This is a genomic window from Acidovorax sp. 1608163 (assembly GCF_003669015.1).
GTDB lineage: Bacteria > Pseudomonadota > Gammaproteobacteria > Burkholderiales > Burkholderiaceae_C > Acidovorax.
This window is the reverse complement of the sequence record NZ_CP033069.1, coordinates 489,267-946,951: the sequence shown is the minus strand read 5'-3', so window position 1 is coordinate 946,951 and position 457,685 is coordinate 489,267. Positions and strand designations below refer to the sequence as shown.

Sequence of the window (457,685 nt, the reverse complement as noted above, 5' to 3'; positions counted from 1 at the left end):
GGTCATCGCTGCGGGGCGCTTTTCATTCAACGTCAAAATACCCTCTAGCGCTTTATCTATAAGCGCTAGCAGCTATCATTTTTGACAACTACTCAGGCCTCTGCAGCAATCTGCCGCAGCGCCTGCTCAAACACCTCCACCGGCTGGCCGCCCTGGATCAGGTGGCGCTCGTTGACGATGATGGCGGGCACCGAGTGGATGCCGTTTTGTAGATAGAACTGCTCGCGCTCGCGCACCTCGTCGGCATAGCAGCCCGATGCCAGCACCTCACGCGCCTGGGCAGCATCCAGTCCCACGTCGCTCGCCACACGCACCAGCACCTCATGGTCTCCAGGGCTCTGGCCGTCGGTGAAGTAGGCCTGGAACAGCGCCTTCTTCAGCGCACTCTGCAAGCCCTGTTCTTCGGCCCAGTGCAGCAGGCGGTGGGCGTCAAAGGTGTTGTAGATGCGGCTGCGCTTGTCCATGCGAAAGGTGAAGCCCAGCTCGGCGCCGCGCGCGGCGATGGCGTCACGGTTCTTCTGGCTTTGCTCGGGCGTGGCGCCGTACTTTTCTTGCAGGTGCTCGCCAATGTCCTGGCCCTCCGGGCCCATCTGCGGGTTCAGCTCAAACGGCTGAAAGTGCAAATCCAGCGCCACCTGGCCCTGCAGCCGCTCGGCCGCTTGCTCCAGCGCCTGAAGGCCAATGATGCACCAGGGGCAGGAGACATCGGACACGAAATCGATCTTGAGGGTGGTGGTCATGGGTGGCCCTTCACATGCAAAGCCGCCATGGTAGGCCGCAACCGGCCAGGGTGCAGGGCACGCTGCGATGACCTCAAAGGCCAAGCAGGAGCAGGCCCCAAAAACCCCACGCCGTCAGCCATTGATGCGGCCCCAAGCCCCCCCGATATGCGAGGCTTCCCCCCGCGCCAGCCCCAGCGCGCCCATTCATTGCCCCCGTAGAGAGAGCCCCATGAACCTGCAACAGCAACAGTCCGTCCTCACCATCGCCATGCTGGCCGCCTTTGCCGATGGAGCCAAGGACGACACCGAGCGCGAGGAGATTCGCCGCATCGCGCAATCGCTGGCCGCCGATGGCAACCTGCCCGACCTGCCCCGCCTGTACCAGGACGTGCTGCTGCGCCGCACCAGCCTGCAAGCGGCCACGGCTGCGCTGCAAGACCCAGCCCACCGCCAATTGGCCTACGAGATGGCCGTGTGCGTGTGCGATGTAGACGGGCAGCAAACACCCGCTGAGCGCGAGTTTCTGGCAGCGCTCAAGCAAGCCTTGCAGTTGGGCGCACAGCAGACCACCGCCTTTGACCAGGAAGAACAGGCCCTGGCCGAGGCGCTGGACAACGCAGGCACGCCTACCCGCTCCGCACTGCCTGTGGCAGCGGCCGCGCAAGGCACCCCGCCCAGCGCAACACCGCACGATGCCGAGCTGGACAAATCCATCCTGAACTACGCCTTGCTCAATGGCGCGCTGGAGCTGCTGCCCCAGTCCTGGGCCTCAATGGCCATCATCCCGCTGCAGATCAAGATGGTGCACGCCATCGGCAAGGCACACGGCGTGGAACTGGACCGGGGCCACATCAAGGAATTCATCGCCGCCGCCGGGGTGGGCATGGCATCGCAGTATGTCGAGCAGTTTGGCCGCAAGCTGCTGGGCGGTCTGCTGGGCAAGGTGGCGGGCAAAACCCTGGGTGGGCTGGGTGGCGCGGCCACAGGCATGGCGTTTTCATTTGCCACCACCTACGCATTGGGCCAGGTGGCCAAGCGCTACTACGCCGGGGGGCGCACCATGGACACCGCCCTGCTGCGCGACACCTTTCAGAGCCTGTTCGGTCCTGCCAAGCAAATGCAAACGCAGTACCTGCCGCAAATCCGGCAAAAGGCCGCCACGCTGGACGCCGGACAAATCATGGCCATGGTGCGCGGGGCCTGAGGCGTTTTCACAGGAACGGGTGGGTGACCCGTGATGTGACGGCCTCCAGCGGGGCTCGCGCTTTACTCCTTTTTTGATAGCTGCTAGCGCTTATCCATTAGGCGCTAGCGCCATTTGTGGTACATCAAAGTGCCACACGGGGCCAGCAAGAGCCCCCGCGCGGCCCGGGCACCGCCCAAACCGCGCTTTTCCACCGATCAAATCCTGGCAGGGCATGCCAGAATGGGCTATGCCCGCCCCATCGGTTCATGCCCCCCACATTCCTCTGATGTCCTTGGACTCCCCTTCCGACAGCGCCGTCACCACCCTCTACCGGGCCGCGCTGGGCCCTGTGAACACAGAGCGCTACGTTCAGGCGTTTGCCCGGCTCGACGCCATGGGCCGCACCCTGACCAGCTGGCACTGGGCCGCCTGCTTCTTCACCCTGGGCTGGATGGTGTACCGCCAGCTCTGGGGCGCCGCACTGGTGTATGTGGCCGCTGCCGAAGGCGTGGCGCTGCTGGTGTTTGGCCTGGGCCGCCCGCTGCTGCAGTGGCCGCAGGCAGTGGAATGGGGCGTGGTGGGCGCCTTTGCCGTGCTGGGCAGCGTGGTGCCGGGCCTGTATGCCCACGCCATCCTGCACGCCGACATCCGCAAACGCGTGACCAAAGCACTGGCCGCATCGGCCAACATCCCCGAAGCCTGCGACTTGCTGGCCAAGCAGGCGGTGTCGCGCAAACGGCTGACCTGGGTCATCGCAGGGCATGCATTGTTGGCGGGTGCAGCACTGCTCGCTTACCTGGTCTTCCCGCAAGGCACCTTCACGGGCGAGTCGCCAGCCCAGGCGGCAGCGCCGCAGGCCGCGGCCCCCAGCGCCAGCTGGAACACACCCTCCCCCACCCTCACCCCCGCCAGCCGCCCTGTGGCAGAAAAGGCCGACATGGCCGCTGTGCAGCCCAAGCCGCAGCCGCCCAGTGCACCCACAGTGGCCGTGGCCGCTGCCGCAGAAGATGCGCCGCCCGCAGCCGCCGTGGCCGCAGCACCACCGCAAGCCATTGCCGTTAAGCCCACTGCAGCACCAGCAGACAAAGCCCCTGCCGATGGGGCCAAGGGAGCCTCTCAAACGACGGACTCTGTCGCTGGTAAAGCGACCGAGAAAACACCAGCCAAGCCAGCGGATAAACCCGTCGAAAAGCTGGCCGAAAAACCAGCGGCAAAAGCCACCGAAAAGCCCACAGAGAAACCTGCTGACAAAGCCAAGGAAGCCCCGGCGCCCAAAGCCAGCGCGCAGCAGGCGGCAGCCTCCAAAGCCGTAGCAGCCAAGGCCTCAGAGTCCACGCGTGCCAAGCCTGTACCAGCAGGCAAAACACCTGCCGCATCCTCCGCGGCCCGCCAGGCTGAGGGCAAGGCCTCTGCCGCCAGCGACACCACCGTGGGCGCCGCGCCTGGTTTTTATATCAACGTGGGTCTGTTTGCCGATGAAAGCAATGCACGCAAAGCCCAGTCCCGCCTGCTCAACGAAGGCCTGCCCGCCTTCCGGCAGACCCTGGACAGCGCCAAAGGCACCCGCACCCGGGTGCGGGTGGGGCCTTTTGCCTCGCGCTCTGAGGCCGAGTCGGCTGCATCCAGCGTCCGCGCGCTGGAACTGGATGCCGTCATTTTTCAAAAATGAACGGCTTGCTGGGCTGCCCTAAGGCGCTTCGGGCGTCAAGCGTCAATAGCCCATGACACCCAAAAGTTTCGGAATGTAAACAAAATCTATTCAGGGTGGTAAATTGGCGCAAGATGGGGCTGGCCAGCCAGCGTCCTCATTCCATTCGACGCATTCGGTAACCCATTGACAGGCAGTTTTGTGGACCTCAGCCGAGACTTTCAACGCCGCAAGGATTTCCTGTCGCTGACGCCGCAGGACGAAAACGCGTTACAGCGCCTGAACGGGTTGCTGGGCGACAAAGCCCCCGGCTTCATCGAGTCGTTTTACGAGCACCTGCTGTCCTTCAGCGAAACACGTGCACTCATTCCGGACGAAGGCACCCTCGCTCGCCTCAAAAAATCCCAGTCCAGCTATTTCAAGTCCCTGATTGCCGGGGTGTACGACCGCGCCTATCTCGACGACCGCTTGCGCGTCGGCCTGGTGCATGCCAAGGTGGGCCTGTCGCCAGGCTGGTACCTGGGGGCCTACAGCCACTACCTGACCGAGCTGCTGCCGCGCATCGCGCAGGGGCTGAGCAGTGCCTCGGCCGACGAGTTGCTGCACACCTTCCAGGCCCTCATCAAGGTGGTGTTTTTGGACGTGGGCCTGGCCATCGACAGCTACATTGCCCACCGCGACGAACTGATTGCCGACCTGCGCGACTACGGCGCCGCCTTTGCCAACCTGCCCTACGGCACCATGGTGGCCACCCCCGATCTGAAAGTGGTGTTTGCCAACCGCGCCTTTGAAAAGCTGTTCAGCTTTGCCCCCAACAGCCTGCGCGGCTGCCCCTTGGCCAACGTGATGGACGTGACCAACATCACCACCCTGATCGACGCCGCCCTGCGCCAGCAAAGCGCCCGCGACACCGTGGAGGTGCGCCCCCACCACAACCCGCTGGCCGTGCCCGTGAGCATCACCGCACACACCTTGCCCATGCAAGACAAGGGGCAAGACCAGCGCCTGCTGCTGGTGTTTGAAGACCTGCGCGAGCAAACCCAGCTCACGCGCGACCTGCTCAACGCCCAGGCCGTGGCCAACATCGGCACCTGGCAAACCCATTTTGATGGCACCTTCGCCCTCACCCCCCAGGCAGCGCGCCTGCTGGGCTGGCCTGTGGCCAAACCATTCACCTACCCCGACTTTCTGACCTGCGTGCACGAAGACGACCGCCAACGGGTGGATGGCGAATGGACAGCCGCGCAACGGGTGGGGCGCTTTCGTTACGAATGCCGGGTGCACTCCAACCCCGGTCTGCGCTGGATTGAAGCGCGTGGCGTGATCGAGAAGGACCACCAAGGCAACCCGATCCGGGGCTACGGCACGGTGCTGGACATCACCGACCGCAAAACCACTGAGCAGGCCATGGAGCGCCTGGCCTTCTATGACTCGCTGACAGGGCTTCCCAACCGCACCAACGGCATGATGCTGGCGCAGCAAATGCTTTACCACGCACAGCACCACGGCCAATCGGCCGCCGTGCTGTTCGTAGACCTGGACCGTTTCAAGGAAATCAACGACACCCACGGCCATATCGTGGGCGACAACGTGCTGGCCGAGCTGGCCACCCGCTTTCGCGCCGCCTGCGCCAAGGACGATGTCTTTGCCCGCGTGGGCGGCGACGAGTTCATGTGCGTGTACGCCCTGGCGCCAGGCGAAGACAAACTGCTGCGTGCCCAGCAATTGCAAGCGGCGCTCACCCGCCCGGTGCTCATCGACAGCCTCAAGTTCGAGGTAGGGGCCAGCATTGGCGTGGCCACCTTCCCCGACCAGGGCGAGGACGTGGAAGACCTGCTCAAGCACGCAGACATTGCCATGTACGAAATCAAGGCACGCGGGGGCGGCAGCCACCTGTACTCCGACTTACTGGGGCTGAAGCTGGAGCGCCGCATCTCCCTGGGCACCAAGCTGGCCCGCGCCTTGGCGCAGTCGCAACTGCAATTGCACTACCAGCCCAAAGTGCACCTGGCCACCGGCGCGCTGTGCGGGGTGGAGGCGCTGTCGCGCTGGTGCGATGAAGATGGCCACTGGATCAGCCCCGGCGAATTCATCCCCGTGGCCGAAGAGCGCGGCCTCATCGGCGAGCTGGGCGACTGGACGCTGACCCAGGCCGCCCGCGACATTGCCTACTGGCAGCAAGCCGGGGCCGCCGTTGTGCCCCGCGTGGCCGTCAACGTGTCGGCCGCGCAGATGATGGACGAGGGCTTTGCGGAACGTGCAGAGCGCCTGGTGCGCGCCCAAGGCGTGGCGCCCGGCATGATCGAGCTGGAGATGACCGAATCCGCCCTGATGAACGAGCCCGAGAAGGCGCGGCTGGTGGCATCCAGCCTGGTCGAGGCGGGCTTTTGCCTGTCCATTGACGACTTTGGCACCGGCTACTCGTCGCTGGAGCGGCTGCAGAGCTTTCCGGTGTTCAAGCTCAAGATCGACATGTCGTTCGTGCGGGACATGGACACCCACGCAGGCAACCGCGCCATCGTCACTGCCGTGATCGGCATGGCCAAAGCCCTGAAGCTGGAGACCGTCGCCGAAGGCGTGGAAACCGCCGCACAGGCCGCGCTGCTGACCCAGCTGCATTGCGACGAGGCCCAGGGCTACCTGTATTCCAAGGCCATCGCGGCCGAGCCCCTGTTGCGGCAATGGCTGCACGGCCAGCCTGTGCAGCCGGCCCTGCCCACCGCGCCCTGACCTCCGCCCACGCGCGATGTCAGCAAGCACACACCTCCTGTTGCGCCCAGCCCCACAACCAGGGCAATGCATCTGGTGGCAAAGGCTTTCATGGCCTATGCTACGCCACAGACTTTCCTGATCAACGCACCGCCTCCAGCCACCATGAGCCACCAAGATAAACCCGTCGTATTCGGCACCGAAGACCTGCTGATGAGCCTGTGCAACTCCGTCACGCGCGTGCTCTCCGTCGCCACGCAAAGCCAGGTTCACTACTCCGGCATGGTGCAACGCATCTCCAAAACCTGCCTCAAACCCGACATCGGCTGCTTCGTGCTGTTCGATGGCGGCTTCTCCGGGCTGGTCATCATCAACTTCTCGGCCTCGGCCGCGATGGAGCTGTACCAAAGCTACCTGCTGAGCATGGGCATGTCCAAGGACGACCTGGTCACCTCCTACACCTCGGACGAAGTCAGCAACGTGATGGGCGAGCTGATGAACCAGGTGGTGGGCGACTTCACCGGCAAGATCCGCCGCGAGCTGCAAACCCACATCACCCAGAACCAGCCCAAGATGCTGGTGCTGAACAAGCAAGTGATGCTGAGCGTGGACGCCAACCTGGACAACCCCGAAGCCCGCCGCGTGACCTTCTACACCGGCAATAACAACATCTTCTATCTGGAACTGGCGATGGACCGCACCGAGTTCATCAAGCTCTACGACTTCGAGGCCCAGGAAGCCCCGGACCCCGACGCCCTGATGGCCCAGTCCCACAACGCGCCCGCACCCGCCCCATCGACAACGGCCAGCGGCGACAGCGACACCGACGACCTGCTCAAGTCGCTGGGGATGTAACCCCCGCGCCGAGGCTAAGAACCTGTTCCCCCCAAAGCACCGCCAGTCGGTGCTTTTTTCCTGCCATCATTTCCATATTTCAATTATCATTGAATTATGGAAACCAACGATATCGTCAAAGCCCTGGCCGCACTGGCCCAAGCCTCGCGCCTGGAGATTTTTCGCGCCCTGGTCGTGGCGGGCACCGAGGGCCTGACGCCCAGCGCACTGAGCGAGGCCCTGGGCGTGGCACCCAACACGCTCTCGTTCCACCTCAAGGAGCTGACCCACGCCGGGCTGGTGGCGCAAGAGCGCGCTGGCCGCAACCTGATCTACCGCGCCCAGTTCGAGCGCATGAACGCGCTGATCGGCTACCTGACCGAGAACTGCTGCCAGGGCCAGGCCTGCCTGCCCAGCGCCGCCACCGCTGGTTGTGCCTGCTGAGCCTTCCCCTTTTTACTGCCGCCAAGAACCTGTTCCAAGGAGCCCCACCATGAAGCGCTTTCACGTTCACCTGCATGTTGACGACCTTGCCGCCAGCATCGCCTTCTACTCGCGCCTGTTTGCCGCCACCCCTGCGCGGGTGGAGGCCGACTACGCCAAATGGATGCTGGAAGACCCGCGCGTGAACTTTGCGATCTCGACCCGGGGCAACCAACCGGGGCTGGACCACCTGGGCTTTCAGGTCGACGACGCGGCCGAACTGGCCGATTTGAAAGCCCGCGCCAGCGCCGCCGACATGGCGCTCTTGGACGAAGGCGCCACCACCTGCTGCTACGCCCGCAGCGAAAAGCACTGGGTGACCGACCCACAAGGCGTGGCGTGGGAGCACTTTCACACGCTCGAAAACATTCCTGTGTTCAATGAGGCGGCAGCGGCGCCGCAAGGCGCCTGCTGCGCCCCCAAAGCAGCTGCGGCACCCCAGGCCTCCACACAGGCCGCGTGCTGCGGCCCGTCCAAATCCTCTTCTTACCATTGCTGCTGACCTGAGGCCCCGAATGACCGAATCCGCCCCCCCCTGAACGTTCTTTTTCTGTGCACCCACAACTCGGCGCGCAGCATCCTGGCCGAAGCGCTGCTCAACACCATGGGCGAAGGGCGCTTCAGGGCGTATTCCGCTGGCAGCAGCCCGCGCGATAACCAGCAGCCCAACCCGCTGGGCCTGCAGGTGCTGCAAAAAGCCGGTATCCCCACCGAGGGGCTGCGCAGCAAAAGCTGGGACGAGTTTGCCGCCCCCGGCGCGCCCCACATGGACCTCATCATCACCGTGTGCGACAACGCAGCGGGCGAGGTGTGCCCCTTCTGGCCCGGCCACCCGGCCACCGCCCACTGGGGCTATGCCGACCCCTCCGAAGGCGATGGCAGCGAGGCCGAAAAATTGGAAGCCTTCCGCAAAACCCTGCACGCCATCCAGCGCCGCCTGTCGCTGTTGATCAGCCTGCCCGCCGACAAGCTGCAGCACACCGTGCTGCAAAGCTCCGCCCGCGAACTGTCAGCCCACTGATCCCCTCTCACACCGATTGCCCAAAGAGCCCCATGACAACCACGGCCCCCGCCAGCCCTCCCGCCCCCCAAACCATGAGCGTGTTCGAGCGCTACCTCACCGTCTGGGTGTTCCTGTGCATCGTGGTGGGCATTGGGCTGGGGCAGCTGTGGCCCGGGGCCTTCCAGGCCATTGGCCGCATGGAAGTCGCCCAGGTCAACCTGCCCGTGGGCGTGCTGATCTGGGTGATGGTGATCCCCATGCTGATGAAGGTGGACTTTGCCGCGCTGGGTGAAGTGCGCCAGCACCTGCGGGGCATTGGCGTCACGCTGGTGGTGAACTGGCTGGTCAAGCCGTTTTCGATGGCGCTCTTGGGCTGGCTGTTCATCCGCCACTGGTTTGCGCCGTACCTGCCTGCCGACCAGATCGACAGCTACATCGCCGGGCTCATTTTGCTGGCCGCCGCGCCCTGCACGGCCATGGTGTTTGTGTGGAGCCGCCTCACCGGGGGCGACCCGCTGTTCACCCTGTCGCAAGTGGCGCTCAACGACAGCATCATGGTGCTGGCCTTTGCGCCGCTGGTGGCGCTGCTGCTGGGGGTGTCGGCCATCACCGTGCCGTGGGCCACGCTGCTCACCTCGGTGGTGCTGTACATCGTGATCCCCGTGCTCATCGCACAAGCCCTGCGCCGCGCCCTGCTGGCGCGTGGCCCGGCGGCGCTCGATGCCGCACTGCAGCGCATCGGCCCCTGGTCCATCGGTGCACTGCTGGCCACGCTGGTGCTGCTGTTTGCCTTCCAGGGCGAGGCGATCCTGACGCAGCCGCTGGTCATCGCCCTGCTGGCCGTGCCCATCCTCATCCAGGTGTTCTTCAACGCGGGCCTGGCCTACTGGCTCAACCGCGCCGTGGGCGAAAAGCACAGCGTGGCCTGCCCGTCGGCCCTCATTGGTGCGTCCAACTTCTTTGAGCTGGCCGTGGCTGCGGCCATCAGCCTGTTCGGCTTTCACTCCGGCGCCGCACTGGCCACGGTGGTGGGGGTGCTGATTGAAGTGCCCGTGATGCTGCTGGTGGTGCACATCGTCAACCGCAGCAAGGGCTGGTACGAGCGCGGGCTGAGCACGGGTTGAAGGCAGACTGAGCGCAGCCTGCGCACCATACGCTACCAAAAAGATAGCTGCCAGCGCTTTATTAATAAGCGCTAGGCAGCTTTTTTACTTCAAACCCACTACACGCGGCGCTGCGCAGCCAGGCGCTGCACCACGGCCACCAGCCGGTCGATCTCGTCAAAAGTGTTGTAGAACGCCAGCGACGGACGCACCGTGGTCTCCACACCAAAGCGGCGCAGGATGGGCTGTGCGCAGTGGTGGCCCGTGCGCACGGCAATGCCCTCTTCGTTCAGCGCCTTGCCCACCTCTTCGGTGGTGTAGCCCGCCAGCACAAACGACATCACGCTGGCCTTGTGGGCCGCCGTGCCAATCAGCCGCACGCCCCGGATGGCACCCAGGTGCTGCATGCCGTATTCGAGCAGCTCGTGTTCGTAGCGGGCAATGTTCTCAATGCCCACGCGGTTCACGTAGTCGATGGCCGCGCCCAGGCCCACGGCGTCGGCAATGTTGCCGGTGCCTGCCTCGAACTTGTTGGGGATGGGCTGGAACACCGTCTTTTCAAACGTGACATCGGCAATCATGTTGCCGCCGCCCTGCCAGGGAGGCATGTCTTCCAGCACCTCGCGCTTGCCCCACACCACGCCGATGCCGGTGGGCCCAAACACCTTGTGGCCCGAGAAGACAAAGAAGTCCGCGCCAAGGTCCTGCACGTCCACCCGCATGTGCGAGATGGACTGCGCCCCATCGACCAGCGCCTTGGCGCCCGCGCGGTGGGCCATGGCCACGATCTCTTTGACCGGCACCACCGTGCCCAGCGCATTCGACACCTGCGTGACGGACACGATTTTGGTGCGGCTGTTCAGCAGCTTCTGGTATTCGTCCAGCAGCACCTGGCCCGAGTCGTCCACCGGAATCACCCGCAGCTTGGCGCCCTTGGCGGCCGCCAGCTGCTGCCAGGGAACGATGTTGGCGTGGTGCTCCAGGTTGCTGACGATGATCTCGTCGCCCTCGCCAATGTGCTGCGCACCCCAGCTCTTGGCCACCAGGTTGATGGCCTCGGTGGTGCCGCGCACAAAGATCACCTCGTTCACATCCGGCGCGTTGATGAAGTGCTTCACCCGTTGACGGGCACCTTCGTAGGCGTCCGTGGCGCGGGCGGCCAGCTCGTGCGCAGCGCGGTGGATGTTCGAGTTTTCGTGCTCGTAAAAATAGCTGATGCGGTCGATGACCGCCTTGGGCTTGTGCGTGGTGGCCGCGTTGTCAAACCACACCAGAGGCCGCCCGTTCACCCGCTCAGACAGCACCGGAAAGTCGCGGCGGATGGCATGCACATCAAACGCGGGGTGCGCACTGGGCGCCAACGCAGGCACGGCCCCCGCCCGCTGCGCTGCAGGGTGGCCTGGCGTGGTGTAGCCGCCGGGCAGCACCACCGCGTTGGCAAAGTAGAACTGCGGCTCGGCCGATGGCACCGTGCTGGGCACACCCGGGCCTGCCGTGGGCGATGTGACCTGGGGCACATGGGCCGCATCAAACGACTGGAACGGCAGGCGCGACAAGGCATCGAGCCCATCACCCCTCTCTGGCGCTGACTGCGCCGCCGCGCCGGATGGGCGCTCGCCCACAAAGTAGTACGGCGCAGAGGCGGAGGACGCAGCGGATGCTGCCGAGGCAGCAGGCACCGAGCCAGCCGAGGGCGCAGCCGCCACCGGCGCCACGCCCAACGCCCCCGAGCCCAAGCGCGGCTCGTAGGCAGGCAAGGTGCTGACCACCGTATCGGGCAGGCCATTGCCCGCCGAGGCATGCGGCACCAGCGCAGGGGCGCGGTGCGCCAGCGACAGCACGGGTGTGGGCGACGCGGGCACCAGGTTGCTGCCCGGAATCTGCCCTTGCGGGAAGGGCGTGCCTGGCACCGAGGGGCCCAGCCCGGCCGGGCTGGCCAGGGGCGAGCCCGCCGGGGCCAGGTTCACCGGTGCCTGCACGCCAGGCGGAAAGCCCGCCGCAGCAGGGCGCGGCACGGCAGAGGCTGCACCAGACAGGTCCGGCTGCTCGCCCGGCAGGGCCGCAAACAGGGCCGAGGCCATGCGGGCGAGCGCAGCCGTGTCCAGCGGAGACTGCGGCACCGCAGAGGATGTGTGAGAGAGGTTCGTCACCGCGCGGCCACCTTATTTGTAGGTGTCTGGGTAGTCGTGGTACTTGTTGATCTCCACATCGTCCAGCACGGCCAGCGCGTCGGGCGTGAGCACCGCCAGCGAGCAGTACAGCGAGATCAGGTACGACGCAATCGCATGGTTGTTGATGCCCATGAAGCGCACCGACAGGCCGGGGCTTTGCTCGCCCGGCAGGCCCGGCTGGTACAGGCCCACCACGCCCTGGCGCTTGTCGCCCACGCGCAGCAGCAAGATCTTGCTCTTGCCATCGGCCACAGGCACCTTGTCCGAGGGGATCAGCGGCACGCCGCGCCAGGTGATGAACTGCGAGCCAAACAGGCTCACCGTGGGCGGTGGCGTGCCACGGCGCGTGGCTTCGCGGCCAAAGGCGGCAATCGCCAGCGGGTGGGCCAGGAAGAAGGCGGGCTCTTTCCACACCTTGGTCAGCAGCTCGTCCAGGTCGTCGGGCGTGGGCGCGCCTGTCAGCGGGAAGATGCGCTGCTCGTCTGTCACCTGCGCCAGCAGGCCGTAGTCGGCGTTGTTGATGAGCTCGCTTTCCTGGTTCTCTTTGATGGTCTCGATGGTCAGGCGCAACTGCTCTTTGACCTGGTCGTGCGGGCTGCTGTACAGGTCGGAGATGCGGGTGTGCACGTCCAGCACGGTGCTCACGGCGTTCAGGAAGTACTCGCGCGGGTTCTCTTCGTAATCGACGAAGGTGCGGGGGAGCTGGTTTTCCTTCTCCTTGGCGGTGCAGGCCACCTTGATGGCCTCGGGGTTCTTGACCTGGTTCAGGCGGTAGATGCCTGCCTCCACCGGCACCCACTGCAGCAGGTGCGTGAGCCAGCGCGGCGAGATGGTGGAAAGCTGGGGTGCCGTCTTGGTTGCATTGGCGAGTTGCCGTGCGCCGCTATCGCTGAGTGCGGTGGTTCCGCCCACTGTTGCCGACATGTGAATACTCCGTGAGGTTGAAAACAAACAAGAAAAAAATCAGAAAACCCGCCCGCCCGATACAGCGCCCCACATCCCCACCTCTCAGTGCAGACCAGGGTGCGCACAGGCCAGCCAGTCACTGCTGCAGTGTCAAAGCTCCAGCGCCCCGCTTCAACAGGCTATAGCCGCCAACTGCAGGCCGCGCACCAGTTGCCTCTGGTGCACGGACTCGCCGCGTGTGACCAGCACCGAGGGCGCCACGCCCAATGCACCGGCCAGTTTTTCGACGGTGTGCAGGGATGCGATGACGCTGCCGCGCTCGATCTCGCCCACATACGAGCGGTTGAGGTCCGACTGCTCGGCCAGCCGCTCTTGCGACCAGCCCTGCGCCTCGCGCGACTGGCGCACCGCAATGCCAAAGCCTTTGACGAGCGTGGTCACAGCGCCACCTCGGCCAGGATGGACGGGAAGCGCCCCGACGCCTGCGCGCTGGCCTGCGTGACATGGCCGCCCGCAGGCACGTCGTGCGTAACCCACACGTTGCCGCCAATCACCGCCCCCTTGCCCAGCGTGACGCGGCCCAAAATGGTGGCGCCCGCGTAGATGACCACGTCGTCCTGCACCAGCGGGTGGCGCGGCAGGCCCTTTTGCAGCACGCCATCGGCATCGGTCGGAAAGCGCTTGGCCCCCAGCGTCACCGCCTGGTACAGGCGCACGCGCTTGCCAATCACCGCCGTCTCGCCAATCACCACGCCGGTGCCGTGGTCGATGAAAAAGCCCGCGCCAATCTGCGCGCCGGGGTGGATGTCAATGCCCGTCTGGCTGTGCGCCAGCTCCGACACGATGCGCGCGAGCAGCGGCAGCCCCAGCAGGTACAGGCGGTGCGCAATGCGGTGGTGGATCATGGCCAGCACGCCGGGGTAGCACAGCAGCACCTCGTCCACACTGCCCGCCGCCGGGTCGCCCTGGTAGGCGGCCAGCACATCGCTGTCGAGCAAGCGGCGGATGTCGGGCAGCGACTGGGCCAGGTCCTGCGCGGCCTTCAGGGCCTGCTGCTCCACGTCCTGGGTGTCGCGCGGCTGGTGGCGTGCGCCGTATTTCAGCTCCAGCACCATCTGCGCATGCAGGGTGTGCAAGGCGGCGTCCAGCGTGTGGGCCACGTAGAAGTCTTCGCTCTCCTGGCGCAAGTCGGGCGGGCCCAGCCGCATGGGAAAGAGCGCGCCCTTGAGCTGCTCTACCACCCGCGCCAACGCATCGCGCGACGGAAACTCGCGCCCGCCGGGCTCCTGCGATCGCTTTTGCGCATCGCGCCAGTCGCGGCGCACGCCGTGCAGCGATTGCACGATCTGTTCAATGTCAAAAATGGCCATTGTCTTGCCCTTGGTGTAATCCGTCAGTCCTGCACCCAGGGCAGGCCGTGAAAGCGCCAGCCGTCGCTGCCGCCCCGGTGCAGTTGCGCGTCGATCTCGCCCTCAAAGCCTTCCAGCACATTGAAGACATGGGCAAACCCGGCAGCGGCTGCGGCCTCTGCCGCCAGCACCGAGCGCTTGCCGCTGCGGCACAGCAGCAGCACGGCGGCGTCCTTGCCGCCGTCTTTGGCCAGCTTGGCTTCCAGCTCGCGCACAAAGCGCGGGTTGCGCACCAGCGCTGTGCCGGTAGCCCAGGCCACGTGCAGGCTGCCGGGCACATGGCCCACAAACTTGCGCTCTTCGCTCGATCGCACGTCCACCAGCACGGCCTGGTTGGCCTGCACCAGGCGCCAGGCCAGTACGGGGGGCACGCCACCGGCGTAGGTCAGGCCCTCGGCCTGGGCAGCAGTGTGGAGGGTTTGCAGTTCTGGGGCGAGGGTCAGAGTGTCCTGTGCGGTGGTCATGGGGTGGCTTTCAATAAAAACAGGCTCTAGCGCTTATCTATCAAGCGCAAGCAGCTATTCATTTCATAGCAATGAGTGGCGAGCCGATTCAGTACGGCACGTCGCCCAGTACGGTGGCGCGGTGCATCACGCGGCGGTGGGGCAGGTAGTCCACCGTGGCGTAGTGCTGGGTCAGGCGGTTGTCCCAAAAGGCCAGGTCGTAGGGCTTCCAGCGCCAGCGCACGGTGAATTCGGGCTTGGCGATGTGCACCCGCAAGAAGGCCAGGATCGCGTCGCTCTCCTTCTTGTCCAGCTCCACGATGCGGCTGGTGAAGCCTTCGTTGACGAACAGGCCGCGCTTGCCGCTGACAGGGTGGGTGCGCACCACGGGGTGCGGAATGTCGGGGTACTTGGCCGCAGCGCTCTCCCACACCTTGCGCTCCTCAGGCGTGCGGGCATAGCGCCAGGCAGGGAACGACTGCACAAAGCTGTGCTCGGCGTGCAGCGGGTCGAGAAACTTGCGCAGCGGCTCTGACAGCGCCTCGTACGCCGCAATGCCGCTGGCCCACAGCGTGTCGCCGCCCGAGGGCGGCAGGTGCCGCGCCGACAGCAGCGCACCCATGGGCGGCTTGTCGATGAAGGTCACGTCGGTGTGCCAGTTGTCGTTGTCGGGCGGGTTGTTGTCATCGGTGTCCAGCACGATGATTTCCACCGCGTCCGGGTGCGTGGGGTACACCGGGTGGATGTGCAACTCGCCAAAGCGCCGCGCCAGGTCGCGCTGCTGCACGGGGGTGACGGGCTGGTTCTCAAAGAACAGCACATGGTGCTGGAGCAGCCCGGCCAGCAGCGCATCGCGCTGGGCGTCGCTCACGGGCTGGGTCAGGTCGATGCCGGTGACAAGGGCGCCAATGGCAGGGCCCAGGGCTTGGATGTGCAAGGTCATGGTGGCAGCTAATGCAAAAGATGGCTAAAGGCGGCTGAAAGTGGCCTCAAGCATCCCGCCAACCGCGCGGCGCACCAAGCTCGTTATTTGCATTTGCTATGTTGATTTCCTTCCATATCAACTTATTCATCTAAACATAGGATTTCCGTGACGCCCCTGCACCGCAGGGACCAACCCCTCGATCACCCCGATCACCGACACGGAGACCTTTTCATGAAATTCTGGAAACCCCTGGCCATCGCCGCCGCAGGCACCCTCGCCCTGGCCAGCGCCTTCAGCGCCCTGGCCGCCGACAAGAAAGTGGTGGTGGGCTACCAGACCGACGCCCTGCCCTCGGCCGTGGCCATTGCCAATGGCGATTTCGCCAAGACCACGGGCTACCAGATCGACTTTCGCAAGTTCAACTCGGGCGCCGACGTGGTGGCCGCCATTGCCTCGGGCGATGTGCAAGTGGGCTATGTGGGCTCCAGCCCTTACGCCGCGGCTGCCTCGCGCGGGCTGGACATCCAGGGCTTTTATCTGGCCTCCATCTCGGGCACCGACGAAGCCCTGGTGGTGCGCAACGGCTCGGGCATCAAGAGCGTGAACGACCTCAAGGGCAAGCGCCTGGCCGCAGCGCCCGTGTCCACCGACCACTACCAGTTGCTGGCCCTCATCAAAAGCCAGGGCCTCACCGAAAAAGACGTGACGGTGCTGGCCATTCCGCAGCCCGAAATCGTGGCTGCCTACCACCGGGGCGACATCGACGGCGGCTTTGTGTGGGACCCGGCCCTGACCGAACTCAAAAAGAATGGCACCGTGCTGGTCACCTCCAAAGACGTGGCTGAAAAAGGCGCCCCCACCTTCAGCGCCTGGGTGGCCACGGGCAAATTTGCCAAAGAGCACCCCGAGTTCCTGAAGAACTATGCCGCCGTCATCGACAAATACAGCCAGTCCTTCGCCACCGACAAGGCCGCCTGGGGCCCCGACAGCGAGAACACCAAGCAACTGGCCAAACTGCTGGGCGGCACCCCTGCCGACCAGGCCGCCGGGCTCAAGAACCTGAACCTGGTGCCCCGCAGCGAGCAAGTCAGCGAAGCCTGGCTGGGCGGCGGCGAGAAATCCGGCGTGGCCAAGATCCTCAAGGAAACCTCGGCCTTCCTGAAGGAGCAAAAGAAGATCTCGCAGGTGCAGACCAGCTACGCCAAGTACGTCACGCCCACAGCGCTGAAGTAAGCACCCTACCGCCCCACCGGAGCCCCACCATGCTGTCTGTGCGCGACGCCAGTGTTTTCTTTGAGGCCCGCGATGGCCGCGCGGTGCAGGCACTGCACCGGGTCTCGCTCGACATCCCGCCGCGCGGCTTTGTGGTGGCCCTGGGCACCTCGGGCTGCGGCAAGTCCACCCTGCTCAACGCCATGGCGGGGTTTTTGCCGCTGTCCGAAGGCAGCATCACGCTGCACGGCCGCCCCATTACCCGCCCCGGTGCAGACCGGGGCGTGGTGTTCCAGAAAGACACGCTGCTGCCCTGGAAATCGGTGGCCGAGAACGTGGCCCTGGGCCTGCAGTTTGCCGGTGCCAGCCGCGCCCAGCGGCGCGAGCGTGCGCAAGAGCTGCTGGAGCTGGTGGGCCTGCAAGACTTTGCCGATGCCGCGCCGTATGAACTGTCTGGCGGCATGCGCCAGCGCGTGGGCCTGGCCCGCGCCCTGGCGCCCAACCCCGACATCCTGCTCATGGACGAGCCCTTTGGTGCGCTGGACAGCATGACACGCGAGCAGATGCAAGAGCTGCTCGTGTCCGTGTGGCAGCGCACGGGCAAGCAGGTGTTCTTCATCACCCACTCCATCGAGGAAGCCATCTTTCTCGGCACCGAAGTCATCGTCATGTCGCCCCGCCCAGGGCGCATCGTGGCCCGGTTTGACCTGGACTATGTGCAGCACTTTGCCCAAGAAGGCAACGCCAAGGCCATCAAGACCCTGCCCGGCTTTGCGCAGCTGCGCGAGCAGATCCGCGACATCGTCCACCGCTCAGAACACACCGACAGCGCCCACAGCGCTGAGCACACCGCTGCGCACGCCGCTGCACTCACGGTACAAGGAGCCCTGGCATGAACGACCTGGTTTTGAACTACCTGCTGCCCACTGCAGAAAAGGGCGATGAATACGGAAGCGCTGAGGCGCCCACCAAGACCCCTGCGCCCATTCCCCCCGCCCCGCGCACCGTCAAGCCCCGGGGCTTTGGCGTGGGCGAGCGCTCCACCGTGCCCATCAGCATCGGCGCCGCGCTGGCCCTGCTGCTGGCCTGGTGGCTGGTGGCGCAAACCGGCTGGGTGCCCAGCCTGTTCATGCCCACGCCGGCCGAGGTGTGGGCCACGGGCGTGACCATCTTCACCGAAGGCTATGCCAACGCAACCCTGTGGGAGCATGTGGCCGCCAGCCTGACGCGCATCGTCAGCGCCGCCGTCATCGCCGTAGGCCTGGGCGTGCCACTGGGCCTGCTGATGGGGCTGAACCGCTGGGCCAAGGGCGTGCTCGATGCGCCCATCGAGTTCTACTGGCCCCTGCCCCCACTGGCCTACCTGCCGCTCATGATCATCTGGCTGGGCATTGGCGAGACCTCCAAAATCGCCCTGCTGGCCCTGGCCATGTTTGCGCCCGTGGTGCTGTCGGCCCAGGCCGGCGTGCGCGCCCTGCCGCTGGAGCGGGTCAACGCCGCCCTGTCGCTGGGCGCCACAAGGGGACAGCTCTTTACCCACATCGTGCTGCCCTCGGCCCTGCCCGAAATCCTCACCGGCATCCGCATCGCCCTGGGCGTGGGCTGGGGCACGCTGGTGGCAGCCGAGCTGATCGCCTCCACCCGGGGCATTGGCTACATGATCATGTCGGCCTCGCACTTCCTGGCCACCGATGCCGTGTTTGTCGGCATCGGCGTGATCGCCGCGCTGGCGTTTTCCTTCTCACTGGCCATGCGCCTGGCCGAGCGGGTGCTGGTGCCGTGGAAGGGCAAGCACTGAACCGCAAACACCATGCAAGGCGAAGTCAAAGCGCACGTCCTCGGGGTGAGCACCGTGCCGAAGGCAATGGACTGAGGACTGCAACGCGGGTGTCCCGTCAAGGCGCGAGACTCAGAAAAACCCAGCTGCCTCCGCAAAATTGGCGTTTTGCACGGCCTGGCTGCGCAACTCAGTCACCAGTGGTCGCAAGTCATCCCGCCGGGTGTGCAGCGCATAGTCCAATCGCCCCAAGGGAACGGCGCTGGACAACTCCTGGAGCACCTTGCGTCGGCACATGGTCTGCGCAAGCCCTTCCGGAAGCAGGCCCACGCCCTGACCATACGCAAGCAACCCAACGATGCCCCCCCAATGGTTGCAGACCAGTCGCCGTGGCTCCGGTGCAGCAGCCTGCCGCAGCCAATCGTCCAGCAGGTGAGTGACCCCGGAGCCATGCGGCAAGGTGACCAATGGATGCCGCAACAACGTATCGGCATCCATGCGACGCACGCCGTTTGCAACATGGGGCGCAGCGCACCACATGAATGCCGCCTGTGCCAGCGGCACCGACGTCAAGGCGCTGCGGCTGGCCGCACCCGCGATCACAGCGGCATCCAACTCGCCCTTTTCCAGCCGATCGGCCAGGGCCTCGCCCACGTCCACATGCACGCTCAGGTCCAGCTGTGGGTGCGCATCGACCAAGGCGGTGACCAGCAGGGGGAGCCAGGTCAACGCCGTGAGCTCACCCACCCCCAGGCGGCAGGGCCCGCGAAGGCCGGTGGTGCTGCCCATTTCCTGTTGCAGGCGGTCTGCCTGCTGCAGCAGAGCACCGGCCAGTGGCACCAGGCGCGTTCCAGCCTCGGTCAACGCTGCGCGGTGCCCGGCGCGGTCAAACAGCACCTGCCCCAGAGAAGTTTCCAGCTCGGTGATGCGCTTGGACAGCGATGACACCGACAGGTGCACCCGCTCGGCCGCAGTGGCAAAGCTGCTGCACGTGGCAGCCCAGTAGAAGGCCTCGAGCTGCTTGAGGGTCATGTCATCGCCTTGTTTTCCATTTCATTCTGATTTGGCGAACAAATGAGTGTCAATAAATTCGCTTTCTTGATTATTGCGGTTTCAGGACACTGCCCTCCAGTCCTCTTTGCCCCCCTTGCCCGCTCTTGCCTGGAGCCGAGCCATGTCCACCTCCTCCCGCACCTCCACACCCCAACCCCCCACCCCCAACGCCTGGGGCTCTTTCAGCGGCACGCGCCGCAGTGGCCGCACTGCCAATCTTCTGTCGCTGGACGACTTTGAAGCCGCCGCCCGCCGCGTGCTGCCGCGCCCCATCTTTGGCTACGTGGCCGGGGCAGCCGAGGACAACCAGGCGCTGGGCGACAACCGCCAGGCTTTTGCCGAGCTGGCCCTCGTCCCCCGCGTGCTGCGCAACGTGGCCGAGCGCGACCAGAGCGTGACGCTGTTCGGCCAGCGCTATGCCAGCCCCTTCGGCGTTGCGCCCATGGGCATTGCCGCCCTGTCGGCCTACCGGGGCGACATCGTGCTGGCCCGTGCGGCGGCGGCGGCAGGCATCCCTGCCGTGCAAAGCGGCAGCTCACTGATCCGGCTCGAAGATGTCATGGCCGCAGCCCCGGGCACCTGGTTCCAGGCCTATCTGCCCGGCACCCCCGAGCGCATCGACGCGCTGCTGCAGCGCGTGAAGAAGGCAGGCGTGCAGACCCTTGTGGTCACGGTGGACATCCCCGTGGCGGGCAACCGCGAGAACAACATCCGCGCGGGCTTCTCCACCCCGCTGCGCCCCAGCCTGCGCCTGGCGTGGGACGGACTGGTGCGCCCGCGCTGGCTGGCGGGCACGCTGCTGCGCACCCTGGCACGCCACGGCATGCCGCATTTTGAAAACTCGTTTGCCGAGCGCGGCGCGCCCATCCTGTCCTCACGCGTGCAGCGCGACTTTGCCGCCCGCGACCACTTTGATTGGAGCCACATCGCCCACATCCGCCGCCAGTGGCAGGGGCCGCTGGTGGTCAAGGGCATCCTCAGCCCGCAAGACGCCGCACTGGCCCGCCAGCACGGGGTGGACGGCATCATCGTCAGCAACCACGGCGGCCGCCAGCTCGACGGCGCCGTGGCCCCGCTGCGCGTGCTGCCCGCCATTGCCGAGCAGGTCGGCAGCGGCATGACGGTGATGCTGGACGGTGGCATTCGCCGGGGCACTGACGTGATCAAGGCCCTGGCGCTGGGTGCGCAGGCAGTGTTCGTGGGTCGCCCCTTCAACTATGCCGCTGTAGTGGACGGCGAGGCGGGCGTCGTCGCCGCCATCGACCTGCTGCGCGCCGAGGTGGACCGCAACCTGGCGATGTTGGGTGCCACCACCTGCGCAGAGCTGGGGCCAGAGCACCTCATGGACCGGCGAGCGCTCTGGGCATTGAACCCGCCAGCCGCCCATCCCCCGCGCTGATTCCGAAGCCAAACCCCAACCAACCAGGAGACAAAACCCATGAACCCTACCTTGCGCGCCTTTCACCCCGTGCCCCAGGCGCTCCACATGCGCCCACGTTGCTTGCCGGCCAGCGCCGCCACCGCAGCAGCAGTGAGGTCGGTAGCCGTAGCACTGTGCGCCAGCGCGCTCATCGCACCCGCAGCGCATGCCCAGCCCCCGCGCAGACAGCCTACCCCATCAAACCCGTGCGGCTCATCGTGCCGTTTGCTGCGGGCGGCACCACCGACATCATTGCCCGCGTGGTGGCCACTGGCATGGCGTCTGCGCTGGGGCAGCCCGTGGTGGTGGACAACAAAGGCGGCGCCGGGGGCGCGTTGGGCACGCAAGAGCTGGCCCGCCAGCCCGCCGACGGCTACGTGCTGGGCATGGCCACCGTGTCCACCACAGCGGCAGGGCCCGCCATCAACCCCAAGGTGGGTTATGACCCGACAAGCGACTTCACTCCCATCATCAACGTGGCCGCCACACCCAACGTGCTTGCCGTGCACCCCAGCCTTGCGGTACGCGACTATCAGGAGTTTGTGCGTGCGCTCAAGGCACAGCCTGGCAAATACAGCTACGCCACCGCAGGCACAGGCTCCATCGGGCACATGCAGATGGAGCTGTTCAAAAGCCTCTCGGGCACCTTCATCACCCACATCCCCTATCGCGGCTCGGGCCCTGCGCTCAACGACACCATGGCAGGTCAGGTGCCCATCGTGTTCGACAACCTGCCCTCAGCTCTGCCCTTCATCCAGTCGGGGCGGCTGGTGCCCATCGTGGTGGCGGCCCCCCAGCGCCTGCCCCAGTTGCCGGGCGTTCCCACCTTCAAAGAGGTGGGCCTGGAGCCCGTGAACCGCATGGCCTACTACGGCATCGTGGGCCCCAAAGGCCTGCCCAAGGCAGTGGTGGAAAAACTGGCCGCCGCTGTGATCCAAGCCACCGACAAGCCCGATGTGAAAAAACGCATTGAAGACACGGGCTCGCAGCTGATCCTGAACACCCCCGACCAGTTTGCCGCTCAAATCCGCGCCGAGCTGGATGTATACAAACGCGTGGTGGAGAAGCAGCGGCTCACACTGGACTGAGCGAAGCGCCCAGGGCCTGAACTGCCCGCACAAGTTGGACAGCGGCCATCCCGCCAAAGGGAGCGAATCACAAGACTCAGCCAGGTGGCCCTGGCTAAGCGGTGCGACAAGGCGAGGCAACAACGCCGGGGGATCTTTGTGAGCCGCTCTCAGGCCGCCTCTTCAGTAGGCATTCCACCGGGTTGAGTCCTCGCAAGCTCAGTGTGAGCGGGCGGGCCTTGTCCAGCGCCCATCGGGCACCACGCTCTGGCGCCCGTGCTTCGTCGCTTTGAACAGCCTCAGAACCTGTTCTCAGGCCAGCTGCGAGAACTGGCTGTCAAACGTCTTGCTCACATCGAGCTTTTGCTTGACCAGGCCCACCTTCAGGTAGAAGTCTGCGGTGCGCTGCTGGTCGGCCACCACCTGCGCGTCAATCGGCAGCCAGCGGGTGGCGCGGCGCTCAAACTGCAGGCGCGCGGCCTCTTCGGGGATGCCGATGACGCGGGCCAGTGCGGCGCCAAACTCGGCCGGGCGTTGGTACGACCAGACCTGGGCACGCTCCACGCGGGCCTTGAAGTCTTGCAGCACGGCGCGCTTGTTTTGCAGGGCCGATTCTGTGGCCGCCAAAAAGCTCAGGCCAGACGACAGGCCGCGCCCGCTGACCAGCACGCGCGCGTGCTTGCTGGTTTCGGCCAGCGCGGTGTAGGGCTCCCAGGTGGCCCAGGCGTCCACTGCGCCTTGCGTCAGCGCCAGCTTGGCATCGGCGGGCGGGATGAACTTGATCTGCACATCGTCGGCCGTGAGCCCCACCGCTTCCAGCGCCTTGAGCGTGACGTAGTGCCCGATGGAGCCCCGGTTGGTAGCAATGCTCTTGCCCTTGAGGCTGCTGGCGTCCTTGAGCGTGGACTGCGGCGTGACCAGGATGGCCGTGCCATAGGGGTCAGAGCGGTTGGCGGCAAAGGCCTTGACGCGGCTGCCTGCGGCCAGGGTGAAGAGCAGCGGCGCGTCGCCAATGGGGCCGAAGTCCACCGCGTCGGCGTTGAGGGCCTCGGCCAGCGGCGCAGCGGCAGGAAACTCCGTCCACTTGATGTCGTAGCTCAGGTCTTTAAGCTCACCCGCCGCTTCGAGCAGGGCGCGCAAGCCACCTTTTTGGTCGCCCGCACGCAGCACGGTTTTGGCCTGTGCATGCACCAGCACGGGCGAGAGGAAAGAGGCGGCTGACACCGAGGCGGTGAGCAGGCGATGGAACTGGCGGCGTTGCATGGTCATGGCAGATCAGATGAGGGGCAGGATGAACTTGCACCCATTGCATCAGCCCGCCCCCCAAACACCAACGAAGCGTTTTGCAGTTGGATATGCGGTTTGCAGTGGCGGTGTCTTGCGGCCGTTCGGCACTGCGCGGCGGCAGGCCATGCCCAGGCTTTCAGTAACTACCGTGGCCCCGCACCAGATCGTGCAGGGCCTCGCCGCGCACATAGCGCCCCAGGTTGTCTGCAAACTTTTGCGCCGTGAGCGCAGGCGCATTGGCGGCAGACCACGAGAGGTGCGGAGTGAGCACCACGCGGGGGTGGTGGTACAGCGGGTGGCCCTCGGGCAGGGGTTCGGGGTCGGTCACGTCCAGCGTGGCACGGGCGATGCGGCCGTCGTCCAGCGCCTGCAGCAAAGCGGTCTGGTCCAACAGCGCGCCACGGGCAATGTTGACCAAGTGCAAGCCAGGGCGGGCGTGCTGCAATGTCTGTGCGTTCAGCACCTGGTGGGTCTGCGCCGTCAGCGGCAAGGCCAACACCAAGTGGTCTGACTGCGCCAGCAAGGCCTCTAGCGAATCCACCCACTGCACCGCATCGGCAGGCGCGCGAGACGGGGGCTGAGGCGCTGTGGCCGATGCCGCAGGCGTGCGCCGCCAGGCCAGCGTGCGCAGGCCCAGCGCTGCAGCGCGCTGGGCGATGGCCTGGCCAATGGCGCCATAGCCCGCCAAGCCCAGCGTCTGCCCTTGCAACAAGGCCAGCGGGCTGTGGGTGGCGCGATCGAACGTGGCCCGCCACTGCTGCGGGCTGTGCACGCGCAGGCTGGTCCAGTTCTTGGCATGGTCCAGCAGGGCGGCCAGCACGTATTCGGCAATGGGCACTGCGGCCACGCCACGCGAGCAGCTCACCTGCGGCACGTCCCACAGCCAGGGCGGGTAGTAGTCCACCCCGGCCGACGTCACGTGCACCCAGCGCAGGCGCCCAGGCCAGCCTGCAGGCCGCGCTGGTGGTGGCTTCAGCCAGCCGTTGCGCGGGCCGGTCAGCAGCACATCGCCCTGCGCGGCCACGGCCCAGGGGGCATCGCTTTCTGCGTCCAGCAGCTGCACGCCCAGGCCCGCAGCCTGCACGGCCTGGGCAGCAGCGCGGCCCGCCTGGTTGATGACCACGGGGCGTGGCAAAAACAAAGGCGAAGGCGAAGGCGAAGAGAGGGAAGAAGGCACAGCGGCCACGTTCACAGCCCCAGCGCCAGGCGCCCCGCCGCCACACGGGCGCTGTCGTCTTGCGGAGTGTGGATGCGGCCGCACAGCACGTCGCGCAGGTGGCGCTCCAGCGGGTTCTTGCGGGCCAGGCCGTGGTTGCTGGTCAAGGCCAGGGCCTGCTCCACCGCCTGCACGGCGTTGCCAGTGGTGATGGATTTGATGAGGCCGCTGTGCACGGCCGACAGGGGCGCGCCCTCGTCCGCATCGCGGGCCAGGCTGGCCACCAGGCGCTGGTTGGTCAGCAGCAGCGCCTCGATGCTGCCCAGGGCCTCTTGCGCACGCGGCAGGGTAGCCAGCGCTGCGCCCAGGCTGGCGGGCTTGCGTTCGTGCAGAAAGCGCACCAGCCAGTCGCGCGCGGCCTGGGCCACGCCGGTGTAGAGCGCGCCCAGCATCACCGCCATCTCCACCTGCAGCCAGGGCTCGCCGCCAGCCCAGTCGGCCGGGGCGCGCAGGTCGATGGCGTGGTCGAGCGGAATGAGCACATCGTCCAACACCACGTCGTGGCTGCCGCTGGCGCGCAGGCCCAGGTGGTCCCAGGTCTCGACCATGCGCGCGCCGGGCAGGCCCGCTTGCACCAAAAAATTACCAACACGGGGAACCACCTCGTCGGTGCGCGCCCACACGCTGTACCAGCGCAGGATGGGCGAGCCGGTGGAATAGATTTTGTGGCCGCTGATGCGCCAGCCCTCGGGCGTGTGCCGCGCCACGGTGGCGGGCAGGCCGCCGCGTGCGGGCGAGCCCAGCTCGGACTCCACGCGCAGGGCGTTGACCAGGGATACGCCTGCCGCCGCCTCGGCCACCAGCTTGCGCGCCAGTGGCTCGGGCCACGAGCGCGCCGGGCGCGAACCGGGTACGCGGCCCATGCTGCGGTGCTGGATGTACTGCATGGTCAGCACCAAAGCCGTGGCCGGGCAGGCGTAGCCAATGGCGCCAATCACGCTGCCCAGCTGCGCCAGCGTGGCGCCCTGCCCGCCCAGCGCCTGGGGGGCGGCCAGCGTCAGCAGACCGGCCTGGTGCAGCGCCTCAAAGTTCTCGAACGGAAAGCTGCCATCGGCGTCGTGCGCCGCAGCGCGGCTGGCAAACTCCACCGCCAGCGTGCGCGCCGTCTGCTCCCAGGTCAGTGGCGCATTCACTGCAGCACCTCGGGCTGCTGGCGCACCACGATGTCGTACAGGCTCTGGAAGGCATGCTCGGCCCCGCCAGGGCGGCCGATTTGCGAATGCGTGAGCGCCGCCACCTCGGGCGAAATCGGGCTGGGTGTACCGGCCGCCTCGGCCAGCAGCTGGGCCTGGCAGGCGTTCTCTAGTGCGATGTACCACCACGCAGCCGACTCCACCGAAGGCCCGGCCGTGAGGATGCCGTGGTTCTTCAAGATCACGGCCTTGTGCTGGCCCAGCGCCTTGCCAATGCGAAAGCCCTCGTCCGTCTCCAGCACCACGCCACTGAAGTCGTCAAACAGGCCATGGTCGCCATAGAACACGCACGCGTCCTGCGTGAGCGGGTCAAGCTTGCGGCCCAGGGCCGACCAGGCCTTGCCGTAGGTGGAATGGGTGTGGGCGGCCGCTACCACATCGGGGCGCACCTCGTGCAGGGCGGCGTGGATAGCGAAGGCCGCACGGTTCAGCGGCCCCTCGCCCACCACGATCTCGCCCGCAGCGTTAACCAGCAGCAGGTCAGACACCTTGATCTGCGAGAAGTGGATGCCCAGCGGGTTGACCCAAAAGTGGTCGAGCCGCTCGGGGTCGCGGGCGGTGATGTGGCCCGCCAGGCCATAGTCAAAACCAAACTGCGCAAACAACCGAAAGGCCACGGCCAGGCGCTCCTTGCGGTAGCGACGCTCTGCCTCCAGCGTGGGGCGTGCCGGGGCGGGATCAAACCAGTCTTTGCGCTGCGGGTGGGGGTTGACGGCCAGGGCCGTGGGCGCAGAGTGGACGGAGGCATCGGCAAAGACATCGGGCACGGGCTTGAGAACGGCGGACATGGCGGCGGCTTTCAGTGGGGAGTTTCAAAAAGGAAGAGAAGGCAGTGCGCACCCACCATAGAAGCCCGCGCCCCCACCGCCAACGAAGAAATCCGCGTGACCACATGCGGTTTTGGCATGTGCAGCAGCGGCGCCCGCAGCCACGGCAGGGCAGCGGCAAGACGGCCTCATTTCTTGCATATCGATGCTACGCAACAGTCTTTGCGCAGTGGCCGCGCTTGGCCGAATCTCGCGGTCTTCTCCATCGACCCATATAACCCGCCTCACCCCTGCCATGTCTGACACCCATCCACTGAACCGCCGCCACCTCCTGCAAGCCAGCCTGGGCGCCGCCGCCTGGGCCGCCACGGCCAGCATGCCCGCCTGGGCCGCACCCCCGGCCCCCACGGCGGCAGACCTCTCCAAAGTCACGCTGCGCATCGGCACCTACAAGGGCCTGTGGCGCCCGCTGATCACCGCCGCAGGCCTGGGGCAAACGCCGTACCGCATCGAATGGCGCGAGCTGAACAACGGCGTGCTGCACATCGAGGCCCTGAACGGTGACGCGCTGGACGTGGGCTCGGGCAGCGAGATCCCGGCCCTGTTTGCCGCACGCCAAAAGGCGCAGGTGCGCTTCATCGCCGTGGTGCGCGAAGACCTCAACAACCAGGTCACGCTGGCGCGCAAGGACGCGCCCATCCAGCGCATTGCCGACCTCAAGGGCAAGCGCGTGGGCTATGTGCGTGCCACCACGTCGCATTATTTTTTGAGCAAGCAACTGGCCGAGGCGGGCCTGAGCTTCAACGACATCCAGGCCATCAACCTCACCCCGGCCGATGGACTCTCGGCCTTTGACCGGGGCGACCTGGACGCCTGGGCCATCTATGGCTACAACGGCCAGCTGGCGCGGCTGCGCTATGGCGCGCGCGTGCTCAAAACCGGGCTGGGCTACCTCTCGGGCAACTTCCCCATCTACGCCAACCCGCGTGCGGTGGACGACCCGCTCAAACACGCCGCCATTGCCGACTACCTGCAACGCCTGCGCCGTGCCTACCTGTGGGCCAACAGCAACTACCTGGCCTACGCCCAGGCCCAGTCTGCCGAAACCCGCGTGGCCGTGGGCGACCTGATTGAGCTGTGGAACAACCGCAGCACCGACTACGACCTGCGCGCCGTGGACGATAGCGTAGTGCAAGGCCACCAGGCCGTGGCCGACACCTTTTTGCAACTGGGCGTGCTGGACGGGCCTGCGCAAGTGGCGCCGCTGTGGGACAAGAGCTTCAAGACAGCGCTGGTCGCGCCCCTGGCCGCGCAGGTGGCAAAGGCTGCATAAAACACAGCCAGCCCAGCCCGGCATGCTGACCGCTTACCATCCGGCCCTCAACCGACGCAAAAGGGGACCAGGATGACAGCGATGAATAAACGCAATTTTGTGGCGGCTGGCGTGGGCCTGGCAGGCCTGTGGGGTGCGGCCAGCGCCAGCCAGGCGGCCCAGAAAGCGGCCCCCAAAGCCGCCCTGCGCGGCCCGACGCTGCTGACCGTGAGCGGCGCCATCACCCAGCCCAACCGGGGCGCGCTGGACACCACCATCGACCAGATGATGGGCAAGCACGGTATCCAATTCAACGAGGCCTACGCGCTGGACGCTGACGCGCTGCAGCGCATGCCCCAGGTCACCATCCGGCCCACGCTGGAGTACGACGCCCAGCGCCACACCTTGCAGGGCCCGCTGCTCACCACCGTGCTGGCCGCTGCGGGCGTGCCCGCCAACAGCCCCGTGCAACTGGTGCTGCGCGCCGTGGACGGCTACACCGTCAACATCAGCCTGGCCGATGCCCATGCCTACCGCATGCTGGTGGCCACCCACATCGACGGCCAACCCATGGCCCTGGGCGGCCTGGGCCCGCAGTGGGCCGTGTACGACGCCGATGTGCTGCCCGCCTTCCAGGGCAAAACACTCAAGGAACGCTTTGCCTTGTGCCCCTGGGGCCTGTACCACATCGACGTGCAAAAGGCCTGATCCACCGGTGTACAAACCCAGCGGGTGGGCGCTAGCGCTGGCCCATTCGCTATCATTTCAATAGCTTCTAGCGCTTTATCTGAAAGCGCCAGAGGCACTTTTTACCCATCACCGGCCCGCCAGCCGCACACCCAGCGCTGCCAGCGACCCCGCCGTGGCCAGGGCTACGACGCCCAGCCAACCCCACTGCGCCAGCGCCAGGCTGCCCAGCGCCGCCCCGGCCGACATGCCGATGAACATGCCGGTGAACAACAGCGCATTGAGCCGGCTGCGCGCCGCAGGGTCGATGCCGTACACGATGGTCTGGTGAGCCACCAGCGTGGCCTGCACGCCAAAGTCAAAGCCGATGGCGCTGACCACAATCAAGCCCAGTTGGGCCTGCGCAGGCAGCAGCGGCGCCAGCGCCATCACCGCAAACGACACGGCGGCCAGCCCGGCGCCGTAGCGCGTCACCACCTCGGGCCCACGCTTGTCGGCCAGGCGCCCGGCCAGCGGGGCGGCCAGTGCCCCCGCAGCCCCGGCCAGACCAAACGCGCCCGCCGCCGCCGTGCCCAGGTTGAACTGGCTGTGCAGCATCACCGCCAGCGTGGACCAGAACGCGCTGAAGCCCACGGCCAGCAGCCCCTGCGCCCAGGCCGCGCGGCGAAGCGCCGCGTGCTGGCGCCACAGCGCCACCATCGAGCCGATCAGCGCGCCATAGCCCAGCTGCGTGGTCGGCGCAAAGCGCGGCAGCCCGCGCCACACCGCCACCGTCAGCAGCGCAATCGCCACGGCCGCCGCCACATACACCGTGCGCCAGCCCCACTGCTGCGCCACAAAGCCGCTGACCACACGCGACAACAAGATGCCCAGCAGCAGCCCCGTCATCACAATGCCCACCATGCGCCCGCGCTGTGCGGCCGGGGCCAGCGTGGCGGCAGCGGGCACCACGTCTTGCGCCACCGTGGCCGCCAGCCCCACGGCCAGGCTGGCCGCCAGCAGCGCGCCCATGCCGGGCGCCAGGCCGCTCAGCAGCAGCGCCAGCATCAGCGCGATGGACTTGATGACGATGATGCGGCGCCGGTCATACCGGTCGCCCAGCGGCGCCAGCAGCAAGATGCCCAGCGCATACCCCAGCTGCGTGAGCGTGGGCACCAGACCCACCACGCGGCTGTCGGCCTGCATGTCGGGCCCCAGCACGCCCAGCATGGGCTGGCTGTAGTACAGCGAGGCCACGCTCAGCCCCGCCGTAGTGGCCAGCAGCAACAGCAGCGGCGCGCTCACCGCCACCACAGCCCGTTCTGCACCCGCCGCCCCGTTCTCATGCGCACTTTGAATGGAAGACATCTCAACCCCTGTTTAGCCAACGAAGGGGCCGATTGTTCTCAAGCGGCGGCGCGCTGGGTAGTGGGTTGCGCTGCAGATTTGTTATACGCTGAATGCATGACCAATGCCTTACCACCCGGCGCCGACCGCATCGAGCTGATGCAGACCTTCATCCGCATCGTAGAGGCCGGCAGCCTGTCTGCCGCCGCCCAGCAGCTGGGCACCAGCCAGCCCACCGTGAGCCGCCGCCTGCAGGCACTGGAGCGCAGCCTGGGCATCAAGCTGCTGCAGCGCTCCACCCATGTGATGAAGTTGACGGAAGACGGCGACCGCTGTTTTGCCCACGCCAAGGCCCTGCTGGAAGACTGGCGTGCCATGGAGGACGACCTGCGCGGCACGGCCGACACCCCGCGCGGCACCCTGCGCGTGCTGGCGCCGCACGCCTTTGGGCAAGACCAGTTCATCGCCCCGCTGATGGCCTACCTGCGCCGCTACCCCGAGGTGGACGTGGAATGGATGCTGCACGACCGCCGCCCCAACTTCATCGCCGAAGGCATCGACTGCGCCATCCAGGTCGGCGCGGTGGACGACCCCACCGTGGTCGCCGTGCGCCTGGCCGAAGTGCCCCGCATCGTGCTGGCCGCCCCTGCCCTCATGGCCGGGCGCCCCACGCCCCAGCACGCGCAAGACCTGCAACCCCTGCCCTGGCTGGCCCTGAGCACCTTCTACCGCCGCGAGGTCACGCTGACCCAAGCGCCCGGCGGCGAAGCCCATACCTTTGGTATCACCCCGCGTTTGGCCACCGACAGCCTCTACGCCCTGCGCAGCGCCGCCCTGGCGGGGCTGGGCGCGTGCATTTCATCGGCATGGATCGTGGACAACGACGTGCGCCAGGGACACCTGCTGCACCTGGTGCCCAACTGGCATGCGGCGCCGCTGCCGGTGTACCTGGTGTACCCGTATGCGCGGTTTTATCCGGCACGGCTGCGGTTGTTTTTGGAGGCAATGCGGGGGGCGATGCCGGGGTTGGTGGGGATGCGGGCGGTGGGGTCATGAGACCATTGCCCCCTCCGCCAAAGCAAGCCACTTGTCACGCAGTTACCAAAGGAGCCGCCTCCTCCATGTCGCACCGCTTTAATGTTTTTGGACGCATCATCGCCATCGAACGCTCAGGTACCGCCTGGACCGCCTACCACATAGGCAACGAAGGCAAGCGCCGCGCCGCAGGCCTCGCGATCCCCTCTGATGTGCCTCCGGCCGAGCTGGCGCAGTATCTGTACGACATCTATCACGAGTCGGCAACACCGACGAACGGAGATGTTTTTGAGATTGCACCTGGGCAGCAGGGCTAGAGAAGTCCTGCACAACTTACGGTGGTCTGCCGCAGCGCAGACCTTCACCAGCGACGCCGCCACAGCTTGGCATTCCCGACATCAAACAGAACCATGCCACGCAGTCAAAACTCCCAACCAGAGCTGGAGCGAAGGCTGGTTGCAATGGTGCGTTCCTCCGAAGGCTTGATGTCTGCATTGGTAGCAGTCCGCTCGCTAGGCCTGGGTTCTTGGTGCATCGGCGCTGGTGCCGTACGGTCGCTGGTATGGGACACCCTCCATGGGTTTGACAAACCGTCCGCCCTTGAAGACGTCGATGTCGTCTACTTCGATGACGCGGCTGACGCCCCCCATCAAGAGGCCCGTCTTGAGAGCCGTCTGCGTTCGCTCCTGCCAGCCTTGAAATGGGAGGTCACCAACCAGGCCACAGTGCACCACTGGTTCGCCGATCACCTCGGACAGATAGTGCCTGCGCTCGGTTCCCTTGAAGAAGGCGTGGCAACGTGGCCAGAATTCGCCACCTGTGTCGGCGTGAACCTGGACACCGAGGATTCGATAGGAGTGGTCGCACCCCATGGGCTTGAAGACTTGTTCGACCTGCGGGTCAGACACAATCCGCTCAGGGCAAGCGTGTCAACCTATCAACAACGCATCGAATCGAAGCGGTTTGGTGCGCGGTGGCCGCTGCTTTCCATTGACGCAGGTTGAAGGCGAGATTCGACCAGGAACAGCCAGTCACCGCAAATGAAAGCGGCCGTTCAACGTGCGTGTAACCAGCGACATGCGAGAGGAGGCAGCGCAGCGGCCTGATGCTGCATGGCGTCCGTGTTGACTAGCTGGTTAGGTTGCATTCTTGGTACGCTTTCTCCAAAGCCGCCATGTGAATTCACCAAAGAGCGCCACAGCGACAATTAGGATCGAAACCACACAGAGCGCCTTTGCAACATAGGAGGGGCTGGGCGAGCATGTCAAGTTGTAGGCTTTGCAAGCGTACTTCTTGTCCCCTACGACGACGTCATCACCTCCCCCCGCTTGGGCTGTCCCGTCTTTTCCGATTGAGTAGACAATGAAACCGTCCCCTGTTGCGACGCGGTCAAGTACGTAGGGGTGACCCCAAGGATCTAGCGGAACCCGTGTTCCACCCAACTCAACAAGAGACTTTGGCAAGGCTTTGTGAGTTTGTCGGTGCAGCAGAACGAGCTCATGAAGGATGCGCAACTCTGCTTGAGCTGTGCGCAATTGGTTGCCAGAGCCCGGCCCATCGGCAACTGTGGGCGAGCCAACCTCCAGAGCTACCAAGATGGCCGCCGATGTGCACAGAGTAGCGATCAGTATGCCGAGGTGCATGCAGAGGATGATGTAATCTAACGCGACGTATTCCACAAAACCTGCGACATGAACTGGACCACGCAGGATCTTTTGTGCATTGAATTTTCCGGGATTAGGCTAACAGCTTGGGTTTGCAAGCAGACGCCTGAAGGTTGCTCCGGCATTTAAATTCCGCGGCATCCGGCAAGCGTTAAGTCATCGAACTATAGCGTCCCACTGGGCTAAACCTGAAACGCTTTCTATACGTTTTGTAGGCCCATCTATCTGAATCATTGACCGCTTTGGGGAAGGGATGCCCACTGTCGGATATGAGCCCAAAGCAATCAGAGTGACCGGCCTGGAGGCCACGGCAAGGCCCGTGATGATGCGAACGGGCTCAGCGGGCAAGCGGGTGAGCCGGATGCAAACCTTGGCTTAGGCCTCTCTGTAGAACAGATTCGGGCCGCTGGTGCGACTCAAAGCGCGCAGGCGGTGGGGACTACAAACTACTTGCAGCACTCCACATGTTCTCCCGCCCAACCGACGCAAGCCATTTGTTGAACTGATCACGGTATCCCTGCCAAGGCTCAGCCAACGTAGCACGGGTGTCTTCACTCAGTGAATAGGCCATGCCCTCAATCAGCCAAGATGGCATGAAGACACGACGCAAGACACCAAACTGTTGCACTTGCAAATGGTGAATGAGCTCATGCCGTACGTAATGCGCATGCCATGCGTTAGGGCCGATGACAGTGCCCATGGTGCCCACGGTGACGGCAGACCTGGCCCCTAGGCCAAACCGGTCGGCACAGGTTTGCGTTGAGCAGAACACCACCAAAGGTTGGCCGTTCATGGGGCCAACATGGTTGTGAACGAATGAGAGCGCCTCGCGATAGAGCGTTGTTGCTTCCGGCAGTTTCTCTGGGGTCTCCACGCAGATGGAATTGTTGGCGCATTGCATCCCGAAGGCAGCCGGTGCGATGACGCGAACTGGCTTGACAATGAACCAAGCCGCAACCGGAACAACCACGAACAGGAGAAAGGCAATTCGAAGTGCGATTTTCATTGGGCGAACTGTAGACGCCAAACGAACAATCAAGGTGCAGACGGAGCGAAGCAAGGGAACCACAAGCACAAGCTTTGGCTGTGCCAATCGACTGAGGGGATGGGCTCACTCTGCTTTTTTTCGCCACATTGGCACTCTGGTCTTCATTGGTGCAGAGACCCGGCTCAACAACAAATGAAGTTTGGCGTGTATCCCATGGAGGTGGCCGTAGCGACTTGGCCAAATCCGTCTTCCCGCTGATACAACGCGCCCACTGGACAACCTGTCCACTGCGTTCGCAGGGATGCCCCCTATGATCAACGGACGCAGCCCGCTTCACGCTGGCAGCTCGCTTTTCGGGCGCTTTGTGCCCCCTGTTCCATCACACCCAACCAGAAACCATGGCCCAGATCAAATCCAAGTGGACCGACTCGATCTACTCCCGCGTCAAGGTACTCAACCACTCCAATGGCCTGCGCCTGGAGCGCTTTACCAGTGAAGAACTGGACCAAATTGCCGACTGCGACGATGTGCTCGAACTGACGCTGGACCGCAGCAAGATGAAAGAGCCCTTGGACTTGGCGCGCATCGCCCACATCGCCAGCCTGCGCAAGCTGGAGCTGCAGGGGCTGAAGTTCACCAACCTCCAGGCGCTGCGGGCACTGCCGCGCCTGGGGACGCTGATCATCGACAACTGCCGGTTCTCGGACTTTGATGCGCTCAACGGCTTCAAGGTGTTGAGCCACCTGTTCCTGTTCAACAACAAGTTGACGGCCATTCCTGCAGGGCTGGACCTGCCGCAGCTCAAGGCCCTGTTCCTGTCGGGCAACAACATTGCTGACCTGCACTTCGTACAGAGCTACCCCGGTCTGGCCTTGCTGCATGTGGACCGCAACCAGATCACCGATCTGTCCCCGTTGGCCGCATGCCCGGCCGTGGTGGACCTGGACGTGCAGGACAATCCCGTCACCAGCCTGGCACCGCTGGCGGGCAGAAAATTCACCAGCTTTTACGCAGACCCACAGCACCACGAAGAGCAGATCGCCCTGCGGCTTAAGCAGGATGAATGGCCCAGGGGGGAGCCCGTCGCAGAAGACCTTAAGGCAACGCGCCACGTGGCCGACCTGATGGCGAAAAATGATTGGCCAGCGCTCTACGCCATCACCGATTTGGCGCTGCTGGGCCGGGCCTTCGCTAGCTTATTGAATCGGCGTGGTGACGCAGCGACCCTGCGCGGTGCACTGGCGCACCCGGCGGAGGGCGCATTCCACGCCATGGTCGCCAACGGCCTGCGCCCGGACAAAGCGATGTCGGACTTGCTGGCGTACGTGCTCTGTGAAAACGGCGAACGCACCATCGCGCCGATGACCGAGTGCTTTTACACGGCGCTGGCACGGCCCACCTACCAGGAGGAGTTCTACGTCGGCAAGATGGAGTCCGAGCACGAGATCATCATGTGCGTCCTGACGGGTATCGCCAGCCCGGCCTGCACCGAGCTGTTCCTCGCCTTCTTCAACGAGCGCGAAGGCTTCTCTGAGAACTATCTGTACCTCTGCAAGCACCTGCTCGACGTGGTGGGTAAGACCAAGTCTGCGCAGTTGGCGGAGCCCATCATGGACCTGCTGCGCTTTGAGCAGAAAATCATCGGCGGCGACCCAGCCTTCATGAAAAAGATCTTCAAGGCCATTGGCCAACTGGGCCGCAAGGCCGACGCCGCCATGCTTGCCAGCCGCTTCAATGCGGCCGCTGAAGAAAGACCGGATGTGCTGCTGGCGTATGAAGCCACGCTGGCGCGTTTGGAAAAAAAGAAAGCCTGAGACGTTCTGGGCGGCGGGATGGCATGGGCCCGGCAAGCTGCGGGGCTTCGCCCCACGCCCTCCAGCCTCGAAAAAGCCAAAGCAGCGATCAAAATCGCTCTCATTTCAATAGCTTCCAGCGCCTATCCATCAAGCGATAGAGCCATTTTTTCTTCAAATTTAAGGCTCTAACCCAATCACGCCGCACCGCGCCACACCTGCGCATCCGTGATCGCCGCCACGTCCACCCGTGTGGGCAGGATGCCGTCGCGGGCGGAGCGATCGGCCACCGTCTGCAGGGCTGCGATGTCTGCCTGCGTCACTGGACGGGCCGCGATGGCGGCGCGGCCGGTGATGGTGCGAGCAGCCTCGATAGGCAGGCGGGTGAGCTGGGTGTAGACCTGGGCATAGGCCTCGCGGTTGGCCAGGGCCCACTCGCCAGCGCGGGCCAGGCGGTCGAGGTATTGCACGATGGCGGCACGTTTGGCGGGGTCGGCCAGGGCAGCGTCGGTGGCGGTGATGAAGCCCAGCGCGGTGTTGATGCCGCGCCCGTCGCGCAGGATGCGGCCGCCTTGTTGCAGGGCGATGGTGTAGTACGGGTCGAAGATGGCCCAGGCGTCGATTTGCTTAGACGCGAACGCAGCGGCAGCATCGGTGGGCAGCACGAACTTGACGGTGACTTCTTCGCGCTTGACGCCCGCTTCTTCCAACGCACCATAGAGCTGGTATTGCGAGATGCTGCCGCGTGCGGACGAGACGATCACCGTCTTGCCGCGCAAATCGGCCACGCTGCGCAGGGCCGAGTCGCCTTGCACCACGATGCCCAGCGAGTCGGGCTGGCCGACGCGGGTGGCCACGATCTTGAGCGGGGTCTTGCCCACGGCGGCGGCCAGCACGGGCAAGTCGCCCGCCATGGCGGTGTCTACCGCGCCGCTGCGGTGCGCCTCAAACAGCGGGGCTGCGCCCTGGAAGTTGGCCCAGCGCCATGCAAAGGGCGCGCCGTCGAGCGTGCGCGATGCCTCGAACAGGGCGCGCAGGCCACCGGCCTGGTCGCCCAGCACCAGGGCGGCCTGTCCACTGGATTGGGCGCTGATTTGAGCCCAGGTGGCAGCGCCCGACAAGGTGCCTGCCATGCCCAGCGATGCGGCACCCATCTGCTGCAGCCAGCGGCGGCGGGTGCCGTGTGCGGGGTGGATCGGGGCGGAGGGAATCAAAAGGCTCATAGCGTTTGCAGGTTCCGTGGGTTGCACGTCGGCAAGGGGGTGCACTGGCATCACGCGGCCTTGCGTTCGGCGGGCTGGGCGGCGCGTGCGGCTTCGCGCTCGGCCACCTTGGCGCGCACCAAGGGCAGCAGGTCGCGGCCGTAGGCGATGGTGTCCAGCAGCGGGTCAAAGCCCCGGATGAGGAAGGTGGTGATGCCCAGGTCGTAGTACTTGAGCAGGGCGTTGGCCACTTGCTCGGGCGTGCCGACCAGCGAGGTGGTGTTGGAGCGTCCGCCGGTTTCGCGGGCAATGGCCGTCCACAGGTGTTCGTCCACGCGATCGCCCTTGGCGGCATCGGCCAGCAGACGGCGAGCGCCCTCACTTTGCTGCGGGCCACCGCGTGCGTAGCCTTGGTCCACGCGCAGGCGGCGGGTTTCTTCGAGGATGCGGTAGGCACGGGCCCAGGCTTCGTCTTCGGTGGCGCCCAGGATGGGGCGGAACGAGATGCTGAACTGCACGGTGCGGCCGTGGCGCGCGGCCTCGGCGCGCACGCGGCGCACCAGGTCGCCCGCCTGCTCCAGCGATTCGCCCCACAGGGCGTACACATCGGCGTGCTTGCCCGCCACCTGCAAGGCGGGGGCGGATGCACCGCCAAAGTAGATGGGCACGTAAGGGGCCTGCACGGGCTTGACCTCTGACCACGCGCCTTTGACACGGTAGTACGCGCCTTCGTGGTCAAAAGGTTTGTCGGCCGTCCACACCTGGCGCAGCAGGCCCAGGTACTCGTCCGTGCGGGCGTAGCGCTCGTCGTGGCCGACAAAGTCGCCATCGCGCTGCTGGTCTTCGTCTGAGCCGCCGGTGATGTAGTGCACGGCTACGCGGCCACCGGTGTAGTGGTCGAGCGTGGCGAGTTGGCGTGCCGCCAACGTGGGCGCCACAAAGCCGGGGCGGTGGGCCAGCAGGAACTTGATTTTGTCGGTGACGGACGCTGCGTAATTGACGGTGAGCAGCGTGTCGGGGCTGGAGGAGCTGGCGGGCACCAGGATGCGGTCAAAGCCCGCGTGCTCGTGCGCCTGCGCAAACACGCGCACGTAGGCTGGATCGACTGCCGGGCCTTTGCGGGTGATGGTTTCAGAGACTTCGTGCGGCTGGATCATGCCGATGAACTGGACGGACATAGCGGGCTCCTGGAACAGGGAAGAGGGGGAAATTTGCAGCCCATGATCTGCGCCCGCCCCGGCCACGCCAACGAAGAAAAACGTGTTTGTAAACTCTGGCTTTGCATACCTGGCCACCGCAAGGCAAGCACAGCACGCAAAACCCGCGAAAGCGGCCAAAGCGGCGAAAGGTGCTGATCGTGTGGTGGCGAGCCCAGGACATTGCAAGCGTGACTGCGCCGCACCGAGGCGCAACCACAGACGGACAGGACGAGCCCCCTCAACCAGCCAGGAGCCCCCGATGCCATCCACCCCCCAAGCCAGCGCCGCCACATTGGCCACCGAACGCGTGCTGCACGCCAGCCCGCGCAAGGTGTTTCAAGCGTTCAAACAACCCGAGCTACTGGCCCGCTGGTGGGGGCCTGCTGGCTTCAGCAATGCCTTTGAGCAGTTCGACTTCACGCCTGGGGGGCGGTGGGTGTTTGTGATGCACGGCCCGGACGGCAAGCACTACCCCAACGAGTGCGTTTTCCGGGCCATCGAGCCCGATGCACTGGTGGTGATTGAGCATGTGGTGGCCCCACACTTCACGCTGACGGTGCAGCTGCGCCCGCAAGGTGAAAACCACACGCACCTGGCGTGGGCCCAAACGTTTGACAGTGCAGAGGTGGCCGCCCAGCTGCGCGACTTTGTGGTGCCTGCCAACGAACAGAACCTGGACCGGCTGCAAGTGGTGCTGCTGAGCCAGTCGCAACGGGCGTAGCCCGCACCGAGGAATAACGCCATGCTCTCCCATGTGTTCGTGGGCATTTCCGACTTTGAACGCGCCCTGGCGTTTTACCGGCGGGTGCTGGCAACACTGGGCGCCCAAGAGCGCTTTTGCGATGCCACGCGGCCCTGGGCGGGGTGGGAGTCCACGCCAGGGCCCCGGCCGCTGTTTGTGATTGCCCGCCCCTTCAACGGCGAAGTCCCTAGCCCCGGCAATGGCCAGATGGTGGCCTTTATGGCCGCCACGCGAGGCCAGGTGGATGCCGCACACGCGCTGGCGCTCGCCCTGGGCGGCCAGTGCGAAGGCCGCCCGGGCCTGCGGCCCGGGTACCACGCGGATTGCTACGGTGCGTACTTTCGGGACCCGGATGGCAACAAGCTGTGCGTGGTGTCGCATGGGGTGGCATAGTGCCAAGATATTTAACCAAAACGGCACCTAGCGCTTTATCCATAAGCGCTAGAAGCTATCAAATTGTGAGTAAACGGTGCACCACTGCACCACACACCCTAATGTGGAAAGCCACCCCGGCGCAGGCGCACGGGCTCGGCGTCCATGCGGCGGATGAGGGCTTCGAGGCCATCAGCGGCGGGCGGTGTGGATGCTGCTGACCGGGCGGTGGCCGCATTGGCGGGCGCAGCGGCACGGCAGACCAGGTCATCCTCCGACCACCCACCCTGCCCTGGCAGCGCACGGGCGCGCAGCCAGCCGTTGCGGTCCGCCAGCATTTGCGCGCCCTGCGCGTCTTGCAGGCCCTGATCCCCATCGGCCGCTTGCCCCAGCACCCAGGCCAGCACAGGCAGGGCATCGGGCTCTTGCACGGTGCATTCGGCGCGGTCGGCAGGGTCGCCAGCCGCCACCGCCTGGGCGGGCACCCACAGGGTGAGCAGGCGCGGGTCGTCTGGCGGCAGCGCGGCCGCTGTGCCGCCCAGCACCACGCGCAGGCGCTGGCCCTGCAGCTGGCGCACGCTGGTGGCACCCGTGTTGCGGCAGTGCACCCGAGCCTGGGGCATGCGCACGGGCGGGGCCCAGGCGCCGGTGTCGCGCAGCAGCTGGCCTGCCGCGTGGGCCTGCAGGTAGTCCAGCACCTGCCACACCTGCTCGTCCGTCAGATGGGCGAAGGCGGGCATGGTCTGCACGCCTGCAGCGCTGTGCATGCCGTGGCGCACGCGCCAGAAGAGCTCGCCCTCCAGCCGCTTCCACAGCAGCGATCCGTTCAGCGTGGGCGGCCACATGGGTAAGCCTGCGGCATCGGGCCCCTCGCCCTTGCCGTCGGCACCGTGGCAGCGCACGCACTGCTGCTGGTAGATGTGCGCCCCCTGCGTGATGGACTGCACCGTGAACCCCGTGGGCGAGCGGTGCCAGCTGGTGGGCACAGCCGGGGCCTGCAACAGGGCCAGCGCGGGCCAAGGGGCGGCCACTGCAACCACCAACAGGGCCGGTGCCAAGGCCCAGCGCGCCCACCGCCAGCGCAGCGCCAACAGGGCCAGCACACCCAAGCCGAGCACACAGGCCAGCAGCGCCGTAGCCTGGCGGGCCAGTTGGGGTTCTTGCGCCAGCACCTCGGCCGCCAGGCGCTGCGCCCACGGCCACGCGGGCTGGCCGTGCACGTCGGGCAGCCAGCCCACGGCGTGCAGTGCTGCTTGCAGGGCTTGCTGGCTGCGCTGGGCCAGGGCCAGCAAGGCGTCCAACAGATCAGCGGGCAAGGTCCAGGCCATCATGCAGCGCCCACGCTGCGGCAAAGGGCTGTGGCAAGGTCAAACGCGGTCGTCACCAACTCGCGTCCAGCCCCAGCAGTGCCAGCGCCTGGTGCCGCAGCTCGGCCAAGCGCGGGTGGCCCCGGTGGCGCGGGTAAGGCAAGTCGTTCACCAGCACCTGCTTGATGGTGGCGGGCCGCTCCGACAGCACCACCACGCGCTGCGCCATGAACAGGGCTTCTTCCACATCGTGCGTGACCAGCAGGGCCGAAAAGCCGGTGCGCTGCCACAGGTCCACCAGCTCGGTCTGCATGGCCAGACGGGTGAGCGAGTCGAGCTTGCCCAGGGGTTCGTCCAGCACCAGCAGGCTGGGGTCGTTGACCAGGGCCCGTGCCAGCGCCACGCGCTGCGCCATGCCGCCCGAGAGCTGGTGCGGAAAGGCCTTGCCAAAGGCCTCCAGCCCCACCAGTTGCAGAGCCTGGTCCACACGATGGCGATGGGTTTTGAGCAAGCCCCGCGCCTGCAGGCCCAAAGCCACGTTGTCCCACACGGTGCGCCAGGGGAACAGCGTGGGGTCCTGGAACACCACGATGCGCGATGGGTCGGGCTGGGTAATGGGTGCGCCGTCTTGCAGCAGCTCGCCCGCCGTCGCGGGCTCCAGCCCCGCCACCAGCCGCAGCAGGGTGGATTTGCCGCAGCCGCTGGGGCCCAGCAGGGCGACAAACTCGCCGGGCTCAATGGCCAGGTCCAGCTCGTCAATCACCTGCAGAGCGCCGCCGGGCAGGTCAAACCAGTGGCTCACGTTGCGCACGTCGATGCGCGCGCCCGTCGAGGTGGCCGCCTCAGCTTCCGCAGCGGGGGCTGCAGGGACGTGGGTTGAAGTCACCATTTCACAATCCCCTTTTGCCAAGACAGCACCCGGTCACGCAGCACAAACAGCAGCGAGATCACGCCCGAAAACAGCAGCGCCATGATGATGAGTGCGCCATACATGTTGGGGTAGCTGGCCCAGCCCTGCGCCCAGGTGAGGTACCAGCCCAGGCCCGATTTAACGCCCAGCATCTCGGCCACCACCAGGGTGGAAAACGCCGCACCCAGCCCCATAAACAGGCCCACAAACACCTGCGGCAGCGAGGCCGGGATGGCCACGCGCAGCACCAGAAACCACGGCGATGCGCCCATGGTGCGCGCCACGTCGTAGTAGTTCTTGTGCACGCTGGCCACGCCCGACCAAGTGAGGATGGCCACCGGGAAGGCCGTGCCCAGCGCAATCAAAAAGATGGCGGTGGACCAGCTGGAGGGGAAAAAGTAAAACGAGATGGGCAGCAGCGCCGTGGTGGGCACCGGGCCCAGCACCCGCAGCACGGGGTGAATCCAGTAATTGGCACGGCGCGACCAGCCCATGAGCACGCCCACCACAAAGCCCACGCTGGCGCCAATCGCAATGCCCAGGGCCAGCAGCTTGAGCGAGTTCCAGGCGCTGTCGAGCAGCCGCGCCCAGTCGGTCACGTACACCTCGGCCAGGCTTTGCGGCGGGGCAAAGAACGGCGGGGGCAGCGTGCCCAGCTTGGCGGTGTAGACCTCCCACACCGCCAGGCCGACGGCAATGGCACCGAGCCAGGGGCCTGCGCTGCGCAAGCGTGCAGCCTGGCGCCCCAGCAGCGCGGGCCAGGCCACTGCCAGCCACAGCACGGCCGCAACGCCCCAGGCCGCCACGGCGAACTCCTGCGTGTAGGCCCAGTCGCTAAAACCTACGGGCAGGTTGGGCCAGAACCAGGTGATGGTGCCCAGCACCGTCCAGGCCAGTGCGGCGAACAGGCCCGTCCACCACAGGCGGACCTCGGGGACCTTCGCAATGGGTGCGGTCTTGGGCGCAGCATGCGCAGAGGCGGGAAGGGACGGGCGTGCCAATGGTGCAGAGGAGCCCGAGGCGGAAGGAACCGCTACTGGCAAGCCCGTGGGGATGAGCGTGGTGCTGTGTGCCATGGTGCAACTCCTGGGGCGCGGTCAGGCCAGCACGTCCACCGTCACATGCTGCGCAAAGCGCGCGGCATCGGTGTTGGGCTTGAGAACGCCCACCAGCTTGAAGTCGCGGGCGTAAAACTCCACCTCTTTTTGCAGCGCCACACCGCTGGGGTGGTTGCGGTGCGTGAGGGTGCCCAGCACGGCGCGCAGGTCTTCCACCGGCACCTTGGAGTAGGGGCTGTAGATGCGGGCTGTTTCGTTGGGGTAGTCGGCTACAAACTCCGAGCCCTGGTTGATGGCACGCACCAATGAGGCCACCAGGGGTTTGTCGGAGCGGATGAGCTTGCCGCCCACGCCCACCACACAGCAAGTTTTGGCCGCGTATTCGCCCGAGAGGTTGGTGGCCAGCTCCACCAGGCCCTTGGTGCGCCGCTCGATCAGGAACAGGTTGGGGTCACCATCGGCAATGGCGTGGGCCTCGCCCTTTTCTACCGCCAGGCCCAGCATGTCGCCGGGGAACTGGCGCCAGCTCACGTCTTTTTCCGGGTCGAGCCCGGCCTTGGTCAGCAGCACCGCAAAGAAGTTCTTGCCGGGGCTGTTGAGGTCGGACACCGCAATCGTCTTGCCCTTGAGCTTGGCGATGCTGGTGATGCCCGCCGGGCCATAGCCCACCAGGCGCGAGCAGCCGCCGTGGCTGCTGCCCACCAGCTTCACGTCCAGGCCCGACTCCAGCGGCTTGATCCAGCGGTGCACCATGCCCACGGCCGCATCGGCCTTGCCGGTGGCAATGGTTTCGAGCAACTGGTCGGTAGAGCCCGCAAAGTTCACCAGCTCGACCTTGAGGCCCTGCTTTTCAAAAAAGCCGCGCTCAATGGCCACGGGAACGGCAGACAGGCACACGGCGTTGGCGTTCCAGGCCAGCGTGAGGGGGCGCAGCTTGCTGCTTTGGGCCAGCACACTGCTGCCCACCACGGCCGCCGCACCGGCCACTCCGGCGCCTGCTGCCGTGCGCAGCACGCGCCGCCGCGACCAACCACCCGATGCTGCTGCCCCTTGATCCTTGCCCATGCGAACCTCCTGTGAATACGGTGAAACTGTTGAAGCCTGTGAAACGCCAAAGCAGGGATGAACCCGTGCCTATCGACCGTGGCGCTATTGCAAGGCCAACCCGCGTTCGGGAGAACGAACAAAATCACGCATCGATATGCAAAAGTTTCAGCAGCACAAAAGCCGCAAATGCGGTGCAATGCGAACATGAGCACAACCCCCACCCTCGCCCGCCTGCGCGAATTTGTGCAGGAGCTGGCGGCGCTGCTGCAGCGCAACCCCACCGAGCCCGATGTGCTGGAACGCGGCGGCGCCCTGCTGGGCCGCCTGGTGGCGCACGACGACTGGCTGCCCGCCGCCTATGCCAAGCCGCACCCCGACCGCTACCAGCAGTACCTGTTGCACGCCGATGCGCTGGGGCGCTTTTCGGTCGTGAGCTTTGTGTGGGGGCCGGGCCAGTCCACCCCCATCCACGACCACACGGTGTGGGGCCTGATTGGCATGCTGCGCGGCGCAGAGGTGGCCCAGCACTACGCCAAAACCCCGGAAGGCCGCTGGGGCCCCGAAGGCGCGCCCACACGGCTGCTGCCGGGCCAGGTGGAGGCGGTGTCACCCCGCATTGGCGATGTGCACCGCGTGAGCAACGCCCTGGCCAACCAGACCTCCATCAGCATCCATGTGTATGGCGCCAACATTGGCGCGGTGGAGCGGTCGGTGTACCTCGAAGACGGCACGCGCAAGCCCTTTGTCTCGGGCTACAGCAATACCGAGTTGCCCAACCTGTGGGACCTGTCAGCCGAGCGCAATGCCGCGCTGCGCGCAGCCACGGCAACGCCCCAGCCGGCCCCTTGAATCGCCCCAATCGTCCCCTCTGATTTCTTTGCCTAACCCCCATGACCCAAGCCCAGCCCATATCGCAAGAAGCGCCCCATGTGCCCCTGAAGACAACCGCCGATGTGCGCAACGCCCTGCTGGCGCAGCAGGAGATTGCCCTGATCGACGTGCGCGAAGAACACCCCTTTGCCCAGGCCCACCCGCTGTTTGCCGCCAACTTCCCGGCAGGCAAGCTGGAGATCGAGGTCTACACCCGCATCCCCCGGCGCAGCACGGCCATCGTGGTGTATGACGATGGTGAGGGACTGGCCGAGCCTGCAGCGCGCACCCTGCAACGCCTGGGCTATACCGATGTAGCCTTGCTGACCGGGGGCCTGCAAGGCTGGCGCGACGCGGGTGGCGAGATCTTCATCGACGTGAACGTACCCAGCAAATCGTTTGGCGAACTGGTGGAGGCCGAGCGCCACACGCCCTCGCTGCCTGCGCAAGAAGTGAAGGCCCTCATCGACCAGAAGGCCGACGTGGTGGTGCTAGACGCGCGCCGGTTTGACGAATACCAGACCATGAACATCCCCACCGGCGTGAGCGTGCCGGGGGCCGAGCTGGTGCTGCGAGCGAAGGCGCTGGCACCCCGGCCTGAGACGCAGATCATCGTCAACTGCGCGGGCCGCACGCGCAGCATCATCGGCACGCAGTCGCTCATCAACGCTGGCTTGCCCAACCCCATTGCGGCGCTGCGCAACGGCACCATTGGCTGGCTGCTGGCGGGCCAGGAGCTGGAACGCGGTGCCAGCCGCCGCTTTGACACCCAGCCTGCGCACGACACGCCCGAACAGCGCGCCACTGCAGCACAAGCAGCCCGCCAGGTGGCCGACCGCGCCGCAGTGAAACGCGCCCGCACCGAGCACCTGCACGCCTTTGCCCTGCAAGCCGAGCGCACCACCTACTTGCTGGATGTGCGCACGCCCGAAGAATTCAACCGGGGCCATGTGCCAGGCTTTCGCAACGCGCCCGGCGGCCAGCTGGTGCAAGAGACCGACCACACCGCCCCCGTGCGCGGCGCCCGCCTGGTGCTGGTGGACGACGATGGCGTGCGCGCCAACATGAGCGCATCGTGGCTGGCGCAGATGGGCTGGGATGTGTGGGTGCTGGACGACCTGCAGACTACGGACTTTCACGACACCCGCCCGGCACCCCAGCCCGTGCCCGAGCTGCTGGAGCCCGCGCAATGGATATCCCCCGCCGACCTGGCAGAGCGCCTGCAGCGCGAGGCCCCCGGCCAGACGGTGGTGCTGGACATGACCACCAGCGCCAACTACACGCTACGCCACATCCCTGGCGCGTGGTTTGTGCTGCGCTCGCAACTGGCGCAGGCGCTGCAAACCATCCCCAAAGCCCCGCACTATGTGCTGACCTGCGGCAGCAGCCTGCTGGCCCGCTATGCTTCGGTGGATGTGGCCCGCATCACGGGCGCCACGGTGCAGGTGCTCGAAGGCGGCACCCTGGCCTGGATTGCCCAGGGCCTGCCGCTGGAACAAGGCGAAACCCGCTTGGCCTCACCGCGCATTGACCGCTACCGCCGTCCCTACGAAGGCACAGACAGTCCACGCGAGGCGATGCAGGCGTATCTGGACTGGGAGTTTGGGCTGGTGGAACAACTGGGGCGCGACGGCACGCACGGTTTTAGGGTGATCTGAGCGATCGCCAGGATGGCCGGATGCCCTGCACCGCCAGGGTGCCGGCAAGACAAAAGGCCCGGAGCTTTCACTCCGGGCCTTTTGTCTTTCAGCGGGGCATGGGGATGGTGCCCCCACGCGAACTATGCAGCCACCGCCTCGGGCAAAGGCTCTGCCACCTTGCCACCTACCGTACCCGGCTTTGCACGCGCAACGGTGTAGCGGTTGGCAGGCACAGGCAAACCCAGGTTGCCCCGGAAGGTGGGGGCCGTGTACTCCTTGCGGTAGATGCCACGCGCTTGCAGCACGGGCACCACCAGTTCGGCAAAGTCCTTGAGTGAGGTGTTGGGCAGGGCTTCAAAGAAGTTGAAGCCGTCTGCGCCGCCCTGCTCAAACCAGCGCTGGATCTCGTCGGCCACCTGCTCGGCCGTGCCCACAAACGTGCGCTTGGGGCGGGCGTGCCACAGGGCCACCTCGCGCAGCGTGAGGCCATGGGCCTTGGCGTGCTGCTTGATCTTGTCGCTGGCGCTTTGCTGGCTGTTGCGGCCCAAGTCGCCCAGGTCTGGGAAGGGAGCATCCAGCGGGTATTTGGAAAAATCGTGGTCGTTGAACGGCCGGGCCAGGGCCGCAATGGCGTTCTCGATGGGCACCAGGGCGGCCAATGCTTCGTATTTGCGCTCCGCCTCTTCGGCAGTGCGGCCCACGATGGGACGGATGCCGGGCAGCAGGAACACCTTGGCTGGGTCGCGCCCCTCGGCAGCCACACGGGCCTTCACATCGCGGTAGTAGGCCTGGGCCTCTTCCAGCGTGTCGGCATGGAAGAAGATGGCATCGGCGCGCTGTGCGGCAAAGCGCTTGCCGTCTTCCGACGCGCCCGCCTGGAAGATCACCGGCTGCCCCTGACGGGAGCGACTGATGTTCAGCGGCCCTTCCACCGAAAAGAACTCGCCCTGGTGGTCCAGCCGGTGCAGCTTGGCGGGGTCGAGAAACTGGCCCTTGGCCTTGTCGCGCACCAGGGCATCGTCCTCCCACGAATCCCACAGGCCCTGCACCACGTCCAGGTGCTCTTGCGCCAGGCGGTAGCGCACGCCATGGTCGTAGTGCTCTTTGCGGCTGTAGTTGCGGGCGCTGCCGTCCAGCCACGAGGTGACCACGTTCCAGCCCGCACGCCCGCCGCTGATGTGGTCGAGCGACGCAAACTGGCGCGCCACCGTGAAGGGCTCGCTGTAGCTGGCCGTCACCGTGGCCACCAGCCCAATGTGCGAGGTGGCTCCGGCCAGGGCCGACAGGATGGTGAGGGGCTCAAAGCGGTTGAGGTAATGCGGGCTGGAGCGCTCGGTGATGTGCACGCTGTCGGCCACAAACAGGAAGTCAAACCGCGCCTTCTCGGCCAGCTGCGCCTGCTCTTTGTAGAAGCCGAAGTTCACGCTGGCATCGACCACCGCATTGGGGTGGCGCCAGTCGCCCCAGCCCGCGCCCACACCGTGCAAGACAAAGCCGAAGACCAGCTGGCGGGGGAGGGATGAGGGTGTTGATACGGGAGACGAATGGGGTTGGGTCATGGAGCGGCCTGCGAGCAGTGGTGAATGACATCCAGCATCGGGAGCCCTTCGCTGGTCGTGCAGACAGCTTAGGAAGGCCGCCCCACAGGGCGAAGGAATCAAAACAGATATGGATATGCGGCGGCCCCAGGCACGGGCACCGCGCCGCATTCACTCTTGCGCTGGCAAGTCCCGCACCGCGCGCTCCACCGCCTCGCGGGTCAGCGTGGGGGCAAAGGTTTCGATGAAGCTGTACGCATAGCCCCGCAGCCAGGTGCCGCGGCGCACGCCCAGGCGGGTGACGTTGACCTCGAACAGGTGGCGCGCATCGAGCATGCGCAGGTGGCGGTCGCGCTCGGGATCGACCGCGATGGAGGCCACGATGCCCACGCCCATGCCCAGCTCCACATAGGTTTTGATCACATCGGCATCCATGGCCGAGAGCACCACATCGGGCTTGAGCCCCTCGCGGGCAAAGGCTTCGTCGATGTGCGAGCGGCCGGTGTAGCCCAGCTCGTAGGTGATGATGGGGAACTCCTGCAACTGCTGCAGCGTGACGGGCTCTTGCAGCTCCAGCAGCGGGTGGCCTGGCGGCACCACGATGCTGTGCGTCCAGCGGTAGCACGGCAGCGTGACGAGGGCGTCGTAGTGCGACAGCGCCTCGGTGGCCACGCCAATGTCGGCCTCGCCGCTGAGCAGCATCTCAGCCACCTGCTTGGGCGAGCCCTGGTGCAGGTGCAGCGACACCTGCGGGAACATGGCCCGAAAATCGCGCACCACATGGGGCAAGGCATAGCGCGCCTGCGAGTGCGTGGCAGCGATGGACAGGCGCCCTTCGTGGCTGGAGCTGTAGTCCTGCCCGGCACGCTTGAGGTTGTCGGCATCCTGCAGCAGGCGCTCCACAATCGGCAGCACCGCCTGGCCAGGGGGCGTGAGGCCCGTCAGCCGCTTGCCTGCGCGCACAAAAATCTCGACGCCCAGCTCTTCCTCCAGCTCACGGATCTGGCGGCTCACGCCAGGTTGGGAGGTGTAGAGCAAGGCGGCCACCTCGGTCAGGTTGAAGCCGCAACGCACGGCCTCGCGAACGGAACGCAATTGTTGGAAGTTCATTTTGGATTGTTCTCTCGCAAGGGGGATTCACAGTCAGCACTCGGCAAGGGCAGGTAGCGGTGGGCGCGGCACACCGCCCCTGCAAGCCACGCAAGCCCTACATGCCGCGCCGCGTCAGGTCGGGCGCATAGCGGTCGGCCTGGATGTCGGGCGAGAGGCCGTGCGTCACCACCTCGTCGGTGATGGGCAGGAACTGCGCGTTCCACGCATCCCAGGCGGCACGCAGGCGCTCGAACACCTCGGGGTGCTTGCTGCGCAGGTTGGCACGTTCAAGCGTGTCGTCCTCCACGTCAAACAGGAACTCGTTGTCGTTGATCTTGAGGTACTTGAAGCGCCCCTCGCGCACGGCGCGCTGGCGCTGCGACTTGTAGCGCCAGAACAGCGTGCGCGGATGCTCCGGCGCTTGGCCCTGCAGCACGGGCAGGATGTTTTCACCGTCAGGGGGGTAGGCCGGGTCGGGCTGCACACCGGCTGCGGCCAGCAGCGTGGGCAGCCAGTCCATGGTGGCGGTGACCTGCTCACTCACCTGGGGCTGCAGGCCCGCAGGCCAGCGCAGCAGCGTCGGCACGCGAATGCCACCTTCGAGCAGCTCGGTCTTCTGGCCGGTGAAGGGCCAGGTCTTGGAAAAGCGCTCGCCCCCGTTGTCGCTGGTGAAGACGACGATGGTGTTGTCGTCAATGCCTTGCTCCTTGAGGGTCTGCACCACCTGGCCCACGGCGCGGTCGAGCGAACGCACCATCTTGGCGTAGGTCTGCAGGTTGCCGCCGTCGTAGTGAAAGATGTCCTTGAGGTTGCGCGACACTTCTTCGTCCTCGGGCCCCACCCACGGCCAATGCGGCGCAGTGAAGTGCAGCGACAAGAAGAACGGCTTGCCCGTATCGCGCGCGCGCAGCCAGTGGGATGCCTCGTCGGCCAGCAGCTGGGTGTAGTAGCCCACACGCTCCACCGGCACCTCGCCCTCGTACAGGTCGCGCGGCACCGCCTCGCCCACAGCGGGCTTGTGCGTGAAGTAGTCGATGGCACCACCGTAGTTGCCAAAGAAGCGGTTGTAGCCACTCTTGAGCGGGCCGAAGTTCGGCAGGTTGCCCAAGTGCCACTTGCCGATCAAGGCGGTGTCGTACCCCGCATCGCGCAGCAGCGAGGGCAGCGTGGGGTGCTCGGGCGGCAGGCCGTGCACGTTGGCCTTGCGCACCAGGGGTTCTTCCAGCCCGCCGCGCAGGCGGTACTGGTAGCGGCCCGTGATGAGCGCAAAACGCGTGGCCGAGCACACGGCCGAGTTGGCATAGGCCTGGGTAAAGCGCACCCCCTCGGCAGCCAGGGCGTCCAGGTGCGGGGTGGTGAAGTCGGTCTGGCCGTACACGCTCAGGTCGGCCCAGCCCAGGTCGTCGGCCAGCACAAAGATGATGTTGGGGCGCTGCGCCGCTGTCGCGGGTGTGGCAGGTGTGCCAGCGGTGGCTGGGGTGGAAACCTTGCTCATGCAGCCCCCTTGGCCTTGCCGGTGGCATCGGTCTCGGCCCATTGCTTGTCCAGCTTCAGGTCCTTGATGGCCTGCTGCACCAGTGCGGGCTGGAACCAGGCCTTCACGTCAAAGCCCTGGCGGATCAAGCCGAGCTTGAGGCCGTCGTCCTGCACGCCTTGGTAGCCCGCAATGAAGCCGTCGTCCAGCAATGGCGAGAAACGGGCGCCCAGGCTGTCGCCCGCCAGCTCTTCGCGGAAGGCCACCTCGGGGTTGCCGCTGTTGTCGGCATACAGCTTGATGAGTGCGTCGCGGTTTTTCTCTTGCGACGCCCACTGCGCGCCGCGCACCAGTTGGCGCACCAGGCGCTGGGCCAGTTGGGGCTGCTGGGCCAGGAAGTCATCCGTGGCCAAAATGCCGGCATTGATGGTGTAGGCGGGGCCACGGCCCTTGGTGCTCAGCGCAATGTTCACGCCCTTGTCTTTGAGCAGGAACAGGTCGGCGCCGCCAAAGGTGGCGTCAATTTGCCCGGCGACGACGGCAGCCTTGGAACTGGGCCAGTCCATGTTGATGAGCTTGACGTCTTTTTCCGTCAACCCAGCGCTGGCCAGCAGGTTGTCGAATGGGCGCTGGTAGGCCGTGCCCTTGAGCACGGTCACCTTCTTGCCCTTGAGGTCGGCCACGGTGTGGATGGACACGCCCGGTGCGGTGGCCAGGTAGCTGTTGCTGCCCCGGCCCGATGCTGTGATGAAGCGCGTGGGCAGGCCGCGTGCTCGGCCAATCACGGCGGCCAGGTCGCCCAGCGAGATCACGTCCAGCTGCTTGGCAGACACCGCCTCGTGCACCGCCGGGCCCGCCCCGCGAAAGAAGTTCCACTCGACTTTGATGCCGTCTTTTTCAAACTCTTCTTCGAGCCACTTGTGGGCCTGCACCACGGCCAGCACGCTGCTGCCAGGCGATGGTTTGCCCGCCGTGCCCAAATCAGGCGAGCCAATGCGAATGACCTTGGCCGGGGTTTGCGCGCGCAGCACTATGGGCGCCGCCAGGGCGGCGGCACCACTGGCCAGCACGGCCCGGCGAGACCAGGCACGCGACAGGGAAGGGGCAGAGAGGGAGGGATTTTTTTGTTGTGTCATACAAGGCCTTTTGGGCAGGGGGAAGAAAGCGAACAGATTCCGGCGCGCCATCAAATGGCAAATTGCCACTGCGCTGGCGGCGGCAGGTGCACATCGCGCTGCAAGGGGGGCTCGGCCAGGTCGGCGGCGGGGTGGGCGGCAAACTCGCGCATCACGCTGTCTTTGACGGTGGTGAAGGCATACGACGTGCGCTCGCGCGGGTGGGGCAAGTCCACGGGCACCACGCGGCGGATACGGCCAGGGCGTGGCTCCATCACCACCACGCGGCCGCCCAGGTACACGGCCTCTTCCACGTCGTGCGTCACCAAAATCATGGTGATACCCTCTTGCTGCCAGATGCGGCGCAGCTCTTGCTGCAGGTGGGCGCGGGTCATGGCGTCGAGCGCGCCAAAGGGCTCGTCCAGCAGCAGGATGTCGGGCCGGTTGACCAGCGCACGCGCAATGGCCACGCGCTGCGACATGCCGCCCGAGAGCTGGTGCGGGTAGGCCTTCTCAAAGCCCTGCAAGCCCACCAGCTCGATGTGGTCGCGCACGGTGGCGCGCTGCTGCCCTTCGGTCAGGCCCGCGTTGAGCAGGCCCAGGGCCACGTTCTTCTCGACCGTGAGCCAGGGGAACAAACGGTGCTCCTGGAACACGATGCCCCGGTTCAAGCTGGTGCCGCTGATGCGCTGGCCGCTGAGCAGCAACTGCCCTTGGTAGTCCCCCTCCAGCCCCATGATGAGGCGCAGCAGCGTGGACTTGCCACAGCCGCTGGAGCCGACGATGCTCACGAACTCGCCCGGGGCAATGGTCAGGTCGATGTTCTGCAGCACGGGCAGCGCTTCGCCCTTGACTTCGTACTGTTTGTTCAGGCCTTGTATGGCCAGGGTTGCGGCATGCGCCATGGTGGGTGCTTCCTCAGAAAAATGGGCAATGGACGGGCGGGCTCAGTACTGCGCCACAGTGCGCTCGCGCCAGGCCAGCAGGCGGCGCTCCAGGGCAGACAATGCGGCGTTCAGCACAAAGCCCACCAGGCCAATCACCACCACGCCGAACAGCACCAGGTCCATCCAGAAGTGCTCACGCCCGTCGATCAGGGTGTTGCCGATGCCTTTGCCTGAGGCCAGCAGGTACTCGGCCCCCAGCGTGGCCAGCCAGGTGTAGATGAGTGAGAGCTGGATGCCGGTGAACAGCGATGGCGCAGCGGCGGGCGCGACCACGCGGGTGAGCGTTTGCCACACGCTGAACTCGTACACCCGGGCCACTTCCAGGTACTCGCGCGGCACGCTGCGCAGGCCCTCAAAGGTGTTGAGCACCACCGGGAAGAACGCGGCCATGGCCACAAAGGCGATCTTGGCGGCGTCGCCCAGGCCGAACCACATGGAGAGCATCGGAATCCACGCGAACAGCGAGATCTGCTTGAGCGTGTGGAAGGTGGGACCCACCAGCCGCTCGGCCCAGCGCGACCAGCCCAGCAAGGCCCCCACGGCCAGGCCAGCGGCCGAGCCGATCACAAAGCCCCAGCCCATGCGCCACAGGCTTGCCGACAAGGCCACCCACAGCTCGCCACTGCGCACTTGGCTCACCCCCCGCTGCCACACAGCCCCGGGCGACACCAGCAGGGGCGAGTCAGACCAGCCCGATTGCACCGCCGCCCACCACAGGGCCACGATGGCCGCAGGCAGCACCCAGCCGCGCAGGCGCTGCGGCACCTTCTGAAAAACGTTGGAGGAAGCCACAGAACCTAACGATGCAGGGGTTGAAGACGTCGGGAGGGAAGAGGTATCAGACATGGGCGCCCTTTGCTTTGTCACAGGCCGGGCTTGCGCCAGCGCAGCAGCCAGGTTTCGGTCGCGGCCAAGGCCCGGTCCAGCACAAAGCCGACGATGCCCACGGCCAGCACGGCAGCCAACACCACGTCCAGCTGGAACAGCTGGCGGCCATACACGATGAGAAAGCCAATGCCTTCGGACGACGCCAACAGCTCCACCACCACCAGCGCCAGCCAGGCATGGGTGAGGCCATAGCGCACGCCGTTCCAGATGGGGGCCGTGGCGGCCGGGAAGACCACCTTGCGCAGCATTTGCCAGCGGGTGAAGCCATAGGCCTGCGCCACCTCCACCAGTTTTTGCGGCACGTTCTGGATGCCTTGGCAGGTGTTGATGGCCACCGGCACCAACGCGGCCTTGGCGATGAGCAAGAACTTGAGCCCCTCGTCAATGCCCACCAGCAAAATCAGCAGCGGTAGCCAGCCAATCACCGGCACCTGGCTGAAGGCCTTGAACAGCGGAAACACGTAGTCGCGGAACGTGGGCGAGAGCCCCATGGCCACGCCCAGTGCCAGCCCGGCGCCCAACCCGATGCCAAAGCCCGTGAACACCCGCACCATGCTGATGCGCAGGTGGTCCCACAGCTCGCCGGTGGCGGCCAGGTCGAGGAAGGTTTTAAAGACGGCGGCCGGTGGCGGCAGCACCTGCTCTGGCACCCAGCCCAGCACGCTGGAGAGCTGCCACAGGGCCAGCACCGCCAGCGGAAACGGCCAGGCCCACAGCCAGGTCAAGCCGAGCCACGCCAGGCCAGGGCGCCCCGCCGCTTTGCCTGTGGCTCTGGCAGCCGGGGCCGGGGCCGATACAGCAGTGGCCGGCGCCTCCAATACAGCGGGGTGAAAAGGCATCTCTGCACATCCTTTCGCGTCAAGCCGGTAACCCCTGACGGCAGGGACCGGTCACATAACAACCAAAAGAAATGTAGAAGACGATCGATATAAAAATAAATGGTAATTTGCAATATGCTTTGACTTAGCTGTTTTGGGCGTGAGCTCGTGCCCCGTGGTTATGAGGAACAGCAGACGCCGGCGCCGCCAGCCCCTCAAAACCCCGGTGCCGCCCCGTGGGCATCTGAGGGTTTGCGGGCCTGGCCGCCTCGCTTTATTGCAGCAACTCACCGCCTGCGGCATACACAGGCCAGTGCCCCTCCAGCTTCAGCTCTTTGAGGGCCGCCTGGAGGTAGCGGCGGTCAAACCAGGACTCGATCTCGGGCTTCTTGCGGATGAGCTTGAGCTTGTAGGCCTCGTCGGCCGCGTCCTTGTAGCGGGCGACCAGGAACGGGTCGAGCAGCGGCGACAGACGCACTTTGAGCGGCTGGCCAATGAAATCCTCGCGCCACACCTTCTCGGGGTACTCGGCCTTGCCCCACAGGGCAAACAGGTCGGCACGGCGTGATTCATCCGAGTATTTGTGCGCATACCTGAGCACCGTGGTGACCACACGCTGCACCGCCTGGGGGTGGCGGGCGGCAAAGTCATCGGTCACCAACAGCACCGTCTGCCGGGTGTATTTGTACGAATCCGCCGAAGCCGACCAGACCACCTTGGCCAGGCCCTTGTCTCGCAAGGCAAAGACGTTCACATAGCCAAAGGCGGCATCAATGTCTTTGGTGGCCAGGGCGGCGTCGGCACTGGGCAAGTCCAGGTTCACCAGCTTCACATCCCGTTCGCTCAAGCCCTTGTCGGCCAGGGCGCGCACGGCGGCCAGGTGCAGATTGGTGCCTTTGAAGACGGCCACCTTGCGGCCCTTGAGGTCTTCCAGCCGCTGGATGGGCGAATCGGGGGGCACCGCCAGATACAGACCCGTGCGCACGCCGCTGCCGAGGATGATCTTGGTCTTCACATCGCTGGCACGGTGCACGACCGAGGGCAGGTCGCCCTGCCAGGCAAAGTCCAGTTGCTTGTTCACCAACGCCTCGTTCACTGCGGGGCCTGCGCCTTTGAAGAAGATCCACTGCACCTTGATGCCGTCTTTCTTGAACTCCTCCTCCACCGCCCCATCGGTGTAGGCCAGCGCGGCCGATGTGCCGCCGTGGCGCACCGGGTCAGAACCCACACCGCCGGTAGCCACGCCAATGCGGATGGTTTGCAGCGCTGGCTGCGCTGGTGCCTGCGCATGCACGCCAAAGGGAAGCCAAGGCAGCGCAGTGGCCAAAGTCAGGGCCAGCAGGGCCTGTAGGCGGCGGACGGTCACAAACATGGAGGCCTTTCTTTGAACAGGTTCTTGGAAGCCGGGGCAATGCACCCATGGCCCCGAGGTTGCACGGAGACCCGATTGGGACGGCGCCCGGCCACTGCGCCAACGAAGCATTCGTGCCATGCATCTGCCGCCATGAGTCGGTCATAAGCAAAGACACGAACCGCCATGCACTGCTGTGTTTGCCAACTATGCATATGCGAACTGCTTCGTTCGCTGGCGCAAAGCCCCTGCCTACAGTGGTTGCACGCTGGTGGGCTCCACCAGGCGGCCCACACACAGCAACCCGGTGCAGAAAGGCAACCCATGTCCAAGCTCAACGACCTGAACCCCACGTACACCCGCTTCACGGTGGAGCCGTACACGCCCACCATTGGCGCCGTGATCCACGACCTGGACCTGACCCAGCCACTGGACGCCACGACGCAACAGGAACTGCGCGCTGCGCTGGCAGAGCACGAGGTGATCTTCTTTCGCAACCAGCAGCTCACCCCTGCGCAGCACATCGCCTTCACGCGCACCTTTGGCGGCGTGGCCGAGGTCAAAGCCTTCTTCCCGCGCCTGGAAAGCCACCCCGAGATCGAGATTGTGGAAAGCACGGCCGAGCGGCCCAAGGCCTCCAACAACTGGCACGCCGACATCACCTGGCGCGAACAGCCGCCGCTGGGCACCAGCCTGTACGCCCAGGTGATTCCGGCCACCGGCGGCGACACCCTGTGGGCGAGCCTCACGGCCGCCTACGCCAGCCTGCCAGCGCCTTTGCAGGCCTACCTGGAAACCCTCACGGCCGTGCACACCTGGGAGATCAGTGGCTGGACCGAATACCTGCTGCGCAAGGACGCCAGCGGCGAAGAGCTGAAAGCCGCCCGCGCCAAATACCCTCCGGTGGAGCACCCTATGGTGCGCGTGCACCCGGTCACGGGCAAGAAGATTTTGTATGTGAACCCCACCTTCACCAGCCACATCAAGGGCCTGCACCGCACGCAAAGCGATGCCCTGCTGGCCCAGCTGTTTGAGCTGCCCAAGGTGCCCGAATTTCAGGCCCGCCTGCGCTGGCAAACAGGCTCGCTGGCGGTGTGGGACAACCGATCCACCCAGCACTACGCGGTGGGCGACTTCTTCCCCCAGCACCGCAAGCTGCACCGCATCACGATCACCGAGTAGCCCCTGCAAATAGCCCCCTGAGTCGCCTGCGGCGCTTTCTCCCTTCGGGGGACGCACCTGGTGGCCCGGCAAAGCCGGTGCCACGGGTGCACTGGCACTTGCCGCGTCGGTTTCGCAGGCTGCGCGCTCGGTTCAAACCATCGGCATCCCTATGACCCAACCCAACACTCCACGCAAACTGCGCCTCGGCGCTTTCATCATGGCCACCGGCCACCACATTGCGGCCTGGCGCCACCCCGGCGCGCAGGCCGATGCGGGCGTCAACATCGACCACTACATCGAGCTGGCGCAGACGGCAGAGCGCGGGCTGTTTGACCAGGTGTTTGTGGCCGACAGCCCGGGCATCCGCAACCATGGCGACCACGAATCGTTCAGCCGCCAGGGGCGCCTGTCGCACTTCGAGCCCGTCACGCTGTGGGCGGCGCTGTCGGCGGTCACCCAGCACATTGGGTTTGTCGCCACAGCGTCCACCACCTACGAAGACCCCTACCTGCTGGCGTGCAAGTTTGCCTCGCTCGACCACATCAGCAAGGGCCGCGCGGCCTGGAACGTGGTGACCACCAGCGCCGACAACGTGCACGGCAACTTTGGCCTGAACGCCCACCCCGACCCCGCGGTGCGCTACGAACGCGCCCACGAGTTTGTGGACGTAGTGAAGGGGCTGTGGGACAGCTTTGACGACGATGCCTTCCTGCGCGACAAAGCCAGCGGCGTGTACCTGGACCCGGACAAGGTGCACACCCTCAACCACATTGGCAAGCACCTGAAGGTGGAAGGCCCGCTGAACCTCGAGCGCCCGCCCCAGGGCTATCCGGTGATCGTGCAGGCAGGCTCGTCCGAGGATGGCAAGGAGCTGGCCGCCGCCAGCGCCGAGGCCATCTTCACCGCCTGGACCAGCCTGGTCGAAGCCCAGGCCTTCTACCGCGACGTGAAGGGCCGCATGGCCAAGTACGGGCGCAGGCCCGAAGAGCTGCTGGTGCTGCCCGGCATCTCCCCCGTCATTGGCCGCACCGAGGCCGAAGCCCAGGCCAAATGGGCCGAGCTGCAGGCGCTGATCCACCCCGCCGTGGGGCTGGCCACGCTGGCCCCCTTCTGGCCTGGCGAAGACCTGTCAAAGTGGGACCTGGACGCGCCGCCGCCCTACATCCCCGAGCCGCCCAAGGGCATCAACAGCCGCGCCCAGGTGGTGCTGCAACTGGCGCGGCGCGAGGGCTACACCGTGCGCCAGCTGTACGAATACCTGGCGGGTGCGCGCGGCCACTGGGTGGTGGTGGGCACCCCGGCGCAGATTGCCGACCGCATGCAGGAATGGTTTGAAAACGGCGCCGCCGATGGCTTTAACGTGATGCCACCCGTGCTGCCCCAGTCGCTCAACGAGTTTGTGGACCTGGTGGTGCCCGAGCTGCAGCGGCGCGGGCTGTTTCGCACCGCCTACGAGGGCAAAACGCTGCGCGAAAACCTGGGCCTGCAACGCCCCGCCAGCCGCTACGCACAGGCCCAGCGCAAGGCGGCGTGAATATCAAAAATAATAGCTGCTAGCGCTTACACAATAAGCGCTAGAGCCTATTTTTATTCAAAATCTGAGAGAACAGGCGCACACCATCAGACCGCCAGAAGTTTCTGCGCGGCCTTGTTGCGCTTGGACACCGCCAGCTGCAGCGGCGTGCGGCCCTGGCGGTCGCAGTGGGTGCGGTCAGCCCCCGCCTGCAGCAGCAGAGGAAGGCAGTGGGTCGCCTTGCACTCCAACGCCTCATGCAAAGCATTGCCCCCGTGGTACAGCACCCGGTTTGGGTTGGCACCGTAGGCCAGCAGCAGCGCTACCTTGGCTTCGGACTGGGCGTTGATAGCAGCCTCCAAGGGAGTGTGCTGCGCATCGGCCGGTGGCTCAGCGGGCAAGCCGAGCGCGAGCACTATCTCCAGCAACTCCACAGGCCGGTCCACGATGCGGCTGCTGAAATCCTTCAGGCAGCTGTTGGCCGCATTCAGCCAGGCGGTATCGCGCGTGGGAAAGGCCTCGGGCGCGCTGCACTGCACCAGGTATCGCATCGTGGCCACATCCGTGCCTTCGTGCTTCGTGGTGCATTCCGCCAGCAACCGGGGCTCCGGGGTTGTGTCGATGCACATCAGCGCATGGTCCCCCGGCCTCCACAGCCGGTCCAACGCTGGGAGGTTCCCTTCGTCCACAGCCCTGCTCAGCAAGCCATGCCGATGGGCTTCGTCCGGCGGCGCCTGCGCCAGCAATTCATCCAGCCGCGCATGGTCGTGGTACGAAATCGCGTTGAGTTGCTGCTGCGGTGCGTCGTACTCCAGCACGTAGTGCGGCCAGATCACCCGGCCGCCATGTGCCATGAGGAGATCGCGCAGCGCCCGGTGCACGCCCCCGGCCAGGGCCGAATCCCCGTGCTGGCTCACGGCGTTGACCTCTGCGCCCCGCTCCAGCAGCCACTGCGCGGCCAGCACGGCCATAGAGACTGGCTTGCTCAAATAGTGCGTTGCATCGGCCAGTTGCATCAAGGGCGTGTGCCCCTCGTCGTCCACAGCGTTCACGTCCACGCCTGCGTCCACCAGCGCCTGCATCAGCGCAATGTCAAACGCGTAGGCCGCGCAATGCAGCGGAAACACGGGCAAGGTGAAGCTGGGCATGCGGGTGACCAGGGCCAGGGGATCGGGCCGCGCCCCGGCTTGCAGCAGGGCGATGATGGCCTCGGTGGGCAAAACGCCGCTGGCCTTGCCCGCCTGCGGCGTGAGCAAATGCACGATGAGCGGCCGGTGGTACAGCACCGTGTTGGGGTCCAGGCCGTGGTGGTGCACCAGGTTCAAGACCTCGCCGTATTGTTCTTTGGAAAGCAACTGGTGCACTTCTTCCAGTGGGTCCAGCTTGCGCACAGCGGCATCAAACTGCTTGCGCGTGACCGGCTTGGGGCCGTTGAGCCACAGGCCTTCTGCCTTGGGGCCGTTGTGCCATTCGCAGCTCAGCAGCTTGGCACCTCGCTCCACCAGCCCGGGTGGCCAGCCTTCAGAGGCCAGCAGGTTCCATGGCCCGAGGACAGACAGCTCGGCACACAGCTGCGCGGCGCCCGCGAACTCGAACGACACGCCGGCGTCTTCGCCCAGGCCGAGCATCGTGCCCAGCACTCGGGCTTGCTCGTTCAACGGCATGTCGGCCGTTGCTTGGGCCTCGGCAGCCCAGGCAGCGGCCTGCGTGCGGGACGCAAAATAAACGGTGTAGTGCAGGCGGGATTCAGACATGGGGCGGGTTCAACAGCAGAAGCAAAACACAGCGGGCTGCAGCGCATCAGCTCTTTTTCTTTTCCAGCTTCTTGAGGGTGGCCTCGTAGGCCTCGGCCACATCGGTGCGGGCTTCGGCGGACACATCAAAGCGGCCAGCCAGCACGGCCGCATCGGCCCTCGCGCCCAGCTGGCCAATGGCCTTGAAGACCTTTTTCATGAACGCCGAGTCTCCGCCCAGGACGTGCTTTTCGAACCGCAGCAGGTCGATGATGGGCTCCACCAGCTGCGGAGACTGCACTTTGCCCACCCCATCGAGCAGCTGCTTGTAGTGGTGCAGGTGGGCTTCGGAGAAGCCCTCGCGCAGGTTGAAGAACGCCAGGAACAGGTCGGCAAACGCGGGGATGGGAGCTTCCACCAGGATGCGGGCGATGGTGGCGTGCTCATGCTTGAGTTTGCCCGCGTAGAACGGTTCGTACTCCGGGTAAAAGGCCAGCTCGGCGTGAAAGCTATGGGTCAGCGGGGCCACCAAGCGCTCGCCGAAGCTGCTGAGCACCGACACCAGCAGCTTGGACTCTTCCCAATAGTGCGGGCGCAGGCCGTGGGTCACCATCGCATCGAACGCGCCGGGGGCCGGGTGTGCCAGCGCGCCGCGCACCATCTCCTCGTCAAAGTGCCCATGCACCAGACTGGAGAACGCGTCGCCCAGCAAAGACAGGTCGGTGATGGCATAGAGTTGCGGCCAATCCTTGGCCTCCATCAGCCGCGCGATACGCGAGGCTTCGATGCTTTCCGGGTCGCGCACATACGGCTCCTCGGGCAACTCCAGCTGTAAGGCCGCACGCTCCGCGCTCAACTCGCTGCTGACATGCAATCGCTGGTAGCGCCGACCTGCCAGGGGCGCCAGTGTGGTCAGCGGGTTGTCATCGACCCACAGGGTCTCCAAGGCCGCGCAGCCAGCCAAAGGAGCCAGGTCGGTGATCCGGTTGCCGTTCACATGCAAGCATTTGAGAGTGGGGTAGCTGGCAACGAACGACAGGTCGGTGATGCGGTTGTGTGACAGGTACAGGCTCTCCAGCCTGGGCAACTGGAGCCCTGCCGGGAAGTGAGTGAACTTGTTGTTCCACACGAACAGCGTCTCAACATTGAGCCCGTTGAGTGCCTCGAAGTCTTTGAAGTCGCAGTATTCAATGGTCAGCGAGTTCAGGTGCGGCAAGGCTTTGAGGGCCTGCAGGTTGGTGAACTGCATGCGATCCAGGCTCAAGCGCCGAAGCCCCTGGATATGCGCCAGGCGTGACAGATCGACCGGCTGCGCTGTACGGTTGCTGCGCAGGTGGATGTCCAGGATGTCGTCGCAGTCGGCGATCTGGTCCAGATCGGCATCGGTGAATTTCTCCAGGTGCAGACCGTCGGCGCGGTTCAGCACGCGGATGGGGCTAAAGATGCGGTCGGTCCACTTGGGCTTGGTGGTCATTGCGTCGGGCGATGAAAAAGGAGGTGGATGGGGCGGTGTGCACGCGTTCAACCGGCGTCAAGCCTGGGTATTGAGGTAGCGGGCGCACAGCTGGCCGATGGCGTCACACAGCACGTCGTTGGCAGGCGGTGCGCCTGGGGCCATGGGCAAATCAATCGCCTCGCGCAGCACCCAGTCGTCGTTTTCCACCTGCGAGAAGCGGATGCGCATGACAGACCAATCGAAGACATGGACACCCATTTCCACCGCGCCGCTGCGGCTGAGATACGACTTGGTGCGCGACAGCTTCAGGCCACGAAAGTAGTCGTCGTATTCCAGGTACAGCACGCCAGGCGGCACGCGCGGGTCTGCGCCCGAGCCAAGGTGGGCAATCACGCCCTTGAGGCAGGTGCGCAGCCAATCGGGGTATTGGCTGACGGTCCAGTCCGTGGGCCCGTCGATCAATCCGGGCGCACGCTCCCAGGTGGCGCGCTGGGCGGAGCCATCCGCAGCGGCCTTGGGCTTGGCGGGCTTTTTGGGGGCTACGGAGGTGGTCAACGCCGCCACGCGGGATTCGTATTCGGTGCCCCGGAACAGGCGCACGTCGGCAGCCACCAACTTGCCCTGGGCCGCCAGGGCTTCGGCCAGCACTGCAGCCACATCCAGGTTGCCTGCGCTGACGGCCAGGCGCAGTGGGGTGCGAGCGCGCGCGTTGGCTGCAGCGGGGTCCAGGCCCCAGTCGAGCAGCTGGCGGGTGGTGGCGACAGGGTCGACCCCTCGCTGCCACGCCACCGAAATGCCAGCGCGGCTCAGGTTCAGACCGTCCACATCGCCAGCACAGTGCATCAGCGCGTTGGTGCCTGCGGGGGTGGTGAAGTGCACATTAGCGCCGCGGTCCTTCAAAAAGCGCAACAACGGCACACTCCCCATGTAGGCGGCCATGAGGATCGGGTTGTACATCTCGCGGTGATCCATCGCTTCGATGTCAGCACCGGCCGCCAGCAGCATATCGACCGCCTGGAACACCATTTCGGCATGCCCCACTTGGGCATCCACGCGAAATGGGATGTTGCAAATCTCGCCACGCATGTCCTCCAGCCCGAGGGCGGTGCACAGCGCGGGGTCCTTGGTCTTGCGGGGGTCACTCCCTGCTGCCAGCACCAAACCCAGCCGCTCCAAAGAGCGCCCCCCAGCGCCTCCCCACAACTGCCCGCAGCACAAGGCCAAAGGCGTGTCATTGCGATTCTTGCGCTTGTTGGGATCGGCGCCATGCTCCAGAAGCAAGCCAAGCAAGGCCATTTGCGCATCCACCCGTTGGGCCACGGCGGCCTCGTCAGGACCATCGTAGTGCGCCCAGCGGGGGCTGCAGGCCCAGTGCGACGCGGGGTACTGGGACACGCTGATGCGGTCGGGGTGGACGCCGGAGCGGACCAAGCGGTCTATGGACGACAGGATGTGTTCGAACCCTGAATCATGTTCAAGGACAACCGTTGAAGAGCTTGCCATGGTGAGATCTCCAGCCGCCTACCAGCGCACGGATTGCGCGTCAAAATCCAGCGTCACCACCTGCGTGTTGCCGTCGCGAAACTGAAGCTCCAGCAGTCCCGCGTCTTCATCCGTAAAGGCCATGCCACCAATCATGGGGGAGTCAATCAAATCCTCGCTGTCGATGGTAGTCACCGCATCCGAACGCAGATCGAGCAAGCACAGTTGAGGGAAATCCATGTCTTCTCCGTACTCGATATAAGCGACCAGGGCCCGCGAGGCATGCAAGGCGATGGCTGCGACCAGCCCGTCGCCCTCTCCTTCGTGCGCTCGATCTTGCACGGCGCCCCAGAGGGCTTTGTGGTCTTGGACCACCGAGGCATAGCGGGACTCAGGAGGCAATGCAGGCGTGACAGATGGGTTTGGTACGGTCATTGAAAGTTCCTCGGTCAAAAATTCACCCGGTTCAACACAGGCATGTTTCGATGTTGCGGTTCATGCAGCGGAGCGTGAGTCCCTGCCCAACACAGCCAACTCCTGGCGCAGCAGCTGCTCCACCTCGCTGGGCTCAAACTGGCCCTGCAGCAGCGGGATGGCAAAACGGTATTCGGCCTCTTGCTTGCGCAGCACGTAGGCCAGCTGCAGTCGCGCCAGCGATTGGCGCAGGGCCTGTGCATCGGCCGCGATGCCGTGGCTATGCAGCAGCTGTGCCAAGGCCACCAGGCTGGTCTGCCCAGACTGGGCGGTGTGGTAGACCACCACACGGTCGAGGCGGCAGGCGGCTTCGTCCTGGCTCAGGCGGCCCCAGCCGGCCAATGCGTCTTGCACCGCCTGCGAGGCCAGGGCCTGGTTCAGGTGGTGGGCCTCGATGGCGCGCTCGCCGGGTTGCAGGGCCTCCAGGCATTCCTGGCACAGGATGGCCACCAGGTTGGCGCGCTGGCCGCTGGCGTCGATGAGGCGCTCGACCAACGCATCGCTGGCAAAGCCCAGGCGCAGGCGGCGCAGTGGCTCGGTGGCCAGCTCGCGGCAGGCCACGCGCTCCAGCCCGCCAATGGTCAGCACCTCGCCAAAATTGCGCAGGGGGCTTTGGTAGTCGAGCACCGCCGTGGCATACAAATCCCAGAACCCTGCCAGCATGAACCAGCAGCGCCCCTCTTCGCTGAGCGAGCGCAGGGTGGACAACTGTGCATAGCCTTGGTCCGACTCGGCACGGAAGAACTGGTCGGCCTCGTCAATCAGCAGCACCAGCCGCTTGCCCACCGCTTGCGCCTGCAGGTGGGCCACGATGTCTTCGAGCGTGGTGTGGGCGGGCAGGCCCAGCTGCAGCGCCAGGCGGGGTGCCAGCCGGTGGTCGCGCAGCGATACGTAGTGGCACACGGTGTGCGGGTGGCCCTGCAGGCGGCGCTGCACCGCCTTGAGCAAGCTGCTTTTGCCTAGCTGGCGCCCGCCCACCACCAGGTAGTTGGCAGGCTCGCGGGTGACCACGCGGGCCAGCAGCTGCGCGCGGCCGAAGAACGAGCCTTCGCGCGTGACGCCACCGCGCGTCTGGTACGGCGAGATGCGGGTGATGCGCAACTGGGTGGACAGCAGGCGCAGCAGCACCTGCAGGGCCTGGCCGCCCAGCAGCCATTCGGTGAGGCTGGCGCTGTCCACCATCACATGCAGGTTGGCGCTGTCTTCGCAGTGGGCGCGCAGCAGGGGGCACGGGGCCTCAAGGCTGTGCTCGCTCAGCACCAGCAGCACGTCGCTGCCGGTCTGCGCAGCGCGCAGGCTTTGCACCAACGCAGCTTCGTCGAGCCCCGGCGTGGGCACCAGCACCAGGCAGCGGTCCAGCGACACGGGCAGGTCGGGGGCAAACTGCCACTCCAGCACCACGCCGGGCAGTGCCCAATCGGCACTGGTCTGCTGGCGGGCCACCACTTTGTCGGCCAGGGTCTGGGCCAGGCCAGTGGCGTAGTCAAGCCCGTTCGCCTGGGCACACAACACAGCGCGGCGCCAGTCTGCCGTGCGGACTTCAGCGGCCTGCAAGGTGGCGTCCAGCCGCCCCATCCAGCGCAGCAGGCGGTCGATTTTCGGCAGGCGGTCCAGGGGCGTGCGGCGCAGGCGCGCGGGGCGCAGCTGGCCAGAGCCAATCAGGGGATGGCGCACCACCCATACCACCGCCCCGGCGCAAAAGATCACAGCACACCCAATGATCAATGACCGCAGCCACCCAAAAGGGTCGGAGGCGGACGCGGCAGATGGCTTGCTCGGCTCCCTATCGTCGGTCACGCCGTCATCGCAATTGATGGGAAGGTAGCCTGGTGGCACGGGCGGATTGCCTCGGCGGCAGCTCCAGGTATAGGAGTCGGGATGGAACTCAATGATCACCTGCGTGCCAGCGATCTTGCCCAGCTCGGGGTGGTTGGCAATGTCACCCTGCAACACGTTGGGGCGTGGCGAAGTGACGCGCAGCTTGGCGTTGGCAATGGGCGGGGCGTATTTTTGGATGTCCGGCGGCCAGTCACCCAGCTCGTTGCGCGCATCGATCATGGCGGCGCGCCATTGCGTCACCTCGCCCCACACCGGGCCGACATTCATGGCCGCAAGGAAAGCGCTGCGCGTGAAGGGGTTGAGCTGGGGGGTGAAGATGGCGCTGGCCACAAACAACGTCACCACGGCAATGACCATGGCGCGCAGCACAGGGCGCGAGAGCAGCGGGCTCATTCGTTCGAGCATGATTCCAGCACCATCAAGCCAGCCTCGCGCACGATAGGGCAGCGCCAATACAGCCGCGCCGCGTCACCCGCGCCGCGTACGTGGATGAGGTTGCCCCAGAACAGCCGGCGCAGGTCGTCGTCTTGCAGGTACGGGCGAGCACGGCCCAGGTCGGGGGCTTGCAGCAGTTGCGCCAGGCGCTGGCGCGAGGCTGGTGCCTGCGCCAGCGGCAAAAAGGTTTGCCACAGGCGTGCACTGCCTAGCAAGTGGCTGCGCAGCTCGCCCGCTGCCACCACATCGCCTTGCAGTGCGGCGGTGCCGTGGTCTACCAGCCATTGCAGCCCTTCTTCAAACAAGGCGGGGTGGGCGCCGCTGAGGTCTTGCAGAGCGGCCAGCACGGGCACGGCCCAGGGCTGCTCGGGCCAGCGGTGGCGCGCCAGCACCACCAGGTCGTCCAGCGTGGGCTCGGGCCAATGGTTGACCTGGGCAATGTTGAGCAGCGACAAGTCGCCGCTGCGGTACTTGAGGTCGGCCAGCGCCTCGCCGCCGCACAGCAGCAGGTGCAGACGGCCGCTGTGCATTTCGCTCAGGCTGCGCAAAATGCCCGCCAGGGTTTCGCGCAGTGCAGGGGTGCCCTGCTCAAAGCGGCTGACCAGGCAAAACAGCCGCTCGCCCGCCAGCAGGCGCTGCTCCAGCGCGGCTTCAAATTCGTAGTCGGAGGTGACTTCGCCCAGCCCGCACTGGCGGCCGATGGCGGCAAAGTATTCGTCGGCCGCCGTGCTCACGCTGTAGGGCGGCTGGATGTGCAGCACCGCGCCCTCGCCGTATTGCGCGCGGGCACGGGCCAGCAGCTCTTGCCGAAACGGCGGCTGGCCCCAGTGCGCGGGCGACAGCAGCAGCGAGATGGGGTACGGCATGGCCTGCGCCAGCTGGGCAAACAGCTTGTCCTGGAACGCCGCAAACGGCTGTGCACCCACCGATTCGGCCTGCAGCGGAAACTCGGGCTCAAAGCCCGCCGCACTGAGCAGGCGGTTGGACTCGGTCTCCGTCAGGCGCAGGTAGCGGGTGCAGGCCACCACGCGGTCACGCGAGCGGGGGTTGGGCACTGACACACCGTTGCGCCAGTTGTTCACGGCTTCACGGCTCAGGCCAATCTCCGTCGCCACCCCCGAGGCGCTGGCACGGATACGCCGCATGTAAAGCGAGAGAAGCACGGAGAAAGAATCGCTGGCCATGGAGGAAAAGGAGGTACGGGCTGGAAAAGGGAACGGCCTGGACAGGACACGCACAAGGCATGCCTGTCTGTGGATGCAGGCCGTTGAAAAAGCGCTTAGCGCTGCAGCAGCGATTGCACCATGGGCCAAGCCTTGTAGCAGCCCAAAGCGCAGACGACAAACACCGGGCTGTAGAGCAGCAGCATGCCCAGCACGGTGTAGAAGGTGCCGACCTCCTCGTCATCGTCATCGTCCTCGCTATCGCCCTCACCGCCTTCGCCCTGGCCTTGCTTCCCCTGGCTCGCCTGCACCGATGCCAGCGCAGCTGGCTCCAGCATGCGGGTCTCGGGGGCGTCTGTCACCACACTGGCGCTACCTTGACCCGTACCTGCGGCCTTGGCCTCTTTGGCGGTCTGGATGTTGTCCCAGATTTCCATACCCAGCGTAGCCACCATGGCCAGCAGTGCCACCGCCAGCACGCCCAGGTAGGCGTAACGCAACCCCGGGCGCTCCAGCGGGTAGAAGTAGCCCGCCAGCACCACAGCCGGGGCCAGAAAGAACACGTGCGAGAGCAGCCGGTTGGCATCAAACCCTGCATCCTTGTCCAGCGCACCAATGGCCATGCGATACACCACGGCGCCCACGATAAACAGCACGCCCCCCCACCATTCAATCTCGGTCAACATCGTTTTTTCTCCCTCGTTTCTGTGTTTTCAATGTGTTGTATGCGGCCCATGCCATCAGACGCTCGTTCAGGAGAACAGCGACTTGCGCTCCGTGCTCATGTAGTACAGCGGCAGCACCACCGCCAGCAGCAGGCCCAGACCCATCCACAACCAAAAGCCCTTGAACAGCAGCACCGTGACCAAGGTGAACAGCGCGGCGTGCACCAGCCCCTTGAAGCCCGCCTTCAGCATGAAGATGCCCATGATTCCGTCCACCGGGTTGACGCCGCTTTCGCGCATGTCCTTGAACATGCCGACCATGGCATCCACCGCTTCGCGGCCTTCCCGCTCGCGTTCGTCCTGCTGGGTGCGCAGGGTGCCAATGGGCACCGGCTTGCGTGGGTTCTTGGTGCCGTCGCTGGCACCCTCCTCGTCTTCTTCTCCCGCTCTCTCTTCTGTATCGTCGTCAGCGCGTTCCACCACAGCCTTCAGGGTGGGGTTGCTGGCATAAAAAGACTGGCGGGTTACCCACATGCCTTGCTCGAAGAACATGCGCTCGGTCTCACCCACCTGGTCGTAAAACACCTCGGCCACGGCAGAGCGCAGGCCGTGAGCAAACAGCTCTTCCAGCATCTGCAGCGGAATCCCGTCGTGCGTGCTCGAATCAAAGTTCAGCACCAGCCCCGGGCCTTGGGCACGCACGCCATGGTTGAACCAGTCACTGTCCCACAGTTTGGCCAGGTCAGCCCCGCCCAGCTTTTCGGCCCAGCGCTCGGCCTGCTCGGTGTTGTCGGATTGCAGGTACTGGAACACCAGCTGGCAGTATTTGAGCCGGATGGGGTCTTCAAAGAACAGGTGCAGGGTGTGAACGTTTTGGGACATGGCGGGGGAATGGGTTCAGGGGCGATGGGGTGCGGTGATTGGCACGGATTGTTACCGGATATGACGCAGGCTGCGCTCTCAGGCTTGTCAGGTGCACTGGCCACCACACTGGACGAAATGTCCAGTGAAGGCCCCACGGGCGCCCGGGGACATTGATCCAGACCCGGCTCAGCTCCCGAGGCCACCCCTACAATAAACATTCCATACGGATGGTTTGTAGTGATGACAGAAGCCCACCGCCGACAAAAACAGCCCGAACTGATCCGCAGCCAGTTACTGATGGTGGTGCGCGACATCCTGGTACAAGATGGCCCCCACGCCGTGACGCTGGACGCCGTATCCCGCCGCGCCAGCGTGACCAAGGGCGGCCTGCAGCACCACTTTCGCAGCAAGCAGGCCTTGCTGCAGGCGCTGTGCGATCAGCTGTTTGAAGAATTCCAGGCGAACCTGGCACTGGCGTTTGAACGTGAACCCGCCGGGCCGGGGCGCCATGCCCGCGCCTACATTCGCACCTGCTTTGACACCCACAACCAACTGAACCAGGTCGAGACCCAGCGGGCCATTGGCCTGCTGGCCTTGACCCTGCCCGAAGCCCGCGAGCGCTGGCACCAGACCATGCAGACCGAGCTGGCCGCAGACGCCGAAACACCTGGCGCGGCAGACCGGCTGCTGGTGTGCCGGATGGCCGCAGATGGCTTCTGGTTTTCGCAAATGCTGGATGTGTATGCCCTGGACGACGCGCACCGCGCCCGCATCCTGGCCTTGTTGCTGCAACTGTGCGGCCAGAAAGAAGACTGATGCCCCTGCCCGCTTACGCCCTGCTGGGCGCCGCCATCTTGGCCGAGGTGATTGGCACCAGCGCCCTCAAAGCCTCCGAGGGCTTCACTCGCCCCCTTCCCTCGGCGTTGACCGCCGTGGCCTACGTAGCGGCGTTCTATGCGCTGTCGCTCACGCTCAAGACGGTGCCACTGGGCATTGCCTACGGGGTGTGGTCAGGCGTGGGGATTGTGTTGGTGTCTGCCGTGGGCTGGGTGGTTTACGACCAGCGCCTGGACACCGCAGCGCTGCTTGGCATAGGCCTCATTCTGGCGGGGGTACTGGTGATTCACCTGTTCTCCCGCAGCACGGGGCACTGAAGCCCTGCGGCACCCTGCCCTCTTGGGCTTTTCACCCACCGCCTTCTGCGCCCCATGGTTTCGTTGTTCATGACCTCCACCCCCAGCACCACAGCCACCACCACGGCCACCAGCCCCGTAACCGATCAACACCTGTCGCGGGCCGATCTGCAACGCCTGGTGGCCGACGCCCCTGCAGCACTGCAGTTTGAGCGTTGCACCTTTGACGGCGAGGATTTGTCACAGATGGACCTGCGCGGCGCCACCTTTATCGGCTGTACCTTCGCAGACGCCGCACTGGAAGCCGCCACCCTCACCAGCACCCGCTGGCTGGACTGCCGCGCTGCGCGGGCCCAACTGCAACGCGCAGACTGCACCGATGCGCGCTGGCACCGCTGCGACCTCAACAACACCGACTGGACACGCGCAAGACTGTCCAGCGCGCTGTTTGCCGAAGTCAAACTCACCGGGGCACACTTTCGCGAGGCGCACACCCTGGGGCTGGAGTTCCACGAATCACTGCTCGTGGGCGCCGATTTGCGGGGCCTGTCGTTTCGCAAGCAAACCCTTGCGCAGCTTGACCTGTCCGAGGCCGATCTGGGGGGCTGCGATTTTCGGGATGCGCTGTTTGAAGGCGGCAGCTTGCGAGACGCCCATTTGAAAAATACGCGCTTTGACGGCGCCGACCTGCGCGGCGTAGACCTGGGCGGCCTGAAACTGGCGCAGGTGGCACCCTTCTTCAAGGGCGCCATCATCTCTGGCGACCAGGCGGCCGCGCTGGTGGGCGAATTGGGAGTGCGGGTGCTCTGAGCTCAGGAGGCCAGCGCCCGCATCTCAGCGATCAAGTCTGATTTACCCTCAAATCCAATGCCCTGCAGCGGCGGCAACGTCACGTAGCCGTTCTCCACCTTCACGCCATCGGGGAAGCCGCCATAGGGCTGGAACAGGTCGGGGTAGCTCTCGTTGCCGCCCAGGCCCAGGCCAGCGGCGATGGCCAGCGACATCTGATGCCCGCCGTGGGGAATGCAGCGGGTGGGGGACCAGCCGTGCTCCTTGAGCATGTCGAGCGTGCGCAAGTATTCGACCAGGCCATAGCTCAGCGCGCAGTCGAACTGCAGCCAGTCGCGGTCGGGCCGCATGCCGCCGTGGCGGATCAGGTTGCGCGCGTCCTGCATCGAGAACAGGTTCTCGCCCGTGGCCATGGGGCCGTGGTAGACCTCACCCAGCTTTGCCTGCAGTTCATAGTCCAGTGGGTCGCCAGCTTCCTCGTACCAGAACAGGGGGTACTGCGACAGGGCCTTGCCGTAGTCAATGGCGGTGGCCAGGTCGAAGCGGCCGTTGGCGTCCACCGCCAGCTGCTGGCCAGGGCCCAGGATCTTGAGCACCGACTCGATACGCTCGCAGTCCTCGGCCAGCGTGGCGCCGCCGATCTTCATCTTCACCACCGAGTAGCCCCGCTCCAGGTAGCTTTCCATTTCCTTCTTGAGGCCATCGAGCCCCTTGCCGGGGTAATAGTAGCCACCGGCCGCGTAGACGAACACGCGCGGGTTGGCCGTGCCGTTGCCGTAGCGATCGGCCAGCAGCTGGAACAGCGGCTTGCCCGCTATTTTTGCCGTGGCGTCCCACACGGCCATGTCGATGGTGCCCACGGCCACCGAGCGCTCGCCATGGCCACCGGGCTTCTCGTTGATCATCATGCGGGCCCAGACCTTGTGCGGGTCCAGGTTCTCGCCGGTGGCATCCAGCAGGCTGGCGGGCTCAGCCTCCAACACGCGCGGGATGAAGCGCTCGCGCATCAATGCGCCCTGGCCGTAGCGGCCGTTGGAATTGAAGCCATAGCCGATCACGGGCCTGCCGTCACGGATCACGTCGGTGACCACAGCGACGAGGCTGAGCGTCATCTTCGAGAAGTCGATGTAGGCGTTGCGGATGTCTGACTTGATGGGGCGGGTGGATTCAAGGATATTGACGATCTTCATGGTGTTTGCGGGGTTGGAACAATGAAAGCGCGTGCGCTCGAAGCGATTGCCAATGGACCCCAAGCAAAACGCTGGGGCCGTACAAGGCGCCAAGACCCACCGATAATTCAAGCGGCTTGCGGTGCGTGCGTTGGACAAGGCTTTGTGCGTCACGAAAGGCATCATTTCCTCAGTGCCGCCTGGCGTCCAATACTCCAATCGCATACATCTATCTGTGCACCCAGCCCCCACCACCTCGTGTAGACACCGCAGAAAGCAGACCCCATGGGACCTGGCAATCGCCCCCTCGACCTGGAATGGTTGGAAGACTTTTTGGCTTTGTGCGAAAGCGGCAATTTTTCGCGTGCGGCAGAGGCCCGCGCCATCGCCCAACCGGCCTTCAGCCGCCATATCCGCGCGCTGGAGGAATGGGTGGGGGTGGATTTGTTTGACCGCAGCGCGCACCCTGCCGTACTCACCGCCGCTGGGCAACGTTTTGAGCCACTGATCGAAGCAGTGCTGGCCCAGTTGGAGGCCGCCCGCACCAAGGCCCGTGCGGCCCACCACATGGCGCAAGCCAGCCTGCGCTTTGCGGCCACCCACGTGCTTTCGCTCACGTTTTTTCCACGCTGGTTGTCTGGGGTGGAAGCCCATCTGCAGGTGGGGCCGATACAGACCCTGTCTGACAGTTCACACGCTTGCGAAGACCTGATGCTGCAGCGCCGCGTGCAATTCGTTTTGTGCCATGGGCATGCCGATGCTCCCAGCCGTCTGGACGAGGCGCAGTACCCCATGCTTCGGCTCTCGGGCGATGTGCTGCGGCCCGTGTCTGCAGCCAACGTGCAGGCCAAGCCCATGCAGGGCGCCAGCGACACGCCAGCGCTGCAAATGCTGGCCTACAGCGATGCCTCGGGCCTGGGCAGGATCATGCGCTCGCACCTGTCTCGGCTGGAAAAGGATGCCCCGCAGACAGCGGCATTCGGCGATGCGCCCACGGTCTTCACCTCGCACCATGCCGTGCTGCTCAAGACCATGGTGTTGGAGGGGCGTGGCGTAGCCTGGCTTCCCCAGAGCCTGGTGGCAGAGGAGTTGCGCAGCGGCCTGCTGGTGCCTGCAGGTCCAGCCCCCTGGAACGTGCCAGTCGACATTCGGCTGTACCGCCAAAAAGGGGAGATGACGCCCCTGGCCGAAGAGCTATGGCAATTGGCCGAGGGGCAGTCCTGAGCGCCCCCTAAGCAGTAGCCCCAGGCCTGCGCCGCATCACACCGCGCCGTGCGCCTCGACGTACAGGGCGTACAGCGAGTGGCTGCTGGCCATGTACAGGCGGTTGTTCTTCGGGCCGCCAAAGCACAGGTTGGCACAGCGCTCGGGCAAGCGGATGTGGGCAATGGCTTTGCCCTGGGGGTTGAAGACCATCACGCCATCCAGTTCCTCGGGCTTCCCCTTGAGCTGGAAGACCTTGCGCCCGCCTTGCTCCGAAGCCTCGGCCTGCAGCGCGCCATTGCTGCCCCAACCGCACCACAGGTTGCCATCGCGGTCCACCTTGAAGCCGTCCAGGGCGCCCTGGTCAGCGGCGTCGATCAGCTTGGTCTTGTTGCCCACCGTGCCGTCAGCATTGACGTCATAGCTCCAGATGCTGCGGTTGGGCGTGCCCTTCCACTCCACAACGTACAGCTTCTTCTCATCGGGCGAGAAGGCCAGGCCGTTGGGATTGACGATGTCGGTGATGACCGCCGTCAGCTTGCCGTCGGTACCAATGCGGTAGACATTGGTCGAGGCTTGCTCTGGCTTGGCGCGGAAGCCTTCCCACTCGCCGTTGATGCCGAACAACGGGTCGGTGAACCAGACGGTGTCGTCGGACTTAACCACGATGTCGTTGGGCGCATTGAGCTTCTTGCCCTCATAGCTGTCGGCCAGCACCGTCAGGCGCCCGCCCTTTTCGGTGCGCACCACACGGCGGGTGACGGAGTGCTCGCAGGTGATGAGGCGCCCCTGCCGGTCACGCACATTGCCATTGGCCCAGTTGGCGGGCTGGCGGAACACCGTGAAGCTGCCGTCGCGCTCGCTGTACTTCATGATGCGGTTGTTGGGAATGTCGCTGACCAGCACATAGCCCCCATCCTCTGGGAAGTACACGGGGCCTTCGGCCCAGCGCATGCCTGTGGCGACCTGCTCCACGGTGCTGCTGTAGATGCGGTACTTGGCGAAGCTGGGGTCCAGGATCTGAACGGCCGGATCGGGATAGCGCTGGTTGGGCCTGAAGTCGAAAGACTGCGCCAAAGCCCCTGAACCCAAAACGGCCAGCCCGGTGCCTGCTGCCGCCTTGAGGAATTGACGGCGCGGTTTCTGGGTGGATGGTTGCATGCTTGTCTCCATTTTTATCGTTGGCATGCCAGGTGCTAGCGAACCCAAAATCTCGGGGCGCCGGCCAGGCCCACGATGCCCCACACCACCCCGTGGTGTGCAGGCTGGATTCCCACACCTGCTGCCGGTAGCAGCCGACAGCGATTCACATCATGCGAAGGACCCGGGGCCGCTTCGCACAGGCCACATCAACGCACCATGCAGGGCATCTTGTGGTTGAACTTCCAGCCCGGGATCAGGTACTGCATGGCAATGGCATCGTCGCGCGCACCCAGGCCATGCTGCATGTACAGCTGGTGGGCCTTTTCCACTTCGACCATGTCCAGCTCCACGCCCAGGCCCGGCTTCTGGGGCACTTGCACGTGGCCGCCCGCGATCTGCAGTGGGTCCTTGGTCAGGCGTTGGCCGTCTTGCCAGATCCAGTGGGTGTCGATGGCCGTGACGCGGCCCGGCGCTGCGGCACCCACATGGGTGAACATGGCCAGCGAAATGTCGAAATGGTTGTTGGAGTGCGAACCCCAGGTCAGGCCCCAGTCGCGGCAGGTCTGCGCCACGCGCACAGAGCCCGCCATGGTCCAGAAATGCGGATCGGCCAGCGGGATGTCCACACTCTGCAGCGACAGCGCGTGCGTGAACTGGCGCCAGTCGGTGGCCACCATGTTGGTGGCCGTGGGCAGGCCGGTGGCTCGGCGAAACTCGGCCATCACTTCACGGCCGCTGAAGCCGTCTTCGGCGCCGCAGGGGTCTTCGGCATAGGCCACCACACCACGCATTTTCTGGCCCAGGCGGATCGCGTCCCTGAGCAGCCAGCCGCCATTGGGGTCCAGCGTCACACGGGCATCAGGGAAGCGCTCGTGCAGCGCTGTCACGGCCTCCACCTCTTCGTCGCCGCGCAGCACGCCGCCCTTGAGCTTGAAGTCGTTGAAGCCATAGCGCTCGCGGGCCGCCTCGGCCAGGCGCACGATGGCCTGGGCGTTCATCGCCTTTTCGTGGCGCAGGCGGAACCAGTCGTTCTCGGCCCCTGGGTCTGTGGCGTAGGGCAAATCGGTCAGTGCGCGGTCGCCCACATAGAACAGGTACCCCAGCATTTCCACCGAGGTGCGCTGCTGCCCCTCGCCCAACAGGGCAGCCACCGGCACCTCCAGGTGCTGACCCAGCAAGTCCAGCAGGGCCGATTCCACCGCCGTCACAGCGTGGATGGTGGTGCGCAAGTCAAAGGTCTGCAAGCCACGGCCACCGGCATCGCGGTCGGCAAAGCTCTGCTGCACGCGCTGCAGCACGCTTTGGTAGGAACCAATGGGCTGCCCCACCACCAGGGCGCGGGCGTCCTCCAGGGTTTGGCGAATCTTCTCGCCACCAGGCACCTCACCCACCCCGGTGTGGCCCGAGCTGTCCGTGAGAACCAGGATGTTGCGCGTGAAAAACGGGGCATGCGCACCGCTGAGGTTCAGCAGCATGCTGTCGCGGCCAGCCACAGGAATCACGCGGAGTTCGGTAACAAGGGGGGTAGATGCGTTGGACATAGGTTCAAAGATGAAAAGAGCTTGGCTGGCGTGGGCGCACACAAAGACGGCGCCGGTGCAAAAACGCAGCCGCGGCCCCAAGAGGCAGCGGCTGCGCAGGCATCAATCGGCCTTGATGTTGCGTGCGGCGATCAGGTTCTTCCAGCGCGCAAACTCTGCGGCCTGGAAGGCGGCGAATTGCTCGGGCGTGTTGCCCACGATTTCAAAGCCCAGCTCCAGCAGCTTGGGCTTGACCTGGGGGTCATTCAGCCCCGCAACAATGGCAGCGTTGAGCTTGGCCTTGATGTCTGCGGGCAGACCACGGGGGGCCGCAATCGCTTGCCAAGAGTACACGTTGGCGTCCTTGATGCCCGCTTCTTCCAGCGTCTGCACGTTGGGCAGCAGAGGGGAGCGCTTGGCGCTGGTGATGGCCAGCGCCTTGAGCTTGCCCGCCTGGATCTGCGGCATGGCGGTGTTGATGTTCATGAAGGACGCATCCACTTGCGCGCCCAACAGATCGGTCATCACGGGGCCGCCGCCACGGTAGGGCACGTGGATGCCGCTGGTGTGGGTCTGCAGCCAGAACAGCTCGGCCGTGAGGTGGTCGCTGCTGCCGTTGCCCGAGGAGGCAAAGGTCATTTTGTTGGGGTTGGCTTTCTGAAAGGCGATCACGTCGGCCAGGGACTTGTGGGCCGAGGATGCGGGCACCACCAGCACGTTGGGGGCCTGCACCGCCACGGTGAGGTAGTCAAAGTCCTTGAGGGCGTCGTAGGGCACCTTGGTCAGCAGGTGCGGCGCAATCACAAAAGGACCCAACGAAGAAACCAGCAGCGTGTGCCCGTCCGCCGGGGCACGTGCCACGGCGCCTGCCCCAATCGTGCCTGTCGCGCCAGCCTTGTTGTCCACAATGAATGTGCCACCCAGCTTGTCTTGCAGCTTGGGAATCAGGGTGCGGGCGATCAGGTCGGTGGAGCCACCGGGTGGGAACGGCACGACCAAGGTGACAGGCTTGTCGGGCCAGGCAAACGCCGACCCCACGGTGAGGGCCGCAGCCAGGGTGCAGAGCAGTTTCTTCATGGTTGTCTCCTACAGGTTTTGGAAAGAGGTGTGAGCCGCGCACCCTTCACATAGACAGCATGGGGCGCTGCTGTGGATGCGGCCCTGCATCCAGGCCTTGAGTGCTTGCCGATTCATGGCGCACCTTTTCTCAAAGCCTAGATTTGGTACCGCTACCAAATCTTCAATGCGCAAATGGTAGCGGTACCAAATTGGGTCGTCAACGAGGGTTTAATGAGGGTTTTCCCTGAAATCTGGGCCATCCATAGCGCGCGACGACACAAGCCGCAAACCTGCGAGCCCGCCTTGCAAATGGCCCCAAAAGGCACTCAGGTGGTATCGCGCTCCACGATGGAAAAGTCCACCTCGACCACCCGGCGATCCACCGAACGCCCTTCGGCGCAGTCGATCAGGTAGCGTGCCGCCAGATGACCAATGTGCGCGCCATTGATGTGCACCGTGCTCAGTGCGGGCAGCAGGTCGGCCACGAAAGGCACATCGCCAAAGCCCATGATGGCCAGTTGGCCGGGCACAGACAACTGGCGGGCGCGGGCTTCTGTCACCACCCCCAGGGCCAGCAGGTCGGAGCTGCAGAACACGGCATCCACCTCAGGGCATTGCTGCAGCAGGCGCCCCAGGGCATCGCGGCCACTGCGCAGTGAACGCTGCGCCCCCACACTGATGGCGGTGACCGGCGGCAGCCCCGCCTGCACCACGGCCTCTGAAAACGCTGCGGCCCGGCGCCCTGCCCGCTCATCGTCGGCCGTCACCAGCGCGAAGCGCTTGCGCCCCCGCTCCATGAAGAAGCGCGCCACGGCCCGGCCAATGTCCAGATGCGAAAAACCCACCAGCATGTCGATGGGAGTGGGGGTGAGGTCCCAGGTCTCGACCACTGGAATGCCCGACGCCACCAACCGCGTGCGCCCCTTGCCCGCACCCATGATGCCGGTGAGAAAAATGCCATCGGGGCGGCGGCCGATGATGGCCTCCAGCAGCAACTCCTCCCGCGCGGCAGAGTACCCCGACTGGCCCAGCATGAGCTGGTAGCCCGCATCGAACAGGGTGCTGTTGAGCGACTCAATGGTTTCCATGAACACCGACATCACTGTGCTGGGCACCACGGCCGCAATCAGGCGGCTGCGGGCCGAGGCCAGCCCACCGGCCATGCGGTTGGGCACGTAACCCGTGCGCTGCACGGCTTCGAGCACGCGCTGGCGCACCTCTTCAGACACCTGGTCTGGCGTGTTGAGCACGCGCGATGCGGTGATGGGCGCCACCCCCGCCAGCTTGGCCACGTCACGCAGGGTGATGGCCCCGCTGCTGCGGCGGGAACGCTTGGGGTTGTCTTTTTCTGTCATTGGTGGTTTAAAATGGTACCGCTACCAAACCCGTGATGCAAGACCACAGGCTGCACGCGAAGCGACCGATCATAGGAGACATGGATGTCCGAAACCCCACTCTCAGAGACACTGAAGCCCCTGACCATCCGGATGCATGAGAGCGACAACGTTGCCATCGTGGCCAACGATGGCGGCCTGCCTGCCGGCACCACGCTGCCTGAAGGCCTGACCTTGCGTGACAAGGTGCCCCAAGGGCACAAGGTAGCGCTGGTGGACCTGCCCGCTGGCGGGGCCGTGCTGCGCTACGGCGTTCCCATTGGCTACGCCATCGATGCCATCGCCGCAGGCAGCTGGGTGCACGAGCGCCTGCTGAAAATGCCCGAGGCACGTGAGCTGGACGCCTTGCCCATGGCGACCACCCGGGGCGTCATGCAGCCCGCACTGGAGGGCTTCACCTTCGAGGGCTACCGCAACGCCGATGGATCGGTGGGAACGCGCAACATTCTGGCCATCACCCAGACCGTGCAGTGCGTGGCGGGCGTGACGGACTTTGCCGTGCAGCGCATCAAATCAGAACTGCTGCCCAAGTACCCGAATGTGGACGATGTGGTGGCACTGGAGCACGGCTACGGCTGCGGTGTGGCCATTGATGCGCCCGACGCTGTGATCCCGATCCGCACCCTGCGCAACATCAGCTCCAACCCCAACTTTGGCGGCGAGGTCATGGTGGTGAGCCTGGGCTGTGAAAAGCTGCAGCCCGAGCGCCTGCTGCCCCCAGGCTCGATTCCCTTGGTGGACGAGCGCAGCAACACCCCTGCCGCACTGGACGTGGTGTGTCTGCAGGACGAGGCCCATGTGGGCTTCATGTCGATGGTGGAATCCATCATGCGCCAGGCCGAAGCCCACCTGCGGCGCCTGAATGCCCGCCGCCGCGAAACCGTGCCTGCCAGCGAGTTGGTGGTGGGTGTGCAGTGCGGTGGCAGCGATGCGTTCTCGGGCGTCACGGCCAACCCGGCCGTGGGCTTTTGCACCGATCTGCTGGTGCGCGCCGGCGCCAGCGTGATGTTCTCTGAAACCACCGAGGTGCGCGACGGCATTGCCCAGCTCACCGCCCGTGCCACCACCCCCGAGGTAGCCCAGGCCATGGTGCGCGAGATGGCATGGTACGACGCCTACCTGCAGCGCGGCAGCGTGGACCGCAGTGCCAACACCACCCCAGGCAACAAAAAGGGCGGCCTGTCCAACATCGTGGAAAAGGCCATGGGCTCCATCGTCAAGTCCGGCTCGGCGCCCATCGCCAACGTGCTGGCCCCGGGCGAAAAGCTGCAAGCCAAGGGCCTGACCTATGCGGCCACACCGGCCAGTGACTTCATTTGCGGCACGCTGCAGCTGGCCGCAGGCATGAACCTGCACGTGTTCACCACCGGGCGCGGAACGCCTTACGGCCTGGCCGAGTGCCCCGTCATCAAAGTGGCCACCCGCAGTGACCTGGCACGGCGCTGGCACGACCTGATGGACGTGAACGCGGGCACCATTGCCGAAGGCTCTGCCACCATTGAGCAGGTGGGCTGGGAGCTGTTCCACCTGATGCTGGACGTGGCCAGTGGCCGCAAGAAGACCTGGGCCGAGCAGTGGAAGCTGCACAACGCACTGGTCTTGTTCAACCCGGCGCCAGTGACCTGAGCGACAGACCCAACCCAGTCAGCCCAGCCGGTGTGCCAGCGTGTTCTGGCCCACCGGCTTTTTTGTGTGTGCAACGGGCTGCAGGGTCATTCCCCGGTGCTCTGCTCTTGCGCCGCCCAGCTGCCACCCAAGGCCTTGAACAGCGTCATGCGGTTGACCAGGTCGGCCAGTTGCAGGCTGATGCGCGCTTGCTGCGCCGTGTACAGCGACCGCTGTGCGTCCAGCACATTCAGATAGCTGTAGGAGCCATATTGGTAGCGCGCCTGCGAAAGTGTCAGGCTGCGCTGCCAAGCCCCCACCAGCGAGTTCTGCGCCGCCAGGCGCTCGGCCAGGGACGCGCGGACCGCCAGCGCATCCGCTACCTCGGTAAAGGCGGTCTGCACGGCCTTTTCATAGGTCGCCACCTGGATGTCGCGGCTGACTTCGGCCACTCGCAGTTCTGCACGCGATGCCCCACCGTCCAGCAACGGGATGGTCAGCGAGGGCACAAAGCTCCAGGCACCGCCCTGGAACAGGTTAGAGAGGCTGCGGCTGGCAGTGCCCACCGAGGAGGTGAGGCTGATGCGAGGGAACAAGGCCGCACGGGCTGCGCCAATGTCGGCATTGCTGGCCTTGAGCACATGCTCGGCCGCCAGCACATCCGGGCGGCGCTGCAACACCGACGAGGGCACGCCCGCAGGCACGCCCAGCACCACAGCGCTGGAGGCCAGGTCCACCGCCCCGGTGGGGAGCAGATGCTCAGGCACCGCCGTGCCCACCAAGAGCTCCAGCGCGTACTTGCCCTGGCGCACCTGGCTTTCATACGCAGCCACATCGCGGCGGGCGCTGTCCACCGTGGTTTGCGCCTGTGCCAGCGTCAGGCTCGAATCCGCGCCCAGTTGCTGGCGCTTGGCCACCAGGTCAAAGGTGGCTTGCTGGCTGCGCAGGGTGTCCTGCGCCAGCGCCAGCAACGAACGGTCTGCCGCCATGGTCAGCCAAGCCGTCGTGACCTCGGCCACCAGCGAGAGCTGCACGCTGCGCTGGGTCTGCTCGGTGCTCAGGAAGTTCTGCAGCGCCGCCTCTTGCAGATTGCGCACGCGGCCAAACACGTCCACCTCATAGGCCGAAGTGCCCACCCCCACGCTGTAGCTGCGCGAGGTGCTGGACACGCCCGAGGCACTGGCCTGGCCCGGTGTGCGCGCAGCGCTCATGGATGCTGTGCCGTTGAGCGTGGGCCATGTCGCGGCATCCTGGATGTTGTAGGTGGCGCGGGCCTTCTCGATCGCCAGCACCGCCAGCCGCACATCGCGGCTGTTTTGCAGCGCCAGCGCCACCGTCTCACGCAGCGGCTGCAGCGCCAGAAGATCCGTCCACTCTACGGCAGGCGACGCCGACGACGGCGCCTTGACGCCCAGCTCCTGCGGCCATTGCGCGGCCACAGGGGCTGGCGGCTGAACATAGTCCGGCGCCAGATTGGCACACCCCGCAAAGAACGGAATGGCGCAACTGAGCAACAAGGACAGGGTATTGCTGCGCATCATCATGTGGCCTCCTTCATTGCAGCAGGGGTTTGGCCCGACGAAGCCTTCTTGCGCGCAAACAGGCTGCGAATCAACACAAAGAACACCGGGACAAAGAAGATGCCCAGCGCCGTGGCGCTGGCCATGCCGCCCAACACGCCCGTGCCAATGGCCCGTCGGCTGCCCGCCCCCGCACCGCTGGCCAGCGCCAGGGGCAGCACGCCAAACATGAAGGCCAGCGAGGTCATCAATATGGGCCGCAGGCGCTGGCGCACGGCCTGCAAAGTGGCATCGACCAAGCCCACGCCCTGCTCCTGCAGGAGTTTGGCAAACTCCACGATCAAGATCGCGTTCTTGGCCGCCAACCCCACGGTGGTGAGCAAGCCCACCTGAAAGTAAACGTCGTTGGTCAACGAGGCCAGCGAGGTGAACACCAGCGCCCCGATCACCCCCAGCGGCACCACCAGCATCACCGAGAACGGCACCGACCAGCTCTCGTACAGCGCTGCCAGGCACAAAAACACAAACAGCACCGACAGCGCATAAAGCGCCGGAGCCTGCGAGCCCGAGAGCCGCTCCTGGTACGACTGCCCCGACCATTCGTAGCCAATGCCTGGGGGCAGTTGCCGAATCACCTCCTCCACCGCAGCCATGGCCGTGCCCGAGCTGACGCCCTTGGCCGCCTCGCCCACCACCTCGTAAGAACCCATGCCGTTGTAGCGCTCCAGTTTGGGGGCGCCATAGGTCCAGGAGGTTTGCGCAAAGGCCGAGAACGGCACCATCACGCCCTGCGCATTGCGCACAAACCACTGCATGATGCTGTCGGTGTTCATGCGAAAGGCGGCATCGCCCTGGGCATAGACCTTTTTGACGCGGCCCTGGTCCACAAAGTCGTTCACGTAGGTGCCGCCCAACGCGGTGGACAAGGTGCTGTTGATGTCGCTGGTGCTCAGCCCCAGCGCGCCCGCCTTGCGGTCATCGATGGTGATGCCCAGCTGGGGGGCATCGTCCAGCCCGCTGATGCGCACCTGGCTCAACTCGGGCCGCTTGCGGGCCAGCTCCAGAAACTGGTCCCGCGCCTTGGCCAGGGCTTCGTGCCCCAGGCCGTTGCGGTCTTGCAGCTGCACCACAAAGCCACCGCTGGAGCCCAGCCCCCGGATGGTGGGCGGCTGCATCACAAACACGCGCGCATCGCGCAGGCTCGACAGCTCCTGGTTGGCGCGGCGGGCGATGTCTGCGGCACTCTGGCCCGCGCCCTTGCGCTCCGACCAGTCCTTGAGGCGGATGAACGCCCGGCCCGAGGCCTGGTCGCCACTGATCCCGGTGATCATGGTGTAGCCCTCGACATCCGCCTGCTGGCCCAGCCAGTTCTCAAACGCCTGCAGCGAGGCCTTCAAGCGCTCATCGGTCGCCCCTGCGGGCAGGCGCACCTCGGCCATCAGCACGCCCTGGTCTTCGTCCGGCAAGAACGAGGTGGGCAACTGGTGGTATAGCGCCACCATCGCCACCACCAGCGCGCCATACACCACCATCATGCGTTTGCTGCGACGCAGCAGCCCGCCCGTCACGGACTCCACCGATGCACTGCCCCGCTCAAACCCGCGATTGAACGCCTGGAAGAACTTGCCAAGCCACCCACAGCGGGCCACGGCGTGGTGCCCGCCCTCTGGGGCGTGCTGGAGCAAGGTCACGCACAGCGCGGGCGTCAGGCTCATGGCCACCGCCACCGACAGCAGCATCGACGACACCACGGTGATGGAGAACTGGCGGTAGATCACGCCGGTCGATCCACCAAAAAACGCCATGGGGATGAACACCGCCGATAGCACCAAGGCAATGCCTACCAAAGCACCCGAGATTTGCTGCATGGACCGCTGCGTGGCCTCCTTGGGCCCTAGCCGCTCGTCGGTCATCATGCGTTCAACGTTCTCCACCACCACGATGGCATCGTCCACCAGCAGCCCGATGGCCAGCACCATGCCAAACATGGTGAGGCTGTTGACCGAATACCCAAACGCCGACAGCACACCAAACGTGCCAAGCAGCACCACCGGCACCGTAATGGCGGGAATCAGGGTGGCCCTCCAGTTCTGGAGGAAGACATACATGATCAAGACCACCAGCGCGATGGCCTCGAACAGCGTCAGCACCACCTCTTCGATCGACACCTTCACGAACGGCGTGGTGTCGTAAGACATCACCGGCTCCAGGTGGTAAGGAAAGCTGGGCTGCAGCTCGACCAGCTTGGCCTTGACGGCATTGGCCACGCCAATGGCATTGGCCCCGGCCGCCAGCTTGACCCCCATGGCCGCAGCAGGCTGGCCCTTGTAGCGCGAGGCGATGGAGTAGCTCTCGCCCCCCAGCTCCACCCGCGCCACGTCGCGCAGGCGCACCACGCTGGCATCACTGCCCGTCTTGAGCACGATCTCCTCAAACTGCGCCACGGTCTGCAGCTTGCTGCGGGCGGTGATGGTCACATTGAGTTGCTGCCCCGCTGTGGCGGGCAGCCCGGCCACCTGGCCTGCAGACACCTGGGCGTTCTGCGCCGTGATGGCGGTGCTGACGTCCGAGGGCATCAGCGCAAAGCTGGCCAGCTTGGCGGGGTCCAGCCAGATGCGCATGGCGTGCCCTGTGCCCAGGGTCTGGATGTCGCCCACGCCGTCCACCCGGCTGATGATGTCCACCAGGTTGGAGGAGATGTAGTCCCCAATGTCAATCGCGCTGGCACTGCCGTCGCCCGATACAAAGGCAATCACCATCAGGAAGTCCGTGCCGGTCTTGGTGACCGTGACCCCCTGGCTTTGCACCGTTTGCGGCAGCTGGGCCATGGCTTGCTGCAGCTTGTTCTGCACCTGCATCTGGGCCACGTCAGAGTTGGTGCCCGACACAAAGCTCAGGGTGATGCTGGCCGTGCCTGCCGAGGAGCTGCTGGAAGACATGGCCAGCAGGCCATCGAGCCCCTTCATTTTCTGCTCGATCACCTGCGTGACCGAGTCTTCAATCGTCTTGGCCGAAGCCCCCGGGTAGGTGGCGTTCACCGTCACACGGGGCGGAGCGATGTCGGGGTATTGCTCCAGCGGCAAGGACGTGATGGACAAGGCTCCCGCCAGCATGACCACAATGGCAAGCACCCACGCGAAGATGGGGCGGTTGATGAAAAAACGTGCCATGGTTCAGCCTCTTAGCGCGCGGCCACGGTTGCTGTTGCATTTGCCGCAGTTTTTGCCGCTGCGCCTGCCGCAGCCACCACCTGCGCTTGCACCACCTCACCCGCCTTGACCTTCTGCGAGCCCTCGACCACCACCTTGTCGCCCGCCGCCAGGCCCTCGCTAACCAGCCAGCGATTGCCCACTTGCCGGTCGGCCACGATGGCGCGCTTTTGCACCTTGTTCTGTTCGTCCACCACCAGCACCGATGCCGACCCCATGCTGGTGCGGCTCACCGCCTGCTGGGGCACCAAGATCGCCTGCTGGGCAACCGCTGCCTGTACCACGGCACGCACGTACATGCCGGGCAGCAACAGGCCATCGGGATTGTCAAAGCTGGCGCGCAGCGTGATGGAGCCGGTGCCCGTGTTCACCGACACCCCGCTGAACTTGAGCTTGCCGGTGCGGGCATAGGCGCTGCCATCCTCCAGCAGCAGCTTCACGGGCACATCGTCCTTGCCCACGCGCTGCAAGCGCCCCTCGGCCAGTTCGCGCTTCCAGCGCAGCAGCTCGGCGCTGGACTGGGTGATGTCCACCTGGATGGGGTCGATCTGGCGTACGGTGGTGAGCGCGGTCGTCTGGTTCTCGGTGACCAGGGCACCCGGCGTCACGGTCGACACATCCACCAGGCCCGAGATGGGGCTGTCGATGGTGGTGCGCGACAGGTTGATGCGCGCCGTCTCCTGCGCAGCACGGGCCACCGCCAGCTCGGCCTGCGACTGTTTGAGCGCCGCCTGCGCATCCTGGTGCTCTTGCTGGCTCACGGCCTCAATGGCGGCCAAGGCCGCCTGCCGCTGGGCGGTGAGCTTGTTCGCATCCACCACGGCCTCTGCCTTGGCCACGCTGGCCTGGGCACTGGCGTAGGCGGCCTGGTAGCTGGCAGCGTCGATCTGGTACAGCGCCTGCCCGGCCTTCACCAGAGCCCCTTCCGCAAAGCGGCGGGTCTTGATGATGCCGCCCACCTGGGGGCGAATCTCCGCCACCAGGTGCGATGCCACGCGCGCAGGCAGTTCGGTGTCCACATCCAGCTTCTCGGGGGCCAGCACCACCACCCCTACTGCGGTGGCCTTGGTCTCGCCGGGCGCGGCACCGGCCCGGTCCACACAGCCGCCCAGCCCCAACACCAGGGCCAGGCACGCGCAACCCACCAGGGATGCGCGCAAGGGCAACAACGAACGGTCTTTGAGAGACCGCAATTCAGACAAAACAGGCATGGCAACGCACTCACTTCACATTGGGATGGCGCCATGCTCGCGCCCAAATGTGGAGGAAATTTGGAGCCCCTGGCAGCCCCTCTGGCAAATGGGCCCGCGCTTTGCGCCACGCACCCGCTGGGGGACAATGCCATCCTCCCCAGGGCCCCGCATGCGACGCACCAGCATCACCGTTCAGCTTTTTCTTGCCATGCTGGCCATCGCCATGCTGGTCACGCTGCTGCTGGGCGCCACCACGCAATACAGCTTTCAGCGGGGCTTCATTGGCTACATCAATGAACAAGCCACCTTGCGCATGGAGGCATCGCTGCCCCGGCTGCAAGAAGCCTATGCAGAGCACCAGGACTGGGAGTTTGTGAGGCACAAGCCCCCGGTGTGGTTTGGCCTGGTCCGGGCAGAAAAGCACAAGGGCCAAATGTGGGACGTTGACGATGCCACCCAGGGGCTGATCGCCTCTGACCTGCTCGGCGCGGGGCTGCGCATGTCCTTGCTGGACAGCCAGCGCCAGCATGTCATCGGCTTTCCCCACATCCTGGCCAACAGCGTGCAACGGGAAATCACCGTGCAGGGCCAGACTGTGGGGTGGCTTGTGATGGCCCCGGTGCAGAGCGTGACCGACGCCGCCTCCCTGCGCTTTCTGGACGATCAACTCAAAGCCAGCCTGGCCACCGGCGGGCTTGCTGTGCTGCTGGCCGCCACGCTGGCCTGGTGGACGGCCCGGCGGCTGATGGCCCCGGTGCGCGCCGTGGCCAAGGCCACCCACAGCCTGGCCGCGGGGGCCTACACCACACGGGTCCACACCGACCGCCAGGACGAAATCGGCCAGCTGGCCCGAGACTTCAACCAACTCGCGCTCACCCTGGAGCGCAACGAACAGCTGCGCCGCAACTACATCGCCGACATCTCGCACGAGCTGCGCACGCCGCTGGCCGTGCTGCAGGGCGAGCTGGAAGCCATGGAAGACGGCATCCACCCTGCGACACCGCAGGCGTTTGCGATGCTGCAGCAAGAAGTGCATTCGCTCTCCAAATTGGTGAACGACCTGCACGAGTTGTCCATGGCCGACCTGGGCGCCCTGCAATACAAGAAAGAGCCGCTGGACCTGGCCGCCCTGGTGGAGCGCGAGTCCCAAGGCTTTGTGGCGCGATGCAAGGACTTGGGGCTGGAGCTGGTTCTGCCGCCCCCCGCACCCTCCCCCCTCATGGTGCAGGCCGACCCAGGCCGCCTGCGCCAGTTGATCCACAACCTGCTGTCCAACGCTGCCCGCTACACCCAGGCGCCTGGCCGCTTGCAGATCAGCCTGCAGCGCGAGGGCGACAACGCCGTGCTGGACATCCAGGACTCTGCCCCTGGGGTGGACGCAGCGCTGCTGCCCAAGCTGTTTGAGCGCTTTTTCCGGGTGGAGTCCTCACGCAGCCGCAGCAGCGGCGGCAGCGGCCTGGGCCTGTCCATCTGCGAGAGCATTGTGCTGGCGCATGCGGGCAGCATCCGCGCCATGCCGTCGCCCTTGGGAGGCCTGTGGATACAAGTCCAGCTGCCACTCGCACCGACACAACCCACACTCTCATGACGCCAGGCCACCTCAGCGGAAAAATCCTGATCGTCGAAGACGAACCGCGCCTGGCGCAGTTGCTGAGCGACTACCTGGCGGCGGCAGGCTACCTGACCTGCATTTGCAGCGATGGCGATGCCGCCCTGCACATGCTGCGCCAGCAGCGCCCCGACCTGGTGCTGCTCGACTGGATGCTGCCCGGCCGCGACGGGCTGGGCATTTGCCAGGAGGTGCGCCAGTTCAGCAATGTGCCCATCATCATGGTGACGGCCAAGATCGAAGAGATGGACCGGCTGATGGGCCTGGAGACCGGTGCAGACGATTACATCTGCAAGCCCTTCAGCCCCCGTGAGGTGGTGGCCCGCGTCAAGGCGCTGCTGCGTCGGGCACCGCCGGGTGCATCGGCACCGGCCCACAGCGACAGCGTGGGCGAGCTGGTCATCGACACCGCCCGCTACCAAGCCACCCTGATGGGGCAGGCGCTGGATTTGACGCCGCTGGAGTTCCGCCTGCTGTGCACCCTGGCGCAGGCCCCAGGCCGCGTGCTGTCGCGCTCGCAGCTCATTGCCCGCCTGCATGAGGACCAGCGCGCCATCAGCGACCGGGCCATCGACAGCCACATCAAAAACCTGCGGCGCAAGCTGGCCCCCGTGACGCCGGGCACCGAACTCATCGGCTCCATCTATGGCGTGGGCTACAAGTTTGAAGGCGCGCAGGTGCGCTGCGTCACCGGCTGACGCAAGCCAGGTGCCCCCTGCTGCCTATGCGGCGGCCAACGGCCCAAACCGCCATTGCACGCTCAGGCGCAGCGCCTCCCCCTTGGCCAGCACCCGCAGGCCTGGCTGGCCGGGCAGGTGAAAGGCATCGATGGGCTGGGTGATGGGCTCAAAGCAAAACGCCGAGCCTTGCGGCGGCCGGTAAATCAGGCAGTAGTGTTGCGCGGCCCCACCGTCTTGTGCAAAGTCCGGCATGTGCGCCTGCAGCCGCACGCCCCACTCGGGCCAATCGATTTGCGCCGTGCCGCCCCAGCCGGTGTAGGCGTTGTCGATCAGATCGCCGTGGGCCGAGATGCCGGCATTCAAGTCCCAACCGGGCGGGAAGTCCGCCGTCTCGCGCACGGGGATGGGGTCGTCCCCGCACAGCCAGACCGAGGCCACCGGGGCGCTGATGCGTGTGCGTGGGGTGCGCAAAAACCAAGGGTGCAAGCCCAGGCCATAGGGCATGGGCTCTGTGCCCAGGTGGCGCACCAGCACCTGCTGGTCCAGCCCACCGGGCACCAAGCGGAAGGTCTGCACCGCCTCGTAGTCATAAGGGTTGCCCTGAAAGCGGTCAGAGCGCAACGACATCTCCAGCGTGTCGTCCGCCACCTGGCGCCCATCCCAGGGCTGCAGCCAGCCATCGCCATGGATGGGATACGGCTCGCCCGCACGGTTGGGCTGCATGGGGTGGAATTGCCCCCCCTGCGCAAAACCACCGCCGCTGATGCGGTTGGACCAGGGGACCATGGCAAACGAGGCCATCTGGTACAGGTCCGCCGCAGCGCCATCCCAGGGGCGCCAGAGGTTCAACCGCCCCTCGGGGCTGGCGGCATGGTCCATTTGCCAGGCAGCGACGCTGCCGCCCAAGGTGGGCACCAGGCCCAGGTGCTGGTCGGCATGGTGCAGCCAGACGACGGGGTGAGAGGCTGGGTTGGACGCAAGGGTCATGGGGTTGTGTCTTTCGATCAAGGGAGGCTCAGAGCGGGTGCAGAACAGGCTGGACTGCGCATGGCCTGCGCCTATCCGCCAAACAAATGCGCAGGCACGCCGGGGCTGCCCACATCCACGGCAAACAGGCCACCAGCCAAAGGCTGCGCGGCCAGTTGCTCTGGCGACAGGCCCGTGCGTGCGGTGGAGATGAACAGCGTCTGCAGGTCTGCGCCGCCAAAGGCGCAGTTGGTGACGTGGCTGGTGGGCAGGTGCACACGCCCCAGCTCTTGCGCCGTCTCCGGGTGGTGGCAGCTCACGCAGGCACCGCCCCAGTGCGCAATCCACACGCGGCCCTGGGCATCGGTGGTCATGCCATCGGGCACGCCATCGCCCTCGGCCAGGCGCAGCCACAGTTGCTTGTTCGACACGCTGCCGCGCACGGGATCGAAGTCGTAGCGGTACACGCAGCCCTGCACCGTGTCGTTGAAGTACAGGTGCCCGCCCTGCGCCGCACCGGCCCAGGTGGGGCCGTTGGTAACGACAAAGCCTTCGTCGTGCCGCGAGCACTGCCCGTCGGGGTCGTAGCGATACAGCGCCCCCGTGGGTTGTTGGCAGTCAAAGTCCATAGTGCCGCCCCAAAACCGCCCCTGGGCATCGCACTTGCCATCGTTGAAGCGGTTGCCCGGTGGCTCGGTCGCAGGCTGGTGCGCATAGCGCGGCGGGGTGCCGGTGGCCGGATCAAACCAGGCAAAGCCCCGGCGCAGGGTGACCAGCAGGCCTGGGGCATCGCGGCGCTCTGCCACGGCAGAGATCTCTTCGTCAAAAGTCCACTGGGCACGCTTGCCGTCGCCCGGGCGCCAGCGGTGCAACTGCCGCCCCAGGATGTCGACCCAATACAGGGCCTGTTCGCGCACCGACCACAGCACGCCCTCGCCCAAGGCCGCCCCTGCGGCGTGCACGCAGCGCACAGCGCCCACAGGGGGCATGGCCCACGCCGCGCCCGGTGTTTTCAAAAGGCCCACGTTTGTCTCCGTTGTGTTTTTTGAACCGTTTTAGGGGCCGCTCAGGGCGATGCCTCTTGACGGCGGGCATCTTATCAACGTCAATTGATACTTGAATACTTATTTTTATTCATTGATTGATATTTAAATTGATATGTCAAATTTTTCAAGCGCTTCTGCCCCTGCCCCATCCACCCCTGCCATGGCACGCTTTCCCAGCCTGAACGGCCGCAGCGTCTTCGTCACCGGCGGCGGCAGTGGCATTGGGGCGGCCATCGTGTCGGCCTTTGCAGAGCAAGGGGCCAAGGTGGCCTTCATCGACGTAGCCCAGGAGGCCAGTGAACGCCTGGTGCAGCAATTGGCCGATGCGGGCTTGCCCCGGCCATGGTGGCGTGCCTGCGATGTCAAGGACATTGCAGCCCTGCAGGCCGCCATCCACGATGCAGCGGCGGCCCTGGGCGATTTCTCGGCCCTGGTGAACAACGTGGCCAGCGACGACCGGCACAGCCTGGAGTCCGTGACCCCCGACTACTACGACGAGCGCATCGCCATCAACGAGCGCCCCGCGTTCTTCGCCATCCAGGCGGCGGTGCCCGGCATGCGGCGGCTGGGGGCGGGCTCGATCATCAACCTGGGCTCCACCGGCTGGCAGGGCAAGGGCACGGGCTACCCGTGCTATGCCATCGCCAAGTCGTCGGTGAACGGGCTCACCCGGGGGCTGGCCAAGACACTGGGGCAGGACCGCATTCGCATCAACACGGTGTCACCGGGCTGGGTGATGACGGAGCGCCAGATCAAGCTCTGGCTGGATGCGGAGGGCGAGAAGGAGCTTGCGCGCAACCAGTGTCTGCCCGACAAGCTGCAGCCGCATGACATCGCCCGCATGGTGTTGTTCCTGGCCTCGGACGATGCGGCCATGTGCACGGCGCAGGAGTTCAAGGTGGATGCTGGGTGGGTTTGATTTTTTATTCAAAAATGGCTCTAGCGCTCATTTAGAAAGCGCTGGCAGCTATCATTTTTAAAGCAATTCTGCATCCTTGCGCAGGGGCGTTTAGGGTTGCGTGGAGCACAACCCGTTCGGGCTGAGCCCGTCGAAGCCTGGGCTTGCGCGCTGATCGGACGGCATGCCTGTGCTGAAGGCGGGTGCCGGGATGTGCCCCCGGCGGGGCACCTTCTTTTCTTGCGTCGCCAAGAAAAGAAGGCAAAAGAAGGCGACCCCACTGTCTGCGTCCCTGCGCTTCGCTTCGGGCAACCTGCGGTGCTCGCGTCCAGCGGGGTCTCGCTCAAACTCGCTTCGTTTCACTGCGCTCAAACAGTCGCGAGCCCTGATCCGCTGACCGCTGCGCTCCTCGGCGCATACAGAGGGGATGGGGCAGCCGAACAACCAACATCCCTTCGGGCCATCGCTGCGCTCGGCCCCATCTCGCGGGCGCATGCGCCACGCGCTGGGTGCAGCGCTGGCTGGGTCGAGCGCAGCGACGACACGTGTGGCTGTTGGGATGTTCGGCTGTTTGGCTATCCACCCCCTGTGGCTGCGCCTGCGGCGGGGCGGTTGCGGGGTGGCATGGGCGTCGTAGCGCCCATGCTTCGTGAACTGACTCGCTGCGGCTGTCTGAGCGGAGCTGCTACGCAGCGCAGTGAGTTCCGCAGCGCACCCCGCAACCGCCACGACGCAGGTTTGCCCCTTCGCAAAGCGAAGGGGTCGCAGACTTGGGGTCGCCTTTTCTTTGCTTACTTTCTTTTGGCGAAGCAAAAGAAAGTGAGTCGCCCGCCGGGGCGACAACCCGGCCCCCACCCTGGGCAAAGGCATGCGGTCCGATCAACGCACACGCCCTGGCTTCGACAAGCTCAGCCCGAACGGACAGGGGTGCGACCGGGCAGAGAAAAGCCCAGACAATCACTACAAATTTAATAGCTGCTCGCGCTTATTCCACAAGCTCTAGCAGCAAATTTCACCCCAAACCATCAATCCCCCAACTCCAACCGCCGACCATACTGCACCAGACTCGTCTGCTTGATCGCCTTCATCATCACCTTGGCCGCTGGCGACAACAACCGATCGGCCCGGGTAATGATGCCAAACGCATCCATGTGACACGGCATCGCCAACGGCAACACCGTCACGATGCCATGCGAGGCGTAGTACTGCGCCACATCCAGCGCCAACACCGCCACCATGTCACTTTGCTGCAGCATGCGCGTGATGAACAGCAAGGCCGAGGTCTCCACCGTATTGGTCGGCGGGGCAAGGCCGTCTTGCTGGAACATCAGGTCAAAGCGGTGGCGCAGCACACTGCCCGCAGGCGGCACGATCCAGCCGGCCGAGACCACATCGCGCAGCGTCAACCCCGTCATGCCCGACAGCGGATGCCCTGGCCGGGCCACCGCGCAGACCATCTCCTCGGTCAAAGGCTCGTAGCGCAGATTGCCCTTGTCGTGCTCGGCAAACAGCCGTCCCATCACGATGTCCAGCTTGCCCTGGTCCAGCCGCTCCAGCAGCACCGGGCTGGTTTCGATGTCCAACGTGATGCGCAAGCTGGGGTGCTCCTGCTTGACCAGGGCAATCGCGGCGGGCAGCAGGCTCAGCGCGGGCGAAGTGATGGCCCCCACCCCCACCTGCCCAAAATGGCCCGACTTGAGCGCCACCAGCTCATCGTGCGCCTGGTTCAGGTTGGCCAATGCCATGCGCGCGTACCGAATCATGGTCTCGCCGTACCAGGTGGGGCGCATGCCGCGCGGCAAGCGCTCGAACAGCGGCACCTCCAGCACGTCCTCCAGGTCCTTGAGCAGCTTGGAGGCCGCAGGCTGGGTCATGCTGAGCACCTGGGCGGCCCGGTGGATGTTGCCCTCCTCGGCCAAGGCCACCAGTAACAGCAGCTGCCGCGTTTTCAAGCGGGCACGGATGAACCAGTGGTTGTAGTTGCTCATGGGGTTTTCCAGAATGCAGAGAGTGATATCTATTTTGCCGAAAAAACGATTGGATTGATATCCAAACACAACCTAGACTTTGCCACTCATCCATAGCAAAGGTCTCCATGCGACTCGGCGATATGCAGCAAACCCCCAGAAACCTCATCAACGGTCGCTGGGAGATTGGCACCACCACGGGGGTCAGCACCAACCCCTCCGACACCCGTGAAGTGGTAGCCGAGTACGCACGCGCCGACCGCAACCAGACCGAGCAAGCCATCCGCGCCGCCGCAGACGCCTTTCCCTACTGGAGCCAAAGCGCCCCACAGCGGCGTGCCGATGTGCTGGACCAGGTGGGCAACGAGCTGCTGGCCCGCAAAGACGAGCTGGGCACGCTGCTGGCCCGCGAGGAAGGCAAAACACTGCCCGAGGCCGTGGCCGAGGTGGCCCGCGCCGGGCAAATATTCAAGTTCTTTGCGGGCGAGGCGCTGCGCATTCAGGGCGAGCTGATGGCCTCGGTGCGCCAGGGCGTGCAGGTGGATGTGACCCGCGAGCCTGTCGGGGTGGTGGGCATCGTTGCGCCCTGGAACTTCCCCATGGCCATCCCGGCCTGGAAGATTGCGCCCGCCCTGGCCTACGGCAACACTGTGGTCTTCAAACCCGCCGAGCTGGTGTCGGCCTGCGGCTGGGCGCTGGCAGAAATCATCCACCGCTGCGGGCTGCCTGCGGGCGTGTTCAACATGGTGATGGGCAGCGGCCGCGAAGTGGGCCAAACGCTGGTGGAGCACCCGCTGGTCAACGCGGTGAGCTTCACCGGATCGGTCGCTACGGGCGAACGCATCCTGCGCTCGGCCACGCTGCGCCGCGCCAAGGTGCAGCTGGAGATGGGGGGCAAGAACCCGCTGGTGGTGCTGGCCGATGCGGACTTTGAGCAGGCCATTGATTGCGCACTGCAAGGCTCGTATTACTCCACCGGGCAGCGCTGCACCGCATCGAGCCGCCTGATTGTGGAAGCCCCCTTGCACGAAGCCTTTGTCGCGCGGCTGCGCCAACGGCTGTCCACCCTCAAGGTCGGCCATGCACTGGAGCGCGGCACCGAAATGGGCCCCGTGGTGGACAGCCACCAGCTGGCACACAACCAAAGCTACCTCGACATCGCCAGGAATGAGGGGGCCGAGCATGTGTGGGGCGGCGAACTGCTGGAGCGCCCCACCCCCGGACACTACATGAGTCCAGCGCTGTTCCTGGCGCAGCCAGAGCACCGCATTGCCCGAGAAGAGGTCTTCGGCCCCGTGGCCTGCGTGCTCAAGGCCGACGACTACGACCACGCGCTGGCGCTGGCCAACGACACCCCGTTTGGCTTGTGCGCAGGCATCTGCACTACCTCGCTCAAGCGCGCCATGCACTTCAAGCGCCATGCCGCTGTGGGCATGACCATGGTGAACCTGCCCACCGCAGGCGTGGACTTCCATGTGCCGTTTGGTGGCCGCAAGGAATCGAGCTACGGCCCCCGCGAACAAGGCCGCTACGCCGCCGAGTTCTACACCACCGTCAAGACCGGTTACATGCTGGCCTGAACCCAACCCCTATTTACGGTGCACACCAGCGCTGCCCCTGTCTGAAAGACGCGGCGCCACGCAACGCACCTGCAGCGTTCCCCCTCACCCAAACCATAGCAACAACAGACAGGAGACAACACACCATGACCATCAATCGCCGCACCTTCGGGTCCGCCATCGCCTGCGCCTCGGCCGCCGGGCTGCTGGCGCCCACCGCCTGGGCCCAAAAGCCCCTGGTGCTCGGGTTCAGCCAGGTCGGGGCAGAAAGCGAATGGCGCACCGCCAACACCGAGTCCATCAAGTCCGCCGCCAAAGAAGCCGGCATTGAGCTCAAGTTCTCGGACGCACAGCAAAAGCAGGAAAACCAGATCAAGGCCATCCGCGCCTTCATTGCCCAGAAGGTGGACGTGATCGCCTTCTCGCCCGTCGTCGAATCGGGCTGGGAGCCCGTGCTGCGCGAGGCCAAGGCCGCCAAGATCCCCGTGGTGCTGACCGACCGCGCCGTGAACACCAAGGACACTTCGCTGTACGTCACCTTTATGGGTTCGGACTTTGTGGAAGAAGGCCGCAAGGCCGGCCGCTGGCTGGTCGAGAAGATGAAGGACCAAAAGGGCGAAGTCAACATCGTCGAGCTGCAGGGCACAGTGGGCTCCGCCCCGGCCATCGACCGCAAGAAGGGCTTTGAGGAAATCATCAAGGCCGACCCCAAGTTCAAGGTCGTGCGCTCGCAAACCGGCGACTTCACCCGCGCCAAGGGCAAGGAGGTGATGGAAGCCTTCCTCAAGGCCGAGGGCAAGAAGATCAATGTGCTGTACGCACACAACGACGACATGGCCATTGGCGCGATCCAGGCCATCGAAGAAGCGGGCATGAAGCCCGCCAAGGACATCACCATCATCTCCATCGATGCCGTCAAGGGCGCCTTTGAAGCCATGATGGCTGGCAAGCTGAACGTATCGGTGGAATGCAGCCCTCTGCTGGGCCCCCAGCTGATGAGCGCCGTCAAAGACATCAAGGCCGGCAAGCCCGTGCCCAAGCGCATCGTGACCGAGGAAGGCATCTTCCCGATGGAAATCGCGGCACAAGAGTTCCCTAAGCGGAAGTATTGATTCCCCCTGAGCCGCCTGCGGCGTCTTCCCCCTGAGGGGGACGCCACCAGCGCGGCGGGGCGGCCCTTGCGCGGTGGCACTCGCCTAGGGCAGCGACAGTTTCATAAGGTCCGGCGTACCCGAGCCTCAGCCCATCAAAACAACACTAGGAGACAGAATCAAATGAAGCGAGCAATTTTCAAGGCCGTCTTGGCCACCGTCGCACTGGCCGCCGTGGGCGCCACATCGCTGGCATCGGCCCAGGACAAGGGCAGCATCGGCATCTCGATGCCCACCAAGTCGTCTGCGCGCTGGATCGCCGATGGCGACAACATGGTCAAGGTGCTCAAGGAGCGCGGCTACAAGACCGATCTGCAATACGCCGAAGACGACATCCCCAACCAGCTGGCCCAGATCGAGAACATGATCACCAAGGGCGCCAAGGTGCTGGTGATTGCGTCGATTGACGGCACCACGCTGTCGCGCGTGCTGCAAAGCGCGGCCGACAAGGGCGTGAAGGTCATCGCGTACGACCGCCTCATCAAGGGATCGAAGAACGTGGACTACTACGCCACGTTCGACAACTTCCAGGTGGGCGTGCTGCAAGCCACATCATTGGTGGACAAGCTCGGCCTCAAGCAAGGCAAGGGCCCGTTCAACATCGAACTGTTTGGCGGCTCGCCCGACGACAACAACGCCTTCTTCTTCTATGACGGCGCCATTAGCGTGCTGCAGCCCTACTTGGACAGCGGCAAGCTGGTGGTGCGCAGCAAGCAGCTGGGCATGAACAAGGTGGGCACGCTGCGCTGGGACGGCGCCGTGGCGCAAGCGCGCATGGACAACCTGCTCTCAGCCTACTACGGCAAGGACAAGGTGCACGCGGTGCTGTCGCCCTATGACGGCATCTCCATCGGCATCCTGTCGTCGCTCAAGGGCGTGGGCTACTGCACCGCCCAGCAGCCTTGCCCCGTGGTCAGCGGGCAAGACGCGGAGGTGCCTTCCATCAAGTCCATTCTCAAGGGCGAGCAGTACTCCACCGTGTTCAAGGACACCCGCGAGCTGGCCAAGGTGGCTGCCAACATGGTGGACGCAGTGCTGACGGGCAAGCAGCCCGAGATCAACGACACCAAGACCTACAACAACGGTGTGAAGGTGGTGCCCTCATACCTGCTCAAGCCGGTGGCGGTGGATGCCTCCAACTGGAATGGCGTGCTGATCGGCAGCGGCTACTACACCGAAGCGCAGGTCAAGTAAGCCTGCACCCCGATGGGTGGGGCCACGCACCACGGGTGCCCGGCCCCATCCCGCCCTATCGATCACCGGCTGCAAGCCTCCGTGCACGAGCCATCCAGATCAGACACCACCATGTTGCTAGAGATGCGGGATATCCGCAAAACCTTCCCTGGCGTCGTTGCCCTGAACAAGGTCAACCTGCGGGTACGCGCCGGAGAAATCCACGCCATCGTGGGCGAGAACGGCGCGGGCAAATCCACGCTGATGAAAGTCCTCTCGGGCGTTTACCCCCACGGCAGCTACAGCGGCGCCATCGTGTTTGAGGGGGAAGAGCGCAAGTTCCAGGGCATTCGCGACAGCGAACACCTGGGCGTGGCCATCATCCACCAGGAGCTGGCCCTGGTGCCCCTCTTGTCCATCACCGAAAACGTCTTTCTGGGCAACGAGCCCGCCAAGCGGGGCGTGATCGACTGGATGGCCGCACACCAGATGACGCAGGCCCTGCTGCACAAGGTCGGACTCAAAGAGTCGCCCGACACCCTCATCACCCACCTGGGCGTGGGCAAGCAGCAGTTGGTCGAGATTGCCAAGGCCTTGTCGCGCAAGGTCAAGCTGCTGATCCTGGACGAGCCCACGGCCAGCCTGAACGAAACCGACAGCCACGCCCTGCTGGAGTTGCTGCTGGAGCTCAAAAGCCAGGGCATCACCTGCATCCTGATTTCGCACAAGCTCAATGAAATCTCCCACGTGGCCGATTCCATCACAGTGCTGCGCGATGGCAGCACCGTCGAGATGCTGGACTGCCACGCGCAGGCGGTGAGCGAGGACCGCGTCATCCAGGCCATGGTGGGCCGCGAGATGGCCGACCGCTACCCGCACCGCCAACCCAACATCGGCGAGGTGGCCTTTGAGGTGCGCAACTGGCGCGCCTACCACCCCCAGCGCAACGAACAGCCCTTCATCAAAGGCATTGACCTGCAGGTGCGGCGCGGCGAGATCGTCGGCATTGCCGGGCTGATGGGCTCGGGCCGCACCGAGTTGGCGATGAGCCTGTTTGGCCGCTCATGGGGCCGCCGCATCAGCGGCGAGGTGCTGCGCAACGGCCAGCCCATCGATGTCAGCACCGTGGAAAAGGCCATACACAACGGCCTGGCCTATGTGACCGAAGACCGCAAGGGCAACGGTTTGGTGCTGAACGAAGACATCCAGTTCAACGTCTCGCTGGCCCATCTGCAAGGGGTGGCCACAGCGGGCGTGATCGACCACGGCAAAGAGCACCAGGTGGCGCAGGACTACCGCCACAAGCTGCGCCTGCGCTGCTCAGGCGTGGACCAAAAGACGCTCAACCTCTCGGGCGGCAACCAGCAAAAGGTGGTGTTGGCCAAATGGCTGTTCACCAACCCCGAGGTGCTGATCCTGGACGAGCCCACGCGCGGCATCGACGTGGGCGCCAAGTACGAGATCTACACCCTCATCGCCCAGATGGCGGCCGAGGGCAAATGCGTGATCGTGATCTCGTCAGAGATGCCCGAGCTGCTGGGCATCTCCGACCGCATCTACGTGATGAACGAAGGCCGCTTGGTGGCCGAGATGCCCACGACTGAGGCGTCGCAAGAAAAAATCATGCGTGCGATTGTCAATGCCCCAGCCGAGGCGCTTCGCACCCATGCCCACGCAGCGGACAGTAACCAGCAACGCAACGTATAAAAAATATGAGCCAGACAACTACCACGGCCTCGGCCACGCCCGCTTCGGGTGGAACCACCCTCTCGACGCGGTCACTGCTGGACCACGCCAAACAGAACCTGCGCGAATACGGCATGTTGATCACGCTGGTCGCGATCATGGGGTTCTTCCAGTACATGACCGACGGCACGCTGATGCAGCCGCTCAACCTCACCAACCTGATTCTGCAAAACAGCTACATCGTCATCATGGCGCTGGGCATGCTGCTGGTGATCGTGGCGGGGCACATCGATTTGTCGGTGGGCTCGGTGTGCGGCTTCATTGGTGCACTGGCAGCGGTGTTGATGGTGCAGTACCAATGGCACTTTGTGCCCGCCACCCTGGTGTGCCTGGTGTGCGGTGGCCTCATTGGTGCGGTGCAAGGCTGGTTTGTGGCCTTCTCGCGCATTCCTTCGTTCATCGTCACGCTGGCAGGCATGCTGGTGTTCAAGGGCCTGGCGCTGGCGTTGCTGGCAGGGCAGTCGGTGGGCCCCTTTCCTGAGTCGTTTCAGATGCTCAGCTCGGGCTTCATTCCCGACTTTGCCAACGGCGAAGGGCTTCGCATCACATCCATGGTGCTGGGCTTGGCAGTGGCTGTGGCCCTCACGGTGTCGGCGGTGCGCGAGCGTGCCAACCGCCTCAAGCACGGCGTGCACACTGAGCCTGCGGCTTTCTTCGCGATCAAGACGGCGGTGTTTGCCTTGCTGCTGATTGCCTTCAGCTACCTGCTCGCCTCGTACAAGGGCCTGCCCAACGTGCTGGTCGTCATGGCGCTGCTGATCGTGTTTTTTGAATTTGTCACCAGCCGCACCACCATTGGCCGGCGCATCTACGCCATGGGCGGCAATGAAAAAGCCGCCAAGCTCTCTGGCATCAAAACCGAGCGCCTGTCGTTTTATGCCTTCATCAACATGGGCGTGCTGGCCGCCCTGGCAGGCCTGGTGTTTGCCGCGCGGCTGAACACCGCCACGCCCAAGGCGGGCCTGGGCTTTGAGCTGGACGTGATTGCCGCTTGCTTCATTGGCGGGGCCTCTGCCTCGGGCGGCGTGGGCAAGGTCATGGGCGCGGTGATTGGCGCCTTTGTGATGGGCGTGATGAACAACGGCATGTCCATCCTGGGCATTGGCATTGACTACCAGCAGGTCATCAAAGGCGTGGTGCTGCTGGCCGCAGTGCTCGTGGACGTTTACAACAAAAACAAAGCATGAAGAATGAAGCACCCCCTGAGTCGCTTCGCGCCTTCCCCCTCTCTCGACTCGCTACGCGACTCGGGAGGGGAACGCCCCCAGTGCGGCGGGGCGGCCCTTGCACGGGGGCGCTCGCTTGGCCGCGCCAGTTTGGCAGGCCATGCGGACGACCACGGATGTCTGTAACCCCATGAACAGCCCATCCCCAACTCCCGTGCTGCAGCTCTCGGGCATCCACAAGCAGTTTGCGGGCATCCCCGTGCTGCGCGATGTGCAGCTCAACCTGTACCCGGGCGAGATCCACGCGCTGATGGGCCAAAACGGTGCGGGCAAGTCCACCTTGATCAAGGTGCTGACGGGCGTGCTGGAAGCCAGCGGCGGGCAGATGCGACTGGGGGACGAAGCCGTGTGGCCGGATTCGCCCCTGGCGGCGCAACGCCTGGGCATCAGCACGGTGTACCAGGAGGTCAACCTCTGCCCCAACCTCTCGGTGGCCGAGAACATCTTTGCGGGCCGCTACCCCCGCTGCGGCTGGGCGCAGGGCTTTCGCATCGATTGGAGCGCAGTACACCAGCGCACCCAGGCACTGGTGCAACGCGTGGGGCTGGACATCGACGTCACGCGCTTGCTGTCGGACTACCCCGTGGCCGTGCAGCAGCTGGTGGCAATTGCGCGGGCCATCAGCATCGAATCGCGCGTGCTGATTCTGGACGAACCCACCTCCAGCCTGGACGACGACGAGGTGCAAAAGCTCTTTCAGGTGCTGCGCAAGCTGCGCGGCGAGGGGCTGGCCATCGTGTTCGTGAGCCACTTTCTGAACCAGGTGTATGCCGTCTCTGACCGCATCACCGTGCTGCGCAACGGCAGCTGGGTGGGCGAATGGCTGGCCAGCGATTTGCCCGCGCCAGCCCTGATTGCCGCCATGCTGGGGCGAGAGCTGGCCGCACAAAGCGCCCATGCCCCCGCGCCCAATGCGGTGGACGCCGCCACGCCCGCGCTGGTGCAAACCGAGGGCCTGGGCAAGGCGGGGCAGCTCAAGCCGCTGGACTTGCAGATCCGGGCGGGTGAAGTGGTGGGGCTGGCGGGGCTGCTGGGCTCGGGCCGCACCGAGCTGGCACGGCTGCTGTTTGGCATGGAAGCCCCGGACCGGGGTGTGCTGCGGGTGGACGGCAAAGCCATCACCTTCGCAAGCCCCATGGACGCCATTGCCAGCGGCCTGGCGCTGTGCCCTGAAGAGCGCAAGACCGACGGCATCGTGGCCGAGCTGTCGGTGCGCGAGAACATTGCGCTGGCGCTGCAGGCCCGCCTGGGGCTGTCGCGCTTTTTGTCGCGCACCGAGCAAGCCGAGATGGCGCAGCGCTACGTGCAACTGCTGGGCATCAAAGCCGCCAGCGTGGACACGCCCATTGGCCTCTTGTCGGGCGGCAACCAGCAAAAGGCCATTTTGGCGCGCTGGCTGGCCACCGAGCCCCGCCTGCTGATCCTGGACGAGCCCACGCGCGGCATCGACGTAGCCGCCAAGCAGGAAATCATGGAGCAGATCCTGCGTCTGGCACAGGCGGGCATGGCGGTGCTGTTCATCTCCTCCGAAATGAGCGAAGTGGTGCGCGTGGCACACCGCATCGTGGTGCTGCGCGAACGCGAAAAGGTGGGTGAGTTGCCTGCGGGCAGCAGCGAAGACGATGTGTATGAATTGATTGCAGCCAACCATGCTTGACATAGAGAACACCCCCCTGAGCCGCTTCGCGGCCTCCCCCCGCTCTCGCATCGCTAAGCGATGCGGGCAGGGGACGCAGCCCTCACTGCGGGGCGGCCCTTGCTCGGCTGCCATCGCCTAGGCCGCGCCAGTGTCTTGCGCAGCGCCATGGATGACCTCTATGTCTGAACGTAGCACCATCTTCCCTGTGACCGCCCTGCTGCGCCACCGGCTGGCCTGGCCGCTCATCACCCTGCTGTTGCTGCTGGGCGTGAACACTGCCTTCAACAGCAGCTTCCTGCACATCGAGTGGCGCGATGGTCACCTGTACGGCAGCCTGATCGACATCCTCAACCGCGCAGCCCCACTGGTGCTGGTGTCGCTGGGCATGACGATGGTGATTGCCACGCGCGGCATCGATATCTCGGTCGGTGCGGTGGTGGCCATTGCCGCTGCGGTGGCGGCGTGGATGGTTGGCGGTGCGGTGTCGGGCACCGAGAGCCGGTTTCCGCTGCCCGTGGCCATTGCCGGGGCCATCGGCATCGCGCTGCTGTGCGGCCTGTGGAATAGCTTGCTGGTGGCCAAGGTGGGCATGCAGCCCATCATTGCCACGCTGATCCTGATGGTGGCGGGCCGGGGCATTGCCCAACTCATCACCGACGGTCAGATCATCACCATCTACTACACGCCGTTTTTCTTTCTCGGGGGCGGCTACCTGCTGGGGCTTCCGTTCTCGCTGTTTGTGGTGGCCGCCGTGTTTGCCGTGCTCTACCTGGCCGTCACCCGCACTGCGCTGGGGCTGTTTGTGCAGGCGGTGGGCATCAACCCCGCGGCGGCCCGGGTGGCTGGGGTGCAGGCCCGCCGCCTGGTGGTGGCGGCCTATGCGTTTTGCGGGGTCTGCGCGGGCATGGCCGGGCTGCTGATCTGCTCCAACGTCAAAAGCGCTGACGGCAACAACGCAGGCCAGCTGCTGGAGCTGGACGCCATCTTGGCGGTGACGCTCGGGGGCACGGCCCTGACGGGTGGGCGCTTCAGCCTGGTGGGCAGTGTGGTGGGCGCGCTCATCATCCAGTCGCTCACGTATGCCATTTACTCCCTGGGCGTGCCGCCAGAGATCAACCTGGTCGTCAAAGCCATCGTGGTGTTCCTGGTGATGCTGCTGCAATCCCCCGAGTTTCGGGCGAGCGTGGGCGCCATGGCGCGCCGCCCTGCAGCGACAGGAGTGTCGGCATGAGCAGCCTGCCCCAACCCCTGATGAACGCAGCCCCATTGACCGAGGCCCCGCATTCAGCCCAAGTGCCTGCAGCTTCGGCAGCGTCCCGCCCGCGCCTGAACCCCAAATACCTGCCCCTGGCCACCACCATCGCGCTGTTCACCGCCATGGCCACAGCGGGCTCTGTGCTGTACCCCGGCTTTTTTTCAGCACAGGTGTTTCTCAATCTGCTGATCGACAACGCCTTCCTGGTGATCGTGGCGGTGGGCATGACGTTTGTCATCCTGTCCGGCGGCATCGACCTCTCGGTGGGCTCGGTGGTGGCGCTGACCACGATGGTGCTGGCATCGCTGGTGGAGCGCCATGGCTGGAGCCCCACCGCCGCCATTCCACTGGTCTTGGCGATGGGCACGGTGTTTGGTGCCTGCATGGGCTTTTTGATCGAGCGGTTTCGGCTGCAGCCCTTCATCGTGACGCTGGCGGGCATGTTCCTCGCACGCGGCCTGTGCTATCTCATCAGCATTGACTCAATCAGCATCACCCACGAGGGCTACTCTGAGATGGCCCAGTGGCGCTGGTCGCTGGGCGAATCCATGTCGATTTCGCTGGGCGCCTTGATCGCCCTGGGGGTGTTGATGGCCGCAGCGTTCATCGCGCACTGCACGCCCTTTGGCCGCAACGTGTATGCCGTGGGCGGCAGCGAGCACTCGGCCGTGCTGATGGGGCTGCCCGTGCGCCGCACGCTGGTGGGCGTGTACACGCTGTCGGGCCTGTGCTCTGCGCTGGCGGGGGTGGTGTTCACCTTCTACATGCTGTCGGGCTACGGCCTTCACGCCACGGGCATGGAGCTCGATGCCATTGCCGCCGTGGTGATTGGCGGCACCTTGCTCACCGGCGGCGTGGGCTATGTGGCGGGCACGCTGTTTGGCGTGCTGATGCTCGGAATCATCCAGACCCTGATTTCCTTCGACGGCACGCTCAGCTCCTGGTGGACGCGCATCGTCGTCGGGGTGCTGCTGTTTGTCTTCTGCCTGCTGCAACGCCTGCTCACGCACCGCACCGCCCAGCGCCACTGATTCAACGCTCTCTTTCTTCCTCTCTGATTCTCTCTGATCCCCACCATGACTACCCCCAAGCGCAAACTCCGCTCCACCGAATGGTTTGGCACCGCCGACAAGAACGGCTTCATGTACCGCAGCTGGATGAAGAACCAGGGCATCCCGGACCATGAGTTCGACGGCCGCCCGATCATCGGCATCTGCAACACCTGGTCTGAACTGACGCCCTGCAACGCGCACTTTCGCAAGATCGCCGAGCACGTCAAGCGTGGCATCTACGAGGCAGGCGGCTTTCCGGTCGAATTCCCCGTGTTCTCCAACGGCGAATCCAACCTGCGCCCCACGGCCATGCTCACGCGCAACCTGGCCAGCATGGACGTGGAAGAAGCCATTCGCGGCAACCCCATCGACGCGGTGGTGCTGCTGGTGGGCTGCGACAAGACCACGCCCGCACTGCTAATGGGTGCGGCCAGCTGCGACGTACCGGCCATCGTGGTCACGGGCGGGCCCATGCTCAACGGCAAGCTCGACGGCAAGGACATCGGCTCGGGCACGGCCGTGTGGCGCCTGCACGAATCGCTGAAGGCGGGCGAGATCAACGAGCACCAGTTCTTCGCGGCCGAGGCCGGCATGTCCCGCTCGGCAGGCACCTGCAACACCATGGGCACCGCCAGCACCATGGCCTGCATGGCCGAGTCGCTGGGCACCTCGCTGCCGCACAACGCAGCCATACCCGCCGTGGATGCGCGCCGCTACGTGCTGGCCCACATGTCGGGCCGCCGCATTGTGGAAATGGCGCACGAAGGGCTCACGCTCTCCAAGATCCTGACCCGCGAAGCGTTCGAGAACGCCATCCGCACCAACGCGGCCATTGGCGGATCGACCAACGCCGTGATCCACTTGAAGGCCATTGCCGGGCGCATCGGCGTGCAGCTGGAACTGGAGGACTGGACACGCATCGGCCGCGGCACGCCCACGTTAGTGGACCTGCAGCCCTCGGGCCGTTTTCTGATGGAAGAGTTCTACTACGCGGGCGGCCTGCCCGCCGTGCTGCGCCGCCTGGGCGAGAACAACCTGCTGCCCCACCCCAACGCCCTCACCGTCAACGGCAAGAGCCTGTGGGACAACGTGCGCGAAGCCCCGCAGTACAACGACGAGGTGATCCGCCCGATCAACAACCCGCTGATCGCCGATGGCGGCATCTGCATCCTGCGCGGCAACCTGGCGCCGCGTGGCGCGGTGCTCAAGCCCTCGGCCGCCTCGCCCGAGCTGCTCAAGCACCGGGGCCGCGCCGTGGTGTTCGAGAACCTGGAGCACTACAAGGAGCGCATCGTCGATGAGAACCTGGACATCGACGCGAGCTGCGTGATGGTGATGAAGAACTGCGGCCCCAAGGGCTACCCCGGCATGGCCGAGGTGGGCAACATGGGCCTGCCCCCGAAGCTGCTGCGCCAGGGCGTCAAAGACATGGTGCGCATCTCCGACGCCCGCATGAGCGGCACCGCCTACGGCACCGTGGTGCTGCACGTGGCGCCCGAGGCGGCTGCGGGCGGCCCGCTGGCTGCCGTGCGCGATGGCGACTTCATCGAGCTGGACTGCGACAACGGCCGACTGCACCTGGACATCAGCGACGAGGAGCTGGCCGCGCGCCTGGCCGCATTGGCTGGCACGGACAACGGCGGGCGCGGCGGCTACCAGCGCCTGTATGTGGACCATGTGCTGCAGGCCGACGATGGTTGCGACTTTGACTTCCTCGTTGGCTGCCGGGGCGCCGGTGTGCCACGGCACTCGCATTGACATGGAACACCCCCCTGAGTCGCTTCGCGCCTTCCCCCCGCTCTCGCATTGCTGCGCAATGCGGGCAGGGGGACGCAGCCAGCGCACGGAGCGAACGCGACATCGTCCATGTCGGGGCGGCCCTTGCGCGGCTGCCCGCGTCTGGGCCACGCCCCTTGCAAAATTCGCTACAAATTTGATAGCTACCAGCGCTTTATGGACAAGCGGTAGAGCCCTATTTCAATCAATTTACCTATACCCGCCATGCCAGTCACGCATTCCCTTCAGAACCCTCGCTATCGCGGCATCTTCCCCGTGGTGCCCACCACCTTCCACGAAGACGGCACGCTCGACCTCGAGAGCCAGAAGCGCTGCCTCGACTTCATGATCGACGCCGGTGTGGACGGCGTCTGCATCCTGGCCAACTTCTCCGAGCAGTTCTCGCTGTCGGATGCCGAGCGCGAGACACTGACCCGCACATCGCTGGAGCATGTGGCGGGCCGCGTGCCCGTCATCGTCACCACCACCCACTACGGCACCCGCGTGTGCGCCGAGCGCAGCCGCGCCGCGCAAGACATGGGTGCCGCCATGGTGATGGTGATGCCGCCCTACCACGGCGCCACCTTCCGCGTGCCTGAGGCGCAGATCTACGAGTTCTATGCCCGCGTGTCCGATGCCATCCGCATTCCGATCATGGTGCAGGACGCGCCCGCCAGCGGCACCGTGCTGTCGGCCCCGTTCCTCGCGCGCATGGCGCAGGAGATCGAGAACCTGGCTTACTTCAAGATCGAAGTGCCCGGCGCCGCGAGCAAGCTGCGCGAGCTGATCCGTCTGGGCGGCGATGCCATCGAAGGCCCGTGGGACGGCGAAGAGGCCATCACCCTGCTGGCAGACCTGGATGCCGGGGCAACGGGCGCGATGACGGGCGGCGCCTTCCCCGATGGCATCCGCCCCATCATCGAAGCGCACCGCCAGGGCGATGCCGACCTGGCCTTTGCGCTGTACCAACGCTGGTTACCGCTCATCAACCACGAGAACCGCCAGGGCGGCATCCTCACGGCCAAGGCGCTGATGAAGGAAGGCGGCGTGATCGCCTGCGAGGCAGGCCGCCACCCCTTCCCGGCCATGCACCCCGAGGTGCGGCGCGGCCTGATCGATATTGCGCGCCGCCTGGACCCGCTGGTGCTGCGCTGGGGCAAGTGAGCCGCCATGGCAGACACCGCCCACCTCTCTGACACCCGCCTGGTCGCCCTGGACTGGGGCACCAGCGCGCTGCGTGCCTTTCGCCTGGATGACCAAGGACAGGTGCTGGAACAGCGCCACCGCCCCTGGGGCATCATGAACCTGCCCCCGGCACCGGCAGGCCACACCGATACGGAACCCGGCGCGGCCTTCGAGCGTGCCTTGCAAGACGCCTGCGGCGACTGGTTGGCCGCCCTGCCCTCTCTGCCGGTGCTGGCCTGCGGCATGGTGGGCAGCGCGCAGGGCTGGCGTGAGGCCAAGTACCTGGACACGCCCACCTCGCTCGACGCCCTGGCACGCGGGCTGACTGTGGTGCACCGTGGCAACGCAATGCCCCTGCACATCGTGCCCGGTCTGCTGCAGCGCGGGGCCTTGCCCAATGTGATGCGCGGGGAAGAAACGCAGGTGCTTGGCGTGCTGGCCGATGCCGCCCTAGCAGGCCCAGGCCCAGTACTGGTGGGCCTTCCAGGCACACACAGCAAATGGGTGGTGGCACGGCAGCACCGCATCGAGCAGTTTCACACCTTCATGACGGGCGAGGTGTTTGCCGCCCTGCGCGAGCACACCATCCTGGGCAAGACGATGCAGGCACCGGCCGCACCCCACGACACCGCGTTTGCGCAAGGCCTGCAGGTGGCTCGCGGCAGCGATGCGGCACTGGGGCTGCTGTCGCACATCTTCAGCACGCGCACGCTGGGGCTGACCGGCGCCCTGCCCGCGACCGCGCAGGCCGACTACCTCTCGGGCCTGCTGATTGGGCACGAGATGGCCAGCCTGGCGCGCCTGTACCCGCCTGCCCCGCACGCGAGTAGCTCGCCCATGCCCCTGGTGCTGTGCGGCGAGGCCGACCTGTGCCGCCGCTATGCCATCGCCCTGCAGGCCTATGGATTCAACGCCCCCACGGTGGCCGCGCAGGCCACGGTGAGCGGCCTGTGGCACATCGCCCGGGCTGCTGGGCTGATAGCCCCAGGCCCGCTGCCCACCCCAACAACCCAAAGCCAAGCCGCATGAATGCCACCCACACGCCATTGATCCAGGCCCTGCAGCAGTGCGGCCTGATCGCCATCCTGCGCGGGGTGCAGCCCCACGAGGTGGTGGCCATTGGCCACGCGCTGTACGACGCTGGCTTTCGCACCATCGAAGTGCCGCTCAACTCCCCCGAGCCCCTGGCCAGCATCCGCGCACTGCGCGATGCGCTACCCGCTGACTGCCTGGTGGGCGCGGGCACCGTGCTCACACCCCAGGCCTGCGCCGACGTGGCCGCTGCGGGCGGGCAAGTCATCGTCATGCCGCACAGCGACCCCGCAGTGATCCGCGCGGCCAAGGCGGCGGGCCTGGCCTGCGCCCCCGGGGTGGCCACGTTGACCGAGGCCTTTGCGGCTCTGGCCGCAGGGGCCGATGTGCTCAAGCTGTTCCCGGCCGAGGCCCTGGCCCCAGCGGTACTCAAGGCCTGGCGCGCCGTGCTGCGCCCGCCCGTGGCCTTGCTGCCCGTGGGCGGCATCACCCCCGACAACCTGGCGCCCTATGCCGCGGCGGGGGCCAGCGGCTTTGGCCTGGGCTCGGCCCTGTACCGCCCCGGCGACAGCGCCGAGCAAGTGGCCCGCAACGCGGCTGCATTCGTCCAGGCCTGGCGCCACGCGTATCCAACTAGCGCGGTTTGAACCCAACCCTCTACGGTCCTTTTTGCATCCATGAAAATCACCCGACTGACCACCTACCTTGTGCCACCCCGCTGGTGCTTTCTCAAGATCGAAACCGATGAAGGCATCGTGGGCTGGGGCGAGCCCATTCTGGAAGGCCGCGCCCAGAGCGTCGCTGCCGCCGTGGCAGAGCTGGGCGAGTACCTGATCGGCAAAGACCCCCGGCGCATTGAAGACCACTGGACGGTGCTGTACCGGGGCGGTTTTTACCGGGGCGGCGGCATCCACATGAGCGCGCTGGCGGGCATTGACCAGGCGTTGTGGGACATCAAGGGCAAAGCCCTGGGCGTGCCGGTGTCCGAGCTGCTGGGGGGCAATGTGCGCGACCGCATCCGGGTCTACAGCTGGATTGGCGGCGACCGCCCCAGCGAGACGGCGGCTGCTGCCAAAGCGGCCGTGGCGCGGGGCTTTACCGCCGTGAAGATGAATGGCACCGAAGAACTGCAGTACGTGGACACGTTTGACAAGGTGGAGCGCTGCCTGCAGAACGTGGCCGCGGTGCGCGAGGCCGTGGGCCCCAACGTGGGCATTGGCGTGGATTTCCATGGACGGGTGCACAAGCCCATGGCCAAGGTGCTGTTCAAAGAACTGGAGCCGTATCGGCTGATGTTCATCGAGGAGCCCGTGCTGAGCGAGCACTACGAGGCCCTCAAGGAGTTGGCCCACCTGTCGTCCACGCCCATTGCGCTGGGCGAGCGGCTGTACTCGCGCTGGGACTTCAAGCGCATCCTGTCGGAAGGCTATGTGGACATCATCCAGCCCGATCCATCGCACTCGGGCGGCATCACCGAAACGCGCAAGATCGCCGCCATGGCCGAGGCCTACGACGTGGCCCTGGCCCTGCACTGCCCGCTGGGGCCCATCGCCTTGGCGGCCAACTTGCAGCTGGACGGGGTTTGCTACAACGCCTTCATCCAGGAGCAAAGCCTGGGCATCCACTACAACGCCAGCAACGACTTGCTGGACTATGTGAGCAACCACGAAGTCTTCTCTTACGAGGACGGCATGGTGGCCATTCCACAAGGCCCTGGGCTGGGCATTGAAGTGAACGAAGCCTATGTGCAGGAGCGCGCCCAGCAAGGCCACCAATGGCGCAATCCGGTGTGGCGCCACCGGGACGGCAGCTTCGCGGAGTGGTGATTCTTAAGCCACCGTTGCAAATTGTGTCTTCATCGTGACGGACTTGATATTAATCAATTAGGCTTTTTGGGGGCACTCGTACAGTCGGCGCTTTACTGCTCCTACGCACTGACATGGCCATCGAACTCTATCGTGACAAGAACCACGCATGCCTCATGTTCACCGACCTCATCGAGGAAGATGGACAGGCAGTGCAGGCCAATCAGTTTTTGATCGTGGACGATGACACCGGGGCCATCATCGACCCCGGTGGCAACCTGGCATTCAACGAGCTGTTCATGGGGATGACCAAGCATTTCCCCCCACACAAGCTGTCGTACCTGATCGCCTCCCACGCCGACCCAGACATCATTGCCTCGCTGGACCGCTGGATGACCAGCACCAAGGCCACGCTGGTCATCTCGCGGGTGTGGGAGCGCTTTGCACCGCACTTCACCAAGGTGGGCAAGACTGAGAACCGCGTGATCGGCGTGCCCGACGGCGGCGGCCATCTGCCCCTGGGTCGGCACGAGCTGGTGCTGCTGCCTGCGCACTTCATGCATTCCGAAGGCAACTTCCACTTCTACGACCCGGTTAGCAAGATCCTGTTCACAGGCGACCTGGCGGTGTCCATGATGTCTGGCGCAGAAGCCGCTCGCCCCATCACCGACCTGAAGGCGCACATCCCGCGCATGGAAGGCTTTCACCGCCGCTACATGGTGTCTAACAAGATCCTGCGACTGTGGGTGACCATGGCACGGCAGTTGGACATCGCCATGCTGGTGCCCCAACACGGCGCCCCCATCATGGGCAAGCAGGCCATCAACGACTTTTTCGACTGGATCGAAAACCTCAAGTGCGGCATTGACCTGTTTGACGACCGTGCCTACCAAATCCCCACGGCCCACATCGACCCTGTGACGCGCCAAATGCGCCCTGCCTTGCGGCAAGTCGCAGGCTGAGCAGATTCGGGCCAACGCGGCTGCAGGCGGCCGTGCGCGCCCTGCGGTCCGTCAGGCCGCCGCAGGCTCGGCCCAGAGGTGGCAGGCCATGTCGCCCACGCGTGCCAGGGCCTGCAAATGCTCCAGCGACCAATCCCCGCCCACCCCGATGCGCAGGCAGTTGCGAAAGCGGCCACTGGCGCTGAACAGCGTGCCAGGCGCTACCAAAATGCGCTCGGGCAAGCAGGCCTCGTGCAAGCGGTTGGCGTCCATTCCGCGTGGCAACTCCACCCACAGCAGCAGGCCCCCTGGCGGATCGCTGACCCGCGTGCCTTGCGGGAAATGTGCGGCGATGGTGCTGCGCACCGCGTCCATGCGGGCCGCCACCGCAGCACGCAGTTGGCGCATGGACGCCGCATGGCCCGCCTGGGTGATCAGATCGGCCAGTGCCAGCTCCAGCACCGCCGACTGCCCGCCCGCCTGCAAGTCCTTGATGCCCCGCAGCTTGCTGGCCCAGCGCCCGGCCTCCACCCACCCCAGGCGCAGCCCCGGTGCCAGCGTTTTCGAGAACGAGTCGCACAGCATGACGTGGCCCGTGGTGTCGTATGACTTCACGGCACGGCGCATCTCATTGACCTCGACCAGATCGTTGTAGATCGCATCCTCGATCACCGCGATACCGTGGCGCGAGGCCATCTGCGCCAACCGCTTGCGCTCGCCCTGCGGCATGCAACTGCCCAAGGGGTTGCTCAGGGTCGGCACCACCAACACGGCCTTGACGGGTTGCGTGTCCAGCGCCAGTTGCAACGCATCCAGTGACAAACCGTGGCGTGGGTGGGTGGGAATCTCCAACGCCTTGAGGTGCAGGCCCTGCAGCACCTCCAGAAACGAGAAATGCGTGGGGGACTCCAGCGCCACCACATCGCCCGGCTGGGTGACGGTGCGCAGGCACAGGGCAATGCTGTCCATGCAGCCGCCAGTGACCACGATGTTCTCCGGGTCCAGGCTGCAACCCAATCCCACGGCATAGCGCGCCAAGGCACGGCGGGCCTCTTCATGGCCGGACGACGACGGGTAGGTGCACAGCAAGTGCCGGTGCCTCTGCGCCGCCCGGGTCACGGCGCGGCGCACGCGGTCAGGGTTGAACAGATCCGGCCCGGGAGTGCCACTGCTGAACGAGAACATGCCCTCGGGCTGCTGGCGCCCCAGAATGCGCTGCCCCAGCCAGTCCACCGACACGTCACGCGGCCGGCGCATGGGGCGCGGGGTGCTGGGCTCGGGCAGACTCACAGGCCGCGCCGCCACAAAAAACCCTGAGCGCGGGCGCGCAGTGACCAGCCTGGCATCTTCCAGCCAGTGGTAGGCCTGCACCACCGTGGTTTGCGCCACGCCGTGCTGGCGCGCCAGTTCACGCACCGAGGGCAGCTTCTCGCCCCGGGCCAAGGTGCCGTTGCGAATCAGCTGCGCCAGCTGCTCGGCAATCTGAAGGTACAGCGGTGGGGAGTCATCGGTAGCCATGGCTGCATTCTGTACTGACAAGCCCACAGGCAGCCAGTACAGAGCTGCATGGGTGCGTACAGTACAGATGCACTGTACTGCCCATCTGTACTGCCCCAGATAGCGCCTGCCTGTGGCTGGCCTTCAGCGCCACCTGCCCGCACAGTGGACGCCATGAACACACAGCCCCGCCCCCTCCCCTCGCCGCCCACCGCCGCCCAAACTGCACCGGGTGCCCTGTCCCTTCAATGGAAGCGCCAACCCCTGCCGCCACGGCAGGCTGTGCAGGTGCTGGACTTCCGCGCGGGCGAAATCGCTTTGCTGGAAGTGGAAGACGGCCGCGTCTGGGTGACCTGCGACGGGTTGCTGGAAGACTATTTTCTGGAAGCAGGCCAGCGCCTGTCCTTCACCGGCCCGGCCCGCCTGCGCGTGAGCGCCGAGGGGCCACGCACAGCACGCCTGCTGTGGGCGCGGCACCAGGCCGAGGCGGGCGCGACCTACCCGCCCGCAGCGACGGTGCCAGCGCCACCACTGAGCGTAGTACCCGCTGCAGCCGCCGCACCGTCGCAGCCGCTGCCGCGCGGGGCGATCAGCGCGGCTTGAGGGGGGTCTTCAGGCGCATCTCGGCCGCCTGTGCGTGGGCCTGCAGGCCCTCGCCGTAGGCCAGCTCGGCGGCGATGGTGCCCAGCACCTGGGCGCCCGCCTCGCTCACCTCGATGAGGCTGCTGCGTTTCTGGAAGTCGTACACGCCCAGCGGGGATGAGAAGCGTGCCGTGCCGCTGGTGGGCAGCACGTGGTTGGGGCCTGCGCAGTAGTCGCCCAGGCTTTCGGAGGTGTAGGCCCCCAGGAAGATCGCGCCCGCGTGGCGCAGCAACGGCTCCCAGCGGTGTGGGTCGGTGCTGCTCACCTCCAGGTGTTCCGGTGCGATGCGGTTGCTGATCGCGCAGGCTTCTTCCATGTCCTTCGTCAGGATCAGTGCGCCCCGGCCGGTGAGGCTCTTGGCGATGATCTCGGCGCGCGGCATGGTGGGCAGCAGGCGGTCGATCTCGCGCTGCACGGCGTCGAGGTAGGCGGCGTCGGGGCACAGCAGGATGCTCTGCGCCAACTCGTCGTGTTCGGCCTGGCTGAAGAGGTCCATGGCCACCCAGTCCGGCGGCGTGGTGCCGTCGGCCAGCACCAGGATTTCGCTCGGGCCTGCAATCATGTCGATGCCCACGGTGCCGAACACGCGCTTCTTGGCGCTGGCCACGTAGGCGTTGCCGGGGCCAGTGATCTTGTCCACCTTGGGCACGGTGGCCGTGCCGTAGGCCAACGCCGCCACGGCTTGCGCGCCGCCGATGGTGAAGGCGCGGGTCACACCGGCCACGTAGGCGGCTGCTAGCACCAGCTCGTTGCGCTCGCCCTTCGTCGAGGTACCCTCGCCCGTTCCGCCGGTTGCCACGCTGCCGCGCACGGGCGTGGGCACAACCATGATGATCTCTTGCACACCCGCCACATGGGCCGGGATGGCGTTCATCAGCAGGCTGGACGGGTACGCCGCTTTGCCACCGGGCACGTAGATGCCCACACGGTCCAGCGGCGTGACCTTCTGGCCCAGCAAGGTGCCGTCTTCGTCGCGGTAGCTCCAGCTCTCGCCCGAAGCCTTCTTTTGCGCCTCGTGGTAGCTGCGCACGCGCTTCGCTGCGGCCTGCAGGGCGTCGCGCTGAGCCTGCGGAATGGCGTCGAACGCGGCCTTGAAGTCGGCCTGGGTCAGCTCCAGCGCCGCCATGTCGGGGGCCGAGAGACCATCGAAGCGGGCGGTGTACTCCAGCACCGCCGCATCGCCGCGCTTTTGCACATCGGCCAGGATGTCGGCCACGCGCTGCTCGATGGCCGCGTCGGTGTCGGCAGACCAATGCAGGCGGGCTGCAAAATCAGCCTCAAAAGTGGCTGCAGCGGTTGAAAGACGAGCGGGAGCAGCTACTAAATTCATAGTGTGGTGCGCGGGGTGCGGTTCAGTTCTTTTCGGCAGGGATGGCAGACGCAAAGGCATCAATGATGCGGCGCAGCGGCTCGCGCTTGAGCTTGAGCGCCGCCTGGTTGACCACCAGCAGCGAGCTGATGTCCATGATGCGCTCCACCTCAACCAAATGGTTGGCCTTGAGGGTGTTGCCGGTGGAGACCAGGTCCACGATGGCATCGGCCAAGCCAGTGAGCGGGGCCAGCTCCATGCTGCCGTAGAGCTTGACCATGTCCACGTGCACACCCTTGGTGGCAAAGAACTCGCGGGCGATGGAGGTGTACTTGGTGGCCACCTTCAGGCGCGAGCCTTGCTTGACGGCGCGCTCGTAGTCAAAGTCTTTGCGCACGGCCACGCTCACGCGGCACTTGGCGATGCGCAGGTCCAGCGGCTGGTACAGGCCTTGGCTGCCGTGTTCGATCAGGGTGTCCTTGCCCGTCACCCCCAGGTCAGCGCCGCCGTATTCCACATAGGTGGGCACGTCGGACGCACGCACCAGCACCACGCGCACATCGGGCTGGTTGGTGGGCAGGATGAGCTTGCGCGATTTCTCGGGGTCTTCCAGCACCTCGATGCCCGCGGCGGCCAGCAGCGGCAGGGTTTCTTCAAAAATGCGGCCCTTGGAAAGCGCCAGGGTGATCATCGTCATGTCTTTACTCACTGTTTCTTGCCTGCTACTGCACTGTGATCTGTGAGCGCACCATGCACGGGACGCCGTGCAAGGGCCGCCCCGCCGCACTGGCGTCGTCCCCCTTCCCACGCGCAGCGTGAGAGAAGGGGGAAGCGGAGAAGCCGCACAGGGGGTTGCCCTTCATGCCACTCTTTCAATGTCGGCACCAATGCCGCGCAGCTTCGCTTCCACGCAGTCATAGCCACGGTCCAGGTGGTAGATGCGGTCCACCATGGTTTCGCCATCGGCCACCAGGCCGGCAATGACCAAGCTGGCCGAGGCGCGGAGGTCGGTGGCCATCACGGTGGCGCCGGACAGGCGGGGCACGCCCTCGATCACGGCCACCTTGCCGTCCACCTGAATTTTGGCGCCCAGGCGCACCAGCTCGTTGACGTGCATGAAGCGGTTTTCAAAAATCGTCTCGGTCACCGTGGCCGTGCCCTGCGCGATGCAGTTGAGCGCCATGAACTGGGCCTGCATGTCGGTAGGGAAACCGGGGTATTCGGTGGTGCGAAAGCCCTGCGCCTTGAGCGTGGCCGCGCCCGCGCTTTGCACGCGGATGCCGCCCTCCACCGCTTGCACAGTGGCGCCCGCTTCGCGCAGCTTTTCAATCACGGCGTCGAGGTGGTCTGCGCGCCCATGGCGCAGCACCACATCACCGCCCGTAGCGGCCACGGCGCACAGAAAGGTGCCTGCCTCAATGCGATCGGCCACCACGCGGTGGATGCAGCCGTGCAGTTTTTCAACGCCCTGGATGCGGATGCGGCTGGTGCCGTGGCCTTCGATTTGGGCGCCCATGGCGATCAGCATCTCGGCCAGGTCGGTGATCTCGGGCTCCTGCGCGGCGTTTTCCAGCACCGTTTCGCCCTCGGCCAGTGCGGCGGCCATCATGAAGTTCTCGGTGCCCGTCACCGTGACCATGTCGGTGGTGATGCGGGCGCCCTTCAGGCGCTTCCAGCCTGCGGGCAATTTGGCGATCATGTAGCCGTGCTCGACCACGATCTCGGCCCCCATGGCGGCCATGCCCTTGATGTGCTGGTCCACCGGGCGCGAGCCGATGGCGCAGCCGCCGGGCAGCGACACCGTGGCCTCGCCAAAGCGGGCCAGCAGCGGGCCGAGCGCCAGCACCGAGGCGCGCATGGTCTTGACCAATTCGTACGGGGCTTCGGGCGTGTTGAGCGCGCTGGCGTCGATGCGCACGGTGCCGTCGTCCGAGCGGTCGGCGGTCACGCCCATGTTGCGGATGAGTTTGAGCATGGTGCTCACGTCCTGCAGCTGGGGCACGTTGAGCAGGGTCACAGGCTCGGCCGTGAGCAGTGCGGCGCACAACTCCGGCAGGGCGGCATTTTTGGCACCAGACACCAGCACCTCGCCTTGCAAGGGGTGGCCGCCGCGAATCAGGAGTTTGTCCATCTCAAAAAACCAGAATAATAATAAAAAGTGCCTCTAGCGCTTATCCAATAAGCGCTAGCAGCTATCAATACAGGAGCAAACCACTCAGGCTTGCTGGGCCGCCCATTCGGCGGGGGTGAACGTTTTCATGGACAAGGCATGCACCTCGTCGGTCTGCATCCGGTTGCCCAGGGTGGCGTACACCGCACGCTGGCGTTGTAGGGTGCGCTGGCCCTCGAACGTGGCCGAAACGATGGTCGCATACCAGTGGCGGCCATCGCCTTCGAGCGTGATGTGTTCGCAAGCGATGCCAGCGGCGATGAGGTCTTTGAGTTGGTCAGCGGTCATAGAGGGGCGCTCGGAGTCAGTGAGAACTGACGCAAATCGGGATGCAACATCCGCCTCGTCATAGGGATCCTCTGCACGAATCGAGCGGTAAGTGTGCACTGTGGAGCGGGATGGGCTGCAAGGCGCAAAACGCAGCAATAGCCGTAGCTATTGCGAGTATTTGCAACGCAGCAGACCGCCCGATTCCGCAGATGCACGCGGCGCGGTGATTCGTGCAGAGGATCCCTAGAGGGAAGCGCTTGCCTGAACCTTGTTTTGCGTCAGTCATGTCAGTTTCTAATTTTGTAGCCGGTGCGCAGCAGGTGCACGGCCAGCGCGCTCACAGCCAGCCAGGCAATGCCCACGATGCCCAGGCTCAGCCAAGGGGACGTGTCGCTCTGGCCAAAGAAGCCATAGCGGAAGCCGTCGATCATGTAGAAGAACGGGTTGAGGTGGCTCACCGCCTGCCAAAAAGGCGGCAGCGACTGGATCGAATAGAACACGCCCGACAGGAAGGTCATGGGCACGATGATGAAGTTCTGGAACGCCGCCATCTGATCGAACTTGTCGGCCCAAAGCCCGGCAATCAGCCCCAGCGTGGCCAGCAGCGCGGCCCCCAGCAAGGCAAACACCAGAATCCACAGGGGTGCCGCAAATTCGGGCCGCGCAAACGCCAGCGTGACGACAAACACCCCCAAGCCCACCGCCAGCCCCCGCACAATGGACGAGCCCACATAGGCCACAAACCAGGCCCAGTGCGACAGCGGCGTGAGCAGCACAAACACCAGGCTGCCCATGATCTTGCTCTGAATGAGGCTGGACGAGCTGTTGGCAAAGGCGTTTTGCAGCACGCTCATCATCACGAGGCCGGGCACCAGGAACGCGGTGTAGCTGATGCGGTCGTAGACCTTGACGTGGTCTTCAAGCACATGGCCGAAGATCAGCAGGTACAGCACGGCGGTGAGCACGGGCGCGGCCACGGTCTGGAAGCTGACCTTCCAGAACCGCAAAACTTCTTTGTAAAACAGCGTTTGCCAACCCGTCATATCGCGACGCCCTCCAGGCGGATGTTCGATGCCGAGGTTCCGGACATCACCTGCAAAAACACGTCTTCCAGATCAGGCCGGCGGATCTCCATGTCCTGCACATCGACGCCCGCAATGCGCAGCGCAGCCAGGTGGTTCTCGATCTCGGCGGCGTCGTGCGCAGGCAATTGCACGATACGGCCGGTGACCCGGGCCACGGCAGCCAGCGCGGGGGGCAGCATGGCGTCGGTCTTGAACTGCAGCACACTGCCCGAAGCGGCCTTGAGCAGCTCGGACGTGCGGTTGAGCGCCACCACCTGCCCCGCCTTGAGCATGGCGATGCGGCCACACAGGGCCTCGGCCTCTTCCAGGTAGTGGGTGGTGAGCAGCACGGTGTGCCCTTCCTTGTTCAGCCGGGCGATGAAATGCCACAGGGTCTGGCGCAGTTCCACATCCACACCAGCCGTGGGCTCATCGAGCACGATGATGGGCGGCTTGTGCACCAGCGCCTGGGCCACCAGCACGCGGCGCTTCATGCCGCCCGAAAGCTGGCGCATGTTGGCATTGGCCTTGTCGGCCAGGCCGAGGTTTTCGAGCAGTTCGTCGATCCAGGCGTCGTTGTTCTTCACGCCGAAGTAACCCGACTGGATGCGCAGCGCCTCGCGCACATTGAAGAACGGGTCAAACACCAACTCCTGCGGCACGATGCCCAGCTTGCGGCGGGCGTCGGCGTAGTTCGCCTGCACATCGCTGCCTTGCACCAGCACGCGCCCGCTGCTGGCACGGGCCAGCCCGGCGAGGATGCTGATGAGGGTGGTTTTGCCGGCCCCGTTGGGGCCGAGGAGTCCGAAGAACTCGCCTTGTTCAATGTCCAGGCTGACCTGGTTCAGTGCCTGGAAAGGGCCTTTGGGCGTAGCAAAGGTCTTGGAGATGGCTTGGAATGAGACTGCGGGCATGAAGCCCCTGATTTTAAGGCTTGGGCAACATCTGCGCTCGCCTGCGCCCATCAAACTGCGTGGTTCAGCAGGCCATCTACCCCATAAAGGCCGGCCATGCCCGCCAACGCACCGGGCAGCCCCTGCACGCCAAACCCCAGGCCCGAAGCCAGCGCCTCGCGCCGAAATTCAAGCAGCACCGCCAGCGCCGAGGTGTCAAACACCTGTAGGGGCGCGGCGTCCACCACCAAAGCGCTGCCGGGCAAAGCGCCCTTCAGGGACTGCAGCAACTGGGCCAGGCAGGCCGTGGCCTGCCGGTGGGTCAGCTCGGCAGGCAGGCGCAGCGCGGCGGGGGCAGTGGTGGTCATAGGCTTGAGTGTGCAAACAGCGCTATCAGCGCCTTCAGCCCTTGGCGGCGTTGGACTTGTTGCGCGCCACCAGGGTTTCGATCAGGCCATCGATGCCCTTGGCATTGATCTCCTGCGCAAACTGGCTGCGGTAAGTCTCGACCAACCACACGCCCAGCACGTTGAGGTTGTAGATCTTCCAGCCAGCGCCCTCACCCGGCGTCTTCTCCAGCCGGTATTCCAGCTGGATCGGGTCGCCCTTGCCCACGATTTCGGTGCGCACCAGCACATCCTTGTCCTCGGCTCCGGCACGCAGGGGCTTCATCTGCACCGTCTGGTCGTTCACCTGGGCCAGGGCACCGGCATAGGTGCGCACCAGCAGGATCTTGAACTCTTCCTGCAAGCGCTTTTGCTGCTCAGGCGTGGCCTGGCGCCAGCCTGGCCCCACAGCCGCAGCGGTCATGCGGCGGAAGTTAACGTTGGGCATCACGGTCTTGTCGACCAGTGCGATCACCTTGTTGATGTCCCCCGCCTGGATGGCCTTGTCACCGCGCACGGTGTTGAGCACATCCACCGACAGGCGCTTGATCAGCGCATCCGGTGTTTCATCGGCTGCCATGGACACCATGGGCAAGCCCAGGGCCAAAACGGTGCCAGCAACCAGGGCCACACGGCCCAACAAACGTCGATTCATCATGTCTTTTCAGCTCCGGCCGCACACCGTGCGGCCCTTCGTAGGATTTTGTGGTCATCCACCTGCACAGAGGCTTCAGCCGTGTACCAAGGTGCAAGCAACTGCAACATCCAGGCCAAGGCCTGCTGGCTGCTCAGCCCACCCATGCGCTACTCAACGGTCGGGTTCTGGGGGCAGCATGCCGTCGTTGGCGCCTTTGTCGGCATCGTCCCGGAACAGAGGTTCGCTCGACTGCCCTTGGCGTACCTGCATGAACACGTCCCGCGTGAAGGAGTATTTGTCGAGCGCAGCGCTGTCAATCACCGCCCCCGCACGCAGCAAATTGGCCCGCGTATCGACGATGCGCAGCGCGTACAGCGAATTGCGCGCCGCCACAGGGTCCACATACCGCACCGGGTTGCCAGCCGCATCGACAGGCAGTGCCACGGTGTCGCGCAACGTGGAGGGCCCCAACAGCGGCAGCACCACGTAAGGCCCGGTGCCCACACCCCAGCGGCCCAGCGTCAGACCAAAGTCCTGGCGCGAGCGGTCGATGCCCATTTCACTGGCCACATCCAGCAAGCCACCCAAGCCAAACAGGGTGTTCACGTTCACGCGCATGAAGCTGTTGGCGGCGCCTTCGGCGCGCAGTTGCAGTACGTTGTTCACAAACGACCACACGTCGGCCAGGTTGCCAAAGAAATTGCTCACGCCAGTGCGCACGGGTGCAGGCGTCACCTCCACATAGGCCGTGGACACCGGCTTGAGGACCGCCTCATCCACATGGTCATTGAAGCGGGTCATGCTGCGGTTGTAGGACTCGAACGGGTCGTCCGGATTGGAGTGCGGCCCCGTGGCGCAGCCTGCCAAGGCGGCAACGGCCAGCAAAGGAATGGCTCGGCGGGCCTGGCGCGCAGCAAAGGCGTGCAACGCTGTGGAGCGGGCCACCCGCGTGGCTGTCAATGTCGTTTTCATTTGGTCGTCCCCGCTGCGGCGGGCTTGCTGCCGTCTTCGGCCTTGTTGTAGAGGAATTGCCCGATCAGGTTTTCGAGCACCACCGCCGACTGCGTGGCGGTGACGGTGTCGCCCGCAGCCAGGTTCTTTTCATCGGCCCCGGCTTCAATGCCGATGTACTGCTCGCCCAGCAGGCCGCTGGTGAGGATTTTCAGCGAGCTGTCTTTGGGGAAAGCATAGCGATCCTCCATCGACAGCGTGACCCGCGCCTGGAAGGTCTTGTCGTCAAACGTGATGGATTCCACGCGCCCCACGAGCACGCCCGCGCTGCGCACGGCTGCCTGGGGCTTGAGCCCGCCAATGTTGTCAAAACGCGCCGTGATGCGGTAGCCCTTTTGAAAGCTCAGGCTCAGCAAATTGGCCGACTGCAGCGCCAAAAACACCAGCGCCACCGCCCCCAGCATCACAAACAATCCTACCCACACATCATTTTTTGAGCGTTGCATCGCTGCTTCCTTCCACCACCGGCCGGGCCGGGGTCAAATACTGAACATCAAGGCCGTGAGGACAAAGTCCAGCGCCAGCACCGACAGAGAGGCAATCACCACCGTGCGGGTGGTGGCCCGTGCCACGCCCTCAGGGGTGGGGCGGGCCACAAAGCCCTGCAAAAGCGCCACAAAGGTCACGGTGAAACCAAACACCAGGCTCTTGAGCACGCCATTGCCCACGTCTTTCCAGACATCGACGCCGCCTTGCATCTGGCTCCAGAACGCGCCGGGATCGATACCGATCATCAGCACGCCCACCACCCATCCACCAATCACCCCCACCGCGCTGAACACAGCGGCCAGCAATGGCATGGTGATGACGCCCGCCCAAAAGCGCGGCGCCAGAATGCGGCGAACCGGGTCCACCGCCATCATCTCCATGGCGCTGAGCTGCTCGCCCGCGCGCATCAAGCCGATCTCGGCCGTGAGCGACGTGCCCGCACGGCCTGCAAACAGCAAGGCGGTGACCACGGGCCCCAGCTCACGCACCAGCGACAAGGCCACCAACAAGCCCAGCGCCTCGGAAGACCCATAGCGCTGCAGCGTGTAATACCCCTGCAGCCCCAGCACAAAGCCCACAAACAGGCCCGACACGGCAATGATGGCCAGCGAGTAGTTGCCCAAGAAATGCACTTGGTCGCGCACCAGAGCGGGCCGCGCAAACACCGCCCCTACCAATTGCAGCAGCCGGGCAAACAGGCGGGCGCCATGCCCCACATCGGCCAACTTGGAGCGCACGGCAAAGCCCACGCTTGCGGGGTGGAACCAGTTCATGAGCGGGTGCCTGTGAGAGGGCCAAAATCCTGCGCAGCGTCAGACCCAGGGTAATGAAACGGCACAGGCCCCACGGGCAAGGCATGCACAAACTGGTGTACCAGCGGATCGGTGCTGGCCATCACCTCGGCGGGCGTGCCCTGCGCGGCCACCACACCGGCGCCCAAGATGATGACGTGATCGGCCAGTCGGAACGTCTCGGCCAGGTCGTGCGAGACCAGCACACTGGTCAGCCCCATGGCATCGTTGAGCTGCCGGATCAGCTGGGCTGTGGTGCCCAGCGAAATCGGATCGAGCCCCGCAAAAGGCTCGTCGTACATGATGAGCTCTGGGTCCAGCGCGATGGCGCGGGCCAGCGCCACGCGCCGGGCCATGCCGCCGGAGATCTGGCTGGGCATCAGGTCGCGCGCGCCGCGCAGGCCCACGGCGTTGAGCTTCATGAGCACCACGTCACGGATCAGTGCCTCAGAAAGATCGGTGTGCTCGCGCAGCGGAAAGGCCACGTTTTCAAACACGCTCAGGTCGGTGAACAGCGCGCCAAACTGAAACAGCATGCCCATGCGGCGGCGCACAGCAAACAGGCCCGCCGTGTCCATGCGGCCCACCTCTTGCCCATCAAACAGCACCTGGCCGTGCTGGGCACGCTGCTGCCCGCCAATCAAACGCAGCACCGTGGTTTTGCCACCGCCCGAGGCCCCCATCAGCGCCGTGACCTTGCCTCGCGGCACTTGCAGCGATACGTCGCGCAGGATCACCCGGTCCCCATAGGAGAAGGTCACGTTGCGCAAATCAACGAGGGCAGAAGCGTCAGGCATTCAAAAAGAAGGGAGAGTCGAGAAGACAGGGGCAAACCCGGATTGTCGCGGACAGCGATTCGCCACAACGGCCGCTATGGTAACGCAAGGCAACATACATACATTCGTGTTTGTTTGTTTCCCAAACACGAATGCTGTGTTCGCCAAAACCGGGCCAGTGCGGGGCGACCTCACAGCATATGGTTCAAGAAAGCGCGGCTGCGCTCATGTCCCGGCCCCGCAAAAAACTCGGCCGCAGGGCGGGTTTCCAGCAATTCGCCCTGGTCCATGAACGCCACGGTGTGCGCCACTTCGCGGGCAAAACCCATCTCGTGCGTCACCACCAGCATGGTCATGCGCTCCTGGGCCAAGGCGCGCATGGTGCGCAGCACCTCGCCGGTCAGTTCAGGGTCCAGGGCCGATGTGGGCTCGTCAAACAGCATGATGTCGGGCTCCATGGCCAGCGCCCGGGCAATGGCCACGCGCTGCTTTTGCCCACCCGACAGGCGCGAGGGATAGTTGTCTTGCTTGGCGCGCAGCCCCACCTTGTCCAGCAATGCCTCAGCACGGGCCACGGCCTGATCGCGCGCCATGCCCTGCACCACCATGGGCGCTTCGATGAGGTTCTCCAGCACCGTGAGGTGCGGAAACAGGTTGAAGTGCTGGAACACCATGCCAGTTTTGCGGCAGATGCGGCGCACCTCGGTCTCGCTCGCGTAGCTGCAACGCCCGGCAGCATCGGTCTGGGCCAAGGTTTGGCCTTCAATGGCGATGTGGCCACGGTCAATGGTTTCGAGGTGGTTCAGGCAGCGCAAAAACGTACTCTTGCCAGACCCCGAAGGCCCGATCAGCGCCACCACTTCGCCCTGCCCCACGGTGAGCGACACATTGCGCAGCACAGGCACCCGGCCAAAGGCCTTGTGGATACCGCGCGCCTCGATCATGGGCTGGCCTGGGTTGTCCATGGCCCCATGCTCACTCGTCGTGCTTGGCATAACGCTTCTCCAGACGCTGGAAGCCCCAGGTCAACACCAGGGTCATGACAAGGTAAAAAGCCGCCGCCGCGATAAAGGGCGTGGTGGTGAAGTCGCGCTGCACAATGCCCCGCGCTGCGCGCAAAAGGTCGTTGAGGGCCAGCACGTAGATCAGCGAAGTGTCTTTGACCAGGGTGATGGTTTCGTTGCTCATGGGCGGCAAAATGCGCCGCACCATTTGTGGCAGCACGATGCGGCGCATCGTTTGCCCATAGGTCATGCCCAGCACCTTGGCGCCTTCATACTGACCCCGGTCGATCGACTGAATGCCCGAACGAAAGATCTCTGCAAAGTAGGCGGCATAGTTCAGCGCAAAGGCCACCACCGCCGCCGGAAAATCCGGCAGCCGCACGCCAATGACAGGCACAAACGGCAGCGCAAAGTAGATGAACAGCATCTGCAGCATGAGCGGCGTGCCCCGCATGAGCCAGATGTAGCCGCTGACGAAGCCCGACAGGGCCTTCCTGCGCGACACCCGCGCCAGCGCCAGCGCCAGCCCAAGCGGCACGGCCAGCGCCAGCGTGATGGCGAACAGCTTCAGGGTGACCGTGGCGCCCTGCGCCAGCGGTCCCAGGAGGGAGAGAACGTAGTCCATGCTGTCGCGACAGTTCAGTATGTTTTGTACGCGGCCGTCAGCACGGGCGCGGCCCAAGCCAGCGGCCACCGCGCAAGGGCCTGAGCTGGCCGCGCCGCCCCGCCGCGCTGGTGGCGTCCCCCTTCCCGGCTCGCGCAGCGAGACGAGAGAAGGGGGAAGCGGCGCAGCCGCTCAGGGGGTTGTACCTTGTTATTTGATGATGTTCTTACCAAACCATTGCTCAGCAATCTTGGCGGCAGCACCATCGGCCTTCATGTCGGCCAGGGCCTTGTCCAGCTTGCCTTGCAAAGCGGCGTCGTCCTTGCGCACGCCCACGCCGTAGTCTTCGGTGCCAAAGTGGGCATCCAGCACCACGTATTCCTGGGGCTTCTTGGCCACGTAATAGCGGCCCACCACCTCATCGACCACCACCGCGTCCAGACGGCCGGTGGACAGGTCCATCAGCGCGGTCACGTTGTCGCCAAAGGTCTTGAACTCCTTGAAGGTCTTGAAAACCGCGTCTTCCTTCTTCACGGCGTCCACCGCACTGCTGCCCTCCTGGGCCCCCACGGCCTTGCCCGCCAGGTCGGCCTTGGTCTTGACGCTGGACTGCGCGGCCACCACGATGATCTGGTGGTTTTCCATGTACGGCGCGGTGAAGGCAATGTTCTGCTTGCGCTCTTCGGTGATGGTCAGGCCGTTCCACAAGGCGTCCACGCGCTTGCCCGACAGCTCGGCCTCTTTGGCGCTCCAGTCGATGGGCTTGAACTCCACCTCGGCGCCCAGGCGCTTGGCGGCTTCGCGGGCCATGTCGATGTCAAAGCCCACCAGTTCGTTCTTGTCGTTGCGAAAGCCCATGGGCGGAAAGTTGTCGTCCAGACCCACCACGATTTTGGTGACGGCGGCAGGCGCTGGCGCAGCAGCAGGTGCGGGGTTGTCGGTTTTGCTGCATCCAGCAATCAGGGCACCCAGCAGGGCCAGGGCGGCGGCGGTTTTTTTCATGGCTATCGGCTCTCAAATCACAAACAGGAAACCCAGCGCGCGCAGGCAACCTGCAGCGCAAAACCCTCTATTGTCCGCTATGGCGCTGCCCGTACCCCATGGGCGCTTGCGACGCCAAGGGCACTTTGAGCCCAACCATGGCCTAGCGCTTATTTGATAAGCGCTAGCAGCTATCAAATAAATAGCAAAAGAAAAAGCGCCCCGCAGGGCGCTTGGGTGGGCCACAGCGCAAGCGCTGCGGGCTCTATCAACGTGGCAGGTCGGAGTAGCCCATCAGGAACTCGTCCACCGCACGGGCGGCCTGGCGGCCTTCGCGGATGGCCCAGACCACCAGCGACTGGCCCCGGCGGATGTCACCGGCCGCAAACACCTTGGGCACGTTGGTGGCATAACCGCCGTCGAACTCGGTGGTGGCGCGGGCATTGCCACGGGCGTCCTTGTCCACGCCAAAGGCGTCGAGCACAGCGGCCACCGGGCTCACAAAGCCCATGGCCAGCAGCACCAGGTCGGCCTGGTAGTGCTTTTCGGTGCCTGGGATCTCGACCAGCTTGCCGTCCTTGAACTCGACCTGCACGGTGGTCAAGCTCTTGACCTTGCCCTTGTCGCCCGTGAACTCCTTGGTGGAGATGGCGAACTCGCGCACGCAGCCTTCGTCGTGGCTGGAGCTGGTGCGCAGCTTGAGCGGCCAGTAGGGCCAGGTCAGCGGGCGGTTTTCCACCTCGGGGGGCTGGGGCATCACCTCGAACTGGGTCACGCTGGCCGCGCCATGGCGGTTGCTGGTGCCCACGCAGTCGCTGCCGGTGTCGCCGCCACCGATCACAATGACATGCTTGCCCGTGGCCAGGATCTGGCCCTTGAGCTTGTCGCCTGCATTGACCTTGTTCTGCTGGGGCAGGAACTCCATGGCGAAGTGAATGCCATCGTGGTCACGGCCGGGCACAGGCAGGTCGCGCGATTGCTCGGCGCCGCCAGTCAGCAGCACGGCGTCGAACTCTTTGTTCAACTGCTCGGGCGTGATGGTTTCCTTGGCCCAGTTGGTGACCTTGGAGTCCTTGCCCAGGCCATCCTTGGCGGCGCCCACGAACACGCTGGTGCGAATGACCACGCCTTCGGCTTCGAGCTGCTTGGCGCGGCGGTCGATGTGCGACTTCTCCATCTTGAAGTCAGGAATACCGTAGCGCAGCAGGCCGCCCACGCGGTCGTTCTTTTCAAACAGCGTGACGCTGTGGCCTGCGCGTGCCAGTTGCTGGGCTGCAGCCAGGCCTGCAGGGCCCGAGCCCACTACGGCGACCTTCTTGCCCGTCTGGTGCTTGGCGGGGCGGGGCTTGACCCAGCCCTCTTCCCAGGCGCGGTCGATGATCGCGTGCTCGATGGACTTGATGCCCACGGCGTCGTCGTTCACGTTGAGCACGCAGGCGGCCTCGCAGGGCGCGGGGCAGATGCGGCCGGTGAACTCGGGGAAGTTGTTGGTGCTGTGCAGCACCTCGATCGCACTCTTCCAGTCCTGGTGGTACACCAAGTCGTTGAAGTCCGGAATGATGTTGTTGACCGGGCAGCCGTTGTTGCAGAACGGCGTGCCGCAGTCCATGCAGCGCGCGCCCTGCACCTTGGCCTGGGCGCTGTCGAGCCCGATGACAAATTCCTTGTAATGCTTCAAGCGCTCGGCAACGGGCTTGTAGCCCTCTTCGATGCGCTCGTATTCCATGAAGCCGGTAGTTTTTCCCATGACGGTGTCCTTGTTTATGAATGCTGTGCGAAGGTGAACGGCGCTGCCTTACTTGGCAGGGGCCGCTTCTTTTTTGGTAGCAGCTACCGCTGGTGTAGCGGACTCCTCCAGCACTTTTTGTTCATAAATTTCAGCCAGGGCACGCTTGTACTCGGTCGGGAAGACCTTGACAAACTTGCCACGCGATGCCGCCCAGTTGTCCAGCAGTTCGCGCGCACGCTTGCTGCCCGTCCAGCGGTTGTGGTCCTCCAGCAGCTTCTTGAGCTGGGCTTCGTCCGTCTGGCCGTTATGCCAGATGGCGCGCGGCACCGTGGCTTCTTGCTCCGAGGCTGGCAGGATGCGCTCCAGCGTGACCATGGACATGTTGCAGCGCGTGTCGAACTGGCCGTCTTCGTCGTAGACATAGGCGACACCGCCGCTCATGCCCGCTGCGAAGTTGCGGCCGGTCTTGCCCAGTACCAGCACGGTGCCGCCAGTCATGTATTCACAGCCGTGGTCACCCGTGCCTTCGACCACCGCCGTGGCACCCGACAGGCGCACCGCAAAGCGCTCACCGGCCACGCCACTGAAGAAGGCCTCACCCGTGGTGGCACCGTACATCACGGTGTTGCCCACGATGGTGTTGCGCACCGCGTCGCCGCGGAAGTCGATGCTGGGGCGCACGATGACGCGGCCGCCCGACAGGCCCTTGCCCGTGTAGTCGTTGGCATCGCCAATCAGGTACAGCGTGATGCCGCGTGTGAGGAACGCACCGAACGATTGACCGCCCGTGCCTTCCAGCTGAATGCGGATGGTGTCGTCCGGCAGGCCCTCGGGGTGGGCGCGGGTGACAGCCCCCGAGAGCATGGCGCCCACGGAGCGGTTCACGTTGCGGGCCACTTCGATGAACTGCACGCGCTCGCCCTTTTCAATGGCGGGCTGGCTGCGCTCGATGAGCTTGCGGTCCAGCGTGTGCTCGATGTTGTGGTCTTGCACATCGACGTGGAAGCGCGGCACGTCGGCAGGCACGCTGGGCTGAGCAAACAGGCGGCTGAAGTCCAGGCCGCGTGCCTTCCAGTGCGAGAGGCCAGCGCGCATGTCGAGCAGGTCGGTGCGGCCGATCAGGTCGTCGAACTTCTTGATGCCCAACTGGGCCATGATCTGGCGCACCTCTTCCGCAATGAAGAAGAAGTAGTTCACCACATGCTCAGGCTTGCCCGAGAACTTCTTGCGCAGCTCGGGGTCTTGCGTGGCCACGCCCACGGGGCAGGTGTTCAGGTGGCACTTGCGCATCATGATGCAGCCCTCGACCACCAGCGGAGCGGTGGCGAAGCCGAACTCGTCCGCGCCCAACAGCGCGCCGATGGCGACGTCGCGGCCGGTCTTCATCTGGCCGTCGGCCTGCACACGGATACGGCCGCGCAGGCGGTTCAGCACCAGGGTCTGCTGGGTTTCGGCCAGGCCGATTTCCCAGGGGCCGCCGCAATGCTTGATGGACGACCAGGGCGAAGCGCCCGTGCCGCCGTCGTGCCCGGCGATCACCACGTGGTCGCTCTTGCACTTGGCCACGCCTGCCGCAATGGTGCCCACGCCCACTTCAGACACCAGCTTGACGCTGATGCCCGCGTGAGGCGCCACGTTCTTCAGGTCGTGGATCAGCTGGGCCAAGTCCTCGATGGAGTAGATGTCGTGGTGTGGAGGGGGCGAGATCAAGCCCACACCCGGCACGCTGTGGCGCAGCTTGCCGATGTAGTTGGAGACCTTGCCGCCGGGCAGCTGGCCGCCTTCGCCAGGCTTGGCGCCCTGGGCCATCTTGATCTGGATTTGGTCGGCAGACGACAGGTATTCGGCCGTGACGCCGAAACGGCCCGACGCCACCTGCTTGATGCGGCTGCGCAGCGAGTCACCGTCCAGCAAAGGCAGATCGACTTCGACGTTTTCCACACCGATCACGCTCTTGAGCGTGTCGCCCTTCTTGATCGGGATGCCCTTGAGTTCGTTGCGATAACGCGCGGCGTCTTCGCCGCCTTCACCGGTGTTGCTCTTGCCGCCAATGCGGTTCATGGCCACGGCCAGCGTGGCATGGGCCTCAGTACTAATGGAGCCCAGCGACATGGCGCCGGTGGCAAAGCGCTTGACGATTTCCTTGGCAGGCTCGACTTCGTCGATCGAAATGGCCTTGGCGGGATCGATCTTGAACTCGAACAGGCCGCGCAGCGTCATGTGGCGCTTGCTCTGGTCGTTGATCAGCTGGGCGTATTCCTTGTACGTGTTCCAGTTGTTGGCGCGCGTGCTGTGCTGCAGCTTGGCAATCGCGTCAGGCGTCCACATGTGGTCTTCACCCCGGGCGCGCCAAGCGTATTCACCACCGGCGTCCAGCATGGTTTCGAGCACGGGATCGTCGCCAAACGCCGCCTTGTGCATGCGAATGGCTTCTTCAGCGATCTCGAACACGCCGATGCCTTCCACGCGGCTGGCGGTGCCGGTGAAGTACTTGCCCACGGTTTCGGTGTTCAGGCCGATGGCCTCGAACAGCTGGGCGCCGCAGTAGCTCATGTAGGTGCTCACGCCCATCTTGGACATGATCTTGGACAGGCCCTTGCCAATCGCCTTGACGTAGTTGTAGATGGCCTTGTCGGCCGACAGGTCGCCGCCCAGCTCTTTGTGCATGTCGGCCAGGGTTTCCATGGCCAGGTAGGGGTGCACGGCTTCGGCGCCGTAACCCGCCAGCACGGCGAAGTGGTGCACTTCGCGGGCGGTGCCCGTCTCAACCACCAGGCCTGCCGTGGTGCGCAGGCCTGCGCCAACCAGGTGCTGGTGAATGGCCGACAGGGCCAGCAGCGCGGGAATGGCCACTTGCGTGGCGCTCACGGCGCGGTCGCTGATGATGAGGATGTTGGCACCGCCCTTGATGGCGTCCACAGCCTGCGCGCACAGCGAGGCCAGCTTGGCCTCCACGCCCTCACGGCCCCAGTCCAGTGGGTAGGTAATGTCGATGGTGGCGCTCTTGAACTTGCCCTGGGTGTACTGTGCGATGTCGCGCAGCTTGGCCATGTCGGCAAAGTCGAGCACAGGCTGGCTCACTTCGAGCCGCATCGGTGGGTTGACTTGGTTGATGTCCAGCAGGTTGGGCTTGGGGCCGATGAAGCTGTTGAGCGACATCACGATGGCCTCGCGGATCGGGTCGATCGGCGGGTTCGTCACCTGCGCGAACAGCTGCTTGAAGTAGTTGTACAGCGGCTTGTTCTTGCCCGAGAGCACGGCCAGCGGGCTGTCGTTGCCCATGGAGCCAATGCCTTCTTCGCCGTTTTTGGCCATGGGCGCCATCAGGAACTTGATGTCTTCCTGGGTGTAGCCAAAGGCTTGCTGGCGGTCCAGCAGGGGCAGGTCAGCAGCCTGGGGCGCAGCCGCCTGGGCACCGGCTTCAATGCTGTCGAGCTTGATGCGCAGGTTCTCGATCCACTGCTTGTAGGGCTTGGTGTTAACGACGTTGGCTTTGAGCTCGTCGTCGTCGATCATGCGGCCTTGTTCCAGATCGATCAGGAACATCTTGCCGGGCTGCAGGCGCCACTTGCGCACGATCTTGTTCTCAGGCACGGGCAGCACGCCCGACTCGGAGCCCATGATGACCAGATCGTCATCGGTGATGCAGTAACGCGAGGGGCGCAGGCCGTTGCGGTCCAGCGTGGCGCCGATTTGGCGGCCGTCGGTGAACACGATGGAGGCTGGACCGTCCCAAGGCTCCAGCATGGCGGCGTGGTATTCATAGAAGGCGCGGCGGCGCTCGTCCATGGTGGTGTGCTGCTCCCAGGGCTCCGGGATCATCATCATCACGGCCTGGCTGATGGGGTAGCCCGCCATGGTCAGCAGTTCCAGGCAGTTGTCGAACGTGGCGGTGTCGGACTGGTCGGCAAAGCTGATGGGGTAGAGCTTTTGCAGGTCAGCCGCCAGCACGGGCGAGGCCATCACGCCTTCGCGCGCCTTCATCCAGTTGTAGTTGCCCTTGACGGTGTTGATTTCGCCGTTGTGCGCCACGTAGCGGTAGGGGTGAGCCAGCGGCCACTCGGGGAAGGTGTTGGTGGAGAAACGCTGGTGCACTAGGCCGATGGCCGAGATGCAGCGCTCGTCCGACAGGTCCTTGTAATACACGCCCACCTGGTCGGCCAGCAGCAGGCCCTTGTAGACCACGGTGCGGCTGGACATGGATGGAACGTAGTATTCCTTGCTGTGCTTGAGCTTGAGCGCCTGGATGTTGGCGCTGGCCGTCTTGCGGATCACGTACAGCTTGCGCTCCAGCGCGTCCTGCACGATCACGTCGTTGCCACGGCCGATGAACACTTGGCGCAGGATGGGTTCCTTTTTGCGCACGGTGGGGGACATGGGCATGTCCACATTGACCGGCACATCGCGCCAGCCCAGCAGCACCTGGCCTTCGGCCTTGATGGCGCGCTCCATCTCCTGCTCGCAAGCCAGACGCGAGGCATGCTCCTTGGGCAGGAAGATCATGCCGACGCCGTATTCGCCAGCCGCTGGCAAGGTCACGCCTTGCTTGGCCATTTCTTCACGGTACAGCGCGTCGGGAATCTGGATCAGGATGCCGGCGCCATCGCCCATCAGCGGATCGGCCCCCACAGCACCACGGTGGTCGATGTTTTCCAGAATCTTCAGGGCCTGCGTCACGATGTCGTGGCGCTTGATGCCCTTGATATGGGCCACAAACCCGAGGCCGCAGGCGTCGTGTTCGTTACCCGATGAATACAAACCGTGTTGTTGCAGATGCTGGATCTCGGCAGCCGTGGTCATGGCGCACTCCTCATATTTTTCGCAGGGATGCCGAGATTAGTGCAATGCAACATGGGATGCAAGCAGATTAAATAGGGTCAGATACTATTTAAATTCCAACAAAATTCATCAACAAATTATTGGGGACATATCAAATTAGGGCGCACCAATCCCTTTGGGCAGCTCGCAATCAGTGGTCAGTCTGCGCTTTGCGAGGCCTTCCAGGCTGAGAGCGGGTCACGCGGCGCACTGTCTTCGCCTGGATTTCTTCCAAGAACGTCGCAGACCCCAGCGCCCACCCGTTCAAAGCAGAGTCCACCAGAGACTTTTGCTGCGATGCGGCCAAGCCAGACTCGAGCAGGGCCAAATAGGCGGCTTCGCGCGCGAAGGGAGTGTTGCCCAGCGCCCAGTAGCAAGCATGGGGTGACAGGAGACGGTCATGACGCAGGCCCAGCCAATGGGATGCGCAGGACCACCGGTAGTCAGAGGCTTGCACCACCAAGCCGCTACGCACCGGATTCAGGTCCAAAAACACCATGCAAGGCAAAAGATAAGCCTCCGCTTCCAGCACCGTAGAGCGGTAGCGCCCTTCCCACAAAGTGCCGGTGCGACCATGGCGGCGGTTGAAGTACTGGGCATAAGTGCGGCCCACCGATTGCATCATCTTGGGCAGCCCGTCTGCAGAATCAGGTGTCGCCAGCAAGTGGAAGTGGTTCTCCATCAGCGCATAGGCATGCACTGCCACGCCATGCTTGAGCGCCTGCTCTGTCAATTGCGCCAGAAAGACTTCAAAGTCGTCGGCATCGGCAAAAATGGGCTGGCGGTTGTTGCCCCGCTGAATCACATGGTGCGGGTAACCGGGCAAAGTCAGTCGGGGCAAACGGGCCATGGGAGGCGTTGGCCAAAGCGGCCATGCGGCAAAAAGGAACGATGATAAATGCGTCCCCTATTTACACCCAATGGCGGTTATGACAGCACCGCCTCTGCCTCCAACCCAAATCTGTGACCCATGGACTGCTGAAGGCCAAACTCATCCAACAAGGCTGCCAAGCGTTCTACCGCGCTGCGCTTTTTTTGCCCGGTGTAGCGGGCAATGATCAGCTCATTTTTCATGCTGTGCTCCCACCCCACCAGCTCCGTCACCGTCACCTGGTAGCCACGCGCCTCCAGGTACAGGCACCGCAACACGTTGGTGACTTGGCTGCCCAGCTCGCGGGTGTGCAGCGGGTGCCGCCAAAGCTCTGCCAATGGAGTGCGCGCCAACTGCAGCGCCTTGTCGCGGCGCAAGCAGGCGGCCATCTCAGCCTGGCAACAGGGCACCAGCACCATGGCACGGGCCCGCTTTTGCAGACCAAACGCAATGGCATCGTCGGTGGCGGTGTCGCAGGCATGCAAAGCCGTCACCACGTCCATCTGCTCTGGCAACTCTGCGACCCCCATGGATTCGGCCACAGAGAGATTCAAAAACGACATGCGATCAAAGCCCAGCTGGGACGCCAATCCACGCGACCGCTCCACCAGCTCGGCACGCGTTTCAATGCCGTAAATATGCCCGCGCCCCAGTTGCTTGAAGAACAAGTCGTACAGGATAAAACCCAGGTAGGACTTGCCAGCCCCGTGGTCGGCCAGTCCAGGACTGCGCCCCTCTTCTGAAAACTCTTTCAGTAAAGGTTCGATGAAATTGAAGAGGTGGTAGACCTGCTTGAGCTTGCGACGGGTGTCTTGGTTCAGGCGACCATCGCGGGTCAGTATGTGCAACTCTTTGAGCAGCTCGACAGACTGCCCCGGGCGCAACTCATCCAGCACAGAAGATGACTCTGACGGCCTTTTACCGCCAACCGCCCCGCTGGATGCGCGACCTGCATCCGGCATGCCTTTGCGTTTTGTTTGTGAGCTTGCCATGCCTTACTTTCTTTCACCAGAGCGATCCATGACGCCGTGCACGGGACAGCGTGCCCCCACATCCAACTCAGCCCAACCCTGGGTGCCAAGACCTTCCAGAACTTCGATATTGCGCTCAAAAATGGCGTCCGCCTCTGGAAACACCGCCACCGCCCGGTCAATGCTCTCTTCGCGCAGCAGGTGCAAGGTGGGGTACGGCGTTCGGTTGGTGCAGTTGGAGACATCGTCCAGCTGCGTGCCAGCAAACTGAAATTGTGGGTGGAAAAAAGCCACTTGCAGCAGGCCATCTAAATCCAACGCCTGGACCAAATCGTCCACCAACGCGGTGAAATCGTTGAAGTCCAGAAAATCAGCCATGCAGCGAGGCGCCATCAGGAGCGTGGTGTCTCGAACCTCCGGGGAGATATCAGACAAAGCCAGCAACTCCCGACGCACATCCGCCAGCAAGGTGTCGGCCTCCGTGGCCGCGCTGACGACATAGTGCACTTGCCCTTTGACATGCACGCCCTTGGCAAAGGGGCAGAGGTTGAGCCCAATCACGGCGCGCTCCAGCCAACGGACGGTGTCTTCAATCACGATCGCCTCCGAGCCATCCTGGGCCAAAGGGGTCGCGCTGGAGCTATCTGGGGTGGTCAAAGTCATCGCACAAAGAGGCCAAAGCCGCAGCAAGAAAGAGGCGGATTGTATGCGTGCCCCTTTCTGTCTCCTTCTGGATCAACCCATCAGACGCTGACCAGACAAACGCTCGTGCTCCCGAATGGCAAACCGGTCAGTCATGCCAGCGATGTAATCGGCCACGACCACAGCCCGGGCCTGCGCATCCCCTTGCTGTGCTTTTTCGGCATAAGCCGGCTTCATCTCAGCAGGGCGGTCCACATAGATCGCAAACAACTCCCGTACGATGCGTTTGGCATTGCCCGTGGTTTCCATCACTTGCGGATGGCGGTACAAAGCCCGAAACAAAAACCGCTTGAGCTCCAAGGATTGCTCACGCATGAATGCACTGAACTGCACCAGCACAGGCATCCTGCGTACAGCCTGAACATCGGCGGGCTGACACTCATCCAATGCCAAGCGCGTTGCCGCAATCACGTCATACACCTGCGCACTGAGCATGCGACGAATCGACTCATGCAAACAGCGCCGCTGCATGGATGGTGAAGCCAGCTGAGGGTGCTCTTTCAGCGCTTCTGCGCGATAGCGATCAAACAAGGCCACTTCTTCCAGCTGGGCCATGGAGAGCAACCCAGAACGCACACCATCATCAATATCGTGGGCGTTGTACGCAATCTCATCCGCCAGATTGCACAACTGGGCCTCCAAGCTGGGTCGCATTTTTTGCAAGAACCTCGCCCCCACCCCCTGCGGCTCGCTCACCTCAAGCAACTGCGCATTTGTAGGCGAACAGTGCTTCAAAATTCCCTCTCGGGTCTCAAAACTCAGGTTCAGACCATCGTAGGCGGGATAGCGCTCTTCCAAGCGGTCCACCACCCGCAAACTTTGCAGATTGTGCTCAAAGCCCCAAAGGGCTTCATGCATTCATTCAAAGCATCCTGCCCCGCATGCCCAAATGGCGTGTGCCCCAAATCGTGCGCCAGTGAAATCGCCTCGACCAGGTCTTCGTTAATGCACAGCGTGCGGGCAATAGACCGCCCTAACTGAGCGACTTCCAAAGAATGGGTTAGCCGGGTGCGAAACAAATCTCCTTCGTGGTTCAAGAAGACCTGCGTCTTGTAAACCAACCGCCGAAACGCCGTGGAATGAACAATCCGATCCCGGTCCCGCTGGTACTCCGTACGCGTTGGCGCAGCAATCTCTGGATATTGGCGCCCCCTGCTAAACGCAGGATCACAGGCGTATGGAGCAAGCAATGGAAGTTCCATTCAAAACTGACTCTAGCGCTTTAACAGAAAGCGCTAGAAGCTATCAAAAGCATAGCAATTAAGCACAACAGGCGTCGATCACTTCACGCACCAAAGCGTCTGGCGCTGGACGGACCACAGCCTTGCCCGGCCCATCGATCAACACAAACCGGATTTCACCAGCTTCAGATTTCTTGTCGATGCGCATCAGTTCTAGGTAGCGACCTGCATTGTCCTTAGGGTCGATAACCGGGCCCTTGATTGGCAACCCCGCGCGCTGAATCAGCGCTTTTAAACGCTCAACGAACGCAGCATCCAACATACCCAAACGGCGAGACAACTCTGCCGCCATAACCATGCCGGCAGCCACACCTTCACCATGAAGCCAAACACCGTAGCCCATGCCTGTCTCAATGGCATGGCCAAAAGTGTGACCGAAATTCAGGATGGCGCGTAGACCTGACTCTCGCTCGTCCACCCCAACGATCTCTGCCTTGATTTCACAGCATCGCTTCACAGCATATGCGAGCAATAGGTGGTCTTTAGCCATTAAGCCATCCATCGACAACTCAAGCCAGTCCATAAAGGCAGCATCATAGATGGGCGCGTATTTAATTACCTCAGCCAGACCTGCGCTTATCTCCCGAGCAGGCAACGTATCCAAAGTACCGATATCGCAAATCACCAACTGGGGCTGATAAAAAGACCCAATCATGTTCTTTCCCAAGGGATGATTGATAGCCGTCTTTCCGCCCACCGATGAATCCACTTGTGCTAGCAGTGTCGTTGGCACCTGCACAAAGGGAATACCTCGCATATAGGTAGAAGCAGCAAAACCTGCCATATCCCCCACCACACCACCACCTAGGGCAAAAATAACCGTCTTACGATCACATCCATTTTCAAGAAGGACATCATATATCTTTTCAATCGATTTAGAGTTTTTGCATAACTCACCATCATTCAAAATAATAACTATCACACGGCCGAAATAATTTTCGATCTTTTTCCTCAGCCTATCAGAATACAACGGAGCAATTACTTCGTTTGTGACAATCAGCGCAAAGGAACCAGACCAAGAAGAAAAATAAGCAGCGTCTGAAAAAACATCCTCACAAATTTCGATTTGATAAGAACGCGCCCCAAGATCGACATGAACAGTTGAATAATTACAAAACATACCAAGCAAAGTAAGTACAAAAACAAAAAGAGCAGACAAGCTGCTCTTTTTGATTATTCAATATTTAGTTAGGAGAATTACATCCCAAGGCTCCATATGGGGGCTTACGGAAAGATCCATTTTCAAAATCTGACTCCAACGCCTCAGTTACATATATTTTTTCAACTGAGCCCTCGGAACCAGCCACATTAGTTGTGACCTTCACCGCATAATCAATCCAGTAAGCCACACTCTGCGGATATTCAACCTGAATAGTAGCCCGACCATTAGACCCAGTGACTTGGCCGTTTACATATGAAATAATCACATCAGCCTTCCGAGGCTCAATAGTACCATTTCCATTCACATCCTCCCCTGAGTCAAGCAATCCATTTCTATTAGAGTCTTCATTGGCACAATAGAATGGAGAGACAATAGTGTCCGCACTATCCACATATCTAACAACGCTTGAAACACTTTTCAACCCAAACGTTTTACGATAGTAACGAAGATCTACGCTCGCCGAAATCTGCGCATTAGCCACCGCATTTCCTGCTGCATCGGCAACAGCCACATCAAACTTCTTGATGTATGTCAGGCTATTGCCCCCTGCAGTAAGCAAATTATTATCACCCAGTGTAATAGAAAGTGGAGAGTTTGCAACCGTCATCGTTGCCAAACGGGAATCGGGACAAGCACCATTAGCAATACTAGCATCAGTCAACCCATAGCAGGCACGGATAACTATGCCATTCGTTGGGCTGGACCGAGTTCCCGCAATGTAATCTGCGGTTGCAACACCATTTTGATCGGTATAAACCGTTGCTGAACCAGTAGAAATTTGCTCACCAGCACCCAGGCTTGGCTCCACAATTTCAAAACGGACTCGAATATTTTTGATAGCGCGATTCGAAGCATCTTGAAATATTGCGCGCAAAGCAGCTTTGTTTGTAGAGCCGCCGGTCAAATTTGGGGCAATTGTATTGGGCGTGATGGCAAGGCTAGCGGCAGAAATTGTACCAACCGCATCTGGAACGCTGCCAGTTGGACCCACAATCTGAATCTCTCGGGTTTTTGTAACACCGGATGCCGCCGTTACGACAGTGTAAGTACCAACGGCAGTTGGAGCGGCAGACAGACTAGCTGTGGCGGTACCAGTCGAGTCGGTAGTTACAGACCCTTTAAACCCCAAGCTACCGGAAAGAGTCACAGGGGCATTACCAATACCGACACCATTGACATCCACCACTTTGACTGTCAACACGACACTGGCACCAGGCGCAGGCGCAGCGGGCACAGTCGACAAAGCAATATCGCTTCCAGTCACCGTAATTGTATCTGTCTTTGCCTTGCCACCCACAGTCATATTGACTGTAATAGATCTATTCGATTTATTACCACCCATCGATATTTTGCCAACAGCCTTACCTGATGTGTCAGTAGTGGTATTCGTCGGAGTGTAAATACCAGAACTAACGTTGACTTTGAAATCAACGCCCGAGACAGGATTATTATTTGCATCCAAAGCGGTAGCGGTTAGCGTAGCCTCGTCCGCACCTGAATTCGAAATAGAACTCTTATCTAAAACATAGTCAAAGCTTGCAACAGTGGCTGCAGTACCACCGGGCGTCGTACCAGCACTGCCACCACCGCCGCCGCAAGACGCCAGAAGTGCGATAGTCGCTATCGCAAATAAATTTCCGAAAAATTTCATAATTCAACACCCTCTTTTCAAAAAGAATCAACGACTAACGGTGCGATCCGTAATAACTTTTGGCGTTATAAAAACTAACATCTCACGCTTGACCGATTCTTTTGTTCTATTTTTAAACAAATTACCAACAACAGGAACATCACCCAATAAAGGAATCTTATTTTCCTGATTGGATTCTTCCATTTCGAAAATACCGCCAATCACCACCGTTCCGCCATTCTCAATCAGGACCTGCGTCTTAATGTGCTTTGTATCAATAGCAACACCCTGAGTTGTGGTCTCGCCCCTGCTATCCTTACTGACATCCAAATCAAGAATAATATTTCCCTCGGGAGTAATCTGAGGGGTAACCTCTAACTTCAAAACTGCCTTCTTGAACGCAATGGTAGTGGCCCCATTGGGAGCAGTTACAGAGTATGGGTACTCTGTACCCTGTTCAATCAAAGCCTTGGTTTGATCAGCAGTGATCAAACGCGGGCTAGACACAATCTTCCCCTGCCCATCCGCCTCCATGGCCGAAAGTTCAAGAGTTAAAAATCTATTCGCTGCCGAATTAAATATAGAAAGAGCGAAAGATCCGAAATTATCGGCACCAGAAAGCGATGCTGGCAAATTAACAAATGTTCCACCAGTATTGACTGTACTTCCATAGCCCGCAGAACTTGTGGCGTTTGCGTAACTCGTTCCAAAAGCGACACGGTTATTTCCACCGATTCCATAGCCACCATCACCGCCCAACTGTGCACGAAGATCACCCCCACCCAGCTTTACACCAAGCGAGCGGCCAAAAGTATCGCGAGCCTCAACGATGCGCGCCTCAATCATCACCTGACGCACTGCGACATCCAATGTTGAAAGCAGCTTACGAACCTCCTCCAGTTTATTTGGAGTATCCGTCACAAAAATCTGATTGGTACGAGGCTCCGATATAGCACTTCCTCGCTCAGAAAGAAATCTATTGGACGTTCCACCACCACTGGCACCAGAAGAACTGGTAGTCAGCTGCGTCACCATATCCACTGATTTAGCATAATTCAACTGAAATGCTTGAGTTCTTAATGGCTCTAGCTTTTGAATTGAAAGTGCCGCCTCATAATCTTTTTTGGTACGATCATCTATTTCATCTTTTGGTGCAATCCACAAAACACTACCGGTCTTGCGCATACCCAAACCCTTGGCATCCATAATGATCTGCAAGGCTTGATCCCAAGGCACATCCTTTAATCGAAGGGTCAGCGCACCGGTAACCGTATCAGAAGTGACAATATTGAAATTAGTAAAATCAGCAATCACCTGCAACAGAGATCGAACTTCAATATTTTGAAAATTCAAAGAAAGCTTTTCACCACTGTAATTAGGGCCTTGGGTTAATTTTGATAAATCGACTTTCTTCTGCCGAACTTCGATGACAAATTGATTGTCGCTCTGATAGGCACTGTGCTCCCAATCACCTATGGGCTCGACAAGCATGCGCACCTTGTCGCCTTGTTGAGTCGTGGTGATTGACTGAACGGGAGTCCCAAAATCAGCCACATCCAAACGCCGACGCAGCCCCTCGGGCAAGCTTGATCGCAAAAACTCAATGGCCAGACCTTTGCCCTGTTGCCGGAGGTCTACACCAATTTGGTTGTTTGGCAATTCAACGACAATTCGACCAGCCCCATCAGCGCCTCGCCGAAAATCGATGTCCTTCAGTGTTAAAACTTCATTGTTATAGCTATCGGCAAACTTTGCGGTTTGCTGCACAGGAGCACTTGAAGAAGCACTGACGGGGTCTAGCATGATAAGCAGCGCACTACCCTGAATTTCAGCCCGATATGACGTAGGCTGCTTCAAATTGAGGACGATGCGCGAACGCCCACCAGCTTCCACGACATTGGCAGACTTCAAATTACCCTGATTGATGTCAACAGCATTTTTTCCAGTTGCATTGGAGGCCCCTGGAAAATCCAAAGCAATACGCGCAGGCGATTGAGTCGCAAAGCCGGTTGGCAAACCTGCAAGAGGCTCTGCCAAATCAACCCGAAGAACCTCAGCCCCACCTTGCAATGAACCGGTCACAGACCGAATAGCTTGCTGTGCCAGCGCAGCTGTTGACAAGCAAGTGATGCAGATTGCAACAGCTGTATGTTGAAAAACTTTCATTATGGAATCACTTTGTTGCTTCATTTTTTGGCACCCTCTTGTAGGTCAAGTGAAGTCATTCGCTCTGTCCAATCTCCGGTTGCATCTTGAACAATCTCTCGAATTTTTATTTCTGATTCAGAAATACTCAGGATACGTCCGTAGTTTTGCCCCAAATAGCTTCCGACCTGAACTTGATGCAACAGTTTATCGACTTTGAGCAAAGCAGTCGGTTTTCCACTCTTACTCAAACTACCAACCATCACCATCGCATCCAATGGAAATGCCTCTAAAGGCTCTTTGCGCCTGATTTGCTCTGGCGCTATGAGCGCTGCATTTGCACCGGTCTGCGAGGAATCACGCTTCAAAGCCTGCGTCAATTTGAGCGAGTTGAATGGGTCCAACTCAGAGGCCACGGTGTAGGCCTGTGGTTCGAATTTCTTCGGCTCCGTAATCGGCGTAATTCTAGGTTTTGCCTGAGCACGTTCGCTGGCCATCCACTGACGCAAATCATCCTCGCCCGAAGAAATGCATCCGGAAGTTAGAGCGGCGACCGTTACAGCCAATAATGCTTTACAAGCACTCATTTAGCGCCTCCTGCTTTTGTCGCAGCTGCTTTACGTTGAGCTTGAATTTCTTCACTATCCAAATAACGGAAAGTGCGAGCAGTACCCTCTAGGGTCAAAGTGCTTGGATCTTTAGGATTAGCTGTCACTGACAAATCATTCAGGGTCACAATCCGCGAGAGATGGGCCACATCCGACGCAAAAGCACCAATGTCATGATATTTACCCGCGACCTTCAACGAAATGGGCAATTCAGCATAGTAGTCTCTTGCCACCAGTTGCCCTGGCCTAAAAAGCTCGAACTGAAGACTCCGCCCCAAGCCTGCCTGATTAATGTCTGACAAAAGCGCAGCCATTTCAGCTTTACTAGGCAACTGCTTCTCCAGTTGAATCACATATTGTTGCACTTGCTCACGTTGTTTTTTCAACGCATCAAGGCTGACGGCCTTTATCAATTTCTTTTGGTAATCTGCTCGCAATGTAATTTCAGTGTTGCGCTCCTTCTCTAACTCAGCTTCGTAGTCTTTGATGACAACAAACCATAGAAGAACAGCGACAGCGACTGCGGTGACAACATACAGCAGCGCCCGCGGCAGAGCAGGCCAAAGAGATGGATCCTTGGTATCCAGTCCGCTAAACTGTCTGGTTAGTTTTCCTTGGAATTCCGCAAAATCAAATTGCGGCGAGGATTTTTTCTTGGCCATTTATGGTTTCCCCGTCACACCGGCCTTGCCAGCCGCCATATCTGAAGATTTTGCCGAATCGACAGGACTCATCAACGTGAATGTCATTTTGAAGGCAGAAACGCGACGCTGATCTTTGGCTGACAGAGGCACATTCGCAGACACGATTTCAACCAGTTCAGGCTTGGAAATCCAAGGGGTGTTACTAGAGAGATTGCGCAGCAGCTCTGAAACTCGCTCATTGGACTGAGCCATGCCTTGCATCGTTACAGTCTTGTTTGTCTGCTTAAAATTGCTGATAAAAACGCCATCGGGTAGCTGCTTAACCAACTCATTGAGTAAATGAACAGGAATATTCCGATCTGACTGAAGATTCTCGACAGCCTTTTGTCGCGCAACCAAGGCTGCAATTTCATCTTCAATCGTGGCAATTTCCTTGATTTGGTTTTCAAGAACAGCAATCTCTTGCTTGAGGAACTTATTCTTGTCCTGCTGCTCAGTAATCAATAACTGTAACCACCAATAGATGGCTCCAGCAATGACCAAACCCATCAAAAACGATGCAAACAGCGCTGCTTGGAACGCTTCGCGGCGGCGCTTTCGCGCGGCTTCACGGTGCGGAAGTAGATTGATCAAGATCACCGCAGGAACCTCCGCATTGCCAACCCACAAGAAGTGAGATATGACGGCGCCTCACGCACCATCTTTTTCAGACGTACCCCGCTACCGATTTCCATGCCGTCAAACGGGTTGACGGAACTGCATGCAAATCCCGACTGCTGGGTCACGGCTTCTGTCAAACCAGGCAGAGGAGCAGATCCTCCTGCAAGCAAAATGTGATCAACGCGGTTATGGGGCGTACTTGTGAAGAAGAACTGCAGCGCACGCACAATTTCCTGTGCCATGCTGTCAACGAAAGGACGCAACACAGCCGATTGGTAATCTTCTGGAAGGTCACCACTTCGTTTTTTGCTTTCCGCCTCTTCGACAGAAAATCCGTATTGACGAACGATCAACTGCGTCAGCTGCGCACCACCGAAGGCTTGATCTCGGTCGTACAGGACCTCTTCATTCAGCATGACTTGCATGCTTGTCGTCAGAGCCCCCACCTCAAACAGCGCGACCATCGCATTGGAGCCCTTGCCTGGAAGTGCTTCAATGAGACGACCCGCAGCCAATCTGGAAGCGTTCGATTCAATGTCAACAACGATGGGCTTAAGGCCTGCGGCTTCCGCGAGACCTTGTCGGTCCTGCACTTTTTCTCGTCTGGAAGCAGCGATCAAAACTTCAACATCCCCCGGCGAGCTCTTGCTAGGGCCGATGACGCAGAAGTCCAAACTCACTTCGTCCAAAGAAAAAGGAATGTATTGATTGGCTTCAGACTCCACCTGCACTTCAAGCTCTTGCTCGGTCATTCCACCGGGCAAAGTGATTCTTTTGGTGATCACGGCAGATGAAGGCAAAGCCAACGCCACGTTCTTTGTGCGTGTCCCGCTTTTTTTCACAAGGCGACGCACTGCCTCAGCAACCTCATCGAACTTTTCGATGTTGCCGTCAGTGATCCATCCCCGCTCCAGCGGTTCAATAGCGCAACGTTCCAGAACAAGGCCTCCCGCCTTGTCCCGCCCTAACTCCACCAGCTTGACGCTGGATGAGCTGATGTCGATACCCAGCAGAGGCGCAGCCTGGCGACTGAACAAAGATCCCATTGAGATCAAGATTGGTCCCCTGTAACTTGTCAAAATGACGCAACAAAACTTAACACTTCACTTCAATGCTATCAGTAAGATAGTTCTCCAGCAAAGAATTTTGCCCGCCTTTGAACTGCAGAGCGTTGCCAAAACCAGACGATTTTTTCAGCGCCCGTAGCATCCGCAATCTCGCCAATCCAGAAGAATGGATACGGCCGAGCCCCCAAAGACAAGTTCCAGACCGTAAATTTGTGTCAGCATTTTTATAATGCTGCGAACAGCCATTCGGAGCGATATGACGCCCCCCTCTCCCGATCAGACCCCTCAGCAAAAAACGTCCAAAAGAAGCGCAGGCAGCCGATGGTTGAGTGTCATTCTGAAAATTCTGCTTTGGTGCGCAGGCCTTGCCGCCGCTGCCGCCTTTGGCTTGGCTTTGACCATCGCCATAGCGCTGGCCGTTGCCTACCCCAACCTTCCCGATGTGTCTGACTTGGCGGACTACCGCCCCAAGCTGCCGCTGCGGGTGTTCTCCTCCGAGGGCGCCTTGCTGGGCGAGTACGGTGAGGAGCGGCGCAATCTCACGCCGATCCAGGAAATTCCGCAGGTGATGAAAGATGCGGTGCTCGCCATTGAAGACACCCGCTTCTTTCAGCATGGCGGCGTCGATTACAAGGGCATGGTGCGCGCGGGTCTGGCCAACATGGGCCGGGTAAAAAGCCAGGGCGCATCCACAATTACCATGCAAGTGGCCCGAAATGTTTACCTGTCCTCAGAAAAGACATTTACTCGCAAAATTTACGAAATATTACTCACATTCAAACTAGAACACATGCTCTCCAAAGATCAGATTCTTGAGATTTACATGAATCAGATTTATTTGGGTAACCGTGCCTATGGTTTTTCTGCTGCGGCTGAAGCCTATTTTGGCAAACCGCTGAAATCCATTTCGATTGCGGAAGCCGCCATGCTCGCGGGCCTGCCCAAAGCGCCATCGGCCTACAACCCCATCAGCAACCCCAAGCGGGCTCGGTCACGGCAGCTCTACATCATTGAGCGAATGGAAGAAAACGGGTTCATCACCGAGCAAGAGGCGGTGGATGCCAAGAAGGAAGAACTCAAGATCCGTTCCGGGCTGAGCAACACCCGCGTGCACGCTGAATACGTGGCCGAGATGGCACGCCAGTTGATCTTCACCCAATACGGTAACGAAGCCTACACGCGCGGCTTGAACGTCTACACCACACTGAACGCGGGCGATCAGGAAGCGGCCTACACGGCCCTGCGCCGCGGCATCATGGACTATGAACGCAGGCAGCAATACCGGGGCCCTGAAAAGTTTGTCTCGCTTCCTGCAGGTACTGGCCAGGAGGTTGAGGAAGCCATCGACGATGCGCTGACCAACCACGTGGACAACGGCGACGTACTGGCGGCCGTGGTGCTGGAGGCGTCCGCCAAAAAAGTGGTAGTGGCCCGAGGCAATGGCGATGCCATTGAAATCACAGGCGATGGACTCAAGCCCGTCCAATCAGGCTTGAGCGACAAAGCGCCCCCTAATATCAAGATTCGCAGGGGCGCAATCATCCGGATTGTGAAGACACCCAAAAACACCTGGGAAATCACCCAACTGCCTGAAGTAGAAGGCGCGTTCGTGGCGGTCGATCCACGCTCCGGAGCCATCAAGGCCTTGGTCGGTGGCTTCGACTTCGACAAGAACAAGTTCAACCACGTTTCGCAGGCCTGGCGCCAGCCTGGCTCCAGCTTCAAGCCGTTCATCTATTCAGCATCTCTGGAAAAAGGCTTCACGCCTGCCACCGTGATCAACGACGCACCGCTGTTCTTCGATGCGGGCGTGACGGGCGGACAGCCCTGGGAACCGAAAAACTACGACGGTAAGTACGACGGACCCATGACCATGCGCACGGGCTTGGCACGCTCCAAAAACATGATCTCGATTCGGATCTTGCAGGCCGTCGGCCCCAAGACGGCGCAGGAGTGGGTTTCACGCTTCGGCTTTGACCCCGAGAAACACCCCGCCTACCTGACCATGGCGCTGGGAGCGGGCTCGGTCACTCCGTTGCAAATGGCGTCGGCCTACTCGGTATTTGCCAATGGCGGCTACCGCATCAACCCCTGGCTCATCACCAAGGTGACCGATCACAAAGGCCGTATCTTGTCCGAGACCACCACACCCGTGCTGGAAGAGCAAAACCGCGCCATCGATGCCCGCAATGCTTTCGTCATGAACAGCCTGCTGCAAGAGGTGACCCGCTCTGGGACGGCTGCCCGGGCGCAAGCCACGCTCAAGCGGCCTGACTTGGCTGGCAAGACCGGGACGACCAATGATTCGGTAGACGCATGGTTTGCGGGCTATCAGCCGACCATGGCGGCAGTGACATGGATTGGCTACGACACCCCACGCAATCTGGGCAGCCGTGAAACAGGCGGTGGGCTGAGCCTGCCGGTGTGGATCAGCTTCATGGAGCGCGCACTCAAGGGAGTCCCTGTTTCAGAGCCCAAGGTGCCCACTGGGTTGGTGAACATGGGCGGTGAATGGTTCTACGAAGAATATGCCCGCAGCGGCGTTCCAAGCGTCGGGCTGGAAGACCGCAACCCCTCTGCAGCGCCCACTGCGGGCCCCACCGCTGCATCCGCCGCGCAGCCTCCTGTGACCGAAGAGCGCAAACGCATTCTCGATTTGTTCCGCAATTGAGAAAAAGGGCCTGGGAACACTCTTCCCGGCCCTGTCAATCCGCTGCTCACAGCAGCCCCACCCAAGGCAAGGCCCCACGTTCAAGTGGGGCCTTTTGCTTGGAGAGCGACTAATCCTGCTGAAACGCCAGGCGCATTCCTGCTTGCGCAGAGGCATCGCGGCTCAGGCATGCGAAGAACTCGCCACCGCCCTTGGTGTCTTGCCAAACACTGCCATCGTGGCGGTAGTGATAACCCCCCGACTTGGCAGCCATCCAGACCTCGTGCAGCGGTTTTTGCAGGTTGATGACGATCTGGCTGCGGTTAGGGAAGGTGAGGGTAATCATCCCGCCCGACCGCTGGTTGTCGATGTCCGCATCTGAGGTTTCGTTGATCGAGTCACAACTGCGCTCGACTGTGCGCAGGAGCTTCTCGGCGATATCCATGAATTCAAGATCGGTCATTACAATTCGCACATGTTGAAAGCAACCCAAATTCTAGTCAGGGTCATTGTCCTTGCAGTCAGTGCGGCAGCCTTTGTGGGCTGCGGACAGCGCGGGCCGCTGTACCTTCCCAGTGCGCCAGAAGCACAGCAGCGCGCCACGCTGCCTGAGACGCTGAATCCAACGACCAAGTCCGACGCGGAAAAGCCCGCCAAATAGGCGCCCCCACTCAGCCCCTCAACAAAAAAGCCCTGCCCCTCACGTCGGGGGCAGGGCTTTGCTGTTAGCGCAGCGGACTCTACGGTGGTGGCACCCTGGGGATGCCCGTTCTCACAGCGATCTCAGAAACGCCAGCAGTGCGTCCCTGTCCGCCGTTCCGAGCTTTTCGAAGCGCTGCCGCGCACGCTCGGCCTCGCCACCATGCCAAAGGATCGCCTCCGTCAAAGTGCGGGCACGGCCGTCGTGCAAATAACCCGCCTTGCCGCCGTTGCCCATCACTTTGTCGGAGTAGCCAATGCCCCACAGCGGCGCGGTGCGCCACATGGCGCCCTGTGCTTGACCTTCTGCGTACCGGTCGGCCAGGTCTGCCCCCATGTCGTGCAACAGCAGGTCGGTGTAGGGGCGAATGGTCTGCCCTCTCAGTTCCGCCATCAGATGGCCCGTGCCCGTTTTCATCTCAGCCGCATGGCATGCGGTGCAGCGCACCGACTGGAAGATTTTGGAGCCCAAAACCACCTGGGCAGAATCTACTCGGTGCTCGTCCAGCGGCGCCACGCCTTTGGGGAAGCCGCTGGGCAAACTGCGCTGGGCGGGTACGGCCACCAGGGCCAGGTAGTTGGAGATGGATTGCAGATCCGCTTCAGAGATACCGCGCTCCGCTGCCCCAGATTTGCAGGTGGCAGCCCCACCCACGCAAGCGCGCTGCGGGTACACCGGAGAGGTGACGGACATGTCCAGCACCAGAGCGGCTGCCGCCTGGTGGCGCAGGCTCGCCTTCGATGCCTTCCAGCCAAAACGGCCCAAGCGGGTCTCGCCCGTCTCGGGGTCCAGCACGTAGTTGGCAACCCCCTTCACGCCATCCTCGTCCGGCGCACTGCGCACCCGCGCCAGCACATCGGCCTCTGCGATCGCCTCCAGCAGCCCACCGCCCAGCATCGGTTGCGCAGCACGCAAGGAATAAACCTCAGGCACCGGCCCATCGAATGCCAGCGTCGGCTTGGACAACTCCACCACCAGCCCATCGGCCAGGCGCACCGTGCGCTTTTGAAAGCCTGACACCCGCACACCGTTGCCCCAATCGCGCTTGCTGCCACCGGCCGCTACCGCGTTCATCTGGACGGCGGCGCCATACACCGGGTGCGTCAACTGCTGCCCATTGGCGCCCAGCGAAGCGGTGCGAATGGCCATCTGATCCAGACGCTGGTTGGCAGCCAGGGGCGCCGGGCTGCGGCCATTGTTGACGTGGCAAGCGACGCAGGCCGATTGATTGAAACGCGTGCCCTGCAACCCCACCGCCGCGGCATAGCGGTCATTGCCTGGCTCGTTGTGGTCACCGGTGGTGAAGTTCGTGTGGATGATGCGCCGCCCCTCCACAAACCGCTGCATGTTCTGCATGCCCGTGTGGTTCTGGGGCTGCTGGAACATCTGGTCGCCATTGTCCGAATAGTTGTACGACACAGACCCGAGCCCTCCGGTGAGGGTGTCTGCAGGCAACGGAACCGAGTTCAGCCGAGGCTGCACGCCATACCAGGGCACCAGCCCCGTGCCCACCACATAGACCCACTCACCCGAGTAGTAACGGATGCCGCCATCGTCCCCCCGTGCGGCCATGGCTTCCCGCGTAGAGAACATGGAAGGCGCCACTTCAATCACATCTCCCACCACCAGCGAACGGGCGGGCACGTTCTTGCCATTGGGGAAGCCATCGGCATCCAACGCACTATGGCCCGGGTAATTTTTGATAAGCAAGGAGCAAATCGGATTGCCCAGCTTGCCGCTGGCCGGGTATGGCATGGGAGGGCAAATGCTGGGGTTGCCCACCACCTCGCCGGGGTTCATCCACCCGTAGCCCGTCACTCCCACCCGATCAAAGCCCCGGAAGAACGCAATGCCGCCCACCAGAAAATCCACCGTGTTGAACTGGTTGACCTGCAAGGTCGGCTTGGTCACGCCCGGCACCCGGCTGTTGTCCAGAATCTCCAGGCCCCAGGTACGGTTCTTGAAATACTGCGGCACAAAGGGCAGATAAGCACCCGGCCCCTTGTCGCGCGGCGCACCGGTGGCCGCGTCCACCGTTTCATTGGGGCCGTAGCCCACCTCGTTCCACTCCTCACCGCGCTCACGGCCATGGCGCCCCATCGCACGGGCACCAAAGCGCGTCACCAGCGTGCCATCGGCCAGCTTGAACTGGAGGGTCTCCAACGGCTCCTGCGCCTTGGGCAGCGGCACCAGGCCCGCGCCGTTGGCCGGGAAAGCCAGCGCCACAGGGGCCACGGGGGCAATGGTGTTGTCGCTCCCCGGCGCCTTGAACTCCACCTCAAACAGCGAATAACCATACTGCGTCGCACGCGCCACCCCGCGAATGCGGACAAATCGGGTTTTAGCCCCCAGGTTCAAAAACTCCTCGGTGCCGCCCGTGCCTTTGCCCACATAGCGCAGCGGCGCCCACGACGCACCGTCGTCCGAGGTCTCGATGGCGTATTCCTTGGCATAGGCGTTCTCCCACACCAGCTTCATCGCGCCCACATAGACCACTTGGCCAAAGTCAAACTGAATCCATGAGTTGTCCTCAAACTTGCTGGCCCAGCGCGTGCTGGCGTTGCCATCCACGGCCATGGCCGCCGCCGTGCCACCGTTCTCGGCCGACGACGCTGTGACCGCCACAGGCCTGAGTGCGACCCCAGGGCGCGTCAGCACATCGGGCGGCAGCGTGGGGTCGGTGGGAGTGGTTGGCACCGGAGTGGGCACTGGCGCCACCTGCTCGCCTGAGAAAACGCTGATTTCATAAATCGAATATCCGTACCCCCCGAGCGCTTGACGCCCTGCATGCGCAGGTAGCGCCCGCTGGCGGCCAGGCCGCTCCAATCCTCCACACCGCCCTGCCCCGACGTCACGGCCTTCACCGTAGTCCAGGTGACCTGGTCGTTAGACACCTGCAGCAGGTAGCTGCTGGCGTAGGCGGCCTCCCACTGGATCTTCACGTGGTCGATGGCCACCGTTTTGCCGAAGTCCAGCACCAAAAACTGGTTGTCTGAAAAGCTGCTACCCCAGCGGGTCGCCGGGTTCTTGTCGATTGCCGCCGCCGCTGACAAGTCGCCCCGCTCCGCCGAGCTGGCCGTGGCTTGCACCGCCACCAGCTCCACCTCGGCCGTTGCCGCTTTGGCCTGCGCTGTCACCGCCTCTGCGGCCTGGTTCGCATCGGCCACGCCCGACTGCGCGCCATCGCCTCCGCCGCACCCAGCGGCCAGCAGGGCCAAAGCCTGCGCAGCCACCGCCCAGCGGTGCCTGCGAAATACGGAATACATCATGGGAAATCCCTCTCTCTCGGTGTTTTTGAATACAGCGCCAGCCCATCAGGCCCCACGGCATGCGCCTTGTTGGTGTTCCCCCATGCGGGGGCTGGGAGCCCCCCCGATTACAGCAACGCAACCCCAGAAAAACTGCTGAATTTTGTAAACAGCCTGCACGCCTGGTTCGCGCCACGCCGCCGACTCTGCCGCGCCCCTTTGGCGGCCCACCCGCCGTCAGAGGCCTCCACGCAACCACCGCCTTCTCAGCCATTAATTGCTATTATTTTTATAGCACCTAGCGCTTATCAATCAAGCGCTAGAGCCACTTTTCATCTAAAACTCTTCCCAGAATGTCCTACTGGGACCAACGCTGCGACCAGGGTTTTGACAGGGCAGGCAGCCCCTGCGTCGGGCTCCACATATGGATAGACGGAATGATTCATTGGCGCGCAGGCCAGGTCGCTGGATCATCGACCGACACTTTTGATCCCTCAGCCCGCCATGAGCCACACCAGCACCACCGCAGACCGCGCATCGCCCACCCCCACGGCCCTTCGCGCCGCCCCCGCCACGCCAGAATCCGGCTTTGTCCCGCACCGTACCGGCGTGGTGCAAGTGCCCGGCGATGCCGCCGAACTGCGGGCACGCATCAAAGTGCTGCTGCCCGAAATCGCGGCCGGCGCATCTCACCGCGAACGAAGCAGGCAACTGCCCTACGCCTGGATACGCACTCTGGCCGAGGCAGGCCTGTTCGCCCTGCGCATCCCCCGCCAGCACGGGGGGCCAGGGGGCACGGTGCGCGACCTGTTCGAGTTGCTACTGGACATTGCCGCCGCCGACTCCAACATCGCGCAAGCCCTGCGCCCCGGCTTTGGCTTCGTCGAAAGCCTGCTGGCGGCAGGCGATGCCGCGCAGCTGCAGCACTGGCTGCCCCGCCTGCTAGACGGCGAAATCTTTGGCAACGCAGGGTGGGAGCGTGGCGGCCCCAACGGGCAAATCACCGCACGCATCACGCAAGACCCGCACACAGGCCAACGGCACATCACCGGCACCAAGTTCTACAGCACCGGCGCGCTGTACGCCGACTGGGTCAGCTCCTTCGCCCTCGACGACAACGGCCAGGAGACCGGCTTCGTCGTACCACGCGCACGCCCTGGCCTGGACCTGGTGGACGACTTTGACGCCATCGGCCAGCACCTCACGGCCAGCGGCACCACGGTGTTCACGCAGGTCGAAGTGCAACCGCAAGAGATTCGCCCCTCCATGCCCCGCGACCGGCGCTCGCCCCTGCCCCCGTACTACCAGCTGGTGCTGGCTGCGGTGGAGGCTGGCATCGCCCGCAATGCGCTCAACGACGCCATCGCCTTCACCCGCGAGCACGCCCGCCCCATCAAGCACAGCACGGCCACCCGCTCGGTGGACGACCCCTATGTGCAAGAGACCGTGGGCCAGATTGCCGCGCAGGCCTATGCCGCCGAAGGCGCCGTGTTGCGCGCCGCCCTGGCCATCGATGCCGCCTGGCACGCGGGGCTGACGCAAGAGGCTCTGACCACCGCATCCATCGAGGTCGCCCAGGCCCAGCACTTTGCCGTGCAGGCGGCCCTGAAGGCCGCAGAGCTGGTGTTTGACGTGGCTGGCGCCACCGCCACGCTGCGCACCCACAACCTGGACCGGCACTGGCGCAACGCGCGCACCGTGGCCAACCACAACCCCCGCCAATGGAAGGCCGCAGCCGTGGGCAACTGGCTGCTGACCGGCACGCAGCCTCCCACATCCGGCCTGTTTTGACATCACCGCTGGCTGCCCCGCCCCGCAACACCCCATGAGCACCTTGGACACCCGCGTGCGCGATGCCCTGGACCAGGCCACCATTGAGCGCGCCGACGCACTGGCCCGCCAGATGGCGCCCAGCGTGGCGCAGCACGACCGTGACGGCCGCTTCGCGCACGACCACCTCGCCCTGCTGCGCGCCGACGGCGCCCTGGCGCTGACCCTGCCCAGGGCCCTGGGCGGCGAGGGCCTTTCGCTGTACCGCACGCTGCTTTGGCAAAACCAGTTGGGGCGCGTGGCGCCCGCCACCGCGCTGTGTCTGGGCTGGCACCTCATGGCGCTGGGCTGCCTCTCGCACACCGCCTCGTGGCCCGCCGAGGCCTTCGCCCGCCTGGCGCACGACGTGGTGCACAAAGGCCACCTGATCAACATCCTGGTGACCGAACGCGACCACGGCAACCTCATGCGCGGTGCAGCCCCCGGCACCGTGGCCCGGCGCAGCGCCCAAGGCTGGGTGCTGCAGGGGCGCAAGGCCTATTGCTCATCGGCCCCGGCCTTGGCGCAGATGGTGGTGTACGCCCGCATTGAGGGCGAAGCGTCCTACGGCGAGTTTCTGGTCCCCCGCGGCGAGGGGGTGCACATCATCGACACCTGGGACACGGCAGGCATGCGCGCCACCGAAAGCCACGACATCGAGCTGCGCAACGTCTGGGTGCCCGACAGCGCACTGGTGCACCGCTACGGCCCGGGGCCTGATCGCCCCAGCAGCTTCTCCATCGGCAGCCGGGCCTGGGGCCTGCAGCTGCCCGCCTTGTACCTGGGCATTGCCGAAGCCGCCCGCGATGAAGCCCTGGCATTTGCCCGCAACTACCGCGCCGCCAGCCTGGGCGGCCAGGCCGTGATCGACGCCCCGGCCGTGCAGGCCAAGCTGGGCGAGATCGCCTTCTTGCTCACCAGCGCCCGCAGCCAGCTCTACGGCGTAGCCGAGCACTGGGAGCGCAACCCGCACCTGCAAGAACACCTGGGCGACGCCGTGGCCGTGGCCAAAGTGGCCGTGGGCCGCTGCGCCACGCAAGTGGTGCAACTGGCGGTGGAGATCGTTGGCGGCCAGGCCCTGTCGCGCCAGCACCCGCTGGAGCGCATGTTGCGCGACGTGCAGTGCCACCGCTTCAACCCACCCCAGGCCGATGCCGTGCTCTCAGGCCTGGCCCGCAGCCTGACCGCAGCCACAGACGGGGCCCACCCGCCTGCCCACGCAGCGCCCTCCACAGCGCCCAGCCCCCGTCCCTTCGCAACCCCTGCGCAAGCCGCATTGGCCACTGCAGCCTAAGGCCCCCACCCATGAGCCCCACACCCACCACCCGCCAACGCAAGCCCATCGTCCTGAACGCGTTCAACATGAACTGCGTGGGGCACATCAACCATGGCCTGTGGACGCACCCGCGTGACCGATCCACCGAGTACAACACCCTGCCCTACTGGACCGACCTGGCCCGCACCCTTGAGCGCGGGCTGTTCGACGGCCTGTTCATCGCCGACATCGTGGGCGTGTACGACGTGTACCAAGCGGGCATCGACCTCACCTTGCGCGAGTCGATCCAACTGCCGGTGAACGACCCGGTGGTGCTGGTCTCTGCCATGGCGGCCGTCACCCAGCACCTGGGCTTTGGCGTCACCGTCAACCCGACCACCGAACACCCCTACCTGCTGGCCCGCCGCTTTGGCACGCTGGACCACCTCACCACGGGCCGCATTGGTTGGAACGTGGTCACCGGCTACCTCGACAGCGCGGCCCGCGCCATTGGCCTGCCCCAGCAAATCGGCCACGACGACCGCTACGACCAGGCCGAGGAGTTCCTCGATGTGTTCTACCAGTTGCTCGAAGGCAGCTGGCGCGACGATGCAGTCAAAGCCGACAAGGGCGCGCGCATTTACACCGACCCCGCCGCCGTGCGCAAGATCGCGCATCACGGGCGCCACTACCAGGTGGAGGGCGTCAACCTGACGGCCCCCTCACTGCAGCGCACGCCCGTGATCTACCAGGCAGGCACGTCCGACCGGGGCAAGGCCTTTGCCGCCCGCCATGCCGAGGCCGTCTTCATCTCGGGCAACAACAAAGCCCTCGTGCGCGAGAGCGTGGTCGCCCTGCGGCAAGCCGCTGCGGACGCAGGCCGTGCGCCAGAGGACCTGAAGATCGTGCTGGGCGTGAGCGTGGTGCCCGGCCACACTGAGGCCGAGGCCCGCGACAAAGACGCCGAGTACCGCCGCTACGCCAACCCCGAGGCTGGCCTGGCCCACTTTGCCGCAGGCACCGGTATCGACTTTGCACGCTACGGGCTGGACGAGCCCATTGCCTACGGCCAGACCAACTCCATCCAATCGGCCGTGGCTCTGGCCAAGCGCCAGGGGTGGACGCGGCGCGGCATGCTGGAGCAATACGCCCTGGGAGGCCGCTACCCCGCCATCGTCGGCACCGGCGACCAAGTGGCCGATGCCTTGCAATCGTGGGTGGACGACACCGGCGTGGACGGCTTCAACCTGACACGCACCGTGGTGCCCGAGAGCTTTGAGGACTTCATCGACATCGTCGTCCCCGAGCTGCAGAACCGGGGCCTGCACAAAAGCAGCTACACGCAGGGCAGCCTGCGCCACAAGCTGTTTGGCAAAGGCGATCGCCTGCCCGACCAACACCCCGCCGCCCGCTGGCGGCATGCCGCCCCTGCGGCGGCCCATCCACCGGCCACGGCACACAGCGCCACACCCACCACCACACCGACCACGGAAGAGAGCCCCGCATGACCTACCCCGCACGCATCCTGAGCACCCTGTTCGCCACCCTGGCCATCGCCCTGGGCGCACAGGCACAGACCTTGAAAGTAGGCGCATCCACCGGCGTGCATGCCGACGCCCTGCACGCCGCAGCGGCCGAGGCCCGCAAGCAAGGGCTGGACGTGAAGGTGATCGAGTTCACCGACTGGACCACACCCAACGAGGCCCTGGCCTCTGGCGATCTGGACATCAACTACTTCCAGCACCAAGCGTTTCTGGACAACGCCATCCGTCAGCGCGGCTACCCATTTGATGTGGCCGGCGTGGGCGTGCTGCCCAACATTGGCCTGTACTCCTACAAGATCAAGAACTTCAGCGAACTCAAGGAAGGCGCCCGCGTGAGCGTGGCCAACGACCCCGTCAACCAGGCCCGGGGCCTGGGCCTGCTGGAGAAAGCCGGGCTCATCCAGCTCAAGGAAGGACTGGGCGCCCGGGCCACGGTGAACGACATCGTGAGCAACCCCAAAAAGCTCAAGTTCATTGAAGTGGAAGGCCCCCAACTCGTGCGCGCCATTGACGACGTGGACCTGGCCCAGGGCATCCCCGCACACTTTGTCTCCGCTGGCAAGCCCGAGGTGGCCAGCAAGGCCTTGCTTTACACCGGGGCCTCGGACAGCTACTACGCCATCCGCTTCGTCACACGCAAAGACAACGTCAACGACCCACGGGTGCGCAAGTTTGTGCAGATCTTCCAGTCAGCACAAGCCGTGCGCGACCAGACCCACACATCGTTTGGCGGCGACACCAAGCTCTACACGCTGGCCTGGCTCAGCAAGTAAGGCACGGCCACCCCTGCAGCAACCCACCCCAAGGAACCCACCCATGCACACCACCACCCGACGCATCGCCCTGGCCATCGCAAGCGCACTCACCGGCACCCTGCTGGCCACCTGGAGCCTGGCCTCCACCGCACAGACGCTCAAGGTCGGCGTCACCCCCGGCGCACTGGCCGACTCGGTGCAAGTCGCCATCCAGGAAGCCAAGAAGCAAGGGCTGGACGTGAAGCTGGTCGAGTTCACCGACTGGACCACCCCCAACGAAGCCCTGGCCTCCGGGGACATCGACGTCAACTACTTTCAGCACCAGGCTTTTCTGGACAACGCCATCAAAGAACGCGGCTACAAATTTGGCGTGGCGGGCGTGGGCGTGCTGTCCAACATCGGCCTGTACTCCTACCGCATCAAACGCTTTGAGGACCTGAAGGAAGGCGCCAAAGTGGGCGTGGCCAGCGACCCCGTGAACCAGGGCCGGGGCTTGCTGCTGCTGGAGAAGGCCGGTCTCATCAAGCTCAAAGACGGCGTGGGCACCCGCGCCACCGTCAACGACGTGGTGGCCAACCCCAAGAAGCTCAAGCTGCTGGAAGTGGAAGGCCCCCAGCTGGTGCGCGCCATCGACGACCTGGACCTGGCCCAGGGCTACCCCAGCCACTTTGTGGCCGCAGGCAAGCGCGACATTGCCAGCTCGGCGCTGCTGTATTCCGGCATCTCGGACAACTACTACGCCATTCGCTTCGTGACACGCCAGGACAAAGTGGCAGACGCCCGGGTGCTGCGCTTCATCCAGCTCTACCAAGAGTCGCCCGCTGTGCGCGAACAGCTGTTCAAGTCCAACGCCAACGACGCCAAGCTCTACACGCTGGCCTGGCAACCCAAAGGCTGACAGCCACCGACGGCAGCACGCCCCACGCGCACCGCCCCACAGCCCTGACCAGGAGCCCCCCATGTCACTGAACCGCATCTTGCTGCCCGGTATTGCGTACTTTCGCGAGCAAAGCCCTCACGCAAAGCCCCCAGCACCACCCACCTCCCCACGCCCCACACGGTGGCCACGGCCTCCCCCGCCAGCGGGGCAGACACCATCGGCTCGCCCCGCCACGATGCCGTCCGTTTTGACAAGGTCGGCAAGGTCTACGCCGCCAGCACGGGGGCCGTCGACGCACTGCAGGGCATTGACCTGTCGGTGCCTGCAGGCAGCATCTTCGGCATCATCGGGCGCAGCGGGGCGGGCAAATCCAGCCTGCTGCGCACCATCAACCGGCTGGAAAACCCCAGCACCGGGCATGTGTACGTGGCAGGGCAAGACATTGCCACGCTGGACGAAGACGGGCTGGTGGCCCTGCGCCGGCGCGTAGGCATGATCTTCCAGCACTTCAACCTGCTGTCGGCCAAAACGGTGTTTGACAACGTGGCCCTGCCCTTGCGGGTGGCCGGTGTGCGGCCCGCGCAGGTGCGCGAGCGGGTGAACGAACTGCTCCACCTGGTGGGACTGGACGGCAAGCAGAACGTGTACCCGGCACGCCTGTCGGGCGGACAAAAGCAGCGCGTGGGCATTGCCCGCGCCCTGGTGCACCACCCCGACATCCTGCTGTGTGACGAGGCCACCTCGGCGCTGGACCCCGAGACCACCCACGCCATCCTGGCGCTGCTGCGCGACATCAACCGCAAGCTCGGCCTGACCATCGTGCTCATCACCCACGAGATGAGCGTGATCCGCGAAATCTGTGACCAGGTGGTGGTGCTGGAGCAAGGGCGCATTGCCGAACAAGGCCCCGTGTGGAAGGTGTTTGGGCAACCCGAGCACGATGCCACCCGCGCCCTGCTGCGCACCGTGGAGCAGGGCCTTCCGCACGATTTGCTGCACAGCATTCAGCCTGCGCCCCCCGCCACGGGCGAGGCGCTGCGCGTGCTGCAGCTCACCTTCACCGGCGAGGGCGGCATCGAGCCCGACCTGGGCCGCATTGCCGACACGCTGGGCCACAAGGCGCAGCTGCTGCATGGCGGCATTGACCGCATCCAGGGCCATGCCCATGGCCGCCTCATCATCGCCACGCGCAGCAACGTCCCGGCGGAAACCCTGGTTCTGGGCCACCTGGCCCACCACGCGAAGGAGCTGGGCTATGTCTGACATCATGCTCGAGCGCCTGTGGCTGGCGCTGCTGGACACCATCACCATGGTCGGCGTCTCCGGCGGCATTGCGCTGCTGGCAGGCACACCGCTGGCGGTGCTGCTGGTGCTGACCACCCCCGGTGGCATCCTGCCCTGGCCCCGCTTCAATCGCATTGCCGGGGCCATCATCAACGCGTTCCGCGCCACCCCGTTCATTGTGTTGCTGGTGGCGCTGATCCCGCTCACACGGCTCATCACGGGCTCCACCATTGGCCTGTGGGCGGCGGTGGTGCCGCTGTCCATCAGCGCCACGCCCTTCTTTGCGCGCATTGCCGAAGTCAGCCTGCGCGAGGTGGACAAGGGCCTCATCGAAGCCGCACAGGCCATGGGCTGCAGGCGCTGGCACATCGTGCGCCATGTGCTGTTGCCCGAGGCCCTGCCCGGCATCATCGGGGGCTTCACCATCACCCTCGTGTCCATGATTGGGGCATCGGCCATGGCAGGCGCCGTGGGCGCCGGTGGGCTGGGCGACCTGGCCATCCGCTACGGCTACCAGCGCTTTGACACCACCGTGATGGTCGCCGTGATCGCGGTGCTCATCGTGCTGGTGAGCCTGGTCCAATTTGCCGGAGACTTCTGGGTGGGGCGCCTGAAGTCCCGCTGACGGGGGCAATGCCCCTCTTTTTTGCCAGAAAATCCGCTGCGGTACTGAGCGCAAGCAACGCAAGCAGCGGCGATTGCGCTATAAACCGGGCATCTTCAACTTTTTTAACCTAGAGCATCTATGAACCGCGCAGAACTCGTTGAAATCCTGGCTTCCAAGAATGACCTGTCCAAAGCAGCCGCCAACGCTGTGTTGGAAACCCTGATCGACACCGTCCAGACTGCCGTCAAGAAGGGCGATGCCGTCCAACTCGTGGGCTTTGGCACCTTCAAGTCCGCCAAGCGCGCTGCACGCACTGGCAAGAACCCCTCCACCGGCGCAGCCCTGAAGATCCCTGCAACCACCGTGCCCAAGTTCGTGGCCGGTGCCAAGTTCAAGGCAGTGGTGGACCCCAAGGCCGCCAAGCGCAAGGCTGAAAAAGCAGGCAAGTAAGCCCGCACTGACCTCGGTCTGAACCGGGGTCTGAAAGAGCCGCCAGGTGCTGTAAAGCGCTGGCGGTTTTTTTATGCCCGGTGCAGTGGCAAGCCCGCCGCAGGCATTTCGGCGCGCAGCACACGGCCGTGGGTCGAATCGGTCACATACACCGTGCGCCGGCCCTCGCCGCCAAAGGCCAGGTTGGTGGTCGAGCTGCCCGGCGCACCGCGCAGCACCTGCACGGGCTCGGCCCGATGGTTCAGCACCCACACATAGCCCAGGCCCGGGTTGGCCACCAGCAGGTGACCCTCGGCATCCACGGCCAGGCCGTCGGGGCCGCTGGGGCCATACGAGGTGAAGAACTGGCTGACCTTGGCCACGCTGCCATCAGGCAGCAGCGGCACGCGCCACACACAGTTGCCGCGCGTCACGGCCAGGTAGAGCACGCGGCCGTCGGGCGACAGGGCCACGCCGTTGGGGCTGGGCACGTTGTGCAGCAGCAAGTCGAGCTGACCATTGGGCCGCAGGCGGTACAGGCGGCCGCTCGGGTCGTGCAGGCCGCTTTGGCCCTGGTCGGTGAAGTAGAGGTTGCCTTCGGCGTCAAAGATCAGGTCATTCACGCCCTTGAAGCGCTCGCTGTTGCGGCGCTGCAGGTACGGGGTGACGGCGCCCGTGGCCACGTCAAGCTGCATCAGGCCGTTTTTGTAGTCGGTGATGAGCAGCGTGCCGGGCTTCAAGAACTTGAGACCGTTGGGCTCGCCGTCGTACTCGGCCACCAGCGCCCAGTCGCCCTGCGGGTTGATGCGAAAGACCCGGCCCCAGGGGATGTCGCTGACGTAGAGATTGCCTGCGTCGTCGAACACCGGGCCTTCCAGAAACGAATCGGTGATGGTGCCGCCCCGGTTGGCGTCAGCCCAGTCGCTGCGCTCGCGGCGGCGAAAGGGCTCGGGCATGGAGGTGAACAGGTCGAGATCGCGGACCTCAGGGGCTTGCAACAAAAACATGGTGGGGTCTTTCCAATTCGTTCAGGCGGCGGGAACGGCATCGAAACCATACAGCCGCGCCGGGTTGTCGACCAGGATGCGGTCCATGGCCGCGTCGCTGCCAGCCCAGGCCTGCAGCAGGTCCACCAAATCGGCATCGTTCACGGTGCCGGGCGTCTCGGTGGTGTGCGGCCAGTCGCTGCCCCACACCAGGCGCTCGGGCGCGGCCTGCACCAGGGCCTGGCCCAGCGGCAGGGTGTCGGCGTAGCTGGGGCCGTGCACGGTCGAGCGCATGTAGGCGCCCGAGAGCTTGACCCAGGTGTTGCCACCATCGAGCAGGCCGCGCACCACGCCGTAGGCCTCTGCGGCCGGTCCTTCGGCGGGATCGATGCGGCCCAGGTGGTCGATGACCAGGGGCACGGGCAGCGCATGCAACTGGGGCGCGAGGGCGATGAGCTGCTCCGGCTGCGCAAAGATCTGGATATGCCAGCCCGCACACGCCGGGTGCTCGGCCACCTTGCGCGCGAGCGTGGCCAGCATGGCGGGCGTGGTGGTGCCCCACGATTGGGGTGAGACGAAATTGACCCGCAGCCCGCGCACACGGCACGCAGCCAGGTGGCTCAGCTCTTCGGCACCCACGCCGTGGCCCACCACGGCCACACCGCGTGCAGCGTCGCCCAACTGGTCCAGCGCATCCAGGGTGCAGGCGTTGTCGGTGCCGTAGGTCGATGGCGTGACCACCACCGCGCGCGTGCTGCCCAGGCGCGCCTGCAGCTGCCGGTACACCGCCACAGGCGCCACCGGTGGCGTGCGCGGCCAGTGGGCTGACGGCGCAAAGCGCGGGTCAAAGATGTGCATGTGGCTGTCGCACGCGCCGGGGAGTAACCGGCGCTGCGGGCGGTTCAGGCCCACAGAGTGCGGCACGGGTGTGGTCAGCGCTGGCAAAGGCATCGGTCAATCCAGCTTGATATTGCCCTTCTTCACGACCTCGCCCCACTTCGCGTCTTCCTTCTTCAGGAAGGCGGCAAAGTCTGCGGGCGTCGAACCGATGGGCTGGGCGCCCAGGTCGGCGAGGCGCTGCTTCACTTCGTCTTCTTTCAGCACCTCTTGCAGGGCCTGCTGCAGTTTGGTGGCCACCTCTGCTGGCACACCCGCAGGCAGGAACACGCCGTTCCACTCATAGGCCTCATAGCCGGGGATGGCCGCCTCGGCCACCGTGGGCACATCGGGCAGGCGCTTGGAACGCTCAGGCGCCGACACGGCCAGCGCACGCAGCTTGCCGCCCGCCACATGCGGGTAAGTGGCGGCCACGGTGCCGAACATGAAGTCCACCTGGCCGGCCATCACGTCGGTGATGGCGGGGCCGCCGCTCTTGTAGGGCACATGCACCATGTCAAGGCCCAGCTTCTGGGCCATCAGCTCCGCCGCCAGGCGCTGCACCGTGCCGCTGCCGCCTGAGGCAAAGTTGATCTTGCCTGGCTGCGCCTTGGCCTTGGCAATCAGCTCGCCCACGTTTTTGTAGGGGGCATCGGCCTTCACGATGAGCACGTTGGGCGCCAGCAGCACCAGCGACAGCGGCTGCAGTGCGTTGGCGGCATACGGCATCTTGGGGAACAGGTGCGGGTTGATGGAGTACGGCGTGGCGTCGTACAGCATGGTGTAGCCATCTGCCGGGGCCTTGGCCACGAAGCTGGCGCCAATGGTGCCGCTGGCACCGGCCTTGTTGTCCACGATCACGCTGCCGCCGAGCTTGGCGCCCAGGCGGGTGGCCACCACACGGGCCACGGCATCGGCCGCGCCACCGGGGGCGTAGGGCACGACGATGGTGATGGGCCGCTCGGGGAAGGCGGCGTGGGCCACGCCAGCGGCCAGGGCGCAGGCAGCGATCAGGGGTTTGAGGAAGCGAAACATACGTGTCTCCAATCAGTTCTAGGTTCTACAACAGGGCGGCTCAATCAGCTTTGAGATCGAGCGCTTTGGCAATCTGGCTATACGTTGCAGCTTCGCGGGCCACACGGGTCGCAAAGGTATTGCCACACACCGATTCGGCATCCATCCCCAGGCCGCGCAGCTTTTCGGCGGCCGATTCGCTCTTGGCAAAGTCGGCGGCCGTGCGCTCCAGCGCCTGGGCGATGGGCTCGGGCACGCCTGCCAGGGCCAGCACGCCGTACCACACGTCGGCAGCGTAGTGGCCACCGCCCGCTTCGGCAAACGTGGGCACCTCAGGCACCAGGGCCGAGCGCTGGGGCGCGCCCACGGCCAGCGCACGCAGCTTGCCGCTCTTGATTTGCGGCAGCACCGAGCCCAGGGTGGCGAAGGAGCTGTCGAGTTGCCCGCCCATCAGGTCCGTCACCACGGGCGCGGCGCCCTTGTAGGGCACGTGGTTGAGCTGCAGGCCCTGGGCGCGGGCAAAGATCTCGGTGGCAAAGTGGCCCGAGCTGCCCACCCCGGCGGTGCCCGCCGTCACGCGGCCGGGCTCGGCGCGGGCCTTGGCTTGGTAATCGGCCAGTGTCTTGACCGGCAGGCTGGGGGCCACCACCAGCACCGTGGGGCTGCTGGCCACCGTGCACAGGGGGCGGAAGGACTTCACCGCATCGAACTTGACGCGGCCCTGGTACAGCGCCGGAATCATGGTGTGGTTGGTGGCACCGAACAGCAGCGTGTAGCCATCGGCCGGGGCGCTGGCCACGGCCTGGGCGGCAATGATGGTGCCCGCGCCCGGCTTGTTGTCGATGATGAACGGCTGGCCCAGCGCCTTGCTGGCGTGGTCGGCAAACGCGCGCGCCACCACGTCGGTGGGGCCACCGGCGGCAAAGCCCACCACCAGCTTCACGGGCTTGGTGGGGTAGCCTGCCGCACCTGCTTGTGCATGGGCGGCGCCATACGCTATCAAAATCATAGCTACCAGCGCTTTAGGGACGAGCGCCAGAGGTGTATTTTTCTTCAACATGGCGAAGACTCCTTCAATCAATGCGGATGCCGCTGGTGCGAATCACCTCGGCCCACTTCGTGGTTTCGGCTTTCAAAAAGCTGCTGAACTCCTGCGCACTGGAGCCCACGCCCTGCACGCCCAGTTCGGCAAAGCGCTTCTTCATCTCGGGGCTGGCCACGATGGCGCGGGTTTCGGCCTCCAGCCGCTCCAGCACGGGGCGCGGCGTGCCTGCGGGGGCGAACAAGCCATTCCACTCGCTGACCTGAAAGCCCGGCACACCCGACTCGGCCACGGTGGGCACGGCCTCCCAGCCCTCAGCGCGGCGGGGCGATGTGATGGCCAGCGCCCGCAGCTTGCCGCTTTTGACGAACGGCCCGCTGGCCGTGGTGGCACTGAACATCACATCCACCTGCCCGCCGATCAGGTCGGTGAGCGCAGGTGCCCCACCCCGGTACGGGATGTGGGTGATCGCCACTTTCTGCCCCTGCTTGAACAGCTCGCCCGCCAGGTGCTGCGCGCCGCCGTTGCCCGCCGATGCGTAGGTGAGGTGGCCCGGCCGCGCCTTGGCGGCCTTGGCCACATCGGCCACCGACTGAAAGGGCGATGCCGTGGGCACCACCATGAGCAGTGGCACCTGCAGCACCAGCGAGATGGGCGCAAAGTCTTTGACCGCATCAAACGGCAGCTTGGGGAACAGGCTGGGGTTGACGGTGAAGGCCGTGGCATCGAGCAGCAGCGTGTATCCATCGGCCGGGGCCTTGGCCACCGCCGCCGCGCCAATGGTGCCGCTACCACCAGGGCGGTTGTCCACCACCACCTGCTGGCCTAGGCGTTGGCCCAGTTGCGTGGCCAGCAGGCGCGCGGTGTTGTCGGCATTGCCACCGGCCGGGTACGGCACCACCAGCTTAAGGGGCTTGTCTGGCCAGGAGCCTTGCACCTGGGCTTGCGCGGGTGCCGCGCCCAGCATGCCCGTGGTGGCTGTTACTACTAAAACAATAGCTGCCAGCGCTTTATCCAAGCGCGCTAGCGGCCTATTTTTCTTGAAACGCTGTGGCATGGTGCTTGTCTCCGGGGGCCGCTGGTGCAGCGCAACGCCGATGCGCGCGCGGCCCAGGGCCTTTTTGTTGTTGTGGATGGAACGGCGCTCAGGCTGCCACAGCGCTGCGGGCCAGCACGGCCAGCAGGTTCTGGGCGGCGCCCACGCCCATGTTCACGTAGGCATCGCTCGTCACGCCGCCGATGTGGGGGCTGAGGATGAAGTGCTTCTCGCCCTGGAAGGGGTGGCCCGCCGTCATGGGCTCCACCGCAAAGCTGTCGAGCCCCGCCGCCATGACCTGGCCCGAGCGCACGGCGGCGAGCAGATCGGCCTCGTCGATCAGGCCACCACGTGCCGTGTTCACCACAATCACGCCACGCTTGCATTGCGCCAGCGTGGCGGCGTTCAGCAGGTTGCGGTTTTCGTCGGTCAGCGGGCAGTGCAACGAGATGGCATCCGATTCGCGCCAGATCGTCTCCAGATCCACCGCCTGCACGTACGCGGGCAGGTTCTTGGCAAACGGATCAAAGCCGATCACGCGCATGCCCAAGGCGTCGGCCATCTTGGCAAAGCGCAGACCGATGGCGCCCAGGCCCACCAGGCCCACCGTGCGGCCGCCCAGCTCCAGGCTCTTGTGCGTGGCCTTGTCCCAGTGGCCAGCGTGCATGCGCGCATCCAATGCCACCACCGATTTGGCGCAGGCCAGCAACAGGGCCAAGGCCTGCTCGGCCACGGCGGCAGCGTTGGCGCCCACGGCGGCCACTACCTCAATGCCACGGGCCTTGGCAGCCACCTTGTCGATGGTGTCGGTGCCGCTGCCGTGCTTGGAGATGACCTTGAGCGCGGGGGCCGCGTCCATCACCGAAGCGCCCACCTTGCCGTAGCGCACGATGATGGCCACGGGGTTGTGCGCACCGCACAGGGCCACCATGTCCTCTTCCGTCGGCGTTTTGCCTGCGTAGACGATCTCGTAGCCTGTGAGCAGGTCGAGGGCTTGTTGCGCCAGGTCGGCGCCGGTCACGATGATGACGGGGTGGGTAGCGTTGCTCACAGCGATTCCCCTTCCTTCAAAACACCCGCAGCGCGCAGGGCGGCGGGCAGCCATTTCGATGCGGTGTCGCCACGGGCGATGGCTTCGATGCGGGCGGCTTCGTCGGCCACCTTCTTGTCTGCCAGGGCCAGCATGGCGGGGGCTTTTTCGCGCTCGATGACGACCACGCCGTCGGCGTCGCCCACCACTAGGTCACCCGGGTTCACCACCGCGCCACCGGCGCTGATGGGGTGGTTGATGCGGCCGGGCACGTACTTGGTGGGCCCTGCAGGGTTGAAGCCCGCGCTGAACACGGGGAAGTCCAGCTCCAGAATTTCCAGCTTGTCGCGGATGGAGGCGTCCACGATCACACCCGCCAGGCCGCGCTTCTTGCAGGCGCTGAGCATCAGCGTGCCCATCAGCGCCGCCGTCTGGTCGCCCTTGCCATCAATCACCAGCACATCACCCGGCTGGGCCAGGGCGATGGCGGCGTGGATCATGAGGTTGTCGCCAGGGCGCACTTCCACGGTGAAAGCGGGGCCAGCCACCTTCATGGACTGGTGCACAGGCGCCACGCGGCCATGCATGGTGCCGCGGCGGCCTGCCACGTCGGCCAGGATGGCGGCTTGGTAGGTAGAGGCTTGGGCCACGACGTCGCCGCTCACGCGGTCGATGGTGCGGATGATTTCAGGGAGTTGGCTCATGGGAGTGGTCCGGTTGAAGTAATGAAAACGAAGAAGCAGCGTTTTGCTTTTTTGACAATGGGGGGATCGCGGGTATCAGTCGGCCTTGATGTTTCCGTCTTTGATGACCTTGGCCCACTTGGCCGAGTCGGCCTTTTGCAGGTCGCCCAGCTGCTGGGGCGTGCCGCCCACCAGCGTCACGCCCAGCTTGTCGGCCAGGGCGATGAGGGCGGGGTCTTTCAGCGTGGCGGCGATTTCGCGGTTCAAGCGCTGCACGATGGCGGCGGGCGTCTTGGCGGGCGCAAACACGGCCTGCCACTGCTCCACCACAAAGTCCTTGAGCCCCGCCTCGCCCATGGTGGGCACGGCAGGCAGGGCCTTGAGGCGCTGGGCCGACGTGACGGCCAGGGCGCGCAACTTGCCCGACTGCACATGCGGCAGTGCAGCGGCTGCGGGGGCAAACATGAACTGCACCTGCTCGGCCAGCGTGTCTTGCAGCGCGGGGGTGTCGCCCTTGTAGGGCACATGGATAAAGCGCGCGCCGGTTTGCTGCTGCAGCAGCTCGCCCTGCATTTGCAAAATGGTGCCGTTGCCGCCCGAGGCAAACGCCAGCTTGCCGGGCTGGGCCTTGGCGGCGGCCAGCAGGTCCGCCACCGTCTTGAACGGCTGATTGGAGCCCACCACCAGGATGTGGGGAATGGTGCCCACGGTGATCACGGGCTCGAACGCCGTGATGTGGTCGTAGGGCAGCTTGGCCATCAGGTGCGGGGCGATGGCCTGCGGGCCGATGGAGGTGCCCAGCAGCGTGAGCCCGTCGGGCGCCGCCTTGGCCACGTAGGCCGCGCCAATGGTGCCCGTGGCGCCGGCCTTGTTGTCCACGATGACGTTGGTGGACAGGGCCGCGCCCAGCTTGAGGGCGATGTTGCGGCCCAGCACATCGGTGCTGCCACCGGCGGGGTACGGTACCACCCAGGTGATGAGCTTGCCCGCAGGCCAATCGTTTTGCGCCCAGGCGGGCAGCCCCGCCCCCACGCCAGCGCCCGCAAGGGCCAGGGTGGTCAACAGGTGGCGGCGCTGCGCGCCGTGCGTGGATAGGGGAGATACCAAAGAGGTCATGGTGCAAGGCCCTCAGACAGGGGTGGGGGATGAAGAAGTCGAGACCGGCGAGAAGCCGTAGAGCGCGGCAGGGTTGGTGACCAGCACGCGGTGCAGCGCATCGGCACCGGCCTGATCGCACCAGCGCGCCAGGGTGTCGATTTGCAATGCGTCGTCCGGCACGGGGTGCAGGCCAGCGCTGGCGGTGGCGTGGGGCCAGTCGCTGCCCCACAGCACCTGCAGCGGAGCGGCACGCAGGTAGCTGGCGGCCAGCGCGTCAAGCGCCGGGTCGTCCACCGCGTGGGTGGCGCTGACGATGTAGCCGCCCGAGAGCTTGACCCAGGCCCTGCCCTCGCCCAGCAGCTGCAGCAGCAGTGCGTGGGCTGGGTGCTTCCCGGCTTGCTCGGGGGCGATGCGGCCCAGGTGGTCAAACACCAGCGGCACGGGCACACGGCGCAGCACATCGCCCAGCGTGGCCAGCACATCGGGCGGCATCAGCAGTTGCAAGTGCCAGCCCAGCGGTGCAATGCGCTGGGCCAGGGGCACGATGGCATCGACCGTGCCGGTGACGCCCAGCGACAGATTGAGCCGCACGCCGCGCACGCCCGCGTCGTGCAGGGCTTGCAGCTGGGCATCGCTCTCGCTGCCATCGATCACGGCCACGCCCCGGGCCTGCGTACCCAACGCGGCCAGGCCCTGCAACATGCAGCGGTTGTCCGAACCGTAGGTGGATGGCGTGACCAGCACCGTGCGCTCGGTGCCCAGGCGCTGCTGCAGCGCGCGGTAGTCCTGCACCGACGCATCGGGCGGCAGCAGCTTTGCCCCCGGCGCTGCGGGAAAGCGCTGGTCGTACACGTGCATGTGGCTGTCGCACGCCCCCGCAGGCAGCGCGGTGTGCGGTGCGGCCGTACCCGCCGAGAACGGTACGGGCGTAGCAAAGCAATCGCGGGTCATGGCGATGGGCTGTCAGCGGGGATGAGCGTGGCGCGGCGCTATCAGTCCAGGCTGGCGCCCGAGTCCTTCACGATCTTGGCCCAGCGAGGAACTTCGGTACGCAGCAAGGCGCTGAACTGCTCTGAGGTGCCGCCCAGCACATCGCCACCTTCGGACTTGAGTTTGTCAATCACATCCGCTTGCTGCAGCGCCTGGTTGATGGCCTTGTTGAGCTGCGCCACGATGGGGGCGGGCGTGCCTGCGGGCGCCAGGATGCCGAACCAGGTCACGGCTTCAAAGCCCTTGTAGCCCTGCTCTGCCAGCGTGGGCACATCGGGCAGTTGCGATGAGCGCTTGGCCGAGGTGATGGCCAGGATCTTGAGCTTGCCATTGCGCACCTGCCCCAGCAGTGTGGGTACGGAAGACATGTACAGATCAATCTGCCCACCCACCAGGTCCGTCATGGCCTGGGCCGCGCCCTTGTAGGGGATGTGGCGCAGCTGGATGCCTGCGGCGTTTTCAGCAAGTTCACCCGCCAGGTGGGCCACGGTGCCGTTGCCCGAGTACCCCAGGGTGAGCGCATCGGGCTTGCCCTTGGACGCGGCCACCACGTCGGCAAAAGTCTTGAAGCGCGAGTTGGCCGGTGCCGCCATCACGATGGGCGAGGAAGACACCAGCGCCACAGGGGCCAGGTCCTTGATCGGGTCGTAGGGCAGCTTGGCGTAGAGCGAGGGGTTGATCGCCAGGTTGCTGGTCTGGCCCATGACCAGCGTGTAGCCGTCGGCCGCGGACTTGGCGGTGGCGTCCACCCCCAGGTTGCCGCCTGCGCCGGGGCGGTTGTCCACGATGACGTTCCACTTGTTCTGGTCCGCCAGTTTTTGCGCCACGGTGCGCGCAATCATGTCGGTGCCGCCGCCGGGCGGGAACGGCACGATGAGGCGGATGGGCTTGTTGGGGTAGGCGGCTTGTGCCAGCACCGAGGCGGTGGGCAGGGCCAGGGCCAGAGCAGCGGCAGCTGCCACAAACAGGCGCGAACGCAAGGAACGCGTGGGCGTGGAAATAGGCATGGCGATTTGTCTCCGTGATGGGTGTACCGGTCCCACGCTTGCTGCGTGGTGTGGCGCGACTTTATAAAAACGTTTCAACCCATACAATTGCGTTTCGCACAACGAAACACATTGCACCATGAGCAACCGCCTGCCACGCGCCCGCCCTCCAGCCGCAGCAGCCCCTTTGCCCCCCCCTGCTGCGGCCCGTTCACCCGCCGTTGCCCCCCCCACAGACAGCGATGCCACCAAGGAAAGCGGCGGGGTGATTGCCGTGACCCGCGCACTGCAGTTGCTCGAAGCCTTTGCGCTGGGCGAATCGCACCTCTCGCTGGCCCTGCTGAGCCGCCGCTGCGGCCTGCACAAGACCACCGTGCTGCGCCTGGCACGCACCCTGGCCCTGTCGGGGTACATGGTGCAGCGCGACGATGGCGAGTGGCGCCTGGGCCCCGCAGCGGGCTGGCTGGGCGCGCGCTACCAGGCGGGCTTTGATGTGCAAAACGTGCTGGAGCCCGCGCTGCGCGCCCTCACCCAGGCCAGCGGTGAGAGCGCCGCTTTCTACGTGCGCGAAGGCAATGTGCGCACCTGCCTGGTACGGGTGGAGGGGCCGCAAGCCCTGCGCCACCACGCGCGCATGGGCGAGGGGTTGCCGCTGGACAAAGGCTCGCCCGGGCGCGTGATCCTGGCGTTTTCAGGCGAGCCGGGCGATGTGTATGAGGAGATCCGCAGGCGCGGCTACCACTGCTCGATTGGCGAGCGCGAGCAAGGCGTGGCCACCGTGTCGGCCCCTGTGTTTGGCATGCACTGGCGCCTGCTGGGCTCGGTGTGCATTTCCGGGCCCGCATCGCGCCTGCCCATGGCCAAGCTGGAGACCCTGGCACAGACCGTGGTCACCGCCGCCAATGCCTTGTCTTATGCACTGGCTGGCAACACCTCGGCCACCAGCGCGGTGCCTGCGCGTGCCAGCCACTGGCATCCTTGAGGCCGCGCGGGGCTAGCGGCAACACGCGCTAGCGCCAGGCCCTCGCCCAGGCGTCGGCCATGTCAAAGGTGTGCAGGCAGGCGGCCTCATCACCCACCGAGCACACGGCGCGCTCCAGCAGCTGGATGTCCGCCTCGTGCTGGCGGGCCACGTGCACGTCTTCAAAAAAGACCACCTTCTGGCAGCGGCGGTCCAGCACCAGCTCGGCAATCTGGGCATCGCCGCCCATGGGGCCGCTGCGAAACGGGTGCACCCAGGGCGTGTCGGCAGGCCAACCCCGGGCCCAGGCCAGTTCGTTGAGCTTGCGCCCCGTGGTACCCGTGGCGTAGCGCACCGGCGTGCGCGACAGCACCTCGAAATGCTGGTCTGCAAACTCCACCATGCGCGCCTTCATGGAGTCGTGCGCAATCAAGGCCAGCGCCTGCTGCGCCAGGGGCCGGATGCCGCCTGCCGCGCCACCACGCAACGCGGGGCCACCGGCGTTGGCCCACTCCACCGCCATCCATTCAATGGCCGCAGCCACGGTGAGCAGCAGCGGCTTGCGGTGGGTGATGCATTGGCGCTTGAGCGCTTGCGCCTCGGGGTACAGCGAGGACGGGTCCAGCGGGTCCATCAGGTAGACCACACCGGCCAGCTCATCCTCAGGCCGAATGCCCCCTGCCACGCGGGAGACCAGCTTCATCAACCCACCCTCGTGCCCATACGGCAGGCGGTGCAATGCGGGCAAGGTCTGCAGCAAGCCCAGCCGCTCCAGCGCATCGGCAGCCCCACCCACGGCGGCAATGCGCAGTTGCAGGGCCCGCACAGCGGGCTCGCTTGCGTGGGCCCAATGCGCCAATGCGCAGGTGTGCGCGCTGCCATGCGCGGTGCGGTGCCGCCGGTGCGCAACCAGCCCGTAGGTGCGCGGCACCGGTGCGGCCTCGCCGAGGGCACCGCTGGCGGCCAGGGGTGGGGTCGCGCTCATGCGCGCTCTCCCTGCGGGGCCACACAGGCGCAGGCGTTCTGCCAACGCAGGCCCGCAATGCGGGGGTCAAGTGCGGCCACGGAGACTGGGGCGATGGAGACTGGGGCCGTGAGGGCAAGGGCTGGGGCGGCGCGGGTCATGTGCGTTGGGGGGTGATGGGCCAAATGCCCGGGTCAAGGAATGCTCTGCCCCGAAGTTACCCGACTTTGCAGCCCGCGTGCTGCTGGCAGCGGGTGGCGGCTGGCGGCGCATGGCCCCTTGGCATGCCCGGGGCACGCGGCCCGTGTGCGCCAGTGCAACCAACCCCGCAGCGCGTTGCGGGCGCCCCCAATCCACTGCGCCGTGGCGATACAGGCCGCAAATGCTATTAAAACAATAGCTACCAGCGCTTTATCTGGTTGCGCTAGCGCATCATTTCATTCAAAACCGTGAGCCTGAAGCGCCCGCCGCCTCAAAACACCCGCCCCTCCTGCAGGTGCGTGGTCACGCCGTTGAGGTGGTAGTCGCCAAGCACCCGGGGCTTTTGCAGCAGCGGGGCTGAAGGCAGGGCATTGCGCCAGCCTCATGAAACCATGGAAACCTTGATCGACGGGGGGCTGTGGAGTTGGGTGCCTGGTGTTTAATCCGCTCACAGGCGGTATGTATCCACGGCATAACCGCTTTTTGATTGAGCCGCATGCCACTTGATGGCACCACCTTATGACCAGTCACACCGATCCAGCCCCCTTTCCCTACAACGGCCCAGAGGAGCTGCGTCAGCCCATCTTGACCGCGTTGCGCCGCGTGGTGGACCCGGAGGTGGCCATGAATGTGGTGGATGTGGGCTTGATCTACGGCGTCACGGTGACCGCAGGCAAGCTCCATGCCCTGGTCACCATGACCTCTGCGGCCTGCCCGGTGACCGAGCTGATCATCGAAGAGATCGAAACCGAACTGGACCGCGACATGCCGCCCGATTTGCAGATTCAGGTGGAACTGGTCTGGGAGCCACCGTGGACCACCGAACGCATGAGCCCGAGCGCCAAGCGCTTCATGGGATGGTGAACCCTCCCCAGCCCACCCACCTCGCCCACAACCCAGCGGCGGCGGCCAAAGCCAGCGCCTGGCCTTTGGTGGTGCTGGCTCTGGGCATCGCGGCCTTGCTGGGGGCATGGCCGGTGGTTTGCTGCGTGCAGGGGTGCCACTCCCACAGGCCATGGCCCCCACTGGCTGGGCAGGCCACGCCGCCGTGGCCCACGGCGCCTTGATGGTGTGCGGGTTCATGGGCACCGTCATCGGCATCGAACGGGCCGTGGCCGTGAAACGACTGTTTGCCTGGCTGGCACCCGCCGCGTCCGGCGCGGGCGGGCTGTGCCTGATGGCGGCGCAAACCTCTGTGGCCGCAGGTTTGCTCAGCATCGCGGCCGCCGTCTTTGTAGGGGTCAACCTGGTGGTAGTGCAGCGCCAGCGTGCAGCCCACACCGCTCTGTTGCTGGCGGGCGCACTCGCATGGCTGGTGGGTTGCCTGCTGTTTTGGCACCAGCCGGGCAACACGGCCTGCCTGCCCTGGTGGTTTGCCTTCCTGGTGATGACGATTGCCGCCGAGCGGCTGGAGATGACGCGGCTCATGCGCCGGCGGCCAGGCGCCCAGCTGGCGCTGGGCGTGCTGCTGATCGCCCTGGTCGCAGGGGCCAGCGTGACCATCTTCTCGGCGAGCACAGGTGGTGTGCTCTACGGCCTTTCGCTGTTGCTGCTGGCGCTGTGGCTCGGCGTTTTTGACATTGCACGGCGCACCGTGGCTGCCCCAGGGCTGCCACGCTATATGGCCGTTTGCCTGCTGGGTGGCTACGCCTGGCTGGCCCTGGCAGGGATCGCCTGGGTGGCCACAGCCCTGGGCTGGCCCTTGCGCGACGCCGCCCTGCACGCGCTGGGGCTGGGCTTCATCGTGAGCATGATCATGGGCCATGCGCCAGTGATCCTGCCTGCCATCGCGCGCATCAAGCTGCCGTTCAGCCGCCTTTTCTATCTGCCCCTGCTGGCACTGCACCTGTCACTGGTGGTGCGGCTGTTCGCTGGCCTGCATGACCTCACATGGCGGGGCAACGGCGCACTGCTCAATGCCGTGGCCATCGGCCTGTTTGCCGCCACGATGGCGGGCGCAGCGCTGCGATGGAAGCTGCGCGCCCTGCCCAAGAGCCCGCCACCAAAGCAGGGCTGATGTGTGGCTGCGATGCCAACGTGGCATCCGCGCTGTAGACGGTAGCCCGCAGGTCAGGCGGGCATGGCGCACGCGTCGTCCGTCTGCGCATGCACGTGCAGTCCGTGCATGAGAGTGGTCTCCACCAGCATCTGGGTGTAGGCATGCTGGGCAGCCCCGAAGCACAGGGAGGCAGTGTCGATGGTTTCAACGATGCGGCCTTGCTGCATCACCCCCACCCGATCACAGAGGTGCGCCACCACCCCCAGGTCGTGCGTGACCAAGAGGTACGTCAGGCCCTCCTGCTTGCGCAGCGATACGAGCAGGTTGAGGATTTCAGCTTGCACCGAGACATCCAATGCCGAGGTCGGCTCGTCCAGCAGCAGCACCCGAGGCTCCAAGATAAGCGCCCGCGCAATCGCCACGCGCTGACGTTGCCCCCCGGACAGCTGGTGCGGATACCGGTGCCTGAAACTGTCGTCCAGCCCCACCTTGCGCAGCATCGCGCCAATGCGCTCATCCTGGGCGTCCATCTGGTGGATTTGCAACGGCTCGGCCAGCGTAGTTTGCACCGTGTGGCGCGGGTGCAGTGAGCCATAGGGGTCTTGAAAGACCATCTGCACCATGCGGGCCCTGGCGCGATCGAATGTACGTCCCAGCGGTTGGCCTCCCAGGCGCAGGGCGCCACTCCAGTGCATGAACTGGCCCGCCAGGCAGCGCAGCAAGGTGGTCTTGCCAGAGCCAGACTCGCCCACTAGGCCAAAGGACTCTCCTTGTGCCACAGAAAACGAGACATCGTGCAGCACGCGTGCGGCGCCAGTGCCTTGCCCAAAAGAGAGGCTCAGTTGTTCAACGTCAATCATGCGGCGACTCCGTCAACCCAGGCCGGGTCGCGTTGCAGGGTGGGAAGGTGCTCACGCCGGTTCTGCATGCTGGGCAGCGCCTCCAACAGTCCGCGGGTGTAGGGATGGCGGGCTTGGCCCAGGTCTGCAGCGGCAATGCTCTCCACCACGCGCCCGGCATACATCACCAGCACACGGTCACAGAAGTGGCGCACCAGGTTCAGGTCGTGGCTGATGAAAATCAGGCCCAGCCCTCTGCTGGCGACCAGCTCATTGAGCACGTCCAGCACCTGCATGCGTACCGAGACATCCAGCGCGGACGTGGGCTCGTCCGCAATCACCACCTCGGGCTGAGGGACCAGCATCATGGCGATCATGATGCGCTGCCCCATCCCCCCCGAGACCTGGTGGGGATAGAGCCCGTACACCCGCTCAGGGTCGCGGATGCGCACGGACTCCAGCATGGCTAGCACCTGCTGGCGCGCTTGTGCTCGGCTGGCGCGGTGGTGGGCCAGGTAGGCCTCTGCAATCTGGTCGCCAACGCGCATGACCGGATTCAGCGAGTACTTCGGGTCTTGCATGATCATGGACATGCGCCGCCCGCGTATCCCGCGCATTTGTGCCGCGCTGGCCTGCAGCAGGTTGACATCATCAAACTGCAATCGGGTGGCGTCTACCTTGGCATTGCGCGGGTGCAACCCCAGCAAGGCCCTGCCCACGGTGGACTTGCCCGAGCCCGATTCGCCCACAATGCCGAGCTTCTCGCGCCCTAGCGCGAAAGAGACTCCGCGCACGGCGTTGGATGTGCTGCCGTCGGGCGAGGTGAACTGCACGCGCAGATCCTGCACTTGCAAAAGAGGGGATTCGCTGGAGGTTGTCATGTGTGCCTCGATTCCTTGGTGCTTATTCGCTGCGCGGGTCCAGTACGTCATACAAACCATCACCCAGCAGATTGAACGCGAGGCTGACCAACAAAATGGCACCGCCGGGTGCAGCCACCAGCCACCACGAATCCAGCATGTACCGACGCCCCTCGGAAATCATGGCGCCCCACTCGGGCAGCGGCGCCTGCGCCCCCAGCCCCAGAAAGCCCAGCCCTGCCGCCGTCAGGATGATGCTGGCCATGTTCATGGTCAGGCGCACCACCACCGACGACAGGCACAGCGGCGCGATGTACCGCAGCAGAATGCGCGAGGCAGACGCGCCTTGCAGGCGTGCTGCGGTGATGAAGTCGGCGTGCCGCAGCGACAGGGTCTCGGCCCGTGCCAAGCGCGCAATCGGGGGCCAGCTGGTCAATGCGATGGCGATGACAGCATGGTCCAGGCCAGGCCCCAAGGCCGCCACAAACGCCAGGGCGAGCACCAAGCCAGGAAACGACAGGAAGATGTCGGTCACGCGCATCATGGCGGTGTCCACCCATCCACCAAAGTAGCCCGAAACAATGCCCACCAGCAAGCCAATGGGCCCCACGATCACCGTCACCAACGCCACCACATACAGCGTGATGCGCGCGCCATGCACCAGGCGAGAGAAGACGTCTCTGCCGTACTCATCGGTGCCAAACCAGTGCGCAGCGCTGGGCGCTTGCAAGGCCGCAGAGAGGTCTTGCGCATAGGGGCCTTGGGTTGCAATCCACGGCGCAAATAGCGCGACTGCCACCAGCCCCAAAATCACGGCCACACCGGCAGCCGTCAGCGGATTGCGCAGCAAACGGCGCGACATGCGTGCCAGCTCGCGCAGCAGGGCCTGGGTGGCGGTGGTGGCTTGGGTGGTGGGTGCAGACTGGGACATGGCTATGGGCACAGCGGCAACATCGGCCGAAGGGTTCAAGGTCTGAGAGGTGTTCATCGGGATATTCCCTGGGCGTAAGCGGTAGCGACGGCGTGGGCTTTAGCGTTGCTGCTGGGTGCGGGGGTCAAACACCCGGTACAGCGCATCGGTGACGAGGTTGATCACCACGAAGATCACCCCCACCACCAGCACCGATCCCATGACGGCACTCATGTCGCCCAGCAACAGGCTGCTGGTGAGGTACTGGCCAAAACCTGGCCACCCAAAAACGGTTTCAATCAGCACTGCCCCTTCCAGCAACCCACCGTAGGCCAGCGCCACGATGGTGAGCAGTTGCACCAGGATGTTGCGAAAGGCGTGGCCCCACACCACCGTGCGCTCCGGCAGGCCCTTGACCCTTGCGGCCAGCACGTACTCTTGCGACAGCTGGGCCAGCATGAAGCTGCGCGTCATGCGGCTGATGTAGGCCATGGAGTGCAAGCCCAGAATGCACGCGGGCAAGGTGATGTGCCGCAAGGCACTGCGAAAGGCTGCAACGTCGCCTGACAAGAGGGTGTCCACCAACAAGAACCCTGTGACGACCGGAACGGCCCCCTCAAAGGCAATCCCCACCCGCCCGATGCCTCCGGCCCAACCCAGCCAGGCATAGAAGACCAGCAACCCCATCATGCCGAACCAGAAGACCGGCGTGGAATAGCCCATGAGGCTGAACAAGCGCATGCAATGGTCACCCCAGCGCCCCTTGCGCGTGGCGGCATACACGCCCAAGGGAACCCCCAGGCCCGTTCCCAGCAAGATGGCCAGCGTGGCCAGCTCTATCGTTGCGGGCAGCACCCGCGCCAGGTCACTCACCACGGGGTGGCCCGTCAATACCGCTTGCCCGAGGTTGCCGTGCAACAGGTCGCGCAGGTAGTAGCCAAATTGCACCCACAAGGGCTTGTCCAGCCCCAGTTGCCGGTACACCTGTTCATAGGTCGATCGGTCGGCGTCAGGCCCCACGATGGAGAGCACCGGGTCCAATGGCATGACCCGGCCAATGACGAAGGTCAGCGCCAAGAGGCCCAGCAAAGTCATCAAGACCGTCAGCGCCCGCGCCCCAACCGAATGGAACTGGCGCGCAAAGCGGCGTGCACGAGACTCGCCGTGTGCAGGCAAGGCTATGGATGTGGACATGTGAATCTGTCTCCGTGCTGTCTTTATTCAGACAGTCTATTGATTGAACAAACGCTCGGCAGGCCCATCTGCGCTCGGGTCAAAGGCCTTTGGCACCGCCATCAGGGCGACTCCAAGGCCCACGATCGCCCGGAAGCGCAGTGCCTGCCATTCAGCCATGGCCCGCCGCACCCAATGGCGCCGATGCCTTGAACACACCATGCAAACGGGTGGTTGCCGAAGGGTGCCCCACATAGCCTTGCACGGTGTTGCGGTACACCACGGTCTCGACCATCTGGGAGATCGGCAAGATGGGCCCCACCTCGTCTTCGTATACCCGCTGAATGGCCTGGTACGCCCGCTGTTGCGCCCCTGGGTCTGGCTCCAGCAAGGCCTGCTCAATCATCCCGTTCAACCGTGGGCTGTAAAACCCGGTCCGCCAGCCCTGGAAGTTGGTCAGGCGGGCGGCATCGCGGTTGTCAGGGTTGTAGGCCAAGGCCCGCAAACTGGAGTGAGGATGGGGCTCGGCCCCACCCCCACCCCGCCCCACCACGATCTCGAACTTGCGCTCGCGCATGGCCCCGTAGACCTGGTTGCCCGTGCCCGGCAGCACCGATGCGCGGATACCCGCCTGCGCCAAGGTGGACTGCACGCTGGTGGCAATGTTGATGAAAGGCGCTTCGGCCACCACCCGGATCGTGGTGTCAAACCCGTCACCCAAACCCGCTTGCGCCAACAACGCTCGCGCCGCCGGAACGTCCAGCACATACCCGGGCTGCGGCAACGTGGCCGACAAACCCAGGGGCACAGGCCGCTGCTGCAGCCGCCCGTAAAAGGGCATCACAGCACGGTCGATACCCTGGTAGTCGATAAGGCTGCGCACCGCCTGCCGCACCCGCGGATCGGCAAACTTGCTGTCTTGCATGCTCATGGCCACGTAGTACATCGTCCCGCGCTGCACTGTGTGCACCACCATGCCGGGCGTGGTCTTGAGCGCCTGGATGTCCGGCACCGACAGCCCCGTGGCCATGTCCAGATCGCCACGCGCCAGCATGAGACGCAGCGACTGCGATTCCGTCATGTGCCGCATGACCACCCGGCGCAATCGGGCAGGCCCGCGCCAGTACCCGTCAAAGCGGCTCATCATCAAAATCTCTTTGGCCCGCCACTGGTCCAACCGGAACGCTCCCGAGCCCGCCGCATGGGTGTTGAGCCAGGCAGCGCCCAGGTCACCGTCTTTTTCGTGCAAGAGCACGGTCTGCCGGTCCAGCACGGCGGCGCTCACCGACGTGGCCAAGGTATAGAGCACCATCTTCGGATCGGTGGCAATCGGCAGATCGATGCGCAAGGTGTGCTCATCCAGGGCGCGGATCTGGCGCTCTGCATTTTTGGCGGTAAAGCCATAGCCCTTCCAAGGCGTGGCCAGTGCCAGGTTCAGGCGCAAGACCCGGTGCAGCGACCAGGCCGCATCCTGCGCAGTGACGGGCGCTCCGGACTGAAACCGCGCCCCCTCGCGCAGGTGAAAGACCAGGCTGCGCCCGTCGGCCCCCACCTCCCAGCGCTGCGCCAGTCCAGGCTCAATGCGCGTGGTGTCCTCGGGATGGAGTTCGATGAGGAAGTCGTAGAGGTTGGCCGCAATCTCCACCACGCCATTTCCCGTGGCACCGGCCGGGTCCAGAGACAGCAGGTTGTTCATGCTGATCCCCATGATCAGCTGGTCTTGCGGCGTGGCAGAGGGCGTTACCTGCACGGCCACTGCGTGGGCGGCAGGCCATAGCGCCGTGGCGGCACCTGCCGTCAACGCCATCGCCATCCATTGCCGACGGTGCAGCAACGCAGGCGAGGAGGGCATGCTCTCAAATTGGCTTGGCATGGCAAATGCGCTTAGGAAAGCTGAAAGTAGTTAAGGGACGCGAGGGACGCACAAGGGCAACGGGGTGGCAGCCTGAATCAACCACTCCAACATCAGTAGCGAGACACGGCGTGCGCCTCGATGTACTCGAAATCAATATCCTCCCCCAAGCCCGGCTGCTGCGACAAATGCACAAAGCCATCGCGGTCCATCGGGTCGGGCAGGCTGCGCAGGTAGGCGGGCTTGTCGTCGTATTCCAAAAATGGGTGCAGCAGCCCGCGCTCGTACCAGCGGCAGTTGCGAATGGCGGCACACACCGCCAGGTTGGCGGCGCCGTTGCCATGCACTTCGCAGTCCATCCCAAACGATTCCGCCAAGTGGGCCACCTTCAAGGTGGGGGTGATCCCGCCCACGCCCGGCACGCCCGCCCGCAGAATATCGCAGGCCCCGGCGCGCACCCAATCCGCACGGCTGTGGTGCTTGCCGCCCAGGCTCTCAGGCCCCACGATGGGAATGTCCAGCTGCGACGACAGCCAGGCATAGGACGCCATGCTCTGCTCGTTCATCATTTCCTCGAACCAGGCAAAGTTCAGCTTCTCCAGCGCGCGGCCGATGCGCAGCGCATCCATGCGGCTGTAGTTGTGGTAGCCGTCGAGCATCAGCGCAATGTGGGGCCCGACGGCCTCACGCACGGCCGCACAGGCCTTGATGTCCATGCCCGGATCGGGCGCAAACGACACCGGAGGCATCCAAGTGTGCAGCTTGATGGCCTTGTAGCCACGCGCCACCAATTTCTCGGCAAAGGCCGCATATTCCTCGGGGGTGGACAAGCCCCCTTTCAACTCGTCACCGCACATGGTGCTGCCATAAGCGGGCACCTTGTCCCGATAGCCGCCCAGCAACCGATAGACCGGCTGCCCCAGCGCACGCCCGGCCAAGTCCCACAGCGCCTGCTCGATGGCAGCCAAAGCCCGGTCGGTAAATTGACCCGCACTGCCACGCTGCCAATGCTCCAAAGACATCCAGAGCTTTTCACGCATGAAGGGGTCGGCCCCCACCAGCACCTTGCGCGCATAGGACTCCACCACATACGGCCGAATCACTTCAGGGGGGGCAAAGGCGTGGCCTTGGTGCCCATCGTCTGTGGTGATGGTCAGCATAGCCATGCGCCCTTGCGTCTCAGGCCCTGGATGGGAATGCCCTGCGCTGTCTACGACACGGAAGGTAGGAAAGGTGAATACGGTGCCTGTGACACGCTCGATTTTCATGAGATTTTCTCGTCAGTCGTCTGATGAGTTGATTGTTAGTTAGACATACGCCCAGCGAATCAGGACAAACCCTAAACCCAGCACACCACCCACATCCGCGCCAAGCCAGAGACCCAGCACCGCAAGATATAGTCGAAACACACCGGCCACCCCCTCATGAGTGCACAAACCTCCACCCCAACCCCGCCAGCGCGCGCCATCAGCCAACCCCAGCGCGTGGTCGACGGCGTGACCGAACGCATTCACAACGGCACACTCCAGCCAGGCGACCGCGTCCCCCCGGAGCCCGAGTTGATGCGCGAATTTGGCGTCAGCCGGTCTGTGGTGCGCGAGGCCGTCTCCCGGCTGCAGGCCAGCGGCCTGGTGACCACACGCCAAGGGGTGGGCACCTTTGTGCTGGAGAGCTCTCAGCAAACACGCCCCCTGCTGGCCGCCACGTCACGCGACGTTCGCATCCAGCAAGTCCTGGCCATGCTGGAGCTGCGCATCAGCCTCGAATCAGAGGCCGCCCACCTGGCGGCCCTGCGCCGCACAGACGCCCACCTCATCGCCATGCGGGCGGCGCTGGACGCCTTTGAACAACACCGGCGCTCAGGCGCCAGCACCACGGAAGACGACTTCAACTTCCATGTGCAAATTGCCAGCGCCACAGGCAATGAATACTTTGAAGAGGTGCTGCGCAACCTGGGCAGCGCCACCATTCCACGCCCCCGCGCAACCCCTGCCGACACACCGCCCCAGGCTCCCTCATTCGGAGCACCCCTCGCCTCGCTGGAGCACAACAAGGAAATCACACAGCGCGAGCACGAAGAGATTTACAACGCCATCCGCCGCCAGGATGCCGCCGCCGCCCGCGCCGCCATGCTCATGCACCTGATCCACAGCCGCGAGCGACTGCGCATTGCCCGCGGAGACGCATAGGGATCCTCTGCACCAATCACCGTGCCGCGTGCATCAGCGTGTGCATCTGCGGGCTCGGGCGGTCTGCGGCGTTGCCAATGCTCGCAACAGCTACGGCTATTGCTGCGCTTTGCGCCTTGCAGCCCATCCCGATCCACAGTGCCCACTTGCCGCTCGATTCGCGCAGAGGATCCCTGGTCCACCTCGGGTTTGTCCGAATCCCTAAATTTTCAACTTTGCGCACACTCCAACACGTCAGACGACTGATGTTAATAAATCAAAGGAGACTCTTGTGCGAAGTTTGAAATCCCTGCGTGCCCCTGCCACCACTTGCGGGCTGGCCCTGGCCGCCTGCCTGGGCTGGGGCCCCACGGCAGCACACGCCCAAAGCAACCACCTCACGCTCTACGGCATCGTGGATGGCTGGGCTGGTGTACAGAAAACCAAGGCCGGTGCAGCCACCGGCTCGGTGGGCATGGTGGAGAGCGGCGGCGCCCAAGCCAGCCGGTGGGGCATCAAGGGCACCGAAGACCTGGGCGGCGGGCTGAAGCTGAACTTCGTCCTGGAGCAAGGCATTGCCATCGACACCGGGGGCATCAGCACCGTGTCTGCCTCCAACGGCGGCTTCAACCGCAACAGTTTTGTGCGCCTGAGCGGGCCGTTTGGCGAACTCAAGCTCGGACGCATGCTGACGGCCTACGACGCCTTGCGCGGGCCCGTCAACCACTTGTACGACTCGTCCGGCTTTGCATCGACAGGCCAAACCTGGTCCGCCAGCACCACCGCAGGCAACGGGCTGCCCGCAGTGAGCGGAAGCGACTACCTCGCACGCACCAACAACACCATCCAGTACGGAACGCCCGAGTACCGCGACTTCAGCGCCGCTGTCAGCGTGGGCATGGGCGAAGGTGGCGTCACCGCCACCGCCGCCCCCCGCACCGTGACAGGCAATGTGATCTATGACGACGACACCACGCGCGTGGGCTATTCCTTTCAGCGCGAGTTCTACACCACGGGCGAGAACCGCTACCACCTGGTTTCCGGCAAGCACCGCTTCAAAGCCTTCACCGTGGTCGCGTCATTGCAAAGGCAAACCGACCACCGCGTGACTGGCGGCCAAACCGCCAACGAATACCAGGTGGGCGTGGATGTGCCCTTTGGGCAAGCCACCGTGGCCCTGGGCTACGCCAGCTCGCTTAACCGCGACGCACAAGACCGCAAGGTGATCGACGCCAGCGGCATCAGCGCCATGGTGACGTACGACCTGTCCAAGCGCACACGCCTGTACACCGCAGTGCGGCAACTGGAAGTCAAACGCGGTGACGGCAGCGTGTCCAGCGACGTGTTGCGCTGGGGGGTTGGCGTCACCCACCGCTTCTAACTCACTCCACCGTCACGCTTTTTGCCAGGTTGCGTGGCTTGTCCACATCGGTACCCCGTGCGCAGGCGGTGTGGTAGGCCAGCAGCTGCAGCGGCACCACGTGCAGCAGTGGGCTCAGGGGGCCGTAGTGCTCGGGCATGCGGATCACGTGCAGGCCTTCGGCACTTTCGATGTGGGTGTCGGCGTCGGCCAGCACGTAGAGCACACCGGCGCGGGCGCGCACTTCCTGCATGTTGCTCTTGAGCTTTTCCAGCAGCGCGTCGTTGGGCGCCACGGTCACCACCGGCATGGCGCTGGTCACCAGGGCCAGTGGGCCGTGCTTGAGTTCACCCGCAGGGTAGGCCTCGGCGTGGATGTAGCTGATTTCCTTGAGCTTGAGCGCGCCTTCCAGGGCGATGGGGTAGTGCAAGCCCCGGCCCAGGAAGAGTGCGTTTTCCATGCGGGCGAAGTCTTCGGCCCAGCTGATGATTTGCGGCTCCAGGGCCAGCACGGCCTGCAGGGCCACGGGCAGGTGGCGCATGGCTTTGAGGTGGGCGGTTTCTTGCTCTGCCGTCAGGCGGCCTTTGCTTTGCGCCAGGGCCAGCGTCAACAAGAAGAGCCCCGCCAGTTGCGTGGTGAAGGCCTTGGTGCTGGCCACGCCAATCTCCACACCCGCGCGGGTGATGTAGGCCAGCTTGCATTCGCGCACCATGGCGCTGGTGGCGACGTTGCAGATGGTGAGCGTGTGCTGCATGCCCAGGCTTTGCGCGTGGCGCAGCGCGGCCAGGGTGTCGGCGGTTTCGCCGCTTTGGCTGATGGTGACGACCAGGGTGCGCGGGTTGGGCACGCTGGTGCGGTAGCGGTATTCGCTGGCCACCTCCACCTGGGTGGGGATGCCCGCGATCTCTTCGAGCCAGTATTTGGCGGCACAGCCGCTGTAGTAGCTGGTGCCGCAGGCCAGGATGAGGACGTTGTCGATCTCCTTGAACACGCGCCACGCGGCGGCACCGGGCTCGCCGTGCAGGCCTGCGCCGTCAAACAGCTCGGGCACGATGCCTTCCACGCCTTCGAGGGTGTCGGCAATGGCACGGGGCTGCTCGAAGATTTCCTTTTGCATGTAGTGGCGATAGGGCCCCAGCTCGGCCGCGCCGCTGTGGGCCAGCACGGTGCGCACGGGGCGCTGTGCGGGCGTCAAGGCATTGCCGTCCTTGCCCACGATCCAGTAGCGGCCCAGTTGCAGGTCCACCAGGTCGCCTTCTTCCAGGTAGACGATCTGGTCCGTCACACCCGCCAGGGCCATGGCGTCGCTGGCCAGAAAATGCTCACGGGAAGCCGACGCACCGGCGCTGGCGTCCTTGCCCACACCCAAGATCAACGGCGAGCCTGCGCGTGCGCCCACCACGCGATGCGGCTCGTCCTTGTGGATGACTGCAATCGCATAGGCGCCGTGCAACTGGGCCACGGTGGCCTGCACGGCCTCAAACAAATCGCCTTGGTAGAGGCTGTCGACCAGGTGGGCAATGACTTCGGTGTCGGTCTGGCTCACAAACACGTAGCCGCGTGCCTGCAGGGCGGCGCGCAGTTCTTCGTGGTTTTCGATGATGCCGTTGTGCACCAGCGCCACCCGGCCTGGCTGGCTTGCGGCATCGCCCGTGCCGTGGCTGAAGTGGGGGTGGGCGTTGTGCATGGCGGGCGCGCCGTGCGTGGCCCAGCGGGTGTGGGCGATGCCGGTGGCGCCATCGACATGGTCGGTGGCCACCTGCTCCAGTAGCTCGGCCACACGGGCGGTGCTGCGGGCGCGCTGCAAGCCGCCCTGGGGCGTGCCGTGGCGCGAGGCATCGAGGCTGGCGGCATGCACCGCCACGCCGCAAGAGTCATAGCCGCGGTATTCGAGCCGCTGCAGGCCCTGCACAAGGATGGGAACGATGTTGCGCGTGGATACCGCGCCGACGATGCCGCACATGGTGGATGCCTCCGTTAAAACCGATGGGGCGATGGTAGGCAGGCACCAAAGAAATATGCACTCAACATATCTTCAATTTTGAAATTTAATTTCTACAATTCACTACGGAGAAATTAAATTTCAAAAACAAATCAATCATGGAATCCATATCACTCGATGCGATCGACCTGCAGCTGCTGGACCTGCTGCAGCACGATGCTGCCCAAAGCAACCAGGCCTTGGCCGAGCGGGTGCATGTGTCGCCCCCCACCTGCCTGCGGCGGGTCAAGCGGCTGCACGATGTGGGGCTGATCGAGCGGCAGGTGGCCCTGCTGCAGCCCGACCGGCTGGCCGCCGTGCAGGGCCACGGGCTGGCCTGCATTGTGGAAGTGAGCCTGGACCGCCAGAGCACCGAGGCGCTGGATGCCTTTGAAGCCCGCGCCGTGGCCGATGCCGAGGTGCAGCAGTGCTGGCGCGTGTCGCCGGGGCCCGACTTTGTGCTGGTGGTGCACACGCGCGACATGCCGGGCTACCTGGCGTTGTCGCAGCGGCTGTTCACCGCCGATGCGAACGTGCGCAACGCCAAGGCGTTCTTCAGCACCAAGCGGGCAAAGTTTGAAACAAAAGTGCCACTAGCGCCTACCCAATAAGCGCCAGCAGCTATCTTTTCAATAGCAAATAACCACCGCCGCAGGCCACTCCACACGCACGGTGCAGCCCTGCCCCACCGCCGCCGTGGCGGTGATGTGGGCGCCGTGGCGCTCGGCAATGGTGCGGCACACGGCCAGGCCTGCGCCCACGCCGTCAAATTCGGTTTCGCGGTGCAGGCGCTGGAAGATGCCGAACAGGCCCGCAGCGCGCTCGGGGTGAAAGCCCACGCCGTTGTCTTGCACCTCCCACGCCACCCAGCCAGCGCCGCGCTCCGCAGGCACAGCGCGCACGGCAACGCAGGCAGCCGGTTGGCGTTGGCTGAACTTGAGGGCGTTGCCTAACAACTGCACCAGCAACTCGTGCAGCAGGGCCGGGTCAGCCTGCAGGGTGGGCAGGCCGGTGGCCACCGCCCACTGCACAGCGTCGGCGCCCGCCAACGCGGACAGGGCGGCCCGCGCCTTGGCCACCGCTGCGGCCAGGTCCACCGGCTGCAGTTGCAGCGGTGCGCGGCCCACGCGCGACAGGGCCTGCAGCCCGTCCAGCATCAGCGCCATGCGGCGGGCCGACTGCTCCATGGTGCCGACGAACTCTTGCGCCTCTTGCAGCGGCGGGCTTTGCAGCACATCGGCAGGCAGGTCGCCCAGCACCTCTCGCACCAGCTTGCCGTACGACGTGATGTGGCGCAGCGGCGCACGCAGGTCGTGCGAGACCACGCGCAAGAACGCCTCTTGCGCAGTCGCCATGTCGGCCACCTGCTGCTGGCTGGCAGCCAGGGCGGCGCGCAACTGGTCAGGGGTGAGGTCGGGGGTCATGTCTTCGTCAAGCATGGCGCTCGGTTCTCAGCTTCTCAAGCCTTCGGCTGCTTCTTCGGGCGTTGCCAGTTGGCAATGCTGACTTGTTTGCCACGCGCTACGCTCAGTGCGCCAGGCTCGGTGCTCTTGGTGATGGTGCTGCCGCCACCCACCGTGCCACCCGCGCCAATCGTCACCGGCGCCACCAGCACGCAGTTGCTGCCCACGTGCACATCGGCCTCGATCACCGTGCGGTGCTTGTTGGCGCCGTCGTAGTTGGCGGTGATGCTGCCTGCGCCGTAGTTCACGCGCTCACCCACCGTGGCGTCGCCCAGGTAGGCCAGGTGGTTGGCCTTGGCACCGTCGGCCAGCGTGCTGTTCTTCACTTCGACAAAGTTGCCGATGTGGACCTCGCGGCCCAGCTGCGCGCCGGGGCGCAGGCGGGCAAAGGGGCCGATCAAGGCGCCCTCGCCCACGGTGGCTCCGGCCTTTTCGCCGTCGATGTGGGTGTAGGGGTGGATCACCGCGCCCGCCGCGATGCGTGCATTGGCAATGCAGCAGTTGGCGCCAATGCTCACGCCCTCGCCCAGCTCCACGCGGCCGGTGAAGACGCAGTTCACGTCAATCTCCACGTCCTGCCCGCAGACCAGCTCGCCGCGCACGCCGGTGCGGGTGTCGTCGCGCAGGTCAAAGCGGGCGGGGTCGGCCAGGCGCACGCCTTGCTCCATCAGCCCTCGGGCCTGGCGCAGCTGGTGGGCGCGCTCCAGTTCGGCCAGTTGCAGCGGGCTGTTCACGCCCGCCACCTGCAATGCGTCGGTGATGCGGTGGGCGACCACGGGCACACCGTCGGCCACGGCCATGGCGACGATGTCGGTGAGGTAGTACTCGCCCTGCGCGTTGTGGTTGGTGAGCCGCGCCAGCCAGGGCGTGAGCAGCCGCGCGGGCACGGCCATGATGCCGCTGTAGACCTCGGTGATGGCGCGCTGGGCTTCCGTGGCGTCTTTGTGCTCGACGATGCCTTGCACGGCGCCTTCGGCGTTGCGCACGATGCGGCCGTAGCCCGTGGGGTCGGGCAGGGTCACCGTCAGCAGGGCCAGCTTGCGGCCTTCGCTGGCGGCCACCAGGGCGCGCAGGGTGTCGGCCTGGGTCAGGGGCACATCGCCCGAGAGGACGACCGCCGTGCCATCGTCACGCAGGTGGGGCACGGCCTGCTGCACCGCGTGGCCGGTGCCCAACTGCGGCTCCTGCCGCACAAATTTGAGGTCAAAACTGCCTGCAGCGCTTGCTGCGCCAGCGGTAGCCGCTTCTACTTCTGTAGCACCGTGCCCCGTGATGACGATGGCGCTGCGGGCCTGCAGGTGCGCGGCCTGGTCCAGCACATGGTGCAGCAGCGGGCGCCCAGCCAGGCGTTGCAGCACTTTGGGGGTGCGGCTTTTCATGCGCGTGCCCTTGCCGGCCGCCATGATGAGAATGTCGAGTTGCGTCATGGAATGGGGGGTGTGGAGTGGCCCGCAGTGCCGCCACTGCGCAGGCCTGCCCGCATTATCGGCGCCAATGGCGGCTGACAGACGCCCACTGGCCGCCAACTAACCGCCAATCAACCGCCCACTAATTGCCCACCAATCGCTACCAAAATAGAAGCTGCTAGCGCTTTATCTGCAAGCGCTAGCAGCCCATTTGATTGAGAAAATGCGCTAACGGACTCAGGCCAGCCTGCGCGGCCACGCCCCTGCCAGGCGGTAGGCCGCAAACCGCGCCAGGCCCAGCACCAGCCGCCCCACCGCACCCGCGGCATCGGCCGCAGCCCCCACCACGGCGCGGCCGCCCTGCCCCAGGGCCAGGCGCAAATCGCGCAGGGGTTGCGCCACAGCGCGGTCCCAGCACACCACCACGGCAGCAGCCCCCTCGGCACGCACAGGGGCAGATGCCACAAGGCCTGCTGCGGGAAGGGCACAGTCCCAGCGAAAGGCCAGCGCGCCAGCAGCATCCACCGCGCCAGGCAGCCCCCAGGCCTCGACCACCGCATGCTGGCCGGGCAACAGGCTCAGGCGGTCTCCGGCGTGCAGCACGTGGTCTGCGGGCAAGGCCTGTGCGGCCCCGGTCAGCGTGACCCAGGCCCGGCCCTGGGCAATTTCCAACACACCAGGCTCACGCGGGCGCAGTGAGAGGGCGCGGCGTGCCTCCAGCTTCCAGCATCCCGCCAACAGGGCGGCGGGGCTGGCGGGACTCACGGAGGATTGCGATGCGGGAACAACATGGCATGGCATGTGGGACTCCTTTCTGCCACGAAGGGCTTTAATGAGGCCCAATGATCCGGCTGCAAACCCTTTGCGTCCAATGAAAACGCGCTACCCTATTGATGCGAAGACCGCATGAATACACCCACCGCCGCGCCATGCCCAACGACCCCAACGCCCCCGCCATCCAACGCACCCGTCCCGTCGCCGTGGGGCACTGGCGCGCCTTTCTGGCCGTGGCCCGGCACCTGAACTTCCGGGCCGCGGCCGATGAGATGGCCTTGACCCAATCGGCCGTGAGCCGCCAGATCCAGGCGCTGGAAGAAGAAGTGGGTGTACCCCTGTTTTTGCGCCACACCCGCGCGGTGGAGCTGACCAGCGCGGGTGCACAACTGCAACGCGCCGTGGTGCCCGCCCTGGAGCGCATGGACGCCGCAGTGCGCCTGGTGCGCCAGACCGCCGGGCGCAAAAGCGTGGCCATCACCACCTGGGCCAGCTTTGCGTCGATGTGGCTGATTCCGCGCATGGAGGAGTTTCAGCACCAGCACCCGGGCATTGACCTGCGCATTGATGCCAGCGACGTGAGCGTGGACCTGGACACCTCGGACGTGGACATTGCCCTGCGCTACGCCCTGCCCGGCCCCGGCATGCAGGGCGCACGCCGCCTGTGTGGCGAGCAACTGGCCGTGGTGGCCAGCCCCTGGCTGCTGAAAACAGCGCCCCCCATCCGCAAACCGGCCGACCTGGCCCAGTTCACCCTGATTGAAGCAGGCGACGCGCACCGCACCCAGCACCTGGAGTGGCTGAGCTGGCGGCGCTGGTTTGATGTGCAGCAGTGCCCCAAGCTGCAGCCCCAGCGCTGGCTGTACTTCAACTACGCGCACCAGATCGTGCAGGCCACGCTCAGCGGCCAGGGGCTGGCGCTGGCCCGCATGCCGCTGATTGCCGACGCGCTGGCCTCGGGCGACCTGATCGAGGTGCTGCCGGGGCACCGGCTGGATTCGCCGCTGGCCTACTGGATGCTGGTGGGCCCGCGCAGCGGGCACCGGCCCGAGGTGCAGGCCTTCAGCGCCTGGCTGGAGACCCAGGCCGCCGCCACCCGCGCCGCCATTGGCGATGTCCCCGACCCCGATACGCAAGACCATCTGGACTGAGAACCTGTTCAAGGAGCCCTGTGGGCGATCTCGCAGGCCACCGTCAAGCAGCGCCAAAGCCCCCAGTGAAAACACCAGCCACAACCCGCCCACGCAGGAGGACACTGGGGGCCTAGTTCACTCAGCCTCTGCAGCTCCACCCAACACCGCACCAGCCCCTTGGCCCCATGCACACCATCGAGCCCCCACCAGACAACTTCCGCTTGCTGATCCGGCACGCATCAGCACTGTGCATGCTGGTGCACAGCCTGTACATCGCGCTGTTTGTCTGGGCTGACGTCGATGCCCTGGCGGCGCTGAATGTGCTGAGCGTGGCCACGCATGCGCTGGCCTTTTGGCTGGCCCGCCCCGATGGGCACCTGCGGGCGGCCACGTTGCTGCTGATTGGCGAAATCACCGTGCACGCCGCGGCTGCCACAGTGTTCATCGGCTGGGGCACGGGGTTTCACTACCTGATGCTCCCGGTCATCCCGGTGGCCATGCTGTCATCGAACGACCACAAAACCACCAAATATGCGATTGCGGTGTGTCTGTCGTTCATCTACCTGGGGCTGGACGGCTGGAGCAGCCAGAACGAACCCGTCTACGCCCTGGGCAACACGCTGGAAAGCCTGCTGCGCTACCAGAACATCGTCACGTTGCTGCTGACGTTCATCATCTTGTCCCGGGGCTACTACAACGTGGTGACCCAGGCGCAAGAGGTGCTGACCCGGCAGGCATCGACCGACCCCCTCACCGGCGCCATCAACCGCCGCAGGCTCATGGAAATTGGCCGCGCCGAGCTGGCCCGCCAGCCCCGGCAGGCACAGCCCATTGCCCTGCTGCTGTGCGACATCGACCATTTCAAGCGCATCAACGACACCCTGGGGCACAAGGCAGGCGACCAGGTGCTGCAGGACTTTTACCGCCGGGCGCTGGGGGTGACCCGCGCCAGCGACAGCATTTGCCGCTGGGGCGGTGAAGAGTTCCTGATCCTGCTGCCCGACACCGACGCACCGGGCGCCGACCACCTGGCAGAGCGGCTGCGCCAGGCCATCAGTGCAGATCTGTTCAAACCCGGCCACACGCCGCCTTTGCAGGTCACCGTCACCATCGGCGTGGCCACCGTGCAGGCGGACGAGGGCCTGCTGGACGCAGTGCACCGTGCCGACGAGGCGCTGTACCGGGGCAAGCAGCAGGGCCGCAACCAGGTGGTCAGCAGCCTCCCACCGGCAGCCCGCCCGGCGGCGGCAGAACCCCCTTTGCGCTGGCAGAAATAGGAACGGGCGCCAAAAAGCCCGCTTCAGAACCCCAGCACCGTTGACGCTGCGGTTGTGCCAAGGCATGACGCCCATAAAAAAGCGCAGAACGCTACACTTTCGATAGCTTCCCGCGCTTATTTGAAGGGCGCTAGCGCCCTTTTTCACATAAATCCGAATCAACCCAGCTGCACACGCGCAAACTTGCGCTTGCCCACCTGCACCACGTAGGTGCCAGCATCCAGCTTCAGGCCCTTGTCGCTGACCACGTTGCCGTCCACACGCACACCGCCGCCATCGATCAGGCGGTTGGCTTCGCTGCCCGAGGGGGCCAAGTTGGCCTGCTTGAGCAGCGCGCCAATGCCCAGTGGCGCGCCCGTCAGAGCCACTTCGGGGATGTCGTCCGGCACGCCGCCCTTGCTGCGGTTGGTGAAATCCTGCTCCGCCGCATCGGCCGCCGCCGCGCTGTGAAAGCGCGTGGTGATCTCCTTGGCTAGCATCACTTTGGCGTCCTTGGGGTTGCGCCCGCCGGCAATCTCGGCCTTGAGCGCAGCGATCTCGGCCAGGCTCTTGAACGACAGCAGCGTGTACCAGTCCCACATCAGCGTGTCCGAAATCGACAGCACCTTGGCAAACATGGTGTTGGGCTCTTCGGTGATACCGATGTAGTTGTTCTTGGACTTGGACATCTTGTCCACGCCGTCCAGCCCCACCAAGAGCGGCATGGTGAGCACGCACTGCGGCTCCTGCCCATACTCCTGCTGAAGATGGCGGCCCATCAGCAAATTGAACTTTTGGTCCGTGCCACCCAGTTCCAGGTCACTCTTCAAGGCGACCGAGTCGTAGCCCTGGAGCAGCGGGTACAAGAACTCGTGCAGGCTGATGGAACTGCCATCGGTAAAACGCTGGTGAAAGTCGTTGCGCTCCATCATGCGCGCCACCGTGTACTTGGCCGACAGCTGGATCATGCCCCGCGCACCCAGGGCATCACACCACTCGCTGTTGTAGCGGATCTCGGTGCGCGCAGGGTCCAGAACCTTGGCGGCCTGCGTGTAGTAAGTCTCTGCGTTGAACTTGATTTGCTCGGGCGTGAGCGGCGGGCGCGTGCTGTTGCGCCCGGAAGGGTCACCGATCAAGGTGGTGAAGTCACCGATCAGGAAGATCACCTGGTGGCCCAGATCTTGCAACTGTCGCATCTTGTTGAGCACCACGGTGTGGCCGATATGAATGTCGGGGGCCGTGGGGTCCAGGCCCAGCTTGATGCGCAAGGGTTGACCAGTGGATTCCGAACGCACCAGCTTCTTGGTCCACTCATCCTGCGGCAGCAATTCTTCCACGCCGCGCAGCGAAATTTCGAGGGCCTGGCGTACACCATCGGACAGCGGGCTTGTTGTAACAGCTGATTGATTCATAAGGGTTTTTTTCGATGTCTGAGGATGACGCGCCGCTATACTCGGGCTCCATTGCAAAGGCGGATTCTAGTAGGCCCGCCGTTTCGGCCCGGGTTTCACCCGCTGAAAATTGCCTTGTTTGCATCTCTGTGCCTCCGACTTCCGCAGGGCCCCTGGCCCAGGTCTTGAGCGAAGACACACTCACCTCTGGGGATAGAACATTGATTCACGGCTTGACCACCGCCAGCTTGGCTTTGCTTGATCGACTGTCCCAGACCGCTCAAAAACACCCCCGACGTATCACTGCCGCCATCGCAGCCCTGCTGCTGACCGGCGGCGGTGGCGCATTCGCCGTGGCCTCGCTGGGGCCCGACGCCTCTGAGCTGCCCACCAAGACGGTGAGCTACCCCGTCGAATCGCTGGCAGAAAACCTGGCCCTGGAATCGCTCGACGCCCCCGGTTTTTCGCTGTACCGCTCTGAACAAACCCGCAGCAGCGACACGGCAGAGTCTCTGCTGCAGCGCATGGGCGTGGCAGACCCGGCAGCGGCCGCTTTTTTGCGTTCTGACAATGCTGTGCGACAAAATTTGCTGGGCCGAGCTGGTCGGCTGATTTCGGCAGAGACCACCGACGACCACCGCCTGGTGCGCCTGACTGCACGCTGGGCCCCCGATGACAGCGGCACCTTCCGCCGCCTGGTGGTAGAGCGCCAGGACGAGCGCTTTTCCTCGCGCATCGAAACCGCACCACTGACCAAAGGCACGCGCCTGGCCGGGGGCGTGATCCGCAGCTCCCTCTTTGCAGCCACCGACGCCGCCAACATCCCCGATGGCGTGGCCGTGCAAGTGGCCGAGATCTTCTCAGGCAACATCGACTTTCACCGTTCGCTGCGCAAGGAAGACCGCTTTGCCGTGGTGTACGAAACGCTGGAGGCCGATGGCGAGCCCCTGCGCAGCGGCCGCGTGCTGAGCACCGAGTTCCGCAACAACGGCAAGACCCACCAGGCCGTCTGGTTCCAGGAGACCGAAGCCTCCAAGGGCGCCTACTACACCCTGGAAGGCGAGAGCATGCGCCGCGCCTACCTGGCCTCGCCGGTCGAGTTCTCCCGGGTGACCAGCGGCTTCAAGATGCGCCTGCACCCCATTTTGCAAACCTGGCGTGCCCACCTGGGCACCGACTACGCAGCCCCCACAGGCACCGCAGTGCGCACGGTGGGCGATGGTGTGGTGGAGTTTGCTGGCGTGCAAAACGGTTTTGGCAACGTCATCTTCGTCAAGCACCGCAACCAGCATGTCACCGTCTATGCCCATTTGAGCCGCATCGACGTGAAGAACGGGCAATCGGTCTCGCAAGGCCAAACCGTGGGGGCCGTGGGCTCCACCGGCTGGGCCACAGGCCCGCACTTGCATTTTGAATTCCGCATCAACGGCCAGCACCAAGATCCGCAAACCATCGCCCAGCAAAGCGAAGCAGCCGCCCCCGTGTCGGCCTCCGCCCGCGCTGCGTTTGACCGCCTGGCATCTGCCATGCGCATCCAGCTGTCATCGGCAGAGCTGCTTCAGCAAGCCAGCGCCCAGTAACGCCAAGCCCACTCGGCCAGCCCCAGCGGGCCGCAGCTTGCCTCACACCGCTTGACGGCCCGATCCATGCGCGAGCTTTATATTGGCCTGATGTCTGGCACCTCACTCGATGGTGCCGATGCAGTGTTGGTGGACTTTGCAGGGCCCCAACTCCAGGTCTTGGGCTACCGCGCTCAGCCCTTTCCAGAGGGGCTCAAGAGCGACCTCCTCGCACTCAACACCCCGGGCGCAGACGAGCTGCACCGCGCTGCACTGGCAGGCAATGCGGTGTCTCGCATCTACGCCGAGCTGGTCAACACCCTGCTCCAGGACGCCCATGTCCAGGCGAGTGAAGTGCGCGCGATAGGCGCCCATGGCCAGACGGTGCGGCATCGCCCCCAGGAATTTGACGGCACGGGCTACACCCTGCAGCTGCAAAATCCCGCCCTGCTGGCAGAGCTCACAGCCATTGCGGTCGTGGCCGACTTTCGCAGCCGGGATGTTGCCGCAGGCGGCCAAGGCGCACCGCTAGTACCTGCATTCCACCAAGGCATCTTTGGAAGCGCCACAGAGACAGTGATGGCGCTAAACATCGGCGGCATTTCCAACATCAGCATCCTGCCCGCCCACGGACCGGTCATCGGCTTTGATTGCGGCCCGGGCAATGCACTCATGGACCACTGGTGCCAGCGGCACACAGGCCACCCCTACGACGCGCAAGGCCAGTGGGCTGCAAGCGGCTCCGTACACCCAGGGCTGTTGGCCGACTTCCTGCAGGAGCCGTTTTTGCAGAAGTTGCCGCCCAAAAGCACCGGGCGCGATCTCTTCAATGTGCACTGGCTGGATGCCAAGTTACAGGCCTATCCCGACATCCCACCTGCGGATGTGCAGGCCACTCTCACCGAATTCACCGCCCGCGCCTGTGCCGACAGTGCCACCTTGCACGGGCAATGCGCCACCCGCTTGGAGGTGTGCGGCGGGGGCGCATTGAACACCCACCTCATGCAAAGGCTGCAGGCCCTGCTAGGCCCCGTCTTGGTACAACCCTCGGACGCCCTGGGCTTGCCTGTCATGCAGGTCGAAGCCAGCGCATTTGCCTGGCTGGCCCGCCAAACCCTGCAAGGGCTGACGGGCAGCCTGCCAAACGTCACGGGCGCCCAAGGCGCCCGTGTACTCGGGGCGATCTACCCCGCATAAGCCCCCCTCAAAAAGGGGCGACATCTGTTGATCAGGTCGAAAAGCTCGAACCGCAACCGCAGGTCGTGGTGGCGTTCGGGTTCTTGATGACGAACTGGGCGCCTTGCAGGTCTTCCTTGTAGTCGATCTCTGCACCCACCAGGTACTGGTAGCTCATGGCATCGATCAGCAGCGACACACCGTTTTTAGTCATGGTGGTGTCGTCTTCGTTGGTGATCTCATCGAAAGTGAAGCCGTATTGGAAGCCAGAGCAGCCGCCACCCTGCACAAACACCCGCAACTTCAAATCGGGGTTGCCCTCTTCAGCAATCAGATCGGCCACCTTGGCGGCGGCACTGTCCGTGAACAGAATCGGGGCAGGCATCTCGGTGGAGACATTTTCGGCAACAGCGCTCATGGGGAACTCCGGGTTCAGTATTTGGCTGGGATGGTACTGCAACACGGCAGCGCCACCGCCTCAGGAATTGTTTGACGCTAGTTTGAGTGGGGGCTTTTCTTCCACCAACACGGCGGCAGGGAAGAGCTGCCCGGCAATCATGGCCCCCTGGTGCATCTCCAGCGCACGGTAGTGCACGTTGCCAGTGATGCGCGCCTTGGGCTGCAGCTCCAGTAGCTCTGCGGCATGCACAGGCCCCACCACCGAGCCATTGACGATGACATGGTCCGCATGCACCGCCCCATCCACCCGCGCTGTCTCCGAAATCACCAAAATGCTGGGCTGCTCTGTGGCGGCGCGGATATCACCAATGACATCGCCATCAATCCGAATGCCCTCCTCAAACAGCACATTGCCCTCGATCCGGGTGCCATGGGCAATCAAACTCTTGATGGGAGGCTGTTTTTTACGCGAGAACATAAAGGGACTCCTGAAGTGCACATCAAGGCACCAAATGAAGGAAGGGATCAGGGCAAGCCACAGAATGCCCCGCACATGGGTAATCTAAAGTCTGCCGAATGCTTGGCAGCGACTGGCATGGCCTAGTGCGCGCCTGCGGGCACCAGGGTCGCAGCCAAATCCCGCCGTCGATGTCAATCCAACTCAGTGGCCTGGACTGCACGCACCGCCTGCCCCTCCAAGACACGGGCAGTCACAGTTTTTACCACGACATTCAAAGGCAGCGGAAGCAAGCCGTCCAGACGCCTGTACTGCCGAAATTGCAGCGGCTGCCCCTCGGGCGGCAAAATCTGCGTCCAAGGCTTGCCCTCCCGGGTGCCGGTCACCACCAACTCCAGTCGTCCCTTGAAGTCAGACGCGTTGCGGGCCGCCGCCTGGATCACCAGCACCTGCCACCGCAATTGCACCCCACCCACCACTTCCGCCTGCAAGCCCCGGATGGCTACCCCATCCGTATTGGAAACGGGCATCAGCTTTTCAAAAAAGCCCAGATCATCCCGCAACATGCGGTTTTCAGTTTCCAGTTGCCTCACCTGGGCTGTCAGACGCTCCAGCGTCGCGCGGTCAGCGGTGAGCAGGCTCTCGGCAGTCTGCGACAAGGTCTGGCGTTGCTGCGACTGCTCCCGCAGTTCTTCCACCTCTGTGCGCAGGCGCAGGATGTCATCACGGGTACCAGACTCCAGGCCAGCGATGGATTTTCCAAACTCGAACGCCCACAACGCCGCTGCACCACTGAGCCCCATCACCAAGGCCAAAACCAGCCAGCGCAGAGGCCAAGGCAGTGCGCTGCGCACCGCCACGCGGGGCGCACTGATCGTCAAACGACGACGAAGCAAACGAAAACGCATGAACGGTCCATCCCTCTTTGCGAAGTGCGCACCATAAACGAAAAAACCGCCCGAAGGCGGTTTCTGAGAGACAGGGTGCAAGCCCCCCCGCCTCGCAAGGTCGCGAAGATTAACGCTTCGAGAACTGCTTTGCACGACGTGCAGAGCGCAGACCGACCTTCTTACGTTCCACTTCACGGGCGTCACGCGTCACGAAGCCAGCTTGGCTCAGTGCGGGCTTGAGCGTCGTGTCGTAGTCGATCAGAGCGCGGGTGATGCCGTGGCGGGTTGCACCGGCTTGACCGGATTCACCACCACCATGGACATTGACCTGGATGTCGAAAGTTTCGACATGGTTGGTCAGCACCAGGGGTTGCTTGGCAATCATGATCGATGTTTCACGGCCGAAGTAGGACTGGATGTCCTTGCCGTTCACAGTGATCTTGCCGGAGCCTTTTTTCAGAAACACGCGGGCGACGCTGGACTTGCGACGGCCGGTGCCATTGTTCCATTCACCAATCATCTCAAGGCTCCTTAGATTTCCAGCGCTTTGGGCTGCTGGGCGGCGTGGGGATGCTCTGCACCGCCATACACCTTGAGTTTCTTGATCATTGCGTAGCCAAGGGGACCCTTGGGCAGCATGCCCTTGACAGCCTTTTCCAGAGCACGGCCAGGGTGCTTGGCTTGCATGTCGCGGAAGTTGGTGGCTGTGATACCGCCGGGATAGCCCGAGTGACGGTAGTACACCTTGTCCAGGGACTTGGTGCCAGTGACCTTGAGTTGTGCTGCGTTGATAACGACGATGAAATCACCGGTATCGACGTGAGGCGTGTAAATGGCCTTGTGTTTGCCGCGCAAACGGAGAGCAACTTCGCTGGCTACTCGTCCGAGGACCTTATTGGTCGCGTCAACCACAAACCACTCGTGCACGACCTCAGCGGGCTTTGCGCTGAATGTAGACATGAGTTTCTCTTTTCAAGAGGGGTTTGAGGGCCCTTTTCCACGGTCGGTGCTTCTCTGAAGGAAGCCTCTTAGGTGGTAAGAAGTGTTCGCCGCGGGGCCACTAAATCGCTGCGAAGCCCGCCATTATACGAAGTTCAACGCAACCAGCACAAGCCTGATCTGTCGGCAGAAAGAACGCCGACCGCGCAGAAAGGCTGTTCAACGAAGAAACGAGGCGCAGCCAGCGCCCAGGATGATCGGCTCAGTTGGACATTTGCCGCGCACGCTGCTCGTCCGCTTCGTAGCGCTTGCGCGTTTCGACGCAGATAGCCAACCCAGCCTGCGAAGGCTTTTGGCATTCCTGGTGAATGCACATGGGCTTGGCAAAAAAGCTCGCATTGGCACACACCTCTTGGGGACTGGGAGCCCGTACAGGGGTGGGCCTGGGCTTGGGTTCTGGCGGAGGCGGGGGTGGCGGGGGTGGGGCTTCCACCACCTGGGGAGCAGGCGCTGGCTCGGGTTGGGCTTTTTTGGCCGCAGCACTGCGCGCCGTTGGCTTTGCCGGTGGGACTGCAGCCGAAGCTGTCGAGGCCGGGGACGCATCGACCGCGGCAGCCGACGCAGTTGCGGCCACGACCTCGCTGGCCACAAGCAACGGCTCCGACGCAGTCGTGTCAGGGGCCGACGCCTCCGGCATCGGTGGTGCGATCGCAGGCTGCGCCAGCTCTGTGATGATGTCGTCTTCCACAGTCGCTTTGCGTCCGTGGGTCCACCAAGCGGCAGCCCCGACCACCAACAAAGACGCCACCAAAACGACGCCCCAGCCCAAGCCACGGCTGCGCCGCGCCCCGGAGGTGCGATGCGCACGCCGAGGCGTCGCGTCCTGCACACCGCCCGACTTGCTGGCACGTCCCCTGTATGAGGAAGCTGCCGCCGCGCGCGCGTCTGCGGCGTGGCTTGCCCCATGCTCATCCTGCACCACGGTGTCCCCGGGGTCCATGAAAACGGTGTCTGCCGCATCTACCGCCACCGTATCGGGCCCAGAGGCTGCATACGAGGCATCCCCATCAGAGGCTTTGCGCAACGGCGCATCATTGGCGGCCGAAGCGTCTTGCGCCCCCAACGCCTTTTCCGTCTGCGCCTGGATATCCGCGATGATTTTGGGCGCAGAGGTCACATCCACCGTCGGGGTGACCAAACCAGGGCCTGGCTGATCGGCAGGCTCTACCCAGATGTCCCCCAAATCGGCCCGGAAGTCGAAATCGGCAACCCCCTCGGGGGGCGACTCCATCTCCATGGCGTGCAAAAAGGCCTCAATGCTCTGCGGCCGATCCTCGGGGCGCAATGCCAATGCCTGGCTGATGGCTGCAACAAAGGGCGCGGAATACTCCACACCCAATTGGCGCTTGACGGTTTTGGCCACGCGAGAGAAAGGCACCATGCGATCACGGATGGAGCGCAAGGTGGCGGGCAGCGGAGTGTCGTTGCACAGGCAGCCATGCACCACTGCCGCCAAAGAGTAGAGGTCACTCCACGGCCCCTGGCGCAGATCCTCATCGGACTCGGAATACTGCTCGATAGGCGCGTAATTGACCTTGAGCACCGCCGTGTGCTGACGCCCCTGGTCGTTGATGGCATGGCGTGCAGCCCCCAAATCGAGCAACACTGGGGGGCCGTAGTCCTGCAAGAAAATATTGTCCGGCGAAATATCGCGGTGCAGCGTCTTGCCCTCATGCAACACCTGCAAGGCACCGAGCACGGACCACAGCACCTTGCGCAGCCAGGCCTCTGGCGGCGGAATGCGCATTTGCGCCCTGGCTTGCTTGAACGTCATGCCGCTGTACAGGGGCATGACCATATAGGCCGTGTTGTTCGCCTCCCAAAAGCGGAACACCTTCACCAGGGAGGGGTGGTCAAACTGCGCCAGAAGACGCGCCTCGCCCACAAAAGAAGCCAGGCCCGCCTGGAAGGTCTGCTGGTCTGACGAAGAGCGCACCCACAGCGACTGTCCCTGCGCACGCCCGGCCAGGGCCGAGGGCATGTATTCCTTGATCGCGACAGCGCGGTGCAGCGAGTGGTCAAACGCCTTGTAGACCATGCCAAAGCCACCCACCCCTAGCAACGCCAGAATCTCGAACTCCGCCAAGCGGGTGCCAGGGGGCAGCGCATCGACGTGGCTTACGCCGCTGGCAGAGGTTTGACTGGAACGTTCGGTCATGGTGAAAAAAGCGTGGCAGTCCAGCGTCTAAAGCAAAATTCAGCGGGCACCAGCCCAGCGCCAGCCCGCTGACACAGGCGATGATGCTGCATCACCGCAGGTACAAAGGCAACAAAAAGCAGACTGTCTGCCAAAAACATCACAGCCTGCCCGAATGCCCTCGATTTTGCCTTGAACGCACGCACCACTGGCCGAGATAGATCAGGGTACGCCCCAAGAGACGGCCCGCAATCGTTACCATAGCGACATGTTCAGTTACCGCCACGCCTTCCACGCGGGCAACCATGCCGATGTGCTCAAGCACACCGTTTTGATTGCCACTTTGCAATACCTTACGGAGAAAGACGCGGCACTGACCGTGCTGGACACCCATGCGGGCGCCGGCCTGTACCGCCTGGACGGTGACTACGCCAGCACCAGCGCCGAAGCCGCCGATGGCATCTTGCGGCTGGTCGCCCCGGAAGTACCGCCCCTGACCCCGGCGCTGGCAGCCTACGTAGACATGGTGCGCGCCTTCAACCAGGGCACCAAGACCAAGGTGTACCCCGGCTCCCCCTTCATCAGCCAACGGCTGCTGCGCGAACACGACAAGCTCAAGGTGTTTGAGTTGCACCCGACCGACATGCGCGCACTGGCGGGCAATGTGGCCCAGCTCAATGCGGGCAGGCAAGTGGCCGTGCTGCATGAAGACGGCTTTGAAGGCATCAAGAAATTCTTACCGCCACCGGCCCGCCGCGCTTTGCTGCTGTGCGATCCCAGCTATGAAATGAAGAGCGACTACGGCAAGGTGCTGGACATGGTGGCCGATTCGCTCAAGCGTTTTGCGACGGGTACGTACGCCGTGTGGTACCCCATCATTCCGCGCCCCGAGGCCCATGACCTGCCCCGCCGACTCAAGACCATGGCCACAAAGGCCGGCAAGAGCTGGCTGCATGCCACGCTGACCGTCAAATCGAGCAAAATAACGGAAGACGCAGCAGGCGAAGTCAAGCGCCCAGGTCTGCCAGCCAGCGGCATGTTTCTGATCAACCCACCCTTCACGCTGAAAGCCGCGCTGAAAGAAGCGCTGCCACAAATGGTGGAGTTGCTGGCCCAGGACAAGCACGCCACGCATACGCTGGAATCCGGGGGCTGACCATCCATGCCCTGGCCCGGCCCTCTGGCGGGCCAGGCCACCGTTCCAAGCTACTCAGGGCGTTTGGGCGGGCAAGTGTCTTCGCCCGAACCCAGCGGAAACACATCCACCGGTTTAAGCCCCAAGCCGCCCATGCCCAGCGCCAGCGCCGCGCCACGGCTTAAATCCAGTACCCGGTTGGCCACATGCGGGCCGCGGTCGTTGATGCGCACCACCACTCCGCGGCCTGTGGCCTGGCTGCGAACGCAGACCAACGTGCCAAACGGCAGCGTGCGGTGGGCGGCCGTCAGGGCATGCATATCAAAGCGCTCCCCGCTGGCCGTGCGCCGCTTGTGAAAACCTGGTCCATACCAGGAAGCCAGCCCGGTCTCGCTGGGCTGCACGTCGGCGTCATCGTCCTCTTCCGCACCGTCTACATCCGCCAGCAAATCAATGGATGAACGCTGTGCTGCGCGCCGCGCGTCCGAGGCGGGAGACGGAGCAGGAACCTCCACCAAAGCGGGGGAACTGGCCTCTGGCGCTGCAGACACGGCAGGCACACCAGCCGCGACGGGCGCCGGTGCCGCCAGGCCCTGCGCCAGCGCATCTGTGGATGCAGCCAGGCCGACCCAAATGGCTGCGCAGCCACCGCACCGCCACGCCAGTGCCAGCGCAGCGTGCAGGGAGTCCATTGCGCGGCAGTGTGCCTGCGCCCAGAGGGCGCCCTGTCGCAGCTGCACGCCTACAGCTCCAGACGGCGGCAGATTTCCAAAGTCGCGGCGCTTTGGTTCATGGTGTAGAAATGCAAGGCAGGCACGCCCGCACTGCGCAGTTGATCGCACAGGTCTGTCACCACGTCCAGGCCAAACGCCTTGATGCTGGCGGTATCGTCGCCAAAACCCTGCAGACGCAAGCGAATCCAGCGGGGGATTTCAGCGCCACAGGCGTCGGAGAAGCGCATCAACTGCGTGGAGCTGGAGATGGGCATGATCCCTGGCACCACGGGGATGTTGGCGCCCAGCTTCTGGGTGTCTTCCAAAAATCGGAAGTAGGCATCGCTGTTGTAGAAATACTGGGTGATCGCGGCATCTGCGCCCGCTTGCACCTTGGCCACATAAGCCTTCAAGTCAGCCTCTGGCGAACGTGCCTGGGGATGCACCTCTGGGTAGGCAGCCACCTCGATGTGGAAGTCGCGGCCCGTTTCTTCGCGGATAAAGGTAACCAGATCGCTGGCGTACTGGAACTCGCCGCCCGCACCGTAGCCGCTGGGCAGATCGCCCCGCAAGGCGACCAGGCGGCGAACCCCCATGCCCTTGAGCACGGCCAGTTGCTCACGCACCGACTGGCGGGTGGCGCCGATGCACGAGAAGTGCGATGCGGCACTCACGCCCTCAGCGAGGATTTCACGCACCGTGGTGAACGTGCCCTCCTGCGTGGAGCCACCGGCGCCATAGGTCACGGAGCAAAACTCAGGGTGCAGCGCATACAGCTGCTGGCGCACAGCGCGCAGCTTTTCAGCCCCTTCGGGCGTTTTCGGGGGGAAAAACTCCAGACTCACCGGAAATCCGGTGGCTTCTGTCTTGGCAGCGTTCATGCCGTCCTCCTTGCATCCACAAAAAATTCCCGGTTGCCATCGCCGCCCTGGATGGGGCTTTCCATCCACGCAAGCACCTGCAAGCCCAGCTCTGCGCAGCAATCACGGATGCGCTTTTCCACGACGGCATACAAAGCCTCGTCGCGCACAATGCCGCCCTTGCCGACTTGGCCAGGCTGCAATTCGAACTGCGGCTTGACCAGCATGAGCAAACGGCCCTGCGGCGCCATCAGGGGCACCAGGGCGGGCAGCACCAAGGTCAGCGAGATGAACGACAGGTCACCCGTTACCAGGTCAAACACGGGCGTGACCTGCACATCCTCTCGCCCCTCTCGGCGCTGGCGCACCACGGGCAAAGTGCCCTCAGCCCGCGCGCGGGCCTTGGCGGCTCGTTCGGCCTTGAAGGTCTCTACGTCTTGCTCTTTGGCGTCGTCACTGTCGTCGTACTCTTCATCGATCAAGCCGCCATTGCGCATCCAGCTGTAGGGGGCCACCGGCTGGGTGTCGTTGTCTTCGTGGTCTTGCACCAGCTCTTCGGACAAGGCCGCCTCGCAGCCTTCCAGCAGCGACTCGGCCGTCATCGCCCGGGCGTTGAGCCCTTCCACGCCCACCACGCGCACATCGCCCCGCAGGCGCTCGTGCAACTGCCCATGGCCCACATCCACGCCCACCACCTGGGTCGCACCGTGCTGCAGCAGGCAATCCGTGAAGCCCCCGGTGCTCTGCCCCACATCCAGGCAGCGCAGCCCTTGGACGGCTAGGCCCGTGGCCTGCAAAGCGCCTTCGAGCTTGAGCCCGCCACGCGAGATGTATTTGGCCTCGGCATCGTCCAGCAGCCGCACCTCGGCCACCGACGGAATGTCATCCCCGTTCTTGGCCACTTTGTTCCAGGGCGACAAGGGCGTCAGGCGCCACTCCACCCCCGAGGCGATCAAGCGCTGCGCTTGCGAGCGCGTGGCCGCATGGCCACCTTCCACCAAAAATACGTCTGCGCGCATGCGTTCTCTCTCGTCGGTCGACGAAAATTCAGATAAAAACAGGGGCTAGCGCTTACCAGATAAGCGCTAGCAGCTCCTAAATCAGGAGCAATCTCCCACCCCAGCCATCAATAGCGGTAGGTGTCAGGCTTGTAAGGGCCTTGCTTGGGCACGCCGATATAGGCCGCTTGCTCGTCCGTCAGCTCCGACAGCATGGCGCCCACCTTCTTCAGGTGCAGGCGTGCCACCTTTTCATCCAGGTGCTTGGGCAGCACATAGACCTTGCCGTTTTCATAGAAGTCGCTGTGCGTGAAGAGTTCAATCTGCGCAATCGTCTGGTTGGCAAAGCTCGACGACATCACAAAGCTGGGGTGGCCTGTGCCGCAGCCCAGGTTCACCAGACGGCCCTTGGCCAGCAAGATGATGCGCTTGCCGTCGGCAAAAATCACATGGTCCACCTGGGGCTTGATCTCTTCCCACTGGCAGTGCTCTTCGAGCTTGGCAACCTGGATTTCGTTGTCGAAGTGGCCGATGTTGCAGACGATGGCCTGGTCCTTCATGGCCTTCATGTGCTCGAACGTGATCACGTCGCGGTTGCCCGTGGTCGTCACGAAGATGTCTGCCTTGTCGGCGGCATACTCCATGGTCACGACTTTGTAGCCTTCCATCGCGGCTTGCAGGGCGTTGATAGGGTCGATCTCGGTCACCCACACTTGGGCGCTCAAGGCACGCAAAGCCTGGGCCGAGCCCTTGCCCACGTCGCCGTAGCCAGCCACGACCGCCACCTTGCCAGCGATCATCACATCGGTGGCGCGCTTGATGCCGTCCACCAGCGATTCGCGGCAGCCGTACAGGTTGTCGAACTTGCTCTTGGTAACCGAGTCGTTCACGTTGATCGCACGGAACATCAGGTTGCCCTTGGCCGACATCTCCTTCAAGCGGTGCACGCCTGTGGTGGTCTCTTCGGTCACGCCAATGATCTGGGCGCTCTTGCGGCTGTACCAGGTGGCGTCCACCGCCAGCTTGGCCTTGATGGCGGCAAACAGGATGCGCTCTTCTTCGCTGCCAGGGTTGGCCAAGACCTTCTGGTCCTTTTCGGCCTGCTTGCCCAGGTGCATCAGCAGCGTGGCGTCGCCGCCGTCGTCCAGAATCAGGTTGGGGCCTTCGCCCTCTGTACCGGCAGCGCCAAAGTCAAAAATGCGGTGGGTGTAGTCCCAGTAGTCGACCAGCGTCTCGCCCTTCACGGCAAACACAGGAGTGCCCGCAGCGGCAATGGCAGCAGCAGCATGGTCTTGCGTGGAGAAAATGTTGCAAGAAGCCCAGCGCACTTCCGCGCCCAGCGCTTGCAGTGTCTCGATCAGCACCGCCGTCTGGATGGTCATGTGCAGCGAGCCCGTGATGCGCGCACCCTTGAGCGATTGCTTGGGCGCGAATTCCTCGCGGATGGCCATCAGGCCGGGCATCTCGGTTTCAGCGATGCGGATTTCCTTGCGGCCCCATTCGGCCAGGCCGATGTCGGCAATGATGCAGTCGGTGTTGACCGGGGCGTTGACGCGTGCGTTCATGGTGTGCTCCAAAGCAGGTTTGAAAAGCCACTTGACGGGGGAAGATGCAACTCACCGCACGAAAAGTGGATGAGCGTCGTTGCTTGATGACTCCGAGCCTCACGCCCCGCAGGTAGCAGGGGGCGCTGCAACGCTCCTCGGATGGGCGGATTATAGAAGCAAGACTTTCAACGGGCACCCGTTCTGGTAGGTAACGATCCGGACACGAATCGAAGAGACCACCAAGGTACGATTCAGCCTGCAGCGCCTGCGCAGACCTTGCACACCAGGTAACAACCTGCGCAGCCGCAGTTTCACGCATAGGTAAAATAATTGTTAACTGCGCTGTTCTTCAGCGCAACAACAGACCTTTGCAAAGTCTGATCTGGCAACGCTGCAACCTGCAGCGCTTGCCCTCCCATTCCAGGAACTTCCGTGTCCCACGCCCCAGAAACCCGGCGCCGCCGCACCTTTGCCATCATTTCCCACCCCGACGCGGGTAAAACGACGCTGACCGAAAAGCTGCTGCTGTTCTCGGGCGCCATCCAGATCGCCGGGGCCGTCAAAGGCCGCAAGGCCAGCCGCCACGCTACCTCCGACTGGATGGAAATCGAAAAGCAGCGCGGCATCTCGGTGGCCTCGTCGGTGATGCAGATGGCCTACCGCGACCATGTGGTCAACCTGCTCGACACCCCCGGCCACAAGGACTTCTCCGAAGACACCTACCGCGTGCTCACGGCGGTGGACTCGGCCCTGATGGTCATTGACGCCGCCAACGGCGTGGAAGCGCAGACCCGCCGTCTGATCGAGGTCTGCCGCCAACGCGACACGCCCATCATCACCTTCGTCAACAAGATGGACCGCGAAGTGCGCGATCCGCTGGACATCATGGACGAGGTCGAGCGCGAGCTGGGCATGCCCTGCTGCCCCATGACTTGGCCTGTGGGCCAGGGCAAGGCCTTCGGCGGCATCATCAACCTGCGCACCAAGACCATGACGGTGTTCGAGTCCGGCAGCGAGCGCCGCCCGCAGGACTTCGAGGCCATCCCTTTGTCCGATGAAACCACGCTGCGCGCACGCTTCGGTGCCGAATTTGATGCCGCGCTGGAGAGCATGGAACTGGCCGTGGGCGCATCGCCCGCGTGGGACCACGATGCCTTCCTCGCGGGCAAGCTGACCCCCGTGTTCTTCGGCTCCGGCGTGAACAACTTCGGGGTGATGGAAGTGCTGGACGCGCTGGTGGACATGGCCCCGCCCCCGGCCCCCGCGTGAGCACACTCGAAGTCAACAAGCAGCCGGTGGTCAAAACCATCCAGCCCGAAGACGAAGGCTTCTCCGGCGTGGTGTTTAAGGTGCAAGCCAACATGGACGCCAACCACCGCGACCGCATCGCCTTTGTGCGCGTGGCCTCGGGCAAGTACACCCCCGGCATGAAGCTCAAGGTACAGCGTACCGCCAAAGAACTGCGCCCCACCAGCGTGGTCACCTTCATGAGCCAGCGCCGCGAAGCGGTGGAAGAAGCCTACGCGGGCGACATCATCGGCTTCACCACGCACGGCGGCGTGCAGCTGGGCGACACCATCACCGATGGCGCCAACCTGCAGTTCACGGGCCTGCCCTTCTTCGCGCCGGAACTGTTCATGACCGTGATCCTCAAGAACCCCCTGCGCACCAAGCAATTGCAGCAAGGTCTGGCCCAACTGGGCGAAGAAGGCGCTATCCAGGTCTTCAAACCCGACGCAGGCGGCGCCATGCTCCTGGGCGCTGTAGGCCAACTGCAGTTTGAAGTGGTGCAACACCGCCTGAAAGCAGAGTACGACGCCGACGTGCGCCTGGAAGGCTGCCAATACACAGGCGCCCGCTGGATCACCGCAAACACCCCCGCCGAATTGCGCGAGTTTGAAAACGCCTACCCCCTGCGCATGGCCCACGACGCAGCCGACACGCTGGCGTATTTGTGCACCTCACCGTACGACGTGCGGCTGGCGCAGGAGCGGTTTCCGAAGATTCACTTTCATCCGCTGCGGGAGCATGCGGGGTTGGCGTTGCAGGCCAATTCATGAGTCCTTTTTTCCCCTACGCTCAATTCAGAGGTCGCAGCGCATGGCTGTGGCCCGCTCTGGCGGCAATCGCGGGCTGGATCAACATACACCATCGATTCAATCAGGTAGTGCACGCCGACGCTGAACAAACCTACCTGCCTGCGGCAAGACTGTTTTTGGAACAGGGTTGGTCATTCTTTCTGTCCCCCGCAAGCTATCGAGTGGTACCGCTCGCCTATCTTTGGCCTGCCCTTTGGGGCGCGGAGCCCTATTGGATTCGCTTGGCGAACGGTGGCTTGTGGCTAGGGTGCGTCTACTTTTTGTGGAACACCAGCCTCCTACTTGGCGGCTTGCGCGCTGGAATACTCGCGATGTTTCTTTGGGCTATTCACCCAGAGTTACCTCGATATTTCGCCACAGAATTGACCGAGCCTATTTTTCTCTTTGGTGTTTTTGGATGGATTTATTTTTCAGCAAAAATAATCATTCAAAAAAAAATCAATGCAACTACGATATGGCTTGCGGCATTGATGCTGACTATTACCCTGCTATCGCGGCCGGTATTGCAAATTATCGCCCCCATTTTGCTAATCACATGCTTAATACAAATGGGAACATCAAACATGCGCCAACCCCAAAAAATAGACAAAACCTCAAACGCATGTCGTGCGATGGCAATCAGCCTAGCGCTTTCACTAATTATCCCTGCCATATGGATTGTTAAAAATGGAATAATCTTTGGCCTTTGGGGACTGGGAACAGGGTCAGGCACAGGTCTTTACCTAGGCACCCACCCCCTATTCCAAGGAACAGAGCCACCGTTCCTTGGATTAAATTACGATGTAAATATCTTAGGAATTACAGCCTTAAATGAGGGTGATCACCTAAGCATTGCAGTGGATAGAATCGCAAAAAATGCGGCTCTATGGCAAATAAAGTCGATGTCTTTTTTTGAAGGTCTCTTATTTTTCGCTCGCAAAGCTTGGTGGTGGCTGATGCACCACCCCTCACAGGTAGATGCGTTTGGCAGTGCCCTGCGGAAGATGCGAATTTTTGAAATATTAACTGTTGGTACTTTTCTGCTGACAGCAATTCACAAAAAAATTCAAGAAAAAAAACACAGTGGCTCATTTTTTGCAAAAAGCCCCCCTTGGACAGCCACAGAAATTTTTTCAGCGGCTTTATTTTGTATATTTTTTCTTATGCTAGCTCAATTGCTACCTATTTTATACAATAGTCGGTATAGCTCAGCACTTCTAGACCCTTGGCTTATTCTTATAACTTCTTATGGATTCTCCAAAATCCTTGCATCGTTAAATTTTGAGAGCACATTCAAAAGCTATCAATGGAGAATAGGTTTCACAACAAATTCCGATGCGAAAATTTTTAAAGTTCTCTTAAAGATTGCACTCCTAATTTTCTCTACCCCCATCATTTTCAACGCAATCAAAAATAGAGAGCAAATAAAAATCGACCCAGACCATTTGGGGAAAAATATTTCACACTTAGAAATAAGCCTCAACAGTCAAACAAAAACATATGGACTGGTTTACAAAGAAAAAAATACGTGGGTCGTCACAGAATCCCCCGCTGCATTTCAGGTCCTAATAAATCAGGAATCCATAAATAAAATTACAGAATCAGCAGTTTTCAACGGCTTATGGAAAACAGAGCTGACCTTAACCCCCCCTCAAGGCGGCGCTTGTCGCAAAGCAGAGATTTCATACCAAACTGACGAAGGGAAAATCCTTCAACCCATTAATCGCAGACCATTACTTTTAGCGCTCTCCGGAAACGGTAAGACAGAGCAGCTTGTAACTCATGCAAACAATGAATTACGGCCGCATCAGCCAGGTAGTTTGCGAACTGTCTTGAACTGCCCTGTGGGCACAGTGCTCCAGTGGAAAAACACGCAGTTTCTAGAAAGTCGTCATCCATGGGATGCAACTTCCCACCTCGTACATTGATAGCAAACCAATGAATTCAATATTAATAGCATCCAGCCTGGCATGCGTAACATTTATTTCAATAGGTCAACTCTTATTCAAAAAGGCTGCTACGGCACTTCCACCGCACCCAAGCCTGATGGACTGGATGCTCAACAGCTGGCTGCTTGCTTCACTGGCACTTTATGCGATGACTACAATTGGGTGGGTTTGGATTCTCCGTAGTGCCCCATTACATTTAGCCTATCCATTCATGGGTTTAGCATTTATTATTGTGCCCACACTGGCTTGGATTTTCTTAGGGGAACCTCTTCATTGGCAAACATTGGCTGGAGGGCTACTTATTTTGGCAGGCGTAGCTTTAGCATCCACAAGCTGAGGATTCTATGAGAATTTCAGTCGCAATCCCGTGCTACAAAGTCACTCAACATGTTTTGGACGTTATTAATAGAATCGGCCCAGAAGTAGAAACCATTTACGCTGTGGACGATTTTTGTCCCGATGGCAGCGGCCAGTATATAAAACAACATAATCTAGACCAACGCGTACGGGTGCTGTTCAATCCAGAGAATCGGGGCGTTGGTGGGGCCATCGTCACCGCTTACAAAGCAGCCATCGCCGACGGCATGGACATCGTGGTAAAGATTGATGGCGACGGACAAATGAACCCCGCTCTTCTGCCCAAATTTGTCCGTCCATTGCTGCGCGGAGAAGCGGATTACACCAAGGGGAATCGGTTTTTCCGTCCTGAATCCGTTCAAAGCATGCCGCCTGTTCGGTTGTTCGGCAATGCGGTGCTGTCTTTCATGACCAAGCTCAGCTGCGGATACTGGAACATCATGGACCCCACCAACGGGTACACGGCGGCTCGTACCTGTGTGCTGGCAGAGCTGCCGCTGGACAAGTTGGAGAAGCGCTATTTCTTCGAAACAGACATGCTGTTTCGGCTCAACACGCTGCGCGCCGTTGTCAAAGACATCCCCATGGACTCTGTCTATGCCGACGAGGAGTCCAACCTCAAGATTGGCAAAGTGCTGCCGGAGTTTTTGAGAAAGCACGCGTCACGCTTGTGGCGCCGGTATGTGTACAACTACCTGGTAAGGGACTTCAATGTCGGCACGCTCTACAGCATCTTTGGAACATTGCTGGTGATCGTTGGCTCGGCATTTGGAGCTATGCACTGGCTCGATAGCGCGCTGTCCAACCACCCAGCAACCAGCGGCACGGTCATGTTGGCGGCGCTACCGATCCTGATTGGCATTCAGTGCCTGATTGCTTTCTTGCACTACGACGTGAGCAATCTCCCGACCGAACCCCTAAGCCTTTCGTTAGAGTCCCCCGCTAAGGGCGATACCCAATGACTCAGATACTGAACCTGCGATTTGCGACACTCGTATTTTTGATAGCCAACGGCATACCTGCGCATGCGCAGCAACCCATGCCAATCCAGCGCACCCCCATGGTTATCGCCCCCACGGTAGAGGGGATGTACCTGTGTGATGAGGCTGTCGCTGATGCAAGCGTGAAAGACATTGATGCAGCGTACGCCTATTGCAGCCAACGCAAGCGCAACGGCTCTGCCGCCATCTCGCGCCTGCTGGACACGCTGGAGCCCGGGGGAGCCAAGGGCAGCGTGCAAGTAGGTTACACAGCCACCTTGCAGTTGTTATCGATCTATCAGAAAACACCTCAAGGCTGGGCCATCGACAAAGCCAAGGTCGACCAATTCCTAAATGTCATTGCAGAAGTGAAACGCCCTGTGGTGGTGTACTTTTCTGCAGATCACTTTGACTCCGTGAGCCCGCTGGCGGACGCACTGCGCAAAGACCCGGTCAACCTCATGCAGTTGCGGGACGGCAAGCCTCTGGAACTTAACTACTTTGGCTATCGGATCATCCCGTACACGCTGTCCGCAGATGCGGCCATTCCAGTCAACCAGTACCGATTTGAAGCACTGGACTACCTAGCCAAGCGCATCAAGGCGTTGCCCAAGGCCGTACAAAGCCGCATTGTGGCCTACACCCTGGCAGGGGAGCTGCATCACATGTTTCCCAACTTTGAAGGAGGCATGGGAAGCTACCAAGACATCCAGGTAACGGATTACAGCAGCAGCTCAGTCGCGGGCTTTCGTCAGTGGCTGCGAAACAAGTACAAGGGCATTGAACAATTCAACGCCCGCAACGGGTTCTCTTACGCCTCATTTGATGTTGTGCCTGCCCCCTCGAAAGACATTCGCAAAGAAAAGCTGACGTCATTCGGCGAACACTACGATGCCCATGCAGACGGCACGCTGCCTATTGCGGGATGGCTATGGGATCCCAACAAAACAATCGAGCAACTGGATTTGTACGTCAATGGGCAACGGGTAGGCCCCGTTGAGCGCGGGATGAACCGGCTGGACGTATACAGAGCCGAAGAATCCATCACCACACCCAACACGGGCTACCGCATTGACTACGACTACAGTGCGCTGCCCCCAGGCCGGTACACGGCCCAGGTGATAGCGCAATCGCGGGGGGCGCAATACAAAGTGGGCGAGGTGGAGTTTGCCGTGGTGGCCCGAGATCAAGGGCCGGTGAAGCCCGTGCGATTCACGGCCATCAAAGATGTTCAGAATTCCAAAAAACTGCCTGGCGTACGGACCTGGCTCGATATGCCACGCGGCTTGCAGGACGTGTACTACAACCCCTTGGCCCGCGACTGGAATCTGTACCGAGAGTCACAGGTATATGGTTTTTTGAATGTTTTTTATGACCGCGCCCTGCGTGCTGGCCTGCCTGCAGAAAAGCTGTACTCACACCAGATCGTTCCCCGCGTCAATTCTTCCTGGAATCCCCAGCTTTTCGCGGCCGATCAAACTCTGAACGGCAGCGCACCCTGGAAGCAAGGTTTGAACATGTACGGTGGTGCCACCGACAGTGCATGGGTGCGGGAGTTTGTTGCGCAGCGCAAAATCACCGACTACGGGGTTCCAGAGTTCAACCCACAGCAGTGGAAACTCAGTGGCACGCATGTGGCTGCGATGCAGTCGCACTACAACGGTGGCGCAAGATTCATCAGCCCGTACTACTTCTCCGTGATCCCCGACCGCTTCAAGGGAGGGGCTGAGCATGGCGTGAACCGGATGGAACTACGGTCTGACAACCCCAAAGACGGCTCCGATCATTTTTACCGCGCCATCATCGAATTCGCCAAGCAATGACAACTGCTGAGGCGACAACGGAGGGCATTGCCGTGCATTCGCCCATTCCTCCCCTTGCTAGCTGGCTCGGCAAGCCATATCCCCCTTTGTGCGGGGTGTTCACCGACATCGACGACACCCTCACCACCGATGGCGCCATCACCCCAGATGCCCTGCAAGCGCTGGCGGATCTCAAAGCTGCTGGATTGAGTGTGGTGGCCATCACCGGCCGCCCAGTGGGTTGGAGTGAGCCGTTTGCGGCACAGTGGCCCGTGGATGCCATCGTGGCGGAGAACGGGGCTGTTGCACTGCGGCGGGCGGCAGAATATTTGAATGAAATCGGCCTCCATCGCTTATCAAATAAGCGCTGGCAGCTATCAAAATCATATCAACAGGCTCCAGCCATTCGGCAGCAAAACTATGCGCGCATGCAGCAGGTGCTGGCGCAGATCGAAAGCGAAGTGCCGGGGGCACGCCGCGCCACGGACTCGGCGGGGCGGGAGACGGACATCGCGATTGACCACAGCGAGTTCACGCACCTGCCCCAGGATGCCATCGACCATGCTGTGCGCCTCATGCGTGCGGCGGGCATGAACGCCACGGTGAGCAGCATCCACATCAATGGCTGGTTTGGCGATCACAACAAGCTCGAAGGTGCACGCTGGATCGTGCGCGAGCTGTGGGAGCGGGAGTTGGATGCGGAGATGGACCGCTGGGTGTATGTGGGTGATTCGACCAATGACCAGCTGATGTTCCAGCACTTTGAGCACAGCGTGGGCGTGGCCAACGTAGCGCGGTTTGTGCCGCAGCTGCAGCACCTGCCGCGCTATGTGACGCAGGGCGAGCGCGGCGCAGGGTTTGCCGAAGTGGCGCGGGCCATCCTGGCAAACCGTTGATCAGCGCCCCTCGCAGCAGATGAGGGACATGCACCTCATGCCCAAAAAGCCGTATCGCCCGCCAATCAAGCGCAAGCAGCTATTGATTCAATAGCAAACTAGCACTATTACTCCGGCCTGGGCCTACTTGCACCGCTCACTGAGCGCAGAGTCCAAGGCCGCGCTGGGTTTCGACAGGCTCAACCCGAACGGATATTTCAAGTTCACAGAGGTCGAGTCCATGATCGTGCTGCGTGGGCATCACGCCTTGAGAAAAATCTCATGGTCTGGCGCAAAGCAGGCGTGCAATGGCAGCAGTGCACCGCCCAGGGCACGGGCGTCTGAGCCGATGCTGCCCAGTTCCAGCCGAGGCGGCTGGTGCAGGCCTTCCCAGTTGTAGTCGGCCAGCGCCTGGCGCACGCCTTCGCACAGGGCTTGCAGCAGCTCGGGGGCGGCGGCGCCATCGAGCACCACGGCATCGAGGTCCAGAAAGGCCGCGCCCGACACCACGCAATGCGCCAGCGCCCGCGCGGCGTGGGCGATCCAGGCACGGCTGTGCTCCAGCCACGGGGCCTGCAGCACGCGCTTGTCGTAGGCGGCCATGGGGTCCAGGCCATGCTCGCGAAAGCGCTGCTCCAACTCCCACAGCGAGGCCTGGCTGATGAGCTGCGCGGGGGCCTGGCCCGGTTGCGCGGGGGCCAGCGGCAGCGAAGCCACGGCGCCTGCGTTGCCATGCAGGCCGCGATGCAGGTGCGAGTTGATGACCAGCCCGCCGCCCACAAAGGTGTCCATGAACAGGTACAGAAAGCTCGGGATGTCGCGCCCGCGCCCCTGCAACAGCTCGGCCACGCAGGCGGCCGAGGTGTCCTTGGCAAAGCTCACGGGCAGCTCGGTCATCTGCTGCACCTGCTCGGCCAGGTCGATGTTGTTCCAGGCCTCGGATTGCGCCTCGGTGAGCCCCAGCATGCGGTGCCAGCCGCCGAGCTGGAACGGCGCAGCCACGCCTACGCCCACCACGCGCGAGCGCAGCGGGCCCAGGCCGTCGAGCAACTGGTTCAGGTGCGTGCGGATGGCGGGCAGCAGCACGTCGATGTCGGGGAAGGCGTAGTCGAGCACCACGCGCTCACGCACATGGCCGGTGAAGTCCACCAGCAGCCAGTCGGCACTGCGCCGGCCGATCTTGATACCGATGGCAAAGGCGCCGTCCGGGTTCAGTCCGATGGGCACCGAGGGCTGACCCACACGGCCACGCACGGGGGCTTCGCGGCGCAGCAGTTGGTCCTCGTCCAGCCGGGCGGTGATCAGGCCGATGGTTTGTGCGGTGAGGCCTGTGACGCGCGCCATCTCGGCCTTGGCCAGGCTGCCGTGCGTGCGCAGGGCCTGTAGCACCACGCGCTCGTTGAATTGGCGCAGCCCCACGTGGTTGGATCCGCGCTGGCGCAGCAGTGCCGGGCCGTTGCTGGCAGGTTCGCCCAGGTCTGCGGGGGGCGGGGATGGGTCAGTTTCCAGCATGGTGGGCGGGAGGTTCATACCAAGTGGCCTTCGAAAATACAAAACCGTTCACGCTGAGCCTGTCGAAGCGCCGCGCAGGGCTTCGACAGGCTCAGCCCGAACGGGTCCCGGTGATTGAACGCGAGCTTGATCAATCCCGCAGAGTTTCGCCGATGACGCCCTTGCGCAGCAGGAAGTTGCCCCAGGGCTGCAGCTCGCCCGTCACCACGATGGCGTAGGCCTTCTTCACACGTTCGTAGAAGGCAAAGCGCTCCACACCCTCGGCCTGCTCGCTGCGCACACCCTCGCGTGCCAGCACATCCATGGTTTCGCGCTGCAGGGCCGATCGGTACGGCACCTCAGTGCCGCCCACCTGCATGTAGGCCACGGGGTGCGACACATCCTGCGCCAGGGGCAGCACACTGGCCACGGCCTGCACAGCGCGCGCCATGCCAATGCCGGGCAGGCGCAGCACGGGCTTGCCCACGCCCAGGCTCATGGCGGTGAAGTTGGCGTCGGCCAGCACGATGGCGTCGTCATGGCCCATCTCGGCCAGCACCTTGAGCAGGTCGGGGGTCAGCAGGGGGTCGATGTTTTTGAGCATGGCAACGTAGTCAGGCGAGGCAGTCGGCGGGCAGGTCGGATGCAGCCATGGCCCCGGTCATCACGGCCACGGTGTCGCTCATGCTGATCTTTTTGGGGTTGACCACGGCCGCGCGCTTGCCCAGGCGGGCGATGTGGATCCGGTCGGCAATCTCGAACACATGGGGCATGTTGTGGCTGATGAGGATGACGGGCAGACCCTTGTCGCGCACACGGCGGATCAGCTCCAGCACCATGTTGCCCTCCTTCACGCCGAGGGCAGCGGTGGGCTCGTCCATGATGACGACGTGGCGAGCAAAGGCAGCCGCCCGCGCCACGGCCACGCACTGGCGCTGGCCGCCCGACAATGTTTCGACCGCCTGCGTCATCGAGCGAATGCCCACCTTCAACTCGGCCATACGGGCCACGCTTTCTTCCAACATCTTCTTCTTGTCGAGCATGCGCAGCACGCTGCCCAGCAAGCCGGGGCGCAGCAGCTCGCGGCCCAAGAAGAGGTTCTCGGCGATCGTCATGGCGGGGGCCACGGCCAGGTCCTGGTACACGGTTTCGATGCCCGCCTTGCGCGCATCGATGGGGCTTTTGAATTGGATGCGCTGGCCGTCGAGCAAGATCTCACCCTCATCGGGCACGGTGGCACCCGATAGCGCCTTGATCAGGCTCGATTTGCCCGCGCCGTTGTCGCCAATCACGGCCAGGATCTCGCCCGCGCGCAGCTCAAAGTCAGCGCCGTCGAGCGCGGTGACCTGCCCGTAGCGCTTGACCAGGCCCTTGGCCTGCATGACCAGCGGGGTGTTCGCTGTATGTGTGGAGGCGGTCATGATCAACGCACTCCTTTGCGCGAGAGTTGGTCGGTGGCCACGGCCAGGATCACGAGGATGCCGGTGACGAGGATTTGGTACACGGACGACACGCCCATCAACGTGAGCCCGTTGCGGAACACGCCCACGATGAGCGCGCCCACCAGCGTGCCCAGGATGACGCCGCGCCCGCCAAACAGGCTGGTGCCGCCCAGCACCACGGCGCTGATGGCGTCCAGGTTTTCCGTCTGCCCAGCATTGGGGTCGCCCGCGCCGGTGCGCGCCACGGACAACAGCGCGGCAACGCCATAGAACACCCCGGCCAGCATGTACACGCCCAGCAGCACCTTGTCGGTGGCAATGCCGGTGAGGCGCGTGGCCTCGGGGTTATTGCCCACCGCATACACGTGGCGGCCGGGCGCCGTGTTGCGCAGGAAGAACCACATGGACACGTACAGCGCCAGCATCAGCACCGCCCCCCACACCACGGCGGTACCGCCCAGCTGGAAGGTGTTGCCCAGGAAGGTCATGCCTTCTGGAATCTCGGTGATGGTCTGCGCGCCCGAATACAGCTGCGTGGCGGCAAAGGCGATGTTGAGCGTGCCCAGCGTGACGATGAACGGGGGCAACTTGACTTTGGTGACCAGCAGGCCGTTGACCATGCCGAACAGCGTGGTCACCGCCATACCGCAGGCAATGGCCACGGGGGCAGAGAGGCCGTAGTCCGACGCCACCTTGGTCATGACCACACCGCCCAGCGCCATCACCATGCCGCACGACAAATCAATGCCTGCCGTGAGGATGACCAGCGTTTGCCCGATGGCGATCACGCCCACCACCATCACCTGCTGCAGGATGAGCGCGAAGTTCTGGCCGGTCAGAAACCGGTCGCTCTGCAGCGCAAAGAAGCCGCAGGCCAGCAGCAGCGCAATGAAAGGCCCGAGCGTGGCCAGCGGCGGGAGCTTGGAGGCAGTGGTGTTCATGGCTTGGAAGGAGGTCGGTCAGTCAGCGCGCCGGGCGCCGGGCATCGGCCCGGAGCAACGCGGTCAGCAGCGAGGAGCCAAAGGCTTACTTCGCGCCCCAGCACAGATCGGTGCCCGTCTTCACATCCTTGCTGTCCACACCGGGCAGGGGCTTGGCAGAGATCAGCGTCACGCCGGTGTCTGTGTAGCCGCTCACCTTCTTGCCAGACTGGGCGTATTCCACGCCCGCAGCCACCCCCAAGGCGGCCATGCGCAGCGGGTATTGCTGGCTGGTCGCTGCGATCACGCCCCGGCCCACATCGGCAATCCCGGCGCAGCCGCCGTCCACCGACACGATGAGGGCGCTTTTGTCTTTGCCTGCCGCCTTGAGGGCGTTGTAGGCACCGGCTGCTGCGGGCTCGTTGATGGTGTAGACGAGGTTGATGTCGGGGTTCTTCTGCAGGCAGTTCTCCATGGCGGTCTGGCCCTTGGCGCGGTCGCCAAAGCTGTCGGCCATGCAAGCCACCTCGGCAGGGCGGGAGAGTTCGTTGCTCTTGGCATCGTTGGCCTGCAGGCCAAAGCCCTTCAAAAAGCCGTTGTGCCGCTGTGCGCCCACGGGGTGGCCGGGGTGCAGGTCCAGCATGGCAATCACAGGCTTCTTGCCCGCCAGCGCGGCCTTGGCGTACTGGCCGATCAGCTCACCGGCCTTGTAGTTGTCGGTGGCGAACAGCGCATCGGTCGCGTCGGCCGGGTCAGTGGGGCTGTCCAACGCAATCACCATCACGCCCTTGGCCTGTGCCTTCTTGATGGCGGGGACGATGGCCTTCGCGTCGCTGGGGGTGATGAGGATGGTCTTGGCACCTGCGGCCATCAGGTTTTCCATGGCCGTGACCTGGCCTGCGTTGTCGCCATCGGTCTTGCCTGCGGCAGACACCACCTTGGCGCCCAGCTTCTTGGCTTCGGCCGTGGCGCCCTCTTTCATCTTCACAAAGAAAGGGTTGGTCTCGGTCTTGGTGATCAGGCCGATCACGGGCTCGGCCGCCTGGGCCAGGCCACAGGCCATAGCGCCCGACAGAGCGATGGCAGAAAGTACAAAAGCGGGGGCACGTTGCATCACGGTTGTCTCCTGTGAATAGGCTGCAAACACCCGGTGGCGCGTCAGCTGCGGCCCCTCGGGTCAACCACCCTTGCCGGGTGGATGGGATCGAACTATAGTGCGCCACAACTTAATAAATCAAGTGGATTTACTTATGGTTTTCCCTAGCCAAACAGTGGCCCACGCCACAGGCCCAACCCCCCAGCCCAGCGCTGCAGCCACCCCATCACAAGGTCTGACATCGTCGCCCCCCAGGCCGTCCCCCTTGCTGGTAGCCACGGCGGGCGAAGCACTGTTTGACCTGATCGAAGAACCCGACGGCCGCCTGCGCCCCTGCGCTGGCGGCGCGGTGTACAACCTGACGCGGGCGCTGGGCTTGCAAGGGGTGGGCACGCTGTACCTGAACCCGCTGTCGGGCGACCTGCTGGGCCGGCAGCTGGCCCAGGGGCTGCAAACGGCGCAGGTCACGCTGGCGGCCCCCACCCCCGTGCGCGAGCCCAGCGCGCTGGCCCTGGCTGCGCTGGATGCGCAAGGCAAGGCCAGCTATAGCTTTTACCGCGACGGCGTGGCCGACCGGGCCGTGACAGCCGAGGCCCTGAACGCCGCTTGCGCCGCACACCCTGGCCTGCAAGTGGTGGCCACGGGGTGCCTGGCCCTGGTGGCCCAGGATGCCGCTGTCTACCAGCCCTGGCTGGCCACCCAGCGTGCTGCGGGGCGCATGGTGGTGGTCGATGCCAACCTGCGCCTGTCGGCCGTGGACGATGCCCCCGCCTACCGCGCCAACGTGATGGCCGCGCTGCAGCAAGCCCACCTCATCAAGGTGAGCGACGACGATCTGGAGGCCCTGGGCACGCCGGGCGCCAACGCGCTGGAGCGCGCCCACCACCTGCTGCAGCACACGCCAGCGCAGTGGCTGGCGCTGACACTGGGGCCCGACGGTGCCTGGTTGTTGCAAAGGGATGGCCTGGCAGAGCACGCCCGCGAGGCCGCGCCGCTGGCGGTGGTGGACACCGTGGGCGCGGGCGATTGCTTTTTGGCGGGGCTGATCACCGCCCTGCTGGCGGGCCCCGAGCGCGGCCAGGAAGCCTTGGCCCTGCGCCCCGGCGGGCTCACCGCGCCCCAGGACGCAGCACGCCTGCGCAGCACGCTGCAGCACGCCCTGGCCAGCGCCAGCCACTGTGTGGAACGGGCGGGCTGCACGCCCCCGAGTTACGACGAAGTGCGCGCACGGTGGGCCGTGCGGGGCTGACAGCCCATCCGCACAACACCGCAGCGCTGCCCGATTGAGAGCGGCTCACAAAACTCCCCTGGCGTCGTTGTCTCACCTTGTCGTACCGCTTGTACTGCCTGCGGCGAAACGCCTAGCCAGGGCCGCTTCGCTTAGTTTTGTTCGCCGCTCTTACCCTGCCGACTTGTCCGCAGGCTTGCGCGCCCGGCTGCGCGTGCGCGCTGGCGCTTTGGCAGGGGCTTGGGCCTGTGCCTCGGCAGGCGATGGGGCCTCAGCGGCAATGGGCAGGGCGGGCTGGGCAGCCCCTGCGCTCTTTGCACTGCGCGCGCGCGGGGCTGCCGCCCTGCTGCCCGCTGCTGCGCTCTTGCCGGTACTGCTGCGCCCCTGGGCCCGAGGGCGGCTGGCCGCGGGCGCGGCCTCATTGGCTTCATCGCCTGGGCCTGTCACCGCAGCCTTCTGCGCTGTGGTCTGCTCCTCCGCCGTGGTCTCAGCGTGGGCCACCACATCGGTGGGCGGCACGGTCGACTCCGCAGCGACAGGCACTGCAGGCGTCGAGAAATAGCGGCTCACCGGACGGTCCATCGGGGGCTCTGCCACAGGCTGATGCGATGCGGCGTGCATGCCTTCATCGCTCTCCGCCAAGGCCTCTGAAACTGCCTCTGCACGGCCCTGCGCCTCGCCACGGCGACCACGCGACCGGCCTGCGGTGCTAGGGGCATCACCGCCTCCCGCTGGCCGCTCTGGCGCGACTGCCACCGCATGAAAGTCATGCCGCGCAGGGACGCTGTGGTCCGCGCGTTCTGCCGCCGCATCTGGCTGCGCGGTCTGTCGCGGGTCCTGCCGCAAGTCCTGCCTCACGGAGGTGCCCCCTCCCGCGCCTTGGCCCAGGCTGCGAAACACATAGGCACCCGATTTTTCATCGCGGCCAAACTCCAGCAGGCCCCGTGCCTGGGCTTCTTCCAGCAGGTTGCCAAAGGTGCGAAAGCCGTAGCGGCCTTCGCTGAAATCGGGCTTGCGGCGCTTGATGGCCTCCTTGAGCACCGACGCCCAGATCTTGCCGGTGTCGCCGCGCTCGGACAGCAGGGCTTCAAACGTTTCGGCCGCCAACTCCACGCCCTGGGTGCGGCGCGCGTCCTGGCTTTCCTTTCGGCTGCGTTCCTCCTCAGGGCTGCGACGGGGCGCAGGTGGCGGGTTGCTGCCGGGGTTCTGGCGACGGGCCTGGGCGCGCTGGTTTTCGCGCACCAGGTCGTCGTAGAAGATGAATTCGTCGCAGTTGGCGATCAGCAGGTCGGACGTGGACTGCTTCACGCCCACGCCGATCACCTGCTTGTTGTTCTCGCGCAGCTTGGACACGAGCGGCGAAAAATCCGAGTCGCCACTGATGATGACGAAGGTGTTGACGTGCGACTTGGTGTAGCAGAGGTCCAGCGCGTCCACCACCAGGCGGATGTCGGCCGAGTTTTTGCCCGACTGGCGCACATGGGGGATCTCGATCAGCTCGAAATTCGCCTCGTGCATGGTGGCCTTGAAGCCCTTGTAGCGCTCCCAGTCGCAATAGGCCTTCTTGACCACGATGGAGCCCTTGAGCAGCAGGCGCTCCAGGATGGGCTTGATGTCGAACTTTTCGTACTGCGCATCGCGCACACCCAGGGCGACGTTTTCAAAGTCGCAGAACAGGGCCATGCTGATGCTGTCGGAGGGGGATGCCATATCGTGTGTATTCCGTTCAATGCTGCAGATCATCACACGGAACGCATTGCACCCTCCGAAGGGCCTGGCCTCAGGTGGGTTTGGCCAAGCCCAATTTCTCTACCAGCGCCTTCTCGCGCGCGAACGTGTCCTGCGCAAACTTCTTGTAGGCCGATGTGCTCATGTACATGGGCACCATGTCGTAGCGGGCCAGCGCCGTCTTGTAGCTGTCCTGCTCCATCGCCTGCTTGAAGGCATCGTGCAGGCGCTTGACCACCGCCTCGGGCGTGCCCTTGGGCGCGCCAATGCCAAAGGGCGAGTTCTGCACCAGGTCGAGCCCCAGCTCCTTGAGCGTGGGTGCGTCAGGAAACTTGGCCAGGCGCTCGGCGCCCCAGGTGTTGAGCACGCGCAGTTTGCCGGCCTCCACCTGCGGCGCAAAGCCGGTGGAGTCGGCCGCCGCCATGATCTGCCCGCCCAGGATGGACTGCATCAGGTCGGCGCTGCCCTTGTAGGGCACGTGCAGCAACTCCAGGCCCAGCTGCTGGGCGATGAGTTCCATCGTCAGGTGCGGGCTGGTCATGGTGCCGGTGGACCCGTAGCTCAGCTTGCCGGGGTTGGCCTTGGCCCAGGCCACAAAGTGCGTCCAGGTCTTGAGCGGGGAATCGGCTGGCACCACCAGGCCGAAGGCGTAGCCGGTGACATTGAGCACGTAGCTGATGTCCTTGACCGGGTCCCAGTTGATCTTGGTGGTGTAGGGCAGGCGGAACACGCCCAGAGGAATCTGCGCCACGGTGTAGCCATCGGCCGCCGCGCCCTGCAGCGCCTGCGCGGGCAGCGTGCCACCGGCGCCGGGCTTGTTCTCCACGATCACGGGCTGGCCCAGGATCTTGCTGGCGTTGTCGGCCAGCGAACGCATGGTGATGTCGGTGGGGCCACCCGCCGGGAAGGCGATCACGAGCTTGATGGGCTTGCTTGGAAAGCTCTGGGCCTGCGCCAAAAATGCCGGGGCGGCGAGGCTGGCGCCCCCCCATTGGAGGATCTGGCGACGTTGCATGGCGGAGCTCCTGAACAAGCAAAACAAAGACTGCGCCATTGGACTGCAGACACGGGCGCAAGGGCATGCGGAAACCCCCTAGGCGCTGTCGCGAATGTGGCACAACCCCCTGAGTCGCTTCGCGCCTTCCCCCTTCTCTCGAATTGCTACGCAATTCGGGATGGGGGACACCGCCAGCGCGGCGGGGCGGCCCTTGCGCGGTGGTCGCCTACCTGCACCGCGCCAGTTTCACGCCCCGTGGGCTTAGCTTGCTTTGCCCATCTTGAGCCTCACGCCTTGTAGGTGGACAGCAGGATGCTGGTTTCGGTATTGGCAATGCCCGGGGTCAGGCGGATGCGCCCCAGCGCGGCATCGAACGCCTCCAGGCTTTCAGAGCGCACCTCGGCCACGATGTCCCAGCGCCCGTTGGTGGTGTGCAAGGTGCCCACGGCAGGCTCACCGCGCAGGGCATGGATGACCTCGGGTGCGGCATTGCCTTCGACGGCGATGCTCATCCACGCCCGGATGCGTTGGGGCTCGGACTCCGGGCGCAGCCGCACCGTGTACCCGGTGATGACGCCACTGTCCTCCAGCTTGCGAAGGCGGTTCTGCACGGTGCCCGGGCAATGCGCAGCTTTTGCGCGAGGACCGCCACCGGGGTGCGGGCATCGGCCCGCAGGATGCTCAGGATCTCGCGGTCGGTGTCATCGATTTTGAACATTTAGCCACCTCGATCAGACAAAACGCCAATTTACAGGACTATTTGAGCAGCTTGTGGGCTGTTCGCTGGCGCATGCCCTCCGGAAAATTCCCCTCAGCACACCACAACGCTGAATTGGAGACACCCCATGACCCGCCTGATCGACCTGCCCACCCTCGCCCAGTTGGTCCACGACATCACCCCCGCCCGCTTCATGACCGAGCTGGCAGAGCACCTGCAAAGCGACTACCTGCGCTGGCCCGACTTTGACAAAACCGCCCGCGTGGCCAGCCACAGCGCGGGCGGTGTGATCGAGCTGATGCCCGTGGCCGACAGTACCTTCTACAGCTTCAAGTACGTCAACGGCCACCCAGGCAACCCCCACAACCCAGCGGGCGGCCTGCCCACGGTGATGGCCTTCGGGGTGCTGTCCGAGGTGGCAACAGGCTACCCGCTGCTGGTGTCCGAGCTGACGCTGACCACCGCGCTGCGCACGGCCGCCACCTCGGCCATGGCGGCACGCGCCCTGGCCCGCCCCGGTGCGCGCCGCATGGCCCTCATCGGCAACGGCGCGCAAAGCGAATTCCAGGCCCTGGCGTTCCATGCGCTGCTGGGTGTGGACGAGCTGAGGGTGTTCGACATTGACCCCGCCGCCACGGCCAAGCTGCAGCGCAACCTGGCCACCGTGCCCGGCCTGCGCGTGGTGCCAGCCGCCTCGGTGGCCGAGGCGGTGCGGGGTGCCGACATCGTCACCACCATTACCGCAGACAAGGCCAACGCCACCATCCTCACGCCCGAGATGATCGAGCCCGGCATGCACCTGAACGCCGTGGGCGGCGACTGCCCTGGCAAGACCGAGCTGCACGCCGATGTGCTGCGCGGCGCCCGCATCTTTGTGGAATACGAGCCGCAAACCCGCATCGAAGGCGACATCCAGCAGCTGCCCGCCGACCACCCGGTGACGGAGCTGTGGCGCGTGCTCAGCGGCCAAGCGGCAGGACGACAATCGGCACAGGAGGTGACGGTGTTTGACTCCGTGGGCTTTGCGCTGGAGGACTACTCGGCCCTGCGTTACGTGCACCAGCTGGCCACCGCCCGCCACCTGGGCACTGAGGTCGAGCTGGTTCCCACCGATGGCGACCCCAAAGACCTGTTTGGCCGCACCCGTGGCGACCGCCAGCGCATGGCCCTGCGCCGCGTGGCGTAACCCTACCCACGCACCTTCGCCATGACCGCAACGACATCCCCTGCCCTGCCCCACGGCCAGCGCCCACTCCCGTCCATGCAAGCCCCAGCCGCCGTGGTGATGGTGCGCCCGCACCACTTCCACCCCAACCCCGAAACCGCCGCCGACAACGCCTACCAGCGCAGCAGCGGTGCACCGCCCACCGAGCTGGCACGCCGCGCCCATGCCGAGGTGACCGAGGCCGCGGCCCGCATCGCCCAGGCGGGCGTGCGCGTGCACCTGTTTGACGACACCAGCGCACCGGGGCAGCCCGGCACGCCCGACTCGGTGTTCCCCAACAACTGGTTCTCCACCCACGCGGGCGGCCATGTGGCGCTGTACCCCATGTACGCGCCCAGCCGCCGCCGCGAGCGGCGCCACGACATCATCGAGCAGCTCAAGGCCCAGTACCGCGTGCAAGAGGTGGTGGACTACTCCGGCCTGGAGCAGGACGGCGTGTTCCTCGAAGGCACAGGCGCCATGGTGCTCGACCACATCGGCCGCGTGGCCTACACCGCCCAGTCGCACCGGGCCAACCCGGTGGCGCTGGAGCGCTTTTGCACCCACTTCCAATACGAGCCCCTGGTGTTTGCCACGGCCGATGCGGCAGGCCAGCCCTGCTACCACACCAACGTGATGCTGTGCATTGGCACCGGCTTTGCGATGGGCGGCTTTCACATGGTCAGCGACCCGGCCCGGCGGCGCGAGGTGCAGGAGCGGCTGTGGGAGAGCGGCCGCACCATGATCGACCTGAGCCCGGAGCAGATCGGAGACTTTGCCGCCAACGCGCTGGAACTGCAGGGCACGGCGGGCCCCGTGCTCGCCCTGTCGGCGCGGGCGGCCGCCAGCCTCACGCCCGCACAGCGCCAAGCCGTGGAGCAGCACGCCACCCTGCTGCCCCTGGCCGTGCCCACCATCGAACTGGCCGGTGGCTCGGTGCGTTGCATGCTGGCAGGCATCCACTTGGCACCACGGCTGGGCATGCAGGCCACACAGCCGCCCGCTGCAGAGTTTCAAGCCATATTGGCGCCTAGCGCTTGATAGACAAGCGCTAGCAGCTATTATTTCAATAGCAAATCACACACCGAAAGACGGTGGCTGCGCCTGCAGTTGCGCATCACACCCCACGCCCGAGGCAATCCACCGCCGCGCCAGGCGCGACAAGCCGCGCACCACCCAGGGGTGGCGCCAGCCGGTCACGCTGGCCGGGTCGGCCACCATGCCGCACCAGTAGCGCTGGTCGGCATCGCTCCAGCGCAGGGCCACGCAGGCGCCATGGCGGCGGCGTGACACCAGCACGCCCAACGGGCAGGGCTCGGCCAGGCAACACAGGCCGCAGCCGTTGCAGGGCGCACCCTCGGCAGGCTTGGGCGGCGCGGCGGGGTGCAGCCACACCACTTGCCCCGATGGGGGCGAAGGGTGAGGACCAGGCGCATGCGGGGTATCCATGTCACTCACCGTGTGGGGCCTGGGCCCACCGCTTTGGGGAGCGGCTCGGCACGCTGCGGCCCGCAGTACCGGAAATACGGGGGATGCGATAAGTGGCGGCGGTGAAGGAATGGGAGCATGGTGCAGGGCCCGTCAGAGCGGAGGAGGCAAGCGTCCGGGGGAAGCCATCCCCCATTCTGCGCAGGCACTTCAGCGTGGGCGTTTGATTGTGCATGCCTTGGAATAAAAAATCCCGCTCGCCCAGGGACTGGGGGAGCGGGATAAAAAGACCGGTCAAAGAGGGGAGGGAGGAGAGAACGACCGGTCCCAGGGGTAACCCCGTGCTGACAACCTGCATCACCGACCACGGGGGCTGTGGGATCAGCGGGCTGGGCACTGGGGCTATCGTAGGCACGGCGCCCCACTGGCCACATCAGACAGCCGCCCACCTGCCTGTAGGACAGCGCCGGACACGGCGCCCAGCGCCCGATGCCCCAGCCCGATGCCCCTTCAGCGTTGCCCCAGGCGCTCCCGCAGCTTGTCCGCAGCGGGGCCTTTGGGTGCCAGCTCCAGATAGGTCGCATAAGCCTTGTTGGCACGCTCGGCATCTCCCGCCTTTTCATGGGCTTCGCCCAGGTTCAGGTAGGCCACGGCGCGCGAGGGGTCCATGCGGATGGCGTTGTCAAACCAGCGCGCCGCCTCTACAAACTTGTCCTGGCGGTAGTAGATGAAGCCCAGGTTATTGGCGGCCAGCGCAAAGTCGGGCCGCAGCTTGAGGGCTTCGGTGAACTGGGCCTCGGCCTGCTCGTACTGCTTTTCGCGGTAGAGCTGCAGGCCCCGGTCGTTGGCGCGCTGTGCAAGCTGGCGGTTGGACAACGCCACCGCCTGCGGGGGCGTGATCTTCTGGTCGTTGCCCTGCAGGTCCTTCACCACCACGGGCGCCACCACCTTGGGCACGGGGCCTGCGGCACCAGAGGCGGCAGACTGAGGCGCTGGCACGGCGGCAGGCTTGCCCGCATCGAGCTTGGTGTTCATGGCAATCGCTTCGCTGCCCAGCTGGGTGCTCTGCGCGCTCAAGAACTCGGTTTCGGTGGGCAGCTCAAACACGAAGTCGCCACCTTCGGAACCCGGCAGGCTGCCAAACGCGGGCGTCTGGCTGGAGGCGGAGGCCACGGCAGGCGCCACATACGCGGCCAGCTCGGTGGCGGTGATGATGCCGTCACCATTGAGGTCGCCCTTGCCGCCCAGGCCCTGCAGCAGCGCCCAGGTGAAAACCGAGTGCCCGTTGGGCCCGCCATCGGCCACCAGTTGGTCGGCGCCACCGGCCGTCAGCATCTGCCGCCCCACGCGCTTGGCGTTGTCACGCAGGAAGTTGCCATTGCCGCCCCCGCGCGTCAGGCCCAGGCCGCTGTAGCAGGCGTCCATCACAAACAACGTGTGCTTGGCGGTCACGCTCTCGGCAATGTTCTGCAGCTCGCTCATGGGAATGGCATCGGTCGCAAACTGCTGTGGGTCGGAATCGACCGGGATGATGTAGCCCAGGTCGCGCCCCGAGGTGAGCTTGCGCGTGGCGCCGTGCCCGGCGAAGAAGACGAACAGGCGGTCGTTCTTCTGCATGCCGCCATGGGCCAGCTTGTCGTGGAAGGCGGCCAGGATGTTGGTGCGCGTGGCTTCCTTGTTCTCCAGCGTGACGATGCGCTCGGCCGCAAAGCCGAACTTCTGGATCAGCGTCTCGCGCACCGAGCGCGCATCGCGCACGGCGTACTGCAGGCGTGGCCAGCGGGCGTATTCGTCAATGCCCACCACAATCGCCCAGGACTGGCTGTAGCCACCCGCCGCAGCAGCGGGGCCCGGAGCTGCCGCTGCTGCGGCTTGCGCGCCCTTGGGCACCGCAAAGGCCTTGCCATCCCAGGTGGCGAACTGGTAGCCATCGGCCACCAGCTTGGAGAGGATGCCGGGCAGCGCCTTCACGGTGCGCTCGTGGATGTCGTGGAACAGGATGATGCCCCTGCCCTCCTTCTCCAGCGTCGACAGCACGCGCTGGGCAATCGATGCAGGCACCGGGTCGGCCCAATCCAGCGAGTCCACATTCCACATGACTGAGCGCAGGTGCGCCGCGCTCAGGATGTCCATGCCCTCGGCGTTGCGCGCGCCGTACGGAAAGCGGAACAGCACGGAGCGGCGCTCGTCCACCGAGGTCAGCAGCTTGTCCGTCACCAGGATTTCATCGCGCAGCGCATCGCCACTGCGCTTGGACAGCTGCGCATGCGTGAGGCTGTGGTTGGCCAGCACATGGCCCGCCGCCTGCAGCTGCTTGCTGACCTGGGCTCGCGCATTCAAATGCGGCTTGCCGTCGGCGCCCACGGTGCCCAGGTTGCTGCCCACCTGGAAGAAAACGCCCGGCACGTCGTACTGCTTGAGAATGGCCGCGATCTCCGGCGTGTAAGTGCCGTGCGGGCCGTCGTCAAAGGTCAGCACGATGGTCTTGGGGGGCAGGTCGCGGCCCGAGAACTCCGCGCCTTCAGTGGTCTTAGCCTTGCCTTTGCCCTTGTCACCGGCCCCTGGCGCAGCGGCGGGCTCGGGGTATGGCAACACCACACCATGGTCGCGCAGGATGGCCTCGCGCGGGTACAGGCGCTGCAACTGCGCCACGTAGTCGTCCCAGCGCTCGCGCTTCAAGGTGATGCCCCGGCTTTCAAAGCGGCCAAAGACCTCACGGATTTCTTTTTCGTAGTTGCGCTCGATCTCGGCCAGCGCATCCAGGTCTTCGCCAATGCGCTTGTGCAGCTTGATAGCGGGCAAAGTGCCGTCGCGCGCCATGGTGGCCTGCCACTGGCGCAGCACCTCGCGAAAGGCCAGCCGGTCGGCGTCAAACAGTTCCGGGTCGCTCTCCACATAGTCGAGCAGCGCGGGCAGCACCTGCAGCCGCACACGCGGTGCGGCCAATGGCCCCTCTTCCAGCAACGCCACCAGCTCTTTGGCTTTGGCAATGTTGGCGTGGAACAGCGCCATGCCCGCCTGGTTGGCGGCGGCTTTCTCTGCCGCCCCCAGCTTGGCCTCATCGGCCAGCAGCACAATGATCTTGCGGTAATTGGCCAGCACCTCGCGCAGCGGTGCCATGGCCTGATCGCGCTGCGCGCTGTCCGTATCCCCTCGCCCCACGGCACTGGCCGTTGCGGGCTGCCCTGCACCACCGCTCAAGGGCTGCGCACCTGCCACATGCTGCTGCACCCCACCAAACCAGATTCCTGCGGCCAAACCCGCCAGCACTACGCCAGCACCCGCCACTGCCAGCCAAGGCTTCACTTGCTTCACCTGCATCCCCACTCCCTGAGATTGTTCTGCCGCCGCAGATCCAGCGGCGGTCAAAACCCGAGTATCTCAGTCTTGCAGAGGGGCCCCGCTGGCGCGCAGGGCGGGGGCTACATCAACAACCTGCAGGTCGGTTAGGGCGCATGGGCACAATGCCGCTGACACGCACCGTGGCCCCGGACCCATCGGTGGCCGTGAGCACCTTGCGCGTCAGCTCCACACGGTCAAGGCTACGAACCACCGCCGTGTCAATGGCGTCGCCACTGGCAAATTCACGGCCAGCAAAGGTGAGGTACGCCACGTACAGTGCCTCGGTATTGCTGCGGTAGCGCAGATCGCCAAACGCCGTGGCCGACGAACCCACCTTGTTGGCACCATCAAAGCGGAAGGCGCACAGCTCGGGCGTGGAACCAATGGGGTTGGAGCGCTCGACGTCCGTCAGATTCAAGGCCCCGTTGCCGTAGACCCCGTTGAGGCCATCCACCGTGGATTCAGTCACGGTGAGCACCCCAGGCTCATTGCTGGGCGTCGGGTCGTCGTCATTGCCACCGCCACACAGCGCGTGCGCCATGTTCAGCGCCGCGCGTAGGACATCGGGCAGCACGGTTGTGCGCGCCCCATCCACAACGTGCAGCACTCTGCCGCACGGCCATCGGCCAGAACGCAACCGGTGGCCCGTGAAGCGCACGGCTCAGCGCGCCAACACCGCCGCCAGCGCCTTGCCGGTGTGCGTGCCCGCAGCCACCACGTCTTCGGGCGTCGCAGCCGCCACAATGCGACCGCCCGCGTTGCCACCTTCAGGCCCCAAGTCCAGGATCCAGTCGGCCTCAGCGATCACATCCAGGTCGTGCTCGATCACGATCACGCTGTGGCCGCCATCGACCAAGCGGTGCAGCACGCGGATGAGCTTGTCCACGTCGGCCATGTGCAGGCCCACGGTGGGCTCGTCGAGCACGTAGAGCGTGTGCGGCGCCTTCTGGCCCCGTCGGCCCACCTCGTCGCGCACCTTGGTCAGCTCTGTCACGAGCTTGATGCGCTGGGCCTCGCCACCACTCAGCGTGGGTGACGGCTGGCCCAGTGTGAGGTAGCCGAGGCCCACGTCCTGCAAGAGCTGCAGTGGGTGCGCAATGCTGGGCATGGTGGCGAAGAAGCCCACGGCCTCGTCCACCTCCATCTGCAGCACATCGCCAATGCTCTTGCCGCGCCAGGTCACGGCCAGCGTCTCGGGATTGAAACGCGCGCCGTGGCAGGTCTCGCACGGCACCTTTACATCGGGCAGAAAGCTCATCTCGATGGTGCGCACACCCGCGCCTTCGCAGCTGGGGCAGCGGCCTTCGCCGGTGTTGAAGCTGAAGCGCCCGGCGGCATAGCCACGGGCCTTGGCCTCCAGTGTTTCGGCAAACAGCTTGCGGATGGTGTCCCAGAAGCCGATGTAGGTGGCGGGGCAGGAACGCGGCGTCTTGCCAATGGGTGTCTGGTCCACTTCGAGCACACGGTCAATGCTCTCGAAGCCCGACAGGCCCGTACAACCCACCAGCGGCGGCGCCTTGCCTGCATCCATGGCATCACGCCCGGCCTTGGTGCTGCGCTGCTGCACCCAGGCCTGCACATTGGCGAGCAGCACGTCGCGCGCCAGCGTGGACTTTCCCGAGCCACTCACGCCCGTCACCGCCACCAGGCGGTGCAGCGGCACGGTGGCGGTCACGTTCTGCAGGTTGTGCAGCTGCGCTCCATGCACGGTGAGCCAGCGCATGGCGGCGCGTTCCTTGGCCTCGGTCAACGCGTCAGCCGCCAGCGATGCGGCCTGGGCCGCACGCTTCTTGACGGCCGCGCTCTGCCGGCCGGTGGGAGCCGCCGCCTCGGACTGTGCAAAGGCGGCCGTGGCCTCGGCGCTCACCTCGCCAGCCACCATGCTGCGGCGCAGCTGCAGCGGGTGCTTCATCGCGTGCAGCAGGTAGCGGCCGGTCTGCGAGTCTTCGGCCCCCGTGATGTCGGCCACGCTGCCCTGCGCCACCAGGCGCCCGCCGCGTTTGCCCGCACTCGGGCCGATGTCGATGATGTGGTCCGCGCGGCGGATGGTGTCCTCGTCGTGCTCCACCACCACCAGCGTGTTGCCCTTGTCGCCCAGCTTGTGCAGGGCATTGAGCAGGATCTGGTTGTCGCGTGCGTGCAGGCCAATGGTGGGCTCGTCGAGCACGTAGCACACGCCCTGCAGGTTGCTGCCCAGCTGCGCGGCCAGACGGATGCGCTGCGCCTCGCCGCCGCTGAGCGTGGGCGCCCCCCGGTCCAGCGTGAGGTAGCCCAGGCCCACTTCTTCCAAAAATTCGAGGCGGCTCTGGATCTCGGGCACCAGGTCGCGGGCGATGTCGGCCTCGCGCTGGGTCATGCCACCTTCGATGCGCAGGGTCTCGATCCAGCGGCGCACGTCGGTTACCGAGAGTGCGGCAATGTCGGTGATGCCCACGCCTGCAAATCTGACCGCACGCGCGGTGGCGTTCAGGCGTGTACCACTGCAGCTCGGGCAGGCGGTGTCGGCCAGGTCTTCCACCTCGGGCTCGGCAAAGGTCTGCTCACGGCCTTTTTCCTTGTCGTCCTGCACCGAATCGTCAAACACCTTGCGCTGGTCCTTGGTGAGCTTGACACCCGTGCCCACGCAGTCGGGGCACCAGCCGTGTTTGCTGTTGTACGAGAACAGGCGCGGGTCCAGCTCGGCATAACTCGTGGCGCACACGGGACAGGCACGCTTGGTGGAAAACGCCTGCAGCCTGCCAATGCCCGCCGTGGGCTGGCCGCTTTCCATCGCAGCGCGCAGACTGGCCATGTCGCTCAGCACATGCACCACACCCTTGCCATGGGTGAGCGCGTCGGCCAGTGCCGTGCGCAGCGCGGCTTCGTTCTCGGGCGACACATCGAGGCTGGCCACAGGCAGCTCGATGGTGTGCTCCTTGAAGCGGTCGATGCGCGGAAAGTTGGTGGTGGGGAGGAAGTTACCGTCCACGCGCAGGTGCGTATGGCCCCGCGGGCGGGCCCAGTCAGCCAGCTCGGTGTACACGCCCTTGCGGTTCATCACCAGCGGCGCAAGCAGGCCAATGTGCTGGCCCCGGAACTGCGTGAGCAGCTGGGCCGCGATGCTCTCGGGCGTCTGCGGCTGCACGGCGGCGCCGTCCTTGGTGCAGTGCTGGGTGCCGAGCTTGACGTACAGCAGGCGCAGGAAGTGCCACACCTCGGTGGTGGTGCCCACGGTGGACTTGCGCCCGCCGCGCGAGAGGCGCTGCTCGATGGCCACGGTGGGCGGAATGCCGTACACCGCATCCACCTCGGGCCGGCCGGCGGGCTGCACGATGGAACGCGCATAGGCGTTGAGCGATTCGAGGTAACGGCGCTGGCCTTCGTTGAACAGGATGTCGAACGCCAGCGTGGACTTTCCCGAGCCGCTCACGCCGGTGACCACGTTGAACTTGCCGCGCGGAATGTCCACGCTCAGGTTCTTGAGGTTGTGCTCCTTGGCGTTGATGATTTCAATGGCGTTTTTCGCCGCTGGCGCTTTATCCATAAGCGCAGCACGCTCCTGTTTTCGTAGCGCAGCAGCTTTTTCGTGCACCGAGTGGCCACCGATGCCCAGGGTCAGTTCGTAGTCGCGCAGGGCCAGGCCGGTGTGCGAACTGGCGTGCTGGCGCACATCTTCGGGCGTGCCCTCGGCCACGATGAGGCCGCCCGCGTAGCCGCCCTCGGGGCCCAGGTCGATGAGCCAGTCGCTGGCGCGAATCACATCGAGGTTGTGCTCGATGACGATGAGCGAGTGCCCTGCGTCGATCAGCTTGCGCAGCGCGCGCATGAGCTTGGCGATGTCGTCAAAGTGCAGGCCGGTGGTGGGCTCGTCGAACAGGAACAGCGTGCCCTTGCGCGCCACCGTCTGGCGCGATTTGGACGCGCTGCGCGCGGCCTCGGCCAGGAAACCCGCGAGTTTGAGGCGCTGCGCCTCGCCGCCGCTGAGCGTGGGCACGGGCTGGCCCAGCGCCACGTATTCGAGCCCCACATCCACGATGGGCTGCAGCGCGCGGATCACATCGCGGTCGCCCGCAAACAGGTCGGCTGCCTCGGCCACCGTGAGGGCGAGCACGTCCGCCACGTTGAGGCTGCGGCGGCTACCGGAGGGCCCTTCGGTACCACGCTCAATGGTGATCTCCAGAATCTCGGGCCGGTAGCGCTTGCCGTCGCAGTCGGGGCAGCGCAGGTACACGTCGCTCAGAAACTGCATCTCCACATGCTCAAAGCCTGAGCCCCCGCAGGTGGGGCAGCGTCCATCGCCGCTATTGAAGCTGAACTTGGCGGCGGTGTAGCTGCGCTGCTTGGACAGCGGCGCCACGGCAAAGAGTTCGCGGATGCTGTCCCATGCCCCCACATAGCTCACGGGGTTGGAGCGCGCGGTCTTGCCGATGGGCGACTGGTCCACGAACACCACGTCCGACAGGTGGTCGGCGCCCAGCATGCGGTCGTGCGCGCCCGGCGCATCCGTGGCCTTGCCGAAGTGGCGCAGCAGCGCGGGGGCGAGCACGTCCTGGATCAGGCTGGACTTGCCCGAGCCGCTGACGCCGGTGACGGTGACCAGGCGCTGCAGCGGAAACTCGACCGACACGTTCTGCAGGTTGTGCTCGCGCGCGCCTTCGAGGATGAGGCGTGGCGTGGATTCCGTCACCATGCGCTTGAAGCCAAAGCCCACATGCTTGCGGCCGCCCAGGTAGGCGCCGGTGAGCGTGTCGGCATGGCGCAGGTCGGCCGTGGTGCCGTCAAAAACGATCTGCCCACCCAGCCGGCCCGGCCCGGGACCCATGTCGATCATGCGGTCGGCCGCCAGCATCACGGCCGGATCGTGCTCCACCACCACCAGCGTGTTGCCCGCATCGCGCAGGCGCAGCATGGCCTCGGTGATGCGGTGCATGTCGCGCGGGTGCAGGCCGATGCTGGGTTCGTCGAGCACGAAGAGCGTGTTGACCAGCGAGGTGCCGAGCGCCGTGGTCAGGTTGATGCGCTGCACCTCGCCGCCGCTGAGCGTGCGGCTTTGCCGGTCCAGCGTGAGGTAGCCGATGCCCACGTCGCACAGGTACTTGAGGCGCGTGGTGATTTCTTCGTGCAGCAGCTTCAGCGCCTGGGCATCGCCACCCTTGGCGTCGTCACCCACTGGCAACTGCATGCGCGCAAAGAACTGGCGCAGGCGGTCGATGGGCAGCAGCATCAGGTCGTGCAGGCACAGGCCGGGCAACGCCTCCAACTGCTCACGCGACCATTGGACGCCCTCGGGCAGGAAGCGCTTGCCGGGCTCCAGCACCGCATCGGCGTCTTCCTTGCGGCCGATGCGCCAGAGCAGACTTTCGGTCTTGAGGCGTGCACCGGCGCAGGTGGGGCATGGCGTGTAGCTGCGGTACTTGGACAAGAGCACGCGGATGTGCATCTTGTAGGCCTTGCTTTCCAGGTACTCGAAGAAGCGCTTGATGCCATACCACTGCTTGCTCCACTGGCCGTCCTTGTAGCCGGGCGCGCCGCCGATGACCCATTTCTTCTGGTCGTCAGTGAGCTTGTACCAGGGCGTGTCGCGCGGAATGCCCGCCGCCTCTGCGTGGCGCATGAGGTCGTCCTGCGCCTCCTTCCATGCAGGCGTCTGGATGGTTTTGATGGCACCGGCGCGCAGCGTGAGCTTGTCGTTGGGGATGACCAGGCCGTAGTCCACGCCGATCACGCGGCCAAAGCCCCGGCAGCTGTCGCACGCGCCCACGGCGGAGTTGAACGAGAAGGCCGAGGGGATGGGGTCGCTGTAGCGCAGGTCGCTGTCGGGGCAGTGCAGGCCGGTGGAGAAACGCCACAAATCCGGTTCCCCTTCATCTACCAGCCGATACACGTTGAGTCGCCCTGTGCCGCGCTTCAGTGCCACCTCGATCGCCTCAATCACACGCACCTTCTCGGCGTTGCCCAGGCGGAAGCGGTCGGCCACCACGTCCAGCACCTTGCGTGGCCCTGTGGGAGTGCCCACTTCGCGCTCAGCCTGCACCTTGGTGAAGCCACTGGCAGACAGCCATTGCTCAACCTGCTCTGCGCTGGTGTTGGCGGGCAACTCTACGGGGAAGGTCAGCACGATGCGCGGGTCGCCCGCTGCGGCGCTGCGCTGCTGTAGCTCCGCATAAATGGTCTCGGGCGTGTCGTGACGCACCGGCTGTGCCGTCTGCTTGTCGAACAACTGGCCGGCACGCGCGAACAACAGCTTCAGGTGGTCGTTCAGCTCCGTCATCGTGCCCACGGTGGAACGGCTGGAGCGCACCGGGTTGGTTTGGTCGATGGCAATGGCCGGGGGTACGCCTTCGACCTTGTCCACGGCGGGCTTGTCCATGCGGTCGAGGAACTGGCGCGCATAAGCACTGAAAGTTTCCACATACCGGCGCTGGCCCTCGGCGTAGAGCGTGTCGAACACCAGACTGGATTTGCCCGAGCCGCTGGGGCCGGTGACCACCGTGAGTTCTCCGGTGCGGATGTCCAGATCCAGGTTCTTGAGGTTGTGCTGGCGTGCGCCACGGATGCGGATGGTTCCCTGGGTCATGGAGTGCTTTGTAGGTGGACGTTGGGGAGTGAGGCGAAACATTCTAGGCAGCCCCTGCTGACAACGCCATGGCAGCAGCACGAGACCCCAAAAACCGGGCCCGCGCAAACCAGTGCGCCCAGCAAGGGCGCTTTCAGTTGGTTACAAGAGTCCGTTAAAGTACCGGCAACAAAGAAACACAAGGAGACAACCATGCGTGCATGGAAACAATGCGGGGCTGCCGTGGCCCTGTGCGCGGCGCTGGGCGCTGCAAATGCCCAACTCTTGATCGGGCAGACCGCCGGGTTCACCGGCCAGGTGGCGGCTGGCGTGAAGGAAACCTCAGACGGTGCCAAGCTTTACCTGGACAGCGTCAACGCCAAAGGCGGTGTCAATGGACAAAAGATCGAGGTGGTGGCGCTGGACGACAAGTTTGACCCCAAACTGGCGGCCGATAACGCCCGCAAGTTGATCGAAGACAACAACGTGCTGGCGCTGTTTCTGAACCGGGGCACACCACACACCGAGGCCATCATTCCGCTGCTCGACAAGCATGGCGTGTCGTTGGTGGCGCCCTCCACCGGCGCCATGGTGCTGCACCAGCCCGTGCGCAAATATGTCTTCAATGTGCGCGCCACGTATCAGCGTGAGGCCGAAAAGGCCATGACCCACTTGGCCTCCATGGGCATCTCTCGCATCGGCGTGGTCTATGCCGATGACAGCTTTGGCGCCGATGGTCTGGCCGGGGCACAAAAGGGCCTGGTCGCCGCCAAGATCACCCCCGTGCTGCAAGAGAAGTTCGACCGGGCCAAGCCAGAGTTCACGCCCATTGCGGCCAAGCTCGCCAAAGCCGACGCGCAAGCGGTTTTGATCATTGCATCGGGTTCTGCCGTGGTGGATGCCAACAACGCCATTCGCGCCGCAGGCTCTGCCGCGCAGATCGTGACGCTGTCCAACAATGCCTCGGCGGGCTTTGTCAAAAGCCTGGGGGCCAATGCACGGGGCGTGATCGTGACCCAGGTTTACCCCAATGAGCGCGCAGTGACCTACCCCATGGTGAAAGAGGCACAAGAGCTGGCGCGTGCCAAGGGCCTGGGCGACATCAGTCCGGCCATGCTGGAAGGCTTTGCAGCAGCCAAGGTGCTGGTGGAAGGCCTGAAACGCGCCGGCCCCAAGCCCACCCGAGAAAAGGTGCAAGTGGCGCTGGAGAGCCTGCGCAAGTTCGACCTGGGCGGGCTGGAAGTCACCTACGGCCCTGACGACCATACGGGGCTGGACTTTGCCGATCTTTCCATCATCGGTACGGACGGCAAGTTCCGACGCTGAACGGAGGGCCCGTCGACGATCCCGCAGGGAATCGTTACCAGACCCTCACCCCAGGCTGGCGGCTTGCTGACAGCCCAAACCCCTGTGGGAGGTTGGTGTCACCCTTTGTAAATACACTGCGGACACCCGCAGACACGACAAAGGAGACATCCTCATGAAGCCATCCCTTCCATGGTTGCGCACTAGCCTGACGCTGGCCCTGCTGGCCTGGGGCACCTGCCAGGCCCAGATCCTGATTGGGCAGACGGTGGGGGTCACCGGATCGGCCGCTGCCACCGTGCAAGAGGCATCCCAAGGTGCCTCGCTGTACCTGGACCATGTCAACGCCAAGGGCGGCGTGGGCGGGCAGAAGATTGAGCTGCTGACGCTCGACGACAAATTCGACACCAAGTTGACGCTGGACAACGCACGGGTGCTGATCGAGCAAAAGGGCGTGCTGGGTCTGTTCATGACCCGGGGCACCCCCCACACGCAGGGCATATTGCCGCTGCTGGAGCAGCATGGCGTACCCCTGGTGGGCCCATCGACCGGGGCCATTGCCCTGCACAAGCCTGTGCACAAGTACGTGTTCAACGTGCGCGCGCCCTACCAGCACGAGGTGGAAAAGGCGATCTCCCACCTGAACACCTTGGGCATCAAGCGCATTGGCGTGGTGCACGTGGACGACACCTTCGGCTCGGACGCCCTAGCGGGCGCCATGTCGGGCTTCAAGGCCAACCAGCTGGAAGCCCTGTTTGTGGAGAAGTTCGACCGCACCAAACCCGACTTCACGGCACTGGCACCGCGCGTGGCACAAAAGCAGCCCCAAGCCGTGGTGTTTGTGGGCACCGGGGCGGCGGTGGTGGATGGCATCAAGGCGCTGCGCGGCGCGGGCGTTACCGGGCAGATCGTGACCTTGTCCAACAACGCCTCGGGCGGCTTCATCAAGGCGCTGGGTGATAGTGCACGGGGGGTTGTGGTCACCCAGGTGCTGCCGTCAGAGCGTTCGCTCAACTACCCGCTGGTGAAGGAAGCGATGGACTTGGCCAAAGCCAAGAACATTGCAGACCTCACCCCGGCCATGCTGGAGGGCTTTGTCAGCGCCAAGGTGCTGGTCGAAGGCATCAAGCGCGCAGGCCCCAAGCCTGACCGGGCCAAGCTGCAGGCAGGCCTGGAGAGCATCAAGAAGCTGGACCTGGGTGGGCTGGAATTGTCTTACAGCGCCACCGACCATTCAGGGCTGGATTTTGCAGACCTGGCCATCATTGGCGCCGACGGCAAATTCAAACGCTGACCCCCAAGAATGGCATCAGCCCAATAAAAAGGCCCGCGTCCATCAAGGACGCGGGCCTTTTTATTGGGTGACGCGAGTGATGCGAGCAGCGCAGACTGCCCTACAGTGTCGCATCAAGGCGCACTGGCGGCCGGAGCGGGGGTGCTGGCGGCTGCGGCGGGTTCGGGGGCGTGCACGGCATCAGCCCCGTGCTTTTCACCGCCCATGTCGGCCTTGTCCCCGGCCTTGATGATCACAAAAATCGACAGCGCCGCGAACAGAGCAAAACCAACGGCAATCTTCCACATACGTATCTCCTGAGATGGGGTTGTTCAACGAAGAGGCCTCAGGCAGAGCAAAGCCACCCAGATCGGTGGCGCGGACACCCGAAGCCTCTTGATTCAACACAGGGCCTGCGTGCGGCAGGCCCTGTACTCAGCACATCAGCGCGTCAGCGCCTGGCTCAGTCGTTGGCGTAGATGTCCACGTCCTTGGTTTCCTTGATGAACAGGCCACCGATCACCACCGTCGCACCGGCGATGATGATGGGATACCACAGGCCGTTGTACATGTTGCCGGTCTGGGCCACGATGGCAAACGCCGTGGTGGGCAGCAAGCCGCCGAACCAGCCATTACCGATGTGGTAAGGCAGTGACATAGACGTGTAGCGGATGCGGGTGGGGAACATTTCCACCAGCATGGCGGCGATGGGGCCATACACCATGGTCACCAGCAGCACCAGGTAGGTCAGGATCACGGTGACCATGACCTTGTCGATACGCGCTGGGTCGGCCTTGGTTGGGTAGCCAGCGGCCTTGAGCGCATCGGCCACGGCCTTCTTGAACTCGCCGTCCTTCTTCTTGGCTTCATCAGCGGGCAAGCCCTTGCTGGTGTACGAGGCGATGACGGTTTCACCGATCTTGATGGAGGCGGGGGTGCCAGCGGCGCCAACGGCGTTCTCATAGCTCACCGAAGCGCCTGCCAACACCTGCTTGGCGATGTCGCACGAGCTGGTGAACTTGGAGGTGCCAGTGGGGTTGAACTGGAACGAGCATTCCTTGGGATCAGCGGTCACGATCACCTGGTTCTTGGCCTGGGCTTCAGCGAGGGCAGGGTTGGCTGCCTTGGTGAGGGCACCGAACACAGGGAAGTACGTCAGCGCGGCCAGCAGGCAGCCTGCCAGGATGATGGGCTTGCGGCCAATCTTGTCCGACAGCGAACCGAACACGATGAAGAATGGCGTGCCAATCAGCAGCGAAACGGCCACAAAGATGTTGGCAGTGGCGCCATCGACCTTCAGCGCTTGCGTCAGGAAGAACAGCGCATAGAACTGGCCCGAGTACCAGACCACGGCCTGGCCAGCGGTCAAACCCACCAGTGCCAGGATCACGATCTTCAGGTTCTTCCACTGGCCGAAAGACTCGGTCAGCGGGGCCTTGGAGGTCTTGCCTTCGGCCTTCATCTTCTGGAAGGCCGGCGATTCGTTCATCGACAAGCGAATCCACACCGAGATAGCCAAAAGCAGGATCGACACGATGAACGGAATGCGCCAGCCCCAGTCGGCAAAGGCTTCTTCACCCAAAACGGTGCGGGTGCCCAGAATCACCATCAGCGACAGGAACAGGCCCAGTGTGGCAGTGGTCTGGATCCAGGCTGTGTAGGCGCCGCGCTTGCCGTGCGGTGCGTGCTCGGCCACATAGGTGGCTGCACCGCCGTACTCCCCCCCAGCGCCAAGCCTTGCAGCAAGCGCAGGATGATCAGGATGACCGGAGCGGCCACACCGATCGACGCATACGTGGGCAAGATGCCCACGATGAACGTGGACAAACCCATGATCAAGATGGTGACCAGGAAGGTGTACTTGCGACCAATCATGTCGCCCAAGCGGCCAAAGAAGATGGCACCAAAGGGGCGAACAATGAAGCCCGCCGCAAACGCCAGCAGGGCAAAGATGAAGGCAGAGCCCGCATCCAGCCCGCTGAAGAACTGCTTGGCAATGATGGCGGCCAGCGAGCCGTATAGGTAAAAGTCGTACCACTCAAAAACGGTACCGAGTGACGACGCGAAGATGACCTTCCTCTCTTCGGGCGACATCGGCCGCGGTGCGGGATGGGTTGTTGCCATGGTGTGTGTCTCCTGTATAGGTTTTTTCGGATGCGAAAAAGGCGATACACCAAACAGCCTCGCCGCTCCGTGAGGCGCAATATCAAGCTGTTATCTGACCGAAAACTGACAAAGTCACACACCTGTTTCCGCCCCAAAAAACAATTCTCCGGAGCAAGAAGCCAGGATCAGTGCCAACCCTTATGGTGTTTTTCTTCATGCGAGAAATCGGCGTTTTTTCGAGTGAAAACGCCGGACTCTGTCCAATGGGCGACGCAAGGCGTTGGGGTAAATCCGGACCCCTCACCTACGGGTGAACCCTGCCAAGGACAAACCCCTAGGCCGACGCACGGCCTGCGTAAGTGGACGGTCAGTCCCCGTTTTCAGAATCGTTGTCGGTATGTAGCGGCATTCGCATGGCGCTGCAAAAGATCCCGAAACCTATGGAGATGAACATGACCGACCCCGTGGCAGAAAGAATTCAGAGCCACCCGAAGTACCTGGAGCTCAAGCGCGAGCGCAACCGTTTTGGCTGGCTGCTTACCGCATTGATGCTTTTCGTTTATTACGGGTACATCGCACTGATCGCCTTCAACAAGCCCTTCCTCGCGCAGCCCATCGGTAACGGTGTTACCACGCTGGGGGTCCCACTGGGCTTTGGCATCATCGTGTTCACCATCGTCATCACCGGCATCTACGTGCGCCGCGCCAATGGGCGCTATGACGCATTGACCCAAGCCATCCTCAAGGACGCCGCACGATGAAAACGCAAAACTTCGCTGCCACTGCGGCAGCCCTCGCCGCGCTGGCCTTCGTCCCTCTGGCCCATGCAGCCGGTGGAGATGTGGGTGAAGCGGCCAAGCAGTCCACCAACTGGACCGCCATCATCATGTTCGGTCTGTTCGTGGCGGGCACGCTCTGGATTACCAAATGGGCCGCAGCCAAAACCCGCTCAGCAGCTGACTTCTATACCGGCGGCGGCGGCATCACCGGCTTCCAAAATGGCCTGGCCATTGCAGGCGACTACATGTCGGCCGCATCGTTCCTGGGCATCTCTGCGGCGGTGATGGCGTCGGGCTACGACGGCCTGATCTACTCGATTGGCTTTCTGGTGGGCTGGCCCGTCATCACCTTCCTGATGGCCGAGCGACTGCGCAACTTGGGCAAGTTCACCTTTGCCGACGTAGCGGGCTATCGCTTTCAGCAAACCCCCATCCGTGCGTTTGCCGCCAGCGGCACGCTGGTGGTGGTGGCGTTTTACCTGATCGCCCAGATGGTGGGCGCAGGCCAGCTGATCAAGCTGCTGTTTGGCCTGGACTACTGGATCGCCGTGGTGCTGGTCGGTGGACTGATGATGGTGTATGTGCTCTTTGGCGGCATGACAGCCACCACCTGGGTGCAGATCATCAAGGCTTGCCTGCTGCTGGCCGGGGTGACCTTCATGGCCTTCATGGTCATGGCACAGTTTGGCTTCAGTCCCGAAGCGCTGTTTACCAAGGGCGTTGCGGTGAAGACCGCGATTGCCACCAACTCTGGCAAGCCTGCCGAAGAAGCTGCCAAGATCGGCCTGGCGATCATGGGCCCCGGTGGCTTTATCAAAGACCCCATCTCCGCGATCAGCTTCGGCATGGCACTGATGTTCGGCACGGCCGGCCTGCCCCACATTCTGATGCGCTTCTTTACGGTGCCTGATGCGAAGGAAGCCCGCAAGAGCGTATTCTGGGCCACCACCTGGATCGGCTACTTCTATGTGCTGATCTTCATCATCGGCTTCGGCGCCATCACACTGGTGCTCACCAACCCTGAGTTTGCCGACACCGTCACGGGCGTCATCAAAGGCGGCGCAGGCACCGCCAACATGGCCGCCGTGCTGGTGGCCAAGTCGGTGGGTGGCGACGTTTTCTACGGCTTCATCTCTGCCGTGGCCTTTGCCACCATCCTGGCGGTGGTGGCAGGGTTGACGCTGTCGGGCGCCTCTGCGGTGTCGCACGACCTGTACGCCACGGTGTTCAAGAAAGGCAAGGCCGATAGCGCCGCCGAACTGCGCGTATCCCGCATCACCACACTGGCGCTGGGCCTTGTGGCCGTGGTGCTGGGCATCGTGTTCGAAAAGCAGAACATCGCGTTCATGGTGTCTTTGGCCTTTGCCATTGCCGCATCGGCCAACTTCCCGGTGCTCTTCATGAGCGTGCTGTGGAAGGACTGCACGACCAAGGGCGCTGTGATCGGTGGCTTCATGGGGCTGGTCTCCTCCGTGGGCCTCACGGTGGTGTCACCCTCTGTGTGGGAAGCGGTGCTGGGCAACCCCAAAGGCAGCGCACTGTTCCCCTACACCTCGCCCGCCTTGTTCTCCATGGCCATTGGTTTCGCGGGCATCTGGATCTTCTCGCTGCTTGACCGCAGCGCGAACGCCCAGCGCGAACGAGCCGCCTTCCCTGCGCAGCAAGTGCGCTCGGAAACCGGGCTGGGCGCCTCCGGCGCATCGGGCCACTGAGCGATTGCTAGGCCTGGCGGTACTTCAGGCGCCGCGAAGCGCCGCCACCAGGCTCCCGCCAAACTCACTCATCAAGGGCGGCAACAGCCCGTCCAAAGCCCCCTGCCAACGCGCAGGGGGCATAGGGCATACGGCAGCACCCACAGTGTGCCCGCCCTCATCTCCCCAAATTCCTTCTGAAGCCAGTCCGCAGGCGAGGACGCGCAGTCTCTCCACACCAAGCCCTCCGTGGGGATGACAGCGCCTGCCAAAGCCCTTGGGACAGGCCTACAAGCACCTCAGGTGTCCAACAGATCGACACCTTCAAAGACGGCTGAAACAGATGTTCCGGCAAGAGATGGCGATTGCCAGAACTCACTGGAGTGGATGCTCATCTCGCACATCCACTCCCTACAGCCCCAAAAACCCCACCCTCCTGGAAACTCGGCAGAACACGGCAAACAGCGCAGCAGATTAGCGGGTATGGGCAAGATAGCCTCCCCAGCGGTCCGGCTTGCCACCCGCCATCACCTCCGTTGCCAGGCCCCAAAGCAAAAAAGCCTCGCATCCCAAAGGATGCGAGGCTTTTTCTCTATCAAGCCAAGACTGGCAGCCTAGGCTGCCAGCATTGAAGCCCAATTAGAAGTTGTGGCGGATACCAACGGCCACGGAGCTGAAGTCAGCACCAGCAACGCCAGATTGGTAAGCAGCGTTGCGGCTGTTGTTCACGTGGGTGTAGTAACCGTACACCTTGGTGCGCTTGCTCAGGTTGTAGTTGTAGCCCAGAGTGTATTGGGTAGCGTCGCTGTCGTTCAGGTTCTTGTACTCACCAGCGCGGCCCACGTTCACGTGGAATTCGGAAGCGCCCAGGTTGTAAGCACCAGCCAGACGGAAGGTGTTGCGCTTGCCGCCGTTCAGGACGTAAGCGTCTTCGTCACGCTGAATGTAGCCGCCAACGGTGAAAGCACCGAAGGTGTACAGAGCGCGGGCTGCGAATTGGTTCACGTCGCCTTGCTTGGAGTAGCCAGCGCCCAGGGCCAGAGCGCCCAGGTTGTAGTTGGCAGCCAGATCAAAAGCGTTCTTGCCAGCCTTGCCGGTAGGCTGCTCGTGCAGAGCCACAGCGGCGTCAATGGTCAGGCCACCGAAAGTGGGAGTGCGGTAAGCAATCTTGTTGGCATCGGGCATCACGTATGCGTAGAACGCGTCGGACGACGAACCGGTGTCATGGTTGTGCATGCTGACGTAGTCAGCAGTGGCGTAGTAGGACTCAGCAGTGAAACGGCCCAGACGCACGGCACCGAAGCCGCCGGACAGATTCACTTCGCTTTGACGGCCGAAGAAAGTAGTGGCGGAAGCGCCAGTGTCAGAGTTGAAGCCGCTTTCCAGTTGGAAGCCAGCCTTCAGGCCGCCACCCAGGTCTTCAGAACCCTTGAAGCCGAAACGCGAGGAGTTGTTGAACAAGCCAGTGGTCTTGACATCGCCCACTTCTTGGCGTTCCACCGTGGTGTTCACACGGCCATACAGCGTAACGCTGCTTTGAGCGAAAGCAGCGGTGGTGGTGCCCAGGAGAGCCAGCACAGCCAGTGCCAAACGATTCGTCTTTTGCATGAGGTTTCCTTGTTTGCTTTTAGTCCATCAGGAGGAGTGGCATCCAGCTTGTGCGGGGTCTCCGCCCGAGCTGCAGCTACAACTTGCGAAATTTTAGGTGTTACACCCTCCCGAACTCGCGGCAAATTGCCACCATCGCCTTGATTTATGCATTTACGCAACACTTTGAAACGCATCCGTCAAAATTCTGCAACGTTTTTCACGGCGAACCACCGTTTTAAAACCCTGGAGATGTCCTGCATAACTCCCTGCGGTCTTTGATAGCGCGGCCCTCAGGAAGAACGCAAGTGCTTTAACTTGATGAAAGCCAGTGCCGCCATCACCGCATCGTTGACGGCGTCGTGCGCATCGCGTTCAGGCAGCTCCAGGTCGCGCATCAAGGTGCTCAGGCGCAGGTCGATGTCCGCGTTGGCGTGCTGCTGGTAGGGGGGCAACTGGTGGAACTTGTAGTCGTAGTACATCGCCGACACCTCGATGCACGGCTGCGGCAGGCCAATGCCCAGCAAGGGGCGCACGGCCCGGTTGAGCATGGCCACGTCAAACTCCAGGTAGTACCCAACGAGCGGGCGGCTGCCGATGAAGGCCAGCAGTTGCTCAATCGCTTCGTACAGCGGCAGGCCGTCGGCGAGGTCTTGCGTGCGCAGACGGTGGATGCGCACGCTGTGTGCAGAGACGGCGCGCTCGGGCCGCACCAGCAGTTCCAGCCGCTCGCTGGTCAGGATACGGTCACCCACAATGCGCACGGCGCCGATGGAGACGATCTCGTCACTGCGGACGTCCAGGCCCGTGGTTTCGCAGTCCAGCGCCACCCACTCATTCGCCGGCGGCGGCTGCAGCAGTGGCTGAAAGCGGGCATCGCGCAGGCGGTGGGCCAGCCAGCGGCGGCGCAGCGCCCCCCAGCCGGGCACCAGTTGCGGGCGCTGCCCATCGGCGCCTGGGCGTGCCCAGCCCGCCAGCGCGCGGCCCATCACAGCGCCCCCAGGTGAAAGCGGGTGCGCAGCAACTGCTGAAAGCGCTTGACCACGCCCAGTGCGTCCTTGAGCAGATCCCGGTCCAGGCTGCTGAGCTGCGGCAGCGTGACCGTGCCACTCACCGGCCTTGCCTGTGCCTGCTCGGCCAGTCCGGTCTTGAGCTTGAGGGCCATGAGCACGTGCAGCGCCTCCACCAGGTCCTCACCCTCGCCCGGCGACAAGGCCCCCAGGCCCACCAGCGCCTGCACCCGCGCCGTGGTCGAGGTGGCGCGCACCTGGTGCGCCAGGGCCAAGCTGCGCACGCCATGCACCAAGGGAAAGAGCCCCTCCTTCTTCAAGTGCAGCGGCGCGGGCGATTCGCCCAACGAGAACAGCTTGCTCAGCCACCCGCCATGCGAGCCAAAGGCGTCGATGGCGGCGGCAAACCGGCCCAGCAAAGCGTCGTTGTCGGTGGCCGACTGGTGCAGGCTGTCACTGACCTGGGCCAGCAGCTTGGCGTCACCCGCCACGGCGTGGGCGTCCATGAAAATGGCCAGGTGCATGAGGTTGTCGCCATCGGGCTGCCACACCCATTGGCGCAGCGTGGCCGCAAAATCGGGCACCGAACGGCGCCAGGCGGGGTTGCTGAGCATGATGCCGCCAGGGCACGGAGGGTAGCCAAACTGGCCCAGTGCTTCCGAGAACCGCGCACAGATCTCGGCCAGATCGGCCGGTGGTGCATAGCCCTCGCGCAAGACCAGGCCGTTGTCCTGGTCGGTCTTGAGCAGCTGCTCACCGCGCCCCTCGCTGCCCATCACAAAAAGGCAGCTGTTGGCCACCAACTCAGGCGGCGCAATGAGCTGCCAGGCCCGCTCAAACAGCCGGGCATTGAGCTGCTGCACCAGCCGCGCAATCAAGCCCACCCGCGAGCCGCTGCGAAACAGCAGCGCAATCACCTTGCTGATCTGCAGCGCCGCGCTGCCCAGGCTCTCCAGGTCGCGGGCCTGCTCGATTTGCAGCGTGACGATGTGCGACTGGTTGGAGAGGTAGCTCAGCAAATCCAGCGCTTCCAGCACGCCCAGCATCTGCCCGCCCTCCTCCACCACCAGGCGGTGGATGCGGTGGTGCAGCATGATGGCCATGGCGTCACCCAGCGGCTCCGTGGAGCGGATCTCGATCAGCGGGTACTTCGCCCAGTCCCCCACCGGCATGGACTGCAGGGGCCGCCCATCCAGAATGGCCTGCTGCAGCAAGGTGCGGCTGAAAATGCCCTTGCGCCCCGCCACCGCATCCAGCACCACCACGCTGGAGGTGCGCTGCTCGCGCATCAGGCGCACCACGCTCAGGATGTCGGTGCCCGCATCCACGCTGTGCACAGGCCGCAAAAAGGCCTCGCCCACGCGCGACAGGCTCAGCGACGGCAGCTCGCGCGGCTGCTGGCGCTCGGCAAGCACACTGAGCTTATGCCCCAGGTCAGAAAACAGCAACGCGCCAAACGTAGCATTGCTGGCAATCAGCTCAATCACCGTCTGCCGCGCCAGCTGGTAGGCCACCACCTCTTGCGCCGCCACAAACCGGCTGCTGACGCGCCCGGCCACCAGGCTGCGCCCGTCAAAGCAATCGTCCGGTCCCAGGGTGGCCACCACGTCGCCATCGTCGAGCTGCTGCACATAGCCTTTGACGATGACGAACAGGTGCAACGGCGTCGCCCCAGGCTCCAGGATCACCGCGTTCTGCGGAAAGTAGGCAATGTCCACACTGCCGCGCACCTGGCGCTGTTCCTCCGGGTCCAGGCAGTCAAAAGGCGACAAGGAAAACGGAAAGGCGTTGGGCATGCGGGGCTGTCTCCAAGGTGTGCAACCAAGTGCGCCCATTGCACCACCGCGCGCTTGCTGGGGGCTTGCAATCGCACGGCCCAGCGGGCCGGGCAGGCACTTTGCCAAAACCCAAGATAAATTGACCGCCAGCGCTTTATCTACAATCGCAAGCAGCTATACATTCGATAGCAAAAGGAAACTCAGGCCTTGCGTTCGGCGGGCGTCGGCAAGCCGGATGGCACCTGCTGCACCGCATCCCACTGCGGGCCATCAAACCAGGCGTCCCCCGCCAGGTAGGCCCGCAGCATGGGCAAGCCATCGAGCCCCCAAAACACCTTGCCATCCACCCCAAACGCGGGCACGCCAAACACCCCGGCGGCTTGCGCCGCCTCGGTATTGGCGCGCAGCAGCGCCTTGGGGGCATCGCTGTGCATGTCCTGCCCAAGGCGCATCTGCTCGCTCAATTGCGCGGCCAGCACCTTCAGCCGCTCGGCGTCCAGCGCGTCGTGCCCGCCCTGCCACACATGGCGCAGCACCGCGCCCGCCACAAAGCGGTTGATGCGGCCGTCGTCACTGCACGCCAGCGCCTGGCGCAGCAAAGGCAGTGGGTTGAACGGGTGGCGCGCAGGCATCTGCAGTGGCGTGCCCTGCGCATGGCCCAGCCAGGTCACGTGGCGGTAGGTCCAGTCGCGCTTGGGGGCAATGCCCGCCGGGCCGGGGTTGCCGTGCTGCTGCAGCAAGGCGCCCAGCAGCACCGGCTGGTAAGCCACGCTATAGCTCAGGCCCTCCAACACATCAGGCAAACGCTCAAACGCCAGCCAGGCATAGGGCGACACAAAGTCCAGATAAAACGTGATGTGCTTCATGGGCTGGGCTCCTGGGTTACACACAGAGGCTGAACCCGATCACGCACGGCGCGGCGCTTCGACAGGCTCAGCGTGAACGGATCTATAGGACTCGCGCCAATTCAAGACGCAACGCCATGCGCGGCCAACGGTGCAGGCAAGGCCACACCGGCCCGCTGCAACAACGTCACCCAGATGGCACGCCGCTGCGCACTGTCGGCGCCCGACCAGGCGCGGATTTCGTCAATCGTGCGAAAGCAGCCTTCGCAGCGCATGCGGTCGTCCGTCAGGCGGCACACCGAAATGCACGGCGATGGCACCACTTCGTCAGAGTTCAAATCAAAATAGCCCGCATCGCTCATCAATAAAGCACGAGAAGCTATGGATTCAGTAGCACTCATGCGCCTGCGCTCCCTGTGGCTGGAGCGCTCACCGGGGCCGCAGGTGCCACCGCCTGCACCACGTCCACCACTGGGGCGCCCGTCAGGCGCTGCAAGTCGCTCGGGTGCAGAGGAAACACGCCATGCGGATGGCCCGCAGCAGCCCACACCACGTCAAAGCGCAGCAGGTCCTGGTCAATCAGCGTCACGGGCGGTGTGGCATGGGCCACGGGCGAGACGCCGCCAATCGAAAACCCCGTGCGCGATTTGACGAAGTCCGCATCGGCGCGGCCCACCTTGCCCACATGGGCTTCGACCTTCTTTTCGTCCACACGCCTGTCGCCCGAGGTGACCACCAGCACGGCCACGTCGTCGCTCTTGCGCCGAAAAATGATGCTCTTGGCAATCTGCCCCATGGCAATGCCCAAAGCGTCGGCGGCTTCCTGTGCCGTGCGGGCCGAGTTGTCGAGCATGCGCGGGGCATGCGGGTGGCCTTTGTCCAGCAAGGCGGCAGCCACGCGCTGCACGCCATCGGGCAAGGGGGTCAGTTCACTTCCACACATAGGTCTATCCTCAAGATCCACCGCGACGCAGTACGCACCGCGCTTTGAACAGGTTCTCTGCGCTCAACCCGCACGCCGGGTCAGCAGGGCATTGGCCGCACGCGAGTTGGGCTTGCGGTCCAGAAAGCCGCTAATGTAAGCGCCAGCGTCAATCAGCTGGTCCAGGTCAATCCCCGTTTCGATGCCCATGCCGTGCAGCATGTAGACCACATCCTCGGTCGCCACATTGCCGGTGGCGCCCTTGGCATAAGGGCAGCCGCCCAGCCCGGCCACGGACGACTGGTAGTTCCACACCCCCAGCTCCAACGCCGCCAGCGTGTTGGACAGCGCCTGGCCGTAGGTATCGTGGAAGTGGCCCGACACATCGTCGATGCCAAAGTGCTGCAGCGTCGCTTCCAGCGCCTTCTGCACCTTGCGCGGCGTGCCCACACCAATGGTGTCGGCCACATCCACCCGCTGCACGCCAATGCCTTTGAGCAGGCCTGCGAGGTAAGCCACGCGCTCGGATGCAATCTCGCCTTCGTACGGGCAGCCCACGGTGCAGCTCATGGCCCCCGCACGCGGATGCCTGCCGCCAGCGCTGCCTGCACCACGGGGGCAAAGCGCTCAATGCTCTCGGCAATGCTGCAGTTGATATTGCGTTGGCTAAAGGCCTCGCTGGCGGAGCCAAAAACGACGATTTCATCGGGCTTATCGAGCACCGCCGCCTCATACCCCTTGAGGTTGGGCGTGAGCACCGAATACGCTACGCCGCTCTGGCGTGCAATGCCCGCCATCACCTCGTGGTTGTCGGCCATCTGCGGCACCCACTTGGGGCTGACGTAGCTGGTGACTTCGATCTCTTTCAGGCCCGCCTGCTGCAGGCGGTGCACCAGCTCGATCTTCACGGCGGCGGGCACCGGGGTCTTTTCGTTCTGCAGGCCGTCACGGGGGCCAACGTCGATGAGGCGGACGCGGGAGGGAATGCTCATGGGGCTACCAAGGGTGGATCAAGGAATGCCGCCATTGTCTCGCCACCGCCGCCACAGGACCACCCCATATCGTGCCAGACCATTCGCCGGACGCGCCATCAGCCAGCCCGGGTGTGATCACCCTCGACCTCCTGCCGCAGCAAGGCCACCATGGCCTGCGCCGCCAGCGACAGCGGCCGCCCGCGCAGCGTGATCAGCCCGATGGGCCGGTGCAGCACGGGCGCCTTGAGCGCCCGCGTAACCACCTCGGGCCGGCGCACCACCTGGGCGGCCAGCTCGGGCAACGCGCTCACACCAAGCCCCGCCGCCACCATGGCCGCAATGGTGGCCAGGTGCTCCACCTCGTAGCGGGGTTCAAAGCGGATGCGGTGCGTCAGCAAGGCCTCTTGCGTGTACTGCCGCACGCTGGTGCCCGTGGGCATGGAGATGTGGGGCAGCTCGGCCACATCCGCCCAGGCAATGGCGCTGCGCCCTCTGGCCAGCGGGTGCGTGCGCCCCATCAGCAGCACAAAGCGGTCGGACACCAGCGGGGTGTAGTCCAGATCCGCATAGGCGGGGTTGGCTGCGGTGAGGGCAAAGTCCACCCGCCCGGCACGCACCATGTCAAACGCTGGGCCTGCCAGGCTGTCGATCAGCTCCATCTGCACGCCCGGGTGCTGCGCGGCAAACCTTGCAAACGCGCGGGGCACGGCCCCGGCTGCCAGCGACGGCAGCGCCGCCAGCGCCACGCGACCCACCTGCAGCTGAGCCACCTCCTGCACGCGGCGCACGGTTTCGTGAATCTGATGGCGCAGAAACCGCGCCTGCTCGGCAAACACCTCGCCCGCCAGCGTGAGCTGCACGGTGCGCGTGGTGCGCTCGAACAGGCGCACGTCCAGCATCTCTTCCAGCCGCGCCACCGTACCCGACACCGCCGACTGCGACAGGTGCATCTGCAAGGCCGTGCGCCGAAAACTCAGCGTCTCGGCCAACGACAGGAACACATCCACCTCGCGGGCGGACCAATTGATCTTCATAGCCGATCAGTCTATCGAAAAAGACGTCTGGACCGCGCAATGTGGGGCCCCTAGACTGAATTCAACGCAAGCACACCGCTTGAGCAGATTGAGAGCAACAAGGAGACACGATGGAGAACAGTTCGCCGCGCAACGCACGCACCGTGGTGGTAGGCGGAGGCACCATGGGGGCCGATGTAGCCGTGGTCCTGGCCCGGGGCGGCGCGCAGGTCACGGTGGTGGACCCCCACGCCGCCCGCCGCGACCACCTGCTGCCCCACATCGCCCAGGAGCTTGCCGCCGCTGGCCAGACCACCCACGCCGGCCCGGTGCAGGCGCGCGCCAGCCTGCAGGACGTGGACTGGAGCGGCGTTGTGCTGGTGGTGGAATGCATCACCGAGCAACTGCCCGCCAAACAAAAGCTGTTTGCCGAGCTGGAAACCGTGGCCCCCCCCAACGCCGTGCTGGCCAGCAACAGCTCGGGCTTTCCCATCAGTGCCATCGCCCAGGGGCTGGCCACGGCGCAGCGCATGCTGGGCCTGCACTTCTTCATGCCCGCCCACCTGGTGCCGCTGGTGGAGGTGGTACTGGGCGAGCGCAGCGACCCGGCACTGGGCACCTGGCTACACGCCTTCATGCGCGGCTGCGGCAGCGTGCCGGTGCTGGTCAAGAAGGACAAGCCCGGCTTTCTGGCCAACCGCATGCAGCACGCGCTCTCGCGCGAGGCCTTTGCACTCATCGACGAAGGAATTGCCTCGCCCGAAGACGTGGACGCCGCCGTGCGCTTTGGCTTTGGCTTCCGCTTTCTGGCGGCAGGCCCTGTGCTGCAGCGCGACCACGCAGGCATTGAGGTGCACACCGCCGCAGCCGCCACCATGTACCCCACGCTGTCGAACACCGACGTACCCGCCCAGGCCCTACGCGACAAGGTGGCTCAGGGTCAGCTCGGCATGAAGACGGGCAAGGGCTTTTTTGACTGGCCCGAAGACCGCAAGCAGGCCGAACGCGCGCGCTACGACACGCTGCTGCGCCAGGGCCTGGCTTTGCTTGCCAGCGAGTTGCCCACCATCGAGCCCCCCACCGACACGTCACAGACGGACACCCCAACGACCACCGGAGCCCGCGCATGAGTGCATCGCCCGCATCACCCACCATTGCCAGCCAGTGGGCCGACCCACTGATCGTGACCGTGGCGCCCAACGGCGCCTACAAGCAGCCCGCCGACCACCTGGCCGTGCCCATCACACCGGCCACGCTGGCCACCACGGCCAAGGCCTGCCTGGACGCGGGAGCCGCCATGCTGCACATGCACATCCGCGACGCGCAAGGCCGCCACAGCCTCGATGTCGAAGGCTACCGCGAGGCGCAGCGCGTGGTGCGCCAGGCCGTGGGCGACGCGATGGTCATCCAGATCACCAGCGAAGCCGCAGGCGTGTACCAGGCCCCCGCGCAGATCGCCATGGTGGACGCCCTGCAACCCGAGGCCGTGTCCATCGGACTGCGCGAAGTAGACAAGCCCGAGATCGGCGAAGCCGGACTGCAGCGCTTCTTCACTGGTCTCGCCCAGCGCCGCACCATGGTGCAGGTCATCCTGTACGACGTGGCCGACCTGCGCCGCTGGCAGGCTTTGCGTGCCAGTGGTGTGGTGCCGGATGCGCCTTGGTTCCTGCTGTTTGTGCTGGGCCGCTACAGCGCGGGCCAGACCTCCAGCCCGCGCGACCTGCTGCCTTTTCTGAACGCCCATGACGGCAACGAGCCCTGGGCTGTGTGCGCCTTCGGTGCGGCAGAAAACGCCTGCGTGGCCGCCGCCGCCGTGTTTGGTGGCCATGCCCGCGTGGGGTTTGAAAACAACCTGCTGTGCAAGGACGGCAGCGTTGCCCCCGACAACACCGCACTGGTGCGCCAGGCGGTGGAAGCCGCGCAGGCGCTGGGGCGCCCACTAGCCACTGCCGCCGACATCCGAAAGCGCTTCGGCGCAGCCTGAGAACCGTTATCCAACACCATCAGCCCACACCAGATGGGTTTCATCCTCCAGGAGACAGACATGCCCCACCCAACGCCTTTACCCTCACTGCGCACGGCCCGGCGCGCCCTTCTGCACGCCGCCTGCGCATTTCCGCTGGCCCTGGGCTTCGCAGGCCAAGTCGCCGCGCAAGCAGCAGCCAACACCTGGCCCAGCAAGACCATCCGCTTCGTCGTGCCCTACCCGCCCGGCGGCCCCACTGACCTGATGGCTCGCATGCTGCAGCCCGAGCTACAAAGTCGGCTCGGTGTGACCGTGATCGTGGACAACAAAGGGGGCGCAGGCGGGAACACCGGCAGCGCAGAGGTCGCCAAGCAGGCCCCCGCCGACGGCCACACACTGCTGCTGGCTGCCAGTGGCCCCATGGCGGTGAATGCATCGCTGTACAGCAGCATGCCTTTCAACCCGTTGACTGACCTGGCCCCGGTGGTGCAACTGTCGGCCTTTCCGCTGGTGCTCGAAGTGCACCCATCGCTGGGGGTGAAAACGCTGGCCGAGTTTCTGGCCATGGCCAAAGCGGGCAAGCCGGTGCTGAGCTACGCCTCTGCGGGCAATGGCACGCCCCAGCACCTGGCGGGCGAGTTGTTCAACAGCACGCTGGGTGTGAAGCTGGCGCACATCCCCTACCGGGGCGCGGGCCCGGCGCTCAACGATCTGATCGGCGGCCAAGTCAATGTGATGTTTGACATCGTTGGCAGCTCGCTGCCCCATATTCAGGCAGGCAAGCTGATACCGCTGGCCGTGACTTCCAGCGAACGCGCCAAGGTGCTACCCACTGTGCCCACATTGGCCGAGGCTGGCGCGCCGGGCTACCAAATCACCGGCTGGCACGGCATTGCCGTGCGGGCAGGCACACCGCAGCCCATCATCGACAAGCTCAATGCCACGGTGAACGCTATCTTCAAGGAACCCGCCTTCCGCGCTAAATGGGAGGCCATTGGCACCCCCGTGGTGGCGGGCAGCGCTGCGGACTTTGGTGCGCTGATCAAGGCCGATGCCCAGCGCCTGGGCAAGCTGGTGCGCGATGCGGGCGTGACGGTGGACTGAGCCACCGCACTGCCCCTACGGCTCAATACCCACGCACCGGGTCCACCACCCCGGCAATCGCCTCGCCCCGCTGCAGCGCCGCCATCTTGCGCGCGATCTGGGCAATGCTCTCTTCGCGCAGGGTGCGCGCCGAAGTGTGGGGGGTGATGGTGATGCGCGGGTGGTTCCAGAACGCGTGGCCCGCAGGCAGCGGCTCGGTGCGAAACACATCGAGCGTAGCGCCCGCCACATGGCCGCTGTCGATGGCGGCGAGCAAATCCTCGTCCACCAGGTGCGCACCACGCGCCACGTTGATCACGTAGGCGCCGGGCTGCAGGCGGGCGAGCGTATCCCTGTTGATCACGTTGGCCGTGTCGGGCGTGAGGGGCAGCAGGTTGACCAGCACCCGGCTGGCAGCCAGGAAATCATTGAATTGGTCTGCCCCGGTGAAGGCCCGCACGCCCTCGATGGCCTTGGGGCTGCGGCTCCAGCCGTTAACCGGAAAGTCGAACTGCGCGAGCGCCTTGGCCACCCGCTCGCCCAGCACGCCCAGGCCCATCACACCGATGGAGAAGTCGCTGCGCAGGCGCGGCTTGCGGTAGCCCCAACGGCCCTCCGCCATGTCGGCCTCATAGCCATCGAACTCACGGAAGTGGCGAATGACCGCGTGGCTCACGTACTCGGCCATCTGCACGGCCATGCCCGCATCATCGAGCCGCACCACCAGCGCGCCGGGCGGCAGGCGCAGCTTGAGCAGCGCATCCACACCCGCGCCGATGTTGAACAAGGCCTTGAGGCCCGGCTGCTCGTCCATGAACTGCTGGGGCGGCGCCCAGACCACGGCATGGTCGGCCTGCGGCGCGCCGGGCTGCCACACGGAAATATCAGCGCCGGGCAGCGCGGCGGCCAGGCCCTGCAGCCAGGGATCGGCCTTGGTGTCGGTACAGCAAAAGGTGATTTTCATGGCGCCCAAGCGTAACGGCATTGCACCCTGGGCGCTGTCACGCGCGGGGTGTCCTCGCAAGGCTTATGCCTTTTCAGCCACCACCAGCTTGAGCAGCTCGGCCCCCTCGGTCACCTGGTCGCCGGGCGCGTACAGCAGCTCCTGCACCACGCCATCGGCCGGAGCGGCGATGGTGTGCTCCATCTTCATGGCCTCCATCACCGCCAGTGGCTGCCCCTTGGCAACCTTGTCGCCCGCCTTCACGGCAAACGACACGACCTTGCCGGGCATGGGGGCCGTGAGGCGTCCGCCTTCTGCCGCTGCCTCGCCCGCGTGGGCCAGCAGGTCGATGGCGGTGATCTGCGTGGCGCCCAGCGGGGTGAACACATGGTCCACCTCGCCCTGCGCGTACACGGCAGCGCGGGTGCGCCGGCCGGCAAACTGCAACTCGATAGCACCCTGGGGCGTGGCATCAAAGACCAGCGGCCCTGCCACCGCCGCATCGCCCTCACCCACCGTCAAGTGCAGACTGCCACCGCGCTCGTAAGTGAGCAGCGCCTTGGCGTGCTCACCGCCAAATTCAAATTCAAACCGGCGCTGCACCACACCATGCGTGTGAAAACCGTCGCGGCGGCTGAACGGGTCCACGCCCTCGCTCCTGCGCTCATTCAGCAAGGCCTGCGCCACGGCCGCCGCAGCGGCCAGGGGCAAGCCCACGGGCTCCTGGTGGAACAACACAGCCTGCTCGCGCGGGATCAGCGCCGTGTCCAGCTTGGCGCGGGCAAACGCCTCAGTGCGTGCCACGCGGCGCAAAAACTGCACGTTGGTTGCCAGGCCCACGATGTGGGTCTGGGCCAGCGCCTCGTCCAGCCGCGCCAGTGCCTGTTCGCGCGTGTCGCCGTGCACGATGAGCTTGGCCACCATGGAGTCGTAGAACGGGCTGATCGCATCGCCCTGTCGCACGCCGGAATCCACGCGCACCGCGCCTCTTTCAAACGTCACGCAATCGGGCAGTGCATACACATTGAGCGCACCGGTCGCGGGCAGGAAGTTGTTGTCGGGGTTCTCGGCACAGATGCGGGCCTCGATGGCGTGGCCTGTGATGCGCAGGTCTTGCTGCTGGAGCGGCAAGGGCTCGCCCGACGCTACACGCAGCTGCCACTCCACCAAGTCGAGGCCGGTGATCGCCTCGGTCACAGGGTGCTCCACCTGCAGGCGGGTGTTCATCTCCATGAAGTAGAACTTCATCTGCTCGGGGGCGTCGTAGCCGCCGGGCTGCTCGACGATGAACTCCACCGTGCCCGCGCCCACGTAGTTCACAGCCTTGGCGGCGGCCACAGCGGCCTCGCCCATGCGGGCGCGCAGCTCCGGCGTCATGCCCGGCGCAGGCGCTTCTTCCAGCACCTTCTGGTGGCGGCGCTGCACGGAGCAATCGCGCTCAAACAGGTACACACAGTTGCCGTGCGTGTCTCCAAACACTTGGATCTCGATGTGGCGCGGGCGCTGCACGTACTTTTCGACCAGCACCGCGTCGTCACCAAAGCTGTTGATGGCCTCGCGCTTGCAGGAGTCGAGCGCCGCCGCAAAGTCCTCGGCCTTGTCCACGGCGCGCATGCCCTTGCCGCCGCCGCCGGCGCTGGCCTTGATGAGCACCGGGTAGCCAATACGGTCCGCCTCGCGTTGCAGCAGCGCCGGGTCCTGGTCAGCACCGTGGTAGCCGGGCACCAGGGGCACCTGTGCCTGCTCCATGAGGCGCTTGGACTCGGCCTTCAGCCCCATGGCATTGATGGCGCTGGCGGGGGGGCCAATGAAAACCAGGCCCGCGTCGGCACAGGCCTTGGCGAAGTCTTCGTTCTCGCTCAGAAAACCGTAGCCAGGGTGGATGGCCTGCGCGCCCGTGGCCTTGGCGGCCTCGATGATGCGCTCCCAGCGCAGGTAGCTGTCCTTGGGCGCGTTACCGCCGATGTGCACGGCCTCGTCGCACACGGCCACATGTTTGGCGTTGGCGTCGGCGTCGGAGTACACGGCGACGGTCTTTACGCCCAGGCGCTGGGCTGTGGCGGCGACACGGCAGGCGATCTCACCGCGATTGGCAATCAGGATTTTTGTAAACATTTACGCCACCTTGGCAGAACCAGAAAAGAAAGAGGAAAGGCGCCGCACCACGGCGCGCAGAAACTTGAACAGCACCACCAGCAGCAGCACCGACACGACCACAATCACCACCAGCGCAATGCTGAAGGCCACCGGGTGCTGCGTGGCCAGCCACACCACGGCCACCACCAGGCCGTCTTCAAAAAACGACAGCCCCCAGTTGGAAAACGGCTCGGGCGAGGTGTTCACGGCGGCGCGGGTGGTCATCTTGGTGGCCAGGGCCGTGGCAGAGAGCGAGCCGCCCAGCAGTCCCGCCACCACGGCCATGGTGGCGTTGTCGGCGCCAAACACGCCATAGGCCAAGGCGGCGCCCGCAGGCACGCGGATGAAGGCATGGATGGCATCCCAGGCGCTGTCCACCCAGGGCACCTTGTCGGCAAAAAACTCAACTATCAACATGAAGCCGCTGACCATCAGCACCAGCGGGTGCTGCAGCATCGCCAGGCCTGGCGGCAGGGGCATCCAGCCCAGCACGCCCATCATGCCGACCAGGAACACCACGGCATACAGCCGGAACCCGCTGGCCCAGCCCAGTGCGGCGGCCAGCGCCAGCAGGCTGGGCATGTCGAGCTTCGCAGTTGCTGTAGCTGCCGCGTCGCCCACGGCGCGCGCGGTACCGCCATCCACATGCAGTCCCAGCGTGTGGAGCCACTGCACGATGTTGAACCAGAGGGTGTCCATGGCCTGCAGTTACCGATCAGCCCAGCCAGTTGGGCTTGCGCTTGTTCAGAAAAGACTGCACGCCTTCCTTGCCTTCGTCGCTGGCGCGGATGTCGGCAATGCCCTGCACCGTGGCAGCGATCAAGCCTGCGTTGATCTCACGCTCGGCCACATCGAGCACCAGTTTCTTGCACACCCGCACGGCGTTGGGACTGGCGCTGGTCAGGGCTTTGAGCAGTTCATCGACCTTGGCATCCAGCTGATCGGCAGCCACCACGGCGTGCACAAAACCGATGCGCAGCGCCTCGGCCGCGTCAAAGCGCTCGGCCGTCAGGAAGTAGCGGTGCGCAGCGCGCGCGCCCATGGCTCGGATCACATAGGGGCTGATGGTGGCGGGGATGAGCCCCAGCTTCACCTCGCTCAGGCAAAAGCCCGCCGCGTCCACCGCCACCGCCATGTCGCACGCGGCCACCAGGCCCATGCCGCCTGCGTACACATCGCCCTGCACGCGGGCAATCGTGGGCTTGGGGCATTCGTAGATCACACGCAGCATCTCGGCCAGCTTGCCTGCGTCAGCGATGTTTTCATCGCGCGTGTAGTCGGCCATGCGGCGCATCCAGTTGAGGTTGGCACCGGCGCAGAAAGCAGGGCCTTCTGCGGCGAGCACCACGGCGCGCACATCGGCACGCCCCCCCACCTCGGTGAAGGCGGCGGTGATCTCGGCAATGACCTCATCGCTGAAGGCGTTGCGGATCTCAGGCTGCGTGAGCGTGATGCGCGCCACTGCGCCTTGGTAGGTAATTTGCAGGTTGTTGCTCATGGCGTGGCTGCGGCCTGTTCGGCCCGCAAAAAGTAGATCAGATCCAGCACCGGGCAGACGTGGCCTAGTGCTGTGAGGGCGGCGGTAATCTGCCCACGATGGTGGGTACTGTGGTTGAAGACATGCGCCAGCGTGGCCACAAAAGGCATCGATACCGCTTCGCCTTTCGTGGTGGTGTAGGCCAAGTCACCCTCCCAGCGCTCAGCAGGCCAGGTGGCCAGCAGCGGTGCCCAGCGGGCAGTGCCCTCGCGCAGGCGCGGTGCGAGTTGCAGCCGGTCGGGCTCGGCCTCGGCATCCAGAGCCAAGCCCGGCGAGCGGCCTTCGTCAAACCGCACAAACCACAGCAGGTGCTCACCCACCAACAGGTGGTTGAGGGTGCCATGGATGCTGCGGAAAAACAGGCCCACATCACGGCGGTAGTCCTCGTCAGACACCACCGCCACCGCGTCAAGCAGGCGGTCTGTAGCCCATTGGTTATAGCGGGCCAGTTGGCTGAAATAGTGTGCAGGGTTCATGGTGCCTTCCGAGCGCCCAGCACCCGGCTCCAGAAAGATTGCAGGGCTGCCTGAGATTCGGTTCGTGCCTGTGGGTTGCCCCCTTGGTGTACCCCCTGGGCGGACGTTCCGTTGGGCACATCCCCCCGCAGGCGCACGGGGTCTTTGCCATCAAAGCCGTGGTAGCTGCCCTCGTACACATGCACCGTCACGTCGCTGCCCGCGCGGGCCTTGAGGGTGGTGGCCCAGTCCACGCAGGGTTGGGCCGGGGTCCAGTCGTCCAGCGCACCGAGCTGCATCAGCAGCGGCACGCCGTCTGCCACGGCCTGGTGTTTGAGCAGGGGCCCGCAGCCTGGGTAAAACACCGCCGCACCGGCCAACGCGGGCTCACCTTCTTGGGGATGGGTGTGCCGCTGCACGAGCAGGTTCAAGGTGGTGGTTCCGCCGTTGGACCAGCCCATCACGCCGATGCGCTGGGCATCCACACCCGGCTGCGCCGCCAGCCACACCAGGGCGGCGCGAGCGTCCTGCACCCGGTCGTTCACGTTCAAGGTCCGGTCGCTGTAGCGGGTCTGGCATACATCGCGCAAACCGCGCGATCCAAAGCTGTCGGGCATCAGCACGGCATAGCCTGCGGCGTGCAAAGTCTCAGCCGTCTCCCGGTAGCGCGAGGACAGCGCCCCGCCCTTGGCGTACAAGCCTCCGCAGCCATGCAGTGCGAGCACCGCAGGTTGGGCAGAGGGCTGAGCCTGTGCGGCAGACTGCGGCGCTGGCAGCCAGTGGGCGCGCAGCACAGTGCCGGACGGCAATGGCAGCTCCACGCGCTGCATGGGGCTGGCCATGGCAGCAAGACAGGCACCAGTCCACGCCATCAGGACAAGGAATTTTCGAGAGTAAAAAAGCTTGAAACGCATGCTGACGCCTTTACTGGGGGGCTACAGGAGCAAACCCATTCGCATCCAGAAACTCGGACACGGCAGGCTGCCACACTTGCGGGAAGCGGGTGAAAAGGGAATGCCCATCTTCGCCATGCGGCGGGAACTGCACAAAGCTCGCCTTGCCCCCTGCCTTGGTGAACGCGGCATGCCACTGGCGCGGCAGTTGGGGGCCAAAGTACATGTCATTCTCGGTATAGACCCACAGCATGGGCACCCTGGCCTGCGCACCATACGCCTGAAAGGTGCGCTCCAGCGCGGGCTGAGAGCAGGGATTCTGCGGTCGGCCCTTGGGGTCGCCACCGCTGCCGCCCGCAAAATTGATGGCGGCCACCACGCCGGGCGGGTTTATCGCGGCCAGCGCCACCGTACCCCCTCCACCAAACGACTGCCCTATCACCAGCACCTTGTCGGGCGCCACGTCAGGCCGCTGGCGCACCGCGCTCAGTGCGGCCAGCATTTGCACGGCAGCGGCGTCGAACCCTGGCGGGTAGTTGCGGTTGTTGCACGCCCCCGTGTCCTCCACGTCCTCGCCACCGCTCACGCCATAGCCCACACGGGTGGGCACGGCCACCACAAAGCCACGGCGCAGCAAGTAGCGCGATGCATCGGTATAGCGCGCGCGGCCCAGGCTAGCCCGGCCTTGCGCATCGGGCGCGCGGCCATGGTTGACGAGTGCAATCGGGGCGGGCTGGGGGTTGGTGTCGTCGGACCAGACCGTGACACGGATGGTGTGGGCCACCGGTTTGCCCCAGGCGTTTTTCACCTGCACGGGCACATCGATCTGCTCTTCCACCACCCGGGCGTGCGTGGCACCAGCCAGCGCCGCCAGTGCCAACCCCACAGCCCATCCATAAGACACGCGCATGTTTCCAGGCCCCTTTACATGCGGAACAGGCCGAACTTGGTGTCTTCGATGGGCGCATTGCGCGTGGCGGCCAGCCCCAGCGCCAGCACACGGCGGGTGTCGGCGGGGTCGATTACGCCGTCGTCCCACAAGCGCGCAGTGGCGTAGTAGGGGTGGCCCTGGTCTTCGTATTGACGGCGGATGGGGGCCTTGAAGGCTTCTTCTTCCTCCATGCTCCACTGGCCGCCTTTGCCTTCGATGCCGTCGCGCTTCACCGTGGCCAGCACACCAGCGGCCTGCTCGCCGCCCATCACGCTGATGCGCGCGTTGGGCCACATCCACAAAAAGCGGGGCGAGTACGCGCGGCCGCACATGCCGTAGTTGCCCGCGCCAAAGCTGCCGCCAATGATGATGGTGAACTTCGGAACACTCGCCGTGGCCACGGCCGTCACCATCTTGGCGCCGTTGCGCGCGATGCCTTCGTTCTCGTACTTGCGGCCCACCATGAAGCCGGTGATGTTCTGCAAGAACACCAGCGGAATCTTGCGTTGGCAGCACAGCTCGATGAAGTGCGCGCCCTTGAGGGCCGACTCGCTGAACAGGATGCCGTTGTTGGCGATGATGCCGACCATCATCCCCTCGATGCGCGCAAAGCCCGTGACCAGCGTGGTGCCGTAGCGTGCCTTGAACTCGTCAAACTCGCTGCCGTCGACGATGCGGGCAATGATCTCGCGCACATCAAAGGGCTTGCGCGTGTCCACCGGGATCACGCCATACAGCTCATCAGCTACAAACTTAGGAGCTACTGGCGCTTGATCTGCGTGCGCTAGAGGCTTATTTTTATTCAAATTGCGCACTGCATTGCGTGCCAGTTGCAGCGCGTGCATATCGTTCTGCGCCAGGTGGTCGGCCACACCCGACAGGCGGGTGTGCACGTCACCGCCGCCCAGGTCTTCGGCCGTCACGACCTCGCCCGTCGCGGCCTTGACCAGCGGCGGGCCACCCAAAAAGATGGTGCCCTGGTTCTTGACGATGATGGACTCGTCGCTCATGGCTGGCACGTAGGCGCCGCCCGCCGTGCACGACCCCATGACCACCGCGATCTGCGAGATGCCCATGGCGCTCATGTTGGCCTGGTTGAAGAAGATGCGGCCGAAGTGGTCGCGGTCGGGGAACACTTCATCCTGGTTGGGCAGGTTGGCGCCGCCCGAGTCCACCAGGTAGATGCAGGGCAGGTGGTTCTGCTGCGCCACCTCTTGCGCACGCAGGTGCTTCTTGACGGTGAGCGGGTAGTAGGTGCCGCCCTTCACCGTGGCGTCGTTGCACACGATCATGCAGTCCACGCCGCTCACGCGGCCAATGCCCGCGATGAGCCCCGAGCTGGGCGCATCGTTGTTGTACATGTTGAGCGCGGCCAGCGGCGCCAGTTCGAGGAACGGCGTTCCCGGGTCCAGCAGCATCTGCACGCGCTCGCGCGGTAGCAGCTTGCCCCGCGCCGTGTGCTTGGCGCGGGCCGCCTCACCGCCGCCCTGGGCGACCTTGTCGAGCTGCGCGCGCAGGTCATCCACCAGTGTGCGCATGGCGGCAGCGTTGGCCAGAAAGTCCGCCGAGCGGGCATTGAGTTGGGTGTCGAGAATGGTCATACGTTGTGGCTCTTTCAAGCGGTTTTCTGTTCTTCCAGGCCCAGCTGGTCCTTCATCTCGTCGCGGATCTTGAACTTCTGGATCTTGCCCGTCACCGTCATCGGAAAGCTGGTGACAAAGCGGATGTAGCGCGGCACCTTGTAGTGCGCAATCTGGCCCTTGCAGAAGGCGCGGATGTCGTCTTCGGTGGGTTTGGTGCCGGGCTTGGCGATGATCCAGGCGCAGAGTTCTTCGCCGTACTTCTGGTCGGGCACGCCCACCACCTGCACGTCCTGCACCTGGGGGTGGCGGTACAAAAACTCTTCGATCTCGCGCGGGTAAATGTTTTCGCCGCCACGGATCACCATGTCCTTGATGCGGCCGACGATGTTCACATAGCCCTCGGCATCCATGGTGGCCAGGTCGCCGGTGTGCATCCAGCCGCCGTCGTCGATGGCCTCGCGGGTCTTGGCCTCATCGCCCCAGTAGCCGTGCATGACGGAATAGCCTTTGGTGCAGAACTCGCCGCGCTGGCCGATGGGCACGATGGCGCCCGTGTCAGGGTCCACGATCTTCACCTCCAGGTGAGGCTGCACCTGGCCCACGGTGGAGACGCGCTTATCCAGCGGCGTGTCGGTGCTGCTTTGGCAACTCACGGGGCTGGTCTCGGTCATGCCGTAGGCAATGGTGATTTCGCGCAGGTTCATCTGCTCCACCACACGCTTCATCACCTCGGTCGGGCAGGGCGATCCCGCCATGATGCCGGTGCGCAGCGTGCTCAGGTTGAACTCGGCAAACCGCGGGTGGTCCAGCTCGGCGATGAACATGGTGGGCACGCCGTGCAGGCCGGTGCAGCGCTCGTCCTGCACCGTCTGCAACACGGTGATCGGGTCGAATCCGTCATTGGGGTACACGATGGCAGAGCCATGCGTGAGGCAGGCCAGGTTGCCCAGGACCATGCCAAAGCAGTGGTACAGCGGCACGGGGATACACAGCCGGTCTTCGGGCGTGAGCTTCATGCATTCGCCAATGAAAAAGCCGTTGTTCAGGATATTGCGGTGCGTAAGCGTGGCCCCCTTGGGGAAGCCCGTGGTGCCGCTGGTGAACTGGATGTTGATGGGGTCGGTGGCCTTCAGCGTCGCTGCGATGTGCGCCAGGCGCGGGTCGGCCGCGTTGCCGCGTGCAATCAGCTCAGTAAAGCGCAGCAGACCGGGCTCGTCGGCACCCTGCCCTGCTTCGTCATCAATCCACACCACCGTCTTCAGCTGCGGCAACTTGGCCGCTTGCAGGTGGCCCGGCTGCTGGCCCTGCCACTCGGGCGCCAGCTCGCGCAGCATGCCCAGGTAGTCACTGGTTTTGAACCGCGCCATGGTCACCAGCAGCTTGCAGCCCACCTTGTTCAGGGCGTATTCGACTTCAGACGTGCGGTAGGCCGGGTTGATGTTGACCAGCACCAGGCCCACCTGCGCGGTGGCCAGCTGCATCAGCACCCATTCGGCATTGTTGTGCGACCAGATGCCCACGCGGTCGCCGGGGGCGAGCCCCATACCCAGCAGCGCGCTGGCCAGGCGGTGGGCTTCAGCCTGCAACTGAGCGTAGGTGTAGCGGCGGCCCTGGTGCACGCTCACCAGCGCCTCGCGATCGGGCTGGCGGGCCACCATGTCGGCAAAAAAGGCGCCGATGGTCTGCTCGATCAGGGGCACATTGGTGGCACCACGGGCGTAGCTGTCTGCCAGCGGTGCGGATTGTGTTGCGGCTGCACTCGTCACGGGTTTGTCTCCTCTGTCATCCGGCCCAAGCCTCAAGAACACGCGGGCGGGCGATTCGCAAGCATAGGCAAGCATAGAAGCCCACGCCCAGGCTCGGTTGCCACAATGGTTGCAAATCGTGCCACGGCTGGCACACTCTGCGGCGTGAAACCGACCCACCATCCCAGCAACCGATTGGCGCCACCCGCCGCAGTCCCCACCGCTGCGCCCATTGCACCTGCGGCAACGCCTATTGCATTCGTGCGCGCCATTGTTCTGGCGTACGAGCGGCGCAGCCTGAGCCCCGCGCGCGCCCTGGCCCAGGCACAAATTGCGCCGCAGCTGCTGCAGGACGACAGTGCCCGCATCACCGCTTGGCAGATGGAGCAGATCTCCGACGCCGCCATGCAGGAGCTGGACGACGAAGCCCTGGGCTGGTTCAGCCGCCGCCTTCCCTGGGGCAGCTACGGCATGCTGGCACGCGCCAGCATCAGCTCGCCCACGCTGCAGGTGGCCCTGGCCCGCTGGTGCCGCCACCATGGTCTGCTGGCGGACGACATTGCGCTGCACCTCACCACCCAGGGCGACACCGCCACCCTGGCCATCACCGAGGCCCGCGACCTGGGTGCGCTGCGCGAGTTCTGTCTGGTGTCGGTACTGCGCAATGCCCATGGCCTGGCCTGCTGGATGGTGGACTCGCGCATCCCCCTCATCGCTGCCGAATTTGCGTTTGACGCACCGCCGCACGCCGATGCGTATGCCGTGCTGTTCCGTGGCCCCGTCACCTTCCACGCGCCGCGCACCGCACTGCACTTTGACGCCCGCTACCTGCACCTGCCCCTGCGCCGCGACGAACAGGCCCTGCGCCAGATGCTGCAGCACGCCCTGCCCCTGACGGTGCTGCACTACCGCCGCGACCGCCTGCTGGTGCAGCGCGTGCGCCAATTGCTGGCCGCCCCCCTGCCGGGCCAGCCCGCCCACGCCTTGCCCCAGCACAGCGCCGAATCCCTGGCCGCGCTGCTGCATGTGTCGCCGCGCACCCTGCACCGTCAGTTGAAGGAGGAAGGCGCCACGCTGCAGGGCCTGAAAGACGAAGTGCGCCGCACCCGCGCGGTGGAACTGCTGCACCGCACGCAGCGGCCGATCAAACAGGTGGCGGAGGCGGCGGGGTTTGAGAACGAGAAGAGTTTTATCCGGGCGTTTCGGGGGTGGACGGGGCAGTCGCCGGCGGAGTTTCGGAAGGTGGTGCGGGTCTAGAGACTGCGCAAGGAATGCTTTACGCTTACTCTCACATGCAGATCAATTCAATATCTTGCCTGCTCAAGGTCAAGCATCTGGAGAACCGGTCATACGTCGCTGTTTTCCAGACAGACGCTGGTACGTTTGAGCTATTTTTGGCTGGCGCTGGCTATCCGGGCGAGTTCACTGGCTTCATGTCGCCGTCTCTACGGAATCAGACCACGGGTCAGAGTTGGGTACTCGACTGGCCGCTAGCGGAAATCGTTGCCGCACACTTGGAACCAGTACTGGACACAGCGGGAACCGACAGGCAACTCGCCCAAGAACTCATCAGCGCGTTACTCGCAGGTAAACGATACGGGCATGAGGGCCGTCCCGAAGGATAAAGCAGCCCCGCTCCACGACCATCATTCGCATGTACGTTGAATAGCAGCCGCTGGCCGCAGACACGACACATGCCAAGCAACCTTAGTCACCCACGCGAAGTCAGCCCCCTCATGCTCCACCTCCACCACTGCATCAGCGCCCGCTCCTTCCGCCCCCTGTGGATGCTTGAAGAGCTGCAACTCCCCTACCAGCTCCACATGCTGCCCTTCCCGCCGCGCGCCAAGGCGCGATGGTTTCTGGACGAGAACCCGCTGGGCACGGTGCCGCTGCTGGTGCAGGGCGCTGCGCCGAATGAGGTGCGCATGACCGAATCGGCCGCCATGTGCCAGTACCTGGCCACCACGCACCCTGACGCGGGGCTGGATGTGGCACCCACGCACCCGGCGTATGGCGCGTACCTGAACTGGCTGCACATGAGCGATGCGACGCTCACGTTTCCGCAGACGCTGGTACTGCGCTATGGACGCTTTGAGCCCGCAGAGCGCAAGCAGCCGCAGGTGGTGGAGGACTACACGCGCTGGTTTCTGGCACGGCTGCGGGCGGTGGAAGCTACCGTGGCGCACAGCGACTACCTGTGTGCGGGCCGCTTCACGGCGGCCGATGTGGCGGTGGGGTATGCGCTGCTGTTGGCTCAGCACCTGGGGCTGGTGGAGCAGTTTGGCCCGGCCACGCAGGCCTATTGGCAGCGGCTGCAGGCGCGGCCTGGCTACCAGCGGGCCATGGCAGCGCAAACGCGTGCGGCAGAAGAACAAGACGTGCCAACCACCCCGGCACCCGACACACGGCCTTGAACGGCTGTGGGTGCGACTGCGGGTTCTTCGTGCCCCCTCGCGCCTTTACCTTCTTGGCGGCTCCCAGCCAGTTCGCGCAACGCAGAGTGGTCTACCGCTCAATCCTGCGCCTGCAGCCGTGCGGGTGGTGCAGGTGGCACCGCCGCCCCCTTCAGCGACTGCACCAGTGCTTGAAACTCTGGCGAATGGCGCAGCACGCTGCCCCCGGCTTCGATGAGCCCCGTGACTTCGTCCGGTGCAATCGAAAACGCCGTGGGCACTTGCAGCAGCCTGCGGCGGGCCACGGCGTCTGGGGCGTCGCGCAGGTTGACGGGGATGACGTGGACCTCGGCATCGTCGGCAAACGCATCAAAGCCGCCGCGTGCGCCCTCGGCCAGGGATTTGCGCCAGCGCTGGGTGATGTCGCGCAGAAACTCCTGCGTCTCACGGGTGGAGCGCGAACCGGCGCCAAACAGCAGCGTGTCCACCACCTGCGCAATGTTGGGCACGGTGTCCTGCGCATCGATGTGGTACGAGGGATCACGCTCGGCATTCACGGTGATCAGCACCAGCTTGCGGATGCTGCGCGGGGGGATGCCGACCTCGCTGAACGTCTCGCGCAGACCGCCACCAGCCATGGCACGGTCAAGCAAGCGCTGCACGCCCAGGTTGTCGGCCAGCCCGCCATCGACCAGGTGGATGTAGGGCCTGCGTTCTGCGTCCTGGTAGCTCACCTCGTGCGCACGGTACAAGCGTGCCCGGTAGTCGTTGGCAGCAGCGCGCTCAGCGGCGACGGTGGTGGTGCGTTGGCGCTCGGGGCATTGATCGGCGTAGTTGCGCAGGGTGACGGGGCTGAGCAACAAGGGCACGGCCGAGGAAGCCGCCACCGCAAACGACAAGGGCACTTTGCGCAGGTCGGAGCAGATCAACGCAAACTGCTCCCAGGTGAACTCAAACCCCGTGCCCAGCGACATGTCGGTGGCGGTGATGAAGAGCTGCGGGTGGCGTGGGCGCTTTTCCACATCGCCAAAGGTGCGCCCTTCGTACAGCTCGTCCAGGCGGCGGGCCAGCAAGTGGGTGCGACCCAGCCAGGGCGAGGTGAGGTCGATCAGGTTGCCGGGCCGCAGGGCCTGGGTGATGAGGCTGTTCTGAAAGTTCTGGCGCAAAAAATCTTGCTCAAAGCGCGGCAGCCCCTCGATGCCGTGCGCAGCAAAGTAGGCGGCCACAATGCTGCCGCCCGACACGCCACTGACCACATCCGTCGCATCCAGCAGCGTGGTGGGCTGACCGTCCCATTCAAAGCGGGTTTGCTGCATCTCCGTCAGCACCCCAAAGCCAAACGCCGCAGCGCGCGCGCCGCCGCCCGACAAGGTCACGGCCACCAAGATGGAGGGGTCGCGCTCGGACTTGCGCAGGGGCACGCTCTGGTCCTCTGCGGGCAAGGGCTCGTTGACCCAGGGCCGCACGGATGAGCAGGCACTCAAAAGCCCCAGCCCCACGATGAGCGCTGAGTGGGCCATCCAACGCCACAGGGGGCTCAGGCGCGGATGGGTGTTTGTGTGAAGAGGCACGTTGGCAAGCCGGTGAAACATGGAACGGCTGCGCTCAGCAGCCCAGCAACGCAGGCAGATCGGCCATGCTGCGAAAGACCTGCACAGCCCCTGCTGCGCGCAGTGCGGCGCCGTCGTCCAGCGGGGCGTAGGCAAACACGGTGGCACCGGCGGCCACACCGGCCGTGACACCGGTCACGGTGTCTTCCACCACGGCACAGCGCTGCGGCGGGGTTTGCAAGGCGGCGGCAGCGGCCAGGTACACATCGGGGGCGGGCTTGGTGGCGGGCATTTCGTGGCCGCTGAAAATACGGCCGTCAAAAAATGGGGTGAGCCCCACCTTGGCCAGTTGCATCTCGACCTTGAGCCGATCGGCCCCCGAGGCACAGGCGATGCGCCCGTTGTGGTGGGCGTGCACCCGCTCGATGGTGGGGTGGATGTGCTCGATGGCCGTGAGGCGCGCCTCCAGCTCGGCGTTGCGCCGCGCGTAGAACGCGGCCATCCAGGCGTCCGTCAGCGGCTGGCCGGTGTGCAACTCGATGCGGGCCGCCTCGCCGCGCACCGTCTTGCCGATGAAGATGTCCATGCATTCCTGCGCACCGATGGCCCAACCAGCCTCGTTGAGCATGGCGCACAGCACGCCGTTGGTGATGGGTTCGCTGTCGACCAGCACGCCATCGCAGTCAAACAATACCGCGTCAAATTGCATCATCCGTTCACACTCGCTTGTACCCGTGGGGGATGCCCGTCGGGAGGGGGTTTTCAGTTTGGGGGGTTGCCTGCAGGCTCTGCCATCCGCTCACACAGGCCCGTGGCTTGCGCGGCCTCTCGGCGTGCCAGCTCGCGAACACCGGGTACTTCAGGGACCTGCAGGGCCGACGCGGGAGGGCCGCACCATCGCATGGCCCAGTATGCACCGGGCTTGGCGCGGCGCAGGATGTCGGCACGGGCCTCTTGCGCCTGGCGGGCGTCACCCAGCCGCTGCATGACGGCCCACCGGTCCAACTGCCACAGCGCATCACGCCGGGGCGACGCCGCATTGCGGGCGGACTGCAGCCAGGCCTGCCAGTGGGAGCGCAAGCTGGCAGGGTCTTGGCGGGCCATGGCAGACCACACCAGTGTCTCCAGCGCCCGATCTTGCAGGTGCACCCAGCTGGCGGTGACCGGCGCAGGCACCTGCGCCAGCACCTGCTGGGTGAGGGGCACCGCACGATCGGTAGCCCCTTGGTCCAGCAGCAGCCAGGCCAGGTCCAACTGCGCATCGGCACGGCCCACACGCGCAGCCAAGGCGCCGCGGCTGCGGTCGCCTTCGGCGGGGGTGGGCCAGGCATCCACATTGCGCTGCAGCAGGCGCTGGGCCTCTTGCTTTGCCTCTTGGGCATCACCTTCACCTGCCTGCTGCATGCGCCAGCGCGACAGGACGGAGCGCGCCGTGGCCGCGCTGTAGAACGAGGGCGAGAGGCCAGAGCGTGTGGCAGCGGGTGGGCCAGCGGGTGGCGCGGCGTCAGCCGCCTCCCACAGGGCCAGCGCGCGTTGCATGCGCTCGATGGATTCGTTCAGCGAGGCCGCGCTGTGGGCCAACGAGGACTCGGCCCGGGCCTGCCACAGGCGCAGCGACGCATCGGCGTCCGCAGGCATCTCGGCCAGCAGGCGCAGCCCCCAGGCGCGGGACTCTTGCGGGTCTTCCGTGGCCTGCAGCAGCCCCAGCAAGGTGCGCGCCCGCAGCGGGTTGCTGGCAGGCAGTGGCTCTGCCAGTGCCCAGGCCTGTTGGTAGCGGTCCAGCGCGGCCTGGGTGTCTTCCAGCTCCAGGGCATCGTCTGCCGCCTCCACGTACAGCGGCAAACGCTGAGACTCGGGCAGGGTGTCGGTTTTTTCGAGGCGGCGCGTCCATTCCTCGGGGGTGACAAAACCGCTGGCAGATGCGCTGTAGGTGGGTGGGGATTTCTCATCGACCACATCGGGCAGGTACTGGGGCGCCGAGCGCGCCGCCATGAACAAGGGCCCAGCCCCCGTGGCCCACAACGCCGCTGCGGGCAAAGCAAGGCAAGCCAGATACAGCGCCAAACCTGCCAGGGTGCCAAGCAACCCGAGGCGCGTGCCCTGCAGCTCGGGTAGCAAAGCCCGCACGGCGCCCAGGCGCTGCGCGAAGGACCAGCGGGCAAACTGGGGCTGCTGGAGGGCGGTGAACACCCGGGTCGCAGCCTCGGCCTCGGTCAAGGCCTGCCCCGCTGCGGGGCGTGGCACCTGGCGGTCCACCCGCATCAGCCGCCAGTGGTAAGGCAGGCCCATGGCCAGCAGCCCCGCCAGGGCCAGCGTGATGGCATCGTGCAGCAACCAGCCCAGGGCCCCCAACGCCACCATGCCTGCGAGCACAAAGACAAAGCGCAAGACAGGCCAGCGCACGAACAGCAGCGACTCCACCACGCGCCCGCCGTCCAGCGGATGCACGGGCAGCAGGTTCAGGTAATTGATGATGAGGCACATCAGGACAAAGTCCGGTACCCACGCAGACGGCGCCAGCCAGCCCTTGGCCAATGCGCCCATCAGCCCCATGGCCAGCAACAGCCCTGGCACCGGCCCGGCCAGGTACACCGCCAGCTTGTTCCAGGTGGACGCGCTGGGTTTGTGGCCCAGGGCCACACCACCGAGCCCCGGGATGAACAGCACCGAGAGGTTGCGGTAGCCCAGCGTGCGCATGGCCAGCCAATGTCCACCTTCGTGCGAACCGATGACCACGAGCAGCACCAGGGCGCTGCGCCAGCTCATCAACACGCCCCCACCAGCACAAACAGGGCGGCCGTGGCGCCCAGTGCCAGCCACTTGCGCCGCGGGCGGGCGGCCACCTCGGCCTGGTGCGACTGGTGTTGCGCAAAGGCCTGCAGGTCTGCATGCAATGCTGCGTCCACACCCGCTGGCGAGGCGGTATCGGACAAAGGAGCCGCGGTTGCTAAGGAAGCGGCAGGCACTGGCGAGCGCGCCATCACCTGGGCGGCGCGGCGCATGCCACGCACCAGCGTGGGCGCCTGCCGCAGCGCGGCCCATCCGCGCATGCGCCACAGCGGCAAAGTGGGTGCGGCGGTTTCGCTGAGCGGGGGCGCAGCCACCGGTGCCGAGATCGGTGCCGTGAAGGGGGTGAGGTAGCCACGGGCCTGCCCCTCGGGCAGCATGCCTTGCAGCAAGCCCAGGCACACCTCGCGCACCGCAGCCACATCGGTCACGGGCTGTCGGCCTGCAGCGCAAGCAGCCTCTACGCGGCGCTGGTGTCCGGCCCAAGCCTGGGGCACGGATGGCAGGTAGTCGTCGTGCACCCGCCAGGTGGCAGGCCACCACAGCAGAAAGTGGCGAAAGCAATGCACCGTCAGGTCATGCGGCCCAGCATCGGCCCACACGGTGGCCCACTGGAACGTGCAGGCGCGCCCGGCCTCGGGCAAGGTGGAGGGGGACACCTGCAACTGCGTGCGCCCGTCGGCCGACACATACACATCGCTGTACACCCAGGGCATGCCCGCAATGCAGGCCGTGGGGCTGCACTGCAGGCTGTAGCTGTAGGTGAACCCCATGGCCATCACATCGCCCGCTGCGGCATCGAGAATGCCCCGGTGCGGCGCAGGCACGGCAGCGCGGTCCAGCACCTGCACGGCCACGGGCTGCAGCCGCAACTGCGCGAGGCTGCGGGCCATGGCCAGCCACATCCACAGGGGCAAGGCCACGGCAAGCAAGGCTGCCGCAGCGGCCACGGTCATCCAATGGTTCATTCCATCCCTCTCACGTTCTCTGGGCGCACCGGTGTTTCCCGGCGTCACCATGCGGGCTGTGCAGCCCCATCCTGATCACCAAGCGCTCAGCGGTGATCTCCGTCCACATAAAACCACCGCCCGCCTTCGCGCACAAAGCGGCTGCGTTCGTGCAAGCGCACGGCGCGGCCGCCCAGGCGGTGGCGGGCGACGAATTCAACTTCAGCGTGGTCGGCGTCTTGCACCCAGTGGCCGCGCACTTCCAGGCCCAGCCACTGCGTGGCCGGGTCAAAGTCGAGCGATTCGGGGCGGTGGCTGGGGTGCCAGGTGGCCTGCAGGTAGTCGGTACGCTCACGCACAAAGGCGGTGTAGCGCGAGCGCATGAGGTGCTCTGCGTCAGGGGCACTCTGGGTGTCCCAGTGGTCCAGGTAACGGCCGCAGCATTCGGCATAGGCCACGGGTTGGGCCTTGGCACCCGTGCCTTGCTGGCGGCCACAGGGGCAGGCCGCTGTGGCAGGGGCCGCTTTCTTGGGGTTCAACGCAAGGCCCCAAACACCTTTTGCAGAATGGCGCTGCCCGCGCCTGCGGGGTTCTGGCGGATCTTGCGCTCTTCCTCACCGATCATGAAGAACAGGCCGTCCAGCGTTTTGCCGGTGACGTAGGTGGCGAGGTTGGACTCTTCGGGCTTGAGCAGGCCAAAGCTGGCGGCCTTGCCCGCGAAGGCGTTGTACTTCTGGGTGAGGCCCACCTTCTCGGTGGCCTGGTTCACCACGGGCAAAAAGCGCTCGGCCAGCGGGGCACGGGTCTTGGTGACGAAGAACTGGGTGACGGAGGTATCGCCGCCCGCCAGGATGTTCTTGGCGTCGGTCACGCTCATGGACTGCACGGCACCCACCAGCAGATCCTTGCCCATGGGCACGGCGGCCTCGGCTGCGCGGTTGATGGAGGTGACCAGTTCATCAATGCGCTTGCCCTGGCCCATGGACTTCATGACCTTGGCCGCGTCTTGCAAGTAGCCCGGCAGGCCGATGCGCACCTGCGGGTTGCCCAAAAACCCGTCGGTGCGCCCGAGCAGGGACACCGCTGCCTGCGCGCCTTGCGCCAGTGCGGCCTTGAGGCCGCTGGAGGCGTCGGCATTGGTCAAGTCGCCCAGCGACAGGGCCCAGGCACGGGAGTAAGTAGCCAACAACAGGGCACCCAGCGCCCCTGCGCTGGCTTGGTGGAAATGGCGGCGCTGCATGGTGGGGGTCTTTCAGTGGAGGTGGACAACACACTGGCGGCGCGGAGGGCGTCAGTGCGGCAAACAGGGCTGATTTTCGCCGAGAGGAGCCAGGCCCTAGACTGGCATCGCCAGACAAGGTGCAACAAGGAGTAGTGCGATGTGGCAAATGAGCGTGCCGTGGTGGGAGTTTGTCGTGCGGGGCATGGTGGTGTATGTGTTCCTGCTGGTGTTTTTGCGGCTGACGGGCAAACGCCAAACCGGGCAGTACGCGCCCTTTGACTTGGTGCTGCTGCTGGTGCTGTCCAACGCGGTGCAGAACTCGATGAACGCAGGCGACAACTCGCTGGTGGGCGGGCTGATCTCGGCCCTGACGCTGATCGGCTGCCATGTGGTGCTGGCGCAGCTGACCTTTCGCTCGCCCTGGCTGGCCCGGTGGGTGGACGGCACGCCCCAGGTGCTGGTGGACAAGGGGCAGGTGAATGAGCGGCTGATGCGCGAGGAACTGATCACCGCCGACGACCTGGGCGCCGCCTTGCGCGCCAGCGGCTGCCTGGCATTGCACGAGGTGGAGCGCGCCACCATCGAGACCAACGGCCAGATCACGGTGGTGCTGAAGCCGCGCAGCACACCCTGAATATTCAAACAAAATGGCTGCTAGCGCTTATTCAACAAGCGCTAGAAGCTATTAAATCAATAGCAAATACTCTGCAAAGGGAGGGCCTTAGGCCAGCGCACGCTGGATGAGGATCTTCTGCACGTCGCTCGTGCCTTCGTAGATCTGGCACACGCGCACGTCGCGGTAAATGCGCTCCACCGGGAAGTCGTTCACCACGCCGTAGCCGCCCAGCGTCTGGATGGCAGCGCTGCACACGCGCTCGGCCATCTCGCTGGCAAACAGCTTGGCCATGGCGGCTTCCTTCAGGCAAGGCTTGCCCGCATCGCGCAGCGCGGCGGCGTACCAGATGAGCTGGCGCGCGGCCTCGATCTGCGTGGCGCACTCGGCCAGGCGAAAGCCCACGGCCTGGTGGTTGAAGATGGCGGTGCCAAAGCTTTCGCGCTCTTTGGAATACGCCAGCGCCACGTCGAACGCGCTGCGCGCCATGCCCACGCTTTGCGCGGCGATGCCAATGCGCCCGCCTTCGAGCGCGCCGAGCGCAATCTTGTAGCCCTCGCCCTCGGCACCGATCAGGTTCTCGGCCGGGATGCGGCAGTTGTCGAAGTTGATCTGCGCCGTGTCGCTGCTGTGCTGGCCCAGCTTGTCTTCGAGCCGCGCCACCACATAGCCGGGGTTGCTGGTGGGCACCAGGAAGGCGCTCATGCCCTTCTTGCCCGCGCCCTTGTCGGTGACGGCGATGACGATGGCCACATGGCCATTCTTGCCGCTGGTGATGAACTGCTTGACGCCGTTGATGACGTATTCATCGCCCTGCTTCACTGCCGTGGTGCGCAGCGCGGACGCGTCGGACCCCACATGCGGCTCGGTCAGGCAAAACGCGCCCAGCATCTCGCCACGCGCCAGCGGCGTGAGCCAGTCGCGCTTTTGCTGCGCGTTACCGTAGCGCATGAGGATGGCGTTGACGGGGCAGTTGGTCACGCTGATGGCGGTGCTGGTGCCGCCATCACCCGCCGCGATCTCTTCGAGCACCAGCGCGAGCGTGAGGTAGTCGAGGTTCGCGCCACCGAACTCTTCGGGCACGCAAATACCGTAGGCGCCGAGGGCGGCCAGGCCCTGGTGGGCTTCTTTGGGGAAGTGGTGCTCCTTGTCCCAACGCGCGGCGTGGGGCCACAGCTCGGTTTGGGCAAAGTCGCGCACGGCGTCGCGGATCATTTCCTGGTCTTGGGTGAGCAGCATGGTGGTTTGTCTCCAGAGTTTTTATATGTGATGAGGTGGTTGCGGCGGCGGCCTACCAGTGGCTGGCACGGCGGCCGTCGTGGTGCAGCAGCCGCCCTTTGTCTGCAGCAGTCACGCTGGCCAGCGTGTTGCGCAGGCCACGCACGCTGTCCTCCACCGACAGCGGCGCGGTGCCGCCGCCCATGTCGGTCTGCACCCAGCCGGGGTCGATGGTGACCAGCGTGGCGCCGGGGTAGTTGTGCTGGGCGGAAGCCACGGCCATGTTCAGCGCCGCCTTGCTGGTGCGGTACAGCCACGATTCGCTGTTCGGCACGCTTCCGATCTGCGACATGGACGATGAGAGGAAGGCAAACACGCCGCCCGCATCCGCGACCAAAGGTGCCACCTGCGGGATGGCCTGCATGGCGCCCAGCACGTTGGTGCGCATGACGGCATCAAAGTCTTGCTGGGTGGGGGGCGTCAGGGCGTTGGGGCGGCGGATCACGCCCGCCACGTACAGCGCCAGGTCGAGCTTTTCGCCGTCCAGCTGCCAGGCCAGGCCGCTGACGCTGGCGGGGTTCGCCACATCCACCGTGAGCACGTCAGCGCCCAGGGCCTGCACGCGCTCGCGCCCGGCGTCGTCGCGCACCGTGGCGATGACGCGGCGGCCCGCTTCGGTGTACTGGCGCACCAGTTCCAGGCCAATGCCGCGGGATGCGCCGATGATGAGGATGGATTTCATAGGTGAATTGGAATGAAATAAGGCTCTAGCGCTTATTCATCAAGCGCAAGCAGCTACAAATATAGGAGCATTTGCAACCATGCCATCGCATGGGGACACCGTTCGACGCACCACTCGCAGTCCACAAAACTGGCACGGCCCAGGCGAGGGACACCTGGCAAGGGCCGCCCCGCAGCGAGGGTGTCGTCCCCCTGCAGGGGCTGAGAGGCGCGGCTCCAAACCTGCCTGCGCAGGTTTGGACGTCCTCGAAGAGCAACCGCCTCTGGCGGCTGCACCGAGGCGCCGAAGGCGACGCAGGGGGTGCACCATGTCACGCATCGCCCAGTTGCTGCTCTTGCGCCAGTTGGGCGCGGTAGCGCTGCAGCATGGCGGCGTGGGTTTCGGGCTCGGTGGCCAGGCCGATCTGGTCGTGGATCATCTGGTTCATGGACGGCAGCACGCTGCGGTCCACCTGCGCATCGGCCTGCCACAAGCGCGAGCGCATGAAGGCCTTGGAGCAGTGCAGGTAAGCCTCGGCCACCTGCACTTCAATGACCAGCTTGGGGCGCTGGCGCTCGCTAGCAAACAGATCGGTGAAGGCGGCCTCATCACGCAGCCGGGCCGTGCCATTCACGCGCAGGGTTTCGTCCACGCCGGGAATCATGAACAGCAGGCCGATGCGCGGGTCGGCCAGCAGGTTGGTCAGCGTATCGAGCCGGTTGTTGCCACCCGAATCGGGCAGCAGCAGGGTGTGGGCATCGGGCGCTTTGACAAAGCCTGGGGCACCGCCGCGCGGCGAAGCATCGAGCAGCGCCCCGCCCTGCCCGGCGTGCTCACTCTGCGCCGTGGCCGCGCCGGCGGAGGCCACCACGCAAAACGGCGAGAGGGCGATGAAGTGCCGGCAATGGGCGTCCAGCAACGGCTGTTGTTTGCGCAGGGCCCGCTCGGCGGGTTGGGCATACAGGCGGCGCAGCTGCTCCAGGGTTTCGATCATGGGGACTCCAGCGTTCAAACCGTGACGGCAAGCGTGGCACGCCCACCAATGGACAAGGGGATCAGGACAGGTAGCCCGCGTACTCAAAGTAGCCCGACCATGCGGGGTCAAACCCCACCTTCAGCTCCAGCGAGGCGGCCTCGTCACGCAGCAGCAAAGGCGCCAGGGTTTGCTTGGCCAGTTGCTCATCGCTCACGTAATACAGGGCCTGGCGGCGGCCAGCGCGCATCAGCGTCATCGCCAAGATGCCCAGTTGCGGCACCTGCAGCAGCGTGGCGGCCTGGTCGTGCAGGTCTTGCACGGCGGTGAGGGTGTCGCTGTCGGGCACGGCCAGGTCCAGCGTCAGGGCGTAGGCCAGGTCGGCACGCATGGCCACGGCGTTGGCGCTGGTGTTGATCATCACCACGCCGGTCTCCTGCGGGCCTTCGCTGCCGTCCGCGTCCTCGTCGTCTTCGACGTCGTTGCCTTCATCGTCCACCGCGCAGTTGAACTGCAGCTCCAGCCCATCCCAGGCAGGCTCGCCCGTGGGAAAGTGGCCAGTGCGCCCCAGGGTCTGCACCCAGTAGGCGTCGAACACGGGCTGCAGCTGGCTCAGGGGCGTCCAAGTCACGTCCTGGTCGTAGTCTTCGCCCACAAAGTCCACCGCGCCCACCTTCACAGAAAAGTCGAATTCACCCAGCACATGGTCCATCATGATGAAGGTCATGTGGCGGGCGTGGTCCTCGAAGTCGTGCGGAATCTCGCGGGCAAAGCGCAGCTCCAGCGCCACCTGGCCGTTGTCTTGCTGCAGGGCCACCAGCACGTCGTTGGTGGACAGCTCAAACCCGTCCATGCCAATCGGAAAGTCAGGGTGCTTGCTGCGCTCGCGGAACGCCGTCACGCGGTAGTGCGCCAGCTTGGGCGCGGCAGCCACCACCTGCGAGAGCAGCGGAAAGTTCTCGATGCTGCCGTGGGCGGTGACGATCAGCTCGATCACCTCATCGTCGGGCCCGCCCTGCATCTCCAGCGCCAGGCCCTGCACATGGGGCGTCAGCAGGTCGTTGGCCTGCTCAACGCGCTCGCGCAGCGGCACGGCCTGGAGGGTGGCTTCGGCGGCTGCGAAATCGCGCCAGAACGCGGCGATGTGGGGAGTGGACGGCATGGGGTTCCTGAGGGGGTGAAAACCCGTAGTATTTCAGAAGCAGCAGCCCACTCCGCGCGGGATGGGCTGCTTTACATCAAGGCCGGCGGCGGGCCGTCACACCAGCTCAATGGCCATGGCGGTGGCCTCGCCACCGCCAATGCACAGCGTGGCCACGCCCCGGCGCAGGCCACGGGCCTGGAGGGCATGGATGAGCGTGACGATGATGCGCGCGCCGCTGGCACCGATGGGGTGGCCCAGCGCACAGGCGCCACCGTTGACGTTCACCTTGTCGTGGGGCAGGTTCAGCTCTTTCATGAGGGCCATGGGCACCACGGCGAAGGCTTCGTTGATTTCCCACAGATCCACATCGCCCACCTGCCAGCCCGCCTTGGCCAGCACCTTGTGCGTGGCGCCCACGGGCGCGGTGGCAAACCACTCGGGCTCTTGCGCATGCGTGGCATGGGCCACGATGCGGGCCACAGGCTGGCTGCCCAGCTGCTGCGCGGTGGACTGGCGCATGAGCACCAGCGCCGCAGCGCCGTCGTTGATGCTGGAGCTGGAGGCGGCGGTGATGGTGCCGTCTTTCTTGAAGGCGGGCTTCAAGGTGGCGATCTTTTCGAGCTTGACCTTGCCTGGGCCTTCGTCCACCGACACCACCACCTCGCCCGCGCGGGTCTTGACGGTGACGGGCACGATCTCGGCGGCGAATGCGCCGGATTCTGTGGCTGCCTTGGCGCGCTGCACGCTGGCGGTGGCAAAGGCGTCTTGCTGCTCGCGGGTGAACTGGTACTTGGCAGCGCAGTCTTCACCAAAGGTGCCCATGGAGCGGCCAGCCTCGTAGGCGTCTTCCAGGCCGTCGAGCATCATGTGGTCAAAGATGCGGTCGTGGCCCAGGCGGTAGCCGCCTCGGCCCTTTTGCAGCAGGTAAGGGGCGTTGGTCATGCTTTCCATACCGCCCGCCACCATCACGTCGTGCGTGCTGGCCAGCAGCATGTCGTGCGCCATCATGGCGGCCTTCATGCCCGAGCCGCACATCTTGCTGAGGGTGACGGCGCCCGCTTCTTTGGGCAGGCCGCCCTTGAAGGCCGCCTGGCGCGCAGGGGCTTGGCCCTGGCCCGCCATCAGGCAGTTGCCAAACAGCACCTCACCCACGGCACCGGGGGCAATGCCCGCACGCTGCACGGCAGCCTGGATGGCCACGCCGCCCAGGTCATGCGCGGCCAGCGCAGCAAAGTCGCCCTGCAGCGCGCCCATGGGCGTGCGCGCGGCGCCGGTGATGACGATGGGGTCTTGGTGGGCGGGGGCTTGAGGTGTCGGCATGGAGGTCTCCTGTTTTAAAAAGTGGAAAGAAGCATGGGGAACTGCGGTCGGTGCGTGCGCACCATTCAGGCGGGGGCGTGCACAAAACGCCGCTCCTGGTCGTAGGGAAAAACGTCGATCACATGGCCGGCCTGGATGCGGGTTTTGTGCGCCTGCCAGAAGGCGGCATCCAGCAGGTCGGCGTGGTGCTGCATAAAGGCATCGCGCACCACGGGCTGGGCCAGCAGAAAGGGGCCGAAAGTTTCGGGAAACACATCACGTGGGCCCACCGTGTACCAGACCTCGCCGCTCATCTCGTCCTCTTCGCTGCGGGGCGGGGGCACGCGGCGGAAGTTGCAGTCGGTGAGGTATTCGATCTCGTCGTAGTCGTAGAACACGACCTTGCCATGGCGGGTGATGCCGAAGTTCTTCCACAGCATGTCGCCCGGGAAGATATTGGCGGCCACCATGTCTTTGATGGCATTGCCGTACTCGACCACGCAGCGCTCGATCTGTTGGCGTGCATGCGGGTCATCAGGGCCTGCGTCCAGTGCCTCTTGCAGGTAGATGTTGAGCGGGATCATGCGCCGCTCGATGTACAGGTGCTTGATGATGACTTCGGTCTGGCCATCGCCATCGCGGTCGCTGATCTCCAGCTGGCTGGGTGCGAATTTCTCGATCTCGGCAATCAGCTCGTCGCTGAAGCGGTCGCGCGGAAACGCCACCTCGCTGTATTCGAGCGTATCGGCCATGCGCCCCACGCGATCGTGCTGCTTCACCAGCAAATACTTGCCCTTGACCTGTTCGCGCGTCGTGTCCTTTTGCGGCGGGTAGTAGTCTTTGATGAGCTTGAAGACGTACGGGAAGCTGGGCAGGTCAAACACCAGCATGACCATGCCCTTGATGCCGGGCGCAATGCGGAACTGGTCGGTGGAGTGCCGCAGGTGCTGCAGAAAATCGCGGTAGAACAGTGTCTTGCCCTGCTTGGCCAGGCCCAGCGCGTTGTAGATTTCGGCCCGAGGCTTGCGCGGCATGAGGCTGCGCAGAAACTGCACGTAGGCGCTGGGCACTTCCATATCGACCATGAAGTACGCCCGCGCAAAGCTGAACAGAATTTGCAGGTCTTCCTCACCAAACAGCGCGGCGTCGATGGTCAGTTGGCCCTGGTCATCGTGCAGGATGGGCAGGGCAAAGGGCACCTCGGTGAAGCCATTGATGATCCGCCCCACCGCGTAGGCGCCCTTGTTGCGAAAGAACAGGCTGGTGAGCACCTGGATCTGGAAGTTGGCCCGCAGCTTGACCTGCGCCAGCCGGGTTTGCATGGCGGCCAGCACGTGGCGCGTGTCGCGCTCCAGATGGGCAAAAGCGCGCTGCAGCCCGAAGTTCTCGACAATGGTGATCAGCGTCTGGTGCAGCGTATCGCGCGAGGGGTAGTAGGCGCGGTAGGTGGGCTTGGCGGTGGGCTCGTCGCTCTCGATGTATTCGGTGCTGACGGCCGGGCGCACAAAAATGAAGTCGTTCTGAAAATGCGTGCGGTGCAGTATCTTGCAGGTGACCGAGTTGAAAAACGTCTCGGCCAGCTCCGGCTGGTGGTGATTGACCAGCAGCCCGATGTAATGGAGCTTGGCCTGATGCCAGACGGCCATGGGCTGCGCCCCCGCACCAAATTCTTTCTCCAGCCGCCGCACGCATTCCTTCACGCGCAGGTCGTAGAACTCGATGCGTTCGCGCTGCGCCCGCTGCTGCCCCAGCCAGTCGGCGGTTTCAAACCGGTGCTTGGCGCGGGCCGATTCGGTGCGAAACAGGCGGTAATGGCGGTTAAAACCATCCATCATCGCCTTGGCGATGGCATAGGCCTGGGGAGAGTCGAGCCGCTGGGGAAACATGGCAGCGCAGGTAGGGGCTGATCGCCGGATTGCCCAGGGCCCGTTCTGGCGCCTTAACCCCGCCGCGTGGCAGCCACGCCAGCGATGGCCGCGCGGTACAGGGCGTCCAGGCCTTGGGTGCTGTCTACCGTCATGTGCAGGTTGTTGATGAGCCCGTCCTTGAGGCCATAGCACCAGCCATGCAAAGTCACCTTCTGGCCACGGCCCCAGGCGTCCAGCATCACGGTGGTCTGCGCAATGTTGACCACCTGCTCGATGGCATTGAGTTCGCACAGCACATCGTGGCGCCATTGCGGCTCCACCGAAGCGATCAGGTCGCGGTGGCGGTCACGCACGTCCGTCACGTGGCGGATCCAGTTGTCTGCCAAGCCCACGCGAATGCCCTCCAACGCCGCCAGCACGCCACCACAGCCGTAGTGGCCCACCACCATCAGATGCTCCACATGCAACTGGTCCACCGCATATTGGATGGTGGACAGGCAGTTGAGATCGGTAGGCACCACCACATTGGCCACGTTGCGGTGGACAAAGACCTCGCCCGGTTCCAGCCCCGTGATCTGGTTGGCCGGCACCCGGCTGTCGGAACACCCCACCCACATGTACTTGGGCTTTTGCTGCGCCAGCAAGCTGGTGAAAAAGCCGGGCCGCTCACGCTCCATCTGAGCCGCCCAGGCGCGGTTGTGTACAAACAGGTCGTCGATGGATGTAGGCATGGTGTCCTTTTAATGTGTCTTGTTTTGGAATGGGTACTTTGAGTTTGTGAGGCAAATGCCAGAAGAACAGCCCCACGAAGGCAGCTCTTCCGCAACTCCACAGCACCAATCACGCACTCATGCGGGCAAAATTTTCAGCGGTGGGATTACCGTATAGAAGCCAAATTGGCTGGTGCATGCTGGTTACCTTGTGCAGCAGCTGCCTCAAAAAGTTTGCGCGCTCGCGGAATATCTTTGTTGACCCCATTTCCTGTCATCAACAAATAGCCTAGCTTGTTCTGCGCCCAGTCATCGCCCAAAGCTGCCGCTTTCTCGTAATCAGGAATTGCGTCTGGCAAGCGATTCAGGCTCTCTTTGGCCCAGCCACGCCTCGCATAAGCTCTCTGTGCATCCGGCTTTAGCACCAAAAATTCACTCACAGAGTCGATCACTACCGCCCAATTCTCTAGGTCATAGGCGGCGCTCGATAACTTCCAAAGCGCGTCGGAACTTGCGCACAGGCTTGCGGCTTTCCTGTAGTGCACGATGGCTTTTGTGTTCTCTTTGGACATGCTGTAGAAATAGTCCCCCTGAGTCATCTCCGCCTTCCACTGCAGGGCACGTCGCCGCGCCGGTGCCAGCGGAGCCTTCATAGCCCGCTCCACAAGGAAGTCAATATCCTCAGGATGTCCACCCCAACGCTGGTCCAAAGCCTTGATCGCCACCCAGCGAGCAGACAAATTGGCGGGATCTCGTCTTTCCGCTTCCTCTATCCAACCAAGGGCGGCGGGTCTACCACCAGTCGCACGTGCAATCTGGATCAGGCCGGCTATCGCTAGGGGCGAGTTGGGTCGAATTTCCAACGCCACCTTGAGATCAGTGAATGCCTTCGCAAACTCTGCACCCATCGCGGCGAACTGCTCAGAAGAAGTCTGGTTTGCAACCGCACTGCCCCGCTTTTTATAAGCAACCCCTATGTGATAGTTTGCGCGGACTATGCGCGCCATCAAATGGCGAGGCCGCTCTGCAATCCATTGCTTCAAAATCGGATCAAACGATGCATCGGCCGAAGACACGGCTCCATCAATCAACAAAAAAAGGGCGAGATCGCTGTACTGACCAGCTTCGTAACGTTTGAGCCGGTCTTCCAGAGCATCCTCCAACCCCTTGAAGTTCTTCGTTTGTATCAATTCACGCAACTGCGCAACAGAACGGTTGTCGACCAGGGATTCAGGCGATGGGTCACAAGACTGAATCGCCTGTGCTCGGGATAGCAAGGGAAATAGGAGCGCTAAAACTATCCAGTAAATTCTCACGTTTTCTCCATGCCAAGGTCCGAGCGGAAACTACATTGTCTCTGCGAACAGTTCCCGTCCAATCAGCATGCGCCGGATTTCGCTGGTACCGGCGCCGATTTCGTACAGCTTGGCATCGCGCCAGAGGCGACCCAACGGGTATTCGTTGATATAGCCGTTGCCGCCAAAAATCTGCACGCCTTCGCCCGCCATCCAGGTGGCCTTTTCGGCGCACCACAGAATGACGCTGGCGCAGTCCTTGCGCACCTGACGAACATGGTCCGTCCCCAGCATGTCCAGGTTCTTGGCCACGGTGTAGGCGAACGAGCGCCCCGCCTGCAGCACGGTGTACATGTCTGCGACCTTGCCTTGGATGAGCTGGAACTCGCCAATGCTTTGACCAAACTGTTTGCGGTCGTGAATATAGGGGATGACGTTGTCCATCACCGCCTGCATGATGCCCAAAGGCCCTCCAGTCAGTACGGCACGTTCGTAGTCCAGGCCGCTCATGAGCACCTTGGCGCCTTGGTTCACCCCGCCCAGCACGTTCTCGGCGGGCACTTCAACGTCCTGGAACACCAATTCACCAGTGTGGCTGCCGCGCATGCCGAGCTTGTCGAGCTTTTGTGCTATGGAAAACCCCTTCATGCCTTTCTCGATCAGGAAGGCCGTGACACCGCGCGCGCCCAATTCGGGCTCCGTCTTGGCATAGACCACCAGGGTGTCGGCGTCCGGGCCATTGGTGATCCACATTTTGTTGCCGTTGAGCAGGTAGTAGCCGCCCTTGTCCTCGGCCTTGAGCTTCATGCTGATCACGTCCGAGCCCGCACCGGGCTCGCTCATGGCCAGGGCGCCCACGTGCTCACCGCTGATGAGTTTGGGCAGGTACTTGGCCTTCTGCGCCCCATTCCCGTTGCGATTGATCTGGTTCACGCACAGGTTGCTGTGTGCGCCATAAGACAGCCCCACCGAGGCGCTGGCGCGCGAGATTTCCTCCATCGCCACCATGTGGGCCAGGTAGCCCATGGCGGCGCCGCCGTACTGTTCAGGCACGGTGATGCCGAGCACGCCCAAGTCGCCCATTTTGCGCCACAGGTCCATCGGAAATTGGTCTGTGTGATCGATCTCCGCAGCGCGGGGCGCAATTTCCGACTGCGCAAAATCCCGCACGGCATCTCGCAAAGCATCGATGTCCTCACCCAGTTGGAAGTTCAAACCAGGAAGGTTGGATGGAAGGCTCATGGGGTTGTCTCCTTATCAGAATGGTTGGTGTCAATCACGCAGTTGCTCGCGCCCCGCTACCGCCATCAAGGTGCAGCCCATGGTGGCAACGAGCTTTTCATGCCCCGCCTGCAGCGCAAAGGCATGGCCTTCAGATACGGTGATCGTACGCCCAGACTTCAGCACACGACCTTCCATGCGAAAGCACTCTCCCGAAGCGGGCGCCAGCAGATTGATCTTGAACTCGATGGTGAGGACCGCAACCTCCTCAGGCATGAGCGTCAAGGCGGCATAGCCGCAAGCGGAATCCAGAGCAGTAGAGACGACGCCAGCGTGCAAAAAACCATGCTGCTGGGTCAGTCCGGCAGCCCAGTCCAGCTCGATATCGACCGAGCCCGGTGCAATAGCAGCCAAGCGAGCGCCCAGCGTTGCCATCGCGCCTTGTTTGCGAAAGCTGTCTTCAACACGGGACCGGAATGATGTACACCGAGGCTCAAACTTAGAAGCGGTCACGAAAGCACCATGAATTGACGTTTACGTAAACGTCAATTATGAATCATTTTTGCTTTTCTGACTTCAACAACAAAGCACGCGCCTCTTTTTCGTGGTCTCGGACTTCTTCCAGATTGGCCTGGAGGTCTGCCAATTGCGCCTCCAACTGCTTGCGATGGACTGCAAGCACATCCAAAAATTTTTTCAACTGCACGCCCGTATCTCTGGGACTGTCATACAGATCGATGATCTCTTTGGCCTCCGTCAGGGAGAGGCCTAGACGCTTGGCCCGCAGTGTCAAACGCAGACGCGTTCGATCACGCGCACTGTAAATACGCGCCCGCCCCCCACCCCTGTGCGGTCAGGCTGCAACAAGCCCATGTCTTCGTAAAAACGGATAGCCCGTGTAGTGAGATCGAACTCTTTGGCGAGCTCGCTGATGGTGTAGGTGTTGGCCATGCTGAAGGAAACCGTGTCGCGGAGCCCAAAAGCACCACTCGGTTCAAATTGACGTTTACGTTTTCGTCAATGCTATAGCAAAGCGGACGATGTAGCTGGAGTAATGCCGTGAGCAGTCGGCTGAGCGGCTTTGATCCCTTCACCGAGCAGAAGTTAGCCTGCCGGAGCAATGTCAGCATATGGCCATCCGAGGTTGGGGATAGTGTTCATTTCGATAGCCCCAAACGCAAAACCCCCCAATCCGTTGGGACTGGGGGTATTGGGGCTATAAGAGCCTGACGATGACCTACTTTCACACGGGAACCCGCACTATCATCGGCGCAAAGTCGTTTCACTGTCCTGTTCGGGATGGGAAGGAGTGGTACCAACTTGCTATGGTCATCAGGCATAACTTGGTGCTGGGCTGTTCGTGGAACAGCCTGGCGAATTCATAGAGTTTGGAATCAGATTTTATGTGTTTTGACTGCGTCAACTTGGCATAACAATCTTTGAGCTTTTCACACAAGCATGACTGCTTGAGCGTTGGCTATCAAAGTTATAGGGTCAAGCCTCACGAGCAATTAGTATCAGTTAGCTTAACGCATTACTGCGCTTCCACACCTGACCTATCAACGTCCTGGTCTTGAACGACTCTTTAGGGGGCTCAAGGCCCCGGCAGATCTCATCTTGAAACGAGTTTCCCGCTTAGATGCTTTCAGCGGTTATCTCTTCCACACTTAGCTACTCGGCAATGCCACTGGCGTGACAACCGATACACCAGAGGTGTGTCCACTCCGGTCCTCTCGTACTAGGAGCAGGCTTCCTCAAATCTGCAGCGCCCACGGAAGATAGGGACCAAACTGTCTCACGACGTTTTAAACCCAGCTCACGTACCTCTTTAAATGGCGAACAGCCATACCCTTGGGACCGGCTACAGCCCCAGGATGAGATGAGCCGACATCGAGGTGCCAAACACCGCCGTCGATATGAACTCTTGGGCGGTATCAGCCTGTTATCCCCAGAGTACCTTTTATCCGTTGAGCGATGGCCCTTCCATACAGAACCACCGGATCACTATGTCCTGCTTTCGCATCTGCTCGACTTGTCAGTCTCGCAGTTAAGCACGCTTATGCCATTGCACTATCGTCACGATGTCCGACCGTAACTAGCGTACCTTCGAACTCCTCCGTTACGCTTTGGGAGGAGACCGCCCCAGTCAAACTGCCTACCATGCACTGTCCCCGATCCAGATAATGGACCTAGGTTAGAACCTCAAACACACCAGGGTGGTATTTCAACGTTGGCTCCATGAGAACTAGCGTCCTCACTTCAAAGCCTCCCACCTATCCTACACAGATCTGTTCAAAGTCCAATACAAAGCTACAGTAAAGGTTCATGGGGTCTTTCCGTCTTTCCGCGGGGAGATTGCATCATCACAAACATTTCAACTTCGCTGAGTCTCAGGAGGAGACAGTGTGGCCATCGTTACGCCATTCGTGCAGGTCGGAACTTACCCGACAAGGAATTTCGCTACCTTAGGACCGTTATAGTTACGGCCGCCGTTTACTGGGACTTCAATCAAGAGCTTGCACCCCATCATTTAATCTTCCAGCACCGGGCAGGCGTCACACCCTATACGTCCACTTTCGTGTTTGCAGAGTGCTGTGTTTTTATTAAACAGTCGCAGCCACCGATTTTTTGCAACCCCTTTGGGCTCCCTCTGTACGAGTTCACCTACTTGGGGCATACCTTCTCCCGAAGTTACGGTATCAATTTGCCGAGTTCCTTCTCCTGAGTTCTCTCAAGCGCCTTAGAATACTCATCTCGCGCACCAGTGTCGGTTTGCGGTACGGTCGTCAATAGCTGAAGCTTAGTGGCTTTTCCTGGAAGCAGGGTATCACTCACTTCGTCTGCAAGCAGACTCGTTATCACCCCTCATCTAAGCCCGGCGGATTTGCCTACCAGGCACGACTACAGGCTTGAACCAACATATCCAACAGTTGGCTGAGCTAACCTTCTCCGTCCCCACATCGCACTATTGATCGGTACAGGAATATTGACCTGTTTCCCATCAGCTACGCATCTCTGCCTCGCCTTAGGGGCCGACTCACTCTACGCCGATGAACGTTGCGTAGAAAACCTTGCGCTTACGGCGAGGGGGCTTTTCACCCCCTTTAACGCTACTCATGTCAGCATTCGCACTTCTGATACCTCCAGCATCCGTTACCAGACACCTTCACAGGCCTACAGAACGCTCTCCTACCACGTGCAATAAATTGCACATCCGCAGCTTCGGTAACTGGCTTAGCCCCGTTACATCTTCCGCGCAGGACGACTCGATCAGTGAGCTATTACGCTTTCTTTAAATGATGGCTGCTTCTAAGCCAACATCCTGACTGTTTTAGCCTTCCCACTTCGTTTCCCACTTAGCCAATTTTAGGGACCTTAGCTGGCGGTCTGGGTTGTTTCCCTCTTGAGTCCGGACGTTAGCACCCGGTGCTCTGTCTCCCAAGCTGTACTCGTCGGTATTCGGAGTTTGCATAGGTTTGGTAAGTCGCCATGACCCCCTAGCCTAAACAGTGCTCTACCCCCGACGGTAATACTTGAGGCACTACCTAAATAGTTTTCGGAGAGAACCAGCTATTTCCAAGTTTGTTTAGCCTTTCACCCCTATCCACAGCTCATCCCCTAGTTTTGCAACACTAGTGGGTTCGGACCTCCAGTACCTGTTACGGCACCTTCATCCTGGCCATGGATAGATCACTTGGTTTCGGGTCTACACCCAGCGACTGATTCGCCCTATTCGGACTCGATTTCTCTACGGCTTCCCTATTCGGTTAACCTTGCCACTGAATGTAAGTCGCTGACCCATTATACAAAAGGTACGCAGTCACCCTTGCGGGCTCCTACTTTTTGTAAGCATGCGGTTTCAGGATCTATTTCACTCCCCTCCCGGGGTTCTTTTCGCCTTTCCCTCACGGTACTGGTTCACTATCGGTCGATTACGAGTATTTAGCCTTGGAGGATGGTCCCCCCATATTCAGACAGGATTTCTCGTGTCCCGCCCTACTTTTCTCTAACTTAGTACCACACGTCTGTTTTCGCATACAGGGCTATCACCTGCTATGGCCGAACTTTCCATTTCGTTTTGCTAACAGTCGTGCTATCACTAGAAGGCTCTTCCGATTTCGCTCGCCACTACTTTCGGAATCTCGGTTGATGTCTTTTCCTCGAGCTACTGAGATGTTTCAGTTCACCCGGTTCGCTTCGCATACCTATGTATTCAGTATGCGATACCTCTTGCGAGGTGGGTTTCCCCATTCAGAAATCTCCGGATCAAAGCTTATTTGCCAGCTCCCCGAAGCTTATCGCAGGCTATCACGTCTTTCGTCGCCTGTAATCGCCAAGGCATCCACCACATGCTCTTAGTCACTTGACCCTATAACTTTGACATCTCTTTCAAGATATCGCCATTATTTTCAAGGACTTGCCAGGTCTTTCACCTGACGCGTTATGCCGTAATGTGAATAATTCCTCGACTCCAGGTATTTCTACCTTTCATCTGAGAACATTCGTCATTACTGAATTTCAATCAGCTTTCGCTTATTGAATATTCGTTTTGACGCAATCAAAAAATTGTCATCAGAGGCACGGTCTGCACTAAACCTTTACGAATGTGCAGTTTCCTCTGACAACTCTGATTCGACTCTATGAATTTTTAAAGAACAGCCGATTGATCAATCGATATTGATCAACAACAAAGTGGCCTTTTGCAAAGCCGCTTTGGTGTTGAAGTCCTATGCTTGTTGGTGGTGGAGGATGACGGGATCGAACCGACGACCCCCTGCTTGCAAAGCAGGTGCTCTCCCAGCTGAGCTAATCCCCAATTTCCTCTCACGTATCCGTCTATTGGAATATGGTGGGTCTAGTTGGGCTCGAACCAACGACCCCTGCGTTATCAACACAGTGCTCTAACCAGCTGAGCTACAGACCCATTCCGCCTTCTTGCGAATGACTTCGCAAGTCAGCAGCTTGTTCCAACAACCGATAAGTGTGGGCGTTCAATATTGAATGCAGTTTTCCAGAAAGGAGGTGATCCAGCCGCACCTTCCGATACGGCTACCTTGTTACGACTTCACCCCAGTCACGAACCCTGCCGTGGTAAGCGCCCTCCTTACGGTTAGGCTACCTACTTCTGGCAGAACCCGCTCCCATGGTGTGACGGGCGGTGTGTACAAGACCCGGGAACGTATTCACCGCGACATTCTGATCCGCGATTACTAGCGATTCCGACTTCACGCAGTCGAGTTGCAGACTGCGATCCGGACTACGACTGGCTTTATGGGATTAGCTCCCCCTCGCGGGTTGGCAACCCTCTGTACCAGCCATTGTATGACGTGTGTAGCCCCACCTATAAGGGCCATGAGGACTTGACGTCATCCCCACCTTCCTCCGGTTTGTCACCGGCAGTCCCATTAGAGTGCCCTTTCGTAGCAACTAATGGCAAGGGTTGCGCTCGTTGCGGGACTTAACCCAACATCTCACGACACGAGCTGACGACAGCCATGCAGCACCTGTGTTATGGCTCTCTTTCGAGCACTCCTCTATCTCTAAAGGATTCCATACATGTCAAAGGTGGGTAAGGTTTTTCGCGTTGCATCGAATTAAACCACATCATCCACCGCTTGTGCGGGTCCCCGTCAATTCCTTTGAGTTTCAACCTTGCGGCCGTACTCCCCAGGCGGTCAACTTCACGCGTTAGCTTCGTTACTGAGTCAGTGAAGACCCAACAACCAGTTGACATCGTTTAGGGCGTGGACTACCAGGGTATCTAATCCTGTTTGCTCCCCACGCTTTCGTGCATGAGCGTCAGTACAGGTCCAGGGGATTGCCTTCGCCATCGGTGTTCCTCCGCATATCTACGCATTTCACTGCTACACGCGGAATTCCATCCCCCTCTACCGTACTCTAGCTATACAGTCACAAATGCAGTTCCCAGGTTGAGCCCGGGGATTTCACATCTGTCTTATATAACCGCCTGCGCACGCTTTACGCCCAGTAATTCCGATTAACGCTTGCACCCTACGTATTACCGCGGCTGCTGGCACGTAGTTAGCCGGTGCTTATTCTTACGGTACCGTCATGGACCCCAGGTATTAACCAGAGTCTTTTCGTTCCGTACAAAAGCAGTTTACAACCCGAAGGCCTTCATCCTGCACGCGGCATGGCTGGATCAGGCTTTCGCCCATTGTCCAAAATTCCCCACTGCTGCCTCCCGTAGGAGTCTGGGCCGTGTCTCAGTCCCAGTGTGGCTGGTCGTCCTCTCAGACCAGCTACAGATCGTCGGCTTGGTAAGCTTTTATCCCACCAACTACCTAATCTGCCATCGGCCGCTCCGTTCGCGCAAGGCCTTGCGGTCCCCTGCTTTCATCCTTAGATCTTATGCGGTATTAGCAAAGCTTTCGCTTCGTTATCCCCCACGATCGGGCACGTTCCGATGTATTACTCACCCGTTCGCCACTCGTCAGCATCCGAAGACCTGTTACCGTTCGACTTGCATGTGTAAGGCATGCCGCCAGCGTTCAATCTGAGCCAGGATCAAACTCTACAGTTCGATCTTGATAAATTTAAAGTCTTTCGACTTAACTCATAAAAACGGAATTGAAGTGAACTTCACTTCTATTCTCATGAGCGTTTGTAGTGCTAAGCACTAGTTCCAAAGAACTTGGCACTCGCCATCAAACGCCCACGCTTATCGGCTGTATATTTTTAATGAACCGGATCACAAAGCAACCGAAGTTTTCTTTATTTTCCCGACTTAGCTGCAATCAGCTGAGCCTTGAATTCTAGCACAAGTTTTAAAGTCCTGTCAAACTTGAGGGTCTTTGCAGTTTGCAGCAATTACCCTTTTCAGAACAACCACCGCATTTAGCGCAGCCTTTGATTGTACAACAGTTTTTAACCCGCCGACAACAAAAACCTAACTTTCTGCAATCCCCTTCGCCACCTTAACAATCTAAACCGTCTCAGTAGCGAAGCCCTCTATCATAGCACCGTTTTAGAGACTCAAACAAGTCAGCAAGAGATTGTTAAGAACCTACTCCGCAAATCCGGCCACCCCTAGCAGCAGACAGAGCGCCGCCTCAGAGGGTGAATCGAGTGAGCCACTCATAATTCAGGCCTTATGGCACTCATCACACTCATCAATGCGCAACTGGCCTTCGGCCACGTTGCATTACTAGACCATGCAGGCTTCTCTCTTGAGCAGACGGAGCGTGTAGGTCTGATTGGCCGCAACGGCGCAGGGAAGTCGTCCTTGCTCAAGATTCTGGGAGGACTGGCAAAGCCAGATGACGGCAGTCTGCAGGTACAGCAAGGCGTACGCATTGCGTATGTGGCACAGGAGCCCATCCTAGACGCCGAAGCTACGATCTTCCAGGCAGCCTCCGCCGGCTTGCAGCGAGTGATTGCCATACGGGAGCAGTACCTGGCAGCCGAGGAAGGTGTGGACCTGGACGCCCTGCAATCAGAAATTGAAGCGTTTGATGCCTGGAACTGGGAGCAGCGCGTGGAAGAAACTCTTCAAAGACTTCACCTTCCACCCGAAGCGGTCGTGGGCACTCTTTCGGGAGGAACCAAGAAGAGAGTGGCGTTAGCCCAGGCACTCGTGTCACGCCCAGATGTATTGCTGTTGGATGAACCGACCAACCACTTGGATCTGGACTCCATTGAGTGGCTGGAAGATTTGCTGCTGGACTTTCCGGGCAGCGTAGTCACCATCACACACGATCGGGCATTCCTTGATCGGATTGCAACCCGGATTGTGGAGTTAGATAGAGGCCAGCTGCGCTCGTATCCTGGCAACTTCGCTCAGTACCAACTCCAGAAGGAAGAGCAGCTAGCGCAAGAGGCCGTCATCGCGGCCAAAGCCGACAAACTGCTGGCACAAGAAGAAGTGTGGATTCGCAAAGGTGTGGAAGCAAGACGCACCCGAAGCCAAAGCCGAATCAGCAGACTGGAAGCGTTGCGCCAGAAGCGTGAAGCACGGCGCGACGTGGTGGGCAGCGTCAAAATGGACGTCGCAACCGGATCAGGCAACGGATATCAAGGCAAGATCGTTGCAGAACTCACTAATGTGGGCAAGGCATTTGGCCCCAAACAGATTGTCCAAGGCTTTACTGGCACTATTTTGCGCGGCGACAAAGTCGGCTTGATCGGTCCCAATGGTGCGGGCAAAACCACCTTGCTGAAACTCATTTTGGGCGAACTCCAACCCGACGAGGGCAGCATCAGGCAAGGAGCCAATCTTCAGATCGCGTACTTTGACCAAATGCGCCATGCCATCAATCTCGATGCGACGCTGGAAGACTTCATCAGCCCTGGCAGCGAGTGGATTGAGATTGGCAATCAACGCAAACACGTCAAAAGCTATCTCAGCGATTTCCTGTTCTCACCAGCCCGCGCTCATTCACCGGTGAGTTCACTCTCAGGGGGAGAGCGCAATAGATTGCTTCTGGCAAGACTGTTTGCACGGCCAGCCAATGTCCTGGTGCTGGACGAGCCTACGAACGATCTGGACATCGACACCCTGGATCTGCTGGAAGAGCTGCTAGAAAGCTATCCGGGCACCGTCTTCTTGGTCAGCCACGATCGAACCTTTCTGGACAACGTCGTCACCAGCACCATTGCATTCGAAGGCAACGCTCACTGGCGGGAGTACGAAGGCAGCGTTCAGGACTGGTTGATCCAATCCAAGCGTGCCCGCGCTCAAGCACCCGCAGACAACAAAAAGGTTTCTGCGGAGATTCCAGCTCCAACAGCAGTCCAGGGCTTATCCAATAAGCGCGAGCAGCTATCAAAAAAGAAGCTGAGCTACAAAGAGCAGAAAGAACTGGAGCAACTACCGGCGACCATCGAGGCGCTAGAGGCAGAACAAAAGATGCTGAACGAGCAGCTTGCCGATGGAAGCCTGTATGCATCTGATGGGATCAAGGCAACAGCAATGATGACAAGGGTCGCAGCCATTGAAGAAGAGCTGCTCTTGGCACTAGAGCGCTGGGAAGCACTGTCTGCCTAGCCCTCAAAGCACTTGGCAACCAAACTACTCCACCGATTGCCAAGTGCTTTTTCTCACGCACTCGGGCGATCATGCCCGATGGACCGCTCTCCGGATCAAATGCGGTGCAGCACCCGATCCGAAGAGCCCCTCAACTTGGTCAACAGCGCGCCCGCAATTTGGCCCAGCGGAAGAACCTCATCCGCAGCGCCATGCGCTATGGCCTCTCTAGGCATGCCAAACACAATACAACTGGCCTCATCCTGCACATAGTTGTAGCTGCCAGCGTCCTTCATCTCTCGCATCGCAGCGGCGCCGTCATTGCCCATTCCGGTCAACATAATGCCAAAGGCGTTGCGCCCAACCACTGCAGCGGCTGATTTAAACAAGACCTCAACGGAAGGCTTGTGCCTATTGACGGCAGGTCCGTCATCAACGACAGCTACGTAGTTGGCGCCACTGCGCGCCACATGAAACTGCTTTCCGCCGGGCGCAATATAAGCATGCCCGGGCAATATCCGTTCACCGTTCACCGCCTCTTTCACAATGATCTGGCAAAGCCCATTGAGCCTGGCGGCAAAACTGGTGGTGAAGCCTGGCGGCATGTGTTGTGTGATCACAATCGCAGGGGAATCCGCAGGCATCTGCACCAAAACCTCTTTGATGGCTTCAGTCCCGCCTGTGGATGCACCAATGCAGATGAGCTTTTCAGTGGACAGACGTCCCAGCAACCCCATGGCAGACACGGGGGCTGCAGCGGCCCCGCCCGCATGCAGAGGCGCAGGCGCCTGAGCAGGCGTCTCGCGGATGGCGCCACGGCGCACTTGCGCAACAGCAGCAACACGAATTTTGTCCACAATTTGCTCGGCCAGATCATTCAAACCATTGGCCAGCCCCACACGCGGCTTCGCAACAAAATCAATGGCGCCCAACTCCAGCGCCTTCATAGTCACTTCAGCGCCCCGCTCTGTCAGCGTGGAGATCATCACAACAGGCATGGGACGCAAACGCATCAACCGCCCCAGGAAATCGATGCCATCCATCCGGGGCATTTCAACATCCAAGGTAATCACGTCAGGATTGAGTTCCCGAATCATTTCTCGTGCGATCAGAGGGTCGTTGGCTGTTCCAATGCACTCCATATCACGCTGGCGGTTGATGATCTCGGCAAGCAGGCTACGAACCAGAGCCGAGTCATCCACAACAACCACCCGAATTTTCTTACTCATCAACTCGACCTTTTATCAAAACAAGTCCACAGAGCCACCCGCATTGCTCTTGGCGACAGTGGCAGCATTGCCCCGAACTTCTTGCGCGACATCTGGATGGGCATGGGCCAATCGCTTGACCATCGCCTTGCCAGTGACCGGGAAGAAAACCACCTTCCTGGGATAAATATCGAGAACATCTTCAGAAACAATCGGAATTCTCTCCGTGTGCAGGTAATTCAGTACGAAATTTGTATTTCGCTCACCGACATTCATTGTCGTGAAATTATGCATAACCTGCGCGCCACCAAATATCTTGGCCTGCATTGTTTCTCGCCGAGCGCCCAACTTCAGCATTTCATTGATCAACACTTCCATTGCATAAGAACCGTATCGACCAGATGAGTCAGCCATATCTCCATCAGGAAGCATAAAGTGATTCATGCCACCGATGTGTGCACGACTGTCCCACAAACAGGCAGCAATACATGACCCCAAGACAGTCATGATCACCATATTCTCATTGGCAACAAAATACTCGCCGGGCAACACCTTGACAGCATTGTGCTGAAAATGATGATCCAGGTAGAAAAAAGATGCTTCACCAGGGCGTTTAGGCCGGGCCTTTAATTCATCTAACGAAGAGTCCCTTGCAGCCCCTCCAGCAGAATAAATATCCGCACTCAATGGTGCTATTCGCGGAGCTCTACGCCGCTCAAGGCCAGCCTGAGATGCCATTCCAGCAGCACCAGAACTGGAGGGTACACCAGAGTGAAAGTTGGTCATGGGAACGGTGGCTTTATTGTTCAACAAGGTCAACGGCGTTCATAAACCGTCTTCCCCCGCAAAGTAAAAAGATCCTTGGATTCGCTGAAATTTTCAGCGTGCCCGACAAAAAGCATCCCACCTGGCTTCAGTACACGGTGAATTTTTTCCAGAACGCGCCTTTGCGTCGGAGCATCAAAATAAATCATGACATTCCGACAAAAAACCACATCAAAGGGCTCTTTGAAAGGCCAATCGTCCCTGATCAAATTCACGCTCATGAAGTCAATCAACCGACGCAACTCCGGCTTGACTCGCACCATCCCTGAATTAGCGCCTTTTCCTTTCAAGAAAAACCGCTGCATCTTGTCTTGGCTAACCCCCTTCATGCTGTCAAGACGATAAACCCCATTTCCAGCAGTTGCCAAAACTTTGGAATCAATATCGCTGGCAACCAATTTAAAAGAGGGGTTTGAACCCAGCGCTTCAAAGGCCGTCATGACAATAGAATAGGGCTCCTCACCAGTAGATGCAGCGTTGCACCAAACCTTCCATTGAGTTCCCGAGGGGCGGCTTTGAAGATGGGAAGCAAATATTTCAAAATGATGCTGCTCCCGAAAAAAAGCTGTGAGATTTGTCGTCAACGCATTGACAAATTCCTGCCATTCAGGGCCATCGTTGGTTTCAAGCCAGCTTAAATAGTCATGGAAACTAGCATGTCCCGTCTCTCTCAAACGGCGGGAAAGCCTGCTATAAACCATTGCATGTTTTCCATCATGCAAACTAATTCCCGCACGCTGGTAAATCAGTGATTGAACTCTGGCGAAATCAGCATTTGTCCACACAAACTCTCTGCCCTGTGCAAGAGGTCCAGTGGATGCTGCACCATTACCCTCTACATCAATTCGAGCAACGGGTGCACGGGTGTTTTTTAATGCGTTAGTGGCTTGGGGCATATTTCATCCGAAGGGAATATTTGCTAGCACATATTTCTTGCCAATCACAAGCAAGCCAACACAAGCCCTTTCATCTGCACCACGTGCAGACAAGTAAATTTCACAAATTACTCGTCAACCGTGACCAACCCCATATCGACACCAGACATCAGCTTTTCAATATCCAGAAGAATTAGCATCCGCTCTCCCACGGATCCCAGTCCCAAGATGCAACTGTTATCAATTGCACTTTCAATATCGGGTGCAGAACGAATACTATCCGCAGTCAACTCCATGACATCACTCACAGAATCCACAACAATTCCGACGACTCTATTGCGCAAATTCAAAATAATAACAACAGTAAAACTATTGTAATCTGCCTGCGCGCAATTGAATTTGAGTCGCATATCAACAATAGGAACGATAGTTCCTCGAAGATTCACGACCCCTTTAATGAATGCGGGGGCATTTGCGATACGAGTTGGTTGCTCGTATCCCCTGATTTCTTGAACCTTCAAGATATCAATGCCGTACTCCTCTTGATCCAACCGAAAAGTCAGATACTCCCTGGCCCCAGCTGGAGCCACATCTGCAGTTTTTCCAACAACACTCATAACAGCTCCTCAAATTGCGATCAAAACCAAATTCACTGACCACAATTTCTATTTAATGCCTCGCCCGGCGAACCAAGCCACCCGTATCCAAAATCAATGCAACGGTTCCATCGCCCAAAATAGTGGCACCAGATACATTTGGAACCTTGCGGTAATTAGATTCGAGGTTTTTCACCACAACTTGGTGTTGTCCAAGCAATTCGTCTACAAGCAGCGCAACACGACTGCCATCGGCCTCCACCACGACCATAATATTGCTTGATTTATTCAAATCAAATCGTGGGACCTGGAATATTTTCTCCAGCGCGATGACAGGCATATATTCATCACGAACTTTAACCAGTTGGGAGCCTTGCGCAACCGTACTCACATCATCAGCATTGACCTGGAAAGACTCAACCACAGAGGAAAGCGGCAAGATATAAACCTCTTCTCCGACCCCAACCGACATCCCATCCATGATGGCCAGTGTCAATGGAAGGCGCACGGAAACCTTCATGCCATAGCCTTCTGCTGAGTCGATTTCAACAGAGCCATTGAGTGCGGCGATATTCCGCTTGACAACATCCATACCGACACCGCGACCAGACACGTCCGTAACCTCTTCGGCTGTAGAGAATCCAGGGGCAAAAATCAGCTGCCACACTTCTGAGTCCGTCATCTGATCAGATACATCAAGCCCACGCTCTTGGGCCTTTTTCAGTATCTTTTCACGAGACAAGCCCCGACCGTCATCGCGGACATCAATCACAATCGATCCGCCCTGGTGGGATGCCGACAAAGTGATCGTCCCATGCTCAGACTTGCCTTTCGCCAATCGATCTGCAGGCAATTCAATCCCATGGTCACAACTATTCCGGACCAAGTGCGTCAAGGGATCTGTGATTTTCTCAACCAGTCCTTTATCCAATTCAGTGGCTTCACCCAAAGTCACTAAATCCACTTTTTTACCCAGTTTGTTCGCCAAATCTCGCAACATCCGAGGGAAACGGCTGAACACAATAGACATAGGGATCATGCGAATCGACATGACCGACTCTTGAAGGTCTCGGGTGTTGCGATCCAGATCTGCCAAGCCAGCTAGCAATTGTTGGTACGCACCAGCATCCAAACCCCGGCTGTTCTGCGCCAGCATGGCTTGTGTAATCACCAACTCACCGACGAGGTTGATCAGTTGATCCACCTTGTTCACGGCCACACGAATGGTTGTTGACTCCATCTGTGCTTGTGATGGCGCCTTTTGCTCGGACGACTTAGGCGCCACGGCCTTGGCGCGGGGTGCTTCATCTGCCACAGGAACCACAGCGTGTGCGACCTCTGCAGCGGCAGCGGGAGCTCCCGGTGCATCATTAAAAAACCCATAGGCCACGTCGGTATCGGACGCTGCTACAGAGACCATCTCTGCGTCAGGCAAAGCGGTGACCGCCGCGGCACCAGCATCAACAAAACGGACTTGATCTTTGGACACATGGAAAGCAAAGAGGTCAAGCAAGTCTTCAGTGGAGGACGTTGTCTCTACCGCAAACACACGCATGTCAGGAACTGCACCCGAAATATCCTGAATGGAGCCCAGCCCCGCAATGTCACGGAACAATTCTTTGATCGCATCAGCTTGCTCCAGACGCTCAAGCGGTCCGATGTGAATCTCCAGTTGCCGAATCTGACCAGGGACATGAGGTGCTAACGCTGGTGCTGCGGCTACAACCGGGGGAGCAGCAACGGGAGCCGGAGCAGAAGCAGGCGGAGCCAAAGGCATTGAATCAGACGGAGGAAGGCCTGCAGCAAGGTCACTGATGCGCTTTACCAAAGCAGTGGTGGAGACAGCTTCACCTTGTCCACCAGCCTGATGCCGGGCCAGCAAACTGCGAGAGGCATCCGCCGACTCCAGCAGAACGTCTACCATTTGTGGAATGGGCTGAAGCTCGTGCCGGCGCAGCTTGTCGAGAAGCGACTCCATCTGATGGGTCAACTCAGCCACATCAGAAAAGCCAAAAGTTGCAGCCCCCCCTTTATGGAGTGAGCGCATCGGAAAATACCGTTGAGTTCTTCATCATTGGCGTTGCTTAAATCCAGATCCAAAAGCATTTGCTCCATTTGGTCTAGATTTTCCCCAGCCTCTTCGAAAAAGATCTGATAGAACTGACTCAGATCAAAATCAGCGCCTGACCCAGATCCTTCTTGGTAGGTTTCTGCCATGGTTGGCTCCTATTTGATTTTCTAAATTAGGCCGCTTTAGCGGATTACCTTTTGAATCACTTCAATGAGTCGATTGGGATCAAAAGGCTTAACCAACCACCCCGTAGCACCCGCAGAGCGTCCTGCCTGCTTCATTTGGTCACTGGACTCGGTTGTCAAAATCAAAATAGGAATGGTTTTGAACTTTGGATGCTCACGGAGTTTTCGCGTAAGGCCGATACCGTCCAACCTTGGCATGTTCTGGTCCGCCAAAACCAAGTGAATGTCATGGCTTTCCGCTTTTTCAAGGGCATCTTGCCCATCCACCGCCTCCACCACGTGGTAACCCGCACCAGTCAAGGTGAAAGACACCATTTTTCGCATGGATGGTGAATCATCTACGGCAAGTATCGATTGCATGTAAGGCTCCAACTGACTTGAATATTTAGGTTAGCCAATAACGTGACGATCAGAATAAATCGACGGAACCAGCATCCATTTCGCTCTGTGTAACAGGGTTTGGCCTGTCGGGCGCCATTTCGGCAAAGGGTGCAGCTTCTTCACCTTCCTCTTGCCCCATGGCCTCTGAAGCAAGGCGAAAAGCACAGCCTTGTAATACCTTGGTGGTGTGCCAAATCAACTGAGATGCCATGTCCTGAAACTGCAATTCAGTCACAGCACTGCGCAAGGCATTCTTCGCAGCCTGCAGTTCAGGGGAGTCTGCAACAAAGGAGTCCGTCAAAACAGCATTGGCCTCGCCAAAGCGTTCGAGCAAGTTGTCTGTTGCATGGCTAAGCAGCCCTTCCAAGCGGTGCAAGTCGTGCATGACCACCAGCAACGAGTCCTGGAGTTCAGCTGCCACCATGACAGGAACTTGAACCCCTGGCCCTCCAGGCGTTGTTAGCGTAGATTGCATCGTTTCTCCATCGCAAAAGCAGCCACAAAGCACGCGCGTGCCATCAAAGACGGCGTTTTATGGACATTTTGCTACTAGCAAGCCCAATTGCCTGAACTTATTGGACGCTGGGCAACCAACCCCCTCAATCGGACAAACACCCTTGTTTGTTCCAAAATGTATCCTATGATAACGCCCCTATGGTCACGATAGCACCAGAGCAACAGCTTCAAATACTCCACCTTGAAGATTCGCTTGCTGATCAAAAACTGGTGCACCGCGTCATTCTTCGGTCTTACCCCTCGGCAGCAATCACACCGGTTGACTCTCTGGATGCCTTTGCGGCACTTGTTTCCCTGAGGTCATTCGACATCATCCTAGCGGACTACAGGCTCAACGGGTTTACGGCGCTTGATGCATGGCAACATGTTGCGCAATTGCATCACCGCCCCCCCTTCGTTCTGGTTTCAGGAGCGGTTGGCGAAGCTGCTGCGGTCGATGCCATGCACCTCGGCATCGCCGACTACCTTCTCAAAGATGACATTGGCCGACTCCCCCATGTCATGGCGCGCGCCATTGAAGTGCACCAAGCCAATAAAGACCGCGAGCTGGCCGTGGCAGAGTTGGCAGAGTCTCAAAAACGGCTGGCGGCTTTAGCGGAGCACTTACAGACATCCATTGAGCAAGAGCGCGCAGCCATCGCACGCGAAATTCACGATGACATCGGCGGAGCACTGACCGCAGTTCGCTTCGACATCGCATGGATAGGTCGGCACGCGACGACCGACGCCATGAAAGAGCATGCAGCGGCAGCCACAGACATGTTGCAGCATGCTGTGGGTGCCAGCCAGCGGATCATGATGAACTTGCGCCCCCCGGTACTGGAGCAAGGGCTAGCCGCGGCGGTCAAGTGGCTGGCATCAGGTTTTGAGAGAAGAACAGACATCCCGGCTCACGTGCGCCTCAACAAGGAAGACATCCATGTCAGTCCAGAAATCCAACTGGTGGCGTACCGCACCGCCCAAGAGGCACTGACCAATATCGGCAAATACGCGCAGCCCAGCAAAGTGAGCATCGACTTATCCGACTATGAGGGCATCCTAACGTTGGAAATTGCAGACAACGGGTGCGGCATGGGCCCCGAAATGCGAACCAAGCCCAAAGCCTTTGGACTCAAAGGGCTTCAAGAAAGGGCTCGCACTGTTGGCGGCTGGCTGGATATCAGCAGTCAGCCCACAAAAGGCACATGCATCACGCTGACAGTCCCGCTAACATCGTCACCAACAAAGTACCAAGAGGGGGAAGTTTGTGGCGATTAATGTTGTTCTGTGCGATGACCATGCCGTACTGCGTCGGGGCATCCGCGACACGTTGATTGAAGCCCATGACATTCAAGTCACAGGAGAGGCTGGCAGCTACTCAGAGCTTCGGGAAGTTTTGCGTAGCGCGCCCTGCGACGTTTTGCTCCTTGATCTCAACATGCCTGGCCGCAGCGGGCTGGAAGTGTTGGCAAGCCTGAAAGAGACAAATTCGGAGATCAAGGTACTGGTGGTGTCCATGTACCCAGAAGACCAATACGCACTGCGCTGCCTCAAAGCAGGCGCCCAAGGGTATGCCAACAAGGCAGGGGATCCCGTGGCACTGATTGCAGCGGTTCGCACCGTCATGCAGGGACGCAAGTATTTGACTGCCGAGGTAGCGCAGATGCTGGCAGAAAGTCTTTCGCAGCCTGTGCAAGAAACACCCCACGCTGCACTGTCTGAGCGCGAACTGCAAACACTCATCAAAATTGCATCAGGCCGTCGCCTGTCGGATATTGCGGAAGAACTGATGCTGAGCCCCAAGACGGTGAGCGTCTATCGATCCAGGGTCCTTGAGAAGCTGCAACTCACCAACAATGCGGAACTGACGGTGTATGCAATACGCAACCAACTGGTCTAGCAGACGCGTGGCAGCGTGCAGCAAGCGCCCTGTATCGGTCAGCCGCGAACGAGAGCTATCTCTGTGCGGCAAAAATATCTACCGCCTGCTGCATGAGTGTCAAGATAGGCTGCTCGAGCATGGGTAAGGTGGCTGTAATACCGAGCATCCCGACCGTGAGTGTCACAGGGAACCCCACGGCATAAATATTCATCTGTGGCGCAACACGGGATATCACCCCCAACGCAAGATTGACGAACAGCAGCAAGGCAATCATCGGCAGCGCAATCCACAAAGCGCTCGAGAACAGCGATGCCCCTAGTTCGTACAGCCGCATCTGATTCAAGGCACTTAAAAAATTGCCGTTCACGGGAAATCGATCGAAGCTCTTGACGACCGCCATCACCACCATCAGGTGCCCATTAACCACGATGAACAACAACATGGACACATTGCCGAAAAAGCGAGCTACTGCACTGATTTGTGCATTGCTTGCCGGGTCAAAAAATGAAGCGAAATTCAACCCCATCTGCAAACCAATGATTTCCCCTGCCAGCTCCACAGAAGAAAACACCAAACGGACAGCAAAACCAATCGATAAGCCAATCACCACCTGCTGCACGACGGCCCCAATCGCATCTCGCCCATTGATATCCACGATTGGCTGATTGACCAAAATACCCTGGGCACAGAGGGCAACAAGAAACGCTAAGCCAATCTTGACCCGCATGGGAATCATGCGCATGGAGAAAATCGGCGCCACAGAAAATACCGCCAGCACCCTCAAAAATGGCCACAGCACTGGCGATAGCCAAGCAACCAGTTGCGCCTCATTGAAGGTGATCACGCGCAATCCAACGTCAACCGACAACGCTTGGAATGGACTCAATGGTTCGACGGATGTAATCCACCAAAGTGCTGATCATCCAGGGGCCACCAATGGCGAACACAATCATGGCTGCGATCAGCTTGGGCACAAAAGCCAGCGTCGCCTCATGGATCTGCGTCACTGCCTGAAAAATGCTGACCACCAAGCCCACAGCCATGACCACGCCCAATACGGGCATCGAGATCATGAGCAACAAGGTCAGGGCATCCCGCCCCATGGTCAAAACCATCTGAGAAGTCACCGCAAGCTCCTCGGGTCAAGTCACAAAGCTGGCAGCCAATGAACCCAGGAGAAGGTTCCATCCATCGGCCAGAACAAATAGCATGAGCTTGAAAGGCAGTGCAACCAGCACAGGGGACAACATCATCATCCCCAAAGACATCAAGATACTGGAAACCACCATATCGATAACCAGAAATGGGATGAAGATCATGAACCCTATCTGGAAAGCAGATTTCAACTCACTGGTCACAAACGCCGGCACCAGCACCCGCAGCGGCGCCGTTTCGGCGGTCACATCAGACCCCAAACGAGCCAAACGGGAAAACAAGGCAAAGTCTGACTGCCGCGTTTGCTTAAGCATGAATTCGCGCATGGGCGCCTCTGCTTTTTGCAACGCTTGTTCAAAGCCAATGGCATTAGCGGTGTAGGGCACATACGCATCCTGGTACACCCGATCCAAAGTCGGCCCCATCACAAACATCGTCAAGAACAAGGAGAGTCCAATGATGACTTGGTTGGGGGGAGCCGACTGGGTTCCAAGCGCCTGCCGAAGGAGCGACAAGACAATCACGATGCGCGTAAAGCCTGTCATCAACAGCAGCACGGCAGGCAAAAAGGAAAGCGCCGTGAAAAACAGCAGTGTCTGGATGGGCACAGAATAGCTATTACCGCCAGAGCCTGCCCCCACCAGGATCGGCAAAGAACTTCCTGCCGTTTGGGCCATGGCGGGCGACTGCGCCAGTGCCAGCACCAGCCCTGTAGCAACCCCGGCCAACGCCAGCAAAGGCCGCATCCCATGCGCCCACGCGAGACCGCGGCGCGCTGGGCTACGCATCTGTTTCTTTCAAAGCTGACGCCTGCGCTATTTCCTGTGCAAAGGAGATGTGTCGCTCTACTGTCGGGAGGGGAACCGAGGAGGCCGGAATGGTATGCAAGCAACTCACATGCTGCGCAGTCACCCCTAAAACCAGTAGTGTTCTGGCGTGTTCAGGCCCCACCTCCACTGTCACCACCCGCTGCTGAGGACCTATGGCCACTGCAGAGAGCACCTTGGACGCAGCCGCGGCACCAGAGACGCCCGAGGCGCCCTTGCGTTGTTGCACCCAACGCACCAACCATGGCAAGCAAGCCATGCCTGCAATGAACAGAACAACAACCGACAAGGTTTGGGTCATACCAAGACTATCCACGGCTCACGCGCCGCAGACGCTCTGAGGGCGTCACCACATCGGTGAGACGGATACCGAACTTATCGTTCACGACCACCACTTCGCCTTGGGCAATCAAGTAGCCATTCACTAGCACATCCATTGGCTCACCCGCCAAAGCATCCAACTCCACCACGGACCCCTGAGCCAATTGCAGGATGTACTTGATCGGAACTTTGGTGCGCCCCAATTCCACGGACAGCTGAACAGGAATGTCCAACACCATGTTGATGTCATTGACCGTTCCATCACTGCCACCCGAGAAAGGCCGCACAGGCTCTCCGGACAGAGGCCCCCCTGCTCCGCATCGGCAGGTTTGTCGTCACGCTTTTGCTCTTCCAGTGCTTCAGCCCAACCAGCAAATGGATCGTCTGCAGCGTCTTTGTTGTTTTCTTCAGTTGACATCTTTTTCTCCAAGCCAGCTCATGTCTGCACTGCGCAAGCACTCTTCAATGCGAATTGCGTATTTAGAATTGTGCGTTCCGTACTGACATTCAAAAATGGGAACCCCACCAATAGAGGCCTTGATGCGCGGCTCTCGGTCCAGTTCAATAAAGTCACCTGGCTTCATCGCCAGCAATTGCTCCACAGTGGCATCGGCTTTGGCAAGTTCGGCCACCAGCGTCACTTCAGCGGCCTGGATCTCACGGGTCAAAACACGGACCCAGCGACGATCTACCTCAATGGAGTCGCCTTGGGTCGATGAATACAAAACATCACGGATAGGCTCCAACGTGGCATAGGGCATGCACACATGGATCGCGCCGGACAGGTCTCCGATTTCCAACTGAAACGCCGTAGACACCACGATTTCGCTCGGGGTCGCAATATTGGCAAACTGGGGCTGCATTTCTGAACGCTGATACTCCAGTTCGAGCGGGTAAATACCGTGCCATGCTTTTTTGTATTCCGCACAGATCACGTCCACCAAGCGATTGATCACCCTTTGTTCCGTGGGCGAAAAATCCCGCCCCTCGATACGGGTCTGGAATTTCCCCACACCGCCGTACAAGGTATCGATGATGCCGAAAACCAGCGAAGGCTCACACACAATCAAACCGCTGCCGCGCAACGGACGAATGGCCACAATATTGAAGTTCGTGGGTACAGCCAGTTCGCGCAAGAACGCGCTGTAGCGCTGCACGGAGACAGTACCTACCGAGATCTCTGGGCTGCGGCGGATAAAGTTGAAGAGCCCAATACGAAAATTGCGTGCAAACCGTTCATTGACGATTTCCATCGTCGGCATGCGGCCACGTACGATGCGCTCTTGGCTCGAAATGTCATAGTTACGGACCGAGCCAGCCTCGGCGACTTCCTCGACCGACTTCTGGCTCTCGCCCGTGACCCCCTCAAGAAGTGCATCAACTTCTTCTTGCGACAGGAACGAATCACTCATAGATGCCCCCCTTGCGCGTCACTGAATGATGAAGCTCGAAAAGAGTACCCGTTTCACTGGGTTCTTGTCGGCCTTGCGCCTCGCAGCGCGCTCTTCGGGATCTTCTTCCTCCCCTTCAGCAACCACCCGCTTCTTAGCAACGGGCACTGAAAACCCCAGTGGTTTGGACACTTCTCGAAGAATGTCATTGGCCAGCTTCTCCTTGCCTTCGCGCTGGAGCAATTCGCCTGATGTTCGCTGCGACACCACCATCAGGATGCCGCTTCGAATCGAAGGCAAGTACTGCTTGACCTGGTCTGCTGTTTTGGCATCAACCACCTCTAGAGTGATGCCAATCTGCGCAAAGCGCTCGCCCCCAGGGTCAGCCAAATTCACCACCATGTTGTCCATGGGTAAAAAAGTTGGTGGCGTCTTGGCGGCCTCTTTAGCTGGCGCGGGCTCTTCTGCGGCCTCGTCATCCTTGGGATGGGCACGACTGGAAAGAAACCAAGCGGCGGCGCCGCCTGCGACCACTAGCAAAGCGACCACCACAATGATGATCACCAGCATCTTCTTGCTTTTGGTCTTCTCCTTGGCCGGAGCGGCGGGTGCATTGGCAGACACGGGGCGGATTCCTTGCTGTGTTCAGCTGCCCAATCATGCCCAACAAGGCAATGACCAGACGCTAGGTTGCATTGTCGGGCGGGTACTCAACCAATAATAGCCAGAATAAAAGCCCAAAACCATGACTGTCCGGCACCTCACGCTATCGACGGCGCCACAGAACAAGCGTCTGCGACTGCCTGTGGGCACACTCAAACAAATACATCCAGTGCGCGGCGCCCATCCACCCCGGCTGGTTTACGCTCTGTAGCGCTATCCGCCGCAACAACCTTCGCTTGGCCCGTGCGTGAATCTGCCCCTTGCTGGGCCTCGCCCCCCCGCGATTGGCCATCCCGCGCCGAAGTCCCCACACTGGCACCCGACAAGATCAAACCTTGATCACGCAGCATGTCACTCAATTGCGCCATGCTGCCGTCCAGCATTTGGCGAGTTTGCTCCTGGTCGCTGCGAAAAGTCACATGGGCCTCGTTACCAGACAGAGAAACTGAAACCTCCACAGGTTGGCCGTCCCTCGTCAATGTCATTTCTGCATTCTGGGTTTTCTGATTCACCCAGTAGGTGACCTGCTCGGCCAACGCATCTTCCGCTCCGGGGGGCACCAATCCATCCGAGCCCCCGGCAACTGCCGTACCACCATCGGAACGGGCTGCATCTGGCTCCAGAGCCTGCGCGCCCCAGCCCCCTTCACCTCCATAGTTCGTCGCGCCTACATCGCTGGAGTCACGCAGCCAGCCTTCAGCCCCGCCACTTCCTTGTAGTTCTGCCAACACGGCTGCGCTGTCCAGCCCAGCCAGCCCCAAAGACTCTCGCCCTCCCAAACCTTCACGCACTGCATGCACAACGCCGGACTCACGCGTGGGCGCCACGGAAGCAAGGGCCCCTGACAGTACCGTCGCAGCATCAGCAGCCCCATTGGCGGATTGACCTGGCTCTGCCCCTCCCGACTTCCCGGCCAGGGAACCCGCCAGTGCACTCAGGGCTTCACTGCGTTGAGCAAAACTTGTGGTGCCGCGCACAAGTGTGGGGCGTCCTTGAGCCAGCAAGCCTGCTGCGGTATCGCCGTCCTTGACATCACCCAGCTTGTCTAACACAGCGGTTTGCGCAACCAAGCCATCACCCATGGGATCCAGAGCCCAAGCAACGCGAGAACTACCCACCAAACCGTCGCCCCCCGCTTGACCAACCGCCCCCGGCAAACCACTGGTACTGGCACTGGGAGCAGCACTTCCCAGTGCAGATGCCAAGAAGCCCTGTACGTTAGAGAGTGCAGCGGGGTCATACATCTGCCCGGCAGCAGCAGACAAAGGGTCGATGATCGCGCCAAGATCCGCTGGCTCTGTCGCATCATCGGCAGGCAGTCCATCCCCCAATGCAGCCATCAGGGCCATAAAGCCCCCTTGCGCCGCCGGATCCTGCACAGCGTCGTTAGCGGTCTTGGTTGCGCCTTTGGCACGGACGGCGGCATGGGCACCCTGCGAGGACTGCTGGTTGGTAATTCGAGACTGTTCCATTTCAACTCTCCTGCCCTACAGGGCCATTGGCAGTACTGTGGTACTTGATTGCGGCTCGCTCGTCCGTTTGCTTTTGTTCGCGGCGTGCTTGCTGCAACGCCACATCACGGCGACGCGCCTCTAACACCTTTCGCAAACTGGCCAAACGCAGCTCAGCCGCCAAAAGCTGCCGAGATGCGGCATCCACCCGCTGAATCTGCTCCTGCACCACCCCTGACTGAAGGCCCGCAGCATGCCCCAAGCGCCCCATGAACTGGTTGTGGTGGTACATCACCTCGGGCTTGAGGGTGGCTCCCTCTTTGGCCCCCCAACGCCCCTGGATCTCCTGTGCATAGCCCTCCAGTTGCGACAACTGGTTCAACGCCGCTTGTTGCGCCGCTTGGACGTTCTGTAGCGTTTGCCGCGCCTCATCGCGCTTGCGCTCCGCAACGCTCACGGCCACCATCAGGGCATTCAGGGCAGGCATGACATCCCCCTGGGCTAACTGTCAAGCACTGCAGCCATGGCTGCAACGCTCTGATCCATGGACGCGGCATCAAACATGTCCTGCTGCAGGCATGCGGCCATTTGGGGTTGCAACCGGATCGCTTCATCCAAGGCTGGATCTGAGCCGCTCATGTACGCCCCCACCTGCACCAGATCACGACTCTTCTGATAGCGCGAGTAAACCGCCCTGAAGCGTCGAGCCAAATCAAAGTGCCCCCTGGATACCACGTTGTGCATCACGCGCGAAGCCGATTGCTCAATGTCGATGGCAGGGAAATGCCCGGACTCCGCCAACGCCCGGGACAAAACAATGTGTCCGTCCAAAATCGCCCGCGCCGCATCGGCAATAGGATCCTGCTGGTCATCCCCCTCCGACAACACCGTGTAGAAAGCCGTGATCGACCCCACACCATGCAGACCATTGCCACTGCGCTCCACCAACTGAGGCAATTTGGCAAAGCATGAAGGGGGATACCCCTTGGTCGCCGGTGGCTCACCAATGGCCAACGCAATTTCACGCTGGGCCATGGCATAGCGGGTCAGCGAGTCCATCAGCAGCAACACGTGCTTGCCCTTGTCACGGAAGTGCTCAGCCACAGCCGTGGCGTAAGCAGCACCTTGCATCCGCAGCAGAGGCGGCGCATCGGCAGGGGCAGCCACCACCACCGATCTGGCACGGCCCTCCTCCCCCAAAATATCTTCGACGAACTCCTTGACCTCGCGGCCCCGCTCGCCAATCAAACCCACCACGATGACATCGGCACGGGTGTAACGGGCCATCATGCCCAACAGCACGCTTTTGCCCACACCAGAGCCTGCAAACAAACCCAGGCGCTGCCCCCGCCCTACGGTAAGCAATGCATTGATGGCGCGCACCCCTGTGTCCAACGACTCACGCACTGGATCACGGTCCATGGCATTGATCTGACGGCGGTCCATCGGCTCAGCCACCACATCTTGCACAGGCCCACCATGGTCCAAAGGCAGCCCTTGCGCATCCACCACGCGGCCCAGAAGTCCATCCCCCATGGGCAGCCGCAGCACCCCGGCTCGTGGAACAGGGCGTGCCGTCTCGCCCAGGCGCGGTGTAGGCACATAGGGCGCAGCAGGCACAACACTCGCCCCACTGGACAAACCATGGATATCTCCAGCAGGCATCAAAAATGCCTTGTCAGACGAGAAACCCACCACCTCAGCCAACACCGGCGCATGTCCAGGCATCTGAACCATGCACTGCGAACCGACAGGTACGCGGATACCGGCAGCCTCCAGCACCAACCCCGTCAAGCGCGTGAGGGTTCCACGCGTCTCCAGCGGGGTGCCTGCGGCCACGCGCTCACGTGCGTCGGTCATAAACCGCTCCCAAGACGAGGCAGGTTCAATCGGCATGCTCATCCCCCTCCAAAGAGGGCTCTTGCCAGGGCGACTGCAGCCCCAAAGTAGCCACAGCGCGATCCCAGCGCTTGGCAAGCGTCGCATCTACGACCGTGCCACCAGACTCAACCTGGCAATCACCTGCGGCAATCGCTGCATCAGGCAGCCATTGCACCCCTGAACCCCCAACCAATGAAGTCAGCGGTGCCTGGACCGCCTCCATGTCTGACGGGTTCATGCGCACCACGGCGGGCCGCCCTTCAGACAGCAGCATACCGACCGCCTCCTGAACAACCGGGAGCAAAACCTGCGGATTGCAAGACAGCTCCTGGCGCACCACTTCTCGGGCGATATCGCAGGCCAGGGCCAAGACATCCTGGGCCATCTTTTGCTGGATACCCGCCAAAGACGCGTCCAAAGACTGCGTCACAGCATGCAGGCTTTGCGCCAGCTCCTGCCCTTGCTGTGCAACATAGTCATCCATGCGGCGCTGCCATTCCAAGGCCGTTTCAGCCTGCGCCTGAGCAAAGCCTTGGGCATAAGCGTCATCACAAGCCTGCTGCACAAGGGCCAACTGCGCCGCTTCATCAATCACCGGGACTTCCGGCAACGCCTCTGGCTCAGGTTCTGGCTCCACCAAATCAGAGCCATCCACCGCGCCAAACTTCCACTGCGTGACGGCACCCACCTCTTCGCTGGGGATGAAGCGGGAGTAGTAACGCTGATTAGACGAAGGCATCATCACCACCACCGCCAATCACAATCTGACCTTCGTCCGACAGACGGCGCACGGTCTTGAGGATTTCCTTTTGCTGCGCTTCCACCTCGGACAGCCGCATCGGGCCACGCGACTCCAGGTCGTCGCGCAAGGCCTCTGCAGCGCGCGAAGACATATTGGAGAGAAACTTCTCGCGCAACTCTGGAACGGCCCCTTTGAGCGCCACGATGAGCGTTTCCGAAGCGACTTCCTTGAGCACGGTCTGGATTGCCTTGTCGTCGAGCTTGAGCACGTCTTCGAACACGAACATCTTGTCCATGATCTTCTGGGCCAGATCCGGGTCGTAACCACGAATGGACTCCAGCACCACCGCATCCATATTGCCGCCCAGCAAGTTGATGATCTCCGCAGCGGCCTTGACCCCGCCCAGCGAGCTCTTGCGAATCTTGTCGCCACCGGCAAGCACCTTGAACAACACCTCGTTGAGGTCCTTCAAGGCCGTAGGCTGAATACCCTCAAGGGTCGCAACGCGCAGCAATACCTCGCTGCGCTGGCGGTCTGTCAGTTGCATCAGCACCGCAGCCGCCTGCTCAGAGTCCAGATGCACCAAAATCGCAGCCACGATCTGGGGGTGCTCATTGCGCAGCAATTCCGCCACCGAAAGAGGGTCCATCCACTTCAGGCTTTCAATGCCCGAGACATCCCCGCCCTGCAAAATCCGGTCGATCAGCAAAGAAGCCTTGTCATCGCCCAGCGCACGCCGCAGCACAGAACGCACATAGTCACCCGTGTCAGACACCAGCAGGCTTTGCGCCGATGCTGCATCCGAAAAACGGTTGATCACGCTGTCCACTTTTTCGCGCGAGACCGACTTCATGCGAGCGATGGTTTCGCCCAGCTTCTGCACCTCTTTGGGTGACAGATGCTTGAAAACCTCTGCGGCCTCTTCCTCGCCCAGAGACATCAGCAAAATCGCCGCGTCGTTGAGACCTTGTTCATCCATGGAAAATCGTCCAGTCAGTCATGGGCTCAGGCACCATCGCCATGCACCCAGGTTTTCAGGATATTCGCAACGGCCACCGGATTGGCCTTGGCCAATACCCGCGCTTCTTCCAGGCGCAGTTGCTCTGGGGTCACCTCCACGACTTCATCCTTCTTGGCCGGAGCAGGCAACGCGGGACGATCGGGCTCCTCAGACTCCAGCGCATTGAGCTGACCACCTGCCACTGGTGTGACATCCACAGGCTTAGCCGTGGAGCCCTTCAAGGCAGGCCTCACCAAACCCAGCAAGACCAACGCGGCAAACAACACCGCCCCCAGCGGCCAAGCAAAGGTCTTGGCCAAGTCCAGCACTTCAGGCTGCTTCCACAGTGGCACAGCTGCCGTTGGGGCTTCATCCATGAGGAACGGCGTATTCATCAGGTTCACCGAATCACCACGGTCTTTGTTAAAGCCGATGGTTTCGCGCACCAAACCCGTCATCTGCTCCAGTTGCTCTGGCGTCAGTGCCTTGACCGACGGTTTACCCTTTTCTTCAGCCCCAGCTTGGTAGTTGACCACCACGGCGGCGCTCAGGCGCTTGATGGCCCAGTTATTGCCCCGGGTCACGCGCACCGTCTTGTCCACCTCATAGTTGGTGGTGGACTCGCGCTTGCTGTTGGACTCTTCTGTCCCTTGCTGGCCACCAGCTGCGGGCGCTGGATTGGCACCATTGACTGGCGCAGTGGACGGGGCAGGAGGTTGATTAGAGACAGCACCCGGCACCCCGGTGGCCGTCTTATTGGCATTGCCTTTGCTCTCAAGCACCTGCTGGCTGCGAACGGCACTGGAGTCGGGTGTTTGGTTGGGACGGAATTGCTCCGAAGTGGACTCAGTCTGGCTGAAGTCCAACTCGGCACTGACCTGTGCCTTCACGTTGTTGCGCCCCACCACGGGCTCCAGGATGTCCATGATCCGGCGCGTGTACTGCTGCTCGATCTGCTGCACGTACAACAGCTGCTGCGCATCCACCCCATTGTTGGCGGCCGCATCGGGCGATTGAGACAGCAGCTTGCCTGTGTCGTCCAACACGCTGACGGCAGAAGGCGCCAGCTCTGGCACGCTGGAAGCCACCAAGTGAACGATACCCGCCAGCTGAGCACGGTCCAGCATGCGGCCAGGGTGCAAACTCACCAAGACTGAAGCCGAAGGCTTTTGCTGCTCGCGGAAAAACCCATTCTGATTGGGCAAGGCCAAATGCACACGGGCACCCTGCACCGAAGAAAGCGCCTGAATGGAGCGGGTCAATTCACCCTCAAGCCCGCGCTGGAAGTTCAGGCGTTCCTGGAATTGGGTCATGCCAAAGCGATTGGCTTCCATCAACTCAAACCCGGCCACCGAACCACGGGGCAGGCCCTGCGTAGCCAGGCGCAAGCGCACATCGTGCACACGCTCCGAAGGAATCAAGATCGCCCCACCGCCATCGGCATGCTTGTAGGGAACGTTCATTTGCGACAGCTGGGCGATGATGGCGCCACCGTCCTTGTCGTTCAGGTTCGCAAAAAGCACCTTGTAATCCGGCTGCCGCCCCAGCACTGTCGCAGCGACGGCTGCTGCCACCAGCAGCGCCACGCCAGCACCCAAGCGCATACGCTGGCCCCGGTCCAGAGTAGACAGCCGCTGCAGCCAGTTGGGGCTTGCGGGGGGGTGACGAGAGGGACTTCAGCAACAGCAGACATCTTGCTTTCCAATATGACAGGCCCGGCGAAAGACCTAGCGTTGGAGCGATTATTCGGCGAAGGCTCTCCGACGTTGGCTGGATAAGCCGCGCCTTTGTCCATCTATTCCGCAGGATCAGTACCTGCGCCCTCGATAGGATTGCAGCATACCCCGATTCCCTACGGACACTGCCATGGACCTTCGCATCTCCAGCTCCACAGCCCCCTTGGCGGGCGCCGGCCTGGCACGCCGCGCAGTCGCCCCCCAGGCAGACAGCAACGACGTCGGCTTTTCCAGTGCGCTGAAAGGCGCACTGCAGTCGGTCAGCGCAGCACAAAACCGCTCAACCGAGCTGCAAAAAGAAGTGCAGATGGAGAACCCTGCGGTCAGCTTGGAAGAGACCATGGTGGCCATTCAAAAAGCACAGGTTGGCTTCCAAGCCACGCTGCACGTTCGCAATCGCATGGTCCAGGCTTACACAGACATCATGAACATGCAGGTGTGAGCCTCCCGCCCACCCATAAAAAAAGCGCTTGCATTGCAAGCGCTTTTTTTATGGGTGATTGATCGCCAAGCCCCGGTACACGGGGCTAGGGAGTCAATGCATCATCTGCGGCTGACCTTCAAACAGGTGCTCAAACTGGGCCAGCCAGGGCTCGGCCAAGCAGCGGATCTGGGCATCGTTGCGCAAGATGCGCTGCATGATGCGCGTCTTCTCACGGCGGTGCTCAGGCAACAACTCGTGCTCTTGCGACTTGAAGCGCAATTGCTCAATCAGCACGGCACAAGCGCCTTCATAGCGCACCACCCCGTCCCAATCCTTGAGCTTGGCGGCCTCCAACATCTTGGCGCTGCTGTCTTCAATGGCTTTGTAGTAATCAATCAACATGCTGGACATGATTTAAGCCTCCATCAGCACTGGCTTCCCAGACATGGCTGGCACAGCAACTTGCGGAGACATGGCGTTCTTTTTGATTTCGTTCCAACCCGTAGCGATGGGCTCGATCAAGCGCATGACTTCTTGCAGCATGGCGTCGTCGTTTTGCGCATTGGCAGAGATCAGCTTTCGCACACAGTAGTCATACAGCGCGCCCAGGTTTTCCGCCAACTGGCCACCATCGACGCGGTCCAACGCCGTGCTCAGACCTTCTTCAATGATGCGGATGGCTTTGGCAATGCTGTTGCACTTGATCTGGACATCGCCGCGCGCCAATGCACCCCTGGCCGTGGCCACGGAACCAAGCACGCCTTCATACAACAGACTGACCAACTGGTGCTGGTCAATGGTGTGCATGCTGGTTTCTACATTGATACGCTGGTAAGCGTTGACTGCACGAGGGTTGTGGGCGGTAAACATGCTGACAATCCTTCCGAGGTGATGATTTAGTTATCGGCCAATGCCACGCAAACTAAAGGCCATCAACCCGAGGATTTATTCCATGTGGTGACTTGCTGGGAAATGTAGGCATTCAAGGCCGTCAGGCTGGACATCTGGGTGTCCAGCGCGTTGTAGCGCGCGGTGATGCGTTTCTCAAATGCGTCCACTTTTTCGTTCACCCGCGTCACTTCGGCCGCATTGCGCTTGAGCGCCAATTGCAAGGCATTGTCTTTGGATTTGAAGAAACCGGCATCAGAGAGCAAGTTCGTGGCCATGGCCTTGACCTTGACCGCGATGCCATCAGCGGAGCCCCCGCCCGTATTGCGGAACATGTTCTTGAGTTCGTCCATGTTCTCGGTCATGGCTTTTTTCAGCTTGGTGCTGTCCACCGCCAAATCGCCGCCGCGCTGCTGGGTGATACCCACATCCGCCAAGCGTTGAAACACCGAAGAGCCCGTCGTCACAGACTGCACAGCTGAACGCAACATGTTCTGCAGGGATATCGTTGTCGAATCCCCTTGTAACAAAGCCCCCTTGCCTGCTGTCGAGTCAAACTTGGTCGCCTCATTGATCAGCTGATTGATGGCGTTATAGGCGGAGACAAATGCATCGATATTGGTCGAAACCGCCGAAGTATCCTGCGCCACAGAAATCTCAATTGGCGCGGCCGTGACTTGCACCGCATTGAACGTCACACCTGATACGGTATTGGTAAAAGCGTTGGTACCGGACGAGACGGCAATGCCATTCACAGTGGCCTTGGCATCGGCCGCCGCCTGCGTCACCGTGCTGCCATTGACCAGGCGCGACAAGCCCGAGGCATCTGTATTGGCTGCGCTGGTGATATCAGTATCACCCCCCTCCATGGCGCTCAGACGGAACCCGGCAGCTTCGCCCGTGGTCTTGCTGCGCAGCAACAGCCGCTCGCCTGAAGCGTCGCTGAGGATACTCGCCGTCACCCCGGCATTGGCGCCATTGATCTTGCTGGCCACATCACTGAGCTTGTCTGAGGCCGAAATATCTATATCGACAGGCACGCCCGAGCCTGGTGTGAACGAAGACGGAGACACACTCCACTTGCCCAACTCAAGCCGCAACGTGCCAGCACCCAACGCACCGCCCACGGGCAAGAGTGCAGAAGAGGCGGTGGCCTGCGCCTTGGCTAGACTTTGGACCTCCACACTGAAAGTGGTGGGCAAGGTGCCGCCCACGGCGGTAGCACTGACGTATTTACTGTCTGAGGATGTCGTGGAAACCGCATTCCAGCCCGTCACGCTGCTGAGCTTACTGGCAGCGTCCGACAAAGTGGATACCAGCGACTTCATCTGCCCGAAAGCAGAAATTTTGGTGCTGACCGTTGCCTTCTGAGTTGTCAAAGTGTCCAGAGGCGCTTTTTCCAAGTCCACCAATTTGGTAATGATGTCTTTGACATTCAGGCCACTGGCGCCGACACCAACGGATGAAATAGTAGCCATGGGAACCTCCTGAACTGCTTCTACAGAAATTATGGCGCCGATCACGCACCAAGAACGCCCGTAAACACGCCAGGAAACCCCTCAATTCGGACGCTCCCGGCTTGCACGTCCAAACGCTTTACCGCCTTCCGGCGTTGAAAGGCCAAATGGCGGCGGCAGAAAACTGCCGCCGCCATGCCAATCAAGGTGTTTCTACACCTCTTGCTGCGACTCGCTTAACGCAGCAGAGACAACACACCTTGAGGCAACTGGTTGGCCTGGGCCACCATGGCGGTACCGGCCTGTTGCAGGATCTGGGCACGCGACAGGTTAGCGGTTTCCGAAGCAAAGTCAGCATCCAAGATACGCGAACGCGAGGATGACAGGTTTTCAGAAGTCACCTGCAGGTTCGAAATCGAGGTTTCGAAGCGAGACTGCAAAGCGCCGAGCTTGGCGCGCTCACCGTTGATGAACGACAGGGCCGAGTCCACCGTCTTGAGCGCATCCGTGGCCTTGGCGAAGGTGGTCACATCCAGATCAGAAACCTTCTTCAAGGTAGAAGCACCGTCAGCAAACGCATCTGTCGCCGCTGCTGTAGAGGCATCCACAGAGAAAGACTTGTCAGAGTCCAGCGTGATATAGCCACTCGATACGGCGTTGTTCGCCGTGGTGTCTGCGGCCAAAGTGGCGGCTGCGCCCGAGTTGGTGCCATCGGCTGCCAGCTTTTGCACCGTGACAGCACCAGAGTTTGCCACTGCGGTGTCAGCAACACGGATGTCATTGCCGGTAGCGTTTGTCAGCACCACGGCCGTTCCAGCCGAGTTCAACGATGCCGTCACGCCGGTCTTGGAGCTTTGATCGTTGATGGCAGAAACCGCGGCAGACAAGCCGTCGGCAGTGCCTGCAGCGCTCAGCGTGAAAGACACAGCTTGGTCTGTGCTGTTGTCAGAGCGCAGGTTCAGCGAGTAGGAGCCTGCAGCACCAAATGTCAAGCTCACTTCAGTGCGCGCCGTAGCGGTCACGCCGGTATCGCCCTTCACTGCATTCACATTGTCAGCAATGGTCTTGGCGGTATCGTTGGCGGCCACGTTGACCACCTTGCTACCCACAGAACCATTGATGGTCACGGCCGAGCTGGTCACGCCATTGGCACCCCAAGCACCCGAGGTGGCCGCAGCGCCAGCCGCAGCGACTTGGTTGTTACCGTACACCGCAGTGCGCAGGTTACCGGTAGCCGCTGTAATGGTCTGGTTGGCGTTGGCGCCCACTTGGAATTGCTGGGTGCCAAAGCTACCGTCCAGCAGCTTTTGTCCGTTGAACTCGGTGGTTTGCGAGATGCGATCGAGCTCAGAGACGAGCTGCGAGACTTCTTGCTGCAGCGCCTTGCGGTCACCAGCGCTATTGGAGGCGTTGGCCGATTGCACGGCCAGTTCACGCACACGCTGCAGGATGTCGCCAGAAGCCTTGAGCGCGCCTTCAGCGGTTTGCGCCAAAGAGATACCGTCGTTGGCGTTACGCACAGCCTGGTTCAGGCCCTTGATCTGCGATGTAAAGCGCTCCGAAATCGCCAAGCCAGCGGCGTCGTCCTTGGCGCTGTTGATGCGCAGGCCCGACGACAGGCGTTGGATGGAAGTGTTCAGCGAACTCTGGCTTGCGCCCAGATTGCGCTGAGCGGTCAAGGATGCAACGTTGGTATTGATGGTGGCTGCCATGGCAAATCTCCTGAAAAGAACTGACTGAATATGGCGTTTCCGCCAACTGGACGCCAGGTCTACCTGGCCACAGTGCTCACCAGCAGCTCCAGGGCTTTCGGGTGAACGGCGGGCCTCACTCTTGTGTCATGCGTCCCGTTGCTTAGGTTTTCGGGTGTTCCTGGGAAAACTTTAGGGGCAAACGCACAGATTGAGCGGTTTTTCTGTGTCTTATCGCCCTAACACAAAAACAGCCGCTGCCCACAATTCATCCATCGTTCCCAAGAAGTCCGCCGGAGGGGCAACGCTTAAACCGGCAGAAATGTTTGTCTTCAGCTCTGCAGGAGTAACGCAATGGCAGCCACTATCAATACCAACGTCGCATCGTTGACCGCACAGCGCAACCTCGGCATGAGCCAAAGTTCGCTGAACACCTCCATCCAACGCCTGTCGTCAGGCTTGCGCATCAACAGCGCCAAGGACGATGCGGCCGGACTGGCGATTTCAGAGCGCTTTACCAGCCAGATCCGTGGGCTGAACCAGGCGGCGCGCAATGCCAACGATGGTATCTCCTTGGCGCAAGTCACGGAAGGGGCCATGAAATCTGCCGGCGACATTCTGCAGCGGGTGCGCGAGTTGGCGGTGCAATCGGCCAATGCCTCCAACAGCTCCGGCGACCGCAAGGCGCTGCAGCAAGAAGTCTCGCAACTGGTGGCCGAACTCGATCGCATCTCGCAAACCACCGAGTTCAACGGACAAAAACTCCTGGACGGCACGTTTGGAACCCAGCAATTCCAAGTGGGCGCCAACGCCAACCAGACCATCACAGCGGCCACGGCCAATCTGCGCACCACGGTGTACGGCAACAACCAGGTCCAGTCTCCAGGTGTCGCCACTGGTTCTGGCGCATGGGGTGCCAACGGTGTCACCAGCGCGGCCGTCACCATCAATGGTTCTATCGGCAGCAAGGTGGTCAACGTCGCCGCCAACCAAACCGCCAAAACGGTGGCTGACAACGTGAACTTTGTCAAAGCCGACACTGGCGTGACCGCGACCGCCCGCACAGAAGTCAAGCTGGCCTTCAGCGCAGCGGGTGCCTACTCACTGAATCTGCGCTCTGACAATGGCGCCGATCAAGCCGTTTCTTTCACACTAAGCGCCGCCAACACGGCGGACGGCCTGTCCTCCGCCATTGCCGCCATCAACGATCAGTCGTCCAAGACCGGAGTGACGGCGGCACTGGACAACACCGGCACCGCCATCATCCTGACGAATGCCACAGGCAATGACGTCCGCGTGGCCGACACCGCCGTGGTGAACTCCGGGGCCGTGACGGTACAAAAGCTTGCGGCCGACGGCACCAACTCAGGCGCCGCATCGACCCTGGCTGCGGACTCGACAGCTGACAGCACCATCACCAGCGGCTACATCACGCTGGATTCGGAGAAGTCGTTTGCCATCGACAACTCCACCGCAGCAGCCACCGACGTGTTTGCCGATTCGGCATCCACCCTGCAAAAGGTGTCGGACCTGGACATCACGACCTTTGGCAAAGCGACCGAGGCGCTAAAGACCGTGGACTCCGCGCTGGCCTTCATCAGCGGTGAGCGGGCCAAACTGGGCGCGTTGCAAGCCCGCTTTGAAACCAGCATTTCGAGCCTGAACATCACCTCTGAAAACCTGTCAGCTTCACGCTCGCGCATTCTGGATGCCGACTTTGCGGCAGAAACCGCCAACCTGTCGCGCGCCCAGATCCTGCAACAGGCCGGTACTGCCATGGTGGCCCAGGCCAACCAGATCCCGCAGGGCGTGCTGTCGCTGCTCAAGTAAAAAAGCGCCATTGCCCTTGGATGGCAGGTTGGTGGACCAGCAGTCCACCCTGCCCTCACACCCCGGTGGCCGTCAAAGGCACCGGGGTTTTTTGTTGCGCCATAGCCTCAACGCGGGATCAAAAAATGACAACACGCGCGCGCCTTCATACGCTGAAAGTCTGCTCGAAGTTTTTCAGGAGGCTGCATTTGCGCGCAATCGGTATGAGCGGCCAGTCTCCTCCCAATCATCCGATTTCATACCAGCGTTGGGAACAAGCCTCTTGCCAGGAGAATCTGGAGCGCTACGGCCCTTGTTGACAGCCTGAGCCAGCGAATCAGGCCACTCGCCGCAAGAAGCCCTGTGGAGCAACCGTCACCATCAGGCGCTGATCCCAGTGCGCATCCACCACAAAGTCGCTGCGCACTTGCACCCACTCATGCACCGCCGTTTTGGGGTTGTTCTCAACATCCCAGGGTCTGTCAGAGAAAAAGCCCGGGGGCATATCCTGCACAAACGTGTCAAACACAACACAGTAGCTACCAACAGACACCAGCGGAGCGTACGCCTGAAGCTCAGCCAACACATGGTCGTGCGTGTGCATAGAGTCCAGACAGACGAGCACGCGCCGATAGTCCTTGGCAAATGCGTGCACTTGCGCCACCACATCAGGTGCCACCGAAGAGCCCTGCAGCATCGTGATACGGCTGGCCATCGGGTGAGCTTCAATGGCAGCGCGGTTGTGGGCGCGGATGTCAATATCGATGCCCAGCACCTTGCGATGGGATTGGCGTGGATCGATGGATTGCCCGGACTCAATGGCATCACACATGTCCAACATGGCAAGCAAAGACGCGCTGAGCACCAGCGAGCCACCGTGGGCTATGCCCGTTTCAATGATGAGGTCGGGGCGAACACGCCACACCAGCTCCTGCATGGCCACCATGTCGTTGGGGTACTGGATGATGGGCCGTCCCAGCCAATCAAAGTTGTAGACATATTTGCGCTGCATGGACTCCCGCAGCCAAGCCTGTGAGAGCGACTGAAACTCTGCATCCCGGGCATAAGCCTGTACACGGTCCAGGCGTTCTTGGGCAAACACCTGTTCAGGAGATGGAACGGATGGGGAGGACATAGGAGACATCCTGTGATGTGGGGAAAAGGGGGAGGTACACCGTTGGGCGTACCGGAAAAAAGGTGAAGAGGCTCTCCGTCACAGCTGCGCAGCGGAAAGACGGGATTGCACTCGGGCTGGGTTGCCCATCACGACCGCACCTGGCGGCACATCACGGGTAACCACAGCACCAGCACCAATCATGGCCCCTGCCCCGATGCGAATGCGTGGCAGCACAGTAGCTCCGGCACCGATGAAGGCGTCGGCGCCCACCTCCACACACCCGCACAGCGTGGCGCCTGGCCCTACGGTGACACCATCACCGAGAGAACACTCGTGGTCCACACTGGCCCGGTGGTTCACGATACAGGCATCGCCCAACGACGCATATGCAGCCACCACGGCCATCGCCAACACCTGCCCTCCCTGCCCGATGCGGGCCTGCGGGCTGACACTGGCTTGGGGATGGACCAGCAATGGCGTGGAGATGCCTTGCCCGTGCAGGGCTTGCAGAATGCGCTGGCGATGCCCCCCCTGCCTTCCGACCGCTGCCACACCGTAACAGTGCTGGGCAGGTTTACGGGTGCGGCACCAGTCCAGAAAGCCCGCCTGCCCCAGCAGCACCGGAACCCCCTCCAGCAAGCTGGGCACAGGGGCCTCGTCCACAAAGGCGGCCACATACCCAAGTGGGCCGATCACGTCCAGCAACACCCGGGCATGGCCCGAGCCCCCCAGACCACCCACCCCCGGAGGGCACCAGCGTGCGAGCAGACGCATCACGCACGGCGAACAGCCTCCAGCAACACATACGACACCCTAGCGATCTGATCGTTGGTCATGTCATGGAAGCTGGGCAGATTCACCGCCCTCTCGTACACACTCTGCGCGTTGGCACCCGTGGCATTGGGGGGCATCCAAGGCAGCGTGGACAGAGGTGCGAAAAAAGGCCGCGCATCTATATTGGCGTGAACGAACTTCTCCAGCATGCCATTGGCCATCACCCCGGACTGCCCGTCCACCACGACCGTGGGCATCCAAGCGCCAATGTGGGTGCCCTCGGGCTCAGGATTCATGCGAATGGAGGACTCGCCTGCAAAGGCATCGCGATAACTCTGCAGTATTTCCCGCTTGCGGGCTACCAGCGCTTCGACCCGCTCCAACTGGGCGCAGCCCAAGGCTGCCTGCAAGTTGGACATCTTGTACTTGAAGCCCAGCATTTCTGGCCAGAACTGGCGGGTCTGACCCTTGACGCGCCCATGGTTAGACAGTGACAGCACCTTGTCATACAGCCGAGCATCGCTGGTCACAAACATTCCGCCCTCACCGGTCGAGATGGTTTTGGAGCCGTGAAAGGAAAACACGCCAAAGGCCCCCATGGCTCCGGCCCGTTGCCCAAGGTAGGTCGAGCCGATGGCCTCCGCTGCGTCTTCCACCACGGCAATACCGTACTCATTGCCGAGGGTCTGCAAAGCATCCATGTCGCACAGGTTGCCGTACAGGTGCACCGCAATAATGGCGCGCGTGCGCGGCGTGATGGCGGCGCGCACGGCATCCACGTCAAGGCACCAGGTGTCTGCACAGATGTCGACCAGCACCGGCGTGGCCCCCAACTGCAGCACGGGCGCCACGGATGCCACCCAATTGGTGTCAGCCAAAATGACCTCATCTCCCGCCCCAATGCCCAACGCCGCAAGCCCCATGTGCAAAGCCCCCGTGCAGCTGGAAGTCGCAATCGCATGGGGAACCCCGATGTGGTTGGCAAAAGCCACCTCGAAGCGCTCCAGGTAGGCGTAGCACTGGGCCCCCCAGCCGCTGCGGGCGGCATCGGTCGCCAGTTCCACCTCACGATCGGTGATAGATGGGCGGGACAGCGGAATTCGTTCTGGCTTGTTCATCCAAAGACCTCCAGCCGGGGCACGGCCACAGCAAACTTCCCCCCCAGCGATGTAAATAGTCCAACTGCGTGGCCACTTCATCGCGCAGGTTCCAGGGGAGGATCAGCACCCGGTCGGGCTGGTGCGCGCGCAAATGGGCTTCATCGACGATGGGGATGCGGCTGCCCGGCAGGCACTGGCCCTGCTTGGCGGGGTTCCTGTCCGCCACGTAGGGCAACAAATCGGGCCGCACGCCGGCAAAGTTGAGCAGGGTGTTGCCTTTGGCGGCGGCGCCATAGGCCCCTACGGAGAGGCCTTCAGTCTGGCATTGCAACAAAAAAGATAGCAGCTCACATTTAATGCGCGAGGCCTGAGGCTGAAAATCGTTGTAAAACTCCTCGCCCAGCAGGCCTGCCGCCGCTTCGGTGGCCAGCAGTTGCGACACGCGGGCCGCGCCGTCGAGCGTGGACTGCGGGTGGGCCGTCGCATCGGCCCGGGCAGCCAACACGCGCAGGCTGCCGCCTTGGGTGGGCAGCTCCTGCACATCGATCACAACAAGGCCGTTGGCGGCAAAGATGCGCTGCACCGCCGTGAGCGAGAGATAGGAGTAATGCTCGTGATAAGCCGTGTCGAACTGGCAACCCTGCACCATGCGCAGCAGGTGCGGAAACTCGAACGTGGCCACGCCCTGGGGCTTGAGCAGACTCGCAAAGCCCGCCACAAAATCGTTGATGTCGGGCACATGGGCCAGCACATTGTTGGCGGCGATCAGGTCGGCCTGCCGCCCAGCGCCAGCCAACTCGTCGGCCAGGGCCACGCCAAAGAATCGCTCGACCACCGTGAGCCCCAACGCCCGCGCCGCCTTGGCCGTGCTGGCCGTGGGCTCGATGCCGTAGCAGGGAATACCCGCTTGCTGCACGTACTGCAGCAGGTAGCCATCGTTCGATGCCACCTCCACCACGCAGCTGTCAGCCCCCAGGCCCAGGCGTTGCTGCATGGCCTGCACATAAGCCTTGGCGTGGGCGAGCCAGGAGGTAGAGAACGAGCTGAAGTAGGCGTAGTCGTGCGTGAACAGCGCTTCGCGCCCGGCGTGGTCTTCAGTCTGCACCAGCCAGCAGTGCGTGCACACCAGCACGCGCAGAGGGAACCAGGTCTCGGGCGCGCACAGGGCGGCCTCGCTCAGGTAGGCGTTGGAAGGGGGCGCGCTGCCCAGGTCCAGAAACGGCAGGTGCAGCGGCTGGCCGCAGTGTCGGCACTTCACAAGTGCACTCCTTCAAATGATTCGGTCAGCAACGCGTGGCCGCAGTCGCGCTCGGACATCTCGCCCACCGGCAACGGCCAGGGCAGTGCCAGGCGCGGGTCCCGCGGGCTCAGCCCGGCCTCTGCGCCGGGCGCGTAGGCGGCAGAGTGCAAATACATCAGTTCAGCGTCCTGGGTCAGCGCCTGAAAGCCGTGCGCAAAGCCGGGCGGGATGAGTAGCGCGCAGGCGTTGTCGGAAGACAGGCGCTCGGCATGCCATTGCAAAAAGGTGGGTGAGCCCGCCCGCAAGTCCACGGCCACGTCCCACACCTCGCCGCGCAGACAGCTCACCAGCTTCATCTCGGCATGGGGCGGGCACTGGTAGTGCAGGCCGCGCACGCTGGCACGCTGGCGGGTGATGCTGTGATTAATTTGAGCGATGGGCTGCGTCCAGCCCACGGCGGCCAGTTCGTCGGCGCAGAACATGCGCTCGAACAGGCCCCGCGCATCCTGCTGAGGCTGGCGCTGTACGCGCACCAAGCCGTGCAGGGGCAAGGGGGTGTAGACGAACCGCGAACTCACGCGGCCTCCCTGGCGTCCAGGCACAGGGCGCAGGCATCGACCGTGTTCAGTCCCCAACGAGGATCCACACCCAGGGCCTGGCGGGCGTGGCCAGTCTCCAGCGCCAGCCAGCCCGCCCCATACAGGTTTTCACTATTATTTTCATAGCAGCTAGCGCTTTTAAGGCAAGCGCTAGCTACTATTTTTATCACATACCTCACTGTGGCCGCCTCGTACGGCAAGGGGCCAAAGTTGTAGGTCCCTGCGCGGGTGGGGTTGGCCCAGATGCGATCGGCCAAGCATAGGTAGGCGGCCAGCGACTCAATCACATGCTGCCAGGGGCGCGTGGCCTCGGGGTGGCAACCGTGCAAGGCCTGCCCGACGCCCCGGGCGCGCACGGCGTCGGGCAGCCGCCAGTCGACCGCCCAGTCGCCCCCGCCAAGTTTGAGGTGCGACTCTTCGGAGATGGGGGTTCCGAGCCCGCCAGCAAGAGGTATGACTTTCATGGCGTCAAGCATAGTGAGGCTGGACAAGAAGAAAAGCTGGGGCGGAGGGTGAAAGGCGATGTATCTGGATACCTTCAACCTTGATTGGCGCACCAGCGGGCAAACATTTGTGCATACGCGTCTTCCACATCGCGGGCAAAACCAGCTTCGTCCATCAACGCAGAGGCCTGCATCTGCCCGCGCAGGTTGCGCCGTATCTGGGCCAAGCCGGGCAGATCGTTGGCCAACTTGACCAGTTTCTCGACGTACTCTTCCTCGCTGCGGGCCACCCACTCGCCCCGCCCCATGGCGCAAAGCATAGATGCCCCCAATGTTCCCATGCTGGGAGCGCCCGCGAGGGAAACAAATGGCAGGCCCATGTAAAGGGACTCAATCAGCGTCGCTCCAGAGTTTTGGGGGAAACAATCGAGCGCAATGTCTGTGCGCCGCAGTACGTTCCAAGGCGGACTTTCAAAACCCATGATGACCCGATCACGGGGAATGCCCAACGCCTCAAACCTAAGCCACCATTGCTCACGCACCTCAGCCTGGCTGAAGTTGCCACTATTGATCTCAAGCTTGGAGCCAGGAACCCTGCGCAGCAATTCCACCCACGCAGCAATCACGCGCTCATTGAGTCGCACCGCGCGGGTGAGAGAGCAGAAGGTGATGTAACCGTTGCGTAGCGCAGGCAATTCGCTCACCTCGCCCACTCCAGGCTTGGGCCGATAGGAAAAAGGCGTGCGCGGTAAACGCCAAGGGGTCTCAGAGAAAAGATGATCGAAGCCTTCGGGCACGCCCACTGCATCGGTCAGGTAGTAATCGATTGCGGTCAGGCCCGTGGTGTAGCCCGAGTCAAGCCAGTGCAGTGACACTGGGGCAGGCTTGCGCGCAAACACCTCTAATCGGTGTCCTTTCGTCTGCCCTGCTATATCCACCAGAATATCAATGCCATCCGCCCGAATACGCGCAGCCAACTCATCGTCGTCCATTTGGCGGGTGTCAATCCAGTGCTCAAACAGCGTACGGTAGTGATCAGTCACTTCGTCTTCCAACTCAAACGGCCCAGAGTAGGCAAACAACTCCACGCGTTGGTGGTCGTGGTTTTCCAGCAAAGGCTCGAGATAAGAGCGGCAGGAGTGGTTGCGAAACACCGGGGCCACATAGCCCACCCTCAAACGGCGTGCAGGGTTGCGGTCATTGGTGTGAGGGCGCCACAAACGGTGGTGCGGCTCGCCAAAATACCGGTTGAAGCGTTGGTAAGCAGCAAAGCGCTCCAATAGATCGATCTCTGGTATGCAATTCACCACGAAGAGATAACTGCTTTGGACAGCTTGGTCTTCTGGATTCAGCTCCAGCGCCCTTTGCAGCGCCTGCAGGGCCTCAGGCAATCGCCCCTGGTCCTTGAGCAACATGCCCAGGCCCACATGCGCATGCACCATGTTCGGGTCCAGCGCCAAGGCCCGGCGCACGCACGCTTGCCCCTCGGTGAATCGATGCATTTCGCCCAGCAGGAGCCCCAGATTGAGCAGCACCTTGGGGTCATCGCCCCCCACCTCCAGAGCCTGCCGGTAGGCCTGCTCAGACGCCTGCAAGCGCGCTTGCCCACGCAAGACGATGGCCAGGTTGAACCAGCCTTGCGGGAATCGCGGCGCATGGCCCACGGCCTGGCGCAGTAGCACCTCGGCCTGCACCAGATCACCCTTGAGAGAACGCGCCAGGCCATAGTTACTGAGCATGTCCACATCCCGGGGATTGAGCTGCAGCGCCTGGCGCATCGGCGCAACGGCCTTGTCCATCTGCCCCAATTGCATCAGCGCCGCACTCAAGGACTTGAAACCCATGGGGCACTGGGGATACTGGCGCGTCATCTTGCGGCCCAAGCGCAACACGTCGTCAAACTTCTCCGCCTCAAACAGGCGGTTGAGTTCGGCAACCTGGTCTGCGGACGCCATGCGCCCTTGGGGTGGCCGGGCGCTGCGCGTGCGCCGCATGACGGCGTCGACCAGTCGTTCAACCAATTCGCCCGCAGCGTCACCCGCCAAGCCCGCACGGCGGGCGTCTTCCAAAATATCTTCCGCCAGGGTGTGTTCACCCGCCTGGATGAGTGCGTCCACCAGGCTCACCCAGTACTGGCGGTTTTTAGGGTTGGCCTGCAAGGCGGCCTGAAAAAACGGCACTGCCGCCAAAAACTGCCCGCACTCCATCGCAATCGCCCCCAGGTTGTGGTTCGCGTCTGCATGGTCGGGCGCAAGGCTCAGCACCGCACGGTAAAGCTCCTCCGCCTGGGCCAGGTTCTGGGCCCAGTGGCAATCCAGCGCCAGGGCCATGGTCTGCACCAGCAGTGCCTGCACCGGGTTGGAAGCCTGCGCGCTGGCCTGGCCGTCAGACTCAGACGCAAACGCGGCAACAGAAGCATCGGTGGGGGGAGTGGCTTGCATCAGTCAGGGAGTCCTGGGTGTTTAAACACAGCCCCGGGGGCCTGCAGCACCCACAGCGGTGCCACCAAGCCTGCCGAAGGCGCAACGGGGTGAGCATAAGCATTGCCCACAGGGTGTAAAGGTGGAAAAAGCAGAGAAACCGGGAACACCCAGGCCGCCGCTGCGGTGCACACAGGCCCCACCGCCATGCAACCCAAAAACCACACCCAGCCAACAAGCCTGAATGAGAGCGGTGGTTTGCCACTTGCTTGCTTGTTTGGTTCGCGCACAATCAGATACAGTGAACTACAGGTGCGCGAACTCGGCGTGCCGCCCCCTCTTTACCCAACCGAAGGCAGGCTCACGCCACCACAACCACCGCACCAGCATGTTTGTCATCATCGGCTACGTCGTCAGCATGGTCTGCATCTTCGGCGTGTACATCTTTCACGGCGGGAATATCAAGGTCATCTTGACGGCCCTTCCCTTCGAGCTGATCACCATTGGCGGCAGCGCTATGGGCGCATTTGTGGTGAACAACCAGCCCAAGGTCCTCAAGGCCACGCTCAAGGCGATTCCGGATGCCCTCAAGGGCAGCAAGTACACCAAGGCCCGCTACATGGAACTGCTGGCCATGCTGTACGACATCCTGCAAAAGGCCCGCAAGGAAGGCCTGATGGCCATTGAAAAGGACGTGGAAGCCCCCCACGAGTCCGAGATTTTCAAGAAATACCCGGTGGTCGGGCATGACCACCATGTGATCGAGTTCACCACCGACTACCTGCGCATGATGGTGTCGGGCAACCTCAACTCGCATGAGATCGAGGCGCTGATGGATGCCGAAATCGACACCCACCATGCAGAGGCACACGCCCCCGTAGCGGCGATTGCCCGCCTGGCAGGTGCGTTGCCTGCGTTCGGTATCGTGGCAGCCGTGTTGGGGGTGGTGAATACCATGGGCTCGGTGGGCCAACCCCCTGCAGTGCTCGGGGGCATGATTGCCTCGGCCCTGGTGGGTACCTTTCTGGGCATTTTGCTGGCCTACGGCTTTGTGGAGCCCCTGGGCGGCTTGATGGAGCAAAAGACCGAAGACGCTGCTAAAGAGTTCCAGTGCATCAAATCTACGCTGCTGGCCAGCATGCAGGGCTACAACCCAGCCACAGCCATTGAATTTGGCCGCAAAGTGCTCTTCTCGACCGACCGCCCCACCTTCTCGGAGCTGGAAGGCCACGTGAAGGGCAAGAAGTAACTGGACCTTGCTGTGGCAGAAAAGAAACTCCAGCCCATCATCATCAAGCGCGTCAAGAAGGGCGGCCATGCAGTCCATGGCGGCGCTTGGAAGATCGCCTACGCCGACTTCGTGACGGCCATGATGGCGTTCTTTTTGCTGATGTGGCTTCTGGGCTCCACCACCGATGGCGACCGCAAAGGCATTTCGGACTACTTCAGCGCCCCCCTGAAGGTGTCGCTGCAGGGCGGCCCAGGCTCGGGGTCCAGCTCCAGCATCCTCACTGGCGGTGGTGGCACCGACCTCACGCAGAGCGCCGGGCACGTCAAGCGGGCCGAAACGACATCCGAGAAGCCCAAGAAGCTCAACGAGGCCGATGTGAAGGCCGAGCAAGCCCGCCTGGACGCCCAGCGCATCAAGGCATTGCAGGCCAAGATTGATGCGCTGATCACAGAAAACCCGCGCCTGAACGAATACAAATCGCAGATCCGGATCGACGTGACCCCGGACGGGTTGCAAATCCAGATCGTGGACGACCAGAATCGCCCCATGTTTGACAGCGGCAGCGCGCTCGTCAAGCCTTACATGCGCGACATTCTTCGAGAAATTGGCGCCGCCCTCAATGGCGTGGAAAACCGCGTGAGCCTGGCCGGGCACACCGATGCAGTGCCCTACGGCAACAGCGAGCGTGGCTACAGCAACTGGGAGCTGTCATCTGACCGCGCCAACGCCTCACGCCGCGAACTGGTGGCCGCTGGCATGCCCGATGCCAAACTGGGCCGCGTGGTCGGGCTGGCCGCCAGCGATTTGCTGGAACCCAACACCCCACGCTCTGCAGCCAATCGTCGCATTACCATCACGGTATTAACCCGTGAGGCAGAAGAAAGACTCATGGGGAAAGGGATTCCCACCGTAACATCGACAGAACTGACGATTGAAAAGCGGGAAAATCCTGACGAAGGCAGGTAGACGTTACGCCTTGTCACAAAACCTGCCACACTTGACAATACCTCTAGCCATTTTCGACCGAAAGGGTCCCAAGTGACCACAGCCCTTCGCTTCCTCATCGTTGACGACTTCTCCACCATGCGCCGCATCGTCCGTAACCTGCTCAAGGAAAGCGGGTTTGCGGACGCTGACGAGGCTGAAGACGGCGTCGCAGCACTCAACAAACTTCGCAACGGCAAGTTCGACTTTGTGGTGTCTGACATCAACATGCCGAACATGAACGGCTTTCAATTGTTGGCCGAAATCAAAAAAGACGACAAACTCAAGCACCTGCCCGTGCTGATGGTGACGGCCGAAGCACGCAAGGAAGACATCGTGGCGGCCGCCCAAGGGGGCGCTGCGGGTTACATAGTCAAGCCGTTCACCAAAGCCACCCTGGAAGAAAAAGTTCTGCTGATTCTCAAAAAGATGGGAATGTGACGCCATGGACACGCCAGAAATCCCCCATGCAGAGCCCGCTGCAGATGTCCATCAGAAAATTGGACAGCTGACACGGCAACTCCACGATTCGCTGAATGAGTTGGGCTTCGCAGAAAAATTGCGGGGCTCCATGGGTGAACTGCCCGACGCGCAAAGCCGCCTCTCCTACATTGCACGCCTCACCGGCGAAGCGGCGGAGAAAGTGCTCAGCCGGGTGGAGCTGGCCAAAGCACAACACGACTTCATCGCCTCGGAAACCCGCCGTGTGGTGGACTCCCTGATCAAAGACCCCGTGGCAGCCGTCGCCAAAGGTGAGATCTTCAACTTCCTGACCGACGTGGAGCGCGTTACCAAGGAAGCCGATGCGCATCTGACCGAAATCATGATGGCCCAGGACTTCCACGACCTGACAGGCCAAGTCATTGCCAGGGTAGTGAATCTGGCCGGAACGATTGAAGACCAGCTGGTACAGCTGCTCATTCAAACAGCCCCCTCCAGCGCCCATGTGCAAGTGGCGCCTCCCGAGCCTGCGCGCCTGCAAGGCCCTGTGGTAGACCCAGAGAACACGCCCGACATCGTGACCGACCAATCCCAAGTGGACGATCTGCTCGCCAGTTTGGGATTCTGATCGAACCAGCGTTTTTGCATCGTTGAAAAAGGGGCCCCAGCGGCCCCTTTTCAGCCTTTAGGTTTTCGGGTCGCTCACGACAATGGCATGACACCAGCCGTCATGCCATCATGGACTCCAGCCAAGACAAAGAACTACCCGCCACGGAGCGCAAATTACAGAATGCGCGCAAGGATGGCCAGGGCGCGCGTTCGCGCGATTTGTCGCACTTGGCGATCCTGGGGGTTGGCGCTGCCAGCGTTCTGGCCTTGGCTCCCACCCTGATGGACCACCTGCAGCACGCCCTGGGTCGGCAGCTGATGTTCGATGCCAAAGTGGTCATGACCCCAGCCTCCATGCTGGAGCGCATGCAGGTCATGGTGGTGGTGGGCCTGGTGGCCAGCGTGGTCTTCGCCCTGCTGACCAGCGCAGCGGCCATCATCAGCGCAGTGGGCGCGGGCGGCTGGATTTTCAGCGCCAAGCCCATCACTCCCCAGTTCAGCCGCCTGAACCCGCTCACCGGTTTCACCAACCTGTTTTCCAAGCAGCAACTGGCCAATGTGGCCAAGATGGTGTTCATGACCTCTGTGCTGTCGTTCGTGGCATGGAAATACATGGGGAACAGCATCGAAAGCATTGCCATGCTGGTGGCCCAGCCCTCCACCAGTGCCATCCGCTTCATGGCCGACTGGCTCACCACCGGTGTGAGCATGCTGTTGCTGGTGGTGTTTCTGGCAGCGCTGGTGGACATCCCACTGCAAGCCTTCTTCTTCAAATCCGGGCTCAAGATGTCCCACGAAGAAGTGAAGCAAGAGCACAAGGAATCCGAAGGCGACCCTCACACCAAGGGACGCATCCGCCAAAAGCAGCGCGAGCTGGCAGACCGCGCCAGCGTGAGCGCCGTGCCCAAGGCCGACTTTGTGGTGATGAACCCCACCCACTACGCCGTGGCCCTGAAGTACGACGAAGCCACCATGGCCGCGCCCCAGGTGATTGCACGCGGCACCGACCTGGTGGCCATGCGCATCCGTGATCTGGCCAAGGGCCACGAAATCCCCGTATTGCAATCGCCCATGCTGGCGCGGGCACTGTATGCCCACGCCGAACTGGACCAGGCCATTCCTGCCACGCTGTACACCGCCGTGGCCCAGGTGCTGGCCTATGTGTACCGACTCAAGGCCGCGCTGCGTGGCGAAGGCCGCATGCCTGGCGAGCTGATTGAGCCCTATGTCCCCCCTGAGCTGGATCCGCTGAACAAGCTCTCTGCCAAAGGCGCTGCTGTATGAACACCTCTGTCAACTCCCTGAGGCTGTGGGCAGGCAAGAACACCTCCGTCTTGCAAGGCATGTCCGCACCACTGCTGGTGGTGGCGATCCTGGCGCTGATGGTGCTGCCCATCCCCGCCTGGCTGCTGGACGCCTTTTTCACCCTCAACATCGCCGTGGCCTTGATGGTGATGATGGTGGCGGCCTACATGATCCGGCCACTGGACTTTGCAGCCTTCCCGTCCGTGTTGCTGCTCACCACGCTGATGCGTCTGTCGCTGAACGTGGCTTCCACCCGCGTGGTGCTGCTCGAAGGCCACACGGGTCCCGGCGCCGCTGGCGCGGTGATTGAGGCCTTCGGGCACTTCCTGATCGGCGGCAACTTTGCCGTCGGTCTGATCGTGTTTGCGATTCTGGTGGTCATCAACTTCATCGTGGTGACCAAGGGCGCCGAGCGTATTGCCGAGGTGTCTGCCCGCTTCACCCTGGACGCCATGCCAGGCAAGCAGATGGCCGTGGATGCCGACCTGAACGCAGGCCTGATCGACGAAAAGGAAGCCAAGCGCCGCCGCGCTGAAGTGGGCGAAGAAGCCAACTTCTTCGGCTCCATGGACGGCGCCTCCAAGTTCGTGCGCGGGGACGCGGTGGCCGGTATCCTGATTTTGCTGATCAACATCGTGGGCGGCTTCACGATCGGCATTCTTCAGCACGGCTTGACGGCCAAGCAGGCTGCCGACAGCTACATCCTGCTGGCCATCGGTGATGCACTGGTGGCGCAGATTCCTGGCCTGTTGATCTCGGTGGCGGCTGCCATGGTGGTCTCGCGCGTGGGCAAAGAGCAGGACATGGGTCGCCAGATCGTGCAGCAGCTGTTCATGTCGCCCCGTGTGCTGGGCGTGACGGCAGGCATTCTGATCATGCTGGGCCTCATCCCCGGCATGCCGCACATCGTATTTTTGGTGATTGGCGGCTCGCTGGGCTACTGGGCTTGGGTGCTGTACCAGCGCCAGCAAATCCCGCCAGAGCCCGAAGCCCCGCCCGCCCCCATCGCAGCCGATGGGGAGGCCACCTGGGACGACCTGCAGCCCATTGACCTGCTGGGCCTGGAACTGGGTTACCGACTGATTTCGCTGGTGGACAAGAGCCGCCAGGGCGACCTGCTCACCCGCATCAAGGGCGTGCGCCGCAAGTTTGCGCAAGAGGTGGGCTTCCTGCCCCCTGCCGTGCACGTGCGAGACAACCTCGAACTCAAGCCCAGCGGCTATCGCATCACCCTGCGCGGCGTGGTGGTGGGCGAGGGCGAAGCCTTCCCCGGCATGTTCCTGGCCATCAACCCCGGCGGCATCACCACACCCCTCATCGGCACCCCCACCACCGACCCCGCTTTCGGTTTGCCTGCGCACTGGATTGACGACCGGCAAAAGGAAGCGGCACAAATGGCGGGTTTTACCGTCGTTGATTCAGAAACCGTGATGGCGACGCATTTGTCACACTTGATGCAAGTCCAGGCAGCCAAGCTCCTCAGTCGCACCGAAACCCAGCAACTGGTGGAACACGTGGCAAAACTGGCCCCCAAGCTCATCGAAGAAGTGGTTCCGAAAATGGTCTCGATCGCAACGTTTCAGAAAGTTCTCCAGCTGCTGCTGGAAGAGTCTGTGCACATCCGCGACATCCGCACCATCATCGAAACCCTGGCAGAGCATGCAGGCTCCGTCGCAGACCCTGTGGAGCTGGCCCGGCGCGTGCGCATTGCACTGTCGCCTGCCATCGTCCAGCAGATCTACGGTCCCACCCGCGAACTCAACGTCATCGCCATCGAGCCTGGGCTGGAACGCCTTCTGGTGCAGGCCTTGGGCAACGCCTCCGGCCCCGCGCTGGACCCTGGCGTCGCCGACATCCTGACCCAAAAAGCGGCTGAAGTGGCACTCAAGCAGGAAGAGATGGGCTTGCCCGCCTGCCTGCTGGTGCCTGACCAGATCCGCAACGCCATCTCCCGCCTGGTGCGCCGCGTCGCCCCCCGCCTGCAGGTGCTTGCGCACAGTGAAATTCCTGAGACCCACACCATCCGGATTGGGCCCATTCTCAAAGGTGCATCAGCATGAACATCAAACGCTTTACCGCCCCCACCTCCCGCGAGGCATTGGCCAAGGCGCGCATGGCCTTTGGCGAGGGCACCCTCATCCTGTCCAACCGCCCCACCGCCAACGGCGTGGAGGTGGTGGCCACGGCAGAAGACACCTTGTCGGCACTCGACAACGCAGCCCAGAACGCAGGCGGCCCGACGGGCTCCATGGGCTCGCAAGGCAAGTCGCTGCAAGGTGGCCGTGATTTTCAGGATTCGCGCAGCGCCCTGCACGAGCCCCTGCTGGCCCCCAAGAGCGCCGCCCGTGCACCGGCACGCCCCATGCAGATTGCGGCCACTGCCAACCGTCACAACCCGGTGGAAGAAGACACCGAGCAACTGGCCATGAGCACGCTGTCCTTCCAGGACTACGTGCGTGAACGCATGCTGCGCCGCCGCCATGAAGTGATGAATGGCCCGGCCGAGCCGCCAACGTTTGCCGAGCGCAGCCGCAACCAAGACCGCGACTTCCCCCGCGAGCGCCCCGCTGCCCCAGCCGTGGTGCGCCACAACCCTCTGCGCTCCATCCCGATGGACCTGCCAGAACCGCCTCCTCGCCGCAAGGCCGAAGCCGCAGCGCCCGCTGCCTCCATGGCCCAGCAGCAAAGCCTGATGAACGAGCTGCACGCCATGAAGGAGATGATTGAAGACCGCTTCAACACCATGGCCTGGCTGGGTCAGGCCAAGCAAAACCCCATCCAGTCGAACCTGATGCTGAAGATGATCCGTGCAGGCTACTCGCCCGCACTGGCCCGCGCCGTGCTGGAGCGCATGCCCGAGGACCTGTCGGCAGGCGACGCTGTGCGCTGGCTCATGGATGTGCTCGAACGCAACCTCAAGACCGACGAGAACGAAGCGCCGCTGTACGAGCAAGGCGGCATCTTTGCCCTGGTCGGCTCTACCGGCGTGGGCAAAACCACCACCACCGCCAAGCTGGCCGCGCTGTGCGCCCGCGTGCATGGCCCTGGCAGTGTGGGCCTGATCACGCTGGACACCTACCGCGTGGGGGCCCACGAACAACTGCGCACCTACGGCCGCATGCTGGGCATCGTGGCGCACCTGGCCCACGACCGTGCCGCACTGCAAGACCTGCTGGGCCTGCTCAGTGGCAAGAAAATGGTGCTGATCGACACCACTGGCGTCGCTCCGCGCGATCCCCGCAAGCGCAGCATGCTGGACGTGCTGGACCTGCCCCGCGTGAACCGGCTGCTGGTGCTCAATGCAGGCTGCCACGGAGACACGCTGGACGATGTGCTCACCTCTTTCAAGACCGCTGGCTCGCAGCAGGCCATCCTGTCCAAGGTGGACGAAGCCGTGAAGCTGGGGCCCTCGATTGACGCGCTGATCCGCCACCAAATGGTGCTGCGCGGCGTCACCAACGGCCAGCGGGTGCCCGAAGACTGGGAACCCGCCGAAGCGCACAAACTCATCAGCACCTCCATGCGCGCGCCCGTGAAGTCGGCGTTTGACCCCAAGGCGTCAGACCTGAACTACTACTTCTCGAACGCACCCGAGGCCCTGACAGAGAAAGGACTTGTGGATGCTTGATACCGGCTTTCACCAGGCGGCAGGCCTGAGCAGCTTCACGCCGCAAGCCCAGTTGCGCGTGCTGGCGGTGGCCAGCCAGGAGCGCGCCTCCAGCGGGCTGGAGATGCTTTGGCAGATTTGCGCCAACCTGCAGCGCCTGGGCTACCCCGTGATGGTGCTGGACGGTACCGCACTGGAAACCGACGACACCCCAGGCCTGAGCCATGTGCTGCAGCAAGCCCCCTGGAACGACGGCCTGGGCACCAGCGCCAGCGCCTCGGTCACCTCGGTGGCCGTGATCCCAGCGGCGCGGGGCCTGCACCAGTTGCAGCGACAGGCCTACACCGAAGGCGCCCCCCCGCTGCAAGGGCTGCTGCCGTACTTCCGCGCCTACGGGCTGCTGGTGCTGCACGCCCCGGCAGGGCTGTTGGGCCCCTTGCTTACGCACACCAGCACCATCCCGCTGGCGGTGATGGAGGGCGGCTCCGCCGGTGTTTTGTCCTGCTATAAAAGCCTCAAGCAGATTGCCACGCACTCCGGCCTGCCCTGCACTGTGGCCTCGGTGCTGCAAGGCGATGGCGCCAGCGAACGTCGCCGCACGCTGGGCGCGTTACGCACCTTGCAAGACTGCGCCGAACGCCACCTGGGCGGGCGCGTGCGCACGACCACCGTCTCGGCCAATAACCCTCATGACGTTCAACGCTTGGCCTTGCAACTGCTGGAAAACGCGGGCACCATCAGTGGACCGCTGACTGCGCTACCATCCAGCCACGTGACGGGTTTGTCGGGCACGCCTGAGCCAACGTCCACCGTCTGGAGCCACTGATCTGATGTACACCGCCAAAGGCCAGCTCGATCGTGATGCGATGATCCGCCAGCATGTTCCGCTGGTGAGGAGGATTGCGCACCACATGATTGCCAAGCTGCCTCCCAACGTGGAACTGGACGACCTGATCCAGGTCGGCATGATGGGCTTGGCGGATGCCCTGTCGCGCTACGAAATGGCCCAGGGCGTTCAGTTTGAGACCTTTGCCACCCAGCGCATCCGTGGCGCCATGCTTGACGAATTGCGCGAGGGCGACTGGATGTCGCGCAGCTCCCGCAAGAGCCAAAAAGACATTGAGCACGCCGTGCACCGGCTGGAACAAAAGCTGGGGCGCAGCCCGCTGGAGTCTGAAATTGCCGATGAGATGGAGTTGAGCCTGGCCGACTACCAAAGCCTGCTGGGCAAGGTGCGCGGCACGCAGCTGGTGTACCTGGAAGACATGACCCACGGCGAGGACGATGACGGTTTTCTGGACCGCCACGTGGCCGACGCTGCGGCCGACCCGGTGGAGTTGCTGCGCGACCAGCGGTTGCGCACATCGCTGGTCAACGCCATCAAAAGCCTGCCCGAACGCGAGCAGCACATCATGGGCATGTACTACGAGCACGACATGAATCTCAAAGAGATTGCCGCCGTGCTGGGCGTGACCGAATCGCGCGTGTGCCAGCTGCACAGCCAGTCCATCGCCCGCCTGCGCGCCAAGATGCGCAGCCACTGACCCAGCCACACTTAAACAAAATAGCTGCTACCGCTTGTAAATAAAGCGCCAGCAGCTATTCTTTTTATAGCAATTCCAAACCCAAGAGATTCAACCCTGCGCCAGATTGCGCACGGGAAGTGGAGGCCGTCCGCTCAACCCACCGAGCGATAGATGCGCGCTACGCCGCCCGCCTTCGCGCCTGCGGCTTGCGGGTTGGCATAGGTGGCGGTCTGGGCTCCATCGGCCTGCGGCACCACCACGGCCACTTGGCGGTCGGTCAACACCGCCACACGGGCCAGGTTGTCTCGCTGGATGGCCAAGTGTTGGCCAACGGCTGCAAGGCGCTGCTGGAATTGGGGGGGAAGTTCAGAAACTTGCTGGTGCTGCGCTTGCTCCAGCACCCAGGTAAAGCGTGCTGCTGCATCGCGCAGCGCGGTACTGGCAATCTCCAGCGAGGGAGCGTCCAGTGCCAGCAAGGCGGCAGACACCTTTTCGATGTGTTGCTCTACCGTGGTGAGGGCTTCTTCTAACGACATGGTGGTGGTGCGCTAGACAAAGCCTGGGATCAGGCGTTTATCCGCGGGCGCGAGAAAAGATTTCTTGCGCATTGGACAGCAATTTGTCCGCAATCGCATCCGCATCCACCGAAAAAGTGCCGTTATTGATGGCAGCACGCACTTCGCTCACGCGCTTGGCGTCAAAATCGCTGGTGGTGCGACCAGGCTGCTCCAGGGCGCGGGCCGAGCTGGACACAGTGACAGGCACACCGGCGGCTTGCGCAGCAGCAGCGCCTTTTGCCACCCCTTCCGCAGCAGGGGCTGGACTTTTGGCTTGCTTGGCAAGCCCCGTCTGCGCCAATGCGCCCGGGAGTTCCGGTTTTTGACCTATCTTCATCGCTCTCTCCACCACCCCGTGTGATGTGGGGCTCAGTAGCAATGTTTTCGACCCGTTTTGGGCGGACTTTAGCTATTTGTGCGGGCAAATCCTCAAAGAGTGATGGTCACTGTTCCATCTTCAGCCACAATGCCGCTCACTACGCGACCATTGTCCATTCTGACGCGCACAGTCTGCCCGACGGTGCCTGCGGACAACGCTTGCCCTGCAGAGACCACAGCATAACCCGGCCCCTGGGCAGAAACACGCACCTGTGCACCTGCGCGGAAAATGCTGGGCGCCTTGACCATGGATTGGCGCAAGGCCTGCCCGGCCATCAACTGGCGCGAGGCAGTCTGGCCCACCCAGGCCTCAGGGTTGGCCACCACCGGGGCGGGGTCGGCCGCCCAGTCCACCTCGGCTTGCGTGGCGTCGTTGGCAGTCAGCACGGCGCCGGGCGCCACGTTGCCGGTCAGCACCCAGGCGGGGCCCCAAGCCTTGATGGTGACGGGCAAGAACACATTCCAGGGCGAACGCCCCTCGACGCACCGCAGCCCCAGCCGGGTGCGCCCCCACAGGCGCGAGCCTGCAGGCAAATACGGCTCCACCCGGGCACAGGGGGCCAGGTTCAAGCGGCTGTCCAGCGCGCCCACGCTCACCTCCATGCGCAGCGTGGCGCCTGCCGCCTGGTTGCGGGCCAAGGCGTCGTCCAGCCAGTGCTGGGTCAGGTTGCCCAGCTCGGCGGCGGGGTCAGCCACCGCCTGGGCCTGGGCGGCGCCCACGGCCAATACCCCCCAAAGTGCCATGAGGGCTAGGCCAACGCTGCGCAGGGATGAAAGGGAAGGCATGGTGCGCTCTCCGGTAAAAGCGCCGACAAACCGCGGCGCGGTGGGACGGACAGCGCCACGCCGTCCGCCTGAAGGGCCCGCGCACGGTTGCCAGGGAGCACCGCCAGCGCAGCAGGGCTCTGGGTACAGCACCCAGGCCTGCGGGCCATTCCAACGCATTCACTATAGGCCGCCAAGCCCCAAGGCAAAGCCCGAAACTGCCCAGCCATTTCCGCGTTCTTCGGGCTTTAGAAAAAAACCGCCATTTCCATAATCGAACCACGCCAAAACCCGCACCGGGCCGTGGCGGCAAGCGATACAGGATGTGAGGCAACCATGCTTGACAAGATGACCAACCAGCTGGGATTTCAAGGCAACGCGCTGATACTGCGCGCCGAGCGCCAGCGCATCATCGCCAGCAACATTGCCAACGCAGACACCCCCGGCTACGTGTCGCGGGATTTCGACTTTGCCAAAACCCTGCGCGAAGCCACTGAATCGGGTGCCAGCAGCGTCGTGAAGAACCTGGCCACTGGTGGCACAGGCCCCGCCGTGAGCACCGCCACGTCAGACCCCCGGCATTTTCAAGCCACCACCACAGGTTCGGGCTCGGCATCCACACTCTCAGGCCCCAGCAAGCTGGGCTATGCCGTGCAGACCCAGCCCGCGCTGGACAACAACTCGGTGGACCTGGACCGCGAGCGCTCGAACTTCGTGGACAACGCCGTGCGCTACGAGGCCACGCTGCGCTTCATCAACGGCAACGCCAAAACCATGCTCAGCGCCATCCAGGGCCAGTAAGCCAGCGCAGAAAGCGAGACGCCCCATGTCCATGTTCTCCATCTTCAATGTGTCCAGCAGCGCCATCAGCGCGCAGTCACAGCGCCTGAACGTCGTGGCCAGCAACCTGGCCAACGTCGATGCGGTGGCGGGCCCCGATGGCAAGGCGTACAAGGCGCGCCAGGTGGTGTTTCAAACCGCCCCCATGGGCTCCGACGCCGCTGCAGGCGTGAAAGTGACCTCCATCAAGGAAAGCGATGCGCCAGGCCGCAAGGTGCATGACCCCTCACACCCCTCGGCCGACGAGCAGGGCTATGTGACGCATTCCAACGTGAACGCGGTGGAGGAAATGGTGAACATGATTTCCGCCTCGCGCTCGTACCAGAACAACGTCGAGGTCATGAACACGGCCAAGTCGCTGCTCCTCAAAACCCTGCAAATGGGCCAGTAAGCCCCAGGAGACTTCAGCATGATCCTCAGTTCGACCAAAGCCACCACATCGACCTCGTCCACCAGTGGTACGTCCAGCTCGACCACCAGCGTGGCAGACCCCAACACCGACCCCAATGCAGCGCAGGACCGGTTCCTCAAGCTGCTGGTGGCGCAGCTCAACAACCAGGACCCGATGAACCCTCTGGACAACGCCCAGATGACATCGCAAATGGCGCAGATCAACACCGTGACAGGCATCCAGCAGCTGAACCAGACCATGGCCAGCATGTCAGCGCAGTTCAACTCGCTGCAGGTCATGCAGGGCACGGCCCTGGTGGGCCGCAGTGTGATGACCGAAGGCAACAGCGTGTCCATCACCGACAAGACCGGCAAGGGCGGGTTCGAGCTGGGCTCTGCAGCCACCGGGGTCAAGGTCGAGATCCTGACCGCTGGCGGCCAAGTGGTGGACACCGTCAACCTGGGCGCACAAAGCGCCGGTCGCCACACCTTTGACTGGGATGCCAGCAAGTACACGGGCTCTACCGAAGGCCTGCAGTTCCGCATCACCGCCGTCAACGGCTCCACCAAACTCGACTCCACCGCGCTCGCGCTGTCCAAGGTGACCGCTGCAGGCGCTGAGGACGGCCAACTGGTGCTGAGCCTGTCCAACGGCAAGACCATCAATTACAGCCAGATCAAGGCCCTGGTGTAACGCCAGCCCCCAACGCATCGCATGCACCGCCCAACCAGGAGAACACCATGAGTTTCCAGCAAGGCCTCTCTGGCCTGAACGCCGCCAGCAAGAACCTGGACGTCATCGGCCACAACATTGCCAACGCCAACACCACCGGCTTCAAGGCCTCGCGTGCAGAGTTTGCCGAGATGGTGGCGTCAGCCATCGGCTCAGCGGGTGGCAACAATGCCGGCATTGGCGTGGAAACCGCCAACGTGGCGCAGCAATTCACCCAGGGCAACCTGACCATCACAGGCAACAGCCTGGATGTGGCCATCAATGGCAATGGCTTCTTCACCGTGACCCAGCCTGACGGAACGCTGGCCTACACGCGCGCCGGCAACTTCAAGCTGGACAAGGAAGGCAACATGGTGACCAACGACAACGACAAGGTCATGGGTTACCCCGTAGACCCTGTCACCGGCCTGCGCACCGGCACCGACCCGATACCGCTGGTGTTCCCCACAGCCCAGCCCATTCCGGCCAAGCAGACAACAAAGATCACGGCCGACTTCAATCTGCCAGCCACTGCCCCCAACGCAGCGGGCAACCCCACGGCGACGCCCCCCGTGCCCGCCACACCACGTGCCACGTACGGCACATCGATCAACGTTTACGACAGCCAAGGCGTGGCCAAGCCCGTCAATCTGTACTTCCAGAAAACCGCCACCGCCAACACCTGGGATGTGTACGACAAGCTGGACGACCCCACGGCGGTGCCCCCAGTGGTCGCCACGGCCATTGGGCAGATCACCTTCGACAACACCGGCAAAATCATCGGCCCCGCCGCAACACCTCCGGCCACAGGGTTCCAGCTGCCACTCAGCGTCAACCCCAGCCCCCCCAACCCCAACAACCTGCCAGCATTCAACGTGGCCGTGAGCCTGGACAACGTTTCGGAGGGGGGTCGAAATTTACCGTGTCCAACCTCAGCCAGGATGGCTACACCATTGGCGAGCTGACGGGCATCAACATCGAAAACAACGGGATGATCATGACCCGTTACTCCAACGGGGTGACCCGCTCGGAGGGGCAGATCGCGCTGTCGAGCTTTCGCAACACCCAGGGCCTGGCCTCGGTGGGCGGTAACAAATGGGTGTCGACCTTTGAATCCGGCCAACCCGTCGTGGGCACCGCCACCGACGGCAATTTTGGTGGCCTGCGCTCAGGCGCCCTGGAAGACTCCACCGTCGACCTGACGGCCGAGCTGGTCAACATGATGACCGCCCAGCGCGCCTACCAGGCCAACGCCCAGACCATCAAGACGCAAGACCAGGTGATGTCCACCCTGGTGAACTTGAGATGACACACCCCCTGAGTCGCTGCGCGCCTTCCCCCTCTCTCTACGCGCTGCGCGCTACGGGAGTGGGACGCAGCCAGCGCGGCGGGGCGGCCCTTGCGCGGCTGCCTCGGCTTGGGCCGCGCCAGCTGCACGCGCTGTGGACGGCGTGCGGAAACACAGGGAACTGAGAGGAACATCACGCCATGGACCGCATCATCTACACCAGCATGACAGGGGCCAAAGCCGCAGAGCACCGGCAAGCGGTGCTGGCCAACAACCTGGCCAATGCGTCCACCAACGGCTTTCGGGCAGAGATGTCCACCTTCCGCTCGGTGCCCGTGCAAGGCAATGGATCGACCACGCGGGTCTTCGCGCTGGAGGCCACCTCGGGCTACCTGAACACGGCAGGCCCCGCCAAGACCACCGGCCGCAACCTCGACGCCATGGCCATGGGCAACGCCTGGTTTGCCGTGCAAGGGCTCGACGGGCTGGAGGCCTACACCCGTGCGGGCTCGTTCGATGTGTCGGCTGCCGGCCAGCTGGTCACGCCCTCGGGCCTACCGGTGCTGTCTGACGGCGGCGCCCCGATTGACGTGCCCCCCCGCGCTGAAGTAACCCTGGGCGCCGATGGCACCATCACGGCCAAGACGGCAGGGCAGCCCCCGCAGGCACTGGGGCGGCTGAAGCTGGCGTCTCCCACGGCGGAAGACCCGCTCAAGCGCGGTGACGACGGCCTGTTTCGCACAGCGTCTGGCGACCCCATGCCCAACGACGCCACGGCCCGCATGCTCAGCGGTGCGGTGGAAGGCTCGAACGTGAACACCGTGGAGAGCATGGTGGGAATGATCGCCGCGTCCCGCCAGTTCGAGCAACAGATGAAGCTGCTGCAAACAGCAGAAACCAACGACAAATCGGCTGCGCAGTTGCTCAGCCTCAATGGCTGAGGCCAAGCCCGTCGCCCCACGCTGAACCGAACGCAAGGAAACCGCCATGTTCACCGCCCTCTACACCGCCAAGTCCGGCATGACTGTGCAGCAGACCAATATCGACCTGCACTCGCACAACCTGTCCAACGTGTCCACCACAGGCTTCAAGCGCAACTTCGCCAACATCGAAGACCTGGCCTACCAGAACTACCGCCAGGTGGGCGCCGCCGCCACCGAGCAAAACCAGCTGCCCACCGGGCTGCACATGGGGTTGGGCGCGCGCACGGTGTCCATCGGGCGCAACTTTGAGCAGGGCAGCCTGCAAGAGTCCAAGAACAACCTGGACGTGGCCATCAACGGCAATGGCTTTTTTGAAGTGACCATGCCCGACGGCACCATCGGCTACACCCGCGACGGCTCGTTCAAGGTGGATGCGCAAGGGCGCATGGTGACCTCGGGCGGCCTGCCTGTGGCCAATGGCATCACCGTGCCCGCCAATGCCACCAGCATCAGCATCAGCAGCGATGGCGCCGTGTCGGCCACCGTGCCGGGCAACACCGCTCCCCAGCCACTGGGCACCCTGGCGATGTCGGGCTTTGTGAACGTTGGCGGGCTGGAGCCCATCGGGCAAAACCTGTTCAAGGAATCGGCGGCGTCGGGCCAGCCCCAGCAGGGCACGCCCGGCACCAACGGCCTGGGCATCATCAAGCAAGGGTTTTTGGAGTCGTCCAACGTCAACGTGGTGGAAGAGCTGGTGAACATGATCCAGACACAACGTGCTTACGAGATGAACTCCAAGGCCATCACCACCACCGACCAGATGCTGGCCAAGCTGAGCCAGCTGTAAGCAAAACGCACCGCGGGGCCCACCCGGGCCCCCAGGAAGGCACGCCATGAACCGCACCACTGCAGCCCCCTTGGTCGCAGGCACACACACCGCCTGCACACACACTGCCCGCCCACGCCATGGGCTTTGGGCGGTCACGGGCGTGCTCGCCAGCCTGCTGGCCACGGGCTGCGCCAGCCTGTCGCCAACACCGCCTGTGGACATCCTGCCCACCACCCCGCCGCAGCTCAGCATTGCGCCGCGTGCGGCGCCTCAGCCAGCCAACGGAAGTTTGTTCAACACCGCCAGCTACCGGCCAGCGTTTGAAGACCGCCGGGCCCGGCTGGTGGGCGATCTGGTCACGATCCAGATCGTGGAAAACGTGACGGCCAAGCAAGAGTCCTCCTCCACACTGGACCGCTCGGCCAACGTCTCCAATGCCGTAACAGCACTGCCCTTTGTGGGGGCAAGCGATGTCGGCAAGCTGGGACTCGGCGCCAAGTCTGGCAACGCGTTCTCCGGCAAGGGCGGTACCGAAAGCGCCAACACGTTCTCTGGCTCCATCACCGCCACTGTGATCGATGTCTTGCCCAACGGGCACCTGGTGGTGGCTGGCGAGAAGCAAATCGGCGTGAACCAGAACGTGGACGTGCTGCGCTTTTCCGGCACCATCGATCCGCGCGTGATGCAGCCAGGCAGCATCATCAACTCCACCCAGGTGGCCAACGTGCGCATCGAGTCACGCGGCCGTGGCTCGCAAGGCGAGGTGCAGGCACAGGGCTGGCTGGGCCGGTTCTTCAACAAGGTCACGCCGTTCTGATCCGCGAATGCCGGTGCCAAAGCGCCGCTGGCTGTCTGCATGCACAGGGGGCCAGCGGCTTTTTCATGTCCCGACTGCACGTGCCGCACGCACCACACGCTTCAATTACTATCAAATTTATAGCTGCCAGCGCTTTACCAATGAGCGCTAGGTGGCATTTTTATTGATATTTCTCGCCAAGTCGCGTCTAGGGCGGCGCCCACGCTTGAAGCGGCAGGCACCACGCAGATCGCAGGCAAAAGGCTGGTGAACCGGCTTCTTTTTGGGTTTTAGTTTTTGCCATGGCAACCCACAATGGAAGCCATGAAAGCCTCGTCCCACTCCCTTTGGCCGCGCAAGCTGCGCGCACTCTGGCTCCTGCTGGCCGCAGTGCTGGCGGCCGCCGCGCCCACCGCGCACGCCGTGCGCATCAAGGAAGTGGCGGCGGTGCAAGGCGTGCGCAGCAACCAGCTCACAGGCTATGGCCTGGTCGTGGGGCTGGACGGCACGGGTGACCAGACCACCCAGATGCCCTACACCACGCAGGCCATGTCCAACTACCTGCAGCAAATGGGCATCACCCTGCCGCCCGGCACGGCCTCGCAGCTGCAGCTCAAGAACGTGGCGGCCGTGATCGTCACCACCCAATTGCCCGCTTTTGCCCAGCCGGGGCAGATGCTGGATGTGAATGTGTCATCGATGGGCAACTCCAAGTCGCTCAAGGGCGGCACGCTCATTGCCACCCCGCTGCGCGGCGCCGACGGCGAGATCTACGCCCTGGCCCAGGGCAACCTGGTGGTGGGCGGCGCTGGCGCTTCGGCAGGAGGCAGCAAGGTGCAAATCAACCACCTGTCGGCCGGTCGCATTCCACAAGGCGCCCAGGTCGAGCGGTCGGTCCCCACCCCGTTGAACGAGGGCGACACCATCAACCTGGGCTTGAATGCATCGGACTTCCAGACCGCACGCAAGGTGGCCCAGGCCATCAACGCCAAGCTGGGCAACGGCCTGGCCACCGCCCTGGACGGGCGCACCGTGCAGGTGCGCGCACCGCAAGACCCAGGCGCGCGGGTGGGCTTCATTGCCGATCTGGAAGAGCTGCCACTCGAAAATTCCACCCCCGCCGCCAAGGTGGTCATCAACGCCCGCACCGGCTCCATCGTGCTGAACCAGGCCGTGACGCTGGGCTCGTGCGCCATTGCGCACGGCAACCTGTCCATCACCATCAGCTCCACCCCGGTCATCAGCCAGCCCAACCCGCTGTCGCAAGGGCAAACCGTGGTCACGCAAAAGAGCGACATCACCATCAACCAGGAGCCGGGCAACATCATCCAGATGCCGCCCTCGGCCCAACTGGCCGATGTGGTGCGCGCGCTGAACCAGTTGGGCGCCACGCCGCAAGACCTGCTGGCCATCTTGCAGGCCATCAAGGCGGCGGGTGCGCTGAATGCGGAGCTGGAGGTGATCTGACATGGCCGTGACCCTGCCCTCGTCCACATCGACCGGCGCGCACCAGGCGCTGGCGGTGGACACGCGCTCGCTCAACAACCTCAAGTACGAAGCCGGACAAAACAGCCCCGAGGCCACCAAAGAGGCGGCCAAGCAGTTTGAGTCGCTGTTCATGCGCGAGCTGATCAAGAGCATGCGCGAGGCCACCATGAAGTCGGGCATGCTCGACAGCGCCGGAGGCGACCTGGGCACCGACATGCTGGACCAGCAACTGTCGGTGCAGATGTCGGGCCAGCCCGGGGGCTTGTCTGAGGCCATCGCCCGGCAACTGTCGCGCCAGATGGGTGCGGCCGAGCCCACGTTCTCCGTGCCCTCCACCTTGAGCCTGCAGCAAGTCACTGGGCGCAGCACTGCGGCCACCAAGGCGGCGACAGGCTCCGCCAGCATTGCGGGCGTGACCACTACCCCCGCCCCCAAAGGGCGCGATGAATTTGTGCAGCACCTGAGCAACACGGCCGAAACCGTGGCCAAGGAAAGCGGCATCCCCGCCAGCTTCATGCTGGGCCAGGCAGGCCACGAAACCGGCTGGGGCAAGAGCGAGATCCGCAACAAGGATGGCTCCACCTCCTACAACCTGTTCGGCATCAAGGCCGGCAAGGGCTGGACAGGCAAGGTGGCCGAGGTGACGACCACCGAGTACGTGGACGGTGTGCCCCGCAAGGTGGTGGCCAAGTTCCGCGCCTACGACTCGTACGAAGCATCGTTCCGGGACTACGCCCAGCTCATCACCAACAGCCCCCGCTACGAAAAGGCCCAAGCCACCGCCAAGACGGGCTCGGCTGTGGCTTATGCCACCGAGCTGCAAAAGGCGGGCTACGCCACCGACCCGGAATACGCCAGAAAGCTCAGCGGTGCGATCCATAGCGCGCTGCGGGCCCAAAAGGCACAAGCGTGATGGAAGCGGGGTAAATCATGGGACTGCTCAACGTAGGCGCCCGCGCCCTGATGGCCAACCAGGTCGCGCTGCAAACCGCAGGCAACAACATTGCCAACGTCAACACGCCCGGGTACTCGCGCCAGACCGTGGTGCTGCAAACCGTGCAGGGCCAGTTCACGGGCGGCGGCTACATCGGCCAAGGTGTGGATGTGCAAACCATTTTGCGCAACCAAAGCGAGCTGCTCACCCGCCAGTCGGCCGCAGCGGGCTCGGTCAGCGCCGCCGACACGGTGCGGGCCGAGCGGCTGAGCCAGTTGCAAGAGATTTTCGGCGGCGGCACGGCCGGGCTGGGCGCCGCCATCACCGACATGATGAATGCGTTCTCGGACGTCGTGGCCTCCCCCACCGACCTGTCTGCGCGCACGCTGGTGCTCACACGCATCGATGAAACAGCGGCCCGCATGCGCACATCGGCCGATCGCATCAACGAGATCCAGTACACCGTCTCCCAGCAGCTGCAAAACAGCGCCAACACCATCAACAACCTGGCCCAGCAAATGGCCTCGGTGAACGAGCAGATTGCCCGCGCCACCGGCAACGGGCAAACGCCCAACGACCTGCTGGACCAGCGCGACCAGATCATCCGCGAGATCAACCAGTACGTTCAAACCACACAGATCCCAGCCGACGACGGCACCGTGGGCCTGTTCGTGGGGGCAGCCAGCCCCTGGTGCTGGGCACCACGGCCACCACGGTCTCGATTGCAGACTCCTCCACCTTCCCCGCCAGCGGGCAGCTCAAGCTGCTCTTCAACCGACCCGGCTCACCCTCCATCGAACTGGACGAAAACACGCTGGGCGGCGGCAGTGTGACCGGCCTGCTCAAGTTCAACAACACCGATCTGGCCGAAGGGCGTAACCTGCTCGGGCGCATGGCCATGGCCATCGGCATGACGCTCAACGAGCAGCAAAACCAGGGCCTGACGCTGGACGGCCAGCTGGGCAAAGACCTGTTTGCCCTGCCCACCAGCATGCCAGGCACCACCAACGGCACGGCCGTGGGCAATGTCACCTTCACCGACGCCACCCAGTTCGCAGCGTCGGACTACGAAATCCGCTTCACCACGCCCCCCGCCGGGCAGGTGGTGCGCCTGTCCGACGGCAAGGCCACGGCCTTCACCAACGCGGCCAACCTGGCCAGCCAGCAGATTGATGGGTTGACCTTCAACCTCACGGCCACCGGCGCTGCGGGTGAACGCATGCTGTTCAAGCCCTTCAGCACGGCTGCGGCCAACATGCAGGCACTGGTGTATTCGCCGCGCGACCTGGCTGCTGCCAACCCGGTGAATGCGGCCATGGGCACATCCAACGCAGGCACGCTGCAGCTGTCCAGCCTCACGGCCAAGAGCGGGTTCACCGCCCCTCCGATCCCCGCCGGTGTGCAGCTGACCTTTGCAGCAGGCCCACCAACGACTTACAGCGTGACGGGCTCGACCACCCCGCCCTCAGGCACCACGGGCCTGGCCTACACGGCGGGCACGCCCATCGTCATTGACGGCTGGGAGATCACCCTCAAAGGCACGCCCAAGACGGGTGACACCGTGAAGGTGGGCAATGCGCTGGACCCCCAGTACGGCGACAACTACACCCGCAATGCAGGCAACGCCACGGCGCTGATGAACCTGCGCGATGTGAAGATGTTTGACGAATCCACCATGAGCGACGGCTACGCCAGCGCCATGGCGCAGGTGGGTACACGCACGCAAAGCGCGCTGTTTGCCTCCGAGCTGTCCACCACCATCGCCAAGAACCTGGAAAACGACCGCACCTCCGTGTCCGGCGTCAACCTGGACGAAGAGGCGGCCAAGCTGTTGCAGTACCAGCAGGCCTACCAAGCGTCGGCCAAAATGCTGCAGATTGCGCAGAGTGTCTTTGACACCCTGATCCAGAACCTGGGTCGATGACACCCTCTGAAGTCCTCCGTAGGAGCCTGACATGAGCAATACCATCTTTCGCGTTGGCACCGCCAACATGTATGACAACTCCATCCGCAACGTGTCGGCGCGGCAGGCTTCGCTGGTCAATCTGCAAGAGAACCTGACCTCGGGCAAACGCGTGGTGCGCGCCAGCGACGACCCTGTCTCGGCCGCCCAGGCCGAGCGGGCGATGACCCGCATGACCCGCATCCAGACAGAGCAGCGCGCCCTCGAAACCCAGCGCAACGCCATTGCCCAGGCCGAGTCATCGGTGGGCGATGCCGTGAGCCTGGTGCAAGAGGTGCGCGAACTGATGGTGAACGCTGGCAACGCATCCCTGAGCAGCAGCGAGCGCGCCACCATTGCCAACCAGTTGCAGAGCCTGCGCGACCAGCTCACGGCCGTGGCCAATCGCACCGACACCAATGGCCTGCCGCTGCTGGGCGCCCTGGGCAGCGCGCAATCGCCCTTCATGGGCCCCTTGAGCGGCACGCCCGACTATCTTTTCGCGGGACAAGCCGGGCAAAACGCCAGCACCGGGGTGTCCATCCCCAACACCCTGGATGGCGATGCCGCCTTCATGTTCGACGCCAACCGCGATGGCAGCTTTCACGCAACGATCACGCAAGGCACCAGCACCGTGATCCTGCCCGGCGCCACGACCGGCTCGGTGCCCACCGGCGCGCAGCCCAGCCGCGCGCTGAACACCTCGGCCATTGACATTGCCCCAGGCACCACCTTCAACAAAGACCCCGCCACCGGGCAGGCCTACACCTACAGCGTGAGTTTTTCTGGCGTCACGCTCAACCCGGCCACCAACACCCTGTCGGCCACCTACAACATCACCAGCACCGACCCGGCCTTTGTGCCCCCCGCTGCGCAGACACTGAACCCGATCAAGATCGGCGAGAAGAACGAGTTCAGCATCAATGGGCTGCCCACCGGCATGTCGATGAAGATCACGGCCACGCCCACCAAGGCCGTGGACGGCACCATCACCGTGGCGCCCGCCAATGGCGACACACTCAATATCTCGCCCAACGCCAGCCTGTTCAGCGTCATAGACAAAGCCATCACCGAGCTCAAGGCGGCCCCTAACTCCAACGTGGCGGCACAGGCCTCGGGCAGGCGCTGGCCAACATCGACATCGGGCTCGAACGCCTGAGCAATATCCGCAGCTACGCGGGCGAGTTGCTCAACCGCGCAGACCGCATCACCGGCGACCAGGACAAGCGCTCCGTTCAACTGGAAGCCGACCGTTCCAGGGCCGAGGATCTGGATATGATCAAAGGCATTTCGGACTTCCAGAACCAGCAGACGGGCTACCAGGCAGCGCTGCAGACCTATGCATCGGTTCAGAAGCTTTCGCTGTTCAACTACATCGGCTAGCGTTCCGACCCGCGCAGCGCGCCGGGTCGGCCAGACGGCCCACATCGCCTGAGAGCACATGGTCCAATCCGTTCTTGGCAGTTTGATTCTGGGCTACCGCCCCTTGTGGAACCGCGCCCGCAAACTTGCCGGTGTGCAGCTGTACTTGCACAACGAATCTTCGACGATGGTCGATGCAGGCCACCTGCTGCGCACCCTGCAAGAGCTGTGGTCGGCCAGCTCGCCACCGCTGCTGCTGTCGCCCCAAACGCACCAGTTGCTCTCCAGCCTGCTCGAAAGTGCGCCGCGCGGCGCCCCCTGGATCGAGGTGCGCAACGACTGGCTGAACGACTCCACCATCTTCAACCAGGTGCGCGCAGCCCACCGGCGGGGCCTCAAGCTGGTGTGGCGCGGCGAAATCGCCACCCTGCCCCCCGCCGAAATAGCCCGCTGCTTTGACAACAGCCTGCTCACCCTGCGGCCTGAAGACACCATTACGGCCCTGCAACGCGCACCGCAGCAGCCCGGCAGCCCCAAGCCACCGCCGCGCAACCTCAGCCCCATCCTGGCGGGGCAGATGTACGAAAACGTGGCCAGCCGCGCGCTGATGGAGCATTGCCTGGACAACAACGCCCTGGCACTGGCTGGCTGGCCCGCCGAAGACGTGCTCTACAGCATGCGCCACACCCCGCAGCAGCCTTCGCACGCAGTGATCCACAAGCTCATGCGCGCCATCGACGCCGAGCAATCGCTCGAAACGTTCGAAGACATCATGAGCGAGGACCCCATCCTGGCCTACCGGTTCATGATCTACACGAACTCGGCTGCGCTTGGGCTGCGCACCGGCATCGACTCGCTGCGGCGCGGGCTGGTGATGATGGGCTATGGCTCCATCCAGCGCTGGCTGTCTGACCAGCTACCGCATTCCAGCACCGAGCCCAACATGCAGCCCATCCGCGAAGCGATGGTGATGCGCGCGCACCTGACCACCCAGCTGCTCAACCCCGGCATGGAAAACGAGCTGCGCCGCGAGATTTACCTGTGCGCGCTGCTGTCGCAAATGGACGAGCTGCTGCGCGAGCCCCTGGGCACCATCCTGCACCGCATTCCGCTGTCAGAGCGCATTTACGACGCCACCGTGCTGCGCACCGGCCCCTACGCACCCAGCCTGCAAATGGCCTGCGCGCTGGAGGGAGACGACGCCAGCGTGATCCGCCGCCTGTGCGAGGAACACGAGATGGACCTGGAAGAGGTCAACCGCGCCCTGCTGCGGGTGCTGAGCGAGCTGGAAGTGGAACGCCCCCCGGCCAGCCGCTGAGGCAGGCTGAGGCGACTTAGAGCGGCTCACAAAACTCAGCGAAGCGGTTATGGCTAGGCGCTGCGTCACAGGCAGTACGAGTAGTACGACAAGACGCTGCAACGATGCCAGAAGAGTTTTGTTAGCCGCTCTTACTCCAGCACCCCAGGCTGCGTGACCAGGTAGCTGTGCAATGCCGCAATGGCCTGGCGCACCTTGGCCGGCTGCGCGTCGCGCTGGGGCGTGACGGCCCAGATATCGAGCGTGCCAAACGACCACTGCGGCAGCAGCCGCACCAGCCGCCCACTGGCCAGTGCGTCTTGCACATCCATGCTGCCCATCAGCGCCAAACCCAGACCGGACTCACACATCTGCTGGATCGACAACTGGTTGTTGCTGGCAATGCGTGGCTGCACCCGCAGGCTGCGCGTTGCGCCATCGGCATGGTGCAAGTCCAGCAGCAGGCCACCGCCTTCGCGCGCAAAGCCCAGCCAACTGTGGGCCAGCAACGCATCGGGCGTGTCTGGCGCGCCATGCTGCGCCACCCAGCCGGGTGACGCACACAGCCACCACTGCAACGCCCCCAAACGGCGCGCCGCCCAGCTCGAATCGGCCAGGCGGCCAAAGCGCACGGCCAGGTCCACACGGGCGTTGATGAGGTCGATGGGCGCATCGTCTACCAGCAGCCGCAGACGCAGCGCTGGGTACTGCGCCAGCAAGTCGCCCAGCGCAGGCGCAATGTGCCGCGCAAAACCTACCGTGGCCGACAGGCGCAATTCGCCACTGGGCGCATCGCGCGAGGCGGCCAGCTCGGCCCGCGCCTGCTCGGCCGCCGCGCACATGGCGGCGCATTGCGCGTGGTAGCGCTGGCCTGCCTCGGTCAACGCCAGTTTGCGGGTAGAGCGGTGCAGCAGCGTGACGCCGCCCTCGCGCTCCAGCTGGCGCACCTGCTGGCTCACGGCCGAAGGGCTCATGCCCAAGGCCCGCGCCGCGCCCGTCATCGAGCCATGCTGCACCACCGTGGCAAACACCGCCATGCGCTTGAGATCGTCCATTGCTTCCCCCTTTGATGTCCATGGCCCAGCGCACCAAGCAAACATGCCAACCCGACCAATTCAGCCCATTGTGAAGCACAGCTTCAAAGACAAAGCCAATTTTTCCCTCTACCGCGGGGGCGTTGTTAGCCATAACCTTGCTCCATCTTCACTTGGAATAGCAACTCAGACTTGCAGGAACACACCATGCACATCGCACTGATTGGCGCCACCGGCTTTGTGGGCACCGCCCTGTTGAACGAACTGCTGCAGCGCGGCCACCGCGTCACGGCCCTGGCACGCACTCCCAGCAAAATCGCCCCGCGCGAAGGCCTGAGCGTGGTGCAAGCCGACGTAACCGACCCCGCCCAGGTGGCCCAGGCCGTGCGCGGCACCGACGCCGTGGCCAGCGCCTACAACCCCGGCTGGACGCACCCCGACCTGCACGACGAATTCCTGCGCGGCAGCCGCGCCATCACCGCAGGCACCAAAGCCGCAGGCGTGCAACGCCTGCTGGTGGTGGGCGGCGCTGGCAGCCTGTATGTGGCGCCTGGCGTGCAACTGGTGGACACCCCCCAGTTCCCTGCCGAGTGGAAAAACGGCGCATTGGCCGCCCGCGAAGCGCTGAACCTGTTGCGCCAGGAATCCACCTTGCAGTGGACCTTCTTGTCCCCCGCCATCTTGCTAGAGCCCGGCGAGCGCACCGGCCAGTACCGGCTGGGCACTGAATCGCCCCTGATGAATGGCGAGCAGCCCGGCAAGATCAGCGTGGCCGATCTCGCCGTCGCCATCGTGGACGAGCTGGAAGCGCCGCGCCACCTGCAGCAGCGCTTTACGGTGGCTTATTGAGCTGGGGGGTTGATTGCGTGAGGGCGTCTGACAGCCAGCTCACAGCACGCGTTGCTCCACCACCATGCGCGTGAGGTGAATGGCCGACTCTGCCTGCATCTTGGCCAACACCCGGCCACGGTGCAGCTCCACAGTCTTGGAGCTGATGTTCAGGTCTCGGGCAATCACTTTGCTGATCTTGCCGTCCACCACACCCTGCATGACCTGGGTTTCACGCACCGTGAGCCCTGCCAATCGGCGTTGAAACTCAGGACAAGGCGCAGCCTGTGGGGCTGCGTCCGCGCGAGGCGCAAACGCACGGGCCAGGGCTGACTCCAGCGCGCTCTCTTCAAACGGCTTTTCCAAAAACGTCACCGCACCTTTTTCCATCGCCTGCACCGCCAGTGGTACGTCGCCATGCCCTGTCATATAGATGATCGGCAAGGCCCCCCGGGCCCCGCAACGCCGCAGGCAATCAGCGCGTCGTGCACCTGCAGCCCGCTCATGCCGGGCATCCGCACATCCAGCAGGAGACAAGAGCGACCCAACTCCTGTGCGCTGAGCGCCTGCAGCGCAGCAATGGCCGCCTGTCCATCCTCAAAATCCACCACGTCATAGCCCGCACCGCTCAGCCACCACTTGGCCGTGGTGCGGAAATCCGTGTTGTCATCCAACAAATACAGCGTGCGTGGCACGTCGGAAACAGCCTGTTCGGTCATGCGACAAAGTCTTTCGAATCGAGAAATTCAGGTAGCTGCTCTGCCTCGTCCATCAACGCCAGGGGCAACGCCACATAAAAAGTGCACCCATGGACCGCATTGGGCGTAAACCACAAGCGGCCCTGGTGCAGCTCAATCAGGCTGCGGCAAATGTTCAGCCCCACGCCCATGCCTGTGGGTTTGGTGGAGAAAAAGGGCATGAAAAGCTGCGCCGCCGCATCCTGACCCACCCCGCAACCAGCGTCCGTGATCGCAATCTCCACCCGGTCATCCACCGCATCCACACGGCACACCACATCCAGGCGGCGCTCTGCCACGGGCGTTTCCACCATGGCATCAATCGCGTTGCGCAGCAGGTTCACCAACACTTGCTGCAGCATCACACCATCACCCGCCACGGGCGGCAAAGTGCCCCCGCCTGGCAGATCCGCTGACACCGAAAACTGCACATGGTGGCGCGCCAAGTCCCAGTCCAGCAGCGTCAGGCTGTTGTGCAACAAGGCCATCACATCCACCCGCTCGCGCCGGGGCTGGTGCGACTGCGTGTAGTCGCGCACCCGTCCAATGATGCGGGCCGCGTACTGCACCTGGTCCGACGCCAACTGCACCCCCTGCGCCAACTGCTGCAGCGCCTGCGGCGTGGGCGGCACAGGCTGCGCCTGCACGGCAGTCAGGCGCGCCTTCAAGCCACGCAGCACATTGCCCACCGCCCCCAAGGGCTGGTTCAACTCATGCGCCAAAGTGCTCGCCATCTCTCCCACCGCCAAGCTGCGCGAGGTAAACAGCAAACGCTCCCGGTCCTCCATGTGCCGCCGCGTGGCGCTACCCAGCTCCACCTCAGCCCCCAGGCGCAGCACCCAAAGCCCTGAAAGCCCGCTGTCACGCCCACCCGAAACTCGCGCGACATCCGCCGCCAGCGCACACAACCGCGCCGCCAGCCACCTGGGCTCCTGGCCCGGCAGCACCCTCAACCCCAGCGCTCCCGCCCAGCCCTGCTCGCACCCTGCGTGGGCAACATGCACCGCATGCGCAGCCCGCGCCGCCGCCACACCGGCAGCCAAGCCCTCCAGGCGCGCGGCCAAAATCCCCAACGGTAGTCCCTCGGGCACCACACCACCCGCCAAGGGCAGCAAATCGGCAAACGACGCACTGCACCACACAAGGCGCCCCGCCCCCACCACATCCAACACAGCCGCGGCATCGCCCAGCGCATCGAGCAGACGCACCACCACAGAAAGACTCCCGCCATCCGCACGGCTCACCTGCCAACGCTCCATATCTTCCCCATCTGAAACCATTGAAACGGTGCCAGCGCAGGCATCACGGCACTGCAGCAACCAACGACGCGAACGCTATCAACGGCGCCCACACCGCCATCAAACTGCAGCCTGCCCAGCCGCCCCCGTACCGTCCAGCGGCACCGGCACCCGCAGCGCCACCAAAGTCCACTGCGATCCCAGCAACCGCCGCAAACGGCGCGGCTCCTGCAGCGCAATGCGCTCAGACGCGCCCGGCCCGCCCGCCGCAGACTCTGTCGCACCATTCACCACCAGCAGCGGCGTGTGCCGATCAGGCCGCGAAGCCCCCAGCCCCCAACGCCCAGCCGCATCCAGCTCCTGCCGCAAACGCCACACCCGCCACTGCGTGTCCGCAGGCATCGTGGCCGACCACCGTGCCATCAACGGCCATGCCTGGCCCGCAGAGCCCGCAGCCACACCTGCGCCCGCACCATCGGGGCGCAGCACATGGCCCCACAGCCGCATGTGCGACACATCGGGCGGCGCCAGCACCAGCACACAACGGCCCGCCTCCAGCTCACGCAACAGCACCTGCTGCGCATTCGCCTGCAGCCACACCCACAGCGCCCGGTAATGCTGGGCCGCCGCCTCCCGGCTCACATCGGCCCCAGCCTGCGCCCCATCCGCTCCCGCCTCGGCATCCGCGCCATCGGCACCATCACCTGGGTCGCCATCACCATCGCCCCAGGCGTCCAGCAAATCCTCGTCCTCCAGCTCCGGCGCCCCGTGGCGCGGCATATCACGCTCCACACGCTCCACACGGTCTTGCGAAGCCCGCCGCCGCACCTTCGGCGCCAAAGCCAAGGCCATCGCCATTGCATGCGGCACCTCCGCCGCATCGCCAGCCCGCGCACGCCGCTCGGCCGCACCATCCTCACGCGCCACCGCATCGCCCACGGCCGCACCCATCGCAGGGGCCAGTTGCCCAGGGCGTACCACAGGCCCCTCAGCACCGCGCGCATCAGCACGCCGCCCATCGGCCACACGGCCCTGCCCCGGCCCTTGCATGGGCACCTGCGCCCCATCGGGACGCTGCCGCGCACCCAGCGCCACCCCATCGGCCCGCCCAGCCCGCTGCGCCAGTTCGGGCGAACGCGCCGCCCCCAGCCGGTCTGCGCCCGCAGCCACAGCCCCATCGCCCAGCCGCGACGCCCGCAGCGCCCACTGCGCCTGGGCCAACGCCATCGCAGCGCCCCCTGCGGTCATCTGCCCTGCCATCGTGCGCCCCACCGCCTGGGCCAACGCAGCCTGCGCCTGTATCACCGCCGACTGCGCCCCACCCGCACGCCCGGCAGCCACCGCCACCGCGCCGCCCCGGGCATCCGCAGGCACACCCTGACCACCCGCACCGCGCGCAGCCGCGCTCTGGGCCCCACCAGCCTGCGCCGATGCCAACCCCTGGCCTTGTTGTGTTTGTGTTTGGGAATGCGCTTGAGATTGCGCAGAAGACGACGACTGTGCAGGCGTGTTCGCCAACCCAGCAGACTGCGCCTGAAAAGCAGGCGCCCCCACGGTGCTCTTCACTGAGACCGAAGCCGACGCATAAGCCCCAGCATCACCCCTGACACCCACGCCAACCGAAACGCCCGCCAGAACACCCGCGGCCACACCAGCAGACAAGCCCCCAGCGCCCTGGCCCTGGGCCGAAACACCCGCACCCACGGCGCCAACGCCAACCCCAACCCCAACGCCCGGCCACGGGCCAGCACCTTGGCCCATGTTCTGGCCCACGCCCTGCCCACGGCCTGCACCTTGGCCGCCGCCCTGGCCCACGCCAAAACCCCAGCCCACACCTTGCCCCGGCACCGACGAGCCACCCACAGCCCCCTGCGCAAACGGCGACTGTCCCGCCCCCGTCTGGCCAGCAGCCCCCCCCCCTGGCCGCCTTGCAGGCTACCGCCCGTGGGCGAACCGCCTTGAGGCACATAGCCCACAGGCACATTGGAGCCAGCCACCGGGCGCTCGTCGCCAGCGCTGGAATAGCCCGCCCCACCGGCGCCCACCGCCCCCGAAAAATCGGGGGACGCAAAGCCACCACCCAGCCCGCTCAAGTCACCAGCACCAGCACCAGCACCGGTGCCACCGCCCATGCCGGGGCCACCCGCACCTGCACCTGCACCGCCACTCCTATCCAAACCGCCTTGCCCATGCCCCCCGGTGCCGCCAGCGTCCGGCGACCCCGCAGCCCCCGTGTCGCCACGGGAGCCATCGGCTAGCGGATTGGAGGAAGGAGAAGTGTCGCCATGCCCCCCAGCATCGGGCTGCTTGCCGACGCCTGCTGGATCATTTCCAGCCGGAGAAGCGCCCAAAGAGGGATCGTTGGGCATGTGGGGCGTTTCGGGGGCTGGCGTTTGTACCTCAGGAACCGGGGAAGGGCCCTCACCCACGTGTGGCTGCGCAGGAAGTGATGGAGACACTAAGGCCGGGAAGGGTACATCGCCGGCCATTTTAAGAAAGCATTATTTCTTGCAACTTATTTCCAGACAGCATACAAAAAAATCCTCATTCAAATTCATTATTTGAAACAATCACTCACCAGAAAAACAAGCAAGCAAAATTTTCAAAAACTAACCACACAGCCGCAAGATCAAAACGAATGAGAGGCCGCACAAAATCAAAAACTGTGGCTCAACCCAATGCCATAACCACTTATACCAACCCAGCGAACGTAGTTGAAATACGCCTGCGTACGCTTAGACAAAGAGTAAACACCACTAACTACAGCATGCGTATATTTTTTATTATTATCAAAACGCACCCCTCCAACAACATATTCATCCTTAGTCTCTCTAGCAACATCCAAACCAGCGGAGAAATTATTCCAATTAGCCTTCACCCCCAACGTGACGCCACTAACCTCAGCCACTGCATTTGGAACCAAGCGGAGCGTCCCATCTTGGTAAAAAGCGCCATTGCGCGACTGATAGTACGCGCTTGCAAATTCAAGATTTTGATACTGATATTTCGCACCCAAAGCAAAATTTGCACCCAACCCACTAGTTTTATTATAAGCAGCACCAACAGTAAGAGGTCCAGCCTCATAAGTAGCACCCAAGTCGACTTTACTTCGATTTAAGCCAGCAAATTGATTTTCATCTTTCGGCACGTAAGCAGCTTCGATGACAACCCCTCCGATTTGTGGAGTCCGATAGCTGACTTGGTTAGATTGTCGCTTGAGATTATTAAAACCAACACTTCCAAAAGATTTATTCGCAATCGAGTGATTGCCACCACCCATTAAATCCCAAGAAGCCATAGCGTTATAGCTGGGAGTTGTGCCGCGACCCAGCGTCAAACGACCCCACGACCCGCCCAGCCAAATATTGGAAGCTCTTGCAAACGCACCCTCAGGATCAGCAGCACCGTTCGATGCATCGAGTTTTTGTTCCAGCTGAAATCCGACTTTCAACCCGCCACCTAGATCCTCCGCACCTTTAAATCCCAAATAACTGTCTTGAAGATTGACCCTTGAGGAACTCTGTAACCCAATTTTTCCAGATTGGATTTGAGTAGCATCCACTTGAAAGTCCTTCCCCACTGCAGCATCCACCGCACCATAAATCGTCACAGTCGATTGCGCCCAAGTAGGAGCGCATGCCGCCAAAGTAGCCAAAGCCAAGCCAGTTAGTTGGATCTTTTTCATGATTGCCTTATGTAGAAAAACGATATTTCTGTAAATTTGCGTAACAGATAATCCCCTGCCACGCAAAACCCGCCCATTACAGCAAATACCCCCATCCCTATCGACCGTGCTCGCGGCCCAATGGCAGATAAGCAACAGGAGGTGTTACCGCACCATAAGGGGGCGTGAAAAGAATGTTGCTTTTAATTGCAATTCACTTCACTCCAACATGGCGAAAGACGGGTGGAAGACGGGCGCAGCGGGCTGGAATGCAAAGCTGATCGCGCGCAAGGCCCGCCTGCTAGCGGCCGACCCCGCCCAGCACCGGCCCACACAGCACGCTGCCGCCAGCCCCTACGCCCGCGCTGGCTGCTGCCTACCGCCTACTGCGCCATTCCCACCCCATCACCGTAACAAGACCATCCCCAGCCCGGGCAACGGCCCAACGATGGCTCGGGGCATCGCAAGCGACTAAGTCGCTGAGTGCCTGCGCGTCGATGAATTGCTACATAATTGATAGCTTCTAGCGCTTATCTGGAGTGGGCTGGGATCACTTTTTATGCAAAAATCCGCTGCCACGGCGCCAGTGAGCTCGATTCGCAAGGGTCTTGTCATATTCAGAATCTCCGCTGAATTGCGCTGGAGCAGAGTTTTATGGGAAAGGGCAAAAGGCAAGACCTTCCCCCAGCATCCCTTGACCCCAGCACCCACAAAGCTGCGAGAAAGGAGACACAAAAGACAAGAGCGAGCCCCAGCGCCTGCGAAAGCTCGAAGTCCTTGCGATCTACTTATTGACGTTCAGTGGCTTGTGCTCTCGCCTTGCGGTGAGCAAATGATTGCGTCACCTTCTTGCTTGTGAACAGTAAGGCGGTGAGGATCGCGAAGGCCAGACCGAATGACATGCCCCACAGGGTGGCAATCCCCTCCCAGTCAACACCGAGTTCGGATCCGTAGAACTCTTGCTGCGTGTTATGCGAGAGGGCAATCCATAAAACACCACACGCAATCAGAAGGGCCAAGCCGACAGCGGTTAGCAAAAGGCGACTCAACGACTTCATGGCTTCGCAATCCACGGTTTGGCTAGGTAGTTGGCATTTACACAGGCGCCATAGTCAGTCACATGGGTTGCGCCCAGTTTGCCTTGAAGAGACGTGTGTTTGCTTTGTGATCGGAAAGGGGCAGTTAATAATTAACTCTATGGCATCTGAAAGGCATCTACGCCATTTCCGTGAGCATAATCCGCAGAACCGTGCGTGGCTGTGCCGTTTGCCCGTCTGACTCAAGAAAATGCAAATTATCCCTGTAGATTAACCCGACGTCTTTTAAAAGCCCATCGTTTGACTCACAACTCAAGCCGATTACATCAGCAACTATTCTTTCAAATTCAGTTTTTTACTTAGCATGAGAATCGACATATCACACTTCTGCCAGTTCTATTCGAGCATCGTTCGTCAGGGCAGCAAGCCCAATGGCAAATGCATCATTCAATGTCTTTGGCTGCATTTTCAGAAAATGACTAGAATCAGGTCGTGATTTTTGCCAGCCTCGGAGTTCGATTACACGATCTCTATAATATCGAGCCGCCTCGACTGAAGTCTCCTAACCCATATATCCCCGCACGATGGGTTCGCGCCGGTCACACCAAAAAAACAAAACTCAAAGCATCAGGACTTAGCCTAGCAAAAGGCTATATTTTCAAAGCCTGCGCCGAAATTCTCGGGGAAACAATTTCTGCGGCGAGGGAAAAAAGACAAAACCAAACCCCCAACCGCTATGCAACCATGCGGAATGTGACAATTCATCTTTGGCCTCATTTCCTAGGTGATCGCATATATAAAAATTCAGAGCATTGCACTTTTTATTTGAAATCACTATTTTCATGGAAATTATTAATCATAATTCATCGCCATTATTTTTACAAAATTGTTATGCGCGATGAACTCTCGTTTGTTTGTTTTCGAAGTCGGCAAAAAATGTTAAACCGGGAATGGCTACACCCTCAAAACAAAAAGGAATAACGAAATCTTGAAGGGCAGGAATTTCGAAAAATATAAAATCAATAATAAAATGAAGATCGCGATGCAACCTCTCTGGTGAGTGCTCTAAAACAATAAATTCCATTAAAATGGCCTTATTCCCAGAGGCATCTAAGCAAACACCGAAATGCGGTGGGACGGCATTCATTTTTGCCGTTCCAACTCTTACATATGGCAATCCATTCATCCGAGCAATGAGGTCATTTGCGTCAGCTTGACTCATGCGGTGCGCGACAGAATTTGCAGTTAGAATTCCGGCAGAAACGATAACGGCATGATCTGCGATTTGAAGGGATTTGCCAAAATTTTCCCACAAGGAGGATATTTTTTTAGGGTCCACTGGTATGTACATATTTATCCTTGTTGTTTACCGTTTTCCGTATGGACGCTGATAGTATTTTTCGACAATAGAATTTCGTTCATTGAGATAGTTCTGTATCAAAGTCCTGCGTGCATTAACATCTCCGACCTCACGCGAGAAACGAATTTCCCCGAGGTATTGCCTTCTCTCCGTATTTACAATCAACCTTGGATTCTCAAAGTACTTTATATACCTTGGATTCCCCAATGCTTGATGATCCAAAAAGTGGCCATATTCATGGCGAAGAGCAGAGATAGAAAACTCATCGGGAAGCAATACTTCGTTCCCTCTTGCTCCACCGCCGGGGTTAGGCGAGAAAGCTATTCCGCTTCCACCATTTTTCACATTGACTCCGCTCCGCTGGAGATCAGCCATGATGGCTTGGTATTCCTCTGGATGTGAGAACTTGGCATGCCCCAGCGAATCAAACAACGGATCTGCTTGCGAGTTAAAGCGAATTGATTTGCCACCGTTTGAAACACCCCCAACCCCCAGTCCTTCCAAAGAAGCCACCACAGGCAACCACTCATGAACCTGCAGAGCGTCCACAATTTTGTCGGCTCTGAGCATACCCCCCACCGCCACAGCCCCCCGAAGCACCGCAGTCGGCCCGATCAAGCCAGCGATCGTCCCCGACGCCTCTTGCAGCCCGTTGTCATACTCAGTCACCCGGCCGGTGACTTTTTCGTATTGGGCAAACATCCGGTCTGATATGTCCGTATCGACCAAACTGACAACGCCTGCTGCTGCATAGCCGGTCATGCGGTAGGCCAATGCTGCAGTTTCTGGTATTGCGTTAGCTAGCCCCTTCGCCGAACCAATGCCCACATCGCCAAAGAACTCGCCGACGTGCTGCATTTGCTCGCCGTAGCTCATAGGCGGTCTGTAAGCGGCGGGGTCTGTAATCGTCGATCGCCCCGCAAAGGGATAACGTCCATGCTCTGAAGCGGGTGCCGGATTGACAAACCCGCGCCCCCCACCGGTTCCCGCGTAGGTCTCTGCGGTTTGCTGCGCAGCCTGAGCCTCCCTCTGCGCCCTTCCCCCACTCTCGGCCGCAATAGCCCGCCCACCCAGCTGCGCCGCGCTCGTATCCGACAAGTCAAACCGCAGCACCTGCCCCGGCTGCACCACGGGCACGCCCTGCGCGTTCAGCCGCACCTGACCACTGGCCAGCAGCTGGCCGTAGGCCGCCCTTTGCTCCTGGGCACTGAGCCCGGCGGCGGCCAATGCTGCCAGTGGACCCTGACCCTTGCCCACGACGGCCTCGTTGATGGCGGGCGACTCGGGGGCCATGCTGCCGTTCAGGCGGATACCGCCGTCGATCTCATCGCTCCAGTTCGATAGCGCATCGTCCGAGACCCGCAGGCCTTGGCTGCTGCGCCCGGGCTGCAGGCCTTGGGCCTGGGTGGGGTCTACGTCGCTGGAGCCGAGGTTCTGCACCCACTCGTTGTTGGGTTTGTCGCCTTGGCGGGTGTTGCCGGTGTTTTCGGTCTTATTCGTTTTGTCTGCCTTGCCGCCAGCGTCTGCTTTGCCTGCAAACGGGTTGTTCTCTTCCATCAGCCCGCCAAGAAAGTCACTGGCAAAGCCTGCGGCTGCGTCGCCACTGCCTGCCACGCGCACGGCGCTGCTGGCGGCGCGGCTCATCAGGCGCAGGGTGCTGGCTTCTTGCACGTTCAGCGTCCCGTCCTTGCTGAGCGCGGTGATCTGGCTCTCCAGGCTCTTGCCCACTTCTCCCGCCACGCTGGAGATGAGGCTGTTGGTCAGGCCGTCCTTGAACTTGCCGCCGCTGGCTTCTTGCAGCAGGCCTTGCAGGCCAGCTTTGCCCAGGTGGCCCAGGGTGCGGGTGGCCAGCTCGGTGCTTTGCAGGGCGCCACTCACGCCTGAGACGTCCATCACCCCAAACGTCACGCCTGCTGTCAGGGCCGAGCGCAGCATGTTGCCCAGATTGATCTTGCCGCCCGTGGCCAGTTGCATGTTGGCGCTGCTGATGGCGCCCAGGGCCATGCTTTGGCCCAGGCTGGTGCTGGCACTGGCGGCGGTGATGCCGAAGGCGCCGGCCGTCATCATCGTCATGACGCCAGCGAACACCAGGGGGAAGGCTTTGTCGATGAAGCTGTTGCTGGGCCGGATGTTGTTCTCCAGGTCCGTGCTCCAGCCGTTGACGGGGTCAAACCACAGGTATTCGTTGTTGATGAGCCTGCGGTTTTGTTCGGGGGTGAGCTGGGTTTTTTCCAGGGTGGCGTCACGCCAGTCGCCAGGGTTGCCGTTGTCGTCCACGGTCTGGCCACCCGTGACCAGCTTGCTTTCGCCCAGGGTGTAGTAGGCTGGGTTAATGAATGGCCCGGCGTCACCGCCGCCGTATTCCTCGGCTTCGTGGAACTGCAGTGGCTCCTTGCCGTGCAAGCTGGCAAACGCCTTTTGCGCGGGGCTGTCGCCTGCGGCGTAGGCTTTGGCGAATTCGGCGGGGTCGGTCATGTGCCAATCGGTGCCCACGCGACCGCTCATGCCAAACTTCAATCGCTCGTCGATTGCTTTGAGATCACTTTCCTGAGAGGCGCTTGGCGGGTAGGTGACGGTATAGAGCGACTTCTCCGTTACATCACCGTCTCGCCAGTTTTCATGGCGCTCGATGAGTTCGCTGCCAGCCACATTGGGCCCAGGGTGTTGCTGGGCTTCGTCCAGGGCTTTGAGGAATTGGCCGCGCACGTTGTTTTGCGCTTCCTGCAGCTGCGTCAATCGCGCACCCAGGTCTGTGCCAAAGCGTGCCTGGATGCCTTGGCCCACGTCCGTGCCAGTGTTCAGTGGCGCCAGCGGCGGGCCAAACTGGGCGATCATTTCCTGGTTGGCGGGCTCTGCCAGCAACAACTCCAGCGCCGCAATTTCCATGGCGCTGGCTTTGGGGGCGGCCACGGCCGTGGCAGCGTCGGGGCTGGCCGCCTGCGTGGGGGCCACTTGCGCTGCAATGCCCGGGGGCAGGGGCAGTTGGCCCAGGGTGGCGGCCTGCTGGGCAGCGTGCTCGGGCGTGATCTGCAGGGGCTTGGTGTGCAACAGCTCTTGCCCCTCGCCCGTTGCGGGGTCTATCAGCAGGGGTTTGGTGTAGGCGATTTCGACGCCTTGCGCACCGTCGATCTGCAGCGGTTTGTTCACGCCGTAATCCACAGGGCCGCTGCCGTCTAAGCTGATCTGCAAGGGCTTGGTGTGCATCAGCTCCAGCCCCTCACCCGTTGCGGGGTCTACCAGCAAGGGCTTGGTGTAGAGGATTTCAAAGCCCGGCGCGGGGCCTAGTGGCAAGGGCTTGGTTTCTACGGTGTCGTAGCCTGCGCTGCCGTCCTGCTGCTGGGGCGGGCTGTCCAGGGTGCCGCCGTTGTCAGGGTTGCCGGGGTCGTAGGCGTCGACCGATGAGGGAATGATGGGCTCGATGGTGGGGGTATCCCACACGGCGGCGGCGCCGGGCGATGTGACTTGCATGGCGGCGCAGTGTGCCGATGCTCTGCGCTGTGCGTAACTGGGATGCTTCCTAGCTGGGAATCACCCTAGCTGGGAAGAACACCTATGGGGCGGTGAATGCCATCGTATGCGGATGCTATTAAATACATAGCTGCTCGCGCTTTATTCTTGCGCCTTATCGGCATATTCAACCCCAAAACCAGCGGCCATTCTTAAAAATTTGCAGCACTTTACCCTGCCCTCACACCGCTTGACGCGGGGTTCACCGTGGCTTTCTCACAATCGGTGTTTGCTGAAAGGAGCACACCATGAACTTTGCCAAAGCGGCTGCGCTTTCGTTGACTTTGCTGGCCTCGGGGGCCTGGGCGCAGCCTGCGGGCGGCCCACCTGGGGGTGATCGGCCGCCGATGAGTGCGGAGCTGAAGGCTGCGTTTGAAGCCTGCCAGGCGCAGGGCAAGCCGGGCGATGCGGCGTTTGAGGCGTGCATGACGGCCAAGGGTTTCAAAAAGCCCGAGGGGGCGCCCAAGCCGCCATCGCAGTGACGCGTTGAAAGGGGCCATCAGCCGTTGTCCCCATTTCGACTTCAACGCTCTGTCAAAGCCCCGCACCTGCGGGGCTTTTTTGTGGATGGGGTATGGGCCCAGGGGTGATGGATGGGCGCTGACCTACGCCTCCTCTCCCGTTTATCACCGATGACCCATCGCAACTATTTCATGGCCGCCACCACGTGCTGGTAGGTCTGCCAAAAGGCGGCCTCCTGCGTGGTGGCGAAGTTGATGCGCATGAGGGTGCTGGGTTTGCGCTCGGCGTGGAACAGGGCACCGGGGGCGAGCAGGTAGCCTTCGTCCAGCATGCGCTGGGCCAAGGCGTCGGTGTCCACGCCGGTGTCCACCCAGCCGAACAGACCCACGGGCTCTGCTGCGAAGGTGCAGCCCGCCTGCAGGGCCAGCTTGACGCTGCGCGAGCGGGCAGCGTCAAGCCGGGTGCGGATGCGCTCTGAATGGCGGCGCAGCTGGCCTTGTTCGATGCACAGGGCCAGGGCTTTTTCTAGCAGCGCGGGGGTGGTGAGGGTGGCCAGCAGCTTGGTGTCGAGCAAGGGCTCGATCAGCCCTGGCGGCGCAGCCAGGAAGCCGATGCGCCAGTTGGGCGCGAGGATTTTGGCGAAGCCGCTGACGTAGATGGTGCGCTGCAGGCCGTCGAGCGCAGTGAGGCGCGTGGCGTGCTCGGGCGCAATGTGGCTGTAGGTGTCGTCTTCGACCACATGGAAGTTGTGCTGGTTGGCCAGCTGCAGCACGCGGTGCGCGCTGCCGGGCGACAGGCAATACCCCGTGGGGTTGTGGAACACGCTCACGCTCACGTACAGCTTGGGCTTGTGCACTTCGCAGTAGCGGGCCATCACCTCCAGATCGGGCCCATCGGCGCGGCGCGGCACGGGCAGGATGTGCATGCCCAAGGCGGCCAGCCGCGCAAACTCCACCGCCCAGCCGGGCTCTTCCACCATGACCGGGTCGCCCGGGCGCAGCAGGGTGCGGCTGACGATGTCAAGCGCGTGCGTGGCCCCCACCGTGGTGATGATGTGCTCGGGCACCGTGTGCACGTTGAGGGTGGAGAGCTTTTTGGCCAGCAGGCGGCGCAGGCCCGCATCACCCAGTGGCTCACCGTATTGCAGTGAGAAGTCTTGCAGGCTGCGCGAGTGGGTGACCTTGCGCACGGCGGCGGGCATGAAGGTGGACTCCAGCCACGCGGGCGGAAACACGCCCATGCCGGGCTGCGGCTTGTCGCTGATCTTGTGGAACATGCCACGGATGAGGGCAGTGGCATTCACCGGCGACACCCCTGGCGCCGCACGCCCGGCGGCCCGGGCGGCAAACCAGTGGGCGGTGCTCCAGTTGGCGGCAGAGCTTTCCAGCGCCAGGTCCACCGCCGCCGCATCCACGCCGTCGGCATCGGCTGCGTCCCGCATGGCATCGGTGGCGCGGCCGTTCTCGCGCACAAAAAAGCCGCGGTTCTTGCGCGCTTCGACCAGCCCTTGCGCCAGCAATTGGTCGTACGCAGACACCACGGTGGAGGGACTGACCCCGTTTTGCTGCGCGCACTGGCGCACCGAGGGCAAGCGCGCGCCGGGGGCAAGCAGCCGGTTGCGGATGCGCTCGGCAAACCGGGCCGAGAGTTGCTCGGTGAGCGACTGAGTGGACGACTTCATCAGCATAGGGTTATCCCGAACGCAGGGGTTTGTGTACTGTTCTACCGGGCAATACAGATTGAAAAGTGCGCTGACTGTCTGTACTGGTTGTGTATTGGTTCGCAAGATTACATTGAATGTCCGTTCCCGACAACAAGACCTTCCCTGCCCCACCCCATGAGCGCCGCCGAACTCACCGCCCTGCTGCTGTTTTGCACCGCCATGAGCTTTTCTCCGGGGCCCAACACCACCTTGTCGACCGCACTGGCCGCCAACCTGGGCTTGGCCCGCGCATTGCGCTTTTGCCTGGCCGTGCCCACGGGCTGGACTCTGCTGATGCTGGCCAGCGGACTGGGCCTGGGCGCCCTGATCACCGGGGTGCCCGCACTGCGCTGGGCCGTGACCTTGCTGGGGTGGCCTACATGCTGTGGCTGGCGGCCAAGCTGGCCCGCGCCGGGCAGATGAGCACCGTGGATGCTTCGCGCCTGCAGGTCACCTTCTGGCAAGGGGTGGGGCTGCAGTTTGTGAACATCAAGGCCTGGATGCTGGCGCTCACCCTGTCGGCAGGCTGGGTGGTCAACGCGGCCGGGCAGCCCGCCACCAACCCGGGCGAGCGGCTGGCCATCATCTGCGCGGTGATGATGGTGTTCGCCTTCACCAGCAACTTTGTGTATGCGCTGGTGGGATCGCTGCTGCGGCAGTGGCTGGCGCAGGGCACACGCCTGCTGTGGTTCAACCGCACGCTGGCCCTGGTGCTGGTGCTCACCGCCACCTGGATGCTCACCCTATGAACGCCGCCCAAGAAAAAGAAGCCCTGCTGTGGGGCATGGTGGGCATCACGCTGTTTGCCGCCACGCTGCCCATGACACGGCTGGCCGTGGGCACCACCGCGCTGCCCCAGCTCTCGCCCTGGTTCGTCACCTTTGGCCGGGCCGCGGTGGCGGGCGTGCTGTCCATCGGCTACCTGCTGTGGCAGCGCGCGCAGGGGCGGCTGAAGTGGCCCGTGCGGGCCGAATGGCCGCTGCTGGCGGTCACGGCGTTTGGGGTCATCGTGGGGTTTCCGCTGTTTCTGGCACTGGCGCTGCGGCATGTGCCCAGCACGCACGGGGCCGTGGTCACGGCGCTGCTGCCGCTGTCTACCGCCGTGTTGGGCGCGCTGTGGTTTCGCCAGCGGCCCTCCAAAGGTTTTTGGGCTTGCGCCGTGGTGGGCAGCGGCCTGGTGCTGGGCTTCATGGTGTGGCGCGCGGGCGGCATCTATCTGGGCGCGGCCAACATCTACCTCTTGATTGCCATGACCACGGGCGCACTGGGCTACATCGGCGGGGCGCGCCTCACACCCCGCCTGGGGGCCGAGCAGGTGATTTGCTGGGTGCTGGTGTGCAGCCTGCCGCTCACGCTGCCGGTGGCGGCCTGGTTTGCGCCCAGCCATGCCACCGAGATCCGCGCCACCAGCTGGATGGGCTTTGTCTATGTCTCGCTGTTTTCGATGTGGATCGGCTTTTTTGCCTGGTACCGCGCCCTGGCGCTGGGTGCCGTGCGGGTGAGCCAGATCCAGCTGATCCAACCGTTTTTGAGCCTGCTGTTTGCCGTGCCCCTGGCCGGTGAGCGGCTGGACGCCACCACACTGGTGTTTGCCCTGACCGTGATCGCCACGGTGTACGTGGGCAAGAAGATGCCCATCGCCTCCCACCCCGCCCCTGCCACCACCGCCAAAACTACTGCCACAAAGCCCGCATGAAGCTCAACCACATCCCCTTTGCCACCACCGACTGGGCCGCCCTGCCCGCGAAGAAAAAAGCGCACAGGCGGGCCAAGCCTTCTGGCGCACGCAGCAGTTTGGCGACGTGCGCGTGCGCATGGTCGAGTACACGCCGGGCTACGTCTCTGACCACTGGTGCACCAAAGGCCACGTGCTGCTGTGCCTGAGCGGCGAGCTGCACACTGAACTGCAAGATGGCCGCCAGTTCACCCTCAAGCCCGGTATGAGTTACCAGGTGGCGGACAATGCGGAACCACACCGGTCCACCGCACCACAGGGGGCTACCCTGTTTGTGGTGGACTAAACCCCGGCGCCGTTTTGTACGGGTTTTTGATTTTTTCTGATGACTTTGCAATGTTGGGTGGACACCTGCGCACACCCCTAGGAGAACGAGAGTGAAACTGAACGACCTTCCACAGACCAGCACCTGGACCCTGGCACGCCGTGCCGAGCGCATGAACCCCTCGGTCATCCGCGAAATCCTGAAGGTCACGGAAAAGCCCGGCATCATCAGCCTGGCCGGTGGCCTGCCCTCGCCCAAGACCTTCCCGGTATCGGCCTTTGCCGAAGCCTCGGCCGCCGTGCTGGCCAACGACGGCCCGGCCGCCCTGCAATACGCCGCCAGCGAAGGCTTTGCCCCGCTGCGCCAGGCGATTGCCGACTTCCTGCCCTGGGATGTGGATGCTGACCAGGTGCTGATCACCACCGGCTCGCAGCAGGCACTGGACCTGATTGCCAAGGTGCTGATCGACGAAAACAGCCGCGTGCTGGTCGAAACCCCCACCTACCTGGGCGCGCTGCAAGCCTTCACCCCCATGGAGCCCGCCGTGGTGTCCGTGGCCAGCGATGATGAAGGCGTGCTCATCGACGACCTGAAAGCCAAGGTGGGCACCGGTGCCGACAAGGCACGCTTTCTGTACGTGCTGCCCAACTTCCAGAACCCCACCGGCCGCACCATGAGCGATGCGCGCCGCGCTGCGCTGGTCAAGGCAGCTGCCGAGCTGAACCTGCCGCTGGTGGAAGACAACCCCTACGGCGACCTGTGGTTTGACAACCCACCACCCGCACCGCTCACGGCCCGCAACCCCGAGGGCTGCATCTACATGGGCTCGTTCTCCAAGGTGCTGGCCCCTGGCCTGCGCCTGGGCTTTGTGGTGGCACCCAAGGCGGTGTACCCCAAGCTGCTGCAAGCCAAGCAGGCGGCCGACCTGCACACGCCCGGCTACAACCAGCGCCTGGTGGCCGAGGTGATGAAGGGCAACTTCCTGGACCGCCATGTGCCCACCATCCGCGCGCTGTACAAGCAGCAGTGCGAGGCCATGCTGGCCGCCTTGACCCAGGAAATGGCGGGCCTGGACGTGCACTGGAACCGCCCCGACGGCGGCATGTTCCTGTGGGTGCGCCTGCCAGAAGGCATGAGCGCCATCGAGCTGTTGCCCAAGGCGGTAGAGCGCAACGTGGCCTTTGTGCCCGGTGCAGCCTTCTATGCCGACAACGCCGACCAGCGCACGCTGCGCCTGTCGTTTGTCACGTCCACGGCAGAGCAAATTGCCACCGGCATCGCCGCACTCGCCGCCGCGATCCGCGAGCACAAGGGCTGATCCAACATGCTGAGACTGTGGGGGCGCCTGTCGTCCATCAATGTGCGCAAAGTGGTGTGGGCTGCGCAAGAGCTGGGCCTGCCCCTGCAGCGCACCGACGCGGGCGGACAGTTTGGCCTGGTGCGCGAGGCCGACTATCTGCAACGCAACCCCAACGGCCTGGTGCCGCTGATGGAAGACGACGACACCGGCTTGGTGCTGTGGGAGTCGAACGCCATCGTGCGCTATCTGTGCGCCCGGCATGCGCCCGGCAAGTTCTACCCCGAGGAGTTGCCCGCCCGCTTTGTGGCCGAGCAGTGGATGGACTGGCAACAGACCACCCTCAACCCCGCCGGGCGCGATGCCTTCATCCAGTGGATACGCACACCCGTGGCGCAGCGCAACAGCGCGCTGATTGCGGCCTCGGTGGCCGCCACCGAGCCTCTGCTGGACATGCTGGAGCAGCACCTGTCCACCCACCCGTTCATGGCGGGCGAGCGTTTCACTATGGCCGACATCCCCGTGGGCTGTGAGCTGCACCGCTGGTGGGGCCTGCCGCAAGAGCGGCCCGCACGCCCGGCGCTGGAGCGCTGGTACCGCACCGTCAGCACCCGTGCTGGCGCGCGGGGGGTGCTAGACCAACCCCTGGCCTGACCGAAGGGAAGGCCACCGGCCATGTACCCGCGCCCATTCAAGCAAATTGACGTGTTCAGCAACCGCCCTGGCGACGGCAATGCCCTGGCCGTGGTGATCGATGCCAGCAACCTGACGGACACCGCCATGCAGCGCTTTGCGGCCTGGACGAACCTGTCGGAGACCACGTTTTTGCTGCCCCCCACCGAGGCCGCGCGCGCCGCAGGGGCGGACTACCGCGTGCGCATCTTCACCCCCGGCTACGAGCTGCCGTTTGCAGGCCACCCCACACTGGGCAGCTGCCACGCCTGGCTGCAGGCGGGCAACACACCGCGTGAGGAAGGGCTGGTGGTGCAAGAGTGCGGCGCCGGGCTGGTGCGCATCCGCCTGCAGGACGACGGCAGCATGGCCTTTGCCGCACCGCCCCTGGTGCGCGGCCCCGCCAGCCCCGCGCTGGTGCCCCTGATTGCGAGTGCGCTGGGCCTCAAGCCCTCGCAGATCCGCGCCAGCCAGATGCTGGACAACGGCCCCGTGTGGCTGGGCCTGCTGCTGGACAGCGCCGCCACCGTGCGCAGCCTGCGCCCGGACCACGCCCGCCTCAAGGACCTGGGCCAAGACGTGGGCGTGATCCACGTCACCCCCGATGCGGGCGACGACCCCGATCGCCCCTGCGCCGTGGTGCGCGCCTTTGCCGCCCCCATGGGCAACAACGAGGACCCCGCCACCGGCAGCCTCAATGCCAGCCTGGCCCAGTGGCTGATTGCCGAGGGCCTGGCCCCCACCCATTACCTCGCGTCCCAGGGCGAAAGCCTGGGCCGCGCCGCACGCATCCGCATCGCGCAAGACAGCCACGCCCAGGTGTGGGTGGGCGGCCACGCGGTGACCTGTATCGAAGGCACGGTGCTGATGTGAGCGGCCCCCGACAACCCATTTTCTGACCCGCTGCGGTGCGCAGGCATGGCCCCAGGCCAGCCCCCGGCGTGCGCACACCGCCCTCTTTTTTTGACGTTTCCAGTTTCACGTTTCACCGCAACCAGGAGAGCCCATGCACCACCGCCCCTTCCAACAAGTCGATGTGTTCACCGTCACCGCCTACCGTGGCAACCCGCTGGCCGTGGTGCTGGACGGCACGGGCCTGTCCACCGAGGCCATGCAGGCGTTCACGAACTGGACCAACCTCTCTGAAGCCACCTTCGTGCTGCCCCCCACGCCCGAAGGCCGCGCTGCTGGCGCCGACTACCGCGTGCGCATCTTCTGCCCTGGGCGTGAGCTGCCGTTTGCCGGCCACCCCACGCTGGGCACCTGCCATGCGTGGCTGAAGGCGGGCGGCCGGCCCCAGGTGGCGGGCAAGGTGGTGCAGGAATGCGGTGTGGGCCTGGTCACGCTGCGCCAGCAAGGCGAGCAACTGGCCTTTGCCGCGCCCCCCTTGATCAAGAGCGGCCCCCTGGCGGAAGAGGACGTGGTGCTGATCGCACGCGGCCTGGGCGTGGCGCGCAGCGACATCCTGCACCACGCCTGGTGCGACAACGGCCCCAACTGGCGCGGCGTGATGCTGCGCAGCAGCGAGCAGGTGCTGGCACTGCAGCCCAACGCCAGCGTGCTGGGCCAGCTGGATGTGGGCGTGGTGGGACCTACAGCAGGAAGCGGCGCCTCCGCGCCGCGTGGCAAGGTCGGCGTGGTAGGCAGCACCGATGCCGATGGCATCGCCTTTGAAGTGCGCGCCTTTTTCCCTGGCAACAACGGCCTGGCCGAAGACCCCGTGACCGGCAGCCTGAACGCTGCGCTGGCGCAGTGGCTGATCGGCGCAGGCCTCGCCCCCGCGCAGTACGTGGCCAGCCAGGGCACCTGCCTGGGCCGCGCCGGGCGCGTGTATGTGGAGCAAGACGGCGACACCATCTGGGTGGGCGGCAGCAGCGTGACCTGCGTGTCGGGCGAGGTGCTGCTATGACAGCGAACCCCTTGGCCCCTTGCGTAGACCATTTGGTCGTGCTGGCTGCCGACCTGGCCAGCGGCGTAGCCTGGTGCGAGCGCACGCTGGGCATCACGCCCACGGCCGGTGGCGAGCACCCGCTGATGGGCACGCACAACCGCATCGTCAACATCAGCAGCCCCGCGCACCCACGCGCCTACCTGGAGGTCATTGCTATCAATCCAGGAGCTACCAGCGCTCGACCAGCGGGCGCTAGACGCTGGTTTGATATGGATGATCCCACGCTGCAGGCGCAGGTGGCGCGCCACGGCCCGCAGCCCATCCACTGGGTGGCCAGCGTGCCCGACGTGGCCGAGCGGTGCGCCGCCCTGGAGGCGCTGGACATGGACCGTGGCCCCATCCTCACCGCCAGCCGCCCCACGCCGAACGGCCTGCTGCAGTGGCAGATCACCGTGCGCGACGACGGCCTGCGCCTGATGGACGGCTGCCTGCCCACCCTCATCCAATGGGGCGCCGTGCACCCTTGCGACAGCCTGCCTGCCAGCGGTGTGCAGCTGCAGCAGCTCACGCTGCAGCACCCGCAGGCGGCCACATTGCAAGCGGCGTGCGCAGCCATCGGGATAGGCACCGGCGTCGCCATCACCCCCGGCGATGCACCGCGCCTCACTGCGCAGCTCGTCACCCCACGCGGGACTGTGGCCATCACATCCTTCACCCCGGAGACCTGACCATGCTGTTTTCGCCGCAAGAACTGCTGCTTTTCGCGCTCGCCGCCCTCGTGCTGGTGCTCACGCCCGGCCCCAACATGGTGTACTGCGTCTCGCGCAGCCTCACCCAGGGGCCGCGTGCCGGGCTCATTTCGCTGACCGGGGTGGTGCTGGGCTTTGTCGTGCACCTGCTGGCGGCGGCGCTGGGCCTCACCACGCTGCTGGCCGCCGTGCCGCTGGCGTTTGACGCCATCCGCTACGCCGGTGCCGCCTACCTGCTGTGGATGGCCTGGCAGGCCGTCAAACCGGGTGGCGCCGCACCGTTTGAAGCGCGCAACCTGCCGCACGACAGCCCGCGCACGCTGTTCCTCATGGGGTTCATGACCAATCTGCTCAACCCCAAGGTCGCGATGTTCTACCTGTCGTTCTTCCCACAATTCCTGCACCCCGAGCGCGGCCAGCTGCTGCTGCAGAGCCTCACGCTCGGCGCGGTGCAGATCAGCACCAGCGCCGCCGTGAACGCCCTGCTGGTGCTGGGCGCCGCCCGCGTGGCCCTGTTCCTCAACCGCAACGCCGCATGGATGCGCGCCCAGCGCTACTTCATGGGCACCGTCCTCGGTCTGCTCGCCCTCAAACTGTTGACTGAAAAGAAAGCCGTCGCATGAACGCCCGCCTCGACATCGCATCCCTGCTGCCCACCCTGGCCGACATCGAAGCCGCCGCCCAGGTCGTGTACCGCGACTTCGCCGCTACGCCCCAGTACCGCTGGGGCCTGCTCAGCCAGCGCCTGGGCACCGACTGCTGGCTCAAGCACGAGAACCACACGCCCGTGGGCGCGTTCAAGATCCGGGGTGGCCTGACCTACTTTGACCAGCTCGCCCAGCGCGGCGCACTGCCCGCCGAGGTCATCAGCGCCACACGCGGCAACCACGGCCAAAGCATGGGCTGGGCCGCGCGCCGCCACGGCGTCGCCTGCACCATCGTCGTGCCGCGCGGCAACTCGGTGGAGAAGAACGCCGCCATGCGCGCGCTGGGCGTCACGCTCATCGAACACGGCGACGACTTTCAGGAAGCCCGCGAGCATGCGATCGGCCTGTCTGCCCAGCGCGGCGCCCACATGGTGCCCAGCTTTCACCCCGACCTGCTGCGGGGCGTGAGCACCTACTGGTGGGAATTTTTGCGCGCCGTGCCGCAGCTCGATGTGGTGTACGTGCCCATCGGCCAGGGCTCGGGCGCGTGCTCGGCCATCGCCGCCAAGCTGGCGCTGCAGCACCCCGTGCGCGTGGTCGGCGTGGTCAGCAGCCACGCCACCACCTATGCCGACTCGCTGGCCGCAGGCCGCGTGGTGGAGGCACCGGTGACCACCCAGCTGGCCGACGGCATGGCCTGCCGCGTGGCCGATGCCGAGGCCCTGGCCGTGCTGGCCCCGCACATCGACCGCATCGTGCAGGTGAGCGACGCCGAAGTGGCCGCCGCCATGCGCGCACTGTTCACTGATACGCACAACGTGGCGGAGGGCGCGGGCGCTGCCGCGCTGGCGGCTGCGCTGCAGGACAAAGATTTGCTGAAGGGCCAGGTGGTTGGACTGGCACTGAGCGGAGGGAATGTGGACGCCCAAATGTTTGCGTCTATCCTATCTGGCAATGGCGGGCCGCACGATCCAGTTGGGCGAGACAACCCGCATCACTGAACCCATTGAAAGGCTCCTCAAGATGACGGCTACTCCAACCTCCCGCACCACTGCTTTCAGCGCTGTGCTGATGCTCGCAGCGTTGATAAGTGCCTGTGGTGGCGGTAGCAACGCTTTGCCAGTGGCCGAACCAGAACCACCAACCCCGGCATTGCAACTGGTAGCGGGGTCTCTGGCCAGAGACTCTGCGGCGTGTGGCACGAAGGATGGCAGCGGCAGCGAAGCCAGGTTCACAGATGTTTACGCAATGACGGTGGGGCCCGACGGAACGATCTACGTCATCGAGCGCAACACCAGCAGCTTGAACCCATCCTGCCCTCGGTTGGATGTGCCGCTGCTGCGCGCAATCACACCAGAAGGAGTAGTTCGTACGCTTGCACGGGGCGATGTACCCGCGGACAACCAGCCTCTGAAGTCCTTTGCTCGTCCTACTGGTATCGCTGCCGATCTCAACGGGAATGTCTTCGTCAGCGACGGTCACACCGGCGCTGTGTTCGCCACCCCCGGGTATCCGGTTTTTCCCGCAGGCCAAGGAGCGGGCGTGTGGAAAGTCGCGAAAGATGGCACCGTGTCTATCTTTGCGGGCGTAGTGGGAGGCTCTGCTGGTCAACACGTCGACGGCACGGGGACCCAAGCCCGCTTTGTCCAAGCGAGCGCCATCTTCGTTGATCGAAGCGGGACACTGCACGTCTCAGACCGTGTCGCACGGCGAATTTCACCTCAAGGCGTGGTCACCACGGTGCCCGATGCGCCGCTTACGATCGCAGCAGATACCTCAGGAAACACCTACACGAGAACCACGAATGGTCTAGTGCAGGTCGAGACTGGTAAAACGCTCGCGAACCCCTTTGGGTACTCTGGCACCTTGGCTATCAGCGCTTCAGGACATGTGTACGGAGCTTCGCAATACAGCCCCCGCGTGGAACGTATAAGCAGCACTGGAGTCGCCACACCCATCGTCGGAAGCGGCTATGCAGGCAACGTGCTGCCGCTGGGACCTTTGCATCCGGTAGGCGCGATAGCTGTGGGCCCAAAAAATCAGTTGTACATCTTCAACGGCTACGGTCTGCAAGTCGTCAACAGTCTCCCGGAGTAGCACTATTGCCTGCTGCGCGTCGCACCTGCGACAAGCGCACGCCCCCACACGTCCGCACAATTGGGACATGGGAACCCTCTACCTCGTGCGCCATGGCCAGGCCTCGTTTGGCGCTGCAGACTATGACCAGCTCAGCCCCCTGGGCCGCCAGCAGGCCGTGCGCCTGGGCGAGCATTGGCGCGCACGTGGGCAGGGGTTTGATGCCGTCATCACCGGCACACTGCGCCGCCACACGCAAACGCTGGAGGGCATTGCCGAGGGCTTGCAGACCCAGCCCGAGGTGCTGCAGCTGCCCGGCCTCAATGAGTACGACAGCCACGCACTCATCAGTTCCATCCACCCGCAACCCCTGGGCCCAGCCGACACACCCGAGCGCTACCGCGCGCACTTTCGCATCCTATGTGACGCGCTGGCGCAGTGGATGGCGGGCGTCATCAGCCCCCAGGGCATGCCCACCTGGGACGAATTTGCAGGCGGCGTACGCGCCGCGCTCGACCATGTGCGCCACCACCACGCGGGCCAGAACGTGTTGCTGGTGAGCAGCGGCGGCCCCATCTCCACGGCGGTGGGCGAGGTGCTGGGCACCGCGCCTGAAGTGACGATCGCACTGAACATGCGCATTCGCAACAGCGCGGTGACAGAGTTCTCGATCTCGCCCAAACGGTTGATGCTGCAGACGTTCAATACCTTGCCGCATTTGAATGAGGTGGAGCATGTGGGGTGGGTGACGCATGCTTAATTTTTTTGAGTCTTTTAGGCCTCTATGGCTTTTCAAATAAGCGCAAGCAGCTATTAAATTGGTAGTGATTGAGCGGGGTGTCTCGGGGCATCTGCCCAGTTCGCCCCCCGCCCGTTCGGGCTGAGCCCGTCGAAGCCGGGGCTTGCTCGCTGATCTTGCGGCGTGCCTGATTTGAGGGCGGGTGCCGGGATGTGCCCCCGGCGGGGCACCTTCTTTTGGCGCAACCCGCTGCGCGGGTTGTCTTGCGCCGCCAAGGTGCGCTGCGCGCACGGGGCTCTCGTGTTGAAACACTCCAGCCCCAAAAGAAGGCAAAAGAAGGCGACCCCACTGTCTGCGTCCCTGCGCTGCGCTTCGGGCAACCCGCGGTGCTCGCGTCCAGCGGGGTCTCGCTCAAACTCGCTTCGTTTCACTGCGCTCAAACAGTCGCGAGCCCTGATCCGCTGGCCGCTGCGCTCCTCGGCGCATACAGAGGGGCTGGGCAGCCAACATCCATTCGGGCCATCGCTGCGCTCGGCACCACTTCGCGGGCGCATGCGCTCCGCGCTAGGCCTATCAGGTCGAGCGCAGCGACGACCCGAACGGCTGTTTGGATGTTCGGCTGTTTGGCTATCCACCCCCTGTGGCTGCGCCTGCGTCGGGGCGGTTGCGGGGTGGCATGGGCGTCGAAGCGCCCATGCTTCGTCATCTGACTCGCTGCGGCTGTTTGAACGGAGCTGCTACGCAGCGCAGTGAGTTCCGCAGCGCACCCCGCAACCGTCCCGACGCAGGTTTGCCCCTTTGCAAAGCGAAGGGGTCGCAGACTTGGGGTCGCCTTCTTTTGCCTTCTTTTCTTGGCGACGCAAGAAAAGAAGGTGCCCCGCCGGGGGCACATCCCGGCACCCGCCCTCAGCAAAGGCATGCGTCCAAACCAACCAACGAGCCCTGGCTTCGACAGGCTCAGCCCGAACGGACAGGAAAGGCTCAGGGCATCACTACAAATTTCATAGCTGCTAGCGCTTACCAATAAAGCGCCAGAGCCCCAAAACACATCAAACCCTACGTCCCCAATTCACCACGCAAGCATCCACCGCTACCAGCACCACCATCGACACCCCCACCAGCGGAAACACCACCCCACCCACCGCCAGCACAACCACCACACCCACCAAAGCGCGACGCTGCACAGGCAACGGAGGCACACCCAGACCGCCCGCAGGCCGGCGCTTGAACCACATCACCGCGCCCGACACGCACAGCAGCACAATGCCCGCGCACACCGCCACCAGCAGCAGCTGGTTGGCCACGCCCCACTCCTGCCCCAGGTGGATGTTGATGCCCCACTCCAGCCAACGCCCCAGCGGGCCGTAGTCGGCGTACGACATGTCGAGCAGCGGCTGGCCGGTGAACTGGTCCAGGTGCACCACGCGCTGGCGGGCCAGGTCGTGCGGGTAGACGGAGGCGGTGAACACGCCCTGCGCGCCCTGGGGCGGGTTGACGGTGTAGCCGGGGGCCAGTTGCAGGCGCTGCACCTGGGCCATCACAGAGTCAATGTCCAGCGCAGCGCGTACAGAGCCAGACGTTGAGGGTGCAGGTTGCGCAGCCGCCCCCTCGCCATGCAGGGCGTGTGGGTTGTCTTCTGCCTCGGCATTGGTTTGGGGATGGGCTTGATGTGATTGGTGGTCTTCATGGCCTGCACCGCCCGGCTGCTGCGTGTACTGCAGCGTCCACGGCAGGTGCGCCGCATCTGCCAGGGGTTGGCCGGACATGGGCAACTGCACCCGCACGCCAGCCGGGTAGCCAAAGTTGTGGCCGTTCGCCCACGCATTGGCTTGGGCGCCCCACAGCACGGACCACGGCATGCCGGTGAAGGCGAGGAACAGCAGCCCCACGCCCACCACCAGCCCAGTCACCGCATGCAGATCGCGCCAGTACACGCGCTGGCGCGGGGTTCCGCGCACGCTGACCACGCCGCCCTTCGCCACTGCGCCCCGCCCACGCGGCCACCACAGGTACAGGCCGGTGAGCACCAGCAGAATCGCCCAGCCCGCCGCCATCTCGATGAAGCCACGCTGCACCGGGCCAAAGTATTTGAGGCTGTGCAGCTTGCGGATCGTCCAGCCCAGCGTGCCCCGATCGCTCAGGGTGCCCAGCACCTGGGCGTTGGCGGGGTTCAGGTACACGGCCACCTTGGCACCGTCGGCCGTGCGCACGCCCACCTCGGCAGATTGGCCCGGTGCGGCAGCGGGCGTGTACTTGAACCATGCCCCCTGCTGCGCTGCCAGGGCGGCGGCCAGAACGACGCTGTGCGGTGCTGGCTCGACCGCAGGCGCTGCGGGCAAAGGTACCGTCAGCAAGTCGGCGTGCACGCGCTGGTCGATGGCGTCGTGGTAGATGTAGAGCGCGCCCGTCACCACCAGCCAAATCAGCAGGGGCAGCACCAGCAGCCCGGCATAGAAGTGCCAGCGCCACACGGCGCGGTACAAGCTGCTGTGGGTCAGCGCATGGCCCGGCCCTGCCTGCCCATCGGCCTCAGAAGTAAGAGCGCGTGCCATGGTCAGAACTTCCAGTTCAGGCTGGCGTAGACGCTGCGGCCATCGCCGGGCGAGTAGCCGGACGAGCCGCTGTCGTACCACGCGTAGACATACTTGCGGCCCGTCACGTTCTTGAGCTGCACACCCACATCCAGCGTGGGTGACAAGCGCCAGGTGGCCCCCAGGTTGAGCAGCGCGTAGCCCCCGGTGCGGCCCAGGGTATTAGTGCGCTCCAGGTAGTAGTTGCCTTGCGCATTGGCCCAGGCGCTGAGCTTGAGCTGCGTGCTGGCCTGGTAGTCCACGCCCAGCGTGGCCAGGTAGTGCGGCACGTTTTCAATCTCTTTGCCGCGTGTGGCGGGGGCGCCGGGGTCGGGCTCCACAATGCGCGCGATTTGCGACGAGTAGCCCACCCAGCCGCTCCACTGCGCGTTCAGGCGTGCGTTGAGCTGCAGGTCCACGCCCTTGCGCAGGGTGCGGCCCACATTGCCCTGGCCGCCGGGGTCGGGCAGGCCGTTGACGCCCAGCACGCGGGCCACTTCACGGCTGGCGCGCTGCTCCCAGTAGGCCACGCGGGTTTCGATGCCTGCAGCAGGTTGCCACTTCACGCCCGCCTCCCAGCCATCGTTGAGCGATGGGTCCAGGTTGCGGCTTTGCGATGCGGTGCGGAAGCTGTCGATGCCGGTGCCGATCTGGAAGGTGCGGCCCCAGTTGGCGTACACGCTGGTGTCGGGCCGCACGGCGTAGGCCACGCTGATCTTGGGCTGGGTGATGGTGCCGTAGTCGTGCACGGGCGATGTGGTGTGGGTGAGCCCGTCGGTAAAACTGCCGTTCACGCGGTCCACGCGCAGCGCGGGAATGATCTTGAGTGCCTGCACCGGCTGCACCACGGCCTGCACGTAGGCGCCCCGGGTGTTCAGGTCAAAGTCCCAGTCGCGGATCTGCGAGGTGCGCGCCTGCTGCACGGTGCGGTAGCGCTGGGCAGCGTTGCCCTGCCACTGGGCGTCGAAGCCGCCTTCAAGCGTGAAGGCATGCGCCCACGCCACCTTGGGCCGCCAGGTCAGCGTGGTGATCAGGCCTTTGTGGGTTTCGTCGCCATCGCGCTCTTGCTGCACACCCGCTTCTGAAAAGCGCACAAAGCGCTGGTTCTCGTAGTGCTGGGTGTAGGCCTTGGCGGTCCAGGCCAGGTCGTTGGGCAGTTGCCCGTCCAGGTGCGCGCTCAGTTGCGTGGTCTCGCGTTCGCTGCGGTCCCACGCGGCGTAGGCGGGCGAGCTGCGCGGTGCGCGGGCGGCCTGCTCGGCCGTGAGGTAGCCGGATTCGAGCGCCTTGTTTTTGTAGTAACGGGCGATGACGCCCGCGCGCCACTGTCCGCCGTCGCTGGTGTAGAACCACTTGCCCGCCAGCGCCTTTTTGTCGGCATCGGCATGGTCGCGGTAGCCGTCGGATTCGCGGGTGGCCACAAAGTAGTTCTGGCTCCAGTTGCCGCTTTCAAAGCCCTTGGCCAGTTGCAACTCGCGCGTGCCGTAGCTGCCCAGCGTCACGCTGGCCTGGCCGTCGTTGCCGCCCTGGCGGGTGATGACGTTGGCATTGCCTGCGATGTTGTTCAGGCCGTAGCGCGGGTCGTTGGTTCCGCGCACGATCTCGATGGCATCGATGTCTAGCGGAAACACCGCGTCCAGAAACGGCATGCCGCCCGCGTTGTCGTTGCTGGGGATGCCATCGATCAGCAGCTTGACGGCGTTGACCCGGCCTTCGCCGTTGAAGCCGCGCATCGAAAAGCGCCCGGCGTCCGTGCCCTGTTTGAACTGGGTGACCTGCACGCCGGGGGCGCGGGCGAGCAGCTCCCAGCTGTAGTCCACATGCTGGTCTTGCAGCACGCTAGCGCCCAGGATATCGACCGAGCTGAACACATTGCGCACATTGAGCGCGCCCGAGGGGGCCGACTGCACGGTGATAGTGCCCAGCGTGAGGGCGGCGTCGTTGGCAGATTCGGGGACAGCGGTTTGGGCCCAGGCAGATGCAGCGAGCGAGGCGATGGCGGCGCCCACGGCGACAGCGATGAGGGAGCGGGCAGGCCGTGCAGGGCACGCAAAACGCACGCCCAAGGAAAGATAAGAAGACATGATTGGCAAAGGGTTCACAACGCGCCCCCGGCACGGCACACCTGCACGCGGCCCACTCCGCCCACGCCTGCGGCCCCACCAGGATCGCTACAGGCGCGCAACAAAGCCGGGCCCCATGGGCGGGCGGTCTCGGGATCAGCGCAAAAAGAATCGGATCAAGAACGGCGCACCGCAGGCGAACCAAGCGCCTGCCGCATGCACCCCAAAGTCAGACCGTTGTGAACCCCGGCGGCCCGCGCGCAGGCAGCGGCGCGCCGTGCCATGAGGCCGTGAACACCAGCGCCTGCCAAGGCACGGGCACAGGCTGCGCCGCCACACGGGGCACCGCCACGGGCGGCAGGCTGGGCGGGGGCGCTTGCAGCTGCAGGCACAGGGTGCAATCAAGCCCGTGCGGGCCCAGCGCTTGCTGGCGGGGCGTTGATGCATCGTCGCCCGCCGCGCTCACCACCACCAGCTTGACGGCGCCGGAGGCACCGCACACCAGCTCCAGCGACTGCGGGTGGATGAGCGGCGCCGCACCCGCCAGCCCGACCACGCCCAAAAACCACGCCAGCACCATGCGGGCGAGGAAGGGGGAGGTGCGCAGGCGGTGCATGCCGCAGATTATGGCGGGTGGCTGGGGGTTGCGGTGGGGCTACAAAGTGCAGGGGTGACGGAGATCAATTCAAAAGAATTTGGGCGCTAGCGCTTTGGAATCAAGCGCCAAAAGCTATCAACTTCATAGCAATCAGGCCAACCCGGGCCGCCGCCGTTTGGATGGAGCCTGTCGAAGCCGAGGCACGCGAAAAGACGGATTCGGCATGGGCACGCTCATGCCAAGGTCCAACCCCGCCAGTGCACCCAGTATCCACAGTGCACTCCTGTTCTGTCGCACCACCGCCGGGTGGGGCCGGGAAGGGCATGTCCGAAAGCAGCGCGCGTGGAACCCGCCGCCGCAGTGCAATGGCGGCTGTACCAACCACGACCGAAGAGGTGAAGCCATGAAACTGTCCGTACAGGGGATTCCGAGCGAGGTGGCACGGCGACTGCAAGCGGGCGGCGACGACGCGAATGGGCAAACGCCATTGCAAACCGTGGCCCAAGGCCAGGCCAACCCGTGCCGCCACTGCCTGCAACTGATCGCGCCCGGCGACGCCATGCGCGTTCTCTCTTACCGCCCCTTTGCCGGCTTGCAGCCTTATGCAGAAACGGGGCCGATCTTTTTGCATGCGCACGATTGCAAGCACTACCAAGCAGACCGGCTGCCCGACTGGTTTGCCTACCTGGACCCGGCCGTGATTCGCGGCTACGGGCACAACCACTGGATACGGTACGAAACGGGGGCCATCGTTGCGGGCAAGGAACTCACCGACAGGTGCCGCCAGATTCTGGCCGACCCCGAGGTCGCGTATGTGCACATCCGCTCCAAGTTCAATTGCTTCCAATGCCGTGTAGACCGGGGATGAAAGTGGCGCAGCTGCGCTTGGCGCTGGCACACGCGTCAGCCCGCTTGGTGCACTCTGGTTGCGCCAGGGCAGCCAGCAAACGCTATCAATTCAATAGCTTCTAGCGCTTATTGGACGGGCCAAACAGCCCAAAACGCCAAAAACCTAGCGCCGCACCGTCTCCAGCGGCAACGCCACCAGTTCGGCCAGCAGGGCCGCCAAGGCCTCGCCCGCAGCCTCTACCACCGCACGGCCTTTGTCGGCCGTAGCCGCATCGGCCTGCCCCACAGCGCCGCTCTCGTGATAGTCCTCGATGGCCCAACCCATCTTGGCGCTTTTGCCGTTGCCCAAAATGGCGTGGCGCTCGGACCGATCCTGCGAGGTGGAGCGGAAGCTCTGCGCGTGTTCCATACGGACGGTGCTGCGCGCCAGGTGCAACATCATTGACGTTTCAATGTCACCCGCATGGATGCCAAAGCGGTGCTCTGCCGCGCTGAACAGGCCCTGCACCTCGGGGGGCTGGGGCAGGCTGAACCAGCTGGCGCTGTACACCAGCAGGCCGTGGCGCTGGCGCAGCTCGCGCGCCACGATGTCCATCACTGCCACATTGCCGCCGTGGCTGTTGAAGAGGAGCAGCTTTTTGACCCCCGCCCGCGCCACGCAGGCCCCCAGCTCCGTCCACAAGGCGATCACCGTGGCGGGCGAGAGGGTGAGCGTGCCTGCGAAATTGGCATGCTCGGTGCTCAGGCCAATGTTTTGCGGGGGCAAAAACAGCGCAGGCACATCGGCCCCCAGGTGCGGCAGGGCAGCGTCGATCACGCCTTGCAGCAGTGTGGCATCGACCGACAACGGCAGGTGCGGGCCGTGCTGCTCGACGGCCGCCACGGGCAGCACCGCCACCACCTGTTCGGCCTGGCCAGTGCTTTGCAGCGTAGCAAAGTCGCGGGTGGAGAGGTCGGCCCAGAAGCGGGAGGGCAAGGGGGAAGTGGCGGCAACAGAAGTCATGACCCGCATGGTAGCGGTGCGGCAGGCAGCCACAGCAGGAGCGAGCGGTTGGCCAGCGCCCGCTAACATCGCCCCATGACCCAAGACCTTTTTCGCCAAGACGCTTACCTGCGCGAATGCAGCGCCCAACTCACCGCCGTGACCGAAGCGGGCATCGTGCTGGACCGCACCGTGTTCTACCCCTTGGGCGGCGGCCAGGCGGGCGACAGTGGGGTGCTGGTGCTGGCCGATGGCGCCGAACTGGCGATTGCCGACACGCGCAAGGGCAAGGACGCCGAGGGCAACCCCACCAGCGACATCGTGCATGTGCCCACACCGGGGCAAGAAGCCCTGCTGGCCACGCTGGCACCCGGCACCGCCGTCACCGCCCGCATCGACTGGGAGCGCCGCCACCGTATGATGCGGCTGCACACCACCTCGCACCTGCTGTGCCACGTGGTGCCGCAGTTGGTCAACGGCTGCTCCATCACGCCCGACTATGCCCGGCTGGATTTCGCCATGACCGACCCGCTGGACAAAGAGCAACTCACCGCCGCCATCGCCGCGCTGGTGGCTGCGGCCCACCCGCTCACGGTGGCGTCGATCAGCGATGAGGAGCTGGACGCCAACCCCAATTTGGTCAAGAGCATGAGCGTGCAACCGCCCCGGGGCACGGGGCGCATCCGCACCATCCGCATTGGCGGCGACGGTGACGCGCCATTGATCGACCTGCAGCCCTGCGGCGGCACGCACGTGGCCAACACCTCGGAGATCGGCACCGTGGTGGTCACAAAGATTGAGAAGAAAAGCGCCACCACCCGCAGGGTGGTGTTGGGCTTTGCCCCATGAGCGCAGCGAATAGCGCTTTTCTTCGGGGTGCACTCATTGGCGCGCAGCGCCAGTGGGGGCACACCAGAAGCCACGCAATATCCGCCACCACCCGCAGGGTGGTGTTGGGCTTTGCCCCATGAGCGCAGCGAATAGCGCTTTTCTTCGGGGTGCACCCATTGGCGCGCAGCGCCAGTGGGGGCGCACCAGAAGCCACGGAATGTCCGCCACCACCCGCAGGGTGGTGTTGGGCTTTGCCCCATGACGCGGCAGCGCACTACAAAAAGATACTTCTGCAGCATGCCGGGCGCTGTTACCTTTGCAACTCTGCCCGCGTTGAAACCAGCCACGGGCCCGCAGCACACCACGGTGCGCAGGGCCCCAGCCCACTTCATTTTCTGACCCTCCATGCCAGCCCCTTTGCGCGCCCTGCTCGGCCACCCCCAACTCATCGCCCTGCGGCAACGCCGCTGGTTCAAGCCCGCCACACGGGCGCTGGCCGCACTGCTGGGGGTGTGGGCCCTGTCGTGGCTGTCGGTCCCCGCCCTGGTCAAAGGGCCGCTGGAGCGCCTGGCCAGCGAGCAACTGGGCCGCACCGTCACGGTGGGGTCGCTCGACTTCAAGCCCTGGTCACTGGAGCTGACGCTGCGCGACATTGCCGTGGCAGGTGCCAAAGGTAGCGAGGCAGGCCCAGCGCAGTTGACCATTGGGCGCGTGTATGTCGATGCCGAGCTGCAGTCGCTGCTGCGCCTGGCGCCGGTGGTGGATGCCTTCACCGTGGAAAACCCCGTGCTGCGCATCACCCACCTGGGCCAGGGCCGCTATGACGTGGACGATGTGATTGCCAAGCTGACGGCGCCCAAGGACGCACCAGAAACGCCCCCATCGACCGAGCCCGCGCGGCTGGCGCTGTACAACCTGCTGCTGCAGGGCGGGCGCGTGGACTTTACCGACAACGCCGTGGGCAAGACGCATTCGGTGCAGGACCTGCTGCTCTCTGTGCCCTTCATCAGCACGCTGGCCGATAAAAAGGAAGTGCGCGTGGAGCCCCGGCTGGCCTTTACGCTGGAGGGCAGCCGCTTTGACTCGTCGGCCCAGAGCACACCGTTCGCCCAAACGGGGCATGCCGACGCCCAGATCCGCTGGGAGGGCCTGAACCTGGCCCCCTACTTGGGCTACCTCCCCGCCAGCCTGCCCATTCGGCTGAAGGCCGCCACGCTGGACGTGGACGTGAAGCTGGCCTTTGAGCAGGCGCCGCGCATGGCAGTGAAGCTCTCGGGCAAGGTGCAGACCCGCGATGTGCACCTGACCGACCGCGAAGGCCAGGACCTGCTGGCCTATGAGCGCCTGACCGTGGACATGACCGATGTGCGCCCACTGGACCAGGTGGTGGACCTGGCCCAGGTGGAGCTGGCCGCCCCCGTGCTGCACGCCCGCCGCGATGCCGCCGGGCTGCTGAACCTGGCGCAACTGGGCAACAGCCCGGCCGCAGGGGCGCCCAGCGCAGCCACCGCGACGGCGACAGCCCCCGCTCCTGCACCCGCGGCCTCCGCCGCAGCCGGTGCCGAGGGCAGCGAGCCCGCCAGCGCAGCCGCATCGGCCCCAACCAGCGCATCCAGCAGCACCAGCCGCACGGCCAAAGCCAGCAGGCCCACCAAGCAAGCCACCCCGCCAGCCGCACAACCGCCAGCCCCCTGGAAGGTGACCGTGGCCCGCGCCGTGGTGCACCAAGGTACCGTGCACTGGGACGACCAAACCACCCGCCCCGCCGCCGCGCTGCAGGCGCAGCAACTGGCGCTGGAGTTGACCGGGCTGGCCTTGCCGCTGGAAAAGCCCGTGGCCTTCAAAGGCGCCATGGTGTTGCCCAATGCCAATGCAGCCAGCGCCACCAACGCCACCGTGCCCCCCGCCCGACAGACGGGCAAAGCCAAGGCAGGTGCGGCCAAAGCGGTGGCAGCGAAGACAGACACACCAGCGGCCCCTGAAGGCAAGCTGGCGTTTGAAGGCGAGGCCACCGAGCAAAAAGCGCAGCTGCAAATCACCACCGAAGCGCTGGCGCTGCAACTGGCAGCGCCCTACGTGGCGCAGTACCTGGAGCCCAGCTTGGCAGGCCAGCTCACCGGCACCCTGGGGCTGCAATGGCAGGCCCCGACCGGCAGCAAAGCTGCCACCGGCCTCACCGTGACTGCGGGCCCGCTGGCGCTGGAACAACTGGCCCTGCGCCAAGGCAGCAAGTCCCTCGTCAGCCTGGCCAAGCTGGAGGTGAAGGGCCTGCAGGTGCCGCTGGACGAGCGCACCGTGACGCTGGAATCGCTGAGCCTGAACACCCCCCAACTGGCCGTGGAGCGCGGCAGCGACGGGCGTTGGATGTTTGAGCGCTGGGCCAAGGCCCAGGCCCAGACACCCACCGCAGCGAGCGAGACCACGGCAGCAAAAACGCCCACCGAAGCCCCCTGGGTGGTGCGCGTGGGTGAGCTGGCCCTGCAAGGCGGCGCTGTGGCCTTTGCCGACAACGCCCAGCCCCGCCCCGTGGCCCTGGAAGTATCGGCCCTGGACGTGAGCGCCAAAAACCTGGCCACCGACAGCGGCAAGCCCGGCGCCTTCACGCTGAGCGCCCGCGCAGCGGCGGGCAAGGGCAACGCCAAGAGCACAGCCGGCAAGATCGACTACCAGGGCACGCTGGCCCTGCAGCCCCTGGCCACCCAGGGCAAGCTGGACGCCACCCGCGTACCCGTGCACGGGCTGGACGGCTACCTGGCCCAGCAGTTGGCCATTGAGCTGCTGCGCGCTGATGTGGGCTTTCGGGGGCAGGTGGCGTTTGCGCAGTCTGACAAAGGCCCTAGCCTGAAACTGGCGGGCGATGCGGCCATTGAAGAACTCAAGGCCAACAGCACGGGCGCATCCACCCCGCTGACCGAAGCCCAGGTGGGCGAAGAACTGCTGGCCTGGAAGAGCCTGAACCTGCGTGGCCTGAGCGTGGCTACGGCCCCCGGAACCGCCCCCAAGGTGCAGGTGAGCGAGACCAGTTTGCAGGACTTTTTTGCGCGCATCACCATCAACGAGGCCGGGCGCATCAACCTGCGCGACATCGTGAAGGGCGAAGCAGAGGCCACCGCAACGGCACCTGCAACCACGGCATCCACCACGGCAGCTTCGGCCCCCGCGCCTGCGGCGTCTGCGGCATCGGCCCCAGAGCCCGTGCAGACGGCAGCGCGCGACCCGCTGGCGCCCGTGGTGCAGTTCGGCCCGGTGAGCCTGGTCAACGGCAAGGTGCTGTTTTCTGACTTCTTCATCAAACCCAACTACTCGGCCGACCTGAGCGAGCTGACCGGCAAGCTGAGCGCCTTCTCATCCGAGGCACCGGGCGGCGAGCCCCAACTGGCCACGCTGGAGCTGCTGGGCCGCGCCGAGGGCTCGGCCTCGCTGGAGGTCACGGGCAAGCTCAACCCCCTGGCCCAGCCGCTGGCGCTGGACATTGCGGGCAAGGTGCGCGACCTGGACCTGCCCCCGCTGTCGCCGTATGCGGTGAAGTACGCAGGCCACGGCATTGAACGCGGCAAGCTCAGCGTGGACGTGGCCTACAAGGTGCTGCCCAACGGGCAGTTGACGGCCAACAACCGCATCGTGCTGAACCAGCTGACCTTTGGCGAGCCCGTGGCGGGCGCGCCCAACAGCCTGCCGGTGCGCCTGGCCGTGGCGCTGCTGGCCGACCGGCGCGGCGTGATCGACCTGGACCTGCCCATCAGCGGCTCGCTGAACGACCCGCAGTTCCGCCTGGGGCCGGTGATTGGCAAGGTCATCCTCAACCTGATCGGCAAGGCCCTGACCTCGCCCTTCAGCCTGCTGGCCAGCGCCTTTGGCGGCGGTGAGGAGATGAGCAGCGTGGCCTTTGCCCCCGGCAGCGCCACCCTCAGCCCCGAGGCACAGCAAAACCTGGGCAAGGTGGCCAAGGCCCTGGCCGACCGCCCCACCCTCAAGCTCACCGTGACAGGCACCGCCAACCTGGCCGAAGAACGCGAGGGCCTGCAACGCGAACGCCTGCAGCAACTGGTGCGCGCAGAAAAGCGCCGCGCCCAGCCCGACAGCACCGAGCCCGTCACCGCCGACGAGTACCCAGCCCTGCTTAAGGCCGCCTATGGCCGCGCCAGCATCCCCAAGCCCCGCAACCTGGTGGGTCTGGCCAAAGACCTCACGGCGCCCGAGATGGAAGCCCTGCTGATGGCCAACCAGCCCGCCACCGAAGCCATGGCGGCCGAACTGGCCGCCCAGCGCGGCCACGCCATCCAGAGCTATCTGGCCGCGCAAAAGCTGCCTGCCGAGCGCCTCTTCCTGGCCGCCCCAAAACCGGCAGCCAGGTGCCCAAGGGCGCACCGCATGCGGAACTGAGCCTGGCGACGCAGTGAGAAGCTCCCCTGAGTCGCCTGCGGCGCCTTCCCCCTCTTTCGCTGCGCGGGAGGGGGACGCCCCCGGCGCGGCGGGGCGGTGCGGCCGGCGTAGGCCCTTGCGCGGGGGCACTGGTACTGGCGCCGCGCCAGTTTCCAAGGAGGCGCATGGCTCAACGCACAATGGCGCCTAAAAGCATCAAAAGCGCATCCAAACCATGACGGTGCCGGAACCAAACCCGCCCCCGCCCGCTCCCACACTGCACCATGCCTTCACGCCTGTTCCATAGCCTCGCAGCCACTCTCTTTTTTATAGCTGCCAGCGCTTTAGGGATAAGCGCTAGCGCCCAATTTGGCCCAAAAACTGCCACCCCGGGCAGCAGCACCGTCACCACGCCCCATGTGCAGGCCGAGCTGATCGCCCACGCGCCGCAGGGCGTCACCCCCGGCCAGCCGCTGTGGCTGGGCCTGCAAATCACCCACCAGCCCGACTGGCACACCTACTGGAAGAACCCCGGCGACTCGGGCCTGCCCACCGAGCTGACCTGGCAGCTGCCCGCGGGGCTGGATGCGGGCGACATCGCCTGGCCCGTGCCCCACAAGATTGCCATCGGCACCCTGGCCAACTACGGCTACGAAGGCACCGTGCTGCTGCCCGTGCCCGTCACGGTGCCCAGCACCTTTGCCCCCGGCCCGCTGGCCAAAGACATCACCGTGCAGCTCAAAGCCTCGTGGCTGGTGTGCCGCAAAGAGTGCATTCCCGAAGAGGGCCAGTTCACCCTGCAGCTCCCCATCCGTAGCACCACCGCGCTGAACGGCGCCGCCTTTGACGCCGCCCTCAAGGCGCAACCCCAGGCACTGCCCAGCGCCACGGCGAGCGACGCCCGCCAGGCCCGTGTGGACGGCGACAGCCTGCAAGTGCGGGTGCAAGGCCTGCCCGCCGCGCTGCACGGCAAAACGCTGGACCTGTACCCCGAGACGCCTGAAGTGCTGCACAACGCTGCCCCCGGCACCCAGCAGTGGGACGGCGCGGTATGGACCGCACGCATCCCCCTGGCCGAGCAGCGCAGCGGCAGCCCCACCCTGCTGCCCGTGGTGCTGGCCGAGCGCGTGCAAGGCGCCACACACCGCCCCGGCTACCGGGCCGAGCTGCAGGTGCTGGGCACCTGGCCTGCGGCAGCCACCAAGGCCGCGGTATCGCCCGCGCTAGAGGCCGCCCTGCAAGCCAATGCGGCGATCGCATCGGGCAATGGCGGCAGTGGCGGCCCCTTGGCGCCTTCGGGGGCCTCCAGCCTCACGCTCACCGCCGCACTGCTGGGCGCCTTGCTGGGCGGGCTCATCCTCAACCTCATGCCCTGCGTGTTTCCGGTGCTGGCGATCAAGGTGGTGGGCTTCACCCGCCACGCACAAGACCGGCGCGCCCACCGCGTGAGCGGCCTGGCCTACACCGCAGGCGTGGTGCTGTCGTTCCTCGCGCTAGGCGCCGTCATGCTAGGCCTGCGGGCTGCAGGCGAGGCCGTGGGCTGGGGCTTTCAGCTGCAGTCGCCCGCCGTGGTGGCCGCACTGGCCGGGCTGTTCACCCTCATCGGGCTGAACCTCGCGGGCGTGTTTGAGTTCGGGAACATGCTGCCCTCCTCTGTCGCCAGCCTGCAGGCACGCCACCCGGTGGCCGACAGCTTCCTCACCGGCGTGCTGGCCGTGGCCGTGGCATCGCCCTGTACGGCGCCGTTCATGGGCGCGTCCATGGGCCTCACAGCCACGCTGCCAGCGGCGCAAGCCCTCGCAGTTTTTACCGCCCTGGGCCTGGGCCTGGCGCTGCCTTATCTGGCCGCCAGCCTGTGGCCCGCCGTAGCCCGCGCCCTGCCCCGCCCCGGCGCGTGGATGGACACCTTCCGCCGCTTCATGGCCTTCCCCATGTTCGCCACCGTGGTGTGGCTGGTGTGGGTGCTGGGGCAACAAAGCGGCATCGACGGCGCAGCCGCCCTGCTGATCTTGCTGGTGGGCCTGGGCCTGCTGGCCTGGTCACTGGCCCTGCAAGGCCGCGCACGGCGCTGGCTGGGCAGCGTGGCCACCGTGGCCATGGCCCTGCTGCTGTGGGCCTTTGGCCCCCACGTCACGCGCATGGCAGACGTTGCGGAAGCACCTGCCAGCAGCACCGCCACCACGGCCACCACCACTCAAAGCTGGCAGCCCTGGACCCCAGGCGCCGCCGAGCAACTGGTGGCCAGCGGCCGCCCCGTGTTCGTGGACTTCACCGCCGCCTGGTGCGTGACCTGCCAGTACAACAAGAAAACCACCCTCGCCAACGCCGAGGTGCTGGCCGACCTGCAAACCAAAAACGTCGCCCTGCTGCGCGCCGACTGGACGCGCCGCGACCCGCGCATCACCACCGCCCTGGCGCAACTGGGGCGCAATGGGGTGCCGGTGTACGTGTTCTACCGGCCGGGCAAGCCGCCGGTGGTACTGACCGAAGTGCTGAGCGTGGACGAGGTGCGCAGCACTATCGCCCAGTTATAGGCCAACGACAGGCGGCTACCCAGTGGTGGCGCCCTCATTTCTGGCTCACTAAGATGCAGCGATGCACTGTGAACAATGCCACCGCCCGCTGGCGCATGCCCATGAAATTTGCAAATCATGCAACGTAGAGCTTTCTTATCCAATCCGGACAAGCTCAGGATATGTGGATCGTGTAAGCCGCTACAAATGTCCTGCATGTGACGGCAGCTTTGAGCGATGGACCAACGCGCTGCGTCCCGCCAATGCACGTTGGTATGTGCCGCAAAGCACCAAAACCGTGTGCCCGTTGTGCGCTGTGGAGCTAGAGTGGAAACGGGTGCAAGAACCCGCGCAGCTTTCAGAAGCGTTGCAGGGCATTGCGCTGGGTTTAGCTGGTGCCCTCTCTGGTACCACTCCGCAAGCGCTCAGTGATTGGCTCAAAATGCATTGGGGCGCCGCGTCCACCACCCTCGTACCACTGACATTGGTGACCCTGTTTTTTATCGCAGCACGCCCGCCCGTGCTGGCCACAGGCCACGGCGCTGGTCATTTTGTGTCGGTGACCAGCGCGGACTCCTCACGCCGAAAATCTCAAGTCTTCGGGATCCTCTTGATGTTGCTGCTGGTGGGAGGCTATTGGACAGCGCCGCAGGCCCACAAACTCACTGTGTGGGCTGCGGGATTCGGCCTTGCCGTCATGGGATGCCTGCTCGCCGTTATCTGGCGCATCCGCACCGAAAAGCGATTGCGCAGGTCAGCGCCCTGACCTGCTGATACCGCAGCACTGCATGTTGAGGTGCTGCGGTGAAAAGCCCGGTCACGCAGCGGAGACCGGGCTTTTTGCTTACAAGCTCTTGAGCGCCACCACGTCCTTGCCCTTGAACGTGAACACCGTCACGGCCGAGGAGCGCAGGTCGTGCTTGGCGTCGTAGGCAAACTCGCCCGTCACTCCCATGTACTTGCCAGCGGCGATGTGCTCGGTCACCTTCTTGACGTCCAGCGACTGCGTGGCTTCCACGGCAGCGGCGATGAGGTGCATGCCGTCGTAGAACGCGGCGGCGTAGGTCAGCGGGTCGCGCTTGTATTCAGCACGGTAGGTGGCGGCAAACTTCTGGCCCTTGTCGCTGCGGTCCAGCATGGAGCCGCCCTGGGTGCAGAAGGTGTTGAGGTCGCCTGTGACCTGCGACAGCATGGCGGTCTCTGACGAGCAGATGCCGTCGCCGCCCAGCAGGGCCGCCGTAATGCCCAGCGCGCGCATTTGCTTGAGCAGCGGGCCGCCTTGGGGCGAGTAGCCGCCGTAGAACACGGCATCGGCCTTGGCGGCGCGGATGTTGGTCAGGATGGCGCTGAAGTCGGTGGCTTTGTCGGTGGTGAACTCGTTGGCGACGATCTTCAGGCCCAGGCGCTTGGCCTGTTCGGTGAATTCGCGCGCCACGCCCTGGCCGTAGGCCGTGCGGTCGTCAATCACGGCCACGGTCTTGATCTTCAGGTCTTGCGCCGCGTAGGTGGCCATCTTGGCACCCAGCTGGTTGTCGCTGGCCCCAATGCGGAACAGCGTGGCATAGCCCTGCTCCGTCACCTTGGGGTTGGACGCCACGGTGAAGACACCCATGCCAGCGTCGGCCAGCACGCGGGACGCGGGCATGGTGACGCCCGAGTTGTAGGGGCCCAGGACGAACTTCACCTTCTGGTCAGACAGCCGCTGGGCGACTTGCACGCCTTGCTTGGGGTCGGCCCCGTCGTCGTTGATGTCCAGCTCGAACTGCACGGCCTTGCCGCCCACCTTGATGCCCTTGGCATTGATTTCCTTGAGGGCGAGCAAAGCGCCGTCACGGTTGTCGATGCCGTTGGCGGCCTGGGGGCCAGTCACGGGGCTCATGAAGCCGATGCGCACCCGCTCTTGGGCAGACACGGAGAAGGCGGCAGTCAGACCGCAGGCGGCCAGCGCCAGCACGAGGGCTTGTTTTTTCATAGCTTGTTTTTTCATTGGAAAGGTACTCCTCAGGATAGGGGCAGCGCGCAGATCGTGTCCGGCCCGCCGCCCGCGCAGGAGTATGCAGCAAAGGGCCCGCCGCTCCGTGGCTGTGCGGCCTGCGCCCCAACCTCGCTGCGGGCAGGGTTGCCGCCCCCTTTGCCACAATGGGCCACAAAGACAGGACCCTCGCATGCCAGCCGATCCCCATCTGCCCATCTTTGAGCACACCCAGACCATCGCCATCGTTGGCCTATCACCCAAGCCTGAACGCGACAGCCACCATGTGGCGCAGTACCTGCAGGCGCAAGGGTTTCGCATCGTGCCCATCAGCCCTGCGGCCGACGAAGTGCTGGGCGAGCGCTGCTGGCCTTCATTGACCGAGGCCGCAAAGCACCACCGCATTGACCTGGTGGATGTATTCCGGGACAGCGCCGCCGTGCCCCCGATTGCCGACGAAGCCATCGCCATTGGCGCCCAAGCGCTGTGGCTGCAAATTGGCGTGCGCCACGATGCCGCGCTGGCCAAAGCCCAGGCGGCCGGGCTGGCGGTGGTGCAAGACCACTGCACGCTGGTGGAGCACCAGCGGCTGCGGGCTGCTGGTCTGTTGCCACCCCATTGACGCTGGGGCCAGCGCCCACAAAGCAGCAGGCTAGCGCCCGCGTGCCCAACGGCGCCTGCGCTGCAGCGCGGGGGTCAGCCACAGCAGTTGAACGGCGGCATAGCCCAGCAGTGCCATCAGGGCCGCCAAGGTGGGCAAGCCCACCAGCAGCGGCGTGCCCAAGGCCTGCATCCAGGTGGCCAGCGCTTGCACAGAGAAGTCACCACCCGGGGCCACGCTGCCCCACGCAGACAGGGGCTGCTCGCCCGGCATGACCAAGGCCCCCAGGTAAAAGGCCAGCGCGTACAGCGGCACGGTGGTGAGGGGGTTGGTGTAGAACGTTGCCACGCCTCCGGCCACGATGTTGCCGCGCAGCCAGGCGCACACCAGCAAGGTGCCCGGAATCTGCAGCGGCCCGGGGATGAGTCCACAGAACATGCCAGCCGCCACGCCCCGCGCCAGGGGCTGGCGCTGAAAGCGGAACATCGCCCGCTGCTCCAGCCAGGGCTGAAAGCGTGCCAGCCAGCTCCCCTCTATCCGGCCCCGCACCTGTGGCTCCAGCCCACGCAGCCAGCGGCGCAGGGTGCACAGCATTTGCATCATGGGCCCCTCAACCCATCAGCACTGCGGCCGCAGTGCCTGCGCCCCACAGCGTCGTCAAAGTGGCCAGCAGCCCCACGTCTCGCAGCTCGCTGCCCGCCCAGCGGGCCGTTACCGTGGCGATCAGCAGGGCAACCAGCATGCACACCATTACCGATTCAAGCATGTCCATGGTGTGCGCCTTTCAGTCCTTGGGGGGCAGAGCAGCAGGCTGGCCGCCGTGCGCGCTTTCACCCGAGCTGCGCAGCGACAGGATGATGGAACCCGCAATCAGCGAAGCGGTGACCAGCAGCGCGTAGCCAATCGGGATCTTGACCAGGTCGATGAGCAGCATCTTGCCGCCGATGAACACCAGCACCAGTGCCAAGCCATAAGCCAGCAGGTGAAAGCGGTTCGCCAGATCGGCCAGCAGAAAGTACAAAGCGCGCAGGCCCAGGATGGCAAAGATGTTGGCCGTGAGCACGATGAACGGGTCGCTGGTGATGGCGAAGATGGCGGGGATGCTATCCACCGCGAAGATGATGTCGGTGGTGCCAATGAGCACCAGCACCACGAACAGCGGGGTGTAGTGCTTGACGCCGTTGACCAGCGTGGAGAGCTTTTCGCCATCGAACTGGTCGGTAATGCGGATGCGCTTTTTCAGGAACTTGAGCACCGGGTTGGTGGCGATGTCAGGCTCTTGCCCCGCAGCAAACCACATCTTGGCGCCGGTGATGACGAGGAACGCACCAAACACATACAGCAGCCAATGGAAGGTGGCCAGCAGCCAGGCGCCTGCCAGGATGAGCAGCGTGCGCAGCACGATGGCACCGATGATGCCGATGATGAGCGCACGCTTTTGGTACTGGGGTGGCACCGCAAAGTAGCTGAACAGCATCAGGAAGACAAAGATGTTGTCGATGGACAGGCTCTTTTCCACCAGATACCCGGTGATGAACTGCATCGATACCGTGTTGGCCACCTCGCGGCCTTGGGTGCCGTTCAGGTACCACCACAGGATGGCGACAAACACAAACGCCAGCGAGAACCACAGCACGCTCCAGCGCAGCGCCTCGCCCATGGTGACCTTGTGCGCCCCCTGGCGCTCCATCACCAGCAAATCAATGCCGATGGCCACCACCACAAAGACGGCAAAACCCGCCCACATCCACCAGGTTCCTATTGTTTCCATGCGTCCTCTCCAAAAAGTTGTTTGCCCGCCCATGCGGGAAGCCCGCACACAGCCCCGCACTGTAGGGACACAACCACTCTTTAAAAACCTGTCATATTGATAGTATTGGTTCGGTTTTTACGAACCAATGCACTCCACTGGACTGCCCCAACCGCACCACGCCCCCGAGGTCACCATGAGCCAAAGCTTTAACTACCGCCACCTGTACTACTTCTGGGTGGTGGCCAAAGAGGGTGGCATTGCCCGCGCTGCAGAGCGGCTGGACATGGCCGTGCAGACCATCAGCGCCCAGGTGCGCGAGCTGGAAAAAGCGCTGGGCGTGAGCCTGCTGCGCAGCGAAGGGCGCAACCTGGTGCTGACCGACGCCGGGGTGGCCGCGCTGCACGAGGCCGACCACATCTTTGCCCTGGGCGAGCAACTGCCCCACCGGGTGCGCGAAGCCGCCACGGGCCCCACGCTGCGGCTGAACCTGGGCATATCGGACGGCATTGCCAAGCTGGCAGTGCACCGGCTGCTAACCCCGGTGCTGGACGAGCCCCATCTGAAACTGCTGTGCCATGAGGGCGAGTTCCAGCCCCTGCTGGCCGAGCTGGCCATGCACAAGCTCGATGCCGTACTGGCCGACCGCCCCGCGCCCCCCAACCCCGCCCTGAAGACCACCAGCCAGCTGCTGAGCACCAGCGCCGTGGCCTGGTACGCCCCTGCCGTGTGGGCCGATGCGGCCAGCCACGCCTTTCCCAAAAGCCTGGGGGTGGTGCCGGTGCTGCTGCCCACCGACCACGCCGCCATGCGCGCACGCATCGACCACTGGTTGGAGCGCGAACGCATCCGCCCTCGCATTGCGGGCGAGTTTGAAGACAGCGCCTTGCTGAGCACCTTTGCCGCCACTGGCATGGGCGTGATGCCTGCGCCCGTGTTCCTGGGCGAGCACCTGAAAGCCACCCACGGCCTGGTGCACGTGGGCACCACGCCAGAGGTGGAGGAGCACTTTCACCTCATCTACAGCGCCCGCAAGGTGATGCACCCGCTGCTGCTGCGCTTGCTGAGCCCAGCGGGCTGAGCGCCCGTTCAAACACAGCCTGGGCCACTCACATCACATCGGCCCCTGCACCCAACACGGACAGTTACGCACACAAAAAGGGCAGCGGCCTGCATCATGGCCCACGGCGCCACAAAGTGGGGCGAGACGGGAAAACCGCCGTAACCCATTGATTTGTATAGCACCGCGTTGCCTGCCTTTTTCTCAGGCAACGCAAGCAAAGCCAATGCTGACAAGGCCTTGCGGAGGGTGCCACCGGGATATCAACAAAGTTATCCACAGAAATTCTGAACTTCCGGCAAAAGCCCTGGCAAATCAATTACTTGCGGTGCAATCTGCACAATCCACAGAAAAAAAGACCTGCAGCCGGGGTAGCGCTGAAACCGCTTCGGCCGCACTTGTACACACCAATCGGTGGGCGCGACATGCGCGGCTGCATGCCAGCGCCTACCACAAGCCCAACGCCCCAAACCTGTCAGATGATTGATTCATAAGGATTTTTTTGTCTTGCCCAATTACAAGGCAATCTGTCCAAAGCCTTATGCCATGCGGGTTTGGCGCAAGTGCCGACAGCATGTCAACAAAGTTATCCACAGAAATTTGGGATGATTGTTGCCCTAAACCCCAGGCGAGCAAGTTCATGCCGTTTGCAAACTTGGCGAGGCCTTTGCCCTGCAGAGGCACTGGTACAGAGATATGCTGTGGCGCGTGGCCCAAAACGGCTCATAACACGCCACTGCCTCCGGCCTTTTCCGCCACCCGCCGCCCGTCTGCGGCCCCTCTTGCACACGCCAACGCCATGTCTTCATCGACTTCTTTGTGGAGCCCCCTGCGCCAGCCTGCCTTTCGGGGCATGTGGCTGTGTGGCGGCGTGTTCTTCATTGGCAACGGGATGCAGGCCATGGCGGCGGCCTGGCTCATGGTGGAGCTGACGGGCTCCTCATTTTTGGCGGCGCTGGTGCAAACCGCCGTGTTTTTGCCCATGTTTTTGCTGGCGCTGCCCGCCGGGGTGCTGGCCGACACGACTGACCGCCGGCGCTTGATCTCTGGCGCGCTGATCGCCCAGACCCTGGCGTTTGCGCTGCTCACGCTGCTGGTGCTGGCGGGCTGGGGTGGGCCCGCCACGGTGCTGCTGCTGGTGTTTGTGGGCGGGTGCTGCACGGCCATGCTGACCCCAGCCTGGAACTCTTCGGTGATCGACCCGGTGCCGCGCGACGAATGGCCCCAGGCCATCACGGCGGTAAGCATTGCCTACAACGCCGCCCGCGCCGTGGGCCCCACCTTGGCCGGGCTGGTGTTTGCGCAATTGGGTGCGGGGTGGGTGTTTGCGGTGTCGGTGCTGTCCACGGTGGTCATGTGGGAGTCGATTCGCCGCTGGCCACCCCGCGCGCACCCTCCGTCGCGCCTGCCGCCAGAGCGGCTGTGGGGCGGCATGCTCAGCGGCCTGCGCTTTGCCTGGCACTCTGAGCTGATCCTCGCCCAGCTGGTGCGGGTGATGGCGTTCAGCGGTGCAGGATCGGCCCTGTGGGCGCTGCTACCGGTGATTGCAGCGCGCCAGCTGGGCACGGGTGCGCAAGGGTTTGGCCTGCTGATGGGCTGCCTTGGCACCGGGGCGGTGGCCGTGGGGCTGGTCATTGGCAAGCTGCGCACGCGCTTCAGCCTGGATGCGATTGTGCTGGTCAGTTGCCTGGTGTTTGCAGCGGCCATGCTGGTGGCGGCACTCACCAAATCGGCCCCGCTGGTGTACCTGGCCATGGTGCTGGGTGGCGCGGCGTGGATGTCGGCCATGTCCACCTTCAACACGGCCACCCAGGCCAGCGCGCCCCCCTGGGTGCGCTCGCGGGCGGTGGCGCTGCACATGGTGTCTACGCTGGGGGCGTTTGCGATTGGCTCGGCGTTTTGGGGCGCGGTGTCGGACGTGGTGGGCCTGACCCCCACGCTGTGCGTGGCGGCGGCGGCCATGGGCATTGGCCTGCTGCTGGCGCGCTCCATGCCCTTGCGCATGGGGGCCCTGCACGAGGTGACCCCCGCCACGCCGTGGGACGAGTTGTTCATCGAAGCCGAGCCGCTGCCCGAGGCCGGCCCCGTGGCGGTAGAAATTGGCTACCGCATTGCCCCGGGCGCCGATTCCGCCTTCCTCGAATCCATCAGCCGCCTCAAGGCCCCACGCCGCCGCGATGGCGCCACCTTCTGGCGCGTGTACAAAGACCTGGGCGAGCCTTCGCGCTACGTGGAGCGGTTCATCGTGGAGTCGTGGGCCGACTACCTGCACCAGCGCGCCCGCGCCACAGTGGCCGACCAGACCCTGGAGACCGAGGTGCGCACCTTCCTCGCGCCCGGCGAGACTGCCAGCATGTCGCACTACATCGCAGAACGCTGAAGCGCACCACGGCGAGGCAAGCAAGGCAGGACTGCGGTCTTGCCCTAGATCAATGTGGGCGCAATCCCCAAGGCGTGCGCGCCACAGGGCCTGGAAGGTCTGGCACTCACCCTGCGACAATCAGCGGATGAGCTACGCCCCCCTCACCAACGACACATTCCTGCGCGCGTGCCGCCGTCAGGCCACCGATTACACCCCCCTGTGGCTGATGCGCCAAGCAGGCCGTTACCTGCCGGAGTACAAGGCCACGCGCGCCCAGGCGGGCAGCTTCATGGGCCTGGCCACCAACGTCCAGTACGCCACCGAAGTGACGCTGCAACCGCTGGAGCGCTTCCCGCTCGACGCAGCCATTTTGTTCAGCGACATCCTCACCGTGCCCGACGCCATGGGTCTGGGACTGACCTTTGCCGAGGGCGAAGGCCCGCGCTTTGCCAAGGTGGTGCGTGACGAAGCCGCTGTGGCTGAGCTGGCCGTGCCCGACATGGACAAGCTGCGCTACGTGTTCGACGCCGTGACCAGCATCCGCAAGGCACTCAATGGCCGTGTGCCCCTCATCGGCTTCTCGGGCAGCCCCTGGACGCTGGCCTGCTACATGGTCGAAGGCAAGGGCAGCGACGACTACCGCCTGGTCAAAAGCCTGATGTATGCGCGCCCCGACCTGATGCACCGCATCCTGGCCATCAATGCCGACAGCGTGGCTGCCTACCTGAACGCCCAGATCGACGCGGGCGCCCAGGCTGTGATGATTTTTGACAGCTGGGGCGGCGTGCTGGCCGATGGCGCCTTCCAGGAGTTCAGCCTGGCCTACACCAAGCGCGTGCTGGCGCAGCTCAAGCGCACCGGTGTGGACGGCACCGACGTGCCCCGCATCGTCTTCACCAAGGGCGGCGGCATCTGGCTGGACGACATGAAAGACATCGACTGCGAAGTGCTGGGCCTGGACTGGACGGCCAACCTGGGCCGCGCCCGTGCCATCGTCGGTGGCCAGGTAGGCGGCCCCGGCAAGGCGCTGCAGGGCAACATCGACCCCAACGTGCTGTTTGCGCCGCCTGCGCAAATCGAGCAGCAGGTGCGCCATGTGCTCGACAGTTTTGGCACCCCGCACACCGACCGCACCACCACCGGCCCCACCCACATCTTCAACCTGGGCCACGGCATCAGCCAGTTCACGCCGCCTGAGCATGTGGCCGCGCTGGTCGAAGCGGTGCACAGCCACTCGCGCGCGCAGCGCCAGCGCGGCTGAACGGGACCCCGCCCTTCCGGAATCCACCGGGCCTGCGCAGGCCCGGTTGTGCACAGCCCTGGTGCACACCTAAAAATCCCAAACGCTAGGCCGGTGGCGATTGATATTTTCAAACGCAATCGACCTTGAACCGCTAAGTGGTTGATTCGTATAGCACCACACCGGTTGCCACTTTGCTAGGCAACCAACCCCAACCCCAGCATTTCAAGGGGTTGCGGCGCGCATCCAGGGGATATCAACAAAGTTATCCACAGAAATTCTGGATTTCTTGCAAACCCTCGCCAAATCAAGCACTTAGCGACCAAAGTGCACCCACTACGCCAAGCACTGGTGACGGCCGCTCACACATTGCACAGGCCCCACCTATTGACGACGCTGGGCATTGCACTTATGCACACGCAGCGGCAGGCAGCAGAGCCACCATCGGGCAGCATGCCCTAGCACAAAAAAAACCCGCAAAAACCCTTCAGATGATTGATTCATAAGGATTTTTTCTGCACTGCCTATTTGCCGGGCATTCTGTTGAAAGCCTTATGCCACGCGGGTTTAGCACGGGTGGCTACAGGCTTTCAACAAAGTTATCCACAAAAAAGCGGGATGAGTGCACGGCACCCGATAGGCGCCCGTCGATGGGCGAGTGTGTGCACACGTGGATATATGCCAAATTAACCCTTAGCGCTTATGCAATAAGCGCAAGCAGCTATTAATACAGTAGCAAAACCACGCATGGCGGCACGGCAGGATCCCACACACGATCGGCTACCCCGCGTGGCTGGCAAAGTAAACCACCCGCCAACCACGGCCCGGCAACCAGCGCAGGCGCACACCCAGCAGGCAAGTGCCTTCAAACTCGACACGCACCTCGTCCATGTCCACGCGCTGCCCGCGCAGTGCCCGGCGCAGGCGGTTTCCATGGGTTTGCAATGGCGATGTGCCCACCACACGCCCCGACCGGCAACTGTGCCTGGCGGCCACGGCCTGCAGCGCCTGCGGTGTGGCGCCCGTGTAGCCCCCTTGCGCCGTCAGGGCCCAGGCCTCGGCGTACTGCTCCTGCTGCAAATGGCCCAAAAAGCGCTCGGCCACCGCAATAGGCTCGGTAGGCTGGTGCGCAGACCGAGCCCAGAGGCCAAAAAGCAGCCCGGCGAGCCCCAGCAAGCCCAGGGCACCCAGCGTCCAATTTTGGGTTTTCTTGTCCAACAAAACACCCCTTTCGCCCGCCATCCCAACACGGTAGCCACTGCCCCAGCACAGTGCACGACGCGGCACCTACGCACAGGAGCACCGCACCCAGCCTCTTTTTTCTGATCCGGCGCAATTTTCTTGAAAAAATCGCCAAGGCATCGCTAAGTGGTTGATTTTATTCACATCGACACCACTGCCTTTTTCATGGGCAAACCACTGAAAGGCCCGATTTCACGGGGCTGGCGCGCGGTGCACAGCGGATATCAACAAAGTTATCCACAGAAATTTGGGATTTCTCACAAACCCCTGAAAAATCAACCATTTAGCCCGCACAGTGCATCTGAAGCAGGAATTTCACCGCACGGCGCTAGCACAAATTGACCGGGGCCAACGCTATTGACGCCAGCCGCGCACTGACTTATGCACACGGCACCCGCTACGGCAGCCACACCCACCCAGCCCAGGCACTAACACAGAAAAAACCCGCAAAAATCGTTCAGATGATTGATTCATAAGGATTTTTTCTGCGCTGCCCATTTCCTGGGCATTCTGTTGAAAGCCTTACACCATGCGGGTTTAGCGCGGGTGGCTACAGGCTTTCAACAAAGTTATCCACAGAAAGACTGGAAGACTTGTGAATCGTCTGTGAACGTAGAACCTGCTCTTACCCGCAGGCACAGGCAGCGACAATCAAGCGTCTCGCTCATCCCATCCCTCCATCGCCTTGTCTGCCCCCGCCCCATTCATCGTCCAAGTGGCTTTGCAAACCCCCTCGCACAGCGGCGTTGGGGATTTGCTGAGCTACGCCAGCCACGCGCCCTTGCCTGCGGGCACGCTGGTGCGCGTGCCCCTGGGCCGCCGCGAGGTGCTGGGCGTGGTGTGGGACGCCGAAGAGGCCACCGGCGAGCTGCCCGATGGCGCCACCCTGCGCGCCCTGACCGGGGTGCTGGAGGGCGTGGCACCGCTGGATGCGCACTGGCGCCGCCTGGTGGCCTTTGCGGCGCGCTACTACCAGCGCGCGCTGGGCGAAGTGGCCCTGGCCGCCCTGCCCCCGCAGTTGCGCGACCTCCAACCCGAGCAGTTGGCCCGGCGCCTGCGCCGCCCGGCCAAAGAGACTGGGAAAGCGGGAAAAGTGGGAACAACAGAAGAGTTGGGCGACCCACAAAACGCTATACAAAACATAGCACTTAGCGCTGAACAGGAAAGCGCCAGGGCCCGAATTTCTGCAGAAAAAGGCCCGTTTCTGCTGTTTGGCAGCACCGGCAGCGGCAAGACCGAGGTGTACCTGCGCTGCGTGCAAGAGATGCTAGAGGCCGACGCCACGGCCCAGGCGCTGGTGATGGTGCCCGAAATCAACCTGACGCCCCAGCTCGAAGAACGCTTTGTGGGCCGCTTTGCCCCGCGATTTGGTGCGGGCGCCGTGGTGTCGCTGCACAGCGGCATGACGAACCCGCAGCGCCTCAAAAGCTGGCTGGCCGCGCACAGTGGCGCGGCGCGCATTGTGCTGGGCACGCGCATGGCCGTGTTTGCCAGCCTGCCAGGGCTCAAGCTCATCGTGGTCGACGAGGAGCACGACCCCAGCTACAAGCAGCAAGAAGGCGCTCGCTACTCGGCGCGGGACCTCGCCATCTGGCGGGGGCGCGAGCAGGGCGCCAAGGTGCTGCTGGGCTCGGCCACGCCGTCGCTAGAGAGCTGGCACGCCAGCCGCCCGCCCACGCCCGAAGACCCCGAGGGCGGGCGCTACGTGCGGCTGCACATGCCCAGCCGCATTGGCGCAGGCGCCCTGGCCCGCGTGCGGCGGGTGGACATGAACCAGCAGCCCCGGCGTGCCGTGTTCAGCGCGCCTCTGCTGCAGGCCATCACCGAGCGCGTGGCGCGTGGCGAGCAGAGCATGGTGCTGCTCAACCGCCGGGGCTATGCCCCCGTGCTGCACTGCGTGGACTGCGGCTGGAAAAGCGACTGCCCGCACTGCAGCGCGCACCAGGTGTTCCACAAGACCGACCGCACCCTGCGCTGCCACCACTGCGGGTTCACGGTGCGCGTGCCAGCGCACTGCCCCAGCTGCGGCAGCCCCGACATCCACCCATGGGCCGGGGCACCGAACAGCTGGAAGAACAACTGGCCGCCCTGCTACGCAACGTGCAACGCGCTGACGGCAACGCCGCCCGCGTAGCCCGCATCGATGCCGACACCACCAAGGCCAAAGGCGCGCTGGAGGCGCAACTGGCCCAGGTGCACGCGGGCGAGGTGGACGTGCTGGTGGGCACGCAGATGATTGCCAAGGGCCACGACTTTCGCCGCATCACGCTGGTGGCCGCCGTGCAGCCCGATGGCGCGCTGTTCAGCAGCGACTTTCGCGCGCCCGAGCGGCTGTTTGCGCTGCTCATGCAGGCCGCAGGCCGCGCCGGGCGCGACGCCGCCTACATGGCCGCCCAAGGCACGCCGTGCGAGATGTGGGTGCAGAGCTTTCACCCCGACCATGCCGTGTTTGAAGCCCTGCGCCGACACGACTACGAGGCCTTTGCCGCGCAGCAATTGAAAGAGCGCCAAGAGGCCGCCATGCCCCCGTTTGCCTACCAGGCCCTGGTGCGGGCCGACGCGCGCACGCAGGAAGTGGCCCAGGGATTTTTGAGCGCCGCCACCGCCGCAGCCCACGCAGCAGGCCTGCCCGGGCTGGAGCTGGTAACCCTGTTCCCGCCAGTGCCGCTGACCATCCAGCGCGTGGCCAATGTAGAGCGCGCACAGATGCTGATGGAAAGCAGCAGCCGCGCCGCACTGCAGCGCTTTTTGGCCGCATGGCAGCCCGTGCTGCAAACCACGCGCAGCCAGCCAGAGCACAAGGGCCTGGTGCGCTGGCTGGTGGATGTGGACCCGCTGACGATTTGACCCCCTCCCTCATCGCCTTCCCCGCCTGCAGACTTTGAGCTATTTCCGGCCCTATGGCTTGCAAATAAAGCGCAATCAGCTATCAAATAAGTAGCAAATTTCCCACTAAGCCATGGAACGGAAAGAGGGGTCCTTCACCCCTGGCGGCACTGTTTGTCCACATACTGCAGGGCATCGGGCAGCGCATCGCGGAACACCAGCCACTCGTGGTCACCGTCGATCACACGCAGCTCCACCTGCTTGGGCTGAATTTGGTACAGGCGCCAGTACAGATTGGCCGACATGGGCGCAATGCCAAGGTAGTCGTGGTCTCCCGTCACGATCCACATGGGCACGCGCGCGGCACCGGCCTTGTAGGTATCGAGCTGGGCTGCGTAGTTGAGCGACTTCCAGGTGTCGGCATCAAACTGCCCGTTGCGCACAAACTGGGGGGTACGCCGCGCTGCCGAGGTCTCGGGTGGCAGGGGGTCGTAGATGGCGGGGCTGATGACCGCCGCAGCGCAAAACTGCGTGGGGTTGCGCAGCGACAGATTCAGCGCTCCGTAGCCTCCCATCGACAGGCCGCCAATGGCCCGGCCGCTGCGCTCTTTTTGCACGCGGTAGCGCGTCTCCACGTAGGGCAGCAGGTCTTTCATGATGGCGGTGCCCGCCTTTTCGGCCGCCCCATCGGCCCACCACGAAGCCGGGCCCGCCGTGGGCATGACCACCACGGATGGACGGATCTGCCCCCGTTTGATCAGCCCGTCCAAGGTCTCCACCGCGCCGCCTTTGGTACGCCACTCGTTCTCGTCGCCCCCGGCGCCGTGCAGCAGATAGACCACCGGGTAATTGACGGAGCCCGCAGCCTGGTACCCATCAGGCAGGTAGACCGTGAACTTCACATCCCGCCCCAAAGCGGCGGAGGGGGCCTGATCGGCCAACACCTGCCCGGCCTGCGCAGGGGCTGCCAACACGCAGACCAAGGCGGCGGCAGACAGTAGCCGCAGCAAAGGTTGGCTCAGAGAAATAGGCTTGGACAAAGGCATGTAAGTCTCCTGATATGTGTGGATCAAAACCAGTCTGCAGGCGCTGGCTGAACGCATTGTGAGCGCGCAAAATGCGGCCTGCGGTTGCCCCGGCGACACGCCTTGCCCCCAGCACTGCGCAGGAGACCGACATGAATGCCGAAGAATTTGCCCAGACCCTGGCCCGGGACGGATTTGAGCCCGCCGTCACCGTGCAGCGCGAAGCCCACGGCATGCTGGCCCAGCACACCCACCCCTTCGAGGCCAAGGCCTTGATCCTGGCGGGCGAGATCCGCATCGCCGCACAAGGCGCAGAGCGCACCTACCGCAGCGGCGACATCTTTCACTTGCCCGCTCACGAGCCCCACACCGAGCACTATGGCCCCGAGGGCGTGACCTATCTGGTGGGGCGCAAGGCGGGTTGAGCTGGCCGAGTCCCAGCACCGCCAGTGGCCCCTGTGACCATCTGAAATGAAGAACGGCGCACTACCTGGGCAGTGCGCCGTTCTTGTTTAAGGCCAGTGGAACCACGGCCCCAAAAGCCGCGGCTTCATTCAGGCCTCGGGATCACAAGGCCCCATCACCCAGCACAATGCCCTCGCGGCGGGGGTCTACGCCGCCTTCGAGCTTGGTCTGGCCGTTGCGGTTGACGCGCATGATGGTGGACACGCCACTGGACTGCGCACCGTTGTTCACCGTATGGCCCTTGGCCTTGAGGCCGTCGATCAGGGCGGTGAGGTCCAGCGCTGTGTTGGCACCGTCCACGTTGGTCGTGGCGCTGTTGGTGGCGCCAATGTTCACCAGCGAGGTGGCCTGCTGGGCATCGAGCCCCCAGTCCAGCGCGCCGACCACGGTCTTGAGCACGTACTGGATGATGGTGCCGCCGCCGGGCGAACCGGTGGCCATGACAAAGTCGCCGGGCGCAGTGCCCTTGAACACCAGCGTGGGGGCCATGGTGCTGCGGGGGCGCTTGCCAGGGGCCACGCGGTTGGCCACGGGCACACCGGCGGTGTCTGCAGGCTGGGCCGAGAAGTCAGTCAACTGGTTGGTCAGCAAGAAGCCGCCCACCATGTGGTACGAGCCCATGCTGGACTCGACGGTGGAGGTCATCGACACCACGTTGCCGTAGGCATCGACGATGGAGAAGTGGGTGGTGCCCTTCTCCACGGTCTTGTCCACGCCCAGTGGCACGTCGCCCAGGTTGCCCGCCGTGGCCGTGCCCATGGACTTGCCATCGGCATTGATCAAGGCAGCGCGCTGCTTGAGGTAGGCCTTGTCGATCATGGACGACACACCGTTGCCTGGCAGCGGGATGAAGTCGGTGTCAGCCACGTACTTGTCGCGGTCGGCATAGGCCAGGCGCTCGGCTTCAGACACCAGGTGCACGCCCATCACGCTGGGCACGCCGCCTTCGTTGGCGGGGTTGGTCGGGCCGTATTTGGACAGCTCGAAGTTCTCCAGAATGCCCAGCGACTGCGCAATGGCGATGCCGCCCGACGAAGGTGGCGACATGGTGCAGACGTAGTAGCTGCTGCGGTACGTGGTGCACACGGGCTCGCGCTTCTTGGCCTGGTAGGCCTTGAGGTCCGCCGTGGTCATCAGGCTGGGGGTGATGGGCGTCTTGGCCGTGTCATCGCCCACCGACTGGGCGGCCTTGGCCACGATGGCATCGGCCATGGCGCCAGAGTACATGGCCTCTGCACCGCCGGACGCGATGGTGCGCAGCGACTGCGCATAAGGCAGGTTGGTGGTCACGGTGCCGCTGGTCTTGGGGGTGCCGTCGGCATTGAAGTAGGCCGCCACGGCGTTGGCGTCCAGGCGCAAGCTGGCGGCGTTGGAGGCAATGGCGTCGCCCATGCGGGTGGGGATCTTGTAGCCATTGGTGGCCAGGTTGACGCCTTCATTGAACAACTGGCCCCAGGCCAGCTTGCCGTGCTCTTTGTGGGCCAAGTCCAGCATGCGCATCACGCCGGGCACACCGATGGAGCGGCCGCTGCGGCGGGCACTGGGCACGGGCGCGGTTGAAGAGGCATCGGCCTGGTTCTGACGCACCAGGTAGTAACCGGTGGCGGCTGCAGGGGCGGTTTCGCGGCCGTCGTAGGCCACCACTTTCTTGGTGGCGGCGTCGTAATACATCATGAACGCGCTGCCTGCGATGGTGCTGGACTGCGGCTCGACCAAGCCCAGCACGGCCTGCACGGCCACGGCCGCATCCACGGCGGTGCCACCGGCCTTGAGCACGTCGCATCCGGCCTTGGTGGCCAGCGGGGTGTTGGCCACCACCATGTAGTTGCTGGATTGCTTGGCCTTGTAGCCCAGGCGGTAGCCCGAGGCCGCCTCGGGCGCTGCGGGGTCGCCCGCCAGGCCCGAGCCCACCACCACGGGCGCGCCCGTACTGGAGACGATGGAGCAGCTCTGGGCGTTGGTGTCTACGATCAGGTCAGAGTCGGAGCCGCTTCCGCACCCATACAGCGACAAGGCCACGGCCACGGGCGTCAGCGCCCAAAGCCACACTTTTTTCTTCATTCCAGACTCCTGTGATGTCAAAACGGATTGCAGTGTCACACTGCGGAAACATTTTGACGCAACAAGCGTGCCGACGTGGGTGCGGGGCCTCTACCGAGGGAAAACCCTCAGAGCCTGTTTGCGGCCCCCCAGCCGCACCATTTTGGTGTCTGGCCGTTCTGGGGACTCAGGCGAGCAAGGCCACAGCCGCAGAAAAGCTCAAAAACGCCAGCGCGGTGGACACCAAAATGATGCGGGCGATGCGCCCGTTGTTGGCGCCAAACCGCTCCGCCAGCAGCGAGACATTGCTGGCGCTGGGCAGGGCCGACAGCAGCACCAGCACCGTGAGCGCAAAGGGCGTGAGCGGCACCCCCAAGGCCATGGCCGCGGTGCCTGCGCCCCACACCAGCAGCGGGTGCACCAGCAGCTTGGCCAGGGCGATGGGCACATAGTCGCGCGCAGGCACCTGTTCATGCGCGTTCATTTGCGAGCGGGCCAGCACCGCACCAATGGTGAACAGCGCCACGGGCGACGCCGCATCGGCCAGCATGGCCACCGTTTTGTCGACCGGGCCGGGCAGCTTGAACTGCAGCGCCGATGCCAGCGCCCCCAGCGCTATAGACCAGGGCATGGGGTTGGTGGCCATGCCCTTGAAGGCACTGCGCAACGCCACGCCCACGCCGTGGGTGCCCGCTCCATCCAGGCGCGACAACGCAATACACAGGGAGCTGGTGATGACCATGTCCACCACGATGGTGACGATGGCTGGCCCCGCACTTTGCGCGCCCAGCAGCGCCACCAGCAGCGGCACGCCCATGAAGCCGGTGTTGGGGAAGGCCGCCACCAGCGCACCAAAAGCGGCATCGTTCCAGCCCAGGTGTGCTTTGCGGGTCAAAGCCACGGTGGCCCCCACCATGACCAATGCACACAGCAGGTACACGCCTGCGACGGCAGGGTCGAGCAACTGGCCAATGGGCGTGCTGGCACCAAAGCGGTACAGCATGCACGGCAGCGCGAAAAACAGCACAAACGCATTGAGCCCTGGGATGGCGGGCTGAGGCAACACCCCCCGCCGGGCGGCCAGATAGCCGCACAGCACCAGGGCAAAGAAGGGGAAAGTGATGGTGAGAACGGACAGCACGCTTGCATTGTCCTTGCAGCGCCTGACCCCGGGGCCTGCAGCCCCCGAGGTGGTCAGCGCAAAGTCAGGTGGGTGGGCTCGTGGGTGGCGAGAGCTGACACCGGGTCACTGTTTGCGCTGAACGATCAGGTTGCGCTTGGCATCCTCGGGGTAGGCAAAGGTGATGGCGCCGTTCTTCACCATGCCCACCACCAGCATGTTGCGGGTGATGGCGTCTTTGTCGCTGGCGCTGAAGGGGTGGTCGTAGGTGGTGACCACGCCGTAGTAGGTCTTCATCTTGCCTTCCAGAGATTCCTTGATGGCTTGGCCCGTCAGGTTACCGTCGCGGATACCGAGGAACGAATACATCAGCAGGTAGGTGGCGTCGTAGGCGTTGGCGGCGGCCATGGGCACGGCGGGCTTGCGCTGGAACTTGCGGCTGTAGCCTGACAGGAACGAGGCCCGGCGCTCGTTGCTGGGCTCGGCCACAAAGGTTTGCACCGTGAGCGCGCCCTCGGCCGCGTCTTTGGCACCGTCCAGAAAGAAGGGGAAGGACAGCGTCCAGGGGCCGACTTGGGACACCTTCCAGCCCAGGGCCTTCTTGCCGTTGGCGATGACGGCGTTCTCTGGCCCGACGGTGTAGCTGTAGATCACGTTGGCGCCCGCATTGCGCGCGGCAGACAGCTCGGCACTCAGGTCCTTCACCCCCAGCGGAAAACGCGCCACATGCACAGGCTTGAGGTTCTTGGCCGCCAGGGCGTCCACCACATCTTTGTAGCCGCCTTCGCCGTAGCCGGTGGTGTCGGCAAAAATCGCAACCTTGTCCCAGCCGCGCTTGACGACCTCGTCCACCATCATGGGCGCCTGCAGCGCATCGCGCCCCTGCACGCGGAAGATGTAGCTCTCTGGGGCGGGGTAGGTGCTGGTGATGGCCGAGCCCGTGGCGCAAGGCACGATCAGGGGGGTTTTGGCTTGCTGGAACAAATCCAGCGACTTCAAGGCCACGCCGGAGTTGCAAAACCCCAGCACAGCGGACACTTTTTCAGACAGCAGCTCTTGCGCGGCCTGGCGCCCCCGGGCGGGGTCCGCCATGTCGTCTTTCACCACCAGTTCCATCGGGCGGCCCATGTAGCCGCCCACGGCGTTGATTTCTTCGACCGCCAGCTTGATGCCGTTGAGCATGGGCACGCCAAAATCGGCCGAGGCACCGGTGAACGGCCCGATCACACCGATGCGCACAGGCACATGCGAGCCCTGGGCCTGGGCCCAGGGGGCACTGCCCAGCGCAAGCACAGCCCCCGCAGCGACCAGTGCGGCACGCAACAGGGAGCCCGGTGCGGCAGGCCGCAAGGTCAGTGGGCTGAAAGGGCGGGGGGAAAAGCGAGAAACGGGGGAAGGGAAACGGAAGGAGAAGCGAAAGGCCTGCACTGTGTTGTTCTCTCTGATTTTTGGAATGCCGGGATGTGCGAAGCAGTATCCCGACAAGCACCAGAGCCCCCAAGCGGGATTTCCCGCAAGGGAGTGCAAACAAGTGTTACAGACCTAGTCCCTGAATGTCAGAACTCCAGGGACTTTTCGACCTCTTGCACCTTGCGGCGCGCCAGGGCCAGGTTGGCCTTGGATTTGTCCAGCACCAGATACATAAAGATGCCTTCTTTGCTGGCCATGGGGCGAATGATGTGGTACTGCTTGCCCAGGGTGATCAGGATGTCGTCGATCACATCGTCCAGCCCCAGCGCGCGCATGGTCTTGGTTTTGGCGCGGACCACTTCGGTGTTGCCAGCGGCTGCCAGCTCCATGTCAACGCCGCCACCAGCGCTGCCCAGCAACATGCCGCTGGAGCTGTCCACAATGGCAGCGCACAGGGCACCATCGACAGCAATGAGTTGGCTCAGGGATTCATTCAGATTGGACATTTGCTTTCCTTTGATCGCACTGGCTTTGTTATGAAACAGGCATGGCTGCCAATGAAACGCCACACCCGACCCTCAAATTCAACACAGGCCAGCGGCCTGCCTGGCCCGCAGCATCAGCGCTGCCCAGCCAGGGTTTGGGAGATTTCTCCGGCAGCCCACAGCGCCCGACCCAGCACGGCCCCTGGCCGGAGCACCAGGCAAAGGATGCAGGGAAAATCGCCGCCAATGGCCTGAAAGACCACTACGTTGCCCTCGGCCTCAAAAGTGAGGCGGTTGCAGTTGGACACATGGATCTCACGCCCCACCGCACGGCCCATGGCCATGAGCGAGCTGGCCATGGCGGCCAGACGGTTGACTTGCAGGTCGGAGCGATTGCGCAGCGAAGCGATCTCAAAGCCGTCGGGGGTGGTGAGCAGCGCCATCTGCAACCCATCGATGGGGGCTGCATAGCTGTCTAACGCTTGCTTGGAAGAGGTCACTAAAGACGCCGGAATCGAGGGGTGGGATGGCTTCATAGAGACTCGTTACGCAATGACAACATCGTCACCAAAACCCCCAGGGCCTGCAACATCTGATTTCGGTCCCTGACGTCCACGGGCAACACCGGCACGACGCCATGCCCCGCCGCCATCAGGCCTGCGGCAAAGGACTCGATCTGCTCTTGCGATGCCGCGCGCGCACTGAGCACCAGAGTGACTGGAGGCAGGGCCGCAGCGGCAGCTTCGTGCAACAAGGCGCTGGTGGACTCCAGGGCGTCCGGGGCATGCAGGTCGGCCATGACGAAGATGCCCACGGACACCGAGATGACCCACTGGCGCATGAAGTCAAACCTGTCTTGCCCGGGGCAGCCGCACAGTTGCACGCGCTCGCCATCGCCCAGGTCGATCTCGCCAAACTCGGCGCCCACCGTGGTGTATTCCTTGGTGTGGGCCACACGGTCGAGGTTGGGCACATCGGTGGAGACCATGTCGCTGCCGCACAGCGCATGGATGGCCGTGGTTTTGCCAATGCCCATGGGGCCCAGCAAGGCAATGCGGTGCATTCCGCCGGGGCCCTGAGCGGGGGTTGAAGGGTGTGTCATGTGCGAATGGCTCCACGCAGCCAGTGCGTCAGGCGCTGCACCAAGCGCCGCTGGCCCGCCACCGGCGTGGGGTGCCCAGGTTGCGTGCCCACGGGCCGCACCGCAGCCACCTGGGTGCGCAGCACACCGCGCTGGCGCAGCTCTACCAGCAAAGCACTCGCTTGTTCAGGTGCCAGGCCGCCATGCTCTTGCAACTGTGCCACCGTCACGGCCTCGCGGGCCAGCATGGCCAGGGCGCGCAGGTAGCTGGGCCCGTTGAAGGGGGCTGCCAGCGCCACCCAGCTGGCCAGGCGGTAACGCGCCGTGGCATCAGCGCCCTGGCCGGTCGCCAGAGTCTGGGCGCCCACGGGCACGAAGGCGGGTTGGGGTTGGCGGGCCTTCCAGTCCATCAGGAAGACGGCGGCACGGTCCAGCATGTCAATCAAATCGGCCACGGTGTAGTCCGGCGGCAAGCGCCCCACCCAGGTGGACGCCCTCATCCAGCGCGCAGGCTGCTCGCCCACCCAGATGACACAAGGGGGCCAGTGCGGCAGATCGACCTCGCCCGCTGAAGCATCGAGCACCAACACCTGCGCCCGCGAAAGCGCGGCTTCGCGCCAGGCAAACACCGACTTGCGCGATGCGACGGAAAACAGTTCGAGAAAACGGGCCCGCAGGGCGGGCGACAGCAAACCGGTTGCAATGTCGCCACTCAAATTCTTTTTCATACCTGGTCTCGTGGAGGGAGGGAGCGAAAGGGCCCGGAACGCGTGACAGAAACCAGTGACCATGGAGGAAACACCCCCCATAAACCCATTCAACAACCGGCTCGCACCGCGCTATTGAATCGCGTTGTCTGCGTCCATGCCACCAACTGGTAAAAAACCCCGTGGCGGCGCCCGGCACAATCCGCGACAGATTCCAGAAGAATAAGGCCGCGGCCCCAAAATCGATCGGGCAAATCCGGATTCGCGGCACCCTTTAACGCTAGTTAACAATTGCCCAGAGCGAGCCGACACACAGCAGCTACCGCCTGTGGCCTGAAATCAACGCGGGGTATCATTCGCCCCCCTTGCACCTGCCGTGCATGTCCGCTCTCCCCCTCTCACTACCCCCATCTAGCGCTCCATGTCTGCCGGTCTCAACCTCGCCCAGCTCCAGGCTGTCCACTACACCGATGGGGCCTGCCTGGTGCTGGCCGGCGCAGGCTCGGGCAAGACGCGGGTGATCACCATGAAGATCGCCCACATGATCGAAAAAGGCATGGACCCCAAGCGCATTGCGGCCATCACCTTCACGAACAAGGCGGCCTCTGAAATGCGCGAGCGGGCGCAGCACCTGATTGGCCGCCGCGCCAAGGATGTGCTGGTGTGCACCTTCCACGCCCTGGGGGTGCGCATGGTGCGCGAAGATGGCCATGTGCTGGGCCTCAAGCCCCAGTTCAGCATCCTGGATGCCGACGATGTGACGGGCATCCTCAAAGACGCCTCGGGCGGCACCACCGACATGGCCACGGCGCGCCAGTGGCAGTGGGTGATCAGCAAGTGGAAGAACATGGGCCTGACCTCCGAGGAGGCTCTGGCGCAGGCGGCGGACGACAACGAGCGCATCATCGCCACGCTGATGGCGCGCTACGAAGAGCGCCTGACGGCCTACCAGAGCGTGGACTTTGACGACCTGATCGGCATGCCGCTGCGCCTGCTGCGCGACTTTCCGGAAGTGCGCGCCAAGTGGCAAGCGGCGCTGGGCCATGTGCTGGTGGACGAGTACCAGGACACCAACGCCACGCAGTACGAGCTGCTCAAGCTGCTGGTGGGCAAGGACGGGCACTTCACGGCCGTGGGCGACGATGACCAGTCCATTTACGGCTGGCGCGGCGCCACGCTGGACAACCTCAAAAAGCTGCCGGTCGATTACCCGCACCTCAAGGTCATCAAGCTGGAGCAGAACTACCGCTCCACCAGCGCCATCCTGCGCGCAGCCAACAACGTGATCGGCCCCAACCCCAAGCTGTACCCCAAGACGCTGTTCAGCGAACTGGGCGAGGGCGAGCCAGTGCGTGTGGTGGACGCCGACAACGAGGAGCACGAAGCCGACCGCGCCGTGGCGCGCATCCTGAGCCTGCGCGCCTCGGTCAACCCCATTCCGGACTGGAAGAGCTTTGCCATCCTGTACCGCGCCAACCACCAGGCCAAGCCGTTTGAAAAAGCACTGCGCAAGGCCAACGTGCCGTACAAGGTGTCGGGCGGCACCAGCTTTTTTGACCGCGCCGAAATCAAGGACCTGTGCGCCTGGTTTCGCCTGTGGATCAACAACGACGACGACCCAGCGTTTTTGCGCGCCATCACCACGCCCAAGCGCGGCATCGGCCACACCACGCTGGCATCGCTGGGCGCCTTTGCCACGCAGCACAAGCAGAGCATGTTTGGCGCACTGTTCAACGGCATGCTGCCTGCAGCGGTGCCCAAGCGCGCCATGGACGGCCTGCATGAGTTTGGCCGCTACATCAATTACCTGGAATACAGCGCGCGCCGCACGCACGGCGCCGAGGATGCCCGCACATTCCTGAACGACTGGCTCAAGGAAATCGGCTACGAGCAGCACCTGTACGACAACGAAGACAGCGAGAAGGTGGCCGCCGCCCGCTGGAGCAACGTGATGGAGTTCTGCGACTGGATGGCGCAGCGCGCGGGCGGCCAGATCGACGACACAGCGGGCGCCGTGGTGGCCAAGGAAACCAAGAGCCTGCTGGAGGTCTCGCAGACCATTGCGCTCCTGTCCACCATCAGCGAGCGCGAGAAGGACCAGGACATGGTCACGCTGTCGACCCTGCACGCCAGCAAGGGGCTGGAGTGGCCCCACGTGGTGCTGGTGGGCGTGACCGAGGGCATGCTGCCCTTCAAGCTCGACGACGATGAAGGCCGCCAGCAAAAGATAAGTGACGACACGCTGCAGCGCCTGCAGGAAGAACGCCGCCTGATGTACGTGGGCATCACCCGTGCCCAGCGCACGCTGGCCGTGAGCTGGACCAAGCGCCGCAAAAAGGGCCGCGAAATGGTGGCCGCGCAGCCCAGCCGCTTCATCGCCGAGATGGGCCTGGACAAAACCACCGTGCGCGAAGACCCCCGCGAAAAGCTCAAAGCCCTGCGCGCCGAGTTTGCCGCCAAGAAGGCGCAGGCAGCCGGCACACCGCCCGCCGCCTGAGCGGTGCCGCCTCCCCAGCAAAGCCACGCCATGCTCCGTTCCGCCCTCCTGCCACTCCACTGCTCTTTGGCATCAGCCGCTTTGATTTTGATAGCTATCAGCGCTTGTCCTACAAGCGCTAGAGGCCAAAACAACCCACAATCCAGCGCAGCCTGCACGGCGGCGGTGGCCATGACCCACCAGCACCTGCAAGGGCGCTGGCACGCGGAACTGCCCGCCATCGCGCCCGGTGCATCGCCCCCGCAGCCCCCCACCCAGGCGGTGCTGCAACTGGGCCCGCACCCGGAGCTGGCACACAGCGTGCGTGGTACCGTGCAGCGCAGCGGCGCCACGGCCCAGGTCAGTGGCGACGTCGATGACGGCGACCTGACGCTGGAAGAATCGATCAACGGCACCAACATCAGCGCCACCTGGACAGGCCGGGTGGTGGAAGGCAGTTGCGGCAAGGAAATACGCGGAACATGGAACAACGCCCAAACACCCAACACCCAGCAGCCCTTCATCCTGCGCAAGCAGGCGGGCTGGCAGTGACCCCCGCCCACTCGGGCCGCCGCAGCGCTTGGCCTGCAGCCTTGGCCCTGTTGCTGGCCCCTGCTGCCGCCATGGCGCAGACCGCGCCCGGCACACCCGCTTCCACGGCTTCCACCGCCTCGGCCAACGACGCCGCCTGGCGCCGCTGCGCCGCCCTGTCGGGCGACAGCACGGCACGCCTGGCTTGCTTTGACGCCTGGGCCGGACAGCAGGCCTGGCAGGCCCCTGCAGCGTCGGCATCGGCCTCTGCAGCAGCCTCGCCGGTGGCCGATGCCAACGCGCCTGCCACGCCGGTAGACACCACCTTGCCCGCCACGCGCATCATCGAAGTGGCCCGCACCGAAGGCTGCCGCGACCCGCAGTACAGCGACCTCTCGCGCTTTTGGGAGCTGGAGTCGGGCAGCGATTGCGGCACCTTCAGCTTCCGGGGCTACCGGCCCATCACCGTGTCGGTGGTGGCATCAGACTCGGTCAACCGCCAGCCCACATCGCCGTCTCCCGGCCATTCGGCCACCGAGAGCACGCCCTACCGCACCACCGAAAACCGCATCCAGCTGTCGGTGCGCACCAAGCTGGCGCAGGGGCTGCTCACGCAGGGGCACCCCACGCTCAAGGACTCGGTGTGGTTTGGCTACTCGCAGCAGTCGTACTGGCAGCTGTTCACGCCCCAAATCTCGCGCCCCTTCCGCGCCACCGACCACGAGCCCGAGGTGATGTACGTCTACCCCACCACCGCCCAGTTGCCTTTTGGCTGGCGCTGGCGCTACAGCGGCGTGGGTCTGGTGCACCAGTCCAACGGCCAAAGTGAGCCCCTGTCGCGCAGCTGGAACCGCGTCTACCTGATGAGCGGCATGGAGCTGGACAACCGCTGGAGCGTGAACGCCAAGCTGTGGAAGCGCCTGTCTGAAAGCGCGGACAGTGACGACAACCCTGGCATCAGCGACTATGTCGGCCGGGGCGAGCTGGCCGTGTTCTGGAACGCCAACAAGGACAACACGCTGGGCGCCACCTTCCGCAGCGCCCTGTCCAGCAGCGGCCGGGGCTCGGTGCGGCTGGAATGGATGCAAACCCTGGGCAGCGGCCTGTGGGGCAGCAAGAGCAACCTGCGCCTGCACACCGCGCTGTTCAGCGGCTATGGCGACAGCATGATCGACTACAACCGCAAGCGCACCGTGTTCAGCCTGGGGTTGAGTCTGGTGGATTTCTAGCGGTCATCCCCCTGAGCGGCTACGCCGCTTCCCCCTTCTCTCTCCTCGCTACGCGAGTCGGGAAGGGGGACGACGCCCTCGCTGCGGGGCGGCCCTTGCTCGGCGTCCCACGCTGGGGCAGAGCCCATTTCGTGCGCCGCGCCCCCTTGCGAACTGCGCAGGGCTCGGTGCAAAGACCACCTGTGAACGCGGCCCTAACGTCCGCTCACAACTCGTTACGACATCTTCCTCAAGTTTCACAGAATGGTGCCGACTGGCCGCCACAATGGCACGCGCACAACAACAGGCGTAGCCCTCTGTGAAAAGCGCTCGATAAGAGCCACTTTCCCATCGTTTTACCAGCCATTGCCTGCCCAGTGCGCCCTCGACAATGCCGACAAAGAGGAACACACCCATGGACATGCAATACCAGCTCAAAGCAGGCAGCTACTACCTGTACGACATGCGTGAAACGCCCAGCGCCGTCACGGGTGAGCGCAGGTTCAAGCTCAAGACGGACACCGTCGCCATTGCCTTTGACGCCCACACGGGCCAGGTGCACCAGCACGGCAGCCCCACCCGCATCCAGTCCTGGGCCAACAACACCCGCCGCCGCCTGCGTGCCGCAGGGGCACAGCAAGAGGCCAACGACATCGTCGTGGTGTCTGGCCCCCTGCCGGTGGACGAACTCAATAAATGCCTGTGGGTCAGCGGCTACGTGCGCCGCATGTTCTCGCGCCTGGCCACCCTGCCCCACGGCAAGCTGCAGCGCCCTGCCGAGCCGTTTCGCAAGGCCGCCTGAGCGGGCTGCCCCTCCTCCCGCCGCCGTAGCGCGGGGTATAAAAAAAGGCCGCATCGCGGCCTTTTTGCTGGGCGATCACAAAGACCACTAGGCGGGCAAACCTCAGTCTTCTGTGTCCAGCAGCTCCACCACCTGGGCGTGCTTGACGATGGTGACCGGCACGGCACTCGCCCGCGCCACCTCTTGCGACACCGAGCCCAGCAGCGCACTGCTCAAGGCCCCATGCCCCTTGGCGCCAATGACCACGAGGTCGGCCCCATTGCGCTCGGCCATGTCCACCAGCGTGTGGGCCACGTCGCCCACACTAATGTCGGTTTCGTAGGCCACGCCCGCCGCATCCAGCAGCGCGCGCGCTGAGGCCAGCAGGTGTTCACCCGCCTCCACACTCGCTGCCGCGATCAGGTCCGGGTCGCGGCTGGTGACCAGCTCGTACAACGTGGCGGGCTCTTGCACATGGGCCAGCACCACACTGGCTTGCAGCCCTTGCTTCAGCAATTGCAGGGTGTGTTGCACCCCGTCAAGCGACAACTCCGAACCGTCCACCGCCACCAGAATCTTGAGCATGCTGTTCTCCTTGTGCGTTGCTGATAAGGCCAGTGTAGTCACGCTACACAAGCCCTTTCAGATACAGAGCAAACTCAGTGCAAATTCCGGTGTCTGGAGGTTTCGGCCGAGGCTCTGGGACAATTGCACCCATGCTTCAGTTCGACCTTCTCAAAACAGACCCCTCCAGCCACGCCCGCCGTGGCACCCTCACGCTCAACCACGGCGTGGTGCAGACCCCCATCTTCATGCCCGTGGGCACCTACGGCACCGTCAAGGGCGTGATGCCGCAAAGCCTGCACGACATGGGCGCGCAGATCATCCTGGGCAATACCTTTCATCTGTGGATGCGCCCCGGGCTTGACGTGATGCAGAGCTTTGGCGGACTGCACGGCTTTGAGAAGTGGGACAAGCCCATCCTCACCGACTCGGGCGGCTTCCAGGTGTGGAGCCTGGGCGCCATGCGCAAGATCACCGAAGAAGGCGTGACCTTTGCCAGCCCTGTCAACGGCGACAAGCTCTTCATGTCGCCCGAGGTGAGCATGCAGATCCAGACCACGCTCAACAGCGACATCGTGATGCAGCTCGACGAGTGCACGCCGTACGAGACCAAAGGCCACCTCACCACCGAGGCCGAGGCGCGCAAATCCATGGAGATGAGCCTGCGCTGGGCCAAGCGCTCGCGCGACGAATTCCAGCGGCTGGAGAACCCCAATGCGCTCTTCGGCATCGTGCAAGGCGGCATGTACAAAAACCTGCGCCAGGAGTCGCTGGAAGCGCTGGTCGAGATGGACTTCCCCGGCTACGCCGTGGGCGGCGTGAGCGTGGGCGAACCCAAGGACGAGATGCTGGACATCATGGCCCACACGCCCCACCGCCTGCCCGCCCACAAGCCGCGCTACCTGATGGGCGTGGGCACGCCCGAGGACTTGGTGCAGGGCGTGGCCGAAGGCGTGGACATGTTCGACTGCGTGATGCCCACGCGCAATGCGCGCAACGGCACCTTGTTCACCCGCTATGGCGACCTGAAGATCCGCAACGCACGCCACAAGTCAGACCACCAGCCGCTCGACACCAGCTGCACCTGCCACGCCTGCGCAGGCAAGGACGGCGTGGCCTGGGACCAGGGCGGGCGCGGCGGCTTTTCGCGCGCCTACCTGCACCACCTGGACCGCTGCGGCGAAATGCTGGGCCCCATGCTCACCACCGTGCACAACCTGCACTACTACCTGAACCTGATGCGCGAAGTGCGCGAGGCGCTGGACGCGGGCACCTTCAGCCAGTTCCGCGCCCAGTTCAAGGCCGACCGGGCACGGGGCGTTTAAAACAAAGCCTGCCGGCTCACCCTCTTTGCCCCTACAGGCAGGCCGGCATGCCTCACTGACGACACACCCATCGATTACATCTAAGCGCCTCATCCACGCCATTCCGGCGCCAAAAACCTTGGACAAAGGTAGACCGCGCCACCTCTTCAGACCACATCATGGTCTTCAGCATTCACCTCCCCACCGTCCTTCTTGTCTACAAAACTGCCTTGGCCGCAGGTGCAGTGGGCATCTACCACGTCAGTCGGCATTCGTGCCGCCCCAGAGGGTTGAAGCCGCTGGCGCTGGCCTACCTACTGCTGGCGCTTGGGGCCGAGTTGGCCGCAAGGGGTGAGTACCTGGCGCTGCCCTCCTGGCTGTGGACGCATGGCAGCTTGCTGCTGGGCACAGTCGCCTACCCGCTGTTCTGGGCCAGCATGCGGGCATTCAGCGGCAGGCGCACTATCCCCATCAAGACACTGGTCTCCATCCCCGCAACGCTGTTCATCATCGGGGTGCTCACGCAATTCCCGCTGAACAATCTGCACCGCGCGGGCGTGTTCCACGCCACGGCCACCGTGGCGCTGCTGCTGGCGTCCTGGGATGTCTGGCGGGACCGGCGTGTCGAGCCCCAGCCTTCCCGTGGTCCGCTCGCAGCTTTCCTTTTGCTCAGCGCTTGCATCTATGCCCTGCGGCTGGGCTTCATCGTGAGTGAAAGTGCGCACGCCAGCGGCTTTGCATGGGCGTTCTACATCCAGATGTTCTGCCACTTCGGCGTTGCCCTCATGGTGGCCGCCTTATCGAGCGAACGGGCCTCGGAACGCCTGGAACAACTGGCCCACACCGACGCACTGACCGGCGTGGGCAATCGGCTGTGGCTGGCATCGCGCCTGCCTTCGCAGCTTCCTGCAGGCAGTGCCGTGATGCTGATCGATCTGGACCACTTCAAACGCACCAACGACATGCACGGCCATGCGGCAGGCGACCAGGTGCTGGCCGCCTGCGCGCAATGCCTGCGCAGCCAGTTGCGCGAGTCGGATGTGCTGGCCCGCTTTGGAGGCGAAGAGTTTGTCGTCTACCTGCCCGATACCCCCGCCGATGCCGCAGGGGTGACGGCCCAGCGGTTGTGCGACGCAGTGGCCAGGCTGAACGTTGCCACCGATGCAGGCCCCCTTGGCGCCACGGTCAGCATCGGTTTGGCCTGCATCCGCAAGGCTGGAGGCAACTGGACACAGTGGCAGCACTTGGCAGACCAGGCCCTGTACGAGGCCAAGCGCCAGGGTCGCAATCGGGTGGTCGCAGCAGACCAGCTGCCGCCCACCGCTAAGCCCGCCGACGCCAGCAAGCCCTGACCCTCCCGGGCCAGCACGGAAGCTCAGCGGCCTACGTCGGCCAAGTCGATCTGGCTGGTTTCGCGGCTGGTCCACAACGCAGCCAGTGTGAACAAGCCATTGGCCGCCAGGTACAAGCCCACGCCGCCCAGGCCATAGGACTTGTTCAAGTCAATCGCAATCAAGGTGGGCAACGACGCCCCCACGATGGACGACAGGTTGTAGGCCATCGACGCGCCCGAGTAGCGCACCTCGGTCGGGAACAGCTCGGGCAGCAAGGCCGCCATGGGGCCAAAGGTGCAGCCCATCAGCGCCATGCCGATCACGATGAACAGCAGCACCGAGCCTGGCGTGCCATGCGTGAGCAACGCAGGCATCAGGGCGCCAAAGGCCATGATGCCTACGGTCACAGCCATCATCCAGCGGCGGCGGCCCCATTTGTCGGCCTGGTGGCCCGCCACCATACAGAAGATGCCAAACACGATGGCCCCTATCAACAAGATACCCGTGAACGTGTTGGCCGGGATGCCCAGCCCTGTGGGGTGGCCTGCGGCCGAAACGCCCGCCGGGCTTTTGGAATACACCTGCACAAACGCCGTCATCAGGTAGAACAGCACGTAGGTGGTGGTCATGATGAGTGCGCCCTGCAGCACCTTGCCGCCATGCTGCGTGAACACGGCGCTGACGGGGGCTGCCAGCTTGCGGCCGCTTTTCTCCACGTCCTGGAAGACCTGGCTTTCGTGCAGCGTGAGGCGCACATACAGCCCCACCGCCACCAACACGATGGACAGCACGAACGGAATGCGCCAGCCCCAGGCGATCATGGCGTTGGGGCCAATGAGGGCGGTGATGATGAAGAACACGCCATTGGCGGCAAACAGCCCGATGGGCGCCCCAAGCTGCGGGAAACTGCCAAACCAGCCCCGCTTGCCGGGGGGCGCGTTCTCGGTGGCCACCAGTGCGGCACCGCCCCATTCGCCCCCAGGCCAATGCCTTGGCCGATGCGAAACACACACAGCAGCAGCGGCGCGGCCAGGCCGATCTGGTCGTAACCCGGCAGCAGGCCAATCGCTACCGTGGACAGGCCCATGGTCAGCAGCGAAGCGACCAGCGTGCGCTTGCGACCAATGCGGTCACCAAAGTGGCCGAACAGCGCCGAGCCAATGGGCCGCGCCAAAAACGCCAATGCCAGGGTGGACAACGACAGCAGCGTGGCCACGGCCGGATCGCCCTTGGGGAAAAACTGCGAGTTGAACACCAGCACCGCCGCAGCCGCATAGATGTAGTAATCGTAGAACTCGATGGCCGTGCCGATCAGCGAGGCCACGGCCACCTTTTGGGGTGAGTTGCGGGGAGGGGTGTGCGGCGCATCGGCTGCGCTGGCGGGGGAAGCAGACATCAAAACCTTTCGCAGCAGAAGGCGGGCAACCGCCCGGACTCCCGCCTAGGGAAAACCCTCGATTTTAAAAACCAGCGCCCACACACCTGGGCACAGGCTCCCTCTCCAGCATCTCGATACAAGATGTCACACCTCGCTTTGAGCGATGGCAAAACACGGTCCGGTCTGGGGAGGGCCATCCGGGACGCACAAGCCCTAGCGCGCGCAGGCTGCGCACAATGGGCGCGACGGGGCATCCTCCCCTGCACACAGACACAAGGAAATCTCACCATGCAGGTCTTGATCACAGGCGGCACCGGGTTCATCGGCCAGGCCCTGGTGCAGCGGCTGATGGCAGCAGGCCACGCCGTCACCGTCTGGAGCCGCAACCCCGCGCTGGCCGCCCGGCAACTGGGCGCTGGCGTGCGGTGTGTGGCCACGCTCAACGCCATTGCCGCCACGGACCGCATCGACGCCATCGTGAACCTGGCCGGGGCCCGCGTGGTCGGCCCACCCTGGACGGCCGCCCGCCGCCAGGTGCTGCTGGACAGCCGCGTGGGCACCACCCAGGCCCTGCTCCAGCGGCTGCAGCAGACAGGGCAGCGCCCGTCGGTGTGGGTGCAGGCCTCGGCCATCGGGTTTTATGGCGTGCGCCCGGCCGAGGAGCCCCTCACCGAGACCAGCGCGCCCGGCCAGGGCTTTATGTCAGAGCTGTGCGTGCGCTGGGAGCAAGCCGCCGCACAGGCCACCGCCCTGGGCATCCGGCAAGTGGTGCTGCGCCTGGGTGTGGTGCTGGGGCCTGGCGGCGCGCTGCCGCCGCTGCTGCGGCCCATCCGGCTGGGGCTGGGCGGGCGCATGGGCTCTGGCCAGCAGGTGATGAGCTGGATCCACCGCGACGATGTTCTCACGCTCATCACCACCGCGCTGCTCGGCACGCCCAACAGCCCGCAGAACAGCCCATCCATGCAGGGCATCTACAACGCCACCGCCCCCGAGCCCGTGCCCCAGGCCACCTTTGCCCGCACTGCAGGCCAACTGCTGCACCGCCCCGTGTGGCTGCCCATGCCCGCAGCGCCCCTGCGCTGGGCCCTGGGCGAGATGGCCCAGCTGTTTGTCGATGGGCAAAACGTCGTGCCCGCCCGGCTGCAGCGCGAGGGATTTGCCTTCGCCTACCCCGGCTTGCGAGAAGCCTTGCGCAGCCTGGTTTAGGCGCCCGTCAGGTCAGGCCACCCCCTCAGTGACCCGCGCACGGGTTCCAGCCAAGGGTTCTCCAGTGGTACGACATCAGACATCAACTCCTATACTCCCGCCCCAGTGCAGGCGGCAGCGCTGGGGCGCCCCCGGCCGCTGACCCGCACGCCATGCCCGCATGGCGACAACAACAACGACTGGAGACTGAACCATGCCATTTTTGAGAGCAGCGGTGTGCGTGCTCGCCGCTTTTTCCGCCTCTTTCGCCCTGCCCGCCGTGGCGCAAGAGAACTGGCCCACCAAGCCCTTGCGGCTGATCATTCCCTTCCCGGCAGGCGGCAGCAGTGACCAGTTGGGCCGGTTGATGGCCAAGGAGCTGGGACAAGAGCTGGGCCAGCCGGTGCAGGTGGAAAACACCGACGCCAAGGGCACCAAGGCCGCCGCCGGGGCTGCGCCCGATGGCTACACGCTGGTGCTGTCAGGCGTGGGCACCAACGCCATCAGCCACGCGCTGAACCCCAACCTCGACTACGACTCGCTCAAGGACTTCGTGCACATCTCGCAGTTGTCCGAAGGTCCCAACGTGCTGGTGGTGGGCGCCGCATCGCCCCTGAAGTCGCTGCAAGACCTCATCGAAACAGGTAAAGCCCACCCCGGCAAACTCACCTATGCCCAGGTGCACGCCTCTTCGGGCCATTTGTCGATGGAGCTGCTCAAGCAAACCGTGAGCACCTGCGTGAGCGGCTCTTCCGGCGCCCGCAACTGCACCACGCTGGGACTGACGGGCGTGCCCTTCACCGGCGCCAAGCCCGCACTGGACGCAGTGATCGACAACAAGGCGGGCATGATGTTCACCAACCTGGACGCCGTGGCGCCGCATGTGCGCAGCGGCAAGCTGCGGGCACTGGCCGTCACCAGCCTGTTCCGCAACCCGCAACTGCCCGATGTGCCCAGCATCTCCGAGGCGGGCTACCCGGGCTTCAAGGCCGTGTCCTGGGTGGGCATCTCGGCCCCCAAGGGCACACCACCCGCCGTGGTCGCCCGGCTCGAAAAGGAGATGGAGGCCGCCTTCAAAGCCTCGGACACCCGCAAGCAACTGGAGGCGCAAGGCCTGGTGGTGGTCGTGTCCCGGTCAGCCGACTACACCGACTTCATCCGCAAGGAGATCGAACGCTGGCGCCGGGTGGTGAAGGTGGCTGGCATCCAGGCACCCGCGTAACGCCAGGGCAGTCAGATCACGGCAAAGCCGAGGCCCTGCAAGGCCCTGGCTTGAGAAACCGCCGTTTGGCTTCACCTAAGCGGCTTACACCCCTCTTGCTGCAGGCCCCATGTGCCGGAGCATGGGGCCTTCAATGCTATTACTTCAATAGCTGCCAGCGCTTTATCAACAAGCGTTAGAGGTCTATTTGATGCCCAAACCCCACTGGCTTCTGATCCCCCTGCGCTGGCTGGCCCACCTGGGCACCTGGCTGCTGGCTGTGCTGGTGGCCTTCGAGGAATGGGGTTGGGAGCCTCTGCAGCGCGTGCTGGCACGCATCGGTCGCTGGCCTGGGTTTCGGTGGATCGAGGGGTTTGTGCGCTCACTGCCGCCCTGGGCCGCGCTGGCGCTGTTTGTGTTGCCATCCCTCACCTTGCTGCCCATCAAGCTGCTGGCCCTGTGGGCCATGGGGCATGGCCATGTAGGCCTGGGCATGCTCATCATTTTGGGGGCCAAGGTGGTGGGCACCGCGGTGCTGGCCCGCCTGTTCACGCTGACGCGCCCAGCCCTCATGCAACTGCACTGGTTTGCCTGGCTGTACCAGCGCTGGGTGGGCTTCAAAGAGCCGCTGCTGGTGCGCGTGCGGGCGTCGTGGCCCTGGCGGGCGGCCCGTGCCATCAAGCGGCGGCTGGGCACGCGGTGGCGCGTCTGGTGGCGAGGGCACACGCCGCCGGGGCCGGGTGCCTGACGCGATCAGAGACTCACGCCACCACGTAGTCCGGGTGCCGGGCGCAAATCTCGTCGAGTTGGCTCAGCGTGCCTGAGAGGTGGGCGCGCAGCTGGTCCTGGGCATCGGCCGGGTTGCCCGCCGCAATGGCATCGACGATAGCGCGGTGGTCTTGCACCACGGCGGCGGTTTTGCCCTCGGTGGGCAGGTGCAGGCGGCGCAGCCGGTCCACATGGCCGGACATGCGGCGCACCAAGTCCCACAGGCCGGCCACCCCGGCCGCCTCGTACATCAGGCGGTGAAAGTCCTGGTCGGCGGCCACGAACTCGCTGTAGTGCTCGGGCCCCATCACCAGGACCATGCGCTCCACTTGGGCGCGCAAGCGCTCCAGCGTGGCCGGGTCGGGCTGCTGGGCCAGGGTGCGCACCACCTCCAGCTCGATGGAGCGGCGCAGGTAGTGTGCCTGCTTGGCAGCGCTGATGTCGATGCGGCTGACCACGGTGGCGTGCTGCGGAAAGATGTCGACCAGCCCTTCTTCGCCCAGCTTGAGCAGCGCGTCGCGGATGGGGGTCTGGCTGATGCCGAACTGCTCGGCCAGCTCGGCGCGGGCCAGCACGGTGCCGGGCACCAGGTCGAGCGCCACGATGGCCTCGCGCAGTTTTTCAAACACCTGGGGCGCGGCATGGCGCGAGCGGTCCAGGCGGACTTTTTCGATCACTTTTTCAATCACGGGCATGGGCGGGATTGTCGCATTGACGCACTAATATATTAGTGCTTTAATGTTTTGCATGACACGCCGCACCTACGATTCCCTGCGCAGCGCCCGCTGGTTTGCCCCGGACGACCTGCGCTCTTTTGGCCACCGCTCCCGCATCATGCAAATGGGCTACGCGCCCGAGGACTGGGTGGGCAAGCCCATCATTGCCATCGTCAACACCTGGTCTGACATCAACCCCTGCCACGGCCACTTCAAGCAGCGGGTCGAAGACGTGAAGCGCGGCGTGCTGCAGGCCGGGGGCTTCCCCATCGAGTTGCCCGCCATTTCGCTGGCCGAGGCCTTCGTCAAGCCCACCACCATGCTCTACCGCAACATGCTGGCCATGGAGACCGAGGAGCTGCTGCGCAGCCACCCCGTGGACGGCGCGGTGCTGATGGGCGGCTGCGACAAGACCGGCCCCGGCCTGCTGATGGGTGCGATGAGCGCAGGCCTGCCCTGCATCTTTGTGCCCGCAGGCCCCATGCTGCGCGGCAACTACAACGGGCAGATTCTCGGCTCGGGCTCGGACGCCTGGAAGCTGTGGGACGAGCGCCGCGCGGGCAACCTGAGCAAGACCGAATGGCTGGGTGTGGAAGCAGGCATTGCCCGCAGCCACGGCACCTGCATGACCATGGGCACCGCCGCCACCATGACGGCGATTGCCGAGGCGATTGGCATGACGCTGCCGGGCGCATCGTCCATCCCCGCACCCGACGCCAACCATGTGCGCATGAGCGCCGAAAGCGGCCGCCGTATTGTCGAGATGGTGTGGCAGGACGACACCCCGGCCAAGCTGCTCAGCCGCGAATCCTTCCTCAACGGCATCAACGTGGCCATGGCCGTGGGCTGCTCGACCAACGCCATCGTGCATCTGGTGGCCATGTCGCGCCGTGCGGGCGCGCACTGCGCCGTGACGCTCGATGACTTTGACGCCGCCAGCCGCCGCGTGCCCGTGCTGGCCAATGTGCGCCCCAGCGGCGACACGTATTTGATGGAAGACTTCTACTACGCAGGCGGCCTGCTGGGCCTGATGTCGCGCATGCGCGAGCACCTGCACCTGGGCGCGGCCACCGTCACCGGCAAGCCGCTGGGCGAGAACATCGAAGGCGCCAAGGTGTTCAACGACGACGTGATCCGCACCACCGAAACCGCCATCTACGCCGAAGGCGCACTGGCCGTGCTGCGCGGCAACCTGGCGCCCAACGGGGCCGTCATCAAGCCCAGCGCCTGCGCCCCGCACCTGCAGCAGCACACCGGCCCGGCGCTGGTGTTTGACGACTACGCCACCATGAAGGCTGCGGTGGAAGACCCCGACCTGGACGTGACGGCCGAGCACATCATGGTGCTGCGCAACGCGGGCCCCCAGGGCGGCCCCGGCATGCCCGAGTGGGGCATGCTGCCCATCCCCACCAAGCTGGTCAAACAAGGGGTGCGCGACATGCTGCGCCTGTCCGACGCGCGCATGAGCGGCACCAGCTACGGTGCCTGCATCCTGCACGCCTCGCCCGAGGCCTACATCGGCGGCCCGCTGGCGCTGGTGCAAACCGGCGACCTCATCACCGTGGACGTGCCCGGGCGCCGCATTCACCTGGAGGTGAGCGACGCCGAGCTGGAACGCCGCCGCGCTGCCTGGGTGCCGCCGCCACCGCGCTTTGAACGCGGCTACGGGTGGATGTTCAGCCGCCACATCCTGCAGGCCGACCAGGGCTGCGACTTTGACTTTCTCGAAACCGGCTTTGGTGCGCCTGTGCCCGAGCCCGACATCTTCTGACTCCCCTTCAGCCCCAACCCTTTTTGCATTGAGCCCCACACCCATGGCCCTGAACTACACCACCCGCGCCTTGCTGGCCAAAGTCAGCACCGCCACGCTGTGCACCGCCCTCTTCAAGCGCGGCCTGCGCAACCAGTTTTTGCAAGACGTGCACCCGCTGCGCACCGGCCGCGCCAACATGGTGGGCGAGGCTTTCACGCTGCGCTACATCCCGGCGCGTGAAGACCTCAACCCCATCAGCGTGTTCCAGAACCCCGACCACCCCCAGCGCAAGGCGGTGGAAGACTGCCCGCCCGGTGCCGTGCTGGTCATCGACAGCCGCAAGGACGCACGCGCCGCATCGGCAGGCTCCATCCTCGCCTCGCGCCTGATGCAACGCGGCGTGGCCGGGCTGGTGACGGACGGCGGCTTTCGCGACACGCCCGACATTGCGGCGCTCGACATGCCTGCCTACCACCACCGCCCCTCGTCCCCCACCAACCTCACGCTGCACCAGGCCATCGACATCAACGTGCCCATTGGCTGCGGTGATGTGGCCGTGTTCCCCGGTGACGTGGTGGTGGGCGACAGCGAGGGCGTCATCGTCATCCCCGCCCACCTGGCCGACGAGATCGCGGCCGAGGCGACCGAGATGACAGCGTTTGAGGACTTCGTGACCGAGAAGGTGATGGAGGGCCGCACCATCATTGGCCTGTACCCGCCCACCAACCCGCAAACGCTGACCGATTTTGCCGCCTGGCGGCAGGCGCACGGGCGCTGAAGGCTCGACACATTCATCCCCATCCAAGGGCCCGCAGAGGCCCTGGCCTTTTCATCCTTTGCAGGAGACATGTATGCAACCCGTTCCATTAACCCTTCACCACCCACTGCGCCGCGCCGCGCTGGCTCTGTGCGCTGCAGCGCTGCTGCCCGCACTGGGCACACTGACGGCCATCCAGGCCCATGCCCAGACGAGCGACTGGCCCAATGCCAAGCCCATCAGCTACGTGGTGCCCTTCACCGCCGGTGGCTCCACCGACATCATTGGCCGCACCATCGCCAACAAGCTGCAAGAGTCACTGAAACAGGCCGTGGTGGTCGAGAACAAGCCCGGCCAGGCAGGCGGCATTGGTGCATCGTTTGTGGCCAAGGCCGCGCCCGATGGCTACACGCTGTTTGGCGGCACCATCAGCACGCACGCCATCAACGCCAGCCTGTACAAGAACCTGTCGTACCACCCGGTAAAGGACTTTGAGCCCGTGGCCCTGGTGGCCACGCTGCCCAACGTGCTCATCATCAACCCCTCGCTGGGCGTGAACAACGTGGCCGAGCTGATTGCGCTGCTCAAGAAAGACCCGACCAAGCGCATGTTCGCGTCCTCGGGCGCGGGCACCTCCACCCACCTGGCGGGCGAAATGTTTGGCGACCTGATTGGCGTGAAGCTCACCCACATCCCCTACAAGGGCACGCCCCCCGCACTCACCGACGTGGCTGCAGGCCAGGTGTCCTTCATGTTCGACCAGATGACCGCCGCCCTGCCCCTGGCCAAGGCCGGCCGCGTGAAGCTGCTGGCCGTCACAACCGGCAAGCGCATCACCCTCGCGCCCGAGCTGCCCACCATGATCGAGTCCGGCGTGCCGGGCTTTGAGATGTCGTCGTGGCAGGCCATCTACGCACCCAAGGGCACTCCCAAGGCCATCGTGCAAAAGCTCAACGCCGAAATCGTCAAAGCCCTCAAGCAACCCGATGTGCAAGCCAAACTGCACGACCAGCTGGGCATGAACATTGTGGGCAGCACGCCCGAAGAGCTGGCCGCGCACATGGACAAAGAGATTCCGCGCTGGGCTGATTTGGTGAAGAAGTCGGGCGCGACGCCAGACTGATCTGGGTGACTACGGTGCAGGGCCCGCGCCACCCTGCACCACGCTTTGCTGCCAGCCCAGCAGCTGCGCCTGCAAAGCCCGGCACTGCGCAGCCGGGGTGGGCACGTCGCTGCTGCGGTGGCTGCAGCCATCTTTGAGCACCACCCGCACATAGCAAGGCCTGCCGGGCTTGGCAGAACCCACCAGCACGGTGTGAATCTCGTCGGCCTGCAGGCGCACCGGCAACTGCCAAGACCCGGCGTAGCGCAGCTCCAGCGTAGTGGCCTGCGCATGCAGTGCGACAAATCGGCCCCAGTGGCTGGCATACGCCCAGAACGCCCCCACACAGCACAGGCCGACATAGCCCCACACCACCCAGCGTCCGCGCAGCGGCGTGGCCAGCTGGCGCCCTCCCACCCAGGCCGCCAGCGCCATGGCGGTGAAGGTGATGCCCAGGCCCACCAACACTGCAGCAAAGTCCCCAGCCACCTGCGCCGGGGTGGCAAACTCGATGTCCATGCATTCCCCCTTTTGGAGTCCATTGTGCAGGGCCTGCAATCGCTATATTTTTAGTAGCTGCTCGCGCTTACCAATCAAGCCCTACAGCCCAATTTGATTCAAAATCGCACACTCACAGGCCACGGGCTTGCCTTTGCAGCCCGGCGCCTTTGTAATCGGCTTCGCGCTTGCCATTGCCCCCTTTTACCCATCAGGCTTTTTTGATGAACTCTCCCGAGGACGATTCGCGCTTTGTCGCCGGTGACGGCCCCGTGAACCGGCGCACTGCGCTGCTGCACGAGCGCAAGGCCCGCGCCACCGAGGAGCCCCCGGCCCACACCGAACTGGCCGAGCGGCTGCACCGCGCCCATGCGCGCACCCAGCTGGGTACGCCGCTGGCCGACTACTTTGCCGCGCCGCCGCAGGCGCATGTGGCGCCCTCGGCGCTGCACATTGCCACCAGCGTGCTGGCGGCGGGCGGTGCGGTGGTGGTGTTGCTGGGGGTGATCCAGTCAGCGGTGCTGCCGCTGGCTGCAGGCGCGGGTGCCACCCTGCTGGGTGCGCTGGGCTGGTGGCGCACACGCCCCGCACGGCCTACCCACAGTGCACTGGCCCCAGCGGCAGCTTTGTTTGACACAGAAACCCTGCAAGCCTTTGACCGCGCCCTGGAGGCCGCAGCCCCCGAGCTGGGCGAGCAGGCCACGCAGCGCCTGCTGGAGACCAAGGAAGCCTTCCAACGCATGGGCCACGAGCGGCCCACGCACGACGAACACTTCACCGTGGAAGACCGCCTGTTTCTGCGCGAGTGCCTGCGCCGCTACCTGCCCGACACGCTGCAGGCCTACCTGCGCGTGCCTGCAGCACAGCGCCGCCAGATGTTGCACGAAGGCCAGCCCTCGGCCCACGATGCACTGCTGCAGCAACTGGCCCTGCTGCACGGTGAAATTCTGGCCCGCGAAAAGAAAATCGGCCGCAGTGCGGCCGAAGTGCTTGCAAGGCAGCAGCGGTTTCTGGAATCCAAGAAATCGCGCTGAAGGCAGCACCCGCCAATGAACAGGCGGGGGCTGCCCAATGGATCAGGACGCGTCGCTGCCTTCGCGGGCGCGGGTGGCGCGGCGCTCCAGCAGCTCTGCCTCTTGCGCATCACGCACGGTCTTGGACAGCGTGAAGGTGGAGCTGACCAGGAACAGCCAGCTCACCAGCATGTAGTACTTCTGCCATTCGTCGATCTTCATGCGCCACAGGCCCCAGCCGGTCAGCAAGATGGCCGCTGCAAAGGCCACCCACACGGTGATGACCCACTGCGAGGTGTCCACCGCCCCGTCGCGGTTGTCGCGCTGGGTCTTGGCCACGGCAAAGGTGCTGAACAGGCAAAAGAACAGGCCGATGGCCAGGAAGGCGCGGTCCAGCTCCTGGCCGGGCAAGTTGATCACGCCGATGGCGGCGCACAGCACCGACAAGGCAAAAGAGACGCGCACTTGCAGACGCCATGCGGTGGTGTCGCGTTGAACCATGTAGCGGGTTGCCATTTCAGTTTTCCTTCGTCAAGTTAAAAATAAGGGACACGGGAGAGACACGGGAAACAAGCAAAGTCAGAGCTTCACGGGCCCGCTGAGCTGCGACGAAGTGGCCTTCTTGGCCTGCTCCATGCGCACCTTGTCGATGTATTGCTCTGCCCGCTGGATTTCGGAAGCGATCATCGCGTTGTTCTGCCCCATCACCACGATGGCCTTGGAGCGGAAGTCGTCCATCGCGTCCATGGCCTTGAAGGTCTGGTCGAACATTTCCTTGAGCTTGTCGATGCCCACCATGGGGTTCTGCGCAAACTGCGTGGTCTTGTCCACATGGGTGTTGAGCTGGCGGCCGGTTTCGGCGATCAGGTTCTCGATGGTGCTGTTCACGCCGGTGAGCATGTCCATCACCTTGATCTGGTTGCCGGTGGCGCGGGCCACGGTCTGCGCCACGGCCAGGGCGCTCATGCCGGTGGTGGCCACGCGCGAGCAGCCGTTCATCATCTCGCGCCCGGTCTTCTTGAGCACATCGAGCGCCAGGTAGCCGTTGGTGCACACGGCCTGCTGGGTCAACATGTCTTGCAGGTTTTGGCGGGCGTAGAACAGCACCTCTTGCTCCAGTGCCTTGGCGCGCTGTGGCTCGGTGGCCCTCAGCGATTCGACTTTGGCCATGAGCCGCTCGTCCAGCACCTGCGCAAAGCGCATGGCGCCGGTGAGCTTTTGCATGGCGTCCCACAGCTTGGTGCGGGTGGCTTCGATCTCGACCACATCGCGCTGCATGTCGTCGCGTGCGGCGTAGAGCTGCTCCATGCTTTTTTGCAGCTGGCCGCCCGCGCTTTCAAAGCGGCGGAAGTAGTTTTGCAGCCGGTTGCCAAAGGGGATAAAGCCCAGCAGCTTTTGCGGCTGGAACAGGTCACCCTCTTTGCCGGGGTTGAGCGTGTCGAGCTGGCGGCGCATGTCCTGGATGGCGCGAAAGGCCGTGCCGTCTTCCACGCCCACAAAGTTGCGCTCCATGAAGCGCCCCTGCATCAGGCTGGCCGCCACCGAGATTTCTTCACGCCCCAGGGCAAAGGCGCTGTCGAGCTTGGCGCGAAAGCCTTCGCTTTGCACGTCTTCGGACATCAAGCTATCGACAAAGCGGCTCACCTGGTCTTCCACGGCGCGCGCCACTTCGGGGGCCAATGGCACGGCCGTGCTGGCCACTTCGTTGCTGACGGGCTGCACCACCTCGGGGGGGTCAGCTGAAAGGTGCCTGCGGCGCTCGCGCTCTGTACAGGCTGTGCGGTCTGCACGGGGGTCGGGTTGGACATGCGCTTCTCTCCTCGGTTTGTCGTTGATTCTAGGGATGGACGGGGCCTGCAGGGCGGCCCGCCGCGGCCCCTTGGGGCATCTGCGCAACACCCTCTACTGCGCTATCAGTCGCGCTTTCAGCAGTGCTGGGGGTGCCGCACGAAAAGCAGTAGCGCGAGAATGCGTTCTTGCGGGTGCTGCAGTGGCCGCAGCGGTCAAACAGGCACAGGCCGCAGTGGGGGCAGTAGTCGATGGCCTCGTTCTTGAGGTCCACCGCCCGCTCGCAGCCGGGGCACACGCTCTTGGCCAGACGGGCCATCACCACGTCGTAGCCCAGTTCTTCACGGCGCTGGGCGTCGGGCAGGGATTCAGCCAGCCTTTGGCGCTCCAGGTAGCGGTTCAGCGCCAGGATGGCGTAGCGCCCCACCAGCACCGTGATGCCAATGCCCACCACGTAGCGCACGTAGCCACCGTAGCTGGGCAGGTAAGGCACCAGCTCCACAAAGAAGGCAAACAGCGCAAAGAAGATGAAGCCCCACACAAACGGCCAGTAGGTGCCCTTGCGCTTTTTGACGAACAGCCAGCCCGCCGCCACCAGAAGCGGCAGGGTCAGGGCCAGGCGGTACAGAAACACGCGCAGCTCGACCTTGCGGCTTTCCACACGCAGGCGCTCGTAGCCATCGGTTTCCAGATCGCTGAGCTGCCTTTGCGTGGCCGCTGCTGTCTGGCGGGCATCCAGCGCGGCCTGCTGCTGGGCCTCCACAGCGCGCAGGGCCTGGCGCTCGGCCTGCTTGAGCTGGTCCAGCTGGCGGGTGCGGGCCAGCACCTCGGGGTCGTGCACGGCGCGCTCGGTCACGCGGCGGGTGGCCAGCCAGTTGTTGAAGGTTTCGCGCTCGGCCTGGTTGTCGCTTTGGGCCTTGCGGTGCTGCAACTGGGCCTGCTCCAGCGCAGTCTGGGCGTCTTGCTCGGCCTCGCGCTGGGTGCGGATTTTGTCGCGCAGCGCCTGGGCCTGCGCCTTGTCCAAAAAGTCGTCCACCCGCAGGGGCCGCTCCACCTTGGGCAAGTCGCCCACCACGGTGCCCCCCAGCCCGATCAGAAAGCTGGCAAACACCACGGCCACCAGCCACAGCCCCCGTCGAAACCACTTCTCTGACAAACGCAAAGACTTGCTCATGGCTACCCCCACTTTGATTTGCTATGTTTTTAATAGCTACTAGCGATTGATTAGAAAGCGCTAGCAGCCATTTTTACTTCAATTGAATGGCTTCAGCGCTTGGCCTGCACACCCACCGGCGCTGCCGCCAGCTGTGTGCGCTGCATCCACGACAGCACCGAGTCCACTGTCACCGTCTCAATGCGATCGGAATACCGCTTGTCATTGGGATGGTCGTCAAACGCAATGTTGGCCGAGCCCACGCGCCCACCCAGCCGGGTCAGCGGCCCCAGCTTCAGCGCCGTGGGCTCGTAGCCCTTGAAGCGCAACCACGCCTGGGCCTGCTCACGGGTGCGCACGGTGGCGGGCTCCATAGCAAAGGCCAGGGTCTCCAGCGCCCACTGGTTGGACTGCTGGTACTTGGTGCCCCACGCATAACTGACCATGCTGTAGGGCTGGGCGTGCAGCATGGTGGCGCGGCCGTTGTCGCTCAACACCGGCAGCAACTGGGCCTGCACAGCGGGGCTGGGCACGGCCAGCACGGCCTCAAAGCGCCACAGGTCGTCCAAAAAGAACTCGCCCAGGCCCTGGCGGTACACATGGCCCACGGCCGTTCCGCATTCGTTGAGCTTGTGCGCCACGCGCCAGGGGCCTTCGGGCGTTTTGTAGGCCCAGCCAAAGTGCGAGTAGCGCAGGCCGTACTTGCTCAGGTCTTGCCCGGCCCGGCCAATCAGCACCACCGTGGCGCCGCTGCGCTCGTTCTCGGCATCCAGCGCCTGTGAGGTTTGCGCCGCCAGCGCCATGCCACGCTCAATCACCTGGGCAGTGACGGGCTTGCGCTCATCACAAGCGCGGCCTGCATGGGCTGGGGCGGCAGCCAGCACGGCGGCTGTGGCTAGCGCAGCCATGCCCCATACGGCAGGGAAGCCAGGCAAAGGCTTGCGCCGCGCCAGGGCATGCATGGGGACCTCAGAAGGAGTCAGAGTGATCATGGTGTCGGGTGCCTTACAAGCGTTCGTTGTGCAGCAGGGCGCGGCCGATGGCATTGGGCACAAAGGCCAGCGCCTCACCCGCCACCGACAGCACCACGCCGGTGCCGATCACGCTGCAGGTCACGGTGGTGCCCACCGCGTGGGCCGAGGCCCCCACCCCGCGCCCGACCACCTCCACGCTGACCCGGGCGCCATCAGAGGCACGCTCCAGCACATACAGCGTGCCCGCGGCAGACGCCTCCACCGACTTCACCACCAGCACGGCGCCCGTCACCGACAGCGCTGCAGGCACGGCCACCACGGCCCCGGCCGCCGCCGAAACCCCTCCAGCCACCGCCACCACCGAGGCCACCGGCAGCAGCGACAGCACTGCAGACGCCTCGCTGTGCGCGTGGGCTGGCGTCACAGCCGTTACAGCCAGCGCGCCCAGCACCCCGGCGGCCAACAGCACACGCGCCAGCGCCTGCTTCCAACGGGGGGCGGCCCAGGATGGATTGGTCAGAGCCTGGCGGGGCAGGGCCACGGCGATGGTCTGGGAGACAACATTGCGGCGAAAGAGTCGCATGGGATGGGGGTGCTCCATGAAGGAGCCTGGGTTGAACACGGTGCGAATAGTGCCAACTCGTAACTTGCGTGTCTGCATTCGAACGTAACAGTGCCTGCCCACCGGCCAAAAAGTACCGTTTTTTTGTACTTTCTGCATCAAACCCGCTCCTGGGAGCTACGTCAAAGCGCTTCACTGCCACCCATGCGCCTGCGCGACAGCCCGGCAACCGGGCTGCCCAGACAATGCCCGCGAACCTGGTGCACCCCACGCACCCACCACCCATCCAGGCATCGCAGCCCTATTTTTTGAACCCCATTGCCATGACCAAAACCTTTGACCTCGTCGTCCACGGCGCCACCGGCTTCACAGGCCGCCTGGTGGTGGAATACCTGCTGCAACGCTACCCCGCAGGCAGCGGCCTGCGCTGGGCCATGGGCGGGCGCAACGCCGACAAGCTCGCCGCCGTGCGCGACGAACTGGGAGCCCCGGCAGACACCCCACTGGTCGTGACCGACACCTCCAACCCCGCCAGCCTGCAAGCGCTGATGAACGCCACACGCCTGGTGCTGACCACCGTGGGGCCCTACCAGCTGTATGGCAACGAACTGGTGGCTGCCTGCGCCGCCAGCGGCGTGGACTATGTGGACCTGTGCGGCGAACCCGCCTGGATGCGCCAAATGATCGACGCCCACGAAGCCACCGCCCAGGCCAGCGGTGCGCGCATCGTGTTCTCGTGCGGGTTTGACTCCATCCCGTTCGACCTGGGCGTGTACCTGTTGCAAAAGGAATTTGCCCAGCGCTTTGGCCACCCAGCCCCCAGGGTGCGGGGCCGCGTGCGCAAGATGAAGGGCACCTTCTCGGGCGGCACCGCCGCCAGCCTCAAGGCCACGCTGGTGGCCTCGGCCGCCAACCCCGCCGTGCTGGATTTGCTGCGCAACCCCTTTGCGCTGACCCCGGGGTTCGAGGGCCCGCGCCAGCCCTCGGGCCACAAGCCCATGGTGGACGAGGCCCTGGGCACGGTGAACGGCGCGGGCATCTGGGTGGCGCCGTTTGTGATGGCGGCCATCAACACACGCAACGTGCACCGCTCCAACCTGCTGCTGCAACACGCCTGGGGCCAGGACTTTGTCTACGACGAAATGCTCATCACCGGCCCCGGCGAAAAGGGGGAAGCCATTGCCAACGCGGTGGCGGGCGACAAATCGATGGGCTCCGACCAAGGCCCCAAGCCGGGCGAAGGCCCCTCGCGCGAAGAGCGCGAAAGCGGCTTTTACGACGTGCTCTTTTTGGGCACCGACACCGCAGGCAACACCCTGCGCGTGGGCGTGAAGGGCGACCGTGACCCCGGCTACGGCTCCACCTCCAAGATGATTGCCGAGGCGGCCGTCTGCCTGCTGCAAGACGCCACCGCCACACCCGGCGGCATCTGGACCACGGCGCCCGCGATGGGGGATGCGCTGATGGCGCGGCTGCAGGCGAATGCGGGGTTGAGTTTTGGGGTGGAGGGGATGAGTTGACAGCAAGCCGGGCCAGCCACAACGGCACGGGTTGTTCAATGGGTAATGCGAAGACGCACATTTTTGCTATAAAAAAATATAGCTTTTTGCGCTTTACCCATAAGCACCACATGCCTTTTTTGCTTGCAACATCCCCTCCAAGAGTTTTGAGCAGTTCGTCAGAGCATCGAGCGTCTTGATCGTGACCCACACCAGCACCGACACGCTGGGCGGTGGACAAACTGTCCAGCCGTGCGCTGTTCTCCGCGTCTAAGATATTGGCGCGGCCTTCGTATCCGCAAAGCCGATTCCGTGGCCACCACGCCCACCAACGAACCGATCAAGGAAGTCCATGTCGATGTCGAATTACCTGCTGATGCCCATCAGCAAGGAAGCGTTTGCAAACCCAGAAAAAACCAGGCAAGTGCTGGATTTACTGATAGGGGAGGGCCTGGCATCTGCCGATAACCCAACCGATGTGTGGAGCTACCCCTATGACGCAGAAGATGAAGACTATGGCGAGGCAAAACTTCCGTACGCGACACTTCGCGAATTGAGGGATGCGCTCGACCGGGTGGATATGCAAGAAGTCAACTTTGACGTGGGCTTCAGTCGGTACGGCCTGGAAAGCAAGGACGACCTACCGGGCATGAACCAACTCACTGAGGAGTTGCAGACCCACATGGCTGAGTTCTGCGCAAGCCATGCGATCGATTACACGCTCGACGTTTACGGGCATGTGACCATCGGGTTCATTGCCCCAGACAGTGAGGACGAACAGGGCGAGCTTCGTGGCATCGGAGTGATGTGCGACGGGAGCTCTGCCGTCTTCATGGAAGAGGCGGGCTACCTTGAGGCAGCCAAGGAAATCGGCATTTATCGTGTCTTTGAAAAGATAGCGGCGATATACGGAGAAAAGCCGTCTCTTCAATTTCGGAACTGAAGGGGGTGTTGCACTTCAGATTTGAGGCCACCTGAAGTAACTTTCATGATCCATGGACAGCTCTGCCTCCGAAGTCATAAACCTAGAACGGCTAACACGACCCAGCCTGTCCGTTTTTGACAGGGACGAGGCCGTCTGCCGCATAGCGCAGCCCCGGGCCCGCGCGGACAATGGCACATCTTCCGTTGTGACCACCACCGCCCCATGAACCTCCCCATGCGCCCCCGCGACCTATGTCTGGCCCTGCTCGTCATCGTGGTCTGGGGCCTGAACTTTGCGGTCATCAAAGTGGGCTTGAACGGCGTGCCGCCCATGCTGCTGGGGGCGCTGCGTTACCTGCTGGCTGCGTTTCCGGCGCTGCTCTTTGTGCGGCCACCCAAGGTGCCGCTGCGCCTGTACCTGCTGTACGGCATGACGATGGCGGTGGGCCAGTTTGCGCTGCTGTTCACGGCCATCCACATCGGCATGCCTTCGGGGTTGGCATCGCTGGTACTGCAGTCGCAGTCGTTCTTTACCCTGCTGCTGGCGGCCTGGTGGCTGCGTGAGAAGTGGCATGGCAACCAGATGGCTGGGCTGGCGCTGGCCGGGGCCGGGCTGGTGCTGATTGGCAGCGCGCACGGGGCCTCGATGCCACTGGCGGGGTTTGCGCTCACCGTGGCTGCCGCAGCGCTGTGGGGCTGCGGCAACATCGCCACGCGGGCGGTGGGGCGCTATGGGCCGATGAACCAGTTTGCGTTCATCGTGTGGTCCAGCCTGGTGGCGCCGCTGCCGTTTTTGGCGCTGGCGGTGTGGATGGACGGGGCCAGCGCCGTGCTGGCCGCTGTGCAAAACCTCTCGCTCACCTCGCTGGCTGCGGTGGGCTACATCGCCTGGGTATCAACCTTGCTGGGGTTTGGGCTGTGGACTTTCCTCATGTCCCGCTACCCCGTGAACCGCGTGGCACCCTTCACGCTGCTGGTGCCCGTGGTGGGGCTGACGACGGGCTGGTGGGTGTTTGGCGAGCAACTGCTGCCGGTGCACTTTGCAGGCGCTGGGCTGCTGATGGCCGGGTTGCTGGTGAATGTGTTTGGAGGCCCCGCCTGGGCTGCGCTGAAGGGGCGCCTGCGCGCTGCGCCCTGAGGGCGCCAAGTTGGGGGAGGTTGGCCTCAGGGGCGTTAAAGCGCCAGCGGCAGCTCGGTGGAGGACAACACATTGCGCAGCACCATGAACGAGCGCACCTGCCGCACGCCGGGCAGGTAGATGAGCTGCTCGGCATGCAGGCGGTTGAAGCTTTCGCTGTCGCGTGTGCGCACCAGCATGAAGTAGTCGAACTCGCCGGTGACCACATGGCACTCCATGCAGCCCGAGATCTTGATGGCGGCTTTCTCGAACTCGGCAAAGGACTCGGGCGTTGAGCGGTCCAGCACCACGCCAATCATCACCAGCATGCCTGCGCCCACGGCCTTGGGGTTGAGCAGCGCCACCACCCCATCAATGAGCCCCAGGCGCTTGAGCCGCTCCACCCGGCGCAGGCAGGCGGGGGCGCTCAGGTGTACCTTCTCGGCCAGGGCCACGTTGGACAGGGAGGCATCGCGCTGCAGCTGGCGCAGGATGGCTTTGTCGGTGCGGTCCAGCTCGGCAGACACATCCGCCTGTTGCACATTCTTGGCACGAACTTTTGTTGCGCACATAGCTATTTTCAAGAAATTTAGTAATGACTAATTTTCATATGAAAAACCAAAACACCGAAATTCACCCAAAATTCACAACCCATTGATTCAGGCATTTTTCTACGATGAAGGCACTGCAAGCCCGCTTGCATCCCACCCCCTGCATTCCCCTTCCATCGACCGGAAAACGCCATGAACTTGCAAAAATTCCCCCGCCACCCGCTCACCTTCGGCCCCTCGCCCATCACGGCGCTGCCGCGCCTGTCGGCCCACCTGGGCGGCAAGGTGCACCTGTATGCCAAGCGCGAGGACTGCAATTCAGGCCTGGCCTTTGGCGGCAACAAGACGCGCAAGCTCGAATACCTCATCCCGGAAGCGATTGCGGGCGGCTACGACACGCTGGTGTCGATTGGCGGCATCCAGTCCAACCAGACGCGCCAGGTGGCCGCCGTGGCCGCGCACCTGGGCATGAAGTGCGTGCTGGTGCAAGAGAACTGGGTGAACTACTCCGATGCGGTGTACGACCGCGTGGGCAACATCGAGATGAGCCGCATCATGGGCGCCGACGTGCGCCTGGACGCTGCGGGCTTTGACATTGGCATCCGCCCCAGCTGGGAGCAGGCCATGGAAGACGTGAAGAAGGCCGGGGGCAAGCCCTTCCCGATTCCCGCAGGCTGCTCAGAGCACCCGTACGGCGGCCTGGGCTTCGTGGGTTTTGCCGAAGAAGTGCGCCAGCAGGAAAAAGAGTTGGGCTTCCAGTTCGACTACATCGTGGTCTGCTCAGTCACGGGCAGCACGCAGGCGGGCATGGTGGTGGGCTTTGCGGCCGATGGCCGGGCGCGCAAGGTGATTGGTATCGACGCCTCCGCCAAGCCCGAAAAGACCCATGCCCAGGTGCTGCGCATCGCCCAGAACACCGCCAAGCTGGTGGAGCTGGGCCAGGAGATCACGGCCGAGGACGTGATCCTGGACACCCGCTACGGCGGCCCCGAATACGGCCTGCCCAACGAGGGCACGCTCGAAGCGATTCGCCTGTGTGCGCGCCAGGAGGGCATGCTGACCGACCCGGTGTACGAGGGCAAGTCCATGCACGGCATGATCGACATGGTGCGCAAGGGCGAGTTCCCCGAAGGCTCGCGCGTGCTGTATGCCCACCTGGGCGGCGTGCCAGCGCTCAACGCCTACAGCTTCCTGTTCCGCAACGGCTGAGCCTGCCGCGGGCTGATCACAGCCCCACTCCTTCGGGCCGCTGCGCGGCCCGGCATTCCGCAATCCTGCCCCATCCGCGCATCGGTGCGCAGGGTTGCGTTCCTGGCAGTCATCAGCAAGAGGAGCATGGATATGAAGAGTGATCTACGCCCAACCCGGCGCGCCTGCGCCGCAGTAGCCATTGCAGCATGGGCCGCCTGCACCCTGACACCTGCCGCACAGGCACAGACGTACCCCACCAAGCCCGTTCAACTGGTCGTTCCGTTTCCACCCGGCGGGGCCGTGGACATCGTGGCCCGGCTCATCAGCAAAAAGCTGGGCGACCACCTGGGCCAGCCCATCGTGATCGAGAACAAAGGCGGTGCAGGCACCATCGTGGGGGCGTCCTTCGTGGCCAATGCACCGGCCGATGGGTACACGCTGCTGATCAGCTCGGGCTCGACCTTCACGGTGAACCCGGCCCTCAACCCCAAGCTGCCCTACGACCCGGTCAAGAGCTACGAGCCCATCGGCATGGTGGCGCGGGTGCCCTTGATTTTGCTGGCCCACAAGGATGTGCCCGTGGGCAACCTGAAGCAGCTGACGGCGGCCGTCCGCGCCACCCCCGACAAGTATGTGTATGGCTCGTTCGGCAACGGCACCACCGGGCACTTTGCGGGCGAGCTGATGTGGTCGGCCCTGGGCATCAAGGTCACGCACATTCCCTACAAGGGCAGCGCCCCCGCGATGAACGATCTGATCGGCGGACAGATTCCACTCTCGGTCGACACCGTGGCAGCGGCGCTGCCGCAGCTCAAGGGCGGCAAGATCAAGGCGATTGCGGTGACGGGTGCCACGCGTGCCACGCAATTGCCGGATGTGCCCACCGTGGCCGAAGGCGGCTACCCAGGCTTCTCGGCAGATTCATGGCTGGCCATCGTGGCGCCGCGCGGCACGCCCGCCGATGCCAAGGCCAAGCTGCAAAAGGCCTTGTCTGAAACCCTGGCAGACCCCGAGGTGCGCAGCAAACTGGTGGCCAGTGGCCTGGAGCACGCCTACGAAAGCGCCGCCGCCGTAGCCGCCCGCATTGACGACGAACTGCCGCGCATGCGCGCGATTGCGCAGCGGGCCAATATCCGGGCGGAGTGAAGAAGGGGGCAAAACAGCGACCAGGTGACGCAGCGCAGCCCACAGCACTTGTTCGCTGCGGCCGCGCCCAGTCAGTCGATGGCTGCGAACCCTCAGGCCCTCAGCCAAGCCAGCATGTGCGGGTAAGCCGGCTGCCCACCGGGCTGCACCTGTGACGGCAACAAGGCCAACCCGGCAGCAGCCAGGCCCGACGCGCCCAGGTACACCCCCAACCCGAAGGTGGTGCGCAGACTGGCGGACCGCCCGTGGTACCCACCTTCATGAAAAAGCACGGCGGAATCCAACCCCAGATGCTGCGTAGCGGCCCACGCCCATGCGGTGGCCTCGATCTCGCCACCGTGGGGCACGGCGGGCAGATCCTGCAAGGCATCGTCCATCGTGGCCCGCAGGGCGGCAGGTACCACCGCCAAGTGGCCCGCCTCGTGCAGAAGATCGCCCGGCCAGCGCAGCCGCTTTCGGTCAACGCGCAGCCCGCCGCGCTCGATGCGGACGCCTGGTAAAAAGCTGCCATCGGGCACGTCGGCCTCGCACACAGGCAAACCGATACCGTGCAAAAAATCCAGGATGCGCTCGGTCACACCAGGATGGTCTGCCGCATCCAACGCTGCCACTGGCACGGCCACAATGGATTCGGCGCGGCTCATGCCCGCAGCAACCCCGCCACCCGTTCGCGCAGCACGGCGGGCTGCACCTGGGTGGCCTCCATCGCAGGCCCCACATTCAAGCCCACGCGGTTGAACATACCCCGACGGAAGGGCTTCGCCATGGCGGTGCCCTGCTCCACGCGGCTGAAGAACGAGCCCCACAGGTTGGTCAGCGCCATGGGCACCACGGGGGCCTGCACACCGTCGGCCTGGGCACGCTCGATGATCTTCATGATGCCGCCCTTGAACTCTTGCAGCTCACCATCCTTGGTGATGCCGCCTTCGGGGAAGATGGCCAGTAAATCGCCCTCGCGCAGCACCTGGGCGGCGCGGTCAAACGCGGCCTGGTAGGTGGCTGGGTCGTCTTTTTGAGACGCCACCGGGATGGCCTTGGCCAGGCGGAACAGCCAGCCAAGCACCGGCACGCGGAAGATGCGGTGGTCCATCAGGAAGTAGATGGGCCGGGGGCTGGCGGCCATGAGCAGCACGGCATCGACAAAGCTCACGTGGTTACACGCCAGGATGGCCGCGCCCGTGGTGGGGATGTGCTCGTCGCCACGCACCTTGAAGCGGTACACAAAGCGCGACAGCACCCAGGCCACAAAACGCAGCAGGTATTCGGGCACCAGCAAAAAGATGTAAGCCGCCACCACCGCATTGGCAATGCCGGTGAACAGGAAGACTTGCGGCACGGTGAAGCCTGCACCCAGCAAGGCCCCGGCGATGACGGAGCTGCCGATCATGAACAGCGCATTCAGGATGTTGTTGGCCGCGATGATGCGGGCGCGGTGCGTGGGCTGGCTGCGCATTTGGATCAGGGCGTACATGGGCACGCTGTACAGCCCGGCAAACAGGCTCAGCAGCGCCAGGTCCAGCAGCACGCGCCAGTGTTGGTGTTGCGCAAGAAAGGCGGCAGCGCCCATCATCTCGGCCGCAGGCAGGCTGCGGGTGGCAAAGTACAAATCAACCGCAAACACGCTCATGCCAATGGCACCCAGGGGCACGAGGCCGATTTCGACATGGCGGCGGCTGAGCACCTCGCACAGCAGCGAGCCCACGCCAATGCCCACCGAGAACACCACCAGCAGCAGCGAGGCCACTTGCTCGTTACCGTGCAGCACCTCTTTGGCCAGGGCCGGAAACTGCGACAGGAACACGGCGCCGAAGAACCACATCCAGCTGATGCCCAGCAGCGAGCGGAACACCACCACGTTGCCGTGCGCGAGTTTCAGGTTGCGCCAGGTTTCGGTGAAGGGATTCCAGTTGATGACCAAGCTGGGGTCGGTGGCCGGGGCTGAGGGAATGAACTGCGCCACCAAGCGCCCCACCAGCGCCAGGGCCACACAGCCCACCGCCACCGCAGTGTGGCCAATGCCAGGGATGGCCACCAGCAGGCCACCGGCCACCTGGCCCAGCAAGATGGCGACGAAAGTGCCCATCTCGACCATGCCGTTGCCGCCTGTCAACTCGCGCTCGCTCAGCACCTGGGGCATGTAGGCAAACTTGACCGGCCCGAACAGTGTGGAGTGCAGCCCCATAAGGAAGGTGCACAACAGCAGCACCGGCACGTTGTTGGCCACAAAGCCCACGGCCGCCAGCGCCATGATGGCGATCTCCAGGTTCTTCACGAAACGGATCATCCGCGTCTTGTCGAACTTGTCGGTGAGCTGACCGGAGGTGGCCGAGAACAGCAAAAACGGCAGGATGAACAGTGCACCGATCACCAGCCCTGCCATGGTCGGCGGCAGCCACGACACGCTGAGCTGGTAGGTCACCATCACCGTGAAGGCGAACTTGAACAGGTTGTCGTTGCCTGCGCCTGCAAACTGCGTCCAGAAAAAGGGCGCAAACCGGCGCTGGCGCAGCAGGGCAAACTGGTTGGGCTCTTCGTGAGCCAACGGCCCAGGTTGCGCGGGGGGCGCAGGGTGCGCGTCAGGCTGCCCGTTCTGGGGGGTCATGCGGTTCTCCTCAAGGCTTTTTGTAGGGTGGTGTGCGGTGCGCACGGTGTCACTTCCCATGTTGCCCGCCATTCTGCATGGCGCGGCGTGGCACGGGCGCAGCGATATAGCGGCTGTGGTGCAGACGCGCCATGGCAAACAGCACGGGCAAGGCGGCGCCAGCGGCCAACAGGTGCTTGAGGGTGTGACCCGACACCCACCCGGCCGTGGCTTCGTACACGGCATGGTCGGCCAGCTCCATGGCCTTGGCGGCGGCATACCAGGCGATCACGGCACCCAGCTGCAACGCCAGCGCACCATGGCGGTGGGGCAAACATGCCAAGGCCAACACCACCAGCATGCCGCCGATTTGCACCACCGCCCAAGGCAGCAGGTTGCCCGTGTGGGCCCACACCAGCACGGCAGCCGGCGCGGCCACCAGCAGACCCAGCGCTGTGGCCAGCCCGGCGCGGGGGCTGATGCGGCCCACGGCGGCCAGCCCCAGCAGCCCGGCAAACGCCACCGACATGCCCAGGCGGTCCCACAGCAGGCCCGCATCGTCCGGCTGCCAGTGGTACCAGCTGGAGCCTGCGGTGGTGACCACCAGCCCCACAAAGAACAGCGCTGCCGTGGCGCGGGTGGCCAGGCACAACCGCAGGGCGCCCAGGCGGCGCAGCCACACCAGCCCCCACACGCCCGCCACGGCAAACGGCAGGTTGCTCAGCACATCCAGCGCGCAGGGCAGGCCCCACCAGCCACGCTGGTCGGCAAAGTCGTGCTGGTGGGCACTGGCGGGCAGGTGTGGCCCCCACACGGCCACGGCCAGCAGCACGATGGCGGCGATGAGAAATCCCCACTCGGCACGCTGCAGTGCAGGCCAGCGGCGGGTGGATGAAGGCAAGGAATGGACAGCGTTCATGGCAAGAGCCCCTTCCAGGGCGGCAACACAAGATGGAACGCAGTGTGCAAAGGCCCACGGGTTTTCCCCTCAAAAAGTCGCGCACAGGGCTACCCAAAGCACTTCGGGTATCCATAATCGATACCCAATCGCCACCACCGAAGAGCCGCCCATGAGCACAACCGCCGATCTTGTTGCCGCCCTGAAAAAAGAGCTGAAGCACGCGCAGATGACCTATGCCGACCTGGCGCAGGCGCTGGGCATGGCCGAGTCCAGCGTCAAGCGCATGCTGGCCAAGGGGGACATGCCGCTGTCGCGCATCGACGCCATCTGCCGCGCCCTGGCGCTGGACTTTGCCGACCTGGCCCGGCGCGTGGCCGATGAGCAGCCGCTGCTCAAAGAGCTGACCCAAGAGCAGGAAGCCGCCGTGGTGGGCGACAAGAAGCTGCTGCTGATGGCGATTTGCGTGCTCAGCCAGTGGACGCTGGAGCAGGTGGTGGCCACCTACCGGCTCACCGAGGCCGAGGGCATCAAGTACCTGGCACAGCTCGACCGCATCGGCATCATCGAGCTGCGGCCGCTGAACCGCTACCGCCTGAAGCTGGCCAAAACCTTCCGCTGGCGGCCCCACGGGCCGGTCATGCATTACTTTCGCGACCACGCGCTGCTCAACTACTTTGCCGGGGGCTTTGACGGCCCTGGCGAAGGCGTGCTGCTGGTGCACGGCTCCATCAGCCGGGCACTGGCCCCCGCCTTCATGGAGCGCATGCAGCGCGTGGCGCAGGACTTTGCGCAGCAGCACCTGGCCGACCAAAAGCTGCCCCCGCGCGAGCTGGAGGGCTACACCGTGCTGCTGGCCATGCGCAGTTGGGAGTTTGATGTGTTTTCCAGCATGCGCCGCATGGCGGGCTGATGGCCTGATGGCCTGATGGCCTGATGGCCTGATGGCCTGATGGCCTGATGCCTCTACACAATCACTATTAATTTAATAGCTGCCAGCGCTTTATTCATAAGCACCAAGCCCCAAAACCCTCCCAAAACACCTCCAACATGCCCACGTTACAGCCCCGCCCACCCGTTCAGGCAACGCAGGTGCCACCGGGCACGGCCATCCATGCCAGCCTGCCCGCCGCACAGTTTTACGACGCCTACCAGGTGGCCGACCCCGCCCCAGCCCGCAGAGCCTTGCAGACCTGGCTGGACCTGGTCGCCCAAACACCGCGCTGGACGCAGCACTTGATGGCGGCACGCAACCGGCTGGTGCGCATGGTCGGACTCAAGGACCTGGGGCAGTTGCACGACCGGCACCCCACCGCAACAGGCCAGCTCTCGCGGAACGCCAGCGACTACCAAGTGGGCGATCGGGTGGGCATCTTCCTCATCCGCCACCTCAGTGACACCGAGGTGGTGATGGGCCAGGACGACAAGCACCTGGACGTGCAGGTGTCCTTGCACAAATACGCCCCTGCCGGGCAAGCCCCCATGGTGGTGGTCAGCTCGGTGGTGCACATCCACAACGCGCTGGGGCATGCCTACATGGCGGTGGTCAAGCCTTTTCACCGGCGCATCGTGCGGGCCATGCTGGGGCGGCTGCAGTAGCCGCGGCACATTCCGTCACAACACTTCGCACTGCGCCTACAAACGCTTGACGTACCAGCGGCACCATGAAGGCTCCGGTTCTGAGAACCTGTTCTGAAGGAGCAAACACCATGGCACACACAGCCCGCAACCCGCGCAATGCCCACCACGCACTCACGGCCGCAGCGCTGGCCTTGCTCAGCCTGTGCACCCTGGCCCCTGCACACGCGCAAAGCTCGGCGGTGGTGGTCCAGGCAGGCAACGTGCAGGTGCAATACACACAGGCACCACCGCCGCCCCGCCACGAAGCCACACCCCGCCCCCGGCGCGGCATGGCCTGGGTGCCAGGGCACTGGCAATGGCGCGGCCACCGCCACGTGTGGATGAATGGCTATTGGGTCAAAGCCCGCCCGGGCTACCACTACCGGCCGGTGCAATGGCAAGAGCGCGACGGCCGCTGGCACATGCAGCCCGGCGGGTGGGACCGCGATGGCGATGGCATCCCCAACCGCTACGACCGCGACCGGGACGGTGACGGTGTGCCCAACCGGCATGACCGCCGCCCGGACAACGGGCACCGTTATTGAATGAAATATGGAGCGAAAACCATGCGCCCAGTCTTGGCTGGGCGCATGGTCGGGTCAGAACAAAGGCACAAAGCAAAGGCACCAAGGCGCGTCTTGATCCCGGCTGGCCCGTTGCATGGTCAGTTCAGCCCCACCGAACTACGCAATGCAACGCAGCTCTGCGCGCCCCACCCCGCCCAGCTCTGCCACCACCACGGACCCAGGGGCCACCAACAGGTTGCCGGTGCACGAGCCCGTGGTCACCCACTGGCCTGCGCGCAGCCCCCCCAGGCTGTGGGCGCCCTCGTTGGCCAGCCACACCAGCAGGCGCAGCGGGTCGCCCGCCGGGTTGCCCCAGGCGGCGCGCTGCACGGCCAGGGTGCCATTCACCCACAGGCCCACGGGCAGTGCCAGCGGATCTAATGCCGCCAGGTCTGCCGGGCTGGTCAGGCCGCTGCCCACCACCAGCGCGCCGTGGCTGCCCTGGTCGGCCAGGCGGCTCCACGCGCTTTGCACGCCCCAGGCGGCGTAACGGGTGTCACACACTTCAATGGCGGCGCGGGCAGAGCGCATGGCCGCCAGCACCTCTGCGCGCGAGTAGGGCTGCGCACGCGGGGGCAGGTCGGTGCCCAGTTCATAGACCAGTTCGGCCTCCACCCCGATGACCACGCTGCCGCCGCAGGACAACGCTTGCGGCTGCCCCTGGGCGCAGACCCACACCGAGTCTTGCGTGAGCGCGCCCCGAGAGGGTGGCGCATCCGGCCCAGAGGCCCCCACCTTCCAGCCAGCAACCACACCCCGCGCCTGCACCACGGCGTCTTGCACGGCGTAGGCCTGCGCGGCGTTTTGCGGCTGCAGCGCAGCGGGCAGGTCGAATGGCCGGGGGCCTTGGCCCAGGCGTGCCTGGGTCAGCACGGCGGCACTGGCCAGGGCATCAAAGGGCGCGAGCGCAACAGATTCAGACGTCATTCAAAAACCTTTTAAGGGGGTTAGGGCACCAAAGTGACGAAGGCGGCTAATCCATCAAGGCTTGGCGCCCGTGGACTGCGCCACAAAGCGGGCCACGGCCTGCATGTCTTGCTCGGTCATTTTCTCGGCAAATGAGGGCATGGCGCCAATGCCGTTGCGCAGCGCACGCAGCACCCGCTCGGCGTTGGGCTGGATCTCGTCCAGCACGGGGCCCACCTGCCCCTGCGCGCCCGCCGCCTGCAAGGTGTGGCACACGGCGCAGGCGGGCTGCAGCGTCAAAAAGAGCTGCTTGCCACGCGCCAACTCCGCAGGGTCTGCGGCCCAGCCCGTGCCTGAGGTGCTGGCCAGCAGCCACAAGGCACCGGCCTGGGCAACTGCGCGGCGCACTCCAACTACCACCACCAGCACCTCAGGCCACAACCAGCGTCACGGCGTGGTCCAGCCAGCTGGCGTTGTTGTAGCCGCCCACGTTTTCCTCGCGCTGCTCGGGCTGCACGTTGCCAGCGGCGTCGGTGGCCCGGCTGGCCAGCACATGGGTGCCCGCGCCCAGACGCACCGGCAGCACAAACTGGCGCCAGGCAAAACGCCCCAGGTCCGGGCCCACGAGTTGGGCGGCTTGCCAGGTTTTGCCACCATCGACCGACACATCCACGCCCTTGACGCCACGGGTGCCGCCAAAGGCCACGCCATGCACCTGCACCAGGCCGGGCTTGAGCGCCCCGCCTTCGGGCAAGGGGCCGTTGATCCAGGACTTGACCGTCATCTCCCACACCGAGGGCTGGTCGGGGCTGGCCTTGGCGCCGGGCGGCGTCATGCGGTAGCCGTGCTGCATGATGCGCGCCTGCGACTGGGCCTCGGTGAACGCCAGGCGCCGGATGTACTTGATGTTGTTCACGCCCTGGTAGCCCGGCACGATCAGCCGCAAGGGCCCGCCGTGCGCCAGCGACAAGGGCTCGCCGTTCATCTCCCACGCCAGGATGGCGTCGTCCATTGCCTTGATGGGCACCGAGCGCTCGACCAACACGGTCAGCGGGTCTACGCCTTCGGGCAGCTTTTCGCCGCCGGTGCCCGTCACGTAGGCCATGCCCCCGGCCAGGCCGCCCAGGGCTGCCACCACGTTGCGCACGGGCACCCCGCTCCAGACCACGCAGCCTGCGGCGCCCACCGTCCAGGGCGTACCGCTGGGCTTGCTGGGGAAAAAGCCGCGCCCATTGCCCGAGCACTGCAGCACGGTGGCCACGGTCTCCAGCCCCAGGGTTTTGAGCTCTGCCAGGGTGAGTTCACGCGGGGTTTTCACGCCCTCCACGCGCACCGCCCAGGCATCGCGGTTGTCCAGAATGGCGGCATCGGGCGCGGGCAGGTTGTTGCGCACATACAGCTGGTTGGCGGGCGTGATCACGCTGGTGCCGAAGGCTGCGCGGCGGGTTTCGAGCGTGCTGCTGGTGTGCACGATCAGGGCATTGCCACTCTTCCAGCCCGCGTAGGCGGGCAGCGCTTTGGGGGCGGCCGCTGCAGCAGCCTGGGCACTGGCAGCGCCCGTCCAGCTGGCCAGGCCCGCAGCGCTCAAGGCGGCGGCGCTGGCAGCCAGCAGGTGGCGGCGTGGCAGGGTGGACGAAGGGTTCATGAATGCACTCCTGTGGGTGGAATAAACAATGCGCCTGCAGCTGCGAGCCGGCGTGGCACCGGGGGTGCAAGAGGCTCTGGGGGCGCGCTGCCAAACGGCAAACCGGCTCCATTCTGGAGGGCGGGCCAGGTTGCGGCACACCGCTCGCCCACGCACATGTAAGCAACAGAAACAGTTGCATAACAAGCGTTGACACTGAAGCATGCCGGTGCATATTTAACAGTTAGACAACAATAAAAAACGACAGATTTCCGCGCAGGCCTCGTCCGCAAGGCCCGTGCAGCCCCATGTCTGTGAATGAGGAGGGACAACCATGAGCCAGAGTGTTCGTATGCGTTGGGTGCCGTTCGTGTTGGGGCTGTGCCTGCTGGCCAGCAGCGCCGCGCACGCACAGCTCACTGCCATCGTGGCGGTGGAGCCCACCGAGAAAAAAGCCGGGCATTCCATCCTGCGCAGCGCGCTGGAGGCAGGCCTTTCCCAGGCTACGGGCCAGGCCGTGAAGGTGACCACCACCGAAGACCTGGCCGATGTCATGCGCGCCACGCGCAGCGCGGGGTTTGACATCTTCATTGGCCCGCCGCAGGTGGCGGCCTCGGCACTGCAGCGCGGTTACGAGCTGGTGGGTTGCACCCAAAAGTCTGACCACTATGTGCTGGTGGGCCTGGCCCAGATCGAAACCGTGGCCGCCATGAAAGGCAAGCGCTTGTACCTGCCGCAGCAGGACTCGGTCTACACCTACATGGCGCGCGGCATGCTGAACGAAGCCGGGCTGTCGTTCAAAGACCTCAAGGCGGTGCGGCACGAAAAATACCCGCAGGCTGGACTGAGCGCACTGACCCTGGGCACCACCGATGCCACCGTGGTGCGCGCCGAGGAGTGGGCCTTGTGGGCCACGACCTACCCCGGCGTGGCCAAGGTGCTCGCCACATCGCGCCCCGTGCCCGGCGGCTTCAGCGCCGTGATGCGCAAGGACCTGCCCAGCGACGTGCGCAGCAAGTTGTCGCAGTGGCTCAGCACCGCATCGGCCAGTGCGGGCCTGGCACCCATTGGCCTGCGCCCCGAGGCACAGGAGTACCAGAAGGTGGCAGAGCTGGGGCTTTTCACCCCCAACGCCCTGCCCGGCGTGAAACGCATCACCGCCAAGGACGCGCAGCAGCTGCAGGCCCAGGGCGCCCTGGTGGTGGACACGCGCACCGAGAAGGAATACCGCACCAAGCGCATACGCGGGGCGGTGTGGGCGGCCTATGGCGAGAAAAGCCTCAAGGACGTGGCCTTCAATGCGGAGCAGGATGACTTCAAGGCCCTGGAGTCGCTGGACCGCACCAAGCCGCTGATTTTTTCGTGCAACGGAGCGGAGTGCTGGAAGTCGTACAAAGCCGCCCGGGTGGCCGCCGACAAGGGCTTTGCCAACGTGTACTGGATGCGCGGCGGCCTGCCAGAGTGGGATGCCGAAGGGCTGCCGACCGAAGGGGGCTGAAGCGCGCAGCGGCCCGCCAGCGCAGCGCCACCGGGCCGATGGCGCACCTCAAGCGTCAGTAAACACCGTGAGCACGCCGGTGTAGCCGTACAGGTGGTGGTGCGCGATTTCACCGCCGGCAAAAAAACCAACCAAGGGCACATCGCCCAGTGCATGGCGCACGATGTGCAGCTCGGCACTGGGGCCACCAAAGTGCGGGCCGCCCCGGCCAGAGCAGCTCACGTAAATGGCGCCCCGGATGGTGCGCCCCGCCAGCGGCGGCGTGTCTGCCAGGCCATTGGTACCGGGCGCTGGGGCCGCCGTGCCAGCGGCATCAGCGGTGCGGGCCCCACCCTCTGCCAGCGGCGCGTGCTCCAGTTCCTCGGGCGATAGTTCTTCGCGGATTTCGGCGCAGATGCGCATCAAATCGGCCCGCGCCGCCGCCACATTGCGCTGGCAAAACGCCAGGTGCATGCCGGGCAGCACCGGCTCGGCCAGGGCCACGCCACGGCGGGCGCCGTCCAGCCCCACGATATGGCGCACCCGCGTGTCGGTGCCAAAGTGGCCGGTGCGCTGGCGCCCCATGGGCTGGGTGCCCGCATCGACCAGCCCGGCCAGCGTAGCGCGCACCCGCCGCAGCGCGGGCTGGGGGTCACCACCGTCCAGCGTCACTTGCAGAGTGTCCAGCAGCACGTCCAGCGCGGGTTCGTGGTCCAGCTCCAGCACCACGTTGTCGTTGGCTGCAGTGATGGTGCGAAGGGCCCCCACGGGCTGGCAGCCTTGGGTCACGCGCGAGAGCAAGGGCACGCGGGGGCCAAAGGCCACGCCCGACAGGCCGCCATCAAACACCCCGCTGGCAGCGCCCTGCCCGGCCAGGTTGCCGTTGCCCGCCACAGCAAACTGCACGCTGGCCGCACGGCTGGCACTCAAGCCTCCAAAGAGGTAACCCGTCTCGGTACGGCCCGCCATTTCGTGCAGCAGCTCGGCCAGCTCGGGCGTGTGCCCGTCGGCGTGCACCAGCGCCGTCTGGGCCACAAAGCCGCTGGCCGGGTGGCGCGGCAGCGGCGCCACGCCAGAGAACACGCGGTATTGGTCTGCAGGCACATCGAGCAGCATGACCGACAGCGCGGGCTCGTCAAAATACTCGGCGTTGTTGGCCGACACGCCCACGCCCACGGTGCCGCTCCAGTCGGTCACCTCGGGCAGCTCGCTGGCCAGGTAGTCGAGCAGTTCACGCGAGTCGTTGGCGTAATGGTCGGTGATGTACAGCAGCCCCAGGGTGGGCGCGGCGGCATACATGGGCAGCGCCATTTGCGCACGCAGCTGCGCCAGCACCAGCGCTGCCGCCATGCGCCACTGGGGATGGGTGGCGTGGCCTGTAGGAAAGAGGGTCATAGTGCAACGACTTTAGCGCGCCAGCGGCGTCTGCGCCCAGGCGCTGGGCTTGACCACGCGCTGCTCGGGAGTTCAGCCCCGGCCGCGAGCAGCCTTTTTGGCGGCGGCTGGCTTTTTGGCGGCAGGTTTTTTCGCCGCCACTTTGGGGCTGGCCGCAGGGGCGCGGCGGGCGGGCTTGGCGACGGCCTTGGGGGCGGTGGCGGTCCTGGCCGGTGCTTTCTTGGCCGGGGCTTTTTTGGCAGATGCCGCCTTGGCCGGTGCCTGCGCCGCACGGGCCGCTTCTTGCAGGCTGTGCACACCCTGCGCGGCCAGGTGGCTGGCCATGTCGGTGGCTTTTTTCAGCGCGTCTTTGGCAAAGTGCTGGGTGCTGTCGAGGGTGCTGCTGTGCTGGGCCGCGTCCTTGAGGGCGTGGGAGGCGATCTCCTGAAACTGGGTGGTCAGCGCGCTCCACCAGTGCAAGGGGTCCACTACGCCGGGCTTGGGGGCGTCGGGCTCTGCGGCGGCCTCTGCCGTGGGGCTGGGGGCTGCGGGCGGTGGTGGGGGCGCGGGGGGTGTCGGTGCCGGGGCAGGCTCTGGCGCGGCAGGCTGCGGGGCTGGGCTGGCGGCCGCACGGGCTGCGCCGCTGAAGGTCTCGGCCGCTTTTTGCATGCCCTGCATCACCGAATCAGCCCCCTGGAACTTGAACGCATTGGCCACGTCGCCCATGCTCATGTTCATGCCCTGCAAGGTGGCCAGCGTCATCTTCTGCACTTCCAGTGCCTGGATGGTGGCGGTGAGTGCGCGGCTGTTTTGCTCCAGCCAGAACTGCACGGCTTTGAGTTCGTCAATGCGCTTTTCCAGTTCTTCCACGCTGAGGGTGGGGGCCACCCAGTTGGAGAGCTGGGGCATTTGTGGAATGCCGCTGGACGCGCCTTTGGCGAGGCTTTGCAGGAAGTCAAAGCCGGGGACAAATTTGCCAAAACCAAAGTGTGAGGTATCGCTCATGGCCGCTGCGCTTTCTGGTGGAGGATGCTCGGCAGCTTACTCCACCAGGCGGCACATGGCGATGCGTGCCGACCCCAGATTGCGGGGCCGGGTGCAAGGGCGCTCAGTGCTTGTGGGCTCCGTGCTGGTGGTCTGCCGCTGCGGGCGCCGCCGCAGCGCCGGGGGCCGTGGTGGCCACGGGCAGGTTCAGCTCCTGCTTGCTTTCGGTGCCCTTGGCGTCCTTGAAGGTGAGCGTGACGGGCACGGTGGTGTCTTTGGCCAGCGGGGCCTTCAGGTCCAGCAGCATGATGTGGTAGCCGCCGGGCTTGAGTTCGACGGTTTTGCCAGCGGGCAAATCCAGCACCGGCAGGGCCCGCATCTTCATCACGTCGCCGTCCATCTTCATCTCGTGCACCTCGGCCACACCAGCGGCGGGGGACGAGGCACCCACCAGCTTGGCGCCTTCGGGGGCCGTGAGCTTCATGAACGCGCCGGTGCCTTTTTGGCCCTGCACGGTGGCACGGGCCCAGGCCCCTTCGACTTTGACGCTGGCGGTTTGGGCAAAAGCAGTGCCGGTCAAGGCAACGGCGCTCAACAGGCAGGCCAGGGCCACAGTGGTACGGATCAAAGACATGGAATCACTCCTAAAAAAACGAAAGACACAGAGACGATAGAAAACCAAGAGGGTGGTGCGGCCATCAATGCTGGTGGCCCGCGCCGCCCGCCTGGGGCAACACTTCCAGCAGTGCGGCTGGGGCCTTGAGGTCGTGCAGCTTCTGGCCTGCCTTGGGGACTTCAGTCCAGTCATTGCGGCCCTCTGCACACACCTGGCGTACGGGCCAGTAGATGGAACCGGCGTTGTCGGGCGTCTGGCCCACCAGCACAAATTCATCATAGTGGGCACTGGGCAGCGCGTCTTCGGCGGTCTTGGCTGTCCAGGTGATGCGTGTGGTGTCCTCCGTCACGCTGCGGCCATGGCTGGTGTAAGGCGTGGCCAGCTTGCTGCGCTGCACCTCCAGCGTCCACCCCGGCTTGGGCTGCGGGCGTGCGCCTTTGAAGCCTTCGGGAATGTCCACCACCAGCTGCCGCGTAGGCGATGCACCGCAGCCGTGGCCGACCTTAAAGGTAGCCTTGTAGCTGGCGCCCGCCGGGGCGACCTGGTATTCGAGCACCACATGGGCCGATGCCGTGCCAAACAGGGCTGTAGCGCTTATCAAGCAAGCGCAAGCAGCTATCTTTTTCATAGTATTCGCTTTCATATTTTGACCTTTTCGTTTCAACGGTTCATTGCCTTAAAAACTGACGCTCGCCAAGGCCAGTGCCACCGCGGAACCGGCTTTGCCGGGCCGCTGGAGGCGTCCCCCTGGGGGGATGCGGCGCAAGCCGCTCAGGGGGTTTACAGATCTACTTTCAACTCAGCCATGTAGCTGCGCTGCGGGTAGGGGTGGAAGTTCCAGAACTGGTAGTTGTTGAGGTTGTCAATGCCCACGGCGGCGCTGACCTGTTTGGTGATCTGGTAGCGCACGCGCACATCGGTGGTGAAGTAGCGGCTCGCGCCCTGGTAGGAAAAACCGTTGGGGTCACTGTTGTCGAGCGTGCTGTACTGCTTGCCGCTGTAGCGCGCGCCCAGGGTGTACGACCACTTGTCATCGGGCCGGTAGGTGGCCACCGCAGTGGCGCGCCACTCGGGGATGCGGGGCTGCCATTGGCCGACGCTGGCCGGGAACTTGTCGTTGCGCGTGATCTTGGAATCCGTCCAGGTCAGGCTGCTGCCCAGCTCCAGCCCGCGCGCAAAGACGTTGGCGGCCTGGTACGACAGCTCAATGCCCTTGGTACGGATGGCATCCACGTTCTGCACGTTGGTCACGTTGGGTGTGACGAGCACATTGGTTTGCGAGTACAGCGCGTCCTTGGTGCGCTCAAAAAACGCGGTCAGGCGCAGCAGGCCATTGCCCATGTCCCGCTCGGCGGTCAGCTCGGTGGTCCAGCTCTTCTCGGGTTTCAGATTGGGGTCGTTGTTGATGAGCGTGCCGCTGCCGTTGATGCCGCCCTGGTACAGCTCGGCCACGGTGGGCATGCGCACGGCGCGGCCGGTGGAGGCCTTGAGCACCCACAGGTCATTGGCCTGGTAGGCCACGGCAGCCTTCGGCGACACATAGGTCTCGCTGCGCTCGGGGTGGCTCAGCGTGGTGGTGGCGTTGCCGGTCTGGCCATTGCTGGCGCTCCAGCGCTCGGCGCGGGCGCCCAGCACGACCTTCCACCGTGGCGCGATTTTCCACGTGTCTTGTGCCCACAGGCCAATGAGCTGCGTGTCGCCGGTGAAGGCCTGGTTGCGGGCGCCTGCATCACCGCTGATCCAGTTCGTCGTAGCGTTTTCGATAGTGCGCAGCTGGTAGCTGTCGCGCTGCAGGCCAAAGTCCACGATGTGCGTGCCCTGCAGCCCATCGGGCCTCCAGGTGCCCTTGGCGGCCAGCGTGTTCCAGCCCGTGCCCTTGCTGTTGACGATGCGCCCTGCCCCGCCGTTCAGCGCGGCAGGCAGCGCCACGGTAGCGGCGCGCAGGGTGTCGGTCTGGTAGTCGTACAGGCTGGCGGCCACCTCCCAATCAAACACGCCCTGTGTGCGGCTCTTGACCGACAAACCGTGCATGAAATGCGTGAGGTCTTCGTTGGACACATTGAAGTCCGTGGGCGCGAGCGCAAACGAGCGGCCATTGATGTTGACCGTGCCGCTGTAGACCGCATTGCCATTGGCATCGCGCAGGTAGCTGGTGGGCCGCCCCTCGGATGCGTTGTGCCACCAGCCGAAGGTGTAGGCGGCGCGCACGGTGGACGAGAAGTCGTAAGCGATCTTGGCCTTGATGTGGTCTTGCTGCGTGTGGTACTGGGTGGCCGTGCCCAGCAGGTACCAGGGCTGGTTGCTGCGGTTGTTGCCCAGCACTGCGCCCGTCACGGGTGTGCCTGCGCTGCCAACGGTGCCTGCAGACACCAGGCGCGTGGGGAAGGTAAGCGGCTGGCCTTCGCTGTCGGTTTGGTTGAAGTTCAGGAACCACGACCAGTCGCCATTTTTGTTGCCCACCGAGGTACTGACCTGCTTGCCGCCGTAGGTGCCGTTGGTGCCGTTGGTGTTGTACAGGTCAAAAGGCTGGTGCTGATAGCTGACCTGCCCGTGGGCCTCGAACTTTGTCGGCATGCGCGTGACGTAGTCCACCACCGCGCCCACCGAGTTGCCTGCGTAGGCGGCCGAAAACGGGCCGTAGAGCACGTCCACGCGCTCAATTTCTTCTGGCGTGACCAGCATCCAGCGTGGCGCGTTGGTGGGGCCGTTGCCCAGGTAGTTGCTCAGCAAAATGCCATCGGCAAACACCATGGACCGCGCCGGGTTGCCCGTGCCCGAGGCGCGGGTGGACAGCACGGCGTGGTTGTAGTCGCCGATGTAGCGCTTACGCACCAGCAGACTGGGCAGGTACTTGAGGGCGTCTTCGCTGTCGGTGGCGTTGATCGAATGCTCGATCTGCTCGCGCGTCACGCCCTCGATGGTGGTGGGGATCTGCGTGGGCAGCGAGGTGGGCTGCCCGCCGGTGATGGTGACCACGCCCAGTTCCTTGACGGGGGCATGGCTGCTGCCGGCGCTGTCAACGGTCTGGGCAAATGCGGGCACGGCCACGGTGACCGTGAAGGCAAGGACGAGGGGAAAGGCACTGGCCACGGCCAGCGCCATGCGGCTTTTGCGCATGGGAACTCCTGATAACAAGCCAAATAGGCCGCCAGTGCTTATCAATCAAGCGCAAGCAGCTATCAAACAAATAGCAAATCAGGAGAACGCAGGGGGCCCGCGCGGCGGCAGCGGCGCGGCGGTGCGCGCAGCAATGTGCGCGGCAGGAATGGGGCGCAACGCATGCGCCAGGGGATGGACCACAGGCAGCTGGGCCTGCGCGGTGGGCGGCGGTGCGCCGACATGCGCGCACAGGGGGCAGTCCAGCGTGTGGCTGGGCATTTCCTTGGCGCCATCGTCGGTTTTGATCAGCATCTTGATCGCGCCCGAACCCGAGCAGATCAACTCCATCGCCTGAGGGTTGACCAGCGGCGACGCCACCGCAACGCCGATCGACAAAACAAACCACGCCAGCACAAGGCGGGCGAGCCAGCGGAGGCTGCGAATGGTTTGCATAACGCGCATTGTAGAAGCGCATCCCGCAAAACCCTTGATCAGCGTCATGCGATGGCTTCACCACGTGGCTGGCACGCCAGCCATCGCACAGCCAGGTGCGGGCCTGCTCAGAGCTTGACCTCTGTCAACGCATCGCGCATCAGACCAGCGCACCATGAAAGCGTTCAGAGCAGCAAAGAAAGCTCGACAAAGCGGTTCTGGCGACGCGCCGCGTCACAGGCAGTACGGTATGTGCGACAAGACGCAGCAACAACGCCGAAAGAGTTTTGTGAGCCGTTCCCCATCACTTGCAGGAGTTGACCGCATGGACAAGACACAAGCCACTTCGTACCGCCAACAACTGCTGGAACAGCAAGCGGGCATTCAAGCCCAGTTGGCCCAGCAACGCGGCGAGGCCACGGGCCGGGTAGAGGCCGCTGCTGAGCATTTCACGCACGCAGAAGACTCCCGAGCCCAGGTCGCATCAGAGCGCACGCTGGAATTTGCCCTGGAAGACCGCGAGGCAGAGCACCTCAATGCCATCGCCACCGCCCTTGCCCGCATCGACGCAGGCACCTATGGCGAGTGTGCCGACTGCGGCCAGGACATTGCCGCCGCCCGCCTCAAAGCCACCCCAGAGGTTGCGCGCTGCGTGCACTGTCAGGAGGCCATTGAGGCCCACCACAGGCCGGGCCACTAGGCCGCAGCACACCCACCGCACAGGCGTTATTCGATCACCCGTTTCCCTTTTTTCTTCACTTCAAGAAAGTAGACCCATGAGCACTTTTCACGCTGTTGTCTGGATGGACCATTCCGAAGCCCATGTCGTCATGTTTGACCGCGAACATGTGCAAGCACAACGCATCAAGTCCCGCAGCCACCACAAGCACCAGGGCAAGGGCGATGACGCGAGCGCCTTCTTTACCGATGTGGCGCAGGCCCTACACGGCTCGCACGAAGTGCTGCTTTGCGGCCCCGGCTTGGCGCGCAACCAGTTCCGCGACTGGTGCAGCAAACACAGCGCCGCCGTAGCGGCCTCCGTGGTCGATTCAGTGGCTGCAGACCACCCCAGCGACGCCCAACTGGTCGCCATGGCGCGCCAGTATTTCAAGAAGTTTGACAACATGGCGGCGGACCCGTCCATGGCCTGATTCGACCCCAAGCCAAGGGCGACCACGGCTGCGCAAAGCCTGGGGCAATCCCAGGCCTTCTTTTCTGAGCCACCGCAACGGCGACGCGACCTTCGCGCGCCTCTACTCAGGGCTTTGCGCTCAGCGGCGAGGGGCCAGCGGCAAGGCCCCCAAGGCAAACACCGAATTGGGAATTTGCAACCGCGCCATCAAAGGGCGGGCCACCGGGGCAATCCCAGAGGTTTTCCGCAAGGTCTTGGCCTCAGGCTCAGGGGCAGTCACCACGCCCTGCGCTTGCGCTTGCTCCATCAGGTCCTTGAGCGAGACCGATTGCAGATATTCCAGCACGCGGGCATTGAAAGACACCCACAGCTCGCCAGTCATGGCCTTGAGCTGTGCCACCTGGGGGGCGGTCAGGGGCTGGTAGTCGTCCACGTCCATGTTCTCCACCGCCAGAATGATCTCGGCCACGGCAATCTGCTCAGCACGGCGCGCCAGGGCGTAGCCGCCGCCTGGACCACGGGTGCTTTCCACCAGGCCGGCACGGCGCAACGCGCTGAACAATTGCTCCAGGTACGACAGCGACGTGCCTTGACGCTGGCTGATCGTCGTCAGCGACACCGGCTTCATCCTCTGATGCAAAGCCAGATCCGTCATGGCCGATACAGCGACTTTTCCTCGGGTCGTAATACGCATGGCAACTCCTTGTGAACACCCATCTGTGAAACGACTGGCAAGGCTCTCATCGCCTTGCCAGAAACCCACTGTAGTGCGTTCAACACTTCGCGTATATTCGTTTTATTGATAAAAACACTTCGATTTTTGCGATCAATAAGGCAGCACCATGAACTTCAAACACCTCCGATACTTCTGGACAGCCGCCAAGGCCGGTGGCGTCATGCGCGCCGGAGAACAACTGCACACCACCCCCCAAACACTGTCCGGGCAGATCAATCAACTGGAAGAGTGGCTGGGGCATGAGCTGTTTCGCAAGCGGGGCCGGGGCGTGGAG

396 protein-coding genes, 1 tRNA gene, 3 rRNA genes, 15 pseudogenes and 1 riboswitch (1 of these 416 only partly in view) are annotated in these 457,685 nt (G+C 63.7%); of the genes and pseudogenes, 166 read left to right on the top strand and 249 right to left on the bottom strand.

Features of this window, described 5'->3' with window-relative positions:
* Nucleotides 1–92: 92 nt before the first annotated feature.
* The gene (locus tag EAG14_RS04240) at nt 93–740 is read right to left on the bottom strand and encodes a DsbA family oxidoreductase (RefSeq protein WP_121728158.1); all 648 of its coding nucleotides are present in this window, start codon (nt 738–740) and stop codon (nt 93–95) included.
* A gap of 67 nt (nt 741–807) precedes the next feature.
* Here EAG14_RS04240 and EAG14_RS04235 point away from each other — a divergent pair, with 67 nt between their 5' ends.
* The 8 genes from EAG14_RS04235 to arsB all read left to right on the top strand — a co-directional run bounded on the left by EAG14_RS04235 (nt 808) and on the right by arsB (nt 9,709).
* Nucleotides 808–1,926 (top strand): YcjF family protein, encoded by a 1,119-nt coding sequence (locus EAG14_RS04235; protein WP_121728157.1) that lies wholly within the window; start codon nt 808–810, stop codon nt 1,924–1,926.
* Between the two features lie 268 nt (nt 1,927–2,194).
* Complete coding sequence (locus tag EAG14_RS04230; protein WP_240456932.1) at nt 2,195–3,577, top strand: SPOR domain-containing protein; 1,383 nt, start codon at nt 2,195–2,197, stop codon at nt 3,575–3,577.
* A gap of 180 nt (nt 3,578–3,757) precedes the next feature.
* Nucleotides 3,758–6,286: an EAL domain-containing protein gene (locus EAG14_RS04225; protein ID WP_121730292.1), complete on the top strand. Its 2,529-nt coding sequence runs from the start codon at nt 3,758–3,760 to the stop codon at nt 6,284–6,286.
* 144 nt (nt 6,287–6,430) lie between these two features.
* Nucleotides 6,431–7,120: a DUF3334 family protein gene (locus EAG14_RS04220; protein WP_099743558.1), complete on the top strand. Its 690-nt coding sequence runs from the start codon at nt 6,431–6,433 to the stop codon at nt 7,118–7,120.
* A 96-nt stretch (nt 7,121–7,216) separates the two neighbouring features.
* A complete protein-coding gene (locus EAG14_RS04215; protein WP_099741926.1) occupies nt 7,217–7,543 on the top strand; it encodes a helix-turn-helix transcriptional regulator in 327 nt (108 codons plus the stop codon).
* 49 nt (nt 7,544–7,592) lie between these two features.
* A complete protein-coding gene (locus EAG14_RS04210) occupies nt 7,593–8,084 on the top strand; it encodes an ArsI/CadI family heavy metal resistance metalloenzyme (RefSeq protein WP_121728155.1) in 492 nt (163 codons plus the stop codon).
* A gap of 21 nt (nt 8,085–8,105) precedes the next feature.
* Entirely contained in the window at nt 8,106–8,603 is a 498-nt protein-coding gene (locus EAG14_RS04205) for an arsenate reductase ArsC (protein ID WP_121728154.1), read from the top strand.
* Nucleotides 8,604–8,635: 32 nt separating this feature from the next.
* The gene (gene arsB, locus EAG14_RS04200; protein WP_240456931.1) at nt 8,636–9,709 is read left to right on the top strand and encodes an ACR3 family arsenite efflux transporter; all 1,074 of its coding nucleotides are present in this window, start codon (nt 8,636–8,638) and stop codon (nt 9,707–9,709) included.
* 98 nt (nt 9,710–9,807) lie between these two features.
* Here the strand turns inward: arsB and EAG14_RS04195 are convergent, their stop codons facing one another.
* The 6 genes from EAG14_RS04195 to tauD all read right to left on the bottom strand — a co-directional run bounded on the left by EAG14_RS04195 (nt 9,808) and on the right by tauD (nt 15,560).
* Complete coding sequence (locus tag EAG14_RS04195) at nt 9,808–11,769, bottom strand: family 2A encapsulin nanocompartment cargo protein cysteine desulfurase (protein ID WP_121728153.1); 1,962 nt, start codon at nt 11,767–11,769, stop codon at nt 9,808–9,810.
* An 81-nt stretch (nt 11,770–11,850) separates the two neighbouring features.
* The gene (locus tag EAG14_RS04190; RefSeq protein ID WP_099656507.1) at nt 11,851–12,783 is read right to left on the bottom strand and encodes a family 2A encapsulin nanocompartment shell protein; all 933 of its coding nucleotides are present in this window, start codon (nt 12,781–12,783) and stop codon (nt 11,851–11,853) included.
* Nucleotides 12,784–12,936: 153 nt separating this feature from the next.
* Nucleotides 12,937–13,206, bottom strand: coding sequence for a helix-turn-helix domain-containing protein (locus EAG14_RS04185; RefSeq protein ID WP_099656508.1), 270 nt, complete (start codon nt 13,204–13,206; stop codon nt 12,937–12,939).
* Nucleotides 13,203–14,135 carry a serine O-acetyltransferase EpsC gene (epsC, locus tag EAG14_RS04180; RefSeq protein WP_121728152.1) on the bottom strand — a complete coding sequence of 311 codons (933 nt, stop codon included), beginning with the start codon at nt 14,133–14,135 and terminating at the stop codon, nt 13,203–13,205. Before epsC ends, EAG14_RS04185 begins: the two co-directional genes overlap by 4 nt.
* Before the next feature lie 23 nt (nt 14,136–14,158).
* A complete protein-coding gene (locus EAG14_RS04175) occupies nt 14,159–14,638 on the bottom strand; it encodes a rhodanese-like domain-containing protein (protein ID WP_099741933.1) in 480 nt (159 codons plus the stop codon).
* Nucleotides 14,639–14,726: 88 nt separating this feature from the next.
* Nucleotides 14,727–15,560 (bottom strand): taurine dioxygenase, encoded by an 834-nt coding sequence (gene tauD / locus EAG14_RS04170; RefSeq protein ID WP_099741934.1) that lies wholly within the window; start codon nt 15,558–15,560, stop codon nt 14,727–14,729.
* 213 nt (nt 15,561–15,773) lie between these two features.
* Here tauD and tauA point away from each other — a divergent pair, with 213 nt between their 5' ends.
* The 3 genes from tauA to EAG14_RS04155 are packed head-to-tail and all read left to right on the top strand — an operon-like array spanning nt 15,774 to nt 18,552.
* Nucleotides 15,774–16,775, top strand: a complete 1,002-nt coding sequence (gene tauA / locus EAG14_RS04165) for a taurine ABC transporter substrate-binding protein (protein ID WP_121728151.1) — start codon at nt 15,774–15,776, stop codon at nt 16,773–16,775.
* 29 nt (nt 16,776–16,804) lie between these two features.
* Nucleotides 16,805–17,650 carry a taurine ABC transporter ATP-binding protein gene (locus EAG14_RS04160; protein ID WP_121728150.1) on the top strand — a complete coding sequence of 282 codons (846 nt, stop codon included), beginning with the start codon at nt 16,805–16,807 and terminating at the stop codon, nt 17,648–17,650.
* A complete protein-coding gene (locus tag EAG14_RS04155; RefSeq protein WP_121728149.1) occupies nt 17,647–18,552 on the top strand; it encodes an ABC transporter permease subunit in 906 nt (301 codons plus the stop codon). Before EAG14_RS04160 ends, EAG14_RS04155 begins: the two co-directional genes overlap by 4 nt.
* A 111-nt stretch (nt 18,553–18,663) precedes the next feature.
* On the opposite strand, the gene EAG14_RS04150 is transcribed toward EAG14_RS04155, so the two are convergent.
* The gene (locus EAG14_RS04150; RefSeq protein WP_121728148.1) at nt 18,664–19,563 is read right to left on the bottom strand and encodes a LysR family transcriptional regulator; all 900 of its coding nucleotides are present in this window, start codon (nt 19,561–19,563) and stop codon (nt 18,664–18,666) included.
* Between the two features lie 142 nt (nt 19,564–19,705).
* On the opposite strand from EAG14_RS04150, the gene EAG14_RS04145 reads away from it, so the two are divergent.
* A complete protein-coding gene (locus EAG14_RS04145) occupies nt 19,706–20,983 on the top strand; it encodes an alpha-hydroxy acid oxidase (protein ID WP_099741939.1) in 1,278 nt (425 codons plus the stop codon).
* 155 nt (nt 20,984–21,138) lie between these two features.
* Nucleotides 21,139–22,092: a tripartite tricarboxylate transporter substrate binding protein BugE gene (locus tag EAG14_RS04140; RefSeq protein WP_121730290.1), complete on the top strand. Its 954-nt coding sequence runs from the start codon at nt 21,139–21,141 to the stop codon at nt 22,090–22,092.
* Between the two features lie 291 nt (nt 22,093–22,383).
* Here the strand turns inward: EAG14_RS04140 and EAG14_RS04135 are convergent, their stop codons facing one another.
* From EAG14_RS04135 to EAG14_RS04120, 4 genes are all read right to left on the bottom strand, one after another.
* Entirely contained in the window at nt 22,384–23,334 is a 951-nt protein-coding gene (locus tag EAG14_RS04135) for an ABC transporter substrate-binding protein (RefSeq protein WP_369803876.1), read from the bottom strand.
* A gap of 160 nt (nt 23,335–23,494) precedes the next feature.
* Entirely contained in the window at nt 23,495–24,550 is a 1,056-nt protein-coding gene (locus tag EAG14_RS04130; protein ID WP_240456930.1) for an NAD(P)-dependent oxidoreductase, read from the bottom strand.
* Nucleotides 24,547–25,707: an acyl-CoA dehydrogenase family protein gene (locus tag EAG14_RS04125; RefSeq protein WP_099741941.1), complete on the bottom strand. Its 1,161-nt coding sequence runs from the start codon at nt 25,705–25,707 to the stop codon at nt 24,547–24,549. Before EAG14_RS04125 ends, EAG14_RS04130 begins: the two co-directional genes overlap by 4 nt.
* The gene (locus EAG14_RS04120; RefSeq protein ID WP_121728147.1) at nt 25,704–26,555 is read right to left on the bottom strand and encodes a class II aldolase/adducin family protein; all 852 of its coding nucleotides are present in this window, start codon (nt 26,553–26,555) and stop codon (nt 25,704–25,706) included. Before EAG14_RS04120 ends, EAG14_RS04125 begins: the two co-directional genes overlap by 4 nt.
* Nucleotides 26,556–26,829: 274 nt before the next feature.
* Between EAG14_RS04120 and EAG14_RS04115 the strand changes: the two genes are divergently transcribed.
* Both EAG14_RS04115 and EAG14_RS04110 read left to right on the top strand, forming a co-directional pair.
* Entirely contained in the window at nt 26,830–27,867 is a 1,038-nt protein-coding gene (locus EAG14_RS04115) for an ABC transporter substrate-binding protein (RefSeq protein ID WP_121728146.1), read from the top strand.
* Between the two features lie 81 nt (nt 27,868–27,948).
* Complete coding sequence (locus EAG14_RS04110; RefSeq protein WP_121730289.1) at nt 27,949–28,554, top strand: molybdopterin-dependent oxidoreductase; 606 nt, start codon at nt 27,949–27,951, stop codon at nt 28,552–28,554.
* A gap of 108 nt (nt 28,555–28,662) precedes the next feature.
* Here EAG14_RS04110 and EAG14_RS04105 read toward each other — a convergent pair whose 3' ends face one another.
* Nucleotides 28,663–29,880, bottom strand: a complete 1,218-nt coding sequence (locus tag EAG14_RS04105; RefSeq protein WP_121728145.1) for an MFS transporter — start codon at nt 29,878–29,880, stop codon at nt 28,663–28,665.
* 96 nt (nt 29,881–29,976) lie between these two features.
* Between EAG14_RS04105 and EAG14_RS04100 the strand changes: the two genes are divergently transcribed.
* From EAG14_RS04100 to EAG14_RS04090, 3 genes are all read left to right on the top strand, one after another.
* Nucleotides 29,977–30,915: a LysR family transcriptional regulator gene (locus EAG14_RS04100; protein WP_121728144.1), complete on the top strand. Its 939-nt coding sequence runs from the start codon at nt 29,977–29,979 to the stop codon at nt 30,913–30,915.
* 65 nt (nt 30,916–30,980) lie between these two features.
* Entirely contained in the window at nt 30,981–31,211 is a 231-nt protein-coding gene (locus EAG14_RS04095) for a hypothetical protein (protein WP_099656521.1), read from the top strand.
* A 93-nt stretch (nt 31,212–31,304) separates the two neighbouring features.
* On the top strand, nt 31,305–31,898 hold the full coding sequence (locus EAG14_RS04090) for a nucleotidyltransferase family protein (RefSeq protein WP_371414398.1): 594 nt from the start codon (nt 31,305–31,307) through the stop codon (nt 31,896–31,898).
* 132 nt (nt 31,899–32,030) lie between these two features.
* Here EAG14_RS04090 and EAG14_RS23710 read toward each other — a convergent pair whose 3' ends face one another.
* Both EAG14_RS23710 and EAG14_RS04080 read right to left on the bottom strand, forming a co-directional pair.
* The gene (locus tag EAG14_RS23710) at nt 32,031–32,537 is read right to left on the bottom strand and encodes a type II secretion system protein GspG (RefSeq protein ID WP_121730288.1); all 507 of its coding nucleotides are present in this window, start codon (nt 32,535–32,537) and stop codon (nt 32,031–32,033) included.
* Between the two features lie 460 nt (nt 32,538–32,997).
* Nucleotides 32,998–33,564: a hypothetical protein gene (locus EAG14_RS04080; protein ID WP_121728142.1), complete on the bottom strand. Its 567-nt coding sequence runs from the start codon at nt 33,562–33,564 to the stop codon at nt 32,998–33,000.
* 380 nt (nt 33,565–33,944) lie between these two features.
* Here EAG14_RS04080 and EAG14_RS04075 point away from each other — a divergent pair, with 380 nt between their 5' ends.
* A complete protein-coding gene (locus tag EAG14_RS04075) occupies nt 33,945–35,360 on the top strand; it encodes a leucine-rich repeat domain-containing protein (RefSeq protein ID WP_121728141.1) in 1,416 nt (471 codons plus the stop codon).
* Between the two features lie 176 nt (nt 35,361–35,536).
* Here EAG14_RS04075 and EAG14_RS04070 read toward each other — a convergent pair whose 3' ends face one another.
* Nucleotides 35,537–36,562, bottom strand: coding sequence for an ABC transporter substrate-binding protein (locus EAG14_RS04070; protein WP_205603499.1), 1,026 nt, complete (start codon nt 36,560–36,562; stop codon nt 35,537–35,539).
* 50 nt (nt 36,563–36,612) lie between these two features.
* Nucleotides 36,613–37,719 carry an LLM class flavin-dependent oxidoreductase gene (locus tag EAG14_RS04065; RefSeq protein ID WP_121728140.1) on the bottom strand — a complete coding sequence of 369 codons (1,107 nt, stop codon included), beginning with the start codon at nt 37,717–37,719 and terminating at the stop codon, nt 36,613–36,615.
* A gap of 280 nt (nt 37,720–37,999) precedes the next feature.
* On the opposite strand from EAG14_RS04065, the gene EAG14_RS04060 reads away from it, so the two are divergent.
* Both EAG14_RS04060 and EAG14_RS04055 read left to right on the top strand, forming a co-directional pair.
* Nucleotides 38,000–38,461: an SRPBCC domain-containing protein gene (locus EAG14_RS04060; protein WP_099656526.1), complete on the top strand. Its 462-nt coding sequence runs from the start codon at nt 38,000–38,002 to the stop codon at nt 38,459–38,461.
* A 21-nt stretch (nt 38,462–38,482) separates the two neighbouring features.
* On the top strand, nt 38,483–38,875 hold the full coding sequence (locus tag EAG14_RS04055) for a VOC family protein (RefSeq protein WP_121728139.1): 393 nt from the start codon (nt 38,483–38,485) through the stop codon (nt 38,873–38,875).
* A gap of 98 nt (nt 38,876–38,973) precedes the next feature.
* On the opposite strand, the gene EAG14_RS04050 is transcribed toward EAG14_RS04055, so the two are convergent.
* From EAG14_RS04050 to EAG14_RS04035, 4 genes are read right to left on the bottom strand one after another with little or no spacing between them, the layout of a single operon-like run.
* Nucleotides 38,974–40,185: a cytochrome c gene (locus EAG14_RS04050; RefSeq protein ID WP_240456929.1), complete on the bottom strand. Its 1,212-nt coding sequence runs from the start codon at nt 40,183–40,185 to the stop codon at nt 38,974–38,976.
* A gap of 49 nt (nt 40,186–40,234) precedes the next feature.
* Nucleotides 40,235–41,050, bottom strand: a complete 816-nt coding sequence (locus EAG14_RS04045; RefSeq protein ID WP_205603497.1) for an ABC transporter ATP-binding protein — start codon at nt 41,048–41,050, stop codon at nt 40,235–40,237.
* Nucleotides 41,044–42,147: an ABC transporter permease gene (locus EAG14_RS04040; protein ID WP_121728138.1), complete on the bottom strand. Its 1,104-nt coding sequence runs from the start codon at nt 42,145–42,147 to the stop codon at nt 41,044–41,046. Before EAG14_RS04040 ends, EAG14_RS04045 begins: the two co-directional genes overlap by 7 nt.
* Before the next feature lie 21 nt (nt 42,148–42,168).
* Entirely contained in the window at nt 42,169–43,194 is a 1,026-nt protein-coding gene (locus tag EAG14_RS04035; protein WP_121728137.1) for an ABC transporter substrate-binding protein, read from the bottom strand.
* A 186-nt stretch (nt 43,195–43,380) separates the two neighbouring features.
* Between EAG14_RS04035 and EAG14_RS04030 the strand changes: the two genes are divergently transcribed.
* Together EAG14_RS04030 and EAG14_RS04025 are read left to right on the top strand one after the other, a co-directional pair.
* Nucleotides 43,381–44,025 carry a cysteine dioxygenase gene (locus EAG14_RS04030; protein WP_121730284.1) on the top strand — a complete coding sequence of 215 codons (645 nt, stop codon included), beginning with the start codon at nt 43,381–43,383 and terminating at the stop codon, nt 44,023–44,025.
* A 41-nt stretch (nt 44,026–44,066) separates the two neighbouring features.
* Nucleotides 44,067–45,704 (top strand): rhodanese homology domain-containing protein, encoded by a 1,638-nt coding sequence (locus tag EAG14_RS04025; RefSeq protein ID WP_121728136.1) that lies wholly within the window; start codon nt 44,067–44,069, stop codon nt 45,702–45,704.
* Nucleotides 45,705–45,826: 122 nt separating this feature from the next.
* Here EAG14_RS04025 and EAG14_RS04020 read toward each other — a convergent pair whose 3' ends face one another.
* From EAG14_RS04020 to EAG14_RS03985, 8 genes are all read right to left on the bottom strand, one after another.
* The gene (locus EAG14_RS04020; protein ID WP_121728135.1) at nt 45,827–47,245 is read right to left on the bottom strand and encodes an LLM class flavin-dependent oxidoreductase; all 1,419 of its coding nucleotides are present in this window, start codon (nt 47,243–47,245) and stop codon (nt 45,827–45,829) included.
* Between the two features lie 150 nt (nt 47,246–47,395).
* Nucleotides 47,396–48,334: a CysB family HTH-type transcriptional regulator gene (locus tag EAG14_RS04015; protein WP_121728134.1), complete on the bottom strand. Its 939-nt coding sequence runs from the start codon at nt 48,332–48,334 to the stop codon at nt 47,396–47,398.
* A gap of 97 nt (nt 48,335–48,431) precedes the next feature.
* Complete coding sequence (locus EAG14_RS04010) at nt 48,432–49,811, bottom strand: sulfatase (RefSeq protein ID WP_121728133.1); 1,380 nt, start codon at nt 49,809–49,811, stop codon at nt 48,432–48,434.
* Nucleotides 49,808–50,926 (bottom strand): ABC transporter substrate-binding protein, encoded by a 1,119-nt coding sequence (locus EAG14_RS04005; RefSeq protein ID WP_121728132.1) that lies wholly within the window; start codon nt 50,924–50,926, stop codon nt 49,808–49,810. Before EAG14_RS04005 ends, EAG14_RS04010 begins: the two co-directional genes overlap by 4 nt.
* Nucleotides 50,927–50,976: 50 nt before the next feature.
* Entirely contained in the window at nt 50,977–51,810 is an 834-nt protein-coding gene (locus EAG14_RS04000) for an ABC transporter ATP-binding protein (protein ID WP_099656535.1), read from the bottom strand.
* Nucleotides 51,811–51,852: 42 nt separating this feature from the next.
* On the bottom strand, nt 51,853–52,698 hold the full coding sequence (locus EAG14_RS03995) for an ABC transporter permease (RefSeq protein ID WP_121728131.1): 846 nt from the start codon (nt 52,696–52,698) through the stop codon (nt 51,853–51,855).
* A gap of 17 nt (nt 52,699–52,715) precedes the next feature.
* The gene (locus EAG14_RS03990) at nt 52,716–53,579 is read right to left on the bottom strand and encodes an ABC transporter permease (RefSeq protein WP_121728130.1); all 864 of its coding nucleotides are present in this window, start codon (nt 53,577–53,579) and stop codon (nt 52,716–52,718) included.
* 253 nt (nt 53,580–53,832) lie between these two features.
* Nucleotides 53,833–54,930: an ABC transporter substrate-binding protein gene (locus tag EAG14_RS03985; protein WP_121728129.1), complete on the bottom strand. Its 1,098-nt coding sequence runs from the start codon at nt 54,928–54,930 to the stop codon at nt 53,833–53,835.
* Between the two features lie 303 nt (nt 54,931–55,233).
* Between EAG14_RS03985 and EAG14_RS03980 the strand changes: the two genes are divergently transcribed.
* Together EAG14_RS03980 and EAG14_RS03970 are read left to right on the top strand one after the other, a co-directional pair.
* Nucleotides 55,234–56,091 (top strand): TauD/TfdA family dioxygenase, encoded by an 858-nt coding sequence (locus tag EAG14_RS03980; RefSeq protein ID WP_121730283.1) that lies wholly within the window; start codon nt 55,234–55,236, stop codon nt 56,089–56,091.
* Between the two features lie 151 nt (nt 56,092–56,242).
* Complete coding sequence (locus tag EAG14_RS03970; RefSeq protein WP_162995906.1) at nt 56,243–57,607, top strand: LLM class flavin-dependent oxidoreductase; 1,365 nt, start codon at nt 56,243–56,245, stop codon at nt 57,605–57,607.
* Nucleotides 57,608–57,693: 86 nt separating this feature from the next.
* Here the strand turns inward: EAG14_RS03970 and EAG14_RS03965 are convergent, their stop codons facing one another.
* From EAG14_RS03965 to EAG14_RS03930, 8 genes are all read right to left on the bottom strand, one after another.
* A complete protein-coding gene (locus EAG14_RS03965; RefSeq protein ID WP_121728127.1) occupies nt 57,694–59,340 on the bottom strand; it encodes an ankyrin repeat domain-containing protein in 1,647 nt (548 codons plus the stop codon).
* Nucleotides 59,341–59,386: 46 nt separating this feature from the next.
* Entirely contained in the window at nt 59,387–60,793 is a 1,407-nt protein-coding gene (locus tag EAG14_RS03960) for a leucine-rich repeat domain-containing protein (protein ID WP_121728126.1), read from the bottom strand.
* 57 nt (nt 60,794–60,850) lie between these two features.
* A complete protein-coding gene (locus EAG14_RS03955; protein ID WP_162995905.1) occupies nt 60,851–62,278 on the bottom strand; it encodes an ankyrin repeat domain-containing protein in 1,428 nt (475 codons plus the stop codon).
* An 18-nt stretch (nt 62,279–62,296) separates the two neighbouring features.
* Nucleotides 62,297–62,692, bottom strand: coding sequence for a hypothetical protein (locus EAG14_RS03950; protein WP_162995904.1), 396 nt, complete (start codon nt 62,690–62,692; stop codon nt 62,297–62,299).
* A gap of 60 nt (nt 62,693–62,752) precedes the next feature.
* Nucleotides 62,753–64,975 (bottom strand): AAA family ATPase, encoded by a 2,223-nt coding sequence (locus tag EAG14_RS03945; RefSeq protein WP_121728123.1) that lies wholly within the window; start codon nt 64,973–64,975, stop codon nt 62,753–62,755.
* Nucleotides 64,960–66,189, bottom strand: coding sequence for a hypothetical protein (locus tag EAG14_RS03940; protein ID WP_121728122.1), 1,230 nt, complete (start codon nt 66,187–66,189; stop codon nt 64,960–64,962). Before EAG14_RS03940 ends, EAG14_RS03945 begins: the two co-directional genes overlap by 16 nt.
* Before the next feature lie 95 nt (nt 66,190–66,284).
* Entirely contained in the window at nt 66,285–66,854 is a 570-nt protein-coding gene (locus EAG14_RS03935) for a hypothetical protein (RefSeq protein ID WP_099741963.1), read from the bottom strand.
* A 66-nt stretch (nt 66,855–66,920) separates the two neighbouring features.
* Nucleotides 66,921–67,715: a hypothetical protein gene (locus EAG14_RS03930; RefSeq protein ID WP_121728121.1), complete on the bottom strand. Its 795-nt coding sequence runs from the start codon at nt 67,713–67,715 to the stop codon at nt 66,921–66,923.
* Between the two features lie 222 nt (nt 67,716–67,937).
* Here EAG14_RS03930 and EAG14_RS03925 point away from each other — a divergent pair, with 222 nt between their 5' ends.
* The 3 genes from EAG14_RS03925 (at nt 67,938) to EAG14_RS03915 (ending at nt 69,640) form a co-directional block, all read left to right on the top strand.
* A complete protein-coding gene (locus EAG14_RS03925) occupies nt 67,938–68,513 on the top strand; it encodes a TetR/AcrR family transcriptional regulator (RefSeq protein ID WP_099741965.1) in 576 nt (191 codons plus the stop codon).
* Between the two features lie 5 nt (nt 68,514–68,518).
* A complete protein-coding gene (locus tag EAG14_RS03920) occupies nt 68,519–68,851 on the top strand; it encodes an SMR family transporter (RefSeq protein WP_369803877.1) in 333 nt (110 codons plus the stop codon).
* Nucleotides 68,852–68,920: 69 nt separating this feature from the next.
* Nucleotides 68,921–69,640, top strand: coding sequence for a pentapeptide repeat-containing protein (locus EAG14_RS03915; RefSeq protein WP_121730281.1), 720 nt, complete (start codon nt 68,921–68,923; stop codon nt 69,638–69,640).
* Nucleotides 69,641–69,642: 2 nt separating this feature from the next.
* On the opposite strand, the gene EAG14_RS03910 is transcribed toward EAG14_RS03915, so the two are convergent.
* Nucleotides 69,643–70,809: a mandelate racemase/muconate lactonizing enzyme family protein gene (locus EAG14_RS03910; protein WP_121728120.1), complete on the bottom strand. Its 1,167-nt coding sequence runs from the start codon at nt 70,807–70,809 to the stop codon at nt 69,643–69,645.
* 264 nt (nt 70,810–71,073) lie between these two features.
* Between EAG14_RS03910 and EAG14_RS03905 the strand changes: the two genes are divergently transcribed.
* Nucleotides 71,074–72,012, top strand: coding sequence for a LysR family transcriptional regulator (locus EAG14_RS03905; protein WP_121728119.1), 939 nt, complete (start codon nt 71,074–71,076; stop codon nt 72,010–72,012).
* A 36-nt stretch (nt 72,013–72,048) separates the two neighbouring features.
* Here EAG14_RS03905 and EAG14_RS03900 read toward each other — a convergent pair whose 3' ends face one another.
* From EAG14_RS03900 to EAG14_RS03885, 4 genes are all read right to left on the bottom strand, one after another.
* Nucleotides 72,049–73,152, bottom strand: coding sequence for an SMP-30/gluconolactonase/LRE family protein (locus EAG14_RS03900; RefSeq protein WP_121730280.1), 1,104 nt, complete (start codon nt 73,150–73,152; stop codon nt 72,049–72,051).
* 188 nt (nt 73,153–73,340) lie between these two features.
* Nucleotides 73,341–74,675, bottom strand: a complete 1,335-nt coding sequence (gene gudD, locus EAG14_RS03895; RefSeq protein WP_121730279.1) for a glucarate dehydratase — start codon at nt 74,673–74,675, stop codon at nt 73,341–73,343.
* A gap of 102 nt (nt 74,676–74,777) precedes the next feature.
* A complete protein-coding gene (locus tag EAG14_RS03890; protein ID WP_121728118.1) occupies nt 74,778–75,731 on the bottom strand; it encodes a tripartite tricarboxylate transporter substrate binding protein in 954 nt (317 codons plus the stop codon).
* Between the two features lie 308 nt (nt 75,732–76,039).
* Entirely contained in the window at nt 76,040–77,068 is a 1,029-nt protein-coding gene (locus EAG14_RS03885) for a LacI family DNA-binding transcriptional regulator (RefSeq protein WP_121728117.1), read from the bottom strand.
* Between the two features lie 84 nt (nt 77,069–77,152).
* Between EAG14_RS03885 and garD the strand changes: the two genes are divergently transcribed.
* Complete coding sequence (garD, locus tag EAG14_RS03880) at nt 77,153–78,733, top strand: galactarate dehydratase (RefSeq protein ID WP_099656554.1); 1,581 nt, start codon at nt 77,153–77,155, stop codon at nt 78,731–78,733.
* A gap of 86 nt (nt 78,734–78,819) precedes the next feature.
* Here garD and EAG14_RS03875 read toward each other — a convergent pair whose 3' ends face one another.
* From EAG14_RS03875 to EAG14_RS03865, 3 genes are read right to left on the bottom strand one after another with little or no spacing between them, the layout of a single operon-like run.
* Nucleotides 78,820–80,253: an efflux transporter outer membrane subunit gene (locus tag EAG14_RS03875; protein ID WP_240456928.1), complete on the bottom strand. Its 1,434-nt coding sequence runs from the start codon at nt 80,251–80,253 to the stop codon at nt 78,820–78,822.
* Nucleotides 80,253–83,402 (bottom strand): efflux RND transporter permease subunit, encoded by a 3,150-nt coding sequence (locus tag EAG14_RS03870; protein ID WP_121728116.1) that lies wholly within the window; start codon nt 83,400–83,402, stop codon nt 80,253–80,255. The genes EAG14_RS03875 and EAG14_RS03870 overlap by 1 nt, the downstream gene beginning before the upstream one ends.
* Before the next feature lie 11 nt (nt 83,403–83,413).
* Complete coding sequence (locus EAG14_RS03865; protein WP_121728115.1) at nt 83,414–84,652, bottom strand: efflux RND transporter periplasmic adaptor subunit; 1,239 nt, start codon at nt 84,650–84,652, stop codon at nt 83,414–83,416.
* A 151-nt stretch (nt 84,653–84,803) separates the two neighbouring features.
* Here EAG14_RS03865 and EAG14_RS03860 point away from each other — a divergent pair, with 151 nt between their 5' ends.
* A complete protein-coding gene (locus tag EAG14_RS03860) occupies nt 84,804–86,222 on the top strand; it encodes an ATP-binding protein (RefSeq protein WP_121728114.1) in 1,419 nt (472 codons plus the stop codon).
* Nucleotides 86,219–86,941, top strand: a complete 723-nt coding sequence (locus EAG14_RS03855) for a response regulator (protein ID WP_121728113.1) — start codon at nt 86,219–86,221, stop codon at nt 86,939–86,941. Before EAG14_RS03860 ends, EAG14_RS03855 begins: the two co-directional genes overlap by 4 nt.
* A gap of 24 nt (nt 86,942–86,965) precedes the next feature.
* On the opposite strand, the gene EAG14_RS03850 is transcribed toward EAG14_RS03855, so the two are convergent.
* Together EAG14_RS03850 and EAG14_RS03845 are read right to left on the bottom strand one after the other, a co-directional pair.
* The gene (locus tag EAG14_RS03850) at nt 86,966–87,910 is read right to left on the bottom strand and encodes an aldose 1-epimerase (RefSeq protein ID WP_121728112.1); all 945 of its coding nucleotides are present in this window, start codon (nt 87,908–87,910) and stop codon (nt 86,966–86,968) included.
* A gap of 71 nt (nt 87,911–87,981) precedes the next feature.
* Nucleotides 87,982–88,878 (bottom strand): SMP-30/gluconolactonase/LRE family protein, encoded by an 897-nt coding sequence (locus tag EAG14_RS03845; RefSeq protein ID WP_121728111.1) that lies wholly within the window; start codon nt 88,876–88,878, stop codon nt 87,982–87,984.
* A gap of 217 nt (nt 88,879–89,095) precedes the next feature.
* On the opposite strand from EAG14_RS03845, the gene EAG14_RS03840 reads away from it, so the two are divergent.
* Complete coding sequence (locus EAG14_RS03840; RefSeq protein ID WP_369827628.1) at nt 89,096–89,854, top strand: SDR family NAD(P)-dependent oxidoreductase; 759 nt, start codon at nt 89,096–89,098, stop codon at nt 89,852–89,854.
* A 1,004-nt stretch (nt 89,855–90,858) separates the two neighbouring features.
* Here EAG14_RS03840 and EAG14_RS03835 read toward each other — a convergent pair.
* Nucleotides 90,859–91,821, bottom strand: coding sequence for a LysR family transcriptional regulator (locus EAG14_RS03835; protein ID WP_099656558.1), 963 nt, complete (start codon nt 91,819–91,821; stop codon nt 90,859–90,861).
* A 107-nt stretch (nt 91,822–91,928) separates the two neighbouring features.
* Between EAG14_RS03835 and EAG14_RS03830 the strand changes: the two genes are divergently transcribed.
* The 14 genes from EAG14_RS03830 (at nt 91,929) to EAG14_RS03765 (ending at nt 109,361) form a co-directional block, all read left to right on the top strand.
* Nucleotides 91,929–93,380 (top strand): aldehyde dehydrogenase family protein, encoded by a 1,452-nt coding sequence (locus EAG14_RS03830; protein WP_121728110.1) that lies wholly within the window; start codon nt 91,929–91,931, stop codon nt 93,378–93,380.
* Nucleotides 93,381–93,505: 125 nt separating this feature from the next.
* Nucleotides 93,506–94,471: an ABC transporter substrate-binding protein gene (locus EAG14_RS03825; RefSeq protein ID WP_099741981.1), complete on the top strand. Its 966-nt coding sequence runs from the start codon at nt 93,506–93,508 to the stop codon at nt 94,469–94,471.
* A 162-nt stretch (nt 94,472–94,633) separates the two neighbouring features.
* Nucleotides 94,634–95,704 carry a multiple monosaccharide ABC transporter substrate-binding protein gene (gene chvE / locus EAG14_RS03820; RefSeq protein WP_121728109.1) on the top strand — a complete coding sequence of 357 codons (1,071 nt, stop codon included), beginning with the start codon at nt 94,634–94,636 and terminating at the stop codon, nt 95,702–95,704.
* A 111-nt stretch (nt 95,705–95,815) separates the two neighbouring features.
* Nucleotides 95,816–97,390 (top strand): multiple monosaccharide ABC transporter ATP-binding protein, encoded by a 1,575-nt coding sequence (mmsA, locus tag EAG14_RS03815; protein WP_121728108.1) that lies wholly within the window; start codon nt 95,816–95,818, stop codon nt 97,388–97,390.
* 5 nt (nt 97,391–97,395) lie between these two features.
* Entirely contained in the window at nt 97,396–98,616 is a 1,221-nt protein-coding gene (gene mmsB / locus EAG14_RS03810) for a multiple monosaccharide ABC transporter permease (protein WP_121728107.1), read from the top strand.
* Nucleotides 98,617–98,785: 169 nt separating this feature from the next.
* Entirely contained in the window at nt 98,786–100,312 is a 1,527-nt protein-coding gene (locus tag EAG14_RS03805; protein ID WP_121728106.1) for a sugar ABC transporter ATP-binding protein, read from the top strand.
* 160 nt (nt 100,313–100,472) lie between these two features.
* Nucleotides 100,473–101,525, top strand: coding sequence for an ABC transporter permease (locus tag EAG14_RS03800; RefSeq protein ID WP_121728105.1), 1,053 nt, complete (start codon nt 100,473–100,475; stop codon nt 101,523–101,525).
* Between the two features lie 20 nt (nt 101,526–101,545).
* Nucleotides 101,546–102,580, top strand: coding sequence for a galactofuranose ABC transporter, permease protein YjfF (gene yjfF / locus EAG14_RS03795; protein WP_121730277.1), 1,035 nt, complete (start codon nt 101,546–101,548; stop codon nt 102,578–102,580).
* Nucleotides 102,581–102,625: 45 nt separating this feature from the next.
* On the top strand, nt 102,626–104,359 hold the full coding sequence (locus EAG14_RS03790; protein WP_121728104.1) for an IlvD/Edd family dehydratase: 1,734 nt from the start codon (nt 102,626–102,628) through the stop codon (nt 104,357–104,359).
* Between the two features lie 243 nt (nt 104,360–104,602).
* The gene (locus EAG14_RS03785) at nt 104,603–105,541 is read left to right on the top strand and encodes a dihydrodipicolinate synthase family protein (RefSeq protein WP_121728103.1); all 939 of its coding nucleotides are present in this window, start codon (nt 104,603–104,605) and stop codon (nt 105,539–105,541) included.
* Between the two features lie 6 nt (nt 105,542–105,547).
* Nucleotides 105,548–106,591, top strand: a complete 1,044-nt coding sequence (locus tag EAG14_RS03780; RefSeq protein WP_121728102.1) for a 2-dehydro-3-deoxygalactonokinase — start codon at nt 105,548–105,550, stop codon at nt 106,589–106,591.
* Nucleotides 106,588–107,241, top strand: a complete 654-nt coding sequence (locus tag EAG14_RS03775) for a 2-dehydro-3-deoxy-6-phosphogalactonate aldolase (protein WP_121728101.1) — start codon at nt 106,588–106,590, stop codon at nt 107,239–107,241. Before EAG14_RS03780 ends, EAG14_RS03775 begins: the two co-directional genes overlap by 4 nt.
* 30 nt (nt 107,242–107,271) lie before the next feature.
* Nucleotides 107,272–108,420, top strand: a complete 1,149-nt coding sequence (dgoD, locus tag EAG14_RS03770; protein ID WP_099741990.1) for a galactonate dehydratase — start codon at nt 107,272–107,274, stop codon at nt 108,418–108,420.
* 113 nt (nt 108,421–108,533) lie between these two features.
* Nucleotides 108,534–109,361 (top strand): MBL fold metallo-hydrolase, encoded by an 828-nt coding sequence (locus EAG14_RS03765; RefSeq protein WP_121728100.1) that lies wholly within the window; start codon nt 108,534–108,536, stop codon nt 109,359–109,361.
* A 51-nt stretch (nt 109,362–109,412) separates the two neighbouring features.
* Here EAG14_RS03765 and EAG14_RS03760 read toward each other — a convergent pair whose 3' ends face one another.
* Nucleotides 109,413–110,858 (bottom strand): PLP-dependent aminotransferase family protein, encoded by a 1,446-nt coding sequence (locus tag EAG14_RS03760; protein ID WP_099656572.1) that lies wholly within the window; start codon nt 110,856–110,858, stop codon nt 109,413–109,415.
* Nucleotides 110,859–111,011: 153 nt separating this feature from the next.
* Between EAG14_RS03760 and EAG14_RS03755 the strand changes: the two genes are divergently transcribed.
* Nucleotides 111,012–111,440 carry a DUF2917 domain-containing protein gene (locus tag EAG14_RS03755; RefSeq protein ID WP_121728099.1) on the top strand — a complete coding sequence of 143 codons (429 nt, stop codon included), beginning with the start codon at nt 111,012–111,014 and terminating at the stop codon, nt 111,438–111,440.
* Here the strand turns inward: EAG14_RS03755 and hisD are convergent.
* The 28 genes and pseudogenes from hisD to EAG14_RS03620 form a co-directional block, all read right to left on the bottom strand.
* Entirely contained in the window at nt 111,427–112,809 is a 1,383-nt protein-coding gene (hisD, locus tag EAG14_RS03750; RefSeq protein ID WP_099656574.1) for a histidinol dehydrogenase, read from the bottom strand. The two genes, EAG14_RS03755 and hisD, sit on opposite strands and share 14 nt — an antisense overlap.
* Nucleotides 112,810–112,831: 22 nt before the next feature.
* Nucleotides 112,832–113,479 carry an ATP phosphoribosyltransferase gene (gene hisG, locus EAG14_RS03745; protein ID WP_099743570.1) on the bottom strand — a complete coding sequence of 216 codons (648 nt, stop codon included), beginning with the start codon at nt 113,477–113,479 and terminating at the stop codon, nt 112,832–112,834.
* A gap of 168 nt (nt 113,480–113,647) precedes the next feature.
* On the bottom strand, nt 113,648–114,919 hold the full coding sequence (murA, locus tag EAG14_RS03740) for a UDP-N-acetylglucosamine 1-carboxyvinyltransferase (protein WP_121728097.1): 1,272 nt from the start codon (nt 114,917–114,919) through the stop codon (nt 113,648–113,650).
* 84 nt (nt 114,920–115,003) lie between these two features.
* Complete coding sequence (locus EAG14_RS03735) at nt 115,004–115,246, bottom strand: BolA family protein (protein WP_099656577.1); 243 nt, start codon at nt 115,244–115,246, stop codon at nt 115,004–115,006.
* Between the two features lie 269 nt (nt 115,247–115,515).
* Nucleotides 115,516–116,271, bottom strand: coding sequence for an ABC transporter permease (locus tag EAG14_RS03730; protein ID WP_099656578.1), 756 nt, complete (start codon nt 116,269–116,271; stop codon nt 115,516–115,518).
* Nucleotides 116,268–117,206, bottom strand: a complete 939-nt coding sequence (locus EAG14_RS03725; protein ID WP_099656579.1) for an ABC transporter ATP-binding protein — start codon at nt 117,204–117,206, stop codon at nt 116,268–116,270. The genes EAG14_RS03730 and EAG14_RS03725 overlap by 4 nt, the downstream gene beginning before the upstream one ends.
* Before the next feature lie 50 nt (nt 117,207–117,256).
* A complete protein-coding gene (locus EAG14_RS03720) occupies nt 117,257–117,553 on the bottom strand; it encodes a lipid asymmetry maintenance protein MlaB (protein WP_099656580.1) in 297 nt (98 codons plus the stop codon).
* Nucleotides 117,554–117,587: 34 nt separating this feature from the next.
* Nucleotides 117,588–118,229, bottom strand: coding sequence for a phospholipid-binding protein MlaC (locus tag EAG14_RS03715; RefSeq protein WP_162995903.1), 642 nt, complete (start codon nt 118,227–118,229; stop codon nt 117,588–117,590).
* A gap of 150 nt (nt 118,230–118,379) precedes the next feature.
* Nucleotides 118,380–119,180 carry a VacJ family lipoprotein gene (locus EAG14_RS03710; RefSeq protein ID WP_121728096.1) on the bottom strand — a complete coding sequence of 267 codons (801 nt, stop codon included), beginning with the start codon at nt 119,178–119,180 and terminating at the stop codon, nt 118,380–118,382.
* Complete coding sequence (gene mlaD / locus EAG14_RS03705) at nt 119,177–119,665, bottom strand: outer membrane lipid asymmetry maintenance protein MlaD (RefSeq protein WP_099656582.1); 489 nt, start codon at nt 119,663–119,665, stop codon at nt 119,177–119,179. The genes EAG14_RS03710 and mlaD overlap by 4 nt, the downstream gene beginning before the upstream one ends.
* Before the next feature lie 33 nt (nt 119,666–119,698).
* A complete protein-coding gene (gene mlaE, locus EAG14_RS03700) occupies nt 119,699–120,481 on the bottom strand; it encodes a lipid asymmetry maintenance ABC transporter permease subunit MlaE (RefSeq protein ID WP_099656583.1) in 783 nt (260 codons plus the stop codon).
* Nucleotides 120,478–121,296, bottom strand: coding sequence for an ABC transporter ATP-binding protein (locus EAG14_RS03695; RefSeq protein ID WP_121728095.1), 819 nt, complete (start codon nt 121,294–121,296; stop codon nt 120,478–120,480). The genes mlaE and EAG14_RS03695 overlap by 4 nt, the downstream gene beginning before the upstream one ends.
* A 170-nt stretch (nt 121,297–121,466) precedes the next feature.
* Complete coding sequence (locus tag EAG14_RS03690) at nt 121,467–122,270, bottom strand: amino acid ABC transporter ATP-binding protein (RefSeq protein WP_099741997.1); 804 nt, start codon at nt 122,268–122,270, stop codon at nt 121,467–121,469.
* On the bottom strand, nt 122,251–122,904 hold the full coding sequence (locus EAG14_RS03685) for an amino acid ABC transporter permease (protein ID WP_121730276.1): 654 nt from the start codon (nt 122,902–122,904) through the stop codon (nt 122,251–122,253). Before EAG14_RS03685 ends, EAG14_RS03690 begins: the two co-directional genes overlap by 20 nt.
* 189 nt (nt 122,905–123,093) lie before the next feature.
* A complete protein-coding gene (locus EAG14_RS03680; protein ID WP_121728094.1) occupies nt 123,094–123,885 on the bottom strand; it encodes an amino acid ABC transporter substrate-binding protein in 792 nt (263 codons plus the stop codon).
* A gap of 247 nt (nt 123,886–124,132) precedes the next feature.
* Nucleotides 124,133–125,611, bottom strand: coding sequence for a glutamate synthase subunit beta (locus EAG14_RS03675; protein WP_121728093.1), 1,479 nt, complete (start codon nt 125,609–125,611; stop codon nt 124,133–124,135).
* 48 nt (nt 125,612–125,659) lie between these two features.
* Nucleotides 125,660–130,393, bottom strand: a complete 4,734-nt coding sequence (locus tag EAG14_RS03670) for a glutamate synthase-related protein (protein ID WP_121728092.1) — start codon at nt 130,391–130,393, stop codon at nt 125,660–125,662.
* A gap of 169 nt (nt 130,394–130,562) precedes the next feature.
* Nucleotides 130,563–131,261 (bottom strand): transposase, encoded by a 699-nt coding sequence (locus EAG14_RS03665; protein WP_121728091.1) that lies wholly within the window; start codon nt 131,259–131,261, stop codon nt 130,563–130,565.
* A gap of 77 nt (nt 131,262–131,338) precedes the next feature.
* Complete coding sequence (locus EAG14_RS03660) at nt 131,339–132,244, bottom strand: SAM-dependent methyltransferase (protein ID WP_121728090.1); 906 nt, start codon at nt 132,242–132,244, stop codon at nt 131,339–131,341.
* 33 nt (nt 132,245–132,277) lie between these two features.
* A complete protein-coding gene (locus EAG14_RS03655) occupies nt 132,278–132,916 on the bottom strand; it encodes a DUF1415 domain-containing protein (protein ID WP_121728089.1) in 639 nt (212 codons plus the stop codon).
* A gap of 72 nt (nt 132,917–132,988) precedes the next feature.
* Nucleotides 132,989–134,157, bottom strand: a pseudogene (locus EAG14_RS03650) (deoxyguanosinetriphosphate triphosphohydrolase).
* Nucleotides 134,158–134,215: 58 nt separating this feature from the next.
* Complete coding sequence (gene aroB, locus EAG14_RS03645) at nt 134,216–135,316, bottom strand: 3-dehydroquinate synthase (protein ID WP_121728088.1); 1,101 nt, start codon at nt 135,314–135,316, stop codon at nt 134,216–134,218.
* Nucleotides 135,317–135,380: 64 nt separating this feature from the next.
* Nucleotides 135,381–137,009 carry an Ig-like domain-containing protein gene (locus EAG14_RS22645; protein WP_162995902.1) on the bottom strand — a complete coding sequence of 543 codons (1,629 nt, stop codon included), beginning with the start codon at nt 137,007–137,009 and terminating at the stop codon, nt 135,381–135,383.
* Nucleotides 137,010–137,036: 27 nt separating this feature from the next.
* Nucleotides 137,037–139,154: a type IV pilus secretin family protein gene (pilQ, locus tag EAG14_RS03640; protein WP_240457020.1), complete on the bottom strand. Its 2,118-nt coding sequence runs from the start codon at nt 139,152–139,154 to the stop codon at nt 137,037–137,039.
* A 20-nt stretch (nt 139,155–139,174) separates the two neighbouring features.
* Nucleotides 139,175–139,720 (bottom strand): pilus assembly protein PilP, encoded by a 546-nt coding sequence (locus tag EAG14_RS03635; RefSeq protein ID WP_121728086.1) that lies wholly within the window; start codon nt 139,718–139,720, stop codon nt 139,175–139,177.
* Nucleotides 139,717–140,403, bottom strand: a complete 687-nt coding sequence (locus EAG14_RS03630; RefSeq protein ID WP_121728085.1) for a type 4a pilus biogenesis protein PilO — start codon at nt 140,401–140,403, stop codon at nt 139,717–139,719. The genes EAG14_RS03635 and EAG14_RS03630 overlap by 4 nt, the downstream gene beginning before the upstream one ends.
* On the bottom strand, nt 140,404–141,024 hold the full coding sequence (locus EAG14_RS03625; RefSeq protein WP_121728084.1) for a PilN domain-containing protein: 621 nt from the start codon (nt 141,022–141,024) through the stop codon (nt 140,404–140,406).
* Nucleotides 141,021–142,100 carry a pilus assembly protein PilM gene (locus EAG14_RS03620; RefSeq protein WP_099656598.1) on the bottom strand — a complete coding sequence of 360 codons (1,080 nt, stop codon included), beginning with the start codon at nt 142,098–142,100 and terminating at the stop codon, nt 141,021–141,023. The genes EAG14_RS03625 and EAG14_RS03620 overlap by 4 nt, the downstream gene beginning before the upstream one ends.
* Nucleotides 142,101–142,368: 268 nt before the next feature.
* On the opposite strand from EAG14_RS03620, the gene EAG14_RS03615 reads away from it, so the two are divergent.
* The gene (locus tag EAG14_RS03615) at nt 142,369–144,783 is read left to right on the top strand and encodes a penicillin-binding protein 1A (RefSeq protein ID WP_121728083.1); all 2,415 of its coding nucleotides are present in this window, start codon (nt 142,369–142,371) and stop codon (nt 144,781–144,783) included.
* 109 nt (nt 144,784–144,892) lie between these two features.
* Here EAG14_RS03615 and cyaY read toward each other — a convergent pair whose 3' ends face one another.
* Nucleotides 144,893–145,225, bottom strand: a complete 333-nt coding sequence (gene cyaY, locus EAG14_RS03610; protein WP_121728082.1) for an iron donor protein CyaY — start codon at nt 145,223–145,225, stop codon at nt 144,893–144,895.
* A gap of 12 nt (nt 145,226–145,237) precedes the next feature.
* Between cyaY and EAG14_RS03605 the strand changes: the two genes are divergently transcribed.
* The gene (locus EAG14_RS03605) at nt 145,238–145,423 is read left to right on the top strand and encodes a lipoprotein (RefSeq protein ID WP_121728081.1); all 186 of its coding nucleotides are present in this window, start codon (nt 145,238–145,240) and stop codon (nt 145,421–145,423) included.
* Nucleotides 145,424–145,534: 111 nt separating this feature from the next.
* Here the strand turns inward: EAG14_RS03605 and EAG14_RS03600 are convergent, their stop codons facing one another.
* Both EAG14_RS03600 and EAG14_RS23195 read right to left on the bottom strand, forming a co-directional pair.
* The gene (locus EAG14_RS03600; protein WP_240456925.1) at nt 145,535–148,159 is read right to left on the bottom strand and encodes a di-heme oxidoredictase family protein; all 2,625 of its coding nucleotides are present in this window, start codon (nt 148,157–148,159) and stop codon (nt 145,535–145,537) included.
* The gene (locus EAG14_RS23195) at nt 148,114–148,731 is read right to left on the bottom strand and encodes a discoidin domain-containing protein (RefSeq protein WP_240456924.1); all 618 of its coding nucleotides are present in this window, start codon (nt 148,729–148,731) and stop codon (nt 148,114–148,116) included. The genes EAG14_RS03600 and EAG14_RS23195 overlap by 46 nt, the downstream gene beginning before the upstream one ends.
* Nucleotides 148,732–149,214: 483 nt before the next feature.
* On the opposite strand from EAG14_RS23195, the gene EAG14_RS03595 reads away from it, so the two are divergent.
* The 8 genes from EAG14_RS03595 (at nt 149,215) to EAG14_RS03560 (ending at nt 157,294) form a co-directional block, all read left to right on the top strand.
* Nucleotides 149,215–150,501, top strand: coding sequence for an acyl-CoA dehydrogenase family protein (locus EAG14_RS03595; protein ID WP_121728080.1), 1,287 nt, complete (start codon nt 149,215–149,217; stop codon nt 150,499–150,501).
* Between the two features lie 34 nt (nt 150,502–150,535).
* Nucleotides 150,536–151,813, top strand: coding sequence for an acyl-CoA dehydrogenase family protein (locus EAG14_RS03590; protein WP_121728079.1), 1,278 nt, complete (start codon nt 150,536–150,538; stop codon nt 151,811–151,813).
* 11 nt (nt 151,814–151,824) lie between these two features.
* Nucleotides 151,825–153,282 carry an LLM class flavin-dependent oxidoreductase gene (locus EAG14_RS03585; RefSeq protein WP_099742013.1) on the top strand — a complete coding sequence of 486 codons (1,458 nt, stop codon included), beginning with the start codon at nt 151,825–151,827 and terminating at the stop codon, nt 153,280–153,282.
* Nucleotides 153,279–154,091 carry a MetQ/NlpA family ABC transporter substrate-binding protein gene (locus EAG14_RS03580; RefSeq protein ID WP_099742014.1) on the top strand — a complete coding sequence of 271 codons (813 nt, stop codon included), beginning with the start codon at nt 153,279–153,281 and terminating at the stop codon, nt 154,089–154,091. Before EAG14_RS03585 ends, EAG14_RS03580 begins: the two co-directional genes overlap by 4 nt.
* 43 nt (nt 154,092–154,134) lie before the next feature.
* On the top strand, nt 154,135–154,971 hold the full coding sequence (locus EAG14_RS03575) for a MetQ/NlpA family ABC transporter substrate-binding protein (RefSeq protein WP_099656605.1): 837 nt from the start codon (nt 154,135–154,137) through the stop codon (nt 154,969–154,971).
* 162 nt (nt 154,972–155,133) lie between these two features.
* The gene (locus EAG14_RS03570) at nt 155,134–156,216 is read left to right on the top strand and encodes a methionine ABC transporter ATP-binding protein (protein WP_121728078.1); all 1,083 of its coding nucleotides are present in this window, start codon (nt 155,134–155,136) and stop codon (nt 156,214–156,216) included.
* A complete protein-coding gene (locus EAG14_RS03565) occupies nt 156,209–156,862 on the top strand; it encodes a methionine ABC transporter permease (protein WP_099742016.1) in 654 nt (217 codons plus the stop codon). The genes EAG14_RS03570 and EAG14_RS03565 overlap by 8 nt, the downstream gene beginning before the upstream one ends.
* A gap of 120 nt (nt 156,863–156,982) precedes the next feature.
* The gene (locus tag EAG14_RS03560; protein WP_099656608.1) at nt 156,983–157,294 is read left to right on the top strand and encodes an HU family DNA-binding protein; all 312 of its coding nucleotides are present in this window, start codon (nt 156,983–156,985) and stop codon (nt 157,292–157,294) included.
* 71 nt (nt 157,295–157,365) lie between these two features.
* Here the strand turns inward: EAG14_RS03560 and EAG14_RS03555 are convergent, their stop codons facing one another.
* From EAG14_RS03555 to EAG14_RS03510, 10 genes are all read right to left on the bottom strand, one after another.
* Entirely contained in the window at nt 157,366–158,280 is a 915-nt protein-coding gene (locus tag EAG14_RS03555; protein WP_099656609.1) for an SMP-30/gluconolactonase/LRE family protein, read from the bottom strand.
* Between the two features lie 21 nt (nt 158,281–158,301).
* Nucleotides 158,302–159,210: an amidohydrolase gene (locus tag EAG14_RS03550; protein ID WP_121728077.1), complete on the bottom strand. Its 909-nt coding sequence runs from the start codon at nt 159,208–159,210 to the stop codon at nt 158,302–158,304.
* Between the two features lie 3 nt (nt 159,211–159,213).
* On the bottom strand, nt 159,214–160,170 hold the full coding sequence (locus tag EAG14_RS03545; RefSeq protein WP_099730093.1) for a tripartite tricarboxylate transporter substrate binding protein: 957 nt from the start codon (nt 160,168–160,170) through the stop codon (nt 159,214–159,216).
* 40 nt (nt 160,171–160,210) lie between these two features.
* Nucleotides 160,211–161,209: a tripartite tricarboxylate transporter substrate binding protein gene (locus EAG14_RS03540; RefSeq protein ID WP_121728076.1), complete on the bottom strand. Its 999-nt coding sequence runs from the start codon at nt 161,207–161,209 to the stop codon at nt 160,211–160,213.
* Between the two features lie 13 nt (nt 161,210–161,222).
* Nucleotides 161,223–162,248: a tripartite tricarboxylate transporter substrate binding protein gene (locus tag EAG14_RS03535; protein WP_121728075.1), complete on the bottom strand. Its 1,026-nt coding sequence runs from the start codon at nt 162,246–162,248 to the stop codon at nt 161,223–161,225.
* A gap of 88 nt (nt 162,249–162,336) precedes the next feature.
* The gene (locus tag EAG14_RS03530) at nt 162,337–163,278 is read right to left on the bottom strand and encodes an NAD(P)-dependent oxidoreductase (protein ID WP_205603495.1); all 942 of its coding nucleotides are present in this window, start codon (nt 163,276–163,278) and stop codon (nt 162,337–162,339) included.
* On the bottom strand, nt 163,275–163,961 hold the full coding sequence (locus EAG14_RS03525) for an RraA family protein (protein WP_121728074.1): 687 nt from the start codon (nt 163,959–163,961) through the stop codon (nt 163,275–163,277). Before EAG14_RS03525 ends, EAG14_RS03530 begins: the two co-directional genes overlap by 4 nt.
* A 75-nt stretch (nt 163,962–164,036) precedes the next feature.
* Nucleotides 164,037–165,056 (bottom strand): tripartite tricarboxylate transporter substrate binding protein, encoded by a 1,020-nt coding sequence (locus EAG14_RS03520; RefSeq protein ID WP_121728073.1) that lies wholly within the window; start codon nt 165,054–165,056, stop codon nt 164,037–164,039.
* A gap of 12 nt (nt 165,057–165,068) precedes the next feature.
* Nucleotides 165,069–165,989: an amidohydrolase gene (locus EAG14_RS03515; protein ID WP_121728072.1), complete on the bottom strand. Its 921-nt coding sequence runs from the start codon at nt 165,987–165,989 to the stop codon at nt 165,069–165,071.
* Nucleotides 165,990–166,030: 41 nt separating this feature from the next.
* The gene (locus EAG14_RS03510) at nt 166,031–167,035 is read right to left on the bottom strand and encodes a tripartite tricarboxylate transporter substrate binding protein (protein ID WP_099742026.1); all 1,005 of its coding nucleotides are present in this window, start codon (nt 167,033–167,035) and stop codon (nt 166,031–166,033) included.
* Between the two features lie 118 nt (nt 167,036–167,153).
* On the opposite strand from EAG14_RS03510, the gene EAG14_RS03505 reads away from it, so the two are divergent.
* Nucleotides 167,154–167,996 carry an IclR family transcriptional regulator gene (locus tag EAG14_RS03505; RefSeq protein WP_121728071.1) on the top strand — a complete coding sequence of 281 codons (843 nt, stop codon included), beginning with the start codon at nt 167,154–167,156 and terminating at the stop codon, nt 167,994–167,996.
* A 28-nt stretch (nt 167,997–168,024) separates the two neighbouring features.
* Here EAG14_RS03505 and EAG14_RS03500 read toward each other — a convergent pair whose 3' ends face one another.
* Together EAG14_RS03500 and EAG14_RS22640 are read right to left on the bottom strand one after the other, a co-directional pair.
* Entirely contained in the window at nt 168,025–168,960 is a 936-nt protein-coding gene (locus tag EAG14_RS03500) for a methylglyoxal synthase (protein WP_240456922.1), read from the bottom strand.
* Nucleotides 168,957–169,100: a hypothetical protein gene (locus EAG14_RS22640; protein WP_162995901.1), complete on the bottom strand. Its 144-nt coding sequence runs from the start codon at nt 169,098–169,100 to the stop codon at nt 168,957–168,959. Before EAG14_RS22640 ends, EAG14_RS03500 begins: the two co-directional genes overlap by 4 nt.
* Before the next feature lie 559 nt (nt 169,101–169,659).
* Here EAG14_RS22640 and EAG14_RS03495 point away from each other — a divergent pair.
* Both EAG14_RS03495 and EAG14_RS03490 read left to right on the top strand, forming a co-directional pair.
* Entirely contained in the window at nt 169,660–170,004 is a 345-nt protein-coding gene (locus EAG14_RS03495; protein WP_121728070.1) for a metal-sulfur cluster assembly factor, read from the top strand.
* A gap of 133 nt (nt 170,005–170,137) precedes the next feature.
* Complete coding sequence (locus EAG14_RS03490) at nt 170,138–171,157, top strand: hypothetical protein (RefSeq protein WP_240456921.1); 1,020 nt, start codon at nt 170,138–170,140, stop codon at nt 171,155–171,157.
* 53 nt (nt 171,158–171,210) lie between these two features.
* Here the strand turns inward: EAG14_RS03490 and EAG14_RS03485 are convergent, their stop codons facing one another.
* The 6 genes from EAG14_RS03485 to EAG14_RS03460 form a co-directional block, all read right to left on the bottom strand.
* Entirely contained in the window at nt 171,211–171,999 is a 789-nt protein-coding gene (locus tag EAG14_RS03485; protein ID WP_121728068.1) for an ABC transporter ATP-binding protein, read from the bottom strand.
* Entirely contained in the window at nt 171,996–172,859 is an 864-nt protein-coding gene (locus EAG14_RS03480; protein ID WP_099656632.1) for an ABC transporter ATP-binding protein, read from the bottom strand. The genes EAG14_RS03485 and EAG14_RS03480 overlap by 4 nt, the downstream gene beginning before the upstream one ends.
* A 22-nt stretch (nt 172,860–172,881) precedes the next feature.
* Complete coding sequence (locus EAG14_RS03475) at nt 172,882–173,769, bottom strand: ABC transporter permease (RefSeq protein ID WP_199173520.1); 888 nt, start codon at nt 173,767–173,769, stop codon at nt 172,882–172,884.
* A 99-nt stretch (nt 173,770–173,868) separates the two neighbouring features.
* Nucleotides 173,869–174,942: an ABC transporter permease gene (locus EAG14_RS03470; protein WP_099656633.1), complete on the bottom strand. Its 1,074-nt coding sequence runs from the start codon at nt 174,940–174,942 to the stop codon at nt 173,869–173,871.
* A gap of 151 nt (nt 174,943–175,093) precedes the next feature.
* On the bottom strand, nt 175,094–176,794 hold the full coding sequence (locus tag EAG14_RS03465; protein ID WP_240456920.1) for an ABC transporter substrate-binding protein: 1,701 nt from the start codon (nt 176,792–176,794) through the stop codon (nt 175,094–175,096).
* A 92-nt stretch (nt 176,795–176,886) separates the two neighbouring features.
* Nucleotides 176,887–178,041, bottom strand: coding sequence for a mandelate racemase family protein (locus EAG14_RS03460; RefSeq protein ID WP_099656634.1), 1,155 nt, complete (start codon nt 178,039–178,041; stop codon nt 176,887–176,889).
* A 156-nt stretch (nt 178,042–178,197) separates the two neighbouring features.
* On the opposite strand from EAG14_RS03460, the gene EAG14_RS03455 reads away from it, so the two are divergent.
* Both EAG14_RS03455 and EAG14_RS03445 read left to right on the top strand, forming a co-directional pair.
* Entirely contained in the window at nt 178,198–178,962 is a 765-nt protein-coding gene (locus EAG14_RS03455) for a FadR/GntR family transcriptional regulator (RefSeq protein ID WP_121728067.1), read from the top strand.
* A gap of 271 nt (nt 178,963–179,233) precedes the next feature.
* Nucleotides 179,234–180,322 carry a porin gene (locus EAG14_RS03445; RefSeq protein ID WP_162995899.1) on the top strand — a complete coding sequence of 363 codons (1,089 nt, stop codon included), beginning with the start codon at nt 179,234–179,236 and terminating at the stop codon, nt 180,320–180,322.
* Between the two features lies 1 nt (nt 180,323).
* Here the strand turns inward: EAG14_RS03445 and glmS are convergent, their stop codons facing one another.
* Nucleotides 180,324–182,264, bottom strand: coding sequence for a glutamine--fructose-6-phosphate transaminase (isomerizing) (glmS, locus tag EAG14_RS03440; RefSeq protein ID WP_121728064.1), 1,941 nt, complete (start codon nt 182,262–182,264; stop codon nt 180,324–180,326).
* A 137-nt stretch (nt 182,265–182,401) separates the two neighbouring features.
* On the opposite strand from glmS, the gene EAG14_RS03435 reads away from it, so the two are divergent.
* Entirely contained in the window at nt 182,402–182,893 is a 492-nt protein-coding gene (locus EAG14_RS03435) for an Lrp/AsnC family transcriptional regulator (RefSeq protein ID WP_121728063.1), read from the top strand.
* A gap of 18 nt (nt 182,894–182,911) precedes the next feature.
* Here the strand turns inward: EAG14_RS03435 and EAG14_RS03430 are convergent, their stop codons facing one another.
* The 3 genes from EAG14_RS03430 to EAG14_RS03420 all read right to left on the bottom strand — a co-directional run bounded on the left by EAG14_RS03430 (nt 182,912) and on the right by EAG14_RS03420 (nt 185,952).
* A complete protein-coding gene (locus tag EAG14_RS03430; RefSeq protein WP_240456919.1) occupies nt 182,912–183,721 on the bottom strand; it encodes an ATP-binding protein in 810 nt (269 codons plus the stop codon).
* Between the two features lie 20 nt (nt 183,722–183,741).
* Entirely contained in the window at nt 183,742–185,172 is a 1,431-nt protein-coding gene (gene glmU, locus EAG14_RS03425) for a bifunctional UDP-N-acetylglucosamine diphosphorylase/glucosamine-1-phosphate N-acetyltransferase GlmU (protein WP_121728062.1), read from the bottom strand.
* A gap of 216 nt (nt 185,173–185,388) precedes the next feature.
* Nucleotides 185,389–185,952, bottom strand: coding sequence for a DUF2917 domain-containing protein (locus tag EAG14_RS03420; RefSeq protein ID WP_099742035.1), 564 nt, complete (start codon nt 185,950–185,952; stop codon nt 185,389–185,391).
* Between the two features lie 128 nt (nt 185,953–186,080).
* On the opposite strand from EAG14_RS03420, the gene EAG14_RS03415 reads away from it, so the two are divergent.
* Nucleotides 186,081–187,076: a LysR substrate-binding domain-containing protein gene (locus tag EAG14_RS03415; RefSeq protein ID WP_121453250.1), complete on the top strand. Its 996-nt coding sequence runs from the start codon at nt 186,081–186,083 to the stop codon at nt 187,074–187,076.
* A 167-nt stretch (nt 187,077–187,243) separates the two neighbouring features.
* Entirely contained in the window at nt 187,244–188,335 is a 1,092-nt protein-coding gene (locus EAG14_RS03410) for a diguanylate cyclase (RefSeq protein WP_099742036.1), read from the top strand.
* Nucleotides 188,336–188,493: 158 nt separating this feature from the next.
* Here EAG14_RS03410 and tyrS read toward each other — a convergent pair whose 3' ends face one another.
* Entirely contained in the window at nt 188,494–189,726 is a 1,233-nt protein-coding gene (gene tyrS, locus EAG14_RS03405) for a tyrosine--tRNA ligase (protein ID WP_099742037.1), read from the bottom strand.
* Between the two features lie 200 nt (nt 189,727–189,926).
* On the opposite strand from tyrS, the gene EAG14_RS03400 reads away from it, so the two are divergent.
* Together EAG14_RS03400 and EAG14_RS03395 are read left to right on the top strand one after the other, a co-directional pair.
* Entirely contained in the window at nt 189,927–191,285 is a 1,359-nt protein-coding gene (locus tag EAG14_RS03400; protein WP_121728061.1) for a M23 family metallopeptidase, read from the top strand.
* Nucleotides 191,286–191,351: 66 nt separating this feature from the next.
* A complete protein-coding gene (locus EAG14_RS03395) occupies nt 191,352–192,461 on the top strand; it encodes an anhydro-N-acetylmuramic acid kinase (protein ID WP_121728060.1) in 1,110 nt (369 codons plus the stop codon).
* A gap of 31 nt (nt 192,462–192,492) precedes the next feature.
* On the opposite strand, the gene erpA is transcribed toward EAG14_RS03395, so the two are convergent.
* From erpA to EAG14_RS03365, 6 genes are all read right to left on the bottom strand, one after another.
* Nucleotides 192,493–192,858: an iron-sulfur cluster insertion protein ErpA gene (gene erpA, locus EAG14_RS03390; protein ID WP_099656675.1), complete on the bottom strand. Its 366-nt coding sequence runs from the start codon at nt 192,856–192,858 to the stop codon at nt 192,493–192,495.
* Nucleotides 192,859–192,918: 60 nt separating this feature from the next.
* Nucleotides 192,919–193,317, bottom strand: a complete 399-nt coding sequence (locus EAG14_RS03385) for a polymer-forming cytoskeletal protein (RefSeq protein WP_099656676.1) — start codon at nt 193,315–193,317, stop codon at nt 192,919–192,921.
* A 173-nt stretch (nt 193,318–193,490) separates the two neighbouring features.
* Nucleotides 193,491–194,204 (bottom strand): DUF6776 family protein, encoded by a 714-nt coding sequence (locus tag EAG14_RS03380; RefSeq protein ID WP_121728059.1) that lies wholly within the window; start codon nt 194,202–194,204, stop codon nt 193,491–193,493.
* Nucleotides 194,205–194,313: 109 nt separating this feature from the next.
* Nucleotides 194,314–194,706 carry a 30S ribosomal protein S9 gene (rpsI, locus tag EAG14_RS03375; RefSeq protein ID WP_099656678.1) on the bottom strand — a complete coding sequence of 131 codons (393 nt, stop codon included), beginning with the start codon at nt 194,704–194,706 and terminating at the stop codon, nt 194,314–194,316.
* Between the two features lie 11 nt (nt 194,707–194,717).
* Nucleotides 194,718–195,146 (bottom strand): 50S ribosomal protein L13, encoded by a 429-nt coding sequence (gene rplM, locus EAG14_RS03370; RefSeq protein ID WP_121728058.1) that lies wholly within the window; start codon nt 195,144–195,146, stop codon nt 194,718–194,720.
* A 241-nt stretch (nt 195,147–195,387) separates the two neighbouring features.
* On the bottom strand, nt 195,388–197,343 hold the full coding sequence (locus tag EAG14_RS03365) for a serine/threonine-protein kinase (RefSeq protein ID WP_121728057.1): 1,956 nt from the start codon (nt 197,341–197,343) through the stop codon (nt 195,388–195,390).
* A 247-nt stretch (nt 197,344–197,590) separates the two neighbouring features.
* Here EAG14_RS03365 and EAG14_RS03360 point away from each other — a divergent pair, with 247 nt between their 5' ends.
* Entirely contained in the window at nt 197,591–198,478 is an 888-nt protein-coding gene (locus tag EAG14_RS03360) for a 23S rRNA (adenine(2030)-N(6))-methyltransferase RlmJ (protein WP_099656681.1), read from the top strand.
* 50 nt (nt 198,479–198,528) lie between these two features.
* Here the strand turns inward: EAG14_RS03360 and EAG14_RS03355 are convergent, their stop codons facing one another.
* From EAG14_RS03355 to ahcY, 4 genes are all read right to left on the bottom strand, one after another.
* Nucleotides 198,529–199,149 carry a septal ring lytic transglycosylase RlpA family protein gene (locus EAG14_RS03355; RefSeq protein ID WP_121730271.1) on the bottom strand — a complete coding sequence of 207 codons (621 nt, stop codon included), beginning with the start codon at nt 199,147–199,149 and terminating at the stop codon, nt 198,529–198,531.
* A 50-nt stretch (nt 199,150–199,199) separates the two neighbouring features.
* Nucleotides 199,200–200,051, bottom strand: coding sequence for a methylenetetrahydrofolate reductase [NAD(P)H] (metF, locus tag EAG14_RS03350; RefSeq protein WP_099656683.1), 852 nt, complete (start codon nt 200,049–200,051; stop codon nt 199,200–199,202).
* Nucleotides 200,048–201,049 (bottom strand): TlyA family RNA methyltransferase, encoded by a 1,002-nt coding sequence (locus EAG14_RS03345; RefSeq protein ID WP_099742042.1) that lies wholly within the window; start codon nt 201,047–201,049, stop codon nt 200,048–200,050. Before EAG14_RS03345 ends, metF begins: the two co-directional genes overlap by 4 nt.
* 107 nt (nt 201,050–201,156) lie before the next feature.
* Nucleotides 201,157–202,593, bottom strand: coding sequence for an adenosylhomocysteinase (gene ahcY / locus EAG14_RS03340; protein WP_099656685.1), 1,437 nt, complete (start codon nt 202,591–202,593; stop codon nt 201,157–201,159).
* 64 nt (nt 202,594–202,657) lie between these two features.
* Nucleotides 202,658–202,738, bottom strand: a riboswitch (S-adenosyl-L-homocysteine riboswitch).
* 269 nt (nt 202,739–203,007) lie between these two features.
* On the opposite strand from ahcY, the pseudogene EAG14_RS03335 reads away from it, so the two are divergent.
* The 6 genes and pseudogenes from EAG14_RS03335 (at nt 203,008) to EAG14_RS03315 (ending at nt 210,637) form a co-directional block, all read left to right on the top strand.
* A pseudogene (locus tag EAG14_RS03335) lies at nt 203,008–204,635 on the top strand (peptide chain release factor 3).
* The gene (locus EAG14_RS22635) at nt 204,530–206,581 is read left to right on the top strand and encodes a hypothetical protein (protein WP_162995898.1); all 2,052 of its coding nucleotides are present in this window, start codon (nt 204,530–204,532) and stop codon (nt 206,579–206,581) included. The pseudogene EAG14_RS03335 and the gene EAG14_RS22635 overlap by 106 nt, the downstream one beginning before the upstream one ends.
* Nucleotides 206,556–206,939, top strand: a complete 384-nt coding sequence (locus EAG14_RS03330; protein WP_240456918.1) for an EamA family transporter — start codon at nt 206,556–206,558, stop codon at nt 206,937–206,939. Before EAG14_RS22635 ends, EAG14_RS03330 begins: the two co-directional genes overlap by 26 nt.
* Before the next feature lie 7 nt (nt 206,940–206,946).
* The gene (locus tag EAG14_RS03325) at nt 206,947–207,921 is read left to right on the top strand and encodes a glycosyltransferase (protein WP_121728056.1); all 975 of its coding nucleotides are present in this window, start codon (nt 206,947–206,949) and stop codon (nt 207,919–207,921) included.
* On the top strand, nt 207,918–209,762 hold the full coding sequence (locus EAG14_RS03320; protein WP_121728055.1) for a hypothetical protein: 1,845 nt from the start codon (nt 207,918–207,920) through the stop codon (nt 209,760–209,762). Before EAG14_RS03325 ends, EAG14_RS03320 begins: the two co-directional genes overlap by 4 nt.
* A gap of 44 nt (nt 209,763–209,806) precedes the next feature.
* Nucleotides 209,807–210,637: an HAD-IIB family hydrolase gene (locus EAG14_RS03315; RefSeq protein ID WP_121730270.1), complete on the top strand. Its 831-nt coding sequence runs from the start codon at nt 209,807–209,809 to the stop codon at nt 210,635–210,637.
* A 240-nt stretch (nt 210,638–210,877) separates the two neighbouring features.
* On the opposite strand, the gene EAG14_RS03310 is transcribed toward EAG14_RS03315, so the two are convergent.
* The 5 genes from EAG14_RS03310 to EAG14_RS03285 all read right to left on the bottom strand — a co-directional run bounded on the left by EAG14_RS03310 (nt 210,878) and on the right by EAG14_RS03285 (nt 215,583).
* Entirely contained in the window at nt 210,878–212,128 is a 1,251-nt protein-coding gene (locus tag EAG14_RS03310; RefSeq protein ID WP_121728054.1) for an ROK family transcriptional regulator, read from the bottom strand.
* A 130-nt stretch (nt 212,129–212,258) separates the two neighbouring features.
* Nucleotides 212,259–212,711, bottom strand: coding sequence for an RbsD/FucU family protein (locus EAG14_RS03300; protein WP_121728052.1), 453 nt, complete (start codon nt 212,709–212,711; stop codon nt 212,259–212,261).
* 10 nt (nt 212,712–212,721) lie between these two features.
* Entirely contained in the window at nt 212,722–213,528 is an 807-nt protein-coding gene (locus tag EAG14_RS03295) for an ATP-binding cassette domain-containing protein (protein WP_121728051.1), read from the bottom strand.
* 2 nt (nt 213,529–213,530) lie between these two features.
* Entirely contained in the window at nt 213,531–214,490 is a 960-nt protein-coding gene (locus EAG14_RS03290) for an ABC transporter permease (protein ID WP_099742051.1), read from the bottom strand.
* Between the two features lie 85 nt (nt 214,491–214,575).
* Complete coding sequence (locus tag EAG14_RS03285; RefSeq protein ID WP_099656693.1) at nt 214,576–215,583, bottom strand: sugar ABC transporter substrate-binding protein; 1,008 nt, start codon at nt 215,581–215,583, stop codon at nt 214,576–214,578.
* A 247-nt stretch (nt 215,584–215,830) separates the two neighbouring features.
* Here EAG14_RS03285 and EAG14_RS03280 point away from each other — a divergent pair, with 247 nt between their 5' ends.
* Nucleotides 215,831–216,814, top strand: coding sequence for a PfkB family carbohydrate kinase (locus EAG14_RS03280; RefSeq protein WP_240456917.1), 984 nt, complete (start codon nt 215,831–215,833; stop codon nt 216,812–216,814).
* 150 nt (nt 216,815–216,964) lie between these two features.
* Here the strand turns inward: EAG14_RS03280 and EAG14_RS03275 are convergent, their stop codons facing one another.
* From EAG14_RS03275 to EAG14_RS03260, 3 genes and pseudogenes are all read right to left on the bottom strand, one after another.
* Complete coding sequence (locus EAG14_RS03275) at nt 216,965–218,503, bottom strand: NYN domain-containing protein (RefSeq protein ID WP_121728049.1); 1,539 nt, start codon at nt 218,501–218,503, stop codon at nt 216,965–216,967.
* A 70-nt stretch (nt 218,504–218,573) separates the two neighbouring features.
* Nucleotides 218,574–219,536, bottom strand: coding sequence for a tripartite tricarboxylate transporter substrate binding protein (locus EAG14_RS03270; RefSeq protein WP_121728048.1), 963 nt, complete (start codon nt 219,534–219,536; stop codon nt 218,574–218,576).
* Between the two features lie 269 nt (nt 219,537–219,805).
* Nucleotides 219,806–220,236 (bottom strand): annotated as a pseudogene (locus EAG14_RS03260) (Lrp/AsnC family transcriptional regulator).
* A gap of 127 nt (nt 220,237–220,363) precedes the next feature.
* Between EAG14_RS03260 and EAG14_RS03255 the strand changes: the two are divergent.
* On the top strand, nt 220,364–221,422 hold the full coding sequence (locus tag EAG14_RS03255; RefSeq protein WP_121728047.1) for an ornithine cyclodeaminase: 1,059 nt from the start codon (nt 220,364–220,366) through the stop codon (nt 221,420–221,422).
* A gap of 21 nt (nt 221,423–221,443) precedes the next feature.
* On the top strand, nt 221,444–222,481 hold the full coding sequence (gene ctlX, locus EAG14_RS03250; RefSeq protein ID WP_240456916.1) for a citrulline utilization hydrolase CtlX: 1,038 nt from the start codon (nt 221,444–221,446) through the stop codon (nt 222,479–222,481).
* 36 nt (nt 222,482–222,517) lie between these two features.
* On the opposite strand, the gene EAG14_RS03245 is transcribed toward ctlX, so the two are convergent.
* The 4 genes from EAG14_RS03245 to uvrA all read right to left on the bottom strand — a co-directional run bounded on the left by EAG14_RS03245 (nt 222,518) and on the right by uvrA (nt 232,766).
* Nucleotides 222,518–222,889: a hypothetical protein gene (locus EAG14_RS03245; RefSeq protein ID WP_121728046.1), complete on the bottom strand. Its 372-nt coding sequence runs from the start codon at nt 222,887–222,889 to the stop codon at nt 222,518–222,520.
* Nucleotides 222,890–223,378: 489 nt separating this feature from the next.
* On the bottom strand, nt 223,379–226,189 hold the full coding sequence (locus EAG14_RS03240) for a polysaccharide deacetylase family protein (RefSeq protein WP_121728045.1): 2,811 nt from the start codon (nt 226,187–226,189) through the stop codon (nt 223,379–223,381).
* 106 nt (nt 226,190–226,295) lie between these two features.
* Nucleotides 226,296–226,751, bottom strand: a complete 456-nt coding sequence (locus EAG14_RS03235) for a hypothetical protein (protein WP_121730268.1) — start codon at nt 226,749–226,751, stop codon at nt 226,296–226,298.
* Between the two features lie 120 nt (nt 226,752–226,871).
* On the bottom strand, nt 226,872–232,766 hold the full coding sequence (uvrA, locus tag EAG14_RS03230) for an excinuclease ABC subunit UvrA (protein WP_121728044.1): 5,895 nt from the start codon (nt 232,764–232,766) through the stop codon (nt 226,872–226,874).
* A 192-nt stretch (nt 232,767–232,958) separates the two neighbouring features.
* Here uvrA and EAG14_RS03225 point away from each other — a divergent pair, with 192 nt between their 5' ends.
* Entirely contained in the window at nt 232,959–234,071 is a 1,113-nt protein-coding gene (locus tag EAG14_RS03225; RefSeq protein ID WP_121728043.1) for an ABC transporter substrate-binding protein, read from the top strand.
* Nucleotides 234,072–234,225: 154 nt separating this feature from the next.
* Nucleotides 234,226–235,344 carry an ABC transporter substrate-binding protein gene (locus EAG14_RS03220; RefSeq protein ID WP_121728042.1) on the top strand — a complete coding sequence of 373 codons (1,119 nt, stop codon included), beginning with the start codon at nt 234,226–234,228 and terminating at the stop codon, nt 235,342–235,344.
* A 113-nt stretch (nt 235,345–235,457) separates the two neighbouring features.
* Here EAG14_RS03220 and EAG14_RS22630 read toward each other — a convergent pair whose 3' ends face one another.
* Complete coding sequence (locus EAG14_RS22630; protein ID WP_162995897.1) at nt 235,458–235,631, bottom strand: hypothetical protein; 174 nt, start codon at nt 235,629–235,631, stop codon at nt 235,458–235,460.
* Between the two features lie 155 nt (nt 235,632–235,786).
* A pseudogene (locus EAG14_RS03215) lies at nt 235,787–237,447 on the bottom strand (MFS transporter).
* Between the two features lie 434 nt (nt 237,448–237,881).
* Between EAG14_RS03215 and EAG14_RS03210 the strand changes: the two are divergent.
* Nucleotides 237,882–238,190: a DUF485 domain-containing protein gene (locus EAG14_RS03210; protein ID WP_121730267.1), complete on the top strand. Its 309-nt coding sequence runs from the start codon at nt 237,882–237,884 to the stop codon at nt 238,188–238,190.
* Nucleotides 238,187–239,920 carry a cation acetate symporter gene (locus EAG14_RS03205; protein ID WP_121728041.1) on the top strand — a complete coding sequence of 578 codons (1,734 nt, stop codon included), beginning with the start codon at nt 238,187–238,189 and terminating at the stop codon, nt 239,918–239,920. The genes EAG14_RS03210 and EAG14_RS03205 overlap by 4 nt, the downstream gene beginning before the upstream one ends.
* Nucleotides 239,921–240,538: 618 nt before the next feature.
* On the opposite strand, the gene EAG14_RS03200 is transcribed toward EAG14_RS03205, so the two are convergent.
* The 8 genes and pseudogenes from EAG14_RS03200 to EAG14_RS03165 form a co-directional block, all read right to left on the bottom strand.
* On the bottom strand, nt 240,539–241,507 hold the full coding sequence (locus EAG14_RS03200) for a porin (RefSeq protein ID WP_099656708.1): 969 nt from the start codon (nt 241,505–241,507) through the stop codon (nt 240,539–240,541).
* A gap of 272 nt (nt 241,508–241,779) precedes the next feature.
* Entirely contained in the window at nt 241,780–242,475 is a 696-nt protein-coding gene (locus EAG14_RS03195) for a 3'-5' exonuclease (protein ID WP_121728040.1), read from the bottom strand.
* Nucleotides 242,475–244,292, bottom strand: coding sequence for a DUF294 nucleotidyltransferase-like domain-containing protein (locus EAG14_RS03190; protein ID WP_121728039.1), 1,818 nt, complete (start codon nt 244,290–244,292; stop codon nt 242,475–242,477). The genes EAG14_RS03195 and EAG14_RS03190 overlap by 1 nt, the downstream gene beginning before the upstream one ends.
* A 182-nt stretch (nt 244,293–244,474) precedes the next feature.
* Entirely contained in the window at nt 244,475–245,140 is a 666-nt protein-coding gene (locus EAG14_RS03185; protein WP_121728038.1) for a 2-hydroxychromene-2-carboxylate isomerase, read from the bottom strand.
* A gap of 101 nt (nt 245,141–245,241) precedes the next feature.
* Nucleotides 245,242–245,520: a DUF1289 domain-containing protein gene (locus tag EAG14_RS03180; RefSeq protein WP_121728037.1), complete on the bottom strand. Its 279-nt coding sequence runs from the start codon at nt 245,518–245,520 to the stop codon at nt 245,242–245,244.
* Nucleotides 245,517–246,062, bottom strand: a complete 546-nt coding sequence (locus tag EAG14_RS03175) for a YbaK/EbsC family protein (protein WP_121728036.1) — start codon at nt 246,060–246,062, stop codon at nt 245,517–245,519. Before EAG14_RS03175 ends, EAG14_RS03180 begins: the two co-directional genes overlap by 4 nt.
* Nucleotides 246,063–246,125: 63 nt before the next feature.
* Nucleotides 246,126–247,033 (bottom strand): annotated as a pseudogene (locus EAG14_RS03170) (hydroxymethylglutaryl-CoA lyase).
* Nucleotides 247,034–247,131: 98 nt separating this feature from the next.
* On the bottom strand, nt 247,132–248,049 hold the full coding sequence (locus EAG14_RS03165; RefSeq protein WP_121728035.1) for a LysR family transcriptional regulator: 918 nt from the start codon (nt 248,047–248,049) through the stop codon (nt 247,132–247,134).
* 110 nt (nt 248,050–248,159) lie between these two features.
* Between EAG14_RS03165 and EAG14_RS03160 the strand changes: the two genes are divergently transcribed.
* From EAG14_RS03160 to EAG14_RS03150, 3 genes are read left to right on the top strand one after another with little or no spacing between them, the layout of a single operon-like run.
* A complete protein-coding gene (locus tag EAG14_RS03160; protein ID WP_121728034.1) occupies nt 248,160–249,158 on the top strand; it encodes a 3-hydroxyacyl-CoA dehydrogenase family protein in 999 nt (332 codons plus the stop codon).
* Nucleotides 249,155–250,012: a 3-keto-5-aminohexanoate cleavage protein gene (locus EAG14_RS03155; RefSeq protein ID WP_121728033.1), complete on the top strand. Its 858-nt coding sequence runs from the start codon at nt 249,155–249,157 to the stop codon at nt 250,010–250,012. The genes EAG14_RS03160 and EAG14_RS03155 overlap by 4 nt, the downstream gene beginning before the upstream one ends.
* Before the next feature lie 60 nt (nt 250,013–250,072).
* Nucleotides 250,073–251,098 (top strand): tripartite tricarboxylate transporter substrate binding protein, encoded by a 1,026-nt coding sequence (locus tag EAG14_RS03150; protein WP_099743582.1) that lies wholly within the window; start codon nt 250,073–250,075, stop codon nt 251,096–251,098.
* 22 nt (nt 251,099–251,120) lie between these two features.
* Here the strand turns inward: EAG14_RS03150 and EAG14_RS03145 are convergent, their stop codons facing one another.
* The 9 genes from EAG14_RS03145 to EAG14_RS03105 all read right to left on the bottom strand — a co-directional run bounded on the left by EAG14_RS03145 (nt 251,121) and on the right by EAG14_RS03105 (nt 261,321).
* Entirely contained in the window at nt 251,121–252,041 is a 921-nt protein-coding gene (locus tag EAG14_RS03145; RefSeq protein ID WP_121728032.1) for a glyoxylate/hydroxypyruvate reductase A, read from the bottom strand.
* Between the two features lie 63 nt (nt 252,042–252,104).
* Nucleotides 252,105–254,135: an acetyl/propionyl/methylcrotonyl-CoA carboxylase subunit alpha gene (locus tag EAG14_RS03140; protein WP_121728031.1), complete on the bottom strand. Its 2,031-nt coding sequence runs from the start codon at nt 254,133–254,135 to the stop codon at nt 252,105–252,107.
* Entirely contained in the window at nt 254,136–254,855 is a 720-nt protein-coding gene (locus EAG14_RS03135) for a DUF4126 domain-containing protein (protein ID WP_121728030.1), read from the bottom strand.
* Between the two features lie 16 nt (nt 254,856–254,871).
* Complete coding sequence (locus EAG14_RS03130) at nt 254,872–255,654, bottom strand: enoyl-CoA hydratase/isomerase family protein (protein ID WP_121728029.1); 783 nt, start codon at nt 255,652–255,654, stop codon at nt 254,872–254,874.
* Nucleotides 255,651–256,169 carry a DinB family protein gene (locus EAG14_RS03125; RefSeq protein WP_121728028.1) on the bottom strand — a complete coding sequence of 173 codons (519 nt, stop codon included), beginning with the start codon at nt 256,167–256,169 and terminating at the stop codon, nt 255,651–255,653. Before EAG14_RS03125 ends, EAG14_RS03130 begins: the two co-directional genes overlap by 4 nt.
* On the bottom strand, nt 256,166–256,990 hold the full coding sequence (locus EAG14_RS03120) for a dienelactone hydrolase family protein (RefSeq protein WP_162995896.1): 825 nt from the start codon (nt 256,988–256,990) through the stop codon (nt 256,166–256,168). Before EAG14_RS03120 ends, EAG14_RS03125 begins: the two co-directional genes overlap by 4 nt.
* Nucleotides 256,991–257,072: 82 nt before the next feature.
* Nucleotides 257,073–257,951 (bottom strand): dienelactone hydrolase family protein, encoded by an 879-nt coding sequence (locus tag EAG14_RS03115; RefSeq protein ID WP_121728026.1) that lies wholly within the window; start codon nt 257,949–257,951, stop codon nt 257,073–257,075.
* A gap of 14 nt (nt 257,952–257,965) precedes the next feature.
* A complete protein-coding gene (locus EAG14_RS03110) occupies nt 257,966–259,573 on the bottom strand; it encodes a carboxyl transferase domain-containing protein (protein ID WP_121728025.1) in 1,608 nt (535 codons plus the stop codon).
* A 14-nt stretch (nt 259,574–259,587) separates the two neighbouring features.
* On the bottom strand, nt 259,588–261,321 hold the full coding sequence (locus EAG14_RS03105; protein WP_121728024.1) for an AMP-binding protein: 1,734 nt from the start codon (nt 261,319–261,321) through the stop codon (nt 259,588–259,590).
* 105 nt (nt 261,322–261,426) lie between these two features.
* On the opposite strand from EAG14_RS03105, the gene EAG14_RS03100 reads away from it, so the two are divergent.
* Together EAG14_RS03100 and EAG14_RS03090 are read left to right on the top strand one after the other, a co-directional pair.
* On the top strand, nt 261,427–262,557 hold the full coding sequence (locus EAG14_RS03100; RefSeq protein WP_240456915.1) for an AraC family transcriptional regulator: 1,131 nt from the start codon (nt 261,427–261,429) through the stop codon (nt 262,555–262,557).
* 479 nt (nt 262,558–263,036) lie between these two features.
* Nucleotides 263,037–263,717 (top strand): glutathione S-transferase family protein, encoded by a 681-nt coding sequence (locus EAG14_RS03090; RefSeq protein ID WP_121728021.1) that lies wholly within the window; start codon nt 263,037–263,039, stop codon nt 263,715–263,717.
* Between the two features lie 98 nt (nt 263,718–263,815).
* Here EAG14_RS03090 and EAG14_RS03085 read toward each other — a convergent pair whose 3' ends face one another.
* The 6 genes from EAG14_RS03085 to EAG14_RS03060 all read right to left on the bottom strand — a co-directional run bounded on the left by EAG14_RS03085 (nt 263,816) and on the right by EAG14_RS03060 (nt 270,220).
* Nucleotides 263,816–265,267: a patatin-like phospholipase family protein gene (locus tag EAG14_RS03085; protein WP_240456914.1), complete on the bottom strand. Its 1,452-nt coding sequence runs from the start codon at nt 265,265–265,267 to the stop codon at nt 263,816–263,818.
* A gap of 34 nt (nt 265,268–265,301) precedes the next feature.
* On the bottom strand, nt 265,302–265,955 hold the full coding sequence (locus EAG14_RS03080; RefSeq protein ID WP_121730265.1) for an HAD family phosphatase: 654 nt from the start codon (nt 265,953–265,955) through the stop codon (nt 265,302–265,304).
* 53 nt (nt 265,956–266,008) lie between these two features.
* Nucleotides 266,009–268,012, bottom strand: coding sequence for a site-2 protease family protein (locus EAG14_RS03075; protein WP_121728020.1), 2,004 nt, complete (start codon nt 268,010–268,012; stop codon nt 266,009–266,011).
* Nucleotides 268,012–269,001 (bottom strand): hypothetical protein, encoded by a 990-nt coding sequence (locus EAG14_RS03070; protein WP_162995895.1) that lies wholly within the window; start codon nt 268,999–269,001, stop codon nt 268,012–268,014. The genes EAG14_RS03075 and EAG14_RS03070 overlap by 1 nt, the downstream gene beginning before the upstream one ends.
* An 86-nt stretch (nt 269,002–269,087) precedes the next feature.
* Complete coding sequence (locus tag EAG14_RS03065) at nt 269,088–269,519, bottom strand: YchJ family protein (protein ID WP_121728018.1); 432 nt, start codon at nt 269,517–269,519, stop codon at nt 269,088–269,090.
* Nucleotides 269,516–270,220, bottom strand: coding sequence for a DUF4197 domain-containing protein (locus EAG14_RS03060; protein ID WP_099656730.1), 705 nt, complete (start codon nt 270,218–270,220; stop codon nt 269,516–269,518). Before EAG14_RS03060 ends, EAG14_RS03065 begins: the two co-directional genes overlap by 4 nt.
* Nucleotides 270,221–270,359: 139 nt before the next feature.
* On the opposite strand from EAG14_RS03060, the gene EAG14_RS03055 reads away from it, so the two are divergent.
* The gene (locus EAG14_RS03055) at nt 270,360–270,836 is read left to right on the top strand and encodes a DUF421 domain-containing protein (protein ID WP_099656731.1); all 477 of its coding nucleotides are present in this window, start codon (nt 270,360–270,362) and stop codon (nt 270,834–270,836) included.
* Between the two features lie 87 nt (nt 270,837–270,923).
* Here the strand turns inward: EAG14_RS03055 and EAG14_RS03050 are convergent, their stop codons facing one another.
* The 15 genes and pseudogenes from EAG14_RS03050 to EAG14_RS02975 form a co-directional block, all read right to left on the bottom strand.
* Nucleotides 270,924–272,054 carry an acyl-CoA dehydrogenase family protein gene (locus tag EAG14_RS03050; RefSeq protein ID WP_121728017.1) on the bottom strand — a complete coding sequence of 377 codons (1,131 nt, stop codon included), beginning with the start codon at nt 272,052–272,054 and terminating at the stop codon, nt 270,924–270,926.
* 52 nt (nt 272,055–272,106) lie between these two features.
* A complete protein-coding gene (locus EAG14_RS03045) occupies nt 272,107–272,775 on the bottom strand; it encodes an SDR family oxidoreductase (RefSeq protein WP_121728016.1) in 669 nt (222 codons plus the stop codon).
* Nucleotides 272,776–273,085: 310 nt separating this feature from the next.
* A complete protein-coding gene (locus EAG14_RS03040) occupies nt 273,086–273,748 on the bottom strand; it encodes a pyridoxamine 5'-phosphate oxidase family protein (protein WP_121728015.1) in 663 nt (220 codons plus the stop codon).
* Between the two features lie 61 nt (nt 273,749–273,809).
* Nucleotides 273,810–274,889 (bottom strand): DUF695 domain-containing protein, encoded by a 1,080-nt coding sequence (locus EAG14_RS03035; RefSeq protein WP_099656735.1) that lies wholly within the window; start codon nt 274,887–274,889, stop codon nt 273,810–273,812.
* Between the two features lie 96 nt (nt 274,890–274,985).
* Nucleotides 274,986–276,191: an acetyl-CoA C-acyltransferase gene (locus tag EAG14_RS03030; protein ID WP_121728014.1), complete on the bottom strand. Its 1,206-nt coding sequence runs from the start codon at nt 276,189–276,191 to the stop codon at nt 274,986–274,988.
* A gap of 65 nt (nt 276,192–276,256) precedes the next feature.
* The gene (aceK, locus tag EAG14_RS03025; protein ID WP_121728013.1) at nt 276,257–278,056 is read right to left on the bottom strand and encodes a bifunctional isocitrate dehydrogenase kinase/phosphatase; all 1,800 of its coding nucleotides are present in this window, start codon (nt 278,054–278,056) and stop codon (nt 276,257–276,259) included.
* A 53-nt stretch (nt 278,057–278,109) separates the two neighbouring features.
* Nucleotides 278,110–278,769, bottom strand: a complete 660-nt coding sequence (gene can, locus EAG14_RS03020; RefSeq protein WP_099742098.1) for a carbonate dehydratase — start codon at nt 278,767–278,769, stop codon at nt 278,110–278,112.
* A gap of 146 nt (nt 278,770–278,915) precedes the next feature.
* Entirely contained in the window at nt 278,916–280,064 is a 1,149-nt protein-coding gene (locus tag EAG14_RS03015) for a DUF4034 domain-containing protein (RefSeq protein ID WP_121728012.1), read from the bottom strand.
* Nucleotides 280,065–280,094: 30 nt separating this feature from the next.
* Entirely contained in the window at nt 280,095–281,285 is a 1,191-nt protein-coding gene (locus EAG14_RS03010; protein WP_121728011.1) for an isovaleryl-CoA dehydrogenase, read from the bottom strand.
* 30 nt (nt 281,286–281,315) lie between these two features.
* Nucleotides 281,316–281,699: a PaaI family thioesterase gene (locus tag EAG14_RS03005; RefSeq protein ID WP_121728010.1), complete on the bottom strand. Its 384-nt coding sequence runs from the start codon at nt 281,697–281,699 to the stop codon at nt 281,316–281,318.
* Between the two features lie 121 nt (nt 281,700–281,820).
* Nucleotides 281,821–282,215, bottom strand: a pseudogene (locus EAG14_RS03000) (MerR family DNA-binding transcriptional regulator).
* A 273-nt stretch (nt 282,216–282,488) separates the two neighbouring features.
* Nucleotides 282,489–282,601 (bottom strand): 5S ribosomal RNA (gene rrf, locus EAG14_RS02995).
* A 153-nt stretch (nt 282,602–282,754) separates the two neighbouring features.
* Nucleotides 282,755–285,633 (bottom strand): 23S ribosomal RNA (locus EAG14_RS02990).
* 478 nt (nt 285,634–286,111) lie between these two features.
* A tRNA-Ile gene (locus tag EAG14_RS02980) sits at nt 286,112–286,188 on the bottom strand.
* Between the two features lie 91 nt (nt 286,189–286,279).
* Nucleotides 286,280–287,808: ribosomal RNA gene (locus tag EAG14_RS02975) — 16S ribosomal RNA — on the bottom strand.
* The 16S, 23S and 5S rRNA genes sit together here with 1 tRNA gene alongside, the layout of an rRNA operon.
* 570 nt (nt 287,809–288,378) lie before the next feature.
* Here EAG14_RS02975 and abc-f point away from each other — a divergent pair.
* Nucleotides 288,379–290,271 (top strand): ribosomal protection-like ABC-F family protein, encoded by a 1,893-nt coding sequence (abc-f, locus tag EAG14_RS02970; RefSeq protein ID WP_121728009.1) that lies wholly within the window; start codon nt 288,379–288,381, stop codon nt 290,269–290,271.
* 95 nt (nt 290,272–290,366) lie between these two features.
* Here the strand turns inward: abc-f and EAG14_RS02965 are convergent, their stop codons facing one another.
* From EAG14_RS02965 to EAG14_RS02935, 7 genes and pseudogenes are all read right to left on the bottom strand, one after another.
* Nucleotides 290,367–291,479, bottom strand: coding sequence for a chemotaxis response regulator protein-glutamate methylesterase (locus EAG14_RS02965; RefSeq protein ID WP_121728008.1), 1,113 nt, complete (start codon nt 291,477–291,479; stop codon nt 290,367–290,369).
* Between the two features lie 15 nt (nt 291,480–291,494).
* Complete coding sequence (gene cheD / locus EAG14_RS02960) at nt 291,495–292,196, bottom strand: chemoreceptor glutamine deamidase CheD (RefSeq protein WP_099742104.1); 702 nt, start codon at nt 292,194–292,196, stop codon at nt 291,495–291,497.
* Nucleotides 292,197–292,273: 77 nt separating this feature from the next.
* On the bottom strand, nt 292,274–293,179 hold the full coding sequence (locus EAG14_RS02955) for a CheR family methyltransferase (protein ID WP_099656743.1): 906 nt from the start codon (nt 293,177–293,179) through the stop codon (nt 292,274–292,276).
* A gap of 107 nt (nt 293,180–293,286) precedes the next feature.
* A complete protein-coding gene (locus tag EAG14_RS02950) occupies nt 293,287–293,775 on the bottom strand; it encodes a chemotaxis protein CheW (RefSeq protein ID WP_099656744.1) in 489 nt (162 codons plus the stop codon).
* Nucleotides 293,776–293,827: 52 nt separating this feature from the next.
* Nucleotides 293,828–295,971: pseudogene (locus EAG14_RS02945) on the bottom strand (chemotaxis protein CheW).
* Between the two features lie 36 nt (nt 295,972–296,007).
* On the bottom strand, nt 296,008–296,370 hold the full coding sequence (locus EAG14_RS02940; protein ID WP_007853722.1) for a response regulator: 363 nt from the start codon (nt 296,368–296,370) through the stop codon (nt 296,008–296,010).
* 49 nt (nt 296,371–296,419) lie between these two features.
* Nucleotides 296,420–296,866: a hypothetical protein gene (locus EAG14_RS02935; protein ID WP_099656746.1), complete on the bottom strand. Its 447-nt coding sequence runs from the start codon at nt 296,864–296,866 to the stop codon at nt 296,420–296,422.
* Nucleotides 296,867–297,045: 179 nt separating this feature from the next.
* Here EAG14_RS02935 and EAG14_RS02930 point away from each other — a divergent pair, with 179 nt between their 5' ends.
* Together EAG14_RS02930 and EAG14_RS02925 are read left to right on the top strand one after the other, a co-directional pair.
* Nucleotides 297,046–298,164, top strand: coding sequence for an ATP-binding protein (locus EAG14_RS02930; RefSeq protein WP_121728007.1), 1,119 nt, complete (start codon nt 297,046–297,048; stop codon nt 298,162–298,164).
* Nucleotides 298,154–298,786, top strand: coding sequence for a response regulator transcription factor (locus EAG14_RS02925; protein ID WP_369827637.1), 633 nt, complete (start codon nt 298,154–298,156; stop codon nt 298,784–298,786). Before EAG14_RS02930 ends, EAG14_RS02925 begins: the two co-directional genes overlap by 11 nt.
* 55 nt (nt 298,787–298,841) lie before the next feature.
* Here the strand turns inward: EAG14_RS02925 and fliR are convergent, their stop codons facing one another.
* From fliR to fliF, 13 genes and pseudogenes are all read right to left on the bottom strand, one after another.
* Nucleotides 298,842–299,612 (bottom strand): flagellar biosynthetic protein FliR, encoded by a 771-nt coding sequence (gene fliR, locus EAG14_RS02920; protein WP_099658813.1) that lies wholly within the window; start codon nt 299,610–299,612, stop codon nt 298,842–298,844.
* Nucleotides 299,613–299,625: 13 nt separating this feature from the next.
* The gene (fliQ, locus tag EAG14_RS02915) at nt 299,626–299,895 is read right to left on the bottom strand and encodes a flagellar biosynthesis protein FliQ (protein WP_099656748.1); all 270 of its coding nucleotides are present in this window, start codon (nt 299,893–299,895) and stop codon (nt 299,626–299,628) included.
* Nucleotides 299,896–299,910: 15 nt separating this feature from the next.
* Nucleotides 299,911–300,600: a flagellar type III secretion system pore protein FliP gene (fliP, locus tag EAG14_RS02910; protein ID WP_233195290.1), complete on the bottom strand. Its 690-nt coding sequence runs from the start codon at nt 300,598–300,600 to the stop codon at nt 299,911–299,913.
* A 103-nt stretch (nt 300,601–300,703) separates the two neighbouring features.
* On the bottom strand, nt 300,704–301,009 hold the full coding sequence (locus EAG14_RS02905; RefSeq protein ID WP_371414415.1) for a FliO/MopB family protein: 306 nt from the start codon (nt 301,007–301,009) through the stop codon (nt 300,704–300,706).
* Between the two features lie 49 nt (nt 301,010–301,058).
* Nucleotides 301,059–301,489 (bottom strand): annotated as a pseudogene (gene fliN, locus EAG14_RS02900) (flagellar motor switch protein FliN).
* Nucleotides 301,479–302,483: a flagellar motor switch protein FliM gene (gene fliM, locus EAG14_RS02895; RefSeq protein WP_099656752.1), complete on the bottom strand. Its 1,005-nt coding sequence runs from the start codon at nt 302,481–302,483 to the stop codon at nt 301,479–301,481. The pseudogene fliN and the gene fliM overlap by 11 nt, the downstream one beginning before the upstream one ends.
* A gap of 18 nt (nt 302,484–302,501) precedes the next feature.
* Nucleotides 302,502–303,086, bottom strand: a complete 585-nt coding sequence (gene fliL, locus EAG14_RS02890) for a flagellar basal body-associated protein FliL (RefSeq protein WP_233195025.1) — start codon at nt 303,084–303,086, stop codon at nt 302,502–302,504.
* Between the two features lie 191 nt (nt 303,087–303,277).
* A complete protein-coding gene (locus EAG14_RS23190; RefSeq protein ID WP_240456913.1) occupies nt 303,278–304,597 on the bottom strand; it encodes a flagellar hook-length control protein FliK in 1,320 nt (439 codons plus the stop codon).
* Between the two features lies 1 nt (nt 304,598).
* A complete protein-coding gene (fliJ, locus tag EAG14_RS02880; protein WP_121728006.1) occupies nt 304,599–305,063 on the bottom strand; it encodes a flagellar export protein FliJ in 465 nt (154 codons plus the stop codon).
* 14 nt (nt 305,064–305,077) lie between these two features.
* Nucleotides 305,078–306,436, bottom strand: a complete 1,359-nt coding sequence (fliI, locus tag EAG14_RS02875; protein WP_233195030.1) for a flagellar protein export ATPase FliI — start codon at nt 306,434–306,436, stop codon at nt 305,078–305,080.
* Between the two features lie 25 nt (nt 306,437–306,461).
* Entirely contained in the window at nt 306,462–307,199 is a 738-nt protein-coding gene (locus EAG14_RS02870; RefSeq protein WP_121730263.1) for a flagellar assembly protein FliH, read from the bottom strand.
* Nucleotides 307,183–308,178: a flagellar motor switch protein FliG gene (gene fliG / locus EAG14_RS02865; protein ID WP_099656755.1), complete on the bottom strand. Its 996-nt coding sequence runs from the start codon at nt 308,176–308,178 to the stop codon at nt 307,183–307,185. Before fliG ends, EAG14_RS02870 begins: the two co-directional genes overlap by 17 nt.
* Before the next feature lie 26 nt (nt 308,179–308,204).
* A pseudogene (gene fliF, locus EAG14_RS02860) lies at nt 308,205–309,892 on the bottom strand (flagellar basal-body MS-ring/collar protein FliF).
* Nucleotides 309,893–310,065: 173 nt separating this feature from the next.
* On the opposite strand from fliF, the gene fliE reads away from it, so the two are divergent.
* Nucleotides 310,066–310,377, top strand: coding sequence for a flagellar hook-basal body complex protein FliE (gene fliE / locus EAG14_RS02855; RefSeq protein WP_099742110.1), 312 nt, complete (start codon nt 310,066–310,068; stop codon nt 310,375–310,377).
* Between the two features lie 93 nt (nt 310,378–310,470).
* Here fliE and EAG14_RS02850 read toward each other — a convergent pair whose 3' ends face one another.
* From EAG14_RS02850 to EAG14_RS02835, 4 genes are all read right to left on the bottom strand, one after another.
* Nucleotides 310,471–310,770, bottom strand: a complete 300-nt coding sequence (locus EAG14_RS02850; RefSeq protein ID WP_099656757.1) for a flagellar protein FliT — start codon at nt 310,768–310,770, stop codon at nt 310,471–310,473.
* Nucleotides 310,771–310,773: 3 nt separating this feature from the next.
* On the bottom strand, nt 310,774–311,229 hold the full coding sequence (gene fliS / locus EAG14_RS02845) for a flagellar export chaperone FliS (protein WP_121728005.1): 456 nt from the start codon (nt 311,227–311,229) through the stop codon (nt 310,774–310,776).
* A 62-nt stretch (nt 311,230–311,291) separates the two neighbouring features.
* Complete coding sequence (gene fliD, locus EAG14_RS02840) at nt 311,292–312,725, bottom strand: flagellar filament capping protein FliD (RefSeq protein ID WP_099656759.1); 1,434 nt, start codon at nt 312,723–312,725, stop codon at nt 311,292–311,294.
* A gap of 215 nt (nt 312,726–312,940) precedes the next feature.
* The gene (locus EAG14_RS02835) at nt 312,941–314,416 is read right to left on the bottom strand and encodes a flagellin (protein ID WP_099656760.1); all 1,476 of its coding nucleotides are present in this window, start codon (nt 314,414–314,416) and stop codon (nt 312,941–312,943) included.
* Between the two features lie 333 nt (nt 314,417–314,749).
* Between EAG14_RS02835 and EAG14_RS02830 the strand changes: the two genes are divergently transcribed.
* Entirely contained in the window at nt 314,750–316,225 is a 1,476-nt protein-coding gene (locus tag EAG14_RS02830; RefSeq protein ID WP_099656761.1) for a flagellin, read from the top strand.
* A 316-nt stretch (nt 316,226–316,541) separates the two neighbouring features.
* On the opposite strand, the gene EAG14_RS02825 is transcribed toward EAG14_RS02830, so the two are convergent.
* The 7 genes from EAG14_RS02825 to EAG14_RS02795 form a co-directional block, all read right to left on the bottom strand.
* Entirely contained in the window at nt 316,542–317,339 is a 798-nt protein-coding gene (locus tag EAG14_RS02825) for a cephalosporin hydroxylase family protein (protein WP_121728004.1), read from the bottom strand.
* Nucleotides 317,340–317,417: 78 nt separating this feature from the next.
* On the bottom strand, nt 317,418–318,095 hold the full coding sequence (locus tag EAG14_RS02820) for a NeuD/PglB/VioB family sugar acetyltransferase (protein ID WP_121728003.1): 678 nt from the start codon (nt 318,093–318,095) through the stop codon (nt 317,418–317,420).
* Nucleotides 318,095–319,213, bottom strand: a complete 1,119-nt coding sequence (locus tag EAG14_RS02815; RefSeq protein ID WP_121728002.1) for a DegT/DnrJ/EryC1/StrS aminotransferase family protein — start codon at nt 319,211–319,213, stop codon at nt 318,095–318,097. Before EAG14_RS02815 ends, EAG14_RS02820 begins: the two co-directional genes overlap by 1 nt.
* Nucleotides 319,161–320,453: a class I SAM-dependent methyltransferase gene (locus EAG14_RS02810; protein WP_121728001.1), complete on the bottom strand. Its 1,293-nt coding sequence runs from the start codon at nt 320,451–320,453 to the stop codon at nt 319,161–319,163. The genes EAG14_RS02815 and EAG14_RS02810 overlap by 53 nt, the downstream gene beginning before the upstream one ends.
* On the bottom strand, nt 320,450–321,013 hold the full coding sequence (locus EAG14_RS02805) for a dTDP-4-dehydrorhamnose 3,5-epimerase family protein (protein WP_121728000.1): 564 nt from the start codon (nt 321,011–321,013) through the stop codon (nt 320,450–320,452). Before EAG14_RS02805 ends, EAG14_RS02810 begins: the two co-directional genes overlap by 4 nt.
* On the bottom strand, nt 321,010–321,498 hold the full coding sequence (locus EAG14_RS02800) for a hypothetical protein (RefSeq protein WP_162995893.1): 489 nt from the start codon (nt 321,496–321,498) through the stop codon (nt 321,010–321,012). Before EAG14_RS02800 ends, EAG14_RS02805 begins: the two co-directional genes overlap by 4 nt.
* A 74-nt stretch (nt 321,499–321,572) precedes the next feature.
* The gene (locus EAG14_RS02795; RefSeq protein WP_121727998.1) at nt 321,573–323,918 is read right to left on the bottom strand and encodes a tetratricopeptide repeat protein; all 2,346 of its coding nucleotides are present in this window, start codon (nt 323,916–323,918) and stop codon (nt 321,573–321,575) included.
* A gap of 367 nt (nt 323,919–324,285) precedes the next feature.
* Between EAG14_RS02795 and motA the strand changes: the two genes are divergently transcribed.
* From motA to EAG14_RS02750, 9 genes are all read left to right on the top strand, one after another.
* Nucleotides 324,286–325,146 (top strand): flagellar motor stator protein MotA, encoded by an 861-nt coding sequence (gene motA / locus EAG14_RS02790; protein ID WP_099656766.1) that lies wholly within the window; start codon nt 324,286–324,288, stop codon nt 325,144–325,146.
* Nucleotides 325,147–325,158: 12 nt separating this feature from the next.
* Nucleotides 325,159–326,094, top strand: coding sequence for a flagellar motor protein MotB (gene motB, locus EAG14_RS02785; protein WP_099742120.1), 936 nt, complete (start codon nt 325,159–325,161; stop codon nt 326,092–326,094).
* 72 nt (nt 326,095–326,166) lie between these two features.
* A complete protein-coding gene (gene cheY / locus EAG14_RS02780; protein WP_099656768.1) occupies nt 326,167–326,553 on the top strand; it encodes a chemotaxis response regulator CheY in 387 nt (128 codons plus the stop codon).
* Between the two features lie 4 nt (nt 326,554–326,557).
* Complete coding sequence (locus tag EAG14_RS02775; protein WP_121727997.1) at nt 326,558–327,181, top strand: protein phosphatase CheZ; 624 nt, start codon at nt 326,558–326,560, stop codon at nt 327,179–327,181.
* Nucleotides 327,182–327,291: 110 nt separating this feature from the next.
* On the top strand, nt 327,292–328,446 hold the full coding sequence (locus tag EAG14_RS02770; protein WP_121727996.1) for a flagellar biosynthesis protein FlhB: 1,155 nt from the start codon (nt 327,292–327,294) through the stop codon (nt 328,444–328,446).
* On the top strand, nt 328,443–330,527 hold the full coding sequence (gene flhA / locus EAG14_RS02765) for a flagellar biosynthesis protein FlhA (RefSeq protein ID WP_099656771.1): 2,085 nt from the start codon (nt 328,443–328,445) through the stop codon (nt 330,525–330,527). Before EAG14_RS02770 ends, flhA begins: the two co-directional genes overlap by 4 nt.
* Nucleotides 330,524–332,095: a flagellar biosynthesis protein FlhF gene (gene flhF / locus EAG14_RS02760; RefSeq protein ID WP_121727995.1), complete on the top strand. Its 1,572-nt coding sequence runs from the start codon at nt 330,524–330,526 to the stop codon at nt 332,093–332,095. Before flhA ends, flhF begins: the two co-directional genes overlap by 4 nt.
* Nucleotides 332,088–332,900, top strand: coding sequence for a hypothetical protein (locus EAG14_RS02755; protein ID WP_099656773.1), 813 nt, complete (start codon nt 332,088–332,090; stop codon nt 332,898–332,900). The genes flhF and EAG14_RS02755 overlap by 8 nt, the downstream gene beginning before the upstream one ends.
* Nucleotides 332,901–332,904: 4 nt before the next feature.
* A complete protein-coding gene (locus tag EAG14_RS02750) occupies nt 332,905–333,618 on the top strand; it encodes an RNA polymerase sigma factor FliA (protein WP_099742125.1) in 714 nt (237 codons plus the stop codon).
* 134 nt (nt 333,619–333,752) lie between these two features.
* Here EAG14_RS02750 and EAG14_RS02745 read toward each other — a convergent pair whose 3' ends face one another.
* The 3 genes from EAG14_RS02745 to flgA all read right to left on the bottom strand — a co-directional run bounded on the left by EAG14_RS02745 (nt 333,753) and on the right by flgA (nt 335,321).
* A complete protein-coding gene (locus EAG14_RS02745) occupies nt 333,753–334,136 on the bottom strand; it encodes a hypothetical protein (protein WP_121727994.1) in 384 nt (127 codons plus the stop codon).
* A 37-nt stretch (nt 334,137–334,173) separates the two neighbouring features.
* A complete protein-coding gene (gene flgM, locus EAG14_RS02740) occupies nt 334,174–334,494 on the bottom strand; it encodes a flagellar biosynthesis anti-sigma factor FlgM (RefSeq protein ID WP_099656776.1) in 321 nt (106 codons plus the stop codon).
* A gap of 92 nt (nt 334,495–334,586) precedes the next feature.
* Nucleotides 334,587–335,321 (bottom strand): flagellar basal body P-ring formation chaperone FlgA, encoded by a 735-nt coding sequence (gene flgA, locus EAG14_RS02735; protein ID WP_099742128.1) that lies wholly within the window; start codon nt 335,319–335,321, stop codon nt 334,587–334,589.
* Between the two features lie 315 nt (nt 335,322–335,636).
* Between flgA and flgB the strand changes: the two genes are divergently transcribed.
* From flgB to EAG14_RS02675, 12 genes and pseudogenes are all read left to right on the top strand, one after another.
* Nucleotides 335,637–336,101 (top strand): flagellar basal body rod protein FlgB, encoded by a 465-nt coding sequence (gene flgB, locus EAG14_RS02730; protein WP_121453352.1) that lies wholly within the window; start codon nt 335,637–335,639, stop codon nt 336,099–336,101.
* Nucleotides 336,102–336,126: 25 nt separating this feature from the next.
* Nucleotides 336,127–336,531 carry a flagellar basal body rod protein FlgC gene (gene flgC / locus EAG14_RS02725; protein ID WP_099656779.1) on the top strand — a complete coding sequence of 135 codons (405 nt, stop codon included), beginning with the start codon at nt 336,127–336,129 and terminating at the stop codon, nt 336,529–336,531.
* 18 nt (nt 336,532–336,549) lie between these two features.
* On the top strand, nt 336,550–337,224 hold the full coding sequence (locus EAG14_RS02720) for a flagellar hook assembly protein FlgD (protein WP_121727993.1): 675 nt from the start codon (nt 336,550–336,552) through the stop codon (nt 337,222–337,224).
* 47 nt (nt 337,225–337,271) lie between these two features.
* A pseudogene (gene flgE, locus EAG14_RS02715) lies at nt 337,272–338,551 on the top strand (flagellar hook protein FlgE).
* A 179-nt stretch (nt 338,552–338,730) separates the two neighbouring features.
* On the top strand, nt 338,731–339,471 hold the full coding sequence (gene flgF, locus EAG14_RS02710; RefSeq protein WP_099742131.1) for a flagellar basal-body rod protein FlgF: 741 nt from the start codon (nt 338,731–338,733) through the stop codon (nt 339,469–339,471).
* A 46-nt stretch (nt 339,472–339,517) separates the two neighbouring features.
* Entirely contained in the window at nt 339,518–340,300 is a 783-nt protein-coding gene (flgG, locus tag EAG14_RS02705; RefSeq protein WP_099656783.1) for a flagellar basal-body rod protein FlgG, read from the top strand.
* 46 nt (nt 340,301–340,346) lie between these two features.
* Nucleotides 340,347–341,099: a flagellar basal body L-ring protein FlgH gene (locus tag EAG14_RS02700; protein WP_099656784.1), complete on the top strand. Its 753-nt coding sequence runs from the start codon at nt 340,347–340,349 to the stop codon at nt 341,097–341,099.
* Nucleotides 341,100–341,393: 294 nt separating this feature from the next.
* Nucleotides 341,394–342,545 carry a flagellar basal body P-ring protein FlgI gene (locus tag EAG14_RS02695; protein ID WP_099656785.1) on the top strand — a complete coding sequence of 384 codons (1,152 nt, stop codon included), beginning with the start codon at nt 341,394–341,396 and terminating at the stop codon, nt 342,543–342,545.
* Nucleotide 342,546: 1 nt separating this feature from the next.
* Nucleotides 342,547–343,479, top strand: coding sequence for a flagellar assembly peptidoglycan hydrolase FlgJ (gene flgJ, locus EAG14_RS02690; protein WP_099742134.1), 933 nt, complete (start codon nt 342,547–342,549; stop codon nt 343,477–343,479).
* Nucleotides 343,480–343,496: 17 nt separating this feature from the next.
* A pseudogene (gene flgK, locus EAG14_RS02685) lies at nt 343,497–345,424 on the top strand (flagellar hook-associated protein FlgK).
* A 31-nt stretch (nt 345,425–345,455) separates the two neighbouring features.
* A pseudogene (flgL, locus tag EAG14_RS02680) lies at nt 345,456–346,825 on the top strand (flagellar hook-associated protein FlgL).
* 58 nt (nt 346,826–346,883) lie between these two features.
* Entirely contained in the window at nt 346,884–348,122 is a 1,239-nt protein-coding gene (locus EAG14_RS02675) for an HDOD domain-containing protein (RefSeq protein WP_121727992.1), read from the top strand.
* Between the two features lie 131 nt (nt 348,123–348,253).
* On the opposite strand, the gene EAG14_RS02670 is transcribed toward EAG14_RS02675, so the two are convergent.
* Nucleotides 348,254–349,156, bottom strand: a complete 903-nt coding sequence (locus EAG14_RS02670; protein WP_121727991.1) for a LysR family transcriptional regulator — start codon at nt 349,154–349,156, stop codon at nt 348,254–348,256.
* Nucleotides 349,157–349,342: 186 nt separating this feature from the next.
* Between EAG14_RS02670 and EAG14_RS02665 the strand changes: the two genes are divergently transcribed.
* Entirely contained in the window at nt 349,343–349,984 is a 642-nt protein-coding gene (locus EAG14_RS02665; RefSeq protein WP_099743594.1) for an NAD(P)-dependent oxidoreductase, read from the top strand.
* A 39-nt stretch (nt 349,985–350,023) separates the two neighbouring features.
* Here EAG14_RS02665 and EAG14_RS02660 read toward each other — a convergent pair whose 3' ends face one another.
* The 8 genes from EAG14_RS02660 to EAG14_RS02630 form a co-directional block, all read right to left on the bottom strand.
* The gene (locus tag EAG14_RS02660) at nt 350,024–350,407 is read right to left on the bottom strand and encodes a response regulator transcription factor (protein ID WP_162995892.1); all 384 of its coding nucleotides are present in this window, start codon (nt 350,405–350,407) and stop codon (nt 350,024–350,026) included.
* Nucleotides 350,389–350,682, bottom strand: a complete 294-nt coding sequence (locus EAG14_RS02655) for a response regulator (RefSeq protein ID WP_121727989.1) — start codon at nt 350,680–350,682, stop codon at nt 350,389–350,391. The genes EAG14_RS02660 and EAG14_RS02655 overlap by 19 nt, the downstream gene beginning before the upstream one ends.
* Nucleotides 350,679–351,959 (bottom strand): sensor histidine kinase, encoded by a 1,281-nt coding sequence (locus EAG14_RS02650; RefSeq protein ID WP_121727988.1) that lies wholly within the window; start codon nt 351,957–351,959, stop codon nt 350,679–350,681. The genes EAG14_RS02655 and EAG14_RS02650 overlap by 4 nt, the downstream gene beginning before the upstream one ends.
* 99 nt (nt 351,960–352,058) lie before the next feature.
* On the bottom strand, nt 352,059–353,801 hold the full coding sequence (locus tag EAG14_RS23635; protein WP_121727987.1) for a hypothetical protein: 1,743 nt from the start codon (nt 353,799–353,801) through the stop codon (nt 352,059–352,061).
* A gap of 793 nt (nt 353,802–354,594) precedes the next feature.
* Nucleotides 354,595–355,623, bottom strand: coding sequence for a porin (locus EAG14_RS02640; RefSeq protein WP_121727986.1), 1,029 nt, complete (start codon nt 355,621–355,623; stop codon nt 354,595–354,597).
* 767 nt (nt 355,624–356,390) lie between these two features.
* Entirely contained in the window at nt 356,391–356,660 is a 270-nt protein-coding gene (locus EAG14_RS02635) for a hypothetical protein (RefSeq protein ID WP_121727985.1), read from the bottom strand.
* 868 nt (nt 356,661–357,528) lie between these two features.
* Nucleotides 357,529–357,990, bottom strand: a complete 462-nt coding sequence (locus tag EAG14_RS22625) for a hypothetical protein (RefSeq protein WP_162995891.1) — start codon at nt 357,988–357,990, stop codon at nt 357,529–357,531.
* A gap of 15 nt (nt 357,991–358,005) precedes the next feature.
* Nucleotides 358,006–361,467 (bottom strand): hypothetical protein, encoded by a 3,462-nt coding sequence (locus EAG14_RS02630; protein ID WP_121727984.1) that lies wholly within the window; start codon nt 361,465–361,467, stop codon nt 358,006–358,008.
* A 287-nt stretch (nt 361,468–361,754) separates the two neighbouring features.
* Here EAG14_RS02630 and EAG14_RS02625 point away from each other — a divergent pair, with 287 nt between their 5' ends.
* On the top strand, nt 361,755–361,988 hold the full coding sequence (locus tag EAG14_RS02625; RefSeq protein ID WP_099656798.1) for a hypothetical protein: 234 nt from the start codon (nt 361,755–361,757) through the stop codon (nt 361,986–361,988).
* A 164-nt stretch (nt 361,989–362,152) separates the two neighbouring features.
* Here EAG14_RS02625 and EAG14_RS02620 read toward each other — a convergent pair whose 3' ends face one another.
* On the bottom strand, nt 362,153–363,655 hold the full coding sequence (locus tag EAG14_RS02620; protein WP_121727983.1) for a PLP-dependent aminotransferase family protein: 1,503 nt from the start codon (nt 363,653–363,655) through the stop codon (nt 362,153–362,155).
* Between the two features lie 150 nt (nt 363,656–363,805).
* Here EAG14_RS02620 and EAG14_RS02615 point away from each other — a divergent pair.
* The 12 genes and pseudogenes from EAG14_RS02615 (at nt 363,806) to EAG14_RS02565 (ending at nt 373,762) form a co-directional block, all read left to right on the top strand.
* Nucleotides 363,806–364,419: pseudogene (locus EAG14_RS02615) on the top strand (LysE family translocator).
* Complete coding sequence (locus EAG14_RS02610; RefSeq protein WP_121727982.1) at nt 364,416–365,366, top strand: DMT family transporter; 951 nt, start codon at nt 364,416–364,418, stop codon at nt 365,364–365,366. Before EAG14_RS02615 ends, EAG14_RS02610 begins: the two are co-directional and overlap by 4 nt.
* Nucleotides 365,363–365,691: pseudogene (locus tag EAG14_RS02605) on the top strand (DHCW motif cupin fold protein). The gene EAG14_RS02610 and the pseudogene EAG14_RS02605 overlap by 4 nt, the downstream one beginning before the upstream one ends.
* A 91-nt stretch (nt 365,692–365,782) precedes the next feature.
* Nucleotides 365,783–366,988 carry a PLP-dependent aminotransferase family protein gene (locus EAG14_RS02600; RefSeq protein WP_121727981.1) on the top strand — a complete coding sequence of 402 codons (1,206 nt, stop codon included), beginning with the start codon at nt 365,783–365,785 and terminating at the stop codon, nt 366,986–366,988.
* Between the two features lie 6 nt (nt 366,989–366,994).
* A complete protein-coding gene (locus EAG14_RS02595) occupies nt 366,995–367,621 on the top strand; it encodes a glutathione S-transferase family protein (RefSeq protein ID WP_099656803.1) in 627 nt (208 codons plus the stop codon).
* A 21-nt stretch (nt 367,622–367,642) separates the two neighbouring features.
* Complete coding sequence (locus EAG14_RS02590; RefSeq protein WP_121727980.1) at nt 367,643–368,512, top strand: PhzF family phenazine biosynthesis protein; 870 nt, start codon at nt 367,643–367,645, stop codon at nt 368,510–368,512.
* Nucleotides 368,513–368,645: 133 nt separating this feature from the next.
* Nucleotides 368,646–369,548, top strand: coding sequence for a PhzF family phenazine biosynthesis protein (locus EAG14_RS02585; RefSeq protein ID WP_121727979.1), 903 nt, complete (start codon nt 368,646–368,648; stop codon nt 369,546–369,548).
* The gene (locus EAG14_RS02580) at nt 369,545–370,258 is read left to right on the top strand and encodes a VOC family protein (RefSeq protein WP_121727978.1); all 714 of its coding nucleotides are present in this window, start codon (nt 369,545–369,547) and stop codon (nt 370,256–370,258) included. The genes EAG14_RS02585 and EAG14_RS02580 overlap by 4 nt, the downstream gene beginning before the upstream one ends.
* A 2-nt stretch (nt 370,259–370,260) precedes the next feature.
* A complete protein-coding gene (locus EAG14_RS02575; RefSeq protein WP_121727977.1) occupies nt 370,261–370,902 on the top strand; it encodes a LysE family translocator in 642 nt (213 codons plus the stop codon).
* On the top strand, nt 370,899–371,927 hold the full coding sequence (locus EAG14_RS02570) for a threonine dehydratase (RefSeq protein WP_121727976.1): 1,029 nt from the start codon (nt 370,899–370,901) through the stop codon (nt 371,925–371,927). The genes EAG14_RS02575 and EAG14_RS02570 overlap by 4 nt, the downstream gene beginning before the upstream one ends.
* Nucleotides 371,842–373,023, top strand: a complete 1,182-nt coding sequence (locus EAG14_RS22620; RefSeq protein WP_162995890.1) for a hypothetical protein — start codon at nt 371,842–371,844, stop codon at nt 373,021–373,023. Before EAG14_RS02570 ends, EAG14_RS22620 begins: the two co-directional genes overlap by 86 nt.
* Nucleotides 373,024–373,090: 67 nt before the next feature.
* Entirely contained in the window at nt 373,091–373,762 is a 672-nt protein-coding gene (locus EAG14_RS02565) for a histidine phosphatase family protein (RefSeq protein ID WP_121727975.1), read from the top strand.
* Between the two features lie 1,028 nt (nt 373,763–374,790).
* Here the strand turns inward: EAG14_RS02565 and EAG14_RS02560 are convergent.
* The 3 genes from EAG14_RS02560 to EAG14_RS02550 all read right to left on the bottom strand — a co-directional run bounded on the left by EAG14_RS02560 (nt 374,791) and on the right by EAG14_RS02550 (nt 378,987).
* Nucleotides 374,791–376,293, bottom strand: coding sequence for a PepSY domain-containing protein (locus EAG14_RS02560; protein ID WP_121727974.1), 1,503 nt, complete (start codon nt 376,291–376,293; stop codon nt 374,791–374,793).
* Nucleotides 376,294–376,295: 2 nt separating this feature from the next.
* Complete coding sequence (locus tag EAG14_RS02555) at nt 376,296–378,392, bottom strand: TonB-dependent receptor (protein ID WP_121727973.1); 2,097 nt, start codon at nt 378,390–378,392, stop codon at nt 376,296–376,298.
* A gap of 208 nt (nt 378,393–378,600) precedes the next feature.
* The gene (locus tag EAG14_RS02550; protein ID WP_121727972.1) at nt 378,601–378,987 is read right to left on the bottom strand and encodes a DUF2946 family protein; all 387 of its coding nucleotides are present in this window, start codon (nt 378,985–378,987) and stop codon (nt 378,601–378,603) included.
* A 385-nt stretch (nt 378,988–379,372) separates the two neighbouring features.
* On the opposite strand from EAG14_RS02550, the gene EAG14_RS02545 reads away from it, so the two are divergent.
* A complete protein-coding gene (locus tag EAG14_RS02545; RefSeq protein ID WP_162995889.1) occupies nt 379,373–379,837 on the top strand; it encodes a DUF1203 domain-containing protein in 465 nt (154 codons plus the stop codon).
* Between the two features lie 144 nt (nt 379,838–379,981).
* Here the strand turns inward: EAG14_RS02545 and EAG14_RS02540 are convergent, their stop codons facing one another.
* Entirely contained in the window at nt 379,982–380,821 is an 840-nt protein-coding gene (locus EAG14_RS02540; protein WP_121727970.1) for a creatininase family protein, read from the bottom strand.
* A gap of 75 nt (nt 380,822–380,896) precedes the next feature.
* On the opposite strand from EAG14_RS02540, the gene EAG14_RS02535 reads away from it, so the two are divergent.
* From EAG14_RS02535 to EAG14_RS22615, 4 genes are all read left to right on the top strand, one after another.
* Nucleotides 380,897–381,649, top strand: coding sequence for an alanyl-tRNA editing protein (locus EAG14_RS02535; protein WP_121727969.1), 753 nt, complete (start codon nt 380,897–380,899; stop codon nt 381,647–381,649).
* Between the two features lie 387 nt (nt 381,650–382,036).
* The gene (locus tag EAG14_RS02530) at nt 382,037–386,014 is read left to right on the top strand and encodes a DUF748 domain-containing protein (protein WP_240456912.1); all 3,978 of its coding nucleotides are present in this window, start codon (nt 382,037–382,039) and stop codon (nt 386,012–386,014) included.
* A gap of 263 nt (nt 386,015–386,277) precedes the next feature.
* Entirely contained in the window at nt 386,278–388,527 is a 2,250-nt protein-coding gene (locus EAG14_RS02525; protein WP_121727968.1) for a protein-disulfide reductase DsbD, read from the top strand.
* A gap of 61 nt (nt 388,528–388,588) precedes the next feature.
* On the top strand, nt 388,589–389,272 hold the full coding sequence (locus tag EAG14_RS22615) for a hypothetical protein (RefSeq protein ID WP_162995888.1): 684 nt from the start codon (nt 388,589–388,591) through the stop codon (nt 389,270–389,272).
* Nucleotides 389,273–389,350: 78 nt separating this feature from the next.
* On the opposite strand, the gene EAG14_RS02515 is transcribed toward EAG14_RS22615, so the two are convergent.
* Entirely contained in the window at nt 389,351–390,478 is a 1,128-nt protein-coding gene (locus EAG14_RS02515) for a branched-chain amino acid ABC transporter substrate-binding protein (protein ID WP_099656819.1), read from the bottom strand.
* A gap of 193 nt (nt 390,479–390,671) precedes the next feature.
* Here EAG14_RS02515 and EAG14_RS02510 point away from each other — a divergent pair, with 193 nt between their 5' ends.
* Nucleotides 390,672–391,100: a CoA-binding protein gene (locus tag EAG14_RS02510; protein WP_121727966.1), complete on the top strand. Its 429-nt coding sequence runs from the start codon at nt 390,672–390,674 to the stop codon at nt 391,098–391,100.
* A gap of 30 nt (nt 391,101–391,130) precedes the next feature.
* On the opposite strand, the gene EAG14_RS02505 is transcribed toward EAG14_RS02510, so the two are convergent.
* Genes EAG14_RS02505 through EAG14_RS02500 form a run of 3 tightly spaced genes read right to left on the bottom strand, consistent with a single transcriptional unit; the run spans nt 391,131 to nt 392,850 of the window.
* Complete coding sequence (locus EAG14_RS02505; RefSeq protein WP_121727965.1) at nt 391,131–391,682, bottom strand: DUF2062 domain-containing protein; 552 nt, start codon at nt 391,680–391,682, stop codon at nt 391,131–391,133.
* Between the two features lie 7 nt (nt 391,683–391,689).
* Nucleotides 391,690–391,851, bottom strand: coding sequence for a hypothetical protein (locus EAG14_RS22610; protein ID WP_162995887.1), 162 nt, complete (start codon nt 391,849–391,851; stop codon nt 391,690–391,692).
* 12 nt (nt 391,852–391,863) lie between these two features.
* Nucleotides 391,864–392,850, bottom strand: a complete 987-nt coding sequence (locus EAG14_RS02500) for a TerC family protein (protein ID WP_121727964.1) — start codon at nt 392,848–392,850, stop codon at nt 391,864–391,866.
* Nucleotides 392,851–393,025: 175 nt separating this feature from the next.
* Here EAG14_RS02500 and EAG14_RS02495 point away from each other — a divergent pair, with 175 nt between their 5' ends.
* From EAG14_RS02495 to hemE, 3 genes are all read left to right on the top strand, one after another.
* Nucleotides 393,026–393,910, top strand: a complete 885-nt coding sequence (locus EAG14_RS02495; protein WP_121730262.1) for a LysR family transcriptional regulator — start codon at nt 393,026–393,028, stop codon at nt 393,908–393,910.
* A gap of 778 nt (nt 393,911–394,688) precedes the next feature.
* Nucleotides 394,689–396,269, top strand: coding sequence for an MFS transporter (locus tag EAG14_RS02490; protein WP_121727963.1), 1,581 nt, complete (start codon nt 394,689–394,691; stop codon nt 396,267–396,269).
* A 127-nt stretch (nt 396,270–396,396) separates the two neighbouring features.
* Nucleotides 396,397–397,512 (top strand): uroporphyrinogen decarboxylase, encoded by a 1,116-nt coding sequence (gene hemE / locus EAG14_RS02485; RefSeq protein ID WP_121727962.1) that lies wholly within the window; start codon nt 396,397–396,399, stop codon nt 397,510–397,512.
* Nucleotides 397,513–398,271: 759 nt separating this feature from the next.
* Here the strand turns inward: hemE and EAG14_RS02480 are convergent.
* Nucleotides 398,272–398,709, bottom strand: a complete 438-nt coding sequence (locus tag EAG14_RS02480) for a hypothetical protein (RefSeq protein ID WP_121727961.1) — start codon at nt 398,707–398,709, stop codon at nt 398,272–398,274.
* A gap of 150 nt (nt 398,710–398,859) precedes the next feature.
* Between EAG14_RS02480 and EAG14_RS22605 the strand changes: the two genes are divergently transcribed.
* From EAG14_RS22605 to EAG14_RS23705, 3 genes are all read left to right on the top strand, one after another.
* Complete coding sequence (locus EAG14_RS22605; protein WP_162995886.1) at nt 398,860–399,075, top strand: hypothetical protein; 216 nt, start codon at nt 398,860–398,862, stop codon at nt 399,073–399,075.
* A gap of 373 nt (nt 399,076–399,448) precedes the next feature.
* Nucleotides 399,449–400,867, top strand: coding sequence for a primosomal protein N' (gene priA, locus EAG14_RS02475; protein WP_371414414.1), 1,419 nt, complete (start codon nt 399,449–399,451; stop codon nt 400,865–400,867).
* Nucleotides 400,780–401,580 carry a helicase-related protein gene (locus EAG14_RS23705; protein ID WP_371414397.1) on the top strand — a complete coding sequence of 267 codons (801 nt, stop codon included), beginning with the start codon at nt 400,780–400,782 and terminating at the stop codon, nt 401,578–401,580. Before priA ends, EAG14_RS23705 begins: the two co-directional genes overlap by 88 nt.
* 134 nt (nt 401,581–401,714) lie before the next feature.
* Here EAG14_RS23705 and EAG14_RS02470 read toward each other — a convergent pair whose 3' ends face one another.
* Entirely contained in the window at nt 401,715–402,605 is an 891-nt protein-coding gene (locus tag EAG14_RS02470; RefSeq protein WP_121727960.1) for an esterase family protein, read from the bottom strand.
* Between the two features lie 131 nt (nt 402,606–402,736).
* Here EAG14_RS02470 and EAG14_RS02465 point away from each other — a divergent pair, with 131 nt between their 5' ends.
* A complete protein-coding gene (locus EAG14_RS02465; RefSeq protein ID WP_121727959.1) occupies nt 402,737–403,009 on the top strand; it encodes a cupin domain-containing protein in 273 nt (90 codons plus the stop codon).
* Nucleotides 403,010–403,151: 142 nt separating this feature from the next.
* On the opposite strand, the gene EAG14_RS02460 is transcribed toward EAG14_RS02465, so the two are convergent.
* The 7 genes from EAG14_RS02460 to EAG14_RS02430 form a co-directional block, all read right to left on the bottom strand.
* Complete coding sequence (locus EAG14_RS02460) at nt 403,152–405,110, bottom strand: gamma-glutamyltransferase family protein (protein ID WP_121727958.1); 1,959 nt, start codon at nt 405,108–405,110, stop codon at nt 403,152–403,154.
* Nucleotides 405,111–405,276: 166 nt separating this feature from the next.
* Entirely contained in the window at nt 405,277–406,230 is a 954-nt protein-coding gene (locus EAG14_RS02455; protein WP_121727957.1) for an AEC family transporter, read from the bottom strand.
* A gap of 105 nt (nt 406,231–406,335) precedes the next feature.
* The gene (locus tag EAG14_RS02450; protein WP_371414396.1) at nt 406,336–407,559 is read right to left on the bottom strand and encodes an ABC transporter substrate-binding protein; all 1,224 of its coding nucleotides are present in this window, start codon (nt 407,557–407,559) and stop codon (nt 406,336–406,338) included.
* A gap of 206 nt (nt 407,560–407,765) precedes the next feature.
* On the bottom strand, nt 407,766–408,125 hold the full coding sequence (locus EAG14_RS02445; protein ID WP_099656833.1) for a hypothetical protein: 360 nt from the start codon (nt 408,123–408,125) through the stop codon (nt 407,766–407,768).
* Nucleotides 408,126–408,238: 113 nt separating this feature from the next.
* The gene (locus EAG14_RS02440) at nt 408,239–408,640 is read right to left on the bottom strand and encodes a roadblock/LC7 domain-containing protein (protein ID WP_121727956.1); all 402 of its coding nucleotides are present in this window, start codon (nt 408,638–408,640) and stop codon (nt 408,239–408,241) included.
* Nucleotides 408,637–409,206, bottom strand: a complete 570-nt coding sequence (locus EAG14_RS02435; protein WP_099656835.1) for an ATP/GTP-binding protein — start codon at nt 409,204–409,206, stop codon at nt 408,637–408,639. The genes EAG14_RS02440 and EAG14_RS02435 overlap by 4 nt, the downstream gene beginning before the upstream one ends.
* On the bottom strand, nt 409,203–409,913 hold the full coding sequence (locus EAG14_RS02430; protein WP_121727955.1) for a hypothetical protein: 711 nt from the start codon (nt 409,911–409,913) through the stop codon (nt 409,203–409,205). The genes EAG14_RS02435 and EAG14_RS02430 overlap by 4 nt, the downstream gene beginning before the upstream one ends.
* 400 nt (nt 409,914–410,313) lie before the next feature.
* Here EAG14_RS02430 and EAG14_RS02425 point away from each other — a divergent pair, with 400 nt between their 5' ends.
* The 4 genes from EAG14_RS02425 to EAG14_RS02410 all read left to right on the top strand — a co-directional run bounded on the left by EAG14_RS02425 (nt 410,314) and on the right by EAG14_RS02410 (nt 414,909).
* Nucleotides 410,314–412,389, top strand: a complete 2,076-nt coding sequence (locus EAG14_RS02425; protein WP_099742180.1) for an ATP-dependent helicase — start codon at nt 410,314–410,316, stop codon at nt 412,387–412,389.
* Nucleotides 412,390–412,560: 171 nt separating this feature from the next.
* On the top strand, nt 412,561–412,920 hold the full coding sequence (locus EAG14_RS02420; protein ID WP_240456911.1) for a hypothetical protein: 360 nt from the start codon (nt 412,561–412,563) through the stop codon (nt 412,918–412,920).
* Nucleotides 412,851–414,128: a phospholipase A gene (locus EAG14_RS02415; protein ID WP_369827641.1), complete on the top strand. Its 1,278-nt coding sequence runs from the start codon at nt 412,851–412,853 to the stop codon at nt 414,126–414,128. Before EAG14_RS02420 ends, EAG14_RS02415 begins: the two co-directional genes overlap by 70 nt.
* Before the next feature lie 394 nt (nt 414,129–414,522).
* On the top strand, nt 414,523–414,909 hold the full coding sequence (locus tag EAG14_RS02410) for a hypothetical protein (RefSeq protein WP_099656839.1): 387 nt from the start codon (nt 414,523–414,525) through the stop codon (nt 414,907–414,909).
* Nucleotides 414,910–415,011: 102 nt separating this feature from the next.
* Here the strand turns inward: EAG14_RS02410 and EAG14_RS02405 are convergent, their stop codons facing one another.
* A complete protein-coding gene (locus EAG14_RS02405; RefSeq protein ID WP_121727953.1) occupies nt 415,012–415,473 on the bottom strand; it encodes a universal stress protein in 462 nt (153 codons plus the stop codon).
* 131 nt (nt 415,474–415,604) lie between these two features.
* On the opposite strand from EAG14_RS02405, the gene tgt reads away from it, so the two are divergent.
* Nucleotides 415,605–416,777, top strand: coding sequence for a tRNA guanosine(34) transglycosylase Tgt (gene tgt / locus EAG14_RS02400; RefSeq protein WP_099656841.1), 1,173 nt, complete (start codon nt 415,605–415,607; stop codon nt 416,775–416,777).
* Nucleotides 416,778–416,935: 158 nt separating this feature from the next.
* The gene (locus tag EAG14_RS02395; RefSeq protein WP_121727952.1) at nt 416,936–418,108 is read left to right on the top strand and encodes a GGDEF domain-containing protein; all 1,173 of its coding nucleotides are present in this window, start codon (nt 416,936–416,938) and stop codon (nt 418,106–418,108) included.
* 23 nt (nt 418,109–418,131) lie between these two features.
* Here the strand turns inward: EAG14_RS02395 and EAG14_RS02390 are convergent.
* A pseudogene (locus tag EAG14_RS02390) lies at nt 418,132–419,486 on the bottom strand (MFS transporter).
* Nucleotides 419,487–419,756: 270 nt separating this feature from the next.
* Here EAG14_RS02390 and EAG14_RS02385 point away from each other — a divergent pair.
* The 3 genes from EAG14_RS02385 to EAG14_RS02375 all read left to right on the top strand — a co-directional run bounded on the left by EAG14_RS02385 (nt 419,757) and on the right by EAG14_RS02375 (nt 422,602).
* Nucleotides 419,757–420,674 carry a TIGR01777 family oxidoreductase gene (locus tag EAG14_RS02385; RefSeq protein WP_162995885.1) on the top strand — a complete coding sequence of 306 codons (918 nt, stop codon included), beginning with the start codon at nt 419,757–419,759 and terminating at the stop codon, nt 420,672–420,674.
* Nucleotides 420,675–420,867: 193 nt separating this feature from the next.
* Nucleotides 420,868–421,875, top strand: coding sequence for a tripartite tricarboxylate transporter substrate binding protein (locus tag EAG14_RS02380; RefSeq protein ID WP_121727950.1), 1,008 nt, complete (start codon nt 420,868–420,870; stop codon nt 421,873–421,875).
* Between the two features lie 190 nt (nt 421,876–422,065).
* A complete protein-coding gene (locus EAG14_RS02375; RefSeq protein ID WP_162995884.1) occupies nt 422,066–422,602 on the top strand; it encodes a hypothetical protein in 537 nt (178 codons plus the stop codon).
* A gap of 13 nt (nt 422,603–422,615) precedes the next feature.
* On the opposite strand, the gene EAG14_RS02370 is transcribed toward EAG14_RS02375, so the two are convergent.
* A complete protein-coding gene (locus EAG14_RS02370) occupies nt 422,616–423,317 on the bottom strand; it encodes a GntR family transcriptional regulator (RefSeq protein WP_121727949.1) in 702 nt (233 codons plus the stop codon).
* Between the two features lie 52 nt (nt 423,318–423,369).
* On the opposite strand from EAG14_RS02370, the gene araD reads away from it, so the two are divergent.
* From araD to EAG14_RS02355, 3 genes are all read left to right on the top strand, one after another.
* Complete coding sequence (gene araD / locus EAG14_RS02365) at nt 423,370–425,109, top strand: L-arabinonate dehydratase (protein ID WP_121730259.1); 1,740 nt, start codon at nt 423,370–423,372, stop codon at nt 425,107–425,109.
* A gap of 43 nt (nt 425,110–425,152) precedes the next feature.
* Nucleotides 425,153–425,869, top strand: coding sequence for a ribonuclease activity regulator RraA (locus EAG14_RS02360; protein ID WP_205603491.1), 717 nt, complete (start codon nt 425,153–425,155; stop codon nt 425,867–425,869).
* Nucleotides 425,870–425,942: 73 nt separating this feature from the next.
* Nucleotides 425,943–426,971: a tripartite tricarboxylate transporter substrate binding protein gene (locus EAG14_RS02355; protein ID WP_121727948.1), complete on the top strand. Its 1,029-nt coding sequence runs from the start codon at nt 425,943–425,945 to the stop codon at nt 426,969–426,971.
* 9 nt (nt 426,972–426,980) lie between these two features.
* On the opposite strand, the gene EAG14_RS02350 is transcribed toward EAG14_RS02355, so the two are convergent.
* Nucleotides 426,981–427,469, bottom strand: a complete 489-nt coding sequence (locus EAG14_RS02350; protein ID WP_162995883.1) for a hypothetical protein — start codon at nt 427,467–427,469, stop codon at nt 426,981–426,983.
* A gap of 203 nt (nt 427,470–427,672) precedes the next feature.
* Between EAG14_RS02350 and EAG14_RS02345 the strand changes: the two genes are divergently transcribed.
* Nucleotides 427,673–428,482, top strand: coding sequence for a hypothetical protein (locus EAG14_RS02345; RefSeq protein ID WP_121727946.1), 810 nt, complete (start codon nt 427,673–427,675; stop codon nt 428,480–428,482).
* A gap of 42 nt (nt 428,483–428,524) precedes the next feature.
* On the opposite strand, the gene EAG14_RS02340 is transcribed toward EAG14_RS02345, so the two are convergent.
* From EAG14_RS02340 to EAG14_RS02320, 5 genes are all read right to left on the bottom strand, one after another.
* A complete protein-coding gene (locus EAG14_RS02340) occupies nt 428,525–428,977 on the bottom strand; it encodes a YiaA/YiaB family inner membrane protein (RefSeq protein WP_099656850.1) in 453 nt (150 codons plus the stop codon).
* 63 nt (nt 428,978–429,040) lie between these two features.
* Complete coding sequence (locus EAG14_RS02335; RefSeq protein ID WP_240456910.1) at nt 429,041–430,186, bottom strand: toxic anion resistance protein; 1,146 nt, start codon at nt 430,184–430,186, stop codon at nt 429,041–429,043.
* A gap of 112 nt (nt 430,187–430,298) precedes the next feature.
* Nucleotides 430,299–431,423: a serine endopeptidase gene (locus tag EAG14_RS02330; RefSeq protein ID WP_121727945.1), complete on the bottom strand. Its 1,125-nt coding sequence runs from the start codon at nt 431,421–431,423 to the stop codon at nt 430,299–430,301.
* Nucleotides 431,424–431,515: 92 nt separating this feature from the next.
* Nucleotides 431,516–432,364 (bottom strand): DUF2145 domain-containing protein, encoded by an 849-nt coding sequence (locus EAG14_RS02325; protein WP_121727944.1) that lies wholly within the window; start codon nt 432,362–432,364, stop codon nt 431,516–431,518.
* 43 nt (nt 432,365–432,407) lie between these two features.
* Nucleotides 432,408–432,959, bottom strand: coding sequence for a hypothetical protein (locus tag EAG14_RS02320; RefSeq protein WP_240456909.1), 552 nt, complete (start codon nt 432,957–432,959; stop codon nt 432,408–432,410).
* Between the two features lie 302 nt (nt 432,960–433,261).
* On the opposite strand from EAG14_RS02320, the gene EAG14_RS02315 reads away from it, so the two are divergent.
* From EAG14_RS02315 to EAG14_RS02305, 3 genes are all read left to right on the top strand, one after another.
* Nucleotides 433,262–434,458, top strand: a complete 1,197-nt coding sequence (locus EAG14_RS02315; protein WP_121730255.1) for a trans-acting enoyl reductase family protein — start codon at nt 433,262–433,264, stop codon at nt 434,456–434,458.
* Nucleotides 434,459–434,789: 331 nt separating this feature from the next.
* The gene (locus EAG14_RS02310) at nt 434,790–435,380 is read left to right on the top strand and encodes a hypothetical protein (protein WP_162995882.1); all 591 of its coding nucleotides are present in this window, start codon (nt 434,790–434,792) and stop codon (nt 435,378–435,380) included.
* Nucleotides 435,381–435,584: 204 nt separating this feature from the next.
* On the top strand, nt 435,585–436,499 hold the full coding sequence (locus EAG14_RS02305; RefSeq protein WP_121727942.1) for an EamA family transporter: 915 nt from the start codon (nt 435,585–435,587) through the stop codon (nt 436,497–436,499).
* A 35-nt stretch (nt 436,500–436,534) separates the two neighbouring features.
* Here EAG14_RS02305 and EAG14_RS02300 read toward each other — a convergent pair whose 3' ends face one another.
* Nucleotides 436,535–437,050, bottom strand: a complete 516-nt coding sequence (locus EAG14_RS02300; protein ID WP_099656856.1) for an Lrp/AsnC family transcriptional regulator — start codon at nt 437,048–437,050, stop codon at nt 436,535–436,537.
* 171 nt (nt 437,051–437,221) lie between these two features.
* On the opposite strand from EAG14_RS02300, the gene EAG14_RS02295 reads away from it, so the two are divergent.
* Both EAG14_RS02295 and EAG14_RS02290 read left to right on the top strand, forming a co-directional pair.
* On the top strand, nt 437,222–438,238 hold the full coding sequence (locus EAG14_RS02295; RefSeq protein ID WP_121727941.1) for a 1-aminocyclopropane-1-carboxylate deaminase: 1,017 nt from the start codon (nt 437,222–437,224) through the stop codon (nt 438,236–438,238).
* Nucleotides 438,239–438,370: 132 nt separating this feature from the next.
* Nucleotides 438,371–439,366, top strand: coding sequence for a tripartite tricarboxylate transporter substrate binding protein (locus EAG14_RS02290; RefSeq protein WP_099656858.1), 996 nt, complete (start codon nt 438,371–438,373; stop codon nt 439,364–439,366).
* 92 nt (nt 439,367–439,458) lie between these two features.
* On the opposite strand, the gene EAG14_RS02285 is transcribed toward EAG14_RS02290, so the two are convergent.
* The 3 genes from EAG14_RS02285 to EAG14_RS02275 are packed head-to-tail and all read right to left on the bottom strand — an operon-like array spanning nt 439,459 to nt 442,866.
* Complete coding sequence (locus EAG14_RS02285) at nt 439,459–440,010, bottom strand: hypothetical protein (protein ID WP_240456908.1); 552 nt, start codon at nt 440,008–440,010, stop codon at nt 439,459–439,461.
* On the bottom strand, nt 440,007–441,968 hold the full coding sequence (locus EAG14_RS02280; RefSeq protein WP_121727940.1) for an MFS transporter: 1,962 nt from the start codon (nt 441,966–441,968) through the stop codon (nt 440,007–440,009). The genes EAG14_RS02285 and EAG14_RS02280 overlap by 4 nt, the downstream gene beginning before the upstream one ends.
* 49 nt (nt 441,969–442,017) lie before the next feature.
* A complete protein-coding gene (locus EAG14_RS02275; RefSeq protein ID WP_205603489.1) occupies nt 442,018–442,866 on the bottom strand; it encodes a hypothetical protein in 849 nt (282 codons plus the stop codon).
* Between the two features lie 151 nt (nt 442,867–443,017).
* Here EAG14_RS02275 and EAG14_RS02270 point away from each other — a divergent pair, with 151 nt between their 5' ends.
* From EAG14_RS02270 to EAG14_RS02260, 3 genes are all read left to right on the top strand, one after another.
* Nucleotides 443,018–443,758 (top strand): helix-turn-helix transcriptional regulator, encoded by a 741-nt coding sequence (locus EAG14_RS02270; RefSeq protein ID WP_099656860.1) that lies wholly within the window; start codon nt 443,018–443,020, stop codon nt 443,756–443,758.
* A gap of 137 nt (nt 443,759–443,895) precedes the next feature.
* Nucleotides 443,896–444,444 carry a DUF2867 domain-containing protein gene (locus EAG14_RS02265; RefSeq protein ID WP_121727939.1) on the top strand — a complete coding sequence of 183 codons (549 nt, stop codon included), beginning with the start codon at nt 443,896–443,898 and terminating at the stop codon, nt 444,442–444,444.
* Nucleotides 444,445–444,554: 110 nt separating this feature from the next.
* Nucleotides 444,555–445,010, top strand: a complete 456-nt coding sequence (locus EAG14_RS02260) for a YXWGXW repeat-containing protein (protein WP_121727938.1) — start codon at nt 444,555–444,557, stop codon at nt 445,008–445,010.
* Nucleotides 445,011–445,148: 138 nt separating this feature from the next.
* On the opposite strand, the gene EAG14_RS02255 is transcribed toward EAG14_RS02260, so the two are convergent.
* From EAG14_RS02255 to EAG14_RS02245, 3 genes are read right to left on the bottom strand one after another with little or no spacing between them, the layout of a single operon-like run.
* Entirely contained in the window at nt 445,149–445,958 is an 810-nt protein-coding gene (locus EAG14_RS02255) for a 2-keto-4-pentenoate hydratase (protein ID WP_121727937.1), read from the bottom strand.
* 54 nt (nt 445,959–446,012) lie between these two features.
* On the bottom strand, nt 446,013–446,360 hold the full coding sequence (locus EAG14_RS02250) for a cytochrome c (RefSeq protein ID WP_371414395.1): 348 nt from the start codon (nt 446,358–446,360) through the stop codon (nt 446,013–446,015).
* A 7-nt stretch (nt 446,361–446,367) separates the two neighbouring features.
* Entirely contained in the window at nt 446,368–447,582 is a 1,215-nt protein-coding gene (locus EAG14_RS02245; RefSeq protein ID WP_099742207.1) for a sulfite oxidase, read from the bottom strand.
* Between the two features lie 313 nt (nt 447,583–447,895).
* On the opposite strand from EAG14_RS02245, the gene EAG14_RS02240 reads away from it, so the two are divergent.
* A complete protein-coding gene (locus EAG14_RS02240; RefSeq protein WP_162995881.1) occupies nt 447,896–449,059 on the top strand; it encodes a rhodanese-like domain-containing protein in 1,164 nt (387 codons plus the stop codon).
* 48 nt (nt 449,060–449,107) lie between these two features.
* On the opposite strand, the gene EAG14_RS02235 is transcribed toward EAG14_RS02240, so the two are convergent.
* The 6 genes from EAG14_RS02235 to EAG14_RS02210 form a co-directional block, all read right to left on the bottom strand.
* Nucleotides 449,108–450,433 carry an FIST N-terminal domain-containing protein gene (locus EAG14_RS02235; RefSeq protein WP_121727935.1) on the bottom strand — a complete coding sequence of 442 codons (1,326 nt, stop codon included), beginning with the start codon at nt 450,431–450,433 and terminating at the stop codon, nt 449,108–449,110.
* A 72-nt stretch (nt 450,434–450,505) separates the two neighbouring features.
* Nucleotides 450,506–451,417, bottom strand: coding sequence for a PhaM family polyhydroxyalkanoate granule multifunctional regulatory protein (locus EAG14_RS02230; protein ID WP_121727934.1), 912 nt, complete (start codon nt 451,415–451,417; stop codon nt 450,506–450,508).
* Between the two features lie 103 nt (nt 451,418–451,520).
* On the bottom strand, nt 451,521–452,030 hold the full coding sequence (locus tag EAG14_RS02225) for a copper chaperone PCu(A)C (protein WP_121727933.1): 510 nt from the start codon (nt 452,028–452,030) through the stop codon (nt 451,521–451,523).
* A gap of 64 nt (nt 452,031–452,094) precedes the next feature.
* Complete coding sequence (locus tag EAG14_RS02220; protein WP_240456907.1) at nt 452,095–452,640, bottom strand: YcnI family protein; 546 nt, start codon at nt 452,638–452,640, stop codon at nt 452,095–452,097.
* 152 nt (nt 452,641–452,792) lie between these two features.
* Nucleotides 452,793–455,129 (bottom strand): TonB-dependent receptor, encoded by a 2,337-nt coding sequence (locus tag EAG14_RS02215; RefSeq protein WP_121727931.1) that lies wholly within the window; start codon nt 455,127–455,129, stop codon nt 452,793–452,795.
* 78 nt (nt 455,130–455,207) lie between these two features.
* Nucleotides 455,208–455,573, bottom strand: coding sequence for a DUF2946 family protein (locus EAG14_RS02210; RefSeq protein ID WP_121727930.1), 366 nt, complete (start codon nt 455,571–455,573; stop codon nt 455,208–455,210).
* Nucleotides 455,574–455,868: 295 nt separating this feature from the next.
* Between EAG14_RS02210 and EAG14_RS02205 the strand changes: the two genes are divergently transcribed.
* Nucleotides 455,869–456,243 carry a TraR/DksA family transcriptional regulator gene (locus EAG14_RS02205; RefSeq protein WP_121727929.1) on the top strand — a complete coding sequence of 125 codons (375 nt, stop codon included), beginning with the start codon at nt 455,869–455,871 and terminating at the stop codon, nt 456,241–456,243.
* Nucleotides 456,244–456,319: 76 nt separating this feature from the next.
* Nucleotides 456,320–456,694, top strand: coding sequence for a hypothetical protein (locus EAG14_RS02200; protein ID WP_099742216.1), 375 nt, complete (start codon nt 456,320–456,322; stop codon nt 456,692–456,694).
* A 120-nt stretch (nt 456,695–456,814) separates the two neighbouring features.
* On the opposite strand, the gene EAG14_RS02195 is transcribed toward EAG14_RS02200, so the two are convergent.
* Nucleotides 456,815–457,369, bottom strand: coding sequence for an Rrf2 family transcriptional regulator (locus EAG14_RS02195; protein WP_121727928.1), 555 nt, complete (start codon nt 457,367–457,369; stop codon nt 456,815–456,817).
* 148 nt (nt 457,370–457,517) lie between these two features.
* Between EAG14_RS02195 and nhaR the strand changes: the two genes are divergently transcribed.
* Nucleotides 457,518–457,685, top strand: the beginning of a protein-coding gene (nhaR, locus tag EAG14_RS02190) for a transcriptional activator NhaR (protein ID WP_121727927.1). The gene runs 729 nt beyond the window's last position; 168 of the gene's 897 nt are visible here — the first part of the coding sequence; the start codon lies at nt 457,518–457,520; its stop codon lies beyond the right edge, outside the window.

What these genes read in the sequence shown, in the direction of transcription:
- EAG14_RS03710 (WP_121728096.1), bottom strand. Translation starts at nt 119,180, where the DNA reads ATGAAAACGACATTGACAGCCACGCGGGTGGCCCGCTCCACAGCGTTG.
- EAG14_RS02955 (WP_099656743.1), bottom strand. Translation starts at nt 293,179, where the DNA reads ATGCCCCAAGCCACTAACGCATTAAAAAACACCCGTGCACCCGTTGCT.
- EAG14_RS03615 (WP_121728083.1), top strand. Translation starts at nt 142,369, where the DNA reads ATGACGCCCCCCTCTCCCGATCAGACCCCTCAGCAAAAAACGTCCAAA.
- EAG14_RS03380 (WP_121728059.1), bottom strand. Translation starts at nt 194,204, where the DNA reads ATGCGTTTTCGTTTGCTTCGTCGTCGTTTGACGATCAGTGCGCCCCGC.
- EAG14_RS04240 (WP_121728158.1), bottom strand. Translation starts at nt 740, where the DNA reads ATGACCACCACCCTCAAGATCGATTTCGTGTCCGATGTCTCCTGCCCC.
- EAG14_RS04035 (WP_121728137.1), bottom strand. Translation starts at nt 43,194, where the DNA reads ATGGGCAAGGATCAAGGGGCAGCAGCATCGGGTGGTTGGTCGCGGCGG.
- EAG14_RS03840 (WP_369827628.1), top strand. Translation starts at nt 89,096, where the DNA reads ATGGCACGCTTTCCCAGCCTGAACGGCCGCAGCGTCTTCGTCACCGGC.
- EAG14_RS04150 (WP_121728148.1), bottom strand. Translation starts at nt 19,563, where the DNA reads ATGACCCTCAAGCAGCTCGAGGCCTTCTACTGGGCTGCCACGTGCAGC.
- EAG14_RS04195 (WP_121728153.1), bottom strand. Translation starts at nt 11,769, where the DNA reads ATGGCCTCGGCCCTGTTTGCGGCCCTGCCGGGCGAGCAGCCGGACCTG.
- EAG14_RS02320 (WP_240456909.1), bottom strand. Translation starts at nt 432,959, where the DNA reads ATGCGACTCTTTCGCCGCAATGTTGTCTCCCAGACCATCGCCGTGGCC.
- EAG14_RS02420 (WP_240456911.1), top strand. Translation starts at nt 412,561, where the DNA reads ATGACCCACCAGCACCTGCAAGGGCGCTGGCACGCGGAACTGCCCGCC.
- EAG14_RS03945 (WP_121728123.1), bottom strand. Translation starts at nt 64,975, where the DNA reads ATGCTCGAACGAATGAGCCCGCTGCTCTCGCGCCCTGTGCTGCGCGCC.
- EAG14_RS03930 (WP_121728121.1), bottom strand. Translation starts at nt 67,715, where the DNA reads ATGTCCCAAAACGTTCACACCCTGCACCTGTTCTTTGAAGACCCCATC.
- EAG14_RS03295 (WP_121728051.1), bottom strand. Translation starts at nt 213,528, where the DNA reads ATGACCGCCTCCACACATACAGCGAACACCCCGCTGGTCATGCAGGCC.
- EAG14_RS04045 (WP_205603497.1), bottom strand. Translation starts at nt 41,050, where the DNA reads ATGGTGACTTCAACCCACGTCCCTGCAGCCCCCGCTGCGGAAGCTGAG.
- EAG14_RS03900 (WP_121730280.1), bottom strand. Translation starts at nt 73,152, where the DNA reads ATGCAACCATCCACCCAGAAACCGCGCCGTCAATTCCTCAAGGCGGCA.
- EAG14_RS04215 (WP_099741926.1), top strand. Translation starts at nt 7,217, where the DNA reads ATGGAAACCAACGATATCGTCAAAGCCCTGGCCGCACTGGCCCAAGCC.
- EAG14_RS02775 (WP_121727997.1), top strand. Translation starts at nt 326,558, where the DNA reads ATGGACACGCCAGAAATCCCCCATGCAGAGCCCGCTGCAGATGTCCAT.
- EAG14_RS03090 (WP_121728021.1), top strand. Translation starts at nt 263,037, where the DNA reads ATGCTCCACCTCCACCACTGCATCAGCGCCCGCTCCTTCCGCCCCCTG.
- EAG14_RS03670 (WP_121728092.1), bottom strand. Translation starts at nt 130,393, where the DNA reads ATGACCACGGCTGCCGAGATCCAGCATCTGCAACAACACGGTTTGTAT.
- EAG14_RS03290 (WP_099742051.1), bottom strand. Translation starts at nt 214,490, where the DNA reads ATGAACACCACTGCCTCCAAGCTCCCGCCGCTGGCCACGCTCGGGCCT.
- EAG14_RS02325 (WP_121727944.1), bottom strand. Translation starts at nt 432,364, where the DNA reads ATGCATGCCCTGGCGCGGCGCAAGCCTTTGCCTGGCTTCCCTGCCGTA.
- EAG14_RS03285 (WP_099656693.1), bottom strand. Translation starts at nt 215,583, where the DNA reads ATGCAACGTGCCCCCGCTTTTGTACTTTCTGCCATCGCTCTGTCGGGC.
- fliP (WP_233195290.1), bottom strand. Translation starts at nt 300,600, where the DNA reads ATGGCCCAAACGGCAGGAAGTTCTTTGCCGATCCTGGTGGGGGCAGGC.
- EAG14_RS02820 (WP_121728003.1), bottom strand. Translation starts at nt 318,095, where the DNA reads ATGCGTCTGCTCGCACGCTGGTGCCCTCCGGGGGTGGGTGGTCTGGGG.
- EAG14_RS02245 (WP_099742207.1), bottom strand. Translation starts at nt 447,582, where the DNA reads ATGAACCCTTCGTCCACCCTGCCACGCCGCCACCTGCTGGCTGCCAGC.
- EAG14_RS03005 (WP_121728010.1), bottom strand. Translation starts at nt 281,699, where the DNA reads ATGGCAACGCTGGGCGCTCGCTTGGCTGCTATTGCACCGGGCTCGGTC.
- EAG14_RS02590 (WP_121727980.1), top strand. Translation starts at nt 367,643, where the DNA reads ATGTACCCGCGCCCATTCAAGCAAATTGACGTGTTCAGCAACCGCCCT.
- flgG (WP_099656783.1), top strand. Translation starts at nt 339,518, where the DNA reads ATGTTCACCGCCCTCTACACCGCCAAGTCCGGCATGACTGTGCAGCAG.
- EAG14_RS03035 (WP_099656735.1), bottom strand. Translation starts at nt 274,889, where the DNA reads ATGCCGTCCACTCCCCACATCGCCGCGTTCTGGCGCGATTTCGCAGCC.
- EAG14_RS02370 (WP_121727949.1), bottom strand. Translation starts at nt 423,317, where the DNA reads ATGCCCGTGATTGAAAAAGTGATCGAAAAAGTCCGCCTGGACCGCTCG.
- EAG14_RS02230 (WP_121727934.1), bottom strand. Translation starts at nt 451,417, where the DNA reads ATGAGCGATACCTCACACTTTGGTTTTGGCAAATTTGTCCCCGGCTTT.
- EAG14_RS02700 (WP_099656784.1), top strand. Translation starts at nt 340,347, where the DNA reads ATGAACCGCACCACTGCAGCCCCCTTGGTCGCAGGCACACACACCGCC.
- EAG14_RS02445 (WP_099656833.1), bottom strand. Translation starts at nt 408,125, where the DNA reads ATGTCCAATCTGAATGAATCCCTGAGCCAACTCATTGCTGTCGATGGT.
- tgt (WP_099656841.1), top strand. Translation starts at nt 415,605, where the DNA reads ATGCTTCAGTTCGACCTTCTCAAAACAGACCCCTCCAGCCACGCCCGC.
- flgC (WP_099656779.1), top strand. Translation starts at nt 336,127, where the DNA reads ATGTCCATGTTCTCCATCTTCAATGTGTCCAGCAGCGCCATCAGCGCG.
- EAG14_RS04235 (WP_121728157.1), top strand. Translation starts at nt 808, where the DNA reads ATGACCTCAAAGGCCAAGCAGGAGCAGGCCCCAAAAACCCCACGCCGT.
- EAG14_RS02200 (WP_099742216.1), top strand. Translation starts at nt 456,320, where the DNA reads ATGAGCACTTTTCACGCTGTTGTCTGGATGGACCATTCCGAAGCCCAT.
- EAG14_RS04230 (WP_240456932.1), top strand. Translation starts at nt 2,195, where the DNA reads ATGTCCTTGGACTCCCCTTCCGACAGCGCCGTCACCACCCTCTACCGG.
- EAG14_RS02870 (WP_121730263.1), bottom strand. Translation starts at nt 307,199, where the DNA reads ATGATGCCTTCGTCTAATCAGCGTTACTACTCCCGCTTCATCCCCAGC.
- EAG14_RS03235 (WP_121730268.1), bottom strand. Translation starts at nt 226,751, where the DNA reads ATGGCGCACGCGCTGTGTGGCGGTGGCAATGACGACGACCCGACGCCC.
- araD (WP_121730259.1), top strand. Translation starts at nt 423,370, where the DNA reads ATGACACGCCGCACCTACGATTCCCTGCGCAGCGCCCGCTGGTTTGCC.
- fliJ (WP_121728006.1), bottom strand. Translation starts at nt 305,063, where the DNA reads ATGCCTGCCCTGAATGCCCTGATGGTGGCCGTGAGCGTTGCGGAGCGC.
- EAG14_RS04155 (WP_121728149.1), top strand. Translation starts at nt 17,647, where the DNA reads ATGAACGACCTGGTTTTGAACTACCTGCTGCCCACTGCAGAAAAGGGC.
- EAG14_RS02825 (WP_121728004.1), bottom strand. Translation starts at nt 317,339, where the DNA reads ATGTCCTCCCCATCCGTTCCATCTCCTGAACAGGTGTTTGCCCAAGAA.
- EAG14_RS03395 (WP_121728060.1), top strand. Translation starts at nt 191,352, where the DNA reads ATGCGCGAGCTTTATATTGGCCTGATGTCTGGCACCTCACTCGATGGT.
- EAG14_RS02375 (WP_162995884.1), top strand. Translation starts at nt 422,066, where the DNA reads ATGCCCAAACCCCACTGGCTTCTGATCCCCCTGCGCTGGCTGGCCCAC.
- EAG14_RS04020 (WP_121728135.1), bottom strand. Translation starts at nt 47,245, where the DNA reads ATGACCCAACCCCATTCGTCTCCCGTATCAACACCCTCATCCCTCCCC.
- glmS (WP_121728064.1), bottom strand. Translation starts at nt 182,264, where the DNA reads ATGTGCGGCATCGTCGGCGCGGTATCCACGCGCAACATCGTTCCCATC.
- EAG14_RS02350 (WP_162995883.1), bottom strand. Translation starts at nt 427,469, where the DNA reads ATGGACATCGAGTTTGCCACCCCGGCGCAGGTGGCTGGGGACTTTGCT.
- EAG14_RS03845 (WP_121728111.1), bottom strand. Translation starts at nt 88,878, where the DNA reads ATGCCCCCTGTGGGCGCTGTGCGCTGCGTGCACGCCGCAGGGGCGGCC.
- erpA (WP_099656675.1), bottom strand. Translation starts at nt 192,858, where the DNA reads ATGAGCGCTGTTGCCGAAAATGTCTCCACCGAGATGCCTGCCCCGATT.
- EAG14_RS02470 (WP_121727960.1), bottom strand. Translation starts at nt 402,605, where the DNA reads ATGCCTTTGTCCAAGCCTATTTCTCTGAGCCAACCTTTGCTGCGGCTA.
- EAG14_RS02340 (WP_099656850.1), bottom strand. Translation starts at nt 428,977, where the DNA reads ATGGCAACCCGCTACATGGTTCAACGCGACACCACCGCATGGCGTCTG.
- EAG14_RS02940 (WP_007853722.1), bottom strand. Translation starts at nt 296,370, where the DNA reads ATGCAATCGATACTTGCCGTAGATGATTCACCATCCATGCGAAAAATG.
- EAG14_RS03635 (WP_121728086.1), bottom strand. Translation starts at nt 139,720, where the DNA reads ATGAGTGCTTGTAAAGCATTATTGGCTGTAACGGTCGCCGCTCTAACT.
- EAG14_RS03225 (WP_121728043.1), top strand. Translation starts at nt 232,959, where the DNA reads ATGCGTGCATGGAAACAATGCGGGGCTGCCGTGGCCCTGTGCGCGGCG.
- EAG14_RS04030 (WP_121730284.1), top strand. Translation starts at nt 43,381, where the DNA reads ATGAGCACAACCCCCACCCTCGCCCGCCTGCGCGAATTTGTGCAGGAG.
- EAG14_RS03555 (WP_099656609.1), bottom strand. Translation starts at nt 158,280, where the DNA reads ATGTTTTTGTTGCAAGCCCCTGAGGTCCGCGATCTCGACCTGTTCACC.
- EAG14_RS03575 (WP_099656605.1), top strand. Translation starts at nt 154,135, where the DNA reads ATGCACACCACCACCCGACGCATCGCCCTGGCCATCGCAAGCGCACTC.
- abc-f (WP_121728009.1), top strand. Translation starts at nt 288,379, where the DNA reads ATGGCACTCATCACACTCATCAATGCGCAACTGGCCTTCGGCCACGTT.
- EAG14_RS02625 (WP_099656798.1), top strand. Translation starts at nt 361,755, where the DNA reads ATGAACTTTGCCAAAGCGGCTGCGCTTTCGTTGACTTTGCTGGCCTCG.
- EAG14_RS02655 (WP_121727989.1), bottom strand. Translation starts at nt 350,682, where the DNA reads ATGACCGAACAGGCTGTTTCCGACGTGCCACGCACGCTGTATTTGTTG.
- EAG14_RS02770 (WP_121727996.1), top strand. Translation starts at nt 327,292, where the DNA reads ATGGACTCCAGCCAAGACAAAGAACTACCCGCCACGGAGCGCAAATTA.
- EAG14_RS03270 (WP_121728048.1), bottom strand. Translation starts at nt 219,536, where the DNA reads ATGCAACGTCGCCAGATCCTCCAATGGGGGGGCGCCAGCCTCGCCGCC.
- EAG14_RS03605 (WP_121728081.1), top strand. Translation starts at nt 145,238, where the DNA reads ATGTTGAAAGCAACCCAAATTCTAGTCAGGGTCATTGTCCTTGCAGTC.
- EAG14_RS02755 (WP_099656773.1), top strand. Translation starts at nt 332,088, where the DNA reads ATGCTTGATACCGGCTTTCACCAGGCGGCAGGCCTGAGCAGCTTCACG.
- EAG14_RS03220 (WP_121728042.1), top strand. Translation starts at nt 234,226, where the DNA reads ATGAAGCCATCCCTTCCATGGTTGCGCACTAGCCTGACGCTGGCCCTG.
- fliI (WP_233195030.1), bottom strand. Translation starts at nt 306,436, where the DNA reads ATGACCGACGCACGTGAGCGCGTGGCCGCAGGCACCCCGCTGGAGACG.
- cheD (WP_099742104.1), bottom strand. Translation starts at nt 292,196, where the DNA reads ATGGCATCTCAGGCTGGCCTTGAGCGGCGTAGAGCTCCGCGAATAGCA.
- EAG14_RS03210 (WP_121730267.1), top strand. Translation starts at nt 237,882, where the DNA reads ATGACCGACCCCGTGGCAGAAAGAATTCAGAGCCACCCGAAGTACCTG.
- EAG14_RS23705 (WP_371414397.1), top strand. Translation starts at nt 400,780, where the DNA reads ATGGGCCGGGGCACCGAACAGCTGGAAGAACAACTGGCCGCCCTGCTA.
- chvE (WP_121728109.1), top strand. Translation starts at nt 94,634, where the DNA reads ATGAAGCGAGCAATTTTCAAGGCCGTCTTGGCCACCGTCGCACTGGCC.
- EAG14_RS02565 (WP_121727975.1), top strand. Translation starts at nt 373,091, where the DNA reads ATGGGAACCCTCTACCTCGTGCGCCATGGCCAGGCCTCGTTTGGCGCT.
- EAG14_RS02195 (WP_121727928.1), bottom strand. Translation starts at nt 457,369, where the DNA reads ATGCGTATTACGACCCGAGGAAAAGTCGCTGTATCGGCCATGACGGAT.
- EAG14_RS03465 (WP_240456920.1), bottom strand. Translation starts at nt 176,794, where the DNA reads ATGCCAAGCCAATTTGAGAGCATGCCCTCCTCGCCTGCGTTGCTGCAC.
- EAG14_RS04015 (WP_121728134.1), bottom strand. Translation starts at nt 48,334, where the DNA reads ATGAACTTCCAACAATTGCGTTCCGTTCGCGAGGCCGTGCGTTGCGGC.
- EAG14_RS03970 (WP_162995906.1), top strand. Translation starts at nt 56,243, where the DNA reads ATGACCCAACCCAACACTCCACGCAAACTGCGCCTCGGCGCTTTCATC.
- garD (WP_099656554.1), top strand. Translation starts at nt 77,153, where the DNA reads ATGTCCGAAACCCCACTCTCAGAGACACTGAAGCCCCTGACCATCCGG.
- metF (WP_099656683.1), bottom strand. Translation starts at nt 200,051, where the DNA reads ATGAACGCTGCCAAGACAGAAGCCACCGGATTTCCGGTGAGTCTGGAG.
- EAG14_RS03715 (WP_162995903.1), bottom strand. Translation starts at nt 118,229, where the DNA reads ATGATGAATCGACGTTTGTTGGGCCGTGTGGCCCTGGTTGCTGGCACC.
- EAG14_RS03060 (WP_099656730.1), bottom strand. Translation starts at nt 270,220, where the DNA reads ATGCAGCGCCGCCATTTCCACCAAGCCAGCGCAGGGGCGCTGGGTGCC.
- EAG14_RS04095 (WP_099656521.1), top strand. Translation starts at nt 30,981, where the DNA reads ATGTCGCACCGCTTTAATGTTTTTGGACGCATCATCGCCATCGAACGC.
- EAG14_RS02345 (WP_121727946.1), top strand. Translation starts at nt 427,673, where the DNA reads ATGAACTCTCCCGAGGACGATTCGCGCTTTGTCGCCGGTGACGGCCCC.
- flgA (WP_099742128.1), bottom strand. Translation starts at nt 335,321, where the DNA reads ATGCCTTCCCTTTCATCCCTGCGCAGCGTTGGCCTAGCCCTCATGGCA.
- pilQ (WP_240457020.1), bottom strand. Translation starts at nt 139,154, where the DNA reads ATGAAAGTTTTTCAACATACAGCTGTTGCAATCTGCATCACTTGCTTG.
- EAG14_RS04005 (WP_121728132.1), bottom strand. Translation starts at nt 50,926, where the DNA reads ATGACACAACAAAAAAATCCCTCCCTCTCTGCCCCTTCCCTGTCGCGT.
- EAG14_RS02385 (WP_162995885.1), top strand. Translation starts at nt 419,757, where the DNA reads ATGCAGGTCTTGATCACAGGCGGCACCGGGTTCATCGGCCAGGCCCTG.
- EAG14_RS02640 (WP_121727986.1), bottom strand. Translation starts at nt 355,623, where the DNA reads ATGAAAAAGATCCAACTAACTGGCTTGGCTTTGGCTACTTTGGCGGCA.
- EAG14_RS03365 (WP_121728057.1), bottom strand. Translation starts at nt 197,343, where the DNA reads ATGACCGAACGTTCCAGTCAAACCTCTGCCAGCGGCGTAAGCCACGTC.
- EAG14_RS02905 (WP_371414415.1), bottom strand. Translation starts at nt 301,009, where the DNA reads ATGGCTTGCTTGCCATGGTTGGTGCGTTGGGTGCAACAACGCAAGGGC.
- EAG14_RS03080 (WP_121730265.1), bottom strand. Translation starts at nt 265,955, where the DNA reads ATGCAATTTGACGCGGTATTGTTTGACTGCGATGGCGTGCTGGTCGAC.
- EAG14_RS02580 (WP_121727978.1), top strand. Translation starts at nt 369,545, where the DNA reads ATGACAGCGAACCCCTTGGCCCCTTGCGTAGACCATTTGGTCGTGCTG.
- EAG14_RS02505 (WP_121727965.1), bottom strand. Translation starts at nt 391,682, where the DNA reads ATGATGCAAATGCTGTGCACCCTGCGCCGCTGGCTGCGTGGGCTGGAG.
- motA (WP_099656766.1), top strand. Translation starts at nt 324,286, where the DNA reads ATGTTTGTCATCATCGGCTACGTCGTCAGCATGGTCTGCATCTTCGGC.
- EAG14_RS02220 (WP_240456907.1), bottom strand. Translation starts at nt 452,640, where the DNA reads ATGAAAAAGATAGCTGCTTGCGCTTGCTTGATAAGCGCTACAGCCCTG.
- EAG14_RS04000 (WP_099656535.1), bottom strand. Translation starts at nt 51,810, where the DNA reads ATGGCGCATGCCGCAACCCTGGCCATACAAGGCCTGAACAAACAGTAC.
- EAG14_RS03800 (WP_121728105.1), top strand. Translation starts at nt 100,473, where the DNA reads ATGTCTGAACGTAGCACCATCTTCCCTGTGACCGCCCTGCTGCGCCAC.
- EAG14_RS02315 (WP_121730255.1), top strand. Translation starts at nt 433,262, where the DNA reads ATGACCAAAACCTTTGACCTCGTCGTCCACGGCGCCACCGGCTTCACA.
- EAG14_RS03115 (WP_121728026.1), bottom strand. Translation starts at nt 257,951, where the DNA reads ATGCGCGTGTCTTATGGATGGGCTGTGGGGTTGGCACTGGCGGCGCTG.
- EAG14_RS03550 (WP_121728077.1), bottom strand. Translation starts at nt 159,210, where the DNA reads ATGCCTTTGCCAGCGCTGACCACACCCGTGCCGCACTCTGTGGGCCTG.
- EAG14_RS03320 (WP_121728055.1), top strand. Translation starts at nt 207,918, where the DNA reads ATGACTCAGATACTGAACCTGCGATTTGCGACACTCGTATTTTTGATA.
- mmsA (WP_121728108.1), top strand. Translation starts at nt 95,816, where the DNA reads ATGTTGCTAGAGATGCGGGATATCCGCAAAACCTTCCCTGGCGTCGTT.
- EAG14_RS03435 (WP_121728063.1), top strand. Translation starts at nt 182,402, where the DNA reads ATGGAATCCATATCACTCGATGCGATCGACCTGCAGCTGCTGGACCTG.
- EAG14_RS02555 (WP_121727973.1), bottom strand. Translation starts at nt 378,392, where the DNA reads ATGTCTTCTTATCTTTCCTTGGGCGTGCGTTTTGCGTGCCCTGCACGG.
- epsC (WP_121728152.1), bottom strand. Translation starts at nt 14,135, where the DNA reads ATGGCCATTTTTGACATTGAACAGATCGTGCAATCGCTGCACGGCGTG.
- EAG14_RS03175 (WP_121728036.1), bottom strand. Translation starts at nt 246,062, where the DNA reads ATGTGTGGAAGTGAACTGACCCCCTTGCCCGATGGCGTGCAGCGCGTG.
- EAG14_RS03510 (WP_099742026.1), bottom strand. Translation starts at nt 167,035, where the DNA reads ATGCCTATTTCCACGCCCACGCGTTCCTTGCGTTCGCGCCTGTTTGTG.
- EAG14_RS03475 (WP_199173520.1), bottom strand. Translation starts at nt 173,769, where the DNA reads ATGTCCCAGTCTGCACCCACCACCCAAGCCACCACCGCCACCCAGGCC.
- EAG14_RS03685 (WP_121730276.1), bottom strand. Translation starts at nt 122,904, where the DNA reads ATGGACTACGTTCTCTCCCTCCTGGGACCGCTGGCGCAGGGCGCCACG.
- EAG14_RS02650 (WP_121727988.1), bottom strand. Translation starts at nt 351,959, where the DNA reads ATGGAGCGTTGGCAGGTGAGCCGTGCGGATGGCGGGAGTCTTTCTGTG.
- EAG14_RS22610 (WP_162995887.1), bottom strand. Translation starts at nt 391,851, where the DNA reads ATGGACATGCTTGAATCGGTAATGGTGTGCATGCTGGTTGCCCTGCTG.
- EAG14_RS03275 (WP_121728049.1), bottom strand. Translation starts at nt 218,503, where the DNA reads ATGGCATCCCCCTCCGACAGCATCAGCATGGCCCTGTTCTGCGACTTT.
- EAG14_RS03100 (WP_240456915.1), top strand. Translation starts at nt 261,427, where the DNA reads ATGGTTGCAAATCGTGCCACGGCTGGCACACTCTGCGGCGTGAAACCG.
- EAG14_RS03630 (WP_121728085.1), bottom strand. Translation starts at nt 140,403, where the DNA reads ATGGCCAAGAAAAAATCCTCGCCGCAATTTGATTTTGCGGAATTCCAA.
- EAG14_RS03135 (WP_121728030.1), bottom strand. Translation starts at nt 254,855, where the DNA reads ATGGACACCCTCTGGTTCAACATCGTGCAGTGGCTCCACACGCTGGGA.
- EAG14_RS03520 (WP_121728073.1), bottom strand. Translation starts at nt 165,056, where the DNA reads ATGACCTCTTTGGTATCTCCCCTATCCACGCACGGCGCGCAGCGCCGC.
- hemE (WP_121727962.1), top strand. Translation starts at nt 396,397, where the DNA reads ATGAGCTACGCCCCCCTCACCAACGACACATTCCTGCGCGCGTGCCGC.
- EAG14_RS03200 (WP_099656708.1), bottom strand. Translation starts at nt 241,507, where the DNA reads ATGCAAAAGACGAATCGTTTGGCACTGGCTGTGCTGGCTCTCCTGGGC.
- EAG14_RS04080 (WP_121728142.1), bottom strand. Translation starts at nt 33,564, where the DNA reads ATGAAAATCGCACTTCGAATTGCCTTTCTCCTGTTCGTGGTTGTTCCG.
- EAG14_RS03775 (WP_121728101.1), top strand. Translation starts at nt 106,588, where the DNA reads ATGAATGCCACCCACACGCCATTGATCCAGGCCCTGCAGCAGTGCGGC.
- EAG14_RS03565 (WP_099742016.1), top strand. Translation starts at nt 156,209, where the DNA reads ATGTCTGACATCATGCTCGAGCGCCTGTGGCTGGCGCTGCTGGACACC.
- cyaY (WP_121728082.1), bottom strand. Translation starts at nt 145,225, where the DNA reads ATGACCGATCTTGAATTCATGGATATCGCCGAGAAGCTCCTGCGCACA.
- EAG14_RS02205 (WP_121727929.1), top strand. Translation starts at nt 455,869, where the DNA reads ATGGACAAGACACAAGCCACTTCGTACCGCCAACAACTGCTGGAACAG.
- EAG14_RS03485 (WP_121728068.1), bottom strand. Translation starts at nt 171,999, where the DNA reads ATGATTGACGTTGAACAACTGAGCCTCTCTTTTGGGCAAGGCACTGGC.
- EAG14_RS02745 (WP_121727994.1), bottom strand. Translation starts at nt 334,136, where the DNA reads ATGTCGTTAGAAGAAGCCCTCACCACGGTAGAGCAACACATCGAAAAG.
- EAG14_RS03885 (WP_121728117.1), bottom strand. Translation starts at nt 77,068, where the DNA reads ATGACAGAAAAAGACAACCCCAAGCGTTCCCGCCGCAGCAGCGGGGCC.
- EAG14_RS03470 (WP_099656633.1), bottom strand. Translation starts at nt 174,942, where the DNA reads ATGTCCACATCCATAGCCTTGCCTGCACACGGCGAGTCTCGTGCACGC.
- EAG14_RS03925 (WP_099741965.1), top strand. Translation starts at nt 67,938, where the DNA reads ATGACAGAAGCCCACCGCCGACAAAAACAGCCCGAACTGATCCGCAGC.
- EAG14_RS04025 (WP_121728136.1), top strand. Translation starts at nt 44,067, where the DNA reads ATGACCCAAGCCCAGCCCATATCGCAAGAAGCGCCCCATGTGCCCCTG.
- EAG14_RS03855 (WP_121728113.1), top strand. Translation starts at nt 86,219, where the DNA reads ATGACGCCAGGCCACCTCAGCGGAAAAATCCTGATCGTCGAAGACGAA.
- EAG14_RS04070 (WP_205603499.1), bottom strand. Translation starts at nt 36,562, where the DNA reads ATGAGCCTTTTGATTCCCTCCGCCCCGATCCACCCCGCACACGGCACC.
- EAG14_RS03420 (WP_099742035.1), bottom strand. Translation starts at nt 185,952, where the DNA reads ATGCCATGCCATGTTGTTCCCGCATCGCAATCCTCCGTGAGTCCCGCC.
- EAG14_RS04190 (WP_099656507.1), bottom strand. Translation starts at nt 12,783, where the DNA reads ATGTCGGCAACAGTGGGCGGAACCACCGCACTCAGCGATAGCGGCGCA.
- EAG14_RS02560 (WP_121727974.1), bottom strand. Translation starts at nt 376,293, where the DNA reads ATGGCACGCGCTCTTACTTCTGAGGCCGATGGGCAGGCAGGGCCGGGC.
- EAG14_RS03385 (WP_099656676.1), bottom strand. Translation starts at nt 193,317, where the DNA reads ATGTTCTCGCGTAAAAAACAGCCTCCCATCAAGAGTTTGATTGCCCAT.
- EAG14_RS02415 (WP_369827641.1), top strand. Translation starts at nt 412,851, where the DNA reads ATGGAACAACGCCCAAACACCCAACACCCAGCAGCCCTTCATCCTGCG.
- EAG14_RS03125 (WP_121728028.1), bottom strand. Translation starts at nt 256,169, where the DNA reads ATGAACCCTGCACACTATTTCAGCCAACTGGCCCGCTATAACCAATGG.
- fliD (WP_099656759.1), bottom strand. Translation starts at nt 312,725, where the DNA reads ATGGCTACTATTTCATCCGTTGGTGTCGGCGCCAGTGGCCTGAATGTC.
- EAG14_RS22630 (WP_162995897.1), bottom strand. Translation starts at nt 235,631, where the DNA reads ATGTGGAAGATTGCCGTTGGTTTTGCTCTGTTCGCGGCGCTGTCGATT.
- EAG14_RS04075 (WP_121728141.1), top strand. Translation starts at nt 33,945, where the DNA reads ATGGCCCAGATCAAATCCAAGTGGACCGACTCGATCTACTCCCGCGTC.
- EAG14_RS03940 (WP_121728122.1), bottom strand. Translation starts at nt 66,189, where the DNA reads ATGGCCAGCGATTCTTTCTCCGTGCTTCTCTCGCTTTACATGCGGCGT.
- EAG14_RS02830 (WP_099656761.1), top strand. Translation starts at nt 314,750, where the DNA reads ATGGCAGCCACTATCAATACCAACGTCGCATCGTTGACCGCACAGCGC.
- EAG14_RS03525 (WP_121728074.1), bottom strand. Translation starts at nt 163,961, where the DNA reads ATGAGCCAACTCCCTGAAATCATCCGCACCATCGACCGCGTGAGCGGC.
- EAG14_RS03540 (WP_121728076.1), bottom strand. Translation starts at nt 161,209, where the DNA reads ATGTTGAAGAAAAATACACCTCTGGCGCTCGTCCCTAAAGCGCTGGTA.
- EAG14_RS04040 (WP_121728138.1), bottom strand. Translation starts at nt 42,147, where the DNA reads ATGGCACACAGCACCACGCTCATCCCCACGGGCTTGCCAGTAGCGGTT.
- rpsI (WP_099656678.1), bottom strand. Translation starts at nt 194,706, where the DNA reads ATGATTGGTGAATGGAACAATGGCACCGGCCGTCGCAAGTCCAGCGTC.
- tyrS (WP_099742037.1), bottom strand. Translation starts at nt 189,726, where the DNA reads ATGAATCAATCAGCTGTTACAACAAGCCCGCTGTCCGATGGTGTACGC.
- EAG14_RS03660 (WP_121728090.1), bottom strand. Translation starts at nt 132,244, where the DNA reads ATGCCGGATGCAGGTCGCGCATCCAGCGGGGCGGTTGGCGGTAAAAGG.
- EAG14_RS03805 (WP_121728106.1), top strand. Translation starts at nt 98,786, where the DNA reads ATGAACAGCCCATCCCCAACTCCCGTGCTGCAGCTCTCGGGCATCCAC.
- aroB (WP_121728088.1), bottom strand. Translation starts at nt 135,316, where the DNA reads ATGTTTTGTAATTATTCAACTGTTCATGTCGATCTTGGGGCGCGTTCT.
- EAG14_RS03075 (WP_121728020.1), bottom strand. Translation starts at nt 268,012, where the DNA reads ATGAGCTGGCGCAGCGCCCTGGTGCTGCTCGTGGTCATCGGTTCGCAC.
- can (WP_099742098.1), bottom strand. Translation starts at nt 278,769, where the DNA reads ATGCCTACATCCATCGACGACCTGTTTGTACACAACCGCGCCTGGGCG.
- EAG14_RS02585 (WP_121727979.1), top strand. Translation starts at nt 368,646, where the DNA reads ATGCACCACCGCCCCTTCCAACAAGTCGATGTGTTCACCGTCACCGCC.
- EAG14_RS03495 (WP_121728070.1), top strand. Translation starts at nt 169,660, where the DNA reads ATGACCAGTCACACCGATCCAGCCCCCTTTCCCTACAACGGCCCAGAG.
- EAG14_RS04055 (WP_121728139.1), top strand. Translation starts at nt 38,483, where the DNA reads ATGCTCTCCCATGTGTTCGTGGGCATTTCCGACTTTGAACGCGCCCTG.
- flgB (WP_121453352.1), top strand. Translation starts at nt 335,637, where the DNA reads ATGCTTGACAAGATGACCAACCAGCTGGGATTTCAAGGCAACGCGCTG.
- EAG14_RS03045 (WP_121728016.1), bottom strand. Translation starts at nt 272,775, where the DNA reads ATGAAATCCATCCTCATCATCGGCGCATCCCGCGGCATTGGCCTGGAA.
- EAG14_RS22645 (WP_162995902.1), bottom strand. Translation starts at nt 137,009, where the DNA reads ATGAAATTTTTCGGAAATTTATTTGCGATAGCGACTATCGCACTTCTG.
- EAG14_RS03850 (WP_121728112.1), bottom strand. Translation starts at nt 87,910, where the DNA reads ATGACCCTTGCGTCCAACCCAGCCTCTCACCCCGTCGTCTGGCTGCAC.
- EAG14_RS03185 (WP_121728038.1), bottom strand. Translation starts at nt 245,140, where the DNA reads ATGAAGCACATCACGTTTTATCTGGACTTTGTGTCGCCCTATGCCTGG.
- EAG14_RS02575 (WP_121727977.1), top strand. Translation starts at nt 370,261, where the DNA reads ATGCTGTTTTCGCCGCAAGAACTGCTGCTTTTCGCGCTCGCCGCCCTC.
- EAG14_RS02525 (WP_121727968.1), top strand. Translation starts at nt 386,278, where the DNA reads ATGCCTTCACGCCTGTTCCATAGCCTCGCAGCCACTCTCTTTTTTATA.
- EAG14_RS02305 (WP_121727942.1), top strand. Translation starts at nt 435,585, where the DNA reads ATGAACCTCCCCATGCGCCCCCGCGACCTATGTCTGGCCCTGCTCGTC.
- EAG14_RS02260 (WP_121727938.1), top strand. Translation starts at nt 444,555, where the DNA reads ATGGCACACACAGCCCGCAACCCGCGCAATGCCCACCACGCACTCACG.
- EAG14_RS03110 (WP_121728025.1), bottom strand. Translation starts at nt 259,573, where the DNA reads ATGACCATTCTCGACACCCAACTCAATGCCCGCTCGGCGGACTTTCTG.
- EAG14_RS02930 (WP_121728007.1), top strand. Translation starts at nt 297,046, where the DNA reads ATGGTCACGATAGCACCAGAGCAACAGCTTCAAATACTCCACCTTGAA.
- EAG14_RS02530 (WP_240456912.1), top strand. Translation starts at nt 382,037, where the DNA reads ATGCCAGCCCCTTTGCGCGCCCTGCTCGGCCACCCCCAACTCATCGCC.
- EAG14_RS03760 (WP_099656572.1), bottom strand. Translation starts at nt 110,858, where the DNA reads ATGGCTACCGATGACTCCCCACCGCTGTACCTTCAGATTGCCGAGCAG.
- dgoD (WP_099741990.1), top strand. Translation starts at nt 107,272, where the DNA reads ATGAAAATCACCCGACTGACCACCTACCTTGTGCCACCCCGCTGGTGC.
- EAG14_RS02255 (WP_121727937.1), bottom strand. Translation starts at nt 445,958, where the DNA reads ATGACGTCTGAATCTGTTGCGCTCGCGCCCTTTGATGCCCTGGCCAGT.
- EAG14_RS03695 (WP_121728095.1), bottom strand. Translation starts at nt 121,296, where the DNA reads ATGCCTGACGCTTCTGCCCTCGTTGATTTGCGCAACGTGACCTTCTCC.
- EAG14_RS02675 (WP_121727992.1), top strand. Translation starts at nt 346,884, where the DNA reads ATGGTCCAATCCGTTCTTGGCAGTTTGATTCTGGGCTACCGCCCCTTG.
- EAG14_RS03455 (WP_121728067.1), top strand. Translation starts at nt 178,198, where the DNA reads ATGAGTGCACAAACCTCCACCCCAACCCCGCCAGCGCGCGCCATCAGC.
- fliG (WP_099656755.1), bottom strand. Translation starts at nt 308,178, where the DNA reads ATGGATGAACAAGGTCTCAACGACGCGGCGATTTTGCTGATGTCTCTG.
- EAG14_RS02800 (WP_162995893.1), bottom strand. Translation starts at nt 321,498, where the DNA reads ATGAAAGTCATACCTCTTGCTGGCGGGCTCGGAACCCCCATCTCCGAA.
- EAG14_RS03140 (WP_121728031.1), bottom strand. Translation starts at nt 254,135, where the DNA reads ATGTTTACAAAAATCCTGATTGCCAATCGCGGTGAGATCGCCTGCCGT.
- flhF (WP_121727995.1), top strand. Translation starts at nt 330,524, where the DNA reads ATGAACATCAAACGCTTTACCGCCCCCACCTCCCGCGAGGCATTGGCC.
- EAG14_RS04135 (WP_369803876.1), bottom strand. Translation starts at nt 23,334, where the DNA reads ATGCAACGCCGCCAGTTCCATCGCCTGCTCACCGCCTCGGTGTCAGCC.
- EAG14_RS04010 (WP_121728133.1), bottom strand. Translation starts at nt 49,811, where the DNA reads ATGAGCAAGGTTTCCACCCCAGCCACCGCTGGCACACCTGCCACACCC.
- EAG14_RS03255 (WP_121728047.1), top strand. Translation starts at nt 220,364, where the DNA reads ATGACCCGCCTGATCGACCTGCCCACCCTCGCCCAGTTGGTCCACGAC.
- EAG14_RS03665 (WP_121728091.1), bottom strand. Translation starts at nt 131,261, where the DNA reads ATGGCCCGTTTGCCCCGACTGACTTTGCCCGGTTACCCGCACCATGTG.
- EAG14_RS03730 (WP_099656578.1), bottom strand. Translation starts at nt 116,271, where the DNA reads ATGACGGGTTGGCAAACGCTGTTTTACAAAGAAGTTTTGCGGTTCTGG.
- yjfF (WP_121730277.1), top strand. Translation starts at nt 101,546, where the DNA reads ATGAACGCAGCCCCATTGACCGAGGCCCCGCATTCAGCCCAAGTGCCT.
- EAG14_RS22625 (WP_162995891.1), bottom strand. Translation starts at nt 357,990, where the DNA reads ATGTACATACCAGTGGACCCTAAAAAAATATCCTCCTTGTGGGAAAAT.
- EAG14_RS04060 (WP_099656526.1), top strand. Translation starts at nt 38,000, where the DNA reads ATGCCATCCACCCCCCAAGCCAGCGCCGCCACATTGGCCACCGAACGC.
- EAG14_RS02630 (WP_121727984.1), bottom strand. Translation starts at nt 361,467, where the DNA reads ATGCAAGTCACATCGCCCGGCGCCGCCGCCGTGTGGGATACCCCCACC.
- EAG14_RS03675 (WP_121728093.1), bottom strand. Translation starts at nt 125,611, where the DNA reads ATGGGAAAAACTACCGGCTTCATGGAATACGAGCGCATCGAAGAGGGC.
- tauD (WP_099741934.1), bottom strand. Translation starts at nt 15,560, where the DNA reads ATGACCTTGCACATCCAAGCCCTGGGCCCTGCCATTGGCGCCCTTGTC.
- EAG14_RS03310 (WP_121728054.1), bottom strand. Translation starts at nt 212,128, where the DNA reads ATGCTGGAAACTGACCCATCCCCGCCCCCCGCAGACCTGGGCGAACCT.
- EAG14_RS03980 (WP_121730283.1), top strand. Translation starts at nt 55,234, where the DNA reads ATGTCCAAGCTCAACGACCTGAACCCCACGTACACCCGCTTCACGGTG.
- EAG14_RS03535 (WP_121728075.1), bottom strand. Translation starts at nt 162,248, where the DNA reads ATGCCACAGCGTTTCAAGAAAAATAGGCCGCTAGCGCGCTTGGATAAA.
- EAG14_RS02440 (WP_121727956.1), bottom strand. Translation starts at nt 408,640, where the DNA reads ATGAAGCCATCCCACCCCTCGATTCCGGCGTCTTTAGTGACCTCTTCC.
- EAG14_RS02835 (WP_099656760.1), bottom strand. Translation starts at nt 314,416, where the DNA reads ATGGCAGCCACCATCAATACCAACGTTGCATCCTTGACCGCTCAGCGC.
- gudD (WP_121730279.1), bottom strand. Translation starts at nt 74,675, where the DNA reads ATGTCCAACGCATCTACCCCCCTTGTTACCGAACTCCGCGTGATTCCT.
- EAG14_RS03055 (WP_099656731.1), top strand. Translation starts at nt 270,360, where the DNA reads ATGTGGCAAATGAGCGTGCCGTGGTGGGAGTTTGTCGTGCGGGGCATG.
- EAG14_RS02290 (WP_099656858.1), top strand. Translation starts at nt 438,371, where the DNA reads ATGAAGAGTGATCTACGCCCAACCCGGCGCGCCTGCGCCGCAGTAGCC.
- mlaD (WP_099656582.1), bottom strand. Translation starts at nt 119,665, where the DNA reads ATGCAACGCTCAAAAAATGATGTGTGGGTAGGATTGTTTGTGATGCTG.
- EAG14_RS02300 (WP_099656856.1), bottom strand. Translation starts at nt 437,050, where the DNA reads ATGTGCGCAACAAAAGTTCGTGCCAAGAATGTGCAACAGGCGGATGTG.
- EAG14_RS02815 (WP_121728002.1), bottom strand. Translation starts at nt 319,213, where the DNA reads ATGAACAAGCCAGAACGAATTCCGCTGTCCCGCCCATCTATCACCGAT.
- EAG14_RS03960 (WP_121728126.1), bottom strand. Translation starts at nt 60,793, where the DNA reads ATGACCACCAAGCCCAAGTGGACCGACCGCATCTTTAGCCCCATCCGC.
- flgJ (WP_099742134.1), top strand. Translation starts at nt 342,547, where the DNA reads ATGGCCGTGACCCTGCCCTCGTCCACATCGACCGGCGCGCACCAGGCG.
- EAG14_RS03990 (WP_121728130.1), bottom strand. Translation starts at nt 53,579, where the DNA reads ATGCCTTTTCACCCCGCTGTATTGGAGGCGCCGGCCACTGCTGTATCG.
- EAG14_RS03330 (WP_240456918.1), top strand. Translation starts at nt 206,556, where the DNA reads ATGCAACTTCCCACCTCGTACATTGATAGCAAACCAATGAATTCAATA.
- EAG14_RS02620 (WP_121727983.1), bottom strand. Translation starts at nt 363,655, where the DNA reads ATGCTGATGAAGTCGTCCACTCAGTCGCTCACCGAGCAACTCTCGGCC.
- EAG14_RS03245 (WP_121728046.1), bottom strand. Translation starts at nt 222,889, where the DNA reads ATGGATACCCCGCATGCGCCTGGTCCTCACCCTTCGCCCCCATCGGGG.
- arsB (WP_240456931.1), top strand. Translation starts at nt 8,636, where the DNA reads ATGACAACCACGGCCCCCGCCAGCCCTCCCGCCCCCCAAACCATGAGC.
- EAG14_RS03595 (WP_121728080.1), top strand. Translation starts at nt 149,215, where the DNA reads ATGAGCCACACCAGCACCACCGCAGACCGCGCATCGCCCACCCCCACG.
- EAG14_RS03890 (WP_121728118.1), bottom strand. Translation starts at nt 75,731, where the DNA reads ATGAAGAAACTGCTCTGCACCCTGGCTGCGGCCCTCACCGTGGGGTCG.
- EAG14_RS03040 (WP_121728015.1), bottom strand. Translation starts at nt 273,748, where the DNA reads ATGATCGAAACCCTGGAGCAGCTGCGCCGCCTGTATGCCCAACCCGCC.
- EAG14_RS02545 (WP_162995889.1), top strand. Translation starts at nt 379,373, where the DNA reads ATGAAACTGTCCGTACAGGGGATTCCGAGCGAGGTGGCACGGCGACTG.
- EAG14_RS03150 (WP_099743582.1), top strand. Translation starts at nt 250,073, where the DNA reads ATGCCCCACCCAACGCCTTTACCCTCACTGCGCACGGCCCGGCGCGCC.
- EAG14_RS02535 (WP_121727969.1), top strand. Translation starts at nt 380,897, where the DNA reads ATGACCCAAGACCTTTTTCGCCAAGACGCTTACCTGCGCGAATGCAGC.
- fliM (WP_099656752.1), bottom strand. Translation starts at nt 302,483, where the DNA reads ATGAGTGATTCGTTCCTGTCGCAAGAAGAAGTTGATGCACTTCTTGAG.
- EAG14_RS03160 (WP_121728034.1), top strand. Translation starts at nt 248,160, where the DNA reads ATGGAGAACAGTTCGCCGCGCAACGCACGCACCGTGGTGGTAGGCGGA.
- EAG14_RS03835 (WP_099656558.1), bottom strand. Translation starts at nt 91,821, where the DNA reads ATGAGCAACTACAACCACTGGTTCATCCGTGCCCGCTTGAAAACGCGG.
- flgM (WP_099656776.1), bottom strand. Translation starts at nt 334,494, where the DNA reads ATGAAGATAGGTCAAAAACCGGAACTCCCGGGCGCATTGGCGCAGACG.
- EAG14_RS02935 (WP_099656746.1), bottom strand. Translation starts at nt 296,866, where the DNA reads ATGCAATCTACGCTAACAACGCCTGGAGGGCCAGGGGTTCAAGTTCCT.
- EAG14_RS02595 (WP_099656803.1), top strand. Translation starts at nt 366,995, where the DNA reads ATGCTGAGACTGTGGGGGCGCCTGTCGTCCATCAATGTGCGCAAAGTG.
- EAG14_RS03585 (WP_099742013.1), top strand. Translation starts at nt 151,825, where the DNA reads ATGAGCCCCACACCCACCACCCGCCAACGCAAGCCCATCGTCCTGAAC.
- mmsB (WP_121728107.1), top strand. Translation starts at nt 97,396, where the DNA reads ATGAGCCAGACAACTACCACGGCCTCGGCCACGCCCGCTTCGGGTGGA.
- EAG14_RS03580 (WP_099742014.1), top strand. Translation starts at nt 153,279, where the DNA reads ATGACCTACCCCGCACGCATCCTGAGCACCCTGTTCGCCACCCTGGCC.
- EAG14_RS04050 (WP_240456929.1), bottom strand. Translation starts at nt 40,185, where the DNA reads ATGATGGCCTGGACCTTGCCCGCTGATCTGTTGGACGCCTTGCTGGCC.
- EAG14_RS02330 (WP_121727945.1), bottom strand. Translation starts at nt 431,423, where the DNA reads ATGAGCAAGTCTTTGCGTTTGTCAGAGAAGTGGTTTCGACGGGGGCTG.
- flgF (WP_099742131.1), top strand. Translation starts at nt 338,731, where the DNA reads ATGGACCGCATCATCTACACCAGCATGACAGGGGCCAAAGCCGCAGAG.
- EAG14_RS02570 (WP_121727976.1), top strand. Translation starts at nt 370,899, where the DNA reads ATGAACGCCCGCCTCGACATCGCATCCCTGCTGCCCACCCTGGCCGAC.
- fliS (WP_121728005.1), bottom strand. Translation starts at nt 311,229, where the DNA reads ATGTTTACCGCCCACAACCCTCGTGCAGTCAACGCTTACCAGCGTATC.
- EAG14_RS02275 (WP_205603489.1), bottom strand. Translation starts at nt 442,866, where the DNA reads ATGAACGCTGTCCATTCCTTGCCTTCATCCACCCGCCGCTGGCCTGCA.
- EAG14_RS03505 (WP_121728071.1), top strand. Translation starts at nt 167,154, where the DNA reads ATGAGCAACCGCCTGCCACGCGCCCGCCCTCCAGCCGCAGCAGCCCCT.
- ahcY (WP_099656685.1), bottom strand. Translation starts at nt 202,593, where the DNA reads ATGAACGCACGCGTCAACGCCCCGGTCAACACCGACTGCATCATTGCC.
- EAG14_RS03725 (WP_099656579.1), bottom strand. Translation starts at nt 117,206, where the DNA reads ATGCCCGCAGTCTCATTCCAAGCCATCTCCAAGACCTTTGCTACGCCC.
- EAG14_RS03825 (WP_099741981.1), top strand. Translation starts at nt 93,506, where the DNA reads ATGACCATCAATCGCCGCACCTTCGGGTCCGCCATCGCCTGCGCCTCG.
- EAG14_RS02850 (WP_099656757.1), bottom strand. Translation starts at nt 310,770, where the DNA reads ATGTCCAGCATGTTGATTGATTACTACAAAGCCATTGAAGACAGCAGC.
- EAG14_RS02310 (WP_162995882.1), top strand. Translation starts at nt 434,790, where the DNA reads ATGTCGATGTCGAATTACCTGCTGATGCCCATCAGCAAGGAAGCGTTT.
- EAG14_RS02665 (WP_099743594.1), top strand. Translation starts at nt 349,343, where the DNA reads ATGCACATCGCACTGATTGGCGCCACCGGCTTTGTGGGCACCGCCCTG.
- EAG14_RS03480 (WP_099656632.1), bottom strand. Translation starts at nt 172,859, where the DNA reads ATGACAACCTCCAGCGAATCCCCTCTTTTGCAAGTGCAGGATCTGCGC.
- EAG14_RS03325 (WP_121728056.1), top strand. Translation starts at nt 206,947, where the DNA reads ATGAGAATTTCAGTCGCAATCCCGTGCTACAAAGTCACTCAACATGTT.
- EAG14_RS03345 (WP_099742042.1), bottom strand. Translation starts at nt 201,049, where the DNA reads ATGCGCGCAGACGTATTTTTGGTGGAAGGTGGCCATGCGGCCACGCGC.
- EAG14_RS03735 (WP_099656577.1), bottom strand. Translation starts at nt 115,246, where the DNA reads ATGACCGCTGACCAACTCAAAGACCTCATCGCCGCTGGCATCGCTTGC.
- fliE (WP_099742110.1), top strand. Translation starts at nt 310,066, where the DNA reads ATGGACCTTCGCATCTCCAGCTCCACAGCCCCCTTGGCGGGCGCCGGC.
- EAG14_RS03785 (WP_121728103.1), top strand. Translation starts at nt 104,603, where the DNA reads ATGCCAGTCACGCATTCCCTTCAGAACCCTCGCTATCGCGGCATCTTC.
- EAG14_RS03155 (WP_121728033.1), top strand. Translation starts at nt 249,155, where the DNA reads ATGAGTGCATCGCCCGCATCACCCACCATTGCCAGCCAGTGGGCCGAC.
- flhA (WP_099656771.1), top strand. Translation starts at nt 328,443, where the DNA reads ATGAACACCTCTGTCAACTCCCTGAGGCTGTGGGCAGGCAAGAACACC.
- EAG14_RS02240 (WP_162995881.1), top strand. Translation starts at nt 447,896, where the DNA reads ATGAGCCAGAGTGTTCGTATGCGTTGGGTGCCGTTCGTGTTGGGGCTG.
- mlaE (WP_099656583.1), bottom strand. Translation starts at nt 120,481, where the DNA reads ATGAACTGGTTCCACCCCGCAAGCGTGGGCTTTGCCGTGCGCTCCAAG.
- EAG14_RS04220 (WP_099743558.1), top strand. Translation starts at nt 6,431, where the DNA reads ATGAGCCACCAAGATAAACCCGTCGTATTCGGCACCGAAGACCTGCTG.
- EAG14_RS03190 (WP_121728039.1), bottom strand. Translation starts at nt 244,292, where the DNA reads ATGCCCAACGCCTTTCCGTTTTCCTTGTCGCCTTTTGACTGCCTGGAC.
- EAG14_RS03655 (WP_121728089.1), bottom strand. Translation starts at nt 132,916, where the DNA reads ATGACTTTGACCACCCCAGATAGCTCCAGCGCGACCCCTTTGGCCCAG.
- EAG14_RS03755 (WP_121728099.1), top strand. Translation starts at nt 111,012, where the DNA reads ATGAACACACAGCCCCGCCCCCTCCCCTCGCCGCCCACCGCCGCCCAA.
- EAG14_RS02395 (WP_121727952.1), top strand. Translation starts at nt 416,936, where the DNA reads ATGGTCTTCAGCATTCACCTCCCCACCGTCCTTCTTGTCTACAAAACT.
- EAG14_RS03180 (WP_121728037.1), bottom strand. Translation starts at nt 245,520, where the DNA reads ATGAGTGCTACTGAATCCATAGCTTCTCGTGCTTTATTGATGAGCGAT.
- EAG14_RS02430 (WP_121727955.1), bottom strand. Translation starts at nt 409,913, where the DNA reads ATGAAAAAGAATTTGAGTGGCGACATTGCAACCGGTTTGCTGTCGCCC.
- EAG14_RS02510 (WP_121727966.1), top strand. Translation starts at nt 390,672, where the DNA reads ATGCCAGCCGATCCCCATCTGCCCATCTTTGAGCACACCCAGACCATC.
- EAG14_RS03195 (WP_121728040.1), bottom strand. Translation starts at nt 242,475, where the DNA reads ATGGGCCGCGCGCTGGCGGGCTGGGCACGCCCAGGCGCCGATGGGCAG.
- EAG14_RS02265 (WP_121727939.1), top strand. Translation starts at nt 443,896, where the DNA reads ATGCCCACGTTACAGCCCCGCCCACCCGTTCAGGCAACGCAGGTGCCA.
- tauA (WP_121728151.1), top strand. Translation starts at nt 15,774, where the DNA reads ATGAAATTCTGGAAACCCCTGGCCATCGCCGCCGCAGGCACCCTCGCC.
- EAG14_RS03130 (WP_121728029.1), bottom strand. Translation starts at nt 255,654, where the DNA reads ATGAGCAACAACCTGCAAATTACCTACCAAGGCGCAGTGGCGCGCATC.
- EAG14_RS02235 (WP_121727935.1), bottom strand. Translation starts at nt 450,433, where the DNA reads ATGACCCTCTTTCCTACAGGCCACGCCACCCATCCCCAGTGGCGCATG.
- EAG14_RS02540 (WP_121727970.1), bottom strand. Translation starts at nt 380,821, where the DNA reads ATGACTTCTGTTGCCGCCACTTCCCCCTTGCCCTCCCGCTTCTGGGCC.
- EAG14_RS03415 (WP_121453250.1), top strand. Translation starts at nt 186,081, where the DNA reads ATGCCCAACGACCCCAACGCCCCCGCCATCCAACGCACCCGTCCCGTC.
- EAG14_RS02635 (WP_121727985.1), bottom strand. Translation starts at nt 356,660, where the DNA reads ATGAAGTCGTTGAGTCGCCTTTTGCTAACCGCTGTCGGCTTGGCCCTT.
- EAG14_RS03915 (WP_121730281.1), top strand. Translation starts at nt 68,921, where the DNA reads ATGACCTCCACCCCCAGCACCACAGCCACCACCACGGCCACCAGCCCC.
- EAG14_RS03430 (WP_240456919.1), bottom strand. Translation starts at nt 183,721, where the DNA reads ATGCTTGACGAAGACATGACCCCCGACCTCACCCCTGACCAGTTGCGC.
- EAG14_RS03010 (WP_121728011.1), bottom strand. Translation starts at nt 281,285, where the DNA reads ATGAGCCTTCCATCCAACCTTCCTGGTTTGAACTTCCAACTGGGTGAG.
- EAG14_RS04120 (WP_121728147.1), bottom strand. Translation starts at nt 26,555, where the DNA reads ATGTCCGCCGTTCTCAAGCCCGTGCCCGATGTCTTTGCCGATGCCTCC.
- EAG14_RS02965 (WP_121728008.1), bottom strand. Translation starts at nt 291,479, where the DNA reads ATGAGTAAGAAAATTCGGGTGGTTGTTGTGGATGACTCGGCTCTGGTT.
- EAG14_RS02410 (WP_099656839.1), top strand. Translation starts at nt 414,523, where the DNA reads ATGGACATGCAATACCAGCTCAAAGCAGGCAGCTACTACCTGTACGAC.
- EAG14_RS03145 (WP_121728032.1), bottom strand. Translation starts at nt 252,041, where the DNA reads ATGAAAATCACCTTTTGCTGTACCGACACCAAGGCCGATCCCTGGCTG.
- EAG14_RS22615 (WP_162995888.1), top strand. Translation starts at nt 388,589, where the DNA reads ATGCACTGTGAACAATGCCACCGCCCGCTGGCGCATGCCCATGAAATT.
- EAG14_RS22640 (WP_162995901.1), bottom strand. Translation starts at nt 169,100, where the DNA reads ATGACCCGCGCCGCCCCAGCCCTTGCCCTCACGGCCCCAGTCTCCATC.
- hisG (WP_099743570.1), bottom strand. Translation starts at nt 113,479, where the DNA reads ATGATCACCCTGGCGCTTTCCAAGGGCCGCATTTTTGAAGAAACCCTG.
- EAG14_RS04110 (WP_121730289.1), top strand. Translation starts at nt 27,949, where the DNA reads ATGAATAAACGCAATTTTGTGGCGGCTGGCGTGGGCCTGGCAGGCCTG.
- EAG14_RS03955 (WP_162995905.1), bottom strand. Translation starts at nt 62,278, where the DNA reads ATGGCAAGCTCTTCAACGGTTGTCCTTGAACATGATTCAGGGTTCGAA.
- uvrA (WP_121728044.1), bottom strand. Translation starts at nt 232,766, where the DNA reads ATGACCCAGGGAACCATCCGCATCCGTGGCGCACGCCAGCACAACCTC.
- ctlX (WP_240456916.1), top strand. Translation starts at nt 221,444, where the DNA reads ATGACCGCAACGACATCCCCTGCCCTGCCCCACGGCCAGCGCCCACTC.
- EAG14_RS04210 (WP_121728155.1), top strand. Translation starts at nt 7,593, where the DNA reads ATGAAGCGCTTTCACGTTCACCTGCATGTTGACGACCTTGCCGCCAGC.
- EAG14_RS03300 (WP_121728052.1), bottom strand. Translation starts at nt 212,711, where the DNA reads ATGCTCAAAAACATCGACCCCCTGCTGACCCCCGACCTGCTCAAGGTG.
- EAG14_RS02495 (WP_121730262.1), top strand. Translation starts at nt 393,026, where the DNA reads ATGAGCCAAAGCTTTAACTACCGCCACCTGTACTACTTCTGGGTGGTG.
- EAG14_RS23195 (WP_240456924.1), bottom strand. Translation starts at nt 148,731, where the DNA reads ATGATGTATTCCGTATTTCGCAGGCACCGCTGGGCGGTGGCTGCGCAG.
- EAG14_RS02285 (WP_240456908.1), bottom strand. Translation starts at nt 440,010, where the DNA reads ATGAGCCGCGCCGAATCCATTGTGGCCGTGCCAGTGGCAGCGTTGGAT.
- aceK (WP_121728013.1), bottom strand. Translation starts at nt 278,056, where the DNA reads ATGTTTCCCCAGCGGCTCGACTCTCCCCAGGCCTATGCCATCGCCAAG.
- EAG14_RS02295 (WP_121727941.1), top strand. Translation starts at nt 437,222, where the DNA reads ATGAACTTGCAAAAATTCCCCCGCCACCCGCTCACCTTCGGCCCCTCG.
- EAG14_RS02380 (WP_121727950.1), top strand. Translation starts at nt 420,868, where the DNA reads ATGCCATTTTTGAGAGCAGCGGTGTGCGTGCTCGCCGCTTTTTCCGCC.
- EAG14_RS02425 (WP_099742180.1), top strand. Translation starts at nt 410,314, where the DNA reads ATGTCTGCCGGTCTCAACCTCGCCCAGCTCCAGGCTGTCCACTACACC.
- EAG14_RS02550 (WP_121727972.1), bottom strand. Translation starts at nt 378,987, where the DNA reads ATGCACCGCCTGCGCACCTCCCCCTTCCTCGCCCGCATGGTGCTGGCG.
- EAG14_RS04105 (WP_121728145.1), bottom strand. Translation starts at nt 29,880, where the DNA reads ATGTCTTCCATTCAAAGTGCGCATGAGAACGGGGCGGCGGGTGCAGAA.
- EAG14_RS02720 (WP_121727993.1), top strand. Translation starts at nt 336,550, where the DNA reads ATGATCCTCAGTTCGACCAAAGCCACCACATCGACCTCGTCCACCAGT.
- EAG14_RS03865 (WP_121728115.1), bottom strand. Translation starts at nt 84,652, where the DNA reads ATGCCTGTTTTGTCTGAATTGCGGTCTCTCAAAGACCGTTCGTTGTTG.
- EAG14_RS02490 (WP_121727963.1), top strand. Translation starts at nt 394,689, where the DNA reads ATGTCTTCATCGACTTCTTTGTGGAGCCCCCTGCGCCAGCCTGCCTTT.
- EAG14_RS03910 (WP_121728120.1), bottom strand. Translation starts at nt 70,809, where the DNA reads ATGAAGATCGTCAATATCCTTGAATCCACCCGCCCCATCAAGTCAGAC.
- EAG14_RS02610 (WP_121727982.1), top strand. Translation starts at nt 364,416, where the DNA reads ATGAACGCCGCCCAAGAAAAAGAAGCCCTGCTGTGGGGCATGGTGGGC.
- EAG14_RS23190 (WP_240456913.1), bottom strand. Translation starts at nt 304,597, where the DNA reads ATGGAACAGTCTCGAATTACCAACCAGCAGTCCTCGCAGGGTGCCCAT.
- EAG14_RS02515 (WP_099656819.1), bottom strand. Translation starts at nt 390,478, where the DNA reads ATGAAAAAACAAGCCCTCGTGCTGGCGCTGGCCGCCTGCGGTCTGACT.
- EAG14_RS04145 (WP_099741939.1), top strand. Translation starts at nt 19,706, where the DNA reads ATGTCCACCTCCTCCCGCACCTCCACACCCCAACCCCCCACCCCCAAC.
- EAG14_RS02670 (WP_121727991.1), bottom strand. Translation starts at nt 349,156, where the DNA reads ATGGACGATCTCAAGCGCATGGCGGTGTTTGCCACGGTGGTGCAGCAT.
- EAG14_RS02280 (WP_121727940.1), bottom strand. Translation starts at nt 441,968, where the DNA reads ATGACCCCCCAGAACGGGCAGCCTGACGCGCACCCTGCGCCCCCCGCG.
- EAG14_RS02465 (WP_121727959.1), top strand. Translation starts at nt 402,737, where the DNA reads ATGAATGCCGAAGAATTTGCCCAGACCCTGGCCCGGGACGGATTTGAG.
- EAG14_RS04115 (WP_121728146.1), top strand. Translation starts at nt 26,830, where the DNA reads ATGTCTGACACCCATCCACTGAACCGCCGCCACCTCCTGCAAGCCAGC.
- EAG14_RS03030 (WP_121728014.1), bottom strand. Translation starts at nt 276,191, where the DNA reads ATGCCGACACCTCAAGCCCCCGCCCACCAAGACCCCATCGTCATCACC.
- EAG14_RS03780 (WP_121728102.1), top strand. Translation starts at nt 105,548, where the DNA reads ATGGCAGACACCGCCCACCTCTCTGACACCCGCCTGGTCGCCCTGGAC.
- EAG14_RS02215 (WP_121727931.1), bottom strand. Translation starts at nt 455,129, where the DNA reads ATGCGCAAAAGCCGCATGGCGCTGGCCGTGGCCAGTGCCTTTCCCCTC.
- EAG14_RS03515 (WP_121728072.1), bottom strand. Translation starts at nt 165,989, where the DNA reads ATGACCCGCGATTGCTTTGCTACGCCCGTACCGTTCTCGGCGGGTACG.
- EAG14_RS03690 (WP_099741997.1), bottom strand. Translation starts at nt 122,270, where the DNA reads ATGCCAAGCACGACGAGTGAGCATGGGGCCATGGACAACCCAGGCCAG.
- EAG14_RS03545 (WP_099730093.1), bottom strand. Translation starts at nt 160,170, where the DNA reads ATGTTTCGCTTCCTCAAACCCCTGATCGCTGCCTGCGCCCTGGCCGCT.
- EAG14_RS04160 (WP_121728150.1), top strand. Translation starts at nt 16,805, where the DNA reads ATGCTGTCTGTGCGCGACGCCAGTGTTTTCTTTGAGGCCCGCGATGGC.
- EAG14_RS03860 (WP_121728114.1), top strand. Translation starts at nt 84,804, where the DNA reads ATGCGACGCACCAGCATCACCGTTCAGCTTTTTCTTGCCATGCTGGCC.
- EAG14_RS22620 (WP_162995890.1), top strand. Translation starts at nt 371,842, where the DNA reads ATGTGGACGCCCAAATGTTTGCGTCTATCCTATCTGGCAATGGCGGGC.
- EAG14_RS23710 (WP_121730288.1), bottom strand. Translation starts at nt 32,537, where the DNA reads ATGCACCTCGGCATACTGATCGCTACTCTGTGCACATCGGCGGCCATC.
- EAG14_RS02750 (WP_099742125.1), top strand. Translation starts at nt 332,905, where the DNA reads ATGTACACCGCCAAAGGCCAGCTCGATCGTGATGCGATGATCCGCCAG.
- EAG14_RS02360 (WP_205603491.1), top strand. Translation starts at nt 425,153, where the DNA reads ATGGCCCTGAACTACACCACCCGCGCCTTGCTGGCCAAAGTCAGCACC.
- EAG14_RS02270 (WP_099656860.1), top strand. Translation starts at nt 443,018, where the DNA reads ATGAGCACAACCGCCGATCTTGTTGCCGCCCTGAAAAAAGAGCTGAAG.
- EAG14_RS02210 (WP_121727930.1), bottom strand. Translation starts at nt 455,573, where the DNA reads ATGCGCGTTATGCAAACCATTCGCAGCCTCCGCTGGCTCGCCCGCCTT.
- EAG14_RS03500 (WP_240456922.1), bottom strand. Translation starts at nt 168,960, where the DNA reads ATGAGCGCGACCCCACCCCTGGCCGCCAGCGGTGCCCTCGGCGAGGCC.
- EAG14_RS03950 (WP_162995904.1), bottom strand. Translation starts at nt 62,692, where the DNA reads ATGACCGTACCAAACCCATCTGTCACGCCTGCATTGCCTCCTGAGTCC.
- EAG14_RS03360 (WP_099656681.1), top strand. Translation starts at nt 197,591, where the DNA reads ATGTTCAGTTACCGCCACGCCTTCCACGCGGGCAACCATGCCGATGTG.
- EAG14_RS03070 (WP_162995895.1), bottom strand. Translation starts at nt 269,001, where the DNA reads ATGAACCATTGGATGACCGTGGCCGCTGCGGCAGCCTTGCTTGCCGTG.
- EAG14_RS04090 (WP_371414398.1), top strand. Translation starts at nt 31,305, where the DNA reads ATGCCACGCAGTCAAAACTCCCAACCAGAGCTGGAGCGAAGGCTGGTT.
- EAG14_RS02460 (WP_121727958.1), bottom strand. Translation starts at nt 405,110, where the DNA reads ATGAAGAAAAAAGTGTGGCTTTGGGCGCTGACGCCCGTGGCCGTGGCC.
- EAG14_RS03985 (WP_121728129.1), bottom strand. Translation starts at nt 54,930, where the DNA reads ATGTTTGTGACCGTCCGCCGCCTACAGGCCCTGCTGGCCCTGACTTTG.
- murA (WP_121728097.1), bottom strand. Translation starts at nt 114,919, where the DNA reads ATGGACAAACTCCTGATTCGCGGCGGCCACCCCTTGCAAGGCGAGGTG.
- EAG14_RS03355 (WP_121730271.1), bottom strand. Translation starts at nt 199,149, where the DNA reads ATGGACTCCCTGCACGCTGCGCTGGCACTGGCGTGGCGGTGCGGTGGC.
- EAG14_RS03905 (WP_121728119.1), top strand. Translation starts at nt 71,074, where the DNA reads ATGGGACCTGGCAATCGCCCCCTCGACCTGGAATGGTTGGAAGACTTT.
- EAG14_RS04100 (WP_121728144.1), top strand. Translation starts at nt 29,977, where the DNA reads ATGACCAATGCCTTACCACCCGGCGCCGACCGCATCGAGCTGATGCAG.
- EAG14_RS04175 (WP_099741933.1), bottom strand. Translation starts at nt 14,638, where the DNA reads ATGACCACCGCACAGGACACTCTGACCCTCGCCCCAGAACTGCAAACC.
- EAG14_RS03460 (WP_099656634.1), bottom strand. Translation starts at nt 178,041, where the DNA reads ATGAAAATCGAGCGTGTCACAGGCACCGTATTCACCTTTCCTACCTTC.
- EAG14_RS02225 (WP_121727933.1), bottom strand. Translation starts at nt 452,030, where the DNA reads ATGTCTTTGATCCGTACCACTGTGGCCCTGGCCTGCCTGTTGAGCGCC.
- EAG14_RS02500 (WP_121727964.1), bottom strand. Translation starts at nt 392,850, where the DNA reads ATGGAAACAATAGGAACCTGGTGGATGTGGGCGGGTTTTGCCGTCTTT.
- EAG14_RS03875 (WP_240456928.1), bottom strand. Translation starts at nt 80,253, where the DNA reads ATGATGCGCAGCAATACCCTGTCCTTGTTGCTCAGTTGCGCCATTCCG.
- EAG14_RS03165 (WP_121728035.1), bottom strand. Translation starts at nt 248,049, where the DNA reads ATGAAGATCAATTGGTCCGCCCGCGAGGTGGATGTGTTCCTGTCGTTG.
- EAG14_RS03680 (WP_121728094.1), bottom strand. Translation starts at nt 123,885, where the DNA reads ATGAAAAAAACCGCCGCCGCCCTGGCCCTGCTGGGTGCCCTGATTGCT.
- EAG14_RS02435 (WP_099656835.1), bottom strand. Translation starts at nt 409,206, where the DNA reads ATGACACACCCTTCAACCCCCGCTCAGGGCCCCGGCGGAATGCACCGC.
- glmU (WP_121728062.1), bottom strand. Translation starts at nt 185,172, where the DNA reads ATGACGCAACTCGACATTCTCATCATGGCGGCCGGCAAGGGCACGCGC.
- EAG14_RS03995 (WP_121728131.1), bottom strand. Translation starts at nt 52,698, where the DNA reads ATGTCTGATACCTCTTCCCTCCCGACGTCTTCAACCCCTGCATCGTTA.
- EAG14_RS03965 (WP_121728127.1), bottom strand. Translation starts at nt 59,340, where the DNA reads ATGTCTGAATCCCGCCTGCACTACACCGTTTATTTTGCGTCCCGCACG.
- EAG14_RS02695 (WP_099656785.1), top strand. Translation starts at nt 341,394, where the DNA reads ATGGAAGCCATGAAAGCCTCGTCCCACTCCCTTTGGCCGCGCAAGCTG.
- EAG14_RS03870 (WP_121728116.1), bottom strand. Translation starts at nt 83,402, where the DNA reads ATGGCACGTTTTTTCATCAACCGCCCCATCTTCGCGTGGGTGCTTGCC.
- EAG14_RS03120 (WP_162995896.1), bottom strand. Translation starts at nt 256,990, where the DNA reads ATGGCCAGCCCCATGCAGCGCGTGGAGCTGCCATTGCCGTCCGGCACT.
- EAG14_RS03205 (WP_121728041.1), top strand. Translation starts at nt 238,187, where the DNA reads ATGAAAACGCAAAACTTCGCTGCCACTGCGGCAGCCCTCGCCGCGCTG.
- EAG14_RS03790 (WP_121728104.1), top strand. Translation starts at nt 102,626, where the DNA reads ATGACTACCCCCAAGCGCAAACTCCGCTCCACCGAATGGTTTGGCACC.
- EAG14_RS02405 (WP_121727953.1), bottom strand. Translation starts at nt 415,473, where the DNA reads ATGCTCAAGATTCTGGTGGCGGTGGACGGTTCGGAGTTGTCGCTTGAC.
- EAG14_RS03935 (WP_099741963.1), bottom strand. Translation starts at nt 66,854, where the DNA reads ATGTTGACCGAGATTGAATGGTGGGGGGGCGTGCTGTTTATCGTGGGC.
- EAG14_RS03560 (WP_099656608.1), top strand. Translation starts at nt 156,983, where the DNA reads ATGAACCGCGCAGAACTCGTTGAAATCCTGGCTTCCAAGAATGACCTG.
- EAG14_RS04065 (WP_121728140.1), bottom strand. Translation starts at nt 37,719, where the DNA reads ATGTCCGTCCAGTTCATCGGCATGATCCAGCCGCACGAAGTCTCTGAA.
- EAG14_RS03410 (WP_099742036.1), top strand. Translation starts at nt 187,244, where the DNA reads ATGCACACCATCGAGCCCCCACCAGACAACTTCCGCTTGCTGATCCGG.
- EAG14_RS02795 (WP_121727998.1), bottom strand. Translation starts at nt 323,918, where the DNA reads ATGCAAGCCACTCCCCCCACCGATGCTTCTGTTGCCGCGTTTGCGTCT.
- EAG14_RS03050 (WP_121728017.1), bottom strand. Translation starts at nt 272,054, where the DNA reads ATGCTGCTCACCCAAGACCAGGAAATGATCCGCGACGCCGTGCGCGAC.
- hisD (WP_099656574.1), bottom strand. Translation starts at nt 112,809, where the DNA reads ATGAATTTAGTAGCTGCTCCCGCTCGTCTTTCAACCGCTGCAGCCACT.
- EAG14_RS03590 (WP_121728079.1), top strand. Translation starts at nt 150,536, where the DNA reads ATGAGCACCTTGGACACCCGCGTGCGCGATGCCCTGGACCAGGCCACC.
- EAG14_RS02950 (WP_099656744.1), bottom strand. Translation starts at nt 293,775, where the DNA reads ATGAGTGTTGTTGGAAAAACTGCAGATGTGGCTCCAGCTGGGGCCAGG.
- rplM (WP_121728058.1), bottom strand. Translation starts at nt 195,146, where the DNA reads ATGTCTACATTCAGCGCAAAGCCCGCTGAGGTCGTGCACGAGTGGTTT.
- EAG14_RS03240 (WP_121728045.1), bottom strand. Translation starts at nt 226,189, where the DNA reads ATGCAGGTGAAGCAAGTGAAGCCTTGGCTGGCAGTGGCGGGTGCTGGC.
- EAG14_RS03830 (WP_121728110.1), top strand. Translation starts at nt 91,929, where the DNA reads ATGCGACTCGGCGATATGCAGCAAACCCCCAGAAACCTCATCAACGGT.
- EAG14_RS02355 (WP_121727948.1), top strand. Translation starts at nt 425,943, where the DNA reads ATGCAACCCGTTCCATTAACCCTTCACCACCCACTGCGCCGCGCCGCG.
- EAG14_RS03765 (WP_121728100.1), top strand. Translation starts at nt 108,534, where the DNA reads ATGGCCATCGAACTCTATCGTGACAAGAACCACGCATGCCTCATGTTC.
- EAG14_RS03720 (WP_099656580.1), bottom strand. Translation starts at nt 117,553, where the DNA reads ATGACCACCACTGCCCCCGCCGCGCTGCGCCTGCCTGCCGAGCTGACC.